The organism is Arthrobacter globiformis (genome assembly GCF_030815865.1).
Lineage (GTDB): Bacteria > Actinomycetota > Actinomycetes > Actinomycetales > Micrococcaceae > Arthrobacter > Arthrobacter globiformis_B.
Window position 1 is genome coordinate 906,934 of the sequence record NZ_JAUSXI010000001.1, and the last position, 454,607, is coordinate 1,361,540.

Consider the following 454,607-nt stretch of genomic DNA (forward strand, 5'->3'; position numbering starts at 1 on the left):
GATGCGTTCGCCGATGTCTTTGCCGGCCGCATGGTGGACCGCAACTACAGCAAGCGCTTCGGGAAGTTCCGTCCGTTCATCATGTTCGGCTCGATCCCGCTGCTGCTCCTGAGCGTGGCAACCTTCTCCGTCCCGCAGCTGGGCGAGTCCGGAACCCTGATCTACGCCTACGTCACCTACGCCGCCCTTGGCCTGGCCTACAGCCTGGTCAACATCCCCTACGGCTCGCTCGCCGGCGCCATGACCCAGGACCCGGGCGACCGTGCCAAGCTGGGATCGGCCCGGATGGTTGGCGGTCTGCTGGTGGGTTCGGCCCTCGGCATTTTCGTGGCACCCCTCATCAAGCCTGGCGCTGACCTGCAGGCAACCTTCACCACCATCACCCTGGTGTTCGTCGGGATCGGCACGGTCCTATACTTCTTCACCGTCCTCACCGCCAAGGAACGCGTCCACCGCGCCGTTCCGAACGTCTCGCTCAAGCAGAGCATGGAAACCCTAAAGGGCAACAAGCCCCTCCTGATGCTGTGCATCAGCTCCTTCTTGTTCCTCTCCGGCTACCTGGCACTTACCTCCGTGCAGCTGTACTACCTGCGGGACGTCCTCGGCCGCCTGGACTTGTACCCGGTGCTGTCCATCATCCAGCTCGTCCTGACCTTCGTTCTGGCCGCGTTTATGCCCAAGTTGGTCCGCAACATCGGCAAGAAACACATCTACATTTACTCCTCCCTGATCACTGTCGTCGGCGGTGTGGTTATTTTCTTCACGCCGGCAAGCCAGGTCATGATCGGCTTTGCCGGCCTGGTGCTCAGCCTCGTAGGCGTCCTCGCAATGAGCATCGTGGTGTGGGCCCTCGAAGCCGACACCGTGGAATACGGCGAATGGAAGACCGGCGTCCGCACCGAGGGCATCACCTACGCCTTGTTCTCCTTCACCCGCAAGACCGGCCAGGCCGTGGGCGGAGCCCTTGCCGCGTACGCACTCGCGTTGGGCGGCTACAAGTCCGGTGGGGTCGCCCAGACCCCGGACGCGGTGTTCGGCATTCAGGTCGCAGCGGGTGCACTACCTGCCGTACTGACAATCCTCGCGGTATTGGTCATGACCAAGTACACGCTGACCGATGCCAAGCACGCCGAGATCCTCACGGAGATCCGGGCCCGCCGCGAAAGCGGCGATGCCCCCAAAAAGGCCGGTGCCGCCGTCGAACCCTCCACTGACGACACAGACGGCACCGAAACAGCCACGTCCACGAAGCCGCTCGCGGCGCCCACCAACTGACCCCTGAACCTGTCCATCCGAAAGGACCTGTTGTGAAAATCATTGCCGCGGAAGTCTTCGTGACGAGCCCCTCCCGTAACTTCGTGACCCTTCGTATTACTACGGAGGACGGTGTGACCGGCATCGGTGATGCCACGCTGAACGGCCGCGAACTCGCGGTGGCGGCGTACCTGAAGGAACACGTCGCGCAGCTGCTGATCGGGAAGGACCCGCACCGGATCGAGGACACCTGGCAGTTCCTGTACCGGTCCTCGTACTGGCGCCGCGGCCCGGTCACGATGGCCGCGATCGCCGCCGTGGACATGGCTTTGTGGGACATCAAGGGCAAGCTGGCCGGCATGCCGGTCTACCAGCTGCTCGGCGGGGCGTCCCGCAACGGGCTGCGCGCCTACGGCCACGCGTCCGGTTCGGACATCCCGTCCCTGTTCGACTCCGTCCGGGAGCACCTGGAACTCGGGTACAAGTCGGTCCGGATTCAGACCGCCGTGCCCGGCATCAAGGCCGTGTACGGGGTGGCCGCGCAGGCGCAGGCATCGGGGGAGCGGTACGACTACGAACCGGCCGGGCGCGGTGCGTTCCCGGTGGAGGAGGACTGGGACACCCGCGCCTACCTGCGCCACCTGCCAGCCGTGTTCGAGGCGGTCCGGAACGAGTTCGGCCCGGAACTGCCGCTGCTGCACGACGGCCACCACCGCATGACGCCGATCCAGGCCGCGAAGCTGGGCAAGGCGCTGGAACCGTATGACCTGTTCTGGCTCGAGGACTGCACCCCGGCCGAAAACCAGGAGGCACTGCGCCTGGTCCGCCAGCACACCACCACGCCGCTGGCCATCGGTGAAATTTTCAACACCGTGTACGACTACCAGAGCATCATCAAGGAACAGCTGATCGACTACGTCCGGGCAGCCTCCACCCACTTCGGCGGCATCAGCCCACTGAAGAAGGTGATGGACTTCGCCGCGCAGTACCAGATCAAGTCCGGCTTCCACGGCCCCACCGACATTTCCCCGGTCGGGTTCGCCGCGCAGCTGCACGTGGGCCTGGCGATCCACAACTACGGCATCCAGGAATACATGCAGCACTCGGCCGCCACGAACGAGGTGTTCGAGCAGTCCATGACGTTCACGGACGGTTACCTGCACCCGGGCGACAAACCCGGCATCGGCGTCGAATTCAACGAGGAAGCCGCAGCCGCCTACCCGTACCAGCAGGCCTACCTGCCCTACAACCGCCTCGTCGACGGAACGGTCCACGACTGGTGAGCGGGCACTCCCCGGCCAGCGGCCTCCGTGTGATTGTCATGGGCGTGTCCGGCTGCGGCAAGACCACCATCGGCGACCTCCTGGCACGCGAGCTAGGGGTTCCTTTCCTCGACGGCGACTCGCTGCACCCGGTGGAGAACGTCACAAAGATGGCCGCCGGCACGCCGCTGACAGACGAGGACCGCTGGCCCTGGCTTGCGATCGTGGGCCGGGAACTGGCGGCTGCCGGCCCGGACGGGCTGGTCCTCGCCTGCTCGGCGCTGAGGCGCAGCTACCGGGATGCGATCCGGGAACAGGCTCCGGACACCCTGTTCCTGCACTTGCACGGCAGCAAAGAGGTCCTGACCGCCCGCACCGAGGGACGGACCGGCCACTTCATGCCGCCAGCCCTCCTCGAGTCGCAACTGGCCACGCTCGAACCGCTTCAGGCCGATGAGGCGGGCGTGTTGGTGGACATTGCCGCACCGGTTAACGCCGTCGTCCAACAGGCGATGTCCGGCCTCAACCGCCTGGGCTGCCGCGCAGCCAGCTAGCCACCGCGCAGCCAGCTAGCCACCGCGCAGCAAGCTGACCACCGCGCAGCAAGTTGGCCACGGCGCGTCAACAGCGCGAACGGACACTTGAGGACCCGCGATCCGGGGCTTAAGTGTCTGTTCGCGCTCTGTGCTCGCGTGCACCGGGAGGCGTACCGTATGGCTCATGGAGAGTACAGGGTGCGCGGTGGTGGGCGGCGGGCCGGCCGGCATGATGCTGGGCCTCTTGCTGGCGCGGGCCGGCGTCGAGGTCACCGTCCTCGAAAAGCATGGCGACTTCCTCCGGGACTTCCGCGGCGACACCGTCCATGCCTCCACCATCCGGCTCATCGACGAACTCGGACTCGGGGCCGAGTTCCGCGAACTGCCGCAAAGCCGGCTGCGCAATGTCGCCTTCCCGGTGCCCGGCGGCGGCCTCGTCACGCTGGGCAATTTCGCCGCGCTCCGGCCGCCGTACAACTACATCGCCATGATGCCGCAGTGGGACTTCCTGAACTTCCTGGCCCGCGCCGCCGAGCATGAGCCGACGTTCACGCTCCTGATGGAGCACAAGGCTACGTCCCTGATGTCCGACGGCGGACGGGTCACCGGTGTCCGGTACCTCACCCCGGACGGCACCGAAGGTGCCCTCCGCGCAGACCTCGTGGTGGCCACGGACGGCAGGCATTCGGTGCTGCGCCAGGCGGCCGGCCTGAAATCGAAGGACTACCCGGTGCCGTTCGACACCTGGTGGTTCAAGCTGCCGCGGGCCGGGTCCGAACAGGGGGAGGTGGCCGGGATCGTTCCGGCCTTCGGCGACCGCGCCGGCGTCATCGCCCTGTTCCGGGACACCTATTACCAGATGGGCTACTTCGCCCCGAAAGGCTCCGGCGCCCGTATTCAGCGTGAGGGGGTGGAACGGTTCCGGGAGCGAATCGCCGCGCTGCGCCCTGACCTTGCCGACAGGGTGGATGCGATCGGTTCGCTGGACGACCTTCACTGGCTTGATGTCCGGCTGGACCGCCTGCGGCGCTGGTATGTCGACGGGCTGCTGTGCATCGGCGATGCCGCGCATGCGATGTCCCCGGCCGGCGGGGTGGGGATTAACCTGGCTATCCAGGACGCCGTGGCCGCGGCCGCCCGGCTTGCCCCCGCGTTGCTGCGCGGCAATGTCACAGTGAAGGATCTTGCGGCCGTGCAGCGGCGGCGGCTGCTGCCCACCGTGATCATCCAGTCTGTCCAGCGCTTCATGCACCGCGGCGTCTTTGTCCCGCTCTTCACCGGCAAGAGGTCGGGAGCGCCGCCGGTGATGATGTACCTCGCCCAGCACGTGCCCGTCCTGATGCGGCTGCTGCCCCGGATGATCGCGATAGGACCGTTGCCCGAGCACGCGCCCGCCTTTGCCAGGCGGGTGGACGCGGGGCCCGGCAAGGCACCCGGCACCGACTAAACTGGAGCCCATGACTGCCACCCCGGACTCGCTTTCCGACACCGCTGCCCGTGCCCGACTTCTGGAACTGATCAAGGAGCTCGCGGTTGTCCGCGGCAAGGTCATTCTGTCCAGCGGTGCCGAGGCCGACTACTACATCGACCTGCGCCGCATCACCCTGCACCACGAGGCCTCCAAGCTGGTTGGCCAGGTCATGCTGTCCCTGATCGACGACGCCGGCATCGGTTTTGAGTGCGCCGGCGGCCTCACGATGGGGGCAGACCCGGTGGGCACCGCCGTCATGCACGCCGCCACCGACGCCGGCCGGGCGGTCGACGCGTTCGTGGTCCGCAAGGCGCAGAAGTCGTACGGTATGGGCCGCCAGGTGGAGGGTCCGTCCGTCGAGGGCCGCAAGGTCCTGGTGCTTGAGGACACCTCCACCACCGGCGGCTCGGCCCTGACCGCCGTCGAGGGCGTTCGCAACGCCGGCGGCAACGTCGTGGCTGTCGCCGTCATTGTCGACCGCGACACGGGAGCCAAGGAAAAGATCGAAGCCGAAGCCGGCGTGCCGTACCTGTACGCCTTCAGCAAGGACGAGCTCGGCCTGAGCTGATCTTCGCCTGAGCTGCGCTGGCAGCGGAGCGGACGCCTGGAGCGGACCGTTGGAGCGGACCGTTGGAGCGGACGACGGCGGGACCTCCCGCCGTCGTCCGCTCCGCTTTTTTGGCCTAAGCCTTTGGGCCGAAGGCCCAGCCCGCTTGTGCTGCCCCGCTGGGCTGTGCCTAGGGTAGTCCAGTGCCATACGAAGGGGCCGCGGGCCAGACCGGCCAGCAGAAGCCGCCGGGCGCAGACGCTGCCCGGCTTCTCCGGCGTGCCGCGAACCTCAAACGCTTCTCCCGCCGGACCTTCCTGACTGGCGCCGGCGCCTCCACTGTCCTCGCCGCAGACATGCTGTTCACGAAGCGCGTGCAGGAGGAGCGGCAGGTCCATAAGATCCTCATGGTCGAGGACGGCTTCGCGCAGAGCTACTTTCCGAACGCCAGCTGGATCCTGTTCCCCGGCTACAAGACAAGCTGGGAAGAGGCCCAGTGGATCCTCAACTCGCTCCGCGGAAGCCTCCGGCTGCGCGGCCAGCTCGCGGCGGCCGGGTATTCGAACCTCGGACTGGACATCGACCAGCTGGTCATCGCGGTGATTGAGCACGTACGGGCACACAACCTCACCACGCTCTACTTCTACGGCCACAGCTTCGGCGGGATGGTGGCGACGCAGGTGGCAGCCCGGCTGCTGGAGCTGCATGGCGTCAAGGTTGAGCTGATCGTGCTCGACTGCAGCCCCTACAGCAAGTTCGACGTCCTGGACCAGAGCTGGTTCGACGGCGTGGTGTTCCTCTACGAAAGCGGCTTCCGGATCCCCTCCGTGCTGCGCGGGGGCTACGAGCTGGGGGAGCGGGTGGTCCACAAGGACGAGCGCTCGTGGCGGCAGATCCTCGACCAGACGCTGGAGCAGCTGTCCCCGATCGCACCCTCCAGCGTGCTGGTCCAGACAGAATCCGCCTACATCTACCACTTCGATGCCACGCGCTTTGCGGGCCAGATCGGCGATACCCGCATGGCCTACATCGGAAATCCCCGGGACCAGACCGTCAACTACCGGACGGCCCGTGATTCCTGGGCGCACACGTTCGCCGCCAACATGGTCGCAGCCGACCGGCAGACCACGGGCGCACTGCCGGCACACGCGAGCCCGGGCTGGAACCCGTTCGTGTACCGGCCCATCCTCGAGGACCTGGAGAACGAGATCTTCCCGCTGCCCGGAGGCGGCGGGAAGATGACCCCGTTCTAGATCTGGCTCTTGAGGTCCGCCACGGAGTTCAGCACCTGGTTGGGCCGGAACGGGTAGGCGGCGATTTCGTCGCGCTGCGTGATGCCGCTGAGCACCAGCACGGTGTGCAGCCCGGCCTCCATGCCCGCGATGATGTCGGTGTCCATGCGGTCGCCGATCATCGCGGTGGTCTCTGAGTGTGCATCGATCTGGTTCATGGCCGAGCGGAACATCATGGGGTTCGGCTTGCCCACAACGTACGGTTCCCGGCCTGTCGCCTTGGTGATCAGTGCGGCGATGGCGCCCGTTGCGGGCATCGGACCGTCTTTGGAGGGGCCGGTGGCGTCCGGGTTGGTGGCGATGAAACGCGCCCCGGCGAGGATCAGCCGGATCGCCATGGTGATTGCCTCGAAGGAGTACGTGCGGGTTTCTCCGAGCACCACAAAGTCGGGGTTCTGGTCGGTGAGGATGAAGCCGGCCTCGTGGAGCGCCGTCGTCAGTCCTGCCTCGCCGATGGTGTACGCGCGGTTGCCGGAATCCGAGCCCTGCACCTGGTCCTTCAGGAACTGGGCAGTGGCCAGGGCCGACGTCCAGATGTTCTCCTCCGGGATTTCCAGGCCGGAGGCCCGCAGCCGGGCGGCGAGGTCGCGCGGTGTGAAGATGGAGTTGTTGGTCAGGACCAGGAAGCGCTTTGAGGTGTCCACCCAGCGCTGGACCAGCTCCGCGGCCCCGGGAACGGCCTGATTCTCATGCACCAGGACGCCGTCCATGTCGGTGAGCCAGCACTCAATGTCCTGGCCGCTGCGGTACACCGCCGCCGATGTCTTTACCTTGTCCGCTTCTGCCATGTCATTCCTTCACCGAGATGTTTGCCTTCGGAGCCCAGTCTAGTGTTGAGGGGTGACGCAAACGCCCGGGACACCCGAACCCCAACCAGAACCAACCCAGCCAGAACAGAACGGGACGCCGGAGCCAAAGCCTGAGGTCGGCGTCGGGCCCTGGGAGGGTGAATGGCCGGAGGGCGACCACTGGGATCCGGACCTCCTGACCGACGGCGACCGGCGCAACGTCGTGGACAAGTACCGGTACTGGAAGCACGAGGCGATCGTCGCGGACCTGGACGCCAAACGGCACGACTTCCACATCGCCATCGAGAACTGGCAGCACGACCTCAACATAGGCACCGTGGTGCGCACCGCCAACGCGTTCCTCGCCAAGGAGGTCCACATCATCGGACGACGGCGGTGGAACCGCCGCGGGGCGATGGTCACCGACCGCTACCAGCACGTCCGCCACCACCCCACCGTGGAGGACTTCGTGGCCTGGGCGCAGGGGGAGGGGCTGGCCATCATCGGGATCGACATCTTCCCTGACTCCGTTCCCCTGGAGACCTACGAAATGCCGCAGAAATGCGTGCTGGTCTTCGGGCAGGAAGGCCCGGGGCTGACCCCCGAGGTGCATGAGGTGGCGGAGGCCACGCTGTCGATCGAGCAGTTCGGATCCACGCGTTCCATCAACGCAGGCTCGGCCGCGGCGATCGCCATGCACGCCTGGGTGCGCCGGCACGTGTTCGGCCAGCACGTCTGACTCCCGCCGGGATGGCACTTCGCGGCAGTGTTTGCCGCGCGGACTGCCGTGAAGTGCCAACTCGACGCGGGTACGGCAGCTTTCCCTGTGGATAACCCCGGTGGCCGCTGACTGGGCGGCAACAATTGAGCATGCGCAAGGCACCGCTTCCCGAACACCTGAGGAAAGGTTCCTTCTCCCTCCGCGCCGCGGACAAGGCAGGGGTCAGCAGAACCCGCACCGAGGCCAAGGACCTTGCCACCGTTTCGCGGGGAATCCGGATGCACCTCGACTCGGAGGCTTCCGGAGCCGCCGCGCTGCGCGCGTACACCGAGATTGACGACGCCTCGGTGCTCGCCTTCGGCTCCGCAGCCCGGGTCCTGCAGGCCGGCCTGCCAGCATGGCTTGAGGCGGACTGGCGCATCCACGTGGCCCGACGCCGTGGTTTCAGCACGCCCCGAAGGGCAAACGTGGTGGGTCACCTCCTCACGCTGCTCCCCGGCGAGGTCATTGAGTACGACGGCGTCCGGCTCACCTCGCCTGCCCGAACTTGGCTGGACCTGGCCTCGGTCCTGAACGTAGATGAACTCGTCGTGGCCGGCGACTCACTTGTGTGCTCGCATGGCCCTGACTTTCCGAAACCGCGCGAGCCGCTGTGTAATGTTGGGGACCTTCGCGAGATCATCGGCCGGCATCCGGCATCCGGGAACGCGTGGCGTACGCACGGCCAGAGCCGCCGTGGAACTCGTCCGCGTTGGCTCTGACTCCCAGCCCGAAACGAGGATGCGCCTTTACCTGGTCAGGGGAGGGCTGCCCGAACCCGTCTTGAACCATGTGGTGACGAGCGTCTATGGAAGCCCGGCGCTTTGGCCCGATGCCGCGTATCCAGTCCAGCGGGTGGCAGTCCAGTATGAGGGCTCGCACCACAACGCGGCCGACCAGTACCTGCGGGATATCCGGCGGGCGGACATTGCGGCAGAACGTGGCTGGCTTGAGGTCCGGGTGTCGAAGTTCGACCTCGCCGGAGACCGTCCCGCCGTCGTCGGCAAGGTCAGGGCGGCGTTGCAGAGCCGAGGCTGGCGCGCGAGATGACACTTCGCGGCAGTGTTTGCGCCTGAGACTGCCGTGAAGTGCCATCTCAGTGGCGGCACCGGCTCTCAGTGGCAAGTGTTACCCGGCCGGGTGACGCGAACCACGGCCCGTGGAAAGAAATGGCTAGGATGGTTCCTAGCCGACGAGGTTCACTCCAGGGTCAACCCAACCCGCAGACGAAATTCGATTTAGGAGTCAGCATGCCCATTGCAACCCCAGATATCTATGCCGACATGATCGACCGCGCCAAGAAGGGCGGCTTCGCGTTCCCGGCCGTCAACGTCACCTCTTCCCAGACCCTGAACGCGGCCCTGCGCGGTTTCGCCGAGGCCGAGTCTGACGGCATCGTCCAGGTCTCCACCGGTGGTGCTGCGTACTGGTCCGGAGCCTCCACCAAGGACATGGTTGCCGGTTCGCTGGGCTTCGCCGCTTTCGCCCGCGAGGTGGCCAAGAACTACAACGTGAACATTGCGCTGCACACGGACCACTGCCCCAAGGACAAGCTGGACGGTTTCGTCCTGCCTCTGCTGGCTGCTTCCGAGGCCGAGGTCAAGGCCGGACGCAACCCGCTGTTCAACTCGCACATGTGGGACGGCTCCGCCGAGACCCTGGACGAGAACCTGCGCATCGCCCGCGAACTGCTTGAGCGCACTGCGGCCGCCAAGATGATCCTCGAGGTTGAGATCGGCACCGTCGGCGGCGAGGAGGACGGCGTCGAGAACGAGATCAACGAGAAGCTTTACACCACGGTCGACGACGCCCTCGCCACCATCGAGGCCCTCGGCGCCGGCGAGAACGGCCGCTACATCACCGCACTGACCTTCGGCAACGTGCATGGCGTGTACAAGCCGGGCGGGGTGAAGCTGCGCCCGGAGATCCTGAAGGACATCCAGGCCCAGGTCGGTGCCCGGATCGGCAAGGAGAACCCGTTTGACCTGGTGTTCCACGGCGGCTCCGGCTCCTCCGACCAGGAAATCGCGGACGCCGTGTCCTACGGCACCATCAAGATGAACATCGACACGGACACCCAGTACGCGTACACCCGTCCAGTGGTAGACCACATGTTCCGCAACTACGACGGTGTCCTGAAGGTGGACGGCGAAGTGGGCAACAAGAAGACCTACGACCCCCGCGTCTGGGGAGCCTCCGCCGAGGCCGGCCTCGCCGCCCGGGTTGTCGAAGCAACCCAGCAGCTGGGCTCCGCGGGCAAGACCTTCTAGTCATGTCCGACGAGTTCCGTAAGAACCTCATGGGTCCTGAGCCCACGCTTCTGCCCGCCGAGACTGAGGTCTACGCGCAGCTGGAGTCGGGCCAGGAGGCACTGGACCTCGTGGAAAAGCACCCCACGTCGTCGCTGTTGTGGGCCGTGCTGGCCGAGGAGGCGTGGTCGGAAGGCCGCACCATCGATTCCTATGCCTATGCGCGGGTCGGCTACCACCGTGGCCTGGACTCGCTCCGCCGCAACGGCTGGCGGGGCGTCGGGCCCATCCCGTGGGAGCACGAGCCCAACCGCGGCTTCCTGCGGGCGCTTTACTCGCTGGGCCGCGCCTCCGCCGCCATCAACGAGGCGGAGGAGCCCCAGCGCATCGAGAAGTTCCTCAACGACTCGGACCCCGTGGCCAAAGCTGCCATCGAGGGCAAGTAATACAACTGAGTTAAATACGACGGCGGGCGGTCACCTTCTCCTGGAAGGTGACCGCCCGCCGTCGTTGATGGGGCCGAACCGCTGCTCAAGCCGGTCCGCTGGCGAGCTTGTCGAGACCCGGATGTGGGGCCTGATATCGGCAAGCTCAATCAGCGGAGGTTATGCTTCACCGACGCTTAGCTGGCGGCCTTCGCCAGGCCGGTGCGGGCCATCGCGTCGGCGTAGGCAACCTGCATCTCGTCGAGGTACTGCTTCTGCCGCTCGGGGCTTCCTGCGAAGGAGCGGCCGCTCAGCGAACGGACCTTGTAGGTCTTGAGCCCCCGGCGCCAGAGCAGCGGAACCTCGGTCTTGAGCAGCAGGCCGGCGAGGCGGTTGGCCTCGGTGCCGTGGGCCACGATGACCGAGGCGCGGGGGACCAGTGCCAGAAATTTCAGCAGCGGCTTGAGGCCGGCCTGAATCTGGTCGGGGGGTGAACTTGCCGTTCGGCTCATCCCCCGTGTGCCACGGGTGGACGTTCCACGGCATGATGTACTCCGGCCGCAGGCCCAGCTTCCACTGGAGGCCCAGCATGCGGGTGGCAGCATCGTCGTCGCCCGGCATGATGAAGCCGGTGGGCGATGCCGCGCCGATGTTGGAGAAGAGGCTAATGATGCGGCATTCGTCGACGTCGTGCGCGGGGTCGACGTACGGCACCTGGGTGCCCGGCTTGGTGCTCTGCAATGTATCGCAGAGCTCATTGACAGCGGCAACGTTGGGCTCGTAACGGCGCCTCAGAAGCTGTTCATGGAAAGATTCGGTAGCCAGGGCTGTCATGTGGTGGTGTGTCTCCTGCAGGTGGGTCGCGCTGCCGCGCCGCAGGGCCGGCACGCCGCAGGCATGCCGAGTGCGGCGTGATTTGAAATAAGGTGTGGACCGGTAGCTGACCGGTTCACTCCAGTTTAGCAAGGCGACACAACCGAGAACCCCGCCCCCGCGCGCCGCCGTGGCCGACACGCGGGGGGAAGGGCCTGCAGGGCAGCAAATGCGGGCTAAATCACTTCCAGAGCCGTTTGGTGGCGAGGCGTGCGCCTTCTCCGAGAGCCTCAAGTTTCGCGACGGCGATCTGCGGGTGGACGCGGCCGCCGAGGCCGCAGTCGGTGGAGGCGATAACGTTCTCGCGTCCCACGAGCCTGGCGAAGCGTTCGATCCTGTCCGCCACCAGTTCCGGATGCTCCACGACGTTGGTGGCGTGCGAGACAACGCCAGGAATGATGACCTTGCCCTCGGGAAGCTTGGTGTCTTCCCACACCCGCCATTCGTGCTCGTGCCGGACGTTGGCTGCCTCAAACGAGTAGCCGCCTGCATTGATCTGCAGGACGGAGCTGATGATGTCGGCAAAGGGGATGTCAGTGGTGTGGGGGCCGTGCCAGGATCCCCAGCAGACGTGCAGCCGGATCTGGTCCTGGGGCAGGTCGCGCAGGGCCCAGTTGGTGGCCTCGACCCGGAGCTGGATGAAGTTGAGGTAGTCCTCGAGGCTGGGCTCGGGGTTGATCTGGTCCCAGCTTTCCGCCAGCGACGGGTCATCGAGCTGCACGGTCAGCCCGGCGTCGATGATTGCCTTGTATTCCTCCCGCATGGCGTCGGCGCAAGCGTAGACCAGTTCCTCTTCGGTCTTGTAGTAGTCGTTGGCAACCCGTGCGCAGGAACCGGGCGAAAGCGACGCGACGAAACCCTCGGTGAGGCCGGCTGCCTGCATGCCGGTCTTGAGGTTGGCGACGTCCGAGGCCACGAGGTCCTGCCCGGTGTAGGTCAGCGGACCGGCGATCTTGGGCTGCGCGACGCTCTTGCGGTGGGCGAGGATCCCGGACGAGGGATCGCTGTAGGCGTCGTTGAACTTCTGCCTGTCCCGGCGGTCCGGGAAGGAGGTCAGGACGATGTTGCCCGGCCCGGAACGGTGCACCTCGGCATCGGCCCAGCGGTCCACGTTGGTGGGTTCGAGGCCGCCGAGGCGCGCGAACGAGTAGTTCCACCAGGCGCCGTAGTCAACGCTGCTGGACATCGCGTGCCCGTATTCGCCGTCGTTGGGGATGTGGATGCCCAGGTCCTTTTGGCGCTGGACGATGTCCACCACGGAGGTTTCCAGGAGGTCCAGGAACTCGGGCGTGATGCCGTCGGCTTCCTTGGCAGCGTTGGCGGCGATGAGCTCCGGGGTGCGGGGCAGGGATCCGGCGTGGGTGACGCGGATGTGGTCGGTGTTCAGTGACAAGGCAGGGTTTCCTTTCCATCGGTCCTGGCGGTAGCACCTTTACGGACGGCAGGCGCAGGGGCGCTGCCTTCGGTGCAAGGTTGCTGCGGCGTCAGCGATCCAGGTCTCTCGGCCGCTCCGGATGGTTCACTCTCACTTAAGTCTCCGGATGGAGACAGTGGCAAATCGCAGGCGGAATGTGTCGCCGGAGTCTCCGTCACGGGCGAAACACCAAAAGCCATACTTTTGCCCCTCATCCGCTAAACTTGGGTGGTAAGAGCCCCGGAACTCTTGCGTCCCTTCCCCCGTCAACGCCGCGGGTTCGGGCGACGAATTCGGGGCATTCTCATGAACGGCGCCGACCTCCGGTTGAAGCACCTCGGTGATCCATCCGGACCAGGCCCGAACGAATGGGGGAGGATCCCATGCCAGCAATCGTGATCGTCGGAGCCCAGTGGGGCGACGAAGGAAAAGGTAAGGCCACCGACCTGCTTGGCGGCCGCGTCGACTACGTAGTGAAGCCGAACGGCGGCAACAACGCCGGGCACACCGTCGTCGTAGGCGGCGAGAAGTATGAGCTCAAGCTCCTTCCGGCCGGTATCCTCAGCCCCAACGCCGTCCCCATCATCGGCAACGGCTGCGTCGTCAACCTCGAGGCACTTTTCCAGGAGATCGAGGGCCTCGAAGCCCGCGGCGCGGACACCTCCAAGCTGCGTGTCTCCGCCAACGCCCACCTTGTGGCCCCGTACCACCAGGTGCTGGACAAGGTCACCGAACGCTTCCTCGGCAGCCGCGCCATCGGCACCACCGGCCGCGGCATCGGGCCTACGTACATGGACAAGGTTGCCCGCCTGGGGATCCGCGTCCAGGACGTCTTCGACGAGTCGATCCTGCGCCAGAAGGTGGAAGGGTCGCTGCGCCAGAAGAACGAGCTTCTGGTCAAGATCTACAACCGCCGCAGCATCGAGGTGGATGAAGTGGTCAATTACTTCCTCTCCTTCGCCGACCGGCTACGCCCCCTGGTCATCGACAGCACCCTCGTGCTGAACACCGCCCTGGACGAGGGCAAGGTGGTGCTCATGGAGGGCGGCCAGGCCACGTTCCTCGACGTCGACCACGGCACTTACCCGTTCGTCACCTCCTCCAATCCCACCGCCGGCGGCGCCTCTGTAGGCTCGGGCATCGGCCCCACCCGCATCTCGCGGTCCATCGGCATCATCAAGGCGTACACCACGCGCGTCGGCGCGGGCCCGTTCCCTACGGAGCTCTTCGACGAGATGGGCATGTACCTGCAGAAGACCGGCGGCGAATTCGGCGTCAACACCGGACGCCCGCGCCGCTGCGGCTGGTACGACGCCGTCCTGGCCCGCCACGCCTCCCGCGTTAACGGCTTCACCGACTACTTCGTCACCAAGCTGGACGTCCTCACGGGCATCGAACAGATCCCGGTGTGCGTGGCTTACGACGTCGACGGCGTCCGGCACGACGAGATGCCCATGACCCAGACGGAATTCCACCACGCCGCGCCCATCTTCGAATACTTCGAAGGCTGGACCGAGGACATCACCGGCGCCCGCACGCTGGCTGACCTGCCCGAGAACGCCCGCAACTACGTGCTGGCCCTCGAGAAGCTGTCCGGCACGCGCTTCTCCGCGATCGGCGTCGGACCGGACCGCGACCAGACCATCGTGGTCAACGATCTGATCAACGACTGACGCCGGAAGCGTCCGGCAGCAACAGCTCAAGCAAGCAGTTCCCGACGGCGGCGGGTCACCTCACGGTGGCCCGCCGCCGTCGTGCTTTCAAGGGAGAAAACATCCCGTCAGAAAAAAGTTTTCGGAACCGCGTAACCTGCTGGCCCGCCGCTGCGATTACGTATATGTAAGCGCCGGGCAGGAGGTTGTCCCCCATCGGCCTCCGGCCCGGCCTTCAATCAACCAAAGGATTTTTTTCTGATGAAGAGTGTTAGCAAGACCACCAAGATTGCTGTCGGCGCCGCCATCCTCGCTGTTGGAGGTTTCTCCAGCATCGGACTGGCCAACGCTGCCCAGGTGTCCAGCTCGCAGCATGCAGAGGTGACCCCCGCTACGCCCGCCACGCCGGCCGTTCCTACCACCCCCGAGGTTCCGGCAGCCCCCGCCGTACCGGCCACGCCGGCCACCCCGACGGTTCCTGCCGCCCCGGCCGCCAAGGCCAAGGCTGCCGGCGAAGCTGCGGACGCAGCCGACGCCGCAGTGGAAGCTGACAAGGACAACGCTGCCGCCAACGCCAACGCCAACGTCTCCGCCGGGGACAAGGCTGCAGGCGCCAACGTGAACGCCGCCACCCCTGCTGTTCCCGGTGGCGCCGGCGTTCCGGCCACCCCGGCCGTTCCCGCCACCCCGGCTGTGCCGAACGTTGCGGACCACGTGGCCAAGCCGGCCGCACCGTCCGTCGCTGCAGACGCTGACGTCAAGGCTGACGCTGCTGCCGACCTGCCCACCGGCAAGTAGTCCGCAGCAAGCGAACAGGGCGTTCCCCGAATAGGGGCGTGAGGTGTGCGGCGGCTAGGCTTACTACCGCCGCACACCTGCAGTAAAGGGAAGGACAGCTCCTTGGCAGCTCAGCTGACCGACGACGAATTGTCAGCAGCCCTTTCTGGCGACCCCTCCGGCTTCACCGCCGTCTACAGCATCATTTCGCCCGCAGTCCTCGGCTATTTCCGCGCCCGCGGGGTGGACGACGCCGAAGCCCTCACGCAGGACGTCTTCGTGGATGTCCTGCCCAAGCTCAGCAATGTCAGGGGCGGCCACTCCGGGTTGCGGACATTCATCTTTTCCGTGGCTCATGCCCGGCTCGTGGACTATCACCGCCGGTCCGCGAGAACGCCGCAGCTTACCGAATTCGACCCGCTCTTGGATGAACGTCGGTCGAGTTCCGCCGAGGACGAGGTGCTCGGTTCGCTGGGCGGAATCACTTCATCACTTGCCATGCTCAACGACGACCAGCGGGAAGTGCTGGTCCTGCGGATCGTGGCGGACCTTTCGGTCGAACAGGTGGCCGGCATCATGGACAAGACCCCCGGGGCCATCAAACAGCTCCAGCGCCGCGGGCTGATAGCCCTGCGCGAACTCGTCAAGGAAAAGGACCACGCAGCATCATGAGTGTCACGCCGGCAGGCCGCGAAGAAGGAGAGATCCAGGCGATCCTCCTGGATTCCGGGCTCGAAGACGACGCCGATCTCCGCAGGTCCCTCGAAGAACTGCGCGGGCTCGCCCAGGACTCCGCACCCCAACCGCGGGCCGATCTCGCCGCGATGCTCGCACACGGGGCATCCGCTTCAGGCGTATCCGCGTCAGTCTTGCCTGCCCAGGGCCCAGCCATGCGACGCGCCGCCTCCAACGTAGACAGCCTCCAACTGCACCGCCGCAACCGGCAGCGGCGCATGGGCTTTGTGGTGGGCGCCGCAGTGGTCGGTGCCATGGGGCTTGGGGCTGGCGCTGTCGCAGCCTCCAGCGAGGACTTCCGCAACAGCGTAAGCCATACCGTGGTTCGAATCTTCCAGCCGACCAGCGAGACAACCGCGCCGACGCCGGTGCCCACGTCGCCCGCCGGCATTCCGGCGGCTCCGGGGCCAACTGTTGCTGCACCCAAGCCATCGGTTACCGGGACGGCTGCTTCGCCGTCGGCACCTGTGACGCCCGCCCAGACGGATCCGGCTCCCTCGAACGGTTCATCGAACTCTTCGGCGGCGGACGGTTCATCCCACGGGGCGGCGAAGGGCCAGACGCCGTCGCCCGGCCGGCCCAGCCAGCTGCCCACAGTCCCAGGAACCGGCGTGGCTCCCAAGCTTCCGGCCAAGCCGTTGCCGGCAGTGCCTACGCTGCCGGGAGGCATGCCGACCGTCCCGGCCAAGCCGGTCCCCGGCACGCCTTAAACCGAGCAACCCGAGTTTTTGTACACTTGTTGTCAATTTCAGAAGTTGACTGCGCAAACCTTCCTGTAGTTCGGGGGTGTGCAGATGATTTGTGAGCACTGGCCGGGCGGTACTCCTCTGCACGAGGGTCGCTGCTGTTCGGTACTCCTGTTCCCAAAGGAGCAAGGCAAGGACGCCGATCCGTTTCGCATTGCTGCTCGGGGACAGCTGACGATGTCGGATGCCGCGTGTGAACAGGCCCGGAGCCGGGCTGCGGTGATCGGGGCGTTGGTGGCGCGGGGCACCGTAGGGATTGCGGCCGCCGACAGGGCCGCGGTGGAGCTCGGCGCCCAGAAGATTAGCCTGCTGCCGGTCCGTGGACTGCTGCCGCGTCGAACACGTTAGCGCTGAAGCACGATCCAGTGAGGCGACCTATAGAGTGGGCGCATGGCGACCCTTCAGCCCTATGTCATTTTTCCCGGAACGGCTCGGGCAGCGCTCACCTTTTACAGGGACGTTTTCGGCGGTGAGCTTTCTTTACATACGTACGAGGACTTTGGCAGGAGCGACGGCGCGTTAAGCGCGATAGCTCACGGTGAGCTCCACGGCTTAGTTGCTTTGGCCGGAGCCGATGCAGCAGCCGGCGAGAAATCGGTCCAGGTCGAAGGCCTCATGCTCTCGGTGCTGGGAACCGCTGAACCGGAAGTTCTCCATGAATGGTTCGACAAACTCTCTGTTGGTGGTTCGGTGGTCGATCCCCTGGCGCCGAAGCCCTGGGGAGCGTCAGATGGCCAAGTTATCGATCGTCACGGACTTCACTGGCTCGTTGGATATGAGCACGGGGCGTGAACGGAGAGGGTGTCTCGGTTCCAAGGAACTGGAACACCCTCCGTCGTGGATGCCTCCGATTAGGTGTTCCGGGGTAGGAAAGACGAGTGTGGCCTACGAACTGCACTCGGAATTGACCGCCAAGGACCTGGCGCATTGCCTGATCGAGGGCGACAACCTGGATATGACCCATCCTGCGGCGAAACTGCCCTAATGGCTTCCAACGGTTCAAAACTGGTCGTTCGATTCAACGTGGACGACGCTTCACTTTCTCAACTCCATGCAGATGCCTTCGGCGCACCATTCCGCATGACTCCCTGGAGGGAACGCCTCGAACTGCATAGCGTCAGCTGGGTAGGCGCTTTCGAAGGAGAGCAACTAGTGGGCTTCGTTCACGCCGCATGGGACGGCGGTTCACACGCCTTTCTTCTCGACACGGCAGTAGCTCCCGATTACCAAAGTCAGGGCATCGGAACCGCAATCGTTAAATCCTTGATAGCGGACATCGCCAACCGAGGTTGTCAGTGGGTGCATGTGGACTATGAGCCGCACCTCGCTACGTTTTATCGCCAGGCTTGTGGATTCACACACACAGAAGCCGGCCTACTCGAACTGGCTCATAACACTCCTGGCACATAGAGGAGTTAAGAAAACCTTTAAAGTCCCAGTTGGAAGAACCTGGGACGGCCCCTGCGGCTTCGGGAAGTTCTAGGAGTAACTGGAAGAATCGTTGGATGACTCTAATCAGCGCTGACGTCCCAGCTCGGCTGCGACCGGCCCTCCTTCAACTGCTCGCAGCGTGCAGTGACGACGGTCGAGTGCGTGCTGCATGGCTGGAGGGCTCGTTTGCGCGCGGCGAGGCCGATGCATGGAGCGACATCGATTTGCACCTCATCGTTGAGGAACCTGACACGTTCGGCGCTGTTGAATGGCTGGGCTCGCTGATGCCTTTGGTGCTGGCGGATGCCATCCCGGGTATAGCCCGGGCCTTCATCTGTCTTACTCCTGACTGGGTCCACGTCGACCTGAACCTCCATTCACTGGAAGATGAGCTGCGCCAGGGCACCATGCGGCAAGTACTTGTGGATAAAGACGCACTGGTGGCCAGCGAATATGCGGCGGGGGTCTCCTCTGCAGAGCCCTTCTTTCCGGGGCAGCAGGCCCAAATCTTCCTCTACCTGATGGGTAGCACCGTCACGGCCCTCCACCGGAACGACCTCCTTGCACTCTCACAAACAACAGTGATGATGCGCGACGGTCTGTTGATCCCGCTGATGCTGGCTGAGAACGGGATCGTGATCGGGACCGGTGCCAAACGAATTGCGCGTCATCTGACCAGGGAGCAACAGGACTGTCTGGCGCGGCTGCCAGCCATCGGGCTCACCGAGACTGGCCTGCGGGAGGCGCAACGAGCCTTGGCTGCGGAGTACTTGGTCAGAGCCCGCCAACTCGCGGACGTATGTCACGCCGCTTGGCCGGCCGAGCTGGAACGGGCTGCCAAACGGTTGTGGCGGCACGAACTCGAGATCGACTTATAGGGAGTCCCCCTTTACAGCAGCCTGCCCGGTGGAGCCGGCAGGCCGCTGGGCGAGGAGTTCTGCCAGGTCGAGCGCAGTGCAGATCACTTCTGAAATGAACCGCGGGAACAGCTCGTACTACGATCGCTACGGGTACAAGGGCTCCAAGAATCGTGTGCATCGACTGCAAGCAGGACGGCCGCGACGTTCCGGAACGGAAGAACTGGGACTGGCGCTTGTTGGCCCCAAACGGCCTGAAGTCGCGGTACGTGTACAAAAACTCCTAGCGAGCCCGGACGCTGAGGGGGGTAACCGGGCGGAAAATAAGTTTTTGAAAAAGTTTTGGAATCGGCGTAACCCTTTCGGGTTCCCCGTCGATTACCGAAGTGAGAGTGCCGGGCTGGAAGTTGTCCCCCATCAAATTCCAGCCCGGCATTTTAATGTCTTCGGTCTTACCGGCCTGTTTTTAAGCCAGGACCTGCCGCTTCGAGGAGATCACTCCCGTATCGAACCCGGCCAGGTGAAGCCCGCCGTGGAAGCGTGCGTGCTCGATCTTGACGCAGCGGTCCATCACCACGTTCAGTCCCGCGGCCTCGGCATCCTGCGCAACGCCCTCGTGCCACGAGCCGAGCTGCAGCCAGAGGGTCTTGGCACCCGCGGCCACGGCCTCGTCGAGCACGCCCGGCAGGTCATCGTGCTTGCGGAACACGTCCACGATGTCCGGGCTCTCCGGCAGGTCCGCCAGTGAGGCGTACGTCGGCTGGCCGAGGATCTCCTTGACCACGGGGTTGACGAAGTACACCTTGTACCGCGTCGAGGACTGCAGATAGGTGGCCACGAAGTAGCTCGCCCGGGAGGGCTTGTCCGATGCGCCCACGATGGCAATGGACTTCGCCTCACGCAGGAGGCCTAAACGCTCCGGCGCAGAGGGACCTGCCCAAGTTCTCTCAGTGGTGCTCATGCCCGTGCTCCAATCGTGCAGGAATCAGCTGCCGCGTCGTCAACAACGACGGCGTCTTCCGCCGTTGCGTTCTGCGCCTCGGTGAGGGCCTGGTCCAGGTCCCACAGGATGTCGTCGATGTCTTCCAGGCCAACCGAGATGCGAACCAGGTCCTCCGGAACGCCGGCGGATTCGAGCTGGGCCGGGCTCAGCTGCTGGTGGGTCGTGGACCCGGGGTGGATGACCAGCGTGCGGGCGTCGCCCACGTTGGCCAAGTGCGAGGCGAGTTGCAGGGATTCAATGAACTTTTGCCCCGCTGCCCGGCCGCCCTTCACGCCGAAGGAGAACACGGAGCCCGGTCCCAGGGGCAGGTACTTCCGCGCCCGCTCGAAGTGCCGATGGGAGGGCAGTCCGGAGAAGTTCACGTAGGCCACGCGTTCGTCGGCCTCGAGCCACTCGGCCACGGCCTGGGCGTTCTTCAGGTGCTCGTCCAGGCGCTGGGGGAGGGTTTCAACTCCCTGCAGCAACTGGAATGCGGACTGCGGGGAGAGGGCGGGCCCGATGTCTCGCAGCTGTTCGCAGCGCAGCTTGGTGAGGAACCCGTATTCGCCGAAGTTGCCCCACCAGGATACGTTGCCGTACGAGGCCACGGGCTCGGTCATGGTGGGGAACTTGCCGTTGCCCCAGTTGAACCGGCCGCTCTCCACGATGACGCCGCCCAGGGTGGTGCCGTGGCCTCCGATGAACTTCGTGGCGGAGTGGATCACGATGTCCGCGCCGTGCTCGATCGGCCGCACGAGGTATGGCGTGCTCAAGGTGGCGTCGACGACGAGGGGGATGCCGGCGTCGTGCGCCACCTTTGCCAGGGCCGCCAGGTCCTGGACCTCCGACGACGGGTTGGCCACCACCTCGACGAAGATTGCCTTCGTGTTCTCGCGGACGGCGGCCGCGTAGTCGGCGGGGTCGGTGCCGGGGACGAACGTGGTGTCCACACCGAAGCGGCGCAGGGTGACATCCAACTGGGTGACGGTGCCGCCGTAGAGCTGGGATGCCGCCACGATGTGGTCGCCGGCCTGGGTGAGGGCGGCGAAGGTGATGAATTCAGCGGCCATGCCCGACGACGTCGCGACAGCTCCTATGCCGCCCTCGAGGGACGCGATGCGCTCCTCAAACGCCGCCACGGTCGGGTTGCCGATGCGGGAGTAGATGTTGCCGTACTTCTGCAGGGCGAACAGGTTGGCGGCGTCCTGGGTGTCCTTGAACACGAACGACGTGGTCTGGTAGATGGGGACGGCACGGGCGCCGTGCTCGGCGTCGGGCGTGCCGCCGGCGTGCAGGGCGCGGGTGCGGAACCCGAATTTGCGGTCAGCCACTAGACGTTCACCAGCCCACTGGTTGAGCTTGCCGAAGCCACCGGCGTCTGGGACAAGTCCAGCTCGGTGCCGTTCTTGCGGGCGAGGTCCGCCTCGAGTTCGCGCACCATCGGCAGGATGTCCTGGCCGAAGGCAGCGACTTCCTCCTGGAAGTGCAGGTAGCCGGTGAGGAACAGGTTCACGCCGATCTTCTTGTACTCAACGATCCGCTCGGCGATCTGCTCGGGGGTGCCGATCAGCTGCGTCTTGAAGCCGTCGTTGTACTGGACCAGATCCTCGAACGTGGAGTCCGCCCACATGCCCTTGCCGTCCTTGGTGGACGCGCCGGCTTCCTGGACGGCGTCGCGGAAGCCCTGCACAGCGGGCTTGTGTGCCTTCTCGACGATTTCGCGGAGGGTGTCGCGGGCTTCCTTCTCGGAGTCGCGGGCGATGACGAAGCCGTTGAGGCCAAACCGGGGTGCGGCCAGCGCGCCCTCGGTGCCGCGCCGGGTCTCGCCGGACGCCGAGACCACGCCTGCGATGTTCTCCTTGAATCCCTCCAGGTCCTTGCCGTTGGAGAAGTACCAGTCGGCGACGCGGCCCGCGGTGGCCTGGGCCGCCGTCGAGTTTCCGCCGAAGAAGATCTCCGGGTGCGCGCGCCCCGGAACGTCCACGGGGGCGGGGTTCAGGGTGAAGTCGGTGATGTTGTAGTACTTGCCGGCCTGGCTGTAGTCCTTCTCCGTCCACAGCCCGCGCAGCACCCTGATGAATTCCTCGGTGCGGACGTAGCGTTCGTCGTGCTCCAGCCATTCGAGGCCAAAGTTGGTGAACTCGTTCTTGAGCCAGCCGGAGACGATGTTGACGGCGGCGCGGCCGTTCGAAATGTGGTCGGCGGTGATGATGTACTTGGCCAGCACACCGGGGTGCCACATGCCGGGGTGGACGGCCGAGATGACCTTAAGCCGCTCCGTGGCCGCCAGCAGGGCGAGACTGAAGGACGTCGCCTCGTGCTGCTTGTCGGCGCCGTAGGATGCGGCATAGCGGGTCTGCGTCAGGGCGTATTCGAAGCCGGATTCCTCCGCGATGCGGGCCAGCTTCTTGTTGTAGTCGAAGTCCCAGCTGGTGCGCTGCTCAATGGTGGAGACCACCAGGCCGCCGGACACGTTCGGCACCCAGTAGGCGAACTTCAGGGGTTCGGAAAGACGGGCTACGTTGCTGATGTCGTTCATGATCGTTCCTTTACTTCTGTCCGGAGTTGGGGTTTCCGGGGACGGCGGTAGCGCATCGGTGCAGCGCATCCTGGATACCGGCAATGGCCGGTTCGTTCTGTAGCGACGTGGTGTCGCCGAGGGTGGTTCCCTCGTAAAGCTGGGTCAGCAGCCGGCGCATGATCTTGCCGCTGCGGGTCTTGGGTACGTCCGGGACAACGACGACGTCGCGCGGCTTGGCGATCGGGCCGATCTCCTTGGCAACGTGGTTGCGGAGGGCTTCGCTGGTTGAGCTCGTCGAAACCAAGCCCGCCGAAACCCCGCCCTTCAAAACCACAAACGCGACGACGGCGTGGCCCGTCTTGGGGTCGGCGACCGGACAGACGCCCGCTTCCACCACGTCCGGGTGGGTGACGAGGGCGGACTCGATCTCGATCGTGGAGAGCAGGTGGCCTGAGACGTTGAGTGTGTCGTCAACCCGACCGAGGATCCAGATGTCGCCGTCGACGTCGTACTTGGCGCCGTCGCCGGCAAGGAACCAGCCCTGCTCCGCATACTGGCTCCAGTAGGAGTCGAAGTAGCGGCGCGGGTTGCCCCAGACGGTCCGGGCGATTGCCGGGCCCGGCTGGTCCACGACGATGAAGCCCTGCACACCGGGGTCGGTGCGGTTCCCTGCCTCGTCCACCACCCGGGTGCTGACGCCGGGGAGCGGGCGGGCAGCGCAGCCGGGCTTGAATTCGGTGTCCGTGGGCGCGGGGGACATGATGGTGGCCCCGGTTTCGGACTGCCACCAGGTATCCACCATGGGCGCGGTGCCTGCACCGAGGTTGTCGCGCAGCCAGCGCCAGGCCTCCGGGTTCACGGCCTCTCCCACGGTGCCGAGCATCCGGATCGAGGAGAAGTCGTAGCTGTCAGGCACGCCGTCCGGGAACCAGCCCATGAGCGAGCGGACCAGGGTGGGCGCCGTGTAGTACTGGGTGACGCCGTAGCGTTCGATGATCTCGAAGTGCCTGCCGGGATGCGGGGTGTTGGGCGTGCCCTCGAAGATCACCTGCGTCACGCCGTTGGAGAGCGGGCCGTATATCTCATAGGTGTGCGCGGTGACCCAGGCGAGGTCGGCCGTGCACCAGTGCACGTCCTGGTCCCGGAGCGCCGGATCGGGGTTGCTGAACAGGTGCTCGAAGCTCCAGGAGGCCTGGGTCAGGTAGCCGCCGGAGGTGTGGACCAGTCCCTTGGGCTTACCCGTGGTGCCGGAGGTGTACATGATGAACAGGGGAGTCTCGGCGTCGAACGCCTCCGGTTCGTGCACGTCGGAGGCGGGCCCGACGACGTCATGCCACCAGACGTCGCGGCCTGCGGTCATTGGGACTGCAGGGAGGTCTGCGGGGGCGGTGGTGCGGTTGATGACCAGGACGCGCTCGATGGCGTTGTCGCCGGCGACGGCGGCATCGGCGTTGTCCTTGACCGGGACCGCGACGCCGCGGCGGAACTGGCCGTCGGTGGTCACCAGCAGCTTCGCGCCGGTGTCAACGACGCGGAACCGGAGTGCCTCGGCGGAGAACCCGCCGAACACCAGGGAGTGCACGGCTCCGATCCGGGCCACCGCGAGCGTGATAATGACGGTTTCCGGGATCACGGGCAGGTAGATGACCACGCGGTCACCCTTGGTGATGCCGAGGGCCAGCAGGGCATTGGCGGCCTTGGAGACTTCACGCTGCAGTTCGGCGTAGGTGATGGTGCGGCGGTCGCCCGGTTCGCCCTCGAAGAACAGCGCCACCTTGTCCCCGCGGCCGGCGGCGACATGGCGGTCCACGCAGTTGTACGCGACGTTCAGCCTGCCGCCGTCGAACCACTTGATCTCGGGTCCACGGCCGGCTTCGACGTCGGCGGGCAGCCAGCTGTGCGCCGTGTGCCAAGGCCTTTGGGTGCCACGTTGCTGGTTGACGGGGCGCTCGGCCCAGTCCAACCGGAGGGCCTGTTCCTCCCAGAAGGCCACGTTGCCGGGATCGACAATGGTGCTGGGATCGACAGTGGGGGTGGTGCCGCTGTGACGCGCCGGCCCGTCGGTGGGGACGCCGTGCACTGCGCCGTCCGTTGGCTCGGTCGAGGACCATCCCGAAGAGCCGCTGAAGGAGCCGGGCGCGTCACGCAGCCCTGCTTCGTTCGCCGTCGCGTCCGAAGTGGTTTGTGGGGTTGCCTCAGATGGAATCCGGGCAAGGTTGGGCAGGGCAGAAGCATTCTTTGGGGTCATTGCAGCACTCCATCGGTCCTGGCAGTAGCACCCCTAGCCCGCCGCCGGGACGGAAGAACAGTGACGTGGGAATGGTCGTCTCACGTCACCGGGGGTTGCTGCGGCTTCATCGATCCAGGTCTCTCGGCCGCTCGGGATGGTCACTACCTACTAGAGCCGACTTGCAGGATTTCTCAAAATTGGCACCTTTGGAGCTGTAATATTCGTTCATCACGGTCGGGATCACTGCCTGCCATCCACATATTCGGAAAAGACCGCCAAATTGCCGCTGGAGTAGAGTTGATGCATGGCTCACGAAAACGATCCGGCGGTTGTCGACCGACTCATGCGAACGAAGGGCACCTGGGCCATCGTCGGCCTGACCCGGAATGAGTGGCGCTCGGCGTACGACGTCTCGCTGTTTGTCCGCGACCGCATGGGTATGGAGATCATCCCGGTTAACCTGCCGGGCGACGACGTGCACGGCGAGAAAGGCTACCGTTCCCTCTCCGAGATTCCGGCGGAAAAGCACCCGATCGACGTCGTGGACTGTTTCGTCAATTCGCAGAAGGTAGGGGCCGTCATCGACCAGGCCATCGCAGTCGGCGCCAAGGCGGTGTGGTTGCAGCTCGGCGTGTTCGACGACGCCGCCGTGGAACGCGCGAAGACCGCTGGGCTGGACGTCGTCGTGAATTCCTGCCCTGCCCGCGAAGGGTGGCGCGTGGGGATCTAGCCAGAGGACCTAGCCTATGCAGGGCACCGCTTCAAGGCTCCGGTTCAGGGCTTCATCAGCTCAGGGTAGTGACGCTCGGTGACATCCGGGTGGGCACGCATCCGGCCCTTGAGCATGTTCAGGCCGAACGAGGCGAGCATCGGATTGGACGGGTCATCAGTGATGCCGCGTGCCTGGGCCTTGATCTCCGCCGGGAGGGGTACCGGATCGATTACCGCGTCAAGGCGGGGCGACCAGAAGAACGGGACGGAATAACGGTCCACCCCTGGCGGCGGAGCTTTGACCCGGTGGATGGTGGCGGCCAGATAGCCCTCCGTGGCCACTTCGAGCATTTCGCCAAGGTTCACCACCAGCGCTTCGGGGATCGGTTTCACGGAAACCCACCCGCTGGAGCCCGGCGGCTGCACTTCAAGCCCGCCCACCTCATCCTGAAGGAGGAGGGTCACAAACCCGTAGTCCGCATGGGAGCCCACGCCCTGGTCTCCGGCCGCTTCCACCACTCCGCCGACGTAATGGACCAGCTTGCCCATCCAGGCCGGAGTATCCCTGAACGGCTCGTCGAAATAGTCCACCGGCTGCTGGAGCGACACGGCGATGGCCTGCATGAGCTCCGCCCCCACCTTGGACATGAGCTCGGCCCAGGCCATCGCCGCCTGCTTCAGCTCCGGCATGGACTCCTCCGGCCACAGGTTGTGGCCCTGCAGGAGCCAGTACGGCTGCTCGGGCGGATAGTCGTGCACCGGCTCCCGGTCGGGTGAGTAGTCGATCTGCTCGCGCGCATCCGCCCTTCCCTGCGTGACCTCCGTGCCCATCCGGGTGTAGCCACGGAAATGCGGGGACAGACGGTTGTCCAGCTTCATGCGTTCCTCGAGCGGAAGATCGAAAAAGCGACTGATGGTCGCCAGCAGATCCTTGGCCTGGCCGGGTGCACCGCCGTAGCCGATGACCTGGAAGAAACCGACGCGGTGCGTGGCATCGCGGAGCTCCTCAATGAACTCCGGATTGAACGAACCGTCGGCCCGGCGTGCGGAGCCGAGATCCAGTACAGGTATGGTCTCCCGGGCAGCTGCCATGTTCGCAGACTAGCACCGCCTGGAAAGGGTTTGTAGGCTCGCAGCATGGATCAAGCCGCCCTGAGAAAAATCTGCCTGTCGTTTCCGGGCGCCTTCGAGGACTTCCCGTTCGGGCCCGAAACGTCGGTGTTCAAGGTCAAGGCGGCGGTGTCCGGTGGGGCGCGGCAGGAGGCAAAGATGTTCGCCGCGTCCGCCATGGATCCTGACGACTGGTCGGTGAGCCTCAAGTGCGAGCCTGCCCTGGCAGAACAGCTCCGGGCCGTGCATCCGGAGATCACCGGGGCGTGGCACATGAACAAGACGCACTGGAACGGCGTCCGGCTGGACGGTGGCCTGCCGGACGACATGGTCCGGGACATGGTGGAGGACTCCTACGATCTTGTGGTTGCCTCGCTGAGCCGGAAACAGCGGGAGCAGCTTGGCTGGGCCAGGCAGGTGGGCAATGGCTGAAAAGCGGCTGGCACGGGGTGCCCTCAACTACGCGGAGATCGGCGCCACCGAGCGCGGCGTCTCACCGGCAGGCTACCGCCGGGTGGCGTCCCGGACCTATCTCGGAGAGGGGGCGGATGTGTACCGCAAGGTGGCGCAGGGGATCCTGGCCTGGGAACTGCAGCGCCGGTCCGGGCTGCGCGTCCGGACCGAGTCCGACGTCGTCGTTCCCGGCGCGCGCGTGGTGAGCGGTTTCGGCGTCGGGCCCTTCCGGCTCAACGCGCCCTGCGAGGTGGTGTGGGTGCACCGTCCCGCGCCGGGCGGCGGACCGCAGTCAGCTGGCTTCGGCTACGGCTCCCTGCCGGGCCACCCGGTGCGCGGTGAGGAGTCATTTGTGACCGAGATCGATGCCCAGGGCCGGGTATACCTCTCCATCACTGCGTTCAGCCGTCCGTCCAACTGGTTCTACGCTGCGGGCGGCGCGCTGGCCCGCCGCGCGCAGCGCCTCATGACTTCCCGATACATTGAAGGTGCACGCCAACTCGCCGCAGGTGAAAGCTGATCAGGAGAGGTACATGCTGGACCAAAAGAGCCTTGACCTTTTGTGGAACTTCGAGGATCCGAAGCTGTCCGAGCAACGCTTCCGGGACGCGCTGGCGGACCCCCGGTACGACGCCGACGAACGGGCCGAACTGTCCACGCAGCTGGGTCGGGCCATCGGGCTCCAAGGCCGCTTCGAAGAGGCTGACGCCCTGCTCGACTCGATTGACGGGGACGAGCCGACGGTTGGTGTCCGCGTCCTGCTGGAGCGCGGGCGGGTCCTGAACTCGAGCGGGCACGCGGCCATGGCGGTGCCGCTGTTTGAGCAGGCGGCCGAGCTCGGCGACCATCTTGGCGAGGAATTCCTGGCCGTGGACGCGCTGCACATGCTGGCCATCGCCGACTCCGCCCACGCCGAGCTCTGGACCCGCAGCGCGCTGGAGTACGCCTCCACGGTCCACGACGAGCGGACCAAGCGCTGGATGGTGGCGCTGCACAACAACCTGGGCTGGACCCTGCACGGAGCGGGCCGGCTCACCGAGGCGCTCGTGGAGTTCCAACTGGCCGAGCAGTGGGCCGAGCGCGTCGGCACCCCGGCCCAGCAGAAGTATGCCCGCGAGGCCATCGAGGAGTGCGAGCAGGCGCTCTCCTCCGGACAGAACGCACAAACCCAAGGAAAGGCGTAAAACCCGTGATATTCATCGTCGTCAAGTTCAAGGTCAAAGCCGACTGGTCAGATAAGTGGCTCGGCCTGGTGGCGGACTTCACCGAGGCCACCCGCCAGGAGCCAGGCAACCTGTGGTTCGACTGGTCCCGCAGTGTGGACGACCCGAACGAGTTCGTCCTGGTCGAAGCGTTCAAGGACGATGCCGCCGGGGACCATGTCAACAGCGCCCACTTCAAGAAGGCCATGGCGGACATGCCGCAGGCCCTCGCGGAGACCCCGCGCATCATCAGCCGCCAGCTCGACGGCGACGGCTGGGACACGATGGGCGAGCTCACGATCTGAGCCCGCTCGCTAGCATTAACTGCATGTGGATCGGCTGGATCGAGTTCGACATCCTCCTCGGCGACGTGCATAGCCTCAAGGAGAAGCGGTCTGTTGTGCGGCCGTTGCTGGCCGAGGTCAAACGGCGCTATGACGTCTCGGTGGCCGAGGTGGGGGATCACGACCAGTACCGCCGCACGAGGATCGGCGCCGGCCTGGTAGCCGCCGACCGCGCGCACCTCGTGGAGGTACTCACCGCCGTCGAACGCTTCGTGGCCTTCCGGCCTGAGCTGGAGCTGCTGAGCGCCCGGCAACGGGAGCTCCACAGCGAGGATTAAAGCAACGCGGGGCCACCTTGGATCTCGACGGGCTCGATCAGCGTTACCGCTGGTTGAGCCCGTCGAAACCAGGTGACCCCGTGTTGCTGGTGGCCTAAAGGCTTAGCCGAAGTACTTCGGCAGGGTGGCCTCGTGGGCTTCGCGGAGCGAGTCCAGCGAGAGGGTGTCCACGCCGTTGATCTCCAGCTGTCCGCTGGCTGCGTCCACCACGCCGATGCGCAGGTGCTCGAAGCCGCGGGCAGTGCACATGTCCTTGAAGCGGACTTCCTCGGAGCGCGGAACGCTCACGACGGCGCGGCCCTGGGTCTCGGAGAACAGCGCGGTGAAGAGGTCCACGCCGTCGCGGTCCAGGACGTCCTGCAGCGCGATCCGCGCGCCCACGCCGTAGCGCAGCGACGCTTCCACGAGGGCCGCGGCAAGGCCGCCCTCGGAGAGGTCGTGGGCCGAGTCCACCATGCCGTCGCGGGACGCGTTGATCAGGATCTCGCCCAGCGCACGTTCGGCCTCGAGGTCAACCTTGGGGGGCAGGCCGCCGAGGTGGCCGCGCATGTTGGACCATTCCGAGCCGTCCAGTTCCGCTGCAGTTGTGCCCAGCAGGTAGATGGCCGCGCCGTCTTCCCGCCAGCCCGACGGCGTGCGGCGGGCGACGTCGTCGAGCTTGCCCAGCACTGCCACCACCGGGGAGGGGTGGATCGGCGTGGTGCCGGTCTGGTTGTACAGCGAGACGTTGCCGCCGGTGACTGGGATGCCCAGGACCATGCAGGCGTCGGAGAGGCCGCGGATGGCTTCGGCCAGCTGCCACATGACGTCCGGGTCCTCGGGGGAACCGAAGTTCAGGCAGTCGCTCACGGCCATCGGCACGGCCCCGGATGTGGCCACGTTGCGGTAAGCCTCGGCCAGTGCCAGCTGGGCGCCGTGGTACGGGTCGAGGTAGGTGTAGCGGCCGTTGGCGTCGGTGGCCAGGGCAACGCCCAGGCCGGATTCCTCGTCCACGCGGACCACGCCGGCGTCGTCCGGGAACGCCAGGGCGGTGTTGCCGCCGACGTACCGGTCGTACTGGTTGGTGATCCAGGACTTGTCGCACATGTTCGGCGAGGCAACGAGCTCGGTGACGGCCGCGGCCAGTTCCGCCGGGGCGGAGGGGCGGGCGGCGTCCTGTACGGACCCGGTGAAGGAGTCGGCCTGGAGGGCGTCCTGCCACGCGGGGCGGGCGAACGGGCGGTCGTAGACCGGACCGTCGTGGGCCACGGTGCGCGGGTCGACGTCGACAATGACTTCGCCTTCCCACGTGATGATCAGGCGGCCGCTGTCGGTCACCTCACCCAGCCAGGCGTACTCCACTGCCCACTTGTCCATGACGGCTTCGAAGGCCTCGACGTTCTCTGGCGTCACCACGGCCATCATGCGTTCCTGGGACTCGGACATCAGGATCTCGCCCGGAGTCAGGGTGGGGTCGCGCAGCAGGACAGAGGTCAATTCGACGTTCATGCCGCCGTCGCCGTTGGAGGCGAGCTCGGACGTGGCGCAGGAGATGCCCGCGGCGCCGAGGTCCTGGATGCCCTCAACCAGCGAACCCTTGAACAGTTCAAGGCAGCACTCGATCAGGACCTTTTCGGCGAACGGGTCGCCCACCTGGACCGCGGGCCGCTTGGACGGCTTGGTGTCATCGAAGGACTCGGAGGCGAGCACCGAGGCGCCGCCGATGCCGTCGCCGCCGGTGCGTGCACCGAACAGCACCACCTTGTTGCCCTTGCCGGAGGCGTTGGCCAGGCGGATGTCCTCGTGGCGCATGACGCCCACGGCCAGGGCGTTGACCAGCGGGTTGCCCTGGTACACGGAGTCGAAGACCATCTCGCCGCCGATGTTCGGCAGGCCGAGGGAGTTGCCGTAGCCGCCGATGCCCGCGACCGCGCCGTGCATGACGCGGGCGGTGTCGGGGTGGTCGATCGCACCGAAGCGGAGCGGATCCATCACGGCGACCGGGCGGGCACCCATGGAGATGATGTCGCGGACGATGCCGCCGATGCCGGTGGCGGCACCCTGGTACGGCTCAACGAACGACGGCGAGTTGTGCGACTCGATCTTGAAAGTCACGGCCCAGCCGTCGCCCAGGTTGGTGACGCCGGCGTTTTCGCCGATGCCCACCAGCATGTCCTTCTTCATCTCGTCGGTCACCTTCTCGCCGAACTGGCGCAGGTGGTTCTTCGAGGACTTGTAGGAGCAATGCTCGCTCCACATCACGGAGTACATGGCGAGTTCCGCGCCGGTCGGGCGGCGGCCAAGGACCTTGACGATCTCGTCGAACTCGTTCTGCTTCAGGCCGAGTTCGGCCCACGGCAGTTCGGTGTCCGGCGTCTTGGCCGCGTGCTCGACGGTGTCGATGTTGAACTTTTTGGTCTCGGTGATCGAGCTTGTTGAGATCTCGGTCATTAGTTCGCTCCCACAATCTTGTTCAGTACCGAGGTGAAGAGACCGAGGCCTTCGGTGTCGGACCCGCCGATACCGTCCAGGGACTCGGGGCCGAAGCCCACCTCCACGGCGTGCTCCGGGTGCGGCATGAGGCCCACCACGTTGCCGGCGGCGTTCGAGATGCCGGCAATGTCGCGGCGCGAGCCGTTCGGGTTGAAGCCCACGTAGCGGAACACCACGCGGCCCTCGGACTCGAGGGCGTCGAGGGTCTTCTCGTCCGCGATGTACTGGCCGTCCTGGTTCTTCAGCGGCACCGTGATTTCCTGGCCCGCGGCGTAGTCCCCGGTCCAGTAGGTGCTGTTGTTCTCGACCCGCAGCACCTGGTCGCGGCAGATGAACTTCAGGTGGTCATTCTTGATCATGGAGCCGGGCAGCAGGTGCGACTCGGTCAGCAGCTGGAACCCGTTGCAGATGCCGAGCACCGGCAGCTTGGCATCCGAGTTGGCGGCGTCGATGATCTTGGACATCAGCGGAGCGAAGCGCGCGATGGCACCGGCGCGCAGGTAGTCGCCGTAGGAGAATCCGCCCGGCAGGATGACGGCGTCAACGTCGCCCAGTTCGGAGTCTCCGTGCCAGAGCTCCACGGGCGTGCCGCCCGCGAGCCGGACCGCACGGGAAGCGTCCCGGTCATCCAGGGTTCCGGGGAAGGTGACGACGCCGATTTTCGCGCCTGCGAGGCGCGGCTCGGCGGCGACGGCGACTGCCTCGCCTATCAGGGGAAGTTCAGTCATCTCAGGCCTCGACAACCTCGACGTTTATAACGTCCTCGATCACCGGGTTGGACAGCAGGGTCTCGGCGGCTTCGCGGGCCTGGGCCAGGATGTCCTCGGTCACCTCGCCGTCAACGGTCAGTTCGAAACGCTTGCCCTGGCGGACAGAGCTAAAGCTGGTGAAGCCCAGGCGGGGGAGTGCACCCACGATGGCCTTCCCCTGCGGGTCCAGAATCTCGGGCTTGGGCATGACGTCGACAACGATCCGGGGCATCCGGTAACTCCTGTGCGTGTGCATTGGGTAAGGGCGCAGCGGAGTGTTGCCGTCTCACGCCATTCCTAAACTTGCCTGGCCGTTTCAAATGGCAGGGCATTCAAATGGCATGGTGTGGACGGGCGCTCCGCGAGCTTGCATGCCTATTCTACCGGCCGCAGCGCACCACTCCGTATTCGGTGTGGCGGACGCCGCAGCGAGGAAAGAACGACGCCGGCTCTGGTCCGCCCGGGGCACGCTCAGTAGGATTGCGGAATGGCTGAGAATTCAAAATCCGTCCTGTTGCCTGTGATGGCCGTTGCCGTGTTCGCCGGCCTCGGGAGGATGGTGTTCCAGAAGATCAAGGCCGACCGTGCGGCCCGCCAGAACCCTGCCGGGCAGGACCGCGGTGGCCAGAACCGCGCTGGGTCGGGCGGTTCCTGGCAGGCCCGCGTTGGGCGCCGTGTTGGCCGTGGCGCCGCCGGGCGTGACCGGGTGGCCGGCCCGGTGGACGAGAAGACGCGCCAGTGGATCAGTGAGGTGGTCCGCACACCCCGGCAGTAGCTCGCGGCGAGGCGACAGCACAGACTTCAAAATTCCCAGCGGCGGGTGCCCTTTCCGGGCACCGCCGCTGCTTTTTGATTCCGGTGTCAAGGGCAGTGACAAAAAAGTAAATTCAGGGATTGTGTCCTATGTCATATCCGGCTCTCAGTAGGTACTGTGGGGATCGGTCGACGATTGCTGGGATCGACAGGACCTGTCATCTTCACGTGTCGTTGCCGCATGCGCCCGGCAACGTAGCCGGGGCCGTTCCTTATGAAAGGTTCTAAGCACTCGTGAAATCAGCAGGAAAAAGCTTATTCCGACGCCGGGGGGCCGGGAAAGCAGCGGCACTGGTTGTCGGCTTGCCTTTGCTTCTTTCGTCAGTCGGCGCGCTGCCGGCAACCGCGGCGCCGTCGCAGCTTGCGGCTACGGCCGCACAGCAAAAGAACATCGACTCCACCGACTACTCGGCCGGCCGCTACATTGTGGTCCTGACCGAGAAGCCCGCCGCCACCTACGAGGGCGGCACTCAGGGCCTGCAGGCCACCAAGCCACGGTCCGGCCACAAACTCGACGCCGACCGGGCAGAGGTGCGCAAGTACCAGGCCCACCTGGAGGCGAAACAGGCCGCGCTGGCTGAGAAGGAAAACGTGCAGATCCGCCGCAAATACACGGCGGCACTCAATGGGTTCACCGCCAGGCTTACCGCCGACCAGGCCGTGAACCTCGCCAAGAACCCTGAGGTCCTCGCGGTGGCACCCGACACCCAGCAGGCCCCGGACTACTCCACCACGGACTTCCTCAAGCTCAGCGGAGCCTACGGCACGTGGAACAGGCAGTTCGGCGGCAAGGCCGGCGCCGGCAAGGGCGTTGTGGTGGGCGTCATCGACTCCGGCTACACGCCGGGCAGCCAGTTCTTCGCCGGCGAAGAGGTTGCACAGCTCAAGGGCAATCCGGAGGTAGGCGTTCCCTACCGCACCGCCGGCGGTAACATCGCGATGCTGAAAGCAGACGGCAGCACCTTCGAGGGTGAGTGCCAAAAGGGTGAAGAGTTCAACGGAACGGCCTGCAACTCCAAGGTCCTCAGTGCCAGGTACTTCTCCGACGCCTTCGAGGATTCCGTCTCCAAGCAGGACCGCGCGCCGGAGGAACTGATTTCGCCGGTGGATGTGGGAAGCCACGGAACCCACACCGCAAGCACCGCGGCCGGCAACGCCGACGTGGAAACCTTCGTCGACGGTCGCAGCTTCGGCCTGACCGGCGGCATCGCACCGGCCGCCAAACTTTCCAGCTACAAGATCTGCTGGGAGGACAACGATCCCAACACCGGCGGCTGCTACACCTCGTCCGCTGTCGACGCCATCAACCAGGCCGTGCTCGACGGCGTGGACGTCCTGAACTACTCGATCTCGGGCACCACCTCCAGCACGACGGACCCGGTGTCCATGGCGTTCCTGTCCGCCGCCTCAGCCGGCATCTTCGTAGCCACCTCCGCAGGCAACTCCGGCCCTGAAGCCAGCACCGTGAACCACGGCGAGCCGTGGGTCACCACCGTTGCGGCCAGCAGCTTCTCCCAGGAGCTGCAGGGCACCGTGGAGTTCTCCGACGGCAGCAAGTTCCGCGGCGCCAGCATCATGAACCGTGAAGTTGCCGGGGCAGGCGTTGTGCTCGCCGCCAATGCAGCATCCGGACAGGCCACCGACCCTGCATTGTGCGCCCCCGGCTCGCTCGATCCGGCCAAGATTGCAGGCAAGGTGGTGGTCTGCGACCGCGGCGTCTATGACCGGGTGGCCAAGAGTGCCGAGGTTGCGCGGGGCGGCGGGGTGGGCATGATCCTCGTGAACCTGGCCGCATCATCGCTCGACGCCGACAAGCACTCCGTCCCCACCGTGCACGTGAATCCGCCTGCCACGGAAACCATCAAGGCCAAGGTGGCGGCGAACCCGGCCATCACGGTCTCCCTGGTCAACAAGGACACCACGGGACTGCCCGCCGAGGCGCAGCCGCAGATCGCCGGCTTCTCCTCCCGCGGACCGCTCCTCGCCACCGACTCTGACCTGCTGAAGCCCGACGTCGCCGCACCCGGCGTCGCCGTCCTTGCCGGCGTTTCTCCGATCGGTGCCGGCGGCGACGAGTTCGGGTTCATGTCCGGCACCTCCATGGCGTCGCCGCACGTGGCCGGCTTCGGTGCCCTGATCCTGGGCAAGAACCCCACCTGGTCCCCGGCCGCCGTGAAGTCGGCCATGATGACCACCGCCAGCGACGTCAAGCTCGCAGACGGCAGCAAGAATACGGACGTCCTCGCCACCGGCGCGGGTCAGGTGGATCCCGCCCGGGTGCTGGATCCGGGTCTCGTATACGACGCCACCGTCGACGACTACCTGCGGTTTATCCAGGGAACCGGCGTCGATCTGGGCATGCCTGGGCTCGGTACCACGCGGCCCCGTGACATGAACGTCCCGTCCTTCTCGCTCGGAAACCTGGCCGGCAGGATCGAGGTCACCCGCACGGTGACTGCGCTGACGCCGGGGGTGTACAGCGCAAAGGCCAGTGTGCCCGGAGTGAAGGTGACGGTGACGCCGTCGGTCCTGTCCTTTGGCGCTGCCGGCGAGAAGCGCACGTTCAAGGTGGCCTTTGAAAACCAAAGTGCCAAGCTGGGCGAGTTCGCCCCGGGATCGCTCACATGGCGGGGTGCCAACAAGACCGTGACATCACCGATTGCGGTCCGGCCGCAGTCGGTGGTGGCTCCCAAGAACATTGCGTTCACCTCCCAAGGGGCCAACGGTTCAGGCAACATCGGCATCGTCTCGGGCTCGAAACTGCCCACGAACGTGACGCTCGACGGTCTGTCGAAAGCGGACTCCTCGGCCATCGAACTCGTACCCGGCCCCTTCCGGTACGAGGCCGACGCCTCGAACTTCGTCAAGACGGTGGAAGTTCCCGCCGGCGTGCCCCTGGCCAAGCTGTCCGTGATTTCCGCGGATGAGAACGCCGACTTCGACATGGTGGTGGTCACGCCGGACGGGCAGGGAATTGTGGTCGCCACGGCCTCGGCGAGCGAGTCTGTTTCGATTCCGAACCCTGCTGCCGGTACCTACCAGATGTTCGTGAATCTCTACGACAGTCCCAACCAACAGGCAACCAAGGCCTCGGTGGATGCTGCGGTCCTGGGGGCCAATGAGGGCAACGCCACCGTGACTCCTGATCCGGTCCGCCTTGCGAACGGGCTCAGCGGGAAGCTCGCCCTCACCTGGAAGAACCTGGCGCCCGGCTCCTACATCGGGCGGATCACCTTCGACGGGACCAGCGCCCCGACGTTCGTGAACGTCGTGGTGGCGGAGGGCGGCGCCGTCGCGGTTGCACCGGCTTCGGAAGATCCGAAGAAAAAGAAGGAACGGGGGAAGGTCCAGAACCAGGACCTGACGCGGTCACCGGATAACTCCATCTAGGAAGGTCCCGGAACCAGGCTCCCGAAGGGGCCCCACACAGCGAAGGCCGGCGGGCGTGGCGTAACATGCCAATCTCCCGCCGGCCTTCGCCGTGCGTTTGGTTGGAGTGCTCGTACAGATAATGGGCCCTAAACGCCCCGTAAGTCGCGACATGTGTACAAAAACTCTTCTTGGACCGCGGCCAAGGATCTCCTGGCAGCTCAGATGGCGCCGGTGGACCCGGCCACTCCGCCCAGCAGCGGGGACAGCGCCCGCCAGCGGGCAATTTCGCAGCCGTCCGTCAGGGAAAACCGGGAGTTCACAGTGCGTCCGTTGAAGGTGCCGGTGACCACGGCCACCTGGGGGCCGCCATACTGCTGGGTGCACAGCCTGGGCGGGCCCGGTTCCGGAAAAAAGATCCGTTCGCCGAACCGTCCGACGGCGGCAATCGCCGCCGCTGGATCCGGCAGGGTTGATTCCACCAGTTGGCCGGAACGGCTGACCAGGACAAAGACGTGTTCCGGGCCGCCCGGGGCGTGGGTGAGGGCGACGGTCAGGTCAAGGTCCGTGTCCGGAGGCAGGCCGACATCTTGGCCTGTGCCCGGGAATTGAGGTGTATCGCTCATCGTTCGGCCTCCGTTCCGAGGCTGTCGAAGAGCGGCGCGAGGGCGGCCATCAGCCTGCCACGCAGCTCCTGGGCTTCGGCCGAGAAGGCGCGCTGCTGCTCCACGTAGGCAGCCTTGCCGTCGGCGGTCTCAATCGGAATGGCCGGGTAGCCCCAATCTGTGAGGTCGTAGGGGGAGGCCTGCATGTCCATGGCCCGCACCCGCCAGGACAGCTCGAAGCAGTCCATGACGAGTTCGCTGGGCAGGGCAGGGGAGAGCTTGTACGCCCACTTGTAGAGGTCCATGTTGGCGTGCAGGCAGCCGGGCTGCTCCATGGTCCGCTGGTTCTCCCGGCTGGGGGAAAGCTCGTTCAGGGGCACGGCGTCGGGTGTGTAGAACCGGAACGCGTCAAAGTGCGAGCAGCGGATCCTGTTGTCCTCGACCACCTTGTCCGTGCCCGCGCCTCCCAGCCGCAGCTTGAGGTACTCGTGGCGCAGCTCGAACTTCTCCTGCCGGTAGACCATGGCCCACTCGTGCAGGCCGAAACAGCCGAACTGCGCCGGCCGCGCGGCGGTTCCGGCCAGGATGATCCGGGCAAACAGGAGAGCCTCGCGCCGTTCGGCCAGGAACGCCTGACGGTCGAACGCCACCGCGGTGCTGCCGGGCGGGAGGTCCGCGCTGGCCAGCTCACCGCCGTCGAGCGCTTTGTAGTATTTCCAGTCCTTGCGGGCAGCCGCCTCCGTTCCGGAGACGACCACACCGTCACCGGGATGCCAGCGCAGCAGCTGGCCGGGCTTTTGCGTGTAGTACGTGAAGAGGAAGTCTTCCACGGGATGCTTCCGCCCCGCGGAGCGGCGGGCAAGGTAGGGATCGGCGTAACGGCGCACCCGGCGCACGTGAGCGGCTTCCCGTTCCCTCCATTCGGCGGCGGAGAGGACCTGGGCGGCGGAGATCGTCAATGCAGTGCCTGCCACGGTGCTAGAGAGCCCCGCCTGCAGCACCGAGGATGTCCTTGGCGGCGTTCCAGGCTCCGATCTGGCAGCCGTCCCGCAGGGCGAAGGAGGTCTCCACGGGGGTGCCATTGACTTCGCCGGTCACGGTGGCCACCTGCGGCCCGCCATACTGCTGCGTGCAGGAGATGCCCTTGGGCGGCGCGGCGGGGTTCACGATGGCTGCGTTGTCCTTCAGCGACGTGCAGGCTGCTGCGGCGTTGGGGTGCTGGCTCTCTGCCATCGGCGCGCCGCCCTTGCAGACCAGCGTGTAATTCGCGGCTTTTCCGTCCTTGGACGCTTTGACCGTGATGGACAGTTCGGCATCGCCGGCGCCGGGCCCGGACGGCAGGGGAGAAGCGGCAGGGGGTTCGGGCGCTGGGACCGTCGTTTCGGCGTCGGGCGGTGTAGAGCCGGGCGCCGGGGTACTGGGAGTGCCTGTGCCGGGGGTTTCAGTGCCCGGAGTCTCGGTGCCCGGTGATGAAGTCCCGGGCGATGAGGTCCCCGGTGAGCCGGTGGTGGTTCCGGGGGTGGCCGAAGGCTGGCCGCTTCCGGTATTCGGGGTGCAGGCCGCGAGACCGCCCGTCGCTGCGAGGGCGAGCAGCACAGAAATCAGTTGCTTGCGCATGCCGGGTCTCCTCACGTTTTTCCCATTCTACCGTCGGGACCCCGGGCCGTCCGGTACAGCCGGATAACGGTACCCGGCAATTGCTAACGGAAGGGTATCGATTCTTGGGGGCGTCCGCGGTATCTTTCTGACATCAACGGGTGCGCGGCATAACCAAATAGTGATGACGCCCATGGGGGGCAGAGCGTCCAGTTCGTGGGACCGAAGGTCTACAGGTCCTGAACCAAGGAAGGCATCCCCCATGATCCCTCAGCAATCCACTACCCGCCCCGGACACAGCAGTAGGCTGCCGGCCATATTCGCCGTAGCCCTTGCCATGGTCATCGGCCAGGGCCTCGCCGGACCAACGGCGGCGGCTCCGGCACCTCCATCGGCGCAGCCAGCTGCTCTCCAGCCAACCGCTGCCCAGCCGGCGGCATCCCCGCTCGACGACGGCCACTACATCGTGATGCTCAAGGACAAACCGCTAGCCACTTATTCCGGCGGTGTGGCCGGCATCCCCGGCACGGCGGTGCCGAAGAGTAAGAAGCTGAACCCCTCCGGCCCCAACTCCCGCAAATACGATGCTCACCTCAGGGCCAAGCAGCGGCAGGCGGCAGCATCAAAGGGCGTGACCATCAACAGGAGCTACACGCTGGCCCTCAACGGCTTCAGCGCTGTACTCTCCGCGGCGCAGGCCAAGGCGCTCGCCGGTGACAGCAGCGTGCTGGCCGTGGTCCCGGACAGCATGCGCAAGCCGGACTACTCGAGCACCGACTTCCTTGGACTTCCGGGCGGCGACGGCGTGTGGGACCAGCAGTTCGGTGGCACGGATGAGGCGGGCAAGGGCGTCGTCGTCGGGGTGGTGGACACCGGCTACACGCCCGACAACCCGTTCTTTACCGGGGACACCGTCGATCCGCTGTCCGGCACCCCCGACGTGGGCGTGCCGTTCCGCCTCCAGGGCAACGTGATCGCGATGCGCAAGGCCAACGGGGGAACGTTCGTGGGCGACTGCGTGGCCGGCGACGGGTTCGACGGCACGGAATGCAACAGCAAGGTAATCGGTGCCAGGTTCTACGACAAGGCCTACAAGGCGGCGGTCCCCCCGGAATTCCGGTCCCCGAACGAGAAGTTCTCGCCGCTGGACGTGAGCGGCCACGGATCCCACACGGGCAGCACCGCAGCCGGAAACAGTGACGTCGCCCAGACGGCAGGCGGCCGGGACTTTGGCAAGAGCTCAGGCGTTGCGCCCGCGGCCAAGATCGCCGTTTACAAGGTCTGCTGGGAAGGCGCCATTCCGGAGGCTACCGGGTGCGTCGAGTCGGACATTCTTAACGCCATCCAGGATGCCGTCCTCGACGGCGTGGACGTGCTGAACTTCTCCATCTCGGGAAATAACAACTCCACTGTCGACGCCGTTTCGCTCGCGTTCCTGAACGCCGCGGCCGCAGGGATCTTTGTGGCCGCCTCCGCAGGTAATTCCGGTCCGACGGCCTCGACCGTCAACCATGCCGGACCTTGGATCACCAGCGTGGCCGCCTCAACGTTCGACAACACGCTGCGCGGAACCGCGGAACTGTCGGACGGCAGCAAGTTCGCCGGCGCAAGTGTCATGGGCAGCGAGGTGGACTCCAAGCCGATCGTTCTGGCCGTGGACGTGAAGGCGGCCGCCGCCCTGGCTACAGATGCGGCGCTGTGCGCGCCGAACTCCCTGGACCCGGCCAAGGTTGCGGACAAGATCGTGGTCTGCGACCGCGGCGTTGTGGCACGCGTTGACAAGAGCGCCGAGGTTAAGCGCGCCGGCGGCGTGGGCATGGTCCTGGTCAACCTGACGCCCAGCTCCCTCGATGCCGATCTGCACAGTGTTCCCACGGTTCACATAGACGACCCGAAGATCAAGGACCGGGTGGCGGCAACTCCGGGCATAACGGCAAGCCTCAAGGCGACTGACACCACCGGAGCCGAACCCCCGCCTGTGCCGCAGATTGCCGGATTCTCCTCACGCGGACCCACCCTGGCATCCAACGGAGACCTGCTCAAGCCTGACGTTGCGGCTCCTGGTGTTGCAGTTCTGGCCGCCGTTTCACCGGTCGGATTCAAGGGCGAGAATTTCGGCTTCCTGTCCGGCACGTCGATGGCATCGCCGCACATCGCCGGCTCGGGAGCCCTGCTGCTCGGTAAGAACCCGCAGTGGTCCCCGGCGGCCGTGAAATCCGCCATCATGACCACGGCGTACGACCTGGTCGATGCAAAGGGCGTCGACGTGCATGACGTCTTTGCCCAGGGCGCAGGCCATGTCCAGCCGGCCCGGTTCGACTCCCCGGGGCTCGTTTACGACGCCGGCATCGGTGACTGGATGGGCTTCCTCCAGGGACAGGGAATCGCCCTTGGTGTGGCTCCCATCGCAGCCAAGGACGTCAACCTTCCCTCGGTGGCACTGGGCGCCATGTCCGGCAGCCAGACCGTTACGCGGCGGGTCACGGCGGTGACGGCAGGAACCTACCGGGCAGCGATCACCCTTCCGGGCATTACAACCACCGTCAGTCCGGCAGAAGTGACGCTGGCCGAGGGTGAAAGCGCCACGTTCACCATCACGTTTACTACCGCAGGGGCTCCGCTGAACGCATACTCCACCGGATCCCTGACGTGGACGTCAGGTGACAACACCGTCCGCTCACCGGTGGCGGTGCGGCCGGTGCCATAGTGCCTCTGATCCCAGGACGGACGACGCCGGGACTCACCGCTGGTGGCGGGTCCCGGCGTCGTGCGGGGACCGGTTGAAAAGCAAAAGGAAGTCACCCGGGGGCGGAGAATCACCCATGGGCGGAGCCTGTGGCGGCAATCAGGTCCATCATGGAGCTATGCAGGCTCTCCACCTGGTCCCGGCTGAGGCCCCGCTTGGCCATTATGGTCCCGGGAACTGCCGTGGCCTGCTGGCGGAGGGCCGCCCCCTGCGGAGTCAGGTCCACTGCCAGGGCGCGCTCGTTCCCCTCGACGCGCCTGCGGGTGATGAGGCCGGCCGCTTCCAGTCGCCGCAGAAGAGGCGATATGGTCGCGGGCTCATGCAGGAGGGCGTCGCTGATATCGCGGGCCGAGCGCGGGCTGGACTGCCAAAGGCACAGCATGACCAAGTACTGGGGATGGGTGAGCCCCAACCTGTCCAGCACGAGCTTGTATGCCCCTACGACGCTGCGCGAGGCGACGGTCAGGGCGAAGCACAGCTGTCTTTCCAGAAGGAGGTCGTCCTGTTTGGAAGCGGGCATTCCAGCTGTTCCGGCAGTACCGGGGGCCGGGGATCTCGGGCGGGTAGCCACGCGCATCCCTTTCGATCGTTAGTGTACTAATCATTAGGATTTTCTTGATTCTGGCAGTAGTTGTGGAATGGAGTGGACACCGTGGCAAAAGAGAACGGCGCACAGCGGTTCATGCGGGCAACTGGCAAGCTGAGGGCGGTTTTGGCCCTGCCAACAGGAGTTCGCTGGTGCACGACATGACCGAGGAGAACCGCAAATTGCTCGCCCAGCGCGAGGCCGAGACGCAGCAGTGGGAAACTGTCCGGCGCCCGGACGGCAGCACCTATGTGGTGCCACGCAACCCCGACGACAAGTCCCTGCGCTAGCAGCCGCTGGGCCATGCCCGGGGTTCTTTTTCGGGGTCCCGGCGTAAAATAAGGGCACTGGCAGTCGAAGGGCAGACGCTCTCCGCCTTCAAGCAGGGAAGGGGGTGGGACTTGTGGCACACGTGCTCAGTGGCTTCATGAATCTGACAGACAGGCTCCGGTTCGTATTCGGCCCTGCCGCCGTCGGCGATGCAGCTACGCCGGTGGTTCACCTGCATGACGATTATGAGCATGCTTCCGAAGACGATCTGGCCCAGTTCGAAGTCGAGACCGACTCGGAGGGGCACCACTATGCTGTCCGCAAGGGCGAACTGGATAAGTGACAACGCCTTCAATGAAGTGCAGAAGCCCGGTGCGTGAACGCACCGGGCTTCTGTCTGCACTGACTCGCAGTGCCTTGCGGAACCTTTAGCGGCCGGTGCCCCCGTAGACGGTGGCAACGGCTTCGCTGTCCAGGTCGAATGCCTTGTGGATGGCGCGGACGGCGTCATCGAGCAGGTCAGCATGGGTCACCACGGAAATGCGGATCTCCGAGGTGGAGATCATGTTGATGTTGATGCCCGCGGCGGACAAAGCCTTGAAGAACGTGGCCGAAACGCCCGGGTGGGAGCGCATGCCGGCGCCGATCAGCGACAGCTTGCCGATCTGCTCGTTGTACTCGATGCTTTCGAACCCGATCTCGGGCTGCGCAGCACGGAGGGCGGCAAGGGCGTCGGCGCCCTCGACGATGGGCAGCGTGAAGGAGATGTCCGTCCTGCCGGTGCCGTGCGTGGAAACGTTCTGGACGATCATGTCGATGTTCGAGTGCGCGTCCGCAATGACCTGGAAGATCGCGGCTGCCTTGCCCGGGATGTCCGGAACACCTACAACGGTGACCTTTGCTTCCGAGCGGTCGTGTGCAACACCGGAGATGATTGGCTGCTCCAAGGCAACTCCCTCTTGAGTCGTGATCTTGTCATCGGCGCCGGGCAGGACCCAGGTGCCTTCGTTCTGGCTGAATGAGGAACGGACATGCAGCGGCACGCCGAACCGCCGGGCGTATTCGACGCACCGGAGGTGGAGGATCTTGGCCCCGGACGCGGCCAGTTCCAGCATCTCCTCGCTGGAGATACGGTCGATCTTCTGGGCTGACGGAACGACTCGGGGGTCCGCCGTGTAGATGCCGTCAACGTCGGTGTAGATCTCGCAGACGTCAGCCTCGAGGGCGGCGGCGAGGGCCACCGCCGTCGTGTCCGAACCGCCGCGGCCGAGGGTGGTGATCTCGTTCGTGGAGCGGCTCATGCCCTGGAACCCGGCGACGATGGCAATGTGCCCCTTGTCCAGGGCGGTGCGGATGCGGTGCGGGTCGACGTCGATGATCCGAGCCTTGCCGTGGATCCCGTCCGTGATCATGCCGGCCTGGGAACCCGTGAAGGACTGCGCGGACGCACCGAACTTGTTGATGGCCATGGCCAGCAGGGCCATGGAGATGCGCTCACCGGCGGAGAGGAGCATGTCCATCTCGCGGGCCGGGGCTGAGTCGGTGACCTGGGCGGCAAGGTCAAGAAGTTCGTCGGTGGTGTCACCCATCGCGGAGACGACGACGACGACTTCGTTGCCGGCCTTCTGGGCGTCGACCACGCGCCTGGCCACGCGCTTGATGCCGTCTGCGTCAGCCACCGAGGAGCCGCCGAACTTCTGCACAATGAGCTGCGTGGTGGCAGCAGGAGCTGCGGGCAGCTCCTGCGGCCGCAGTTCGGTTTTCACATCGGTACTGGGCATACTCATGCGTGCACCCTCACTGGATCAAATTGGAGTTCTGGAGGCCAGACGGCCTTACGGCACGGCGGCATACTGATTTCAACAGTTTATCGCCGCCGTCCGCCCGCTGTGGAATTGTGACCGTTGCGGTCAGCTGAGGGCGTTCCGGCGGCCCTCGAAGGCCCTGCCCAGGGTGACTTCGTCCGCGTATTCGAGGTCCCCGCCCACGGGCAGCCCGGAAGCGAGCCGCGTCACTGCGATCCCAATCGACTGCAGCATGCGCGCCAGGTAGGTGGCCGTGGCCTCGCCCTCCAGGTTCGGGTCAGTGGCGATGATGATCTCTTGGACGGCGCCATCGCTGAGCCGGTTGAGGAGTTCGCGGATCCGAAGCTGCTCCGGGCCGACGCCGGCGATTGGGTTAATGGCACCGCCGAGCACGTGGTAGCGGCCCCGGAATGAGCGGGTGCGCTCCACGGCCAGCACGTCCTTGGACTCCTCCACGACGCAGATAATGGAGGGGTCACGCCTTGGGTCGCGGCAAATGTTGCACAGTTCGTGCTCGGTCACGTTGCCGCAGGCGGCGCAAAACTTGACCCGTTCCTTGACGGTGGTGATGGCCTCCACCAGCCGCTTCATGTCCTGGGGGTCTGCCTCCAGGATGTGGAACGCGAGGCGCTGCGCGGACTTCGGTCCCACACCGGGAAGACGTCCGAGCTCGTCGATAAGCTCCTGAACTGCACCCTCGTACACTTTTTCCTCGATTGCTGGTTGAAAGATGGCCGGTGCCGCCAGACGGGGCACTGGTACGTCGCGGGGCGGTCTGCCCGGCCCTTGGGTCCTCGCCTCGGGCGGGAGCTCCTTCAGACCGGGTGCCGCGGCCTAGTACCGGGGCATCAGGGGGCTGCCGTCCAGCGACCGTTCTTCGATGAGCTTTCCGCCCAGAATACGCTCGACGGCGGCACGGCCAAAGACGCCCGACTCCTCGATGGTTTCGTCATCCGCACTGGGGATGTCCTGAACGTACGGTGCCGGTTCCTCGGTGCTCCGCGCGGGCGCCTTGGCCCGGCCCGCCTCCGCCTCCGGGCTATTGGAGAGCCTCTGGTAGAGGCTCAGCTTGCCCCTGGCGGGAGTCTCGGGCGCCGGCGCCGGCGCCTGCGCCTGCGCCTGCGCCTGCGCCGGCGAAGTGGTGCGGGAAGCGGCAACTGCGGGGCCCGCCTGGACCGCTGGTCCGGCCTGAACTGCTGGGCCGGATGCGAACACGGGAACCCGGACCGGGGCGGCGTCGGTGGCAGCGGTCACGGCGGGCGCGCGGACACCCTCGTTTGGGGTGGGTGTTCCGTACTCGTGGCTGGCAGCCGCCGGGGCGGATGCCATGGCGTAGGCAGGCTCGAACTCCGGGACAGCGCGCTCGGCTGTTTCCGGCGCGCACTCAGCAGCGGCGATTTCAGCTGGGGCGCTCACACCCGGGGCGCCTTCACTTGAAGCGCTCCCACCCGGGGTGCTGGACAGTTGGCGTCCCGCGGCGCTACCGCCGGTATGCGGCGGCTGGGCGGCGGCGGGTGCGTACGCCGGTGCAGCGGAGCCGGTCGACTCCTCGTCGTGGTCGTGGTCGTTGTCAGCCGCGCTCGGGTATTTGCCCACGTTGCTTTCGGAACGGAGAGCCCATACGCCAGGTGTCTGCTCGACAGCACGGGACCATGGATCAGCGGAGGTGTCAGGAGCAGGCTGCTGCTCCGCCTGTGCCGGAGCGGCAGCTTTGGCACCAGTTTGCGCAGCGGCGGGTGCAGGCTCGACAGGTGGTTTTACCTCCGGTGCCTTTACCTCCGGCGCCGACGATGGCGCGGGGCTGCCCTGCCATTGGCGCGACGGCTCCCAGTCCATGGGGGGCTCTTCATCCAGCGGAGGTGCGTCCTCGTCGAGTGGAGGGCCCCAGTCGTCATCCGAATAGGAGTAGTCGCCAGTCTGCTGCGCTAGCGGTCCGCGTTCTTGCGTCTGCCCTGCAGTGGATGGGGCGGCAGACGCCTTGGAAGCCGCCGGGTGGGTGGCCACCGGCTGCGCGGCGGACGCCTGTGTGGCAAGAGGCTGCGGGGCAGACTGCCGGGAGGGTACAGACGGTTCATTGCCGGATGCCCCAGCGGCGTCGCCGGCGCCGGCGGGGGCGGTGGTTTCCGATTGGGACGCCGTGATGGTGGGTCCTGACCACTGCGGTGTGGAGACCGCAGAAGCCTCCGGCGAAGAAGGAGAGGCATGCCCGGCCGCGGGCGCGGTGGACGGACCCGGCGACGCCGGAGCCGAACCTGTTGCCGCAGGGCTGGCAGGGGCGGGCTCCGGCTCTGCGGAGCCACCTGGGGCAGCGGCCAGGCCCCAATCCGCGTCGGTGGTGGTAGCCGGAACGTCCCGGCTAGTAGGCGCTTTTGGGTTTGGTTCAGAGCTCGCTGAGCTGCCGGCGCCTGCCACCGCGGTGATCTGGCAGTCGATGCCGATCGTCTTGTGGATGGCTTGGCGCAGATTCTCGGAGTGGTCTGCCCTGCCGAAGGCGCCCGCCAGCCCGGAGGTGGTGAAGACGAGCGTCAGTACCTGGCCGTCGAACTGGCCAACCTGGGCATTGGGCTCAACGAGAGCCCAGGTGCTTCGCTTGATCCTTGTCAGGGTCTGCAGGACCTCGGGCCAGGCGCGGCGGAGTACCTCGACGTCGGCATGCGACCCGGTGGGGGCTGCACCGGCGGGGGCTGTGCTGGAAGAGGGTTCGGCGGGGGGCTGCGGAGCGGGAGCCGACCGGGCCGCCTGCGCGGCAACCGACTCGGGGCTCTGAGCCTGTTGGCGCTGGGCTTCGTGGCGCTGGGCCTGCTCAGACCGTGGGGCGGACTCCGGGGCCTGGGAGGCCGCGGGACGCTGGGCGACAGGCACCCGGCCCTGCCCGTCGTGCGAGCCCGGGGCCGAGCGACCTTCGCCTGCGGCGGCGTCATCCGTGGGCCAGTCGCCAGTGGTGATCCGTGGCGCGGCCAGGGCTTCCCGTCCGGGCGCGTCCTGCGCCGCGGGTGCGGCCTGAATGCTGGGCGGGCCCACTCGCGGCGCGCTGGACGCCGGAGCCACCTGCGCCGGAGCGGCAGGAACTGACGCCGAAGCTGCCGGACCTTGGGAGGCCGGAGCGTTCTGGGCAGGAGCGGCAGACGGAACAGACGCAGGGGGTGCAAGCGGAGCAGGGGAAACCGGAGAAGCCGCAGCAGGAGCCTGCGCGGCTGCCGCAGGCGCCGGCACGGCCGCCGCAACCGGAGCCGAGGCGGCGGCGGGAGCGCCGGCGTCGGACCCTCCGTAGTTAAGTCGCCGCTCCACGCGGTCGATCCTGGCAGCGATGCCGCGCTCGGTCTGCTCGGAGCTGGGCAGCAGGATGCGGGCGCACAGCAGTTCCAGGTGCAGCCGCGGCGACGTGGCACCTGTCATCTCCGTCAGCGCGGTGTTGGTAACGTCGGCCGCGCGCGACAGCTCAGCCGCGCCGAGATTGTGTGCCTGGCTCTGCATCCGGGCGATCTGGTCGGCCGGCATGCCGCGGAGGATGGCCTGGGCGCTTTCCGGCATGGCCTGCACGATGATGAGGTCCCGGAAACGCTCCAGGAGGTCCTCCACGAAACGGCGGGGATCGTGCCCCGTCTGAATGACGCGGTCCACGGCACGGAAGACCGTGGCGGCATCGGAAGCGGCGATTGCTTCGACGACGTCGTCCAAAAGCGAGGCGTGCGTGTAACCGAGAAGTGCCACAGCGAGCTCGTAGTCGAGGCCGTTGGGTCCGGCGCCTGCCATGAGTTGGTCCAGCACGGACAGCGAATCCCGCACGGACCCCGCACCCGCGCGGATCACAAGGGACAGCACTCCGGGGGCCACCGGGACGTTTTCCTGGTGGCAGAGCTGCTCGAGGTAAGCCATCAGCGGCTCAGGCGGCACCAGCCGGAACGGGTAGTGGTGCGTGCGCGAGCGGATGGTCCCGATGACCTTGTCCGGCTCGGTGGTGGCGAAGATGAACTTGATGTGTTCCGGCGGCTCTTCGACGATTTTCAGCAGGGCGTTGAAGCCCGCCGAGGTGACCATGTGCGCCTCGTCGATGATGAAGATCTTGTAGCGGTCCCGCACTGGTGCATACGTGGCGCGTTCCCGGAGGTCGCGGGCGTCATCCACGCCGCCGTGGCTGGCGGCGTCGATCTCGATGACGTCGAGGGAGCCGGCTCCGCCGCGGGCAAGTTCGACGCAGCTGGGGCAGACGCCGCACGGGGTGTCTGTGGGGCCTTTGGCACAGTTGAGGCAGCGGGCCAGGATGCGCGCAGACGTGGTCTTGCCGCAGCCGCGCGGGCCGGAGAAAAGGTAGGCGTGGTTGACGCGGTTCTTGCGCAGGGCCGTCATCAGCGGCTCCGTGACATGCTCCTGCCCGATAACGTCCGCGAACGAGTCCGGGCGATACCTGCGGTAAAGGGCAGTTGTAACAGTCACAGGGAAAACCTACCTATAGGGACTGACATTAAATAAGAGACCCCTCATGCACCCGCCAGAGCCCATCTACCCTTGCTACCTTCCGGTCCTGGGGGAGTTCAACAGGATGACGCCACATGAGGGGCCGTCAGATACTTTACCCGAACTTTGGGCGTGGCCCGAATCGGCTTTGATGGGGCAGCGGCGGGCGCCGCCGTCGTCTTAGCGGTGCCCGTTCACAGGCCAGCTCATGAACGCCGGCTCCTCATAGGGGTGGGCCCGCCGCAATCGCTGTACGACGGCGTCGAGCATGTCCTCTTCCACGATGCACTCGACCCGGACCTCGGAAACCTCTTCCGGCTCGCCGGCCGTGCCGATGTAGGGCCGGGCCCCGGGTAAGGGGGTAAAACGTCCCGTTCCCGGCGACGTGAAGGAGCAGTGCGAGTAGTCGCCCAGCCTGCCGGCGCCGGCATCTCCGATGGCGGTGCGCACCGCCTCGGCGTGGGAATCGGGGACGTACACCACGAGCACATGCAGCTGGGACATGGCACCATCCTGCCATTCGTTTCGGGGCGTCCCTGCGCCTTGGCTGGCCGCGCCACAACAGCCCTCGAGGAGGCCTGGGCGGGGGTGGATCCGGCCGATTGGGAGATGCCGGAAACTTCAGGTATTCTAGTATCTGCTTTTGGTTCAAGAGCAGCTGGAGAATTCGCCTAGCGGCCTATGGCGCACGCCTGGAACGCGTGTTGGGTTAACGCCCTCGGGGGTTCAAATCCCCCATTCTCCGCCATTGGGAAACCCGGTTCTGACATCGTCAGGACCGGGTTTTCTGCTTTCCTGCCCCGGTTGCGGGATGGAGTTACGTCACGCCCAGCCTCTGGAGCCGCTCGCGGGCGGCTAGCTGGCTGGGGCTGGCCGGCCCCAGTGCGAGGCGCACTACGGCGAGGGTTGCCCGGGCGGCCAGGCTCACTGGCAGCGGCAGGGGGCCCAGCCGGGCAGTACGCATGCCAAGCAGCCGGCGGTAGTCAGGCTCCAAACTCAGGACGGCGGCCTCGAACAGCACTCGGTAACCCGGTTTCAGCAGGGGGTGTAGGGGTGGATTCCTGATGAACGCGACTGTTTCGGCGACCCGTTCATCGCAGCGGAGAGTGCCTGCGGCAGACCATTCTGCGAGCTCCCGGACGAGGGCGGCCTTGCTCTCCGGCGGGGATTCCACTCCCATGAGCCTGCCCGCCTGCGCCCACTCACGCACGTAAGCATCCGGGCCGCCCGGAATGGGGCCGTCCCACAGTTCATGAGTGCGGAGAAATGAGTCCGTGAACGTGATGTGCACCCAGCGGAGCAGCTCAGGATCGTTGGCGGAGTACTTCTGGAGGGTGCCGTCGCCATCGACATACTTGCCGTTAACGGATTCGTGCAGCCGGACCACCCTCTCGGTTGCCGCCCGGGCTTCAGCCGTGGACCCGTACGTGAGGGCGTGGATCCAGGCAGTGGTTCGGGCCAGCCGGCCCAGGCTGTCCTCACGGAAATTTGAATGGTCGTGGACCCCGGCGAGGACTGCGGGGTGAAGTGTCTGCATCAACAGGGACCGTATGCCGCCGACGATGGTTGGCACGCCGCCATGGACGGCCCAGACCGCAGAGCCGGGGAGGAAATACCCGGGATCGTCGCCCTGGGCAAACTTCCGGGACCAGTCCGGCAGTGCATCCGGGCTGCCGGTTAGAGTGCGCTTCAGTTCCGCCTGCCATTTCCTCAGGAAAGTCCGCATATTTCATTCTCGCGCGCCGAAGCGGGCCGGTTAAGCGGAAGAACCAATCTATATCTGCGGCATCATCAAGCACCCGTCCTAGGCTGGCAGCAAACAGGGGGCGGCCGGCGCAACAGAGGGCGGACATGTCGACGAGGCCGGACACATCACCGCACACCTCGATTATCAGAAGTTTTCCCGCCTGGCCGGCGGAAAGCCCTAACCCTGCTGCGCCCCGACATGGAACGCGCCGCCCTGGCAGCTCTAGGCGACGTGAAGTCTGGGGCCTGTGGCCCCACCGCAGGGGATATCGGCGGCCCTCGAAGCGTCCGAGCAGCGCTGGGGACTGGTGGCCCAGATGGCACAGGCCTCGGGGAGACGCGCCGCCTCGTCGTTCCTTCCCGTCAACCGTGCAACCAGTACTAAGGCAGCACTCGTTAAAAGCCTATGGATCCGTGCTGGCTGACCCCCCAGTTTTAGGGGTTTCGCCGCTCTTGAGCCTGTGGCCACAATGGAGGACACGCTCGTCGAGATAGGAGTTTGACGGGTACTGATCCAGGAGAATTCTGTGGCAAATCACGGGCGACACAAGCACGCACCGAGGGTGATCGGCCCGGGCCGGATCGCCTTGCGGAGCCTATCCGCGGCGGTGGTTGTCGGCTTCTCCGTCTTCGCTTTCGGATTCCAGGGACCGGCCATGTCCATCCAGCAGCCCGTGGGTGCTGCCGTCCCAATTGCACCTCCCCCGGGAGTCGTGGGTCCGGAGCTCCTCGATCCCGACACCACCCTGCCTGCGTACCCGATCAGCGGGTCCAGCATCGCCGCGCCGGCGAAGGCTCCCACCGGACACACCGTGTCCAACTCCAAAGTCAAGGCAACCAAGACGGGCGCCGCCAAATCTCCGGGTGTGGCCTCCACCGCGCTGAAGCGGCCCGGAGCCGGCTTCCTCATGGCGCCCTTGGAAGACCTCACGCCAAGTTCCCCGTTCGGCCTGCGGCACAGCCCGATCACCGGCGAGTCGGGTGAATTCCACTGGGGGCAGGACTACGCAGCCGCCTGCGGCACCCGCGTTTACGCAGCCGACGGCGGCGTGGTCCGGGCCGCCGGCTGGCACCCCTGGGGCGGGGGCAACAGGGTGGAGATCGACCACGGCAATGGCCTGATCACCACGTACAACCACCTGCAGGGCATCGCCGTCGAAAAGGGCGACCAGGTTCGGGTAGGCGAGATCATCGCGGAGGTGGGCACCACCGGATCCTCCACCGGCTGCCACCTGCACTTCGAGGTCATCAAGAACGGACAGCACGAGGATCCCCTCAAGTGGACCCTGCTGCCCATCCGGCAGACCGACCAACTGACACCCGCTGTGTTTACCAGCTTCGCAGGCGGCGCTGCCAGCACGTACGGGTGGGCGATCCCTAACATCCCGGGCAACAGCGGGCCGGGCAACACCGACGACGGCCTGACACCGGTGACTGCAGCTGCAATGGCCTACCCTCGCGCCGGCCGGGCAACTGCTGTGCGGCCCACCTTGATCGCCAGTTCATCGTTCTCCGGTTCCTCTTCCTTCAGCCCAGCGGAAACATCGACCGCTACTACAAGTCCTCAACCGACGCCGCCAAAGCTCACGCCTCCCGCGACAGCCAAGCCCAAGCCGGCCCCGAAGCCTACTCCGACCCCGAAGCCTACTCCGACGCCGAAACCGGCTCCCGCGCCCGCTCCCGCGCCGTCCACTGTGACACCTGTGCCGCCGGCTGACCCGCCCACCGAGCCGGTAGTTCCGGCCGTGCCTGAGCCACCGGCACCGGCCGAGCCCGCGCCGCCGCCCACCGAGTCGTCGCCGCCGGCTGACCCGCCGCCCACCGAGCCGGCAGTTCCGACCGAGCCCGCGCCACCGGCACCCTCCGAACCGGTCGTGCCCTCCCCACCGATCACGAGTTCCGGACCTGGTCCAACGGAAGCCGCACCGGTAGTGCCTGCACCGGTAGTGCCTGCGCCGGTAGTGCCTGCGCCGGTAGTGCCTGCGCCGGTAGTGCCTGCGCCGGTAGTGCCTGCGCCGGTAGTGCCTGCGCCGGTAGTGCCGGCACCGGTGCCAGTTCCCCCTTCGGCACCGGCAACCGCCACATTGCCAAGTGCTGCGCCCATCGAGGATGCTGCCGTGGCAGAAGCGAAGGCAGCAGCGGAAGCTGTGCCGACCGCGGAGCCCGCGGCGGCGCCGTAAGCGGTAGAGGGCAGCCGCTGTCAGGCTGTTCGCTCACCGGACAAATCCAACTGGTCAGGAGGTCAGGGAATGCTACGGAAGCCGAAGCCGTTGTCATTAGTGACAGCCATGCACCCGGCGAGAGAGCACGATGTGACTTCCCTCCAAACGATTCCGCCGACACCCGACGGAACCCGCCCGGGTTTCGGTTGCCCTTCGGGGGATGCGGTGCCGGGAGCGGACGCATCCTCCGAGTGCGGATGTGCGAGCTCTCCCTGGTCTACTGGACGCTTGCCCCGCGCGCTGCAGTGCGCCGGCGTCCTCCTTTCACGCAGCCTGAGGCGCGGTAAGCCGGGTACGTTCCGGAAGAGCATTCCGCCCGGAACAGCCGGCGGACTTCCGTCTCCGCGGCTATCTCTGCAAATCAAACAATGCGCGGCAAACTAACGAAGCGGTCATCGGGGGATGGCCGTCAAAGGAAACGAAAGCGAGGAAGGTAGCCGAAAGCGACGGCGGTGTTGTAATTTTTCAACATGCCAACTCCCGTTTCCCCATAGTTCGCTTCTTATCTGGTTGGATGGAACGTACTTAGAGGGACACAGGAGGCGCCCCGCTTCCTAACTACCGCGAAGGCAGCAATGGAGCTCATCGAGGCCGAGCATCCCCGGCCACGCCATTTTCTACTCCACCTGAGTGACCCCCACCTGTTGGGAGGTCCAGACCCCCTATACGGCGCCGTTGACAGCGAAGCCCGCCTGATCCAGCTTTTCGGCGAGGTCCAGGCCTCTGGTGCCCGCCCGGAAGCCGTGATTTTTACCGGCGACCTAGCAGACAAGGGCGACCCCGAGGCCTACGCCAAGCTCCGAGCGATCGTAGAACCTGCATGCCAGGACCTCGGCGCCCAGGTCATCTGGGCCATGGGCAACCACGACAACCGCGCCAACTTCCGGGCGGGCCTGTTCGACCAACCGGGCAACGACGATCCCGTTGACCACAGCTACTACGTCAACGGGCTGCGGGTCATCACCATGGACACGTCCGTGCCTGGCTATCACCACGGCGAACTCAGCGACAACCAGCTGGACTGGCTAACCGGGCAGCTGGAGACCCCCGCGCCGGACGGCACGATCCTGGCCCTGCACCATCCGCCTGTTCCATCGGTACTGGACCTCTCCGTGCTGGTGGAACTCCGCGACCAGGCGTCCCTGGCGGCCGTGGTCCGGAACTCGGATGTCCGCAGCATCCTGGCCGGCCATCTGCATTACTCCACGACGGCGAGCTTCGCCGGCATCCCCGTTTCCGTGGCCTCAGCCACGTGCTACACCCAGGACCTGAACGTTCCGCAGGGTGGCACCCGAGGCCGCGACGGCGGGCAGGCCTTCAACCTGGTGCACGTGTACGAGCATACGGTGGTGCATTCAGTGGTGCCGCTGGGCGCCACTCCCACCGTCGGGGAGTATGTCACGCCCGAGGAGACGGAACGCCGCCTGGCTGCAGCCGGGATCCGCATCCCCGAAGGGGCAAAGCGTCCCGTGCTCACGCGGAAATAGGGAGCACAGACAGAAGAACCCCGCCGGTGATCCGGTGGGGTTCCTCTGCGATTTAGGAGCCTACTTTTCCCAGGGCGCCTTGATGGGGTAGTACTTCTCCAGGAAATCCGTGACAAGCCCCGCCCGCTCATCGGCTGGGACCTCCGGAAAGCTGCCGTCATTGAGGCAGAAGAAGTCCATGTTGCGCTTGGTCAGCAGCTTGGGCAGGTAGTTCAGTCCCGACCGGAGCGTGGTGTCCACGTACCTCACCTTGGCCGCCGTCTGGGTCACGGCCCGCCCGGTCAGCAGTGCGTAGTAGTGGTAGAAGGAATTCGTGACGGAGATGTTGTCTGCGGCCCGGAACGTGCTGGCAGCGGTCTTCGCGAACTCCGCGGGGAACTCCTGCTCCATCTGGGCTACGAGGCTCCGGCGCAGCGGCGCGGCCGAGTGTTCCAGGTGGCGCGTGGTGATCCGACCAAAGCGGTTCCAGAGCAGCTTTCGGTTGACCCGGGCCGCGTTCTCGAAGCCGCTGCGTTCGGCGTCGTTTTCGCCGAGGCCGATGCGGGTCTCCGCCTCGATGAACTTGGTGATCCCACCGGGCGTGAAGAACATGTCCGGGCCCACCGGCCGCCCGAAGAACATGTCGTCGTTGGAGTAGAGGAAGTGCTCGGAGAGGCCTTCGATGTGGTGCAGCTGGCACTCCACGGCCTGGGAGTTGTGGGTGGGCAGCACCGACGGGTCGGCGAAGAACTCCTCGCTCCGGACGATGGTCACTGACGGGTGGTCGGCCAGCCATTCCGGCGCGGGGGAGTCGGTGGCGATGAAGATGCGGCGGACCCAGGGGGCGAACATGTAGACCGACCGGAGCGCATATTTGAGCTCGTTGATCTGCCGGTAGCGCGCCTCGTGGTCGTCACCCTCGCCCAGGACAGCTCCCGCCATGCGGGCGCGGCGGGCGGCGATGTACTCCGGGGAGCTGCCGTCCACCCAGGAGAAGACCATGTCGATGTCGAAGCTGATGTCGCTCGCGTGGTCAGCGAACATGTTCTCGATGGTGGGCCAGGTGTGGCCGTAGCGCTCCACCGTTCCGCGGACGGCGTCGTGGGCCATCATGGTGCGGCGGGTCAGGGAGTTCTCGATCGGCAGGATCACTTCGTTGCCCAGGAAGCTCCACAGCTCCACCTGGACGCCGGCGGACGCACCGAATTCGAAGCCGCCCTCGGGTTCAACCCGCGGGCGGTACAGCCGGAAGATGCGCGCCTGCCGGTTGACGGAGAGCTCGCCGTCGGCCACCAGGACGGACGTTTTCTTCTTCGCGTCCACGGTCATGGAGTAGAACGGCTCGTTCCGGCACGCGTCCACGAGGGCGGACCGCAGCTTCTTGCGGTCCTTCCAGTCAAGGGCGATCACGGGACGGTCGTTGTTGCCCCGGACCAGCAGGTAATCCAGCCCGGTCGCGTCCAGCACGTTCCGCAGGAAGAGCAGGTCCTCCACCATGGCCTGGTAGGGCGTCCGGGTGTCGTTGATCAGCGCATACCGGCCTGATCGTCGGACGACGTCGGGGCGGTGTTTGAGGCGCGCCACAGCCGCCGGCGACGTTGCTTCCGCGAGTGCGGGTACGTCCTCGGACGCCTGACCGCCGTAGTAAATGTCGTCCTGAACCGTCACGTCGGTAATGGTGTTTCTCCCATGCTGCTAGGGGTGAAGTCTTACTTGCATGATAGTCCTGCCGGGAAAACATGCCGGGCAGGCGGCCGGGCGGTGGCCCCGCCTGTATGGTCTGGCCATCTGGGCTATGGTCTGGCCACCTGGGCCGCGGCAGCGGGCTTAGTCAAGGAGAGCCTGCCGCCAGCTGGACAGAAACGCCGCCCCGGCGTCGTCGTGAATGACCGTTTCCTGCAGGCCCAGGTCGGCGGCGGTGAGGACGTCGTAGGGCTTGGCCGGGACGCCGTCCGCAGGTCTGACGTCGACGTGCTTCACGGCGTGGTCGTTGTGGTGCAGCCAGTCGGCCATGGCGTAGTCCGTGCGGGAATCGCCGACCGTCCGCCACGCCTGCGGCGTGATGCCCTGGGCCGCCAGCAGCTCCACAGCCCGGCTCGCTCCGAGGTCCTTGCCCAGCCGCACCGATTCGATGTCCGTGGAAATGATGGTGGGGTCCACGCGGTAGTCGATCTCGTCGTCGGAGTTGGGTGCATGGTGGTCCAGCCGCACGACGCCCAGGCCGTGGCGCTCCATCAGCTCCATCGCCTCGGCATCAAACAGCTTCTGCTCGGCGAGGTACTCACTGTTGGGCACCTCAATGTGCTGCTCCACCGACACCATGGCGCGCTTGGTTTCGTCGAAGAACATGTGGGCCGAGTAGTCCTCGGCCACCATGCGCCGGACGTCGTCGCCGTAGGCTGCCGGCACGGCAAGCTCGTGGTCCACGTGGATGGGTCCGGGGCCGGCCGCGGTGTAACTGAACCACACCGCACCTTTCTCGCAGATGGCGTGGATCAGCGTTTCCCCCGGCATTCCGGCGGCGATCATGGGCTCCATGACCTGCTTACGGATGAATGCATCCGAGCGCCCGGTGTTGAAGATGACCGGCACTCCGGCGTTCGCGAGGGCCACCAAATCGGCAATGATTTCCGGTTTCACATCCCGGGTCACCGGGCTGGCAACCGGGCCGTCAACGTCCAGGAGTAGTGCCAGGGCGGGTGTCGACGGCGTGTGTGCGCCGAACCCCGGGGCGGCATTCGCAGTAGGTGCAGTCATGGCTCCATTCTGTCAGCCGACACCGGCCAATCCGCCCGGACCGCCGGTGGCGGCCAGCATGTGACACATAGTTACTGTTTGGCTACAACCTCCCGCGGCGCGCTGATTCCACATTCCCTTGAACCGGCCAGTTGCTTACGCTTGCAATGTGATATTTAAAGCTGTGGGCGAGGGACGCCCTTACCCCGACCATGGTTTCAGTACCCCCAAAGACTGGGCGGCCCTTCCGCCCCGTCCCGTGCGGCTGGATGAACTTGTGACCACCAAGCGGACCCTGGATCTTGAAGCGCTCCTTGCCGAGGACTCCACTTTCTTTGGGGACCTGTTTCCCCACGTGGTGCAGTACCAGGGCACCCTCTATCTGGAGGACGGCCTGCACCGGGCGGTAAGGACTGCACTCCACCAGCGCACCGCTATACATGCAAGGGTGCTCGTGATCGATGGCTAGAAAACCCAAAGACGTGACCGTCCTCCACGGTCACCGCGTGATTAGCGGCCCGGAGCTCAGGGCCACGTTCGTCGAGGACGACGGGAACGTGGAGAACCCCGGCCGCCTTCGCCGCCGGATCCTGCACGGTGGGGTGCTCGTGCTGCTGCTTGGCCTCATTGTTGCTGGGATCATGGGGGCAATGGGTGTGATGAGCGGGCAGATCAAGTTCCCGTCCGCTATCCAGGCCCAGGAGAACTCCTCCGTCTGCCCGGCAACAACCTTCGATTACACGCCGCCCGCCAAGGTGACGGTGAACGTCCTCAACGCCACGAGCCGCAATGGCCTGGCCAAGGCGGCAGCCAATGAGTTCAAGGGCAGGAAGTTTGTTCTCGGCAAGGTGGCCAACACGGAAACCGGCTACCGCGGCGTGGCGGCCATCGTCTCTGGTGCTGCCGGACAGGCGGCGGCCTTCACCGTCCAGCGGAATCTGCCTGGCTCGGACTACTTCCAGGACGGGCGCAAGGACTCCAGCGTGGATGTGATTCTGACTGGCGACTACCGCGGCCTGGTCAAGCCGCAGCTTGTTGACCAGACGCCGGGCAAGCTCAGCTGCCCGCGGGAAAGCCGTCGCGTCGCCGACGATTCTCAGTGGCCAGTCATGCCCACCCAGAGCGCCAAGCCCTGAGCTTGGCAGCCTGAGCTTTTGGCCGGCTGATCCTTAGCCGGCCGCAGCGGCCGGCGGCTGCGGGCGGACGGGGCGGCCGCCGTCGTCGAACCTTGCCCCGGCGCCCAACTGGATGAAGCGGACGGTCCGCGAGATCCTTTCCTCCAGGTCCCTGGAGGCGTCGCCGCCGCGGGCCGCGCTGGATGAGAGCGTGCCGTGGATCAGCTGCGCCTGCTGCAGCGGATCGGCAACCGGGAAGTAACCCTGGTCCATGCCGTCGCGAAGAATGTCCTGCAGCATGTCGCTGAGCCCGCCCACGTGGTCGGCCAGCTTGGCGAACGACGCGGGCGAGAGGACGGCGCCCATGGCCGGGCCCGGCGGCAGATGCCGGCGGCTGAGATCCTCCACCTGGGCCCGCACGTAGAGGGCCAGCCGGTCCACCGGATTGTCCAGCCGGGCCAGCGACTCCCGCAGCCCGGTCAAGAACCGTTCCGTCTCCACGAGTGCGTAGGCAATCAGGAGCTCTTCGATGTCGGCGTAGTAGTTGTAGACAGCCGTGCGGCCAATCCCTGCGTGCCGGGCGACGTCGGTCATAGTGAGCCCGGGCAGCCCGTGCGAGAAGAGAAGCTCACCGAAGGCATTCAGGATGCGGCGCTGGGTCTCGGCGCGCTGCGCAGCGTTGCTGGGGGCCGAAATCCGAGGCATAGGGACACTTTACCGCCATCTGTCACCAAACCGTTCCGAGTTTTTGTACAGATAATGGGCGCTGAATGCCCTTCAGGGGACGATATCTGTACAAAAACTCGAAGAGCTAGACGGGGCAGCCGTCCGGGCCGCATGCCTCTGCGTTTGTCGCTTCTGCGCCGGCTTTGTCGCCGACCATCACCAGCGGGTGCGATTCTTGCCAGGCCTGTTCGAGGGCCATGGTGAAGCTCGCCGCGGGCTGGGCTCCGGACAGCCCGTACTTGCGGTCGATCACGAAGAACGGAACGCCGCTGATGCCCAGGGCGCGGGCTTCGGCGAAGTCGCGGCGGACGTCGTCGGCATACTTGTCGGTGCTGAGCAGCTCGGCAACGTCGCCAGCGTCGAGGCCCAGATCCGCGCCAACCGACGCGAGATAGTCAGGGCCGCCGATGTCCTTGCCGTGCTCGAAGTGGTCGCTGAGCAGCCGCTCCTTGGCCGCATCCTGCTTGCCGTGCGCGGCAGCCAAATGGATCAGCCGGTGGGCGGTGAAGCTGTTGGCAACCACGACGGCGTCGAACCGGTAGTTGAGGCCCTCGCCTTTCGCCTGGGCTGCTACGTGGTCGAACATCTGCGTGACCTGGTCGGGGGCCATGCCCTTGCGCTTGCTGAGATAGTCCAGTTCCGTGCCGTCGTAGTGCTCGGGCACGGTCGGGTCCAGCTGGTAGCTGCGCCATTGCACCTCCACCTGGTCGCGGTGCGGAAACTCGGCAAGGGCGGCCTCGAACCGGCGCTTGCCGATGTAGCACCAGGGGCAGGCGACGTCTGACCAGATCTCAATCTTCATGCCTGCGACAACTTCCGGGCTTTCCCGGGAATTCCTGCGCGGACAGTTGCTTTGGTCACTTGCCCTGCGGGCGGCTGCTGAGCCGCCCTCACGCAGCCTTGTCTGGTGGCAGGCCCGGCCATATTGTTTGGACTAACTCCCGGCGGTCAGGCCGTAACTTCGTGGGAGGCTCAAGTGCGTATTGGATTGATATCGGCACCGTGGATCCCGGTTCCGCCGCCCGGGTACGGCGGCACAGAGCGGGTGGTGGACAGCCTTGCGCGCGGATTCGCCGAAGCCGGGCATGAGGTCCTGCTTGCCGCGCCTTCCGACAGCACCTGCCCGGTTCCGCTGGCCCCGCGAATGCGCCCCTCGGAACCGATGGACATGGGACTCGCATTGTCGGAGCTGAGCCACATCGTCAGGGCCTACGACGGCATGGCAGGCATGGACATCATCCACGACCACACCATGAGCGGACCGCTGTATGCCCACCGTCCGGCCGGAGTCCCGGTGGTCACCACCATCCACATCCGCCTGGCTCCGCAGGCCGTGGACCTGTACACCGCCATTGGAAAGACCACCGGCATCATTGCGATCTCCCGTGACCAGGTGAGCCGTTCGCCGGAGGTCCCGGTGACGAAGGTGATCCACCACGGCATGGATGTGGCGTCAGTTCCCGTGGGCCAGGGCAACGGCGGTTACCTGTGCTTCCTCGGACGGCTGTCGCCGGACAAGGGCATCCTCGAAGCGATCCAGATTGCAGGCGCCGCGGGAATCCCCCTGCGCATCAGCGCCCGGATCCAGGGACCCGAGGAGCAGGGCTATTTCGACGACGTCGTCAAGCCGGCGCTGGGGCCTGATGTGGAGTTCACAGGGCCGCTGTCCGACGCCGAGAAATACGAACTTGTCGGTGGTGCGCTAGCATTCCTGAACCCGATCCAGTGGCCCGAACCGTTCGGCCTCGTGATGATTGAGGCACTGGCCACCGGAACGCCCGTCGTGGGGACCCCTGCCGGTGCTGCTCCGGAAATCGTGGACCACGGCATCACGGGTTACCTGGGCAGCGTCGGCCAGCTCGCTGGGTTCGCCGCCGAAGCCGCGGGCCTCAGCCGGGAAGCCTGCCGCGCCTCGGCGGAGCAGCGCTTCAGCTCTGCCCGCATGCTGGCCGACCATCTGGCGCTCTATGAACAGATTCTCGGCGGACAGGTCCCGGAAGAGTTGGGTCGGCCCAACGGGTAGGCGACGCATGCGTGGGGGTGGAGTTTTTGTACAGATAATGCCCTCAAAAGGCCCATCAGAGCACGATATCTGTACAAAAACTCCAAGGAGGGCGTGCTTAGCCGGCAGCCGTCCGGAGGTACTCCCTGATGCTGTCGACCACCAGCTGATGGTCGTCGTCGGAGGACAGCCCGGATACATCGTGGTGGTCGAATGCCGGGAAGAGGAGTTCTTCCTCGTGCACCTGCAGTTCGGCGATCCGGGACTGGACCGTTTCAGTCCTTGGAGGTTCCTTCCGGTGTGGCGTCGGCGTCGTAGCTGAGGCCGATCTGGCGGCGGATCTCGTCCATCGCGGCCATGACAGCTACGCTCTCGCTCGGCGGCAGAATCGTGCCCGCGGTGGCGCCTTCCCTGATGAGGCGTTCCATCTCGGCCGCCTGGTATTGCATTCCCCTGCTGGTGACGGGCTGATCGAACCGCTCCAGGACGTGTCCCTGGTTGTCGAACCGGGTGAATGGCGTGGGGTTGTACCAAGTGGACTCGATGTCGATCCACCCTTTTGTCCCGATGATGGCGGCGCGGTTATTTGAAGCAATGTCCAGGGCACAGTCCACGAGCGCCTGCTGTCCGTCAGGGTACTCGAAGATTGCTGCCGTCTGCCGGTCCACGCCTGTCGCCGTCATCGCGGCGCTAGCCCGGATGCTGAGCGGTGCGCCGAGGACATCGAAGACAAAGGAAACGGGGTAGACGCCGAGGTCCAGCAGCGCACCGCCGCCCAAGGCAGGATTGTTCAGACGGTGGGCAGGGTCCTTGGGCAGGTCCTGGTTGTGGCTGGCCGTGACCTTCCGGATTTCCCCGAGCGAGCCCTCCTGAATGATTTCGCGGAGGCGGATCATGTGGGGGAGGAAGCGGCTCCACATGGCCTCCAGCGCTACGAGGCCCTTGGACTCGGCCAGGTCAACTATCTCCTGGGCTTCGCGGGCGTTGATGGTGAACGCCTTCTCCACCAGAACGTGCTTTCCGGCATTGAGGGCGAGCAGCGCGTTCGCATGATGGAAAGGATGTGGCGTGGCGATGTAGACGACGTCCACGTCCGCGTCGGCCACCAGTGCTTCGTAGCTGTTGTGGGCGGTGGGGATGCTGTATTTCTCACCAAAGGCCTTGCTGGATTCCAAGCTGCGGGAGCCGACGGCCTGGACGGTGAATCCATTCTCGATCAGGTCCTGTGCTTGCAGTCCGGCGATGAAGCCCGTGCCGAGGATTCCCCAGCGGATGTGTCCGTCGGAAGTGCCATTCGGGTGGTTGGTCACGTGCTTAGTCCTTTGCGGGGGTGGAGTTGGCGATCGGGTAGGCCACGTAGGCGAGGCGGGCGGAGTCGGGCGACCAGCTGTTGACGTTGAGCGTCCCCTGCCCGCCGAAGACGGGCCACGTGTGGAGCGGCGCTGCCCAGTCATCCGTGGAGACAACTACGACGTCGACCGGCAGGTCGGCCGGGTGCCCTTCGGTGCCGCTGGGGAAACGGATGTAGCTGGCCAGGCGGCCGTTGGGGGACAGATGCGGGAACCAGTCGACGGTGTGGCTCACCAGCAGCTGCTCCGGGTTGCTGCCGCCCGCGGAACGCACGCGTGCCAGCTGCGCGTGGCCAGGCTGGCTGGTGAAGGCCTCGGTATTGAAATACAGCCATTCGCCGTCCGGAGAGTACTCGGGCCCGTCGCAGTGGCCGTCGACGCTGATGGGCGTGGACGCGCCGCCGCTGGCCGGGACGGTCATGAGCCTGCCCGGCTGGGTGAAATCGCCGGCCTCGATGCCCACGTAGGCCAGTTCCTGGCCGTCCGCGCTGACGCCGTGGAGGAAGTGGAAGAAGCCATCGTCTTTGGTGACGCGCGTAGCTTGGCCACCGCGCAGGGCTGCACCGTAGATGTGGCCGTCGTTGGCCGAGAGGAAGATGTGCTCGCCGTCGGGGTCGAGGACATGGTCGTTGTTGAGGTCGGGGATTCCGGTGAGCGGGACCTGGCTGATGGTCCGGCCGGCAAGGTCGAAGGTCCACAGCTTCCCGTCGCCGTTGAGGACCAGCGCTTCGCCGTTGAGCGTCCAGTTGGGCGCCTCCAGGAGTATGTCCTCGGTGGCGAAGACAAGTTCGCGCTCGCCGGTGATGGAGGCAATCCAGACCTCACACCGCTGGCCGGGCTGAAGCGTGCGGATCATGGCGCCTTCCTCTCGGTTTGGAAGTTCAGTTCCCTGCCGGGGGATGTTCCGTGGAGTCTTGTACAGATATCGTCCCCCAAAGGAACTTTTGCTCGCGATATCTGTACAAAAACTCCAAAGGGAAATCGGTCAGTCCTTGCTGCTGAAGGCGGCGTCGAAGGAGGTGTTTGAGGCGGGGAAGTCGAACTTCTTCAGCGTGGCGAGGGCTTCGGGGGCGCCGTGGAGGCGGTCCATGCCGGCGTCTTCCCATTCCACAGAGATCGGGCCGGTGTAGCCGATCGCGGTGAGGGCTCGGAAGGAGGATTCCCAGGGGACGTCGCCGCGGCCGGCAGAGACGAAGTCCCAGCCGCGGCGGGGGTCGCCCCAGGGCAGGTGTGAGCCCATGACGGTGTTCCGGCCGGTGGGGCGGAGCTTGGTGTCCTTGCAGTCCACGTGGTAGATCCGGTCCTTGAAGTCCCAGATGAAGGAGACGGGGTCGATGCCCTGCCACATGAAGTGGGAGGGGTCCCAGTTCAGGCCGAACGCTTCACGGTGCCCGATCGCTTCGAGGGTGCGGACGGTGGTCCAGTAGTCGTAGGCGATTTCGGAGGGGTGGACCTCGTGGGCGAACCGGACGCCGCATTCGTCAAAGACGTCCAGGATGGGGTTCCAGCGGTCGGCGAAGTCCTGGTAACCGGCGTCGATGACCTTTTCCGGCACAGGCGGGAACATCGCGACGTACTGCCAGATGGAGGAGCCGGTGAATCCGACGACGGTGTCCACGCCGAGGGCTTTGGCGAGCCGGGCGGTGTGTTTCATTTCCTCGGCGGCGCGTTGGCGGACGCCTTCGGGGTCGCCGTCGCCCCAGACCTTGGAGCCGACGATGGCTTCGTGGCGGAAGTCGATCGGGTCATCGCAAACGGCCTGGCCCTTGAGGTGGTTGGAGATCGCCCAGACCTTGAGGTTGTACTTTTCCAGGACGGCGAGTTTGGAGTCGACGTAGCCGGGTTCGTCCCAGCGCCAGGCGTCCAGGTGATCCCCGGAGACGGCGATTTCCAAGCCGTCGTAGCCCCAGCCGGAGGCCAGCCTGGCGACTTCCTCGAAGGGCAGGTCGGCCCACTGGCCGGTGAACAGGGTGTACGGGCGGGGCATGTCAGGCTCCTTCGGTAGCAGTGTCGGCCAAGGGCGCGGCGGCTGCCTCGCCGGTGGGCTGGACGAGTTGGATGGTGGCGCTTTTGGCTGCCGCTGACTCCTCGACGGCGGCGAGGACGCGCTGGACGGTGAGGCCCTCCTCGAACGACGGCGACGGCGCCTCGCCGGTGCCGATCGCGGCCAGGAAGTCGCGGATCTCGTGCGTGAAGGTGTGCTCCCAGCCGATGATGTGGCCCTGCGGCCACCACGCTTCCAGGTAGGGGTGTTCGGGCTCATTGACCAGGATCCGGCGGAAGCCCTGCTCCCGCACCGGCGCCGTGGCGTCCAGGAAGCCGAGTTCGTTCAGGTTCTCCAGGTCGAAGAGGATGGTGCCCTTCTCACCGTAGATCTCCAGTTTCAGGGCGTTCTTCTGCCCGGTGGCCACCCGGGAGACCTCGACGGAGGCGACGGCCCCGGAGGCGAGGGACAGCGTGACCCAGGCGGCGTCGTCGACCGTCACTTCTTCCGGCCCGTGCTTTCCCGGCCGGACCGGAGTGAAAGTATGCAGCCGGCCGGAGACCTCGGTGACGGCGTCCCCGAGCAGGAACAGGACCTGGTCGATCGCATGGGACGCGATGTCCCCGAGGGCACCGGACCCGGCGGTTTCCTTGTTCAGCCGCCAGGTCATCGGTGACTCCGCGTCGGCGAGCCAGTCCTGCAGGTAGGCCGCGCGGACGTGGCGCACCGTGCCAAGGCGGCCTTCCGCGATCAGTTCCCGGGCGAGTGCCAGGGCGGGCACGCGGCGGTAGTTGAACCCGACCATGGACTGCACACCACGTGCGCGTGCCGCCTGAGCCGCGGAGGTCATGGCCTCGGCCTCTGCAAGGGTGTTGGCCAGTGGCTTCTCCACGAGCACGTGCTTCCCGGCCTCGAGGGCGGCGATGGCGATCTCGGCGTGCATCCAGCCCGGGGCGCAAATGTCCACGATGTCGATGTCGTACCGTTCCAGAACAGAGCGCCAGTCCGTCGCGGACTCGGCCCAGCCATACTTTGCCGCGGCCGTGGCGACCTGGCCGGCATCCCGCCCAATGAGCACTTTCTGTTCGAAGGCCGGGACGTCGAAGTATGACGCGACGTTCCGCCACGCGTTCGAGTGGGCCTTGCCCATGAAGGCATAGCCGATCATCGCCACACCCAAGGGGCGCTTGGCACCCGGCGGTGTACCGGGGGATTCGTGGGAAGTCATTGGTATTCCTAGAGTGTGGAAGCGGTGGGGTTCCAGTCCTCGGGGAGGGCCGGGGACGCGGGGGCGGAGCTTTCAACGGTGACGAAGCTGCCCGATTCGACGGACTCGGAAATCGAGACCATGGTATCCAAGACGTGGTAGGCGAGGTTGCCTGTGGCGCGGTGCGTCACTCCGGCGCGGATGGAGCGGGCCATGTCCAGCACACCCATGCCGCGGCCGTTGGACGGTCCGGTTGCGGGGATAACTGTCCAATCTTCATCGCCGGCGCGCCAGAGCCGCACGTCGCCGTCGAAGTAGTTGGGGTCCGGGAGGGAAATGGTGGCCTCAGTGCCGGTGATTTCCACGAAGCCCATCCGCTGCCGGGGCGACTCGAAGGAAAAGACGCTGTGCGAGGACTGGCCGCCTTCGAACTCGGCCATGGCGCTGACGTGGGTGGGGACGTCCACAGTGAACTCCTCGCCCAGCTTGGGCCCGGAACCGATGACGCGGACTTCCTTGGCTTTGGAGCCGATGGCCGCGACCCGACGCACGGACCCGAAGGTCTGGACCAGTGCGGTGAGGTAGTACGGGCCCATGTCGAACAGGGGCCCGGCGCCGTACTGGAAGAGGAACGCCGGATTCGGATGCCAGGATTCCGGTCCGGGGGTCTGGAACGTGGTCATGGCGGTGAGCGGCGTGCCGATGTCCCCCCGTTCGATGAGCCTGCGCGCGGTCTGGAGTCCGGCGCCGAGGAACGTGTCCGGTGCGGTACCGAGGCGGATGCCTGCGGCGTCGGCCGTCTTCAGCAGCCCCAGCCCTGATTCACGGTCCAGCGAGAACGGCTTCTCGGTCCAGACGTGCTTGCCGGCGTTCACCGCCGCCGTCGCGACCTCCACGTGGGCGGCCGGGATGGTCAGGTTGATGATGATTTCGACGTCGGGATGGTTCAGTGCGGCGTCCACGCCGCCCCACTCCGGGATGCCGTATTCCTTGGCCCGCGCCTCGGCCGCCTCCTCGAAGAGGTCGGCAATGACGTGGACCTTGAGGTCCGGGAAGACCGTCAGGTTGTCCAGATACTGTTTGCTGATGTTGCCGGCACCGATGACGGCGACGCCGACCGGCCCGCGGCGGGGGGATGAGGTGCTCATGCCTGTACTCCTTCAGCGGCCTTTGCGGAGTTCAGGAAGGCAAGCGATTGGGTGATGCCGTCGAAGATGTCTCCGGAGTAGTCGTCGAATTCGACGACGCCGACTTCTAGCGACTTTGCCGCGCCGATGACGTCCCACACGGCGATCTTGCCCTGGCCCGCCGGCTGCTGGGCCTTGGTGTCCGTGTTAAGCGGGCCGTCCTTGATGTGAATGAACTTCACCCGGTCTCCCAGTTTGGCCAGGATCTCCACCGGGTCCTGGCCGCCCACGGCAACCCAGTAGGTATCCACCTCCAGGACCAGTTCGGGGTCCAGCAGCCCTTCGAAGTACTCCAGGGCGGTCTGGCCCTCGATGCTGGACTCCAGCTCCCAGGCGTGGTTGTGGTAGCCCACGCGGATGCCGTATTCGGCGCCCTTCTTGGCGGCGGCGTTGAGCTTGGCAGCGGTGGCCTGGATGTCCTCGGCCTTCTGCCAGTGCTCGGCCGGCAGGTAGGGGTCGATGACGGTGGTGATGCCGAGTTCCTTGGCGGCGGCGAAGATCTCGTCCTGGTCCTGGCTGAGCAGCGGCGCGTGGCCGGACGGGGCGGTGAGGCCGTTCTCCTTCAGCGCGGCGCCAAGCTCCTTGGCCGTGGCCACGAAGTTGTACGGCTCCACCTGCGTGAAGCCGATCTCTGCCACCTTCTTGATGGTGCCGGGAAGGTCCTCCTGGATCGCGTTGCGCAGGGTGTACAGCTGGAGTGAGTAAGACATGTCGTTCCTTTGCGGGTTCTGTATGTATTCAGGGATGGTTCGGTAATCGGGCGTGGCTAGCGGCCGGCGAGGGATCCGCCGATGCCGCCGACGCTGAAGTATCTGTTCAGGGTGGCGAAGACGATGACGGGCGGCAGCATCATGATCACGGCGAGGGCCATGACGGATGTCCAGTCCGTAGCGTTCTGCTGGAAGAAGGACTGGACGCCCATGGGCAGGGTGAAGATTTCGTTGGACCGGAGGAACACGATGGCTACCAGGTAGTCGTTCCAGGCCAGCAGGAACGAGAAGATCGCTGTGGAGAGGATGCCGGGCAGGCTGTTGCGCAGCACAACCTTTGTGAAGGAGCCGAATACTGAGCAGCCGTCGATCCACGAGGCTTCCTCGAGGCTGATCGGGATGGAGTCGAAGTACGCGGCCATCATCCAGGTGGCCACGGTCATGGTTGAGCCGACATAGATGATGGTCAGGCCCATGAGGTTGTCCACCAGTCCCATGCCGGCGAACAGGATGAACAGCGGCACCACGGAGGTGATGATGGGCAGTGACTGCATGACGAACAACAGCAGTGAGTACCCGGACACTGCCTTGCTGCGTCCGCGGGAGAGGACGTAGCCGGCCGGTGCTGCCACGGCCACTGAAATGATGACGGTGGCCAGAGTAGTAATCAGACTGTTCTTGAGCCAGGTGGCGGCAAGCGTCTTGGAGAAGACGTTGCTGATGTTCTCGAAAGTCAGGCCAGTGGCGGTGCTGTTGGGTCCGGGGGTGAACGCTAGGAGCACGGTGACCACGATGGGCACCAGCACGATCGCGGTGATAGCCAGGATGGCCGTGAAGCGCCACCAGCGGCCGCGCTGGCCCGCCTCGGAGAGCACCTTGCGGGGCTTGCCGGCATCGACGCCGAGCGCGGGGCCGGATTCGGGATGGGCGTGGAGTACTGCGCTCATTATTCGACGCTCGACTTTCGGATCTGGCGGTAGAGGATGACCGAGATGACCACGAGGGTCATGGTCATGAGGAAGGCGATGGCCACGCCGGGACCGGTGGCGAAGTCCTGGAAGACCGTCCGGTAGGCCAGGACCACCAGGGATGTGGTGGCACTGACCGGTCCGCCGCCGGTCAGCAGGTAGATGGTGGGGAAGTCGTTGACGCAGAAGATCGTCATCAGGATCCAGCTGATGTAGGTGGAACGGGCGATCAGCGGCAGGGTGATCTGGCTGAACTGCTGCCAGCGGGTGGCGCCGTCCATGCTGGCCGCTTCGTAGACGGTGCTGTCTACGGAGGCCAGCGCGGCCGAGATCATCATCATCATGAACGGGAAGCTGACCCAGACCTTGAACACCATGACGGTGATAGAGGCGAGGGTGGGGTCGGCGAGGAACAGCGGGGTACCCAGCCCGAGGTTGCGGAACAGGGACGGGATCAGGCTGTCCGGGGTGGCCACCAGCCAGTTCCAGGCGGTGGAGGACACCACGATCGGCACCACCCAGGGCAGGAGGAGCAGGACTTTGAAGGTGCCGCCGGCGGGGATCTTGGTGCGCAGCAGCAGGGCCAGGCCCAGGCCCACGAGCCAGGACCCGAACACGCCCACGATGGTGAACCAGAGCGTGAATTGGGCGGCCTTCCAGAACGCGGGCGAGGTCAGAACGGTTGAAAAGTTCTCCCCGCCCACGAAGTTGCCGGTCTGCAGCAGGTTCCCGTCGTGCGTGGCCTGAACAGCCGCATGGATCAGCGGGTAGCCGTGGATCAAAACAAGCAGGACCACGGAGGGGAGCAGGAGCCAGAAGAATGTCCTGCTGGTCTGGGCGGAGAGCTTGCTCCTGCGTTTGACGGGGGCGGTCCCGGGCCCGCCTGGGGCAACGCCCCGGCGGGCGCGGGACAGGCCGGACTGGGTTTCGGTCAGAGCCATGGGGAGTCCGGGTTACTTCTTCAGCACGGATTCGAGGCCGGACTGGAACGCCTGCAGCGCAGTTTTGGCATCCGATTTTCCGGTGATGATGGTCTGGCTGAACTGGTTCAGTGCTTGTCCGCCATCAAGCGCGGCGAGGTTGGCGTTCAGACTGTTGCCCTGGGAGGCAAAGGTCTTGGCGATGGGCTGCCAATCCTTGACGATTTTGACGTTGTTCGGGTCACTGGCGAACTCGGGGAGCTGGGTGATGGATTTGAAGACAGGCAGTGCAGACATCAGCTTCTTCTGCCACAGCTGCTTGAGCTGGCCCAGGTAATACACCAGGAACTCCTCGGAAGCGTCCTGCGAGGGAGTGTTGGTGTACATCATGATGTTGTTCGGGAAGACGATGGTCGCCTTGTCCCCGTGCGGTCCGGTCAGGGGGTCCGCCACCAGAAGGTCGCCGGATGTGTCGCCCACGCGCTCCGGGACGTTCACTTGGAAAAGGCCGAAGCCTGCTTTGCCATCTTTCCACTGCGCCGACATGTTGTCGGTGGTGTAGCTGACGGCGGCAGGATCGACGATGCCGTTGGAAACGAGTTCCAGGACGAACTCCATGGCCTCGACGTTGCGGTCGTTGAGAAGGTCCAGCTCGCCGTCCTTGTTGAATACGCCGCCGCCGTTGTTGACCATCATCATGATCATGGAATGGTTGGCATAGTTGTTGCCGGCGCCTGCACCGGTGGTGAAGCCGAAGGCACCGACCTTCTTCAGTGCCTTGCCTGCTTCAAGGAGGGACGGCCAGTCCGTCGGCAGGGCGACGTTCGCCTTCTCAAACAGGGACTTCCGGTACCAGAAAACGCGCATGTCCAGCTGCCACGGGACCGCCACATAGCCCTTGTCCGACTTGAACGGATCCAGCACGCCCGGCAGGAAGTCGTTGAACTGGCCGCTGGCCTTGAGCTTCTCGATCGCCTTGTCGGCGTAGGCGATCTGGCCCTGCTGCTCGAACTGGAAGGCCTGGAAGCCGCCGCCTGTGGACACAGCCGGGCCCGTCTTGGACGCGATGGCCGAGGAGAAGGTCTGGTAAAAGTTGTTCCACTGGATGGTCTGGTAGGTGGCCTTGCTGCCGCCAGCACCGGAGAAACCCTCGGCAATGCCCTTGGCGGCGTCATTGTAGGCGGGGGTGGCCCAAGGCATATCCCAGAACTTGACGGTTCCGCTGGCTCCGCCGCCTCCGCCTTGGCTTGCCGAGCCGCCGCCGCATGCTGCCAGGAGGGGAGCGGAAGCCGCAGCGGCAGCGAAGCCGAGGAATCCCCTGCGGGAAAAGGCGGAGGATGCGATGGAGGATTTAGCAGACACGGTGTTTCCTTTCAGGACCCGGCTGCTGAGTGCCCGGTCCCTTCTCGACGATGAGTGGATTGTGAGGTGACGCTGGAATTGCTGGGAAAACTGTCTAGTCGGTGAGCTGGGTGAGGAGGGACATGGCCGCGGCGAACTGCCCCAGATCGTTGGCGGGGGTACCGGATGTGATGTGCGAGTGGGCCCTTGACCAGCTGGTCCGGTGAGCCGATTCGTAAAGTGTGGGAAGCGTCGTCGCTCCCTCCGCGGTGACGACGCGGACCTCGGCCGGCCACGCCGCAGCGGGGTCGGGGAGCACGATGTCGGCACGTCCTGCGGAAGTGAGAACGGAGATGCTTGCCGTTGCCGGCAACGACGACGTGAGGATGCCCTGCAGCGCAGTGGGGGCTCCTCCGGGCAGGGTGGCGGCCACTGTGTAGCCGTTGGCGCTGCGCTGGACCATCCTCACGTTGCGCAGTTCGATGCCGGCGTGCAGGACGGCGGAGAGTTGTTCCGTCAGCAGCTGCAGGGGATCTGTTCCGGGTGCTGCCACGGCAACCGAGTCCACCAGCACGGCGTCGCGAAGGGAATCGGCAATGACGCCCCGCGCGTTTGCGCTGGACCCGGCGAGTACTGCGTTTCCGGCCCAGCGCTGGTCGAGAACCACTGTCGCCCCGGATTCAGACGCTTGGGCGGTCAGCTGACCTGCATCCTCGGGGACCGGCGAAGACACGACGACGCCCCCGGCGCCGCTGCGGATCGCCTCGGCGGCACGTCGGGTCCAGCCTGAGTGGCCGGCGACGGCGATGACATCGGGAGCTGGGCCCTGGGCCGGGGCCGGTGCGAAGGACAGGGGAAGGGAAGCGGCGACGGCGGCCACGGCCCCTGCCGTTTGCGCCTCCGGGTCCGCGTACAGGGACAGCTGCGTGCTCATGCGTTAACCTCCTCGCCTGCGGCGACCCTGCCATTGCCGGTGTCAACAAGGCCGACGGCGGCGTCGGCGATGGACAGGGCGAACTCCAGGTCGTGGATAAGTGTTTCGGCCGACGGCGGTTGTCCTGTTCCCCGGGCCAGTTCGGCGAGCTTGCGCCATTCGCCTTCGTAGCCGTTGTGGCCATAGGGGCCAAGGAACAGGGTCTGCCCGTCCTTCCGGATTTGCGCTGCCGCAGAGCCAGCGTGGACATACGACGGCGTGAAGTCGATCCTCAGGGCGGCGTCATCGCCGATGGCTTCGAACACCCACGACGGTTCCCAAGTACCATTCATGGCCGCGCGCAGCTCGATGCTGACCGCCCCGGCCCGCAGCGAGATGACATAGCCGAACGGCTGCGCGATTTCGGCGTGCAGAACCTCCACGGAGGCAAAATCGGGCGTGAAGCGCCGAACCAGGGGAAGATCATGGATGGCCAGGCCCATCACGCCGCCCTGGAGGCGGGCCTTAATGACCTCGGGGTCGCTGAGGTCCTGGGGCGGCACGGGAACCCGGCCCACGATCTCGGTGGCGAAGTCCTCAAAGCGCGGATTGGGCGGCAGGACGATGGAGGAACGGATGGTGTGGACCTGCTCCGGCAGGTCCCCCCAGGCCGCTTCGGCCGCGAGCCAGCCCGGATCGAAGGTGTGCATCGCGCCGACAATGATGGGCACGCCGGTTTCGGTCGAGACCGCGGAGATGCCGGCCGCTTCCTCCCCGGTCATCGCGAACGGCTTCTCGCACAGCACCGCCTTCTTTCCCGCCCGGCAGCTGGCGATGACCTGGGCGGCATGGAACTGGTGCGGGCTGCAGATGGCGACGATGTCGACCCCGGGATCGGCCAGCAGTTCCTCCAAGCTGGTGCTGAAGCGTGCCCCCACCCTGCGGGCGACGGATTCGGCCACTGCCGGATCCACGTCCATGATGTGGCGCACCTCCAGGATGTCAGTGAGTCTGGCCAGGGACGGAAGGTGGATAGCCTGCGTGACAGGCCCCGCGCCCAGGATGCCGACGCCAAGGGGCGCCCCTGATTGGTGCTGGCTCGACAAGTCATTACCTCTTTGTAATCGCCGGAAAAAGCTCTATCCGCCGCGACCGGTGCTGCTCGGTGGTGCGGCTCACAGCTCAACCTAGGACCACTTTTGACGAGCGTCAAGCAAAAGTCAAAAAGTTATCGACATTCTTTGAGTCCTGTGACACGCAGAAGCATTCGTGCTATCACTGAATCCATGAGTCCACGAACGGGTAATGGCCAAACTGCGGAGTCGGTTTCCGCCGACCCTATGGGCAGTCTGTCCCGCGCTGGCGACCTCTTTCAGCTGCTCCGCGACGGAAGGGCCCGGACCCGCGCCGAGCTGGCGCTGACAACAGGACTCGCGCGGTCCACCGTCGCCTCCCGTATTGATGCCCTGATTGCTTCCGGACTGGTCGGCCCCGCTGGCGAGGCGACATCGAGCGGCGGCAGGCCGCCGTCGCGCTTTGCCTTCAAGCCGGCTGCCCGCGCTGTGCTGGCTGTCGACGTCGGTGCCACGCACGTGATCATCGCGGTCACTGACCTGGGCGGAAATATCCTCAGTGAGCGGCGGCTGGCCCAGGATGTTGCCGAGGGGCCGGAGGCAGTGCTGGGCCGGCTCGTGGCCGAGGCGACGTCGCTGCTGGCGGAGACGGGACGCACCACGGAAGACCTTGCCGGCGTCGGGATCGGCCTGCCGGGGCCCGTGGAGCACGCCAGCGGCATGCCGGTGAAGCCGCCCATCATGCCGGGCTGGGACGGGTTCGACGTGGTCAGCCACGTCCAGCGCTCGTTCCCTGTCCCGGTGCTGGTGGACAACGACGTCAACATCATGGCCCTGGGTGAACGCACAGCCCACTGGCCGGAGCACGACAACTTCCTGTTTATCAAGGTGGCCACAGGCATTGGGGCCGGCATCATCAGCAACGGCGAACTGCAGCGCGGAGCCAACGGCACCGCCGGCGACCTGGGCCACGTCCGCGTGCCCAGAGGCGACGACGTCCTGTGCCGGTGCGGCAACTACGGGTGCCTTGAGGCGCTCGCGTCCGGCCCTGCCGTGGCGCGGGCACTGGCGGCGCTGGGTGTCCAGGCAGAGAGCGGGGCCGACGTCCTTCGCCTGGTGGCCGGGGGCAACCTGCAGGCCATTCAGGCCCTGCGCCAGGCCGGCCGGGATGTGGGCGACGTGCTCGCCACGGTGGTGAACCTCCTCAATCCCTCCGTCATTGTCGTCGGGGGAAGCCTTGGACAGGCCGGCGAACACCTCATGGCGGGCGTGCGCGAAGTGGTTTACCGCAGGTCGCTTCCGCTTGCCACCACGCACCTGCGCATCGGCCTGTCCATGGCGGGCGGCCAGGCGGCCGTGCTGGGCGCGAGCCAGATGGTCACCCAGCACGTCCTGTCCCCGACGGTCATCGAAGCCACGCTGCAGGCCACGGGCTAGCCGGCGAACGAAGCCCGGCGCACGGGCTGGCTCACGCAGGAAGACCAACCTTCACATCCAAGCGAAACGGAGTCTTAAAACATTGAGCACGCACAAGCACACACCCCTGAGGGTTGGCGTCGTCGGGATCGGCTGGGCCGGCCAGCAGCACATCGAGGCCTACAAGAAGATCGACGGCGTGGAACTCGTTGCGGTCGCCGCGATGGAAGCTGACCTGCTGAAGAGCATCAAGGACGAGTACAGCGTCCCCCACACGTTTGCCCGCTGGGAGGACCTGATCGAACTCGACGGGCTCGACGCCGTCAGCGTGGCAGTGCCGACCTTCCTGCACGCCCCCATTGCCATCGCCGCCCTGGAACGCGGGCTGCACGTCCTGAGCGAAAAGCCCCTGGCGCGCAACGGCGAGGAAGGCCTGCAGATGGTGGAGGCGGCGCGGAAGGCCGGCCGCGTCCTGGACGTGGCCTTCAACCACCGCCGCCGCGGCGACATCCAAAAGCTGAAAGGCATCATCGACGACGGCGAACTGGGCCGGCCGTACTACGCCAAGGCGTCCTGGCTCCGCCGGCAGGGGATTCCGATGCTGGGCAGCTGGTTCACCAATCCGGCCCTGGCAGGCGGCGGCCCGCTGGCCGACATCGGCGTCCACGTCCTGGACTATGCCCTGCACCTGCTGGGCGAACCCCGGGTCCTTTCCGTCTCGGCGTCGACCCATTCGGAACTGGGCCCCCGCGGCCTGGGCGGCAACGCCCGCTACACGGCCATGAAGTCCTCCCACAAGTTCGAGGTGGAGGACTTCGCCTCGGCCTTCATCCGCCTTGAGGGCGGCGGCACCCTGATCCTCGAAGCCGGCTGGGCGACGTACCGGGAGGAGGAGGACCTGATGGACTTCACCGTCTACGGCACCGACGGCGGAGCGGAACTCCGGGCCGTCGGGGCCTCCAACGTTCCCGTCGCGGATGTCCGGATCTTCAAGGAGAAGGACGGCGAGAACGCCGACTACGTGGTGGTGGCGGAGCCGGGCCGGGCACACCAGGCGGTGGTGGAGGACTTCGTGGACGCCGTACGCGGCGGCGAGACCGTGTGGGGAACCCACGACGGCTCACTTGCCCTGACCCGGGCCCTGGTGCTCGACGCCTGCTACAAATCCGCCCTCGAACAGCGCGAAGTGAGGCTCTGACATGACCGACAAACTTAACATCCTGGTCTGGAACGAAGGCGTCCATGAGGCGAACAACCAGCCGGAAACCATGGCGGAGATGTACCCCAAAGGCATGCACGGCGCCATCGCGGACGGACTCAGGGGCTTCTACCCCGATTCTGGCATCACCACCGCCACGCTGGCCGACCCGGACCATGGGCTCTCCGAGGAGACGCTCGCCGCCACGGACGTGCTCCTGTGGTGGGGGCACGTGGCCCACGATGACGTCAGTGACGAGGTGGTGGAACGCGTGCAGCGGCACGTCCTGGGCGGCATGGGACTGGTCGTCCTGCACTCCGGGCACTTCGCCAAAATCTTCACCAAACTCCTTGGCACCACGTGCTCGCTGAAGTGGCGCAACGAGGGCGAGCGGGAACTCGTGTGGACCGTGAAGCCCTCGCATCCGATCGCCGCCGGCTTGGAAAGCCCCATCGTGATCCCAAAGCAGGAGATGTACGGCGAGCTCTTCGACATTCCCGAGCCCGACGACCTCATCTTCATCAGCTCCTTCGAAGGCGGCGAGGTGTTCCGCTCGGGTGTGACGTTCACGCGCGGGAAGGGCCGGATCTTCTACTTCAGCCCGGGCGACCAGGAGTACCCCGTGTACCACCAGCCGCAGATCCAGCAGGTGATCGCCAACGGCGTGGGCTGGGTGGCGCAGCCGGGCAGGTTCCGCGAGGCGCCGGGCGTCAGCAATGCCCCGCGCGACTGTTTCCTGCAGGCCCCCTAAAAGAACCTCTGAGCGCGAACGGACACTTGGGGCCCCTCGGTCCAGCGTGAACGGACACTTGGGGCCCTGCCCTTTCCGCCGTAAGGGGCGCCGCATGATAGCAATGAGGGTGATGAAACCCCTTGCCCGCTTCCAGAATCCCGACCCCCGCGCCCGATGAGGGACACGATCGGAACGAAGGTTCCCCGCAGCTGGATCCTGCTCGCATGCATCGGCCTCATCGCCCTCAACATGCGGGGCCCCTTCGTGGCGGTGGCGCCGGTGCTGGGCCCGATGCAGCAGGAGCTGGGCTTCTCGCCCGTCGAGCTGGGCCTGCTGACCGGGATTCCCGTGCTGTGCTTCTCGCTCGCGGCGCCCCTTGCCTCGCTCGCCGGGCGCCGGCTCGGAGCGGAACTGGCCATCACACTCACGCTGGCGGGCGTCCTGGCCGGCGTAGCGGTCCGTTCTGCCGGCGGCGGTGCCATGGTGATGGCGGGTACGGTCATCCTGGGCCTGGCCATCACTGTGGGCAACATCGCGGTACCGCTGATCATCCGGCGGGACTTCTCGGCGCGGCGCCAGGGGACCGCCATGGGCATCTACACGGCCGCCCTGAACGTCGGTTCGTTCGCTACTTCCGTGGTCACGGCGCCGCTGGCCGAGTCAGCTGGCTGGCGGGCTGCCATTGCGGCCTCTGCGGCCTTCGCCATCGCGGCTGTCGGCTTCTGGATTTTCGCGACCGGGCGCCGGGCCTTCCTCCCCGCGGCCGACGACGGTACTGGCGGCCCGCCGGCTGCCGGCCGCCCGGCGTCGCGATGGATCACGGTGGGGCTGACGGTTGGTTTCGCCGGCCAGGCCATCTCCTATTACGGCGTGACCGCCTGGCTGCCCACCCTGCTTTCCGATGAACTCGGCATGACTCCAGCCGCCGCCGGTGCAGGCTCCTCGCTGTTCCAGATCATGGCCATCGCGGGCAGCCTGGGTGTGCCGCTTGCTGCCCGGTTCGCAAGCACGACGGCGGTTGCGGTCACCTTGGGTGCCATGTGGCTGACCGTTCCGCTGGGGCTGCTGTTCGTTCCCCAGCTGTGGTGGCTGTGGTCTTCGCTCGGGGGAGTGGCGCAGGGCGGCGGCATCACGCTCATCTTCATCGCCATCATCAAGCTCGCCCGGGACCAGGCTTCCGCAGGGAGGATGTCGGCGATCGTCCAGGGTGTGGGCTACTGCTTCGCGGCGCTGGCTCCGACCGTGGTGGGCTACGTCCACAGCGCCTCGGGCACCTGGTCCGTGCCGCTGCTGGTGATCCTCGGGTCCGTGCTGGCGTTCTTCATTTCAACAACGCTGTCCGTACGGAAGGTGCCCCGCCAGCGCTAAGGCGCGGTCCCGCCGTCGTACATTCCTTAAGCTTCTAAGCGCGAACGGCCACTTGGGGCCCACTCAAAAGCGCGAACGGACAGTTGGGGCCCCTTCAGAAGGTGCACAAGTGTCCGTTCGCGCTTCAAGATGTTCCGTTGCCGGGCTGCCTCCCCGGATTTCGGGGGTGCTGTTGCGGAGGCGTGGCAGCCCGGCGGACGGAAAACCTGTGCCGGATATTAGGCGGCGACGAGCTCGTCCTCGATAGCCTCGGCCGTGGCGTCGATGCCCTCACGGGCTTCGTGCAGGTACCGGGCGTAGGCGGGAACCGTGAGGAAGCTGGGGAACTTGTCGCTCAGCGTGACCTCCTCGAAGATGTCGCGGGCATCGGCAAAGCGGTCGCCGTCGAAGCGCTCCAGCCGGGCGAACTCCTCGTCCAGCATCTCCTCCACCCATTCCCGGCTGATGATCTCGCCGTGGTCGGTGATGGCCCGGGAGTAGATCCACTGCCACAGCTGCGAGCGGGAGATCTCCGCGGTGGCGGCGTCCTCCATGAGGTTGTGGATGGCGACTGCGCCGTTGCCGCGCAGCCAGGACTCGATGTAGCGGATGCCCACCTCGATGTTGTTCCGGATGCCCTGTTCGGTGATGGTGCCTTGCGTCGCGGCGACGTTGATGAGGGCGCGGTCGTCCGGGGTGACGTCCTCACGCAGGCGGTCCAGCTGGTTCGGGCGGCCGCCGAGAACGCCGTCGAACACCTCGCGGCACACGGGGACCAGGTCCGGGTGCGCCACCCAGGAGCCGTCGAAGCCGTCGGCTGCCTCGCGGGTCTTGTCGGCGCGGACCTTTTCGAAGGCGTTGGCGTTGGCGGCTTCGTCCTTCCGGTTGGGAACGGCGGCAGCCATGCCCCCAATAGCCATGGCGCCGCGCTTGTGGCAGGCGCGCACGAGCTGTTCGGTGTAGGCCCGCATGAAGGGGGCGGTCATGGTCACCTGGCCGCGGTCCGGAAGGACGAAACGCGGTCCGCGGGTGCGGAAGTTCTTGATCAGGGAGAAGATGTAGTCCCAGCGGCCGGCGTTCAGTCCTGAGGCGTGGTCACGGAGCTCGTAGAGGATCTCCTCCATCTCGAACGCGGCGGTGATGGTTTCGATCAGCACGGTGGCGCGGATGGTGCCCTGCGGGATGCCGAGCAGGTCCTGGGCCAGGATGAAGATGTCGTTCCAGAGCCGGGCTTCGAGGTGGTTTTCGATCTTGGGCAGGTAGAAGTACGGGCCCTTGCCCTGGGCCAGGAGGCGGCGGGCGTTGTGGAAGAAGTACAGGGCGAAGTCCACGATGCCGCCGGCGATGGGTTCGCCGTTCATCAGCATGTGCTTCTCGGGCAGGTGCCAGCCGCGCGGGCGTACGACGATGGTGGGCAGGTCTTCGGCGGCCCTGAGTTTGTATTCCTTGCCTTCGGGCGAGGTGAAGTCGATCCGGCGCTCCAGCGCGTCGGTGAGGTTCAGCTGGCCCTGGATGACGTTGCGCCACGACGGCGTGGAGGCGTCCTCCATATCCGCCAGCCACACCTTGGCGCCGGAGTTCAGGGCGTTGATGGTCATCTTCTTGTCCACCGGACCGGTAATTTCCACCCGCCGGTCCTCCAAGCCCGGTGCAGGGGGAGCCACCCGCCAGTGCGGATCGTTCCGGACGGGCTCGGTCTCCCGCAGGAAGCGCGGATCCTGGCCCCGGGCGATGTCGTCCCGCCGCGCCCGCCGAGCCCGCAAAAGTTCCGCACGCCGCCCGGCAGTCGCCTTGTGCAGCTGCGCAACGAACGCCAGAGCATCCGGAGTGAGTACCTCGCCCTGCCGGCAAATCGGCTGCGCGGTCAAAGTGATCCCATTGATCGTGAAGTTGTCGGTGAAGCTGTTCATTTCAAATCTCTCCTCAGAAGAAGCAAATTCGACGGCGGTGTAGCGGCTGGTGCCGGAATGGCCGAAAAAGGCAATCCTCCGCGTGCTATTCCCCATGCCCGGCAAGGGCCTCGCAGAGCTCGGCCGATCCGGGGCATGGGGCCCCTTTCATGCACGCTTCCGGATCACCTTTCCGGGCCCGAGGCATGGGCACCTGGGTGCCGGCCGCCGTCGTGCCTTCCGGTGAGCGATGTTGACAGCTCACCTTTGGCGGTGAAGGGCCCACGGCCGCCGGGTTCCCTCGCGAGCTTGCGAGCGGAGGGGGCGGCCGGGGATTAGTGGAACTGGCCCTCTTCGGTCGATCCGACCAAGGCGAGGGTGGATGCGTTCGGGTTGAGCGCAGTGGAGATGTCGTCGAAGTAGCCGGTGCCGACTTCGCGCTGGTGCTTGGTTGCGGTGTAGCCGCGGGACTCGGAGGCGAATTCCTTTTCCTGCAGCTCGACGTAGGCGCTCATGCCTTCACGGGCGTAGCCGTGGGCGAGGTCGAACATCGAGTAGTTCAGGGCGTGGAAGCCGGCCAGGGTGATGAACTGGAAGGTGAAGCCCATGGCGCCGAGTTCGCGCTGGAACTTGGCGATGGTGGCGTCGTCCAGGTGCTTGCGCCAGTTGAACGAGGGTGAGCAGTTGTAGGAGAGCATCTGGTCCGGGAACTCGGCCTTGACGGCCTCGGCGAACTTGCGGGCCAGCTCCAGGTCCGGGGTGCCTGTTTCCATCCAGATGAGGTCGGAGTACGGGGCGTAGGCCTTGGCGCGGGCGATGCAGGGTTCGATGCCGTTGCGGACCTTGTAGAAGCCCTCGGGGGTGCGCTCACCAGTGATGAATTCCTGGTCCCGCTCGTCAACGTCGGACGTGATCAGGGTGGCCGCCTCCGCATCGGTGCGGGCGATGACGACGGACGGGGTGCCGGCGACGTCGGCGGCCAGACGGGCCGCGTTCAGGGTCCGGACGTGCTGCTGGGTGGGGATCAGCACCTTGCCGCCGAGGTGGCCGCACTTCTTCTCCGAGGCGAGCTGGTCCTCCCAGTGAACGCCTGAGGCGCCGGCCTGGATCATGGACTTCATCAGCTCATAGGCGTTGAGCGGTCCGCCGAAGCCGGCCTCGGCATCGGCGACGATCGGCACCATCCAGTCCTCGACGGTCTGGATGCCCTCGGAGAACTCGATCTGGTCTGCGCGCAGCAGGGCGTTGTTGATGCGGCGGACCACCGTGGGGACCGAGTTCGCGGGGTAGAGCGACTGGTCCGGGTAGGTGTGGCCGGAGTTGTTGGCGTCCGCGGCGACCTGCCAGCCGGAAAGGTAGATGGCGCGGAGCCCGGCCTTGACCTGCTGCACGGCCTGGTTGCCGGTCAGGGCGCCCAGGGCGTTGGTGTACTTGCCTTCCTTGTGCTCCTCGGTGAGCTGCTTCCACAGCTTCTCGGAGCCGCGGCGTGCCAGGGTGTGCTCTTCGGAGACACGGCCGCGGAGGCGGACGACGTCCGTTGCCTTGTAGTCACGGGTCACACCTTCCCAGCGCGGGTTGGCAGCCCACTCGAGCTCCAGTGCGGCGGCCTGCTGTTCGGGCGTCTGCTGGGTGGGCTCAAATGCTGCAGTCATCTTTGTCTCCTTGTTAGCTCCCGGGCCATTCCGGGTGATGGTTTCCGGCCCGACCTTCGCTGCGCCTTTGCAGCTCCGGCCGGCTTTTCCGGTGGTGTTTCTTTCCGTGACACCTACTTTTCTGCACTTTCCAACACCTTTCTAGGGGAAAAGGATGGAAAGAAATGCACTTCTTCACGTATTCTTCAGAAATGTCGCCTTCAAGCTGGAACAGGGAAGTTTCACAACCGTCGTCACCGCAGTCGACGGCTGAACTGGACGTTATTTCGCTCGGTCGCCGCGTCCGCCATCTGCGCAAGCAGGCAGGACTGACGCTGGATGACCTGAGTGCCGCCGTCGGCACCGCACCGAGCCAGTTGAGCCTCATTGAGAACGGCAAGCGGGAACCCAAACTCGGCCTGCTGCAGCACCTGGCAACGGCGCTCAACGTCAGCATCGACCAGTTACTCGGAGCCGAACCGCCCAGCCGCCGGGCCGGCCTGGAAATTGAGCTTGAACGCTACCAGCGGGGCCCCCTCTACGAGTCGCTGAACCTGCCCAAAATCCGTATCAGTTCGCGGTTGCCGATGGATGTCCTGGAGGCGCAGGTGGGGCTGCTGCACGAGCTCGAACGCAAGATGAACGAGCAGGTGGCGACGCCGGAGGAGGCCCGCCGCGCAAACGGCGAGCTGCGTGCAATGATGCGTGAGCGCGGTAACTATTTCCCGGAGTATGAGGCGGAGGCGCAGAAGGTCCTCAAGGGGGTCGGCTACACCACTGGTCCGCTCAGTCAGCACGTCATTGCCGACATCGCTGAGAACCTCGGTTTCAGCCTCCATCATGTGGGCGACCTGCCCCATTCCACGCGTTCGGTGACCGATTTGAAGAACCGCAAAATTTATCTGACGCAGGGCGAACGGCAGGACCATGATCCCCGCTCCGTGCTCCTGCAGGCACTGGGGCACTACGTGCTGGGACATGAAACGCCCCGCAGCTACGGCGATTTCCTCGCGCAGCGGGTGGCCACGAACTATTTCGCGGCAGCGCTACTGCTCCCGGAGCAGGCCACGGTGGAATTTCTGCAAAAAGCCAAGGCCGCGAAGGAAATCGCGGTCGAGGATATCCGGGACGCCTTCGCCGTGTCCTATGAGACTGCAGCCCACCGTTTCACCAACCTGGCCACAAAGCATCTGGGCATCACCACGCATTTCCAGAAGACCCACCAGAGCGGGATCATCTACAAAGCCTACGAGAACGACGGCGTGAACTTCCCGCAGGATCACACGGGAGCGATCGAGGGGCAGCCGTCGTGCAAGGCCTGGACCTCCCGCGCCGTGTTCGATGTGCCGGACAAGTTCAGTGCCTACAGCCAGTACACGGACACGACGTCGGGTACGTACTGGTGCACCGCCCGCACGGACCGGTCGGCCAGCGGGCAGTTTTCGCTGAGCATCGGAGTCCCGTACCAGCATGTGAAGTGGTTCCGCGGACGGGAAACCACGGCCCGGGCTACCTCCAACTGCCCTGACCCCACCTGCTGCAAACGGCCGCCGGCGGCTCTGACGTCCGAGTGGGCGGGCAACGCCTGGCCGTCCGCCCGGGCGCACTCCCATCTGCTCGCGGCCATGCCTCCGGGAGCCTTCCCCGGCGTGGACGAGACCGAGGTGTACACGTTCCTGCAGGCGCACTCGGGAAGCTGACCGACGCTCCCGCAGATCCTGTCGGCCGTCCTGTGAAGCTCACGCCGTTTTCGCAGGCCTTCCCGTGACGCTCACGCACTTTCGGTGGAGGCCTGACGACTGCTTGCGGCTCGCGTGCGCGGCCACCCTGCCGGGGAAAATTTTTCGTTGAGAATCCCGTGATTGAGCACGTCATGCAAAACCCGGTGGCTTTCGTCGGTGCCGGACCACCGGCCCGTGTCCCGCAGAAAGTGCATGTATTCAAACAGTACGGCACAGAAAAAGGATGCAAGGTCGGCATCACGCCCATTGAGCGACACCACATGTTCAGCGATGAGTCCGGGGTCCATTGCGGTCACTGTGGCGCCGCCAGAGATGTCGGCGTAAACCGGGAAGAACGCGGTCAGTTGCGCCAGGATGGGAAGGATGTCTGGCAACATCCCGTGCTCCCGGTGCCAAGTCACGAATGCGAATAGGGAACCCACTTCCTGGTCACCTTGGTGCAAAGCAACGGAAGCTGGTCTGCTGGCGGGTTTCCCGGCAGGGTGCCCGCTGCGGGACTTCCGTTTTGCCTGCCGGCGGCGGGATTTGTTGGCAAGTTCTACCTCACTGTGGATGTGGAAAGAGGCTGAGTGCCTTTCCCAAAACGCTACGAGTGCAGAGCACCGGGCTTCAACGACGGCCAGCCGTATGTGGAAAACGGCCCGCACCGGGCCACCTCCGCAACGCGGCCACCCGGCAACCTGAGAACCGTCGCCAAGCTAACCGGACTATATTGGCCAATGTCAGCCCACCAATCTGATCGCGGGAGTGTGCACCCATGGCCAAGGAACTTGCCGTCCAGCTCATCGAACAACTCCGTGCTGCCGGCGTCCAGCGAATTTACGGAATCGTCGGGGACAGCCTCAATCCGATCGTCGATGCCGTCCGCCAGACCGGCGGCTCGCAGCAGGGCGGCATCGACTGGATCCATGTGCGGCACGAGGAAGCCGCAGCCTTCGCAGCCGCGGCCGAAGCCCAGCTGACAGGAAAACTTGCGGTGTGCGCCGGCTCCTGCGGCCCCGGCAACCTGCACCTGATCAACGGCCTGTACGACGCGAACCGCTCCGGCGCGCCCGTTCTGGCCATCGCCTCGCACATCCCCAGCAAGCAGATCGGCAGCGGTTTCTTCCAGGAAACCCACCCGGACCGGATCTTCAACGAATGCTCCGTCTACTCGGAGCTCATCAGCACGGCGGAACAGGCGCCGCGGGTGATGCACAGCGCCATCCAGCACGCCGTCGCCTTGGGAGGCGTCGCCGTCGTTACCCTTCCCGGTGACATCGCCGGACTGGAGGCTACCGGCGAAACACCGCTGCCCGCAAAGTTCCGGCCGGCAACGCTGGTCCCGGCGCCCGAAAGCGTCCGGGAACTCGCCGATGCCATCAACACGGCGGACAAGGTTGCCATCTTCGCCGGGGCGGGCACGCAGGGAGCCCATGACGAGGTCATCGCACTCGCGGAACTGATCGGTGCGCCGGTCGGCCACACTCTGCGGGGCAAGGACTTTCTGCAGTACGACAATCCCTATGACATCGGCATGACCGGGCTGCTGGGCTATGGTGCCGCGGCGGAGGGGATCGAGGACGCGGACCTTTTGATCCTGCTGGGCACAGACTTCCCCTACGACCAGTTCCTGCCCGGCACCCGCACCGCGCAGGTGGACCATGCCGCCCACAGGCTGGGCAGGCGGACCGACGTCGACATCGCCGTCCACGGTGACGTGCTGCCCACGCTCGCGGCGCTGATGCCACTGCTGGCTCCGAAGAAGAGCCGCCGCTTCCTCAACCAGATGCTCAAGAAACATGACCGGCTGATGAACAAGGCCGTCGGCGCCTACACCCGCAAGGTGGAAAAGAAGCAGCCGATCCACCCGGAGTACGCGGCGTCGCTGCTGGACCAGGTGGCGGCCGAGGATGCAGTGTTCACCGCGGATACCGGCATGTGCAACGTGTGGACCGCCCGCTACATCAACCCGCTGGGCACCCGCAGGCTGATCGGCTCGTACCTGCACGGCTCCATGGCCAACGCGTTGCCGCACGCGATCGGCGCGCAGTTGGCGTACCCCGGGCGCCAGGTCATTTCGGTGTCGGGCGACGGCGGGCTGTCGATGCTTCTTGGCGAGCTAGTCACCGTTGCCGCGCACCGGCTGCCGGTCAACGTAGTGGTCTTCAACAATTCAACCCTGGGCATGGTGAAGCTGGAGATGCTGGTGGACGGCCTGCCGGACTTCGGTGTGGACGTGCCCGACGCCGACTACGCCGCCGTGGCCCGCGCCCTCGGCTTCCACGCGGTGCGCGTCACGGATCCCGCCCGGATTGAGGACGCCTACCGCGAGGCCTTCGCCCATCCGGGGCCGTCGCTGGTGGAGCTCATCACGGATCCCAAGGCGCTGTCGATCCCGCCGAAAATCACCGGCTCGCAGGTCCTCGGGTTCGCCACCGCCATGTCCAAGGTGGTCCTGAACCGTGGCGCCGGTGAGGCCGTGAGCATGGCGCGCAGCAACCTCCGGAACATTCCGCGGCGGTAGTGGCCGCTCACCGTTAGGTGCGCCGTGCGGAAGGTGCCCAACACGACGGCGGGTGGTATCGACGGTGGCTACTGCCCCCGGCGCTCAGCGGCGAGAAGGGCCGCCGTCAAACGTGAGCGTCGGTGGGGCGAGACCAAACCGACGGCAAACCGTGACCGGGCAGGCATCGATACTGTCGGACCCCGCTGGTTGACTGATCACGTACGGTGTTCTCCGGATGAGCCGAGGACTGACATGAACAGGATTCGAATGGCCAAAATGGTGGCGGCCTCGGCCGCGGTCGCACTTGCGGCGGCGTGTTCTGCGCCGGTGCCGGGATTGGTGAAGGCCGACGGCGTGGACCGGGTTTCGGTGGATGGCACGGCTTACGCCGCTGAATTCCGTGCGTTCCGGGACTCCGCTCTTGGGCTTGGCCAGGCACTGCTCGCCGACGGCGGCGACGGTTCCGGCGGGAACGTGGTGTCCTCGCCCGGAAGCCTGCTGGTTGCGCTCGCGATGCTGCGTGCCGGTGCGTCCGGGGAAGCGGCCGCCGAGCTGGACGCCGTGCTGGGTCTTCCGCTGGATACACGCGATGAGGCCATGAATGCGCTGCTCGCGTCTCTGGCGAAGTTCGACGGCGATCCCGGCGCCGTAGACGAGGACAACCCGCCGCGGGTGCCCGTCATGCATGGGGCCAATGGATTGTTCGTCGACGAAGGCGTGCCAACCGGTGAATCATTCCTCGCCACGCTGGCCAGGCACTACGGAACCGGCGTCTATCCGGTCGATTTCAGCAATGAGGGCGTGACCAAGCCCGCGATCGATGCCTGGGTGGACAGCAACACGGGTGGACGAATCAAGGAAGCGCCCGCGAAGTACGATCCGCGGAACACCTTCAGCCTGCTCAATGCCATGTACTTCGCGGCGGCCTGGCAGACCCCGTTTGACCCCAGCTCCACATCGGATTTGCCCTTCACCACGGGCGGGGGAGAGGAGATCGACGTCCCCGCCATGCACAACCTGCTTGAGATGAAACACGCGGAAGGGGCAGGCTGGCGGGGTGTGGACCTGCCGTACGCTGAGGGGTTCGTGATGCGTCTTGTCCTGCCGGACGCTATCGACGCCGCTGCCGCATTTGGGGCGCAGCAGCTCACGGAAATCGCGGATGCCTTAACCGCCGCGCCTCTGGAGACCGTGCGGATACAGCTGCCCCGCTGGGACCACAAATGCAGCTTCGACCTGCACCAGGTCCTCGAAGCAGCCGGACTGCAGAAGACCCTGACAACAACCAAGGACTTCAACGCCATCCAGCCAGACATGGCGATCACCCAGGCCGGGCAGGCCGCCAACATCACGGTGGCCGAGAAGGGAACCGTCGCGGCCGCTATCACCCAGATCAACGGAATGGTTACCGGCGCTCCGCCGCAGCCCGAGCACACCATCGATTTCGACCGGCCGTTCCACTACCAGATCGTGCACGTTGAGACCGGGCTGCCGCTGTTCATGGGAACCGTGGCCGACCCCCGGTCCTGACCCAAACGCTTCATTACATCCTGCAGCGAAAACCGGAACCCTTCCTCACCGCGTGAGGAAGGGTTCCCGGTTATTCTGCGAAAGCTGAGGAAGCGTCCGGGGTATCGGTGCGAAAGGTGAGGAAGCGTCCGGGGTATCCGTGCGAAAGGTGAGGAAGGGTTCCCACAAGGGCCTAGCGCGGGCCGCCCTGCCAGAGGGCATCGAAGGGCGCGCCGGAGGCCACGCGGTTGCGGATGCCCGCAGTCACGAAGTCCTTGGCCGTCCGCGCTGCCTCCAGCGGTGTAGCTCCCTTGGCCAACTCGGCCGTCACGGCCGCAGCGAGGGAGCAGCCGGCGCCGGAGACGGCCACCTCGCCCACCTTCGGGGCGCTCAGAACCTCAAGGGTTTCCCCGTCGTAATAGACGTCGACGGCGTCCGGCCCGGCCAGGCGCACGCCGCCCTTGGCCAGCACGGCGGCGCCGCTCAGTTCATGGATGCGGACGGCGGCCACCTTGAGGGACGCAACGTCGGTAATCTCCAGACCGGACAGCGACTCGGCCTCGAAGTGGTTGGGCGTGATGAACGTGGCCAGCGGCAGGATCTGTGCCTTGAGTGCCTGGTCCGTGTCCAGCGCGTGGCCCGGCTCCTGGCCCTTGCAGATCAGGACAGGGTCCAGGACAACGTTGCTGAAAGCGCCGGAATTCAGCGCGGAGGTCACCGTCGAAATGGTGGCCGGGCTGCCCAGCATGCCGATCTTCACGGTGTCCAGCACGGAAGGTGCGCCGGAAGCGGCACCGTAGGCCGCCGTCGTCGCCTCTATTTGGTGGGCGATGACATCCTGGTCCACGGGCACGAAGCGGTGGTTCCATTCATTCTTCGGGTCGAACGAGACGATGCACGTGAGGTTGGCGATGCCGAAAACGCCGAGTTCCTGGAAGGTCTTCAGGTCGGCCTGCGCGCCGGCACCGCCGGTCGCCTCGGAGCCCGCGATGGTCAGGGCGACGGCGGGAACGGAGGCGTGAAGGTCCTTGGAGATCACTGAAGTCATGTCTCCATGATGCCAGCTGCCCCGGCCCCGCACGGCCCAGGCGCAGGCGCAGGCGGGGCGATTGGGGGGACCCTAGCCGTGCAGGGCGCGATAGGCCGACGCCGCGGCGGGGTGCAGCGGCACGCCTGCAGTGTTGATCAGCGTTTCCGGACTCAGGAACTGCACGCCGAGGCTGGACTGGGGGATAAGTTCCCGGGCCTGTCCCACCAGCAGTTCGACGGTTCTTTTCACAATGCGGTCGTCCAGATCCTCGCGGCACAGGAGAAGGTTGGCCACGCCCACTGTCCATGCACCGGGGACACCCTCGTAGCTGTTCTCCGGGATCAGGACCCTGTCGTAAAAGCCGCCGTACCGCGCCCGCGTCTCCCGGACCAGTGCCGACAGGTCGATCAAGGCGAGCCCTGCCTCCTTGTTAGCGGCAGCGATGGCGGCTGTGGGTACACCACCGGACCAGAAAAGGGCATCCACGGACCGCGCTGTAAGGGCCGCGAGTCCGTCGTTCAGGCCGAGGTTCACTTCCTTGAGTGGGCTGTCCGCAGCGGTGTTGCCGGTGGCGTTTCCAACGGCGGACAGGCCGGATGCCGCGATGATGCGGTGCGCGGTCAGGGACGTACCCGAGCCAACCTCTCCGATGGCCGCGGTCTTCCCGGCAAGATCCGCGAAAGTGCGGATGCCACTGTCCCTCCGCACCAGGCAATGGACGTAGTTTTCGTAGACTTTGCCCAATGCGACAATCCTGCCGGACGCCGATGACGGCGTCGTCGCCGGAGCTTTCGACGCCTGCTGCGCCGCAGCATCAGCCAGTGCCACCGCGAAAGTGGCGTCGCCGGCGAGGAGCCGTTGGATGTTCTCCAGGCTCCCGCCGGTCACCTGCGGAACGGCAGTACCCACCACACCGTGACGCTGAAGTGACTCAGCCAGCAGGGTTGAAAACTCCAGGTAAAAGCCGCCGGGCTCGCCTCCGGCCACCGTAACGGTGCGCCCGCGATCGTCCGGCATGCAGGCACTGACGGCCGGCAGTAGAAGTCCGGAAAGCCCGATTGCCAGCCCCGCCCGGATGGCCGACCGGCGGGACGGAAGCGCATACGGGGTGCCGGTGTCAGCCATGCGGAGACTCCTTCCTGGGCGCCTGCGCCGGGCCCAGACTGCGCTTCGGTTCGGGGAAATCTATCCGGGCAATGAGTCCGTGCGGAGACCGCTCCTCCAGCAGCAGCCGGGCGCCGTTGGCCTCCGCGAGCCTGTCCACGATGGTCATGCCCAGGCCGTTGCCCGGGATCCCCCGGTGCCGGGGAGAACGCCAGAACCTGCCGGTGGACGCAGCCCGTTCGGCGGCGGAAAGTCCGGGTCCGTCGTCGGACACCTCGATCGCCAAACCTCCCGGCCGCCGGCGTACCGCGACGGAGATGCGGGCGGCCGGCGCGTACTTGATGGCGTTGGTGAGAAGCTCACCAACCATGTGCGCCAGCTCGTCCGGACGGCATGCCAGCTGGAGCGGAGTCTCCTGCTGCGCCTCAAGCACCAGCGTTGCCCCACTGCTCCGGGCGGCAGGCGCCGCCCGCTCCACTTCCTCCTGCAGCACGGGAAACGGATCGATGAGATCAGGCTTCCGGCGGGAATCCGGGCGCATGGCGCTGCGGGCCGAGCCTTCGAACGCCTTGTGCTCCGCGGCAGCGAGTTTCAGTACGCCGTCCAAGAGCTCTTCGACGCGTTCCAGTTCTGCCACTACCCCTGCGGCGGCGGCCTGCTGCCGGTCTGTTTGCAGTTCCAGCTGCAGCAGGTCGATTCTCAGGCGGAGGGCGCCCACAGGGTTGCGGAGCTGGTGTGAGGTGTCCGCGATCAGCTGCCGCTGCGAGTCGATGCTTTCGGTGACGGTTTGTGCCATGGCGCTGAAGGACCTGCTCAGCTCCCTCAGCTCAGGCGGGCCGTCCGCGGGCAGCTGGCTGCTCCTGCCCGTTGCCTCCAGTTCCGTCACCGCTGCGTTCAGGCGGTGCACGGGGCGCAGCACCCAGCCGGTCAACCGGGCGGCCGCCAGGAGGAGCAGTGCTTCCAGCACCGCCGCCGCCAGCCCGACGACGAGCCACCGTTCCCGCAGTTTCTGGCGGGCCGCGTCCAGATTGACCTCCAGGACAGCTTCGCCGAGTACCTGGCTGGCGGTGCCAAACGACCTGGAAACCACCTCCGAGCCGCTGCCCAACGGCTGAAGCGTGGGAAGGTCAGTGTCGCTGACGTTCAGGCTGGCCCTCGAAACCGCGTCCCGGACCTCTGCCCTGTCCTCGCTCAAACCGCCCGAACGCAGTGTGCCCTGCTGCAACCGGATGAGAATCCCTTCGCCGTACAGCCGGGAGTACCCCTCCATCTCCCGCCGCAGCTGGGTGGAATCGCCATCCAGTGCCGCATCGTAGGCCACCTGGGCGAACCTGTTGAGGGCGGCGTTGCGGTTGATCTGCACCTCCTGGGTGAGTTCCCGGCTCGCGGAGGACAGAATGGCGCCGGCTGCAGCGATCACCACCAGGACGGAAAGCAGGCTCAGGATGCCCAGGACGCGGAGCCTCACGCAGGGTTCCCCTCAACCCGGTAGCCGACGCCCCGGACGTTGATGATGAACCCCGGCAGCTGGAGCTTCGCCCGCAACCCGGTGAGATGGACGTCAAGGGACCTCGAGGACGCGAGGAAGGCATCGCCCCAGAGGGCGTCCAGAATTTGTTCGCGCGTGACCACAGAGCCCGCATTGCGGACCAACAGGGCGAGCAGCTGAAATTCCGTGGGCGTCAAGGACAGCACCCTGGAACCGACGGCGGCCACCCGTCGGTCCAGGTCGACGTCGAGGTCTCCGAGCACGATGCTGTGGTGCTGCCCGTCGCCGTGGCGGCCTGTGCGTCGGGTGACGGCTTCGATCCTGGCCAGCAGTTCCACAAGTTTCACGGGCTTGACCAGATAATCATCTGCCCCGGAGCGCAGTCCCAGGACCACGCTGCGCTCATCGTCCCGGGCCGTGAGGATCAGAATGGGGCAGGCCGTCACCTGGCGAAGCTTCCGCAGCACGTCAAGGCCATCGAGGTCAGGAAGGCCCAGGTCCAGCAGGATCACTTCGAACCGCCGGTGGACCAGGAGGGCATCGGCTCCGCGGGCGACCCTGGTGGCCTTGTGCCCGGCGGAGACCACTGCCGCGTCGAGGGCGGACGCCATGGCGTCGTCGTCCTCGACGATGAGCACTTCCATTGCACGTTTCCTTAGTGGGTTGTTCTTCTGGTCCTTCGTCCGCAGCCCGTTTGGAGACTACCCCCTGGAAGGGATTTTAGCCGCCCACTGTCCCTCCACGGGTCTTCGATCGGAGTCCTTCCAGCGGAGCGCGGCCCTGCTCCCGAATGATCCGGAAACCTAAGGAAGTGTTAGGAAATACCGCCTGGCTTAGCCTGTGCCGTGGATCACGAATAGTTTGGATGGAGTCCTTTGCTTCAGGGGCCCGTCGCCGCCGACGGGGGACCGCAGGTTTAGACGGCACGGACATCAAGCAAACACCCAACGGTTGCCGACGGCGGCGCCGGATCCAGGAAGGTTCATCGATGAGCACCCAACTGACCGAGTCGGCCCAGACGAGGAAGGCCGTAGGTAACATCCTCAAAGGCTCCGCCGGCAACCTCGTGGAGTGGTACGACGTCTACATTTACACGGCGTTTCTGGCGTACTTCCAGCCCCACTTCTTCAACTCCAAAGACCCGTTGCAGGGCGCCTTGGAAGGCATGGCGGTCTTCGCCGTCACGTTCTTGATGCGGCCCATCGGCAGCTGGTTCTTCGGCCGCTATGCCGACCGCAAGGGCCGCAAAGCAGCCCTGACGCTCAGCGTGACCATGATGTCGGCGGGGTCGTTCTTCATTGCCATCCTGCCCACCAAGGACGTGATCGGCGTGTGGGCGCTGGTTCTGCTGGTCTTCGCCCGCCTCGTCCAGGGCTTCTCCGTGGGCGGTGAATATGGCACCAGTGCCACTTATATGTCCGAGGCGGCGACGGCGAAGCGCCGCGGATTCTTCTCCAGTTTCCAGTACGTCACCCTGATCGGCGGCCAGATGCTGGCACTGCTGGTTCTCGTGGTCCTGCAGAACACCCTGGGCAAGGAAGCGCTGTCCGAATGGGGCTGGCGCGTTCCATTCGCCATCGGCGGCGTGGCCGCCCTGGTGGTCTTCTGGCTCCGCCGCTCCATGGAGGAAACGCTGTCCACGAGCCAGGCTGAGGCCGCCGGCGCATCGGTGCCGGGCGAGGCGCAGCCGGGCACCATGAAGCTGCTGCTGACGAAACACTGGAAAGCCCTGCTGATCTGCATCGGCGTGACCCTGGGCGGCACGGTGGCGTTCTACACGTACACCAACTTCATCCTGAACTTTATGAACAACACCAGCGGCATCCCTAAGGAAACCACCTCGGTGATCAACTTCTGGGCGCTGTTCATCTTCATGCTCCTGCAGCCGGTCTATGGCATTATTTCGGACAAGATCGGCCGCAAGCCTCTGCTGCTGTGGTTCGGCATCACGGGCGTGCTATTCACCTGGCCGCTGATGTCCACGCTGGCCGGCACCAAGGATCCCATGATCGCGTTCCTGCTGATGATGGGCGGACTCCTGATCGTGGGCGGCTACACCTCGATCAACGCCCTGGTGAAGGCCGAGCTGTTCCCGGCATCCATCCGTGCCCTTGGCGTCGGCCTTGGCTACGCGCTGGCCAACTCGATGTTCGGCGGCACAGTCCCGTTGATCGGCGCCGCGCTGCAGAAGTCCGGCCAAGTGGAAGTCCTCTTCACCTACGTCACGGTGGCCATCGGCATCTCGCTGCTGGTGTACATCTTCGCGCTGAAGAACAAGAAGCCTACGCACCTGGACCGCGAGCAGGGCACTGCCTGGTCCGCCGCCCCGGCCAGCGCTGCACGCAAGGATGACGACGAGGACCTCGTCAACGCCTGACCTCCAGTAACGAACAACACTGCAACGTACGACGGCGGGTAGCCGGCTCCGCGGTGACTCTCGGGTCCCCGGGCGGCGGCCCGCCGTCGTCGTGCCCAGGTTGGTGCGGTAAGCCGGGAGCCGCACTCCCGGTGCCCGCAATGGTGGGACAATGAAGGCCGGTTTCGGCGGTCAGCCGGCGGGACCCGTCCAGTGCTAATACAGCCGGCCGCCTCCCCGTTTCCGCAAGGGCCAGGCAGCCGAGCGAACCACTACGAATGGAACGCCAATGACCACCGCCCAGTCCTCCGTGCCGAAAGCAGCGCCGAAATTCGCCTCGGTCGGTTCCCCCTACTTCGGCATCATGCTCGCCGTCATGGCCGTGGTGCTGATCCTGTCCAACATCGGTGCCTCCAAGGGCGTGGCATTCGGCCCAATCGTCACGGACGGCGGCTTTTTCCTGTTCCCGCTGGCGTACATCCTGGGCGACGTCATCAGCGAGGTCTACGGCTTCAAGGTGGCCCGGAAGGCCATTGTCACCACGTTTGCCCTGTCCGTGTTCGCCTCGCTGTGCTACTGGGTGATCATTGCACTGCCCGGCTTCGACGACGATTTCGGCACCGCCAAGCAGGCCGCCCTCGTTGGCGCCATCGGCCCGGTTCCGCAGATCGTGCTGGCCTCGCTCTTGGCGTTCTTCGCCGGGCAGACCATCAACTCCTGGATCCTGGTCCGGATGAAGGCGCGCACCGGGGAGAAGTCCCTGTGGGCGCGCATCATGAGCTCGTCGGTGGCAGGCGAATTCGTGGACACGCTGATCTTCTGCAGCATCGCGGCCTCGGTGATCGGCATCAGCGACTTCGGCATGTTTGTGAACTACGTGCTGGTGGGTTTCCTCTACAAGACCCTCGTGGAGTTCCTCTTCATTCCCGTGACAACCCTGGCCATCGGCTGGGTCAAGAAGCGCGAACCGAGCTACGCGTAGTCCGGCGGCGCCGAGGTCCGCCTGCGCCCTGCTGACTCGGAGTCGCCGGAAACGTGCAGGCTCGCCGGAAGCTCCCTGTGTGTCAGGCTGTTGTGTGACAGGGTCACTGTCGCTTCGGCCTGGCACTTAGGCCGGGGAAAGGTCCGTCATGGATTTTCTTGTCCCTTCCCGACGCTCGAAGCGGAGCCACTTCACTCTCGCGCAGAAGCACGAGATTCTTGATGAGTACGACAAGTGCCTCGAGCGTGGGTCCCGGATCGCCTTCTGTAGAGCGGTGGGCATCGCCGAAGGCACCTTGCGGCTTTGGGTTCAGCAGCGCGAAGCCGGGGAGTTGAGATCCAGTATCAAGCAAGGGAACGAGGACCAGCGATTGCGGGAAAGCGATAAGAGGCTGCTCGAGCAGGTCCTGAAGGAGAACGAGGTCCTCAAGGCCAAGCTGGCCCGGTCCGAGGCCGCGGTGGACATTCTGGGAAAAGCTTCCGCGCTCTTGGACGCCATGGCCAAGAGCGCGGCGGCAACGGATCCCGAACTGAAGGAACCGGAGCCGCAGCGCCCGGACTGGTTGGTGCCAAAGTCTGGAAAGACATCGCCCTGACCTTCGCGGGGAAACTGGTGACTGCCGGCTGGTCAGCGGTCACAGCCTGTGCCCTGGTGGGCCTGCACCGCACCACCTGGTACCGGCACCTGAAACCTGCCGCGCCGGCCGGAATCGCTGTGCCGCAGGCCGACCGGGCCTACCCGAACCGCATCACCACGGCCGAAGCCGAGGAGTTCATGGAGTTGCTCAACTCCGAGGACTACGGGAACCTCTCGGTCACCCAGGCCTACTACCGGATGCTCGACGCGGGTCGTTGCTCGTTTTCGATCGCGGCAGCCCACAGGATCGTGACCGCGCACGGCCAGAACGGGGACCGCCGGGCACAACGCGGTGGCACCGGTTCCAAACGGGCCAAACCCGTCCTGGAAGCCACGGCCCCGAACCAGCTCTGGAGCTGGGACATCACGATGCTGCATGGCCCGGGCAAACACATCTATCGGCTGTACACAATCATGGACGTGTTCTCGCGCAAGGTCGTCGGGCACCGCGTCGAATACACCGAAACCGCCGCCCTTGCCTCAGCTCTGATCCAGGACGCCGTGGCCGGAAACAGCCAGAGTCCCGCCGTGCTCCACGCCGATAACGGTGCGCCCATGCGGGCAGGCACCACCTTGGACCTCGCACGTGCCTTGGGCATCAGCCTGTCCTACTCCCGGCCCCGGGTCTCTGATGACAACCCATATTCGGAATCCCTGTTCAAGACCGTCAAGTACGATCTGGACTTCCCCGGACGCTTCCAGGACCTGCACCACGCCCGCGGCTACATGGCGGCATTCTTCACGAACTACAACGCCAATCACCGGCACAGCGGACTGAACTACTACACGCCCGACACCGTCCATCACGGACTGATCGAGCAGGCGCGCAGGCAGCGACAACAAACCCTCGATGCCTGCTACGCCCGCAACCCGCACAGATACCGCCGCAAGCCCACTGCACCGGGAATCCCTCCCGTCGCAGGAATCAACCACAAAGAAACCACCCGGCTGTCACAAACAGCTTGATATATACCGAGCTTCCGGCGAGTTCGTGGGCTTCCGGCGAACCCGGCGCGGCGGGCCGGGCCGGGCCGGGGCGCAGCTCAGGCGGCGGCCCGGCCAGCCAAGGCCTGGAGCACGCGGTACTTGAACCGTGCCTCGTTGAACAGATCCTTCCACGCGATCCGAAGGAACTTCCACCCCTCCTCCGTCAGGGCATTTTCCCGCTGACGCTCCTGGTAAAGGACTTCGTCGGTGGGTTTGAAGTCGAAGTACTTGACCCTACCGTCGAACTCCAAGGCAACTTTCTCCTTCTTCCAGGCGAAGTCCAGACGATGCCGCCCAATCGCGCTCGTGACCTCAACCTGCAGCGTGGGCGGCCTGATCCCGAGCCGGAGGATGAGGTCCCGGGTGAGCGTTTCGCCGGGGGACTCGGAACGGGGGTCCGCGTTTTCGAGCGCTCGGCGGAACGTTCGGACACCCCGCCTCCCGTCCAGTGAATCCGCCATTCCCTGCAGCAGGGAGCGGTCCGCACCGAGCCGGAGAGCATGGTCCATAACAATCAGCGCCTGCCGGTATGTCAGCATCATGGCGCAATCGGCCGCCGTCCTCTCCAACGAGGTGGCCCGCAGGCCGTCCAGAACTGTCACCTCGTGGTTGGAGAACGGACGGGTATGGCACTTCACGTCCCTGCCATGGCGCTCACTCGACGGGTTCATCCGCTGCAGGAGGTGGATCAGGTCGTCCACGTTCCACAGATAGAGACGGTGCAGGCGCGCTGCGGAAGTGTGGCTGTATACGAACTGGCCGGTGGACGTCGTAAGCGTTGAATGGGCGTGGGCGAAGATGAGCTGCCGGCTTTTGGCGTTGGGGGTCTGAGCGCTCCAGAGGCTGGCGCGGAGGTAGCAGCCGTGCCGCAATCGGACCAGGGAACCCGAATCCAGCAGGCACCTGATGGACCGCGAGCCATAGCCCAATTCGGTCAGCTCGTCGGTGCGCCAGAGGTTGCCCGTCGGCGGGAGCTCAGGGGAGTTATGAGAAGGCATGGGACCAGCTTCGGGGGCCGCGCCGACACAAGCGAGGGGCCGCCGTCGTTATGTGGAAAACGCGAAACCGCCGGAAGGCTGCGGGGCCGCCGTTCCTTTACGGCGGCTACGAACGGGTCCGGCGAATTCGACGAGCGCGGCGCACCAGAAGAAACCCTAGGAGTAATACCGGCCCAGGGTCTCGGCCTTGAACTCGAAGAAGTCGCCGGCCTCGATCGCCAGCCGCGCGTCGTCCACCATCTTCACCACGAAGCGCTCGTTGTGGATCGAGATGAGCGTGGCGGAGAGCATCTCCTTGGCCTTGAACAGGTGGTGGATGTACGCGCGCGAATAGTTCTGGCACGCGTAGCAGTCGCAGCCATCCTGCAGCGGGCCGAAGTCGCGCTTGTACTTGGCGCCGGACAGGTTGAAGCGGCCGTCGGGCGTGTAGAACGCCGAGTTGCGGGCCACGCGGGTCGGGGAGACGCAGTCGAAGGTGTCGGCCCCGTTCTCGATGGCCGTGAAGATGTCGTCCGGCTCGGAGATGCCCAGCAGGTGCCGCGGCTTGTTTTCGGGCAGTTCCTCGTTGCACCAGCGCACGATGGTGCCCAGGTTCTCCTTCTCAAGGGCACCGCCGATCCCGTAGCCGTCGAACGCCATGGCACCGAGGTCCTGGCAGGCCTTGCGGCGCAGGTCCTCGTACTGGGCGCCCTGGATCACGCCGAACAGCGCCTGGTACGGCTTGCCCGAGCGTTCGGCAGTGAGCCGGAAGTGCTCCTCGATGCACCGCAAAGCCCAGCGCCGGGTGCGCTCCAGCGATTCCTCCTGGTATCCCCGCGAGTTCTGCAGCGTGGTGAGCTCGTCGAACGCGAACATGATGTCCGCGCCGATCTGATGCTGGACCTGCATGGAGATCTCGGGCGAGAAGCGGTGGCGGTCCCCGTTGAGGTGGCTCTTGAACCACACGCCGTCCTCGTCCACATGGGCCAGCCGCTCCTTGCCCGGCGCCACAGCATCGTCGGGCCCCGAGGAATCGACGGACTTCATGTCGATGACCTTCTTGAACCCCGACCCGAGGCTCATCACCTGGAAGCCACCCGAATCTGTGAAGGTGGGCCCGGGCCAGTTCATGAAGGCGCCCAGGCCGCCGGCTTCGTCCAGGATCTCGGGGCCGGGCTGGAGGTACAGGTGGTAGGCGTTGGCCAGCAGTGCCTGGGCGCCGAGCTCAGCCATGCACTCGGGAAGCACGGATTTCACCGTGGCCTTGGTGCCGACGGCGATAAAGGCCGGCGTCTGGATCTCGCCGTGAGGGGTGGTGATGGTGCCGGTCCGGCCCAGGAACCCGCCTCCGTTGGCGCTCACCTGTTCGGCGGCGGGGCTGCATGTTTCAGTGAGGCGCTTGCCCACGCGGAAGGAAAACTCGGACTGACGGGCGGCCGGGGCCGGTGCAGAAGGGGAAGACAGTTCAGGATTGGCGGGCACGGTTCAAGTGTGCCAGCTAACAGCCCCGGACCTTCACTGGATGGGTTCTGATGTGGGGTAGTTCTCAGAGCGCCAGTCGTCCCACAGGGAGCGGATCGTTTCCATGCTGTTCGCGCCGAGATCGTACAGCGAGAGGATCACCATCGATCCGCCGTCGGGCCTTTTCTCGGGAATCACGGGCTGGTCAGCCACGATCAGCAGGCCCTCGCCGTGCTCCGCATAGCTGTGTACGGTGAGTCCCACCTGATGGTTGGTCTTGTGCCAGACCCTCCCCGAGATTTCCTCGCCGGTGCCCAGGGTGAGCGCATACTCTTCGCCGGGGGCGGGGATGTCCTTGAGCCCGAGTTTCTCGATGGCGGACCCGCCGCTGCCGGGGACGGAGAAATAGCAGGTCCGGCGTTTGCCGTGGGGATGGCGCTCCAGTGCAAACCTCAGCTGCTGCAGGAAGATGAGCCATCCTTGGGTGATGTCCTCGTCCCACGCGGCCCATTCCGAGTTGTGGTCCATGCCGGCGCGTGTGACGCTGACCTCTGTCCCGGTGGGCACGGGTTTCAGCGTAAAGACGTCGCCGCCGTCGACGGTCAGTGTGGTGTGGTCCGGCCCTTCGACCACGTTCTTGCCGAAGTAGATCTCATTGATTTCCGCCGCCAAATCGTCGGCTTCCCAGCCATGCCACTGCGCGACTTTCGAGGGTTCACGCAGCATCGTCCAAACCTGCGGCGCGTCCGAATTGATCACAAGGCTGAGATTGTTCGTCATGGCCTGAATCTACAACTTGGGGTGCAACCCGGGCTAGAGGAATATCCGGCGGAAAACGGGTTCAGTCGTCCAGGAGGCAGGCCTGGGCTGCCTAGGCCCGCACGGATTCCAGTTCGTTCGCAATCCGCCGCTCCAGTTCTGATCCGCTGATGGTCTGCGATCCGCCGTGGGCGCGAAGGAACAGCAGCGATTCCAAGCGCAGCAGCCGCCACTCGCGCTCCGCCTCATGGTTGGAGTTGTCGATGGAGCGGAAAATCTCTTTGTCGTACAGGTTCGGCTCGTTGAGGGAGCGCTGGCGCACCCTGGCCTGCATCCGCGCCTTGAACGGATCCGTCTCCTGGTTGTCCGGAGCCCGGAGCAGCTTCTCATACACGGCGGCCCGGCCCTTCTGCCCCGTCTGGCGGCACACGTAGCTGGAAAGCGCGAGCGACGCCTCCACCGATCCCCAGCGCCCCGGGTTGCCGTCGAAGGGCAGCACGTTCAGCAGGTCGGCGACCGCCAGCGCGGCCTCGGCGTCCTTGAGCATGACGAACAGCTCATGCGCGAGGTCGCTCAGGTCCTTCAGGCAGCTGCCGGACTTGGTGTTGATGCCCTTGACCAGCTTGTCGGCCAGCAGCTGCACCCCGGTGGAGTCCGGATGGGCCTCCGCCACGGCTTCCACCACGGACTCAGGCGTTCCGGAGGGCTGCGGGATGAGGGCCAGATCTTCGGCGCTGGGGCCGACCACCACCGGGGTGGTGGACGGCAATGGAGGTACGACGACGGCGGGAGGCGCCGTCCGCGCAGGCTCCCCAGCGCCGTCGTTCCCCACTCCGGAGTTCCCCACAACGGCAAGGGGAGTGCCGGCGTCGGACGCCTGGGCGTCCGCCGTTTGGGCTGCACCGTCCGCCGTTCCGGCGCGGTCAGCGATGGCAGCACCTTCGACGACGGCAGCGGTCTTCACAGCGTGATTGGCGGCGTCTGCCGGGGAGGAGGAACCGTCAACCGCGGGTCCCGGGATCCGGACGGACGAGCCGGCAGCGATGCGCAGCGTGCCGCCGCCCGTGAGGGTCGCAAGGATGATGGCGGGGCTGCCGAAATCATCGGTTTCGACTTCCACGGAGTGGATTTCCGCGGACCGCTCGCCATCCGGCAAGAGCAGGTGGTCGCCCGCCCGCAGAGAGCCCGCCTGCTGTTCACGGTAGGTCTTGGCAGCTGCAGGGTGGGTCATCGGGAGTCCTTAAGTTCTCTTGCGGTCCGCCCAACAGTCTACAAAGGAGAGGCTGCGAAGTCTGGGAGGCGCGGGCGCCCGGGCGTCAGCTGCCGACGCCGGCGTAGGCCAGGGCCTGGCGCACCAGGGCGCCGCGGCCGCCGGCGAACTCGAGCTGCACGCCGTCGCTGAGCACTTCCTGGGGCGTCATCCAGGTCAGCTCCAGCGCGTCCTGGCGGGGATCGCATTCGCCGGTTACAGGGATGATGTAGGCCAGTGAAACGGCGTGCTGGCGGTCGTCAGTGAAGCCGGTGTGAGAGGGCGCGGGGAAGTATTCGGCAACGGTGAAAGGCACCGGGCTGATGGGCAGCTGGGGGAATGCCAGCGGGCCGAGGTCTTTTTCCATGTGGCGCAGCAGTGCGGCGCGGATGGTCTCGCGGTAGAGCACCCGCCCGGAGACGAGCGACCGGACCATGGCGCCGTCCTCGTCCGCCTGCAAGAGCGTGCCCACCTCATTCACGAATCCGAGCGGATCCAGCCGGACCGGCACCGCCTCCACGTAGACCATCGGAAGCCTGCCTCGGGCTTCGAAGAGATCTTCGTCCGAGAGCCAGCCGGGGTTGGGGTCAGGGGTGCGCACGTTCATGAGTCATTTTTACCCCATCGCCACAGGTGCGGCCGCCGATGCGTGAGATTCCAACGCTTCGAGGCGGCCAAAGCGACGAGATCTCACCCCTCGATTTGCCGTCCTGAACCGCCGCTGCGGCATGCCGGGGAGCGGTACGGGAGCCGGGGTACGGAAGCGGGGCGCTACGACGGGCGCCGGGCGGCAATCCAGAGCGGTGCCCGCTGAGCTGCCGCGCCGTCGTTGTCCGGGTGGGGCACATGCAGGGTGCGTCCGAAGGCCTCCTCGGTCAGCGTAACGTCGTGTCCCGCGGCGGTGAGACGGTCCCGCAGGGCGTCGATGTCGCCGCCGTATTCGAACCCCAGCCCTGCGTGCGCCGCGCCCGTGCCGGGGCGCGCCATCAGTACACCGCCGTTCTTGGCCGTGAAATCGGCGGTTTCGTCGTCGTCCGGGACCGGCCGGAAGCGCGCGCCGATGTCCCGCAGAGCCTGGGCGGCGGCGGTCACATCCTCGCTGAACCAGACCTCCACCACGGCCAGCGCCGGATCCGCATCCGCGCCGATGGCCCCGTGGGCGGCCTTGTCGGCGAAGAAGCTGAAACCGTCCGCGCCCGTGATCCGGCAGGAGTCGCCGTGGTCCGCGCGGACGAGTTCGGCGGAGGAAGTATCCGATTCAGCGCCGGACTGGTTGGTGCGCCGGGCAAATTCCTCGAGGTCGCCGACCTCCACGCCAAAGTGGGTGACGCCGTCCTCCGCGGCGCCCGGCTCGGCCTGGTGCAGCGCCAGTCGGCCGGCCCCGGCGTCGTACTCCCGCCAGGAGCCCTCGTCGGTGGACTTGATCATCCCCAGATCGGTAAGGAGCCGCTCCCAGGGTTCTACCCGGGACGTGAAGTGAATGGGGCGGACACGAAGCATGCTCTCTCCTCGAACTCGAAACACCTGGATCCCGAAAACGGCGCCGACATGGCCATGATGCCACGTCTTGAATCGCGTGGCACCGGGTTGAATCCGCAGGCGTGCGGGGCAGAATAGGCGCATGGCTGTAGAACTCGAGGAACTGCTGGTGCCTGACGCCGTCGCGTGGCGGACGTGGCTGGAATCCCACCACAGCGACAGCCCCGGCGTCTGGCTGGTCCTGCACAAAAAGGGCGGCAACGTCACCGAACTCGACTACGACGCCGCCCTGGACGAGGCGCTGTGCTTCGGCTGGATTGACGGCCAGGTCAAGAAGCGCGACGGCGACAGCTACCTCCAGCGCATGACCCGCCGGGGTGCCAAGAGCCCCTGGTCGGAACGGAACGTCGGCCACGTGGCCCGCCTTGAGGCGGAAGGGAAGATGACAGTCCCGGGCCGTGCCGCCGTCGACGCCGCCAAAGCGGACGGCCGCTGGGAGGCCGCCTATTCGGGACAGGCGACGGCGGAGGTCCCAACTGATCTGGCCGCTGCCATCGCCGCCGTGCCCCAGGCGCAGGCCATGTTCGATGTGCTGACCTCGGTGAACCGCTACGCGCTGATCTACCGCACCAATTCGGTCAAGCAGGCCTCGACCCGGGAGCGGAAAATCGCGGGGTTTGTTGAGATGCTGGCCCGCGGCGAGACGCCGTATCCGCAGAAGAAGCGCCCGGTGCAGAATCCCGCTGGTTGAGCCCGGTGCTTCATTCCGCTGGTTGAGCCTGGTCGGCATTCCGCTGGTTGAGTCTGGTCGAAACCAGCTGGCCGGGTCAAGGAGAAGGGCGGCCGCGCTAAAATTGGTGCCAACTCCCAACACGAACGGCGAACATGCAGCGGTATTCCCTACGCACGCTGAGCCCACGCGGGCGGTGGATTGCGGCGGCAGTGGTTTTGGCTCTGGTGCTGGCCGCGGCAGCGGTTATCGGCCTCGCCGGGCGTTCGGGCGACGGCGGAACGCAGGGCGGGGCCGGACCCCAAAGCAGCGGACACCAGGGCAGCGGCACCCAGAGCGAAGCCCCGAAGTCGTTCAACAGGCCCGAGGGCACCTCGCAGTTCAGGCCTTCCTACCACCTCACTCCTGCCAAGGAGTGGATGAACGATCCGCAGCGGCCGTTCCTGCTGGACGGGGTGTGGCACTACTACTACCTCTACAACGCGGACCACCCCGAGGGGAACGGCACCGAATGGTTCCACGTCACCAGCACCGATCTGGTGCACTGGAAGGACGAAGGCGTCGCCATCGAAAAGTTCAAGAACGGCCTCGGGGACATTGAGACCGGCAGCGCCGTGGTGGACCAGGACAACGCAGCCGGCTTCGGCAAGGGCGCCGTCGTCGCCATCATGACCCAGCAGGACAAGGGCGTGCAGCGGCAGTCCCTGTTCTACTCCACGGACAAGGGCTACACCTTCAAGGCCGCCGACGGCAATCCGGTCATGGAGAACCCCGGCGTCCAGCACTGGCGCGATCCCAAAATCATCCGTGACGAGGCCCGCGGACAGTGGGTCATGGCTTTGGCCGAGGGGGAGAAGATCGGCCTGTACACCTCAACGGACCTCAAGGACTGGCGCTACGTGTCCGGCTTCGAGCGGAAAGGCCTGGGCATCCTCGAATGCCCGGATCTCTTCCAGCTGGATGTCGACGGCGACCCCGCCAAGCGCACCTGGGTCCTGGCCGCCAGCGCGAACGGCACCGCGGAAGGGCGGACCACCGGGGTGGCCTACTGGACCGGAAGCTTTGACGGAACCACGTTCACCCCCGCGGATGACAAACACCAGTGGCTCGACGCCGGCGCCGACTTCTATGCCGCCGTCACCTGGGACGATCCCCGGCTCCCGGAAAACGAGCGGATGGCCTCCCGGCACGCGATCGGCTGGATGAACAACTGGACATACGCGCGGCAACTGCCCACCACGGACTGGCGGGGCGGCGCCGACTCCATCGTCCGGGACATCCGGCTGAAGACGGTGCAGGGCCGGCCCACGCTCGTCTCCACCCCCACCGCGGCGCTGTCCGCGCTGGACGGCGAAGCCAAGACGGCCGGCAGCAGGGCCTTGACCCCGGAGGGCGCCGGCGAGCTTCCCGCGGCCGCAGGCGGGGCCTATCGGCTGGACGTGACCCTGGAACGTGCACCGGGCGACGACGGCACGGAGGCCCTGCTGAAACTTGGCAGCGGCGGCGCGGACTACGCCACGGTGGGCTACAACTTCGAGGCGGGCACGGCGTCGGTGAGCCGGGCGGCGGCGGTCCCGGGCGCCGAAGCCCTCGGACCTCTCTTCACCGAGCGGAGGAGCGCCCAGAGCCGGCCCCGCAGCGGCAGCGCTCAGGGCAGCTCACCAGGCAGGGGCAGCGTGGACCTGACCATCTTCGTGGACTATTCCTCCGTGGAGGTCTTCGTGAACGGCGGGGAGCAGACCCTGACGTCGGTGGTACTGCCGCGGTCCGGCCAGCCGGCAGTCAGCGCCGCCACCGCCGGCGGGAAGCTGACGCTGAAGTCATTCAAATACACCCCGCTGGCAACCGTGCTGTCTGCACGCTAGACGCACCGGTGCCTTAAAAGGCGGCGCCAGCAGAAACGTCAGCGGAACGTCAGTCGGACTCGAGCGGGAAGGCCACGGCTTCCCCCACCACGCGCAGGCACAGTTCCGTGCCCGGCTGGGCGATGGACGCGTTCCAGTGCCGGATGGTGATCACTTCACCGCCGCCGGGATAGCGGTGGTCGGGCATGGCGCCGGCCAGCTGGGGCGGCACGGCAAGCTTGAGCCGCACGGTGGTTTCGGGGCCGAAGTAGTCGGTATCCACCACCACGCCGCGGATGGGCCCGTCCTCGGCGATCCGGATCTGCTCCGGACGCAGCATGAGCTGGACGCGGCCCTGCGCGGGCGGACGCCGGACCGGAATCCCGCCCAGCGAGCAGGTGGCCAGCGACCCCTCCATCCACGCGTCGAGGATCACGGCGTCGCCCAGAAATTCGGCCGTGGCGCGGTCCGCCGGCCGGGTGTAGACCACGAACGGGTTGCCGATCTGTGCCAGCTTGCCGCCCCGCATGACCGCCACCTGGTCCGCGAAGGACAGCGCCTCAGCCTGGTCGTGGGTGACCAGGATGGTGGTCACGCCGGCCTCGTTGAGGACCTTGGCCACCGCCCTCCGGGTGGCCACCCGGAGCCCGGCATCCAGGGCGGAGAACGGCTCGTCCAGCAGCATGAGCTCGGGTTCCCGGGCCAGTGCCCGGGCCAGGGCGACGCGCTGCTGCTGCCCGCCGGAGAGCTGGTGCGGCCGGCGCTTGGCCATGGCGGTGTCCAGCGACACCATCTCGAGGAGTTCGTTGACCCGGGCGTTAACCGCGCGCCGGCCGCCGTCGAGCTTTGCGGCACTGAGCCCGAACGCGATGTTCTGCCCCACGGTCAGGTGCGGGAAGAGCGCTCCGTCCTGGGCCACGTAGCCGACGTGGCGCTTGTGCGCCGGCTTCCATACGCCATCGCCCGCCACGGGGGAACCGTTCAGCGAGATGCTGCCGGTGCCTGGGTGTTCAAAGCCGGCGATCAGCCGGAGCAGGGTTGTCTTGCCCGAACCCGAGGGGCCCACGATTGCGGTGGTTCCGCCCTTGGCCACGGACAGGTTCACGCCCTTGAGGACGGCCTGCGAGCCGAAGTTCTTGGTGACGGCCTCGATCTCCAGATGGCTGTTGGTGCTTGGCGCCACGGACCGTGAGATCCGCGGTTCCGGAAGCCTGGACGGGGATTGTTCGGTCACTGTCCCGCTACTTTCTTGGACTGCTGGAAGAGCAAATAGGTCATGGGCGCCGAGATCACGATCATGAGCAGGGCGTACGGCGCCGCGCCGGCGTAGTCGATTTCGCTGCTCTTGCTCCAGAACTCGGTGGCCAGGGTCCGGGTTCCGTTGGGGGAGAGCAGCAGCGTGGCGGTCAGCTCGTTGGCGATGCCAAGGAAGACGAGCGCCGCCCCGCCGGCCGCAGCGGGGGCGGTGAGCCGGAGCGTCACGCGGATGAAGGACAGCAGCGGAGGCGTGCCCAGGGCCTGGGCCGCCTCATCCAGTTCCTTGGGTGCCTGGGCCAGGCCGGCACGGATGTTGACCAGGGCGCGCGGCAGGAACAGGAGGATGTAGGCGGCCACCAGGACGCCGGCTGTCTGGTAGATGCCCGGGACCAACCGGATGCTGACCGTGACGAAGGCCAGGGCCACCACGATGCCCGGCATGGAGCTGGTGACGTAGTTGGAGAGTTCGAGGGCCTTGCTGAACCAGCTGGCATGCCGAACGGCCAGGTACGCCATGGGGAAGGCGACAACGGTGGTGGCAGCCGCGCCGGCCAGCCCGTACAGCAGGGTCTGCCACAGCGCCGGAACGAATTCGTCAGCCGCCCAGATGTCAGCACCGCCGGCAATGATCCAGCGCAGCACGAACAGCAGCGGCAGCCCGAAGGCAAGCAGGGTCAGGCCGAGCAGGGCCAGCTGGGCCGGTACCTGGTAGACGTGAAGCGGCAGGCGCAGGGCCTTGGCCTGCGCACCAGACCCAACGCGGGCGTACCGGGCGGTGCCGCGGCTACGCACCTCGACCAGGAGCAGGAGGAGGCAGAAGAACACCAGCACGCTGGCCAGCATGGTGCCTGCGGCGCCGTTGAACGTGGACTGGTACTGCACCATGATGGCCGTGGTGAACGTGTCGAAGCGGATCATCGCGAAGGCGCCGTACTCGGCCAGCAGGTGCAGTGCCACCAGCAGTGCTCCGCCGGTCATCGCGATCCGGAGCTGCGGCAGGACCACCCGGAAAAACGCCCGCCAGGCGCCCAGGCCCAGGGACGCAGCCGACTGTTCCACGGCGGGATCCAGCCGGCTCAGCGTCGCGGCGGCGGGAATGTAAACCAGCGGGAAGTAGGAGAGCGTGGCAATGAGCACGCCGGAAAACAGCCCGTGCAGTGACGGCACGGCGGAGACCCACGCGTAACTGTTGACGAAGGCAGGGATGGCCAGCGGCGCCGCGAGCAGCACGGCCCACACCTTCTGCCCGCGCAGCATGGTGCGTTCCACGAGCCACGCGCCGCCCACGCCCAGGATGAGGCACAGCGGCACCGTGAGCACGATCAGGAGCACGGTGTTGAGCAGCAGCTCGCCGACGCGCGGGCGCACGATCAATTCAAGGGCGGTGTCCCAGCCCGTGGCCGCGGTCATCACCGCGACGTAGCCGAGGGGGACGAGTGCGAACAGGGCGATGAGCACCGCCATGACGCCTACCGCGGAAACGCCGAAAGGCGGGCGGGGGCGCTTGCCCCGGCCCGCCGTCGTCGTGCTTCCGGATCTCTCCGGTGCCGATACTTGCGTGGTCACAGAATTAGAGCAGTCCTGCCTTGGTCATCAGCTCCGTGACCTTCTCGGAGTTCAGCTTGGCGGGGTCCACGGTGGGAGCGGCAAGTTCCTTGACGGGAACCAGCTTCTCGTTGGCGGGGACGCCGGAAGCGATGGCGTACTCGAAGGACGTGCCCTTCTGCAGGACTTCCTGGCCCTTCTTGCCGGTGATGAACTTCAGGAAGGCCTGTGCGTTCTCAGCGTTCTTCGAGGACTTCAGCACGCCGCCGCCGGAGACGGACAGGAAGGCGCCCGGGTCCTGGTTCTTGAAGTAGTACGGCGTGACGTTCTTGGAGTTCTCGCCGGTCTTCGCCTGGTCGCCGTAGTAGTAGTAGTGGTAGATCAGCGCGGCATCAACCTCGCCGGCGTTCACTGCCTTCATGGCGGTGCTGTTGCCCTTGTAGGCGGTGAAGTTTTCCTTCATGCCCTTCAGCCATGCCTCGGCAGCGGCTTCGCCCTTGAGCTCAACGAGGGCGGAGACGATGGCCTGGAAGTCGGCGCCGCTCGGGGAGGCTGCCCACTTGCCCTTCCACTCCGGCTTGGCCAGGTCCAGCATGGACTTCGGCAGCTTGTCCTCGCTCAACTTGTTCTTGTCGTAAACCAGGACGGTGGAGCGGGCGGCAATGCCGGTCCACTTGTTGGTGCTGGGGCGGAACTCCGCCGGAACCTGGGCCACCGTGTCCTTGTTGACGTCGGCGAACAGGCCGGCGTTCTCCACCTGCGCCATTGCGGGGGAATTCTCGGTGAGGAACACGTCCGCCGGTGAGGCTGCGCCTTCCTGGACGATCTGGTTGGACATCTCGGTGTCGTCACCCTGGCGGAGCGTCACCTTGATGCCGGTTTCCGCGGTGAAAGCGTCCACCCATTCCTTGGTGAGGCTTTCGTGCTGGGCGTTGTAGACCGTGATCTCGCCCTTGGAGGCGTCAGCCGAGGACGAGGCAGCGGGGGAGGTGCTGGAGCCGCAGGCCGAGAGGCCAAGGGCTGCGGTGGCGGCGATCGCGATGCCGGCCAGCGCGTTAATGCGGATCTTCATCGGGGTGCTTCTTTCTGCAAAAGTCTCGTGGGCCAGGCCCGCTGTGAGCTGGGGAAGTAAGGCAATGCTCACTCGAAAAACTGTAGGTTAGCCAAACCTAAGCACCAAGCGACATGGGCATTAAGTGATGAGGATCACATCAATTACGAAACTGTTGCGTGTCCTAATTGGCTCCCTTGGTGGCCGCCGTTGCTGAAGCCGCCGCCACTGACACCGCCGCCTCCAGTGCCATCCAGGCCTGAAGCTGGGTGGAAAGTTCGACGGCGGCATCCAGTGAGTATGTGTCGCTCGCCGGCCGCCGGGGTTCGAAGGAGAACACCGGTTCGCCGGCCCGTCCGTGGCGGGCCAGCGGTTCGCCAGCCGCGATCAGCCGGCGGCCAGCCCAGAGGGCCCCGGCTGTGCCGGTGACCAGCCCGGCGGCCGTGGTCCGGACGTCCTCCGGCAGCCGTTGGTCGTTGGCGGCGAGTGCCAGGTAGCGGGCGAGGATGCCGGTGAACAGCCCGCCGTCGCCGGTCCCGTCGCAGCGGAGAATCATGCTGGGCGCGGGGCTGCCGGTGGCATTGCCGCCGCCCTCCGGCACGGTGAGGTGCGCTGCCACTGCGCGCACCACGGTCGATGCGCGTTCCAGATTGGCGGTGCCGCCGAGCTCCAGCAGGGCGCCCAGGACGGGCCCCTGGTTGTAGGTGTAGATTGCCTCCTCCAGCACCGTCTCCCCGGTGCTGCGGACCCGGACGCCGTCCAGGTAGAGCCCCCGGGCGGGGTCAAACAGCCGCGCATCCAGCCAGTCGAGCAGGGCCTGCGCCTTGGCGAGGTTGCCCGTGCGTGCATAATAGAGCGCCACCGGTGCCGTGGCCGGGGTGTTCTTGAAGTCCCGCTGGGTGCTCCAGAACGTCCCGCCGCCCAGGTCGTCGGTGGAGGCCGAGTCGAACTGCAGCGTCAGGCTCTTGCGGATCCTCTCCTGCCGCCGGGGGCTGGGACGGCGGCTATCCTCGGCCAGCCGCTCCAGCCGGAGTGTGGACAGGGCCAGCCAGGCCATGTCGTCGTAGTAATGGTTGACGAACGTCAGGAAATTTCGCAGCCGGATGCCGGTGACCAGCCGCGAAGCGAGCTGGCCCGCACTGGGGCGGGTGCCGCCGTCGAACTTTTCCGGCGGTCGCCCCGCCCTCCCGAGTTCGCGAAAGCCTGCGTCCACGAGGCAGTCCAGGTAATGCGCCTGCCACCAGTAGTGCCACGGGCGGCGGAGGTTTTCGATGCGGCCGGAGGGGCGGGCGGTGGCTGCGAGGTGCGTCCCGGGCAGGAAGAACAGCCGCTGGCCGAACAGGTGCGTTACCGACCGTGCGGCCTCGTCGGCCCGCTCTGCCCAGGCCGTTGCGGAGGCGGGGATGGCATCTGGCGTGCCGTCAGCATCTGGCTGGATCATTCGGCCAGCCTAGCGACCCGCCAGATGCCATCCCCGCCAGTGTGGCGAGCGGGGTGGCGCGGGATGCATCCGCCGCCCATTTCAGTTAACATTCACTAACTAACGTTCGCGGCCGGGATCCGGATCCGCATCGACCGGTTCCGCATCAAGGAGGATGTATGGAAATCGAGGGTTCCGTCGCGCTCATCACGGGCGGTGCATCCGGCCTGGGCGCCGCCACGGCCCGACGACTGTTCGATGCCGGCGCCTCTGTGGTTCTCGCCGACCTCGGCACCTCGGCCGGTGCCGCGTACGCCGACGAGCTGAATGCGGCCGGCCCGCAGAACCTTGGGGGCATCGCTTCAGGCCGCGAGGTGGCAGCCCCCAAAGTGGTCTTCGTTCCCGCGGACGTGACCAGCGAGCATCAGGTGCAGGCCGCTGTGGACGCCGCCGTCGCGATGGGCCCCCTGCGGATCGTGGTGAACTGCGCCGGCATCGCCACGCCGGGCAAGGTCCTGGGGCGCGACGGCGTGCTGCCGCTGGAGACCTTCCATCGCGTCATCCAGATCAACCTGGTGGGGACCTTCAACGTGGTCCGGCTGGCCGCCGCCGCGATGGCCGCCACTGAGCCTGCTGTCACCGAGCTCGGCGGCGAGGAACGCGGCGTTATCATCAACACCGCCTCAGTAGCCGCGTTCGACGGGCAGATCGGCCAGCCCGCATACGCTGCATCCAAGGGCGGCGTGGCCGCCATGACCCTGCCTCTGGCCCGCGAACTGGCCCGGTCCCTCATCCGGGTGGTGACCATCGCACCCGGGATTTTCGAGACCCCGATGATGGCCGGGCTGCCGCAGGAGGCACAGGAGTCACTGGGCCGGCAGGTGCCGCACCCGTCCCGCCTGGGCCGGCCCGCCGAGTATGCCAACCTAGCCGCGCACATCGTGGAGAATGCCATGCTCAACGGCGAAACCATCCGCCTCGACGGCGCCATCCGGATGGGCCCGAAGTGACCGGCGCCGCGCAGGCTACATCCGCCGTCGACACCCTGCCCGGCGCTGACTTTTTCGGCTACGAGTCGTTGCTCAGCGCCTCCGAGCAGCGCAAGCTGGGCGAACTGCGGGACTTCCTGGCCGCGGAGATAGCGCCGTTCGCGGGGGACTGGTGGAACAAGGCCGAATTTCCTGCGCACATCCTCCCCAAGCTGGCCGCCCTGGAACTGAGCACGCCCGCCCAGCGCGGCTACAGCCACCTGTTCGCTGGACTGGTGATCGCGGAGATGACGCGCGTGGACACGTCGATCGCCACGTTTTTCCTGGTCCACCACGACCTCTTCGTCGAGTCGCTCTACCGCTTCGGCTCCGGTGACCAGCGGAACCGGTATCTCGACGACGCCTCGAAGCTCAGGACCACGGGTGCGTTTGCCCTGACCGAACCAGGCCACGGCTCCGACGTCGCCGGCGGCATGGAGACGCGGGCGCGCCGGATATCGAGCCGCACGGGAGAGGCAGACGACGCCGGGGACGGCTGGGTGCTGAACGGCGCCAAGCGGTGGATCGGCAACGGGACGTTTTGCGATTACATGCTTGTGTGGGCCCGGGACGAAGCCGACGGCGCGGTCCGCGGCTTCATCGTGGACGCCAGCCTGCCCGGAGTGAGCCGCAGCCGGATCGAGAATAAGATCGCGCTGCGCACCGTGCAGAACGCCGACATCGTTTTCGACAACGTGCGGGTTGCCGAGGCCGACCGCTTCGCCGGCATCAGCAGCTTCGAGGACACCAACGAACTGCTCCGCGGCTCGCGCATCATGGTCGCGTGGCAAGCCGTGGGGCAGCAGCTGGCGGCGTTCGACGTCGCCCGGCAGTACGCCGTCGAACGCCACCAGTTTGGCCGTCCGCTGGCGAGGTTCCAGCTCATCCAGCAGCAGCTGGTGTCCATGCTGGGCAACGCCGTCGCTAGCATGGGCATGATGGCCCGGATCGCGCAGCTGCAGCTGCAGGAGCAGGGTGCCGGGATGGCGCAGGTGGCGCTGGCCAAGTCGTACACGTCGGCGAGGATGCGCGAAACCGTGGCGATGGGCCGGTCCATTCTGGGCGGCAACGGCATTGTCACGGACTACCGGATGGCCAAGATCTTCGCTGACGCGGAGGCCATTTACACCTATGAGGGCTCGTACGAGATCAACACGCTGATCGTGGGCCGCGCAGTCACGGGCGTCTCCGCCATCACCTGACGGTTCTCAGCGCGAACGGACACTTATGGCCCTGCGGTCCGGGGGCTTAAGTGTCTGTTCGCGCTTGATCCGGGGCTTAGGGGCGCCGGCTTAGGAGGCGGGCTGCTTCTCCCCGGCTTCGATCCGCGCGTCAAGGCTGTTGTTCCGCACCGGCATCGGGCACGTGCCGTAGGGCGTGAAGGCACTGGGGTAGTTGATGGCGCGGTTGAAGTCCAGGACCACGGAGCCGTCCGGCCGCGGGCGCGCGGTGGACACCTTGCGCCATTCGTCAGTCGTGTCGCCGTTCGTCTCGTCATGGAACGTGACTGTCAGGGCGCCGAGCTTCTCCTCCTCGGCATGGAGCCGGTACTCGTGGTCCTTGCCGGGCAGCCGGAACACCAGTTCGCCGACGCTGCGGTGCACCCCGTCCACCAGCGGATTGGCCGTGGAAATGGGCACGTCCACAGGTTCCGGGTAGGCCTCGAACCTGGCCTCCAAGGCAAGGTCGGGCCGGTAATCGAAGGTGGGCACGCCGTCGAACTCGGTGAACACCGGCGACGCGGAATCCCGGGTGCGGACCGCATACCTGTCTGCGCGCATCGCCAGTTCCACCACAACCTGCCGGCCGTCCGCGCCGCCGAACTGCACCCACATGAGTGACTCCTCATTGGCGAGCCGCGCAGTGATCGTCCCCGCCACCGGCTTCCCGGTCTCCACGAGCGTCAGCCCGTCGGACGCCGCGGCGGTCAGCGCCGCCGTCGTGCCGTCCGCTGACCACAGTCCGGGGACTAGGTCGACGGCGGCCGGCTGGCTTTCCAGCCACTGGAACGACGTGAGTGTGAGCCAGCCGTGCTCGGCCGCGAGTGCGGTGTTCCGGCCTTTGCGGAAGCGGAGCCAGCGCTCCAGCTGGGCGTCTGCTGCAGTGCTCATGTGTCCTCCAACGGGTGTATGCCAACCTGGCCAGCTTAGGGGCAACCCCGGGCGGCGGGGCTTCGCTCCGGCGGCGTGCCCGGCGGTGCGACGGGGCCTGGGACGCGGGGCTCTCCGCCTGGGCTCCCCGCCCACGGGCGGCAGGCGTAGCCTTAGCGTATGGCTCTGGACGCTGTTCTGACGGTGCTGGTTTGTGTTGCCATCGTGTGGGCGCTGACCCTCGCGGGGATGGCTGTGCAGAAGCGGGGCGTCGATCCGAAAGGTGCCGCCGGAACGCTGGGCAGCGCCTTGGCGGGGTTCGATCCGGCCACCGGCACCCCGACGCATTCGGAGGCGCTGGCGGCGCGGGAGGAACAGAAACGAAAGCGGCATGAAGCGCCCAGCGCGGGTCCCGGACCGGAGGCCAACGGTCCGTATTCGGGCCGGGTCCAGTTGCCCGCGGCCCCTCTACAGCCACCGGCCGCTCCGGTTCAAGGGCCCGACAACATCTGAGACATATTCCCGGGCTCCGGCCAGCTGCGGGTAACATCCCATAGGAACAGTAACCGGGCTCACAGTATCCAGCGCAGTGTACGAGCCGAAGTCGAACACTCGAAAGATAGTTTCCATGGCTGACACTGCAATGAATTCAGAAACAGATCTCGCCGCCGAACTGCGTGCGGACGTACGCCGCGTCTCCACCCTGCTGGGCGAATCCCTGGTCCGCCAGCACGGCCCCGAACTCCTCGACCTGGTGGAGCAGGTGCGCCTGCTCACCAAGGAATCCAAGGAGGCCGCCAGGGGTGGCGCGGAGGCCACCGGCCCGTGGAGCGCGCACGACGTCGTTGCCCAGGTCCGCGAGCTGCTCGCCTCCCTGCCGCTCGAGCAGGCGACCGACCTGGTCCGCGCCTTCGCCTTCTACTTCCACCTCGCCAACGCTGCCGAACAGGTCCACCGGGTCCGCGGGCTGCGCACCCGGCAGGAGAAGGACGGCTGGCTGGCCAAGGCCGTGGAGGACATCGCGGGGCAGGCCGGCCCGGCGGTGCTGCAGGAAGTCGTCAACGAGCTCGATGTGCGCCCGATCTTCACCGCGCACCCCACCGAGGCCTCCCGCCGCTCCGTGCTGGACAAAATCCGCAAGCTCTCGGACGTGCTGGCCCAGCCCACCGAAGAGGGCACCAGCGCCCGGCGCCGGCAGGACCGCCAGCTGTCCGAAATGATCGATCAGATGTGGCAGACGGACGAACTGCGTCAGGTCCGGCCCACTCCCGTGGACGAGGCCCGCAACGCCATTTACTACCTCGACAGCATCCTTACGGACGCGCTGCCGGAGATGCTGACGGATTTCTCGGAACTCCTCGGCGAACACGGCGTCACGCTGCCGGCCCAGAACGCCCCGATCCGGTTCGGCTCCTGGATCGGCGGTGACCGCGACGGCAACCCCAACGTCACCGCCGCCGTCACGCACGAGATTTTGCAGCTGCAGAACCAGCATGCGGTCCGGATCAGCATTGCCATGATCGACGAACTCATCTCCGTCCTGTCCAACTCCACTGCCCTCGCCGGCGCAGACCAGGCGCTCCTCGATTCGATCGACGCTGACCTCGCGAAGCTGCCCGGCCTGGACCGCCGCATCCTGGAGCTCAACGCCCAGGAGCCCTACCGGCTGAAGCTGACCTGCATCAAGGCCAAGCTCATCAACACGGGCAAGCGGGTGGTCGCGGGGTCCAGGCACCAGCCGGGGCGCGACTACACCTCCACCGAGGAGCTCATCGGCGAACTCGAGCTGCTGGAACTGTCCCTGCGCAACCATTCGGCGTCCCTCGCCGCGGACGGGGCGCTGGCACGTGTCCGCCGGGCCATCGCCTCCTTCGGCCTCCACTTGGCCACGCTCGACATCCGTGAGCACGCCGACCACCACCATGACGCCGTCGGGCAGCTCATGGACCGCCTCGGCGGGCCCGGCATCCGGTACGCCGAACTGACCCGGGGCGAGCGCCTCGAGGTCCTGAGCGCCGAGCTCGCGTCCCGCCGTCCGCTGTCCGGCCACCCGATCAAGCTCGACGGCGCCGCTGACGGCACGTACGACGTCTTCCGTGAGATCCGCCGCGCCCTGCGCACGTACGGCCCGGACGTCATCGAAACCTACATCATCTCCATGACCCGAGGCGCTGACGACGTCCTGGCCGCTGCCGTCCTGGCGCGCGAGGCCGGCCTGGTCAGCATCTTCGGTGACGCCCCGTACGCCAAGATCGGCTTCGCGCCGCTGCTGGAAACCGTCGAGGAGCTGCGTGCCTCTGCAGAGATCGTGGACCAGCTGCTGTCCGACCCGTCCTATCGCGAGCTGGTCCGGCTGCGCGGGGATGTCCAGGAAGTCATGCTCGGCTACTCGGACTCCAACAAGGAATCCGGCGTGATGACCAGCCAGTGGGAAATCCACAAGACCCAGAGGAAGCTACGCGACATCGCCTCCAAGCACGGCGTCCGCGTGCGCCTGTTCCATGGCCGCGGTGGTTCCGTGGGCCGCGGCGGCGGACCTACTTACGACGCCATCATGGCGCAGCCGAACGGTGTCCTCGAGGGCGAAATCAAGTTCACCGAACAGGGCGAGGTCATCTCGGACAAGTACTCCCTGCCGGAACTTGCGCGGGAAAACCTGGAGCTGTCCCTCGCTGCCGTGCTGCAGGGGTCTGCGCTGCACCGCACGCCGCGCACCTCGGACGACCAGCGCGAGCGGTTCGGGCATGTCATGGAGACCATCTCCGACGCCGCGTTCGCCCGCTACCGCAGCCTCATCGACCACCCGGACCTGCCGGCGTACTTCCTGGCCTCGACGCCGGTTGAGCAGCTCGGTTCGCTGAACATCGGTTCCCGCCCGTCCAAGCGCCCGGATTCCGGTGCCGGGCTGGGCGGGCTGCGTGCCATCCCGTGGGTGTTCGGCTGGACCCAGTCCCGGCAGATCGTGCCGGGCTGGTTCGGCGTCGGCTCCGGGCTGAAGGCCGCGCGGGAAGCCGGGAACTCCGCCCAGCTCGTGGAGATGATGCACGGCTGGCACTTCTTCCGCTCGGTGCTGTCCAACGTGGAGATGACCCTCGCCAAGACGGACATGGAGATCGCCGGATACTACGTGGACACCTTGGTCCCGGCGGAACTGCACCACCTCTTCCGCGCCATCCGTGACGAATACGAGCTCACCGTCTCCGAGATCCAGAACCTCACCGGCGAGAACCTGCTCCTGGATGCCCAGCCCACGCTCAAGCGGTCCCTGGAAATCCGTGACCAGTACCTCGACCCGATCAGCTACCTCCAGGTGGAACTGCTCCGCCGCGTGCGGGCAGAAGGTGCCAGCATTACCGCGGGCGAGATCGACGAGCGCCTGCAGAGGGCCATGCTCATCACCGTCAACGGCGTGGCAGCAGGCCTCCGCAACACCGGGTAACCCGCACCGCCCCGGACGCTTCCTCACTTTTCGTCGGTTCTTTCCGGACGCTTCCTCACTTTTCGTCGATTCTTTCCGGACGCTTCCTCACTTTTCGTCGGTTCTTTCCAGACGCTTCCTCACTTTTCGTCGGTTCTTTCCAGACGCTTCCTCACCCGCTGCGGGAGGGTTGGCTTGAAGCGACGGGATCTGAGGGAGCGTCGGTGGAATTGTTGCGAAAAGTGAGGAAGCGTCAGTTGCCGTAGTGCACCACGATGGTCCGGCGGAGCGTGCCGCCGGGGGAACCGGGGGAGCCGGCGGTATCAGCGTCGGGGGAGCTGTCGGAGTACGGGACCGTGCTCACGCGCACGCCGTAGAGGGCAGAGAGTTCGGCGTCGGTCAGGAGTCCCGCAGCGTGGCCGGTCCGCACACCCGAGTGGCCTAGCAGGACCACCCGGTCGGCCAGGTGCAGGGCATGATCGGGATGGTGGGTGCTCAGGAGCAGGGCCATGCCGTCGGCCATCAGTTCGCGCAGCAGCGTCAGGACGCGCGCCTGGTTCTTGAGGTCCAGGCCGGTGGCGGGCTCATCCAGCACCAGGATGGGTGAGCCGGCGGCGATGGCCCGGGCGATCAGTATCAGCTGCTGCTCGCCGCCGCTGAGGGTGGGGAAACGCCGGTTCCGCAGCCCGGCCGCGCCCACCCGCTCCATCGCCTCCAGCGCTGCGGCGTGGTCGGATGGCCCGGGTGTCCGGAACACGCCAACGTGCCGTGCCCGCCCCATGAGGACCATGTCCAGCGCCCGGTAGGCAAAGGCGCTGCCGTGGGCCTGCGGGACGTAGCCGGCGCTCTCACTCCGCCGGACCGTTCCCTCCTGCGGGTCCAGCAACCCGGCGGCACAGCGCACCAGCGTGGTCTTGCCGCTGCCGTTGGGACCCAACACGGCGGTTGCGGTCCCCGGCGGCACGCTGAAGGTGACGCCGCGGAACACCCAGTCCCGGGGCGAGTAGCCGAAGCCCACGCCGTCGAGTTCAAGCACTGTCCCAGACTTTCTCCCGGTTCCGGCGCAGGAGCAGGAAGAACACGGGCGCGCCGATCAGGGCGGTGAGGACGCCGAGTGGGATCTCCCCGCCGGTGGCGGTGCGGGCGATAGTGTCCACCAGGACGATGTAGGCGCCGCCGAGCAGGAAGGAGACGGGCAGGAGGACACGGTGGTCCGGTCCCACCCACATCCGGGCAAGGTGCGGGATCACCAGGCCCACCCAGCTGACGGCGCCGCTGACCGCCACCGCGCCGGCGACCATTAGCGCCACCGCCACGAGCACCACCCAGCGGAGCGGGCGCGGGCGCACACCCAGGGCGGCCGCGTCCTCGTCGCCGAGCGACAGTACGTTGATCCGCCAGCGCAGGGCCACGAGGACGGCGGCCCCGCCAAGGACAGGGATCAGGGCCACCGCTACCTTGGCGAAGGTTGCTGTGGATACGCTGCCCAGCAGCCAGAAGACGATGGCGGGCAGCGTGGTGTTCGGGTCCGCAATGTAGGTCACCAGGGCGACCAGGGCGGAGAAAAACGATCCCGTGACCACGCCGCCGAGCACGATCATGAGCATCGGCGTCCCGGCGCGGCCCGAGGTGATCAGGAACAGGGCCCCGAGTGCCAGCAGCCCGCACACGAAGGAACCGCCCACCAGGAGGAGCGGACCCAGTCCGAGCAGCAGCGCCAGGGCTCCGCCGAAGGATGCGCCGGCAGACACACCGATGATCTCGGGGCTGACCAGGGGATTGCGGAAAATGGCCTGCAGCGCTGCGCCGCCAATCGCCAGGCCGCCACCCACCAGCAAAGCGAGCAGGACCCGGGGCAGCCGGACCAGCAGGACCACGTTCTGTTCGGTGCCGCTGGCTTCAACCGGGACCGGCACGAGCTGTGCGGCCAGGATCTGCACCACGTGGTCCAGCGGCACGCTGTACCGCCCCACTGCCAGCGCCAGAACCGCCACCGCGGCAAGGAAGGAGGCAGTGAGGGCGATGGGAACGACGACGGCGAGTTCCCGCCGTCGTTCCACGGCACCGCGTTCCGTTGCGCCACCCGCGGTGGAAGCCGGGCCCACCCGCGGCAATGCCGGCTGTGCCGGCTGCGCCGGCCGCAGCCGGGGCCTGACCGCACCCAGCTTTTCCGGACCTAAGTTGCCGGGCCCGCCGCTTTCGCAAGCGCGAGGAACCTGCCTCATCAAGCATTGAACTGCCGGTAGTTGGCGGACTGCCCGTTCTCCGCGGTCCAGAGAATCTTGTCCAGTTCACCGTCGGTGAGTTCGTGGTTGTACAGGGACCTGAAGTATTCGGAAGCCTTGCTCCGTACCGCCGACTTCTCCTGCGGGAAGGCGATGTCGCCCAGCCAGTGCCACATCAGCGGCGACTCCTGCCCGGGCGGATCCCAGCGGTAGCCGCCCAACGGGACTTTGTACACGCGCTTCGCCCGGACCGCAGCCACGTTTTGCCACACCGGTTCCGAGTAGATGTCCTGCGGCATGGCGGCGTCGAAGTTGCCCAGCAGGATGACCTCGGGGTCCCAGCGCAGGACCTGCTCGATGTCCACGCCCACCATGCCGGAACCGGACAGCGGGTCCTTGCCTGTTGGCGGGTTGGAGCCGCCCACGAGCTTGATATAGAAGTCGTTGTAGCTGTTGGCGCCGGCGACCTTGAGCCCGCCCGTGAAGCGGTTGAAGTACAGGATGCTCGGGCCCTTGGACGCGCGGCCGGCCGCCAGTGACTTGACCTCGGCAAGTTCCCGGTCGCTGCGGGTTTTGAGCTCGGTGGCACGTTCGGGCTTGCCGAGCATGGCGGCAAACATGGCGGCCCAGGCGTCCACATCCTCCTGCGTGCCGGAGTTTTTCAGCCCCAGAACTTGAAGTCCCGCCTTCTCCAGGGGCTCGATGAGCTGCGCGTCCGACCATTGGACCACCACGTCCGGGTTGAGGGCCCGGATGCTTTCGACGTTGGCGGTGAAGTCCTGGGCGGCGATGTCGTGCGGGAGGTCCAGGGCGGCGGGAAACATGGAGCCCATGATTCCGTCGCGCATGGCCACCCAGGAGGCGTTGTGCACGGCCGCGAGATGGTCGGCACTCCGGTCGACGGCCACCAGCAGGGACGCCGACGGCATCGGGATGGTCACCACCCGGGCCACCGGCCGGTCAAAGGACAGGGTCCGGCCGCGCTGGTCCGTGAAGCTGGTGCTTTTGCTGCTGCCCGCGGGGGACGACGGCGGGGCGGTGCCGGATGTGCCGCATCCGGCCAGCAGGGCGGCGGAGCCGCCCGCAATAAACACCTGTAGGGCGGCGCGGCGGGTTAGGTCTGCAGCTGTCATCGTTGACTCCCTGCGCGTGGGTCTTCACAGCATCCGCTTCAAGGGCAGGGCTGTCACCGCTTTCTCCTGCGTTGGGCGAAGGGCCGGTCGCGCTGCCCGGACCTGCCGGCCGGCGGCCGGTCCCTTGTCGGCGCCATGGCCCGGTGCTACTTTCAGAAGACTCTCGCAGAAGGTGGCCACAGGATGGTTATCGATGGTGCCCAGTTGTTCGTTCGCTATGCCTATCCGCCCAATTCACGGGGCAGCTGCGGCCCGCCGGACAGCGACGCCCTGCTGCACTACGGGCAGTCCGGCGTCACGGACAAGGGTCTCCGCGAACTGGCCAAGGGCTTTGCCGGAGCATGGCCCTACCTCGAACTGATCGCCGGATCTCACGGCATCGCGGACCCGCTGGACGCCCGCGTTGTGGAGGCCTATTGGGTGGGCAACAGCCTCCTGGATACCGTCGGCATCACCAACCTCGGCAATTCCATGGAGGACAGGTTCCGGGCCCGCACCGGACGGCAGTTCCCGCATCTGGTGGAAGGCGTCCTGGCGGGTGGGGTCCCGCACCACAGTTTCCACGTGTTCGAAATCTACCCGTGGCTGGGCCTGCTCCGCGACGAACGCCGGCACGCCACCGCGCTGAACGTGCTGGACAGGTGCCGGATCCGCTGGGGGCAGGTGCTCGCGATTTCCGGGGACGACGCCGTCGTGCGGTCGCGGCCGCTGGTATGGGACGGCACAGCCCTGGACGTCGGCGAGCCCGTGGTGGAATCGGCCAAGTTTGCCGTGAACGGAACCGGTTTCGTGGCCGGGCTGGCCGTAGGCGACGTCGTCTCACTGCACTGGGACTGGGTGTGTGACCGCCTCTCCACCCACCAGCTGCAGCAGCTCAAGCACTTTACGGCGCGGCACCTCCGGATTGCCAACAGCGGCGTCGAACACCGCGGCGCAGCCATAGCGCTCGAACACTAGCGCCGAGCAGTGGCGCCCGGCCACCAACCCTGCGGTCAGCTTCGGCGGCCGGTTACGGTGACTGCGGCGCGGCGCCGTCGGGATGCTCGGGGGTCTTGACGGCCGTCGCATCGCGGGCGGACGACTCGCCGGTTGGCCGGCCGGCAGGCGAATCATCGGTTCCCGTGTGCTCGCGTCCCGGTTCGGTGCCCTCCTCCTTGATGACGTCCTCGCCCCTGCGGGTGGTGCTGACGCCGACGCCGGCCGGAGCGGGTGCCGCGTCTTCAGGGGTTTCGTCCGCTCCGGGCTGGGCGGGTTCCTTCAGCGGCGGTTCGCTGCCGAAAGCCCGCGCTGTCCCTGGTGCGGTGCCCGATGCCGTGCCCTGCGCGGCGCCCTTTTCGGTTTCCTGGGCGGCGCCCGTTTCCTCGCCGGCGGGATCAGGCTGGTTCGTGGGTGACATGCTGCTCTCCTTGTGGTGGTTGTGCCGGCTGGGATCCGGGTCCGGTGTCCGCCGGGCGGCCCATCAGCTCCAGTCCTTCCATGGCCTGTTCCGCGCCCGCGGCGTCCACGCGTTCCAGCGCGAAGCCCATGTGGATCAGGACCCAGGTGCCGGGTTCCAGGGGCCCCTCATCCAGCAGCCCAATGTTGATCTTCCGCTGCACTCCTGCCACATCGACGAGTGCGAGCTGGCCGCCGTACCCCTCGAGGAGTTCAACGACCCTGCCGGGTATTCCGAGGCACATGTACGGACACCGCCTTAGCTTGCAGTAGAAGAGTGCTGGCCGAGCAGGGACCCGACGGCGGCGGCCGCCTTGGGCACCGCCGCGGCCACCGCTGCCGAGAGGCCGATGCCTTCGGACAGGTCTGCGGGGACACAGCCCACCACATATGTGGCAGGCAGGCTACCGCCCATGGAACGAAGCCGGCCCAGCACGGCCGCCGGGTCCATGCCGTGGGGATCGAGCATGGCACTGCCGTTCAGGTCCGCAGCGCTGACCCGCAGCACACGGATGCTTCCGGGGGCCGAGTTCCCGCCCGCAGGCACCGTGTCCACGAGCACCAGGGTGTCGACGCCGGCCAAGAGATCGTAGGCCAGATGCATGCCGCGGATGCCGTAGTCCACCACGCGGACGCCGGGGGCCAGCGGCTGCGGATGGTCGGCGAGGTGCCGTGCCACTTCAGGGCCGAAGCCGTCGTCGTGCAGGAACAGGTTACCCACGCCAGCCACGAGGACGCCGCCGGTGCGCTCGCCGTCTCCTGGCGGGGCGGTCCCCTGCGCGGCGGTCCTGGCCCTGCTGTCGGCGGTCACATCCGCCGCACTTTCATGTACCGCCGGATATCCGGAACTGCGCGGATCCCGACGTAGATGCCCCAGAGGGCCATCGCTGCCAGCACGGAAACAGTGGCCATTCCTATTGCCTTCATAACGGGTTTTCCTTTCCCTCCAGCGGCTCCAGTTCGTCGGGCGCGTAGTAGAAGGACCGGCCGTAGCCCTCATAGAGATCGGCCGCCGGATCCTGTTCAAGGACGAGCCCGACGTGGGTGCTGCCATCGACGTCGAAGTGCACGCTGGTGACCCGCCCGGTCTGTCCGCCGAAGAACAGGTCCTGGGCGTCGGCGCGCCGCTTCGGGTGCACGCGCACGCGGCTGCCGCGCGCCACCGCGACGCCGTTGATCACAACGGCATCCTGGTCTGGCCGGACACTGGCCTCCGCCTCCGGATTCCACCATGGAACGTCCTGGCTGGCCGCGCTCCACGATTCGGCAGGGGCGTAGCCATCGGGATCCGCGGCGAACGCGTGCGGGTTCCGCAGGGCGCCGTGCAGCTGCTGGAGGTCCTCCGGTGACATCGCCTCGCAGCGGTCGATGACGGCGGCGGCCCGCGGGTCCGTCGCCCGCGCCTCGGCCTTTTCCGCGTCGGTCAGCGTCAGCACCCGCAGCGTGAGGATCTCGTCGATCTCGGTGGAGTCGTACAGCGCCACCGAACTTTCCGGGGCCACCGCGGGATGGTCGTAGAGAATAATGGGCGAGATCAGCAGCACGTCAGTCTGGCCTTCGGGGCCGGCAAGCACAGGCCAGCCACGGTGCTGGGAACACCGCCCGGCTGCCTGCTGCGCCCACAGCGGCGGGTCCAGCAGTGAGACGAAATCCCCGTCCCGCACGCCGAGCAACACGTGCGCCCCGATGAAGGAGACCGCGGTGGCGTCCTGCCGGTTCCCGGCCGGCAGGGGGTGGGCCGACAGTGGATGGGCCGTGTTGGCCGCGGTGACGCTGAGCCGCAGCAGCCCGCCGGACTCTTCGGCCGCGGTTAGCCGCAGTTCGCCGCGGAGAGCACGACGGCGGCGCACCAGCCGGCCGCCCGGCCCCCCGGCGTCGTCCTTGAGTTCCTCGACGTCGAGTCCCTCCGGGACCTCCACGGGCAGGACCTGTCCGGCCCGGAGCTGGGCCACGGAGAACGGCCCGAACGCCACTTCCTGTTCAACGGCCTCGTCCCAGCTCAGCCAGTTCGCAGCGCCCACGGCCAGGCTGTCCACGGGAGTGAACCCGCCGCCGTCGTCCGCTTTTTCTGCGGTGCGCGTCTGCAGGTGCAGGAAGCGGAAATGGATTTCAAGTCCGGCCTGCACTCCCGGGGCAAGCAGGCAGTCGGCGGACATGGACGGTTCCTCCCCGCTGCCGGCCTCTGCGGCGCCCGGCGGACCCAGGATCCCGAACTGCCAGCGGGCCTGGTTCTTCTGGGCGGAGGCGCGGTAGGGGTAGAGCAGGTAGCCCTCGTAGAGGACGGCATCGGCGACCGCCCGGGCAAGGGCCAGGCCGGTGTTCATGGCCGCTCTCCGGTCACATCGGCGGTGGCCTGGGCGAGCAGCTTCTCCACTGCGGCTTCCCAGGACGTGAGGCCCGCGGCGGACTTGTACCGGGCGAGTGCTGCCAGGACGTCGCGGTCCAGGCGGATCCATCCCGCGTTGGGGAAATACTGGTCCATCAGGCTCCGCCAGGCGGCGACCGGCAGCTTGTAGGACGCTTCAAGGTCCCACGGCACCTGTTCCACGGTGAACCCCGTCTGCCCCTTGGTGAACACGGTGCCGGAGAACAGCAGCTCCAGCGGTATCTCGCCGTCGTGCAGGGCATGCAGGTATTTGGCGGCGGCCACGTCGAAATCAAACGTGCAGGGCAGCGGGAGGTCCGCCTCGGTGCTGCCCGTGAAACCCTGCACCATGGTGCTGCACTGCATCCACAGGAATGACTTCAGCGTGGTGGGCCAGCGTCCGCGGCCGCCGAAGAGGTCCAGCAGGCCCGTCTCCTCCTCCGGCGCGTAGCCGCGGCGCTGCGGCAGGATCCGGACTTGGCAGCGCAGTGCCACTGCGTGCACCACGGCCCCCGTGCCTTCCGCCAGCCGCAGCCTGGCCGTCAGCTGCGGAGCGGCGGCGTAGGGTTCGGGCCGGATCTCCAGCACGGCGAAGGTAAGCTCGGTCACCGGAGGCCTCCCGTCCCGGCGGAATCTGCCGGCGCCGGAACGCTGCGGCGGGCGATCCGATCGAAGAATGCCGCGAGCTCATCGCGCGCCTCCTGGCCGCCGTCGAACCCGCGCCAGAGGCGGCGCAGCCGGCCCACCAGCTCGTAGCAGGCGTCCACCGGAACCAGGTGGCAGTCCGCGGCTGCCCTGCCCGGACCCGGGCCGCGGATCAGCAGCGCCTCGGTGTCCGGCGCCGCGAGGCCGAGGGCCGGGTTGCGGGCCAGCACGCCGTCCCAGGCGGCGAGGGGCAGTTCCGATTCCGTGGCCCCGGCCGGGCCAGGGTAGAACGCCACCGTGCGGCCGAGTTTGGAACTGCGGAAGAAGAACGCCAGGCCCACCGGAATTTCCAGTTCGTCCCACTGCCCAAGGCCGAGATCGAAGTCGGGGAAGGAGAGGTACCTGTCCGGCACCGAGCGGTAGCGCATGTGGGCGGTCGCATCCGTGAAGAGGAGGTAGCAGGGCCGGCAGGTGCACATCATCGCGTGGCTCTCCAGGTCCACCACGTGCTGGTGTGCGTTGGAAATCGGTTCGCCGCACATTTCGCAGCATTCCCCGGCGGCGGGAGCGGGCCGGTTCGCGGAAATCCGCCGCAGTAAGGCCACCGGCAAGGCGCCGTCGGCCTGGCCGGTTCCCGGGCCGCGCCCTGTACCTCCTCCATTCTCCATGTTCATTTCAGCGGTCCTGTCCGCCGGCTGCCTGCAGTTCCGGGGCCATGCCGGGCGCCGGCGCCGGGGTGGGCACGGACACTCCAGCCGCAGGCACGGACACCGCTGCTGGCACGGACACTGCCGCAGGCACCGGGGCCGGCTCCGCCGGTTCCGGTACAGGCGCCGCCGGGACGGGTTCCAGCCCGGCCGGTGTCACCAGCGGGATTGCCTGCACCGGCGTCACGGCTGCCGGGGCTGCCGGTGCCGGCGGAACCGGCAACGGCGCGGACTGCACGGACACCATCGGAACCGCCACGGACATCACTCCGTTCCGGACCAGCAGCGGAAGCGGCTCCAGGTGCAGCTCCTTGTCCTCGAGGCAGACGCCCGCCCGCCGCACGTCAAAGTGGCCGCGGCAGGTGGGGCAGGTGAGCAGGCCACCGCCAGCCGGTGCCGCGAGGGCGCGCTGCAGCACGGCGCCGGCCATGGAACCGGTGCATCGCGGGCAGTAGTCCCGGTAGGCGTAGATGTCCTGCCCGGTGCGGCAGGCCAGCACCGGGTAGCCGCCGACGAGGAAGCCTGCCACCTCGCCGGCCTCGAGCCCGGCGACCTCGGGAAGAGGTTCCCACGTGCCGCCGGACATGTCGTGCCAGGAGTCTGCGGGTGTTCCGCCCGCCGGATTGTTGACCCGGACAAGCAGCGAGTCCACCGGAATCAGGGCCGGCGAGCCCGGCTGCTTTTCCGCTTCGACGACGTCGATGGCCGTCACCTCCGGTGCGGCGTTCTGGATGGCCTCCTCGACGGCGTACTTGAGGGTGACGGACGACGACGGGCAGCCCTGGCAGGTGCCGAGCAGTTTGAGCCGCACCACGCCGTCGGGGCTGATGCCTTCCAGTTCCACGTCGCCGCCGTGGGAGCCCAGGTAGGGCCGGACGCTGTCCAGCGCCGCGGCCACGCGTGCCTCCAGCGTATGGGGGTGCAGCCCGTGGATCACCAGGAGGCCGGCCACGAGGCTGTCCGCGGTCAGCGCCGCCAGCGTGGAGTCGTCGAGTTTCCCCTGGGCCTGCAGGATCTCCATAATGCGCTGCAGCCCGGCGCCGTAGAGGTCTGTCACCTGCCGGACCAGGTCCTCGGCCCGGCCGCGGGCGACTGCCCCGCCGGTGCCGAGGGCGTCAAGGAGTGTGCCAATCTGGTCCCCGCTCTGCAGCGGCGGCCGGTCCCCGCCGGGCATGGCCTACTCGCCGGTCAGGGTCTGGGTGGGGGAGTGCAGCATGTCCAGCGTCTGCCCGTTGCCCAGGTACATGTGGACGCCGCACGGCAGGCAGGGGTCGAAGCTGCGGACGGTGCGCATGATGTCGATGCCCTTGAAGTGCTCGCGGTCGTTCTCCTCGAAGATCGGCTGCCCCTGGACCGCGTCCTCATAGGGGCCGGTCACGCCGTTGGAGTCGGTGGGGCTGGCATTCCAGGGGGTGGGCGGGTAGGGGTGGTAGTTGGCGATCTTGCCGTCGCGGATCACCATGTGGTGGGACAGGACACCGCGGACCGCCTCGGTGAAGCCGCAGCCGATGCCTTCGTCGGGGACCTCGAAGGTTTCCCACGTCTTGGTGCGGCCGGCCCGGATTTCCTCCAGGGCCTTTTCCGCGAAATGCAGCGCGGCGGCTGCAGCGTAGGCCTGGAAGTAGGTGCGGGCGCGGTTGCGTTCGAGCGTGTTGCTCCACTGCGGAATGTTCCACTCGAAGGACACAGGCCCCTTCAGCGCGGTCTTGGGCAGGTTGATTTGGACGCTCCGGCCGGTGGCCTTGATGTAACCGATGTCCACGAGTCCGGCGAGCGCCGTGGACCAGAGCCGTGCCAACGGGCCGCCACCGGTGTCCAGTGCCAGGTTGTCCTGGCCGTCAAACCAGCGCGGCGACATGACCCAGCTGTACTTTTCCGCGAGGTCGCGCTTCTGCGGCCTGGGATTCGTGTGCTGGTTCCAGGGGTGGCGCCGGTCCACCGGATTGCCCAGCGGATCATGGGTCACGAACATTTCCTGGTCTTCCCAGTCCTCGTAGTAGGAGGAGCCGAGCATGATCCGGATGCCCAGGTTGATCCGCACCAGGTCCGTGGTGACCAGCTTGCCGTCCACCACAACGCCGGGCGTGACGAACATCTTCCGGCCCCACTCGGTCATGTCCTTGTACTCGAAGTTGCAGTAGTCCGGGTCCTGCAGCGATCCCCAGCAGCCCAGCAGCGTGCGCCGCAGCCCCACCTGCTCGTAGCCCGGCAGCGCCTCGTAGAAGAAATCGAACAGGTCGTCGTGCATGGGGACGACCTTCTTCATGAATTCGACGTAGCGCATGAGCCGGGTGAGGTAGTCAGTCATCAGCTGGATGGTGGCCACTGTTCCCACGCCGCCCGGATAGAGGGTGGAGGGGTGCACGTGGCGGCCCTCCATAAGGCAGAACATCTCACGGGTGAGCCGGCTGACCTGCAGCGCTTCACGGTAGAACTCGCCGGTGAAGGGATTCAGCGAGCGCATGATGTCGGCGATGGTCCGGTAGCCGTGGTCGGCCTCGTGCGGCGCCCTGGTGTTCTCCGCCTTGGCCAGGACGCCGGGGTTGGTCTCGGAGACCATCTTTTCGCAGTAGTCCACGCCCACCAGGTTTTCCTGGAAGATGTTGTGGTCGAACATGTACTCGGCGGCTTCGCCCATGTTGACGATCCATTCGCCCAGGTTCGGGGGCTTGACGCCGTAGGCCATGTTTTGCGTATAGCAGGAGCACGTGGCGTGGTTGTCGCCGCAGATCCCGCAGATACGGCTGGTGATGAAGTGGGCGTCCCTCGGGTCCTTGCCTTTCATGAAGATGGAGTAGCCGCGGAAGATCGAGGACGTGCTCTTGCATTCCACGACCTGGTTATTCTCGAAGTCGATCTTGGTGTAGATGCCGAGGCTGCCGACGATCCTGGTGATGGGGTCCCAGTTCATCTCCACCAGGTTCGTGTTACCCGTTCCGCTTCCGGAGCCCATGGGAATTGTGGACGTCATTGTCTTCGCCTGTCTGGAATTGGATGGGTTACCAGGTGCGCCGGGCCCCGGTGAGGAGCTCGGGTCCGGGCCGGCGCCACTTGGGCTCCTGGTCCAGGGTGTGCGTGGTGATGCCCCGCAGGGTCCGGATGGCGGAGCCGTAGGGACGGATTGTGCTGGTGGAGAACTTGCCGCCGGGAGGTTCATCCATGAAGGGCATGAACTTGTCCGGGAAGCCCGGCATGGTGCAGCCGATGCAGATGCCGCCGACGTTGGGGCAGCCGCCGATGCCGTTCATCCAGCCGCGCTTAGGCACGTTGCACTTCACCACGGGACCCCAGCAGCCGAGCTTGACGATGCACTTGGGGGAGCCGTACTCGGTGGCGAAGTCGCCCTGCTCGTAGTAGCCGGCCCGGTCGCAGCCCTCGTGGACCGTCTTGCCGAACAGCCACGTGGGTCGCAGTGCCTCATCCAGCGGAATCATCGGTGCCTGGCCGGTGGCCTGGTAGAGCAGGTACGTCATGGTTTCAGAGAGGTTGTCAGGCTGGATCGGGCATCCGGGCACGCACACTATGGGAATGCCGGCCTTGGACTTCCAGTCATAGCCAAGGTAATCCGGCACGCCCATGGCGCCGGTCGGGTTGCCGGCCATGGCGTGGATGCCGCCGTAGGTTGCGCAGGTTCCGGCGGCGATGATCGCGGTGGCCTTTGGTGCCAGCCGGTCCAGCCACTCGCTGGTGGTGATGGGCTGGCCGGTCTCGAGGTCGTTGCCGAACCCGCACCAGTAGCCGCCGGGGTCATGGAGTTTCTCGTTGGGAATGGATCCCTCGACCACCAGCACGAACGGTTCAAGTTCGCCCCGGTCCGCCTTGCGGAACCATTCCAGGAAATCGTCGGCCCCTTCCTGCGGGCCGCATTCAAAGTCGATCAGTGGCCAGTGCATGGCGATCTTCGGCAGGCCGGGCAGCGCCCCGAGGGCGATTTCCTCGACGCTCGGCTGGGTGGCCGCGGTCAGGGCGACCGAGTCGCCGTCACAACTGAGCCCTGCGTTGATCCACAGCACGTGGATGAGGGCTTCTTCGGCCTTGAGGGAAGTTTCCGTAGGCATCGTTGCCTCTTTCAGTGCCCCTGCTGGGGCTCAGTGTGCTTTTGTCAGGGCGCCGGTCAAAGGAACTGACCGGGCAGTCCCGGAGGTTGGCGCCGCCGCTTGGGAGGTGGCGCCGTCGAGCCAGCCGTACCAGGCGGCGAGGCCTTCGCCGGTGGCGGCGGACAGCGTGAGGAATTCGGCCCGCGGATTGATCTGCCGGATGCGGCGCAGGCACTCGTCGACGTCGAAGTCGACGTAGGGGAGCAGGTCCGACTTGTTGACGATCACGAGGTCGGCTGCCATGAACATGTGCGGGTATTTCTGGGGTTTGTCATCACCTTCCGTTACCGAGACGATCACTACCTTGGCCGTTTCGCCGAGGTCAAAAAGCGCGGGGCAGACGAGGTTACCCACATTTTCAATGAAGACCGTGGAGCCCGACTCCGGGGACAGCGCATCAAGGCCGTGCCGCAGCATGTCGGCGTCGAGATGGCAGCCGGCTCCGGTGTTGATCTGGATGACGGGGCGCCCCGTGGCGCGGATCCGGTCCGCGTCGAGGGAGGTCTCCTGGTCCCCTTCGATAACACCTGCGTCCAGGCGCCCGCCGAGTTCCGTCAGCGTGCGGACCAGGAGAGTGGTCTTGCCGGCACCCGGTGAACTCATGATGTTGAAGGCGCGCACCCCCCGGCCGGCAAGCCAGCCGCGGTTCGTGGCGGCCAGCAGGTCGTTCTTGGCCAGCAGGTTCTGCTCGAGCACGATGGTTTCTGTGCCCTGTGCCGCATGGTGGTGCCCGTCGGCGTGCCCGTTGACGTCGGTGTCCTCGTGGGACTTGGCGTGCCCGTGGGAGTGCTCATGCGTGTACGTGCGTCCGTGCTCATCAGTGTGGCTGTGCAGGTGCCCCTGCCTGGATGTTTGCAGTTCCCCTGCGAGGTTTGAAATGCGGGTGCCGGCCTCGTCGCCGCAACCGCACGTTGTACACATTTCCTATGCCACCTCCACGGACATCAGCATGAGTTCGCGGCCGCTGAGGACTTCGACGTCCGCGCTTCCGCAAGGGCACAGCAGGATGAGATCGCTCAGGGTGAATTCGTCCTGGCAGCTGCGGCACCGTCCCCGGCCCTGCGGCTCATCAATCTGCAGCCGCGCGCCGGCCAACGGAGTGCCGGCCGTTGCCACGTCAAAACAAAAGCGCACGGCATCAGCCAGTACGCCCGAAAGGGGACCGATCCTCAGGTTGACCGCAGTAACCGGCCGTTCGCCTGTGCGGTCCAGAACGGCATAAACAAGGCCCTGCGTGATAGAGAGTTCGTGCATGGCGGCACTCCTTCCTGCCAAGATAGGCTCGCCCCCGTCAAAACGCAACCATCCAATCTAGGGCCCGCAGTTCCGGGGCGCGAACGGGCAGTTAATGCCCTGCGGAGCAGGATTTTGGGCGTTGCGTGTCCGTTCGCGCTGGGTCTTTTGCGCCCGGCGCTAGGGTGGGAGGATGCCGTCCTTCCAGACCAGACTTAAGATAACCGGGCTGAAGCCGGGCAACCCTCCCGAAGCCGTGATGGACACCGCTGTTGAGTCGCTGGGGTCGCGGCACCATGTGGAGTCGAATCAGCTGGAACTGGCCGGCGGCGTGCCGCAGCTAAACCTGCGGTTCCTCGTGGAGGCCACCGAATACAACAGAGAGAACAGCGCGGCGCGGGAGTCGGCAGCCGTGATGCGCGACGCCGTCGAACGCGTTGCGCTGACAGGCTCGCTTTCCGTGCTCCGCCGCAACCGCGGCCGCTGGGCGCCCGTTTAGGGCTCAGCCGGGCGGCCCGGCGGGGCCGCCGGGTTCGTCCACGGGGGAGCGGTCGCCGCGCCGGCGTGTCACGATCAAGCCCACGACGGCGCCGATCACCAGGCCCACGGCCACACCGATCAACGAACTCGCCCAGAAGGGCAGCCCCGTGGCGGAGCCCGTGAAGTAGCCGAGGCCCACGAGCCACGTTGCCCACAGCATCCCTCCCAGCCCGGCGCACAGGTTGAAGCCCGGGGTGGACACGTCGGCGATGCCGGCTGCCGCGGACGTCGCGAGCCGGCCGCCCGGGATGAACCGGGCTCCGATGATGGTGCCGTAGGTGGAGGACCGGCCGGCCTTGGCGATTGCAGCGTGGATGCCGCGGTGGATTTTCTGGCCCCATGTCCAGCGGTCCAGGATGTGGCTCAGCCGGCGCTTGAACAGCTGGAACACCACCACGTCGCCCAGCCACGACGCGATGGCGGACAGGAGGCCCACCAGGAACAGGTTTGCCCGGCCCTCGGCGGACAGGGCACCGCCCGTGATCAGGACCATCTCGGATGGGATGGGCGGAAAAATGGCATCACCGAGGACAGCCGGAATGATCCAGAAGTAGATCGCCGTGCTCCACGTGTCCGGATTGCCGAAGTCCATTTGCACAACGTACCGCACACGGAACGGCAACGCGCCGGGTGGACAGCCACGGCAGAACTCCGACAGCCGGCGGAACTCCGGCACCCGGCGAAACTCCTACGCGTGGCGGACGCCTACGCCCTGGCCGGTTCACAATGCCACACTGGCTGCATGCGTATAGAGATCGTTGAGGGTGACATCACCGGACGGCCGGTGGACGCGGTGGTAAATGCCGCCAACTCTTCGCTGCTGGGCGGCGGCGGCGTGGACGGGGCGATCCACCGGGCCGCCGGGCCGGAACTGCTGGCGGCCTGCCGCGAGCTGCGGGCAACGACGCTCCAGGACGGGCTGCCGGTGGGCGCTGCCGTGGCCACCCCCGGATTCGGGCTGCCGGCGCGCTGGGTCATCCACACCGTCGGGCCCAACCGCCACGCGGGGCAGACCAATCCGGGGCTGCTCGCGTCCTGTTTTACCGAGAGCCTGCGGGTTGCCGAGGGCCTGGGTGTCCGGTCGCTGGCCTTTCCCGCAGTAGGCGCGGGGGTCTATGGCTGGGACGCCCGCCAGGTGGCGCAGGTGGCGTTTGACGCCGTCCGATCGTATGCCGCTCGCTCTGCCGAAGGCGGCGAGCAAGGCGTCGAGCTGGTGGAGTTCGTGCTCTTTGGCCCGGAAACCGTGGCGGCCTTCCGGAATGTCCTTGAAGGTGCTGCCTAGCGGATTTTCGACCTGGCTATCGGACTTCGCTGAGTTGGAGTCGGCTTCGGTACTCGACGGGTTCCTGCGTGACGGGGTCCACGAACCGGATGCCGCGTGCCAGCAGCTGGAGCGGCTTGGTGTAGTCGTCGGGTGCCTTGTCCAGCAGTTCGGGGTAGAACGAATCGTGCATGATGCCCAGCCCCAGAGAAGCCATGTGCACGCGGAGCTGATGGGTTTTCCCTGAGTGCGGTTCGAGCCGGTAGAGGCCAAGGCGTCCTGCTCCGGCAGCTGCATGGCCACCGGCGTCGGCACCGTCGAACCTCCGCAGCAGGTCGATCCGCGTCTCCGCATTTGGCTCGCCGTCGATGACCTCCGCCAGAAGGTAGCTGCGGGACTTCGTCATCCGGTTGCGGACCACCACCGGGAAGTCGACGGCGGGATGCCCGGCAGCCGGTTCGGCAGCGGACACGCACTCGTATTCCTTCTGGACCTGGCGCTTCTCGAACAGCACCTGGTACTTCCCCCGCGTCTCGGGGTTGGTGGAGAGCAGGAGGATGCCCGCCGTCATGCGGTCTAGGCGGTGCATCGGGATCAGGTCAGGGAGGTCCAGCTGGTTGCGGAGCCGGACCAGCGCCGATTCCTGGATGTACGTGCCGCCTGGGGTGGTGGGCAGGAAGTGCGGTTTGTCTACCACCAGGATGTGCTCGTCCTGGTGCAGGATGTTCAGCTCTACAGGCAGCCGGGTTTCCGGCGGGAGCGTTCGGTAGTACCAGATGAAGGTGTGGTCTTCCAGCCTGGTGCCGCGGTGCAGGGGGATGCCACCCTCGCCCACAATCTCGCCGGCGTCGAACCGGTCCTCGATGCCCTGGGGGTCGATGTGCCCCCAGCGGTGCATCATGTAGTCCATTGCGGTGTCCCAGGGGCCCTCGTCCGGGAGGCGCAGCCGGGTCGCATTCACGCCGTCGCGCACGGGAAGGGGGGATTGCATCACCGGTCCATTCTACTTTGCGCCCGCTGTCCTACTCCCGGCCCCGGGTCTCTGATGACAACCCATATTCGGAATCCCTGTTCAAGACCGTCAAGTACGATCTGGACTTCCCCGGACGCTTCCAGGACCTGCACCACGCCCGCGGCTACATGGCGGCATTCTTCACGAACTACAACGCCAATCACCGGCACAGCGGACTGAACTACTACACGCCCGACACCGTCCATCACGGACTGATCGAGCAGGCGCGCAGGCAGCGACAAAAAACCCTCGATGCCTGCTACGCCCGCAACCCGCACAGATACCGCCGCAAGCCCACTGCACCGGGAATCCCTCCCGTCGCAGGAATCAACCACAAAGAAACCACCCGGCTGTCACAAACAGCTTGATATATACAGCCGCCACGTCGGACGCGCAGGGAACCGTCGAAACGGCGACCTCCAGGAGCTGGCGGAGCCGGGGTCGGCCACGCAGCTCGCCGCGAAGGTGGGGCTGCCGCGGCAGAAGGTGAACTACCACCTCAAGGCGCTGGAGCGGCACGGCCTCGTCGAACTGGTGGAGGAGCGCCGCAAGGGCAACGTCACCGAACGCGTGCTGCGGGCCTCAGCCGCCTCCTACCTCATCTCCCCGGTGGCGCTGCAGTCGGTGGCGCCGGATCCGCACCGTTTCGCGGACCGTTTTTCGGCCTTCTGGCTGCTGGCGCTCGCCGGCCGCATGGTCCAGGAAATGGGGAAACTCATCGCCGGCGTTGCTGCCGCACGGCAGAAACTCGCCACGTTCGCGATCGACGGCGAGATTCACCTTTCGTACCGCCGCGGACCGGGCCGCCTTCGCCGAAGACCTGGGCGTGGCCGTCACCGGGCTCGTGGACAAGTACCACCACAGCGGTGCCGGCGGACGGAAGCATCGGCTCGTCGTCGCGCTTCATCCGGCACTCAAGCCGGAAACAAACGGAACAACAAAGACCATCCCAGCCAAGGAGCAGAACAATGACTGACGACCGGAAATTCGAGATTGTTTTTGACACCGAGCTGCCGGGCGCCCCGGAACGCGTCTGGGAGGCCGTAACCAAAGGGACTCCGGGCTGGATGTTTCCAACGGACCAGTGGCCGGACGTGAAGACCGTGGAGGAGTATCCGCACCACCTGGTCTCGCGCATGGACGGCCCGGACGGCTGGTACAACCAGCTGGAGCACGTACTGGAGCCGCTCGACGGCGGGCGGGCCCGGCTCCACTATGTCCACAGCGGCATCTTCGCGGACAACTGGGACCAGCAGTACGACGGCGCCCGCAAGCATACGGAGTTCTACCTCCACACGCTGGGCCAGTACCTGAAGCACTTCGATGGCCAGCCCGTGGTTTTCACGGATATCCAGGGACCTGCCGCTTCGCAGACGCCGGACGGCTTTTTGCAGCTCAAGAAGGCGCTCGACGTGGACACTGCGGCGCAGGGGGACACTTTTGAGGTGGAGGTCGACGGCGTCGGGCGGCTTTCGGGACAGGTGGACTTCTCCATCGAGAACTTCCTGGGCCTGCGGACCGGAGACACCCTCTACCGTTTCTTTGGCCGCAATGCGTTCGGTGCGCCCGTGGGCATGACGGTCCACGACTTCGGCGGCAGCAGGGATTCCGGGGCGACTGCCAGCGCCTGGGGCGCGTTCCTCGAAAAGGTCTACGTCTAGGCCCGCGAGCACGCCGAGCCGGAACTCAGGCGATGGCGGCGGCGGGGGAGTCCCTGAGTGAGCGCCGCAGCTGCGGGGCGGCGTCGAGCCTGTCCTGGGCGGCACGCAGCGCGAGGACTGCCGTCTCCAGCTGCTCCTGCGGCAGCGTGAACGGAATGCGAAGGAAGTTCTCGAACACCCCGCCCACGCCGAAGCGCGGACCGGCAGCGAGGCGGATGCCGAGTTCCGGGGCGATGACGGTCAGGGCCGTGCTGCTGGGCGACGGCAGCCGGCACCAGACGGCCAGACCGCCGTCAGGCCGTTCCGCCTCCCACCGCGGCAGATGGACCTTGAGTAGCTCCAACAGCGCGGAGCGGTTCTCCCGGAGCGCGGACAGGCGGGCCGGCAGGGGATCGGCCAGGTTGCGCACCAGATGGGCCGCCGCAAGCTGCTCCACCACAGGACCGCCCAGATCCATCGTGGTCCGGACAGCCGCGAACCGCTGAATCAGGCTCTCTGACGCGCGAATCCAGCCCGTGCGCATGCCCGCCCAATGCGATTTGCTCAGCGATCCTATGGACACCACGGACGAACTGAAGGAAGCCAGCGGAGCCGTTGTACCGCCGTCGAGATTCAGCGCACGGAGCGTCTCATCCACCACCAGGACAGTGCCTGATGCCGCGGCGGCGCGGACCAGCCGGCGGCGCTGTGAGTCAGGCATCAGCCGGCCGGTGGGGTTGTGGAAATCCGGGACCGTGTAGGCCACGCGGGGGCGCTGCTGCATCAGGGCAGACTCGACCGAGTCCAGGTCCCAGCCCCGCTCCGGCGTAGGCGGAAGAGGCACGGGCACGATGCGGCAGCCCGTGGCTCGGATGGCGTCGAGCGCGTTCGGGTAGGTCGGCTGCTCCACGAGGACCTTGTCCTGCTTGCCGACCAGCGCCCGCAGCACGATGTTAAGCGCATGCTGCGCGCCGGACGTCACCAGAATCTGCCCGGCCGTGGTGGGTACACCGGCGTCGGCATAGTGGCCGGCAATCGCCTCCCGCAGCGCCGGCACGCCCACGGCGTCGTAGCCGAAGCCGGGCAGCAGGGCAGGCAGTTCCGTGAGGGCAGCGGCGAAGGCCTGGTGGACCGCTTCGCCGCTGGCCGGGAGCGATGCGTACGCGAGGTCGATGACGCCGTCGGGAACAGCCAGGCCCGGCGCCCCCGACAGGCCCGCGCGGGAGTCCCGCTGCCCTGCCGTGTAGGCCGTCCGCGGCAGGCATGTGCGGCCTCGCGTGCCCTGGCCGCTGCTCAGGAACCCCTGTTCGCGCAGGCTCGCGTACGCCGCCGTCACCGTGGTGCGGCTGACGGCCAGGGTGGCGGACAGTGTCCGTTCGCTGGGCAGCGCGGTGCCAAGCGGGATGCGTCCGTCAAGAACCAAAAGGCGTACGACGTCGGCCAGCTCGCGGTAGGCGGGAGCGTTGCCTCGGTGCCACTGGCCCAGGAGACGGGAGAGGGCAGTGGGCGTGAGGGATCCGGACATGAGGCCAGTATTTCAAACTGGCCATGGAAAACAAGGCCAGTTGTGCCTCAGGATGGTTCAATGATGACGCGCAGACTCGCACAGCTCTTCACCGGCCTCGCCATGTACGGCATCTCGCTGGCCCTGTTCATCCGGGCCGGACTCGGGCTGGACCCCTGGGACGTGTTCCATCAGGGTGTTGCCGGCAAGACGGGCCTGAGCATCGGCGCGGTGGTCATCATCGTCAGTTTCCTGGTGCTCCTGCTGTGGATCCCGCTGCGGCAGCGACCGGGCTTCGGCACGCTCTGCAATGCCGTCCTCGTGGGGGTCTTCGCCGACGTCGGGCTCGCCCTGATCCCCGCGTTCTCGCACCTCGGCGGCCAGATCGCGCTGCTGGGCGGTGCAGTGATGCTCAACGGCATCGCCTCCGCGTGCTACATCGGCGCCCGCTTCGGCCCCGGAGCCCGGGACGGGCTCATGACGGGCCTGGCTAAACGCACTGGCTGGTCCGTGCGCCTGTCCCGGACCCTGATCGAGGTGGTGGTGCTCGGCGTAGGCTGGCTCCTCGGCGGCTCTGTCGGAGTGGGCACTGTGGTTTATGCGCTGGCGATCGGCCCGCTGGTTCAGCTCCTGCTGCCGTACTTCCTGGTTCCGGCCCGGGAACCGGCAGGGATTCCGGCCGCCGGCCAGACTGCCGCATCGCCTATCGATTCAAAGTCCGACAACCGCGAGGACCAGTCCGAGGCGCCGTTGGCCGTGTCCTGACCTCTGCTTTCCTGCGCCCGCTTTCCTGAACCGTTTCCTGTGGCCGTCAGGCGTCGGTGATGCCCAAACCGGAGGTGCCCAAACCGGTGGTGCCCAATAAGGGCTGGCAGGTCGGGCAGAAGTAGATGTCACGTTCTTCCGTGACAGCAGTGGTCGCGCTGCCGGGGCTGCCCGCCACCCCGGTTCCTGCACCGCTTCTGCCCGGCACACTCTTGCCCAGCACGCCGTGGCGGATGGGGGTCCGGCAGCGCAGGCACGGCTGGTGCTCACGGCGGTACACCCAGTAGCCCGGACGGCCGGCGGCACGGCCCACCGGAGTTCCGCGGGCGTTGAGCACGGTGGTCCGGCGGCCCGGTCCGAGGTTCGCCTCGAGCAGCTGCTTGGCGTCGGCAAACATCGCGGGCCAGTCCTTCACCGCGGCCGCCGGTGATGCCGGGTGGATGCCGGCCAGGAAGCACACCTCGCAGCGGTAGATGTTCCCGATGCCCGCGAGGTTGCTCTGGTCCAGCAGCGCCACGCCCACCGGCACGTCGGGCCTGGCCGCCACGCGGCGCTCGGCCTCGGCCGGGTCCCAGTCCGGGCCCAGCAGGTCGGGGCCCAGGAAACCCACAGCCTTGTCCTCTTCGCTGGTCTTGATCACCTCAAGCAGGCCCAGGGAAAATCCGACGGCGTCAGCAACGGCCGTGCGGAGCACGCACCGGGCCGTGAATCCCGGCTTCCGCCACCTGCCCCCGGGCGGGTAGACCTGCCAGCTGCCCTCCATCTTCAGGTGCGAGTGGATGGTCAGACGCTCCTGGGCCGGTCCCACCAGCCGCATCAGCAGGTGCTTGCCGCGGGGGACCACCTCCTCCATGGTCCAGCCCGCCAGGCTCAGGGTGGCGAAGCGGGGCACGCGGAAATCGGACGCGAGAAGTTTCTGGCCGGCGAGGGCCGCGTGCAGCTGGCTGGCGGCGCGCCAGACGGAGTCGCCTTCAGGCACGGATCCTCAGCCCCTTCGGTGTGGAATAGGCGCCGGCGGCCGTCAGCGCCGATGCCGCAGGGGTGTCGAGGATACCGTGGCCGTTGACCTTTTCCATGACGAGCTTGTCCACGGCACCGCGTTTCACCACGTCCACGAGGGCGCCGGCCGCGGCGGCGAGGACGAATTCGTCTTCCGTGAAGACGAGCAGCGTCTTGCCTCCGCGTTCGACGTACAGCACCAGCGCGCCGTCGACCAGTACCACGAGTGCACCCGCCTTCCGCCCCGGGCGGTGCCCGCTGCCGGCTTCGACGTTGCCGGCAGGCCACGACAGGGCCGCGCCGTAGGGGTTGGCCGGATCTGTTGCCGCCAGGGCCAGTGCCACGGGTTCCGGTTTGGCCAGCTGGGCGTCCTCGGTGTACGAACGCAACCGGTCGACTGTAGCGGGCACGGCGAACTGGGCGGCACCCAGATGTTCGATGAAGTACCCCCGCCTGCACCGTCCGGCCTCCTCCAGCCGGGCCAGGACCTTGTACATGAGCCCGAATCCGCCCAGGATGTTCTCGGCCATGACGGATCCACGGGTGACCACGCCGTACCTGTCGAGCAGCAACTCCGCCGTGGCGCGGGCGTGGATGGTGGGATCGAGCTCGGGTGTGGGAAGCGCAGACCAGCGCCCGGCCGCGAGCGGCGGGGTGGGGACCGCGCCGCCAGCCGAGCCGTAGCGTCCGCCGGACAGTCCCGGGGAGCCGAGCAGCCCGGTCCCGTGCGACCGTCCGAGCCGGCTGAGGCGCGGCGCCCTGGCCCGCGGTGCGCGCGCAACCTGCCGGTGGGCCGTGTGCCCGCCGGCGATCAGGGACCGGACCGGGGCGAACGTGTCCCCGGTGACCCGTCCGGCCCAGGCGAGATCCCAGATCGCGGACACGACGTCGTGGTCTCCCAGTACCGCGTCCATGCCGCCGGCAATGTCCGTCAGCTGCCGGAAAAAGTAGCCTCCTCCGTTAGCCTGCAGGTGGTCCAGCAGCCGCCGCTGGGCGTCGCCCGGTTCGAACTCGGGGGCAGGGTTCAGCGTGAGTTCCACCGAATCCGCCAGGTGCAGGCTGATCCAGCCGTCGTTGCCCGGAAGCGAGCCGGCACCTGACCAGAGGACCTCCCCGGCGGCCATGAGTTCGTCCAGCATGGCGGGCTGGTAGTTGGACACCCGGCTGGCGAGCACCAGCGGTTCCCAGGCGGAGGCGGGTATGGGCACGCCTGAGAGCTGGTCCACCGCGGTGATGATGCCATCGAGTCCGCGCAGGGCCGGCTGCCCCCGTCCCGTGCCCGGAGCGCGGACGTGTTGCCAGGCCGGCAGGAACCGGCCGTAGGCACTGATGTCCACTGGCTCCACCTCGGCCCGGAGCGCCGCGAGTGAACGGCGCCGGAGCTTGCGGAGGACCTCGGCGTCACACCATTCGCTTCCGGCCAGGGCCACAGCCGCTGAGGCAACGGCGGACGCCGCCGCCGCTTCCGCGACTGGGTCAAGGCCGGAACCGGAATCGGACACTGCGGCTGCCGGGCGCTCGCCGGCAGCCACCTCCGCATGGGGACGGAACTCGCCTTCCACCACCCGGCCGTCGGCCGCCAGCCGCTTCAGGGCAGTTCCGACGACGGCGGCACCGAGTCCCAGCCTGGCCGCGGCTTCGGTGGCAGTGAACGGACCGTGGGTGCGGGCATAGCGCGAGACGAGATCGCCCAGCGGGTCCGCCACCGGCTCGATGAAGGCAAGCGGAACGCCCATAGGAAGAGGTACACCGATGGCGTCGCGAAGCCTGGCCGCGTCTTCCACTGCGGCGAAGCGTTCGACGCCGGCGATGGTCACCTTTATGGCCCGGTTGGCACGCTGGAGGGCCGCGAGGTGGGCGGCGGCTTCGGCAACGGTGGCTTCGGGCTGCTTGGTTTCCACGGGCTCAACCAGCGGGGCCTTGGTTTCGGCAGGCTCAACCAGCGGGGCCTTGGTTTCGGCCGGCTCAACCAGCGGGGTGAGCCGGGCCGCAACTTCCCCGGGGTCCAGGGGACCGAGCAGCCGGAGAAGATCGGCCACGCCCTCGACGCCGCGGACTTTCCGGTCCGGGGCAAGGCGCTGCAGCTCGCGTTCGGTGGCGTCGATGACCCTGGCGTCCAGGAGCTCGCGCAGTTCCACGCGCCCCAGGAGTTCATTGAGCAGCGTGGAGTCGAGCGCCAGCGCGGCAGCCCGGCGTTCGGCGAGCGGGGAATCGCCTTCGTAGAGGAACTGCGCCACGTAGCCGAACAGCAGGGACTTGGCGAACGGGGACGGCTGCTGGGTGGTGGTCTGGACGATCCGGAGCTCGCGCCGTTCAACCGAGGCGGCGATGTCCTTCAGTGCGGGCAGGTCGTACACATCCTGCAGGCATTCGCGGACGGTTTCCAGCACGATCGGGAACGACGGGTATTTCCGGGCGACGTCCAGCAGCTGGGCGGACCGCTGGCGTTGCTGCCACAGCGGCTGCCGCTTGCCGGGCGTCTGCCGGGGCAGCAGCAGGGCACGCGCGGCACACTCGCGGAAGCGGGAGGCGAACAGGGCACTGCCGCCCACCTCGGCGGTGACAATCTGCTCCAACTCCTCGGGGTCGAACAGGAACAGTTCGGCGCCGGGAGGTTCATCCTCCATCATGGGCACGCGGAGCACGATGCCGTCGTCGGCGGCCATGGCGGACCCGTCCAGGCCGTACCGCTGGTGCAGCCGCTGGCCCACGGCCAGGGCCCACGGCGCATGGACCGGCATGCCGAACGGGCTGTGCAGAATGACCCGCCAGTCGCCGAGTTCGTCGTGGAAGCGTTCCACCACGAGGGTGGTGTCGCTCGGGACCACCTCGGTGGCCAGCTTCTGTTCGGACAGGTACTGCAGGAGGTTGTTCGCGGCGAAGTCGTCAAGGCCGCTGGCCTTGCAGCGTTCGGTGGCAGGGCCGACGTCGGACGCTGACAGTTCGCGGACGAACGCGCCAAGGGCGCGGCCCAGGTCCACCGGGCGTCCCAGCGAGTCGCCTTTCCAGAAGGGCAGCTTGCCGGGCTGGCCGAAGGCCGGAGAGACGAGCACGCGGTCGTGCGTGATGTCCTCGATCTTCCAGCTGGTGGCGCCCAGCGCAAAGATGTCACCCACGCGGGATTCGTAGACCATTTCCTCGTCAAGCTCGCCGACCCGCCGGCCTCCCTTGGCGGGGGCCGTGCCCGAAGCCTTGCCGTCGCCCGCCCCAGCGGGGGAGGCCGATCCTTCGGTCTCCGTGCCGATGATGTAGACGCCGAACAGTCCGCGGTCCGGGATCGTTCCGCCGGACGTGACGGCCAGCCGTTGGGCGCCCGGCCGGCCCTCGATGGTCCCGGCGTTGCGGTCCCAGACGATCCGGGGCCGGAGCTCGGCGAATTCATCCGATGGGTAGCGCCCGGCCAGCAGGTCCAGTGTGGCCTCGAACGCGGACCGGGGGAGGGTGGCGAAGGGGGCTGAGCGGCGGACGGTGGAGAACCACTCCTCCACGTCGATGCTGCCCAGGGCGGTGGCCGCGACGGTCTGCTGGGCCAGGATGTCGAGGGGATTGGCTGGCACGCTCAGCCGCTCGATCTTGCCGTCCAGCATGCGCTCAACGGTGATGGCCGTGTGCACCAGGTCGGCGCGGTGCTTGGGGAACAGGTAGCCCTGGGAGATTTCGCCAACCTGGTGCCCGGCGCGGCCCACCCGCTGCAGCCCGCTGGCCACCGAGGGCGGTGACTCGACCTGCACCACGAGGTCCACGGCGCCCATGTCGATGCCGAGCTCCAGTGAGGACGTGGCCACGACGCAGCGCAGCCGGCCGGATTTGAGGTCGTCCTCGATCAGGGCACGCTGGTCCTTGGACACTGAGCCGTGGTGCGCACGGGCCAGCAGCGGCTCTGCCCCCGCGGTGCTTCCTGCCTGCGCCATAATGTGGGCAGGCGTGGCGGTCGACGCCGGGACGCCTCCGGGCGCGGGTGGGGCGGGGTCATCCCAGCCTCCGCCCACTCTCAGGAGCTGGCGTTCCGCATGGATCTCGTTGAGCCGTGCGGTCAGGCGTTCCGCCAGCCGGCGCGAGTTGGCAAAGACGATGGTGGACTGGTTAGCCAGCACCAGGTCCACGATCTTTTCCTCCACATGCGGCCAGATCGAGGCCTGCGGCTGCAGGCCGGAGGCCGGCCCGGAGTCGAAGGCTCCGGCGGCGCCCTGCAGATCGGACATGTCCTCCACGGGGACGGACACCGTGAGGTCCCAGTTCTTCCGCGAGGGCGGGGCCACGATCTCCACCGGGGCGGAACCGGCCAGGAACTGCGCCACCAGTTCCCGCGGCTCGACCGTGGCGGAGAGCCCGATCCGCTGCGCCGGCGCAGGCAGCAGGGCGTCCAGCCGCTCCAGCGACACGGCAAGATGCGCCCCCCGCTTGGTGCCGGCCACGGCGTGGACTTCGTCCACGATGACAGTATCCACTTCGCTGAGTGTTTCCCGGGCCCTGGACGTGAGCATCAGGAAGAGGGACTCGGGGGTGGTGATCAGGATGTCCGGCGGGTTGCTGAGCAGGGCACGGCGGTCCGAGGCGGGGGTGTCGCCGGACCGGACTCCCACGGTGATCAGGGGAGCCGGCAGGTCCAGCCGCTTGGCCGTCTGTGTGATGCCGATAAGCGGGGAGCGGAGGTTGCGTTCGACGTCGACGCCAAGCGCCTTGAGCGGGGAGATATACAGTACGCGGGTTTTCCGCTTGGGCTTCCGTGCCCGGGACTGTTTGGTCTTGGCGCCGGACGGCGGTTCTTCGAGGCCGGGCAGCACCCCGGCGTCGGGCACAGCAGCGGCGGGTGCAGCCGACCCGGACACCAGGAGCCTGTCCAGGGCCCAGAGGAATGCGGCCAGGGTTTTACCTGAGCCGGTGGGCGCAACAACAAGGGCATGTGAACCGGATGAAATCGCGTTCCAAGCGCCCTGCTGGGCGGGGGTGGGCTCGGAAAACGCACCGAGGAACCACTCCCTGGTGGGCCGGCTGAACTGACCCATGGAGTCCCCGGCGGACGTGCCGGTGGACGTGCCGGCGGGCTCCTGCGACTGCATGCCTCCATCATGCCTCACGGCACCGACACCAACAGAAGCATCAGGTATGCCCTTACCCAGCCGGAGGAAGGTCGCGGGTGGCCGGCCCTTCCAGGACCTGGCCGTCGCTGCTGAAGCGGGAGCCGTGCAGCGGGCAGTCCCAGGACATTTCGTTGTCGTTCCAGTGCAGGATTCCGCCCAGGTGCGTGCAGACCGCGGACAGGCTGCACGTCGTTCCGTTGACGGTGGAGGTGGCCACTGGCTTCCGTTCGCGCATCGCCACGGTGCCCGTGCCCTCTGCGGGCACGGTGCCGTCCGAGGGTGGAAGCTTTTGCAGTCTGCCCCAGTCCTTGGCCAATGTGGCGGCCACCCCCGCGTTGAGGGTCACGGCCGAGGCCGCGCCCGGAGGTGATGTCATCCTGCGGTGGATGGTGTTGGCCCACGGCAGTTGGCCTCCGAGGATGTCCGCGGCGATGCCCAGGGCCGCGGCCACTGCGTTGGTCATGCCCCACTTGTTGTAGCCGGTGCCGAAGAAGATGCGGCCGCGGCCGCGGGGGAGTTTGCCGAAGAACGGCATGAGGTTGGTGGCCTGGTAATCCTGCGCGGACCAGGTGTGGGTGACAGTGGCACCGGGGAAATGCTGCCGTGCCCACGACAGGACGTTCTCCAGATGTTCCTTCTCTGAGCGGGCCTTTCCCACCGGGTGCCCGTTGCCGCCTACCAGCAGCAGATTCCGGCCGTCCGCCGGGTAGTCCCGGATGGAGCGCACGGGCTGTTCCACGGAAATGTACATGCCCTCCGGCGGCGTCCCGTTTCCTGCGAGCTCCATGGCTGCTGCATAGGAGCGGTTGGGCTTGAGCTTGGCGAAATACAGGCCGCGGTTCAGGATGGGGCTGCCCGTGGCCAGCACCACCGAGTCGGCCTGGACCGATCCGCGGTCAGCATGGACGGTTGACGGCCCCGCGCCGGTGACGTTCCGCACCCGAACACCTGTGACGATCCTGCCGCCGTGGCTCCGGACGTCCTCTGCCAGCGAGGTGAGCACATCCATGGGGTTGATCTGGGCCTGCCCGCGAAGTAGCACGGCTCCCCGGATAGGGAACGGCAAGCCCGCATCCCGGACGTAGTCCACCTCCAGATCGGCGGCGAGGGCCGCCGTGAGCTCCGCCCGCACTGCCTCCGTGCCCTGCTGGGTAGCGGCGTACGTGTAGGCGTCGCGCACCTGGAACGGCACGCCGCGCTGCTCCAGGTACCGCAGCAGCCATGCCTGCCCCTCGCGGTTGCCCGATACGTAGGCATCCACCACCTTCTGGGTGTAGTGCTGCCGGAGGGATGACAGCACTGTGCCCTGCAGCAGGGTGACCTTGGCCGTGGTGTTGCCGGTGGCCACGGCGCCCAGGCCGCGCGCTTCCAGGACAAGTACGTTCTGTCCCGAGCGGGACAGCAACAGGGCTGTGGTCAGGCCGGTCAGACCGGCGCCCACCACTACGGTGTCATAGGACTCGTCGGGGGTGAATGGGTCGCTGGTGAAAGTGTCGGTGCGGTCCAACCAGAGTGACGTCACGTGTCTCAACCTGCCTTTGGCCTGCGTCTTTGTCGCGGGGCGTTCCCGCAGCAGGCCCGGCGCTAACAGCGGGGACCCCGACGTAATCGTAAGTGTACTTACGGAGTTGGAGCCGGAACAGGCTTGGAACAGGGCAGGTTGCTTCGGGCAAACATTGCTTTAGCGGGCCTGGAATGCCTCGATGCTCAGGAGCTCAATGGAGGCGTTGCTGCAGGCATCCGAGGGCCGGGGCACGAACAGCGATGCCGTGTCCTCCGGCGGATAGATCCGGAATCCGGCGGCAGCGGTCTTGGTGCAGTCCGGGTAGTTCCCCGCCTGCGTGTAGCGGAGCACCGCGGTCCCTGACTTCCCGGGGGCCAGGAGGACGTCCTTGACGGCGACGGAGGTGTCGCGCTGGGCCGGGGCCCCGATCGGCTGCCCGTTCGGTCCGGTTGTTAGGGACACGCCAGCGAACCCCTTAAGGTGGCAGGAGGCCTCGCCGATGTTGGTGAGGATCAGCTCCATATAGACGCTGCCGGCGGCACCTCCGCCCGTGGCATCCGTGGTGGCTTTCAGTCCCGAGGCCTTGCACAGTTGAGCGCCGGCGGCGGTGGACTGCGGTGCCGCTGAAGTCGAAGTTGGCGAAGCCGGCTGGGATTGGGCAGGCGAAGCAGAGGGCGACGGCGGTGGGGAAGTTGCGGGGGCTGCCTGCGGGCTCGGGGTGGTTGAGCCGGTGGCCGGTTCGGTTGTCCCCTGGGTGGAGGGCTGGCTTGGTCCGCAAGCGGCGAGCAGCAACGCCAGGGTGGCAGCCGCCGTCGTGCATATCAGTCCATTGGTGATTCGCTGAGGCCTCATGGCTCTAACATTGCGGGCGTTCTTGCCGGAGTCAACGAAGGCGCGGCGGGGACTCTGATTTGATGCCCGGATTGTGACATCTCCGGAGCAGGCTTCGTCCATTCGGTCCGCGAGGGCTCCCGCCGATGGTGATGCAACGATAAACCAGCTCGGTAGCGCAGAATTACCTAATTCTGAGGCCGAAGTTGCGTTGATCTGCAGTTTTCGGTGTGCCAAACTGATCTTGGTCTCGCTTGTCTTTACCTTGTAGGAATCCACTCCCCGCAAGGAAATTCCGGCAAGGAAACATTGCTCGTAGTCTGGCCGCGATCCATCATCACTCACGTGGCCAGAAGTGTCCCCCGGCAACGGGGATGCGCAGGGTTGCGGGGAGACAGCTCGGCACTCGTCCGCGGCAACGCCGCTGCGGACGTTCCTGAATAGGCGCATCAGTCATTGGCTTCCGGCAACGCCGCCGAAGCCAATAACGATGGGGGCTGAGGTTATGACCGGTTGGCTTGTCCGCTGGAGTCTTAAGTTTCGATTGATTGTTTTAGCCGCTGCTGCCGGCATTCTGGGGTTCGGATTAACAACCCTGCCGTCAATGCCAGTGGATAATCTTCCAGAATTCTCTCCGCCACATGTGGAGATCCAAACCGAGGCACTGGGCCTGTCCGCCGTGGAGGTCGAACAGCTCATTACCTCCCCTATGGAGGCCGACCTGCTGAACGGGGTTGCCTGGCTCGACGAAATTCGTTCGAAGTCAGTCCCGGGCCTCTCTTCGATTGAGATGGTTTTTGAGCCTGGCACCGATGTCCTCCGCGCCCGGCAGCTCGTTGCAGAGCGGCTGACGCAGGCCTTCGCGCTGCCCAACGTGTCATCTCCGCCGATACTGATGCAGCCGCTCTCCTCGACGAGCCGCGTCATGATGGTGCAAATGTCCTCACAGGACGTGTCGCAAATCGACATGTCCGTCCTGGCCCGCTGGGATGTCAAGCCGGCGCTCATGGGTGTCCCGGGCGTGGCAAACGTCTCCATCTACGGCCAGCGCGAACAGCAGCTGCAGGTGCAGGTGGACCCGAAGCAGCTCCGCGCGAAAAACGTCACCCTTAGCCAGGTGGTTGAGACCGCCGGCAATGCGGTGTGGGTGTCACCGTTGAGCTTCCTGGAAGCATCAACCCCGGGTACAGGCGGCTTCCTCGAGTCCGCCAACCAGCGCATCGGCATCCAGCACGTGCTTCCGATCCGGACACCGGCAGACCTCGGCAAGGTCAGCGTTGAAGGAGCATCGGACAAGACGCTGACGCTGGCCGACGTGACCACCCTGAGCGAAGACCACCAGCCCCTGATCGGCGACGCTGTCACCGGCAAGACGCCGGGCCTGCTGCTGGTCATCGAAAAGTTTCCGGACACGAGTGTTGCGGACGTGACACAGGGCGTTGAGGCGGTGCTGGACGGGTTACGACCGGGCCTTTCCGGCATCACCGTCGACTCCAGCATATTCCGGCCGGCGTCATTCGTTGAGTCCGCCGTTGGCAGTCTGGGCCTTGCCCTGCTGGTCAGCCTCCTGCTGGTTACGGCGCTGATCGGCATCGCATTCCGGTCCTGGCGGTACGCCCTGCTGGCCTTCGTCGCCATTTCCGTGGCGGCCATGGCTGCGGCGCTGGTGCTGCAGTTCCAGGGAGCGGTCCTTAATGTCATGGCGTTCGCGGGCCTGGTCCTTGCCCTCCTCGTTGTCATCGGCGATGTCATCACCGACCTGCACAGCTTCCGGCGGGAATCGGCCGATGACCGGGTGTCACGCGAAGCCCTGCTTGCCCACGGGCTGCAGCGGTCCCGCGTGCCTGTCCTGTTCGCCGGACTCACCGCTCTGCTTGCCCTCGCCCCGGCGCTGTTTGTCCCGGGTGTGGAGGGTGCGTTCCTGACGCCCCTGGTGCTGTCCTACCTGTTGGCCACCGCCGTGGCGATGCTCGTGGCCCTGACGGTGACGCCGGCCTTGGCGAGCCTGCTGCTGCGGGGTCACACGCGGCCACGGCGCAGCCTTGCGGTGGTCCGCAAGGCCCGGCTCGGCTACGAGCGCTCGGCGCGGGCCTTTACCGGAGCGGTGGCCACAGTGTTCGCACTAGCGGCGGCTGCAACGGCCATCGCCGCACTTGCCATCGTTCCGGCCGCTACGCAGGAACTTCCTGTTGTGGCCGCTGTTCCCGACCGCACCCTCCTCGTCGAATGGGAGGCGGCGGCGAGTACAGGGGCTGATGTGATGAACAGGGTAATGACCAACGCCAGCGAAGAGCTGAGCGGAATCGGTGGAGTCTCCTCTGTGGGCGGCCACGTTGGACGTGCCATCACCTCAGATACCTCCTCTGACGTCAATGCCGGCGAGCTCTGGGTGACCATGGAGGACGGCGCCAACATCAGCAGCGTGCGCTCCGAAGTGCGCGAGATCGTCGAGGGGTATCCCGGCCTGACAGCGAAGGTGACCACCTACCCGGAGCAGCAGCTTGCTGCAGCCAGCGAAATCGACAATCGCCAGTTCAGGGTGCGCGTTTACGGCGTGGACCTGGACATCCTCCGCCAGAAAGCGGACGAAATCCGGGGGATCCTGTCGCGTACGGACGGCGTGGTTGAGCCGCAGGTGGATGTCACGGTAGACCAGCCTGTTGCGGAAATCGAGGTTGACCTCGCCAAGGCGCAGAAGCAAGGCATCAAGCCGGGCGATATAAGGCGGGCGGCTGCCACCGTCCTGCAGGGCATCGAGGTCGGGTACCTGTTCGAGCAGCAAAAAGTGTTCCAGGTGATCGTCAAGGGCACGGAATCCACCCGCAACAGCCTGACCAGCGTGACCGACATGATGGTTGACAAGCCAGAAGGCGGACAGGTTCGGCTGGGTGACGTGGCCAAGGTCACTCTCCGCCCGAATCAGTCAGTGATCCATCATGACGACACCTCAAGGCGAATTGACGTCGTGGCGAACATCCAGGGCCGCAACCTCGGCGACGTCACGCAGGATATCCAGGCGGCCATCAAGGGAATGCAGTTCCCGGTGGAGTATCACGCTGAGATCCCGCCGCAGTACGCCGAAAAGCAGGCCGCCGGTGCGTTCATCTGGTGGCTCGCCCTGGCGGCGGCAGCCGGCATCCTGGTCCTGCTGCTGACGGTCCTCGGCAACTGGCGGCTCGCAGGGCTCGTCTTCCTGCTGCTTCCGGTTGCACTGTCCGGCGGAATCCTCGCCGCCGGCCTGGCCGGCGGTTTCGGCTCCGTGTACGTGCTGGTGGCCCTGGCGGCGGTGCTCGCCTTGGCAATCAGGGACGTGGTCATGCTGATGGGAACCTATCAATCACTGCAGTCCCGTGCCCCGTCGGATTCGCCGGCACATCTCATGCGGCAGGCGGCCGGAGAGCGGCTTCTGCCAACTGTTCTGACCACCGTGATCACCGGACTGGCACTGGTGCCGCTGGTGCTGCTCGGCGGGCCGGTCGGCGGAGGCATGCTCCTTCCGCTGGCGCTGGTTGTGTGGGGCGGGCTTATTACCACTGCCCTGCTGACCCTATTTATTCTGCCGATCCTCTTCCTCCGCATTGGTCCACGCACCAACAAGGACTGGGGGAGCTCATTGGTGATCAACAACGGACCGGTTCTGGCAGAGAGGTCGGATTTGTCATGAAAAGCAATAGTGATTTTGGGGGCTGGCGTTCTGTTCTGGTGCTGGTCTGCGCAGCGTCGATTGGCCTCTCCGGATGTGCCACGGTGAAAACCACCGCGGCACCCGCCGGGCAGGCAGCGTCCACCATGGAGAAGGCCGGCCCGGATCTGAACAAACTGACGCTGACAGACAAGGCAGTGGAAAGGCTGGGAGTGACCACGGTCAAGGTGACCAAGGGTGAAGGCAGTCCGCTGCAGGTGCCCTACGGTTCACTGGTCTATGACGCCAACGGAAAGACCTGGGTCTACACCAATCCCGAGCCGCGGACCTACATCCGGGCCGCGGTGACGGTGGACAAGATCGCCGACAACAAGGTGCAGCTCCAGTCCGGTCCGGCTGCAGGAACCGATGTTGTCACCGTTGGTGCCGCGGAACTGTTCGGTGCCGAATTCGGCACAAAGGGTCACTGACATGCGCCGGATTGTCGGGTTCAGCCTGAAATTCCGCGCCTTGGTGGTGGCCATCGCCGTGGCAATGATGGCGTTCGGCGGCGTCCAGCTCAGCACGGCCTCGGTGGACGTCTTTCCCGAATTCGCGCCGCCGAAGGTGGAGATTCAGACTATCTGCATTGGCCTTACCGCTGCCGAGGTGGAGCAGCTGGTTTCCGTTCCGCTCGAAGAGGCCCTCAACGGCGTTGAGAGTCTGGATGAGATCCGCTCCAAGTCCGTGGAGCAGCTGTCCTCGATCGTGCTGATTTTCGCCCCGGGAGCGGACCTGCTTAAGGCCCGCCAGCTGGTCTCGGAGCGGATCGCCACCGTCATTCCGTCGCTGCCCACCTGGGCGGCGCCGCCGGTGATCCTGCAGCCGCTGTCGTCCACCAGCCGCGTCATGAAGATCGGGCTGACTTCGGACCAGCGCTCGCTCATGGAAATGTCCATGATCACGTACTGGAAGATTCGCGCCCACCTGCTGCGGGTCCCCGGTGTGGCCAACGTGGCCATCTGGGGTGAGCGTCTGCAGATGCTGCAGGTGCAAGCGATTCCGGAGAAGCTGAAGGCCAACGATGTCAGCCTGAACCAGGTCATGGAGGTCACTGCCAACGCCCTTGACGCCGGCCTGCTGCAGTATTCGCCGGGTTCCGTCATCGGCACCGGCGGCCACCTTGAGACGCCTAACCAGCGGCTCAACATCCAGCACGTGCTGCCGATCACCACTCCGAAGGATCTTGCCGAGATCACCATCGAGGAGAAGAACGGGAAACCGCTACGCCTTGGTGACGTGGCCAATGTGGTGGAGGACCACCAGGCGCTCATTGGCGACGCCGTGATCAACCAGGGTCCCGGGCTGATGCTCATCGTCGAAAAACTTCCATGGGGCAACACCCTGGAAGTCACCAGGGGCGTTGAGGCTGCCCTGCAGCAGATGGAGCCGGGACTCAGCGGCATCACCGTTGATACGGAAATTTTTCGGCCGGCGACCTTCATTGAGGAGTCCCTTGATAATCTGAGCCGCGCGCTGATGCTGGGCTGCATCCTCGTGGTGTTGGTTCTGGGAGCCTTCCTCTTCCAATGGCGCACGGCGCTGATCAGCCTGATCGCCATTCCGCTGTCACTGGTCACGGCGGCGTCCGTTCTCTACCTCACAGGAGCATCGGTGAACACCATGGTCCTTGCGGGGCTGGTGATTGCCGTCGGGGTGGTGGTGGATGATGCGATCATCGACATCGAGAACATCATCCGAAGACTCCGGCAGCACCGGGCGGAGGGCGGGACACGGTCCACCGCCTCGGTGGTCTTGGAGGCCTCGCTGGAGGTCCGTGGGCCGATCATCTACGCCACGCTGATCATCATCGCCGCGGCGGTGCCGATCTTCTTCCTGCAGGGACTGACCGGGGCCTTCTTTAGGCCGCTGGCCATCTCCTACACCCTGGCGGTGCTGGCATCCATGCTCGTGGCGCTGACCGTTACACCCGCACTGGCCCTGATCTTCATGCGGAAAGTCCCGCTGAAAGAACAGGAACCGCCCCTCGTGAGGGTGCTCAAACGCGGTTACCGCGCGGTCCTGAGCCGAATGGTGCGGCGGCCCGTGGCGGGGTACGCGACATTCGGCGCCATGGCGGCCATCGGTGCCATCACGGCACCGCTGCTCGGGCAGTCGCTGCTGCCTGACTTCAAGGAGCGCGACTTCCTGATGCACTGGCTGACCCAGCCGGGCACGTCGGTTTCGGAGGAGTACCGCGTCAGCCAGAAGGCCTGCGAGGAACTGCTCACCATCAAGGGCGTCCGGAACTGCGGCTCGCACATCGGGCAGGCCTTCAACGCAGACGAGGTCGTGGGCGTCTACTTCGGGGAGAACTGGATCAGCATCGACCCCGCGGTTGACTATGACACGACGTTGAAGTCAATCCATGAAGTGGTGGACGGCTATCCCGGGATCGTGCGCGACGTCCAGACCTACCTGAAGGAAAGAATCCGTGAGGTTCTCACCGGCGCCAGCAACGCCGTCGTCGTCCGGCTTTATGGGGACGATCTGGCGCTCCTGCGCTCAAAGGCGGCGGAGATCCATTCGATCTTTGACAATACGGAAGGAGCAATTGACGTCCAGACGGCGCTGCAGAAGGACATTCCGCAGATCAATATCGAGGTTGATCTGGCCAAGGCCCAGAGCTACGGGCTGAAGCCGGGCGACGTCCGGCGGGCCGCGGCAACGATGGTGGCCGGCGAAGAAGTGGGCGACGTTTACCGGGGCGGGAAGGCATACGACGTCCAGGTCTGGAGCCCGCCAGAGGTCCGCTCCGATATCAGCAGCATCAGGAATCTCCCCATTGATACACCGAGCGGGCAGAAGATCCTGCTGTCCGATGTGGCGAGCGTCCAGGTCAAGCCGACCCCGAACGTCATCCAGCGCGATGCACACTCCAGGCGTATCGATATCCAGGCCAACGTGAAGGAAGGCGCGCTGGGCACAGTAGTTGCGGCCATGGAGGAAGGGCTCACGAAAGTGGAACTGCCCCCGGGCTTCCGTACTCAGATCCTGGGTGAGTTCCAGGAGCGCCAGGCGGCCACCAACACCCTGCTGTCACTCGCCATTGGGGCGCTGGCCGTGATCTACCTGCTCCTGCAGGTGGCCTTCGGAAGCTGGCGGCTGGCGACGCTGGTGATCCTCACCCTGCCGATTGCCCTGGTGGGCGGCGTGTTCGCGGCCTTCATGGGCGGAGGGGTCCTGTCACTGGGGTCCATTGTGGGCTTCCTGACGGTCATGGGCATCGCGGCCAGGAACGGCATCCTGCTCATCAACCACTGCCAGCACCTGGAGAAGTATGAGGGTGAAAAGTTCGGTCCGGAACTGGTGCTGCGGGGCGCCGGGGAACGCCTCTCGCCGATCCTCATGACCACCCTGGCCACCGGGCTCGCCCTGGTGCCGCTGGTGGTCCTGGGGAACATCCCCGGCCATGAGATTGAACATCCCATGGCCCTGGTGATCCTCGGCGGGCTGGTGACGTCGACGCTCCTGAACCTGTTCGTGGTCCCGTCGCTGTACCTGAGGTTCGCCAAGCCGAAGGCCGAGCGGCACCAGGCACCGCCGGAGCCCGTCCTGGCTAACGCCTAGCCCCGAACCCGCTGGTCCATCCGCCGCCCACGCCCCGCCACCCGCGGGAACGTGGGCGGCGGTGGCGCGGGGACGGAATGCGGGGCCGTTCCCGCCCGCCGGCGCCGCAGTTCCAGCGCGAGGCTTTCCTGCCCGCGGGCCATTGCCCAGCGGTGGTTGGCCGAGAAACCGGGTTTCAGCAGCCAGCTGAGCCGCCTCAGCAGCGGCTTGGTGGCGCTGACCCGCCAGTCATACGTGATCAGGACCTCCGGGCCGTCCTGCTCGAGCGTCCAGCGTCCGGTCCCGTCCAGGTCGCCCGTTGCGCGGATCGCGAAGCCCTTGCTGGTGATTGGTTCCGTGACGGTCATGGTCCACCGGAGGGTGTAGGGGAGCCAGCCCTTGGTATGCAGCCTCGCCATCCGCCCCACGCCGTTTTCCCTGCCCGGATGGATGGGACTGACGCTTAGGTACACGGACGGCCACCACCGGGCCAGTCCGGCGGGATCGCCCAGGATCTCCGCGACGTCGTCCGTTGTCCCGGCCACGCGCCAGACCGTGACGAAGGCGTAGTCCGTGTTCCGGGTGCCTTTGGCGTTCATGTGTGCCTCCTGCCAGCGGAAAGATCTGGGCTCCATTCAAGCGCGTGCGGCCCGTCCGCCATAGACTGCTGGCGTAAGTCACCACGCCCAAATTGAGGAGTAGCGATGAACTACAGCGGAAGCCAGTATGAGAAGGCCGTGACGGCGGGGGAGCTTGACCGCAGCCACGTTGGCCAGACGGTGAGCTTTCAGCCGAACGATTTCACCGTGGTGTTCGGCAGGATCGCCGGAATCGCCCGGACCGACGCACAGGTGTACCTGACCCTGGACGGGGTCGGCGGCGGCACCCACCTGAAGGATGAGTACGACCTGCCCGTGGCGCACGAGGTGTACGTGCAGCTGGATCCGCTGAGCAGCGCGGGAAAGACCATCTCGGACGCAGAGCGGGTCATCAAGGAGAAGCTGGACGAAATCAGAAAGAACCTCCTCGACCGGGAACAGAAGTCCGGCCCCGAGTAACAGGCCCGGTTGTTGGCTCCTGCAGCGAAGAACCCCGCCGCACAAGAGTGCGCCGGGGTTCTTCCAGGCAACCGCTCCGCGTATGGGGGAACACGGAGCGTTCCTGTCAAAACTAATGGACAGCTTGCTTAGGTTTCAAATCGGCGCCACCTTTTTCCAAGCCCGCGGCGGTAGTATCCGGCTACCGTCGCCGTAACGGGTCTCCTGGATCTACGGCTTCGGTAGGCGGCCCGTTCTGCGAACCGGGGAATGAGCGGGCCGCCGCCCCGGGCGACATTCGGCGCGTCTCACCGCCCTCCTCGAACTCCGGCAGTGAGCCTGCCGTCAAGTCTGACGATGGATACGGCCCGCTCACTGATGACGAACTCGAGGCCCATGCGGTCGCAGGCCCTTGGCAGGAAATAAAGGCGTACACACGCGGATGTGTGACTATCGGTCCATGCCTGAAACCGCAGATCACCCCGTCGCCGTTCGTGCGACGGCTTTCATCCGACTCTCAGGGTGGCTGCACCGCCCGGTGCGCCTGGTCCGTTATGACGCCTACTGGGCAGATGGCCGTGTGGACTTCGGAGTGGACCTTCGGCAGATGATGTACCGGGGTTACCCGGCGGACTTCGCTGCCATCGATGACAGCGTGCACGCCCACTGCCCGGAAGTGGGAACCGGCCGGTGGGTGGACGATTTCGGACGTGTTGTTGAAGGACCCACCCGGATTGATCCGAACCCGCCGGGAAACGGTGGAGGAGAACCTCGGGAGTATGGAGTTTCTAGGCACGAGTCGGATACCAAGGCGAACCGCAAGTGGCGCGTCGGCTTTGGAGTAGCCAGTCTCGGCCTTGGCCTCTACCTCGTCACCGGGCCGATCAGTGACGGGTTCGCCGGTTTCGTGGGCATGCTTTGCTCCATCTTCGGCCTGTCATCACTCGCGGGCCTGCTCCCCAGAAAATACCGATGGTGGTGAGTCGCTTGCGAGCTCCGTGGTTTGATGGCAGTCATGGGGGATCGCTTGTACGGAGGTAAATGGTTGGGTCTAGGGGCCGGCCTTTTGTTCCTGACGGTTCTCACAACCTTCATGGCATTCTTTTCCGGGTTCGACTGGGAACCTGATGAACACCCTGCCTCGTACTGGCGTGCACAGAGCGGCAATGGCTCATGGCCAGCGAAGTATTGGGCCGAGAATGTGGCTGAGATCCGTAGCGGTCTGCCTTACTAATGAGCTCGGAGAATTTGGCTCAGTCACGGTGGGTTCCCATAAGCCGTCGGCGTTTCGGATGGGGCCTCATATTGGCGTTTCTCGCCGGAGTCCTGGGGGTTGCCGTTCATGCGGCCGCTATCTGGAGTCTTGAAGCTGGTCTGACCCGTTTGTTTTTCCTCGTCTTGTTGGACTGGCAACTCATTTTCGGCGCGCATCTCCTCAGCGGCGTGACTGGGGCGACCGGACTGGCCTTATTGGCTCCGCCGCTCATCAGGCGAATAACCCGAACCTGGCTTCGCCGGCTGGCTGCTGTGCTGGTGGTTTTGGCCGCTGCCGCGGCCGCCTTGCCGTGGCTGGTGTACCGCGCGGGCATCGGATTGAACGCTGCTTCGGCTACCTACACCAGAGTCACGGCTGAAACCGGCGAAAGTGTCATCGTCCAGCAGTCGGGCTTCGACCGCGGAGACTACGCCGTCTACCGGCAAGAAGCCCCCTTCCTCTACGAGAGGAGTGCAGAGGGGAAGTCGGTCTCGGACGCCTTCGATCCAGGTGAATGCACACTGGCGGATAGGGCCGCGGATCTCCTGCTCACTTGCGGAGCGGATAGCGTTTCGGTTCCGCCCCTTGATGCAGGCTCCATTTCCTAAGAGAAGGTCAGATAGCCTACTCGCAGACTGCCGCATTCGATCCCGGCGTTACGGAGCGCAGGGATCGCGAGAATTTTGTTGCCGCTGCGTTACTGCGTGCGAATTCTTGGTAAAGCAAAAGGCCCCGGTTCCCTTTGTTTATCAAGGGAACCGGGGCCTTTCTCATTCGCGGTGACGGTGGGATTTGAACCCACGTTGGCTTTTACACCAAACAACATTTCGAGTGTTGCACCTTCGGCCGCTCGGACACGTCACCAACCTGACTAGGGTACCGGAGCAAGGCCCGCATCCCCAAAACGGCATACTTTTGCGCCGCGCTTCAGGCCGCAGGAGCGGCCACGCCGGGCAGCATCTTCCCGGAAATTGAGGCCGGGCACTAGATTCATAAGCAACATGACTACTTCCCAGCACCAGACCGAAGCAACCGCATATTGGACCGTGGGCGCCGGCCAGGGTGAACTCCGCAACGAGGAGCTGCCCGTCCCCGGCCCGGAGGAGGCCCTGGTGCGCTCGCTGTACTCCGGCATCAGCAAGGGTACCGAACTCGTGGTCCACCAGGCCGCCGTTCCGCCGTGCGTCGCCGAGGAAATGCGCGCCCCGCACCAGAAGGGCTCCTTCCCGTCGCCGGTGAAGTTCGGCTACCTGTCCGTGGGCGTGGTGGAGCAGGGCCCGGCGGACTGGGTGGGGCAAACCGTGTTCTGTCTTCACCCGCACCAGGACCGCTACGTGGTCCCAGTGTCCTCGCTCACCCGCGTTCCCGACGCCGTTCCTCCCCGCCGCGCGGTCCTCACCGGCACCGTGGAAACGGCGGTCAACGCCCTTTGGGAGGCGGGGCCAAGGCTGGGTGACCGCGTCGCCGTGATCGGCGCCGGGCTGGTGGGCGGCATGGTGGCCACGCTGCTGCGCACGTTTCCCCTCGCACGGCTCCAGCTCGTGGACCTCGACCCCTCGCGCAAGGGCCTCGCCGACGCCGTCGGCGTCGACTTCGCCCTTCCGGAAGATGCCCTGCCGGACTGCGACATCGTGTTCCACTGCTCGGCGTCCGAGGGCGGACTGGAACGCAGCCTGAAGCTGGTGGGGGACGAGGGCGACATCATCGAAATGTCCTGGTACGCCGACAGGAAAATAACGCTCCCGCTCGGTGAGGACTTCCACGCCCGCAGGCTGTCCATCCGCGCCAGCCAGGTGGGCGCCGTGGCACGGGCCCGCCGGCACCGCCGGACCAACGCCGACAGGCTGGAGCTCGCTGTGTCCCTGCTGAAGGACCCGGTGTTCGATGCCTTCCTTACCGGCGCCTCCGACTTCACCGGGCTGCCCGGCGTGGTCCAGGACCTGGCCGAGGGCCGGCTCGAAGCGCTGTGCCACGTCATCGAATACCCGTTCACTGAAGCCACCGGCGCCGAAAACACCGTCCGTAAAACCGAACCCACAGAAACCGCGAGGTAACCAGTGTTCAGCCTGACCGTACGCCGCCACTTTATGATCGCCCACAGCCTTCCCCGCGAGGCCTTCGGGCCTGCCCAAGGCCTGCACGGGGCGACCTTCGTCGCGGAGGTGACGTTCCGCCGTCGTGCCGTCAACGACGACGCCATCGTCTTGGACATCGGCGCGGCTGGCGACATGATCGAGGAGGTGCTGGCCGGGCTCAACTACCGGAACCTGGACGAGCACCCGGACTTCGCCGGCAAACTGAGCACCACGGAGGCGCTGGCGCAGTACATTGCCGACGCCGTCGCGGAGCGCTTGCGGGAGGACAAGGACGGACGGGAACTCGCGGGCCTTGACGTCACCCTCCGGGAAAACCCCGATGCCTGGGCAAGCTATGCCCTCGAGTTCCAGGCCCTCGAGCCCGACCCCCGCTGACGCCGCCATGCTGCCCCCGCTACCGGCCCCGCCGCCAGCCATCCGCCTCCTGGTTCCCGCGAACATCCGCCACAACTCCGGCGGGAATGTCTACAACGCCGCGCTGGCGCAGGGCCTCGAGCAATTGGGAACCGAGGTAACCATCCAGCCGGTCGGCGGCGACTGGCCGGTGGGCAGCAAGGAAGAACGACGGCGGCTGGCCGGCTTGCTCACGGCGGGAACCAGTGCAAGAACCCAACCAGGGTCCCCGGCGGGGGTGGCCGCCAACACCATCACGATCGTTGACGGCCTGGTGGCCTCCGGCGCCCCCGAAGCGATGGAGGCTGCCGCCGCGGCCGGCCACCCGCCGTGGGTCCTGCTGCACATGCCCCTGGACGAGCACCCGGACCTGGAAGCCCGGGCGCTGCGGGCGGCCGACGGCGTGATCTGCACCAGCGGCTCCGCCGCCGCTGAGATCAGCCGGCGGCACGGCCTGGCCGGCGTCCGCGCGGCGCTGCCCGGAACCGAGCGCGCCCGGGTGGCCGGCGGATCTGAGCCGCCGCGCCTGCTGGCCGTGGCGGCGCTGCTGCCGAACAAGGACCAACTGGTTCTCCTCGGGGCGCTGGCCCGGCTGCGGGATCTGGAGTGGACGGCTGCCCTCGTCGGTTCTGCCACGGCGGACCCCAACTACGCCCGCCAGGTCGCGGCGGCAGTAGACCGCTACGGCTTGGGCGGCCGGGTGCAGCTGCCCGGCGAACTGACCGGCGAGGCGCTGGAGCAGCAGTGGGACGCCGCTGACCTGAGCCTGCTGGTCTCCAAGGTGGAGGCTTTCGGCATGGCGGTCACCGAGTCGGTGGCCCGCGGGGTGCCGGTCATCGTCCGGGCCGGCACGGGGGCGGTGGAGGCGCTGGGGCTGGGTGCGGAAACTGCCCCAGGACCTCCGGACGGTGCTGGACCCGAACTGCCCGGCGCCGTCGTCGAACTCGGCGGTGTCGGTGACAGCGGTGACGCTGACAGCGGAGACGCTGGAGACGGCCAATCCGGGGAGGCGGACCCCGGGCCGCTGGCGGCTCAGCTCCGCAGCTGGCTCACAGACCCCGGGCTGCGCGCCGAATGGCGCCAGCGGGCCCTCGCCGGCAGGAAACTCCTGCCGGGCTGGGATGCCACTGCGCGGCAGGTGCTCGGCTACGTGGCGCCGAAAGCATGGCAGGGCAGCCATTCCTCGCAACCGCCTGCTGATGGAGAATGAGGCATGACCAGCCACGTCCCGTCTGCCGCCACCCTGCCAACCGTTGAAGCCCTCACCCCGGAGCTGCTCCGTGCCTGGGCCTGGCACCGGCAGGGGCTGGACGGCACACTCGAAGGCCGCACGCCGCAGGAGGTGCTCGCCGCGGCGGGCTGGGCGAGGTCCGTGGGCGGCGCCAACCCGTACCTGACCCTCTTCGCCCGCGCCGGAATCCGGCGTGAGCAGGTGGATACGGACGTCCGCGAGCTCAGGATCCACGAACTGCCCACTGCCCGCGGCTGCACCTACGTGCTGGGCCGGGAGGACTTCGACTGGGCGCTGAGCCTGGGTAAAAGCGCCGAAGAGGCCTTCCGGGTGCTGGCGCGGCTCGGCGTCGACCGCGGCGAGATCACGCTGCTGGAGGAACAGATCCTGCACGTCCTCGGCGAAGCCGACGGTCCGCTGGACCCCAGGCAGCTCAAGGAGGAGCTGGGGGAGTCGGTGCGGAGCCTGGGCGAGGAAGGCAAGAAAAAGGGGGCAGCCACCACGCTGCCCACGGCATTGGGGCTGCTGCAGGCAGACGGCCGGATCGGCCGCGTTCCGGTCAACGGGCGGCTGGACCAGCAGCGCTATGCCTACACAACGTGGGGCCTGCCGCCCAGCCGGCTCGGCCCCGAAGGCGCCCGCGAGGAACTGATCCGCCGCTACCTCGGCTGGACTGGCGGCGCCACCATTAGGCAATCCCAGTGGTTCACCGGCTTCACCCTCACCGACAGCAAGGCGGCGCTCGCCGCCGTCGGGGCCGTGGAGGTGCCCACCGCCGGCGGCGACGTGCTTTGGATGCTGCCGGCCGACGTCGAACGCCTCGCGGACTTCAGTCCGCAGGAAGGGGAGCAGATCCAGCTGCTGGCCGGCACCGATTCTCTGGTGCTGCACCGGCGGAACGCGGCGGACCTGTTTGCGGACGAGGACCGGGACCGGAAGCTGCTGAACGCCACCCTGGCGCTGCAGGCGGACCTGCCTGACCATCCCATCTTTGACCGCGGCAGGATCATCGGGCTCTGGCAGTACGATCCCGGCAGGGAAAGGATCGCGGCCTGGCTCTTTGCTGGCCGGACGCCCGCCGTCGAGCAGCGCATCGCCGAGGTTGAGGCGTGGATCCGGGAGGACCTGGGCGACTTCCGCTCCTTCAGCCTGGATTCACCGGCGTCCCGCCAGGAGCGGATCGACGCGCTGGATTCCGCCGGCTAGCAGGCCCGTTAACTTCCGGTGCGGTGCGCCGCAAAGAACTCCCGCAGCAGCATGCCGCATTCCTCCTCCTGCACACCGGCGTAAACCTCTACCCAATGGTTTAGGCGGCGCTCGCGCAGAATGTCGAACACGGAGCCCGCCGCCCCCGCCTTCTCATCCCAGGCCCCGAACACCACGCGGTGGATCCGGGCCAGAACGATCGCGCCGGCACACATGGCGCACGGTTCCAGGGTCACCACCAGCGTGCAGTCCTCCAGCCGCCACCCGTCGCCACGGCCGCCGCCGAGAGCCGCGCGTTCCCGCAGCCGTGCTGCGGCCTCGCGGATGGCCACCACCTCGGCGTGCGCGGTGGGGTCCCCGAGGGCCTCGCGCTCGTTGCGTCCGGCGCCCAAAACAGTTCCGTCCGGACCGATCACGACGGCGCCGATGGGCACATCCTCGGTAGCCAGGGCCCGCCGGGCTTCTTCGAGGGCAAGGCCCATCCATTCCAGGTGTTGCGGATCTGCCGGCGCCATGGGTCAATGATAGTTTCGAAGGATACTTAGCATCGGACAACGCAAGCGCCGGGAGTAACGATGAAGTCCCTGACTGAGCGGTACGGCAGGTGGCTCGGGCCCTACGCCGCCCTGTGGATCACCCTCATCATCGGCGGCTTCCTGGTGGTCACCCTGACGCTTCTCAGCGCGGAGGTATACAACAGCGTCGTGGACCAAGACGGCGTCTCGGGTCTGGACAAACCCGCCCTCCAGCTGGCCAAGGAGTACCGGAGCCCCGAACTCGATTCGGCCGTTACGGCCTTCACGAACATCGGCGGCGGCATCGGCATGCCCATCCTGGCGAGCATCCTCGTGGCCTGGCTGATCTATGTCAGCCGCAGCTGGCGGCCGCTCATTCTGGTGGGCGGCGCGGCGGCAGTCTCCGTGACCGCCACCAGCGTAGGCAAGACGCTTCTTGGCCGCACCCGTCCCGACCATCTCGACGCCGTTCCGCCGTTCGAGTTCTCGCCGTCGTTCCCCAGCGGGCACACGCTGAACACCACCGTGGTGATCAGCATCGTGGTGTACCTGGTATGCCTGCAGTTCCGGAAGACCTCGGCACGGACGTGGGTGATCATCTCGGGTGCGGCGTTCATCATCGCCATGGGACTGAGCCGGGTGTTCCTCGGCCACCACTGGCTGACGGACGTGATGGCGGCCTGGTTGATCGGGGCGGCCTGGGTTGCCGTGGTGATCCTGGCCCACCGGCTGTTCCATGTCATCCGCCGGCGGGAGAATGCGGGCCCCGCGCCCACGTTCGAGCACCCGGCCCATCTGAAGGACAACAAAGCCGACAGGGCGGACCGCCTGCAGGGGACTCCCGATGCCGGGGACGGCGCCGGAAACCGGGGTGGGGAGCCAAGCCCCGGATGATAGTTTTGACCCATGCGAACACTCGTCGTGGACCATCCGCTGGTCGCCCACAAGCTCACCGTCCTGCGGGATAAGAACACCCCCTCGCCGGTCTTCCGCGAGCTCACCGAGGAGCTGGTCACCCTCCTGGCCTACGAGGCCACACGCGACGTCCGCACCCAGCCGGTCACCATCGAAACCCCGGTCGCCACCACCGTCGGCACCGCGTTCACCAAGCCCACCCCGCTGGTGGTTCCCATCCTGCGCGCCGGGCTGGGCATGCTCGGGGGCATGACCAAGCTGGTCCCCACGGCCGAAGTGGGTTTCCTGGGCATGGCCCGCGACGAGGAAACCCTGGACATCATCACCTACGCGGAGCGCCTGCCGGATGACCTTTCCGGCCGCCAGATCTTCGTGCTGGACCCCATGCTCGCCACCGGCGGAACGCTGCGTGAGGCCATCAATTTCCTGTTCAAGCGCGGCGCCGCCGACGTCACCTGCATCTGCCTGCTGGCCGCTCCGGAGGGCCTGGCCAAGCTGGAGGAGGAACTCAAGGACGCCAACGTCACCATCGTCCTCGCCTCCATCGACGAGAAGCTGAACGAGAAGGCCTACATCGTGCCGGGCCTGGGCGACGCCGGCGACCGGCTCTACGGCATCGCCGGGTAGACCGGACCGCTCGAACCGGCGGGCCTCGACCAAAGTCCACCGGCGGAGGTCTTCCTGAGCACAGGGCGCCCCGGCTAGCCTGTGCACCATGGACTGGAAACTTGAACTCGTCTTCGTACCCGTGTCCGATGTGGACCGCGCCAAGGACTTCTACGTCAACAAGGTCGGTTTCAACGCCGACTACGACGAGCGGCCCATGGACGGGCTCCGCTTCGTCCAGCTGACCCCGCCGGGTTCGGGCTGCTCGATCGCGATTGGCGAGGGCTTGAATGATGCTCCGCCGGGCACGGCGCCCAGCCTTCAGCTGGTGGTCAGCGACATCAACGCCGCCCATGACCAGCTCAAAACGAACGGCGTGGACGTCAGCGACGTGGACATCCAGGACTGGGGCCACTTCGTCTACTTCGCCGACCCCGACGGCAACAAGTGGGCGGTGCAGTACCTCCCAAACCGGCCGAACGGCTGAGTTCCGAAGGACGCGTCTTTTAGCCGGATGAGGCAGGATGGAAGCCATGAGCCTTCCTGCCGAATCCGCCACCATCACGCTGACAGCCCGCGCCGTCCTGTTCGATATGGACGGCACCTTGGTAGATTCCACCGCCATCGTGGAGCGCGTGTGGACCGAGTTCGCCGGACGCTACGGCCTTGATATCGCGGAAATCCTCCGCACCTCCCACGGAGTGCGGGCGCTGGATACTGTCCGCCGCTTCGCTCCGGAGGGGGCTGACGTCCATGCCCTGGCCGCCGAATTGGGACAGATGGAACTGACCGAGACCGACGGCATCGTCGCCGTGCCGGGTGCGCTGCAGCTGCTCGAGTCACTGCCCGCCGATGCCGTGGCCCTGGTGACGTCGGCGTCCCTAGACCTCGCCACCGTCCGGATGGCGGCGGCAGGGGTGGAGATGCCGGCAGCGATTGTCACGTCCGAAAACGTGTCCCGCGGCAAGCCGCACCCCGAGGGCTACCTGCTCGGCGCGTCCCTGCTGGGGGCCGACCCCTCGGAGGCAGTGGTTTTCGAGGACGCTCCTGCAGGCATCGCCGCAGGAGTCGCAGCCGGCATCCGGACCGTCGCGGTGGGCCCGAACACCGGCGTCCTTCCCGACGGCGTGCTGCACATTCCGGACTACACCGCCGTTACCGCCTCGGTGGAAACCGGCCAGGACGGACGCCCGGCGGTCTTCCTGCGGCTGTAGTCAGCACCTGTCAGGACAGGTCGTAGACCGTGACGCCCCCGATGGTCTCGGCCTGGAAGGTGGCCGCCACCCGTGCTCGCGTTGTCTGCAACGGTAATGCGGAACGAGTGCGGGAATGTGCCGCGCAAGTAGGCGTGGAGCCGGCGCAGGCACTCCTCCAGGTCGCGTTCCTCGTTGTAAACCGGGATGGTCACGTCCAGGACCGGTTCCGTGGTGGCGGTGTCAATGGGCGCCCGCCGCGTGTGCCGGGTCTGCGCCGGGGCAGGTCCGGCCGCGCCGGCTCTCTGGAGCGCATGCGGCTGGGTGCGCAGCGGTGGGTGCGGCGGGGTTCCGGAGGCCCGGTCAGTGATGGTCATGGCTCAACAGTGGCCGCCGCTGTCATGAGGGTTTTAGGGCCGAGCTGTGCGGGGGCTGTGGAAGTGACTTCGACGCTCGCCTGCCGTCAGCATCAGCTGTGATTGCCGTTTTTCTGCGCCACCCTGCATGGTTGCCGCCGGTGTGGTGGACGCCGAGGCTTGCTTTCTGCACCACTTTGCCTGCGGCAGGAAGATCAGCGACGCAGAAGGGCCCCGGATCCGTGCGGATCCGGGGCCCTCGGCACCTAGGCGGTCAGCCTAAAGCGGTGCAAAAATGTTCGTCGTCAGCCCGATTGGCCGCGGGAACGCTCAGTACCAGTTGTGGGCGAGGTGCCAGTTCAGCGCACCGCACGGGGAGTTGTAGCGCTCCTGGATGTAGTCCAGGCCCCAGTTGATCTGGGTGCGGTAGTTGGTGCGGTAGTCCGCCCCGGCGGTAGCCATCTTCTCGGCGGGCAGTGACTGGACGATGCCGTAGGCGCCGCTGCTCGCGTTGGTGGCCGTCGTGCGCCATTCCGATTCCTTGGTCCAGAGCCGCTTCAGGCACTGCATCTGGTCAGCCGACCAGCCGAAGGACCCCAGCTTGCTGGCCGCGTAGGCCTGCGCGCCGGCGGGATCGTTCAGGGCCACAGGCGCAGCGGCCTTCGCGGGGGCAACCTTCGCGGGGGCAACCTTGGCGGCGGGAGCCGGGGCAGCCTTGGCGACGGGAGCAGCCTTGGGCGCGGCAGCCTTGGTGGCCGCCTTCGGAGCGGCCGCCTTGGGCGCCGCGGTCTTGGCGGCAGCCTTCGGCGTGGCTTTGGCGGTCGCCTTGGTTGCCGACTGCGGAGCGATGGACGCCGCGGAGGGCGCGGGCAGGGCGGAGATGAGCGTCTTGTCGAAGCTCAGGGTCTGCCCGGCGTCAGCGGTGGTGGCGGTCGTCTGAGCGGCGGAAGGCGTAGCCTGCTCGGCTGCCTGGCCTGCGGCGCCGACGCCAACGAGCACGGCTGCGGCAGTGGTTAGGACCGCTGCCCGGCGCCCGAAGGACGGAAGGCTTGCGGTCAAGCGGCCCCAGGCCGTCGCAGGCCGGGCCGGCTCTGCACGGTGACGGGAAATCTTGTGGTCAGACTGCTGGGAGGCGCGATCAGGGCGCGCCTGTGCCTTGAATTCAGACATGGTTGATTGCCTCTCAACACCTGCGGAGTTAGCTGTCGGGTTCGGATGAGGTCATCCGGCCGCACGGAAAATTCACGTGTCGGCTTCACCCCAAGGGCTGATGCGGAAAGCCCGGGACTCTGGTTCCCCCGCCTCTGCCTGAACTAGCGGAATCCGGGAAGCGGCAGAGCTGGGCGTCAATCCGGACATGCAGCTCTAGTGGCGGCTGCACGCTATCGACGGTACAGGAGGCTTTTGATTAAGTCACATTTAGGTAACGGAGGTCACGACGACGGCGCGGCGCCTTGCATGGGCAGCCGGACAGCAAATTCAGTCCGTCCCGGCCGGGACATGACCTCCACCGTGCCGCCGTGAGCCTCCGCGATGGACTGCACGATGGACAGGCCCAGGCCGCTGGTTCCTTCTGCCGGCGCAACCCCCGATTCCCCCTGCGAAGCCGCGGCACGGAGGGCCGTTTGCGCGCCTGCGCCGCCGGTAGAGGAACCCTTCGCCGTCGCGGATGCAGGCGCCAGGGGCGCCTGCGCCGGGGTCGCACGGGACGCGTCTGCGCGGGCGAAGCGCGCGAAGACCTTGTCCACAAATTCGGGCGGGATGCCGGCGCCGTCGTCCGTGACCATAATCACAGCGCTGCCGTCCGCCGACCGGATCACGCTGGTGGTCACCGTGGTGCCGGGCGGCGTGTGCTTGCGGGCATTGGAGAGAAGGTTGACGAGGACCTGGTGCAGCTGTGAGGCATCGCCCCGGACCGACACAGGTTCCTCGGGAAGGTCGAGGTGCCACGCCCGGTCCGGTGCCATGACTTTTTCGTCGCTGACGGTCTCAATCACGAGCTGCGTAAGGTCCACGTCGCTGAGCTTGGGCGGCTGGCCCTCGTCGAGCCGGGCCAGCAGCAGGAGGTCCTCCACCAGGGCGGTCATCCGTTCCGACTGGCTCTGCACGCGTGCCAGGGACCGCTGCCCGTCCGGAGTGAACTTTTCGGTCATGCGCATCAGCTCGGTGTAGCCGCGGATGGCCGTGAGCGGAGTGCGGAGCTCATGGGAGGCGTCCGCCACGAACTGCCGCACCTTCATTTCGCTTTCCTGCCGCGCTTCCAGCGCGTTGGAGACGTTGTCCAGCATCTGGTTCAGGGCGTGACCCACGCTGCCCACTTCGGTGCCGGGATGGGCGTTCGACGGCGGGACGCGGACGGCGAGTGCCACCTCACCGGCGTCCAGCGGCAGGCGAGACACCTGGGTGGCCACCTCGGAGAGCTGCTTCAGGGGTTTCATGGTGCGGCGGATGAGCACCGTCCCGGCAAGGCCGATCAGCACAAGGCCGCCCAGCGAGACGATGGTGATGGTCCACACGAGCGACGTCAGGGTGTTCTGCTTTTCCGCGAGCGGGAGCCCGGTGACTATCACGTCGCCGTAAGGCGCCTGGGCGGCGACCAGGCGGTAGGTGCCAGAGGACAGGGTGCGTTCGACGGGCACGCCGTCGCGTCGGAGCGCCAGGAGGACCTGGTCGTCCGCTGCCGACAGCGAGGCGACGGTGGCGTCCGTGGCAATGAAACCTGCACTGATGACGATACCGTCCTCGATCCGGGCCGTCACGGTGCCTACGCGCTGGCCGCGGGCGCCCAGCGGATCGGGCTTGGTGCCAGGATTGCCCTGCGGTGGCCGGCCGAACTCGCTGGAGCGGTGCGCCGCATCCGAGAGCTGCTTGTCCAGCTGCTGGGTCAAATAGGAGTCCATCGAGGCGTAGCTGAACAGGCCGATCGCGCCGCAAATGGCCACCAAAAGCGCCATGGCAACGAGGACCAGGCGCGTGCGGAGGTGCCAGGTGTCCGGCTTCAGCCAGCTTCGGCGCTGGGTACGGATTGCACCCGAAAGGTTTGCCACGGCCTACTCTGCCGGCTTGATGACGTAGCCCGCGCCGCGGACCGTGTGAATCATCGGCGGGTGCACGGCATCCACCTTTTTGCGCAGGTATGAGATGTACAGTTCGACGATGTTGGCCTGGCCGCCAAAGTCGTAGTTCCACACCCGGTCCAGGATCTGGGCCTTGCTGACCACGCGCTTGGGGTTCTCCATGAGGTAGCGCAGCAGCTCGAACTGGGTGGCTGTCAGCTGCAGCTCGTCGCCGGCACGGGTGACTTCGCGTGTGTCGAGGTTCAGGACGAGGTCGCCCACCACAAGCTCAGCGGAATCCATGGCGGCGACGCCGGAGCGCTGGACCAGCCGGTGCAGGCGCAGCAGGACTTCCTCCATGCTGAACGGCTTGGTGACGTAGTCGTCGCCGCCCGCGGCGAGGCCCACGATGCGGTCCTGTACCGCGTCCTTGGCGGTAAGGAACAGGGCCGGGACCTCCGGCGCGAAGGCGCGGATCCTGCCCAGGAGCTCGACGCCGTCGAACCCGGGAAGCATCACATCAAGCACCAGCACGTCCGGGCGGAACTCCTTGGCGAGCTTCACGGCCTCCGGACCGTCGGCAGCGACGGCGACCGACCAGCCAGCCATGCGCAGGCCCATGCTCATGAGTTCTGAGAGGCTCGGCTCGTCGTCGACCACAAGGGCGCGGATGGGGGATCCGTCCGGGTGGGTCAGCTGCGGAAGGTTGTTGGTCATGGAGTGCGAAGTGGCCATGTGACAACTCTCCGTTCTGGTGATTAGCCGCCGCTTTGGCAACCCTGTGCGCCGGCTGTGAATCCCAGCCTAGCGAGCTGAAAGGCGTCGAGTACGTGTTTTTGGGTCACAGCCGTGGCTCTTGCGCCGCACAGCACGCCGTCGTGTCGAACTCTGTCGCCCCGGCCGGCGATCCCAACTCCCAAACCACGAACTACCAGGCTCCTTACGCGGGCTGGGGGGCCGGCTGGGCGCAGCCTTCCGCCGGCTGGGGAGGGCCGCCGTCGGCCGGAAAAGCGGAAGGTCCGGCGGCCGGCGGCAAGTCCCGGACCATGAAGCGCGGGCTGGTCGTGGCCGGTGCGGCGGCTTGCCGCAGGACGGCGGGTCGATGGGCGGTCCGGGCATGCAGGCGCCGGGAAGCGGAACGATGCCAGGCCAGGGAGGCGACTTCGCGCCTAACGGCCTCGGCGGCATGGGCAGCGGCGTTTCTGCGGCGGTCCATTCGGAGTACATGGTCGAGGAGAACGGGGCGTACGTGACCAAGGTGGCGCAGCTCGGCACTGTGTCCACCGTTTCCTCCGGTTCGGTCACGGTGAAGTGCCGACGGTTTCACGCGCACCTAAGCGCTCAGCGACGACCCAGCGGTGAGCAACATGCTGCAGCGGCGTCAGCAGTCGGCAACCGGCGACCTGACAGCGGCTGACAACGTGGCGGGAGCCACTGTGCGGATTGTGGCAGGCAAGAATGGCTCGGCGTTTGCGGCGGAGAGCGTGCAGGTGAGCGGTACCACCACGCAGCCGGGCGGAAGCGCAGGTTCGAGCCAGTCGAGCTGACTAATGCGGGAGGAGCAGCGCCCAGGCCACCCGGGGCGCTGCTGCCGTCGCTCGGCTGGATTTGACCAAAGCCCCACGCCCGCCTGAGCAAAAAATCCCTCATCCGGACTGTGTCATAGCTGGACAATCGGAGAATCGCGGCTGCAGGTTTCGGCAATCCAGATGTCACTGAATATTCGGCGCAAATTCATCGAAAATCCGAACAGGATTCCGCAGGAGCAGCTTTCCGACCGCCCGTTCGGGAAAATAAATCAAAATATCCTCGAACGGCAAAACTGTGATTTATCACACAAACGAGCCATTTGTCTCAGTATGCGGACGGTTTCGTCCATTGTTACTTGCAAGTTCTCATTGTTACGTTGCACACTTTCAAATGTGAACAAGAACTCAACAGCACCTGCAGCCGCAGAACATTGGCCCAGCACACCAGCTGCTGCCGACATGCGCTGTTGTCGAATGCACGCCTAACTTTCACCACCCACGAAGTTTTTAGGCATTCGCCCCCAGCCCAGCGTAGGGCGCCCCTCCCCAAAATCATTGCGGGGACCCAAGCATTCGAGCCGCGATGACGGCCATTCACATTGAGGTAAGCATTCATGTCAGTTGCATCCGGATACGTCCACATCTCAGTCCGTAACGCCAACAAAGCAGGCCAGGCGTCGGGCCTGCGGCAGGGATTCGGCGCCCGCCCCGCCTTCGCCCCGGGCGGCCAGGTAAACAGCGTTCCCGCCGCTCCGGGTTACGCGCCCCAGGGCTACAACCCGAACTCGTACGGCCAGCTGCGCGCCGTCCAGGCTGACGAAGCCGCGCCGCTCACCGCGCCAACGCCTCTTGTGGCCCCGGCCGCTGCCGCACCGGTCCGCGCCGTACCCAATGAAAACGTTGCCCGCGGATTCGTCCTGTACATGGGCATTGACGAGGAAACCGCGGCTGCCGCCGGCACCTCGATCGCTAAGCTTGCCCAGGAGATCCGGGCCTACGCCCAGTCGCTTGTAACCGGTGCCGAGAGCTACGCCGCCGTCGCTGTGGCGCCGGCCAGCGCCCCCGGTTCGGCGCTCGACGTCGTCCGTTCCACCTTTGGTGACCCCACCGTCAATGCCCGGCAGCGCACCGAGACCGCCCGCGTGCAGCCGGCCCAGGATCCCCGCCCGTCGGGTGTCCTGATCGACCTTGCCCGCCGCGAGGTGCACCTCGACGGCGAGTCCCTGAACCTGACGTTCAAGGAATTCGAACTGCTCAACTACCTCGTGGAGAACGGCACCCGCACCGTGGGCCGCGACGAACTGCTCGAGGGCCTGTGGCGGAACGCCGAAGAGGTGCCGAACGAGCGCACCATCGACGTCCACATCCGCCGCCTGCGCTCCAAGCTTGGCCGCCTCGCCAACACCGTGCGTACCGTCCGCGGCCAGGGTTACCGCTTCTACGAGCACCCGGAAGTTGTTGTCTGGGCCGCTCCGGAGTACTCGATCTAGTCCATCCTTAGCACCGCCCTAAAGGCGGCACGATCCCTCTGCGCCTGCGCTCGTTCCTGTCCACCGTCCCCTCGCCTCGCAAGCTCGGCCAGGGAACCCTGACGGCGTGGGCCCAAACAAAGGCGCTTTCGGATGTGCCGCCTTTTGGCGTTCAGCTGACCAAAACCGAGCACTGGCGTCCGCGGCTGATGTGGGGTGGTGCTTGGCCGCGCGAGTAGGGTGAGTCCATGAGTGCGCACCATAAGAAGCGGCTGGTCCTTATGCGCCACGCCAAAGCCGACTGGCCGGGCGGGGTAGCGGACCACGAGCGTCCCCTGGAGGAGCGTGGCCACCGCGAGGCCCCCCTTGCGGGCAAATGGCTGCTCAAGCACAGCATCGTTCCGGATTTCATCCTGTGCTCCAGTGCTCTGCGAACTCGGCAGACGTGCACTTGGGTGTGCAGTGAACTCGGTGAGAAGGCTCCGACGCCGAAACTTGAGGACGGACTCTACGGCGCCTCCGCGCTGCGCATGCTTGCGGTCATCAACCATGTGCCGGACACCGTGACCACGCTGATGGTGATCTCCCACATGCCCGGCGTGCAGGACCTGGCCATGCACCTGGCCTCGCGGGATTCCAATCACGACGCCTACATGGATGCCGCAACGCGATTTCCCACGAGCGGGCTGACCGTGCTGGAGACAGAGAAGCCCTGGGCGGAACTGGATGGCCAGGATGCCAAGCTCACGCACTTCAAGGTTCCCCGCGCACACTAGCCTCTTCGCTGGGAAGTTTTCCTCGGGGCTGCCTGCTGACCAGTTTTCTGCTGGGCAGGTTTCTGCTGAGCAGGGCGCGGCGCTGGCTGCCGGGCGCCCGCGGGAAGCCTCGCCGCAGGACGGGCCGGTGATCCAGCAGCCCGGGCCGTTCGGGCTGGACCGGCACCCCGGGGCACGGACATGGCACTGGGTCGGGTGAGTGCAATCCGCTGCAGCCGCCTCCGGGGCGGCCAGACCGCCGCGCAGAACAGCACCAGCAGCGTCAGGCATCCCGAGGCCGACGCAAGGTAGAAGTAGATGTCCGAATCCCGGGTGGTCACGGTCTGGCCCAGAGAAGCTGCATCCTGGTTGAAGGCGAGTCCCCACATGCGCAGGAAGGCGATGCTGCACCCTATGAACAGGCTGGTTCCCACCCCGCCCGCCAGCAGGGCAAGATAACGGTGGCGGGCAAAGGCTTCCGCCACGGACGCCACGTACCCCACGGCCACGGCGCCGAGGAAAGCAACCAGCGCCGCTTCTTCAAGCGTGATGGACGTCAGCACCAGCAGGCCTGCCGCTGCGGCAAACGCACCGATCGCTGTCTTTCCGCTGTTACCCATGTGGCGCATGGGACTAATCATCCCTGAGGATCGGGCCCCTTCAGCACGTAGCCGCGCATGATTGTCATGATGGCTGCAACGCTTTGGTCACGGCTTCGTTCCGGGTTGTACGTCTGGCGGTCCAGCCCCACCACAAAGCAGGCGCCAAACACGGCCGCCTCCAGGCTTCCCCGCGAAATGGTGGCGTCCACCGGGTACTGTGCAGCAACGCTTTCGATGGCCGTGCCGATCACCTGCAGCAGCCGGGTCCGGAGCTCGGCGAAAGTGTCCTGCCATTCGCTCGGCGTACGCCACTGTTCGCCCACCCACAGCCTGGCGAAGGACGGATACTCGGCCATGAAATCCATGGCCTGGCCGATCATCGCCTCCATGCCGGCCAGCGGGTCCGCCGTCCCGCCCCTCACGCTGAGCAGCCTGGCTTCGAGGATGTCGACGCCATGCCGCAGGAGCTGGGCGATCAGGTCGGACTTGCTGCCGAAGTTGTAGTAGACGGTCCCCTTGGACACGCCGGCCGCAGCGGCGATCTCGTCCACCGTCACACCAGACGCGCCGCGTTCCCCGATCAGGTCCATGGATGCCTCGAACAGCTTCTGCTTCGTCGCATTGGTCCGGCCGGGGCGGAGCTTCCTCGGTGCAACGGGTTCCTGGTCCGCCTCCAGCGTGCTCATACGGCGATCTCCGGTTTCAGGGTCTTAAGGGTCCAGAACTTGTTCTTGCGGACGGCCAGCGTCGAAAGTGCCATCCCCAGCAAAGTGTAGCCAAACAGCCCCACCACGGTGGCCGGGATCAGGGACAGGTCCGCCCCGTAGACCAGGTGCCGCATGCCGTCCACGACGTAACCCATGGGCAGGACCCGGTGGACGGCGTGCAGCGGCTCGGGCGTGGTCTGCCACGGGAAGGTGCCGCCCGAGGAGACGAGCTGCAGCACGAGCAGGATGAGCACCACCAGCTTCCCCGGCGAACCGAGCAGCGCCACCACGCCCTGGATGATGGCGCTGAACGCCATGGCGGCTGCCAGCAGGAACAGCCACATCAGCCACGGATGGGCAGGATGCAGTCCAAGGCCCACGTTGACGACGACCGTGAGCAGGCTGGCCTGCACGGCAGACACCGCCAGGAACGGAAGCCAGCCCCCGACGGCGATCTTCCAGGCCGGCGCGTTGGAGGCCAGGGCGCGCTGGGTGATGGGCCGCATGGCCTGGACCAGCATGAAGATGCCGATCCACAGGGCCAGGGTCATAAAGAAGGGGGCCAGTCCTGCACCGTAGGAGCCGGCCTTTGCCTGCGAGACATTGCTGACGGCCACGGGGTCGGACATCACGGCCGAGAGGCTGCTCTTCTGCGAGTCATCGGGGTGGGGAACCTTGCCGGCGCCCTGGGCCAGCCCGTCAGCCAGTTTCCCGGCTCCGGCCGCGGCGGTGCCCGCTCCGCTCTCCAGTTGCTCCGCACCGTCGTCGAGCTTTTGGGCACCCGCGGTGAGGGCGGCGGAACCGTCCACCGCCGTCTGCTCACCGGAAGCCAGCGTTGCGGCTCCGGCCGCCAGCCGGTCTGCCCCGGCAGACGCCGTCGAGATGCCACCGGTCAGTGCGGGGGCGGCGGCGGCCAGCCGGGCCGCGCCGGCGCTGACCGCAGCCGATCCGTCGGAAAGCTGCTGGATCTGTGCGGCGTCCGCCTGGATCTTCGCCTTGGCGTCACTGACCGGGCCGGAGGCAGCCGCGGAATCGACTTCCGCGAGCACCTTGTCCGCCTGTTCCTGGGTAAGGACGCCGGCGGCCACCAGCTTGCTGTTGGACTCCTGCAGCCGGCCGCGGAGGCCATTTTCTGCTGCCTCGAGCTGCCCGACGGCGTCCTGCGCCTTGCTGTTCAGCGCCGCGTTTCCTGCCGCAACCTGCGCGGCACCGTCAGCGAGGCGCTGCGAGTCCGCCGGAAGCCCGGCCGTCCTGTCCCGCAGCTCCGCCAGCCCTCCGCTCAGCTGCCCGGCACCCTCCGAGAGCTCGTTGGCCCCGTCACGGAGCCTGATCTGGCCGTCGTAAAGGTCGGCGGCCCCGGTTTCCAGCTTCCCCGTTCCCTCATGCAGGGTGACCGTACCGTCGTGCAGCCGGGTGACGCCGTCCGCCAGCTGGGTAGCGCCGTCGGCCGCCTTCACCATTTGCGTGTGGATGGTGCCGAACCCGGTGAGAAGCTGGTTGGCCGTCTCCGCGCCGACCTCCTTGGCCACCGACGCATGGACGGCAGCGGTCAGCTTGTCCACGATGGTGCTCAGCAGGTAGTTGTTGGCGTCGTTGGTGGTGACGTTAAGCATGGCCTGGGTAGCCGAATCGAAGCTGCCCGGCGAGGCGAGGTTGGCAGAGAAGTCCTTGGGGATCCTGAGGGCGAAGGCATACTTTCCGTCGCTGACGCCCTGGTCCGCCTCCGCAGCAGACGGGACCGTCTGCCAGTTGAACACGTGCCCGTCGAGGAGGCTGTCCGCCACCTTCTGTCCGGCCTCCAGCCGCGTTCCATTGCCGTTGGCCGCCCCGGTGTCCTCGACCACGAGCGCGGCGTCGATCCGGTCGAGGTTGCCGTACGGATTCCAGTTGGCGTAGAGGTACACCGCGCCGTAGAGCAGCGGCACCAGGGTCAGGGCCAGAATGGTCAGCTTGGGCAGCAGCCCGCCGGTCATGCGCTTGAGTTCGGATCGCGCCAGCCGCAGGACAGTCACTTGCCCACCTCACCGGTCAGGCTGGAGTTTTTGTCCATATATTCGGACTTCGGGGGCGTTTTGGGGCCATTATCTGTACAAAAACTCCCCGGGGAGGGGCGGCGGGCGGCGTTGCCGATTGCCGCCGACGGTCCGGTCCAGCCGTCCGGGAGGGCAGCAACGGTGGCGACGACGGCGAGGGGCCGGCCGCCCTCGTGCGCCAGTTCCCTGAGCCGCGGCAGCCAGTTGGCAGAATCGGCCCCGTGCCGGTCGGGGGAGTCCACCACGAGGAGGTCCGCGCCGGGGTTGGCGAGGGCCAGCGCTGTGAGCAGCTCGATGCGGCGCGCCGAAGGGAGCTGCTCGGTCCACATGCCGGCGACGTCCTCAAACCGGTTGACCTTCAGCCACGGCTTGCTGAGGAGGGCGCCGCGGTAGCGCCGGGGAATCAGGGCCAGATCCTCGGTCACGAGGTCCGCGACGCTCAGGTGCTGTTCGGGTTCGTTGACGCCGGGGGAGTCCACCAGGGCGCTGGCGTGCCGCAGCGGTCTGATCCCGGCCGAGCCGTCCCAGCCGGCCGTGCCGCCGTCGGGCTTCATCCGGCCACTGAGGACAAGGGCGAGGGTGGTCCTCTGGTCCTGGCGGTCGCCGGTCACCAGCAGCAGTTCGCCGCGGGCCACCTGCAGGGAAGTCGGCGGCAGGAGGTCAAGCCGCCGGCCTTTCACGCTGAGCTGTCGTGCGCAGAGCAAAGGGAGCCTTTCGCAGAAGTTGTCTGCCTCAAGGCTAACTGAACTGACTAGTCAGTTCAAATAGAAATTAGAGTCCGTACTTTTCCAGCAGCCGCAGCCAGACCTCGCTGATGGTCGGATAAGAAGGCACTGCGTGCCAGAGCCGGTCCAGCGGAACCTCTCCGACGACGGCGATCGTCGCGGCGTGGAGGAGCTCGGCGACGTCCGGCCCGGCGAAGGTTGCGCCGAGGAGCACCTTGCGGTCCTCGTCTACTACCAACTGCGCCCAGCCCTTGTAGTTCCGGCCGTGCAGGGAGGACCCGGCCACTTCGATGGGCAGCTCCACCGATGATGCGTTGTAGCCGTCCTTGCGGGCCTGCTCCAGCGACCTGCCGACGTTGGCCAGTTCGGGGTCAGTGAACACCACGTTGGGAATGGCGTGTTCGTCGGCCGTCTGCGCATACCGGCTCCACGGCTGAGGCTCCCCGCGAAGCTCGCCCTTGGCCCGGGCGGCAATGGCTGCACCGGTGGCCCGGGCCTCGTACTTGCCCTGGTGAGTCAGCAGTACTTTGCCCGCCGCGTCGCCCACCGCGTACAGCCAGGGACCGTCGTCGTTTCCCGACGCTTCAGCAACCAGGCCGGTTGAATCAGTGCGGATGGCCAGGGGCTTGCCGTCACTGGTGGACAGGCCCACACTCTCCAGCCCGAGTCCTTCCAGCGCGGGCCGCCGGCCGGTCGCCACCAGCAGCTGGTTTACCGTGACGGTGTCGCCGCCGTCGAACGTGAGCGTCAGGGAACCGTCGGAATTCCTCTGGACGCTTCGGGTCTTGGTGTCGAGCCGTAGCTCCACGCCGTCGGCCCGCAGGCCGGCGGCCACCAGTTCCGCGGCCTCACTGGGAAAATTGCGCAGCAGCCCGCTGCGCGCCACCAGCGTGACCGTGGACCCGAGACGGGCAAAAGCCTGGGCAAGCTCCGTGCCGGCGACGCCGCCGCCCAACACGCCCAGCCGGCCGGGGACCTCCTTTGCCGAGGTCGCCTCCCGCGTGCCCCAGTACTCAACGTCGGACAGCCCCTCGACGGCCGGCCGGTTGGGCGTGGAGCCGTTGGCAAGCACGACGGCGTGACGCGCCGTGAGTGCGTAATGGCCGCCGTCCAGCCCGGCTACTCCCACTGTCCGCTCGCCGGTGATGCCTGCCCGGCCGCGGATCAGCTCGATGCCTGCGCCCTCCACCCATTCCACCTGGCTGGCATCCTGCCAGTTGGACGTGAAGGAGTCGCGCCGCTTGAGGACCGCGGCCGCGTCGAGCGTTCCTGTCACGGCCTCGCTGGCGCCGGGAACTGACTGGGCCCCGTGCAGTGCGGTGCCCGGTCGCAGCAGTGCCTTGGATGGCATGCACGCCCAGTAGGAGCACTCGCCGCCCACCAGTTCGGCTTCCACCAGGACCGCCGTCAGGCCGCCCTGCACCACCCGGTCCGCGGCATTTTCCCCTGCCGCGCCGGCGCCGATCACAATGACATCGAATTCCCGTTCAACAAGACGTGGCATGGCAAAAGCCTACGCCCACGCCTGCCGCGGATCTTGGCAGGCGCTGCCGTAACAATGGACCCCGCCGTTCTGGGGACATGGGACATCCGCTACGGTGAGGAAAAGTACGGAAAGTGCAAAGGAGCCCTCCATGCAGCCCTCCAACGTGGTCCCGCCGGCCCGCTTCGGTGCCCAGGCCCGCCTGCGCGCCCTGCAGTCGGACATCATGGAGCTGATCCTGGACCGTGAGCTGGAGCCCGGCGACGCCCTTCCCACCGAAAACGAGCTGTGCCTCGCACTGGGCGTGGGCCGGAACACCCTCCGGGAGTCGCTGAAGGTCCTGCAGGCGCTGGGGGTCATTGAGATCCGCCACGGCTTCGGCATGTTCGTCGCGCCCAGCAATTTTGAATCCCTCGCCGACGGCCTGATTTTCCGCGGGCGGCTCTCGCTGCGGCACCACGGCCTGGAAGCGCGGCAGCTCGTGGATGTCCGCCAGGCCCTGGAGGCGGGGCTCATTGGCAGCGCAATGGATGAGATGACGGCCGAACAACTGGCCGCCATCGAGGAGTCCGTGATCCGCATGGAGGAGAGCGCGGAGGCAGGGGAGGCCTTTGTGGAAGCCGATGCTGAGTTCCACCGCAGGCTCTTTGAACCCCTTAACAATGAACTCCTGCTAAACCTGCTGGGCGTTTTCTGGAAGGTTTACCGCAATATCTATACCGAGGTTGGACCCGGCGTGGAGGATCTGCCGGCACTCGCTGCAGTGCACCGGAACATCTATGCGGCCGTGGCTGCCGGGGACAAGGCCCGGGCAGCCCGCGAGCTGACGCACCACTTCGAGGGGTTCCGCCAGCGGATACGCGAGGCGGTCGGCGAATAGGAAGTCCGGTTCCGGACCAGCGGTTCTGGATCACTTCGGTTTTGAATCGCGGGGGAATCGCGGGTTTGTTGCCACGGCTTCGGCATGCCGGACTTGTCCTGTAATCCATGCTTAACGCAGAAGGTCCGCACCGGTTTCCCGATGCGGACCTTCTCTTTGTGCGCCCAAAGGGATTCGAACCCCTGACCTTCTGTTCCGTAGACAGACGCTCTATCCAGCTGAGCTATGGGCGCATCTTCGGTTCTCAGCGAGCTTTTCGCTCGCCCCGAACCTCGAATAACTTTACGCGAGGAGGGCCGCAGTTCCAAATTGAGGACCATGTAATTTACACAACTAGACCGGTCTACGTGACCTTCGTCACTAATTTCGACTTTTCTAAATCCAAATTCCGCGAGTTTCCGCGGAAGTTGAGTCCAGATGGGCAGGACATCCGATGTCTGACCGTGAATTGGTCCAGATCATCAGAAATAGCATTTAGCACACACCACTGAACCCGAAGAAGGGAACTGCAATGGCCCACCTGGCGCGACTGCCGCTGCTTGAGAAAGCACCCACCACCCATGCCGGACTGCTGGCGTGGGTTGAAGAGGTCGCTGGGCTTACCCAGCCGGACCGGATTCACTGGGTCGACGGCTCTGAGGGAGAAAACACCCGCCTCACCGACGAACTCGTCGCGGCCGGCACCCTGAAGCGGTTGAACCAGGACCTGTTCCCCAACTCCTTCGCAGCCTTCTCGGACCCCGCTGACGTGGCCCGCGTCGAAGAGCAGACGTTCATCTGCTCTGAAAAGGAGCACGACGCAGGCTTCACCAACAACTGGATGGCCCCGGCGGAGATGAAGGAGAAGCTGCGCGGGCTGTTCTCCGGCTCCATGCGCGGCCGCACCATGTACGTCATCCCGTTCGTCATGGGCCACCTCGACGCCGAGGACCCCAAGTTCGGCGTCGAGATCACCGACTCCGCCTACGTTGTCGCCTCCATGCGCATCATGGCCCGCATCGGCACGGACGTCCTGAACCGGATCACCGAAACCAACGCCTTCTTCGTTCCGGCCCTGCACTCCCTGGGCGCTCCGCTGGAGGCCGGCCAGGCAGACGTCCCGTGGCCGTGCAACCCGGACAAGTGGATCGTGCACTTCCCCGAGGAGCGTTCGATCTGGTCCTTCGGCTCCGGCTACGGCGGAAACGCGCTGCTGGGCAAGAAGTGCTACGCCCTGCGCATCGCCTCGGTCATGGCCCACGACGAAGGCTGGCTTGCGGAGCACATGCTCATCCTCAAGCTCACTTCGCCGGAACAGAAGACCTACTACGTCTCGGCTGCCTTCCCGTCCGCCTGCGGCAAGACCAACCTCGCCCTCCTCGACCCCACCATCGATGGCTGGAAGGTGGAGACCCTGGGTGACGACATCACCTGGATGCGGTTTGGCAAGGAAGGCGAGCTCCGCGCCGTCAATCCCGAGGCCGGCCTGTTCGGCGTGGCCCCCGGCACCGGCTGGGGCACCAACCCGAACGCCATGCGCGCCATCGCCAAGGGCAACAGCATCTTCACCAACGTTGCGCTGACCGACGACGGCGGCGTCTGGTGGGAGGGCATGACCGAGGAAACCCCGGGGCACCTCACCGACTGGCGGGGCAACTCCTGGACGCCCGAGTCCGGCCAGCCGGCAGCCCACCCGAACTCGCGCTTCTGCACCCCGATCGACCAGATCGACATGCTGGCCGAGGAATACCACAGCCCGAACGGTGTGGAACTGTCCGCCATCCTGTTTGGCGGCCGCCGCAAGACCACCATCCCGCTGGTCACCGAGGCCCGCGACTGGACCAACGGCATCTTCATGGGCTCCACCCTGTCGTCCGAGACCACCGCTGCTGCGGCCGGTGCCGTCGGCGTGGTCCGCCGCGACCCCATGGCCATGCTTCCGTTCATCGGTTATGACGCCGGCGACTACCTGAACCACTGGGTCAACCTGTCCGCCAAGGCCAACCCGGAGCGCCTGCCCAAGATCTTCCTGGTCAACTGGTTCCGCCGCACGGCAGAGGGCGGCTTCGCCTGGCCGGGCTTCGGGGACAACGCCCGCGTCCTGAAGTGGGCCATCGAGCGGCTCGAAGGAAAGGCCGACGCCGTGGAGACCCCCATCGGCTTCGTCCCGACCGGCGACTCCATCGACCTCACTGGACTCGACATGACCCCCGCGCAGGTGGAGGACGCCGTCCGCGTTGACGCCGACGAGTGGAAGACCGAGCTCGCCTCGATCGAGGAGTGGTTCGCCAACTTCGGTGAGTCTCTGCCCTCAGCGCTCCAGCAGGAGCTCGACGGCCTGAAGGCCCGCCTGGCCTAGACCACGTCTTTTCCTGGAAAAGCCAAAAGTACGACGGCGGCCCCGCACCTTTTCTTCAAAGGTGCGGGGCCGCCGTCGTCCGTTCTGGAGTTTGTACAGATAATGGGCCTAAACGCCCCTAAAGTCGCGACAAGTGTACAAAAACTCCCCAGCCGTAGGGGCTAGGCGGCCAGCCAGATGTCCGGGCCGAAGACCTCGTAGTGGATCCGTGTTGCGGGGATCCCAGCCTCGATGGCCTCGCTGCGGATGTTTTTCATGAACGGCAGCGGACCGCAAAGGTACAGGGAGGCGTTGGCGGGCAGGTCCACCTCGCGCAGGGACATGAAGCCGGACTTCGTGCCCGCCTGCGGTTCCTCCAGCCAGAGCTGGAGGTCGGCGCCGTCAAGGCGCTCGACGTCGTCCGTCATCTGGGAGCGCAACGCCCAGTTGTCCATGGTGCTCTCGGCGTGAAGGACCAGCACCTGGCGGTCGGAGCAGGTTTCGGCGAGGGATCGCAGGATCGAGGCGGTGGGCGTGCAGCCAATACCCGCGGAGGCGAGAACCACAGGACCGTCGCCGTCCTTCAGGGTGATTTCGCCGTAAGGGTTGGAGATTTCGATGATGTCTCCGACCTCCACGCTGTTGTGGAGCACGGGAGAGACCTCCCCGCCGTCGTCGATCTTGGTGGTGAAGCTGCGGCTGGTGCCGGCATCGCCGGAGAGCGAGTACTGCCGGACCTGGCGGAGGCCGTCGGGCAGGGTGACTTTGACGCCGATGTACTGGCCCGGAAGGGCGGCGGTGACCGGGGTGTCATCCGCAGGTGCCAGGGTGAACGTCATCGATCCGGTGCCGGCGGGGGTCTTTTCAACTACGGTCCAGGGCATCCACATTCGGGTGTTCGCCTGGGCCGCGTAAAGGCCTTTTTCCAGCTTGATCAGGGCGTCCGCCATGAGCCAGTACACCTCGGTCCAGGCCTCTGCAATTTCCGGGGTGATGACCTCGGCCAGGTCCTCTGCGATGGCGGCGAAGAGGTGCTCATAGACCACCTGGTACTGCGGCTCGGTGATGCCGAGGGAAGCGTGCCGGTGCGCGATGCGGGACAGCACGGTTTCCGGGACGGTGTCCGGGTTGTTGACCAGGTGGGTCGCGAACGCGGCGATGCTTCCGGCCAGGGCCTGCTGCTGGTTGCCGTTGCGCTGGTTGGAGCGGCTGAACAGCCCGTCCAGGAGTTCCGGGTGCGCGGCGAAGAGGCGGTTGTAGAACTTGGGGGTGATTTCGCCGATTCGCGAGCCGACCATGGGAAGGGTGGCTTCGATGACAGGACGGGCTTTGTCCGAGAGCATTGACACTCCTGAGCTAGTGGTCCGGAGTCTTTGGCCGGACCGGTACTGCAGATACTCGCATCTGAAATACGAGTTTCTACATGTCTATTTCTACACCCTGTAGAAAAGATTTTCCAAATGGAGAAGGGGACCCGAGGGAGGTAGGGAGCAGGGGTATGCAGGGCATGCCGGGGCGGCCGGTTCAGGCGGGTGAACTGGTCATGCGGATGGCGACGGTCAGGCGCCCGGGCGCAGTCCGATGGCCTCGAAGACGGGTGTCATCTGGCGGGAGGTGGGCAGTTCGGCCACCACGACGTCGTCGAGCTCGCGGTAAAAAGCCTCGCGCGCCCGAGCCATGGCACCGCGCAGCCGGCATTCATTGATGAGGGGGCAGCTGCCGGCCGGGCCTATGCACTCGGCGGCGTCCTCCCTGGTATCCAGTTGCCGCAGGACCTTCCCCACCGTTACGCGGTGGCCGGCCGCGCTGAGCCGCGAGCCTCCGTTGCGGCCACGCTCAACGTCAATCAGCCCCAGCATCCGCAGCTTCGCCACGGCCTTGCTGACGTGGTTGTAGGGGGTTCCGACGGCGTCCGCAACGTTCTGGGTGGTAAGCAGGCCGCCCTCGGGTGCGGCTGCGAGCACCATGAGGGCGCGCAGGCTGACATCCGCGAAGGCGTTGATTTTCATGCTTCTAGCCTAATGACCTGTGCAAATCGCCGTTCCGTCCGGTGGAATCGCATGGCTATGCCCATCGCGAGCGTGCCGCGACCCGCCGTTCGTGCGGTCTAGTCCGCCCAAATGACAGGCTCGTTGGAGTCGGCGGCAAGGTCGCCGAACTCCCATTCACTGCCCTCGGTGGTGGGGGAGTACGGCAGGACGGCTGCGAACACCGCGCCGTCCCGGTGCTCGGTGGCCACATGGATGGCGTCCGAGTCCTCCTCGACCAGGGTGATGTCGCAGACGATGGCGGCGGCGCGGAACTCGTCCCGGTGCTGGCGCAAAAGTTCCGTGATGTCGCGGATCATCAGGTCGGCGTCGAACTCGCTGTCCCTGTCGGCATTCGGATCTGCCGGCGAGACAGCGACGAGGCGGACGTCGCCGTCATTCTCCATCACGAGGGCGAACGGCAGGAACCCGCCGCTGCGTTCAAGCTGCTCCTGGGCTGCCGCCATTCCGGTGCCCAGGAGGTTTTCCAGATCCGTGGCCGTCGAGTCGGGCACGGACGCGCGCCACGATGACTGGGCCGGGGTCGAGTCGGGTGATGCCATGGGGGCTGTCCTAGCTGCGGACCAGAGCCAGCACGCGGTCGCGCACCCGCTCCATCGTGGCCCTGTCCGTGGCTTCGGCGTTCAGCCGCAGGTACGGTTCGGTGTTGGAGGGGCGCAGGTTGAACCAGAAGCTGCCGTCGGCGGCGGTGAAGGTGCTGCCGTCAAGGTGGTCCACCGCCACGTCCTCGGTCTCGAAATCGGCGCGGACGCGCTCCACTGCGCCGGCCTTGTCCTCGATTTCCGAGTTGATTTCGCCGGAGGAAACGTACGGTTCGTACTCCCGGCCGAGTTCCGAAAGCGGTCCGTCCTGTTCACCCAGGGCGGCCAGCACGTGCATGGCGGCAAGCATGCCGGTGTCCGCGTTCCAGAAGTCACGGAAGTAGAAGTGCGCGGAGTGCTCTCCGCCAAAGATGGCGCCTTCCTCTGCCATGACGGCCTTGATGAAGGAGTGGCCCACCCGGGTGCGTACCGCCCGGCCGCCGTCTTCGGCGACGAGTTCCGGCACAGCGCGCGAGGTCAGGAGGTTGTGGATGATGGTGGGATTTGCTTCGCCCTGCGCCTTTGCGCGGGCGATTTCGCGGCGGGCCACCATGCCCGTGATGGCCGACGGCGAGACCGCCTCGCCCTTTTCGTCGATGACGAAGCAGCGGTCGGCGTCACCGTCGAACGCCAGGCCGATGTCCGCGCCGTGTTCGACGACGGCGGCCTGCAGGTCGCGCAGGTTTTCCGGCTCCAGGGGGTTGGCCGGGTGGTTCGGGAAGGAGCCGTCCAGTTCGAAGTAGAGCGGAACGATGTCGAAGGGGAGCTTCGGCAGCAGCGTGTCGCCCAGGACGGCCGGCGTGGTCAGTCCGGCCATGCCGTTGCCGGCGTCCACCACCACCTTGAGGGGGCGCGAACCGGAGAGGTCAACCAGCGTGCGCAGGTACTCGGCGTAGTCCTTCAGAACGTCCCGGACGCCGATCTGGCCCTTCGTTTCGGCAGCGGGGATGGAGCCTGTGTTCAGGTACTGCTCGGCGAGTGCCTGGATCTCCTTGAGGCCGGTTTCGGAGGAGATGGGGACTGCGCCGGCCTTGGCCATCTTGATTCCGTTGTATGCGGCCGGGTTGTGGCTCGCAGTGAACGTGGCGCCTGCGGCGTTCAAGGCTCCGCACGCGTAGTACAGCTCGTCCGTGGAGATCAGGTCCAGCAGCTGGACGTTGGCCCCGCGGGTGGCGGCGCCGTTGGCGAACGCCTTGCTGAATTCGGGGGAGGAGGGGCGCATGTCGCCGCCGACCAGGACCGTCTGTCCCTCAAGGCCAAGCACGTCAACGAACGCTGCGCCTACGGCTTCGACGATTTCAGCGGTGATGGATTCGCCCACGATGCCGCGGACGTCATACGCCTTGAACGAGGCCGAAAGGTCAAAAGTACTGGTCTGGTCGCTAGTCACGGCACTTATCTTACGGGCAAGCCCGAAGCAGCCCGTGGAGGGCAAGTCACAGAAGTGCGCGCCGGCCGATTGTCCACATGGCCGGTGCCCGGGGTTTGGAGTGTCAGGGGTGGCTGGGATACTGAATCAATGGCAAATAACCAGCATGCTCCGGTCCGTTCCTCTGCTCCCGGCCCCTCAGTTGCCGGCGTCGGAAGCGAACAGGAAGCGGTGATTGGGACCCGCGGACAGGCCCTGTCGGTGCTGCGCGAGCTGGTGGGACGGCCTGACGCGGACTTTCACGACGGCCAGTTTGAGGCCATCGAGGCACTGGTTGACGGCGGCCGCCGGACGCTCGTGGTGCAGCGGACAGGCTGGGGAAAATCAGCCGTTTACTTCGTGGCGTCCCTGCTCCTCCGGCGGCGCGGGGCAGGACCCACGCTGATCGTTTCTCCGCTGCTGGCCTTGATGCGGGACCAAGTGGCGGCTGCCGCCCGGGCAGGTGTCCGGGCCGTGGCGATCAACTCCGCCAACCAGCTGGAGTGGGACACGGTGCGGGAGCAGCTTGCTGCCGACCAGGTGGATGTCCTGTTGGTGTCCCCCGAACGGCTCACCAACCCTTCGTTCCGCGAAAACCAGCTGCCAGAACTCATCCGGCGCACGGGGCTGCTGGTTATCGACGAGGCCCACTGCATCTCAGACTGGGGCCACGACTTCCGTCCCGACTACCGTCGCATTGCCGACCTCATCGCCGAGCTGCCGGACACCGTGCCTGTACTGGCCACCACAGCCACTGCCAACTCCAGGGTGGTCCACGACATCGAGGAACAGCTGGGCGACGGCGTGCTGACCATCCGCGGCGCGCTGGGCAGGGAGTCGCTGCGGCTCGGGGTCCTGGCGCTGCCCGACTCGCGCGAGCGTCTCGGGTGGCTGCTCACACACCTGGCGGATCTGCAGGGCAGCGGGATCATCTACACCCTGACGGTCTCCGCCGCCGAGGACACCGCCAGGCTGCTGGCCGAGGCGGGCCACGAGGTGCTGGCGTATACGGGCCGCACGGACCCTGCGGACCGTGAGCGGGCGGAGCAGCTTCTTAAGGACAACCAGGTCAAGGCGCTCGTGGCCACCTCCGCGCTGGGGATGGGCTTTGACAAGCCGGACCTCGGTTTCGTGGTGCACCTCGGCGCACCGTCATCCCCGGTTGCTTACTACCAGCAGGTGGGCAGGGCGGGCCGTGGTGCCGCCAATGCAGACGTCCTGCTCCTGCCAGGGTCCGAGGACCGCGAAATCTGGCAGTACTTTGCCACAGCCTCCATGCCCTCCGAGGAGAAGGCCACCGCTGTGCTGACCGCGCTGGCGGAAGCAGGCTCGGCCGTGTCCACCGTGGCTTTGGAAGCCCGAGTGGACCTGCGACGGACGCCCCTGGAACTCCTGCTGAAGGTTCTCGCCGTGGACGGCGCAGTGGAACGGGTAGGCGGCGGCTGGCACTCCACCGGAATGCCTTGGACGTACGACGCCGAACGGTACCGCCGCATCGCGGAGGCCCGGGTGGACGAGCAGGACTCCATGGTTATCTACCAGGACACCGCCGGGTGCCGGATGGAGTACATCACCTCCGTCTTGGATGACGAGACCGCCGCCGCGTGCGGCCGCTGCGACAACTGCGCAGGGAGATGGTTTCCCTCGGAGGTGGCCTCCACAGCCATGGAGGCTGCCGGGCAGACCCTCAGCCGTGCGGGCATCGTGCTGGAGTCCAGGCTCCAGTGGCCCAGCGGGATGGACCGTCTCGGGGTGCCGGTGAAGGGCAAGATTAAACCTGACGAAAACGTCGCGGACGGCCGGGTCCTCGCCAGGCTGACGGACCTGGGCTGGGGCGGGGCGCTGCGCGAACTCTTCGCAGCCGGGGCTGCGGACCGCGCTGTCGATCCCGGCATGCTGCAGGCCTGTGTCCAGGTGCTCCGCGAATGGGGCGCCGGTGATTCCCGGATTCCGGGCTGGAGCGGCGCAGGCAGGCCGGCGGCGATCGTCGGCATCCCCTCGCGCAGCAGGCCCGAACTCGTGGACTCCCTGGCCCGGGGCATCTCCCAGATCGGCCGCATCCCGTACATCGGCCAGCTGCAGCTCGAGCACGGCGGGCCCACCGGCGGACGCGGCGGCAACAGCGCTTACCGGCTGGCCGGTGTGTGGGACCGTCTCGTGGTGGGGGACTCGCTGGCGGCAGAGCTCGCTGGCCTCGGCGGCGGCAGCGTGATGCTCATCGACGACCTCGTGGACAGCCGGTGGACCGTCACCATCGCGGGACGCGCGCTCAGGCGGGCCGGTGCGGGCGCGGTGCTTCCGCTGGCACTGGCCCAGGCCGGCTGACCTCGGCCCCCGCGTGCCGGTGCAACATAAGGCTGTCGGCGGTGCTGAGGAGCATCAGCACCGCAATCGACAGGAACGCGCCACGGTAGGCGGCCACGCCGCTGCCGTCCGGTCCGGCTGACAAAATGGCGCCAAATCCGGACGAGATCAGGGAATCCGACTCGAAGACGCGCAGCAGCAGGGCGCCCACCGCGATGCCGGCCCCGGTGGCCAGCTGCACAAGCGTCGCCGAGACAGCGTTGGCTGACGTCAGCTGCTCCGGCACGATATCTGCGTACTGGACAGACGCGTACGCGGAGAAGCCGATGGAACGGAACGCCCCGCTGCACACGAGCAGCGCGAACACCAGCGGTTCCGGTGTTGCCGGGGTCAGCATCGCGCAGAGGGCGAAAGTCGTAGCCGACGCCAGGGACGCGAACACCAGCACGGGCTTGAACCCGAAGCGCCTGATGAGCGGCGTCGTGGCGGGTTTGATGCCGATGTTCCCGATGAACACGGCGGCAACCATGATGCCCGCGTGCAGGGGGCTCCATCCAAATCCGTTCTGGAACATCAGCGGCAACAGGAACGGCACGGCACTGATGGTCAGCCGGTAGATGAAGCCGCCCGAGTTGGTGGCCCGGAAGGTGCGGGTGCCGAACACTGTCAGGTCAAATAACGGGTGGGCCGCGCGTCGCATCCAGAAGACCGCCGCTGCCAGGGCGAGAACCCCGGCCAGAATGCTGGGCCAGGTCCAAAAGCCGCCGGGGTGGCCGCTCGCCAGTTCAAGGCCCGCCACCAGCGCGCCCACGCCGGCCGTTGTCAGGGCAAGCCCAAGCCAGTCCAGCCGGCGGGCCCGGTCGCCGGGAACCGCGGGAACCAGGCGCAGGGCGGCGAGGAAGGCTGCGGCGCCGAGCGGCAGGTTGATCAGGAAGATCCAGTGCCAGGACAGGTAGGTGGTCAGGGCGCCGCCCACGAGTGGTGCGAGGACCGGAGCCAGCAGCCCCGGCCAGACGAGATAAGCGGTGGCGCGCAGCAGATCCGACTTTGGCGTCCCGCGAAGCACCAGCAGTGTACCGACCGGCACCATCATCGCCCCGCCCAGGCCCTGCAGGACGCGGCTGACGGTCAGCACCGTGAGGTCCTGGCTGGCGGCGCACAGCAGCGACGCCAGGGTAAAGACAGCGATGGCCAGGCAAAAAATCCGCCGGGCCCCGAGGCGCTCGGCCAGCCAGCCGCTCAGCGGGATACCCATGGCCACTGTCATCAGGTAGGCGGTCATGGTGATGTTCACGCTGGCCGACGGCACCCCAAAGTCCCCGGCGATGCTCGGGATGGCGGTGGTCAGCACAGTCCCGTCGAGGAACTCCATGAAGAACGTGGCCGCCACGAGCAATGCTAGCCGGGGACTCCAGGCCTGGCTGGCGGAAAGCTTGTTCATGCAGTCATCCTGCCACCGGAAAGCGGTTTAGTGCCTTGGGGGTCCGGCACTCGGACGGCCGCAACGGCGGGACTACCGGCCAAGCGGCGGGAAGGGGCCCGGGAACGCAAACGGCCCCGGTCCGAGGACCGGGGCCAAACGCGGAGACGGGGGGATTTGAACCCCCGGTGGAGTTGTGCCCCACACTTCATTAGCAGTGAAGCCCATTCGGCCGCTCTGGCACGTCTCCAATTGCTATTCCTAGCCCACCAAGGATACGCAGAACCGGCCATCCAGTGCAAAACGGCAGGGGTGGCCCGCGAAAAACGCGCCTACGCCGGCAAACGACGGAGTTTTTGTACAGATAATGCGGGCTTAAGCGGCCTTAACTGTACAAAAACTCCACAGCGGTCAGGCCGTGCCTTCTGCCAGCGCCTTCCACAGGAAGTGCTGGCTGCGCCCCTGGAGCGCGGCGGCCTGCCGGTTGTCCGAGGCGCCCGCATGCCCGCCCTCCAGCGCTTCGTGGAACCAGATGTTGGGGATGCCCATGGCCAGCATGCGCGCGGCCATCTTCCTGGCCTGCACGGGACCCACCCTGTCGTCGGACGTTGCGGTCCAGATAAAGGTTTCCGGATACTCCACGCCGTCCTTCAGCTGATGGTACGGCGAGAAGGTCCTGATGAATTCCCAGTGCTCGGGCAGGTCGGGGTCGCCGTACTCGGCAATCCACGAGTGACCCGCCGACAGCTTTGTGTACCGGCGCATGTCCAGCAGCGGCACCCCGCAGGACACCGCGCCGAACAGTTCGGGATACCTCGTCAGCATGTTGCCCACGAGCAGGCCGCCGTTGGAGCCGCCGACGCAGCCGAGACGCTCGCGGCTGGTGACGCCCCGGGAGATCAGGTCCCTGGCCACCGCCGCAAAGTCCTCGTAGGCGCGGTGCCGGTTTTCCTGCAGTGCGGCCCGGTGCCAGGACGGGCCGTATTCCCCGCCGCCGCGGATGTTGGCTACAACGTACACGCCACCCCGGCTGTGCCCCTCCGCAAGGCCGTCGCCGGGAACTGCGGCAGTCCGCCGCTCCAGCCAGGCCCGGCCGATGGTGCCGCTGTACGCCGGCGTGCGCGAGACTTCGAAGCCGCCGTAGCCGGAGAGCTGGGTGGGGTTCTGCCCGTCGAGCACCAGGCCACGTGTGGCCACCTGGAAGTACGGCACCTTCGTGCCGTCCGCAGATACGGCGAAGTGCTGCTGCACCTCGTAGTCCGCCTCATTGAAGAACGACGGCGACGCCTTCACCTCCGCATGGCTGCTCACCACGCCTGCCACGGCGGTTCCGCCGGAAGCCCCGCCGTCGGCGGTCGCCCGAGCGAGTGCCCCGCGGGTCAGGGTGCTCGGCGTCGTGAAGCCGGTGGCCACGAGCCAGAAGTCGTCCCCGGCCCCGTCTTCCGCCTCGTCCTCGTCATCCACGGCGAAGGCATTGACGTCGTGCAGGGGCGGGCAGGCGTCCAGCAGCGAGGACCGCCACGAGTCGGCAGGATCCAGCACGCGGATCTCCGAGGACACGTCCTTCAGCAGGTTCAGCAGCAGGAAGTTCCGGGTCCAGCTCCAGGACTGCAGGGACGTGTGCGCGTCCGGGGCGAAGAGGACCGTCAGCTCGCGCTCGCCAGCCAGGTACGCGCGGAAATCAGCGGCGAGCAGGGAACCGGCGGCATAGGTGGTGCCGTTCACCGTCCAGTCGCGCTGCGGCCTGAGCAGCAGCCATTCCCGGTGCACGCCCGTGTTCACGTCGGTGGGCACGTCCACGGGCACCCAGTCACCGTCCTGGAGCACGGAGGCGCGGCGGTTGAAGAAGTCGATCCAGTCCAGCGCGAACGTCCGCTCAAAGCCGGGCGTGGAGTCGTGGGCCACGATCGCCATCATGTGGTCCTCGGGGATCTCGAAGATGCGCGGCGCATCGCTCAGGGCCTGGCCCCGGCGCAACCGCACGGCGGTGCGGGCGTAGGACGACGCCGTGCGGGGGAGATCCTCTGCGGTGGTGGCGACCAGCAGCGTGTCCGCATCGAGCCACGAGACGTTTCCCTTCGCCGTCGGGAGATCAAAACCGCCGGTGGCGGGATCAACGAAGGCGCGGGCCTCGACGTCGAACTCGCGGTAGCGGTTGGCGTCGCCGCCGTCCGGGGAGAGCGCCACCAGTGCGCGCCGGTACGGTTGCCCGGCTTCCGGCCGGAGCAGGTTTGCGCCATGGAAGACCCATTCCACGCCGTCGGCGGCCGCCAGGGCATCCACGTCGAGCAGGACGTCCCACTCCGGGGCGTCGCTGCAGTAGCTGTCCCAGCTGGTCCGGCGCCACAGGCCCTTGGGGTTCTGCCGGTCCTTCCAGAAGTTGTAATACCACTCGCCGTGCTTGCTCACCATGGCGATCTTGTCCGTCGAATCCAGCACCTCGAGGATCTCGCCCTCGAGCCGGGCGTAGTCGGTGTCCTCGAGCAGGTCCTCCGTGCGGGCATTCTGCTCCCGCACCCAGGCCAGCTGTTCCTCGCCGTAGATGTCCTCCAGCCAGATGTTCTCGTCGGTAGGCGCGGGCGCGGTCTCGGTGGGAGCGGCGCCGGACGCGGGGGCAGAATCAGCTGCAGTGGTGGTCATGCGCCCATCCAAACAACATCCCCGCTCAGCTAGCAAGTCACATGCCGATACTCTGGAAGGCGTGGTTATTTCGCAGAGCATCCGGACGGCGCTGATCGGCGCCGGTCCGAGGGGTACCAGCGTGCTGGAGCGGCTGCTCGCCAACTGGTCCGCCGCCCGCCCTGCCGGAGCCCGCCTGCACATTGATGTCATCGATCCGTTTCCGGCCGGTCCGGGACACGTATGGCAGCCCGGCCAGTCCCGCCTCTACCTGATGAACACGCAGTCGTTCTACCCCACGCTGGTGCCCGAGGACACGGGGCTGGCCGCACCGGTGGCCGGCACCACCTTCGACCGCTGGCGGACAGCCCAGCAGCGCAGCCCCCTGCCAGAGCTCACTGACGACGAGCGGGCGGAGCTCGCCGTACTGGGATCCGGCGACTTCCCCAGCCGCGCCATCTATGGCCGCTACCTGCGGTCCACGGTCGAGGAGTTGCTCGCCGCGCTTCCCGACGGCGTCACCATCAAGATGCACCAGGCGGCGGCTACCGCTGCGCGCCGGCAGCCGGACGGAAGGTTCGAGGTCGAACTGGACGTGGGCGAACCGGACGGCGGCGAATCGGACGCGGGCGAACCGGACGGCGGCGGGACCCTTACCGTCGATTCGGTGGTGCTCGCGTTGGGCCATCTCGCGTCCCGTCTCAGCCCGGAACAGCGCGAACTGCAGGCTGCCGCCGCCCAATTCGGCCTGCGCTACCTCCCGCCCGCCGTCCCGGCCGACGTCGACTGGAGCGTGATTCCGGCCCAGGAGCCGGTGCTGGTCCGCGGGATGGGCCTGAACTTCTTCGACGTGATGGGCCAGCTCACGGAGGGGCGGGGCGGGAAGTTCGTGGAGGGAGGGAACGGCCTCGAGTACCTGCCGTCGGGCCAGGAGCCGATCATCTTCGCCGCGTCCCGGCGCGGAACGCCGTACAGGTCCAAGGCCACCCTCGCGGGCTATTACCCGGCATCGGTCACACTCCGCTACTTGACCGGGAAGGCGCTGCAGAGGTTCGCGGCTGCCGGAATTGTTCCGGCATTCGACCACGACCTCTGGCCGCTGCTGCACCGGGACGCGCTCTGGGCCTACTACACGACCCTCGTGCGCTCGCAGCCGGACGCCGTGCAGGACCACGCCGCGTTCCTCAAGGAGCTGGACGAGGCCCTGCACCCGCATGCCCACAGCACCGGCCGGTGGGAAGAGGACTTCAACGCCGTCGTCGGCCGCCATGTCCATCCGGGCAGCAGGCTGGACCTGCGCGGCCTGGCCGCGCCGCTGTCCGGGCGGAGCTTTGCTTCGCGTGCCGAGCTGGATGCCGCCGTCGTCGAGTATCTCGACGACGACGCCCGCCGCTCAGCGCTCGGCGAGGACGACCCCGTCAAGATGGCCATCGGCGCGCTGCACCACGGCCGTGCCGTGCTGAAATCGGTGGTGGCCGACGGCGGGATCACCGACGAGTCATGGGTCGCCGGCCTGCGGGGCTGGTTTGAATCGCTGGTGGAAGGGCTCGCCAGCGGTCCTCCGGCGCTGCGCGCCGAGCAGCTGGCAGCTCTGGCACGCGCCGGAATTGTCAGCTTCGTAGGCCCGGACCCCAGGTTCGGCGTGGCCCGGGGGAAGCGCGCCTTCACCGCTGTATCGCCGTGGGTCAGGGGCGGCGCCGCCGAAGCACACACGCTGGTGGAGGCCCTGGCGCCGGCCAACCGGGTAGCCCTCAACGAGTCCCCATTGCTGGAGCAGCTCCTCGCGGACGGGCTCGTCCGGCCACGGACCATGATGACCGCGGAAGGCACGCCGGTGCAGTCCTCCGGGCTCGACGTCCGCCCGCACCCGTACCGGCCGGTTGCCGCGAACGGCGAGGTCACGGACCGGATGTACGTGCTGGGGCTCCAGCTCTCGGCCGCCCAGTGGGGAACGGCCATCGCCGCCGAAGCGGCCCAGCATGCCGGTCCGGTGTACCCCAGCGGGCAGCGCACGCTCCGCGACGCCGACGAGATCTCCCGCGCTATCCTCGGGCTGGCCCCAAACCCTTCCTCAGCTCCTGCTGCCTGAGCGCGGACGCTTCCTCAGTTCCTGCCGCTTGAGCGCGGACCCTTCCTCAGTTCCTGCCGCTTGAGCGCGGACCCTTCCTCAGTTCCCGGCCGAGTGCCACTCCCGGGCGAGCACAAAGAATGCCGACCGGTAGCTTCCTGCGAAGCTGCCGGCCGGCATCCAATCGGCGAACGTGACTACAGGGCGCCCTGTCCGCCGGTTTCGGCGTCGCCCGCATTGCCTTGGCCAGTGTCGGCCACGAGCTTGAACCTCGCACCGGTTGGGTCCGTCAGCGTGGCTAGCCGGCCGTGGGGTGTGTCATCCGGTCCGTCAAGGACCGTCGCGCCCATATTGACGGCCTTATTGATGGAAGCGTCTGCGTCCTCCACAGCGAAATAGACGACCCAGTTGGAGGGGACTTCGGCGGGAAGGTCGGCCGACGCGTCATAAATCCCGGCTTTTGCCTCCCGGCCGGCGCCCAGGGTTGTGTAGCGGAACTCCGGGGTGTCGCTCATCACGTCGGTGTCCCAGCCAAACACTTCCTGATAGAACTTCACTGCGGCGGCGTAGTCCTTGGTGTGAAGCTCGTGCCAGGCCGGGGCGCCCGGCTCGCCAACAAGTTCGTAACCGCGCATCTCCCGCGGCTGCCATACACCAATCGCGGCGCCGGAAGCATCACCGACGAACGCCATGTGGCCCTGTTCCGGGACGTCCATGGGTTCCATGTACACCTGGCCACCGTTTGCGGTAACCGCCGCGGCTGTGGCGGCGGCGTCATTGGACCACAGGTAGGTGGACCACATGTCCGGCATACCCTCCTGGTCCTCTTGCTTCTGCATGATGCCGGCGACGGTCTTGCCGTTCTTTTGGGCGGTGATGTAACCGCCGTACTTTTCCTGGTCTCCGGTCTGGAAGTCCCAGCCGAACAGTTCGCCATAGAACTGTTTCGCCTGGTTGGCGTCGGTGGTCATAAGGTCGACCCAGCAGGGGGCGCCGGGCGTGGGTTCGGGCGTAGGCATGGTCTGCTCCTGGTGTGGTTTGCGGGAAGTTCCCGCAGGTCATGGAGGTGCTACGGACAGAACCGACACTATGCCGGGGGTGTGACAGTTTCAATGGGGGTGAGACAGGGGGTGCGCTCAGCGCTGGTCCGAGTATGACGTGCCCGGCTCCTGGTCGTCGTCGGCCTCAATCCACTCGATGAAGTCCTTCAGTGACATGCACCAGTAGTAATCCGAGTAGCGCAGGCTCTGTTTTTCAGCCTTGCCCATGACCTCGACCCCCCACATGCAACGGTGGATGCGGAATCTCCCTTCCGCGGTCGCGGGATGGAGCGGTGCTGATACAAGTGAACGCCTTTCGGCAAGGGCGCGCATGAGTGGCGCGTACTCGAATTCTGCCGGGCCGGTACTCGGATTACCTGATTTTCGGGCCCCCAGACCGCACCCCTACTTGCTGGTGGAAAGAGCCACTACTTACCTACGCAAAAGGCCGGCCAAGCCAACCTTTCGATTGGCCCGGCCGGCCTTCAAAATGGCCGTCATTGCGGTGCTTTCGCACCGCCCCGGCCTCTGCGCGGAAGGTAAGAGATTCGAACTCTTGGTACGGGGTTACCGCACACTGGTTTTCAAGACCAGCTCCTTCGGCCGCTCGGACAACCTTCCCTAACTAGTAGTGTTTCATAGGCAGTTGGCTGCAACAAAAACCGCCGCGTGGCAGTTGTCGCCGCTGCACAGTATTTTTGGGGCAGGAATCAGCTAGAAATCGGGAGTTCGCCATGAAAGCCGTCTTTATCTCGGAGCCCGGCGGGCCGGAAGTGCTGGAAATCCGCGAGGTGCCGGCTCCCGAGCCGGGCCACGGCGAGGTCCTTATCGATGTTGTGGCGGCCGGCCTGAACCGCGCCGACGTCCAGCAGCGGAGGGGCTACTACCCGCCCCCGCCGGGTGCTTCGGAGATTCCCGGGCTGGAGGTATCCGGCAGGATCGCGGGTTTCGGCCCCGGCGTCACCAAGCCGTTTTCCGTCGGGGACAAGGTGGTGGCGCTGCTGTCCGGCGGCGGCTATGCGCAGCAGGTCGCGGTGCCCTCGGAACAGGTGCTGAGAATTCCCGACGGCGTGGACCTGGTTACCGCTGCCGCCCTGCCTGAGGTGGCGGCCACCGTGTACTCAAACCTGGTCATGACCGCGCAGCTGCAGCCGGGGGAGACGGTCCTGATCCACGGCGCCACGGGAGGCATCGGCACCATGGCCATCCAGCTGGCCAAGGCATTGGGGGCTACGGTGGCAGCCACCGCGGGCACCGAAGAGAAAGTCAGCACCGCCAAGGCGTTCCTTGGTGCCGACATCGCCATCAACTATGCAGAGGAAGACTTCGCCGAGAGCCTGCGTGCCCAAAACGGGGGCAAGGGTGCCGATGTCATCCTGGACGTCGTGGGCGCCAAGTACTTGCAGAAAAATGTTGACGCCCTGGCCGATTACGGCCGGCTCGTCGTCATCGGGCTGCAGGGAGGCGCCAAGGGGGAACTGGACCTCGGGCAGCTGCTGCGCAAGCGTGCAGCCGTCGTGGCCACGGCGCTCCGCTCCCGCCCGACAGCCGAGAAAGGCGTCATCATGACGGCGGTCAGGGACTCCGTGTGGCCCCTCGTCGCTGACGGGCGGATCCATCCGCTGGTGGCGAAGACCTTCCCGCTGGACCAGGTCAGGGCGGCCCACAAATACTTCGACTCCGGCGAGCACGTGGGCAAGGTCCTGCTGGTCATGTAACGCCACGCCAGCTTCGGTAGATACTCAGTATTGCCACGCAGAAAAACTGGCGCTAGGCTCGAGGCATACGCGGTATGCACGCGTCTTGGGGGCGCGTGCATACTGCCGACTTCCAGCCAAGGAGCCAGATGTCCATCCGCCACAGCCTCCTCGCCCTCTTACAGGACCAGCCGCGTTACGGCTACCAGCTCAGGGTCGAATTCGAAGACCGCACGGGCTCCACCTGGCCGCTGAACATCGGGCAGGTCTACACCACCCTCGACCGGCTGGAACGTGACGGCCTGGTCAGCAACGACGGCGGCGACGGCGAAGGCCACGTCGTGTACAGCATCACCGAAGCCGGCAGGGCGGAGGTCCAGGGCTGGTTTGCTACGCCGGTGGAACGCAGCAACCCGCCGCGCAACGAGCTCGCCATCAAGCTGGCGCTGGCCGTCACCCTGCCCGGGGTGGACGTCGCCGCCATCATTCAGGCCCAGCGCACCGCTTCCATGCGTGCCCTGCAGGACTACACGAAGTCGCGGCGGGACACCGCGGCCAACCAGCGGGCGGCGGATATGGCCTGGCTGCTGGTGCTGGATTCGCTGATCTTCCAGACCGAGGCCGAGATCCGCTGGCTGGATCTGTGCGAGGCCCGGATGGTGCAGCTAGCGCAGGCCTCCGGGACGCGCAGCCACGCACGTAAGCCGTCCAACGGGGTCACAGTGGAACAGGCTGCCCCGCTCACAGCGGAGAACCGCCGGTGAGCGTTCAGGGGCCGCAGCAGGTCCTTGAACTCGCGAAAGTCAGCAGAACGTTCGGGCAGGGCACGACGGCGGTTGCCGCCCTCCGGGATGTCGACCTCACCGTCAATGCCGGGGAATTCGTTGCGGTGATGGGGCCGTCCGGCTCCGGAAAATCATCCCTGCTCGCGCTGGCCGGCGGACTTGACCGGCCGACGTCGGGCGGTGTCTTTGTGGAGTCAACGCCCCTTGCGGGGCTGGGACTTAATGCGCTGGCGCGCCTCCGCCGGCGTGCGGTGGGCTATGTCTTCCAGGACTTCAACCTGGTTCCGACGCTGTCGGCCGCGGAAAATGTTGCCCTGCCGCTCGAGCTCGACGGCGTGCCGGCCAGGAAAGCGCACCGCCAGGCAGTGGATGCCCTGCGGCAGGTGGGGATCCCGGAGCTGGCGCACAGGTTCATGGATGAAATGTCCGGCGGGCAGCAGCAGCGCGTAGCCATCGCACGCGCCATCGTGGGGAGCCGCCGGCTGATCCTCGCCGACGAACCCACCGGCGCTCTCGACTCCACCACCGGCCACGGCGTGATGGAGGTGCTGCGCTCCCGGGCTGACGCCGGCGCCGCCGTCATGCTGGTCACGCACGAGGCACGCCACGCCGCCTGGGCGGACCGCGTGGTATTTATCCGGGACGGCCGGATTGTGGATGAGGCAATGGCCATGCACGATCCCGCAGTTCTCCTGGCACCGGCCGGCTGAGATGGCCCTGGACGTAGCGCCCGTGCCCCACGGCCGGTGGCACAGTTTCCGTCTTGCCCTCCGGATGGCACGCCGGGACATCAGCAGGCACCGCGGCCGCTCCCTGCTGATCATCCTCCTGATCCTGCTGCCCGTGGCCGGCATGACCGGCGCCGCGGCCCTGGCGCAAAGCATGCAGGAAACACCGGCGGAACGTGTGCAGTACCAGCTGGGCAGCACGCAGGCGAGGTTCCGCAGCATGCCCGCCTCCAACGCCGAGACGGTGCAGGATCCCGTGCTGGAGACGGCAACCATGACCCGGAACTTCACCAACGATCCGGACTTTAAACCGCGGAATCCGCGCGATGCCATCCCCGCCGGCTACGAAGTCCTGACCGAATCGCAGCTGACGCTCACGGTCAGGACCGGCGTGTCCGACGTCGGCGCGTCCGATGTCCCGGTGATGGCCAAGGCCGTCGACGCCCTGAACCCCGCCTTCACCGGAAAATACACACTTCTGGAGGGGCGGCCCGCCGCCGCCCGTGACGAAATCCTCGTCTCACCCGGAGCGCTGGAACGCTTCGGGATCCGCCTCGGGGACAGGCTGACGACGGCGGACGGCACCTTCGCCGTCGTCGGTACCCTCCGGGATGCCACCTACTCGGACGGCAGCCCCATCCTGTTCCTTAAGCCAGGCCAGGCGCCAATGGACAGCCCGGCCGCCCACGGGAGTCCGCTCGGGGAAACGATGTATTACCTCGTTGGTTCAGAACCCGTTCTGTGGGACCAGATCCGTGACCTCAACAGGTCCGGCATCGCTGTGCTTTCCCGTGCCGTGGCACTTGACCCGCCGGTCCCGTCCGGCGCTACCGAGGGCCCCAGGACCATGCCCGCCGCCGGCTACGTTGCCGGCGTGCTGATCGCCGCACTTGCCTTGCTCGAAGTGGGGCTCCTGGCCGGGGCAGCGTTTGCGGTGGGTGCCAAGCGCCAGGTCCGCGAGCTCGCCCTGCTTGCCGCAAGCGGAGCGGAAGCACCCACCGTCCGCGCGGTGGTGACTGCCGCCGGGCTGTGGCTTGGGACTATCGCTGTGGTGGCCGGTGCCGTGCTGGGGGCCGGCGGGGCTGCCGCGGTGGTGGGCGTAACCAGGCACCTGGGCTCGGTCCGGTTTCCAGGCTTCCACCTGGACATCCTGCCCACTGTGGCGGCCATGGCCATGGGCCTGCTGGCATGTTTCCTGGCCGCGGTGGTTCCTGCCCGGCAGGTTGCAAGGCAGGCGGTTCTCGGCGCATTGAAGTCCGGCCGCGCACCGGCTGTTTCGGGGCCGTGGCCGGCGCGGGTGGGCGGTGGACTGCTGGTTCTGGCCATCATGTTCCTGGCGGCGGGGCACACGCTGGGGATGAACGGGGACCTGGATGCCCGCGCCGCACGGATCCCGCTGGTTGCAGCTTTGCTCACCGGCGGTGCGGTCCTGGCGGTGGCGGCCCTCGTTTTGCTCACCGGGACATTCGTGAAAGTCCTGACTGCACGCACCGCCTGGATGCCGCTCCCGCTGCGGATGGCCGCCCGTGACTCTGCCAGGAACCGGAGCCGCACGGTGCCCGCCGTGGCCGCGGTTCTCGCCGCCGCAACGCTGGCCAGTGCCGCGATGGTCCTGTCCGCCAGCCAGATGGAGGAGGCAAGACGCACGCACATGTGGGCCGCGCAGGAAAACCAGGTCTCGCTGCCGCTGGAAACCGCACCTGTCCCCGCCACAGGAACGAGCCCCGACCAGGCCATCGACCCGGCTGCGGTGGCCGCGGCGCTGCGGCGGGAGCTCAGCACCGTGCAGTGGACGCAGGTCCTGCAAGGGCCGGTGACGAGCAAGTGCGACATGCGGGCGTCGGCCGACGGATCCCTTCCTGCCAGTGGTGGCGGTGTGGACTGCCGGCAATACAAACTCGCCGTGCCGCCGGGCCAGGAATGCCCTGCCACCCCGCAAGGCCGAGTCCTGGACGGGCAGGACTGGCGGTGCAACGGATCGATGTTCCCTGCCGGCGTCTCAGGCCAGCTTCCGCAGCTGGTGGTTGGCGGCGTCGGCGAGCTGCGGTCCCTGCTGGGCCGGGAACCAAGCCCAGCCGCGGTGGCCGCATTGAACAGCGGCGGAATGGTGGTCAGCAACCCGGTCTTCGAAAAGGACGGGGTAACCACCCTTCAGTCCTATGACGTGCGCCAATCCCTTCCCGGCCCCGGTTCAGCCGTGGTTTACAAGCCCCTGAGCAACACAGGGCTGCCCGCCGTCGTGGACGCCCCGGACGTTCCGGTCCCGTTCTACGGCGTCATCCCCCCGGGCACCGCGTCCAGGTTGGGCATCCACTTCGACAACTCCGTACTGCTCGCCCAGCTGACCGCCTACCCGGAAGCCGCGGAGCAGGACAGGGCGTCAGCGGCGCTGGCCCAGATCTACCGGATCCAGGCCATGGGTTTCTACGTTGAGCCGGGCGCGGACCGTACCGGGTCCGAACTGCTGTGGCTGATCGTCGGCATCAGTGCCCTCATCACGCTCAGCGCCGCCGGCATCACCACGGGCCTGGCGCTCGCCGATGCCCGGGCAGACCACATAACGCTCGCAGGAGTCGGGGCGCCGCCGCGGCTGCGGAAAGCTCTGGCAGGTGCGCAGTCGCTCATGACCGCGTCCCTTGGCACCTCTCTGGGAGTGGCCGCCGGTGTGGTGCCCGCAGTCCTGCTCATCGGGGCCACCCGGATGTTCGCGGTGTCCGTGGTTCCCTGGCTGCCGCTGCTGGCCCTGCTCGTCGCCGTGCCGCTGACCGGCAGCGCACTGGCCTGGGTCTTCGCGCGTGCCAGCCTGCCCGTGACCCGGCGAAGCGCCGGCACCTGACAACCGCTCCTGACAGCCGCTCTGGACCCTGGAGCGGACGACCTGGACCCCTGGACCGGACGACGGCGTACGGGCCAGGGCCGTCCGCTCACCGCGGCGTCGCGACCGCTCGGCGATTCCCCCGGCAGTACTCCGCAAATGGCCGCGGTTGCAGACATACCCGTTGGTAGGGTGCCGGTGGCACATTCCGTGCCAGCTGGGAATCTCAAGGAGGAGACATGGGCACCATGCCTGAGGACGGGACCCGAACGGCGGACGGGGAACGCAATCCCGCCGCCGACGAATCACTGCCGCCGACGTCGGTGGATGACGCGGTCCGCGACGCCGAGGAGCGCAGATGGACCCCTGCGAAGATCGCCATCTGGGTGGCCATCGCACTCCTGGGCGGCTTGGCCTGGTTCATGCTGGCAGTGGTCAGGGGTGAAACGGTCAACGCCATCTGGTTCGTGTTCGCCTCGGTGTGCACCTACCTGATCGGCTACCGCTTCTATTCGAAGGTCATCGAGCGCTATCTGCTCAAGCCGGACGACCGCCGCGCCACACCGGCGGAGTACAAGGCTGACGGCAAGGACTATGTCCGCACCGACCGCAACGTCCTCTTCGGGCACCACTTCGCCGCCATCGCCGGAGCCGGCCCGCTCGTGGGGCCCGTCATCGCCGCCCAGATGGGGTACCTCCCCGGCACCATCTGGATCATTCTCGGCGTCGTCCTTGCGGGCGCTGTCCAGGACTACCTGGTGATGTTCTTCTCCATGCGCCGCGGCGGGCGCTCCCTCGGCCAGATGGCGCGTGAGGAGCTCGGCGTCATCGGCGGCACCGCCGCCCTCGTGGCAACCCTGCTCATCATGGTGATCATCGTCGCGATCCTGGCGCTCGTCGTCGTCAATGCCCTGGGGGAGAGCCCCTGGGGCGTCTTCTCGGTGGGCATGACCATCCCCATCGCGCTCTTCATGGGCGTGTACCTGAGGTACCTGCGTCCGGGCAAGGTGATGGAGGTTTCCATCATCGGCTTCGTGCTGCTCATGGCCGCTATCATCGGCGGCGGAGCCGTGGCCGGCACCGAGTGGGGCGCGGCGTTCTTCCACCTGGACAAGGTCACTATCGCGTGGGGCCTCATCGTCTACGGCTTCATCGCCGCCATCCTTCCGGTGTGGCTCCTGCTCGCACCGCGCGACTACCTCTCGACATTCATGAAGATCGGCGTGATCGCGATGCTCGCCGTGGCCATCATCGTCGTGCGCCCCGAAATCACCGTCCCCGCCTTCAGCGAGTTTGCGGGCCGCGAGAACGGACCGGTCTTCTCCGGCGCCCTGTTCCCGTTCCTTTTCGTCACCATTGCGTGCGGCGCGCTGTCCGGCTTCCACGCCCTGATTTCCTCCGGCACCACGCCGAAGCTCATCGAGAAGGAACGTCAGACCCGGTTCATCGGCTACGGCGGCATGCTGATGGAGTCCTTCGTCGCCATCATGGCGCTCGTCGCGGCCATCTCGATCGACCGCGGGATCTACTTCGCCATGAACGCCCCCGCGGCGCTGACCGGAGGAACGGTGGAGACGGCGGCCCAGTGGGTCAACGGACTCGGCCTGGCCGGCGTCAACATCACCCCCGACGTCCTGGCCCAGACCGCGTCGAACGTGGGCGAGGAAAGCATCGTCTCGCGTTCCGGCGGCGCGCCAACGCTGGCCGTGGGCCTGGCCCACATCATGCAGCAGTTCATCGGCGGCACCGGCATGATGGCCTTCTGGTACCACTTCGCCATCATGTTCGAGGCCCTGTTCATCCTCACCGCGGTCGACGCCGGAACGCGCGTTGCGCGGTTCATGCTGCAGGACTCGATCGGGAACTTTGCCCCGAAGTTCAAGGAGGCGTCCTGGCGGCCCGGCGCGTGGCTCTGCACGGCCATCATGGTGGGCGCCTGGGGCGCCGTGCTGCTGATGGGCGTCACCGACCCGCTGGGCGGCATCAACACCCTGTTCCCGCTGTTCGGCATCGCCAACCAGCTGCTGGCCGCGATTGCCCTGGCGGTGTGCATGGCCATCGCGGCGAAGCGCGGCTCGTTCAGGTACCTGTGGATCGTAGCCGTGCCGCTGGCCTTCACCGCCGTCGTCACCATCACGGCAAGTATCCACAAGATTTTCTCGTCCGTCCCGGCCGTGGGGTACTTTGCCAACAACGCCGCCTTCAGCAAGGCGCTGGCGGACGGGAAGACCTCCTTCGGCACGGCCAAGACCACGGCGGCCATGGAGGCCGTGGTCCGCAACACCATGATCCAGGGCTGGCTGTCCGTCATCTTCGTGGTCCTGAGCGTCATCGTCATCGTCACCGCGGTGCTTGCCACAGTGAAGGCCTTCCGGAACACCGCGGCCGGCGTCCCCAACGTCAACAACGAGGACCGGCCACATCCCTCACGCGTCTACGCGCCCGCCGGGCTGATCCCCACCCCCGCCGAACGCGAGCTCATGGCGGAATGGAACAAGCTGCCCGTAGACCTGCGTGTCGAGCGGGCGGGGCATCACTAATGAGTGCTGCACCCGGACCGGCCGGCCTGCTTCATCCGGTAGCGGGGGCCTTTCGCGGCTTCGCACGGTACCTGCAGGGTGTCATGGGCGCCGACGCGTACCGGAAGTACCTGGAGCACCATGCTGCGGCCGGCCACGGTGCGCCGCCCATGGACGAGCGGACGTTCTGGCGTGACCGGACGGACCGTCAGGACACTAACCCGCAAGGCAGGTGCTGCTGACCATGCCAGTTCCGCCGGGCGGATTCGCCCTCCGCAGGATCGGGCCGGTGGATGCCGCCGCGCTGATCGCGCTGGCCGCCACGGACAACCTCTTTGACGAGGACCCGGGGACCGCGCCGTCGGGGGAATTCGCCCCCGACGGCGCCCGGGACTTCCTCGCGGACCCGTCGGTTCTCTTCTGGCTGGCGGAGGCCGGAGGACAGACCGTGGGTTTCCTGCACTGCTGCGTCCAGCGGCGCCGGACGCCCGGCCCCTGGGCGGAGCTGCTGCTGATGGAGATGGGAACCCATGCAGAGTGGCGCCGCCTGGGCATCGGGCGGGCGCTTGTCGCGGAGATGGAGGCCTGGATGACGAACAATGGCGTGGCGGAAGTGTGGGTTCCGGCCAACACCTACGCCGTAGGTTTCTACCGCAAATGCGGTTTCGCTAAGGACGAAGGCGAAATCCTGGTCAAGGAGCTTCATTGACTGGACTCCGCATTCCGAGCCCGTGAGAGTATGAACGCATGAGCGATCCCGAAGACACTCAACCCACCCAGGCGGCGGGTCCGCAGGCCGCCGTCCAGCCCGGAGAGCCGGGCGTTCAGCCCGCAGCGCAGCCTGGGTCCGACGCTACTGTGCCGTCTACGGTTCCGTCCGAGGACGAGGAGCCCGTGGAGGGGACCACCCTCGATGCGGGGGCCGCCGATCACTCTGGCGAGGCGGAAAAGCCCAGGCCCAGCAACCTGCAGGACCTCGTGGATGAGCCGGCCAAGGTGATGCGGATCGGCACCATGATCCGGCAGCTGCTTGAAGAGGTGAAGTCCGCGCCGTTGGACGACGCCGCGCGCGGCCGCCTGGCCGAGATCCACGAGCGTTCCATCAAGGAACTCGAGGACGGCCTGGCGCCGGAACTGGTGCAGGAGCTGGAACGGATCAGCCTGCCCTTCCCGGACGACGCCACGCCGTCGGACGCCGAACTGCGGATCGCCCAGGCCCAGCTGGTGGGCTGGCTGGAGGGCCTTTTCCACGGGATCCAGACGGCGATCGCCGCCCAGCACGCGGCCCGGGAACACGCCATGGCCCAAATGCAGCTCCGGCAGCTTCCGCCGGGGACCGTCATTGCGCCCGGCGTCGTCATCGGTGAAAACGGCGAGCCGCAGCGTGCCAAGGCGCCCCAGCCCGGCGGCGATACGCTGCACCCGGGCCGGAAGGAAGACCCCGACCACGGCCCCGGCCAGTACTTGTAGGCCTCTTTGGGATTTTTCACGGCCGCCCGGCAAGGGCGGAAAGATGACGCAGAGCTTGGCAAGGGCTTGTGGCGCCGTGCCCACGACCGGTTCCACCGGGGGCTGGACCGCTACCACCAGGTGCTCGAGGGTGTGGAGGACGACCAGCTCTACGGAGAGCTGGTCGAGGTAGCCAACCAGTTGGCAGGGCTCTCCGGCCGCGTCCGGGAGATCTGTGTCGAGGCGCAACGGCGGTCGCCCAGCGACGGGCTGGATATTCCGCACACCCTGTCCGGTGTCCACCGCTCACTGTCCAAGGCAGGCAACTCACTCGCCGCCACCGCCGAGGCGGCGGCGATGCTCCGGCTTGCCGTGGGACCCGTGCCCGTCGGCGCGGCATCGGTCTGGCGCCGGGCGGAAACTGTTTTTGAGCAGGTGGCCGACGCCGAGCGGCTCCTGTCGGAGTCCTGACGACCGTATTCGCCTGCGGCCGAAATATTCCTCGTGACGGGCCGTTACGCGTGGAGCGTAGTTTCGCCACATTCAGGGGTATTTGTTGGCAGGATGGACAAATGACTTCTTCACCAGCACTGACATTCAATGACGGCAACAGCATTCCCCAGCTTGGCTACGGGGTGTGGCAGGTTGAAGACGACGTAGCCGAGAAGGTTGTCTTTCAGGCGTTCCAGGCCGGGTTCCGCCACATCGACACCGCCAAGATCTATGGCAACGAATCCGGCGTCGGCCGGGCGATCGGAAGCTCCGGGCTGGCGCCGGAGGAAATCTTCATCACCACCAAGCTGTGGAACGCCGACCAGGGGTACGAATCAACGCTTGCCGCGTTCGAGGAGTCCCTGGAGCGACTGGGCCTTGAAACACTGGACCTGTACCTGATCCACTGGCTCCAGCCCAAGCAGGACAAGTACGTGGACACCTGGAAGGCGCTGATCGAACTGCAGAAGCGCGGCAAGGTCAAGTCCATCGGCGTCTCCAACTTCACCGTGGAAGGTCTGCAGCGGATCATCGACGAGACCGGCGTGGTTCCGGCCATCAACCAGGTGGAACTGCACCCGTACTTCAGCCAGTCGGAACTGCGGGAATTCAATGCCTCCCAGGGCATCCTGACCCAGGCCTGGTCGCCGCTGGGCCAGGGCGGTGAACTCCTGGAGGATCCGGTTATTGCGGGCATTGCACAGAAGCACAATGCCACCCCGGCGCAGGTGGTCATCGCATGGCACCTCGCCATCGGAAACGTCGTCATCCCCAAGTCCGTCACTGAATCAAGGATCCGTGAGAACTTCGACGCGCTGAACGTCACGCTGGACGCCGAGGACGTTGCGGCCATCAACGGGCTGGACCGCACCGCGGAAGGAAGCGGCAGGATCGGCGCGGACCCGGCTGTCTCTGACTTCGCCTGATTCCGAGCTGTCCACGGAGAGGCCCTGCCACGTTCGCTTACGCGGACGCGGCAGGGCCTCTCCGTGTTGATCAGCCCTGCTGGCGGCGTTCTTGCTGGCGAGGGTTTACCGGCGTCAGGCGGCGAGCTGTTCCTGCTGGACTGCGACGGCGTCGACGATGGCCCAGCTGTCCTCGCCGGTGATGCTGCGGCTGGCGAAAAGCTCTGCCGCCGTCACGGTGTCGAAGACCTCGGTGCGGATCCGGCCGCAGTCGGCGTCGAAGTAAGTTACGTGGAACTCCTGATTAATTTCCATGGCTCCATGGTGCAACCGGGGTCTGACATTTTTGGCAGTTCAGTCCGGCGTGTTGCGGAGCCGGAGCAAACGTTCCTTGGCCAGAACGGCTGACCGCTCGCTTTTCTCCGCTGCCCGGGCGTACTGCTTCGCCTCAGCGGCAGCGGTCTCGCGTTGCTTGCGCGCGGCATCGAGTGAGAGTTCCAGGGCACGGAGCCGCTGCCGTGCCTCGTTGACGTCCGTTGTGAGCTGGACGAAGGCTGCCGCGGCGTCCTCCTGGGCCTGGGCGCGGCGTGCGGCCTCGCTCGCGGCATCGGCAGCCGCCTCCTCTGCTTCCGCCAGTGCTGCCTGCGCCTTCTCCAGCAGGGACGGCGGAATAGGGCGGGGAACGCTGCGGACGGCCCGGAGCCGTGGCTTTTCGTGCTCTTCGGCGTCAGCCTTGTCCGCGGCCTTCGGCGGCTGTGTTCGTGTGCGCCGGCTGGCCGGAGCCGCTGTGGCGGAGGATTCCTCCCGACTTTTCGGCCCCCCACCATTCTGGCGCTGTGCTCCAGCTCCGCCGGCTGGACCCTTTGTTCCGACTGCCGGGCGCTGCGTTGCGCCGGGGCGCTGCGGCGGGCGCGGCCGCGGCGGCAACTTGCCGAGGGCGGACGGAACCGCCACGGCGTCACTGAGATCAACCTGGTCCACGCCGTCGGCGGATAGCCCGCAGAGCAACAGCCCGCTTTCGACTGCGGCGGCAGCCGCCAGATCCGCCGTGGCGGCGCGCAGTGTCTCTTCCACTTCGGTGGCCACAGGTCCGCTGATCTTCCGGCCCTGTTCCTCAGCGGCGAGCCGTGCTTCACCGACAGCGGTGCCGAGGAGCTTTCGGCGTTCCTTGGCGAGTTCCCTCAGGGCTGCGGCGTCGAGGGAAGCCTGGGCCTCCTGCATGGTCTGTCCGAGGACCTTGAGTTGCTGAACGGCCTCGGGGCGATGGTGCGCCAGCATGTTGACGGTCCAAGCGGCCACGGATGGTTTAGCCAGGGTCCTGATCGCCTGGGCAAGGGGCTTGTTGGTTGCGGCGGCATCCTTGGCGGCGGCAGTGCGGGCGGCGATGAAGTCGTCGAAGGGAAGCGCGTACAGGGTCTGGGCGGCGCGCTCCAGTTCCTCCTCCATAACAGCCATCATATGTTTCGGCACGCAGGTTTCAGCATGCCCTCATGCGGGCGGTTCCAGCGGGACCACTTCGGCCGGCGCGGTTCCGCTCTAGTGGGCGGCCAGTCTGCCGCCATGGCCGCTCTGCCACCTGTTCAGCAGGTAGTGATACATCCTGTGGACAGCTTTGTAGAGGCCAACGGCCATTGAATTGATGAGTAGAACGATCACTTGCGCGGCGCCGACCCCGAGCAGAAGCAGGCCGAAAACAGCAAGCGCCGGCAGGAACACGAGAAAAACGGCTATAGCGACGGCGATATAGCCAAGGGCGTAGCTGACGATTGTCGCCTGGTCCACTGAAATCCCACCACAAGAAGCTCAATAACTCCGGATGCTGAGTTCCCCTCTGCAGCTAGGGTGATGTGGTCCCCGGCTGCTCCAGCAACCGGGGACCACCTTAGCGGGAATAGGATCCGCACGCTGATGATGCTGCACCTGCACACTATGCGCTGTGGCGTTCTCTATAAGCTCACCGCCCAATAAGCAGCTTATGCGTGTACCGGTATCCCGTCCCGGTCCATGAGGCGTTGACTTGCTGCCGGGGACCCCCTCCTTGACCTCAGTTTCCGATCTGGCTGATACCGATTTTTATAGCACCGCCCCCACAGGCCTGACAAGAGAAATTTCGGGGCACGGGCAACGGATGCTTGCCAGCTACTAAGCATGCTGATTAACTCATCTCTATAGCTGGTGCCACACCCGCGGTACCTGTCTGGTGGAAAGGAAAGTGCGTCATGGGAATTCTTGGATTTCTCCTGCTCGGTCTGATTGCGGGGGCCATTGCAAAAGCCATTCTTCCCGGGAGGCAGGGCGGCGGTTGGATAGTCACCCTCGTCTTGGGCGTTGTCGGGGCTATCCTCGGCGGCTGGATCGGTTCGCTGATTTTCGGTGGTGGCTTGGGTGACTTCTTCGACCTTCGGACCTGGCTGTTGTCCATCCTCGGGGCCGTCATTGTGTTGCTGATCTACGGCGCCGTCACACGCAGAAGCCGGGTCTGACCTGAATTCATAGCACCAAGATCTGCAAGTGGGGTCGGCGCAAGCGAGGGCCGGCCCTACAGGTTCCGGCATCCCCGCGGACAAGCGGGGACGCCGGAAGCGACGATATCGCTTGAGAGAGCAGTATCGATCGAAATAACAGTCGGGGGAAAGGGCTCGCGGCCGGATGGGAGGTGCACATGACGTACGCTTCGGAGGATTGGACGATGCGCCGTCAGGTAATGGACGTCATTATCGATGTTCTTTCGACGGTTGCCACAGGCCCCGACGTGCGCGTCAGCCTGTTGCGCCACCTCGAAGAGCACCCGGGCAATCCGGAAATGGCACTGCTGGCCCACCTGTCGGACCGGAACATCGCCGACGACGTCGCGTAGCGACTTCCAGCCGAGACCGACTTTCGGTCGGAAATTGGGGAGGTTACTGCCGCGCCCGGAGTGCGCCGCGCAGAGCAAACCCGACGGCACATACGAGCGGTACCAGGCAAGGGTCAGCGACAGGGGATTTGGCCGGAAAGTCAGCCGGCCGCCGTCGTCCTGGGTGTAAACACCCAGGGGGAAGACGAATCCGCCTCCTCCACCGCCGGAGCCCGCTGCGTCCGGATCGCCGCCTTCGGTGCCGCCGCCAAAGCCGAAGGAGACCAGCGCAACGGGAACGAGGTCTTTCCCGTCGAGCCGGATCGGCTCCCCGTAGGCCCTGGACACGCCCACATTCTTGAAGGTTTCAGTGAGGGACTTCACCGCATCTGCCATAGCATCACTCTATGTGGCCGCCGGCAAAAGACCCGCGCACTGCGGACGGCCACCGAGCATGCGTCAAAACGTCAGGACCAGAATTCGGCGGCCTTGGCGGTATCCTCCGGGAACTCATAAGCCTCGCTGACTTTCCCGTCCTTGAGCGCGAAGACGACGACGGCGCGTTGGTCGATGGCCGCCCCGTTGCGTTGCGCGTGCACCCTCTGGAAGCCAACGGTGTGATTCTCCCCGCCGATCAGATCGTCCAGATCGACTCTGAGTGTGCCGTCAGATCGTGTGAACAGTTCGCCTAAGTAGGCGAGTACGGCGTCCCGGCCCAGCTTGTCACCGGACAGCCCGCCGCTGCCTCCCACATGCCAAACGGCGTCCTCCGCGAACAGGCCTCGAAGAGTGTCCATGTCACCTGCAGCGAACGCTTCGTACCCCCGCCGCACCAAACCGGCATCTTCCTGGGTTCCCATTTCGCCACCTCACTGTCGTCCTTGTCGGATCCCAGCGAGGACAGGTTAAGCCCTCGGGAGGACCATGTCGATGGTCATTTATTTGCCGGCGTCCAGTCTCGCGGCGTACGCGGATCCGGAAAGTTTCGAAACTTCCGCAACATATCAATTCACGCAGTGAAAATCGGAGTAAATTTTCTCCATCGAAAGGCCGATCCGTCAGTTTGGCCCCTACGATGGGCTCGTCTCATAACTCAGAACCCGTGGGGGGAAATCCATGAGCTATCAGCAATATCCACAGCAGCAGGCCAATCAGACGGGAGTCGGCGAACCGCCGCTTTGGTCCCCGTACTATGGTGCACCCTTTCCGGTAGCAGTCCGCCGGTTCTTCAAGAAGTACGCCACATTCTCGGGCCGTGCCAGCCGGAGTGAGTATTGGTGGTGGGTGCTCGTCGCGGCCGTGGTCGGCATCATCATTAACATCATCACCGCCGCAGGGGGAGCAACCGTAGCCGCCGACGGTACGGCCGTGCCCGGTCCGGGCGCCACAATTGGCCTCATCCTGGCTGTCATATGGGGACTGGCCACCATCGTGCCTTCGCTGGCCTTGACCGCACGGCGCCTGCACGATGTGAACCTGAGCGGCTGGCTTGTGCTGCTGGTTCTCGTACCGTTCCTTGGAGCCATAGCACTGCTGGTCCTGACGATCCTGCCGTCAAAGCCCGAAGGGCAGCGGTTCGACACCCCGGCGGCCTGAGCACGGGGCATAGCCGGAGGGAGCCTGCCGACGACGGATCACCCGGCCGTCCCGGCGGGCTCCTTTTTGCCCGTGGTTCTGCGTGGCTCGTTGGTACCGGGGGATTTGTCCTCGCACTGGCCGGGACGGTGGGGCAGATTCTTGATTCCATCGGGCGGAGACGGCTGATAGACCTAATAGGAGCGAACGGGCGCGTGCCGGGAGAGCACTACCTCTTCTCCTTGGACTTCAACGTCGGTCCTCTGATGCTGGGCATCGCCCTGCTTCTCTTCGCCGGGGTCTTCGAGTTTGGCCGCAGCCTGCAGAAGGACACCGAGGGCCTGGTCTGATGCCGGCGGACGAAACCTCAGGAATCCATTGCCGTCTCGACGAACTGCTAGCAGACCGCGGGATGACCCTGACCGAACTGAGCAAGCGGGTCGGCCTCAGCCTGGTGAACCTGTCGGTGCTAAAAAACGACAGGGCAAAGGCGATCAGGTTCTCCACCTTGACAGCCATCTGTGATGCCCTGGAGTGCCAGGTCCGGGACCTCCTGGTCACGGAAGGCAGCACAAGCGGCAGTCGCTGATCCCGGTTACGTGCAGGGTCTGGACACAAGAAGGCACCGGACCTACCGTTCAGGTGGCGGTTGCTGTTGGAGGGAGCGGCGACTGCCGAGGGCCCGGTTCGGGCCACCCGTTATGACAGGAGGAAACAGATGGAAACCGTTGAAGAGACCGTTGATGTCGCAGTTCCGGTCCATACGGCCTATAACCAGTGGACGCAGTTCGAATCATTTCCGCAGTTCATGTCCGGCGTGGAATCCGTAACCCAGCTGAGCAACACCACCAATCACTGGGTTACGAAGGTCGGCGGTGTGAAGCGGGAATTTGATACTGAGATAGTTGACCAGGAGCCCGATGATCGGATCGCCTGGCGCAGCACCGACGGCAAGTCCCATGCCGGCATCATCAGGTTCACCCCCCTGGATGCCAATCACACCAAGGTGAAGGTCCATTTCGAATGGGCGCCGGAAACCGTCACGGAGAAGGCAGGTGCGGCTCTGAAGATTGACGAAATGCAGGTCAAGGCCGACATGAGGAAATTCAAGGACTTCATCGAGTCACGCGGCACGGAAACCGGCGGCTGGCGCGGCGAAGTCGAGGACAGCGGCCCCACCGGGCAGTTCTAGAAAAACCCCGGGCCGTGGACCTGTTGCATGAACAACAGGCCCACGGCCCGTGCCCTTATGCGCAGGGGTCCCCTGCGCATAAGTCGCCTGCCCGCGGGTCCCATACGCTCGCACGCCGTTGGCTGACTGTTCTGGCGGCGGTTGCCATGGCGACGGCGGTCCCTGCGCTCGCGGCCTGCACCGTGCCTGAGCCACAAGAGTCAGCTGGACCACTGCCGATAACGGTGGAGGTGAACCAGTCGCGCGACCAGTACGGAAAACAGGCCATCCAGCTCCTGCTTACCAACGTTTCCGGCGGACCCATGACGGTGGCTGCGGCGCAACTGGCGTCGCCACTGTTCCAAGGGGACATTCTGTGGGAGCCAACCGGCGGAAGCCTCGAACTGCCTCCCGGCCAGCCTAAGAGCCTTCCAGCCCGGCTGCCGGCCCCGGTCTGCGGCCGGGACCAATCAACCGCGCATCAAGCGACCACGCAGCAGCCAGTCGCCATTGTGAGGTATTCGGAGCCCGGGCGGGCCGGTCTGCAGGACATGGCGCCGGTCGCCGTCGACCCCTTCGGTGTCCTGGAGCGGAACAACACGGAGCTGTGCCTAGCGGCGGAGGCGGCCGCCGTGGCGGACATCGTCCTGGACGGCAGACTTGAGATTGCGCCGGACTCCCGCACCGCCGTCGTCCGGCTGGTCATCACCCCGAAGGAAGCGGACGGCGCCGGCACGGACATCAGGTCGATGACCATCGTGAGCATCGACGGGACCACCCTGATTGCCGCGCCGGCGGACGAGCCGTGGCCGCGGAACGTCCGCATCGTTCAAGGCGCCCCGCGCTCTGAACTGCGTTTGCGGATCCGTCCTGCCCGCTGCGATCCGCATGCCATCGCCGAGGACAAAGTGGGCACGCTGCTGCCCCTGCATGTGGGTGTTGGAGAACGCGAGGGGCGTTTGAAGATCCCGGCCGGCACAGCACTGCGTGGGGAGATTTATGACTTTGTGACGGCGGCGTGCGCCCCCGCCTAGACGTCGAGGCGCCCGCGGACGGCCTTCAGCAGCAGCTGGCCTTCGACGGGGACCGCCGTGCCGGGCACACCTTGCCCGGCGGCGTTGCTGCTGCTGCCGTCGTGGCGTGCTGCCTTGCGGATGGGCCCCCTCCGCCGCGGTTCTGGGGCCAGACGACGGAGGGGACGTGTGTGGGTTATTTGTTGGCGCGGGAGGGCTGGGTGCCCGGTGAAGACCAAGGAGGCGACGGCCTTGCCGGTGGTGGAGTTCAGGTTGCAGTCCATGGTGGCGAACGTCCCCTTCATGAAGGAGCCCGACCTGCGGACTTCGTACGGCCGGTCTTCCGTGCCGGTAGCGAACACCCTGCCGTCGTTGACTCAAGGTCCCCTCGGGTGCCGATCAAGACTGGCTCAAGAAAAACCCGCCCACTGCGTGCGATGCCAGATTGGCTTAAGTCTCCGACGGCGTGCGTGGATGCAGGTGAATCGGATGTTTGCGCCGAAGGGCGCCAAAGATGTGCCCCAGCCCCAGTGGCGTCTTCGGGCGAAACCAGCGAAAAACCCCCCAAAAACCGTAGTTTCTAGGGGGTTTATCCCGAGCTTCCTATCAGAATCGAACTGATGACCTTTTCATTACGAGTGAAACGCTCTACCGACTGAGCTAAGGAAGCACCGCACCAATCAGCCGGGAAACCGGCCGGTTCATGCAAGAGACAACTGTAATAGAGTCCCCGTGTCCGGGTCAAAATGAGCGCCCCGCTGGCTGCGATTGACGTTGGCGGGACGTTCATTCCGCCGTTGGATCCAGTTCAGGCCACACACAGCAACGGGGGGAATGCTGGATCCGACAGTGTGGCGCAGCATGCCTGCGCACCAGCGGCAAAGGAGCTCGACCATGACACCCAACAGCGCAATCTCAACCGGCAGCGCAGTGCGCACTGCCCTCTCGGCGGATGCGGAGGCGGCGGAGCAGGGCCGGCCGGTCCGGCTGGCGGTGTTGGCCATGGTGGGAACAACCGTGTACGACGGCGGCCTCATGGACCGCGCGATGTCCCGCACGCTGGTGGAGCAGGGAGTGCCGGCCGGCGCGGCCCGTTTTGAAGGCATGCTGCGCTACGCGCGGGAGCGCTCCGGCATCTCCCGGATGACGGTTTTCGCCGAACTGTTCGACGACCCCCAGGCGGCTACAAGCGCCAACAAGAGGTTCGAGTTGAACTGCGATGAACTCATCGCCGACGGCGGAGTCCGTGCGGTCCCGGGGGCCGAGGACACCATCGGCTGGCTCCGGGACGCAGGCGTCAAGGTCTGCCTGGCTACCGGCTTCGGACGCCACACGCAGAACATGGTGCTGGAATCGCTGGGCTGGATGGGCCTGGCAGACCTCAGCCTGTGCCCCGCGGACGCCGGCAGGGGCCGGCCGTTCCCGGACATGGTGCTGACAGCGGTCCTAGCCCTCGACATTGACGACGTCCGGAAGGTGGCCGTGGTGGGGGACTCGGCCGCGGACATCCATTCCGGCCTGCGCGCCGGTGCTTCCGTGGCTGCCGGGGTGCTGACCGGGTCGCACTCCGAGGCGGCGCTTCGCGGCGCCGGTGCCACCGACGTCCTGCCCTCCATTAAGGACTTCCCGGCACTTTTGGAGCGGCGCGCTTCCCGGCTCTGAGGTTCCAGTAACCTGAGGCTCCAGCAACTTGAGGCTCCTCCGACCTGATGCATCGATGGCGGCCGGGGTGCGGCCGCTGCTGCTGCACCGGCCGCCACGGCCGCGGGGTCAGCAGACGGTGTTGTCCGCCGGCTCCTTGCCGTCCACGAGGTACTTGTCCACGGCGCTGGTGATGCAGGTGTTGGACCGGCCGTAGGCGGTGTGGCCCTCACCCTTGAAGGTGAGCAGAGACGCGTTGCCCAGCTGCTTCCGCAGTTCGCTCGCCCACTCCACCGGCGTTGCCGGGTCGCCGGTGGTACCAACGACGACGATCGCCGCGGAGCCGCTGTACTTGACGGCGGAGGGGGTCCGGATGTTCTTGTACGGCCAGTCCGCGCAGTTCGCCCCGCCGTAGGCGAAGAAGTAGCCCAGCGTGGGGGAGGCCTCACGAAGCCGTTGCTCCTCGGCACGCATGGCCGCGGGATCGCTGCTCGTGGGGTAGTCCAGGCAGTTGATGGCGCTGAAGGCAAGAGCCGTGTTGGACGTGTATTTGCCGTTGGGGGACCGGTTCGCGCCCAGGTCGGCCAGGCGAAGCATGGGGCTGACGTCGCCCTTCATGGCAGCGTCCAGTGCCTGCGTCAAAGCCGGCCAGCTTTCGTTGGCGTAGAGCGGAACGACGATGCCGCTGACGAAGACATTGCCGCCCACCAGCCGGCCGTCCTTGGCCGTACGCGGAGTCTGGATCACGGAGTTAATGAGGTCGCGGATCTGCTGGAGGCCGTCGTCAGCCGTTCCGCTCAGGGGGCACCCCTCCTCCCCGAGGCAATGTTCCACGTAGGCACGCAGCGCCTTCTCGAAGGCCCGGGCCTGGCCCAACGTTAGCTCCTCCGCGCTGAGGGACGGATCAATGGCGCCATCGAGGACCATGCGCCCCACATTGTTTGGGAAGAGCGACGCGTAGGTGGAGCCCAGGAAAGTGCCGTACGAAAAACCCATGTAGTTGAGCTTGGAGTCGTTGAGCACGGCGCGCAGGACGTCCAGGTCCTTGGCGGCGCTTACAGTGTCAATGTGGCCAAGGACCGCGCCCGTTTGCTCAGCGCACTTGGCGGCGATGGCCTTGTTATCAGCGCGTAGCACTGCCAGCCCGGCGTCGGTTTCCGGCGTGTAGACCTTTGTCCTTGCCTCGTCCCGTTCCTTGTCGGTGAGGCAGGTGACGGGTGCTGAGCGCTTGACGCCGCGGGGATCGAAACCTACGAGGTCGTAGTTGGCGCGTACCGCCTCGGAGAAATTACTGTTGCCGGCATCCCTGACGAAGTCGTAGCCGGATGCGCCCGGTCCGCCGGGGTTGACCAGCAGGCTGCCCCGCTTCTTGTCCCCGGTGCTGGCGATCTTCACGGCAGCGAGTTCAATCGTGTCGCCGTCCGGCTTCGCGTAGTCCACCGGCACCTTGACCTTGGCGCACTGCAGCTTGTCCTCGCAGGGCTCCCAGACAATCTTCTGCGAGTAGAAGTCCTTCAGCCCTTCGGGCGCGGCCGCCGCTATCGAGGGGTCGGCCTGCCCGGTGGAGCCGCCCTGGGAGGACTCGTCCTTGGAGAGGCCAAGGGCACTGCATGATGCCAGCAGCAAGGCAAGCGCCATGGCGCCGGCCGCCCGCATCCCGCCCGCGAGGGTCCGGGGTCGCGAGGACAGGGGCGGTGCAGACATCATGCGGTTTTCTCCTTGTAGGCGGCGTCAGCTTGGTCAGTCAGATGGCGGGCAGTGTGTGGCTTAGATCAGGCTCGCGGCCATTGACTCTACGGCCAACAGGGGTGCGACGTTGGTGGTGGTGATGCGCTTGCGGGCGTTGTTGATGGCGTCCATCCGGGCGAGTGTCACCTCCGGCCCTGACCGTTGGGCGAACTCCTCCAGTTCGCTCCTGAGTTCAACGTTCACGAGTTCGACGGCGTTCCCCAGCTGGATGATCAGAACGTCCCGGTAGAACGAGAGAAGGTCAGTCAGCGTCCGGTCGAGTGAATCGGTCACGGAACGCTTTGCCCGCCGCTTTTGATCGTCTTCAAGCTGCTTCACCTGGCTGCGCATGGCAGGCGGCAGGGTCCCGGTCTCGGGGGCTCCCAGCGTTGCCAACAGGGCGGCCTTCTCGGCGGCGTCGCGCTCCTCATTGGAGCTGGCGGCCTCCTCGGTGGCGATCTTCACAAGTTTATCAGCCATCATCACGGCGGCCGTAATGCCGCGCAGGCCCAGCGGGAACCGGACGGTCTCCAGGCGCCTGTCCCGGGCCTCGCCATCCCGGGCTAAACGGCGGGCGATGCCCACGTGGCTCTGGGCGGCCCGCGCCGCCCGCTCAGCAAGGGCCGGGTCCACGCCGTCGCGCTTCACCAGCAGGGCCGCCACGTCTGCGGCGGGCGGAAGCCGCAGCGCCACTGCCCGGCACCTCGAGCGGATGGTCACCAAGACGTCCGCGGGGGAGGGGGCGCACAGCATCCAGATGGTGCGTGGGGTGGGCTCCTCGATGGCCTTGAGCAGCACGTTGGTGGTGCGTTCTGCCATGCGGTCGGCGTCCTCCACCACGATGATCCGCCAGCGGGCCGAGGACGGCCGGTTGCCCGCGGTGGCCACGAGTTCACGGGCCTCGTCGATGGTGATGGTCACCTTTTCGGTGCGCACAAAGGAGACATCGGCGTGGGTTTCGCCCAGGATGGTCAGGCACGCCGGGCAGGTGCCGCAGCCGCGCATGGTGACGTCGTCCTGGTCGCAGTTCAGTGCCGCGGCGAAAGCCTTGGCGGCATTGGAGCGGCCGGAGCCGGGGGGCCCGGTGAACAGCCAGGCGTGCGTGAGCCCCTCACCCATGGCCGCCTGCCGCAGCTGGGCGACGACGGCTGGCTGGCCCTGCAGGTCATCCCAGACGGTCATGGCCGTCCCTGCCGGTCGGTGCCGGTTCGTGCGAGGAGCTGCTCGACGCGCGCCAGGATCAGTCCAGCGATGTCCTCGACAGGCCGTCCTGCCTCCAGCACCAGGTAGTTATCCGGCCTCGCCGCGGCGAGGTCCAGGAACGCCTGGCGGATCCGGGCGTGGAACTCGTCGGCTTCCGATTCCAGCCGGTCCTCGGCAGCATCCCCGGCGGTGCGGCGGCTGCGGCCCTCGGCCGGGTGGACATCCAGGAGCACCGTCAGGTCCGGCTGCAGACCGGACGTGGCCCACTCGTTGACGCTCCGCACGGCATCCGTGCCGAGGCCGCGGCCAGCGCCCTGGTATGCCACCGAGGAGTCGATGTAGCGGTCCGTGAGCACCACCTCGCCGCGGGCCAGGGCAGGCTTGATGATCTGGCTGGCGTGCGCGGCCCGGGAGGCGGCGAAGATCAGGGCTTCGGTGTGGGCGTCGATGTGGCCGTGGCCGTGGTCCAGCACCAGGGAACGGAGCTTCTCGCCGATAGGCGTCCCGCCGGGTTCCCGGGTGCGCAGCACGGTGAGGCCGCGCGATTCCAGCGAGCCGGCCAGCCGGGCCGTCTGGGTTGACTTGCCGGCACCGTCACCGCCCTCGAAGGCGATGAAAAGTCCGGAGCTCTGCATATTCACTTATCCAGCCTACCGATTTCCACCGACGAAAATGCCCCGCGCCCGCTTCAGCATCCAGCCAGAAGCAGCCGCTTTCCCAGCGGGCAGGCACCCAACGTACCCTTTGACCATGAGTCTTTCCGATCAGCATGCCGCATCCCTGTCTGCCGAAACGGTGGTCGTGGCCGCCGGCCGTCCGCCCCGTGAACACGATGCGCCCGTCAACCCGCCCATCGTGCTCTCCTCCACCTATTTCGGCACCGGCGCGCTCGACGACGGCGACCGCGGCTACGGCCGCTACTCGAACCCCACATGGGACCCGTTCGAAGAGGCCCTCGGTCAGCTCGAGGGCGCCTCACTGCCGGGCCTGCTGTACTCCTCGGGCCTGGCCGCCGTCAGCTCCGCGCTCTCCCTGATCCCCAACGGGGGCGTCCTGGTGATGCCGTCCCACAGCTATTCCGGTTCGCTGGTCATGGCTGCCGAGCTGGCAGAAAAGGGCCTCCTCGAACTCCGCACCGTGGACATCGCGGACACCGAAGCGGTCCGGGCCCAGATAGCACCGCAGGACGGCAAGGCGGCGGACATGCTGTGGCTGGAAAGCCCCACCAACCCGATGCTCGGCATCGCGGACATCCGGGCGCTCACCCAGGCAGCCCACGACGCCGGCGCCGTCGTCGTCACGGACAACACTTTCTCCACCCCTCTGGTGCAGCAGCCGCTCAGCCTGGGGTCCGACGTCGTGCTTCACTCAGTGACCAAGTACCTGGCCGGCCACTCCGACGTGGTGCTGGGCGCCCTGGTGACCTCTGACGCGGAACTGCGCGAGACCCTTCTTCACCACCGCATCATCCATGGTGGCATCGCCGGTCCCTTCGAAGCGTGGCTGGCGTTGCGCGGCGTGCGCACGCTGGCCCTGCGGATTGAGCGTTCGCAGGCGTCGGCAGCGGTGCTGGCCGAGCGCCTCAGCGCACACCCGGCCCTGGAGAATGTGCGCTACCCGGGCCTGGTGTCGGATCCTGGCCACGATCTGGCCAAGTCCCAGATGACAAGCTTTGGTTCCATTCTCTGTGTCCAGGTAGCCGCCGCCGGCGGGCTCAGCGCTTCCGAAACTGCGGACAAACTGGTTCGAGCCCTGGACCTGTGGTTGCCCGCCACGTCCTTGGGCGGGGTGGAATCCCTGATCGAGCGGCGGCGCCGGCACGTTGCAGAACCGGAGAGTGTCCCGGAGAACCTTGTCCGGCTCAGCGTCGGCATCGAAAACGTCGAGGACCTCTGGGCCGATTTGAAGCAGGCGCTGGACGCCCTGGACCGATAGGCTGGGCTGGTGGACGGACGACTACTGATTTTCTACGTTGAGAGCACGGTCTATTACATTTTGGGGCTGATAGCACTGGTCCTCGAGGTGTGGGCCTTCTTTGACTGCGTCCGCCACCGGCCAAACGCCTTTGAAGCTGTTGGCAAGCGCACCAAAACGTTCTGGCTGGCATTGACCGGCGGCAGCCTGGCCGTCGGTGCGCTCTCCGTGCTGGGCGGCGGATCGGGCGGCCTCCTCGGCCCGCTTGGCCTGTTTGGCTTGGGAGCAGTGGTGGCGGCCTCCGTCTACCTGGCCGACGTCCGGCCGGCCGTGAAGGACGCCGGCCGCGGCGGCAGCCGAAACATGGGCCCCTACGGCCCCTGGTGACCGCACTTAATCCTTGGTGATCCCCGTCGGCACCCTGACCTCGCAAGCTCGCCCAGGGAACCCTGCCGGCGTGGGCCCAGGCGTCAGTCTGGCGCCACGGCTTCCCAGCCGACGGTAAGTTCCCCGAGCCGCCAGCGCGAGGGGCCATCCTGTACCGGCCACCCGCCGTCGAGCAGCGCCCGGCACATGGCCGTCCACCGTTGCCTGTTTCCAAAGGGCGCCAAGGGCGCCGCCTCGAGCCATGCCCGGTCCATCGCCTTCAGCAGCGTGTGGATGCGTTCGCCGGGAACATTGCGGTGGATGAGGGCCTTGGGCAGGCGTTCCGCGATCTCGGACGGTAGCCCGAAACTCCCGAACCGCACCGACATGGTGAGGCTCAGCGGCCGCTCAGCAGCAAGGGCGATCCAGGCGGAGCGGCGGCCTATCTCGTCGCATGTCCCATCGATGAACAGGCCATCCGGAGCCAGCCGGCCCTGCACCAGTTCCCAGATGCCGCGGACGTCCGCTTCCTCGTACTGACGCAGCACGTTGAACGCGCGCACAAACACCGGGTCTCCGGGCACCGGAAGTTCGAATCCGCCGTTGTGGAAACTCAGGCCCGGGCGCTCCAGTGCCTTCGCTGCACGCACGCGTTCCGGTTCTATCTCGATCCCGCAGACGCGCACATCCGGCCGTACCGCCCGGAGCCGTTCAAAGAGTTCGACGGCGGTGGCCGGCGAAGCGCCGTAGCCCAGGTCCACCACGAGCGGGTCGGCTGCCCTCCGGAGCCGCCAGGCCTGCGGCCCGGCCAGCCACCTGTCCAGCCTGCGCATGCGGTTCGGGTTGGTGGTGCCGCGGGTCACGTTCCCCACCGGCTTGCCCCGGCTGGTCACCACCCGCTCTGCTTTCTGCACCACGGCACCAGCTTAACGGGGAGCCCTGCCTACAGGATGCGGGCGGTCCTGCCGCGTGATGTAACTCTCGGCACCCGCGGGCCGCGCTCGGCTAGGATGAAAATCATGACTTACAAGCTGATTCTGCTGCGCCACGGCCACAGCGAATGGAACGCCAAGAACCTGTTCACCGGCTGGGTGGATGTAGACCTGAACGATCAGGGCCGCGAGGAAGCAGCACGCGGTGGGGAACTGCTGGTTGAGAACAACATTCTCCCGGACATCCTCTACACCTCGCTCCTGAAGCGGGCCATCAACACGGCCAACATCTCCCTGGACAAGGCCGACCGTGGCTGGATCCCCGTTAAGCGCGACTGGCGCCTCAACGAGCGCCACTACGGTGCCCTGCAGGGCAAGGACAAGGCCCAGACCCTGGCCGAATTCGGCGAGGACCAGTTCATGCTGTGGCGCCGCTCCTACGACACCCCGCCGCCCGCACTGGACGACAACAGCGAGTTCTCCCAGTCCCGCGATCCGCGCTACGCGGACCTCGGCGACGAAATGCCCCGAACCGAGTGCCTCAAGGATGTCCTCGTCCGTCTGCTCCCGTACTGGGAATCGGACATCAAGGAAGACCTGAAGGCCGGCAAGACCGTCCTGGTCACGGCGCACGGCAACTCCCTGCGCGCCCTGGTCAAGCACCTGGACGGCATCAGCGACGACGCCATCGCCAGCCTGAACATCCCCACCGGCATCCCGCTGGTCTACGACCTGGACGAGAACTTCCAGCCGATCACCCCCGGCGGAACCTACCTCGATCCCGAGGCAGCCGAGCAGGCCATCCTGGCCGTCGCCAACCAGGGCAAGAAGTAGCTCGCTTCAGCCCGCTGGTTGAGCTTGTCGTAACCACGACGCCGGCTGGTCACCTCAGGTGACCAGCCGGCGTCGTCCGTTTTAATCCGGTGGAGTTTTTGTACAGATATTGGCCCCAAATACCCCCGCGGGGCCAACAAGTGTACAAAAACCCGACTTTATTGTTAGCCCTGCTCGATGCTGTTCGGGTGCCAGGCGCCGGTCACAAGGTAGGTGACCTTCTGCGCCACGGACACGCCGTGATCCGCGAACCGCTCGAAGTAGCGGCTGGCCAGTGCAACGTCCACGGTGGTGGCCGGGGATTCCTGCCACTCGGGGCGTGCGATCGCCTTGAAGACACTAAGGTGGAGGTCGTTCACCGCGGAGTTGGCCTTGAGGATGTCGCGGGCAACCTCGAGGTCGCGGGTCTCCAGCAGCTGGGTGAGCTTGTTCGCGATCTCGATGTCCTGCTCGGCAAAGCTCTTGAAAGTCCCGGTCAGGGACTCCGGGATCACCATGGCGGGGAAGCGCAGCCGGGCCAGCTGCGCAATGTGGCGGGCAAGGTCACCCATGCGCTCCAGGGATGCGCTCATCCGCAGCGACCCGACGATCATGCGCAGGTCGCTGGCCACGGGGCCCTGCAGGGCGAGAATGTCGATGGCGCGCTCGTCGAGGCTGTTCTGCAGGAAGTCGATCCTGGCGTCCGCAGCGATGACGTCCTGTGCCAGATCGACGTCGGCACTCTCGAACGACGTCGTTGCCTTGCCGATCGCTTCACTGACCAGCTTTGAAATTTCGATGAGGTCCTCGCCCACATGGGCCAGCTCCTCCTGAAAAACCTTGCGCACGTAGGCGTCCTTTCCTTGGAAACTCCGCCCCGCCGCGGCGGTCAGAATTTCGTGTCACCGTTCCGGCAGTCCAACCGCACACTCTTCCAGTGTTCGGTGAACTGATACACACCTCAAGATGAACGTTAGCTGAATCCGCACCGCGTGGGCCGTTTATCGGATATCGGGGGTTCCCGGAAGCATAAGCTGGAGGCGTGGATCCAATGCTCTTAGGTGTCATCGCCGGCCTGCTGGGCCTGTCGTTCGGCGTCTTTGGCGTGCTCGCCTTCCGTGCCAGCGAGAAGCAGCGCGAGCTCGTGGACATTGAGTACGACGAACCGGCGCTGCCCCAGGGGTCCGCAGAAGTCCTCGCCGTCGTCGGGCAGGCGTTCGTGGTGGTGGACGCGATCGACGGCGTCGTCCGGGCAAGTCCGGCGGCCTACGCCTACGGCCTGGTGCGCGGCCACACGGTGGTGCACCGCGAGCTGCTGGACATGACGGCGAACGTCCGGCGGGACGGCGTGATCCTGGAGAGGCAACTTGAACTGCCCCGGGGACCGCTCGGCCAGGGAACCATCATCGTGCAGGTCCGGGCAGCAATGCTGGGTGAGGAATACATCGTCCTGCTGGCCGATGACCGCACTGAGATTACCCGGACCGAGGAGATCCGCAACGACTTCGTGGCCAACGTGTCCCACGAACTGAAGACGCCGGTCGGCGCCATCTCGCTGCTGGCCGAAGCGCTGGAATCGTCGGCGGACGATGAGGACGCCGTCCGGCGCTTCGCCAAACGCATGCACAAAGAGTCGGTCCGCCTCGCCGCGCTGGTGCAGGACATCATTGAGCTGTCACGGCTGCAGGGCGCGAACGTGGCGCAGCAGGGGCACCCTGTGGACATCAACGACGTCATCTCCGAAGCCGTGGACCGGTCGCAGCTGCCCGCCGAGAGCAAGAACATCCAGATCGTCATTGGCGGCCGTGCGGAGGCGAAGGTCTACGGTGACCAGGACCTGCTGGTCACCGCGCTGCGCAACCTCATCGACAACGCGATCCGTTACTCGCCGGAGAACACCCGGGTAGGCATCGGCGTGAGGTCCAGGGAAGGACTGGTTTCCGTCTCCGTCACGGACCAGGGCGAAGGCCTGTCACCCGAGGACCAGGAACGGGTGTTCGAACGTTTCTACCGCGTGGACGCGGCCCGGTCCCGCCACACCGGCGGAACCGGTCTGGGCCTGAGCATCGTCAAACACGTTGTTTCCAACCACGGCGGGGAAGTCACGCTCTGGTCCCAGCCCGGCCAGGGCTCCACGTTCACCCTCCGGCTGCCGGAGATGGAAGGGCAGGGAGACTCGTTTGCGCCGGAACCGCGTGACCGCACTGCCCAGGAAGCCGCAACGCTGGCTTCCGATTCACCCCGGGGCCAGCCCGACCGGCCGCAACAGGCCAACGAACCACACGACGCCGGCGGCGTCCACGAACGAGGAGCTAACGCTTGAGCAGGATTCTTATTGTCGAGGATGAGGAGTCCTTCAGCGATCCCCTGTCCTATCTACTGGGCAAGGAAGGATTCGAGGTGGAGGTCGTGGACAACGGCCTCGACGCCATCACGGAATTCGACCGCAACGGGGCAGACCTCGTGCTGCTCGACCTGCAGCTGCCGGGACAGTCCGGCACGGAGGTCTGCCGGCAGCTGCGTCAGCGCTCCACCGTCCCGGTCATCATGCTGACCGCCAAGGACACCGAGATCGATAAGGTAGTCGGGCTGGAGCTGGGCGCGGACGACTACGTCACCAAGCCCTACTCCTCCCGCGAGCTGGTGGCCCGCGTCCGCGCGGTGCTGCGGCGCCAGGGCGAACCGGAGGAACTCATCGCCTCCACCGTCCACGCCGGCCCCGTGCGGATGGACATCGAGCGGCACGTGGTAAGCGTCGACGGCGAGCAGGTGTCGCTGCCGCTGAAGGAGTTTGAACTGCTGGAGATGCTGCTGCGCAACTCCGGCCGTGTGCTGACGCGGGGCCAGCTGATTGACCGTGTCTGGGGCTCCGACTATGTGGGCGACACCAAAACGCTCGACGTCCACGTGAAGCGGCTGCGCAGCAAGATCGAGCCCGACCCGTCCCTGCCGCGTTATCTGGTCACCGTGCGCGGCCTGGGCTACAAGTTCGAGCCGTAGAAGTTCGCTGCCGGCCCGGGCGAGGCGCCGAGGCGCCGACGACACTAAGCACCGATAGACACGAAGAAGGAGGGGTTCCCGGCCGGGAACCCCTCCTTCTTCGTATTGCTGCTCTAGTAAGCGGCCGTCAGTGGCCTGCGGTGCTAGTGGCTTTCGGTGGGCGTGGCCGAGGCAGTTTCACCCGGCGATGCAGTTTCAGCCGGCGTTGCGGTCTGGCTCGGAGTGGCAGACCCGCTCGGCGCGCCACCCGGGACGTAGGCGGCGTATTCCTTCAGCGTGCCGTCCACCACAGGAATCTTCACGGTCTTGTTGACGTTGGTGCCGTCCTCGGTCACCTGGACGTCCACGAGGGATCCAGGTTTGCCGCCGGACGTGCTCAGGATGGCTTCGTCCGCGGATTCGTTGAGCAAGGTGTAGGAGTTCTGCTTCACCGGAACTTCGGTCTGCGCGCCTTCGGCTCCCTTGAGGGTGACCTTGACGTCCTTCGAAGAGGAGTTGTAGACGGCACCGATGACGCGGCCCGGCTGGTTCTCGCCCGCGGATACGATGAGCATGTTGCGCAGCTGCACCGGTCCGACCTCGGCGCGGGTTCCGTCGGAGGCAGCGTACTGGTGAGAGGTCTGCTGGGCGTTGACGTAGCCGCAGCCCGTCAGGGCCAGCAGGCCGGCGCTCAGGGCGGCTGCCGCCATTGCCATCTTGCCGCTCTGGCCCCGGTTCATCGCAGTGAAACGCACGTCACGCACTCCTCGAAAAGTCTTTGAAACAGTTTTCAGGCATAGCCTATCGGCAAAGAGGGCCAAACAAGGATTCGGCCCCTCCACATGACCGGCCCTTCCGCCGCCACTTTAGGGGGTCCTGAGGCCGTTGCCGGAGACCCGCAATTACCCGCGCGTAACGCTTGTGGGCCTGCATGCGATGCACTATTGTTCGCATCCGTCAAGGGGTCTAAGTGGCTGATTTCGGCCATTTTCCGCGGATTTACGGGGTTTCCGGACCGTTTCCATGCCAGTCATATGCCTTAATCGTGATAAACTGGTCTGCGGGAAAGGGGAAAGTCCACATGGTTTTTGAGGTCGGCGAGACAGTAGTTTACCCTCACCACGGTGCAGCAAAAATTGAAGAGATCAAGATGCGCACTGTCAAGGGCGAAGAGAAGATGTATCTCAAGCTCAAGGTGGCTCAGGGTGATCTGACCATTGAAGTTCCAGCAGAGAACGTTGACCTTGTTGGGGTTCGCGACGTAGTGGGCAAAGACGGTTTGGAGCACGTGTTTGATGTGCTCCGCGCCGAGTTCACTGAGGAGCCCACCAACTGGTCGCGTCGTTACAAGGCAAATCTGGAGAAGCTTGCTTCCGGCGACGTCATCAAGGTTGCAGAGGTCGTTCGCGACCTGTGGCGCCGGGATCACGACCGGGGCCTTTCCGCAGGCGAGAAGCGAATGCTGGCCAAGGCCCGGCAGATTCTGATCTCAGAATTGGCCCTGGCTGAAAAGACCGACGAAGAGAAGGCTGCGAGCGTTCTCGACGAGGTCTTGGCTTCCTAACAAGAATTAAACCCCGGTGGCAGAGTGCCGCCGGGGTTTCTTCTTGCCCAAAAATCACCCAGCCCAAAACACCCATGTAGGTAGCAGCTGATGGCGTTCCCAGCGGTGAGAACGCCCGCAGCTGCTACCTAGTTGGGGGAGCAGTTGGGTGATGGAGGGGGAGTGCGGCTGGGACGTAGGCTAGAGCGCATGAACACTGCACCCAAGCTCCCCGTGACAGCCGTGATCCTCGTCGCCGCCGGGTCCGGGCAGAGGCTGGGGTATGGCATGCCGAAGGCCGCCGTGCCGTTGGGTGGTGAACCGATCCTGATGCACGCGCTCCGCGGGATCGTCGCGGCAGGCATTGCCAGCCAGGTCTGCATCGCGCTGCCGGCCGGTGATGAGGAACTCCGCCGGCTCTGCGAAGACTTCCAGGTGGAGCTGGTCGACGGCGGCCCGGTCCTCACCATGGTCGACGGCGGGGCGTCCCGGGCGGATTCCGTCCGTTCCGCTCTGGCCGCCATCGAGGACGGCACGGAAGCGGTTCTGGTCCATGACGCCGCCCGCGCCCTGACGCCGGAGAAGGTTTTCCACCGGGTGGCCCAGGCTCTGGCTGCCGGCGCCGACGCGGTGATTCCGGTGATTCCGGTGGTGGATACCGTCAAGACGGTCGCCGCCACCGAGGGCCCGGCCACGGACATCGCACCAGAACTCGTCACCGGAACCGCCCCCCGTGAGGAGCTCCGGGCCGTCCAGACCCCGCAGGGCTTCAAGGTCTCCGTACTGCGGCAGGCACACGAAGCGGCCTCGGGCTTCGATGAGCGCCAGGCCGCCGCGGTGACCGACGACGCCATGCTGGTGGAGCTTCTCGGCGTGCCGGTGCACGCCGTCCGTGGAGCCAGCCAGTCCTTGAAAATCACCACACCGCTGGACCTCATCATCGCCGAGGGCCTGCTCGAGGGACCCCTCGGCGCCCGCTGGGTGGAAGGCTGACAAACCACATGACGGAAGGCGCCATGACCCACAACGCTTCGCGGACCCCGGTACTCCTGCCCCGGACAGGCATCGGCATCGACGTGCACGCCTTTGCCCCGGACAGCGACCCGCAGCCGCTCTGGCTGGGCGGGCTTTTCTGGGAGGGGGAGCGGGGCCTCGCCGGCCATTCCGACGGCGATCCCGTGGCGCACGCCGCCGCCGACGCACTGTTCTCGGCCTGCGGGATCGGCGATCTGGGCACTCACTTCGGTACAGACCGGCCCGAATTCGCAGGGGCCTCCGGAGTCACGCTTCTGGCCGAAGCAGCCAGGATCGTCAGGGCAGCGGGCTTCGAGATCGGCAATATCGCGGTGCAGTTCGTGGGCAACCGGCCCAAGTTCGGCCCGCGCAGGGAAGAGTCCCAGCGCGTCCTCACCGAGGCCGCAGGAGCCCCGGTCAGCGTTACGGCCACCACCAGCGACGGCCTCGGCTTCACCGGCCGCGGCGAAGGCATTTCCGCAGTGGCCACGGCCCTGGTCTACCCGGCGGCATAGCTGCCCCGACGTAACCGGCCTGCAGGGCGGCTGTCCGCACCTGCAGCCAAATCGCCTACGCTGGAATAAGCACCGTACCGCAATCCCAGGAGACCCGCCGTGAAAAAGCTGCTTCCCGCCGTCGTGATCGCAGGGATGCTTCTGGCCGGCTGTGCCGGCAGCCCCCGCATGAGCGTGGAGGAGAGCTGCAAGTTCCTGCAGGGCGACACGTTCAAGCCCACGGGCAACCAGCAGCAGCAGGCAGACCAGATCGCCAAGCACTACCAGGAAGTCGCGGACAAGGTGGCACAGGACGTCGCCGACCCCATCCAGAAGATGGCCGACATCATGAAGCAAGTGGCCGGTACCTCGCTGGGAAACAAGACTTCGGAGCAGACGGCTGAACTCGCCAAGCAGAACAACCGGATCGGCGAAGTCTGCAGGTAAGCGGGGACATTGGCATCGGCTAATCTGGAGCGGTGACCCTGCGCTTTTACGACACTGCATCCGCCGAAGTCCGCGACTTCGTTCCCCTGGTACCGGGCAAGGTAAGCCTGTATTACTGCGGTGCCACCGTGCAGGGCATGCCGCATGTGGGGCACATCCGCTCCGCCATCGCCTTCGACCAGCTCACCCGCTGGCTTGAGTACCGCGGCTTCCGCGTCACGGTGGTCCGCAACGTCACCGACATCGACGACAAGATCCTCGCCAAGTCCGAGGCATCCTTCCATCCCGACTTCGAGCAGGAGCCCGGCGCCGTGCCGGAGGAGGAATGGTGGGCGCTGGCCTACCGCTACGAGCAGGAGTTCCTCAAGGCCTACGACACCCTCGGCGTGTCCCGGCCAACGTACGAGCCGCGGGCAACCGGCCACATCCCGGAAATGCACGCACTGATCCAGCAGCTCATCGACCGCGGGCACGCGTACCCCGCCCTCGACGGCTCCGGGGACGTCTACTTCGACGTGCGCTCCTGGAACAAGTACGGCGCGCTGACGCGGCAGAAGATCGATGACATGCAGGGTGCCGCGGACGCCGACCCGCGCGGCAAAAAGGACCCCCGCGACTTTGCCCTCTGGAAGGGCTACAAGGAGGGGGAGCCGACGACGGCGAGCTGGGTTTCGCCGTGGGGGGCCGGCCGTCCGGGCTGGCACCTCGAATGCTCGGCGATGGTCACTAAATACCTTGGCACCGAATTCGACATCCACGGCGGCGGCCTGGACCTGCGCTTCCCGCACCACGAAAATGAGATGGCGCAGTCCCAGGCCGCCGGCCACGGCTTCGCGAACTTCTGGATGCACAACGGCATGGTCACCTACCAGGGCGAAAAAATGTCCAAGTCCGTCGGCAACACCGTCAGCCCGGCCGAGATGCTGGAAATCGCGCCGCCGCGCGTGGTCCGTTACTACCTGGGCCAGGCACAGTACCGCTCGGTGCTGGACTACCAGCCGACGTCGCTGCAGGAGGCCGCGGCCGCCGTCGAACGCATTGACGGTTTCGTCGCCCGCGCCGTCCGCGCGCTGTCCAACGACGGCGCCCTGCTGGTTGGCAGCCACGGCACCGTTCCGGAGGCGTTCGCCGCTGCAATGGACGACGACCTCAACGTGCCGCAGGCCCTTGCGGCGCTGCACGACACGGTCCGCGCCGGAAACTCAGCCCTCACTGATGGCGACCTGGCGGCGACGCGGCAGGCCCTGGCCAGCGTCACTGACATGCTCAGGGTTCTGGGCATCAGCGAAGCCGCGCAGCCTGCCGTCGACGACCAGGCCACCAGTGCGCTCGGGACGCTCATTGAAGCGCAGCTCGCCGCCCGCGCCGAGGCCCGTTCCAAGAAGGACTGGGCTGCCTCCGACGCCATCCGGGACACCCTCGCGGCGGCCGGCGTCCTGGTCGAAGACAACGCTGACGGCGCCACCTGGAGCCTGCAGCGCGGCTAGCCTCCGGGGCTCAGCGCCCGCCCGGTCAACGATTTGAGGCCAGTCAGTAGACTGGAGTCCAGACTTACTCAATACAACCAAGGGTGGAATTCATGGCCAACAAAGGTCGCCCGGGCGCAGTCCGCAAGCTCAAGAAGGGCCCCACCACCGGAACCGGTGGCCACGGCCGCAAGGCTCTCGAAGGCAAGGGGCCAACCCCCAAGGCCGAGGACCGCCCGTACCACAAGGCGCACAAGAACAAGCAGCTCGCGGATCGCTCCGCAGCAAAGCGACCCGCTGGTGCCGGCGGCACCCGCAGTGCCGGTGCCCGGTCGGGCCCGAAGGGGCGTGCCACCGAGGAGGTCGTCACCGGCCGCAACTCCGTCGTGGAGGCCCTGCGCGCCGGCATTCCGGCCAAGGCGCTGCACGTGGCCATCCGCATCGAGATGGACGACCGCGTCAAGGAGTCGCTGAAGATCGCCGCCGAACGGGGCATTCCGCTGCTGGAAACCGGCAAGCCCGAGCTGGACCGGATGACCGACGACGCCGTGCACCAGGGGCTCGTGCTGCAGATTCCGCCGTACGAGTACCAGGACGCCTACGACCTGGCCGAAGAGACAGTGGAAGGCTGGAAGAAGGGGCACATCGCGAACGCACCCCTCTTCGTTGCCCTGGACGGCATCACCGACCCCCGCAACCTCGGCGCGATCATCCGCTCGGTCTCGGCGTTCAGCGGCCACGGTGTCATCGTCCCTGAGCGCCGCTCCGTGGGCGTCACGGCTGCCGCATGGAAGACAAGCGCCGGCGCGGCGGTCCGCGTTCCCGTGGCCCGAGCCTCCAACCTGAACAACGCCATCAAGCAGTTCAAGGACATGGGCGTCTTCGTGCTGGGGCTCGACGGCGACGGCGACGTCTCGCTGCCGGACCTCACCGTTGCCACCGAACCCGTGTGCATCGTGGTCGGCTCCGAGGGCAAGGGCCTCAGCCGCCTCGTCCGGGAGAACTGCGACCAGATCGTTTCCATCCCGATCGACTCCGCCATGGAATCCCTGAACGCCTCCATGGCAGTCGGCATCTCCCTCTACGAAGTCTCCCGCCAGCGCGCCGCCAAGTAACACGGCAAACCTTCCTCAGCTTTCGCAGGGAAACGGCAAACGCCTCCTCACCTTTCGCAGGGAAACGGCAAACGCTTCCGCACCTGAGTGCGGAAGCGTTTCGTTTAAAGCGGCAGGATCTGCAGGAGGGTCAGTGTTTTTCCTGCAGGATCTGAGGAAGGGGTTTTGCCCCTAGAACTCCCGGCGGTTGGCCAGGACCGGGAGCTTGGTGCGGGCTTCCTTGACCAGAGCGGGGTCCAGGTCGGCGAACAGGAGGCCGGGGGCGCCGTCGAGCTCTTCGAGGACCTGCCCGAAAGGCGAGACGAGCGCGCTGTGCCCCACGCCCGTGGGCGCCGCGCCCCGGGGTTCGATGCCCTGGGTGGCGGGATCGCCTTGGCCGCAAGCGAGGACGTAGGTGGTGGTATCCACGGCGCGGGCACGGGCGAGGAGCTGCCACTGGTCAACTTTGCCGGGGCCGGAACCCCAGGACGCGCAGACGATGTTGGCAACGGCTCCGCGATCAGCGTTCGCCGTGAAGAGGGCGGGGAAGCGGATGTCGTAGCAGGTGGCCAAACCAAAGGTGATGCCGCCGACGTCGAACGTTACGGGCCCGGTCCCGGCGTCCACGGTGTCCGACTCCAGGAACCCGAAGGCATCGAACAGGTGCACCTTGTCGTAGCTGGCGTCCACGCCCGGCCCGGCCACCAGCAGCGTATTGCGGACTTTCGTCTGCCCTTCGGACGGCGATGAACCTGGGGTGAACATTCCGGCAACGATTACTATCCCCAATTGGTCAGCGATCGAGCGGACGCGGCTGGCCCAAGGGCCGTCCAAAGGCTCGGCGATGTCCAGCAGGGAATTGCCGAATGCCCGCATCGTGGCCTCGGGGAAAACGACGATCTTGGCGCCCCCTTCCTTGGCGCGGCGGGCATATTCCTCGACCACGGTGAGGTTCCCGGCCACGTCCCTTCCGGTGATGATTTGAGCCAATGCAATCTTCACGAAAACCTCCACGTCGGTGCGTCATTACAGCGTTCAGCGGTACCGCCACGTTCCGGCATGCGTAACATGCCGGAATAGATCAGCTATTTCGCTGTGACAGATAAGCTTTAATTGATGGTAAAGCCTCTTTTAGACACAGCCTTGACGGTGGACGACTCCCAGGCCTTTCCCCTCGGGGTCAGCGAGGCGCGCCAAGTTCCCGGCGGAGACGGGGCATCAGGCGGCCGTGCAAGAGTTGCCGTTTATGCGCCCGACATCACCAAGCTGGAGGTGGCTTACCAGGCGCCCGGCCAAAGCTGGCGCCTTCAGACCCTGTCCGGCCTTCCGAATGGCGTCCACCACGGCGTGGTGGACGGATTCCCCGTGGGTTCACGGTACGGCTTCCGCGCAGCCCCCAAGGGCGAAGAGGTCCTGCCGCTTGCGGTTCCCACGGTTGATTTTGACGACGACGACGGCGGCAGCCGGCAACCGCTGTTGCTGGACCCTTACGGCCGGGCCGTCGACGAACGCGACGGATTCCTGACCAGCGTCAGGATGTCTTCCGACTTCGACTGGGCCGCTGACGAGAAGCCCAATACACCGTGGCGCAACACCATCGTCTACGAGGCACACGTCCGCGGACAGAGCATGCTCCATCCGGACATCCCGGAGGCCCTGCGCGGCACGTACGCCGGCATGGCCCACCCCGCGATGATCGAGCACCTCACCGGTCTCGGCATCACAGCCCTGCAGTTGCTGCCCGTGCATTTCCATCTGGACGAGCCACACCTCCAGAACCTCGGCCTCACCAATTACTGGGGTTACAACACGGCAGCGTTCTTTGCACCGTACCCCGGGTACGCCACCAAGTCGGCCCAGGAAGCCGGCCCGCAGGCCGTCCAGGACGAGTTCAAGGGAATGGTCAAGCTGCTGCATGCGGCCGGCGTCGAGGTCATCCTTGACGTCGTCTACAACCACACCGCCGAAGGCGGGCCCGACGGCCACACCCTGAGCTTCCGGGGCCTCGGCGAGCAGAAGTACTACCGCACCGACGGCAACGGAAAATACGTTGACACCACAGGCTGTGGCAACACGCTTAACTTCGGCGAACCCCGCGTTATCCAAATGGTGCTGGACTCCCTGCGCTACTGGGTGGACGAGTTCCATATCGACGGCTTCCGCTTCGACCTGGCTGTCACGCTCTGCAGGAACGCAGCCAACGAGTTCGATCCCCATCACCCCTTCCTCGTGGCGGTCGCCGCGGACCCGGTGCTCTCCCGCGTCAAACTGATCGCCGAACCGTGGGACGTGGGCTACGGCGGCTGGCAGACCGGCCGGTTCCCCAGCGGCTGGGTGGACTGGAACGACCACTACCGCGACGCCGTGCGCTCCTTCTGGGTGGCGGACCGTGCCGCTCTCGACAACGGAGGCCGCGGCGGGTCCGTGGCCCGGCTGGCTGATGCCCTGTCCGGCTCGGCGAGCCTGTTCGAACCGTCGGGCCGGTCGCGGCTGGCCTCGCTGAACTACATCACCGCCCACGACGGCTTCACCATGACCGACCTCGTCTCCTACGACCGCAAGCACAACGAGGCGAACGGTGAACAGAACCGGGACGGGCACGGCGACAACCGCAGCTACAACCACGGCTTCGAAGGACGCACCGAGGACGAGGGCATCCTGGCGCGCCGCGCCCAGAGCAAACGCAACCTCATGGCCTCGCTCATGATTTCCCTCGGCGTTCCCATGATCACGGCCGGGGATGAGCTCGGCCGCACCCAGCAGGGCAACAACAACGCGTACTGCCAGGACAATCCACTCACCTGGGTTGATTGGACCAGCACGCCGGAGTCCCATGCCATGTTGCGGAGCACCAAGCGCGTTATCCGGCTCCGCGGGGAGTTCCTGACCGCCCAGCCGCACAACTACCCCATCCGCGACGCCCGCTCCTACCTGTACTGGTATGACCAGGGCGGGCAGCCCATGACCATGGAACGGTGGAACGATCCCGGGAACCGGGTGGTTCAGCTGCTGCTCGGCTCCGATGACGGGCACGTGGCCGGACTCATCGTGGTCAACGGCGGTCCCGAGGACATCGAGGTCACCCTTCCGCAGGTCACCAACGACGACGGCACCGGCAAGCGGATCTTCGATCTGCGCCTCACCACGTCCGAGCTCCACGACCGGCGCCAGGGCGTCCTGGTCGCTTCCGGCGAGCCTGACGAGGTGCAGGCCTACACCATCAACATTTACCGCACATAACTTACGGGGAAACGGGCATGCGCAGGCGTTGGACCATCGGAACGCTGCTGCTGGGGCTTGCCGTGGCTGCCCTCGCGGTCTTCAACCTTTTCATCGCGCCGGGCGGCACACCGCCCAGTGGGCTCCAGCCCAGTGCGGTCCAGCAGAGTGGGGGCCCGCAGGGAACGGCGACGTCGGCACCCGCCGCTGCGCAGTCGTCGTCGGCCGACAAGGTCACTGGCGTCCCAAACGTGTCCGGGCTCCCCACCATCCGGGAGTCCCAGCTGCCAGCGGAAGGCCGGCGGATCCTCGCCCTGATCCGGCAGGGCGGACCCTATCCGTACACCCGCGACGGCGTGACGTTCGGAAACTTTGAACGCGTCCTGCCGCGCAAGGCCAGCGGGTATTACAAGGAGTACACGGTCCCCACCCCTGGGGAGTCGGACCGCGGTGCCCGCAGGATCGTTGCGGGACAGGCTGGCGAGAAGTACTACACGCCCGACCACTACGAATCGTTCAAGTTCATAGCAGAAGGCAAATAGCACCATGAAGATCTATTCCGGCGACACCTGGACCCTCGAAGAACTCCGGGAGCAGGTGGCCGACGCCGGCCGCCGGAGCCTGCTGGTGCCGGCCGCCGACTCCAAGAAGTCCGTGCTCGCCGCCTTCGGCGAGGCCCTAGATTTTCCGGAGCACTTCGGCGTGAACTTAGATGCGCTCAACGACTCACTGCATGACTTCGCCGACGCCATTTCCGACGACGGCGCTAAGCCCCTGACCGTGATCTGGCAGGTCCCCGCAGCCTTCCGCGCCGACCGCTCGTTCGGCGTCATCTGCGAGATCCTCCAGGACGCCGAGAGCTACGCCGGCAAGGACCTCGCCGTCATGGCCGTACTGATCTAGCCCGCCGCGGAGTTCTGCGGCGGGCTAGCGGCCCTAGGCGTTGACGATCAGCCCCAGCTCGGCCTTGGACGCGAGGGCGTCGTGCTTGGGGAGTAGCCGCACGGTGTAGCCGAAGGACCCGGAGCGGTCAATTACGATGGACCCGGCGAAGAGGTAGCGTCCGTTGCCGAGCTCCTCCTTGGCCTCCAGTTCCACCATGGTCACGTTGGCCAGTTCGTCGCTTTCGGCTGCCTGCCCGTACGCCACCTCCACCGCCACGTCCTGGGGGGACAGGTTGTGCAGTCCCACGTAGGCGTGGACCTGGAGGGTGTCACCGATCTGCGGGTCCTCCGAGACGCCCAGCGAGTCCACGTGCTCCACGTGCAGTTGGGGCCAGGCCGCCCGGACCTTGGTAACCCACGCAGCCAGCGCCTTGGCCTGTGCGTAGGAGCCTGCCACCGCTTCGCGTCCCGCGACCGCCGCGGGCCGGTACAGGACGTTGACGTAGTCCTGCAGCATCCGTTCTGCCGACACCGCGGGACCCAGGTGGGCCAGCGTGTGCTTGATCATGGAGACCCAGTGGGTAGGGATCTTCTCGTGGCCGGACTCGGACGGCCCTGCGGCGCCGGCCGCTTCGGAGACGGTGTTGCCGTAGAACCGCGGCGCCACCTGCGTCTCGAGCAGTTCGTACAGCGCCGCGGCCTCGATGTCGTCGCGCTCATCGGCGGACGCGCCGTTATTGGCCGTGGGAATCGCCCAGCCGTTTTCGCCGTCGTACATCTCATCCCACCAGCCGTCCAGGACGGACAGGTTCAGCGACCCGTTGATCGCGGCCTTCATGCCGGAGGTGCCGCAGGCTTCGAGCGGCCGCAGCGGGTTGTTCAGCCAGACGTCGCAGCCCGGGAACAGCGTGCGGGCCATGGCGATGTCGTAGTTCGGCAGGAAGACGATGCGGTGCCGGACGGCGGGATCGTCCGTGAAGCGGACCAGGTCCTGGATCATCTTCTTGCCGGCGTCGTCCGCGGGGTGGGACTTGCCCGCAATGACCAGCTGAATGGGGTGTTCCTTGTGCAGCAGCAGCGCCTTCAGGCGCTCCGGGTCCCGCAGCATGAGGGTCAGCCGCTTGTACGTGGGCACGCGCCGGGCGAAACCGATGGTCAGGACGTCCGGGTCCAGCACCGAGTCCGTCCATGCCAGTTCGGCATCGGCCGCACCGCGCTTCTTCCACGCAGCCCGCAGCCGGCGCCGCACATCCTCCACGAGCGAAACCCGCATCTCACGCCGGAGCGCCCACACCTCGGCGTCGGAGACGTTGTACGCGAGGTCCCAGCGGCCCATCACCTCAGCTTCGGGTCCGAACCGCTCACGGGCGAGCTTCGCGATCCGGGGATCCACCCAGGTGGGCACGTGCACGCCATTGGTCACGGAGGTGATGGGCACCTCCGAGTGGTCGAATCCCGGCCACAGCGCCGAGAACATGCCGCGCGAGACTTCGCCGTGGAGCTTGGCAACACCGTTGGCCCGCTGTGCGAGGCGCAGGCCCATGACTGCCATGTTGAAGACGAAGGGGTTGCCCTCGCTGAAGTTCTCCCGACCCAGGTCGAGGATCCGCGACGTGGGAACGTCCGGCGCCAGGCCGGCTTCGAAGAAGTGCTGGATCTGTGCGGCTTCGAAGCGGTCGATGCCGGCCGGAACAGGCGTGTGCGTTGTGAACACCGTGGACGAGCGTCCGGCGGCGAGGGCCTCGTCGAAGGTGAGCGCCTGCTCGCCGGCCATCAGCTCCTGGATCCGTTCGACGCCGAGGAATCCGGCGTGGCCCTCATTCGTGTGGAACACCTCGGGCGCGGGCGTGCCGGTGAGCTTCTGGTAGGCGCGCAGCGCCTTGACCCCGCCCATCCCGAGCAGCAGTTCCTGTTGCAGCCGGTGGTCGCCGCCGCCGCCGTACAGGCGGTCGGTGATGCTGCGGGCGGCGTCGTCGTTTCCGGGAACGTTGGAGTCCAGCAGCAGGAGGGGGACGCGTCCGACGTCGGCACGCCAGATGTGTGCCGCAAGGTGCCGCCCGTTGGGCAGAGGCAGGGATATCTCCAGCGGCTTGCCGTTGCCATCCGCGGCCGGTTCGCGCAGCAGCGTCAGCGGCAGGCCGTCGGGGTCGATGACGGGATAGGTCTCCTGCTGCCAGGCATCCCGGGAGAGTGACTGCTTGAAGTAGCCGGCCTGGTAGAGCAGTCCGACGCCGATCAGCGGCACGCCGAGGTCGGAGGCGGCCTTCAGGTGGTCGCCGGCAAGGATGCCGAGGCCGCCGGAATACTGCGGCAGGACTTCGGTGATGCCGAACTCGGGGGAGAAGTAGGCGATTGAGGCGGGGGCGTCGCTGCCCAGCCCCTGGTACCAGCGGGGTTCCGTGAGGTACCGGTCCAGGTCCGCGGCTGCCGTCTGCACCCGGGCCACCACGTCCTGGTCTATCGCGAGCCGGTGCATCTCCTCACGGCCCACCAGGCCCAGGAAACTGACCGGGTCATTGCCGCACTGGGCCCAGACGCGCGGGTTCAGGCTTTCGAACAGCTCCCGGGTGGGGCGGTGCCAGGACCAGCGCAGGTTGGTCGCCAACCGGGCCAGCGGCCGGATCGGCTCGGGAAGAACGGTACGGACGGTAAATCTGCGGATTGCCTTCACCTGCGCCACACTAACCGACTGGGTGAACGGCAGGAACCGCTTTTGATTACTTTCCGGTAAATGACGAATGGCTTCAGTAATTAAGTTCGCAGGCTTAGCATTTCGCCCCATTTCTCGCTAACGTCGAGCCTGTGACGACTAACACCCGAACCAGTGCCCCAGCAAAGCAAACGCCGAAAGTTTCGATCACGGAAGGCCTTCGGTTTGGCCGTTTCCCCATCACGGACGTTCAGCCTGTTGTCGAAGGGGGGAAGTTCCCGGCCAAGGCGCTGCCCGGTGAAGGAATCGTGGTCAGCGCCAGGTCCTTCCGCGAGGGCCACGACCAATTGGGCGTCAGTGCGGTCCTCCTGGATCCGAAGGGCAACGAGCGCCAGCGGGTCCGGCTCCAGCCGCCGTCCGGGGACCGCGGCAAGGGTACCGACCTCTGGGAAGGCCTGCTCACCCCTGATTCCACCGGGAACTGGTCGTTCGTCATTGAGGCCTGGCACGACCGCTACGGCACGTGGCACCACAACGCCGAGGTCAAGGTGGACGCGGGCATCGACGTCGAGCTGATGCTTGCGGAAGGGGCCGCACTGCTGTCGGAGGCCGCCGAGGAGCCGGACCGGAACGATGCGGACCGCCAGACGCTGCGCTCGGCCGCCACCATCCTCGCGGATGCATCCCTTTCACCCGAGGACCGTCTGGCGGCCGGCTTCAACCGGGACGTCGCCGGCGTGGTTGAGCGCGAGCCGATCCGTGAGCTTGTCACTGTCTCCGAACCGTTTCCCCTGCTCGTAGAGCGGGACCGCGCAGGCCGCGGGTCCTGGTACGAGTTCTTCCCGCGCTCCGAGGGCGCGGTGCGCGACCCCGGCACGGGCGCCTGGACGTCCGGCAATTTCCGGACCGCCGCCAACCGGCTGGACGCCGTGGCCGGCATGGGCTTTGACGTCATCTACATGCCGCCGATCCACCCGATTGGCGTGCAACACCGCAAGGGCCCCAACAACACGCTGATCGCCGGCCCGAACGACCCCGGATCGCCGTGGGCCATTGGCGCCAAGGAAGGCGGGCACGACGCCATCCACCCCGACCTCGGAACCTTCGAGGACTTCGACGCCTTCGTGGCGCGGGCGAATGAGCTCAACCTGGAAGTGGCGCTCGACCTGGCACTCCAGGCCGCCCCGGACCACCCCTGGGTCACCGAGCACCCGGAATGGTTCACCACCCGCGTGGACGGCAGCATCGCGTATGCCGAAAATCCGCCGAAGAAGTACCAGGACATCTTCCCGCTCAACTTCGACAACGACCCCGAGGGCCTGTCCAAGGAAATCCTGCGGATCGTCCAACTGTGGGTCAGCCACGGCGTGAAGATCTTCCGGGTGGACAACCCCCACACCAAGCCGGTGTGGTTCTGGGAGTGGCTCATCGGCGAAGTGAACAAGGAGGACCCCGACGTCGTCTTCCTGGCCGAGGCCTTCACCCGTCCCGCCATGATGCACGCGCTGGGCAGGGCAGGCTTCCAGCAGTCCTACACCTACTTCACGTGGCGCAACACCAAGAAGGAACTCGAGGAGTACTTCCACCACGTGAGCCGCGAGTCGGCTGCCTTCTTCCGGCCCAACTTCTTCGTCAACACCCCGGACATCCTCACCGAGTACCTGCAGTACGGCGGGCCGGCGGCGTTCAAGATCCGCGCTGCCCTGGCGGCAACCGCGAGCCCGCTATGGGGCGTGTACGCCGGCTACGAACTGTACGAGCACGTGGCCCGGCCCGGTGCCGAGGAATACATCGACAACGAGAAGTTCGAGTACAAGGCCCGCGACTGGGACGCTGCCTCCGCCTCCGGCCGGACCCTCGCGCCATACCTGACCAGGCTCAACGAAATCCGCAAGGCCCACCCGGCCCTGGGGGACCTGCAGAACCTCACCGTGCACCAAAGCACAGACGACGCCACGGTCGTCTACTCCAAGCACAAGACCCTCCCGGACGGCACCAGGGACACCATCATCGTGGTGGCCAACGTGGACCCGCACAGTGCGAGGGAAGGCATGGTTTCGCTGGATCTGTCCGCGCTGGGGCTCGACCCGGCCGACCTCACTCCGAACGGCGGATTCTGGGTGGATGACCTCATCTCCGGCGAGTCGTGGGAATGGGGGGAGTACAACTACGTGCGGCTGGATGCACATGTTGAACCTGTACACATCCTGAGCATCCGGAGGTAGCCGCCAGTGAGTTTCAGTCCGCAGAGCCCCACCCACCACTTCACCCCCAAGAGCACGTTTGAGCTGAATGCACCGGGTTTGCCGCATGATCCGCTGTGGTACCGGAAAGCGGTGTTCTATGAAGTGCTGGTCCGGGGCTTTGCGGACGCCAACGGCGATGGTTCGGGCGACTTCCACGGGCTGATCGAGAAGCTGGACTACCTGCAGTGGCTGGGCGTTGACTGCCTGTGGCTGCCGCCGTTCTTCCAGTCACCCCTGCGGGACGGCGGGTATGACATCTCGGACTACAACTCCGTCCTCGACGAGTTCGGCACCATCAGCGACTTCAAGCGGCTGGTTGCCGAGGCGCATGCACGCGGCGTCCGGGTCATCATCGACCTCCCGCTGAACCACACCTCAGACCAGCACCCCTGGTTCCAGGAGTCCAGGAAAGATCCTGACGGTCCCTTCGGTGACTTCTACGTGTGGAGTGACACCGACGAGAAATACCAGGACGCGCGCATCATCTTCGTGGACACGGAGGAATCCAACTGGACCTTCGACCCCATCCGGCGGCAGTTCTTCTGGCACCGGTTTTTCAGCCACCAGCCCGACCTGAACTTCGAGAACCCGAAGGTCATCGACGCCGTGTTCGACGTCGTGCGGTTCTGGCTGGACCAAGGGATCGACGGGTTCCGCGCGGACGCCATCCCGTACCTGTTCGAGGAGGAGGGGACCAACTGCGAAAACCTCCCGGCCACGCACGAGTTCCTGCGCAGGCTGCGGAAGATGGTGGACGAGAGTTACCCCGGCCGGGTCATCATCGCCGAGGCCAACCAGCCGCCCAACGAGGTGGTGGAGTACTTCGGAACCGAGGAGGAACCGGAATGCCACATGGCCTTCCACTTCCCGATCATGCCGCGGCTCTACTACGCGCTGCGTGACCAGAAGGCCGCCCCCATCATCGAGACGATGCACGACACCCCGGCCATCCCGGCCGGCGCGCAGTGGGGAACTTTCCTGCGCAACCACGACGAGCTGACGCTGGAAATGGTCACCGCCGACGAGCGGGCTGCCATGCTCGGCTGGTACGCGCCGGACCCGCGCATGCGGGCCAACATCGGCATCCGGCGCAGGCTGGCGCCGCTGCTGGACAACTCCAGGGCGGAAATCGAGCTCATCAACGCCCTGCTGCTGTCCCTGCCGGGGAGCCCCTTTCTGTACTACGGGGACGAGATCGGGATGGGCGACAACATCTGGCTCGAGGACCGTGACGCCGTCCGCACCCCCATGCAGTGGAACCCCGACCGCAACGCCGGTTTCTCCGCTGCCGACCCGGGCAAGCTGTACCTCCCCGTGATCCAGTCGCTGGTCTACAACTACGCCATGGCGAACGTGGAGGCCGAGGCCGCCCATTCCGGATCGCTGCTGCGCTGGACCCGGCAGATTCTCAGCGTGCGGAAGAACCATCCGGCGTTCGGGCTCGGGGCGTTCAAGCATGTGGAGGCCGACCACGAGGTGGTGCTGGCCTATCTCCGCGAACTGCCGGAGGGCAACGCAGCCGGCGAACCCGCGGAATCCATCCTGTGCGTCTTCAACCTTTCCCAGCATCCGGTGTCCTCCACCCTGAGGCTTCCGGACTTTTCTGGCCGGGGCCTGCGTGACGTCTTCGGAGGCCAGCCGTTCCCCGGCATCAGTGATGACGGCCAGCTGACGCTGACGCTGGGCAGCCATGACTTCTTCTGGCTGCGCGTGCGGGCTGCTGCTTCGAACCCAGCTTCACCCTTTACGCAAGCGATGCCGATACTGTCGATTGAGGGATGAGATGATCCAAACAATACTGACACCCACACTCGAACAACTGCTCCGCGACTGGCTTCCGGCCCAGAGGTGGTTCCCGGTGAAGTCCCCGGACTTCACCCTGGCGCCTGTGGGCGGCCTGGTCCTGGACGACGCCACCGGCCAGGCCGGCCTGGAGGTGTTCCTCGCGTCCGTTGACTCCAAAACGGCGGACGGCGCCTCCCGCACTGACGTCGTCCAGATCCCGCTCAGCTACCGCAGCGAGCCGCTGCCGGGCGCCCAACGGGCCCTGATCGGTGAAAGCGACGACGCCGAACGGGGGCACCGCTGGGTCTACGACGCCGTCCACGACCCCGCCTTCATTGCCGCATGGCTGGATCTGATGCGGACGGAGGAAGCCGCCGGCAGCGCCAGCGGCCACCTTTCCGGGGCCGGCCAGCCGCTGCCGCAGGCCTCCGGGACGGTCCGGGTCGTGTCTGGCGAACAATCCAACACGTCGGTGATAGTGGACGACGGCGACTCCGCCGCCATCGTGAAGTTCTTCCGTGTGCTTTCGGCCGGGCGAAACCCGGAGGTGGAGGTCGGCGCCGCGCTGTCCGCGGCACGCACCCCGGAGGTCCCCGCCACGCTGGGCTGGGTCACCGCCGAGTGGTACCCGCAGGGGCAACTTCGCCAGGGCGAGCCCGCATCGGGCGGCCCTGCCCAGGGTGAACTGGCAGTGGCCCACGAATTCCTGGCCGGCGGCCGGGACGCGTGGCGGCTCGCTGTTGACGCGGCGGCCAGGGGAGCGGACTTCACGGCTGAGGCTCATGCCCTTGGCCATGCGACGGCCACAGTCCACCGCAGGCTCGCCGAAACGCTGGGTGTTTCGGCCGAAGCGGTTCCGGGCGGGGATATTGCCCCCGGAGTAGCCCAGCGCGTGCGTCAGATGTGGGCGGAGGCGGGACCCGCCGTCGGGCCTTACGAAGAAGGGCTGGAAAGCCTGCTCAGCCGGCTCGAAGGCACCCCGGCCGGAGCGCTTCAGCGCATCCACGGCGACCTCCACCTTGGCCAGATCCTCCAGGTTCCCGGCGCCGAAGGCGGCCACGACCGGTGGGCCATCCTCGACTTCGAGGGGGAGCCGCTCCGGCCAATCTCCGAGCGCAACTTCCCCGACGACCCGCTCCGGGACGTGACGGGCATGCTGCGCTCCTTTGACTACGCGGCGGGGGCCGCCGAAAGGGAACAGCCGGACGTCCGCGTCCCTGAGTCCTGGGTGGACGATTGCACCGAGGCCTTCCTGGCAGGCTACGCGGAAGTAACTCCCGGAACGGTGGACCGTAATTCGCCGCTCTTTGTGGCATTGTGGCTGGACAAGGCGCTCTACGAAGTCGTGTACGAGTTGCGCAACCGGCCGGGCTGGTTGGCCATTCCGGTGAACGCGGCCAGGCGGCTCCTCAGCACTAAAAGCTCCGGCGAACCAGCCGGAGCAGCAGCGGAAGGTAAGAACATGACAGGCTCTGCACACACCGACAGCCCCCACGCGCCGTTGCACGTGGACGCGCACACGCTCTCACGCGTCGCGGCCGGTGAACACCACGCGCCGCACTCGGTGCTTGGTGCCCATTTGGACGACTACGGCCACGTAACCATCCGCACCGTCAAGCACCTTGCGGAGGCGGTCAACGTGGTGACCCAGGCCGGAACTGTGCCCATGACCCACGAGGCCGACGGCGTCTGGGTGGCGGTGCTGGAGCCGTTGCAGCACGGCCACGTGCCGGACTACCGCCTTGAGGTGACGTACGAGGACGCCGCCCCGGTGACCCTGGACGATCCGTACCGCTACCTGCCCACCGTGGGCGAAGTGGACCTGCACCTGATCGGCGAAGGACGCCACGAGAAGCTCTGGACCGTACTGGGCGCGCACGTGCAGCACTACAAGTCCTCGATGGGCGACATTGACGGCGTGTCCTTTGCCGTGTGGGCGCCCAACGCCGAAGCGGTCCGGGTTAAGGGCGATTTCAACGCCTGGGACGGGCGGGAAAACTCGCTGCGGTCCCTCGGCTCCTCGGGCGTCTGGGAACTGTTCATCCCGGGTGTCCCGGCCGGCGCCTGCTACAAGTACGAAATCAAAACCAAGGGCGGTTACTGGGTAGAGAAGGCCGACCCGTTGGCCTTCGGCACCGAGGTGCCGCCGCTCACCGCGTCGAGGGTTGTCGAGTCGCATTACCGGTTCCAGGACGCGGACTGGATGAAGGAACGCGCCGCCGGGGATCCGCACAACTCTCCCATGAGCGTCTACGAGGTCCACCTTGGATCCTGGCGCCTGGGCCTGGGCTACCGTGAGCTGGCCAAGGAACTCGTCGAGTACGTGAAGTGGCTCGGGTTCAGCCATGTCGAGTTCATGCCCGTGGCCGAGCATCCCTTCGGCGGCTCCTGGGGCTACCAGGTCACCTCCTACTACGCGCCCACGTCCCGCTTTGGGCATCCCGATGAGTTCCGGTTCCTGGTGGACTCGCTCCACCAGGCAGGCATCGGAGTGATCCTGGACTGGGTGCCGGCGCACTTCCCGAAGGACAACTGGGCCCTGGCGCAGTTTGACGGGCAGCCGCTCTACGAACACGCTGACCCGAACCTTGGCGAGCACCCGGACTGGGGCACCCTCATCTTCGACTTCGGGCGCACCGAGGTCCGGAACTTCCTCGTGGCCAACGCGCTGTACTGGCTTGATGAGTTCCACATCGACGGCCTGCGCGTGGACGCGGTCGCGTCCATGCTGTACCTGGACTACTCGCGGGAAGATGGCCAGTGGCAGCCCAACCGCTTCGGCGGCCGTGAAAACCTGGAGGCCATCTCGTTCCTCCAGGAGACCAATGCCACGGTGTACAAAACCCATCCCGGCGCCGTGATGATCGCGGAGGAATCCACCGCCTTCCCCGGCGTCACTGCGCCCACCAGCCAAGGGGGCCTCGGCTTCGGCCTCAAGTGGAACATGGGCTGGATGCACGACTCGCTCAAGTACACCTCCGAAGACCCGGTCAACCGTAAGTGGCACCACGGAACGGTCACGTTCTCCCTGGTGTATGCCTTCACCGAGAACTTCCTGCTGCCCATCAGCCACGATGAGGTAGTCCACGGCAAGGGGTCCATGCTCCGCAAGATGCCGGGCGACCGCTGGCAGCAGCTGGCCAACCTCCGCGCCTTCCTCGGCTACCAGTGGGCACACCCGGGCAAGCAGCTGATCTTCATGGGCACGGAATTCGGCCAGGAAGCCGAGTGGGTCCGAACAGCACGGACTCGACTGGTGGCTGGCTGACATCCCGGCGCACCGCGGTGTTCAGCTTCTGCTCAAGGAACTCAACGAGCTGTACAAGTCCACGCCGGCACTGTACTCCCGGGACAACGAGCCCGGCGGGTTCCAGTGGATCAACGGGGCAGACGCCGACCGCAACGTCCTGACCTTTGTCCGTTGGGACACCGAGGGCAACCCGCTGGTCTGTGCCGTCAACTTCTCCGGCGGCCCGCACAAGGAGTACTCCCTGGGCGTGCCCTCGGCCGGAGCATGGACCGAGGTCCTGAACACAGACTCCGAGGACTACGGCGGATCGGGCGTCCTCAACGGCGGCACGCTGACCGCAGAGGACGAGGGCATCGACGGCCAGCCGGCAACTCTTACGGTTACGCTGCCTCCGCTGGCCGCCGCGTACTTCAAGCCTGCTGAGCCCAGCGTGATCACCTCGGCGGCCGCAGCCAGGGCCAAAGTTACTGAGGCTGATTCCATCTTTGCCGGGCCGACGGCTGCTGGCACCCGAGATGCTGAGACCCGCGCCGCTGGGACCCGGTCTGCTGAGACCGGAGTTGTTGAGCCGAAGGGTGCTGAACAGAAGAGTGCTGAACCGAAGGGTGCTGAACTGAAGGGTGGGACCGGGAAGGCGGCACTGCCCGGCGGTCCCCTCGCCTGAGGCCCGACGCTCCGCTCATCGGAACGCTCCTGTAGGTCCTGGCGGACCGCTGGTCTAAGACCCGGCGGGGGCCGGCCACCCGGGTGGTTGTTTCTCTAGGAGGTAGGCCCGGAATCCCATGGGATTCCGGGCCTACCGCCCCGGCGTTGCCCCGGCGTAGTTGGCATTCCACCGAGGTAGTGGTAGAGTTTACTTTTGCGCCGCTCCCCGGAGCGAGTCGGCAAGGTGATCCGGAAGCCAACAGGCTGGGCCGGACATAAATCGCCGATTTGACTCGGATGAAGCGAGCGGGTAAGTTTGAAAAGTTGCTCCGGAGCGATCCTGAACGGAAGTTTGGGTGGTGCCGGGTGTGTCTGTTGTTTGAGAACTCAATAGTGTGCCAAGTTTGTTGATACCGATTTTTTATTAAATTGGTTGAATTTGCCGGGCCTGCCACCTCCGTGGTGTGGTCTGGTGTTTTTAGCTGGTTTCAAATTTTGTGCAGCCTGGTTCCGCGTTATTTCCGTGGTGCCTGGTTGTGTCTGTTTTACTTCAACGGAGAGTTTGATCCTGGCTCAGGATGAACGCTGGCGGCGTGCTTAACACATGCAAGTCGAACGATGATCCGGTGCTTGCACCGGGGATTAGTGGCGAACGGGTGAGTAACACGTGAGTAACCTGCCCTTGACTCTGGGATAAGCCTGGGAAACTGGGTCTAATACCGGATATGACTCCTCATCGCATGGTGGGGGGTGGAAAGCTTTTGCGGTTTTGGATGGACTCGCGGCCTATCAGCTTGTTGGTGAGGTAATGGCTCACCAAGGCGACGACGGGTAGCCGGCCTGAGAGGGTGACCGGCCACACTGGGACTGAGACACGGCCCAGACTCCTACGGGAGGCAGCAGTGGGGAATATTGCACAATGGGCGAAAGCCTGATGCAGCGACGCCGCGTGAGGGATGACGGCCTTCGGGTTGTAAACCTCTTTCAGTAGGGAAGAAGCGAAAGTGACGGTACCTGCAGAAGAAGCGCCGGCTAACTACGTGCCAGCAGCCGCGGTAATACGTAGGGCGCAAGCGTTATCCGGAATTATTGGGCGTAAAGAGCTCGTAGGCGGTTTGTCGCGTCTGCCGTGAAAGTCCGGGGCTCAACTCCGGATCTGCGGTGGGTACGGGCAGACTAGAGTGATGTAGGGGAGACTGGAATTCCTGGTGTAGCGGTGAAATGCGCAGATATCAGGAGGAACACCGATGGCGAAGGCAGGTCTCTGGGCATTAACTGACGCTGAGGAGCGAAAGCATGGGGAGCGAACAGGATTAGATACCCTGGTAGTCCATGCCGTAAACGTTGGGCACTAGGTGTGGGGGACATTCCACGTTTTCCGCGCCGTAGCTAACGCATTAAGTGCCCCGCCTGGGGAGTACGGCCGCAAGGCTAAAACTCAAAGGAATTGACGGGGGCCCGCACAAGCGGCGGAGCATGCGGATTAATTCGATGCAACGCGAAGAACCTTACCAAGGCTTGACATGGACCGGATCGCCGCAGAAATGTGGTTTCTCCTTTGGGGCCGGTTCACAGGTGGTGCATGGTTGTCGTCAGCTCGTGTCGTGAGATGTTGGGTTAAGTCCCGCAACGAGCGCAACCCTCGTTCCATGTTGCCAGCACGTAGTGGTGGGGACTCATGGGAGACTGCCGGGGTCAACTCGGAGGAAGGTGGGGACGACGTCAAATCATCATGCCCCTTATGTCTTGGGCTTCACGCATGCTACAATGGCCGGTACAAAGGGTTGCGATACTGTGAGGTGGAGCTAATCCCAAAAAGCCGGTCTCAGTTCGGATTGGGGTCTGCAACTCGACCCCATGAAGTCGGAGTCGCTAGTAATCGCAGATCAGCAACGCTGCGGTGAATACGTTCCCGGGCCTTGTACACACCGCCCGTCAAGTCACGAAAGTTGGTAACACCCGAAGCCGGTGGCCTAACCCCTTGTGGGAGGGAGCCGTCGAAGGTGGGACTGGCGATTGGGACTAAGTCGTAACAAGGTAGCCGTACCGGAAGGTGCGGCTGGATCACCTCCTTTCTAAGGAGCACCTACAGGCCCATGCTTTTTCCGTGTATGCGGGGTGTGTGGTTTGTCAGGAGTAAAGGCCCGCTGCGCAGGCGATCGTTCTGCGGCGGGTGCTCATGGGTGGAATATCAACGAATAGCGGCCGCGTGGTTTTGTCCTGTGTCTAGTACGGACGGGTTCCCTTTCGGGGGTGGCTGTCCTGGAACGGTGCGGGGCGGGGTGATGCGGTTTAGTGTTTGGCACACTGTTGGGTCCTGAGGCAACAGGGCCGGGGCGGGGGTTTTTTCCCTTGTGTCCGGGTTTTGTTTGTTTCTGGTTTCCTGGCTGCACCGATCGCATGGTTTGCCCTTTTTTTGGGGGTGTGTGTGGGGTGTGTGGTACGGGGTTGTTGTTTGAGAACTACATAGTGGACGCGAGCATCTTTTATAAGAAGCAATTTCCAAGAATATGAACCTGGATCTGTCCGGGCTGGTCTCGCCTTTCGGGGTGTGGCGGGCCTGGGTGGTTTTCATGGTTCTCTCGAAAATTACTCCTTGATCTTTTGTGGTCAAGTTTTTAAGAGCACACGGTGGATGCCTTGGCATTAGGAGCCGAAGAAGGACGTAGGAATCTGCGATAAGCCTGGGGGAGTCGATAACCGGACTGTGATCCCAGGGTGTCCGAATGGGGAAACCCCGCCAGACGCGCGAGTGATCTGGTGACCCGCATCTGAACACATAGGGTGCGTGGAGGGAACGCGGGGAAGTGAAACATCTCAGTACCCGCAGGAAGAGAAAACAACAGTGATTCCGTTAGTAGTGGCGAGCGAACGCGGATCAGGCTAAACCGACCCATGTGTGATAGCCGGCGGGCGTTGCATGGGCGGGGTTGTGGGACTTGTTGTCCTGGTTCTGCCGGACCGGGGAGGTGTGAGTGCTGGTATAGGTGAACGGTCTTGAAAGGCCGGCCGTAGAGGGTGTGAGCCCCGTAACCGTAATGCTGTGCACCGCCTTTGATGAGTATCCCAAGTAGCACGGGGCCCGAGAAATCCCGTGTGAATCTGTCAGGACCACCTGATAAGCCTAAATACTCCCTAATGACCGATAGCGGACCAGTACCGTGAGGGAAAGGTGAAAAGTACCCCGGGAGGGGAGTGAAACAGTACCTGAAACCGTGTGCTTACAATCCGTCGGAGCCAGTCTGATTCTGGTGACGGCGTGCCTTTTGAAGAATGAGCCTGCGAGTTAGTGTTACGTCGCGAGGTTAACCCGTGTGGGGAAGCCGTAGCGAAAGCGAGTCTGAACAGGGCGTTGCAGTGGCGTGATCTAGACCCGAAGCGAAGTGATCTACCCATGGCCAGGTTGAAGCGACGGTAAGACGTCGTGGAGGACCGAACCCACTTCAGTTGAAAATGGAGGGGATGAGCTGTGGGTAGGGGTGAAAGGCCAATCAAACTTCGTGATAGCTGGTTCTCCCCGAAATGCATTTAGGTGCAGCGTTGCGTGTTTCTTACCGGAGGTAGAGCTACTGGATGGCTAATGGGCCCTACAAGGTTACTGACGTCAGCCAAACTCCGAATGCCGGTAAGTGAGAGCGCAGCAGTGAGACTGTGGGGGATAAGCTTCATAGTCGAGAGGGAAACAGCCCAGACCACCAACTAAGGCCCCTAAGCGTGTGCTAAGTGGGAAAGGATGTGGAGTTGCGAAGACAACCAGGAGGTTGGCTTAGAAGCAGCCATCCTTAAAAGAGTGCGTAATAGCTCACTGGTCAAGTGATTCCGCGCCGACAATGTAGCGGGGCTCAAGTACACCGCCGAAGTTGTGGCATTCACATATTTTCCAAGCCTTCGTGGTTCAGGAGTGTGGATGGGTAGGGGAGCGTCGTGTGGGCGGTGAAGTCGCGGTGTAAACCAGCGGTGGAGCCTACACGAGTGAGAATGCAGGCATGAGTAGCGAAAGACGGGTGAGAAACCCGTCCGCCGGATGATCAAGGGTTCCAGGGTCAAGCTAATCTGCCCTGGGTAAGTCGGGACCTAAGGCGAGGCCGACAGGCGTAGTCGATGGACAACGGGTTGATATTCCCGTACCGGCGAAAAACCGCCCATGTTGAACAGGGGATACTAACCGCCCGAGACCTGCCCGACCGTCCTTTGGATGGAAGGGTTTTGGTGGAGCGCGGGACCTGATCCTGGGAGGCAAGCGTATTAACAGGTGTGACGCAGGAAGGTAGCCGAGCCGGGCGATGGTTGTCCCGGTCCAAGGATGTAGGGCGAACGGTAGGCAAATCCGCTGTTCATGTGCCTGAGATCTGACGGGACTCCCGTAAAGGGGGGATTCGGTGATCCTATGCTGCCTAGAAAAGCATCGGCGCGAGGTTTTAGCCGCCCGTACCCCAAACCGACACAGGTGATCAGGTAGAGAATACTAAGGCGATCGAGAGAATTATGGTTAAGGAACTCGGCAAAATGCCCCCGTAACTTCGGGAGAAGGGGGGCCCCAACCTTGAACACCACTTGCTGGTGGGAGGGGATCGGGGCCGCAGAGACCAGGGGGAAGCGACTGTTTACTAAAAACACAGGTCCGTGCGAAGTCGCAAGACGATGTATACGGACTGACTCCTGCCCGGTGCTGGAAGGTTAAGAGGACCGGTTAGCCGCAAGGCGAAGCTGAGAATTTAAGCCCCAGTAAACGGCGGTGGTAACTATAACCATCCTAAGGTAGCGAAATTCCTTGTCGGGTAAGTTCCGACCTGCACGAATGGAGTAACGACTTCCCCGCTGTCTCAACCATAAACTCGGCGAAATTGCAGTACGAGTAAAGATGCTCGTTACGCGCAGCAGGACGGAAAGACCCCGAGACCTTTACTATAGTTTGGTATTGGTGTTCGGAGTGGCTTGTGTAGGATAGGTGGGAGACGTTGAAGCCCGGACGCCAGTTCGGGTGGAGTCATCGTTGAAATACCACTCTGGTCACTTTGGACATCTAACTTCGGCCCGTAATCCGGGTCAGGGACAGTGCCTGATGGGTAGTTTAACTGGGGCGGTTGCCTCCTAAAAAGTAACGGAGGCGCCCAAAGGTTCCCTCAGCCTGGTTGGCAATCAGGTGTCGAGTGTAAGTGCACAAGGGAGCTTGACTGTGAGAGAGACATCTCGAGCAGGGACGAAAGTCGGGACTAGTGATCCGGCGGTACATTGTGGAATGGCCGTCGCTCAACGGATAAAAGGTACCTCGGGGATAACAGGCTGATCTTGCCCAAGAGTCCATATCGACGGCATGGTTTGGCACCTCGATGTCGGCTCGTCGCATCCTGGGGCTGGAGTAGGTCCCAAGGGTTGGGCTGTTCGCCCATTAAAGCGGTACGCGAGCTGGGTTTAGAACGTCGTGAGACAGTTCGGTCCCTATCCGCTGCGCGCGCAGGAAATTTGAGAAGGGCTGTCCTTAGTACGAGAGGACCGGGACGGACGAACCTCTGGTGTGTCAGTTGTACTGCCAAGTGCACCGCTGATTAGCTACGTTCGGATGGGATAACCGCTGAAAGCATCTAAGCGGGAAGCTCGCTTCGAGATGAGATTTCCATACACCTTGTGTGTGAGAGGCCCCCAGCCAGACCACTGGGTTGATAGGCCGGATGTGGAAGCGAGGACTAACGACTCGTGAAGCTGACCGGTACTAATAGGCCGATAACTTACACCACACACTCTTCTTCGTGAACGGATTCAAAAGACGTTCACACCATGGGGAGAGTAAAAAGAAACAAGACTGCTTGCGTCCACTATGTGGTTCCCAACCAACAAACCCGCCACCGGGTTTCACGGTCCAGGAAACCAACAACTCAATAACAACACCACAGCTGCAACAACCTGCAGCAACGTGTGTAACCACAAGTTTTCCCACCCCGGCACACACCGGGGAACGGGACACAGGGTTACGGCGGTCATAGCGTGGGGGAAACGCCCGGTCCCATTCCGAACCCGGAAGCTAAGACCCACAGCGCCGATGGTACTGCACCCGGGAGGGTGTGGGAGAGTAGGTCACCGCCGGACACTATTTACGGCTCAGGCCCCGACATCTACGTCGGGGCCTGACCCTTTTAACACAGGCCTGCCAATTCCGGGTCCACCAAAACCCTCCCTCACATCCCGCAACGTTTTCACCGACGCTCCCTCAGCTCCCGCAGCTTTTCCCCAACCCTTCCGCAACTCCTGCAGCCTTTTCGTCAACGCTCCCGCAGTTCCCCCGCCAACGGTGAGGAACCGTCCGGGTTGAGGCGACGGGATGTGAGGAAGCGTCGGGGTTGAGGCGACGGGATGTGAGGAAGCGTCGGGGTTGAGGCGGCGGGATGTGAGGAAGCGTCGGGTTGGGGAGCCGGTAGAGTTGGTAGCCATGGAAAATCTCTTCAGCCACGCCGCCGGCAACGAAGCGCCTGAGCCCGCAGTTAGCCTGGACCCCGTCATCTGCGCCGCTGTTGTCCCCGGGCCTGTGTCCCGCGCTTTCATGGGGTTTACCGACCACACGCATCTCTGGTGGCCCATGGAGACCAACAGTGTGTATGGGCCGGGCTCGCACGTGGAGTTCGAGGAGAACCTGATCCTGGAGACCGCCGATGACGGCCGAAGCACCATCTGGGGCACCATTGACGACTGGCAGCCTCCGCTGTCCTTCCACGCGTCGTGGTACCCCGGCAGCACCGCTTTGTGGTCCACTGAGCTTCGTGTTGTGTTCCGGGGCGTGGAGGAAGGTACCGAACTGCGAGTCGTCCATGACGGCTGGGAGGGTGCCGAGGATCCGGCAGGCACCCGTGCCGCCTGGGCGAAGGACTGGCCGGAAGTTCTGCGCCGGTACCTGAGGTTCATGGGCGGCGCTTCAGAGTAATCCGGCCGGTTTTAGGAATAGCGTCTCAGGACGGGGGTACCGCGGTGCTCCGCCGAACCACTAACCGCGTTGGGTATTCGGTGTTCACAACGGGCCGGTCCGTTCCGCTGTCCAACCCCTCAAGCAGCAGTCGCACGGCCAGCGCTCCCTGGCCGCGTGGGTCCTGATCGATCGTGGTCAGGCCGAACAGTTCGCCCAGTTCGTGCCCGTCCAGGCCGATGACTGACAGTTCTTCCGGCACCCTGAGCCCAAAGTCCCTCGCAGCCAGGATGGCTCCTATCGCCATCTCGTCTGAGGCTGCAAAGACTGCGGTTGGCCGTTCCGCGGTTCCACCCAGCAGGTCCCGTGCCACGGTGTAGGCACCCTCGATGGTGAAGTCCGCCGTGACCACCCATGACGGCCGCACGGGTAGTCCTGCAGCCGTCATCGCCTTCTCATAGCCTGCACGCCGGGTGCGCGGGATCTTGAAGTCCTGCTCGTACACCGAGTCGCCCGTGATGTGCGCGATCCGGCTGTGGCCGAGCCGGATCAGATGGTTGACTGCCGACTCCGCCAGGCCATGGTCGTCTATGCGGATGGTGGAGGCTCCGGGCAAGGGTCCGCCGATGCCCACGAGCGGCCGCTGGATGGCCAGCATCTGGCCGATCTCGTCCTCCGTCAGCGCCAGTGCCACCGCGATAACCGCATCCACGCGTTTCCGCAGCAGGAAGTCCTGGAGAATGCTCCGGCGCCGGACCGCCCCCTCCGTGATGTTGTAGAGCGTCAGGTCGTAGCCGGCGTCGAGGAGAGCTGCTGATACGCCCTCCACCACCGAGGCGAAGTACCAGCGGCGGACCGTGGGGACCACGAGGCCGATGTTGCGGGTACGGCCGGAGGCGAGGCTGGATGCCTGGTAGGAGGGCACGAAGCCGAGTTCGGCCGCGGCGGCCCGGGCACGCTCGCGGCTCGCCGGCGACACATGGCCCCTGCCGCTCAAGGCGCGCGAAACGGTGGCTATGGAAAGCCCGGCCCGTTCCGCAACGTCCTTGATGCCGGCCATGGATCAGCTCGCCGTGGCCTCGGCAGAAATCCGCAGCCAGACGGTCTCCCCTAGGCCCAAGCCAAACCGCTGGTCCTCGTCGCCAAGGCCCAAGCCCGACGAACTGCGCAGCACAACCTCGCCGGCGGGCAGTTCCAGCGGATCAGGACCCATGTTCATGACAACCAGAATGTCCCCGTTGAGGAATGCCAGGGACGAGGCGGTGCACCATTCCTCCGCCCACGCGAGGGAACCGCGCCCAAGGTCCAGTTCACGCCGGACAGTGAGCATGCGCCGGTACAGGTTCAAGTGCGACGACGGGTCCCCAGACTGGGTGTCCCGGGCCAGTTTCGCGAAGCTCTCCGGCTGCGGAAGCCAGGGCACGTCGCCGTCGCCGAAGCCGCTGTGGCGCTGCGATGCCTTCCACGGCAGCGGGACCCGGCATCCGTCGCGGCCCAGCCGGGCACCGCCGGTGCGCGCAAATGTCGGGTCTTGCCGCTGGTGGTCCGGGATATCGATGCCGTCAGGCAGTCCAAGCTCTTCGCCCTGGTACAGGTAGGCGCCGCCGGGGAGCCCCAGCATGAACAGGGACGCCGCCGCGGCCCGGGTCCTGCCCAGTTCCTCGTCCGGCTGGGGGTCCTGAGGGCCGATGCCGTCGCCGTCGCGCGGCCCGGACCAGTCGTACCCGAAGCGGGTGGCGTGCCGGACGACGTCGTGGTTGGAAAGCACCCAGGTGCTGGGGGCACCCACGGCATCCAGGGACGTCAGGGACTCAGTGACGATGCGGCGCAGGCGGGGGAGGTCCAGCCCCGCGTGGAGGTAGGGAAAATTGAAGGCCTGGTGCATTTCGTCGGGCCGGACCCAGTGGGCCAGCCGCGGCAGGGGGTCCACGTTGGCTTCCGCGCAGAGAATGCGGTCCGGACCGTACTCTTCAAGAATCCCGCGCCAAGCACGGTAGATGTCGTGCAGGGCCGGTTGGCCGAACATCGGCGCGTCGTGTCCGGGGAAACCGTCGGAGCTGCTGCCGTCCGCGCGCCCGCCCCAGGCAGGAAGGCCCGGTGCCTTGACCAGGGCATGGGCCACGTCAACGCGGAACCCGGAGACGCCCCGGTCCAGCCAGAAGCGCAGGATGCGTTCGAACTCGTCATGCACGGCCTGGTTGTCCCAGTTGAAGTCCGGCTGCGATGAATCGAAGAGGTGCAGGTACCACTGGCCCGGGGCGCCGTCAGGTTCGGTGATGCGGGTCCAGGCCGAGCCACCGAAGTGTGACTCCCAGTTGTTGGGTGGCTCATTACCCTCCGCGCCCTGGCCGTCGCGGAAGATGAACATGTCCCGTTCGGGGCTGCCCGGGCCGGCAGCCAGCGCCGCCTGGAAATCGTGGTGCTGGTTCGAGCAGTGGTTAGGGACCAGGTCCACGATGATGCGCAGGCCCAGGCGGTTGGCCTCAGCCACCATGCCGTCGAAGTCCCCGAGCGTGCCGAAGATCGGATCGACGTCGCAGTAGTCGCTGACGTCGTACCCGGCATCGCGCTGCGGTGAGCGGTAGAAGGGCGAGAGCCAGACGGCGTCCACGTTGAGCTCGGCAAGCTGCGGCATCTCGGCAGTGATCCCTGCGAGGTCACCGATCCCGTCGCCGTTCATGTCCCGGAAGGAGCGCGGGTACACCTGGTAAATAACAGCTGAGCGCCACCAGCCGTGCGCGTTGTCCGGGGCGTGGACGGGCGTCAGGGCGCCAGCCAGGGGTGACGCTGAGTGCAGAAACGAGTCAACAGACATTGCGCCATCCTATGGGCGGCCAAGCATAAATGAAAGCGCTTACACCGCTCAAATGATTGACAATTGAGGTCATGAAGTGGAGCAAGCCGGTCATGCCAAGAGACGGGATTGGAAACGCTTCCAGAATCAGTCGCTGTAGTTCCTACTGCGACTGAGCCAAAGGGGCCGGTGTGTGGCCCAGGTGACATCTAGACTGAAGCAAAGTGACTGAACGGGAGACCCATGGGCAACATCGCCGACGAACTGACACTAATACTGGGGCCACGAAAGGTGCTCCGGGACGACGCCGCACTCGCTGTTTATGCGGTGGACCAGGCCCCCGTGGTGGACTACCGGCTGCCGGCCGCCGTGGTTCTGGCGGAGTCCGTAGATGACGTCCAGGCTACGGTCAAAGCCTGTGCTGCCCGGAACGTGCCGCTGGTGCCCCGCGGCGCCGGGACCGGAGTCTCGGGAGGCGCCCATGCCAGCGAGGGGTGCATTGTCCTTGGCCTGGAACGGATGAACCGCATTCTGGAGCTCAACGCGGATGACGAGACCGCCGTCGTCGAACCGGGCGTTATCAACGCTGACCTGAATGATGCTGCCGCGGCGCACGGGCTCATGTTCGCTCCGGACCCCGCCAGTTTCAGGATCTCCACCGTCGGCGGCAACGTGGCCACCAACGCCGGTGGGCTGCGGTGTGCCAAGTACGGCGTGACCAGGGATTCCGTGCTGGCCCTGGACGTGGTCCTCGCGGACGGCTCGCTCCTGCATACCGGGCACCAGACCTTCAAGGGCGTGGCCGGCTACGACCTGACCGGACTGTTCGTGGGGTCGGAGGGCACGCTGGGAATCGTGGTCGGTGCGACGGTCCGGCTGAAGTACCTGCCCCCCGAGGTGCACACCATTGCCGCGTTCTACCCCGACTTCCGGCAGGCGGCGGCAGGCGTGCTCGCCGTCGGCAGGGCCCGCGTGCAGCCGGCCATCATGGAACTGCTCGACGGCGGCTCGCTGGCCCAGCTGGATGAGCTGCACGGCTCGGACCTCGCGTCGCGGGGAGCCTCGCTGCTCCTGGTCCAGACGGACGGCTTCGGGGCGGCGGCGGAGGCCGACGTCGTGCGGGAGGTCCTGGCGGCTGGCGGTGCCGTGGTCACCACCGAGGCCAGTGCGGAGGCGGAACAGCTGGTGGAACTGCGGCGCAACAGCAGGGGCGTCGAGGTGGACGACGAGTACCGCGTGGGCGAGGACGTTGCCGTGCCGCGGTCCAGGCTGGTGGACTACGTGGCGGCACTCGAGGCCCTGGCCGAGGTGCACGGGGTCAGTCTCAAGGTGGTGGCCCACGCCGGAGACGGCAACCTGCATCCGACGTTCTGGATTGACCGCGTGAACGATGAGGTGGACGCCGGCGCCATGCTTCGCCTGAACGAAGCGCTCGACGCGTCCATCGTGGCAGCCCTGGAGATGGGCGGGACCATCACGGGCGAACACGGTGTGGGGCAGTACAAGCTGCGCTGGCTGGGCCTCGAGCAGCCGGAGCCGCTCCGCGAGCTGCAGCGCCGGGTCAAGAACCTCTTCGATCCCGCCGGCATCCTAAACCCGGGCAAGGCGATCTAACGGAGGGCAGCTAAAGCCCCCGGCAGACCTAGACCAGTTCCAGGCCGTCGGCGACAACCCTGCCGCGGTGGATCACGGTGCGGTCGGTGCCCCGGGCCATGACCGCGGAGGCCACCTCTCGCCGTCGAGCAGCAGCAGCTCGGCAGGATCGCCCGCCTCAAGGCCGGGGCGGTGCGCAGTGCCTCAGTCGTCGACGTCGGGATACTCGTCCTCGGTCTCATCGGCCCCGTACCGCGATTCCTCGGTCTCCACGGCAAGGATCTTCAGCAACTCCGTGTCCGGGTTCAGCATGATAGCGGCCTCGTCGCGGCGGTGGCGCAGGATCGAGTCGATGTAGGACTGGACGGCCTCGGCCAGCGGGATGTGCCGTTCCTGCTTTTCGGACATGTACCAGCGGTGCTCCAGCACCTCGTGCACGGCTTCGGCAGGTTCGAGCTTTCCGGAGAGGTCGCGGGGGATGGACCTGACGATCGGCTCGAAGATCTGGCTGACCCAGAGGTGCGCGCTGTATTCCTCGTCCATCTCCGGGTTGTTGTCGGCCCGGAAGGTGTCCATGTCGTTGAGCAGGCGGCGGGCCTGGTTCTCCTGGGCGTCGAGGCCGGTCAGGCGCAGCAGACGGCGCATGTGGTGGCCGGCGTCGACGACCTTGGGCTGCAGCTGGATGGTGGAGCCGTTCTGGGTGGTCTTGATCGCGTACTCTTCGACGTCGAATCCGAGCTCGTTGAGCCGGCGGATGCGGGCGCCGACGCGCCAGCGCTCGCCCAGTTCGAAGGATTCCTTGGCGGTCAGCTCTGTCCACAGGCGCCGGTAGCTTTCCATAATGAGTTCGCTGGTGGCCACGGGGTCCACCTTCTCCTCGATCAGCCCGCCGTCGAGGAGGTCCATGAGTTCGCCGGCGATGTTGACGCGGGCAATCTCCAGGTCGTACTCGCGCTGGCCGGTGGAGAGGTCCGGGTACAGTTCGCCGGTTTCGGCGTCCACCAGGTAGGCGGCGAAGGCGCCGGCGTCCCGGCGGAACAGGGTGTTGGAGAGCGAGACGTCGCCCCAGTAGAAGCCGATGAGGTGCAGGCGGACCATCAGCAGCGCCTGGGCGTCGATGAGCCGGGTGAGTGTGTCCTTGCGCAGCATCTGCGAGAAGAGCGCGCGGTACGGCATGGAGAACTTCAGGTGGCGGGTCACGAGGACCGGGTTCAGGGGACGGCCGTCCGGGGTGGTGCGGCCGGTGATGACGGCGACGGGCTCCACGCAAGGCACATCCAGCCGGGCGAGCTTGCGGAGCATGTGGTACTCGTGGCGGGCCACGTGCTCGGACGTTTCCTTGATGGCGATGACGGAGCCGCCGAGGTGCGCGAAGCGCACGATGTGCCGGGAGATACCGCGGGGGAGCGCCGCCAGATTTTCCGCTGGCCAGTCTTCGAGCGCTATGTGCCAGGGCAGGTCGAGGAGCTCGGGGTCGGCGGCAGCGGCCGTGATGTTGAGGTTGCTTGCGACCGAGGCAGCCTTGTCGTCGTTCGCGCTGGCCGCTTCGAACCGCGGCAGCTTGCCGATCTGCCCGTAGTCGGTGGGTTCATCGTGCCACTGCGCGTTGTGTTCCTCGGTCATGGCTCAATTCTTCCGTATTTTGCAGGGGGTGCCTAAACGGGACACCGGTTAAAGCCCGACGGCGGCCCTCCCGGTTTAGGGGAGGGCCGCCGTCGGGTTTCGGCTGGGAGAGTCGCTCCGGTGGTTTCGACAGGCTCAACCACCGGGACTGGACTGCTAGTCGCCCAGGCGCTCGCCGGTCTTGGTGTCGAACAGGTGCACGTGGCCGGACTGCGGACGGACCCAGAGGGACTCGCCCTTCATCGGGGGGCGGCGGCCGTCGACGCGAGCCACGATGTCGTGGCTCTTGCCGTCCAGCGTGGTGTGGCCGTAGACGTAAGCGTCGGCGCCTAGTTCTTCGACGACGTCGACCTCAACCTGGATGCCTTCGCCCTGGGGTGCGGTCTCGAGGTCTTCGGGGCGGCTGCCCAGGGTGACAGTGGCACCGTGTGCCTCTTCGAGGATGTTGCGCGGTACCGGGTAAACGGTGCCGCCGAACTGGACGCCGCCGTCGACCACGGGAAGTTCGAGGAGGTTCATGGCGGGGGAGCCAATGAAGCCTGCAACGAAGACGTTCTTGGGGCGGTCGTACAGGTTTCGCGGGGTGTCCACCTGCATGAGGAGACCGTCCTTGAGCACCGCAACGCGGTCGCCCATGGTCATGGCCTCAACCTGGTCGTGGGTCACGTAAACGGTGGTGACGCCCAGACGGCGGGTGAGGGAAGCAATCTGGGTACGGGTCTGCACGCGGAGCTTGGCGTCAAGGTTGGAGAGCGGCTCGTCCATGAGGAAGACCTGCGGGTTACGCACGATGGCGCGGCCCATTGCAACACGCTGGCGCTGACCGCCGGAGAGTGCCTTCGGCTTGCGGTCCAGGTACTGCTCAAGGTCCAGGAGCTTTGCGGCTTCGCGGACCCGCTCGGCGCGCTCTTCCTTGCTGACGCCAGCAATCTTCAGGGCGAAGCCCATGTTGTCCGCAACAGTCATGTGCGGGTACAGGGCGTAGTTCTGGAAAACCATCGCGATGTCGCGGTCTTTCGGCGGAACGTCGGTGACGTCGCGGTCGCCAATGAGGATCCGGCCGGCGTTGACGTCCTCGAGGCCTGCGAGCATGCGCAGGGAGGTGGACTTACCGCAACCGGAGGGTCCAACGAGGACCAGAAATTCGCCGTCGGCGATTTCAATGTTGAGCTTGTCAACAGCGGGCTTATCTGTGCCCGGGTACAGACGCGTAGCGTTGTCAAAAGTAACTGTTGCCACAGTTATCAATCCCTTCACCGGCAGGTACGTGCCGGACGATCCGTTGTGAATGGTTCATGTAATTCAGTTGTGCCCTACATGATGACTCCCCGGCCGAGGCCGAGGAGCATCCAGTGACGCCGCACGGTTCCTGTGCGCCACATCACAAGAAGAGTATGTCAGATTTATCGTGAATCGGACAAAATGTTACGGACGTCACACATGAGATGCCCCACAGGGGCTCCGCAGCGCTATCCGGCAGTGACGGCCTGCCGGCGTTCGCGCAGCAGCGCCTCGAGGAGTTCTGCGATGTGCACCGGCGCCTCAACCCGGAACTGCGCCTGGGTGAAGTCGAGGCCCACCTTCACGCCGACGTCGTGCTGCCCGAGGCGGGCCAGGGCGTCCTCGTCGGTGGTGTCATCGCCCGCGAACAGCACGCCCGTGGCGCCGGTGGCCTGCCGCAGGAAGTCAACGCCCTCACCCTTGGATGCGTGCACCACGGATGTCTCAAGGACCCGTTTGCCGTTCTTGAGGTAGACCCCTGGGCGGTCCTGGAGCGCGGCACGGGCAGCCGCGACGGCATCCTCTGCAACGTCATCCGCCGCCAGGCGCGTATGTAGCACCACGCCGGCGGGCTTTTCTTCCAGGACTGTACCGGGGGCAAGCGCCACGATCTCCGCCAGGACCCCCCTGACCTCGTCGAGGAGCGACAGCTGCGAAGGGTCGAGGGTCAGCGGCACAGAGCCCGGACCCAGCCATGCCTCGGCACCGTGGCTGCCGATCAGCAGGGTCTCCTCCGGCGGGGAGGCGACCGCGCGCAGGCTGTCCAGTGCCCTGCCGGAGATGAGGGCCGTCGTCGTCCGCGGCAGGGAGCTTAACTCCGCGAAGGCGGCCGCGGACCGCGGGAGCGGGCGTGCATCCCCGGCATGGTCCACGATGGGGGAGATGGTGCCGTCGAAGTCCAAGGCCACCAGCAGGTGGTCCGTGCCGGCGATGCGGCGCACCGCCTCCAGCAGTTCGGGGGACAGTGTCAGCCGGGTGCTGCCGGCCTCGCCGGTGTGCTCTGCCTCAGGAGTCATCGCGGATCACTTTCTCGTTGAGGGCGTTCAGGAAGTCAGCGGACCAGTGGTCGACGTCGTGGTCCAGGATCTGCTTGCGCATGGCACGCATGCGGCGGGCTGATTCCCTGGGGGACATTTTGACCGCCCGCATCACGGCTTCCTTCAGGCCGTCGATGTCGTGCGGGTTCATCAACAGCGCCTGCTTGAGCTGGTCCGCGGCGCCGGCGAATTCGCTGAGCACCAGTGCGCCGTCGTTGTTGGTGCGGGCCGTGACGTACTCCTTGGCCACCAGGTTCATGCCGTCGCGCAGTGCGGTGACCAGCATGACGTCGGCCGCCAGGTAGAGCGCGACCATTTCCTCCACCGGATAGCTGTGGTGCAGGTAGCGCACCGCCGTGTTTTCGATCGTGTCGTACGTGCCGTTGATGTGGCCCACAGTTCCTTCAACCTCTTCACGCAGGAGCCGGTACTGCTCCACGCGCTCGCGGCTGGGGCTGGCAACCTGGATCAGGGTCGCGTCGCCCACCTTGAGCTTGCCCTCGTTCAGGAGCTCTTCGTAGGCCTTGAGGCGGTGGCCTATGCCCTTCGTGTAGTCCAGCCTGTCCACGCCCAGCAGGATGGTTTTGGGGTTGCCGAGATCCTGCCGGATCTGGGCGGGCGCGTTCAATGATTTCGGGCTTCTGCGCCAGTTCACTGATGTGCTGGACGTCGATGGAAATGGGGAAGGCCTGGGCGCGGGCGATGTGGGTGAGATCGCCGCCGCTGTCCTTTACGTGGACCTGCTGCTGTTTGACGCTGGCGCCGAGGAAGCGCCGGGCGGAACGCATGAAGTTACCGGCGTCGCTGGGGCGCTGGAAGCCCACCAGGTCTGCTCCCAGCAACCCGTCGATGATGGCTTGGCGCCAGGGGAGCTGCGCGAAGATCTCCGGTGGCGGGAAGGGGATGTGGTTGAAGAACCCGATCTTCAGATCTGGGCGTGCCTGGCGCAGCATCCGCGGCACCAGCTGGAGCTGGTAGTCCTGCACCCACACGGTTGCGCCTTCGTCGGCAGTACGGACGACGGCGTCGGCGAACCTTCTGTTCACAGTGCGGTAAGCGTCCCACCAGGTTCGGTGGAACTCCGGCGGCGCGATGACGTCGTGATAGAGGGGCCACAGCGTCGCATTGGAGAAGCCTTCGTAATACAGCTCAACGTCATCGCTGCTGAGCTGGACCGGCACAAGGTCCATGCCGCCGTGGCTGAACGGCTCGACTGTTTCGTCCGCGGCGCCGTGCCATCCCACCCAGGCGCCGTCCGTCCTGGTCATCATGGGAGCAAGGGCGGTGACGAGGCCGCCGGGGGAGCGCCGCCAGCCGGAGCCGTCATCGCCGGGCTCGCCGGGCGCGCAACGGTCCACGGGCAGGCGGTTGGAGACCACCATGAAGTCGTACTTGGTGGCATCCTTCGGACCGTCCTTGGTGGCGTCCGAGCTGCTGCCGGGCACGGCCGCGCTTTCCGTTTTAGTGTCGGATTTGTCGCTTACAGCTCCGTGCATTGGGGCTCCCTGAGGTTGCTTGTGACTCTCATCAACCCTATCGGGCCGGAATCTTCCGGGCCATTCGTCCGTTGGTCAGGCTGAAGCAAATACTTGAAAGCGCAAGCTCCGGGTTCTCCCCTAAACTGGGGGAGTTGCCCCCGGGTGGTCCGCACCTGTCCGTACGACACGAGGAACTAATGAGCCCCGCAAACGAACCCCGCCAGTCCAAAGCAGAACGCACGGCGGAGGCCCGCGAGAAAGCCCGCGAAATCCGGGAAGCGCAGCTTAAGAAGGACAAGCGAAACAAACTGCTCATTGGCTGGGGCATCGTCGTCGCCGTCGTAGCCATCCTTGCCGTCGTCGCGCTTGTGGTGACCACCAGCCTCAAGAACAACGCCCCGGTGGCGGACCAGGGCCCCACCCCAGCCAACGGAAACGTCCACGGCGGCATCACGCTGCTCAAGGGCACGGAAGTGGCCAAGTCCAGCGCCGCAAACGTGAACGTCGCAGACATCCCGTCGCCGGCGGCCTCAGCGCCTGCAACTGTCACGGCACCCGGTGCGGAAGCCGAGGCCGGCAAGCCGGTGAAGGTGATCCTCTACATCGACTTCATCTGCCCCGTCTGCAAGAACTTCGAGGCGACGTACAACGAGACCCTGACGAAGCTCCGCGACGAAGGCAAGATCACCGTGGAGTACCGGGCCCTGGGCTTCCTGGACAGCCGCTCCACCACCAATTACTCCTCCCGTGCAGCCAATGCCGCTGCCTGCGTGGTGAACGAATCCCCCGAGAAGTACTCGGCGTTTGTGGACGCGCTGTTCGCCAACCAGCCGGCCGAAGGCAGCGCCGGGCTCTCCGACGACGAACTGAAGAAGCTGGCCACGGACGCCGGCGCCAAGAGCATCGACTCCTGCGTCGAGAACAAGACCTACCGTCCCTGGGTCAAGTACACCACCCAGGAAGCCGCAGCCGTTGGCGTGACCGGTACGCCGACGGTCCTCGTGGACGGCAAGCAGTGGGGCAAGGGCGACAGCGCCCAGACGGAATTCCCGGCCTTCGTCGAGGCGGCCATCAAGGCCAAGGCCTAGACGTTCTTCATGGGCAGTGGCACGGCGTCCGGATTTTCCGGGCGCCGGGCCACTTCTCGTTTAACCTTCTGGTTTGACGGCCGCCGTTTTTACGGGCGGGCGGTCCTTGGGCTAACCTTATCTAGCGCCGTCTCGGCGCCTGCCCTGACGGGCGCGCCTCCTTAGCTCAGTTGGCCAGAGCACCGCTCTTGTAAAGCGGGGGTCGTCGGTTCGAATCCGACAGGGGGCTCATATTTTTGCGTTCGACCATCCGTTTTAGTGCTTTGCGCGCCTTAGGCGCATGTTCCCCAGCGCGGACAGCCGGAGAAATTCCTTGACGAGGGTTTGCTCCTACGGCATCAGAATTGCTGCTCTCAACTCTCCCGCTGCAGCTTGCTCCACCGATTATGGACCCAAGCGAGCCACTCCAGCCAGACAATAAGCCCGGCTTATGAATCTGATTCGCTCTACGCGGTATGAGCAGGTTCCGTCCCGTTTGATCCTGCAATAGGGCGCTTCGGCGTCGCGGTCCAGGACCGGCACTGGAGGGCCCGGAGGGCAGGCCTCGTGATGCGGGGATTCGTTCCCGTCGCAATTGGGTACGGACGTGGCAATAGCGATTCGTTAGGGGACTGCATGGCATCGGCAAAGATTTATGACGTCGTGGTTATCGGAGGAGGAGCGGCAGGCCTCAGCGCAGCCGTGACTCTTTGCAGGTCGCTGCGTTCCGTCCTGGTCATCGACGCCGGCGAACCAAGGAACGGCCGTTCCACAGGGCTGCACGGATTCCTCTCCCGTGAGGGCCTGCCGCCTGCTGAGCTTCTCGCTGCCGGCCGCGCGGAAGTGCGGAAGCATGGTGGCGACATTCTGCAAGGACGAGCGATCTCGGCTCGGGGAGAAGGGGGCGTTTTCACCACCGAGCTGCAGGACGGGCAGAGTCTGCGTTCGCGGCGACTGCTCATCGCTTCCGGCTTTGAGGATGAGCTGCCAGAGGTGCCCGGCATTAAGGAGCGTTGGGGCCGCGACGTGTTGCACTGTCCGTACTGCCACGGCTGGGAAATCCGCCACCGGGCCATAGGAATACTTGCGACAGAACCCACCGCAGTACACGAGGCATTGCTCTTCCGGCAGTGGAGCGGCAACATCACCCTCTTTCAGCACCTTCTGGAGGACCTGGACGCCGCGGAACGCGAACAACTTGAGGCCCGATCAGTCCGCATCGCCGAAGGCTCCGTGGCTTCGCTGGAAATAGCAGGAGACGCCCTCACCGGTGTGCGGCTGACATCCGGCCAGGTCGTTGCCTGCGAATACCTCGTCGTGAGCCCCACGGCCAAGACGGAATCGTCACTGCTGCAGTCCCTCGGGCTGCAGCAAACAGGCCAAGCCGGACAAGGCCGTCACGTGACTACGGATGCCGCTGGCCTCACGGCCGTTCAAGGGGTGTGGGCCGCCGGCAACATCTGCGACCCAACTGCCCAGGTAATAGCGGCAGCATCGGCAGGGGTCAAGGCAGCCACGGCCATCAATGCCGATCTTGTCGACGAGGACACCCGGCGGGCAGTAGAGGTCGCCAGGCGAACGGCCTTCCCCAAAGCGGCGCTATCTTAGGTTGTACCCGGTTCCGGAGGGGTCTGCCGTCTCAGAGCTCTAGGAAGCTCGCAGCAGCCCTGCGAGTTCTTTGTGATGGGTGGCCGGCCACCAGTGCCCGCCGTCGACAGGGATGACGGTCAGGTCAGTCACCCAAGACCTCAGTCCGGCTGTCAGATGCGGTGACAGGAAAGGATCCTTGAGCGGGACCACCACGGTCACGGGGACACCTACGGGCGTGGGGGCCTTTACCTTGCCTGAAGGGAAGCGGTTGCTGCGGTATAGGGCCAACCCGCGAATGGGGTTGTCATTGACGCGGCGTCCCGCCGCGTTTTCGTAGAGGCGGGTAAGGAATAGGCGCCAGGCTGCTTCGGGTAGCAGGGGGACCTGGAACGCGGCAATGTAGCTGCTGCGAAGGAGCTGGGCTACCAGCTGTGGCCAGCCACGTAGGTTGCCGGCACGAGAGCGCATCCAGCGGAGGAAGTGACCAAGGTCCGGCCCGGAGATGCTGGTGAAACGAGAGATAACACCTGAGGCGCGCGGGTCCTGGACCGCGGCCCAGCCCTGGATCGAACCCCAGTCGTGGCCTATGAGGTGAACGTTGGCCGCACCCGTGGATGCCAGAACAGCGAACAGGTCATTCACCAGAGTGTTTAGAGTGAAGTCACCAGGCGGTTCCTTCACGGAGGACATTCCGGCGTTGCGCGTGTCGTAGGCGATCACGTGGTGGGTGACCGCGAGTTCGGCGATGGCCGGGAGAAAAAGTTGGTGGTCATCGGGGTATCCGTGCACGAGGAGCAGGGTGGGCACCCCGTGTGCTGGAGGTGGACCATATTCGAACACGGCTAGCTCCGCTCCCGCGGACAGGACAGTGCTACGGCGTTCCTTCCGTGCTTGCATCTGCCTCACCCTACAGCGCATTAGCTGCTTACTGGGAGGCGTTTCGGCGTGCGGTTTAGCTTTCCGCCGTCGGCCGCTCCGATAGCGTTACCTTGGTATCCCCGGTGTCCGTCCCCCTGCGGTATTCGATGCTGACGGTCTGGCCCGGAGCCTTGCTCCGGAGCGCAGCGAGCAGGTCCTCTGGTGCGTTGAGTTTTTGACCTTCGAGGGACAACAACGCGTCCCCGGGCCTCAACCCTGCACGGTCAGCCGGGCCGTTCCTGACAACCGAGAGGACCAGAACGCCCTCAGTGCCCGGCAGGTGAAGCTGCTCGGCTATCTGCGGGGTGATATCGGCGGGAGAGAGGCCAATGAACGAGTGGTCTGCCTTACCGTCCTTCAGCAACTGCTCTGCCACGCGAACAGCCGTCGCTGCCGGAATGGCAAAGCCCAAAGCGACCGCGCCGGACTGGGGCGGGATATAGGCTTCACTGATGCCGACGATCTCAGCGCGGGAGTTCACGACCGCGCCCCCGGAGTTGCCTGGGCTGATGGCCGCATCCGTCTGAATCAGGTCCACGAGTGACTGGCTGCTGGCGGCTGATCCCGGAATTTGGCGGTGCAGCCCGGAGATGATGCCGGACGTGGCAGTGTTTTCAAAGCCCAGCGGGGATCCGATGACTATCGCCAGTTCCCCGATGCGGGGGAGGTCTTTCTGGAACTTGGCAGCCGGAAGGTCTTTGCGTTGGGCTTCCACCAGCGCCAGGTCCGAAATCGCGTCTGTGGCCCGTACTTTGCCCGGCACCCGCTGCCCGTCGGCGAAGGCCACCTCGACGTTGGTGTTGCCCCGCACCACGTGCTCATTGGTCAGGACCAGCCCGTTCGCTGTGTACACGACGCCGCTTCCCAAGCCATCCTGCGTGAAAACTGTGACCACCGACGGCTGGACATTCTGGATGATGGTAGGAATGTCGGCCGCTTGGGGCGGCCCGCTGACCTGGGCGCTTTGTGTTGGGGCGCTCTGGCTGCCCTGACCGCTGGAGGAGCTTGTGCCAGGGGGTGTGACCGCAGGTCCCTGGTTGACCGTGCATCCGGTCACGGCGAAGATTACGAGGCCCGTCAGCGCCGTGGCACGAAGACGGTTATAACGTGGATGTGCAGCTGGCCTGAATCGCATGTGCTTCCCTATCGCAGCAGATGTTCCTAAGTATGCTCCGGTGGACACAGCCCGAACCAGATGTCTGTCTGCCGGCACAGAGCACCTTAACGGACGACACGGCTAGCGCCGAGGAACCGCGGCGGTGACCTGCGCGGCACAGGTGACCCGCCAGAATGGTCCAGCCACCGGTCGAGGACCGGCGGCATGAAAGATCTGCCCGGTGGGCAAGCGTCCTTCCCCTGGATGAAACCGCTGCAATAGATGCTTCGTACTGCTCCTTGGTTCCGGGAGCAAAGAAATGCACAATTCCGTTGACGGGCGACGCTGCCGTGAGTCCGGCCGCAAGTTCTCGCATACCACTTCCCCGGACTCCAAAAAAGCTATTGCATTAATCATACAATGATGTATCAATCATGAAAGATGTAGTCATCGTCGGCGCTGGACTCGCTGGCCTGTCAGCAGCATGGCGGCTACGGCACTGGGACACAGTAGTTCTGGAGTCCGAGAACCGCGTTGGCGGGCGGATCCGCTCGGAGCGCCGGGGTGCCTACTGGCTGAACTGGGGCGGTCACGTCTTCGCCGGCCCAGGATCCTCCACCGATGCCCTGCTCAACGAGGTCGGCGGGACTTCTGTCAACATTCCGGGCTCGCTCCAGGCCTTGTCGATGAACGGAAAGTTCATCCGCAAGGGGCACATCGCCACGTACCCGTTCCGCATCCCGATGTCCCTTTCGTCCCGAATCGACACGCTGCGGGCCGGCATGAAGGTTGTCAGCGGCGTCGCCAAGTACACGGGCGTCGTGCGGAAACGCTCGGGCGAGTCCGGTGCAATGCGGCAGCAGCGCATCTACGACTTCCAGAACAACAGCTCATTCCAGGACTTCATCGGAGACCTCTCCGAGGACGCAGCGGCCCTGTTCAAAACCACTGTCACCCGCTCGGCCGGTGACATGAACGAAATCTCCGCCGGCGCCGGCATCGGATACTTCAGCCTGGTGCTGGGCATCGGCCAGGGCCTTAGCCAGGGCATCGTCGGCGGCCCGTCCACCCTGACCGAATCGGTCGCAGCCTCCCTCGGCGGCCGTGTCCAGCTCGGTGCTTCCGTGCAGGAGGTCGTGCACAAGAAGGACTCCGTCCTCGTCCGCTACAGCCAGGGTGGAGTCGACCACGAAGTTGAGGCCCGCACCGTCGTCCTTGCGACCACCGCTGACGTAACGCACAGGATCGGCGTTGGACCTTCCGGAGGACCTGCGCGGCGCGCTCGGCCAGATTAAGTACGGCCCGCACGTCAGCACGGCCTTCCTGACCAACGAGACCTCGGCCCGGCCCTGGGACGACATCTACGCCATCGCGGCACCCAAGCGCTCCTTCGCGATCGCCCTGAACCAGGCGAGCATCGTCCGCGGCACCGAGTCCGTGCGCAAACCCGGCGGCAGCTTCATGACGTTCTCACCGGCCAGCCTGGGCCGAGCCCTGCTGGAGAAGAGCGACGAGGAAGTCATCCAGACCCACCTCACCGACCTGGACCAGGTCCTCGGGCACGGGTTCGCTGACAGTGTCGTTGAAGCCGAAACTGACCGGTGGGCGGTGGCTTCTCCCTATTCCTTCCCGGGCCGGGCCAAGCTCCAGTCCACGCTCATGCGCGGGACCGACCGCGTATTCCTGGCGGGCGACTACCTCGGAACCCTCTACACCGAAAGCTCCATCACCACCGGGTTCTCGGCAGCCCAGGAGGCCGCAAGCCTGCTGGCCACTCACCGCCAGGCCCCGCCCCGCTCGGGCCTCTCCATTGTTGTGCGGTTACTGATGGGCATCGCGATCGGCGCCGAGTACGCGGTCGGCTGGCCCCTGGCGGAGTTCTCGCCAACGCACCTGCGGGGCCGGCTCATGGCTGCAATGGGTATCGCCTGGTATGGCGGCTTCATGATCGCGTTCCTGATCGGCCATCTGTTGAACGAGTACACGGATCTCAGCTGGCACTTCATCCTGGGGACCAGCACGTTCATTGCGGTGGCCCTGTTCCTGGGCCGGCTCGGCATGCCGGAGTCGCCACGGTGGCTTTGGAGTGTAGGCCGCAAGGATGAAGCGCGCGCCCTCGCCTACAAGTACATGCCGGACGACGCGCTTGACGACGTCCAGCACGAGGACGTCCGCAAGGGCAGCTTCGGGATGCTGTTCTCCAAGGAGTACTGGCGCTCGACGCTCTTCATCTCGGGGTTCTGGTTCTGCGCGGTGACGCCGTACTTCGCAATCGCCACCTTCGCCGACAGCGTATTGGAACAGTACGGCCTCGCCGGGGGACTCGCCGGCGGAGTCGGGCTCTCCGCCGTCGCCCTGGCCGGGGTCGTGATCACGTTCTTGCTGATCGAAAAGGCCGGCCGCCGCACTCTGACCGTCCCGCCGCAGTGGCTGTGCGCCGTCGTCCTCGGGATCATAGGACTGTGGGCCGGAGCGCCGGCACCCGTCGTGCTCGTCCTGTTCCTGGTCTTCTCGTTCTTTAACGCGGGGTACAACACATTGACGAACGTCTACCCAGGCGAGGTCCTCCCGACGGAGATCCGAGAACGGGTTTCGCGGCCGCCGTCAGCCGGGTCGGGGCAGGAATCGGCATCTTCCTCTTCCCGATGTCCATGGAGTCCCTCGGGTCCGGCCCGACCATGCTGATTGCCGCCGGTGTCGCACTCGCCGGTGCCGCGCTATCCCAGTGGCTGGCTCCGGAGACCAAGGGCAAAACGCTCACCGAAGCCGCCGCCGGGTACGCACACTGACGACGGCGGTGCCCAGCGCGGGTCAGGTCGGCCTCCGCCGCCTGGTCCACTCGCAGGACGAATACGACTTCGCAGTCACCGGCAACGTCCATTTCGAACGCGAGGCGCGCGCCAGTGAAGCCCTGACCTGCTGAGCCCGAGGGCTGCAAACCCCTCCCTTCCGGCGCTTCGCCGGGAGGGAGGGGTTTCTTCGTGCAGGCCCCCGTTGGAAACTGAGAGGGCCGTCCCGCCGTAATCCGGCGGTGACGGGGCTAGTCCGCGTCAATCTCCTCGAGCAGATCCTTTGCGGCCTTGCGGATGTCGTCGTGGTCGTGCTGTGCCGCCCGGCTCTCCAGCGAAATAATGGCGCAGCGGTGGACCTTCTTGAGGTCCCCGAAAGGAAAGCTCACGCTGCCCTTGGTGCCCTCGGATTTCTCGTTATCAATGCCAAGGTGCCAATTCGAGAACTCGTCGAAGCCGTGCTTGTCGATAAAGGAGTTCTCGTCGTCCGCGGAGGGGGAATGTTCACTCCAGTCATCACGGACATCCCGCTCCACCTTCCCCTTCTTTACGAGGCTGCGTGCATGCTCCAGTGCTTTGCGGTTCAGTTTCGTCGCCATGTGGTGCCTCCGCCTGCTGGGTGGTCAGATCCAGGAACAGCTCAAGGCTAAGACCGCCGACGGCGCCCCGCCAGTCCGCTCCGCTGTGCGGCTTATCTGCCGGGAGACTTAACAGCCAGGAGACTGCGCGGAAACGTGCCCACAACACAGGCCGCATAGCTTGGCGCCATGACCATGACAGAGATGCTCACCCGGATGCGTGCGGCGCTCGCGGAAGCCCTGCTCTTTCCTCCGATTCCTGCCACTGCCGAGCAGGCCAACGATGCCCTTCAGGACGTGACGCGCTGGGCCTGGCTGCCTCCGCTCAGCGGGGTTGCCGTCGCGGCAGACCACGCGCACAGAACCCACCCAAATGCCGGCGGCAAGGCCGCGGAACAGGCGGAAAAGACCAATTAGTGTAGCGTTGGCCACACTATTCTTGACGTTGCCGCTTTATGACCTAAACTGCTTCACTGAGGTGCCTGAATGGCGCTGTGCAGCAACGAAAGTGAACAACGCTATGGCTACCGATTACGACGCCCCACGCAAGACAGAAGAAGAGACTCCATCCGAGTCTCTGGAAGCCCTCCAGGCGTCCCGCGGCGGTGGTGCCCAGACCGCCGTCATCGACCTCGACGAGAACGACACCGCCGAGGGCATCGACCTTCCGGGCGCCGATCTTTCCAACGAGGAACTGACGGTCATCGTCGTTCCCGAACAGTCCGACGAGTTCACCTGCGGCTCCTGCTTCCTGGTCCGTCACCGGTCCCAGGTAGCCAAGGAAAAGAACGGCCTGAAGTACTGCCACGACTGCGAAGGCTAAATAGCCCTCCGCGCATGTCCTGCTTTGCGGCAAGGCAGCCTTCATAGCCAGGCAGCGTTCAGAGCAAAGCCACGCGAGGCGCCGGCTCCCAATGGGAGGCCGGCGCCTCGCTTTTTCCCCACCAACGCCGTTATGCGCGGTAACGGAAGCGTGGAGGAAGGGCAACGAACGCCTCTCGATGCCCCCAAAAAGAGGCCGGGCATCACGGTCCTGTGACCCGTATTTTGCGAGACTAACGGTTGCGCCCCGAACCGGCTACATCCCTCGTTTAGGGCTTTTGGCACTCCTATTCTGGAGGTATCCAATCACTCACCCGAAAGGGGTGGCCTAATGAGAAAAATCCCCGCCTGGCTCACAGTCATCTTCATGGCTGTTGGACTGGGCCTGCTGGCTCCGGGCTCCGCCTCGGCAGCCTCCTACTGCGGGCAGGTGTGGGGCTCGCTGGCGAAGGCAAACCAGACCATGAGCACCGCAGCCGTCACCAATGTCCGCACCGGGCAGCATTACTGCTTCGACCGCCTCGTGATCGACCTCAAGGGCAAAGCCAAAGGCTACAACGTCCGCTACGTATCCAAGGTTGCCCAGGAAGGCTCCGGCCAGCCGATCAAGCTCCGTGGCAACGCCTTCCTGCAGCTCACCATCAACTCGCCGGCATATGACAATGCCACCGGCAAGGCCACCTTCATCCCGGCCAACCGGTCCGAGGTGACCAAGGTGTCCGGGTACCACACGTTCCGGCAGGTGGCGTGGGCCGGCAGCTTCGAGGGCTACACCACCCTTGGCCTGGGCGTCCGTGCCCGGCTGCCGTTCAAGGTGTACACGCTGGACGGTCCCGGCTCCGGCTCACGGCTCGTCGTCGACGTCGCCCACTACTGGTGACATGTCTGCCATAGGGGAGCAGGCCGGCTAAGGGGACAAGGGGGTCCCTGAACCGGTGGTACGTCCAATGGCGCAGCGATGCCCCGCCTCCCTGACCGGGAGGCGGGGCATCGCTGTTGCTGCACGGTGAACCGATTGCTATTCGGGAACTACCAGCGCGGGGGTGTCCTGGCGGATGGTGTCGCCGCGGAAGTAGCCGGGCAGCAGCCGAGCCATCACCAGCATGAAGACGATCCCGAGGGCCAGGATCCCCACGCCGAGCACGAATACGAGTCCCACCCCGACGATCTCCGAACCGCTGCCAAACTCCGGCGCCCAGCTGTCGGCGGCCGTCTGGATGAAGACGACGGTGAGGACCAGTCCGCCCAGCATGGGGAACAGTAGCCGCATGAAGAAGTTGCGGACGCTGGAGAACAGGCTGTGCCGGAAGTACCACGTGCAGGCGAAGGCCGTGAGGCCGTAGTAGAAGCAGATCATCAGGCCCAGCGCCAGGATGGTGTCGTTGAGGACGTTCTCGCTGACCACCTTCATGACGGCGTAAAAGCCGCCGGAGATCCCGCCCGCGATCAGCGTGGCGAAGCCGGGGGACCCAAAGCGCTTGCTGACCGACGCGAAACGCGGCGGCAGGGCGCCGTAGTGACCCATTGCCAGCAGGCTGCGTGCCGGAGAGGCCATGGTGGACTGCAGGGACGAGGCGGTGCCGGCGAGCACTGCGAGTGACATCAGGATGGCCAGCGGACCCATTACCGGCGAGGCCAGCGCGGCGAAGATATTCGACTGGTTGTCCGGGTTGTTCAGGCCAATGCCGTCGGCGCCAGTGCCGGCAACCATCATGGTGGCCACGATGACGGCGAGGTAGAGGGCCAGGACGGCGACCGCCGTCGTGGTTCCTGCCTTGCCTGCGGTGCCCTTGCCGCCCTTAGTTTCCTCATTCACGGTCAGGCACACGTCCCAGCCCCAGTAGACGAAGACGGCGAGTGACATGCCGGCGGTGAACTGCTCGAAGCTCTCGATCTTGGCGGGGTTGAACCAGTCCCAACTAAACGCGAGGGAAGGACCGGCGTCACCGGATGCCGCGTGCGTGAGCGCCATGACAATGAAGACGCCCAGGACCAGGACCTGGAAACCGACCAGGCTGTACTGCACGAGTTTGGTGGCGTGCAGGCCGCGGTAACTGACCCAGACGGCGAGAGCCACGAACGTGAGGCAGGTGGCAATATTGATTGCCTTGTTGGAGGTCAGGTCCGCGAGTTCGGGATTGTTGAACACCTGGGCCAGGAAGAGGTAGAAGAAGTCCACCGCGACGCCTGCCAGGTTGGATAAAACAATGATGTTGGCAGCGAGCAGGCCCCAGCCGCCCATCCAGCCGACGAACGGGCCGAACGCCTTTGTCGTCCAGGTGAACGTGGTGCCGCTGTCCGGGGAATCGGCGTTGAGCTCGCGGTAGGCGAACGCCACCAGGATCATCGGGATGAACGCGACGATAAAGATCGCCGGCAGCTGCACGCCCACGGCCCCGACGGCGGGCCCCAGCGAACTGGTGAGGCTGTAGGCCGGAGCCACCGAGGAAATACCCAGGACGACGACGGCCAGGAGGCCCAGCTGCCCGCCCTTCAGGCCCTTCCCGGTGATGCCGTGTGTTGCTGCGCCGGCCGGGGAATTCCCGCCGGGCTGGATACTCTCACGCGTGGTTTGGCTCATGACTGGCCCTTTCTAGACGGCAGCGGGCTGCTGCTGGGTGATGCAGTGAGTGCCCCCGCCGCGGGCGAAGAGTTCGCGGGCATCGATCCCCACAACTTTGCGCCCGGGATACGCATCGGCGAGGATGCGGAGTGCCTTCTCGTCGTTGGGGTCGGAGAACGTGCAGGCGATGACTCCGCCGTTGACCACCACATGGTTGATGTAGCTGTAGTCCACGAAGCCCTCCGGATCCGTCAGGGCAACGGGCGCCGGGACTTCGATGATGGACCATTCCCGGCCGGCAGCATCCCTGGTGGAGGACAGGAAGCTGATGATTTCGCGGCTCACCTCGTAGTCCGGGTGAGCAGGGTTCTGCTGGGAATGGACCAGAAGGGTGCCCGGGGACGGGATGGCGGCCACGATGTCGACGTGCCCGCGCGTTCCGAACCGCTGGGAGTCACGGCTGAGCCCGCGCGGCAGCCAGATCACGTGTGCGGCACCAATGGTCATGGCCAGTTCGGCTTCGACGTCGGCCCTGCTGAGACCGGGATTACGGCCCGGATCCAGCTGCACCGTTTCGGTGACCAGCACCGTGCCCTCGCCGTCCACCTGGATGCCGCCACCCTCGTTGACCAGCTCGGACACGAGGTGCCGGGCGCTCGACCGGCCGGCCACCTCGGCGGCGACCAGCGAGTCCTTGTCCCAACTGGCCCAGTCCTGGGCACCCCAGCCGTTGAAGACCCAGTCCACAGCGCCCAGGGCGCCGTTTCGGTCCAGGACAAACGTGGGGCCGATGTCGCGCATCCAGGCGTCGTTGAGTTCCGCCGTCAGTACCTCGACGGCGGGCGACAGGTAGAGGGCGGCGGTCCCGACGTCGGACGGGTCCACCACCATGGTGACCGGTTCAAACTCGACGGCGGCATTCGCGACGGCGGCCCAGACGGAGCGGGCGGCGTGCGCCTCCTCCGCGGTCTCCCCGAGGGTGTAGCCGCCCGTGGGGAAGGCCATCCAGAGCCGCTCCTGGCGCGCCGTTTCGGCCGGCATGCGCCACGTGCTCATGCGCCCACCCCGCTGGTTGAGCCTGCCGAAACCAGCGGATCGATGCCGAACGGCTCCTCCGGGCGGACCGGCTCGGTGAGCCGGGCATACGTGTCCGGGCGGCGGGTGGTCAGGAAAGGAAACAGCGTCAGCCAGTCCTTGCGCTGGTCCAGGTCGAGGTCGGCCACGAGGACAGCCGACTCGTCGCGCGGCGCCTGGACCAGGATGCGGCCGTAGGGGTCGGAGATGAAGGATGAGCCGTAGAAGTTCAGGCTGCCCTCCTGGCCCCAGCGGTTCGGCACCACCATGAACAGGCCGTTGGCGATGCCGTTGCCCACAATGACCTGCTGCCAAAGCCGCTGGGTGTCAAAGTCCGGGAACAGCGGCTCGGAACCGATTGCCGTCGGGTACACCAGCAGTTCGGCACCGCCGAGGGAGTACATGCGGGCCAGTTCGGGAAACCACTCGTCCCAGCAGGTGGGCATGCCCAGGCGGGCGCCGCGGAGTTCAGCCGGGGCATGGACCTCGTAGGCATCCTCCGCGGCGGGACCCTGACGGAAGAACTTGTCCTCGTAGTATCCGGCGGTCACCGGGATATGCAGTTTGTGGGTGCGGGCCAGGAGCTCCCCAGACGGGGACACCAGAATCGAGGTGTTCAAGCCCAGACCGTCATCCGAGCCGTCCGGGTTGCCGGCGCGCTGGTAAAGCGAGGCATGGACGGTGATGCCGTTGCGGCGGGCGGCCTCGGCAGCGAAGCGGAAGGTGGGGCCGGTCAGCAGGTCCTCGGCGGCGTCGGACGGGCGCGGCCGGTCCTGGCCCTGCCGCCCAAGGTCATTCTCCGGAACCTGGTCTGCGGGGTAGCGGGAAAGGGTGAGCTCGGGCAGGAACACCACGGTGGCGCCCAGCCGGGCGGCCCTGTCGATGCCGTCGTTGAGTTCCGCGCGGAGTGCGGCGGTGCTGCTGTGCCAGCGGTGCTGGACGACGCCCACCCTCAAGGCGGGGCGTCCGGACGGCGCTGTCCGTGCGAGCGAGGCAGGCGCGTTGAGGCAGGTTATTTCGATCATGATGGTGATTTCTCCAGTGAGACGACCGTCACTAAATGAATGACGTTCATTTAGTATGCACGTGCCGCGCGGGCGTGGCAAGGGCAAATTGAATGCGGATCATTTATGACCCCGCCTATGCATGCCCCGCAAAGTAGTAAGTAAGCTGATCGTGAAATTCGCATTCCGGTGCTCCCGGCGCCCTAGCACCTGCGGTAGCGTCGAAACCACTGGACCAATCGAGGAGGATTCATGAAGGCTTCACCGACACTGACCAACAACATGCAGGCCGTTCTGGCGGACCTGATCGAACTGCACGTGCAGGGCAAGCAGGCGCACTGGAACATCGTTGGGACCAACTTCAGGGATCTGCACCTTCAGCTCGACGAGATCGTCGACGCCGCCCGGGCCTTTGCCGACGACATCGCCGAGCGTATGCGTGCCCTGCATGCCCTGCCGGATGGGCGCAGCGCAACCGTGGCGAAGTCCACCAACCTTCCCCAGTTCCCGGAAGGACTGATCAGCACCAAGGATGCGATCGACCGCATTGTGGCAGCCCTTGAAGCGGCCGTCGGCACTATGCGCAAGGTCCACGACGAGGTGGATGAGGAAGACCCCACCACCGCAGACCTGCTGCACACCTTCATCGAAAAGCTTGAGCAGTTCGCGTGGATGGTGGGCGCCGAGAACATGAAGGCGACGGCCAGCGCCACGAAGCCTGACAGTAAGTAACTGGCCGGCGGGATGCCCCTGCCGCTCCCCAATGGGCAGCCCTGGAATTTCTCCGGGGCTGCCCGTTTCTGTGTCGGCTGCCGCGCGTGCGGCGCCGGGTTGCTGCGTCCCGGCTACTTCGCCCGCGGGACGCGGCGAAGTACGACGGCGGCGAGCACCGAGGCTCCCGCCATCAGTACCAGCGCAATAGCCGCGGTGATGTGGACACCCGAATCAAACGCTGCCCGGGCGGCCGCCGTGAGGCCCTCCGCCACCCGGGCCGGCAGTGACCCGGCCAGCTCCACGGCCCCAGCCAGCGTTTCCCCGGCCTGATCCGCGGACGCCGCCGGGACCGTCTCGGTAACAGCCTCGGGCAGGGCGAGGTGCTGCTGGTATGACGCGGTCAGGATTGACCCCAGGACGGCTGTCCCGAGGAGTGAGCCCACCTCGTAGCCCGTCTCCGAGATGGCTGCGGCCGCTCCGGATTTTTCCGCGGGCACCGCTCCCAGAATCAGGTCGTTCGAGATGGTCTCGGCGGACCCCACACCCAGCGCCAGAATGAGGAGAGCGGCCAGCAGCGCGGTGGGACCGGCGTCGTGATCCCCGAACGCCACGAGGGCGTAACCGGCGGCGCTCAGCGCCAGTCCCGCGGCTACACAAATCCTGGCCGCACCTTCCGCACGAGCGGAACCACCAGCAGTCCCGCCACCACCATGGCGGTCAGGGCGGGCAGCATTGCCGTGCCGGATTCCGACGGCGACATGCCTTCAAGCAGCTGCAGGTGCTGGGCCAAAAACAGGATGAAGCCGTTGTAGGAGAACAGCGCCAGGACATTAGCCGTGATCGCCGTGCTGAACACGCGGTTCCTGAACAGCGACAAGTCCAGCAGCGGGGATGCGAGGGCCTGCTGCCGGCGGATGAACACGAGGCCCATGGCGAGGCCAAAGGCCAGAGTTCCGAGGGACTGCACGCCGGGGCCGTGGGTGGCCAGTTCCTTGATGCCGTAGACCACCGGCACCATGGTCAGCATCGACAGCGCAATACTGGGCCCGTCCACCCGGCCCGGGCTGGGGTCCTTGGACTCTGGAATGAGGAAGCGGCCGAAGACCAGCGGTGGCAGCATGATCGGTACGGCCACGAGCAGGACGGCGCCCCACCAGAAGTGCTCCACCAGCCAGCCTCCAAAGATCGGCCCCAGCGCGGCGCCCCCCGAGAACCCGGCGGCCCAGATGGCCACCGCCAGCCTGCGCCGGCCCGGTTCCTGAAAGATGTTGCGGATCAGGGACAGCGTGGACGGCATGAGCATGGCGCCGAAGAATCCCATGGCCGCGCGGCCTGCAATGAGCCATTCGGCGCTCGGGGCGAAGGCCGACGCAGCAGAGACGGCGGCAAAACCCGAAATGCCAACCAGGAGCAACCGGCGGCGTCCGATCCTGTCGCCAAGGCTGCCCATGGCCATCAGGAGTCCGGCCAGGACAAGGGCATAGGCATCCACTATCCACAGCAGCTGCACGCCCGAGGGGTCCAGGCTGCGGGCTATCGCGGGAAGCGCAAACGTCAGCGCGGTGTTGTCCACGGCCACCAGGAGGACCGGGAACATGAGCAGGGCCAGGGCAAACCAGTCGCGCGCGCCGCCACCGCTGGAAGCCTGGTTGGCAGAAGCGCGCTCCGGGTGAAGGGCTGAGTTCATGGTCATAGGATAACTATACCGTCCAGACGGTATAGTTATAAGCCTTTCGCTTGGAACGGGCATGATGGAAGCCATGCCCAGAAAACCGGTTGCCCGCGGCGCAGTGGTCGATGCGTTTGAATCCCTACTGATCGAGGTGGGGGAGCGTGCCGCCACCCTGGACGCTGTGGCTGCCCGCGCCGGTGTGTCCAAGGGTGGGCTCCTGTACCACTTCCCAAACAAGGAAGCGCTCATAGGTGTCCTGCTGGACCGCCTCGACGAGTTTGCGGAAGCGGACGCCCAGGCCATGGCCGGGGCTCCCGAGGGTGCTGCCGCGTACTTCATCAAATCGTCCGTCTGGGCGGACACCCCGCTGGACCGCGCCATCGTGGCTGCGACGAGGCTGGCCGAGGTGGCACACGAGGAGACCCGGCGCCGGTTCGCCCACATCCAGCAGCGGTGGCTCGACGAGATCGCCCGCGACGTCGGGCCGGGCCTCGCGAAGGCCGTCCTGTACATGGGTGACGGGCTCTACTTCAACGCCATGCTGTCAATCGGCCCGGCGGCGACGCCGTCGGAGACCGCGGCCGACGTCGAGAGCCTCCTTGCGGCCCTTGACCGCCTAAGGGGTTAGGCCGGCTGCGGGGTAGGTGCGCGCCGGGCTGCCCGCCGCCCCGCGGTGTGTCAGCCCACGCGGCCACAGTTTGCAGACGCGATCCCGGCGTAGGACAATAGCCTCTGTGACAGCTGTCACCGCTCAATTGAATATGCCTTTGATCTGCGGCGGGAGAGTCCTGCAAGTAGGTACAAGCAGGCGCCGTAGGAGCAAAACCTCCCCAGGAATCTCTCAGGCCCATGTACCGCCGCGGCAAGGCAACTCTGGAAAGCAGCAGGCTGCCCGTATTGAATGTTCCGCCTCCGCGCGGACGGTTCAGGGCATGCTGTGCTCACCGACGGTGCAAGCGGAGCTGTGCGTAGGCGCAGCAACGCGGAAACTCTCAGGTCCGATACAGAGCGGGGAGGAACCCGAATCACTGCGGCGTACCCTGCGCCGCCTTAGTTATGGAGTTCCTTTTGACCGTACATTCAGCCTCCGCCACCTTCGTCGACCGGCATATTGGTGCCCGCCGAGGGGCCGACGTCGAAGCCATGCTCAAGGCCGTCGGCTACGAGACTGTCGATGCACTGGTTGACACGGCAGTGCCGAAAGACATCCGGCAGGACTCCCCGCTGGAGCTCTCCGCGGCCCTGAGCGAAGTCGAAACCCTCGCCGAACTCCGGAAGCTCGCGGCCAAGAACAAGACCGCCGTGCAGATGATCGGCCAGGGCTACTACGACACCGTGACGCCGCCCGTGATCCGGCGCAACGTCCTCGAAGCCCCGGCCTGGTACACCGCCTACACCCCGTACCAGCCGGAAATCTCGCAGGGCCGCCTCGAGGCCCTGCTGAACTTCCAGACCATGGTCCAGGACCTGGTCGGCCTGCCGATCGCCAACGCGTCGCTGCTGGATGAAGCGACGGCGGTGGCCGAGGCTGTGCTGCTGATGCGCAGGGCCAACAAGAACAAAGACGCCAAGGACGGCAAGACCGTCCTGGATGTCGACTCCCTGCCGCAGACCATTGCGATCGTCAAGGGCCGCGCCGAGGCGCTTGGCTTCGAGGTGGAGGTTGCCGACCTGTCCAAGGGACTTCCCGACGGCGACATCAACGGCGTCGTGCTCCAGCAGCCCGGCGTCTCCGGCCGCGTCTTCGACTACACCGAGGTCATCGCCGCCGCCAAGGAACGCGGCGCCCTGGTCACGGTGGCCGCTGACCTGCTGGCGCTGACGCTCATCACCCCTCCGGGCGAGCAGGGCGCCGACATCGCCGTCGGCTCCGCGCAGCGCCTGGGCGTCCCGCTGTTCTACGGCGGACCGCACGCCGCGTACATGGCCGTGCAGAAGGGCCTTGAACGCTCTCTTCCCGGCCGCCTCGTGGGCGTCTCCAAGGACAACGCCGGTACTCCCGCCTACCGGCTCGCGCTGCAGACCCGCGAGCAGCACATCCGCCGCGAGAAGGCCACGTCCAACATCTGCACCGCGCAGGCACTGCTGGCTATCGTTGCCTCGATGTACGGCGTCTACCATGGACCGGAAGGCCTGAAGGCGATCGCCGAAACTGCACACGGCCACGCCAAGACCCTGGCCGCCTCGCTCAAGGCCGCCGGACTGGACGTCCTGCACACCAGCTTCTTCGACACCGTGACGGTTTCCGTCCCGGGCAAGGCCGCCGGCATCATCGCCGCCGCCGAAGAGAAGGGCATCAACCTCCGCAGCATCGACGCCGACTCCGTCGGCATCTCCACCGATGAAACCACGACGCCGGCCATCGTCGCTGACGTTCTTGCTGTCTTTGGTGCCAAGTCAGTGGGGTCCACGGGCAGTTTCGCCCTGGATGCCGCCGTCGAGCGTTCATCCGCATACCTGCAGCACCCGGTGTTCAACACGCACCGCTCCGAGACCCAGCTGCTGCGCTACATCCGCAAGCTCTCCGACCGTGACCTGGCGCTGGACCGCACCATGATCCCGCTGGGCTCCTGCACCATGAAGCTGAACGCCACGGCGGAGATGGAAGCAATTTCCTGGCCGGAGTTCGCCTCGATCCACCCGTTCGCGCCGGATTCGCAGACCGAGGGCTGGCGCGAACTGATCGATGGTTTGGAAGCCGACCTCGCCGAGATCACCGGCTATGACCAGGTGTCCATCCAGCCCAACGCCGGCTCCCAGGGTGAACTGGCGGGCCTGCTGGCGATCCGCGGCTACCACCTGTCCCGCGGCGACGACCAGCGCAACATCTGCCTGATTCCGGCGTCCGCGCACGGCACCAATGCGGCCTCGGCCGTGCTGGCCGGCATGAAGGTAGTGGTGGTGGCCACCGCCGCCGACGGCACCATCGACCACGCCGATCTGTACGCAAAGATCGAGGCCAACAAGGACGCCCTGTCCTGCATCATGATCACCTACCCCTCCACGCACGGCGTATACGACGCCGACGTTCGTGAGGTCTGCGACGCCGTCCACGCGGCCGGCGGCCAGGTCTACATCGACGGCGCCAACCTCAACGCCCTGGTCGGGCTTGCACAGCCGGGCAAGTTCGGCGGCGACGTGTCCCACCTGAACCTGCACAAGACGTTCTGCATCCCGCACGGCGGCGGCGGACCCGGCGTCGGCCCGGTTGCGGCGAAGGCGCACCTGGCACCGTTCATGCCGGGCGATGCGGCCACCTGGACCGAAGGCAAGGACGTTCCGATCTCCGCCTCGCGCTTCGGCTCTGCCGGTGTGCTGCCGATCTCCTGGGCGTACGTGAAGCTCATGGGAGGCAGCGGCCTGACCGAGGCCACCAAGTCCGCGCTGCTCGCCGCGAACTACGTTGCAGCCAGCCTCAATGACTTCTTCCCCGTGCTCTACACAGGCGAAGGCGGCCTGGTGGCGCACGAGTGCATCCTGGATCTGCGCGAACTCACGGCCAAGACGGGTGTGACCGCCGAGGACGTGGCCAAGCGCCTGATCGACTACGGCTTCCACGCGCCCACCCTGGCATTCCCGGTCGCCGGAACCCTGATGGTGGAGCCCACTGAGTCCGAGGACCTGGGCGAGATCGACCGGTTCATCAAGGCCATGATCGCCATCCGCGGCGAGATCGACCAGGTGGCCAACGGCGAGTTCACCGTGGAGAACAACCCGCTGCGCAACGCACCGCACACCGCGGCCGCTGCTATCAGCTCCGACTGGGACCGCGCCTACCCGCGCGAGCAGGCCGTCTTCCCCGTCCACACGCTCAAGCAGGACAAGTACTTCCCGCCCGTAGGCCGCATCGACGGCGCAGCAGGCGACCGGAACCTGGTCTGCTCCTGCCCTCCCATCGAAGCCTTCGAAAACTGAGGATTCCGCTCAATGACTGAGAACTACACTGCCCTTTACGAGGAGCACAAGAAGCTGGGCGCCTCGTTCACCGACTTCGGCGGCTGGCAGATGCCGCTGAAGTACGGCTCCGAGCTGGCCGAGCATCACGCCGTCCGCAATTCGGCCGGCATCTTCGACCTCTCCCACATGGGCGAAGTCTGGGTCACCGGCCCGGACGCTGCCGCGTTCCTCGACTACGCACTTGCCGGCAAGATCTCCGCCATGGCCGTCGGCAAGGCCAAGTACTCCCTGATCTGCAACGAGGACGGCGGCATCATCGACGACCTCATCGTGTACCGCCGCCCCTCCGATGGGACTGGCACCGACCGGTTCCTGGTTGTCCCGAATGCCGGCAACGCCAAGGTGGTGGCCGGGGCCCTGGTGCAGCGGGCAGCGAACTTCGACGTCGCAGTCGAGGACGCATCCGCCGAAACGTCGCTGATCGCGGTGCAGGGTCCAAAGGCCGAGGAGATCCTCCTGCGCCTGGTCCCGGCAGCCCAGCACGAGCTGGTGACCGGGCTGAAGTACTACGCCGCCGTCGAGGTTTCCTTCCTGGTGGGCGGGACCAGCCAGAACCTGTTGCTGGCCCGGACCGGGTACACCGGTGAGGACGGCTTCGAGATTTTCGTGGAGAACGACGACGCCGCCGCCCTCTGGCAGTCCATCGTCGCCATTGCGGACGAGGGGGAGCTGACGCCGTCCGGCCTTGCCTCCCGCGATTCGCTCCGCCTCGAGGCCGGCATGCCGCTGTACGGCAACGAACTCTCGCTCGACGGTGACCCGTTCGCAGCCGGCCTGGGCCCCGTCGTCGCGCTGTCCAAGGAAGGCGACTTCGTGGGCAAGGCCGCGCTGGCAGCGAAGAAGGAAGCCGGAGCCGGCTCCACCACGGGCCGCAAGCTCGTGGGCCTCAAGGGCCTCGGCCGCCGCGCGGGCCGCGGACACTACCCGGTCCTCAAGGACGGCAACGTCGTCGGCGAAGTCACGTCCGGCCAGCCCAGCCCGACCCTCGGCTACCCGGTCGCCATGGCCTACGTCGACGTCGCCTACGCCGAACCCGGCACGGCACTGGACATTGACCTGCGGGGCAAGGCGGAGCCGTTCGAAGTCGTCGCACTGCCTTTCTACAAGCGCTCCAAGTAGCCCGGCGTTCGCTGGTTGAGCCTGTCGAAACCAGCGGCCCGTCCCCGGCTCTGCCCTTCGGATCTGACATCCTCCGCGTGCTCGGTCGCGTAGACGCCCGCTGAGCGGACGTGACGCTCCCTTAGACGCACGCTTCCGGATGCCAGGCCCGAAGGGGCCGTCCGCTGGTTGAGCTCGTCGAAACCCGGCTTACCCCCGGATCTCGACAGGCTCGATCAACAGGGTTGGCAAGCTCGATCATTGGGGGTTGAGCTTGCCGAACCCTCGAGGCCCCGAAGCAGCCAGGACCCTATTGATCTTTGAAGGGCCAGCGTTCTTTCAAACGGAACACTGGCTCGAAGCGGCGGAGGAATTCGGTTTCCGGCCGCTGTACGAAACCACAAGATTTCGAAAGTTAGGAAAAGAAACATGGCAAAAGTTGCCCCTGAACTGCAGTATTCCGACGAACACGAGTGGGTTTCCCGCGAAGACGGGAACCTGGTCTCGATCGGCATTTCCGCCGTGGCCACTGACGCGCTCGGCGATATTGTTTACGTGGACCTGCCCGAGGTTGGCTCGGTCGTGACCGCGGGGGAGACCTGCGGCGAGGTGGAGTCCACCAAGTCCGTCTCCGATCTGTACTCCCCCGTGACGGGAGAGGTCACGGAGATCAACCCGACCGTCGTGGAGGACCCGGCCCTGATCAACAGCGATCCGTACGGCGCCGGCTGGCTATTCAAGGTGGCCGCTGATTCCGAGGGCCCGCTGCTGTCGGCCGAAGAGTACGCTTCCAAGAACGGCGGCGAGCTGTGAGCGCCGCTCAGGCCGCAACAGCGGCGTTCGAGCAGGTAGTGTCACCGAGCCTGAACGCGGACCTCGCGGAGCTGGACCCGGAGATCGCGGCAAAGATCGACGACGAGCTCGGCCGCCAGCGCGAGGGCCTGGAGATGATCGCGTCGGAGAACCACACCGCCGCGGCAGTGATGCAGGCACAGGGTTCGGTCCTCACCAACAAGTACGCCGAAGGCTACCCGGGCAAGCGCTACTACGGTGGCTGCGAGCACGTCGACGTGATCGAGCAGCTCGCGATCGACCGGGTCAAGGCCCTGTTCGGTGCCGAGTACGCGAACGTGCAGCCGCACTCCGGCGCGCAGGCGAACGCCTCGGTGATGCACGCCCTGATCAAGCCGGGCGACACCATCATGGGTCTGAACCTGGCCCACGGCGGGCACCTGACCCACGGCATGCGGATCAACTTCTCCGGCCGCCTCTACAACGTGATCCCGTACCAGGTCCGCGAGGAGGACCACCGGATCGACATGGCCGAGGTGGAGCGCCTGGCCCAGGAGCATAAGCCGCAGCTGATCGTCGCCGGCTGGTCCGCTTACGCTCGGCAGCTGGACTTTGCCGAGTTCCGCCGGATCGCCGATTCCGTGGGCGCCTACCTGATGGTGGACATGGCGCACTTCGCCGGGCTGGTTGCCGCCGGCCTGCACCCGTCCCCGGTGCCGCACGCGCACGTCACGACGTCCACGACGCACAAGACCCTCGCCGGTCCACGCGGCGGCATCATCCTGACCAACGACGCCGATGTCGCCAAGAAGATCAACTCGGCGGTGTTCCCTGGCCAGCAGGGCGGCCCGCTGGAGCACGTGATCGCGGGCAAGGCCGTGGCCTTCAAGATCGCCGCGTCCGAGGAGTTCAAGGAACGCCAGGAGCGTGTGCTCGCCGGCGCGCGGATCCTGGCCGAGCGCCTGGTCCAGCCCGACGTCACGGCCAAGGGCATCTCCGTGGTGTCCGGCGGCACCGACGTGCACCTGGTGCTGGTGGACCTGCGCAACTGCGAGCTCGACGGGCAGCAGGCCGAAGACCGCCTCGCCGCAATCGACATCACCGTGAACCGCAACGCCGTACCGTTCGACCCGCGTCCGCCGATGGTCACCTCAGGGCTGCGCATCGGCACCCCGGCGCTGGCCACCCGCGGCTTCGGCGAAGCAGCGTTCGCGGAGGTGGCGGACATCATCGCCGAGGCACTGACGGCCGACGCCGGCGCGGACCTGTCCGGCCTGCGCAACCGCGTGGAGGCACTGGCCGCCGCGCACCCCCTCTACCCGTCAGTCGCCCCGCTCAGCTAGGTCCTTCCGGTGGTTGAGCCTGTCGAAACCCATGATCTCGACAGGCTCGATCAGCGGAGCCCGCACCGCGCGCTCGACTGACCTCATGTCTAGTTAGGATTGATTATGGCCGTTGGAGTCTTTGATCTCTTTTCCATTGGGATCGGGCCCTCGAGTTCGCACACTGTGGGGCCGATGCGTGCCGCTGCAGTCTTTGCCGGGGAGCTCAAATCCTCCGGGAAGCTGGAGAGCGTGGCGTCGCTGCGGGTGGACCTGTACGGCTCGCTCGCGGCCACCGGGCATGGGCATGGAACCATGACGGCGATCCTGCTGGGCCTGGAGGGCTACCACCCGGACCTGATCCTGCCCGATGAGGTCGAGGACCGGCTGGCGGCTATCGCCGAAACGGGCACGCTGCGGCTGGCCGGGGCCGTTCCGTTGCCGTACGGGGTCAAAGACATGGTGCTGCGGCCGCTGACGATCCTGCCGCGGCACACCAACGGCATGACCTTCACCGTCTCGGACGCCGAGGGCGGGATCCTGCACAAGGCGACGTTCTTCTCCGTCGGCGGCGGGTTCATTGTCCGCGAGGGCGAGGAGGATGCGGCCCTGAAGGAGCTCGCCGAGTCCAAGAAGGAGCTGCCGTTGCCGTTCCGGACTGCCGCGGAGCTTCTGGAGCACTGCCGCTCCCGGGGCCTGTCCATCGGGGACGTCATGCTGGTCAACGAGCGCGCGTCCCGGTCTGAGGAGGACATCCGGGCCGGCCTGCTCCACATCTATTCCGTGATGGAGGGCTGCGTCGAGGTCAGCCTCAAGCGTGAGGGGCTGCTGCCTGGCGGACTGAAGGTCCGCCGTCGTGCTCCCGACTGGCACGAACGCCTCCTGAAGGAGGACAAGGACCGGGACCCCAAGTACTGGCAGGAGTGGGTGAACCTGATCGCCCTCGCGGTGAACGAGGAGAACGCCTCCGGCGGGCGCGTGGTCACCGCGCCGACGAACGGCGCCGCCGGCATCATCCCGGCCGTGCTTTTCTACGCGCTGCACTTCGCTCCCGGGATGGACCAGGCGACGCAGGAAGACCGCGACGACGTGGTGGTGCGTTTCCTGCTGACCGCCGGTGCCGTCGGGGTGCTGTACAAGGAACAGGCGTCCATCTCGGGGGCCGAGGTGGGCTGCCAGGGCGAGGTGGGCTCGGCGTCGTCGATGGCCGCCGCCGGGCTCGCCGAGGTCATGGGCGGCACGCCCGCGCAGGTGGAGAACGCGGCCGAAATCGCGATGGAGCACAACCTGGGCCTGACGTGCGATCCGATCGGCGGGCTGGTCCAGGTGCCGTGCATCGAGCGCAACGCGATCGCCGCCGCGAAGGCCATCAACGCGGCCAAGATGGCCCTCTGGGGCGACGGTTCGCACCGGGTTTCGCTGGACGAGGTTATCGTGACCATGCGTGAAACGGGCAAGGACATGAGCTCGAAGTACAAGGAAACCGCGATGGGTGGGCTGGCGGTCAACGTCGTCGAATGCTGATTCCGCAACCGCCGCCCAGGGCTCAGTTGTTGGCGGCCGCCCAGAGGTTTAGGCTCGCTGCGAAGACGACCCATGACAGGTACGGCAGCATGAAAAGGCCGGCGGTGCGGCGGATCGGCCCGAACAGGAGCACGGTGGCGGCGACAGCCAGGGCCAGCGCAATGATGATGCCCAGCGCCAGCCATAGCGCGGCCGAACCCCACACCGGGTACATCCCGAAGAACACGGGCGTCCACGCCAGGTTCAGGGCAAGCTGTACGCCGTAGACAGTGAGTGCCGCCCTGCGCTCCGGGCTGCGGCTCCGCCACACGAGCCAGGCCGCCACTGCCATAGCCGTGTACAGCACCGTCCAGACCGGCCCAAACACCCAGTTGGGCGGGGACCACGGCGCCTTGTCTGCCGTCGCGTACCAGCCGGTGACGTTGCTGATGGTTGCCTGCGAACCCAGCCAGGCCACCAGTGCGCTGGCCGCCAGGAAACCCAAGAGTGCGGCAAGTTCGACGGCGGTGCGCCCCGGCTCGGGCTGCGACCGGTCACCGCTGGTGTTGGCGTCTCGCCCGGATCCCGCGACCGGCATGCGGTCCCTGCTTCTCATTTCACTACAGTTGCCAAGGCCGCAGCCAGAGTCAAGGCAGTCATCAGGCCGGACAGATAGACTTGAGGCTGCTTCTCCGGCACCTGCACGAAACGTAAGCGAAGATTGGACACGGCACACTTGCGAGAATTCACTGCCCGCTTTGCCACCTCCGAAGAGGTCGCAAACTGGGACTCCCACGTCACCGCGAATCCGAACGGCGGAAACCTGCTGCAGTCGGAAGCCTTCGCCGAAGTCAAGCAGCACTTCGGCTGGAAGACCCTGCACCTCGTCTACGAAACAGCCGACTACACGAGCTACAACCTGGTGCTGGAAAAGAGCTTCCCGCTGCTCGGCAAGCTCTGGTACCTCATCAAGGGACCGGACGTGGCCGGCGTCGAGGACATCCCCGGCATTGCCGCGGCAAACGCAGAGTTCGTCAAGCGCGCACGCCTGGGCGTCTTCGCCATCAAGATCGAGCCGGACATCGTCCTCAGCGACGCCGCCCGCGGGGTTATCGAGGGGGCGGGGCTGGTCAAGACGCACAATCTGCAGCCCAACGACTCCACGGCCCTGCTGGATATTTCCCCCGAGGAGAATCAACTGCTCCGCAACCTCCACTCGCGGGGACGGAACGCCGTCCGCCGCGCCATCCGCGAGGGCGTCGAGGTGCACAACGTGGAGCCCAGCGAGGAAAACTTCAAGGCCATGTACGGCCTGATGACCGACACGGTCCAGGCGAAGTCGCAGGTCCGCGTCCGCGAATACGACTACTACCGCCAGTTCTGGACGAACTTCATCAAGCGCGGCCAGGGAAGGCTCATGTTTGTGTACGAAAACGGCGTTCCCTCCGTGGGCGCCTTCGTGATCAACTACGGCCGCAAGGGCACGTACAAGGACGGCGGATCCCTGCAGAAGCGTAACCAGTACGGCGATTCGCACCTGGTGCAGTGGACAGCGATCAACCAGCTCAAGGAGCTGGGTTGCACGGAATACGATTTCTGCGGAACGCCGCCCAGCGACAAGCTCAAGGACACGTCGAATCCTTTCCACGGACTGGGGCTTTTCAAGACGAGCTTCAGCAAGACGGTCACGGATTTTGTTGGCTGCTACGACCAAGTCATCAGCCCGCTGAAGTACAAGGCATGGATGGCAGCGGGTGAAAGGGTGGCCCGGCAGCTGTACACCCGCCGTACCGGGCAGCAGTTCTACTGAGCTACTGAGCTGAGTTGATGAACAGAGGGGAGCCCTGATGACCAAACAACCCCGCGGCGCCAACCGGCCGCCCACGAACGGGCTGCCCAAGACGGAGCCGCTCACCGCCTCGCAGCTGCACCAGAACGCGGCAGCCAAGCGCATACTGCGGCGGCTGGTGCAGAGCGAAAGCCCACCGACGGCGCCGCTGAGCATCGTGGACCGGCTCGCCGGGAGCCCCTACGCCAACCCGATGATCCAGGTAGGCGGCATCGACACGTCGGCGCGCAAGACCATGGACTTTGCGCTGCATCTTGCCGAGTCCATGTTCCGGTACGGCGCTGGGTCCCTTGAAGTGGAGACAAGCATCATCGCCGTCACCGCCGCGCTGGGGCTGAAGAACATCGAGGTGGACATCACCAACCAGTCCGTCGGCATCAACTACGCGCCCAAGGACCAGCCGCCCATCTCGCTGCTGCGGGTGGTCCGTTCCTGGACGAACAATTATGCGGGGCTTGCCCAGGTCCACCAGCTGGTCACCGATATCGTGGCCGGAGGCGTCGGCAGGGACGAGGCCGTCCGCCGGCTCGATGAAATCACCCGCAGCCCCAAGCCGTTTCCCCGCTGGATGGTGACGGTCGCGTTCGCCGTGTTTTCGGCGGTGTTCGTCGGCGTGATCGGCGGCGGTCCCGGCGCCTCGGCCGTTGCGTTCGCTTCCAACCTGCTTATCAGCCTGGTGGCCAGGAAGCTGGGCCGTTGGCGGACGCCTGACTTCTTCATCACAGCGGCCTGTTCCTTTGTGGTGACAGTCATCGCGCTGCTGATGTGGAGGTTCGGCAGTCCGGTGGGGATCCGGCTGGCGCCCGCCATTGTGGTGGTGGGCGGCATCCTGCTGCTGCTGCCCACCGGGCGGCTCGTGTCCTCGGTCCAGGATGCCATCAACGGCTTCCCAGTGACGGCGGCCGGGAGGTTCCTGTCCACTCTGCTGACGTTTGGCGCGGTGGTGGCCGGGATCGCTGTCGCGTTCGTGGTGGGGGACAGGATCGGCATGGATCCAATCAGCGTCACGGAGACCTTTCCGCCCGCGTACCCGCTCTGGGTTCAGGTGATCCTGGTGGCCATCGCAGTTGTGGCAATCGGCGTCACGGAACAGACGGACTGGAAGCTGCTGCTTCCGACGGCGGCAGTGGGCGTGGTGGGGCACCTGGCCCTGATAGGCGGCGAGGCGCTGGGCATTGGTCCGCGGTTCTCGCCGGCGCTGGCCGCCGTCGTGATCGGCCTGCTGGCCCGCGTGGTGGCGCTGAAGATGGGCGCCCCGCAGCTGGTGGTCGCCGTGCCGGCCGGCCTGATTCTCCTGCCCGGTCTCACCATTTTCCGGTCGATGTATGTCCTGACCATCGAGGAATCCGAGATCCTGCTCGGGGCCGGAGGGATGCTCAGCGCCGGGGCGATCGTCTTCGGCGTTGCCGGCGGCATTGTGCTTGGTGACACGCTGGCCCGGCCGCTCACGCGCAGCCTGGCCAGCAATGAGCGGCGGCGGTCCCGCCGCCGCTAGGGGCCTGCTAGATCTTTCCGATCGGGAGTTTCTTCTCGGCCTGGAAGTCGTCCTCGACCCGTCCCTTGGCCCAGTAGCCGGACAGTGAAACCTGGCTGCGGTCCAGGCCGCGCTCGCGGAACAGCACCTCCCGCAGGCCCTTCATGTAGCCACGCTCGCCGTGCGCAAAAACGTTCACCCGGCCGTCGGGCCAGGCGGCGTTGCGCACCGCCTCCACTAGCCGGTCACCCTCGCCGGCGGGAATGCCGCCGCGCTGCAGCCAGACCAGCTCGAGCCCGGCCGGGGAGGCAATCTCCTGGACGTCGGCGTCCGAACCGACTTCGAGAAAGGCCAGGCCCCTGGCATGCGCCGGCAGGGACTCGATGACTGCGGCCACGGCCGGCAGTGCGGCCTCGTCAGCCGCCAGCAGGTACCAGTCCGCCGCCGGATCAGGGTTGTAGCCGCCCCCGGGGCCCGTGAAGCTGAGGCTGTCGCCGGGTTCGGCAGCGGCTGCCCAGGGGCCTGCCAGGCCTTCGTCGCCGTGGACGACGAAATCTATGGCCAGTTCACCGGCGGCCATATCCACCCAGCGGACCGTGTAGGTCCGGGTGTGCGGCCACTGCTCCCGGGGCATCGTTTCCCGGATGGCCCAGAGGTCCAGGGGCTGGGGGTAGTCCACCCCGGGCTGCGGAAAGACGATCTTGACGTACCGGTCCACGAAGTCGTTGTTCACGTAGTCAGCGAACCCGGGGCCGCCCGCGACGATCCGCACCATGTGCGCGGAAAGCTGCTCCCGCCGAAGGACAGCCAGGGTGACCTGCGGGCGGGATTTTTTCGTGGCGCTGGTGGTGGCCGGAAGGGAAGTCATGCAGGTAAGCCTAGCCTAAGCTCCTTGGCGGGACGGCCGGGATCTCCCAGTCCACAGGCCCGCCGCCCTGCTCCGTCAGCAGGGCATTGGCGCGGCTGAACGGACGCGAGCCGAAGAACCCCCGCGAGGCGGACAGTGGGCTGGGGTGGGCGCTGGCCACCACGGGGGTGCTGTCCAGGAGGGGTCGGACGCTCTCGGCGTCCTTGCCCCAAAGCACGGCCACGAGCGGCGCGGTGGTTCCGTCCGCGGTCCGGCGGCCGACGACGGCGGTCACTGCCGCCGTCGTGATCGTTTCCCATCCCTTGCCGCGGTGGGACCCGGCAGCGCCCTCACGCACGCTGAGCACGCGGTTCAGCAGCAGTACGCCCTGGTCCGCCCAGGCGCCGAGGTCACCGTGGACCCGCGGCGGCAAGCTTAGATCCGCTGCAAGCTCCTTGTAGATGTTGGCCAGGCTGCGCGGGATGGGCCGGGTGCCGGCGTCCACGGAAAAGGCGAGCCCCACAGCGTGTCCGGGGGTGGGGTAGGGGTCCTGGCCCACGATCAGGACCCGAACCCCGTTCAACGGCTGCCGGAACGCCCGGAGGACGTTCGACGCCGACGGCAGCACCCGCTGCCCGGCCGCCTCCTCGGCCGCGAGGAAAGTCAGAACGGACCTCAACTCGGCCTCCACTCCCGCCAGGGCGTCGGCCCAGTCGGGTGCCATCAGCTCGCCGAGCGGCAGCCTGGCAAGGTCTGCAAAGTCCGGGCCGCCCGCTGTTGCAGGTTCGAGGTCGAAGAGCGGTTCAGGTTCCGTCACGGTGTCCATTCTCCCGCACTGCTGTCCGAAGCCCGCTGCCCCTGTCCGTGAAACGAGCCGCCGGTGCCGCCGTGCCACAAATGACAAGGCTGTTATTCCTCCGTAACATAGGGGAGGTACTTTGACCGGATTCAGCTAAGGAGAGCGCAGTGGCGGAGCCGTTGCAGGACCATCTCGCGGAGCCGGATTCAGGGCAGGATTTAGCGCTGGAGCACGGGCTGCGGAGCGGCTCGCTGCTGGACGACTTCAAGCTCAAGGACTCGCCGCTGAGCGAGCGGGAGCAGCAGATCCTCGCCCTGGAACGGCAGTGGTGGAAGTATGCCGGCGCCAAGGAACAGGCCATCCGGGAGCTCTTTGACCTGTCCGCGACGCACTACTACCAGATCCTCAACGCACTGATTGATACAGAGCACGCGCTGGCCCACGACCCCATGCTCGTGAAGAGATTGCGTAGACTACGTACATCACGTCAGCGGGCCCGCACTGCACGCCGCCTTGGATCTGACGCGTAACTGCTAGTGCCGGACTGCCGGCGAAAACCAACAAGGACGCCTCTTCACCATGACTAATTTTGCTCGGGACGAATTCGACAGGGTGCCTGAGGTCTCCTCCCGGCAGGGCGTACACCGCGCTGTCTCAGCGCCGTCCCGCCCGAAGTTGTGGCCCATCCTTTCCGTGGGAATCGCGGCGCTCGCCGTCGGCCTGATCGCTTTCCTCCTGCTGCCGCAGCTGGGGTTCCAGCCGGGCATCACGCCGCCGCCCGCCGCAGCGGCCGACACTTCCGCGGCGTCGGCCAGCCCCACGGCGACGCCCTCTGCAAGTGCGACGCCCAGCGCGACCCCCTCGGCCTCGGCGTCCGCCTCCGAACCGGCTCCGCCCTCCGCGCTGGAGCCCGCCACCTCGGAAACCATTGCCCCTGCAGCGGTGGACAAGTCGCAGCCGGTCGCCATTTTCAACGGAACACTGACCTCCGGACTGGCCGGACGGGTAGGTGCCACGGTCAAGTCCGATGGCTGGGTGCTCGGTGAGGTGGCCAACTGGCAGGGCGCCCCCCAGCAGCAGTCCGTGATCTTCTACTCGGACGCTGCCCACCGTGCCAACGCCGAGGCGCTCAGCGAGTTGCTGAACATCCCCACGCTGGTGGAGAGTGCGGACTTCCCCACGCCCGTTGCCGTGGTGCTGGGCCCCGGCTACGAGTAGCCGTCCCGGTTACGCCTGAATAACTATTGCCTCCGCTCCGGACCGCTGGCCTGCGCCTCCACGGGCCTGACTCGATAGAGTGATGGCAGGCTTCAAGGCGTAATTCACGGCACACATCGACGTGGGCCTTACGGAAGCAACCTGAAAGTGTGGGGATCATGGCATTGGGCACCGTGAAGTGGTTCAACGCGGAAAAGGGCTACGGCTTCATCACCGTTGACGATTCAGGCGACGACGTTTTCGTGCACTGGTCGGCCATCCAAACAGACGGGTTCCGGGCGCTGGATGAGGGCCAGCGCGTGGAGCTGGAAGTGGGCGAAGGCGAAAAAGGTCCGCAGGCAGAACAGGTCCGGCCCGTCTAGTGGCACGCCGCTTAGGTCTCAGGGTTTCTGCCGTCTGGGGCGCCGCCGTCGTGCTGACGCTGGGTGCCTGCTCCGGGTCCGGGGACAACGCCCGGACGGCTCCGGTTGAAGCCAGCGGCGACGGGACCCTGCGGATCGGGCTGATCCTAGACAACACCGGACCGCAGTCCTTCCTGAACGCCGCCCAACTGGCCGCCGCCAAGCTCGCCGTCCAGGAGATCAACGCGGCGGGCGGGCACAAGGGCCGGCCCGTGGAACTGCTGCCCGCAACCACCGGGGGCGACACCGCTGCGCAGGCCCGGGAACTCGTCGATGCCAAAGCGGACGTCGTGATTGGTCCCACCGATTCCAGCAGGGCGCCCGCCGCCATCGATGTGCTGTCCAAAGCCAGGACCACGCTCATCTCTCCCGCCAACACGGCTCCGGAACTCAGCAGTTACAAGAGCGGTGGCTACTACTTCCGCACGGCGGCGGCTGACATCGCACAGGCTCCCGTCATGGTGAAACTCGCCAAGGATGCCGGAGCAAAAAGCCTCGCGGTGGTCTACGAGGACGGTACCTACGGCCAGGCCGAGTCTGCAGCAGTGTCCGCCTCCGCCAAGACCAGCGGGCTGGACCCCGTCACCGTCTCCGGCTTCAAGGCGGGTGAGGCACAGAAGTCTGCTGCCGCCGCCCGCGACGCGGCGCCGGACGCCGTCGTCGTTCTGGCCCGGGACGGTGCGCAGGGCGCCCTCGCCGAGCTCACCAACGCCGGACTGCCGGGCAACAAACTCATCCTGGGCGACGCCGCCTTCAGGCAGTACGGGTCCGCCCTCGGATCAAAATCGCTGGAGGGAGCGCGCGCCCTCGTGCCCGGAGTCTTCCCCTCGGCGCACTTCCAGGCTGAGCTCGTGGCCATCGATGCGGGCCTCAAGGACACGACGTTCGCGGCCGAGACGTATGATGCCGTGAACCTCGCGGCCCTGGCCGCCGCTGCGGCGGAGGACGACGCCGGTGCCTCCATCGCCGGCACGCTCATCTCCGTCTCCGGCGGCACTTCCGGCAGCCAGGTGTCCGCCTCGCCGTCCGGCCAGCCGGCCGTCTGCTCGACATACAAGGACTGCCTCGCGGCCATGCGGGACGGGAAGTCCATTGACTACGACGGCGAGTCTGGGCCCGTCCGCTTCGATGCGAACGGAGACATCACGGCCGCCAAGTACATGGTGTTCACCTACGGAGCTGACAACAAAGCCAAGCTCACGGGAAGCGAGGCCGCCGGCAGGTCTGCCGGCTGACCGCTGGCTGATCGCTGGCAGCGAATACTCCACCCGTTCGCGGGATTAACAAGTACATCTGCTTGCACTCTCCCCGGGGGAGTGCTAATTATTGATTAGCACTCCTGCGTATCGACTGCTAACTCGTCGCCCGGTTTAGGCCGCCAGCGAGGTCAGTGGCCGTGCATGGAGCGAAAGAAACACCTGGTTGGGGTGAGATCGGGACTGCCGGCGTACAGAGGCTGTCAGGAACGATCGTCCGTCGCGGGCACCGCAACGAGGTTCATTCTTAACGACTGTCCCGAAAGGACTACTGCCGTTATGGCCAAGATCATTGCATTTGATGAAGAGGCACGCCGCGGTCTTGAGCGGGGCCTGAATATCCTCGCCGACGCCGTCAAGGTCACCCTCGGCCCGCGTGGACGCAACGTCGTCCTCGAAAAGAAGTGGGGCGCCCCCACGATCACCAACGATGGTGTATCCATCGCCAAGGAGATCGAGCTGGACGATCCCTACGAGAAGATCGGCGCTGAGCTGGTCAAGGAAGTTGCCAAGAAGACGGATGACGTCGCAGGCGACGGCACCACCACGGCCACCGTCCTGGCCCAGGCACTGGTCAAGGAAGGCTTGCGCAACGTCGCGGCCGGCGCTGACCCGCTGTCCCTCAAGCGCGGCATCGAGAAGGCCGTTGAAGCCGTCACCGCCGAACTGCTGAACTCCGCCAAGGAAATTGAAACCAAGGAAGAGATCGCAGCCACGGCTTCCATCTCCGCCGGTGACGACGAAATCGGCGCCCTTATCGCTGAAGCCTTGGACAAGGTGGGCAAGGAAGGCGTCATCACGGTCGAGGAGTCCAACACCTTCGGCCTCGAGCTGGAGCTCACCGAAGGCATGCGCTTCGACAAGGGCTACATCTCCGCTTACTTCGTCACGGACACCGAGCGTCAGGAAACGGTCCTCGAGGACCCGTACATCCTGATCGTCAACTCCAAGATCTCCAACGTCAAGGAACTGGTTGCTGTCCTGGAAAAGGTCATGCAGTCCAGCAAGCCGCTGCTGATCATTGCCGAGGACATCGAGGGCGAGGCCCTGGCCACCCTGATCGTCAACAAGATCCGCGGCACCTTCAAGTCTGTTGCCGTCAAGGCTCCGGGCTTCGGCGACCGCCGCAAGGCCCAGCTGGCCGACATCGCCATCCTCACCGGTGGCCAGGTCATCGCCGAGGAAGTCGGCCTGAAGCTGGAGACCGCCGGTCTCGAACTGCTGGGACGCGCCCGCAAGGTTGTCGTGACCAAGGATGAGACCACCATCGTTGAAGGTGCCGGCGACGCCGACCAGATCGCTGGCCGCGTTTCCCAGATCCGCGCCGAGATCGAAAACTCCGACTCCGACTACGACCGCGAGAAGCTGCAGGAGCGCCTGGCCAAGCTGGCCGGCGGCGTTGCAGTCATCAAGGCCGGTGCCGCCACGGAGGTTGAGCTCAAGGAGCGCAAGCACCGCATTGAGGACGCTGTCCGCAACGCGAAGGCTGCCGTTGAAGAGGGCATCGTCGCCGGTGGTGGCGTTGCCCTGATCCAGGCAGGTCTCAAGGCATTCGCCAACCTGAACCTGACCGGCGACGAAGCAACCGGTGCGAACATCGTCCGCGTTGCCATCGACGCGCCGCTGAAGCAGATCGCCTTCAACGCAGGCCTCGAGCCCGGCGTTGTCGTCGACAAGGTCCGCGGCCTGCCCGCAGGCCACGGCCTGAACGCAGCAACCGGCGAATACGTCGACCTGCTGGCCGCCGGCATCAACGACCCCGTCAAGGTAACCCGCTCTGCCCTGCAGAACGCCGCTTCCATTGCCGGTCTGTTCCTCACCACCGAGGCCGTTGTAGCCGACAAGCCGGAGAAGAACGCTCCCGCCATGGGCGGCGGCGACGAGATGGGCGGCATGGGCGGCTTCTAGCCTCCCGCTGCTCCCAGCTGGCTCACGAGTGCGGCCCCCTCTCACGAGGGGGCCGCACTTTTTGTCTGCGCATTTTTTTCCGCGCAGTCTGGCAGGATGGTTCGGTGACGATTACTGCAGCAGCCGACGGTTCGGCATTGGGAAACCCGGGTCCCGCGGGGTGGGCCTGGTACGTGAACGACGACTGCTGGCGGGCTGGCGGCTGGCCGCACGGCACCAACAACCAGGGTGAGCTGATGGCCGTCCTGGACCTCTTCCGCTCCACGGCACACCTCCCGGACGAGGACCTGCACATACTTTGCGACAGCCAGTACGTGATCAACTCCGTGACGAAGTGGATGCCGGGATGGAAGCGCAAAGGGTGGCGCAAGGCGGATGGCAAACCCGTGCTGAACGTGGACATCCTCAAGGACATCGACCGGGAGCTCGCCGGGCGGAAGTACAGGTTCGAATGGGTCAAGGGCCACGCGGGGCACGAGCTGAACGAAGCCGCCGACGAGCGCGCCAGGGCCGTGGCCATCGCCTACCAGCAGGGCGTTGCCGCCCGCTCAGGTCCGGGATTCCCCGACGCGGAACCGGCAACGGGCCGGCGGGCCGTCAAAGAGGGCCGCGGCGAGGGCGGTATCCCTTCGCTGTTTGAATCCGAAACACCCACCCGCGCGGAAGCCGGCACTCCCGCCCGCGCGGAAGCCGGCACCAGGCTTCGCTCCGAGTCCGAAACCCCGGCTCTCTTCGGCTCCGGAGAGCCTGATCTCTTCAGCGAACTGGGCGCCGATGTGTTTGCGGAATCACCGGAAGGCGCCACGCCCGAAGAAACTGTCGAGGCCTTGGAACGCGAGCTCCTCCGCCCGGATGTCCGCAGCGACATCGGGCGGACGGGTCAGCTCCTGCACCCTGACTTCACGGAAATCGGGACAGCCGGACGCTTCTGGACCCGCGACGCCATGATGATGTCACTCGAGGAAAGCCCGGCCGGTCCTGTCGATCTGGACGTGCTCAGCGCCGACCGGATCGGCACGGACACGGTCCTGCTGACGTACCGCAGCTACTCCCGCGCCGGCTCAGCCCTGCGAAGCTCACTGTGGGTCCTGGACGGCGAACAATGGCGCCTTCGGTTCCACCAGGGCACGCCTGAAGCCTGAGCTGCCGCCGAACCCTGGGCTCGGCTGCCGGTGACTGGGCGCCGGCGTCAGCTGAAGCGCTGCGCGTTGCCCTGTTCCGCCTGCGCATAGGTGTCGGCAGCCGACGACAAAGCCAGGTTGATGGAGGCGAGGGAGGCCTCGACCTTGCCCTGTGTCAGCGTCCACTCGGCAACGAGCGCCTGGAAGTTGGTGGCAGCCGCACCGCGCCACGTGGCCTGCAGTTCATCCAGCCCATGCTTCATGGCCTGGACGTCGGCGCTGATCCGGTCAACGGTCGCCTTGACGTTGGCTGATTTCACCTGCAGTAGCTCGGTATCGACGGAAATGATGCTCATGGCGGGCCTCTCGACATCCTGGGGGACTGCCCCGGCAGGACAGTCGCAATGGCTGGCGGACCGGCCATTCCGGCCCACTACGTCGAGCCTAGGAACCCGCCGGCAGACGGTGCCACAGCGGGTTCCGCTATCTGGATAACCGGTTCCCGCCGGCAGCCCGGTCCCCGCTGGCATTGCTATCTCCCGCAACGCTGTCCGAGAACGTCCCGATGCTGTCCGCTTCGATGTTGTCCGCGTCTGGGGAGTCCTCCCGGAAGGGGAGGCTGACCACGAGTGTTGCGCCGCCGCCGTCGGTACCTTCCACCCGGACGGAGCCGCCGTGCGAGCCTACAATGGCGGCCACGATGGCAAGGCCCAGCCCGCTGCCGCCCGTCTCCCGGGTGCGTGACGTGTCGGCCCGGTAGAAGCGCTCAAAGACCTTGGGCGCCTCCGCGTCGGAGATTCCGGGGCCGTGGTCCCGGACCTCCAGGACGGACTGGGCGGAACCGTCGTCGGCCCGCCGGACGCCCACGGCGAGTTCGATGGGTGTTCCCCCGGGCGTGTAGCGCAGCGCATTGCCCACCAGGTTGCCGATAACCTGGCGCAGCTTCGCCTCGTCGCCGAGCACCGGCGCCGGTTCGGCGCTGCCGTTGTGCAGGCCGGTCAGGGTGATGGTGCGCTTCCGTTCGCTGGCCTGGGTGTCCACCACGGCGTCGTGGGCGAGGAGCTGCAGGTCGATGGGCTTGCACTGCAGCGGCCGCTGCTCGTCGAGCCGTGCCAGCAGCAGAAGGTCCTCCACCATGGAGCCCATCCGTTTGGCCTCACTCTCGATCCGGCCCATGGCGCTGGCCACATCCTCCGGGGATTGCAGCGCGCCGTGCCGGTAGAGCTCTGAGTAACCCCGGATCGTCACCAGCGGGGTCCGTAGCTCGTGGGAGGCATCCGCGGCAAACCGGCGCATCCGGTCTTCGGAGGCCATCCGGGCTGCGAAGGCCGCCTCGATGTGCGCGAGCATGGCGTTCAGGGACCTGCCCAGGCGGCCCACTTCCGTGGACGGGTTCTCCACATCGACGCGGCGCGACAGGTCGCCGGCGGCGATGGCGGCGGCGGTCTTCTCCACCCTGGCAAGCGGGCGGAAGGACCTGGTCACCGTCCAGTTGGCGATGAAGAAGGCCAGGATGAGCGTCAGCAGCCCAACACCCACCACCACCAGGGTGGCGTGGCGCAGTACCTCATCCACCGGGGACAGCGGCAGCCCGATGACCACCACTGCGCGCTGCTGTTCGCTGCCAACAACCACGGGAACAGCCACCACGCGCCAGTTCTTACCGTCGGTGCCCCGAACCTGATACGGCCGGACATCACTCTCACGGGCCTCGTTGACGGAGACGGACGCGATGTCGGGGCGGTCATCCTTGTCGTCAATGGGCGTTGGTCCGGCTCCCGGATAGTAGAGCGTCACCGTGTAATCCGAAGGCACTACCGGGTTGGCAATGGGGGAGATGGAGCGCTGCCGCTGGGCGGCGTCGACGGCAGCCCGCAGTTTGTCGTCCACCTGGCCTTCAAGGTAGCCGCGCAGCAGCGTCAGCGCGCCTGTCCCGGTCACGGCCAGGGCCACCAGCAAGAGGGCCATCATGATGGCCACCAGCTGGGACCGGAGGTTGGCGGACTTCCAGCGCTCCAGCGCCGACTTCCATCGCTCCAGCAAGGTCAGCGCTTTTCGGCTGTCCGCAGCACGTAGCCGACGCCGCGCTTGGTCTGGATGAGGGCCGGGGCGTCGGGATCGATGTCCACCTTGCGCCGCAGGTAGGAGATGTAGGACTCGACGATGGAGGCGTCACCATTGAAGTCGTATTCCCAGACGTGGTCCAGGATTTGTGCCTTGGACAGGACCCGGTTCGGATTGAGCATCAGGTACCGCAACAGCTTGAATTCGGTGGGGGACAGCTCGATCACCTTGCCGCCGCGGCGCACCTCGTGGGCGTCGTCGTCGAGCTCCAGGTCGTCCACCCGGATAACGGCCTCGTCATCCTCCAGCAGCGGCTGCGTCCTGCGGAGCACGGCACGGATGCGGGCCACCACCTCATCAAGGCTGAAGGGCTTGGTGACGTAGTCGTCCCCGCCCACCGTCAGCCCGGTGACCTTGTCCTCGGTGTCGTCCTTTGCGGTCAGGAAGAGGACAGGGAAATGCTTGCCTGCCGCACGCAGCCGGCGGGTGACGGTGAAGCCGTCCATGTCCGGAAGCATGACGTCCAGCACCGCGAGGTCGGGTGCGTGCGCCTCAACGGCAGCCAGCGCCTCCCGCCCGTTCCCCGCGGACACCACTTCAAAGCCGGCGAAGCGCAATGACGTGGAGAGCAGCTCGCGGATGTTCGGTTCGTCATCAACCACGAGGAGCTTCGCTTCGGCGCTGTTCTTTTTCATACTCCCATGATGCTCCCAGAATCTGGGAGTTTTCTGGATGAATGTTGTGTGTTGCTTGGGTCAGCAGGATTCGACGTCCTTGGCGTCCATGATGCGGTAGGCGTAGCCCTGCTCGGCAAGGAAACGTTGGCGCTTGGCAGCGAAATCCTGGTCCAGGGTGTCCCGGGCAACGAGTGAGTAGAACCGTGCCGCGCGCCCGTCCTGTTTGGGCCGCAGCAGACGCCCGAGCCGCTGGGCCTCCTCCTGGCGCGAACCGAAGGAGCCGGAGACCTGGATGGCCACCGAGGCCTCGGGCAGGTCGATGGAAAAATTGGCCACCTTGGACACCACAAGGGTCTGGACTTCCCCGGCGCGGAAGGCGTCAAAGAGCTTCTGGCGGGCCTTGACCGAGGTTTCGCCCTTGATGACCGGGGCATCCAGCCGCTCGCCGAGCTCGTCGAGCTGGTCGATGTACTGCCCGATCACCAGGACCTGCTCGCCGCGGTGGTGCGCCACCAGCTGTTCGGCCACGAGGGTCTTCGTCTCGGATGTGGCGCACAGCCGGTACTTGTCCGCATCCTCGGCCATGGCATACGCCACGCGCTCATCCTTGGGAAGATCCACGCGTACCTCCACGCAGTCCGCGGGGGCGATGTAGCCCTGGGCCTCGATGTCCTTCCATGGCGCGTCGTAGCGCTTGGGGCCGATGAGACTGAAAACCTCCCCCTCCCGGCCGTCTTCACGCACCAGCGTCGCCGTCAGGCCGAGCCGTCGCCGCGCCTGCAGGTCCGCCGTCATCCGGAAGATCGGCGCGGGCAGCAGGTGGACCTCGTCATAGATGATCAGGCCCCAGTCGTGGCCGTCGACGAGCTCAAGGTGCGGGTACAGGCCGCCGCGCTTGGTGGTGAGGACCTGGTACGTTGCGATGGTCACCGGGCGGACTTCCTTGACGGCGCCCGAATACTCGCCGATCTCGTCCTCGGTCAGCGAGGTCCGCCTGAGCAGTTCGTCCTTCCATTGCCGCGCCGAGACCGTGTTGGTGACGAGGATCAGCGTTGTGGTGGAGCTCGTGGCCATCGCCGCGGCGCCCACCAGCGTCTTTCCGGCGCCGCAGGGAAGCACGACGACGCCGCTGCCGCCGGCCCAGAAGTTCTCCGTGGCCAGCCGCTGGTACGGCCGGAGCTTCCAGTCCGACTCGTCGAGCATGATGGGGTGCGGCGTCCCGTCGACGTAGCCCGCCAGGTCCTCCGCGGGCCAGCCGATCTTCAGCAGCAGCTGCTTCAGCTGGCCGCGCTGGGAGGAATGGACCACCACTGTCTCCGCGTCGATGCGCGGGCCCAGCAGCGGCTGGATCTTCTTGGCCCTGCTGACCTCCTCCAGCACCGGGTAGTCGCTGGTGCGCATGACCAGCCCGTGCTGGGGGTCCTTCTCCAGCCGCAACCGGCCGTACCGGGACATGGTTTCTTCGATGTCGATCAGCAGCGAGTGCGGAACGGGGAACCGGGAATAGGTGAGCAGCGTATCCAGCACCTTTTCGGCGTCGAGCCCTGCGGCCCGGGCGTTCCAAAGCCCCAGCGGCGTGAGTCGGTAGCTGTGCATGTGCTCGGGTGCGCGCTCCAGTTCGGCGAAAGCCGCGATGGCGTGCCGGGCCGCCGTCGCCTGCTCGTGGTCCACTTCGAGGAGGATGGTTTTGTCGCTCTGGACAATCAGGGGGCCGTCATTCACGCAGGTAGAACCTTCACTGCTGCATTTCCTCTGCTGCCTCGATATCGATGATCCGGTGGATGGAGAGCACCCGCTCCGTGTCCTTCGCGGGGTCGAAGACACGGACGCGTCCGCCCGCCACGGAGACCGGAACAACCGTTTCCAGTCTCGCATTCCCTAGGCTGTCAACGACGTTCATCACCACTTTTTGCCGGAGCCGGATGGCTTTGTGCAGGGTCTCCAGACCCAGCTGGGTTGCCTCCTCGCCGCCGGCGGCAGCCGGACGGGAACCGTTGGCGCCGGAGCCGGCCGCAGCATGGCTGCGGAGCACGGCGAGTTGGGCGGTGACGTCGGCGTCGGGAAGGGCAGTGCGCGGCGCGCTGTAGACGGGGCGCCCGCTGCCCGGAAGGGGCGCGGTCCGGTTAAGGCGGACGACGGCGGACCCGGCCTCTTCGACGGCAGGTGACAGTCCCAGTCCGCGCAGCACCAGGGCCGTCTGCCGGGGTGAGGCCATGGAGACCAGAACGGTGGGGGCGATCCGGACCAGGCCCAGGGACGAGGCGGCAGCCTCCCGGCAGAGCTCACTGAGCGCGGCTTCGTCATCGCTTTGGATGAAGCTGGCGGCCGCTCCGACCCGCAGCTTGCCGTGCCTGGCTGCAGTGTCCTCCACGAGGTACTGCAACGGCTGCGGCACGGCAGTGGCGGAGTACCGGCGGAGAAAATCGAGGATGGCTGCAGCGTCCTGGCCCGAGTCCAGGGCGCGCCGGATGGTCTCCGCGGAGAACCGGTACGTCGTGGCCGGGCCTTGCCCTTCGGCGTCGGCCATCCGCTGGAGCTGCTCGGCCAGGTCGGGGGCCAGGTAGCCGGGCGCGACCGCGGTCAGGTCGGCCTGCAGGAGGACATGGTTGAGGGCCGCAGGGAGGTGTTCGCCGAGGAGGTTCATGGCGTCGTCAGGCGCGTCCGCGGCGATGGCGGCACCCAGCTGGCTGAGCGCGCCGGACCCGATCAGCCCTAGCAGCTCCGCCTCGGCAAGGACGCCGCTGATCAAGGAACTGAACCGCCGCGCCATGCGGGGCTGCGACCACTCGGCACGCTGCAGCACTGCCTCCGCATTGAGCACGGGCGCCGCCCCGTCCGGCATCTCCGCCTCGAGCGTCAGCTCCCGCAGTATCTCCAGGATCCTCTTGCGGATGACGGGCGCGTCGGACCGCTGCGCCTCGGCGGAGAGGGCGTTGACGGTGGCTGCCGGTGCGGGCCGGTGGTTGGCGGGCCCAGCGGGCTGGCCATTCATGGGCTGCCCCACGAGTGACGGGGCGCGCTCACTGGCCAGCCAGGCGTTGACGAGCCACAGCCACTGTTCCTGCCGCGGCAGCCCGAGCCACTCCAGCTGGGGAGGCTGCACCCAGCACGAGCTGTCCACGTCCAGCCGGATCAGGCCCGCAAGGGCGCAGAGCTCCAGCAGCACCGCGGTGGTGTTGTGGTCCACGCGGAGCGTCTCGGCGAGCCTGCGCATCTCGCGGATGCCCACGCCGCCGCTCCGGAGGGTGGCCAGGGGCTGGTTCCTGACCGCATGCAGCAGTTCGCCGGTGAGGCGCAGGGTCTCGGCGATCGCCCCGAGCGCCGCATTGCGGCGGAGCGCGGCGGTGGTGACGCCGAGCATCGGGGCAGGCGGGGTCAGGGAGAAGTTGTCGATGATGGCGCCGCCGCGCAGGGAAATGCCCACGCTGTGCGGCAGTTCCACATGTGCGGCGTCCAGCGGCACCAAGCAGGCCCCGGGCCAGCAGCCAGTCGACGGGCCCGACGTCGTGACCTTCAGCGGTGACGGAGGCCTTCCGCTGGGCCTGGGGTACGGCACCCATTGCCCAGTTGCTGAACCGGGCCAGCAGTGCCGTGGTCCTTTCCGGGGCGCCGGCGAGGAGCGCTTGCAGTCCCTCGGGGGAAGAGGTCCAGTGCTGCAGCGCCAGCGCTGCGTCCATCGGAGTGGTGGCCGCCTGCACGGCGGCGCCGCCGCGGTGCAGCTCCGCTACAAGTTGGACAACGCGCTGGGCGAAGGCCGGCTGCAGCCTGACCAGCTCGGTGTAGCTGCGCCCCAGCCCGGCCGGGTAGATCCCGACGACGTCCTTGAGGCTGCTCACCGGAAGATAGAAACGCTGCCTCTGGGCGCTGGCGCCCGCCCCGTGCGGCGGCTCCGCCCGCTGCACGAGGGCGAGATCATGCAACGACTGCAGGAGCTGCTCGATGGCGGCCACAGTTGAGCCTGCGATGGCCTTCTTCAGCACCGCGGCCGATGCGCTGTGCCCGGTGTCCGTGTTGGTGCACAGGTGCAGGGTCTCCAGGACCTGCATTTGCGGGCGGTTCAGGCGTTCCAGGGCCCGCTGCACGCTCACCCGCGCGCTGGCGCGGGCGGCCAGGGCGGGGAAGTCGGGAACGCCGGGGGAGATCAGGTCCGGCCGCGCAGCGAACAAAGCCCGCAGCGACTCGTCGCTGCGTGCCTCCAGTTCCTTGCTGAGCGCTCGAATGAGGGACATCAGTCCAACGTTACCGCCCGGCGGGGCTTCCTGCGCGGCGGCGGGCGGCAACGCCGTCGACCACCAGCACGAGCATCAGCAGGAAGGCCGCCGGAAGGCCATAGAGTGCCGTTGACGTGATCCACTGCGGCGCGGCCTGGCCCGCAGCGGCCAGGGCTATGACCGCCCCGACCGCTGCGAGGGACAAAACTGCAAGGAGCACTGCGGCGGCCATCAGTGGCCGCCGGATACGCGCGGATGTCATGGACGTAACGCTAACAGCAGTGCCGCGGCCGCGCCTCAAAGCGGGATTAGCCTGCCAGTCAGGATAACCTTGAAGGAACAGACCCACATGGACCAGGCAGTCATACCCTGAACCCGCACATCAGTGCGGATGCGGTGACGGCCGGCCATGTCCCAGAACGTCAGAACGAAGAAGGTTGATTAGGTGCCTACCGGCAAGGTCAAGTGGTACGACAAGGACAAAGGTTTCGGATTCCTCGCGGGCGAGGACGGACAGGAAGTGTTCCTTCCCAAGTCGGCGCTGCCCGCCGGAGTTACGGAACTGAAGGCCGGCACACGGGTTGAGTTCGGCGTGGCAGACGGACGCAAGGGCGCCCAGGCCCTCGGCCTACGCGTCCTCGAAAAAACGCCGTCCATCGCAAAGGCCAAGCGCCCCAGTGCGAGGGATCTTGCCCCGCTGGTGCAGGACTTGGTGACGGTCCTAGACAACCTCTCCGGCACGCTGTCGTCCGGCAAATACCCGGACAGCAACAAGGGCAAGGCCATTGCCGCCGCCCTGCGTAAGGTTGCCGACGAGCTGGACGCCTAGGCCTCCGATGAACCCGGAACCTGAACAGGCCGAATCCAAGGTGGAACCCAAGGCACCCAAGCGCCGCACCGGTGTCCCGGTGTGGCGAACGGGGAAGCCTGACGCCGTGCTGGCCGCTGCCGTGGACGCGGCCCGGACCGCCATCGAAGGCATCGCGGAGGCATCCGAAATCGGGGACCACCTGGCCGCCCGGACCGAGGGCGACCGCGTGGTGACGCACCTTTTCGAATCACGGCTGCCGGGATACCTCGGCTGGCAGTGGTATGCCGTCCTGACCCGCAACTCCCGCTCCAAGGTGATCACGGTCAACGAGCTTGGCCTGCTCCCGTCCGAAGACTCGATCCTCGCCCCGGAATGGGTGCCGTGGGCCGAGCGCGTACGCCCTGAGGACGCCCAGGATCAGGACGAGCAGGAAGCTCCGGCTGAGGCCTCGACTGGTTCTGAAACAGAGCCCGACGCCGAAACAGGGGCTGACGCTGAAGCAGAGCCCGACACCGAAACAGGGGTTGACGCTGAAACAGAGCCCAGCGGCGAAACACAGCCCGACGCTCAAGAACGCGACTAAACACAACGACGGACGGCGCCGGCCGGACGCAAGCCCGGACGACGCCGTCGAACGCTGACGCTTGAATGAGTTTTTGTACAGGTAATGCGGCTAAAAGGCCATCGAACCGCGATTATCTGTACAAAAACTCAAAGCTGGCTGGCTACTTCTTCAGTTCGCCCACCACGTAGTCGATGCACTCCAGCAGGGCGGAGACATCGGACGGCTCGATGGCCACGAAGGTGGCGATGCGCAACTGGTTGCGTCCCAGCTTCCGGTAGGGCTCGGTGTCCACGATGCCGTTGGCGCGGAGCACCTTGGCAATGGCGGTGGCGTCGATCGAGTCATCGAAGTCGATGGTGGCGATGACGTTGGAACGCTCGGCGGCATTGGCAACGAACGGCGTGGCGAATTCGGAAGCTTCCGCCCACTTGTAGATGCGTCCGGCCGAGTCGGCCGTGCGTCCGGCGGCGAAGTCCAGGCCGCCGTTGGCGTTCAGCCACTGCACTTGGGCATCCAGCGTGACGAGCGTGGACAGCGACGGGGTGTTGTACGTCTGGTTGAGCTTGGAGTTGTCGATGGCAGTCTTCAGGTCCAGGAAGTCCGGAATCCAGCGCCCGCTGGCCTTGACGCGCTCAGCCCGCTCCAGCGCGGCCGGGGAGAAGAGGCCCAGCCACAGCCCGCCGTCGGAGGCGAAGTTCTTCTGCGGTGCGAAGTAGTAGACATCTGTCTGGGCCACGTCGACGTCGAGGCCGCCGGCAGCCGAGGTTGCGTCCACCAGCACCAGCGCGCCCTCGTCGGCGCCGTTCACCCGCTGGACGGGCGCGGCAACACCCGTTGAGGTCTCATTCTGCGGCCAGGCGTACACGTCAACGCCGGCCTCGGCTTTGGGGGCGGGGCAGGTGCCGGGCTCGGACTTGATGATGGAGGACTCCGCAAGGAACGGCGCCTTGTTCGTGGCCGCAGCGAACTTGGACCCGAACTCGCCGAAGGACAGGTGCTGTGCCTTCTCTTCCACGAGGCCGAAGCTGGCGACGTCCCAGAATGCGGTGGAACCGCCGACGCCGAGGACAACCTCGTAGCCTTCGGGGGAACGGAAGAAGGTGCTCAGGCCTTCGCGGACGGATCCCACGAGGTTCTTCACCGGGGCCTGGCGGTGGGACGTGCCCAGGAGCGTCGTGGCGGCCGCGGAGAGCGCCTCGATCTGCTCAGGCCTGACCTTGGAGGGACCGGCGCCGAACCGTCCGTCCTTGGGCAGGAGGTTTGCGGGAATAGTGATGCTCGTGTCGCTCACAATGGCTCCAATTTTCGGCATGGAAGTGCGGTTCGGCTGGGTCGGGGCGGTGGCCGGCAGGCAACCATGGCCGCCACGAAGACCCTCCTTATTCTGCCCGAAGCACGGATACCGCGGGAACACGCCACCGTCATAGTCCAGTCATTGAGACGGCGTCCGCCGCCCGCCATGCGGATTATTTGGACTAATTCAAAATAGGCTAAGCTTGCACTGGACGTACGGGCAGACAGCCGGCGCTGCGCCGCCGTCGAACATGCGACCGCCGCTGCAGCTTGCCGGATCCCGGTGCGGCGGGCCCGCGGTACGGTGGGACGGACGCAATTACTGTGCTCGAGGAGCTGAGCTGAATGACGGATCTGATCGACACCACGGAGATGTACCTTCGCACCATTTTGGAGCTGGAGGAAGAGAACATCGTGGCGCTTCGGGCACGCATTGCCGAACGTCTCCGCCACTCAGGCCCCACCGTTTCGCAGACCATCGGCAGGATGGAGCGGGACGGCCTCGTCGTCGTCTCCGGCGACCGCCACCTTGAACTGACCGAGGTGGGCCGCAAGCGCGCCACCGAGGTCATGCGCAAGCACCGCCTCGCCGAGCGCCTCCTCGCGGACGTGATCGGCCTGGACTGGGCCTACGTCCATGACGAGGCCTGCCGGTGGGAACACGTCATGAGTGAACGGGTGGAGCGCAGGATCTACGAACTGCTCGACCACCCCACGGAGTCCCCCTACGGCAACCCGATTCCCGGCCTGGCCGCACTCGGCGGGCAGCCCGCCCGCCCGTTCTCGGACGGCGTGGTGAACCTGCTCGACGCCATGACCAGCTACGGCCCGGAATCCAAGGTCACCGTCAGCCGCCTCGCGGAACCCATCCAGGTGGAGCCGGAACTGCTCCTCCAGCTCGATGAGGGCGGGATCCGGCCGGGCGCCGCCGTCTCGCTTGAACGTGTGGGGGAGTACATTTCTGTCCGCGTGCCCGGGTTTGAGGGCGCCCTTGAGCTGCCGCCGGAAGTCGCTGCGCACGTGTTCGTGCGCGTGGACTAGCTCCCAAAGGCGCCAGGCCGGATGCCGCCGTCCTGTCTGACATCTGCAGGCAGGATGACCTACCACTTGTGCACAGTGAATATAACGGAATTATTACTGCGCCCCTTAATCATCTATAGTTAAACGGCAACGCCGATGCACAAGCGTTACCTGATCTGGAGCCGAACCTTGCCAGCAGATCAGTAGCACGAGTCACCCACTGGCAGGGGCGGGGGAACCACAACCGGCTGTTCTTACAGCCTTGGGGTGAAGTCCGCAGCAGCAAGTCTCTTCCGCAGAAGGAATCCTCCCGGGATACCCCTGTGCCGGAATGGCTTGTTATGGCGGGCCGGGTCCGAACTCTCTGACCCGAATCCGACAGCTAACTTCGCAGGCTATCCAGAGAGGAAGCAGTACTTGTCCATGCAGAATGCCCGGGGCCGCCGCCGCGCGACCGGTCCCGCTCCTGAGCCGCGCCTCGCGGAGGCCATTGCCGCGGACCGCCCCCGGGACGCCCAGCGTGAAGCGCGCCGCCGCCGTCGGGGTCCGTTCCGGCAGGTTACGGATTTCGCCTCGGCCAGTGGCGTCGGGCAAAAGGCTGGAGTGGCCCTTGCCGCCACCGGCCTGCTGCTGACCGTGACTGTTCCCGCGACCAGCCCCGTCCTGGCTGCCGGAGAGCAGCAGGGAGGGGCATCCGCGTCCGCCGCCTCACCGGCCCAGCCGAAGGTCTCCGCGGAAGCGGCAGCAAAGATCGACTTCAGCCGCACGTCCGTCTCCACCACCGGTGACCCGGACGGAAAGCTCAAGCAGCTCCTGAGTGCCCAGTCGGCCGGGAGTATCAAGCGTGCGGCTTCGGTGGGCACCCTGGGCGGGCCGCTGACCACGCTGGTCAAGTCCTCTCCGTTCGGTTACCGGGTCAGCCCGATCACCGGCGGCGCCGGCGAGTTCCACCGCGGCCAGGACTTCGCCGCCCAGTGCGGCACGCAAGTGCTTGCTGCTGCCAGCGGCAAGGTCACCTTCTCGGGCTGGCATCCGTACGGGGGAGGCAACCGCGTGGTCATCGACCACGGCAACGGCTTGGAGACCACGTACAACCACCTGTCGTCCTCCAGCGTCGAGGTTGGCCAAAAGGTCACCCGCGGTGAAGCGATCGCCCTCAGCGGGACCACCGGCGCGTCCACCGGCTGCCACCTCCACTTCGAGGTGATGGTCAACGGGGATGTCGTTGATCCCACCGGCTGGCTCTGAGCCCAGTCGAGTGAGCACTCTCATTCCTGTGACACGCCGTGACCTGAATGTGACATTAGCTCCGAACTGCTGTACCGTCTAAACCGCGTCAACTTTTCCGAAGTTGACGCTCTTGAGTGGATTGCCTAGCTCTGCCACCGCTCAAGGTCCGTTCGCATTACATCGTCTGGCAGGGGCGGGGGAACCAATTTTGGTCTTCGCAAGAAGGCCTTGGGGTTAAGTCGCAAAGCTTCTCAGGAAGCGGAGCGGCCGGGTGCACTCCCATCCGAATCCGACAGCTCACCTCGCAGGCATTGGGAGAGGCTACCTTCGTGTCTTCACGCCACAATGCCGCGCGCCACCGCGCGCAAACGGTTCGTATGAACCCCTTGGACTCCGTGTCCAAGGCGGTTAGCGCCAATGCCGGCACAGTTGGTCGCCAGGCAGCTGTTATCGCAGCCGCTTCAGGTCTCATCCTGAGCGTTGGCATGCCTGCCAACGCAGCCGACGCCAACATTGGTGTTTCCGCCTCCTCGGAGACCGGATCCCAGGCCGCGCAGCTTGCTGTGACGGCCGCGCCAACCGCCACTGTCACCTTCGAGCGTCCTGCCGTCACCACGGTGGCCGCCCCGGTCGCCGAAACCATTGCTCCGCAGTCGAGCGATGAGGGCCCGGCGGGCGACGCAGGCCAGGCCAGCGACGAGAGCGCCGGTGCGGCCCAGGCCGTCACCGCCAAGTCCACCGATGGTGCGGCCTCCGCCGCAGCGTCAGGGCTGGCTGCGATCGCGTACACCGGCATCGGCAACCCGTACGTCTGGGGCGGCACAACCCCCAGCGGCTGGGACTGCTCCGGCTTCACCCAGTGGGTTTACGCTCAGGCAGGCATCAGCATTCCCCGTGTCAACGCGTGGAACGCCATGAAGCCCACTTCGACGCCTGCTCCCGGCGACCTGGTCATGCAGAACGGCGGCGCCCATGTGGGCATCTACGTCGGCAACGGCATGATGATCAGCGCGCTGAACCCCTCGGACGGAACGCTCCTGCACGCGGTGTCCGCCACGGGCACGTCCTCCTTCTTCACCCTTCGCTAAAAATCCGATTCGAGACGGGCCGGCTTACCCCCAAGATGCCGGCGCGTCGATAACCCACGCCTGCTACCGCGGTCCGTGGAACACGAAAGAGAGAAATTAATGACTACACGTGCGACCATTGCACGCCACCGCGCCGAGGTCACCAAGACCAACTCGCTGGCTGTCATTGCCAAGGCCGTCGGCGACAACGCCGGTGGCATGGGCCGCCAGGCGGCAGTTATCGCTGCTGCTTCCGGTCTTGTCCTGACCAGCGGCATCGCCGCCAACGCTGCTGAAACCAACGTTCAGCGCGAATCCGCCGCAGCTTCCACCCTGGAAGTCGAGTCCGCTGCACCGGCCGCCATCTCCGCTGCATCCAGCATCGCGATCTCCTACGAGAAGCCTGCTGTCTCCACCGCCCCGGCTCCCGTCGTCGAGGCCCCCAAGCCTGTCGTCAAGGTCCAGGAAGCGGCTCCCGCCGTTGAGGCTGCTCCGGTTGCTGAAGCCGCACCCGCAGTCCAGGCCACGGCCGCCGTCGAAACCGCTGCCCCGGCAGCGCCGAAGACCACTGCCGCCAGCGGCAAGGGCGCTGCAATCGCTGCTGCGGCCTACGCGCAGCTGGGCGTCTCCCAGGACTGCACCGCCCTGGCCACCAACGCACTCGCAGCTGTGGGCATCCACTACCACGGATGGCCGGCAGGCTACCTGTCCCTCGGCCGCACTGTCAGCGCTGCTGAGGCCCGGCCGGGCGACCTCGCCTACTACCAGAACGGCGGCATGGGCCTGGCCCACATCGCTGTGTACGTCGGCAACGGCCAGGCCGTCCACGGTGGCTGGAACGGCGGAACCACCGCACTGTTCAGCGTGAACGTCGGCTCCGGCCCGGTCTTCATCCGCGTCGGCGGCTAAGACACCCCAAGCGTTACGGAAGGACCCCCGCCAGCATGGCGGGGGTCCTTTTTTGTTTGCCCCCGCATGAATTTTTGGTGACACGCCATGGCGATGCTTGTGTTCGATTCGCTCATCTGGCTAGTGAGTGTTTACTCTTATGGTGTCGATCCATAGCCCGGACATGCAGAGGGCAGCCGGCCCTCGCGCCTCTGCCGGGTGCGGCCGTGAAGAGGTATGTGCATGCGCACTCTCGTTCTGAATGCTGGATATGAACCGCTGGCGGTTGTGACATTCCGCCGGGCGCTGGTCCTTGTGCTCACCGGAAAGGCAAGCGTGGTGGCCGAAGGCGACGATCCTGTCGTCGGGCCACAGGACATCATGGGCCGCCCGTCCGTGATTCTCCTCAACCGCTACATCCGCCCCCGGTACAACATGATCACCGCGGTGAGCAGGCGCGGTGTGCTTCGCCGCGACGGCCACCGGTGCGCCTACTGCGGCAAGGCAGCCCACACCATAGACCATGTCCAGCCGAAATCGCGGGGCGGTGCGGACTCCTGGGAGAACCTCGTCGCAGCCTGCCTTCGCTGCAACAACGTCAAGGGCGACCACACGCCCAGCGAAATGGGCTGGAAGCTCCGGTTCGATCCGGCGCCACCGGTGGGCACGATGTGGCAGATCAAGGAGCTGGAGAAGCCCACACCGGCGTGGGATCCGTTCCTGCTTCCGGAAAGAGCAGCCTGACTCCAGCCTGAGCCTTCCAGGCTTACGCTGGGTAGGTGGACTTTGACGCAATAATCCTGGCCGGCGGCCGCTCCTCGCGACTGGGCGGCTCACCCAAGTCTGCCCTGATGTACGACGGCGCTACCCTCCTTGAGCGTTCCCTCGCGGCTGCCGCGGGTGCCCGGCACACTGTTGTGGTGGGACCTGAGGCGGCGGGCCTTCCCGGTGAGGTTCTCACCTCGCGTGAGGACCCGCCTTTTGCGGGTCCTGCGGCGGCAATCGCCGCGGGCCTGGCCGCGCTGCGGGGTGCAGACCCCGCGGACATGGTCCTGGTTCTCGCGTGCGACATGCCGCGTGTGGGCAATGCTGTCCGCGCCCTCCTGGACTCTCTCCCCGGCGCGGGGGCTGACGGCGTCATGGCGGCATCGGCCGACGGGCGGCTGCAGCCGCTGGCGGGTTTTTATGGCACAGCTGCGCTGGAACGCTCCGTGCAGGCTGCCGTGGCACGCAACGCCCTCGTGCACGGGTCAGTCTTCGCCCTCCTTGCTAGTCTTGACGTGCAGGCTGTGGTTGTCCCCGCGGGCTCCACGGACGACGTGGACACCTGGGACGATGCGGCCGCGTTGGGAGTAGCTGTCCGGGAGCAATGACCCGCATTCCGGACCGCCGTGGATTTGGAGGCAGGCATGAAAAGCCAGGACGAGACGCTTGAGGAGTGGTGCCGTCTGCTGCTGCGGGCCTTCGAGCTCGAGGATGTGGACGTGGACATCAACGAGGTGTTGTCCGTCGCGGGGGTTGCCGCGCACTCCGTGGTGCGTCCCGCGGCACCCCTCACCACCTTCATAGCAGGCCTCGCCGCCGGCTTGGGATGTGCTTCGGGCCAGGCTCCGGACGTCCACGCCATGCAGGGCGCCATGGACGTGGCCCGTGCCGTTGCCAAGGCCTACGCCGCCGATGAGGCGCAGGCTGCTGCGGGTGCCCCGGCCGCAGGTACCGCCGGAACTTCGGCGCCCACCGGGACCCCGGGGGAATGACAGCCGCGCCCGAGCACCGCTCTACCGACCCATACTCCTCCGGGGACGCAACCGCTGCCGACGACGCAACTGCTTCCGGCTCCGAAGCCGAGCCTGCGTCGGACGCCAAACCCGGTGCCGACGCCGAACCCGCCGGGGTGGAACCGGACGCACACGTGGAGCCGGACGCACACGTGGAGCCGGACGCACACGTGGAGCCGGACGCACACGTGGAGCCGGACGCACACGTGGAGCCGGACGCCGAGGTGGAGCCGGACGCGCCGGCGAAGCACCTGGCGCACACCTGGGCGGAGGCCCGGCAGGCCGCCTTCGACTGTGCTGCCCCGATACCCGCGGCACCTGTTCCCTTGCGTGACGCCGTGGGCCGGACTCTGGCCGCGGACATCACCGCCCGCCAGGACATGCCGCACTATGCGTCGTCGGCCATGGACGGCTGGGCCGTTAACGGAACAGGTCCATGGATCCTGGCCGAGCCGGGGCAGCGTCTCGCACCGCACCAGGCGAGCGTGATTGTGACGGGCGGACTGATTCCCCCGGGCGGCAAGGCGGTGCTGCGCACCGAGAGCGGTGTGATGTCCACGGACGACGACGGCCTGCCTGTCCTGACGCTGGGAAGCGCCGCCCGACCCGGCGAACCGAGGAACGGCCAGCACATCCGGAAGGCCGCAGAGGAAGCAACCGCCGGGGACGTGCTGGTCAGGACCGGCGCCGTGCTGAATCCCGCCCATGTGGCCCTCGCCGCCCTGGCCGGGTATGACGAGGTGGAGGTGCTCGGCAAACCGGTGGTGAAGCTGGTGCTGACAGGCTCCGAAGTGGTGGAGCAGGGACTGCCCGAGCCCGGGCGGGTGCGTGACACGTTCGGGCCACAGCTGGCCACGGTCGTGGAGATGCTGGGCGGCCTGTGCCGTGAACAGGTCCGCATCGGGGACAGCTACACGGAATGGCTGGAGGGCCTCGAGGATTCAGGCCTCCCTGAGGCACTGAACCTGCCGGCCGACGTCGTCATCACCACCGGTGGCACCGGCCGTTCCGGCAACGATCACTTCAGGCGTGCCGTGGCCGAACTGGGCGGACGGCTGATCATTGACGGCGTGGCAATGCGGCCCGGACACCCCGCCGTCCTCGCGGAACTTCCGGACGGGCGCTTCGTGCTGGGGCTGCCGGGCAACCCGCTGGCGGCCATGATGGCATTGTCCACGGTGGGCGCGCCGCTCCTGGCTTCCCTCGGACATGGCCAGCTGCCGCCGGTCCGGGAAGTCCCCTCCGGCACCATGCTCGAGCCCGACCCCGGCCGCACGCGGCTGATGCCCTTCCGCCTCCTCTACGGCATGGCCTCGCCCGCGCAGCACACCGGCCCGGGCATGATGCGCGGACTGGCGTCGGCCGACGGCGTCCTGGTGGTGCCGCCGCACGGCGTGCAGCTCGGCGAGATGGTGCCGGCTTTCGCCCTGCCCTGGGGCCCGGCCATCCCTGAGCCCAAGACCGCCGAACCCAAACCCAAGAGCCCGGCACGGAAGTCTGCGTCCCGGGCGTCCGCCAAGCAGGGAGCCCAGAACGGGCCGGTGGACTGGAGTGCCCTGCTCGACTGAGGTGCAATGATGGAGGCATGAACAGCCACTCAGCGCGGAGTCTCGCATGGGCCGTGTAACGCAACGACGCAAGGTGCACCGCTACGTCCTGGACGGCTCGGCCGCGGCATTGGAGTTCCCGGTCCGGCACCGCGAGGACGTGCTCGCCGTGGAGGAACCGCTCGAGATCCGGCTGGGCAACCTTTCGTACTCGGTCACTATGCGGACGCCCGGGGACGACTTCGACCTGGTGGCAGGCTTCCTCGTCTCCGAGGGCGTCATCTGGGAAGCCGATCAGCTGATCTCGCTCAGGTTCTGCGCCGGCGAAGACGAAAACGGGATCCAGACATTTAACGTGGTCGAAGCCCAGCTGCGGCCAGATGTGCCACTGCCGGACACCGGGCGGCACGTCTACACGTCCAGCTCGTGCGGGATCTGCGGCACGGACTCCATTGAATCGGTCACCAAGTCCTCGCACTTCAACCCCGCCGCCGACCAGCTCACCGTTCCGGTCGAAACGCTTGCCTCCCTGCCGGACAGGTTGCGGGAGGCGCAGGCCGTCTTCGAAGTCACCGGGGGAGTGCACGCTGCCGGACTGTTCAGGATTGACGACGACGGCGGTGCAGAGTTGCTGTGCCTCCGGGAGGACGTGGGCAGGCACAACGCGGTGGACAAGGTGGTTGGCTGGGCCCTGCGCGAACGGCGGCTACCGCTCACGAACACCGTGCTCCAGGTGTCGGGGCGGGCCTCTTTTGAGCTAGTCCAGAAGGCCGCATTGGCCGGCATCCCGGTGCTCGCCGCGGTCAGCGCTCCATCCAGCCTTGCCGTGGAGCTGGCCGAATCCACCGGCGTCACGCTTGCAGGGTTCAGCCGGGGCACCAGCCTGAACGTCTACACAGGTGCCGGCCGCATCTCCACGCCTTCGCCGGTGCCACAGTAGACGCGTGGCCCCTTGGCGGCCGGACGCCCAGGCAGTAGATTTTATCCATCGAATGGAACCGTTGATCCGCTCATAAGGTAGCTGAACTGCCCGGACCCAAGCTGACCGCGCCGCCCATGCCCCCACGAAAGCCAGCACAGCCCGCTTCAGCTTTCACGTACTAAAGAGGTACACATTGCACGACGACCGCCGGATCACGGAAGTCCGCCTGGACCGCTTTGTCCGCGAACGGATCACCCCTGCCATTTATGGGCGCAGCGTGCCCCTGGAGCTGAGCAGCTGGGACGTTCCGGATGAACCCGTCCCGGTTCTGGAGGCCCTGCGCCAGGAGTTCGGGCCGCAGGAACACGGTGCCGCCTGGGGGCGCCCGTGGAGCACCAAGTGGCTGCGGCTTCAGGGAGAGGTGCCGGACGCCTGGGGAACCGCGCCGGATACCGAGGTGGAGATTGTCGTGGACCTCGGGTTCACCACGGAGATCCCCGGCTTCCAGTGCGAGGGGATCGCGTGGCGCCCGGACGGCAGTGTCATGAAGGCCATCTCGCCCCGCAACCAGCACATCCCGCTGAAGCTGCTGGGTAGCGGGCTCGCTGTGGACTTCTATGTGGAGGCAGCAGCCAATCCTGATGTTGCCCAGGGCTGGAGCTTCGCGCCGACTCCGTACGGGGACAAGGCCACCGCGGGCAACGAACCGCAGTACCGCCTGGGCAGCATCGCCATCGCGGAGCTGAACCGAGCAGTGTGGGAGCTCCAGCAGGACGTGCTGACACTCAGCGGCCTCATGCATGAGCTGCCCACCGAACTGCCGCGGCGGCACGAGATCCTCCGTGCCCTGGAACGCATGATGGACATCATGGACCCGGACGACGTCGCCGGCACAGCGCCCGCCGGGCGGGCAGCGCTGGCGGAGGTGCTGGCCAGGCCTGCCTACGCCTCGGCCCACCAGTTGCTGGCCACCGGGCATGCGCACATCGATTCGGCCTGGCTGTGGCCTGTCCGGGAAACCATGCGCAAGTGCGCCCGGACCTTTTCCAACGTTGTTGCCCTCATGGACGAGGATCCGGACTTTGTCTTCTCCTGCTCCTCCGCGCAGCAGATGGCCTGGATCAAGGAGTTCTACCCCGAACTGTTCGGCCGCATCCGGGAAAAGGTGAAGTCCGGCCAGTTCATTCCCGTGGGCGGCATGTGGGTGGAGTCTGACACCAACATGCCTGGCGGTGAGGCCATGGCCCGGCAGTTCGTCGAAGGCAAGAGCTTCTTCCTCAAGGAATTCGACGTCGAGTGCAGGGAAGCCTGGCTACCGGACTCCTTCGGGTACTCCGCAGCCCTGCCGCAGATCGTCAAGGCCGCGGGCAGCCGCTGGTTCCTGACCCAGAAGATCTCCTGGAACCAGATCAACCGGATGCCGCACCACACCTTCAACTGGGAGGGCATTGACGGCACCCGCGTCTTCACGCACTTCCCGCCGGTGGACACGTACAACTCCGAACTCAGCGGCCGGGATCTGGCGCACGCCGAGCGCAACTACCGGGACCACGGCCACGGCACCATCTCGCTCGTCCCCTTCGGCTACGGCGACGGCGGTGGCGGACCGACGCGGGAGATGGTCGCTGCCGCGCACCGCGCCGCCGACCTGGAAGGCTCGCCGAAAGTCCGGATCGGAACTCCGCGCAGCTTCTTTGAGCAGGCCGAGGCAGAGTACAAAGCGCTGCCGGTCTGGGTGGGGGAGATGTACTTGGAGCTGCACCGCGGCACCTACACCAGCCAGGCCAGGACCAAGCAGGGCAACCGTCGGTCCGAGCACCTCCTCCGCGAGGCGGAGCTGTGGTGCGCCACTGCCGCCGTCCGCTCCGGCGGGGAGTACACGTACCCCGCGGCCGAGCTGAAGCGGCTGTGGCAGCTGGTCCTGCTGCAGCAGTTCCACGACATACTGCCCGGCAGCGCCATCGCCTGGGTGCACCAGGACGCCGAACGCAACTACGCGGCCGTGGCCAAGGGGCTGGAAACCCTCATCAGCGGGGCGGCCGCGGCCCTCCTGGGCGAAGGCACGCAGGAGTTCCTGCTCAACGCCAGCCCGCATGCCCGCCTGGGAGTCCCGGCGCTCGCGGCCGGAGTGCCTGTGGCAACCCTGGACGCTGCGCCAGCCCAGGATGTTGCGCCAACCCAGAATGCAGTGCCGGCCCGGGAGGCAGTTCAGGCCACGCCGCTGTACGGCGGCTTTGTCCTGGACAACGGCGTTATCCGTGCCGTACTGGATGACAACGGGCTCCTGACGTCGCTGCGGGACCACGGGACCGGCCGCGAGGCCGTCGCCCCCGGCCAGTTCGGAAACCACCTGGAACTGCACCGGGACACCCCCAACGAATGGGACGCCTGGGACATCGACGAGTTCTACCGGCGGAACGTCACCAGCCTTACCGACGCCGCGGAGGTGAGGCTGGAGCGGAACGGCGGGGACGCCGTCGTCGTGGTGGAACGGCTCACCGGCTCCTCCCGCATCACCCAGCGCGTCACGCTGGCGGCGGGCAGCCCGTCCCTGGGCATCTCCACCGAGGTTGACTGGCAGGAGCGCGAGAAGCTGCTCAAACTGGGGTTCCCGCTGGACCTGAGGGCGGACCGGTCGGCGGCGGAAACCCAGTTCGGCCACGTCTTCCGGCCGACCCACGTGAACACCTCGTGGGAGGCGGCCAAGTTCGAGATCTGCGCGCACCGCTGGATCCACGTTTCAGAACCTGGGTACGGCGTGGCCATCGCCAACGCCTCCACGTACGGGCACGACGTCGCCCGGTCTGTCCGGGACGACGGCGGGACCACCACCACCGTCCGGCTCTCGCTGCTGCGCGCTGCCAAGTTCCCCGACCCCCAGGCGGACCGCGGCAGGCACGTGCTTGACGTCTGGATTCGTCCGGCAGCGGGAATCGCCGAGGCCGTGGAAGAGGGTTACCGCGCCAACCTCGCGCCGAGGACGGTGCTGGGCGCGCACCCGGCCGGGGCGCTGGTTACGGTGGACAACCCGGCCCTGGTGGTCGAAGCCGTGAAGCTGGCCGAAGACGGCTCGGGAGACGTCATCGTCCGGCTGTACGAATCACTGGGCCAGCGCTCGGCCGGACGCCTGAGCGCCAACTTCCCGGCCACCGGAATCCTGGCCGTGGACCTGCTCGAGCGGCCGGTCGACGCGACAGGCGTGGTGGCCGGGGCGGACTCCGCTGAGCTCACGCTGCGGCCGTTCCAGCTGGTGACCCTGAGGTTTGCTCGCTGAGCTGGGTTTGCCGCTGAGCTAGGTTTGCCGGCAGCGCCCGAGCCATAGGCGGGCGCTGCCGGCATTACCGTGCTTAAAAATCGTCCAGCTGAGAAATCGTGCAGCTCAGAATTCGTGCAGCAGCCGCCGGACGAACTGCCGGGTTCGCTCCTGCCGTGGCGCCCGGAGGACCTCTGCGGCCGGTCCGCGCTCCACCACCACGCCGCCGTCCATGAAGATGACCTCGTCTGCCACCTGGCGGGCGAAGGCAAGCTCGTGGGTGACGATGACCATGGTCCACCCCTCGTCGGCAAGTTCCTGGATGACGCCCAGGACGTCACCCACGAGTTCCGGGTCCAGCGCCGACGTGGGCTCATCGAACAGCAGCAGCTGGGGTTTCAGGGCCAGGGCACGCACTATGCCCACGCGCTGCTGCTGGCCGCCGGAGAGCTCGAACGGGTAGGCGTCGCGCTTGTCCGCCAGCCCCACCCTGGCTAGGAGCTTTTCGGCCGCGGCCACCGCCTCGGCCCGCTTGCGCTTCTGGACCTGGACCGGTCCTTCGATGACGTTCTGCAGGACGGTCATGTGCGGGAACAGGTTGTAGTGCTGGAACACCATGGCGCTGCGGTCCCGCAGGTCCGAAATCTCTTTCTTGGAGACCTTGGCGGAGAAATTTAGCGCGAGCTCGGTTCCGGGACCCGCAAAGGTGACTGTCCCGGCGTCGGGCGTTTCCAGTCCGTTCAGCGATCGCAGCACGGTGGTCTTGCCCGAACCTGACGGCCCGATCAGGGCCACGACGTTGCCGCGGCGGACGTCGAGGTCGATGTCCCGCAGCACCACGTTGCTGCCGAACGCCTTCGCGAGGTTGCGGACCGACAGCACCGGCCTGCCCTGAGATGCGGCGGCCTGGGGTGCGGCGTGTGCTGCTCCGTCAGTGGGCGACATAGCGGTCCAGTCTCCTTTCAAGCACGGACTGCCCGGAGGAGAGCGCCAGGCAAATGATCCAGTAGACCAGGGCAGCCTCGAGATACAGCACCATGAACTCCTGGCTGAAGGCCGCGATCTGCTGGGCGTTGCGGAACAGCTCCGTGACCAGGATGAGCGAGGCCAGCGACGTGTCCTTCACCAGCGAAATGAAGGTGTTGGACAGCGGCGGCACGGACACCCTCGCAGCCTGCGGCAGGATGATGCGGCGCAGCGACTGGCTTCGGGACATGCCGATGGTGTGGCCGGCTTCCCACTGGCCCTTGGGCACCGACAGGATGGCGGCCCTGATGACCTCGGCCGCATAGCCGCCGATGTTCAGCGAAAAGGCGATGATGGCGCTGGGCCATGGATCGAGCTTCACGCCCAGGCTCGGCAGGCCGTAGAAGATTACAAAAAGCTGCACCAGAAGCGGGGTGCCGCGGATCACCGAAACGTAGAACCGCGCCAGACCGGACACCACGGCGTTCCGGCTTAGCCGCATCAGCGCCACCAGCAGCGCCAGCGCGAGGCCGATGGCGAATGAAGCAAGCGTCAGCGGGATGGTGCCGGTGACTGCGCCCGTGACAATAGGGCCGAAGGAGCTCCAGATGAGATCCCAGTTCGACGGCATCTACTTGGTGACGTCCGTGCTGAAGTACTTGTCCGAGACCTTGGCCAGCGTCCCGTCAGCACGGAGGTCGTCCAGCGCCTTGTCTACCGCCTTTGTGAGCTCCGTGGAGCCCTTGCGGAACACGAAGGCGCTTTCGGACTTCTCCTTGGTTTCAGCGGCGATCTTCAGCCCGGCATCCGGATTGGTCTTCGCGTAGTCGAGATAGGTGAGCTTGTCATTGACGATGGCGTCCACGCGTCCCTGCCGGACCAGCGTCACGCCTTGAGCCCAGCCCTCCACGGACTGCACATTGGCGCCCGCGTCCACGGCCAACTTGTAGAAGTTGCTGGTGAGCGACTGCGCTGTGGTCTTGCCCTTGAGGCTCTCAAAGCTGGTAATGCTGCTGTTGTCCGCCTTCGTCACGATCACGCCCGTGGAGACGGTGTACGGCTTGGAGAAGTCGTACTTGGCCTTGCGTTCCGCGTTGATGGAAATCTGGTTGGCGATGGTGTCGAACCGCTTGGCGTCGAGGCCGGCGAATATCCCGTCGAACTGGGTTTCCTGGAAGGTGGCCTTCACTCCGAGCTTGTCAGCCACGGCGCGGGCGATCTCGACGTCGTAGCCGGTCAGGTCGCCGGCTCCCTCCGCGTGGAAGCTAAAGGGCTTGTAGGTGCCCTCGGTGGCGACGACGATCTCGCCCTTGGATTTCACATCGCTGAGTGACGTGTCCGAGTTGCTGGCAGCCGGAGCCTGGGAACCCCCGCCGCCGCAGGCCGTCAGAGCCAGTGCCAGTCCGGCAAGGGTGGCCGCAAGAGCGGAGCGGCGGGAATGGACACGGTTCATGGCGGGTACCCTTCTTCAGGCTGCTGCGGTAGGCATCGCGGCGGCCGGATCCGGCTCCCGCGGTGCCAGTGCCTGCAACGCATTGGCAAAGACCTTTTATTTCGCCATCATACGGGGGCTGGGGGTTCTGAAAGGCGGGCCGTTAAAAAGGCTGAGTGGGGGCGGTCCCCAACGGCCGCCACCACTCATCCCCCCAATGTGCGATCCGGCAGGCGCCACAGCTTGTGAGCCAGGCAGCAACTACTTTCACACATTCATGATTCTCTCACGGTCTAATGATTTTGTGAATCCCGCTCCGCTACCTTTCGGTAGATGACGTTCCGTGACTCCCACGGCTGGCAACCTTGACGCGTGCCAGCCAGACCAGAATAAGGCCGGATATGTAGAAAACCACCGCCCCGTTGTTCACCGCCGGCGCGACGACGAGGAGCTGGGGCGGCGCAAATTCAAGGCAGAGACCGGCCACAGTGGCCACCGCTCCGGCCGCCATCAGGGCCGCCCCGGTCCTGATGAGCGGGGGCAGGCTTTCCTTGACGCTGCGGAGCAGGGCAGGCAGCAGTGCCAGCGAGACGTAAGCCACGTAGCCCCGCGCGGCAGCCCAGTAGTACGGAAGCAGGGCCTCATTCCGGGCGCTGACCGCGCCGGCATCCCTGAAACGCACTGACGAGGGGGCCGGTTCCATCATAAGGAAGACCGTCACGAGGCCAGCTGAGAAAATCGCGAGCATGCCCAGCCCCGGACGCCCGGCGATCATGCGGTGGGCGTCGGGGGCACCAAACCCCTTCGTGACGCGGACTGCGATGAGGAAGATCGTGGCGAAAACAATCAGGCGCAGCAGGACGTGCGCAATGTTGACTCCGCCGAGGGCTCCGTCGATGGCCATGTAGAACTGTTCGATACTCAGGACTGCGGCAGCCGTCGCCAGCAGGAAGATGAAGAACAGGGTTGGGTTCAGTCCGCGCAGTGCGCTCGGAATCCGGGCCAGGGCGGCACCGGCGCACACAACCAGTGTTATCCACGGGAGAATTTCGCTCATACCAGGTTCTCCCAGATTCTTTCGGTCTGTTCCTGGTCCTGCTCCTGCCGCCGGAGGGTCTTGCCCAGCGCCTGGAGGCGTTCGCCGGCCAGGGCGGCCAGGTCGCCGTCGCTGAGCCGGTCCAGGGCCGCCTGCCGTGCGCCCGGCGGCCAGCCGGCTTCCGCTTCGGTCACCAGCCCCGTAGCCACCAGTCCGCCGGCCAGTCCGACGCCGGCAGCCCGGGAGGTGGCGACGGCAAGTTCCGGGGCGAGCCGGTTGGCGGTCAGTTGAGCGGAGTAGTTCTGCGGGGCGACGCCGGTAGCGGCGGAGACGCGGTGCCGGAGTTCGCCGTCGTCGATTGCGTCCACCCAGTTCTTCACGGAAGTGGCATGCGGCGGCGGGCTGAGTTCCGGCTGGCCAGTAGCCGTGCAGCCTGTGCCGGTGGAGCCCATGGGTGCGGTGCGGACAATGACGGCACGCAGCAGGTCGACGGTGGCGATTTGGCTTACCAGTTCCTTGTCGGAAGGAGGGAGGGAGGAACTGGCGAGGTCGCTGTACGTGTCAAAGGTGGCCAGCGCGGCGACCGGATTGATGTTGTAGGCCCGGCTGATGCTCACGACAGTAGTCTCGGCAACCTTTCCCCGCACCAGCTGCTGGGCGAGGGTGGTGCGCTTGACCCCGGAGACCCTGCAGATATCGGCCGTGCTGGTGTCCGGTGCCACGCCATTTAGCCAGCGCTGGAATGCTTTGGCGGGGAGGGGCATGAAACGCTCTCTGGTGAACGAATGGTTGAGTCGATACTAACGGCGTTCGCCGCGCAACGGCCGGTGATTCCGGCCGGCCCGGCTGCTGGCCACCCAGATGAGTGCCAGGCCGACGACGAAACACAGGATGGCCGTGTAGTTAACGACGAAGCGCAGGAACCCCAGCCCCGGCGGGACGACGGGGAACAACAACGAAAGGGGGATCGCGATGCTGCCCACGGCCAGAAGCGCCGCGCTCATCCGGAGCAGCGCGGGCAGCGGGCTCCGGATGGCTCGCAGCATCCCCGGCAGGATCGCGAGACACACGAACGCCGGGTAGGCACGCCCGGCGGCGCCGTAATACTCCACGAGGAGGGCGTTCTGCTGATTCTTGGCCGCCACCTCTACGAGCCCCGCCGACGATCCCGACGTGTCCATCAGGACAAAGCAGACCACCAGCACGGCAGAAATCAGTCCCAGGGCAAGCATGCCGGTGCGGCCCCGCATCAGCTGGATTCCGCGGCTGTCCCCGAACCCGGCAGCAATCCGAAGGGCAAGGAAGAAGATGGCCCCGAAGATGATGAAGCGCAGCAGCAGGTTGGCCACGTTGGCACTGCCGAGCAGGGCATCGATCGCCAGATAGGGACCGTCGATGCTGAGCAGGATGGCCAGTGTCAGTAGCGCCAGAGCGTAGAAGATGGAGCTGTTCTTCCGGCGGATCAGGTTCGGGATTCTGCTCAGCGTGGCCGCGCCGGACGCGATCAGCGTGGTCCACTGCAGGATTTCAATCATCCGAGGTTCTCCCAGATCGTTTCGGTTTGTCGTTGGTCGTGTTCTTGCCGCCGCAAGGTCTTGCCGAGCGCCTGGAGGCGTTCGCCGGCCAGAAAGATCAGTTCGCCGTCGGTCATGCTATCCAGGGCAGCTTGCCGGGCACCGGGCGGCCAGCCGGCTTCGGCTTCGGTCACCAGCCCCGTTGCCACCAGTCCGCCGGCCAGTCCGACGCCGGCGGCCCGGGAGGTGGCGACGGCAAGTTCCGGGGCGAGCCGGTTGGCGGTCAGTTGTGCTGAATAGTTTTGCGGGGCGACGCCGGTGGCGGCGGAGACGCGGTGGCGGAGTTCGCCGTCGTCGATTGCGTCCACCCAGTTTTTCACTGAGGTGGCATGCGGCGGCGGGCTGAGTCCGGGTGGCCCTGTGCCTTTACCTGTGCCGGCGTCCAGCTCGGTGCGGGCGATGATGGCGTGCAGCAGGTCCGCGGTGGCGATCTGGCTGACCAGTTCCTGCAGCGTGGGCGGGATCGGCGGTTTTCCCAGATCCCGGTAAGGCTCAAAGGAGCCCAGCGCTGCCATCGGATTAATATTGAAGGCCCGGCTGATCCCCACCACGGTTACCTCGGCCACCTTCCCGCGGACCAACTGCTGGGCCAGGGTGGTGCGCTTGACCCCTGACGCCCTGGCCACATCAGCAACGCTGGCATCCGGCGCGACGCCGTGCAGCCAGCGCTGGAAAGCCTTGGCGGGTAGGGGCATGGAACGCTCTCTGCTGACGGGCGGGGTGGTGCGAAGTGGCGGCCCGCCGGCCTCGATTTTACGTAGCGCGCCGCTTCAACTATGCTAAGTGGTCGAACCCGCTGGTCCGTACACCCCCCAAGTCCGGACCAGCGGGTTCTTTCATGCCCGCCTGATTTTTCGGGTGAAAACGGGCAGCGGTGAGAGGATGGATTGATGACTGCAACCCTTGTTGCGAAGGACCTTTCGGGCGGTCGTGATCACCGCACCCTCTTCTCCGGGCTGTCCCTAACAGTGGCCCCCGGGGACGTCGTTGGCGTCGTCGGCGCCAACGGTGCGGGCAAGTCCACACTGCTGCGGCTCCTTGCCGGCGTGGACCAGGCGCAGGACGGCACAGTTAGCCTCGCACCTGCCGACGCCTTTGTGGGCTGGCTGCCGCAGGAGCATGAACGGCTCGCCGGCGAAACCGTCGCCGCCTACATCGCCCGCCGCACAGGCTGCGCGAAGGCCACCGCGGAGATGGAATCCACGGCTGAGGCCCTCGGCTCGGGAGCGCCCGGAGCGGACGATGCCTACTCGATGGCCTTTGACCGGTGGATGGCCTCCGGCGCCGCGGACCTGGACGAACGGATAGCCCCCGTCCTGGCGGACCTGGGCCTGGACGTCGGCCCCGACGCCGAAATGACCGGGCTGTCCGGCGGCCAGGCTGCGCGCGTGGCGCTCGCCGCCCTGCTGCTGAGCCGCTTCGACGTCGTGCTCCTCGACGAGCCCACCAACGATCTTGACCTGGACGGCCTAGCCAAGCTGGAGGCCTTCGTGCAGGGGCTTCGCGGCGGCGCGGTGCTGGTATCCCACGACCGCGAGTTCCTGGCCCGCTGCGTGACTTCCATCGTGGAGCTGGACCTGGCCCAGAACTCTGTGGCCGTGTACGACGGCGGCTATGAGGCCTTCCTGGAGGAACGCGCCGTGGCCCGCCGGCACGCCCGCGAACGCTTCGAGGAATTTGCCGCGACCAAAGCGGACCTCGTGTCCCGCGCCCGCACCCAGCGGGAATGGAGCTCCCAGGGCGTCCGGAACGCGATGAAGAAAAACCCGGACAACGACAAGATCCGCCGGGCTGCCAGCTCCGAATCGTCGGAGAAGCAGGCGCAGAAGGTCCGGCAGATGGAATCGCGCATCGCCCGCCTGGACGTGGTGGAAGAACCGCGCAAGGAATGGCAGCTGCAGTTCAGCATCGGCCAGGCGCCCCGCTCCAGCTCTGTGGTGGCAACGCTGCGCGACGCCGTCGCGCGGCAGGGCAGCTTCACCCTGGGGCCGGTCAACCTGCAGCTCAACGCCGGTGAACGGATCGGCATCACCGGACCCAACGGCGCCGGCAAATCGACGCTGCTCCGGCTGCTTCTCGGAACCCAGGAACCGGACTCCGGCGACGCTTCCCGCGGGGTGTCGGTGGCCGTCGGCGAGATCGACCAGGCCCGCGGGCTGCTGGCCGGTCAGCGGAAACTGGCGGACGCCGTCGAAGCCGTCCTGACCGACTACACACCCGCCGAAGTCCGAACGCTGCTGGCCAAATTCGGCCTCAAGGCGGACCACACCGCGCGCAGCGTGGACTCGCTGTCGCCGGGGGAGCGGACCCGCGCCGCCCTGGCCCTGCTGCAGGCCCGCGGCGTGAACCTGCTGGTCCTGGACGAGCCCACCAAAACCACCTGGACCTGCCCGCCATTGAACAGCTCGAGGAAGCACTCGACAGCTACGACGGCGCACTGCTGCTCGTCACCCACGACCGGCGGCTACTGGAAAACGTCCGTCTTGACGCGCGCTGGAACGTCGAGAACGGCGTCGTCACCGAGCTGCACGCCGATGCCACGAAAGGCAGCACCACATGAGCATGGACCGGGTCGCCTGGAGCTCCCTCTACAACATCACCCGCGCCTCGAGCGGGTCCAAACCGTTCTCGAAGGCGACGCTGAAGCGGGTCTTCAGCTTTGCCCGCCCCCACCGCGGCAAGCTGATCGCCTTCGTGCTGCTGTCCATCGTGATGGCCGTCCTGGCGGTGGCCACCCCGGTCCTCGCCGGGCAGGTGGTCGACGAGATCATCGCCCATGCGGATGCCGGAACCGTGATCGGGCTCGCCGTCCTGATCGCCATCGTGGCCGTGGCGGAAGCCGGGCTAGGCCTGCTGACACGCTGGTTGTCGTCCACGATCGGTGAAGGCGTGATCCTGGATCTGCGGACCAAAGTCTTCGACCACGTCCAGAAGATGCCGATTGCCTTCTTCACCAGGACCCGCACGGGAGCCCTCGTGAGCCGGCTGAACAACGACGTCATCGGAGCGCAGTCAGCCTTCGCAGGCACGCTCTCCGGCGTGGTCAGCAATGCCGTGGCCCTCGCGCTGACCCTGGCGGTCATGCTCAACAAGTCGTGGCTCGTGACAGTGCTCGCCATGGTCCTGCTGCCGATCTTCCTGATCCCGGCCCGAAGGATGGGCTCCAGGCTGGCCGACCTGCGGCGCGAGGCGGCCGAACACAACGCCACCATGGGCACCCAGATGACCGAGCGCTTCTCCGCGCCCGGCGCCACCCTGGTCAAGCTCTTCGGCCGCCCCGATGAGGAGTCCCGCGAGTTCGCACTCCGTGCCGGCCGGGTCCGGGACATCGGCGTCCGCACCGCCATGCTGCAGTTCACCTTCGTCACGGCGCTGACCCTCGTCTCGGCCCTGGCCCTCGCCCTGGTCTACGGTCTGGGCGGCTGGCTCGCGCTCGCAGGGCAGCTGGCCGCGGGCGACGTCGTTGTGCTCGCACTGCTGCTCACCCGCCTCTACGCGCCGCTCACTGCGCTCTCGAACGCCCGCGTGGAAATCATGAGCGCCCTGGTCAGCTTCGAGCGCGTTTTCGAAATCCTGGACCTCAAACCGCTCATCCAGCAGAAGCCCGACGCCGTCGCCTCCCCGAGCGGTCCGCTCTCGGTGGAGTTCGACAACGTCCGCTTCGCTTACCCCTCCGCGGACAAGGTCTCGCTGGCCTCCTTGGAGGACGTGCGGACCCTGGACACCCGCGGCGGCGTAGACGTGCTGCACGGCATCAGCTTCCGGGTTGAACCTGGGCAGACGGTGGCCCTCGTCGGGTCATCCGGAGCCGGGAAATCCACCATCGCGCAACTCCTTTCGCGCCTGTACGACGTCGACTCGGGCGCCGTCCGCTTCGGCGGTACGACGCCCGGCACCGGCGTGGACGTCCGCGACCTCACCTTCGATTCGATGCGGCAGACCCTCGGCATGGTGACGCAGGACGGCCATCTGTTCCATGAGAGCATCGCCTCCAACCTGCGCCTGGCCCGCCCGGAGGCCACCGACGAGCAGATGTGGGACGTGCTGCGCCGGGCCCGGCTGGAGGAGATGATCAGGTCCCTGCCCGATGGCCTGGACACTGTGGTGGGGGAGCGCGGCTACCGGCTTTCCGGCGGCGAACGGCAACGCCTGACGATCGCCCGCCTGCTGATTGCGCAGCCGCGTGTGGTCATCCTCGACGAAGCCACCGCTGCGCTGGACTCCACCAATGAGGCCGCAGTCCAGGCGGCGCTGGGGGCTGCCCTTGAGGGGCGCACCGCCGTCGTTATTGCCCACAGGCTCTCAACGATCCGTGCGGCTGACGCCATCCTGGTGGTGGAGGATGGCCGGATCGTGGAGCGCGGAACCCACACGGAGCTGCTGGCCGCGGACGGCCGCTACGCCGAGCTGTACCGGACCCAGTTCGCCGAGGCCACGGCCGTGGCGGAGGAAGCGGTCCCGGAGTACTAACCTTTCAGGCTTCGGGGCCGGATTCCGCCAACGCCGGCAGGATGTGGTCCGTGAGCAGCGGCGCCAGGTCACCTGGCCATTCCGCAGCGAGGTCCAGCCACCGGATCTCGGCGATCTCCGCGGAGGGGTGGGCTACCCAGGTGCCCGGCGCGGTGAAGACGGTGGCTTCGATTTCCGTGGCTGCCTCGTTGGCGGCATCGGCCAGCCACACGCCCATGAGGGTCAGCTCGCGGGGATCGACAATGATGCCGACTTCCTCCTGAAGCTCCCGGGCGGCGGCCTGCACCGCGGTCTCGCCGGGCTCGGGCTTGCCGCCGGGATGCATGAACTTGTCCGTGCCGCGCTTGCGGACGGTCAGGAGCCGGCCCGCGGCGTCGTAGACACATACTGCGGAAACGATGATGCGCGGATTCACGGTTTCGAGCCTAGCCCGTCCGCTGCCGCCGCCGTTCCGGGCAGCCGCCGCAGCACGGACTCCAGCAGCAGGTCCTTGCGCGGGCCAGTCACATCCCAGACGTAACTGAACTCGTCCTCGCCGTGGAGCAGGTAGGTGACGCGGTAGGTGTCCGGATCGCACCAGTGCCGGTCCTGGCTGGCCTCCGGGCAGAAGCCCATCCGGTGGAACGGCCGGCCGTCGGGAAACAGCATGTCCATGGCATCCGGGGTGTCCGCGGGCCTGAGCAGGTAATCGCGGGTGGCCGGGCCGGAGAAGGTGTCGCCGTCGGCAGCAGGCCAGACCACGGTCCCCTCCTCGTGGAAGCGGAGCCCGCCGTCGCCGTCGGGGGAAAAGATCACGACGCCGGTAAAGGTGCCGCGGGTGCCCGCGGCCCGGTCCAGCATGGTCCGCTCCACGGCCCAGCGGCCCGCGGGCGGAAGGTCGGGGGATGAAGTGTCCGCCGGCGATGTGCCCAGCAGATAGTGGCGGAGCCCTGACGGGTGCTGCAGATTCAAGTGCCCTCGATTGGAATCGAACCAACGACACCGGCTTTAGGAGAGCCGTGCTCTATCCACTGAGCTACGAGGGCGGGTGCCCGCCGCGGCCGGGTTTTGGACCGGCCCGTTCGGGCACGCTTACAAGCATACAAGGTGAGCGCGCGTACTACGCTCTTGGCATGGCCGCCGCAGCTGAAGTCCCCACCGCCCGCGCAACGATCCTGCCGGACACCGCCTCCACACGGCAGTACATTGGGGCGTGGGCGGTGCTCAGCGTCGTCCAGTATTTCATGGCGGAGACCGCCGTCATCGGCGCCTGGGCCGGGCCCGACCCCTACAGCCGGCGGACCGGCCTCATCAGCGACCTGGGTGCCGTCACCTGCGGGCTCTACGGCGGCCGCAGCATCTGTTCGCCGCTGCACGTGCTGATGAACGTCTCCTTCGTGGTTCAGGGGCTGGGGATGCTGCTGGGCGCGCTGCTGCTGAGCTCGGCGCTGCTGCGGGTGGCCGCCCGGGCCGGCGTGCGGGTCACGGCCAGCCACTCCGGGGAAGTGCCGTGGTACTCGGCCGTGGCGGCGCGGATCCTGACCGGGTCCGCAGGCGCCGGCACGATAGTCGTGGGGCTGGTCCCTGAGGACCTAAATTCCGGCTGGCATTACGCGGGCGCCGTCACGTACTTCATCGCCGGCTCCCTGGCGCTGCTGCTGCTGGGCGCCCTGTGGCTCCGGCAAACGCCGCTGGGCTGGTTTATCCTGGCCGCCGGCGGAGTGTCCGCGGCCGCACTCGTCACGGCCGCCGTCACCGGCTTGGACGTTCCCGAGCCCGGAACCCTGGAACGGCTGATGGGCTACCCCATCACGGTTGGCCTCGCTGCCGCCGGCCTGGTCATCGCCCAGCGTGTCCGGCAGGAACGGCAGGTGCGGAGGGCCTTCGCCCGGGCCCGGGCCGCCCGGAGCGCCTAGGCTTCCTGCTGCCGGGCGGCTAGACGGCCGGAGGCCCGGCGTCTTTTTTCGGGGACCGGCGCCCCAGGAACACGGCGGAGCCGCCGGCGAGAAGGCTGGCCACGAACAGTACCCAGCCGGCCACGGTGAGGCTCGACGCCAAGGCGACCTGGCCGGCGTCGAGATTAACCGCCGCGATCATGGAATCAATGGTGACGTTGCCCCACAGCCGTACCACCACGAACAGCAACGGCAGCGCCCAGAGCGCCCAGCGCAGCGCCTTTTTGGCCACGTTGGTGCCGATCAGAAGCAGCCAGGTGAAGGCGAAGATCAGCGGAAACAGGGTGCCCGCCGTCTTGTGGACGTAGTTGAGCTGGCCCCGGGCGTCGGCGTCCAGGGCGCGGCGCAGCTGCTCGGCGTAGCCGGCGTCGAAGCCGCCGATCAGGGAATCGGGCATGGCCAGCCCGCCGGACAGCTGGGTTAGCTGGTTCAGCGTGAGCAGGTGAACGTACCAGAACAGGAACAGGCTGGCCACGACGCCGGCGATCACAATCAGGTTGGCGTTGTTCTGGGCCTTCGCCGGAGAGCGGTCCGTGCCGGGATTGATCACCGGCGGCAGGTGGTGCTGGGGTACTGCGGCCTTCGCGCCGTGCTTCTTGATCCGCTGTGCAGGTGTTTTGGCCATGCGTCCATTATCGCCCGCCGTCCTCCGCCTCTGCTGTGCAGGCATGCCCGGCGCCGATAGGGTGGGAAGCGTGACGGAACTGGGCAGACACAAACTGGGCAAACACAGCGCCACCAACCTGAGCCCCGAGCTCGACGACTATGAGCTGGCGGCCGAGCTGGTCCGCGAGGCCGGGCAGCTGGCGCTGATGATGCGGCAGGGCGGCCTCGACGCCCAGCGCAAGACCTCCATCTCCGACGTCGTCACAGCGGCGGACCACGCGGCCGAAGCTTATGTGCTGGAGCAGCTTCAGCGCTGCCGCCCGGACGACGGCGTCCTGGGCGAGGAAGGCGCCGCGGTGCGCGGCAGCAGCGGGCGGACCTGGGTCATCGACCCGGTGGACGGCACCTACAACTTCCTGCAGGGCTCTACCTACTGGTGCTCAGCCATCGCGCTCAAGGACGAGTCGGATGTGCTGCTCGGAGCCATTTTCCAGCCCGAGGAGGACAAACTCTGGATCGGCGGCAAGCAACGCGCCACCACCCTCAACGGCGATCCCGTTTCTACCTTCAAGGAGGACGGAACCAACCGCAACGCCGCCGACCTCTCCCACCTCGGCGCCGCCACCTACATCCACCCGCGCTGGCTCTCCGACCCGATGTGCGCCATGCCCTGGCACGCCGCCGCGACGTCGGCCGCGACGCTGCGGATGCTCGGGTCCGGCTCGTGCGACCTTGGGCGCGTCGCTGACGGGCAGCTTGGCTGCTGGTTCCAGCACAGCTGCCCCGAATGGGACTGGCTGCCCGGAAAGGCGATCGTGACGGCCGCCGGCGGCGTCGCCGGCAGCGTTCACGTCAACGGCCTGGAATGGTTCATGGCGGGAGGCACGACGGCGGTGCACCAGTTGCGCGCCGCGCTTGAGTCAGGCTCTGTCGACTAGATTTCCGCCGGCTGGATTTCCGCCGCCGGGGTTATCCACAGGGCGGAATCCAGTGTCAGTCCCACCGCCTAGACTTGTAGTCACCATGGATAAGTTGTTTGACCCCTACGCTGACGGTCCGTTCAAGGCTGGTTCCCACGCCGGTGCCATCACCAAGTCGCGCCCCGAAACGGGGCTGATGACGCCCGCGTTCGGCGGCGGCCCGGGCGAATCCGCCGGCCGCCCCGCAGCTGGCCCGGGAACCAGTCAGGCAGATGCAGCCCCGGCAGAGGAGCACGCCCGGCACCACCTCCCGGACGCCGGGGCGCTGCTGGCGGGCCTGAATCCGCAGCAGGAGGAAGCGGTCAAGCACTCCGGCGGCGCACTGCTGATCGTGGCCGGAGCCGGCTCCGGAAAAACCCGCGTCCTCAGTAACCGGATCGCGTACCTGATAGCCACCAAGCGTGCCCACCACGGCGAGATCCTGGCCATCACGTTCACCAACAAAGCCGCCGCGGAAATGCGTGAACGCATCGAGGCCCTCGTGGGCAACAGGGCCAAGGCCATGTGGATCTCCACGTTCCACTCGTCCTGCGTCCGGATCCTGCGGCGCGAGGCCGCCAACATCGGCCTGAACTCCAACTTCTCCATCTACGACTCCGCCGACTCCCTGCGGCTGATTACCCTGGTGGCCAAGAACCTGGACCTGGACCCCAAGAAGTTCCCGCCCAAGGCCATCCAGCACAAAATCTCCGCGCTCAAGAACGAACTGATCGACGCCGACTCCTTCGCGGGCGCCGCCAACCACCGTGAGCCGTTCGAGAGCGCCGTCGCCGATGTCTTCAAGGGCTACACCCAGCGGCTGCGCCAGGCCAACGCCATGGACTTCGATGACCTCATCGCCGAGACCGTCTACATGTTCCGGGCCTTCCCGGCGCTGGCGGATTCCTACCGGCGCCGGTTCCGGCACGTCCTGGTGGACGAATACCAGGACACGAACCACGCGCAGTACGCCCTGGTCCGGGAAATCGTCGGCGAAGGCGCGGGAGCGGCGGAGCTGACCGTCGTCGGCGACTCGGACCAGTCCATCTACGCGTTCCGCGGCGCGGACATCCGGAACATCGTGGAGTTCGAGAAGGACTACCCCGACGCCCGCACCATCAAGCTGGAACAGAACTACCGCTCCACCCAGAACATCCTAAGCGCGGCCAACTCCGTCATCTCCCGCAACCCCAACCGCCCCGAGAAGCGGCTCTGGACCGCGGAGGGCGAAGGCCACAAGATCATCGGCTACGTGGGCGAGAACGAGCACGACGAAGCCCAGTTCATCGCCAAGGAGATCGACCGGCTCCAGGACGAGGACAACCTCCGCCCCGGCGACGTCGCCATCTTCTACCGCACCAACGCCCAGTCCCGTTCCATCGAGGACGTCCTGGTGCGCGTCGGCCTGCCGTACAAGGTGGTGGGCGGCACCAGGTTCTACGAGCGCAAGGAAATCAAGGACGCGCTGGCGTACCTCCGGGTCCTGGTCAACCCGGACGACGACGTCAACCTCCGCCGCGTCCTCAACGAACCAAAGCGCGGCATCGGGGACCGGGCCGAGGGGGCCGTCGCGGCCCTCGCCGAGCGGGAACGCACGTCCTTCATCGCCGCCGCCCGCCGCGCCGACCAGGCCCCCGGCATGGCCACCCGCTCGGTCAACGCGGTGCTTGGCTTCGTGAAGCTCCTGGACGACCTCGCCGAGGTCGCCGCAGGCTCGGGCGCCGCGGCCGCACTCGAGGCGGTGCTGGAACAGACCGGCTACCTCGCCACGCTGCGCTCCAGCAACGATCCGCAGGACGAGTCCCGGGTAGAGAACCTTGCCGAACTTGTCGCCGTCGTCCGTGAATACGAGCGCGATAATCCCGAAGGATCCCTGGGCGCCTTCCTTGAACAGGTGTCCCTGGTGGCCGACGCCGACCAGATCCCGGACGCCCCGGGGGCGGACATCGACGCCGCCGTGGCGGAGGCCAAGCGGCTGGGCGTGGTCACGCTCATGACGCTCCACACGGCTAAGGGCCTCGAATTCCCCGTGGTGTTCCTGACCGGCATGGAGCACGGGCTCTTCCCGCACCAGCGTTCCGCCACGGACCCCAAGGAGCTGGCCGAAGAGCGCCGGCTCGCCTACGTGGGACTGACGCGCGCCCGGAAGCGCCTCTACGTCACGCGTTCCGAGGTCCGCAACATGTGGGGGCAGAGCCAGTACAACCCGGCCAGCCAGTTCCTGGAGGAAATTCCCTCCGAGCTCGTTGAATGGAAGCGTGAGGGTACCAGCCGGCAGGCCGGGGGCTGGGGGAGCGGCGCCGACATCGGGTCGAGCCGGTACGGCGGATCCTTCTGGGGCGCCGGAACGGCCCGCGGCACCCGTGCCGACTCCTCGGCGGGCTTCAACGCCGACGTCCCGGCCGCCGTCGCGAAAAACCGCGTGCAGCCGCAGAAGGAAGTCATTGCGGTCAGCGTGGGGGACAAGGTCAACCACACGAGCTTTGGCAACGGCACCGTGCTCGCCGTCGAAGGCGCCGGGGACAAGACCGTGGCGAAGGTGAAGTTCGACGTCGGCGAGAAGCGGCTGCTTCTGCGGTACGCGCCGCTGACCAAGATCGACGCCTGAGCGTGCCGGTGCGGCGCCTGGGTCGCGTTGCTGCAGGCCTCGCGCTGCTGTTCTCGGCGGCCCTGTTCTCAACTACCCTGGCCGGCTGTTCCGTAACCATCGCGGATCCGGAGTACACCCCTCCGCCACCGCTGCCGGCCCTCGAACAGCTGAAACAGGCTCCGCTTACTGACCCCGCGGGGTTTGCGGCAGGGGAGGACGTGCTGGCGTTCGTCACTGCGGACCGGAACGTGGTGTGCGCGCTGACCTCAGCCCGCGGGCCGCACCTCGACCTGCCGTACGAAACCAACAACTTCAGCGATTCCGACAACCAAAAACTGGCAACCGTGCCCGTGGCACACTGCGAGCTCGCGGTGTATCCCGCGCCGGCAGCACCGGACGTCGGTGACGACTGCTCGGGGACCGGACTCGGCTATCTGGGCGGCGCGGCACTCCTGACGCCCAGCCGGGCCCGGTACGGTGAATGCCGGTCCGGCGTCACGCAGATGGAGGCCGAGTACGGGCCCAAGGGCACGGCCAACGGGCCCGTCTCCAAGCTGCCCGTCCTGCCCGACGGCGGCAACCTCGAACGGAACGGTTTGCGGTGCTCCGCCTACCGCTCGGGGGTGGCCTGCGGAAACGTCTCTGGCGGCGTCGGTTTCTTCATCAGCAGGGATCATTACGAACTCATCTCCGCGAAGGGCAAAAACGTCCAGACGGCGCCCGCCAAGGCCCCAAAAACCCCGTAATCACGGGGTTTTTCTACGGTCCATAGAATAGTGTCCTTACTCACAGAACAGGTAGTCTGGAACGGGCCGGTCCCTCCAAAGGACTAGAGTTCCCCAAGGAGCATTGCGCCGCGTGGCTCGTTTCCGGACCTGCCGCAGGGCGCGTGAATTCCGCAGCCCGGTCCGCACCTTGGGTGCAGTCCGGCTGTACAGAAACTACTTCGACGTAGAAGGACACTAAACCGTGGACCTGTTTGAATATCAGGCGCGCGATATGTTCGAAGCGCACGGTGTACCCGTGCTCGCCGGCATCGTGGCGCACACTCCTGAAGAAGCAAAGGCAGCTGCCGAGAAGATCGGCGGCGTAACTGTCGTCAAGGCACAGGTTAAGGTCGGTGGCCGCGGCAAGGCCGGCGGCGTCAAGGTTGCCAAGTCCGCCGATGAGGCACTTGAGCACTCCACCAACATCCTGGGCATGGACATCAAGGGCCACACCGTCAACAAGGTGATGATCGCCCAGGGTGCTGACATCGCCGAGGAATACTACTTCTCCGTCCTTCTGGACCGGGCCAACCGCAACTACCTGGCCATGTGCTCGGTTGAAGGCGGCATGGAGATCGAGCAGCTCGCCGTTGAGCGGCCCGAGGCCCTGGCAAAGGTAGCCATTGACCCCGCCGTGGGCATCGACCAGGCCAAGGCCGACGAAATCGTCGCTGCTGCAGGCTTCGCTGAAGAACTGCGCGGCAAAGTCGCCGGCGTCATTCTGAAGCTCTGGGACGTCTTCAAGAAGGAAGACGCCACCCTCGTGGAGGTCAACCCGCTGGTCAAGACCGGCGCGGGCGAGATCGTCGCCCTCGACGGCAAGGTCACGCTCGACGAGAACGCCGAATTCCGCCACCCCAAGCACGCCCAGCTTGAGGACAAGGAATCCGCAGACCCGCTCGAGGCCAAGGCCAAGGCGCAGGACCTGAACTACGTCAAGCTGGACGGCGAAGTCGGCATCATCGGTAACGGTGCAGGCCTCGTCATGTCCACCCTGGACGTCGTCGCCTACGCTGGCGAGAACCACGGCAACGTCAAGCCCGCCAACTTCCTGGACATCGGCGGCGGAGCCTCCGCCGAGGTCATGGCCGCAGGCCTCGACGTCATCCTGGGCGACGAGCAGGTCAAGTCCGTATTCGTCAACGTCTTCGGCGGCATTACCGCCTGTGACGCTGTCGCCAAGGGCATCGTAGGCGCACTGGCCGAGCTGGGCCACTCCGCCAACAAGCCGCTGGTCGTCCGCCTCGACGGCAACAACGTCGAAGAAGGCCGCCGCATCCTCGAAGAGGCCAACCACCCGCTGGTTACCCTCGCCGCCACCATGGACGAGGGCGCCGACAAGGCCGCCGAGCTCGCCAACGCCCGCTGATCGAGCCTGTCGAGATCTAGGAAAGAAAACATGTCTATTTATCTGAACAAGGACTCCAAGGTCATCGTCCAGGGCATCACGGGCGGCGAAGGCACCAAGCACACCGCCCTCATGCTCAAGGCCGGCACCAACGTTGTGGGCGGCGTCAACGCCCGCAAGGCCGGCACCACCGTCCTGCACGGCGAAAACGAGATCAACGTTTTCGGCACGGTCAAGGAAGCCATCGCAGAGACCGGCGCTGACGTCTCCATCGTCTTCGTTCCGCCGGCATTCACCAAGAACGCCGTTGTTGAAGCCATCGAGGCCGGCATCGGCCTGGTCGTCGTCATCACCGAAGGCGTGCCGGTTCAGGACTCCGCCGAGTTCTGGGCACTGGCACAGTCCAAGGTCGACGCCGACGGCAACCAGGTCACCCGCATCATCGGACCGAACTGCCCCGGCATCATCACCCCGGGCGAGGCCCTCGTGGGAATCACCCCCGCGAACATCACCGGCAAGGGCCCCATCGGCCTGGTCTCCAAGTCCGGCACGCTGACCTACCAGATGATGTACGAACTGCGCGACCTCGGCTTCTCCACGGCCATCGGCATCGGCGGTGACCCCGTCATCGGCACCACCCACATCGACGCCCTGGCCGCGTTCGAGGCTGACCCGGAGACCAAGGCCATCGTGATGATCGGCGAAATCGGCGGCGACGCCGAAGAGCGTGCCGCCGACTTCATCAAGGCCAACGTCACCAAGCCGGTCGTCGGCTACGTGGCCGGCTTCACCGCCCCGGAAGGCAAGACCATGGGCCACGCAGGCGCCATCGTCTCCGGTTCCGCCGGTACCGCCCAGGCCAAGAAGGAAGCCCTCGAGGCTGCAGGTGTGAAGGTCGGCAAGACGCCGTCCGAGACCGCCAAGCTGCTGCGCGAAGTCTTCGCAACGCTCTAAGGCGCACTTCAGGCAACGCGGGGTCACTCCCAGCCTAATCCACCCCCGGATTGGGCGCAGAGTGACCCCGCGTTTCTTTGTTTAAGCGCGCTCACCCCAAGTAACTGGCAGTAGGTGTCGTTATGGACGCTCAAAACGACCACAACTGCGAGCTGGTTGCACTGCCTCTTGCGCTGAATCTGGCAGGGCGTCTATTGTTGTTAACAATCAATCGGTTGATCAATAGAAACGTTGATTACGGCAGCGAACTGATACACGAGAACGACTCCGGGGCAATGACAATGGACACGGGTAGCGACGACGACCTTCTGAGCGCGGCTTTTTTGGCGCTTTCCGATCCTGTCCGGCGCCGCCTCATCTCCCGGCTCAGCCGGGGGCCCGCCACCGTCAATGAACTGGCTGAACCCTTCGCGATCACTAAACAGGCGGTCTCGAAGCACATCCAGGTCCTCGAGCAGGCACAGCTGGTCACGCGCAGCCGCGATGCCCAGCGCCGGCCCGTCCACCTGAATCCCGCACGGCTCGAAGCGCTCACCGCATGGATCGACCAGTACCGGCTGGTCCGCGAGGGGCAGTTCCGCAGCCTCGATGCCGTACTCCGCTCCAACGCCGCCCCCCGGCGGCAGCAGTGACAAGGACCGATCATGAGCAACGCACTTAAACTCACCATCCCCGACGGCGTCCCGTTCATCGACTTTGAGCGCGAGTTCGATTTCCCGGTCGCGGACGTGTTCCGCGCGCACAAGGAGCCTGAGCTGATCACGCAGTGGCTGGGCCCGCGGGGCACCAACGTCGATATCGAGCACTACGACTTCCGTTCCGGAGGCACCTACCTGTACAACCACACTGGCCCGGACGGGGTGACGTACGCCTTCAGCGGCATCTTCCATACCGTCCGTGAAAACGACTTCGCCATCCAGACCTTCGAGTTCAGCGGCTACCCGGACATTGTCAGCATCGAATTCATGAGCTTCGAGGACCTGGGCGGCAGCAGGTGCCGGCTGCGGGCCCACTCTGTCTATCCCAGCATGGAAGCACGCGACGGGATGGCCCAATCAGGCATGGAAAGCGGCGTGTCCGACGGCTACGAGCGGCTCGAGGAGCTGCTCGCCAAGTAGGGCCCGCACCACTAGATAGTCGTCCGACGGCGGCCGGTGACCTTTACCTCGAAGGTCACCGGCCGCCGTCGGCCATTTAAAGACCCAACTAGGTAGCAGCAGATGGCGTTCTGAGCGCCCAGAACGCCATCTGCTGCTACCTACTTGGGCGGGCGCGGGACAACCTCTTGCGCAACATCGCCAGTTTGATAGTATGTCAGGACAAACTATCAAAGGAGAGCCATGCCGCTCGTACGAATCGACGTCCACTCTGGGCGCGGCCGGGGTGAACTCGACCGCCTCAGCCGAGGTATCCACGACGCCATCCTGGCTGAGTATGGCATCCCGGAGCGTGACTACTTCCACATCGTCACGGAGCACGCCCCGGGCCAAATCGTTGCGCAGGATGCCGGCCTCGGCTTTGAACGCACACGTGACGTCGTCATGATCCAGATCTTCACCCAGGGCGGGCGTAGCCAGGAGGCAAAGCAGAGCCTGTTTGCGGCAGTGGCAGACAAGTTGGGGGCTTTAGGGGTCGCCGGCGAGGACGTTTTCATCGGCTACGTCGAGAACACGGCGGGGGACTGGTCCTTCGGGTTCGGCCGCGCGCAGTACGTCACCGGAGAGCTGGCAGTACCGCAGAAATAGGGACGGGAACGCTGGTCCCGCGTGTCCCCGTCAGCAGCTCCGCGCCCTGCTTTTTGATGCAGTTCTGCTTGTTGTAAGTATGTCAGTACAAACCTTTGACAGGACATAAATTCTAGGGCACAGTAGTTCTTGTGGTCCCGCTCACGGGGCCGCGGAACGCCGGAGCCTTGGCCGTTCGGCTGCTTAGAGGTTGAGATTCAAAAGAAAGGCCCACGATTACCGTGACCCACGAACTGCTCACGATCGGGCGAATCAGCGTTGATATCTACCCGAACGACATCGGGGTAGGGCTGGAGGATGTGACGTCCTTCGGCAAGTACCTCGGCGGCTCGCCATCCAATGTTGCTGTTGCCGCCGCCCGCCACGGCCGCCGGACAGGAGTCATCACCCGCACCGGCGATGACCCGTTCGGTACGTACCTGCACCGCGAACTGGAAAAGTTCGGCGTCGATGATTCCTTCGTCACCCCGGTCCAGGGGCTGCAGACACCGGCCACGTTCTTGTGCCATCCAGCCGCCGCACGATTTCCCGCTGTACTTCTACGGCCGGTTCCCCACCGCACCGGACCTGCAGATCAGGGCCGACGAGCTCGACGTCACCGCCATCCGCGACTCGCAGATCTTCTGGTCCACCGTGACCGGCCTTTGCCAGGAGCCGAGCCGCGAAGCGCATATCACAGCCCACGAAGCACGGCCCCGCACCGGCCTCAAGGATGGCCAGTACACCATCCTGGACCTTGACTACCGCCCCATGTTCTGGGCCTCCGAGGAGGAAGCCCGGGAGCAGGTGGCCCGCATCCTGCCGCACGTCACCGTCGCCATCGGCAACGACCAGGAATGCGCCGTGGCTGTGGGCCCGGGCACCCCGGATGAACAGGCGGACCGCCTGCTGGATGCCGGCGTGGAAATCGCCGTCGTGAAGCTCGGCCCGGAAGGCGTGATGGCCAAGACCCGCAGCGAGCGCGTGGTCTCCGCCCCGGTTCCGGTTGAGACCGTCAATGGCCTGGGTGCCGGCGACTCCTTCGGCGGCGCGTTCGTGCACGGACTGCTCTCCGGCTGGCCGCTGGCACAGGTCCTGGACTACGCGAACGCGGCCGGCGCCATAGTCGCCTCCCGGCTCTCCTGCGCGGATGCCATGCCCACCCCGGCCGAGGTCACCTCCCTGCTCACCGAGCGCGGACGCCTTGTTCCTAGCCAACTCGCCCCCGAAGGAGCGGCCCTGTGAGCCTCAACCCCGGCACCGCGACCCTCGCGGTGGATGACAACCCCCGCCGCTACGAGCACCTGAGCACCATCCGCCTCGAAGATCCGGACGCAGTGGCCCGGGCCGCCAAGGCCCGCCGCCGCCACCCCGGCCTGAAGCACGGCCGGCAGAACTTCATCGTGGCCGCCGACCACCCGGCCCGCGGCGCCCTCTCCGTCGGCAACGACCCGGTGGCCATGGCGGACCGCCGCCAACTCCTGGACCGGCTGCAGGTTGCGCTGGCCAACCCGGCAGTGGACGGCATTCTGGCTTCCCCGGACATCATGGATGACCTGCTGCTGCTGGGCGCTCTCGAGGGCAAGCTCGTGTTTGGTTCGATGAACCGCGGCGGCCTCGCCGGCCTGGTCAACGAGTTCGATGACCGCTTCACCGGGCACACCGCCGCGGCGCTGGAAGCCCTGGGCGCGGACGGCGGCAAGATGCTGACCCGCATCTGCCTCGGTGACCCGGACACCGTCGCCCTGCTCGAGGCCACCGCGAAGGCGATCGATTCGCTCGCCGAACGCAAGCTGATCGCCATGGTGGAGCCCTTCCTGTCCGTCCGGGAGAACGGCCGGGTCCGCAACGACCTGAGCCCGGACGCCGTTATCAAGTCCATCGCCATCGCCGAGGGCCTGGGGTCCACGAGCGCCTACACCTGGATGAAGCTGCCGGTCGTGGCGGAGATGGAACGCGTCATGGCCGCCACCACCATGCCCACTGTGCTGCTCGGCGGGGACCCGGCAGGCACCCAGGACGAGGTGTTCGCCACCTGGGGAGCCGCACTCGCCCTCCCCGGCGTGCAGGGACTCACCGTCGGGCGGACCCTGCTGTACCCGCAGGACGGCGATGTTGCCGGGGCGGTCGCCGCGGCCGCTTCACTGCTCCACCACACCACAGACGAAGTATCGGAGTAAACGATGGGAACTGGAACCCGCCGGATGACCGTGGCGCAGGCCGTGGTCGAGTACCTTTCCAAGCAGTACACCGTTGATTCCGTGGGTGGGGTCGATTTCCGCGGACGCCTGATTCCGGGCACGTTCGGCATTTTCGGGCACGGCAACGTGGCCGGTGTGGGCCAGGCCCTCAGGCAGTACCAGCAGCTCGATCCGACGATCATGCCGTACTACCAGGGCCGCAACGAGCAGGCCCAGTCGCACCAGGCCGTGGGCTACGCCCGGCACACCCGCCGTCGGCAGACCTTCGCGATCAGCACCTCCATCGGCCCGGGCTCGTCCAACCTGCTGACCGGTGCTGCGCTGGCCACCACCAACCGGCTGCCGGTCCTGCTGCTGCCGTCCGACACGTTCGCCACGCGTGCTGCGGACCCGGTGCTGCAGCAGCTCGAACAGCCCTACGCCTACGACCTCACGGTCAACGACGCGTTCCGGCCGTTGTCTAAGTTCTTTGACCGGGTCACCCGCCCTGAGCAGCTGTTCTCCGCGTTCCACCACGGCTTGCGCGTCCTCACCGACCCAGCCGAGACCGGCGCGGTGACCATCTCGCTGCCCCAGGACGTCCAGGCCGAGGCTTTCGACGTTCCCGAGGAATTCCTGGCCGAGCGTGAGTGGCGGATCCGCCGCCCGGAAGCGGACGACGACGACATCGCCCGCGCCGCCGAAGCCATCCGGGCCGCGAAGCGGCCGCTGATCATCGCCGGTGGCGGCGTGCTGTACGCGTACGCCAACGAGGAACTGGCCAGGTTCGCCGAACTGACCGGCATCCCGGTGGGCAACACGCAGGCCGGCGTCGGCGTCCTGCCCTGGGACCACAAATTCTCCCTCGGGGCCATCGGCTCCACGGGCACGACGGCGGCCAACGCCCTGGCAGCTGAAGCGGACCTGATCATCGGCATCGGCACCCGCTACGAGGACTTCACCACCGCGTCCCGGACCGCGTTCCAGAACCCGGACCTGAAGTTCATCAACATCAACGTCGCACCGATCGACGCGTACAAGCACGGCACCTCGCTGCCGATCGTGGCCGACGCGCGCAAGGCGCTGGTCAAGCTAAACCAGGCCCTGGGCGGCTACCGCGTGGGCGCCGACCTCGAGCAGCAGATCGCCGCCGAGAAGCAGCGCTGGAACACCACGGTGGATGAAGCGTTCGACACGAGGTTCAGCCCGCTGCCGGCGCAGAACGAGATCATCGGCGCCACCAACCGGGCCATGGACGCCCAGGACGTGGTCATCTGCGCCGCCGGTTCCCTGCCGGGTGACCTGCACAAGATGTGGCGGGTTCGCGACCCGTTCGGCTACCACGTCGAATATGCGTACTCCTGCATGGGCTATGAAATCCCCGGCGGGCTGGGCGTCAAGCGCGCAGCGCTTGCCGAGGCCGCCGCGGGCGGTGCCCAGCGCGACGTCGTCGTGATGGTGGGGGACGGCTCCTACCTGATGATGCACACCGAACTGGTCACCGCCGTCGCCGAACGGATCAAGCTGATCGTGGTCCTGATCCAGAACCACGGCTATGCCTCCATCGGTTCGCTCTCCGAGTCCCTCGGCTCGCAGCGCTTCGGCACCCAGTACCGCGTCCTGGACGAGGAGCAGCACAGCTTCGACGAGGGCGACACCCTCCCGGTGGATCTGGCCCTGAATGCCGAGTCCCTCGGCGTGAAGGTGATCCGGATCGAGCCGGGGGAGAAGGCCATCGCCGAACTCGAACAGGCCATCCGCGACGCCAAGGCAGCCCCGGAGCGCGGCGGCCCGATCGTGATCCACGTCGAATCCGACCCGCTGCTGGACGCCCCGAGCTCCGAATCCTGGTGGGACGTGCCCGTCTCCCAGGTCTCCGACCTCGACTCCACCCAGCAGGCCTACCAGACCTACACCGACCACAAGAACCGCCAGCGCAAACTGCTCGGCTGATCTTTCTCCTCCCCAAGCTACAGACCAAGGAAGTCATCTCTATGTCAACGACGACCGTCACCACCACCATCAACCACTTCATCAACGGTGCCGAGACCGCCGGCGAAGGCGACCGCACCCAGCCCGTGTACAACCCGGCGACCGGCGCCGTGTCCGCTGAGCTGCGCCTGGCCAACCGCGCCGACCTGGACAACACCGTCGCCGCGGCCCGCAAGGCTGCCGATTCCTGGGGTGACATTTCCCTGGCTAAGCGCACCGCGGTCCTGTTCAAGTTCCGCGAACTCGTCGCCGAGCACATCGACGAGCTCGCGGAGCTGATCACCGCCGAGCACGGCAAGGTCCTCTCCGACGCGAAGGGCGAGATCGGCCGCGGCCTGGAAGTCATCGAGTTCGCCTGCGGCATCCCGACCCTGCTCAAGGGCGACTACTCGGACCAGGTCTCCACCGGCATCGACGTCTTCTCCTTCCGCGAGCCCCTGGGCGTTGTTGCCGGCATCACCCCGTTCAACTTCCCCGTCATGGTGCCTTTGTGGATGGCCCCGATGGCGATCGCCACCGGCAACGCCTTCATCCTCAAGCCCTCCGAGCGCGACCCTTCCGCCTCCATGTTGCTGGCCAAGCTCTGGAAGGACGCCGGGCTGCCCGACGGCGTGTTCCAGGTCCTGCACGGCGACAAGGAAACGGTTGACGGGCTGTTGACCCACCCGGACGTGGACGGCATTTCCTTCGTGGGCTCCACCCCGATCGCCAAGTACGTCCACGAGACCGCCACCGCCCACGGCAAGCGCGTCCAGGCTCTCGGCGGGGCGAAGAACCACGCCATCATCCTGCCCGACGCCGATTTGGACAACGCCGCGGACCACCTCGCCGCCGCCGCCTTCGGCTCCGCCGGGTGAGCGCTGCATGGCCATCTCCGTCGCCGTCGCCGTCGGTGACGCCGCGGACCTGCTGGTCAAGAAGGTCGAAGAACGCGCCGCCGCCGTCAAGGTCAACAACGGCACCGTGCCCGGCGCGGAAATGGGCCCGGTCATCACGCCCGCGTCCAAGGAACGTATCGTGAAGATCGTCACCGAGGCCGAAGCCGCGGGAGCTGCGATGGTGGTGGACGGCCGCGACCTCGTCGTCCCCGGCCACGAAGACGGCTTCTGGGTCGGCCCCACCGTCCTGGACCACGTCAAGACCGAAATGACCGCCTACACCGAGGAGATCTTCGGGCCCGTCCTCGTCGTCGTCCGCGTGGATACCCTGGAGGACGGCATCAAGCTGATCAACTCCAACCCGTACGGCAACGGCACCGCAATCTTCACCTCCTCCGGCGCCGCGGCCCGCAAGTTCCAGCGCTCCGTCACCGTCGGAATGATTGGCATCAACGTGCCCCTGCCCGTCCCGGTGGCCTACCACTCCTTCGGCGGCTGGAAGGCCTCGCTCTTCGGCGACAAGAACATTTACGGCCCCGAAGGCGTCTCCTTCTACACCCGCGGCAAAGTCGTCACCTCCCGCTGGCCCGAACCCACCCACGCCTCCGGCGCCTCCTACAACTTCCCCTCCAACTAATCCCCACCCGGTTTCGCTCCCCACCCGCCCCCCTGGCCTCGCAGGCTCTGCCAGGGAACCTTGCGGGCGGGGGCCCAAAGCCAGCAGCAGACATAAGGATTGAGCAATGACTGAGAACAAGCTGATCATCGGCACGGCACCGGACTCCTGGGGGGTGTGGTTCGCGGACGACCCGAAGCAGACCCCGTGGGAGCGCTTCCTCGATGAAGTGGCGGAATCCGGCTACAAGTGGATTGAACTCGGCCCCTACGGCTACCTGCCGAACGACCCCACCCGGCTAGCCGAGGAGCTCAAGCAGCGCGACCTGAAGGTCACCGCCGGAACCGTGTTTACCGCGTTCCACCGCGGCTTGGACCAGTGGGAGACCGCCTGGGAGCCGGCCCGGAAGGTTGCCGAGCTTACGGCTGCCATGGGTGGCGAGCATATCGTGGTGATTCCCGCGATGTGGCGCGACGACGTCACCGGCGAAGCCGTGGAAAGCGGCGAACTCAGCGACAAAGCCTGGAGCGACCTTTTCGCCGGGCACAACCGGCTCGGGAAGACCCTGCTGGAGGACTTCGGCCTGAAGCAGCAGTTCCACTCCCACGCGGACTCGCACGTAGGCGCGCAGGAAGACATTGAAACCCTGCTGGGTGCTACCGACCCGCAGTACCTCAACCTGTGCCTCGACACCGGCCACGCCGAATATTGCGGCGCCTCCAGCCTGGAGCTCATCAAGAACTACCCGGACCGCATTGGCTACCTGCACCTGAAGCAGATCAACCCGGACGTCCTCAGACAAGTCAACGAGGAAAACATGACCTGGGCCGCCGCCAACCTGGCGGGCGTTATGACCGAGCCGCCGAACGGCTTGCCGGACCTGCGCGCCGTCATCGAAGCCGTCGAGGCCCTCAACCGGCCCATCTTCGGCATCGTGGAGCAGGACATGTACCCTGTGGCCTTCGACGTTCCCATGCCGATCGCCAAGCGCACCAGGAACTACCTGCTCTCCTGCGGTTCGCGGACCGCTGTCAACTAATCGGCATCCTGCTCACGCCAACTCCAAAGGAAGAGAACAATGACTGAAACCCTTCGCGTCGCCGTCATCGGCGCCGGCCGCATGGGCGCGGACCACATCCAGCGCCTCAGCAAGCGGATCCACGGCGCTGAAGTCGCCGCCGTCGTCGACGTCGACCTGGCCCGCGCGCAGGCCGCCATTGAAGGCATCCCCGGCGCCGTGGCCCTCGCCGACGCCGAAGAGGCCCTCAACAACGGCGACGTCAATGCCGTGCTGATCGCCACCCCCGGCTTCCTGCACGAGGACATTCTGCTCAAGGCCCTTGAGAAGGACATCCCCATCCTCTGCGAGAAGCCGCTGACCCCTGACGCCGAGACCTCCTGGAAGATCGTCGAGGCGGAGCAGAAGCTCGGCCGCAAGCGCATCCAGGTGGGCTTTATGCGCCGCTTCGACGCCGAGTACGCGGCCCTCGGCCAGGTCATCCGCGACCGTGAACTGGGCGAACTGCTGATGCTGCACCACCAGCACCGCAACCCCACCACGCCGCCGGGATTCACCAACGAGATGCTTATCAACGACTCCGTAGTGCACGAATTTGATGCCATCCGGTTCTTCACGGGAGAGGAAATCACGTCCGTCCAGGTCCGCCTGGGCAAGCCCACGAAGAACGCTCCGGCCGGGCAGCACGATCCCCAGCACGTCCTGATCGAAACTGAGTCCGGAGTCCTGGCCGACGTCGAGATCTACGTCAACGCCAAGTTCGGCTATGAAGTGGCCACGCAGGCCGCCTTCGAGGACGGCATCGTAAGCATCGGCGGCGACAAGGGTCCCTACACCCGCAGCGCCGGCCGCTGGGGCGGCAAGGTCACGCCCGGCTTCGAAGAGCGCTTCGGCGCGGCGTATGACGTCGAAATCCAGGCGTGGGTGGACGCTGCCCTCCGCGGTGAAATTGGCGGCCCCACCGCCTGGGACGGCTACGCCACCGCCGCATGCTGCGAGGCCGGTGTTGAGGCGCAGAAGAACGGCGAGAAGGTGGCCGTGAAGCTGAACGCCAAGCCTGCCCTGTACAGCTAGGCCACGCTTGTACTTGGAGTTTTGTCCAGATAATGCGCCTTAGGGGCCCTCAAGGTTGCATTATCTGGACAAAAACTCGGTTCGTTACCCAACTTTTTCCACAATGGAGTGTTCTTCGTGAAAATCGCCCTTGATCCCACCCCCTTCCACCACAGCCACAGCCTGCTGGAGTTTCCCAAGGTGGTGGCCGACCTCGGCTACAAGTACATGCAGATGACGCCGCACCCGGATCTCATCCCCTTCTACAACCACCCGAAGGCCGACGACGAACTGGTGGGCCAGTTGAAGAAGGCGTGCGCCGGCGCCGGAATTGAAATCGCGTCCATCCTGCCTGTGCTGCGCTGGTCCGGCCCGGACGAGGACGCCCGTGAAGCAGCAGTGCGCTACTGGAAGCGCGCCATCCAGATCGCCGTGGACCTGGGCGTGAGCACCATGAACACCGAGTTCAGCGGCCGGCCTGAGCTGGCCGAGGAATCCGAGCGCGCGTTCTACCGCTCCATGGAGGAACTGCTCCCCATCATCGAGCGCGAAGGCATCGACCTGCTCATCGACCCGCACCCGGACGACTTCGTGGAGGAAGGCCTTGCCGCGATCCGCGTCATCCGCGGCCTGAACTCCAAGAACGTCGGCATGGTCTACGTGGCCTCGCACAGCTTCCACATGAAGAACTCGCCGCTGGACATCATGCGCGCGGCAGGGGACAGGCTCCGCCTGGTCCACGTTGCCGACACCATGGACCACCACGCGTCCCACGGACTGCGCTACATCACCAATCCGCCGGGCAACGCGGTCCGGGTGCACCAACACCTGAAGATCGGCGACGGCGACGTGAACTGGGACGAGTTCTTCGGCGGCCTGAAGGAAATCGGGTTCCTGGACCGGGACGACACCGTGATGGTGTCCAGCGTCTTCGCCGAAGACGACAATGCCGAGGACGTTTCCCGCTACCAGCTGGACACGATGAAGCAGTACGTGCAGAAGGTCAGCGTATGACGGCCGCGCCTTCTGGCAAGGCCGACTTAAAACACCAGCGGGCGCTCCGCACGGTCACCATCATTTCCACCTTCGGCGGCCTGCTCTTCGGCTACGACACAGGCGTCATCAACGGTGCCCTGCCATACATGCAGGAGGACCTGGGCCTGACCCCCCTTGCCGAGGGCATGGTGACGTCGTCGCTCCTGTTCGGCGCCGCCTTCGGTGCACTGTTCGGCGGCCGGCTGGCGGACCGGAACGGCCGCCGCAAGATGATCATGGTCCTTGCCGTCGTCTTCCTGATCGGCACACTCTCCTGCACGCTGGCTCCGAGCACTGAGTTCATGGTGGCGGCCCGGTTCATCCTGGGCCTGGCCGTGGGCGGGGCGTCCGTGACGGTGCCGGTGTACCTCGCTGAGGTGTCGCCCTCGGCCCGCCGCGGGCGGATCGTGACGCAGAACGAACTCATGATCGTCACCGGCCAGCTGCTCGCTTTCATCTTCAACGCCTACCTCGGCAACACCTTCGGCGGGGCCGGGGGCATCTGGCGCTGGATGCTGGTGATTGCCACGCTGCCCGCCATCGCCCTGTGGATCGGCATGGCCTTCATGCCCGAAAGCCCCCGCTGGCTAGCCTCCATGGGCAGCTTCGGCGAGGCGCTCGGCGTGCTTCAGCGCATCCGCTCCAAGGCCGAGGCCACGGCGGAGTTCGACGAGGTCAAGGCCATGGCCGTGGAGGACTACAAGTCCAAGATGGGCTCCTGGAAGGACCTGCAGGTTCCCTGGCTGCGGCGGATCTTCTTCGTCGGCGTCGGCCTTGCGGTGATCCAGCAGATCACCGGCGTGAACTCCATCATGTACTACGGCACGCAGATCCTGGCGGATGCCGGCTTCGGCCGGGAAGCGGCACTGAGCGCCAACATCGCCAACGGTGTCATCTCCGTGCTGGCCACCTTCGTGGGCATCTGGCTCCTCGGCAAGGTGGGGCGCCGCCGGATGCTCATCACCGGGCAGATCGGAACCACCTCGGCGCTGCTGCTGATCGGCTTGTTCTCGCTGATCCTGCCCGAGGGCACCGGGCGTGGCTACGTAATCCTGGCGCTGACCGTCACGTTCCTCGCATTCCAGCAGGGGGCCATTTCACCGGTCACCTGGCTAATGCTCTCGGAGATCTTCCCGTTGAAGCTGCGCGGCCTCGGCATGGGCGCGTCGGCCTTCGTGCTTTGGATCGTGAACTTCCTGATCGGCTTCGGCTTCCCGCAACTGCTCGCCGCAGTTGGCATCTCCAGCACGTTCTTCGTGTTCGCCGTCCTGGGTGTCGGCGCCATTCTGTTCGCTGCCAGGTACATTCCCGAGACCAAGGACAAGAGCCTTGAGGACGTGGAACACTACTTCAAGCACCAGGCAGGCGTCTCCGCCGCAGCTGAAACCGCCGTCGGAACGAACACCCCGGTCCACTAAACAGTCCGGGTCCAAACCCGTCCCGGACCATGACCGCTCCCGAGTTTTGTACAGACAATGCCCTCTCGAAGCCTTCGGGAGGGCATTATCTGTACAAAAACCCCAGCGCCGGAGGCAGTTTTGCGCCCAGGCGTTCGACTGCCGGAAGCGTTCGACGGCGGCTAGCTGGTTGCCGGGGCGGTGCTGCCCGGCGGCTTCCGGACGAACCTAGACGCCGGCGTGGAGGCGGGGGAGGGCATCTACCAGCGGCGCCAGTTCCGGCACCTGCTGCGCTTCGGCCAGGGTCCGCTCCAGTGTGGCGTCGTGGACCGGCCGCGCTTCTGCCAGCAGCTTGCTCCCGCTGCCCGTGAGTTCGGTGTAGATGCCACGGCGGTCGTCCGCGCACAGAATGCGGGTCAGCAGGCCGCGGTCCTCCAGCCGGTTCACCAGGCGGGTGGTCGCGCTGGCACTGAGGGCGGTGGCCCGGGCCAGCTGCTGCATGCGCATGTGCCACCCATCCTGCCGGCTGAGCGCGTCCAGCACCGTGTATTCGACGACGGAGAGCTGTGCCTGCTCCTGCAACGACCGTTCCAGCTCCGCCTCGATCAGCCCGTGCAGGGCCGCCAAGGTGCGCCAACCCTGGGCACGCACCTCCACGGCGTCGTCCTTGATGCCCATGGACTCTCCTCCTTCGGTTCTCCGGCTCTGCCGAAACAGAGCACGGCCGTGAAATAGTTGCTTGCGCGGTATATTTGCTTGTGCAACAATTACTTGCGTTGCAATAAATAGCGCGCCTGCAACTATTAGCTTACGTCGCGCTCCCCATTCAGTACAGTGCCGAAGGAGCACATCCATGCCTGTTGGCCTGATAGCCCTAGCCCTCGGCGGGTTTGGCATCGGACTCACCGAATTCGTCATCATGGGCCTGCTCCCCGAAGTGGCCGCAGACTTCCAGGTGAGCGAAGCCTCCGCCGGCTGGTTCATCTCCGGCTATGCCCTCGCCGTCGTGGTGGGAGCGCTGGGACTCACCGCCGCGGTGTCCCGCTTCCAGCGCAAGCCCGTGCTGGCCGTTCTGCTGGTGCTTTTCGTCGCCGGCAACCTGCTGTCCGCCATAGCGCCTGACTACTGGGCGATGATGGCGGGCCGGGTGGTTGCCGCCCTCGCACACGGCGCCTTCTTCGGCATCGGGGCGGTGGTGGCAGCCGGCATGGTCGCGCCGACCAAGAAGGCCGCCGCCATCGCCATCATGTTCACCGGGCTCACGGCCGCCAATGTCCTCGGAGTTCCACTCGGCACCCTGCTGGGGCAGGCGGCAGGCTGGCGCTCCACCTTCTGGGCCATCACGGGCATCGGCGTGCTGGCACTGGCCGGCATTCTGGCCCTGGTGCCCAAGGCGGGGAACGGTGACGCCGCAAGCGGCGGACTGCGCAGTGAGCTGCGCGCCTTCCGCTCCGGCCAGGTGTGGCTGTCGATCCTGGTGACCATCCTCGGCTACGGCGGAATGTTCGGCGCCTTCACCTACATCGCCTTCACCCTCACCGAGGTTTCCGGATTCGCCCCCTCCACGGTGCCATGGCTGCTGATTGTCTTCGGTGTCGGCCTGTTTATCGGCAACACCCTCGGGGGCAGGGCGGCTGACCGCGACGTCGACCGCACCCTGCTGGCCGTACTCTCGGTCCTCGTCCTCGTGCTGGTGGTTTTCGCCCTGAGCGCGGGCAACCAGGTGCTCACCATCGCCTCGTTGCTGCTCCTGGGTGGTTTCGGGTTCGCCACAGTGCCCGGCCTGCAGATGCGCGTCATGAAGTACGCGGCCAAGGCGCCCACGCTGGCGTCCGGAGCCAACATCGGCGCGTTCAATGTGGGCAACGCCCTTGGCGCCTGGCTTGGCGGCGTGACCATCAGCGCCGGTCTGGGCTACACCTCGCCCATTTGGGCAGGGGCCGGGATTACCCTGCTGGGCCTTCTGGTGATGGCCGGCGCCGCCGCCCGGGCAAAGGCCAGTGCCCGCCGGGCTCCCGTTCGGGGCGAAACAGCCGAGGCAGTTGTCGCGTCCCAAACACGCGTGGAGACGGAAGCGGCCGGTTCAGTCCAGGCTGAACCGGCCGACGTCGGACCCGTTTCCGTCCGTTAGCCCGCGCCGTTGGCCGCGCACTCCGCGCGATGGCCCGAGCCGTTGGCCCCGCGTTATGCCCCGAACGGCAGCCGGGGGTCCAAGTTCTGGCCGTCCCAGGTCTGGCGCACCCAGCCGTGGTGCGGGTCATCGCTGATGAGCCAGTCGCGCACGCGGCCGGGTCCGGCCATGACGTTGAGGTAGTACATGTCGTAACCGGGCGCGGCCATGGCCGGGCCGTGCCAGCCATAGGGGACCAGCACTACGTCGCCGGTGCGGACCTCGGCCGCGACGTCGATGGGCCGGTGGTCGGAGGCGTAGACCCGCTGGTAGCCGATGGCGTCCGCATTCTCGCCCGGGCCGCTTGAACCCGGGACGTCGGCCACCCGCGTCTCGAAGTAGTAGATCTCCTCGAGCCGGGTCTCGCCCTCCTTCTCCTCGTCATGCTTGTGGGGAGGGTACGAGGACCAGTTGCCGGCCGGCGTGAGGACTTCGCACACGATGAAGCGGTCGGCTTCCAGTGCGGCGGGGGTTCCGAAGTTGTGGACCTGCCGGGAGCAGTTTCCGGCCCCGCGCAGTTCCACCGGCGTCTCCGCCGCGGTGATCAGGCGCGTCGGGTACTGGACCTTGGCGGGCGCCGTCGCGATGGCCACCCGGCCGCCGTCGGACGACGAAACCGTCACCGCCTTGTCCGTCCCGGAGTACAGCACATCGGTGGGGCCGCTGAAGACGCTGGCCCGCCCGGCAAGGGGGTAGTCCAGCCCGTCCACGGTCGCCGTGAACGCCCCGCCCAGCGGAATGACAATCCGTTCCTCCGCCGCGGGGGAAAGTTCGACGACGGCGCCCGGCGCCAGCGTGGCCACCTTGAGTCCTGTGTGTTCCCAGCCTTCCACGGCAAGTTTCGAGTCGGACGTACCCAGCGAAACGTCCCAGCAGCCTTCGGCTGCGCTGCCCAGGGGGTATACCCAGTCGGCCATAAGTTCGTGTCCCTTTCGGATGTGTGGTGGTAGGTCCGGCGCGCGTTGGCCCGCTGCCAGGGCAGGCCAGCGCCTGCCCCTACGCTGCAGGCGCCATGTACTGGCCCGCGGTTGAGGTGGCCTAGCGCTGAACCAGTGTCATTTCGAAGCTGTAGGAGTCACCGCGGTAGACGTGGTGTCCGGTCTCCACGTTCCGCCCCGTGTCGTCGACGGCGGTGCGTTCCATGGTGACCAGGGCCGAGCCCGGTTCGGTCTCAAGCAGGGGAGCCTGGTAGTCGTTGGCCACCACGGCGCCGATGCGCTGAGTGGCTAGCCGGAAGTTGACGCCGCCGCTGCGCAGGATGCCGTACAGGCCCTGCGTGTTCAGCAGGTCCTCATCGATGTGCGTAATGTCGTCGCGTACCCAGTTCTCCATGAGGGCCAGCGGTTTGCCGCCCACTTTCCGGAGCCGGGTGAAGTGATAGACCTTGGCCCCGGCGGCGAGGTGCAGGGCCTCCCGGGTGGCGGCGTCGGCCTCGATGTGCGCAAAGGTGAGCACCTCGGTGGTGGGCTTGCTGCCGTTGTTCGTCAGGTCGTCGTACAGGCTGGACAGCTCAAGCGGGCGGCGGACCTGGCTGGACACCACCTGCGTGCCGACACCCCGCTTGCGGACGAGCAGCCCCGAGCGGACCAGTTCGTCCATGGCCTTGCGCATGGTGGGCCGCGAGAGGTTCAACTGGGCGGCGAGATCGATCTCGTTCTCCAACCGGCTCCCGGGTTCCAGCAGACCGGTGTGGATGGCAGCTTCAATGCCCTGGACGACCTGATGATACAGCGGCACCGGCGACGAGCGGTCGATGCTGAGGCGTAGTTGGTTCGCCATTGAATGCTCCCTTTGTGCTGCAGGTCCCCGCGTCCAGGAAGCCTGTATGTCAGTGCATGTCCGTTTGTTAGGACATACTCCGTTTTTGATAATAGCAGGGAGCCGCCGGCAGTCAAGGAGTTAGGCAGTCAGGGAGTGCGGCAGGCCTCCACGAACACGCGGAACGGGGCAAGCCTCTGCTCTTCGGTCAGTTCCGGGGCCTCCGGATGCCACTGCACCGATGCGACCCAGCGCTCGGGGTCCTCCAGCGCCTCTACCGTGCCGTCATCCGCCACGGCGGTCACCAGCAGCCCCGGCGCCACCCGGTCGACAGCCTGATGGTGGCCGGACGCGATCTTGACCTCCATTGCGTGTACGCCGCCCGCGGCTGTTTCACCGGCGGCCGCATCGTCTGCGTCGGCAGAGGCCGTTCCGCCGGCCTCCGGTTTTTCGGCGGCGGCGTACATCTTCGCCACCTTGGATCCCGGGGTAATCGTCACCTCGTGCCAAACCCATGGTCTGTTGGCCGCTGCCGGGATCTGGCGGTGCGGCACGGTACCCGGTGTCATGTCCTGGACCAGTGTTCCGCCGTAGAGGACATTGAGCAGCTGGTGCCCGCGGCAGATTCCCAGCACCGGTGTGCCGGCATCGAGCGCGTGCCGAGCCACCGCGATGTCGAGGCGGTCCTGCTCCGCATTGACGTCATAGAGCGTGGGCCCCGGTTCCTCGCCGTAGAGGCGCGGGTCAACGTCGCCGCCGCCGGGAAGTACGACGCCGTCAAGCGCCTCGGGCGCGTCCGGCGCCTTGTCGCCGTCGGAAGTTCCGCCGTCGGCCGTTCCACTGTTGCGTGCGCCGCTCAGCCCGCCCTCCAGTGACTCAGCAGTGAGCAGCACCGGTTCTCCGCCGACATCGCGGATGAGGCTGACGATGCAGCCGAAGAGGTTGTTGGCCTTTGCCACCCGCGGGTCCGGATCCGAAGAGCTGCTGAGCCGGACCGGGATGCCGATCCGCGGCCGGCGCTCCTCGCGCGGCGCCGCGCTGTGTGCCGCGTCTGCATCCGGCGCCGTGTCCGGGTTCTGCGCTGCGTCCGGGGTCTGCACTGTTCCTGAATTCCGCGTTGAATTCTGCATCCTCAAATTCTGCCCCATATCCGGCCGGTTAGGCTGGCCGAATGAACAACCGCTATCTGGTGTCCAGGGACCGTTTCATCGCTGCGGCGCCGGACGTGGTCTTCGAGGTCCTGGCCACTCCCGCGCTGCACAGCGAAATCGACGGATCGGGCACCGTCAAGGGCGCCCAGCCGCGGGGGCCGTTGCGCCTGGGACCGGGGGCCAAATTCGGCATGGAAATGAAGATCAGGGTTGATTACCGGATCCTCAACACCGTCACTGAGTTCGAGGAGGGCCGGCGGATCGGCTGGCGCCACTTCTACGGGCATGTGTGGCGTTACCTTCTGGACCCGGCCACGGACAGCAGCGGCGTGCGCGGAACGCTCGTGACAGAACAGTGGGATGCGCGCAATGTCCGCGGCAAGTTCCTGCTCCGGCTTGCCGGTTATCTGGGCCGCCATCCGGCGAATATTGACAGGACGCTCGCCAGGCTGGACTCATACGTTACGGGCGCGCAAGCCGCGCGATGACGCACTTCGTGCCGATTTTATTGGGGCTGCGCGGGTTTCGGTAGTGTTGGGAGCAACAGGCAAGGCGAAAGTAGGGCAGTCGATGGGGCGCAGGACACTTGTTGACGACCTGGTCGATGGTCTGCTGGACGACATTCTTGACGGCAGGCTCAAGCCGCATGATGCGCTGCCGCCGGAAGCCGACATTGCCAAGGCCTACGACGTCAGCCGGCTGACCGTCCGCGAAGCACTGAAGGCACTCCGGGCGCAGAACATCCTTTACGTCAAAGCCGGCCGCGGAACATTCGTGAATCCAGCAGACAGCTGGACCGGCCTTGACGCGATCATCAAGGCAGCGTCGCACGGCAACGCGGACGATCAGGTTTCCCGCGGCCTGATCGAGGTGCGACGCATGGTGGAGACTGGAGCCGCCGCGCTCGCCGCCAGGCGCCACACTCCGGAGCACGCGGAGGAGATGCGGGCGTCCATCGCGGACATGAAGCGGTTTCACCAGGCCGGAGACCTTGACGGGTTCGTGGCGGCGGACATCGCCTTCCACGACACCGTTCTGAAGGCCTCCGGCAACCCGTTTGTCCGCGCCCTCCTGGCCCAGCTGGGTCAGTCCCTCTACCGCGCCCGCCGCGAGACCTCGGCCATCGAGGAGATCCAGCGCCACGCCATCGCCTTCCATCAGCGCGTGCTCGAGAGCATCCTCGCCGGCGACTCCGAGCTGGCCCGCAAGGCCATGGACGAGCACATGGACCAGACCTTCGAGGACTACGAGCGCTATGTTCACGGCAACCGCGGTTAGGCTCTGTGTTCCTAGGCGCCGGCGTTCTTGGGCCCTGGCTTTTCTCGTTTCCTACTTTTTTCCGGGTCCAACGTCCTTCTGAGCCCACTTTTTTGCTGGGGCCACGCCTTTCATCTTGACGTAATGCTCGTCACGCTCCTATGCTTTTGGTCATGTTCTTCCGTCAGATGTCTGACATCAGATTTAGCGCAGACATTCCCCTCTGAAGCGGACAGAACCCCATCAGAAAAAGCATCGGATTCCCCCGGCGAAGCCGCCGGCCCGGAAACCGACAGACAGAAGGTCGATGATGACTTCATTCACCACAAAGTCCTCCGGACTGGGCGAGCTTGGAGACCGCACGCTCCGCAAGGTCCGCCGCCGCGTAATGCCCCTGATTGTGCTGCTCTACTTCATCGCGTATCTGGACCGGAACAACGTCGGCTTCGCCAAGCTGACCATGGGCGAGGACATTGGCCTGAGCGCCGCAGCCTACGGTCTGGGCGCCGGCATCTTCTTCCTCGGCTACGCCGTGCTCGAAATCCCCAGCAACGCCGGCATGTACAAGTTTGGCGCCCGCAAGTGGCTGGCCCGCATCCTCATCACCTGGGGCATCTTCGCAGCGGCCATGGCCCTGGTGAACGGCGAATCCACCTACTACATCATCCGCTTCCTGCTGGGCGCGGCCGAGGCCGGCTTCTTCCCCGCCATCCTCTTCTACCTGACGCTGTGGTTCCCGGCCGCACAGCGGGTCACTGTACTGGGCATCTTCATCCTGGCCCAGCCCATCTCCAACGCACTGGGTGCCCCGGTTTCCGGCCTGCTCCTCCAGATGGACGGCATCATGGGCCTGCAAGGCTGGCAGTGGCTCTACATTCTTGAAGGCATTCCCGCCGTCCTGCTGGGCGTGCTGACCCCCTTCCTGATGACGGACCGCCCTCGGGACGCCAAGTGGCTCAACGCCGACGAGCGCGAATGGCTCGCCACCACCATGGACGCCGAACTGGCAGCCAAGTCCAAGGGCAGCAGCCACAACTTCCTGGCCGGTCTCAAGGACAAGCGCACCATCGCCTACTCGGCCCTCTACTTCGGACTGGTCTGCGGCATCTACGGCCTGGGCCTCTGGATGCCCACCATCGTCGCCGCCCTGGGCGAGTTCTCCACCGCCGAGGTCGGATTCATCGTCCTCATCCCGTACGCCATCGCCGCGGTCTTCGTCTACTTCTGGAGCAAGCGCGCTGACAAGACCGGCAAGCGTGCCTGGCACAGCGCCGTCAGCATGGTCCTCGCCGGCTTGGGCCTGCTCGCCGCCGGTTTCCTGCTTCCGGTCAACCCTGTCCTGGCACTCATTGCCCTGACCGCGTCGGCCATGGGCATCTACGGGGCCATTGCCCCGTTCCTGTCGATGCCGTCCGCAGCGCTCACCGGCGCAGCCGCCGCATCCGGGCTGGCCATGGTCAACTCGCTGGGCAATCTGGGCGGATTCGTCGCCCCCTATGCAGTGGGCATCCTGAAGGACGCCACCGGCAACAACCAGAGCGGCCTACTCTTCCTCTCCTTCTGCCTGTGCGTCACGGCCGTGGCCACCTACCTCTATGCCCGCAAGCGCCCCGAAGGCGATGCGGCGCTGGATCCGGCAGTCAAGGCCGCCGCAGACGTTCCGGCCAGCCGCTAAAGACCCATCCGAGAACCACCCGAAGGAATACCCGCAATGATCTCAATTACCCCTTTCCCCGCAGAACGCACCGTTGTGCTGACCGGCGCGGCCTCTGCCCGCGGTATCGGCCGCGCAGCAGCTGACCGCATGGCCAGCGAAGGCTGGTCCATCGCCATCCTGGACATCAACGCCGAGGACGCGAAGGCCGCGGCCGCAGAGATCGGATCCAACCGTGCAGTGAAGGCGATCGGCGTCGGCGCCGACGTCTCCGACGAGGCGTCCGTGGACCGGGCTATCACGGAGATCGAAGAGTCGTTGCCGCCGATCGTGGCCCTTGCCAACCTGGCCGGCATCAGCTCGCCGACCCCCTTCATGGAAACCACGGTTGCCGAGTGGGACAAGGTATTTGCGATCAACATGCGCGGCACCTTCGTGGTGTCACAGCGGGTCCTCAAAGGAATGATCGAACGCGAGCTCGGCCGCATCGTGAGCATTTCCTCCATCTCCGCCCAGCGCGGCGGAGGGACCTACTCCAAGGTGGCTTACAGCGCCTCCAAGGCCGGCATTGTCGGCTTTACCCGTGCCCTGGCCCGCGAGGTCGGCGAGTTCGGCGTGACCGTGAACGCCATCGCCCCCGGCCCGATCGACACCGACATCATGGGCGGCACGTTGAGCGAGGAGCGCAAGGCACAGATGTCCGAGGGCATCATGATGGGCCGCGTGGGTACCCGCGAGGAAGTGGCTGCGCTGATCTCCTTCCTGCTGGGTGCGGACTCGGGCTACATCACGGCCGCGACCTACGACATCAATGGCGGTCTGCAGGTTTCCTGACCCGTTCCTGAATTATCCGAAGTGCCCCGCCGGGATTCCGCCGGGGCACTTCTACTTTCAACTGGGTAGCAGCTCAGGGCGTTCCCAACGCTGGGAACGCCTGCTGAGTCTCATGACTTAATGGACAGTTCTGTCTCATGACTTCGTAGACACTCTGTCTCAGGACCTCGTGGACACTTGGGCTGCGGGTTTGCTGCTGTTCATGAGTAAATCCCAGCCGGACATCAGGATTCGGCATGCTGTTGCGACATGGTCCGAGGATTCGCCCAGGGGTGCGGTGAGCGCATTCTGCAGGAAGCACAATGTTTCCCGGGCCTGGTTCTACCGGGTCCGGGCGGCGGCCGCTGAGGTCGGGCCGGTGAAAGCGCTGGAGAAGAGGCCCACGCTTCCCTCGACGATGCCGACCGCGACTGCACCGGGCATGGTGGATCTGCTGCTCGGTGCCCGGGCGGAGCTCAAGAAACTGGGCTTGGACCACGGCCCGCTCTCTGTCATCGCAAAGCTCTCCAGGCAGGGCTCTAGGCCGCCGTCCCGGGCCACGGTCGCCAGAATCTTTGCCCGGGCCGGGGTCGTGGTGCCGGAGCCGAGAAAGAAGCCGCGAAGCGCTTACAAAAGGTTCGTCTATCCCCCAGCCCAATGCGTGCTGGCAGATCGACTCGACCGAGTGGCAGCTCGCCGACGGGAGGAAGGTGGCGATCTTCCAGCTCATTGATGACCATTCACGTCTGGCACTGGCGTCCCTGGTGGCCACCGGGGAAACCAGTGCCGCCGCGATCGCCGTCGTCACGCTGGCCATCGAATGCCACGGTGCACCGCAGAAATTCCTCTCCGACAACGGCTCGGCCCTGAACCCCACCCGCCGCGGACGCACCGGCGCGCTGGTCGAATTCCTCAAAGCCAGGGGCATCGAGCCGATCACGGGCAAACCCTATAAGCCCACCACCCAGGGCAAGAACGAACGCTTCCATCAGACCCTGCACAGATACCTGCACCGGCAGCCGCCGGCGCCATCAATGCCCGTCCTGCAATTACAGGTCGATGCCTTCGATCTCTACTACAACAACGAACGTGAACATCAGGGCCTGCCTCCCGGCCTGACTCCCCGGGAAGCCTGGGACGCCACCCCGAAGACACCCCCGCCCGCCCCGCCGGAACCGGCCGTGGCCGGACCGGGCCGGCGAAGCGCGCAACGGACAGTGGACCGGAACGGGTGCGCGACGATCCTGGGAACCCATTTCAAACTGGGCAATGAACACATCGGAACGACTGTCCATATCCTCTACGACGATGCCGTCATCATGTTCTTCGGAGCGCAAGGGACCGAAATCATCAGCCACCGCCGGCCGGCCCAAGGCACTCCCTACGTCGGCAACGGCAAACCCTCAGGGGTCGCAGCCAACCCCCGGGGAGCCCGCAAGAAACGGAGCATCTACCCGACGCTCAAAGCCCGCCAGCCAACGCCAGAGAACGAAGTGTCCACATAGCCATGAGACATCAAATGTCTACGAAGTCCTGAGACAGGAAGTGTCCACGAGGTCCTGAGACATGACAAACGCTGGGAACGCCCACAACTGCTACCTAGTTGGGTCCGTTCGGCTCCCCCCGCCCGGGGGGAACGCGGCACTAGGCTGGGCACCATGAACCCCTCCGGCAGCCTGAACCCCAGCCCGCGGACCCTTGAGGTGAACAGCGTTGCCAGCTTCGACCGGCTGGTGAATGCGGGGGCCCGGGCGATGCACGGCTGGCACGCTCAGTCGCTTGACCTCCGCGGACGGGCCACAGCCCTGGCAGCCATGGATGCCGAGGGTGCGATTTTCCTGGGCTGCACCTTCGACCCGGGCGTGGAGGCAACACTTCGCAGCCGGGGCGCACTGATTTTTCCGCGGCTTACCGGCGTTCCTTTCAATCCGTACCGGGCAGGGCTCTACACCCCGCAGGAGCTGTACGCAGGCATTGTTGGTGAGCCGTACGAGAAAACCCCCGACGCTTTGGTCTACCAATGGAGCATGCGGCCGGGCCAGCGGAACCGCCTCGATTCCACACTCGCGGCAGCCCTGCACGATCACGCCGTCGGCGATGCCCTGGAGGAGTTTGTCCGTAGCCTCAACAGCGGGGGCCGTTCCATAGTCGGGGTCATGGGCGGCCACGCCCTGCAGCGGGGGACCGGCGGCTTCGCCGCTGCTGCCACGCTGGGCCGGCTCCTGGCCCGCCGCGGCCACCTGGTGGCCACCGGCGGCGGGCCCGGGGCCATGGAGGCCGCGAACCTGGGCGCCTACTTCAGCGCGGCCAATGACGACGATTTCCAGGACGTGCTCCGCGAACTGGCGGCCGTCCCCGGCTTCCGCCCCTCAGTGTCCGCATGGGCGCGTGCTGCGGCAGCCGCCGTCGAACGCTTTCCGGGCGGAACCGCGTCCCTCGGCATTCCCACGTGGTTCTACGGCCACGAGCCGCCCAACTATTTCGCCACCCACATCGCCAAGTACTTTGCCAACGCCGTCCGCGAGGCCATTCTCCTGGAGGTCTGCAACGGAGGCATCGTGTTCCTGCCCGGTGCCGCGGGCACCGTGCAGGAGATCTTCCAGGATGCCTGCGAGAACTACTACGGCGCCCAGGAGACCATGACCCCCATGGTGCTGGTGGGCAGGGAACATTGGGAGGAACGGTTTCCGGCCTGGCCGATGCTGCAAAGCCTCGCCGCCGGCCGGGCCATGGAGCAGCGCATCTTCCTGGTGGACAGCGTGGACGAGGCGCTCGCGGTCCTCGGCGGGTGAAGGCGCCCCGCTGGAATAAGAGGCAGGCCTACAGGTCCTTGCGGCAGGGTGCCCTGCTCAGTTGATACAGGCCGTTGAGGTCGCCCGCCGCGAGGCCGTCAGGGGCGCCGATCTCCGGATACAGGAGCTGCACGGGGTCGTCGACGTGCTCCAGCCCCATCACGTGGCCCAGTTCGTGAAGGATGACGGCGGTGGCATAGGCGGTGCCGTCGGGGCGTTCCAGTTCCATAGCCATCTGCGGGGCATCGAGTTCCAGGCTGCCCGTGACGTAGCTCTTGGGCCCGTTCCCATAGCTGTAGTGGGTGCTGCCGCCGGTGCCGATGACCTTGCCGCCCAGCTTGGGAGCCGCGTCCGGCGTGGTCCAGCTGATGAGCAGGGGTGCCCAGCGCTCGCCGTAGGCCCCGGGCTGGTAGGGGGCGCGCGGGTCCGAGGGCTGCTCATCGGTGGCCCCGTCGTCGACAAATTGGATGCCGGTGGCGCGGGAGATTTCCTTGATCGCCAGTGGAACCAGGCCCGCCGCACCCTCCGGCGCAAGACGCGCATTCACCACGTAATGCAGCGGACGGCACGGAGAGTAGCCCACGGGGGAGCCGTCGCTGTTCACGGCCAGAAACTTGTAGGAGTCGCTGGGCTCCGGAGGCGGCTCCGGCGCGCCCAGGGGAGTGGCTGCCTCCTCGAGGCCTGACGGCGGTGCGTCCCCGGTACGGCCAAAGCCCCCGGGCGCGCCGGACTCCGCTCCGGCAGACTGTGCCTTCTGCCCGGGTTGCCCCGCCTGCCCGGCCGGATCCTGGCCCGCAGGATCCTGGTCAGAATCGACCCCGCCGGAATCATCCTGCCGGGATGCGGCGGGTGGGTCCCCGGAACCGATGCGGAAGTTCAGCACGCCCGCAAAGCGGGGGTCCCCGTACGCCATTCCGGCCGCAAGGAACGCTGCACAGCCAAGGGCCGCGAGCACGATCAGACGGCGGATAAATCTCGCTGCCGTGGTGGCCGGACCCGAGTGGCGCGGCCGGTGCCTGCGGTGAATGGATCCAGGATCGTGACCCTCCACTGCACCCCTTTCACGGCATTCCTCGGCGGCGCCGCCTCCACAACGGAATCAGGCACCGGGCAAACAAGGCACTAGGCGAACTAGTACCAGGCAACAAGGCACCCAACCAACAAGCACCAGACAAACAGGCCCACTGTACAGTTCCCCTCGCCAGGCCAGGAAACCAGCTGAGCGATCCGGGAAAGTCAGGCAGTCCCCGTGAATCAGGCGATGACAGCGCCGAACGCCATGCCCAGGAGGTAGGTGACGCCGGCCGCTCCCAGCCCGATGGCGAGCTGCCGCAGGCCGCGGGTCAGCGGCGAGGTGCCGGACAGCAGGCCGACGGTGCCGCCGGTGGCCAGCAGCGCAATGCTGACCAGGACTGCCGCCACGATCAGGGCGCCGATCCCGGTCATGCCAAAAAGGAAGGGAATGGTGGGCACGATGGCGCCCGAGGCGAAGAAGCAGAAGCTGGAGAGCGCGGCGCCCCAGGCAGTGCCCACGGCTTCGTGTTCGTCCTCGGTCTCCGGCAGTTCGGGATGGAGCGAGAGACTCGGATCGCAGTCGCACGTGAAGAGGCCCATGCGCTCGGCCACGCGGTGTTCGGCGGCCTCGCGCGACATGCCGCGGGCAAGGTAGACCAGCAGGAGCTCGTTGTGTTCGATGTCCAGCTGGGGTGCCGCCACCAGCGTCACCTGGGTGGGCCGGGTGGCGGCCAGGAGCTCGCGCTGGGAACGGACGGAAACGAACTCGCCAGCGCCCATGGAGAACGCGCCGGCCAGGAGTCCGGAGATGCCGCTGAGCAGGACCACGCCGCTGCCAACACCCGTGGCGGCCATGCCCATGACGAGCGAGAGGTTGCTGACCAGGCCGTCGTTGGCGCCGAAGACGGCGGCGCGGAAGGTGCCGGCCAGCCGGTTCCGGCCGCGCGTGGCCAGGCCGCGGACCACTTCCTCGTGGATCTGTTCGTCCGCCGCCATGGCTGGAGTCGCGGACGGTTCCCTGGTGTAGGGGGAGCGGCCCTCGGCCCGCTGCGCCAGCGCGAGCACAAACACGGACCCGAAATGCCGGGCCAGGAAGCCCAGGAGGCGGCTGCGGAAGGAGGCGTGCCGGGGCTTGCCCGCGTGCTCGCCCAGCAGCTTCAGCCAGTGCGCCTCGTGGCGGCCTTCGGCTTCGGCGAGGGCCAAAAGGATGGCCCGCTCTTCGCCGGAGCGGTTCTGCGCGAGGTCACGGTAGACGGCAGCCTCGGCCCGCTCGTCGGCGAGGTACTGGCGCCAGCGCTTGATGTCCGCAGCGGTGGGCTCTGGACGAGTTGCGGCGGTGCCGTTGGGTGCCGCGCCGTTGCTCGAAGCAGACGGGGCGGACGCGTTGCCGGTGGTATGAGGGTCAGATTTTGCGTGCTGAGACACGGGAACTCCTGGGTAGATGGGACGTGATGCGGCCCCATTGCATCGCCCACTTTACCGCGTAATTCCGCGGTTTTTCGGCCGGTAACCCTTAGTAAAAGGTTTAGGGAAACCTCAATAGCTCCGGCCGCCGGAGGCAAAGCGGCCAGCCGGCATGAACGCCCTTGACCGCCTGCACCCGCAGTGATCTGATGAAAATGTGCCCCGGCGACGCCGGGTACGGAAGTCCAACCACACGGAGGTCTGCCTGATGAACACCAACGGATCGCGCCCCGAGCCGGACACCCGCCACACCATCGAGTCCGATCCCGCCTACGACTTTGCCGAGGACGCGCCTGTGGACGAAGACTGGGACACAGAGGACGAATTCCTCGATTCCGAGGAGCGGGTTGTTCCCGCTAACTCCGAGGCAGTCGATGACGACGAACGGGTAGTTCCGAGCGATGCGGACGACGAGTTCCGTGCGGACGAAGGCTTCGAATCCTAAAGCGTCAGTTCAACTCTGGCGTCCGTTCCAACTACTGACGTCCGTTTCGTCCCTGGACCGTTCCCTCCTGCTTAAGCCCAACTCGTTAAACCACGACGGCGGTGCCTCCTTACGCTGGGAGGCACCGCCGTCGTCGTGCGCTGTTGCTAAACCTGCCGGCAGCAGGTGACCGGGCAGGTTACCGGGCGCTGGCCGTAACCGGCACTTCCTCGGTGTCCCTGCCGGCCACCCGGCGGTACCAGCGGCTCATGACCGCGGGATCCGTGGGCTTGGTCAGCAGCGACACTGCAACGTAGACCACCGCGGAGGCGAGCAGGCCGTAGTAGATCGGCTCGTTGGCGAAGACGCCGTCCAGCGGTGCCTTGGCATTGATCTCCAGGACGATCATGGTGCCGAGCGTCACCACGGAGCCGACCGCCATGGACGCCGCCGCCGCGACGCCGGTGCCGCGCTTCCAGATGAGTCCGCCGAGGATGGCCACGAGGAGACCGCCCACCAGGATGTCGTAGGCGATGGTGAGGGCCGCGACGACGTCCTTGGTGATGATGGCGATGAGGATGGCCACGATGCCCAGCCCGAGGACCCACATGCGGTTGGCCTTGACGTCGTGCTCGGGGTTGTCGGAGTCGTCAGTATTGATGGTCTTGCCGAACCAGCCGGCCACGAACGGCAGCACGTCGGCACGGGCAACGGTGGCGGCGGCGATCAGAGCGCCGGAGGCGGTGGACATCATGGCCGCGACGGCGGCGGCGAGCACCAGGCCGCCGATGCCGATGGGCAGCAGGTTCTGGGCGACCTCGGCGTAGACAACGTCCTTGCCTTCGGTGGCGACGTCGATGGTGGGCAGTGCCACCCTCGCGGCGAGGCCGATCAGTGCGCCGGCCGCGCCGTAGAGGATGCAGTAGATGCCGGCGGTGGCGCCTCCCCAGCGGGCAACCCGGGGCGTCTTGGCGGTGAACACGCGCTGCCAGATGTCCTGTCCGATCAGCAGGCCGAGGGTGTAGACGACGAAGTAAGTGATGATCGTCTGGAGGCCGATGCCGTCGATCTGGAAGAAGCTGGCCTCCACGCGGCTGCGGATGCCGTCAACGCCCCCGGCTGCGTTGAGCGTGAAAGGCAGCATGAGGAAGAAGATGCCTACTGTCTTGATGACGAACTGGACCTGGTCGGCCAGGGTGATGGACCACATGCCGCCGATGGTCGAGTACACCAGCACGATGGCGCCGCCGATGGCGATGGCCAGTGCCCGGTCCCAGCCGAACAGGACCACGAAGATGGTTGCGTACGCGCTCGTGGACGTGGCGCAGAGCATCAGGGTGTAGGCGAGCATGATGATGCCGGATGTCCGGGTGGCCTGGCTGCCGTAGCGCAGGGACAGCATCTGCGAGACGGTGTAGATCTTCAGCTTCTGGATGGTGCCGGCGAAGAGAAGGCTCAGCAGCAGCACACCGGCACCGATCGCCACCACGAGCCACATGCCCGAGATGCCGAATTTGTAGCCCAGGCCGACGCCGCCAACGGTGGAGGCGCCGCCCAGGACGACGGCGGCCATGGTTCCGGTGTAGAGGAACGGCCCCAGGCGGCGGCCGGCCACGAGGAAGTCGCTGTTGTTCTTGGTGCGGGACTTGCCCCACCAGCCGAAGGCCAGCATGGCGGCCAGGTAGACCACCACGATGGCGATATTGACGAAACTTGCGTCCATGATTGGGGATCCTTGGAGCTTTGGCAGCTTGCGGGCGAGCCGGGAAACGGGCTGGCCGGATGGCGTGCACTGAACGGAAATCTGGGGGGAACGCTGGGTTCCTTGCTGCGCGTCTCCTCGTGGGAGTTGTTTCACAAGCAACAGTTGTTGCGTTAGAGCGTAGGCTGTGATTCGAGTAACAGTCAAGACGCAAAGCTCCGCGGCGCGGTTCGCCCCGCGTCACGGAGGGGCCGGGCCGCTAATATGACTCCAATGATGGGGCCGGGCTGCCGGCCGTGAAAGGTTCGTAAATGAAGGCACTACCAGTTGAGCCGAGCAATGTTCCGGTTGCCATCGGTTCAAGAATCCGTGCCGCGCGCCAGTCCCAGCGGCTCACCATCGAGCAGGTGGCCGACGCCACCGGATTGACCAAAGGTTTCCTGAGCCGCGTGGAGCGGGACCTGACCTCGCCGTCCGTGGCGTCCCTCGTTACTCTGTGCCAGGTGCTGTCCATCTCCATTGGCGACCTGTTCGCCGCGCCGGAGACCCATCTAACGAAGCGGGATGCGGGTCCCCGCATCTCCCTCGGCGGTGAGGGGATCGTCGAGCGGCTGCTGACCGCCCGGTCCGAGCGGCGCGTGCAGATCATCCAGGCCGTCATCGATCCGCGGGGACGCGGCGAATCGGAGCTGTATGCCGTTGACTGCGACGTCGACGTCCTGCACGTGATCAAGGGGACCATCAATCTCATTCTCACGAACGAGGAGTACGAGCTGACCTCGGGCGATACCGTCACCTTCCCGGGCCGGGAACCGCATACCTGGGTCAACCCCACCGATGAGCCGGTCGAGGTTCTCTGGGTGCTAGTGCCGGCCGCCAGCCGGTAGCGCTCTTTGCCTTAGGGCCCGGGCCGCCACCTTTGGTGGCCCGGGTCTTTTTCTGCCCCAGCTTCCCAACGCTGGTAAACAGTCGATGCACATTGGGCAACTTCAAGTGTATGATGGCTGTCACAACCCACCGTCGACAATTCATCCTCGAAGGAGAGGCGTTCCTTTGGAAGAGCTGCGCATCGAAGCCAACGGCAACCTTGGCCCCATCGATTCATCCCGTATTCCCCGCTACGCCGGGGCGGCAACCTATGCCCGCCTGCCGCGCCTGGACCAGGTGGCCAAGTCGGACGTCACCGTGGTGGGCGTGCCCTTTGATTCCGGCGTCTCCTACCGCCCGGGTGCACGCTTCGGCGCCAACCACGTCCGCGAGGCGAGCCGGCTGCTCCGCCCGTACAACCCGGCCTGGGACGTCAGCCCGTTCGAGAACTGCCAAGTGGCCGACGCCGGCGACATGGCCGTGAACCCGTTCAACATCAACGAGGCCATCGAGACTATCCAGCAGAACGCCCTCGACCTGACGGCGGCCGGCAGCAAGCTGCTCACCCTGGGTGGCGACCACACCATTGCGCTGCCGCTCCTGCGCGCCGCGGCCGAGCGCGCCGGCGGCCCCATTGCCATGCTGCACTTCGACGCCCACCTGGACACCTGGGACACCTACTTCGGCGCGGAGTACACCCACGGCACGCCGTTCCGCCGTGCTGTGGAGGAGGGCATCCTGGACACGGAGGCCATCAGTCACATAGGCACCCGCGGCCCGCTGTACGGGAAGAAGGATCTCGACGACGACCAGCGGTTCGGGTTTGGCATCGTCACTTCCGCGGACGTCTACTACCAGGGTGTCCTTGAGACTGTGGCCAAAGTGCGGGACCGGATCGGGGACCGTCCCCTGTACATTTCCGTGGATATCGACGTTCTGGATCCCGCCCACGCGCCTGGAACCGGCACGCCGGAAGCCGGCGGCATCACCAGCCGGGAGCTGCTGGAGATCATCCGCGGCTTCCGCGGCATGAACCTCGTTGGCGCCGACGTCGTTGAAGTGGCCCCGGCCTACGACCACGCCGAGATCACCGGCGTGGCCGCCAGCCATGTCGCCTATGAGCTCGTCACCCTCATGGCGGACAACACCGTCGAGGGCGACCGCTTCGGTGCCGAGACCGGCTACGCCGCCCAGGCTCTGGGCCGGGAAGCCCGCCGTCCGGCAGGGTTCGCGGCAGCCTCGCCCGCGCCCGCAGACAATGGCGCTGTCCGTGCCGCTGTGGGGGGGTACTCCCAGTGACCGCCGGGACCGGTGTCCGCAACGGCGGGGACCTCGTCGTCGAGACCCTCGAGGCGCTGGGCGCGAAGACGGTGTTCGGCATCCCCGGCCAGCACGCGCTGGGCCTCTTCGACGCGATGGGCCGGGGCAACCTGAAGTTCGTGTCCTCCCGGGTGGAGAACAATTCTGCGTTTGCGGCGGACGGCTACTCACGTGCCACGGGGGAGGTGGGCGTGCTGTTCCTGTCCACCGGTCCGGGCGCTCTGACGTCGCTCGCCGGGCTGCAGGAAGCGTACGCCACGGGTGTGCCCATGGTGGTGGTTGCCAGCCAGATCCCGCTTGAGGGCCTGGGTGCCCGCCGGAAAGGCATGCTGCACCAGCTGGATGACCAGAAGGCGTCGGCCGCCAACGTCACCAAGAGCCAGCGCCTGATCCAGCACGCGTCGGGCATTCCGTCCGCCATCCAGGATGCCTGGACCGAGGCAATCTCGTCGCCGCAGGGCCCGGTATGGCTGGAAGTCCCGCAGAACGTGCTGCTGGACCCCATCATGGTGCCGCCCGTGGAGGATGCGCTGGCCGAAGCGGCGGACAACCCGCCGCGCGTCGAACTTGTCCGGGAAGCCGTGAAATGGCTGTCGACGGCGGAGCGTCCGGCCATCATTGCAGGCGGCGGAACCCGTCGGGGCCGGGCGGAAAAGTCGCTGCTCTCGATCGCGGAAAAGCTCCGGGCTCCAGTCATATGCACGCCCGGCGGGAACGGGGCCTTCCCGTGGAACCATGAACTGTCGCTGCAGTCGTGGATTGAGGACCGGCATATGACGGACCTTCTGGAGGACGCGGACGTCCTGGTGGTCATAGGCTCCTCCCTCGGCGAAGTCACGTCCAACTACTTCACCTTTGAACCCCGCGGCAGGATCATTCAGATCGACGCCGAACCGCGCGTCCTGGAATCCAACCGGCCCGGCCTGGGAATCCGCGCCGACGCCGGCCAGGCGCTCGCAGCCCTCGACGCTTCGCTGGTGGTGCCCGCCGACGCCCGGCCCGACTGGCACGGAACCACGCCGGAGGACCTCGTGCGGGAGTCGCTGCGGAAGGTGAAGGAACGGCTGGAATCGCAGGACCTGGCCAAGGAACTGAAGTTCATGGCCGACATCCGCGAGGCAGTTCCGGCGGACATGCAGACGTTCTGGGACATGACCATCTCGGCGTACTGGGGCTGGAGCTGCTGGGACGCCCGTGAAGGGCAGTTCCACTCGGCCCAGGGCGCCGGCGGTTTGGGCTACGGGTTCCCTGCGGCGATCGGCGGGGCCGTGGGCCTGGAAACCGTGGGCAGGTCCGCTGCTTCGGCCCGCGTGCTCGCTGTCTCCGGCGACGGCTCGGCCATGTACTCCATCGCCGAACTCGCCACAGCCGCGCAGCACAACGTGCCCGTCACCTGGCTGATCGTGGACGACGGCGGCTACGGCATCCTCCGCGAATACATGGTGGGTGCCTTCGGCAAGGCCACCGCCACCGAACTCGCCCGGCCGGACTTCGTGAAGCTTGCGGAATCCTTCGGTGTGCCTGCCGCCCGGGTCGCACCGGAAAACGTGGGGGACGCGCTCAAGGCAGGCTTCGCCGCGGACGGGCCGAACGTCGTCGTCGTCGAAACACTGCTCAAGATGTTCGCCCCCACCCACCTGGACACCTGACCCGCGCCCTTCCAGCGCTCTTCCAGCGCGAACGGACACTTGAGGCCCCATTTCCATCTCGGATTCGGGGCCTCAAATGCCCGTTCGCGCTGCTGCCTTTTAAACGCACGGGGTGCCTGGCACGGATTGCTTAGTTTCCTAAAGCAACCATTTCTTGCTATAGTTGCCTAAGGCAAGCAATAAGGGGCAATCCATCATGGCAGTTGAGCCAAACACCGCGGCCGAACTCGTGCGTCAGATCTTTGACCTCCAGCGCGCCGTCCGCTGCGCGGCCGTCTCGAACTCGCGCGGTCTGGAGGCGGGAGTCGCGCTGCAGGGCGTCCTTCGCTTCGTGGGGGAGAAGGAGTCCCGCGCCACGCACCTGGCCGCACGGCTGGGCGTCAGCGCTCCGGTCCTCAGCCGGCACATCGCAGAGCTGGAGGAACTCGGACTGGTCCATCGCCGGCCCGATCCCGATGACGGCCGTGCGCAACTGGTCGCCCTCACCGACGCCGGCCGCGCGAAGCTCGTCGAGATCGAGGAACACCGCGTGGCCACGCTGCAGGAATACCTCCAGGACTGGAGCCAGCAGGACGCCGCGGAGACGGCGAAAGTACTCTCCAAACTTGCGGAATCCCTGCGGGAATCCGCCCGGGCAAAGACGGCCGGCCCCATCACAACCACTACCAAACGCAAGGAGCAGTTCATTGGCTAGCCACGCTGCCGTCTCCGGGACGGCCACGTCACGCCCTTCGGCCCACCCGCCCCAGGCCCCCATGACGCACCGGCAGATCATGGAGGCCCTGACCGGGCTCCTGGCGGCCTTCTTCACCGCGATCCTCAGCAGCACCATCGTGGCCAACGCGCTGCCCACCATCATGTCCGAGCTCAAGGGCACGCAGACGGACTTCGCGTGGGTCATCACCGCCGCACTGCTGGCCAACGCGGCCACCACCCCGATCTGGGGCAAACTCGCTGACCTGTTCGACAAGAAGATCCTGGTCCAGCTCAGCATCGTGATCTTCGTGGCGGGATCGGTGATGGCCGGCCTGTCCCAGACCATCCCGCTGCTGCTGACGGCCCGCGTTGTCCAGGGCATCGCCATGGGCGGCCTGACCGCGCTGGCCCAGGCGATCATCGGTTCCATGATCCCGCCGCGGGACCGCGGAAAGTACTCCGGCTACATGGGTGCGGTCATGGCCGTCGGCACGGCCGGCGGACCGCTGCTTGGCGGCTTCATCGTTGACAGCCCGCTCGGCTGGCGCTGGACGTTCTTCGTCTGCGTGCCGCTCGCCGTCGTCGCCCTGATCCTGCTGCAGATTACCCTCAAGATCCAGCACGTCAAGCGGCCTGCCAAGATCGACTGGCTCGGCTCAATCCTCCTGACCACCGGCGTCAGCCTGCTCCTGATCTGGGTGTCGTTCGCCGGCAACCCCGACTACTACGACTGGTGGTCTTGGCAGTCGGCACTGATGGTGGGCGGCGGCGTGGTGCTGCTGTCGCTGCTCGTTGTGGTCGAATCCAAGGTTGAACAGCCCATCATCCCGCTGAAGATCATCTCCGAGCGCACCACCGCCCTGGCGATCTGGGCCTCCGTGGCCGTGGGCGTGGCGATGTTCGGGTCCTCGACCTTCCTGGGCCAGTATTTCCAGGTGGCACGCGGCGCAACGCCCACCGAGGCTGGCCTCCTGACCCTGCCCATGATCGCCGGCAACCTGATCGGCTCCGTGGTTTCAGGGCAGATGATCAGCCGCACCGGCAAGTGGAAGCGCTACCTGGTCGCCGGGTCCGTGCTGCTGATCGGCGGGCTGGGCCTTGCAGGCACCATGGACCACACCACGGAACTGTGGCAGTCCGGCGTCTTCACGGCGATCCTGGGCCTTGGGCTCGGCATGCTCATGCAGAACCTCGTCCTGGCCGTACAGAACACTGTCAGCGCCAGCGACATCGGCACGGCCAGTGCTTCTGTGGCGTTCTTCCGCTCCGTGGGCGGCGCGATCGGCGTGTCCGTGCTGGGGGCAATCATGAGCAACCGGGTCAAGGAACTGGCCACCCAGGGCCTTGCCGACGCCGGGATCAAGGCAGGCTCCGGCTCGTCCGGCGCCAGCCTCGACCTGGCCGACATGCCTGCCCCGATCCGGGACATCATGCGGGCGGCCTACGGCGACGCCACCGCCGAGATCTTCCTGATCGCCGGCGCCATCGCTGTGGTTGCGCTCATCGCCGTGCTCCTGATCAAGGAACAGCCGCTGCGCCGGACCGTTGACATCCGTCCGGAGGCTGCTGACGCGGAACCGGCTTCTGACCAAGAGTCAGGGCTGGGTTCCGGCTTGCCTGCCGCTGAGTATTCCGACGACGACCTCGAGCGGGAGTTCGCCGAAGTGCTGAGCCGGCAGCGGGTCGACGACGCCAAGGCGCCAAGCTACCAGCCCGGCCGGCAGCCGGCGGCGGAACCCGTCCTGCCGATGAACGAACCGCCGGTGCGGGCCCGGACCATGCTGGCCGAGATGCACAACAAGCCTGCCGACCTGGTGCCGCTCATCCAAGAAACGCAGGGCCTCCTCGCGGAGCAGCAGCTTCAGCTGGCCGCGGCCCTGAACGCCGTGGCCCGGCAGGCCGAGCAGCAGCGAGCCATTGCACAGGAGCAGGCACGGGTCGGCGCCGAACTGAAGGCACTGAGCCGGCGGCTCGCCAAGGAGCGGAAGCTCCAGAGCGCCGCCGCGCACTACATCGCCTCGCACGGCAAGCACCGCGGCGAATAGCGCTCGCGGGGACGGAGTTTTTGTACAGATAATGGCCGCAAAGCCCCGGCCTAGGCCAATATCTGTACAAAAACTCCGCTTAAGCGGGCAGGGCGTACGACGACGGGGACCGGCCTGGGGCGCCAAGTGTCCGTTCGCGCTTGGCGGAGTGAGCCGGCGTCGTCCGTTGGGATGATCTTCGCCCGCGACGTTTCGCACGGGCAACAGATTTCGTAGAGTTGGAAGGCTCGGGCTGTCAGACTCGTCTGCTATTACTTCTCTTAACTCATTCGCGCTCTCCCGAAGGATCCGTGAGCATGCTCGTCACCCTCATACGGCGTTACTCCAAACCGTATTTGCCGTACATCCTGGCTGTCATCGCATTCCAGCTGGCATCCACCATTGCGGCGCTCTACCTGCCCAGCCTGAACGCCCAGATCATTGACGAGGGCGTCTCCCGCGGCGACACCGACTTCATCTGGCGCATTGGGGCCGTCATGCTCCTCGTGGCTTTCCTCCAGGTGGGCACCGCCATTGTTGGCGTCTACTTCGGGTCGAAGACCGCCATGGCGATGGGCCGCGATCTTCGCCGAGGGGTTTTCCGCAAGGTGACCAGCTTCTCGGCCAAGGACGTGAATGCGTTTGGCGCGCCCACCCTGATCACCCGCGGCACAAATGATGTCCAGCAGGTCCAGATGCTGGTGCTGATGGGCCTGAACTTCATGGTGTCCACGCCGATCATGTGTGTCGGCGGCATCATCATGGCTTTGCGCGAGGACATCAACCTGTCTTGGCTGGTCTGGGTCTCGGTCCCCATTCTCATTGTGGTGGTGGGCTACATCGTGGTGCGCCTCATGCCACTGTTCCGTTCCATGCAGACGAAGATCGACCGCATCAACGAGGTCCTGCGCGAACAGATCATCGGCATCCGCGTGGTCCGTGCCTTCGTCCGGGAACCCTATGAGACGGAGCGCTTCGGTCAGGCCAACAAGGAACTGACGGACGTGTCGCTCAAGATCGGTGCACTGTTCGTCCTGATGTTCCCTGCCATCGGCATGATCCTGCACCTGTCCACCGCCGCCGTGCTCTGGTTCGGCGGCCAGCGGGTGGATGCCGGCGACATGCAGGTCGGCTCCCTGACTGCGTTCCTGCAGTACCTGCTCCAGATCCTCATGGCGGTCATGATGGGCACCTTCATGGCCATGATGATTCCGCGCGCGTCTGTCTGCGCAGACCGCATCGGCGAGGTGCTCGACGTCGAACCGTCAATCCACGACCCCCAGCAGCCTGTCGCGCCCCGACAGTTGGAGGGCGTGGTGGAGTACCGCAACGTCACGTTCGCCTACCCTGGAGCCGAAGCCCCGGTCCTGAGCAACATCAGCTTCACCGCCCGGCCCGGGGAGACGGTGGCCATCATCGGCTCCACCGGGGCCGGCAAGACCTCCCTGCTGTCACTGCTGCCGCGCCTCTACGACGTGGCCGACGGCGAAGTGCTCCTCGACGGCGTCCCGGTCAGCCAGTTGGACCGGGCGGAGATCACCAAGCGGGTGGCCCTCGTTCCGCAGCGGCCCTACCTGTTCTCCGGAACCATCGAACACAACCTTCGCTTCGGCAAGCCGGAGGCAACCGACGACGAACTCTGGGATGCTCTGCATGTGGCCCAGGGCGACGGTTTCGTGAAGGAAAAGAAGAGCGGGCTTGCGTCGCGCATCGCCCAGGGTGGCACCAACGTGTCCGGCGGCCAGCGCCAGCGCCTGTGCATCGCGCGCGCCCTGGTCACCAAACCCAAGGTGTACCTCTTCGACGACTCGTTCTCAGCACTGGACGTCGCCACCGACGCCCGGCTGCGTGCCGCCCTCAAGCGCACCACCACGGACGCCACGGTCATCATCGTCGCGCAGCGCATCTCCACCATCACGGAAGCGGACCAGATCCTGGTGCTGGACAACGGCAGGATCGTGGACCGTGGTACGCACGAGGAACTCCTCGAAACGTCGCCCACCTACCAGGAAATTGTTGAGTCCCAGCTGAGCGTGGAGGAAGTGGCATGAGCGCCGACAAGAAGGGCACCAGCCAGATCCCAGGCACCAGCCAGGACCCCGGCGCCAGCATGGATGGAGCGAAGCTTCAGAGCCAGGCTGCCACGGAAGCTCCGGTCCTCGAAGACGACGACTTCGTCGAGGAGGAGTACAAGCCGGGCGAGGCCGACGGCGGCATGTTCGGTGCGATGCCGGCCAAGAAGGCGCAGTATTTCTGGCCGTCCGCCAAGCGCCTCATGGGCCTGCTGAAGCCGGAAGCCGCCGGCATCTACGTCGTGGTGGGCATGGTGATCGTTTCGGTGATCCTCAATGTCATTGCTCCCAAGGTGCTGGGCCAGGCCATGGACGTGATCTTTGCCGGTGTGGTGGGCAAACAGCTGCCCGCCGGCGTCAGCAAGGACCAGTTCGTCGAGGGACTGCGGGCACAGGGCCAGGACAACTTCGCGGACATGGTCTCCCGGATGGAGCTCGTGCCCGGAACCGGCATCGACTTCCAGAAGCTGACCGTCCTGATTTCGGCCGTGCTGCTGATGTACTTCGTGGCCAACATCTTCCTGTGGCTCCAGGGCTACGTCCTCAACAGGATCGTCATGAAGGTGATCCGGCAGCTCCGCGACGACACGGAAAAAAAGCTCAACCGGCTGCCGCTGAACTACTTCGACACCCGCCAGCGCGGTGACGTGCTCTCCCGGGTAACGAACGACGTCGACAACGTGCAGCAGGCGCTGCAGCAGGCATTCGCCCAGCTCATTAGCTCAGTGCTGACGGTGGTCGGCATCGTCATCATGATGTTCATCGTCTCTTGGCAGCTTGCCCTAATCGCCCTGATTGCACTGCCGCTGTCCGGCGCAGCGGCCGGCGTGATCGGCGCGCGCAGCCAGAAGCTGTTCGCAGCGCAGTGGAAGAACACCGGTGAGCTGAACGGTCAGATTGAGGAGTCCTTCTCCGGGCATGACCTGGTGCGCGTCTTTGGCCGCGACGCCGACATGCTGGAACGCTTCGAGGAGCGCAACCAGGCCCTGTACAAGGCCAGCTTCGGCGCGCAGTTCGTGTCCGGCATCATCTTCCCCGTGATGCAGTTCGTCTCCTACCTCAGCTACGTCGGCATCGCCGTCGTGGGCGGCCTGCGGGTCGCCTCGGGCAGCATGAGCCTTGGCGACGCCACGGCCTTCATCCAGTACTCGCGCGAGTTCACGCAGCCGCTGGGGCAGATGGCAGGCATGGCCAACATGCTGCAGTCCGGTGTGGCATCCGCCGAGCGCGTGTTCGAGTTCCTGGACGCGGATGAGCAGGACGCCGAGACCGCCACGCGGCACCTGCCGGCCAAGACAGATGGCCACGTGGAGTTCCAAGACGTCACGTTCAGCTACACGCCGGACAAGCCGCTGATCGAAAACCTGTCCTTCACGGCGGAGCCGGGGCACACCGTGGCCATCGTCGGACCCACCGGTGCTGGCAAGACCACCCTCGTTAACCTGGTCATGCGCTTCTATGAGCTCAACGGCGGTTCCATCACGCTCGACGGCGTGGACGTCACCCAGCTGAGCCGGGCCGAGCTGCGCTCCAAGGTGGGCATGGTGCTGCAGGACGCCTGGCTGTTCGGCGGCTCCATCTACGACAACATCCGGTACGGCAAGCTGGACGCCACCGAGGACCAGGTCATGGCAGCGGCCAAGGCCACATTCGTGGACCGCTTCGTCCGGGCGCTGCCCGAGGGATACGACACCGTCATCGACGAGGAGGGCAACAACGTCAGCGCAGGTGAAAAGCAGCTCATCACCATCGCCCGCGCCTTCGTGGCCAACCCGTCGCTGCTCATCCTGGACGAGGCCACCAGCTCCGTGGACACCCGCACCGAACTCCTGGTGCAGAAGGCCATGGCAGCCCTGCGCACGGACCGGACCAGCTTCGTCATCGCGCACCGCCTTTCAACGATCCGCGACGCCGACACCATCCTGGTCATGGAGAACGGCAAGATCGTGGAACAGGGCAACCACCAGACCCTCCTCGCCGCCGAGGGCGCCTACTACCGGCTGTACATGTCGCAGTTCGCCGGCGGGGACGCCGAGGAGACTCCCGTGGACGATTCGACGGCGGTGTACAGCTGACCGCCGCCAACCCCGGAGGCGGCCACCCGGACCCCCGGCGCATTGAGGTACTCGTGCCCATGCGCTGGGGGGACATGGACGCCTACGGGCACATCAACAACGTGCAGATCGTCCGCATGCTGGAGGAGGCGCGCATCGCCGCCTTCGGCCCGCCCGCCGGTGCCGGGCTGCCCGGGATAAATCCCCACGTGTCGCTGTTCAACGAAGTTCCCAAGGGGACCATGGCGCTCGTGGTGGACCACCGGATCCGGTACGTGAAGACCCTCGAGTACCGCAACGTTCCGGCGGCGGTCCAGGTATGGGTCGGGGCCGTCAAGGGCGCGAGTTTCGACATTCACTACCTTGTGCAGGACCCGGTAACTGGCGACGATTGTGTGAAGGCCTCAAGCCACTTGGCCTTTGTCGATGAAGCCACCGGAAGGGTACTGCGGCTGACTCCGGAGCAGAAGCAGCTGCTGGAGCCCTTCATTGAGCGCAAGGAGCATTGACCGTGGAAACGAAGCGCGTGGGAACGTGGAACGTGGGAACGAAAAAAGCGGCACGGAAGAAAAAGTCCTGGAAGGAACTTCCGCCCGCTGCGCGCATCGGCACCATTGGGATTGGAGCCGCGCAGCTCGCCTACTTGGCCGCGGCCCAGCGCGACCTTTCGCGCCGGCCCGCCGAGCAGATCCGCGGCTCCAAGATGTTCTGGCGGCTGGCTACCCTTGTCAACTTCATCGGTCCGGGATGCTATTTCGCCTTCGGCCGGAAGCCGCTGCCGCCTGTTACCGGCAAGTAGCTTCGGGCCGACCATGGTGCTGGTGCTCAGGTTAACCCTGTAAATTTGAACGCATGACCCCCGCCCCAAAGCCTGCCATGCACCGCGCCCTCGGAATCTCCAAAGAGATCGAAGACGCCGCGTGGTTCGTGCTCGGCGCCGGGCTGCAGGGCAGGCCGTCGGCGCTGGACGGCCGCACGCAGACGTGGACGGCGGAGGCCGCCGCGGAACTGCTGGAACGGCTTGAGCGGGGAGTCGCGGACGCCAAGGCGCCCATGATGACCAACCTGCGGCACAACCTGGCGGACGCCTCCCCTTCAGCGAAGCAGCTGGCCGTGGAGCTCCTCTTCCTGCAGTCCCTGCCGCTGGCGCACGAGGTCAAGTCGCTCAAGGTCAAGCGGGCGCGGGTCGCCGAGGCGGCGTCCTGGCTCGAGCCGCCGCTGGAGCTCCCGGAGGAGCTCTACCAGGGCATGACCGACCACGGCGTCATCCGCGACCGGACTGCCGAGTTCAACTGGACCATCTGGGACCACCTGAAATGGCTCTGCCGGTTCGTGCATTACGTCGACCGGCAGTCCACCGCCGTCATCAATAAGGCGCTGAAGGATCCGCTGGCGTTCCACCTGCTGGCGGCCGGCACTCCCGAGGACCAGCCGGCCATCCGGCGCAGCATCGAATACCTCGCCTGGCCCAGCTACTTTGAGCCGGTGGTGGCCGACATCGAACGCCAGGAGATCAGGGACGCCTTCGCCTCCCTCGTCGGCGGGGCCAAGGGGGACAGCGAGGAGGAAATCACCGCCGACATCCACCGCATCCGACTGCACCTGGACGAGCAGGCCGGCCAGCGCATCGACTGGTACGCCCGGCAGCTGGTGAGCCAGTGGCGGAAGGTCGGGGATCCGGGCCGCCGCGCCTGGCTGCTGCGCACCCACCACGACAACGCCGAGCTCCTGGCTGCCTGGCAGGCAGAGGAGAAGGTGACGCTCGACGTCGAACACCTCCGCCTGCTCGACGCCGGCGTTACCGCCGGGCTGGTCCAGCACGCCGTGGACGAGGACTACAAGCACCTCGGCTACGTGGAGCGGGAGGACACCAAAACCGCCGTCTTCGCCTTCCTGACCGTGATGAAGCCCGGCGACTTCGCCCTTTACCAGAACGCCGGAGCCGTCCGGATCGGCGTCGTGCTCGGGGAGCCGGACCACAACGGGGACAACCGGCGGATGCGCCGCAAGGTGCGCTGGTTCGACGAAGCCCACGCCGTGACCGACCTGCCGCGGCACATCCAGCGCCAGCTGGCCACGCCGGGCATCGTCGTCGACGTCACCCGGGTGGTGCAGGCACTGCAGGCGCTGCTGCCCGCCGAGGCGGAAACTGAGCCCGACGCCGATGAGTCACCGGCCACCGTAGCCCTCCCCGTGCTCGGCGGCTTCCGTCCGCTAACGCAGGCCTTCGCGGACTCCCTCCACATGGAGTTGGAACCGCTGCAGGAGATCGCCGATCTGCTGGAGGAGAACCGGCAGCTGGTGCTGTACGGCCCGCCGGGAACCGGCAAAACCTACCTCGCCAAGCACCTCGCCGCCGAACTGGCGCAGGACAGCACCGACGAGCGGGTGAAGCTCGTCCAGTTCCACCCGTCCTACGCCTACGAGGACTTCTTCGAGGGGTATCGGCCGGACAAGACTGACGAGGGTCAGGTTTCGTTCAAGCTTGTGGCCGGGCCGCTGCGCCGGCTCGCGGAGGAGGCGGCGAAACCGGGCAACGAGTCCAAGCCCTACTTCCTGATCATCGACGAGATGAACCGCGCCAACCTGGCCAAGGTGTTCGGCGAGCTGTACTTCCTGCTGGAATACCGGGATGACCGGATCTACCTGCAATACAGCCCCAACGAGCCGTTCACGCTCCCGGACAACCTTTACATCATCGGCACCATGAACACCGCGGACCGCTCCATCGCGATGATGGATGCGGCGATCCGCCGCCGCTTCGCGTTCATCGAACTGCACCCGCAGACCGAGCCGGTGAAGGGGTCCCTCCTGAGGTTCCTGGAGGCCAGGCAGCTGGACACCACGCCGGCGCTCCTGCTCGACGCGCTCAACCAGGCCATCGACGAGTGGGACCGGGACCTCATGATCGGGCCGTCCTACTTCATGAAGAAGGCCGCGCAGACCCCAGCCGGTCTTCGCCGGATCTGGAAGTACGAGCTCATGCCGTTGCTGGAGGAGCACTACCACGGGCAGCTGAACCGGGCCCAACTGGAAGAGCGCTTCGGGCTGGACCAGCTGCTGGGGCGCCTTGCGGTTCGCTAGCCGCGCCGGTTTCGGTGTAACTGCCGGCTCCGCGGCGGCGGCTGCTGCCCAAGCACCGCGGCACATCGTTCTGGACGAACTCTCCGGCGGCACCGTGGAGAAGCTCGACGCCGAAAGCGCCGCCTTCCTGAACTCCAGCGGCCTGGCCAAGGCAACGCCGATGGGCATGGGACTGTTCCGGATCGAGCCCGTCGGCATGGTGGGGTCCGTGCGCACTCCGCGGGTGCAGCTCGATGTGCGGCCCAAGGACCGGCTCGGGCTCAGCCGGCTGCTCTTTCTGCTGAGCTACGCCGGGGACCAGGGCTTCCGCGACGACACCGTGGCGGCGGACGAGGATGCCGAGCTGTGGAGCGCCCTGGCTGCGTCGCTGGTGCAGCTCGCCGAACGTGCCCTGCAGCGGGGCGTCCTGCAGGGGTACGTTACCGTCGACGAGTCGCTCCGCACAGTCAAGGGCCGCATCCGCATCTCGGACCAGATATCCCGCCGACCCGGGATGCTCGTGCCGCTGGAAGTGTCCTACGACGAGTTCACCGAGGACATCCCAGAGAACCGCATCCTGCGTGCCGCTCTCGAGCGCATGTCGCGCGTCCCGGGCGTTCGCCCGGATGTGCTGGGCCGTGTGCGGCAGCTGAAGGGAAAGCTCGACGGCGTCACCCGCCTCCACGCGGGCGCTCCGCTTCCGCCGTGGCGGGCCAGCCGGATGAACCTCCGTTATCACTCGGCGCTGAGGCTCTCCGAGGTGATCCTGCGCAATGCTTCCGCGGAGGCGGGGGAGGGCAAGCAGCAGACGGCGTCCTTCGTCGTCGACATGGGCAAGGTATTCGAGGATTTCGTCGGCGCGGCGCTGCGCCGGGCCATGGCGGCCTTTCCCGGCGAGATGAGGCTGCAGTACAACGCGCTGCTGAACGAGGCGGTCCGGGACTCTGACCGGCTGACCGTGTGCCCGGACGCCGTGCACCTGCTGGGCGGCCGGCCGGTGGTGGTGTACGACGCCCAGTACCGCGCGGGCACCGACCAGGGCGCATCCCTGTCGGCGGACCATTTCCAGATGCTGGCCTACTGCACGGCCTTGCGCGTGCCCACGGCCTGGCTGGTCTACGCGGGGGCGGGTGAGGTGAAGCTGCGGCGGATCCTCAACACCGACATCGACATCGTCGAGTTTCCGCTGGATCTTTCGCTGCCGCCGTCGGAGATCCTGGCAGCGGTCGCCGACCTTGCCGAGCAGTCCTGGGGAGAAGTGGTGCGCCAGGCGAGCCTCGGCCGTTAGTCCTGCGGATCCTCCGGCTCGCGGTGCAGCTCCGAACCGTACAACTCCGAACCTTTCTGGTTCAATCCCGAGCTCTGAACGGGCCAAGGCTGCTGCTGCGAACATTGCACTGATCTGCATGAACAGTACCGCGAGACAGACAGGTCTGTCTCGCATTTTGAGCTAGACTGGTTGTAATGGCAGAGGTACCCAGCTCCGAGCCGTGGAGCGCCGGGAAAATTCCTTCCGGAGGGCTTCAGACTGGACCGCAGCCGGCCGCCACGCCGGGTGTCCCGCTCACATCGGGAGGCCGGACGCATGGCGAGGAGATTGCGGCGTCCGGTGCTGTCAGCATGCATGAACGAATCGTCAACGCGGCCTATGACCTCTTTGCCCGCCGTGGCGTCCGGGACGTCGGCATCAATGAACTAATCAGCAGCTCCGGCGTCGCAAAGGCCACCTTCTACCGCCACTTCGCTTCCAAGGACGAGCTCGTACTGGCGTTCCTCGAGAAACGCGACCAGGTGTGGACCGTCAACGCCATTGTGGGGGAGGCCCGGCGCAGGGCGGACACCCCCGAACAACAGCTGCTTGCCATTTTCGATGTCTTCTCCGACTGGTTCCACCGCACCGACTTTGAAGCCTGTTCCTTCATCAACGTTCTGCTGGAGATGGGCGCCTCGCATCCGCTAGGACGCGCCAGCATCAACTACCTCGCCAAGATCCGCAGTCACGTGAAGCAGCTCGCGGACGAGGCCGGGCTGCAGCGGACCGATGACTTCTCCCGGTCCTGGCACATCCTCATGAAGGGCTCGATCATCTCCGCGGCGGAGGGCGACCTTAACGCCGCCCGGCGCGCCCGCCGGCTGGCCGGCTGGCTAATCGAGGACCACCGGGCGTAACCCGCAGAAGAGGCAGCCACCCGTCAAACGCCGCGGTCAAGAACTCAGTTCTACACCGGCACGGCAAACGTAAATGTGGTGCCTTTCCCGACTTCGCTGTGCAGCGAAACGCTGCCACCGTGGGCTTCCACGATGGCCTTGCTGATGGACAACCCCAGCCCGACGCCGGGAATCGCCGAATTGCGGACGGCTGCGGAGCGGAAGAACTTGGCGAAGACCTCCTCCTGGTCCTGCTGGTTCATCCCCATGCCCGTATCGCTCACGCTGCACATCATGTGGCCGTCGTCAGCGCGCAGCGACACCACCACGTCGCCGCCATCGGGAGAGTATTTGATGGCGTTCGATACGAGGTTGTCCAACACCTGCGAGATACGAGCGGCATCGATGTGGGCCTCCAGCTTCTCCGGGGCATCGGCGCGCAGGTGAATGCCGGATTCCGCGGCGCGCGGCAGGGCGGCGGTGACGCTGGTGCGCACCAGCTCGGCCACGTTCACGGCCTTCGGGGTGACGAGCAGTTGCCCGTTGCGGCTGGAGAGCAGGTCCGAGACCAGCGTGAGCAGCCGCTCCGAGTTCCGCCGAATGATTTCCAGGGGGCCACGCTGGGAGTCGGTGAGGTCGTCGTCGTCGTCCAACAGAAGCTCGACGTAACCAAGAATCGAAGTGAGCGGGGTCCGGAATTCGTGGGAGACGTTGGAGACGAAATCGTCCTTGGCAGCCAGGGCATTCACCAGTTCGGTGACGTCGCTGAAGACAATGACGGAGCCGGCGAAGTTCCCGTCCTGGTCCTTCATGGGCCTCGCGCTAGTGGACACGGCGCGCTGTTCGGCGCCCGCTCCGAGCCACACGAGGTAGTCTGTGAATTCCTCGCCGAGGACCGCGCGCCGGACGGGCCGCTGGTCGACGGGGACCAGGGTGGTCCGGTCGGCGGAGAACACCAGCAGTTGGGATTCGTTGGGATCGCCGATGGTAGGCGGCGAAGCCAGCTGGTGATGCTTGCGCTGCTTGCGGTTCATCAGGATGTCATTGCCCTGCGCATCGACGGCGAGGACACCCAGGTGCACCGTGTCCAGGACTGTATTTAATAGCCGTTCCTGGCGCTTGCTTCCCGATAGCACGCCACGGAGCAGCGAGTCCTTTTCCTCCAGGTCGCGCTGCTGCTCCTCCAGGTCCCGCTGCTGCCGGACCATGCTGAGCGTCATGACGGACACGGTAACGCCGATGCCCAGCATCATCACCGGCAGCAGGAAGGAGCGCGCCAGGTCCTGGCCGGAGACAGCACCGTGGAGAAACAGCGGCACCCAGATGATTCCCAACGGACCGAAGAAGGATAGTGCCACCGCGGCTTTGGGGAACAGCCCGGAGGCGCACAGCCAGATGACCGGAAATACGGCCATGAGGCTCAGTCCCGTCAGGCTGTCCTGGCCACCTTCCCTGCCCAGGCAGATCGACACAAGGTCCAGGAGAGGTATTACCAGGAAAGACGGATACGGCAGCCGGTGCCAGGGCACGGCGTAGCAAAGGATCAGTATTACTGCCTGTGACAGCAGAAAACTGATGAAAAGGGGATGGAGCAGCGTGTCAGGGAAGAACGCCAGAATTAGAAAAGCTGTGATTCCTGCCGTCACGGAAAGCGGCATTTGGCTCAGCATCACCCTGACCCGCAGGGAATACTCGTGGAAGGGCCGGCGGAAGAGCAGGATCCGGCCGGAGGAATCCTTCCAGGCGATACTGCTCATGGGCGCGGGTCCATCCGGACGGGGCGTGAGAAACGCATAGGAGCAGGATATCTGTCGCGAGCTATAATGCAGACGGGATGTAGCGGGCTGAGGGGGCTGCGATGGGTGATACACGCGTGGGACTGGTCATCGAGGATGACCATGACATTCGCGAACTGGTACGCGTTGTTCTGACGCAGGCCGGTTTTGACGTGCGCGCCGCAAGCAGCGGAGCCGAGGGCGTAATTGCCGCAAGGGAACTGGACCCGGCGGTCATCACGCTCGACCTCGGACTGCCGGACATCGACGGCTTTGAAGTCGCCCGGCAGATCCGCCAATTCTCCGACGCCTACATCGTCATGCTCACCGCCCGCGCAGAGGAGCTGGACACCCTGATCGGCCTTGAGTCGGGCGCGGACGACTACCTCACCAAGCCGTTCCGTCCGCGCGAGCTGCGTGCCCGAGTTGCGGCCATGATGCGGCGTCCGCGTTCGACGCCGGATCTCGCCGAAGAGGCAGGCACGCCTTCCGCCGCTGCGAACGAGGGGCGGAAGTACACCCACAACGGCCTGGACCTGAGCTACGAATCCCGGACCGTCGCCGTCGACGGCCAGGAGTTGAGTCTGACCCGCACCGAGTTCGACCTGCTGCATGCCCTGCTCGAGGCGGGCCGCATGGTCCGTACCAAAGCGGATCTGGTGCGCCGCCTGCGGGACGAACCGTACGACGTCGGAAGCTACATCAGCGAGGCGGACGAGCGGTCCGTTGAGGTGCACATGGGCAACCTGCGGAAGAAACTCGGCGACTCCGCACAGAATCCGCGCTGGCTGCAGACCGTCCGCGGCGTGGGCTACCGGCTGGCTCCGGCTGAGAACTGAGCTGAGCCTCGCTTAACTTGGGTCAACCGGCCGCGAGGAACAGCTCCAGCTGTTTCTCGACGGCGGACAGGTCCCTGAGTTCGCACTCCCAGACGGTGAGCACCTCCCAGCCGTCGTTTTCGAGTTGACGGCGCTGGCTGGCGTCACGGTCCCGCGTGCGGGTGCGTTTCGTTTCCCAAAATTCGGCGTTGGCCTTGGGGGCGTGCTGGCCCACTTTGCAGTCGTGGAAGTGCCAGAAGCAGCCGTTGACGAAGATGACCTTGCGCCGGCCGGCGAAAACGAGATCCGGGTTGCCGGGCAGCTTGGTGCCGCGCGAGGCGCCGTGCAGGCGGTAACGGTAGCCCTTGGCGTGCAGGAGGCTGCGCACCAGCAGTTCGGGCTTCGTGTTCTTGCCCCGGATCCGGGACATGTTCCAGCTGCGCTGCTCAGGTGTCAGCCGGTCCGCCATATTTCCAGTCTAGGCCGGCAGCCCTGCTAGAAATCGCGCTCCGGTTGCTCGCCAAGCTTGAAGTGCCAGCCGCTCACGGAGCCGGAATCGATCTCGACGTAGAAGTCCTTCAACGTGGGTACCCAGGATGCGAGCCCCAACTCTTCAGCCTCGGCAATCTCGGCTGACTTGCTCAGGACACGGGCCGTGCCGCGGAGCACCACGGACCACGCCTGGTCCGACATGATGCCGTCCGTCTCGAAAAGGACCCTGTCATTAAAAACGATAGGAGTGTGGACGGATTTTCCCGGTAACCGCCGTTATGCGGCACGGGGCGAGCTGTGGCTTGACGGTCTTGTTGGTTTCTTTACATCGCTGTAATACGTCCGGAACCGTGCCGTCGCACGGCGTGACTAGCGTCGGCGAAGACAAACCGGTGACGAAAGCGGATGCCTCATGACGAATGACCTGAAGGACGACGAACTGTTGGAGAACCCGGGCGGCGGTTCCGCCGTCGGACGTGCCGGCGTCGGGCTGGAGACGAAGCGGCCCCGCGCGGCCGGCAAAATAGCGGCCGGCAGCACGGACGCCATGACCGCCACGAAGGAGAGCCTGGAGGATTACACGCTCCGGTTCGCGCCGCGTTCCTACCGCAAGTGGAGCGCCGGCGTGGTGGCGACGAGTGCGCTGGGAGGAATTGCCTACCTGGCTGATTTCTCGATTGGGGCGAATATCGGGATTGCCTACGGCACGGTAAATGCGATTCTCGGGATTGTCGTGGCCGCCATAATTATCTTTGCCACCGGATTTCCGCTCGCCTATTACGCGGCCCGCTACAACATTGATCTGGATCTGATTACCCGCGGTTCCGGCTTCGGCTATTACGGTTCCGTGGTGACGAACGTGATTTTTGCGACCTTCACGTTTATCTTCTTCGCGCTGGAGGGATCGATCATGGCGCAGGGCCTCGAACTGGGCCTCGGAATTCCGCAATGGCTGGGCTACGCCGCGTCGACGATCATCATCATTCCGCTCGTCATTTACGGGATGAACACTTTGGCCAAACTGCAGGTGTGGACCACCCCGCTGTGGCTGCTCCTCATGGTGGTTCCGGTTGGCTACCTGCTGGTGTCCCACCCCGGCAGTATCGATGACTTCTTCGCTTACACCGGAAGTTCCGGGGCTGCGGGCACCAACCTGGCATCGGTCATGCTCGCGGCCGCGGCGTCTGCCTGTCACTGATGGCGCAGATCGCGGAACAGATCGACTACCTGCGGTTCATGCCGCCCAAGACCGCCGAGAACAAGGGTGCGTGGTGGCGTGCCGTGATCCTCGCCGGGCCTGGCTGGGTTCTCTTCGGTGCGATCAAGCAGATCGTGGGCATGTTCATTGCCGTTTACCTGATCGCCAAGCTGGATCCGGCGGCCTCGGCCACAGCGAATGAGCCGGTGCACCAGTTCCTCGGCGTCTACGAGGAGATGATGCCGGCGTGGCTCGCGATGAGCCTCGCCGTGGTGCTGGTGGTCATTTCCCAGATCAAAATCAACGTCACCAACGCCTACTCCGGCTCGCTGGCGTGGACCAACAGCTTTACCCGCGTGACCAAGACCTACCCCGGGCGCATGGTGTTCGTGGCGGTTAACCTGCTGATTTCGCTGATCCTGATGGAAGCCAACATGTTCGACTTCCTCAATACGATCCTGGGCTTCTATGCCAACTGCGCCATGGCCTGGGTGGTGACGGTGGCCGCGGACATCGCCATCAACAAGTACGTCCTGAAGATCTCACCGAAGACCCCCGAATTCCGGCGCGGCATGCTGCATGCCGTGAATCCGGTGGGATTTGTGTCCATGCTGGTTTCTGCGGGGGTGTCCATCGCAGTGTTCTTCGGTGCCTTTGGTTCCGGCATCCAGCCGTACTCGCCGATTTTCGCGGTGGGGCTGGCGCTGGTCCTGCCGCCGGTTCTGGCGGTCCTGACCAAGGGCAAGTACTACCTGCGCCGTTCGGACGACGGTATTGACCTGCCAATGTTCGACGCCGACGGGAACCCCAGCGACGCCAAACTGCTCTGCCACGTGACCGGGATTGAGTTCGAACGTCCTGACATGGTGCGCTCTGCCCAGGACGGGCCTGACGGCGAACCCCAGTATGTTTCATCGCTCGCCTTGTCCGCGGATAAGACGGGGGAGTTGGTCCTGCCGGCGCAGCCGCGGGGGTAGGGCCACGTAGGGCACCATGATGGTGGCGCCATTACGGGGACAGAAGCGGGTCCGGTGAGAATCTCACCGGACCCGCTTTGTGTGCGCACTGGGGGTTCACGCGGCGCTTATGGGGCTGTGGATAACTTTGAGCCGAAAAGTGTGACCTCAGTTACCCTTTAACCATTGTTCGGACACAGATGTCTTGAAACCTATCCGGGGGGATTAGCGCATGACTTCTCGTACCTGCATTTCTGAACGCCTCCGTCTGCCTTTAATCTCCGCCGTCGCTGTGTCCGTCATTGCAGTCAGTGGCTGTAGCGGCGGTGGGGACCCGCAGGCTGGTCCTACCGCCACGGCCGTGGTGTCGCCAGACCAGTCCGCTTCCGGTTTGGCATCTGCGACGCGTAGTGCCACTCCCACGCCCAAGCCGACGCCGGTGTACAGGCCTGCCGACGCCAAGGGGAGAGCGCAGAACGTCCCCGTTCCGGTCAAGCCAGCCTTGGCGGACAAGAATACGAAAGAGGGGTTGGAGGCGTTTACCCAGTACTGGTTTCAGGCCCTCTCCTACGCCTATGAGACCGGTAACTCTAAGTTGATGGAAGCGGGAAGCGGTCCCAACTGCCGGTTTTGCAATGGGCTCCGGGACAACATCAAAAATGCGTGGCAAGGTAAACAATGGATTGTCGGAGGCAAAATACAAACTCCGTCGGTGAGTGGGCTATACAAAGAAGGGGCAACGTCGCAGCAGGCGACAGTACAAGTCATTCAACAGGAGATCACCATCTACAAAGCGGATGGGACGCCCTTCCCCGACGTGACCAAGCAAACCAATACCGGATCCCAGGCCGTGGCTAAATTCGGTTCGTCGGGTTGGACCGTGATAGACCTCGGTCTAATTCGCTGATCATGGGGCGCGTGAGGCGGACCTGTCTGGCGATGTCGCTGTTACTCGTAGCTTTGACCCTTTACACGAGCGCAGCTCACGCTCACGGAACTCCGATTGTCGGCTTTGAAGACACCGGCATCGACGTCAACGCAACCAACTGGTGGCGCGATGAGGAAACCGGGGAGATTGTTCCGGCACCGCTGGGCCACGTCAATAGCGACCCGAACCAATACAACGCTTTTCCGCAGTGTCAAGTGGACGACGGCAACTTAGCTATTGATTGCTTGGCAAAGCAGCGCGTGTGTCCACCGAGAGCCGATGGCAAGCCCGGCGTTCCGGTGATCTGGAAGGTCGCCCCTAGGTCGGTAGAGAATCCTACTTGGACGGACTGGACAGGGAATGGCGGCGGCCCCACATGTCTCTACGACAGGAACCCCGAAGACCTTCTGCCCCGAATCGCGGCTCGCATTCAGAAGGAATTCGATAGGCTGCCCGTCATCCCGGGAACGTTGACCGCGCAGCCCAGCCCGCATACTCTCCGTGGCGCCGAGACCAACTTCTACGCCAAAGCCACAGAGCAGTTATTCGACATCACCATCCTGGCCCAAAAAATTCACATCATCGCCAAACCTGTCCAGTACCGCTGGAACTACGGTGACGGGACATCGCTAGGCCCCACGACCACCATGGGCGGCCCGCTCCCGCAGGACCGCTGGGGTGAGAAGACCCGGACCAGCCACGCCTATGCAGTGATCGGCGACTTCAACGTCGTCCTCACCACTTACTTCCAGGGAACCTACTCTGTAAACGGCGGGCCGGCTCTTCCCATCCCGAATCAAGGCCTGTTCAGCTCTCCGGCCCAGACGGTGAGCGTTTGGCGCTCGGTAACGCGGAATTACGCGGACGACTGTCTGACCAATCCGCGGGGTGAGGGCTGCCCGGGTTCAGCTGGATGAAAGGCCGGTGACAGCATTGAATTCGCGCCCCTGCTCAACGTGGACACTCTGGCGACCCGTACGACTCGGGCGAGATAGTGATCGCCAACGTCGACGGGCGTCACGCCTGCCGAGTCACCTGATTTCGAGAGCGTCAGCGCCAGAACGCGGTGAGCTGTTCGGCAAGGGCTCTGCCTTGGTTGGAACCCGCTCGAGCAGCGGGCGGACGCAGCGACAGATCCATCGCATTGGCGCCGAACATGTGCTCGGAGTTGCTATCCGGGAAGATCGTTTCGACTCTGCTGCCGCGTGCGCGTAGCTCGTCGACCTGTGTTGCGAGATGCATGCCCCAGCCCACCGGCGTCCGTGTTCTGCCCCCGAATGGCGAGAGCACCAGCACCCGTGCGTATCTGGCTGCGAGATCGGCATTGTCGGCGTTGGATCGGTAGCCGCCGTCGATGTATCTGCTGTCGCCGATCCTGTAGGCGAAGCTACTGGCACAGCTTGCGGCGACTGCGTCCACCAAGTCGACCCCGCTATGGCGGTCGAACACGACCGGTTCACCGGTTAGGGCATCGACGGCCGTGATGAGCATCCGCCGTTCCGGCCAAAGCTGACTGGGAAGCCGGGCGGCGACGGTAGCGCGCCACCGCGTTTGCCCGGAACCGTCCGACGACGCATCCATTTCCAGTGCCGCCGCGCCCACTCTGCGGCGCATGTCGGCCGCATCCTCGGCGGCAGCGATGATTGCGCCCGTTCTCTCCATGTGGTCCGCCGCCGACCTGATCGGAACGCGTCCACCGTCGGATCCGACGGGACCGGTCCGTTGCTGGGGTGCCGCGGCAAGGATGGCGGCAAACAGCTCGCCCGGGGTCGCTCCGGCTATCTGGGCCGCGGCCGTCGATCCGGCCGACGTCCCGATGACCAGATCAGCGTCGGTCACATCGAGCGCGGCCTCGAACAGGCCAGCAATGACGCCAATCAACCACGCGTTGCCTGTCGATCCGCCGCCACCAAGGACCAAAGCTCGCTCGCCCACGGCGCGCACCCGCTTTGTGGCGTCGACCTGCGGCTGATCCTGGTCGGACGTCGGCCGGTCGGAGGCCGTCGTCAAGGTGGTGTTCAGAGTTGAAGAAGGTGTTGTGTTCATGGGAGTCGCCTTTCGCGAATTGCCAGTTAGGCGCTCCCGGTGGCGACTAGCTCAGCCGCGCGATCTTGGACTGCAGGGGAGCACCCGGTGCGGATACTGCGTTCATGGGTCTCACCTCCTGCCGATAGTTCACGATCACGGGAATGATCGCACACCAGTGTCGTGGTGCGCAATGGGCATCAAGCCGGCTGCCGTATCGCTGTCGAACGCGCCACCGTCCGCTGCTTGGGCTGGTGAACTCCGCCACACCCGGAATAGTTGCACACGCTAGGCAGTTACAGCTCGTGAACCTGATGCATTCTGAAAGGACTCCGCATGCTGTTTTCCCCGCTGACTCTCGGCGAGCTCGAACTTCCCAACCGTCTCGTCATGGCACCGTTGACGCGTGTCCGTACCGGCCAAGAGGGCGTCCCCGGACCGCTCGTGGTGGAGCACTACCGCCAGCGTGCATCGCTCGGCCTGATCGTCAGCGAGGGAATCTACCCCAGCCCGGCCGGCCGCTCCTACCCTGGTCAGCCCGGGCTGGCGACCCCCGAGCAGATCGCCGGCTGGAAGAAGGTCACCGACGCAGTCCACGCCGAGGGCGGCCGGATTTTCGCCCAGATCATGCACGGTGGACGCGTCTCGCACGAGGACATCAACGGCGGCCACCGCGTCGTGGCCCCCAGCGCGATTGCCGTCGAAGGTGAGACACGGACCTACAACGGCAAGCAGCCGCACCCGGTGCCGCACGAGCTCTCCGCCGACGAGCTGCCCGTCGTCCGCGAGGAAATCGTCACCGCGTCGCGCAATGCGATTGAGGCAGGGTTCGACGGCGTTGAGCTGCACTCCGCCAACGGATACCTTCTCCACGAGTTCCTGGCGCCGAACACCAACGTCCGCACCGACAGCTACGGCGGCTCGCCCGAAAACCGCGCCCGCTTCGTCATTGAGACAGTGAACGCCGTCGTGGAGGCGCTGGGCGCCAATCGCGTCGGCATCCGGATCTCGCCCGAACACAACGTGCAGGGCATCGAAGAGACCGATGCCGCAGACGTCCGGGCAACCTACGAAGTACTGGTCAACTCCATCGCACCGCTGGACCTGGCCTACCTGAGCATCCTGCACGCCGAGCCGACCGGCGACCTGGTCCAGGACCTGCGGTCACGCTTCAACGGAACGTTCCTGGTCAACACCGGCTTCGGCGTCATCACCACGCGCGAGGAAGCCCTGTCGCTCGTGGCCGACGGCCACGCGGACGCCGTCGTGGTGGGCCGGCCCGCCATCGCCAACCCCGACCTCGCCCGCCGCTGGCGCGAGGGCCTGCCGCTGAACGAGCCGGACCAGTCCACGTTCTACGGCGAGGGCGCCAAGGGCTACACCGACTACCCGGTGTACCAGCCGGCCTAGTCCTGGAGCTGCTCGTCCCCAGTCTCGTTAGTAACCACTGGAACCGCCCGTTCGCCGGGCGGTTCCAGTGGTTTAACCGGCACCCGAACGGTCTCGGCAGTGGTGAGACGCCGCCCGGCGTGTCATTCGCGGGACTACCTTGCCGTCTTCCCTGAAGCGTCCCTATAGGATCTGATCATGCAGAAAGCGTCCAACGGCACCCGCGCCGGCAACCGGCCCGAGGATCAGACCGGGCGCAAGGGAGGCAGGACCGTTAGCCGTCAGGTCCTGGCCGACCACGTCTATGAGGAGCTGCTGGCCTCGCTCATGGACGGCAGGCTGGAACCCGGTGCCGCCGTCAGCATTGACGGAACTGCCCGCGAACTGGACGTTTCCCCGACCCCGGTCCGCGAGGCACTGGCTCGCCTGGAACACACCGGCATGGTCCGCAGGGTGGCGCTCAAGGGTTACCGTGTGGCGCCGGTGTTCACCCGCGAGGACTTCGCGGATCTCATGGAGGCCCGCCTCGCGATCGAGCCGGTCAACGCCCGTCTGGCCTGCATGCGCCTGAACCCGCACCGCCTCGGCGAGCTTGAACAGACAGTCGCCGATCTCAAGTCCGCACCGCGCGGCCCGTCTTTTGCCGAGTACAAGGACTACCTCGAGGCCGACGAGCGCTTCCACCAGCTGATTGCCCAGCAGACTGATAATCAGTTCCTCCTAGGTGCTTACGCTGCGCTAGGTGGACAGATCCAGCGCTTCCGGCTTTTCGGCGGCGTAGGCATCACAGACGCCGAGTACGCCATCGCGGAGCACCAGTCCGTCCTGGACGCATTGTCCAACGGCGATCCTGAGAAGGCTGAAGCCGCCATGGCCGCCCACATTCAGAAGGTCCGCGAACGCGCCATGGCGGACGCCCCGGAGGAGTAGCAGCGGCCGCCGCCGTAGGCGAGGCGGCAACCCGTCAGCACCGTGCACACCCCATGTAGGTAGCAGCAGAGGGCGTTCCCAGCGTTGGGAACGCCCTCTGCTGCTACTCAGTTGGGGGAGGCGTAGCTTGGAAGATGCAACGACTTGATGCCTCGGGCGTGACGCCCTTCACATGCTGGAGGCATCCCTATAGGATCTTCGATGGCTGGGTATCGCGACCTGCGCCGGGGAGTGTGATCTTGACAACTCCTACGAGATAGTAAATCCTATAGGAAACAGGATTCCACAAGGGAGTGAACACCATGGCTTACACCGCCGACAACTGGCCCATCACCGCGGCCCTGCTGCAGTTCCCGGGCGTCGACGCCCAAGGCGCCGACATCAACGACGCCGACGCCTCGGCTTGGGCCGAGGTGCTCACCGAGGTCAAGGAAGCCGGCTTTGCCAACGCCGACCTCACCGACAGCTGGGTCCGTCCCGGCGACCTGAGCAAGGAACGCCTCGCCGAATTCAAGCAGACGGCTGACAACGTCGGTATCGGGATCCCGGTCATCTCCGCCATCCGCCGGAGTGTGATCCAGGAGGGCAAATGGGAAGACAACCTGGCCTACAGCCACCGCACCATCGAGGCCGCCGCTGAGCTCGGCTGCGAAGTTGTCTCCTTCGGCCTGCACCAGGCAATAACCCCGGAACAGCAGAAGCAGCTCTGGTTCTGGACCGTCGAAGGTCACAAGGACCCCGTCGGAAACAAGGAAGCCTGGAACAACGCCGTCACCCGTTTCCAGGAACTTGGCCGGCACGCCGCGGAGGCGGGTGTCCTGCTCTCGCTCGAGATGTACGAGGACACTTACATCGGTACCGCGGACTCCTCCGTGCAGTTCGTCCAGGATATCGGCCTGTCCAACGTGGGCCTCAACCCGGACCTGGGTAACCTGATCCGCCTGCACCGGCCCATCGAGGACTGGCGGGAAATGGTTGCCAAGACCCTGCCGTACTCCAACTACTGGCACATGAAGAACTACATCCGTGACGAGGACGTGGCCCGCGACATGTACGTCGCCATGCCAGCTCCCATGGAAAACGGCCTCATCAACTACCGCGAAGCATTCAAGGTGGCTCTCTCCGTGGGCTTCCAGGGCATCCTATGCACCGAGCACTACGGCGGCGACGGCCTCTCCGTGACGGCCAGCAACCAGGAATACCTGCGCCGGCATGTCCTGCCCAAGAAGGACGGCTACGCCCTCGGCCAAAGCCAGGTGGCGCAGGGACGTCAGCAACCCGCCGTAGTCGCCCACTAGGGACGCCCGGCACCAGAAACCCGCCAAAACTGACCAACCAATCCGGATTCAATGAGGAACCATGACCCAGATCTTCGACAATCCCGCTGATTTCGCAGATGAGGCGCTTGACGGCTTCGTCGCCGCCAACCGCGCGTATGTTGCGCGCGTGGACGGCGGCGTAGTCCGCTCCACCGAGATCCCCGCCGGCCAGGTGGCACTTGTGGTGGGCGGAGGCTCCGGCCACTACCCCGCCTTCGCAGGCCTGGTCGGACCCGGCCTAGCCGCCGGCTCCGCCTGCGGGAACATGTTCGCCTCGCCGGCCGCCGGCCAGGTCTACCGCGTGGCCAAGGCGGCAAACGCGGGCGGCGGCGTGCTGCTGAGCTACGGCAACTACGCCGGCGACGTACTGCACTTCGGCCAGGCGCAGCTCCGTCTCAACGCCGAGGGCATCGAGACGCGCACGGTGCTGGTCACGGACGACATTGCCAGCGCCCCGCTGGACCAGATCGAGAAGCGCCGCGGCATCGCCGGTGACCTGACGGTCTTCAAGATCGCGGGCGCCGCGGCTGAAGCAGGCTTGAGCCTTGACGAGGTGGAGCGCCTCGCCATTAAGACGAACCACCGCACGCGTTCACTGGGCGTGGCCTTCGACGGCTGCACCCTGCCCGGCGCGTCCGAGCCGCTGTTCCACGTTCCGGCCGGGCAGATGTCGCTGGGCCTGGGCATCCACGGCGAACCGGGCATCTCCGAGCACCCCATGCCCACCGCGTCCGAGCTTGCCGAGCTGCTGGTGTCCCGGCTCCTCGAGGACAAGCCGGACGGCGCCGGCGACCGCGTGGTTGCCATCGTCAACGGCCTGGGCACGGTCAAGTACGACGAGCTGTTCCTCCTCTTCGGCAAGATCGAAAAGCTCCTGAACGCCGCCAACCTGACCGTCGTGGAGCCGGAATGCGGCGAGCTCGTCACCAGCCTGGACATGTCCGGGCTCTCGCTCACCCTGCTGTGGCTCGACGACGAACTCGAACAGTTCTGGGGCGCGCCGGCCGACACCCCGGCCTACCGCAAGGGCAACACCGCGCCGCGCGCCCGCCGCGAACTATCCAGTGCCGAAGACACGGCCGCCGAGAACACTGAAAAGGCAACGGCGGCGTCCGCTAACCTGGGCCGGCTGGCAGCCGCCGTCCTCGCCCAGGTGCGGGACGTCGTCGTCGAACACGAAGCGGAACTCGGCGACCTGGACGCGATTGCCGGCGACGGCGACCACGGCATCGGCATGCGCCGCGGCGTTGATGCGGCTGCCGCGGCCGGCGAGCAGAATGCAGCAGCCGGAGCCTCGGCTGAACGCGTGCTCACCGCCGCAGGCGAGGCCTGGAGCGAGCGCGCGGGCGGAACCTCGGGCGCACTGTGGGGGACGGCCGTGATGGCCGCAGGCCTCGCGCTGGGCAACCGCGATTCTTACGCCGCCGGCGATGCGAACGCAGCCGTGTCCGCCTTCAGCAACGCCATCACCGAACTCGGCAAGGCAGAGCCGGGGGACAAGACCATGGTGGACGCCCTCCTGCCGTTCCGGGACGCGTTCCAAGAAGCGTTCGACGGCGGCGCCTCCCTGGGCGATGCGCTCACCACCGCCGCTGCCGCGGCGAACGAAGCGGCCCGCCGGACCGCGGACCTGCGCCCCCTCAAGGGCCGCGCCCGCCCGCTGGCTGAAAAGAGCCTCGGCCACCCGGACCCCGGTGCAGTCTCGTTCGGACTGATTGCCGAGCGCGTGGCCACCTACCTCGCATCTGATGCAGCCGATTCCACACCGGCCGCGTCCCACATGGCCTCGACGGCCGGAAAAGGAGCAACGGAATGAGCAATACAGAAGGCTGGCGCATTGTCATTGGCAACGATGAGGCCGGCGTCGAATACAAGGAAGCACTGAAGGCCCTGCTGGAGGCGGACCCTCGCGTTGCCTCCGTCGAGGACATTGGCGTCGCGGCCAACGACTCCACCGCGTACCCGCACCTCGCCGTCGCTGCCGCCCGCAAGGTGGCCGACGGCGACGCGGACCGCGCACTCCTGATCTGCGGAACCGGCCTCGGCGTGGCCATTGCCGCCAACAAGGTCCCCGGCATCCGCGCCGTCACCGCGCACGACAGCTACTCCGTGGAACGTTCCGTCCTCAGCAACAACGCCCAGGTCCTCACCATGGGCCAGCGCGTCATCGGGCTGGAACTTGCCAAGAAGCTGGTGGGCGAATGGCTGGAGCACCGCTTCGACGAAAACTCCTCCTCCGCCGCCAAGGTGGACGCCATCTGCTCGTACGAACCCGACTACACGAAGGCCGACTGAACATGACCGAAACACCCACCAGCTCACGCAAGTTCGCCGTCGTCGGATCCGGCTACATGGGCGGCGGCATCGCCCAGGTCCTCGCCCTCGGCGGGGCCCGCGTTGCCCTCGCCGACGTATCGGCCGAGGTGGCACAGAAGAACTACGAGCGCCTGCTCACCGAGTCCGACCAGTTCGTGGCCGACGGGCTGTTCCCGGAAGGATCCACCGAGATCCTGAAGCAGAACCTCTGGGCCGCGAAGGACATCGAGGAAGCCGTGGCCGACGCCGACTTCATCGAGGAGGCGGTGCCCGAGGTCATCGGCATCAAGCACCAGACCCTGGCCCGCATCAGCGCCGCCGCCCGGCCGGACGCCATCATCGGCTCCAACACCTCCACCATCTCCATCGCGGAGCTCTCCCAGCCGGTCGCCAACCCGGAGCGCTTCCTCGGCGTGCACTTCTCCAACCCGTCGCCGTTCATCCCCGGTGTGGAAATCATCCCGCACGCAGGCACTTCGGCCGAGACCGTTGGCACCGTTCGCGACCTCGTCCACGCCGCCAACAAGCAGACCGCCGTGGTTAAGGACGTCACCGGATTCGTGCTCAACCGCCTGCAGTACGCGCTCTTCCACGAGGCAGCACAGCTGGTGGAACAGGGCATTGCCACGGCAGAGGACGTGGACACCCTGGTCCGCACCACCTTCGGCTTCCGGCTGCCGTTCTTCGGCCCCTTCGCCATCGCCGACATGGCAGGCCTGGACGTCTACAACTTCTGCTACAAGTCGCTGCAGACCGATTTCCCGGAGCGCTTCGCCACCCCGAAGATCCTCACGGACCTCGTGGAGGCAGGCAAGCTGGGCACCAAGACCGGCGCAGGCTTCCTGAACGTCCCGGCCGAGCGCACCCCCGAGCTAATCGCCTACCGCAACAAGGCCTACGTCGCCATGCAGAAGCTCATCGAGGAACTCGGCCCCGCGCCGATCAACTAAGCACCGATCAGCTAAGCACCACGGCAGGTGGGCGCTGCCTCCGGGCAGCTGCCCTCCTGTTGCGCTGCCCATTTCACCCGTGCCGGGCCGGGGCGGTTCACCGCCGGCAGCAACCGGTCCAGCAAACGACATAGGAGCACATCCATGAGCACTTTTCCGTCCGAGCGCACGGCAATCGTCACCGGAGCCGTCTCGGAACGCGGCATCGGCCGGGCCACCGCCAACTACCTTGCAGAGCAGGGCTGGAACATAGGCATCATCGACCTCGACGACGCCCTCTGCCAGGCCACGGCCAAGGAAATCGCCAGCCAGTACGGCGTGAAGGCCCACGGCGTGGGCGCGAACGTCGCGGACGAGGCATCGGTCCGGGCAGCCATCGATTCCATCGAAGCGGAACTGCCCCAGATCGTGGCCCTCGCGAATGTGGCCGGCGTCAGCTCGCCGGTCCCGTACCTGGAACTCGACGCCGCCGAGTGGGACCGCGTGCTCAACATCAACCTCAACGGCGTCCACTACGCCACGCGCCGCGTCGCCGAATCCATGACGAAGAACCGCATTGGCCGCATCGTGAACATCTCCTCCGTCTCCGCACAGCGCGGCGGCGGAACGTTCTCCAAGACCCCGTACTCCGTGGCGAAGGCCGGCGTGATCGGACTGACCCGCTCCACCGCCCGCGAACTCGGGGAGTACGACATCACGGTCAACGCCGTCTCACCCGGCCCCATCGACACCGACATCATGGGCGGCACCCTCAGCCAGGAACGCAAGGACGAATTGGTCCGGGACCTCGTGGTCAACCGGGTCGGTTCCACTCGGGACATCGCCGCAGCCATCGCCTTCCTCATCAGCGAGGACGCCGGATACATCTCCGGCCAGACGCTGAATGTGGACGGCGGCCTCTACATGCACTAAGAAGGACAGCCATGCTTCGCTCCTGGACCCGGGAACGCAAGATCTACCTGGCAATTGGCGTCCTCGCCAGCCTTGCCGGCGTGCTGCTCATCGCCTTTTCGCTCTGAGTCTTTCGCACCACCAACCTGATTTACCGGGACCAGTTCCTCCCGAACGGACCCATCTGCAGTGCCCTGATTTGCTCGCTTTTGCTCAAAGAGGAGTTTGAATGACTGTCACCAAACCATCCACCACGAAGGAGCTGCTGGACTCGCCGATCCTCAAATCGGCCATCTCCAAGGCGTCCTTCCGGCTCATGCCGATGCTCGTCATCCTTTACGTCGTGGCCTTCCTGGACCGCACCAACGTGGGCTTCGCCGAGGCCGCCCTCGAAGCGGACAAGGGCATTAGCGCAGGTGCCTACGCACTCGGCGCCGGTATTTTCTTCATCGGCTACGCCCTGTTCGAGATCCCCAGCAACCTGCTCCTAACCAGGTTCGGCGCCAAGGTGTGGCTGGCACGCATCGCCGTCACCTGGGGCATCGTCTCCGCCTGCTTCGCCTTCGTGCAGGACGAGACCTCCTTCGTGATCCTGAGGTTCCTGCTGGGCGTGACCGAGGCCGGGCTCTTCCCGGGCGTCATCATGTTCCTCGCCGCCTGGTTCCCGAACAAGGTCCGCGTCAAGATGTTTGCCATCTTCTACCTCGCACAGCCGTTCTCCCAGATGATGGGCGCCCCGCTGTCCGGCTGGCTGATCAACATCGGCGACCAGGTTCCCGGCGTCCAGGGCTGGCAGGTCATGTTCTTCATCGAGGGCATGCTCGCCGTGCTGGCCGGCGTCGCCGCCTTCTTCTTCCTGATCAACAGCCCGCAGGACGCCAAATTCCTGAACAGGGACGAGAAGAAAGCGCTCCTGGACGTCATGGCCCTGGAAGACACCGTCAAGGAAGAGACCGGTCCGCGCGGTGTGCTCGCCGCGATGAAGAACGGCAAGGTCTGGTACTTCACGGTCATCTACTTCTGCCTCCAGATCGCCGTCTACGGCGTCACCTTCTACCTGCCGCAGCAGGTGGCGCAGCTGACCGGGCAGAAGGTAGGCCTCGCCGTCGGACTCATGGCCGCCATCCCGTGGTTCTTCGGCATCTTCGCCTGCTACTTCATCGGCAAGGCCGCCAACACCGTGATCCGCCGCCGGGTCTGGGGCACCGGGCTGTTCATCTCCACCGGCCTGTGCATCTTCGGCTCCGCCTGGGCCGGCGCCAACCATCTCCCCGCGCTGGGCATCGTGTTCATCACCCTCGCGGTGTGCAGCTTCCTCTCCATCGGACCCATCGCCTGGTCATACCCGACGGCGTTCCTCACCGGAACTGCCGCCGCGGCCGGCATCGGTCTCATCAACTCGCTGGGCAACATGGGCGGCTTCGTGGCCCCGATCCTGCGGACCACCGTCAACCAGGTGACCGCCTCGGATACCGGCACCATGGGCGTCTACGCACTCGGCGTGCTGCCGTTCCTCGCCGCGGTCATGATGATCGGCACTCGGAAGTTCAAGAACAAGGCCGACGACCTGCTCGAAACCAGCGCCACCGGAACGGCTGGCACTGCCCAAGATCAGGCACTGCTGGAAAAGTAGTCAGCAGCGCGCACAGGCGCAGCAACACCAGCGCCTAGTAACCCAGTAAAGGCAGGAAATCCCGTGACCCAGCTCGGCCAGGCCATCAAAGACCCCGGCACGATTTTCGTCGGCGTCAGCACCAAGATGTACCTGGGTTACCGGGACAGCCTGCGCTGGCTGGATGAACTGCGCCAGCAGGCGGACGCCCGCCCGGCCCTCGCGGCCGGGCGGGTGGTCCCGTTCGTGATTCCGTCCTTTCCGATGCTTCCGGCGGCAGGGGAGATCATGGCCGGGTCGCCGCTGGTCCTAGGTGCCCAGAATTGCGGCTGGGCAGATGGTCCGTGGACGGGTGAACTCTCGCCGTCGCTGCTCGCCGAGCTGGGCGTGGGACTCGTGGAGATCGGGCACGCCGAGCGGCGGCGGCACTTCGGTGAGGACGACGCCATGATTGCGCTCAAGGTCAGGGCGGCCGACGACGCCGGCCTCAGCCCGCTGCTGTGCGTGGGGGAGGAGTCGCTCGGCCCGGAGGCCACCTTGAATGCCGGAGCGGCCGACGCCGGCGGTACTGCCGGTGCGGAAGGCGCCGCCCGCTTCGTCTTCAGCCAGATCGAATCCGCGGTCGGCGGGGACTGGGACCTGGCCGCCCGGCTGGTCATCGCCTATGAACCCGTCTGGGCCATCGGCGCCGCCGATCCTGCCAGCGCGGAGTACGTGTCCGCCGTCGTACACATTTTGCGGGAACTGCTCGGTGCCCACGGGCTGCAGCACCTCGCCGTCATCTACGGCGGGTCCGCGAAACCCGGCCTGCTGCCCACACTGAATGGTGTGTCCGGGCTGTTCCTCGGCCGGTTCGCACACGACGCCGCGAACTTCGGAAAAGTGCTGGACGAAGCACTGTCGCTGGTGTACGCAGACTAGAGGAATGCCTCGCGGCCCGTCCCTTCGCTGAGCACGAGTTCGCCGTCTTCAATGGACACCAGAAGGCTCCGGGGTCTGCCGTGGAGTTTCATTTCCGCGCTGAGACTGCGGCTGGTGACTTCGACCCCCACCGTTGCGCCTTTGGCCGGCAGTTCAACGGAGACTTCCTCGGCCATGCCCAACAGTTCCCTGGTGGTGACATCGCGGTCGTACCGGGCCTCCTTTCCGTTGACTGTGATGGCAACCTCATCCTCGTTGAAGCCATCCTGAAGAATGATGAGCAGTTCCTGCATGATGCGCCGCCTAAGTCGATGACCCCCGCTGCATAAAGTCACTACACCACTTAAGGGCGGTTGTGGGTAGTGCGGTTTGCTTCGTCCGCTGCCCCTTGATCGCCCCGGATCCGGGCGCGTAGGGCAAAATGTTCTGGTGACCCAACAGCCGCAGCACCCCGCCATGCCCTCGCCCAGCCCCGCCTCCGCCGCCGGGACAAACCCGAAGGACACCCCCGCGTCCGGGCCGGTCGCCGGTCCCGGGGCGGACGATATTGCCGCCCGCATAGCGGAACAGATCGCCGCCGAGCTCGGCGTGAAGGCCTGGCAGGTGAAGGCGGCCGTGGAACTGCTCGACGGCGGGTCCACCGTTCCGTTCATCGCCCGCTACCGCAAGGAAGCCACCGGGACGCTCGACGACGGCCAGCTCCGCGAGCTCGACGAGCGCCTGCGCTACCTCCGCGAACTGGAGGACCGCCGTCGTGCTGTCCTGGAGGCGATTGCCGCGCAGGGGAAGTTGACCCCGGAACTGCAGGCCGCCGTCGTGGCTGCCGATACGAAGTCCCGGCTCGAAGACATCTACCTGCCCTTCAAGTCAAAGCGCCGCACCAAGGCGCAGATCGCCCGTGAGGCCGGGCTGGAGCCGCTCGCGGACGCGCTGCTCAAACGCCCGGAGCTCGACCCCGAGCGCGAGGCAGCCAAGTACCTGAACACGGAGCACGCCGTCGACGACGCCGCTGCGGCGCTCGCCGGCGCCCGCGCCATCCTCGTGGAGCGCGTGGCCCAGGACGCCGACCTTGCAGAGAACCTGCGCGAGCGGCTGTGGACGCAGGGCCGGATGGTGTCCCGGGTGAAGAAGGGCAGGGAATCCGAGGGGCAGAAGTTCGCGGATTACTTTAACTTTTCGCAGGCGCCGTCGGGAATGCCGTCGCACCGCGTGCTGGCGCTGCTGCGCGGTGAGAAAGACGGCGTGCTCGAGCTGGACCTTGCTGAAGCGGAGCCGGCCGACGGCGACGCCCTGGCCGCTGCGCGCACCCGTTACGAATCCGCCGTTGCCCGGTTCCTCGGGGTAGCCGACCGTGGCCGCCCCGCCGATGCCTGGCTGCTCCAGACCGCGCAGGTGGCGTGGCGCTCCCGGGTGCTTGCGCGGCTGACGGCCGATCTGCGGGGACGCATGTTCGCCGCAGCAGAAGACGAGGCCGTGCGCGTTTTCGCCGCCAACCTGCGGGACGTGCTGCTGGCCGCGCCCGCCGGAAACCGCTCAACCCTGGGCCTGGACCCCGGGCTGCGGACGGGCGTGAAAGTGGCGGTGGTCGACGGAACCGGCAAGGTGGTGGCCACGGACACCGTCTACCCACACGCTCCGGCGCGCAAGTGGGACGAAGCCCTGACGACGCTGACCCGGCTGGCGCGGCAGCACGCCGTCGAACTCGTGGCCATTGGCAACGGAACGGCGTCGCGCGAAACGGACAAGCTCGCGGCCGATCTGATCAAGCGGCTCTCCGCGGGTGCTGGCTCGGGCACTGGTGCGGAATCCGGGACAGGTGGCGCTGCGCCGCAAAAGTTGGTGGTTTCCGAGGCGGGTGCGTCCGTGTATTCGGCGTCCGCCCTTGCCGCCGCCGAACTTCCGGGCATGGATGTGTCGCTGCGCGGCGCCGTGTCCATTGCCCGCAGGCTGCAGGATCCGTTGGCTGAGCTGGTGAAGATCGATCCGAAGTCGATCGGCGTGGGGCAGTACCAGCACGATGTCACTGCCGCGAAGCTGGACCGCAGCCTGGATGCCGTGGTGGAGGACTGCGTGAACGCCGTGGGCGTGGACGTGAACACGGCGTCGCCGGCGCTGCTGAGCCGGGTGGCCGGCGTCGGGCCGCTGCTGAGCGAGAACATCGTGGCGTACCGCAACGAAAACGGGCCGTTCGCGAAGCGCAGCGAGCTGAAGAAGGTGCCGCGGCTGGGCGCGAAGGCGTTCGAACAGTGTGCCGGGTTCCTGCGGATCACCGGGGGAGCGGAGCCGTTGGACGCCTCGAGCGTTCACCCAGAGGCTTACTCGGTGGCTAGGAAAATCCTGGTCGCGGCGGGTGCTGGCCGCAGTTCCGGTGCTTCCGGGCTTGCTCCGCTGGCTGATGCCGGGTGCCTGAACCCTGCTGATTTCGTGGACGGCTCCTTCGGGTTGCCCACGGTGCGGGACATCATCGCCGAACTCGAGAAGCCCGGACGCGACCCGCGTCCGGCGTTCAAGGCGGCAGCTTTCTCCGAGGGCATCGAGAAGATCTCCGACCTGAAGCCCGGCATGGTCCTGGAAGGAACAGTCACCAACGTTGCCGCGTTCGGCGCGTTCGTGGACGTGGGGGTTCATCAGGACGGCCTGGTTCACGTGTCCGCCCTCGCCAACAGGTTCGTCGCCGATCCGCGCGAGGTGGTCAAGTCCGGGCAGGTGGTACGGGTGAAGGTGCTTGAGACCGATCCGGAGCGGAAACGTATCTCCCTCACACTGAAGCTCGATGACGAACCGGCCGCTTCCGGCGGCAGCTCTTCCGCCGGCCGGCCGGCTGGTGAACGCCCGGCTGGTGAACGGCCGACTGGTGAACGCCCGGCTGGTGAACGCGGCGGTCGGGGCCGGGACGGTGGGCGCTCAGCAGGCGGCGACCGCGCAGCCGGCCGCCCGGGAGGTGGCCCCCGCGAAGGCGACCGCAACCGCACGGGCGCTTCTGGCCAAGGCGGCGCAAAACCGGCGGCTCGCGAGGGGAGCGATTCTGGCAGATCTCCAGCAGACCGCAACAGCCCAAAACGACAGCCGAAGCAGACCGGGCAGCGGCCAGCTCAAGCGGATACCGCCATGGCCGAAGCCCTGCGCCGCGCCGGCCTGGGTAAGTAGGCTCCCGCACAGGCAGACCGTGTCGCGGGCGCCGTATCCCGGAACGGACGGAAGCCGGTGACTACAGTAGCCCCTATGAGTTTTACGAGGCCGGAGACTTTTACCACCCGTCCTACGCTGCAGGGCACGTTCGGCATGTCCGCAACGACCCATTGGCTCGCCACCGGCACTGCGCAGGCTGTGCTGGAGCGGGGCGGGAACGCATTCGACGCGGCCACGGCCGCGGCGTTCGTGCTGCACGTGGTGGAACCGCACCTCAACGGGCCCGGCGGTGACATGACCGGCGTGTTCAGCACGGCGGAGAAGCCCGGGAAACCGGTGGTTCTCATGGGCCAAGGCCCGGCTCCGGCCGGCGCGACGGTCCAACACTTCCGCGCGGAAGGCCTGGAACTGGTGCCCGGGTCAGGTGCGCTGGCCGCTGCGGTCCCCGGCGCCGTCGATGCCTGGCTGTTGCTGCTGAGGGATCACGGAACGTGGGAGCTGGCGGAGGTCCTGGACTTCGCCATCCGATACGCACGCGACGGCCACCCGGTGCTGCCACGCGTCTGCAGCACAATCTCGGCAGTCGCGGAGCTGTTCCGGGAGCACTGGCCCACGTCTGCAGACCTGTGGATGCCGGAGGGGCGTATCCCGGAGGAGGGCGAGCTGGTCCGGAATCCGGCGTTTGCCCGCACCCTCCAGAAACTGGTCCAAGCCGGTGCCGGCCTCGGCGAGGCATTCGCCGCGGAACCGGCCCATACCCGCGAGGAACGCATCGAAGCCGCCCGCAGGGAATGGAGCGAGGGCTTCGTGGCCCGCGCTGTGGCGGAAAGTGTGCGCACTCCGCACCGCCACTCGTCCGGGACCGACCACAGCGGCGTCATGACGATGGCCGACATGGCTGGCTTCCGCGCGTCGTTGGAGGACGCTGCGACGTTCGAGTTCCGCGGCCACACCATCGCCAAGACCGGCCCGTGGGGACAGGGGCCGGCCCTGTTGCAGACGCTCGCGATCCTGGCCGGCTTCGATGACGACCACCTCGACCCTTCCACCGAGCTCGGGGCGCACACCATCCTGGAGGCGCAGAAGCTCGCGCTGGCGGACCGCGAGGCGTACTACGGCGACGCTGATGTCCCACTCGATTACCTGCTGTCGGAGGATTACGCTGCGTCGCGCCGGGAGCTCATCACCGAAGATGCGTCGCACGAGCTCCGCCCGGGCTCCGTTCCCGGGCGTGAGCCGTACGTTCCCACGCTCCGGACCGAGTACGCCCCGCCTGCGCCGTCGGATGACGACGGCGGGTCGCCCGCTTTGGGAGGTCGTGCCACTCCCGGCCGCCCAGGATCCGCGGCTGCCACCGCCGGCGTGGGCGAACCCACGATCGGTGAGCCTAGTGTGGCATCCAACGGGGAAACCCGCGGCGACACGTGCCACATCGATGTCGTGGACCGCTGGGGCAATATGGTGTCGGCCACGCCATCGGGCGGTTGGCTGCAATCGTCGCCGGCGATTCCTGAGCTCGGGTTTTGCCTGGGCACGCGGTTGCAGATGACGTGGCTTGAGCCCGGAACGCCGTCGACGTTGACGCCGGGCAAGCGGCCGCGGACCACGCTGACGCCGACGCTGGTGCTGCGCGATGGAGTTGCTGTTTCCGCGCTCGGCTCGCCCGGGGGAGACCAACAGGACCAGTGGCAGTTGCTGTACCTGCTGCGGACCATCGTCGGCGGGTACTCTCCGCAACAGGCCATCGACGCGCCGGCGTTCCACACGACGTCGATGCCCGGATCCTTCTGGCCGCGAACCTGGGAGCCTGGCGGTGCCGTCGTCGAGGACCGGTTGGGAGATGACGTCATCGCCGGGCTCGAACGGCGTGGACACCGGATCACCAGGGCAGGCGACTGGACGCTGGGACGGCTGTCCGCCGTCGTACGCGATCCCCGGACTGGCGTGCTGCAGGCTGCCGCTAACCCCCGGGGTGCGCAGGGATACGCGGCGGGACGGTAGGAGCGGACCTTTTTTTCGCTAGCGTTCCCGGTTGAAGGGGCGGCGAATACTCGTATCCGCCGGCGGCGGGGCGGGTTTCTGGCGTGGGGAATATCTGCAAGGCTGGGGTCATGAACTACTTCCTGGAGTACACGATTCCCGCTGCCCCCGACGACGCCGAATTCGAGTTTCCGCATGACGAGATTCGAGCGGGGACCACTATCCCGCTCTCGGAGACCAATGCCGAGGTAGTCCACACCCCCGAGCTTCCCGCGCGCACCGGAATCATCGGCGCCACCGTGCCCGAGGCGAAGCTCGAAGCCGAGCAGCTCATCACCCACAGCCGCGCGACGGAGGCGTCCCTGTACGAGGACCCCTCGAATTCGCTGCAGGCTGGCGTGGGAACTCTCGTAGCCACCTTCACGGAAGGCACGGGCTGGCAGGACGCATAGCAAAGGCAAATCTCGTTTCACCGGAAGCGCTTGGTCCCGAATTGAGGGGCTGGGCGCTTCTGGCTTTGGTCCGAAGTTAGTGAATCCACCCAGTACCGGCGGGCACGGCGGTGCCCCGTTGACGGGTCCTGCCTGCCCGCCGGGTCTGCCATCGCCTCATGTTGTGGTGGTTTTGTCGGGGTTGTTGGCGGGGGTCGATGTGGGGTGGCGGGATGAACCAGGGGGTCCCGTTTTTGACGTGGATTTTCCACTGTTCCTTGTGGATCAGATGGTGGTGGTGGGTGCAGAGGAGGACGCCGTTGTCGGTGCTGGTGGGTCCGCCCCGGGACCAGTAGGTGATGTGGTGGGCTTCGCACCAGGATGCGGGGATGGTGCAGTTGGGGAAGGCGCAGCCCTGGTCGCGGGCGGTGAGGGCTTTGCGGATGTGGGGCGGGAAGATCCGGGTGGCGCGGCCGATGTCGAGGATGCGTCCTTCGGAGCCGAGGAGGACGGGGATGATGTCGGCGTCGCAGGCGATTTTGCGGATGGTGGAGACGGTGACGGGGCCGGTGTAGGTGAAGGTTCCGCTGCCGGTGGCCGTGCCGGAGAGGGGAGTGCCGGGCCAGTTGATGCCAGGGAGGGCGGTGACGGGCTGCCGGGTGGTCGGGTGGGTGCCCGGCTGGGGTTGGGGTTCGGTCTGCCGGGTGCTGTCTGTGGGCCGAGTGCTGTCTGTGGGCCGGGTGCCGGGGCGGTTTCCGTTCGGGGCGTAGCGGGGGCCTTGGGCGGCGGTGGTTTCGATGCTGTTGAGGAGGTCGTGGTGGTTGATGGTGACCATGACTTGGGGGCGGAGTCCTGCGGTGGCGGGCAGGGTGCCGGCGGCGAGGGCTGCCTTGCAGCCGCCGACGAGGCCGTCGAGGCGTTGTTGGGCGAGGGTGCGGCGGTCCAGGTCAGGTGCCGGGGTGGGGGCGTTGAACACGGCGTCCAGGTCGACAGCGGCGCTGCCACCGTCAGGGCCGGTGCCCTCTGCACTGCTGCTGTGGCTCGCGCAGGCGGTGGTGTCGGGTGTGGTGGTGCGGGGGTTGGTGGCGGTGTTCATGACGGTGGTGAGGACTTCGTATTGGTCGGTGGTGGCGCGGATTTCGAGGTGGTGGAGGCCGCCGCGTTTGTGGTGGAGGAAGACGCCTTGGCGGTGGCGGAGGTTTTCTTCGCTGGGTTCGGTGCCGTCCTGGTCGAGGGCGTCGATCCAGCGGTGGGCGATGCGGGTGAGGAAGTCGTGGTCGTTCTCGATCGCTGTCAGGGTGAGGTTGTGTTCCATCTGGGCGATGGTGTCGGGGTCGGGGATGTGGCGGACTTTGTCCAGGGCGGTGGTGATGATGGTTCCGGCGCGGGAGGCGATGATCCTGGCGGTGAGGGCGGCGGCGGTTTCTTCGTGTGCCGGTGGCATGGGCCGTCCGGTGAGGCCGGTGCGGGGGAGGGTGGCGCCGGCGAGGGCGAGGCGGCGGCGGGCTTCGGTGGAACTGATCCGGAGCCGGGTGCGGAGGAACTCGGCGGTGTTCCGGGCCCCGTCATCGGCCGCGGACCACGTCACCGCACGCGCGGGGACCGCTGGCGTGGCGACAGCGGGTCCGGGTCCGGTGCCCCAGCCGGTGGTCCAGCCTGGCCGTGCGGCTGGCGGTCTCGGCGGCGTTGATGGCCTCGGTCCGCGTCCGGTCCACCGCGTCGGCGGCCTGGAGCTGGAGGTATTCGACCCGGCGGGAGAGTTCCTCGGCGAGCTCTGCGAAATCGGCCGCGTCGAGGAAGTTGGCTCCGGCCAGCTCGTCCGGCGCCGCAGTGGTCGCAGTGTCCAGCAGCGCCAGGGCCGCCTTCAAGTCAGGAGTGGCCGGCGCTGGCGACCCCAGCTCAGTAGCTGCCAGGTCAGGTGATACCGGGCCGGGAGTTCCCGAGCCAAGCGTCGCAGAACCGGCGGCTGGAACGCTGCGAAGCCCCCGGCCGGGCAGCAGAGCAGCGGCACTGAAGCCGGAGACGTCAGTCCCGGTTGAGCTGTTCGCTCCGTGCTCTCCAATGGCTTCCATAGGAAAACTATCTCAACGGGCTCTGACATTTTTAGGGGTGATCAGGGTCACCGTGGACGAATAGTGAAAAGTTTTTGAAAAAACTTTTCGGCCCCCGCATACCGGCCGCATCTCTCCATGGGCGGTGCATTGCATCAGGGGTGGCGCACGCCCACCCCGGCCAGAATGTCACGGTAGCCCTCACGGAAAGTTGGGTACTTGAATGAAAACCCTGTTTCCCGAAGCAACGCATTGCTGCACCGCTTGTTGCCACCACGGGCATCGCCCAGAGAACCTGTGGATGGGACGTCCATCCCCAACTCGGCCGCCAGGAACCGTAGGACGTCGCCCAACTCGGCCGGATCGTTGTCCACGCCCAGATAGACCGGTGATGGCACAGCACTCATGGTGCACAAGCGCACGATGGCACCCGCGGCGTCGTCTCGGTGGATGCGGTTGGTGAAGCGTGGCTGGTCCGGGATGATGGCCGAGCCTGTTCGGACCTGGTCGATGAGCCTGGTGCGGCCGGGACCGTAGATGCCGCCAAGCCTGAGGACGATAGGTGAGGTCCCGGTTCCATCGAGCCGTTTCAGCAGGAGCTCCTCGGCCTCACGCATGATGCGACCAGAGAATCCCGCGGGTTCCGGCGTCGTGTTTTCATCGATCCATCCGCCTCCAGCGTCGCCATGCACGGCCGTGGACGAGACGAAAAGGACGCGTTCGGGCGTCACACGGTCGCGCTCAAGAGCGTCGAGCACATGCGCCACGCCGTCCAGGTACGCGCTTCGGTAGGCCTCTTCCGTAGGCGCATCCGCCGCCACAGCGATGACGACGGCGGTGGTGTCCGCCGGGACAGGCGGCAGTTCGGCGGTGCTTAGGTTGGCAGCGGCGCCCTCGATCTCAGCCGGCAGCTTGTCCGGTGAGCGCCGCCAGCCCACCACCCGCTGCCCGGCTGCGGCGAATCGCAGGCCCGCCTCGGTGCCGAGGTCGCCACAGCCGGCGAGGAGGATAGTCATAGCCGCGGGTCAGAGAGCCGGAACGGGGAAGAAGACGCGCGGGTCCTGCAGCAGCGCCGGGTAGTCGAACTCTGACCGGTCGATGATGTCGGTGACCTGGAAATTGCGGCCGAAGCGCCCGTCGTCGAGCGTGATCGGACGGCCCACGACCATTCCGACGGCGAACTTGCTGCCGCCGTCGAACGGCACGGCCACCGGCGACTTTCCGGGAAGCGTCGAGAAAGCCGATTCTTGCCGCTGCCGTTTCCGCGACGGTTTCTTCACCAGCGGCTTGGCCGCGGCCTTGCGGGCTACCTTGGATGGCCGGCGCGACGTTTCCTCCGCGTAGACGAACTGGTAGTCGTCGCCGGATTCCCCGGCGGCACCGGCAGCGCCGGAACCGTCGCCGGAGGCAGAATCGGGCGCAACAGCGGAAGCCGCCCGCCCCACTGCAGGCAGCCCAACCTTGTCCAGCTGCTCCGGGTCCCCGTGGCCGACGTGCTCGCGAAGGATCCAGAGAACGTCACCCTCTGGATCCTCCGGCAGGAACTCGTGCCTGGGTTCCGGCCAGACGTACTCCAGGCCATGCTCGGTGCCAGGGAAGACCTCTTCGTAGAAGCGTGGGTCCTTGCGGATCAGGTTGGAACGGTGGCTCAGGTGGAACTCGGGGTCGCCGAGCCACGGCGGAAGCAGAATCTTGGCTGCGTAGTCAGGGTGCGCAGCCTGGGGGGCGAACTCGCGGATGTTGTCCCGGGTGTTGTCGGCGAAGCCGCGCTTGGTCCACTCGTCCACCATGGCCAGGCCATACATGGTGAGCGCGGGAACGTGCCCCATCCACATTCGGATGGCGGGGTGTGACTGCCATCCGTATTCCGGGATGACCAGCGCGCGGAGTGTCTGCAGCGCTTCTACGCGCTGTTTGCCCAGCCGGGGTGTGTCCAGCGCGGCTGCGCTTTGCCGGAAATCGGGATAGGGAAGGAAGGTTTGCATCCCTTCAGTCTGCCGTCCCTGGCGCCATGTGCCAATTGAAGTGCCGGAGGGCACAGTCAGTGGCCAAAATGGACAGCCCGGCGTTCACATTGTGGACCTATGCATACGAAAGGTCGATTAATCCACTAAGATATCCGAAACCTTACCAGCGTCTGGAAGCCAACTCATGACTCTTACGTCCCCCGCGCCCCTGCCCTCCGCCCCCGCGGAAGCGAATTCACATGCGTCACAGGAGCCTCAGCTGTTCGTTCCGAAGTACGGCCAAATGCTGGGCGCCGACGCGAACGGGATCCTCGTTCTGGACGAGTTTACGCTTGATCCGGCCGATGCGCGCAAGGACCAGCACCGTTTCCGCACTGCGCTTGCTTCCGTAGCGCTGACCCTGCGCCGGCTCGTGGCCCTGCGCGTTTTCATCGCAGTGGTGGCCGTCGCCAACCTGCCGCTCTTCCTGATGACCACCGGCTGGTGGATCTACGCCGTCTCGCTGGCCCTGGTGATCGGCGTCCACGCAGCCGTCAACTGGCTGAACAAGCACGAGCCGCGCGTCAAGCAGCGCCACGAGCTCGAGCTGCACCTGCACCGCGAACGCAGCAACAACTACCGCAAGGTGCGCGACGCCGTGAAGTTCGTTGTCGACAGCCCTGCCCGCGTCAACGAGCACCTTTACCTTGAGCTGCTGCACGCCAAGCGGGTTGCCCTGCACCTCGCCTCCGGCACCGTCGCCCTCCTGGACACCAGCGACGACGCCGCCTGGAAGGTGCGCATCGTCCGGGAACTCCCCGCCGTGGCCTAAGGCCGCATACTGACGCTTCCAGCCGTCACGCTGTAGGCAACTAATTACGACGCCGGGCGTCCCCCATTTAGGGGGCGCCCGGCGTCGTCGTTGGTGGAGCCCATACATACAAAACGAAGCCGGACGGCCCCTCGAAAGGGACCGCCCGGCGTCGTCGTTGGTGGAGCCCATACATACAAAACGAAGCCGGACGGCCCCTCGAAAGGGACCGCCCGGCGTCGAGCTTTAGTGCAGTGCCGCTAAGCGGCCTGACCAGCCAGATTAGGCAGGCAGCTGCAGGACCTGGCCGACAAACACCAGGTTCGGGTTGCTGATGGTGTCGGTGTTGGCGTCCGCGAGCTGCTGCCACCCGCCCTGGATGCCGAGCTCCTGAGCGATCTTGCTCAGGGTGTCGCCTTCCTGGACCGTGTAGGTCTGGCCGCTCACGGCGACGGCGGCAGCGTGGCGGGCCTCGGTGGGTGCCTGGACCGGAACTTCGGCGGCCACCGGGGCCTGTGCCACGAGAGCCGTCTGAACCGGAGCCTGAACCGGCGCCTGGACAGGTGCGGCCTGGACCGGAGCCTGGGCAGGTGCGGCCTGGACCGGCGCGCTCTGGGGCAGGATCTGCGGTGCAGGAGCGCCACCGCCGCCGTTCAGGCCCAGCTTTGCGGAGCATGCGGGCCATGCGCCCCAGCCCTGACTGGCCTGGACCTTTTCGGCCACAGCGATCTGCTGCGCGCGGGAAGCGCCTTGGGGGGAGCCGGTTCCGCCGAAGGCAGCCCAGGTCTGCGGGGTGAACTGCAGGCCGCCGGAGAAGCCGTTGCCGGTGTTGGTGGACCAGTTGCCGCCACTCTCGCACTGGGCGAGGGCGTCCCACGTGGAGGCGCTGGCGGTAGGCGTGGCTGCGTTGGCGGCCGTGGCGGAGAGCGTCAGAGTTGCTGCGGAAACGGCGGCCAGGGTGACTCCACGGCGCGCGGCAGTGCTAAATGTCGACTTTTTCATTATTGGGATGCTCCTGAGGCCACCCGCGCTCGGTCCGTCCCCGGACGTTGTCGCGCTACTGCCCGCCCCTGACGAACTAGAGGTCATTTCGGTATCCGCCGGCCGGGCAGTAATTGGTGGTGGCGGCACCGGGCATTCATGGGCCCGCGTCGCGCGGGCATGTGTCTCACCCTAAAGGTGTTGGACGCCGTTATCAAATCGAGATCTTTATTGACAGTCAAGCGATTTAAGGGCAGCTCAACCCGGCAGCGGGAGGCCTAGCTGAACAGGAACCGGGAACGGGGAAGCTCTCAGGCTGTTACCTCACGGACGGGAAATTTAGGGCGGAAGCCAGGTACGGCGCCGTCCGGCTGTCCGGTGAACCGGCGACGGCGGCGGGCGTTCCGGCCGCGACGATCTCTCCGCCGGCGTCCCCGCCGGCCGGCCCGAGGTCGACCACCCAGTCTGCTTCCGCCACCACGTCCATTTCGTGCTCCACCACCACCACCGTGTTTCCCGCGTCCACAAGGCGCTGCAGCTGGGCCATGAGGAGCCGGACGTCCGCCGGATGCAGCCCGGTGGTGGGCTCATCCAGCAGGTACAGCGTGTGGCCGCGGCGCGCGCGCTGCAGTTCGGTGGCGAGTTTGATGCGCTGGGCCTCTCCGCCGGACAGTTCGGTGGCGGGCTGCCCGAGCCGCAGGTAGCCCAGTCCGACTTCCCGGAGCGTCTGCAGGCTGCGGGCAGCGGCTGGAACGTCCTGCAGGAATTCCGTGGCCGCGTCCACGGTCATGCCCAGGACGTCGGCCACCGTCTTGCCGCGGTAGGTGATTTCAAGGGTTTCGGGGTTGTAGCGTGAGCCGCCGCATTCCGGGCAGGGGCCGTAGCTGCCGGGCAGGAAGAGCAGTTCGACGGCGACAAATCCCTCGCCCTGGCAGGTCTCGCAGCGCCCGCCTGCCACGTTGAAGGAGAATCGTCCGGCCCCGTATCTGCGCGCCCGGGCTTCGTCCGTGGCGGCGAACTCCTTGCGCACGGCGTCGAAGAGCCCGGTGTAGGTGGCCAGGTTGGACCGGGGCGTTCGGCCGATCGGTTTCTGGTCCACCGTCACCAGCCGGTCCACGTGGTGCAGGCCGGTCACGATACCTACACTCAGCGGGCCTCCGGGACCGCCGTCCACCATGGGCTGGTCTTCGTTGGTGCCCGTTAGCTCGGCGCCCGTAAGCTCGGTGGCAGCGGCGTCTGCACCCTCGCCGTTGCCGTGCAGTTCGGATCCGACCACTTCGGCCAGTACATGGCTGACCAGCGTCGACTTGCCCGAGCCGGACACTCCGGTGACCGCCGTCAGGACCTGCAACGGGAAGGCCGCATCGAGGCCGCGAAGGTTGTGGCGGGAGATGTCCTTCAGTTCCAGCCAAGCACTGGGCTCCCGACGGCGGCCGGTACGGACGCTGCTGTCAGGCTCGCCGGTGCCGGCGGTGCGGTCACCGCCGCCGGTGATACCGCCGTCGTCAGCACCGCCCCTGGAACCGTCCGGAACGAGGAACGGGCGTGTAACGGAAGCCTCGACGGCCGCGAGGCCGGCCACCGGCCCGCTGTACAGAACTTCGCCGCCGCCCTCTCCTGCCCTCGGCCCCACGTCCACGAGCCAGTCGGCGCGGCGCACAATGTCCATGTTGTGCTCCACCACGAACACGGAATTGCCCGAAGACTTCAGCTGCTCCAGCACCGCCAGGAGGGGCTCGGCGTCCGCAGGGTGCAGCCCGGCAGAGGGCTCGTCCAGCACGTACACCACGCCGAACAGCCCCGAGCGGAGCTGCGTGGCGATCCGGAGGCGCTGCATTTCGCCCGGGGAGAGGGTGGGCGTCGAGCGGCCCAGGGCAAGGTAGCCGAGCCCCAGATCCAGCAGGACCGTAATCCGCTGGAGGAGGTCACGCGTGACGGCCACGGCCACCTCGTTGTCTTCGCCGGAGGACAGCTTGCGGGACGCGGTGCCGGCGTCCTTCAGCTCTGTCGTGGGGCGGATGATGTCCGCCAGTTCGGCCATCGGCACTGCGTTGAGCTCGGCGATGGTCCTGCCGGCGAATGTCACGGCCAAGGCCTCCGGCGTGAGTCCGCTGCCGCTGCACCGCTGGCAGGGGCCGGTCTCCATGAAGCGGAGCACCCGTTCGCGCATGGTGTTGCTCTTCGAGTCGGCCAGCGTGTGCAGCACGTGGCTCTTGGCGCTCCAAAACTTGCCCTTGTACGGCTTGGCCACACGGTCGCGCTGAGGCGTGATTTCCACGACCGGCTGCTCGTCAGTGAAAAGGATCCAGTCACGGTCCTTCCTGGGCAGCTCCCGCCAGGGGGTGTCGACGTCGTATCCCAGGTGGGTGAGGATGTCGCGCAGATTCTTGCCCTGCCATGCCGTCGGCCAGGCGGCGACCGCACCCTCCCGGATGCTCAGCGACGGGTCCGGCACCAGGGAGGCTTCGGTGACGGTATGCGCCACACCGAGGCCGTGGCACTCGGGGCACGCCCCGGCGGCCGTGTTGGGCGAGAAGGCGTCCGAGTCCAGCGGGCTGGCGCCAGCCGGATAACTGCCGGCACGGGAGAACAGCATGCGGAGCGAGTTGGACAGCGTGGTCACCGTTCCCACCGTGGAACGGCTGCTGGGAGTGCCGCGGCGCTGTTGCAGCGCGACGGCGGGAGGCAGCCCGGTGATCATTTCCACCTTGGGATTGTGGCCCTGCTGGATGAGGCGGCGGGCGTACGGCGCCACGGACTCGAAGTAGCGGCGCTGGGCTTCCGCGTAGATGGTCCCGAACGCCAGGGAGGACTTGCCCGACCCCGAGACGCCGGTGAAGGCGACGATCGCGTCGCGCGGGACGGCCACGTCCACGTTGCGAAGGTTGTTCTCGCGGGCGCCGCGCACCCGGACAAAGCCGTCAGCAGAATGGTGGGCACCGGTGCCGGTTTCCAGGCTCCAGTCCAGATCGTCCAGGGGGTCAGCATACTCTTCAGTCCGCATCTGTTCGACTCTACGGGCATAGCCCGTCCGGGGACTATTCTGTCGGGGTGAACACTTACGACGCCGCCGCCGAACCGGTCGATCCCGCTGCTCTTTCAGGTCAAACTGCGCCTTCCGATCAAACTGGGTTTTCAGAGCAAACTGCGCTTTCAGCTGAAGAGGAGCTGGTGGCGGCCCCGTCGCCGATGCCTTTGGCGGAGCTCCACCTGCACATCGAGGGGACGCTGGAGCCGGAACTGATCTTTGCGCTCGCTGAGCGGAACGGGATCGAGCTGCCGTACGCGGACCTGGATGAGCTGCGCAGCCGGTACGAGTTCACGGACCTGCAGTCGTTCCTCGACCTGTACTACGCCAACATGGCCGTGCTGCGGACCGAGCAGGACTTCGCGGACATGACCCGGGCCTACCTGGAGCGGGCTGCAGCAGCCGGGGTGCGGCACGCGGAAATCATGATGGATCCGCAGGCGCACCTCTCGCGCGGTGTCGCCCTGGAGACCTGCGTGAACGGCGTAGCCTCGGTGCTCGCCACCTCTGAGGAGGAGTTCGGCATCTCGACGCTGCTGATCGCCGCCTTCCTGCGCGACCTGTCCGAGGACTCGGCGCTCGAGGTCCTGGAGCGGCTTCTTGCGATGAACGCGCCGATCGCCGGCATCGGCCTGGATTCCGCAGAGGTGGGCAATCCGCCGTCGAAATTCACGCGGCTGTTTGCCCGGGCCGGCGAAGCAGGCCTGCGGAAGATTGCGCACGCGGGGGAGGAGGGCCCGCCGTCGTACATCGTGGAAGCGCTGGACGTACTGGGCGTGGAGCGGATCGACCACGGGATCCGGTGCATGGAGGACCCGGACCTCGTGGAGCGGCTGGTCGATGACCATGTGCCGCTGACGGTATGCCCGCTGTCGAACGTCCGGCTCCGCGCCGTGGACATGCTGGCCGCCCACCCGCTGCCGGCCATGCTGGCTGCCGGGCTCAACGTCAGCGTGAACTCGGACGATCCGGCGTACTTCGGCGGTTATGTGGACAGCAACTTCGCCCAGTTGGAGTCAGTCCTGGGCCTGTCCGAATTTGACCGGGTGAGGCTCGCCGCGAACTCGATCAGGTCGTCCTTCGCCAGTGAGGAGCGGAAACACGAGCTGCTGGCCGAGCTGTCGGGCTAGGCTTCGGGCGGGGCACTCGGCGGTGCGGAGTCGGCCGGGCCGCCGGCCGTGGAGCCACGTGGAGTCGGCGCCGGGGCGCCCGTCCGGATAATCCACCAGTCCAGCGCCGCCATGACCAGCCCGATGGGGAGCCCGTAGGGCGGCAGCCCGGCGTTGTAGCCAATGAATCCGGCCACCACGAATGCCACGCCGATCCACACGGGGAACATGCCCGAGCGCCAGCCGGCGATGCCAAAAAACATCCAGCCCAAGGCGAAGAGTATGTAGCTGGATAGTGCGCCGACGGCCAGCATTCCGGACCATCCGGCGAGGATCGCGCCCGGGGCGACGTCGGAAATCCAAGGGCCGGCGAAGCCGTCGAACCACATGTTTCCAGACATGTCGAGAGTCCTGACGTGGATGGGAATAGCCGGTCCTGATTGGGCCACCGGCGCCGTTCGCCCGGCGGCAACCACCCGCCGTCGTTCACATGAGACGCAATCCGAGCGGGAAACGCCGGACGGCGGTGGCCGAGCGCGGTGCTTTGCGCCAGGCCTTGCGGTCCAGCACCACGGTGGCCAGCACCGCGAGCACGACGACGAAGAAGTAGATCAGCTCGGCGCGGCCGGCGGCGGCTGCGGCGAAGCCGAAGGATCCGACGGTGAAGGTGCCCTGGCTGTTGTGGAACAGAAAGGTCAGGAGGACGCTGCCGCCGGTGCGGTTGAAAAGCCACACGTAGAGGAAGGTGATGACGAACGTCGTCGGCAGACCGATCATGCTGAGCCCGCCGAAGAGAACCAGCGGCAGGTGCCACAGCGTCACGAGCACGCCGAGGATCGCCGCGGACAATAGCGGTGGGCGCGATGCCTGGAGAAGAGGGAGGGCGTAGCCGCGGAAACCGGGCTCTTCGCCGAGTGGGCCGTCGAGCGGATTCACCAGCCGGACGGCGAATACGGTCATCAGCCCGCTCCACGTCAGCCGTTCGAGGCCCGGGGCGGCGGCGCCTAGTGCCACGTTGATGAAGCCCGTGACCAGGACGAGGACTACAGGGAGCAGAAGAGCAACGGCGTACCAGATCCAACCGACGCGCCACCGTACCAGCCGCCGCCCCCAGGCGCGGAAGCCAGGGCGCCCCTCCGTCAGGGCTATGACGATGACAGCCCCGGCAAGCGGACCCACCGGCAGGAATTCCATTCGCGTCACAAGCCCGGCCGCGTAGAGAGGCCACGAGGCCCAGGAAATTGCGTAGGCCAGGACAAAGAATGCCAGAAGCCTGTGGTGTTTTAGCCAACCCATTCGTCGGCGCATGTCGGCTCCAAACAGTTCCTGCAGGTGCACCAATTGTCCGCCCCGTCTGCGCTGCCACGCTAGTGGCAGGACCGCCCGGCCCGGCGTCAGGAGACCAAATGCTTGCAGGCATCTTCCATAACTGCTAGTCCTGTGAGGGAGGCAACACCGCGGCGATGATGCCGCGGTCAGCAGTACCGGGACGATGGCGAGTCAAGGAGTGTGCAGCATGCCGCGCAAGAACCCAGACGTGGAAGAGACAGACGAGAAAGACCTCGAAGTAGGCAAGCCGAAGGAGTGGGCGGCCGGCATCCCTGGCGTCCTCCACTCCTTGCAGCCAGCCATCAAACACATGGGCTTGAGCAGGACAGAGAAGACGCTGCTGGCCCTGAACCAGAAGCACGGCTTCGACTGCATGAGCTGCGCCTGGCCGGACCCAGACCACCGCAAGACGTTTGAGTTCTGCGAAAACGGGGCCAAGGCCGTCACTTGGGAAGCCACGCCCGTGGTCATCGAATCGGAGTTCTGGGCGGAGCATCCCGTCAGCGAGCTGCGCCAGAGAACTGAGTACTGGCTCGGGATGCAGGGCCGCCTCACGGAGCCGGTTTACAAGCCGGCGGGGGAGGACCACTACCGGCCTGTGAGCTGGGACGAGGCTTTCGGGATTCTGGGGCGGAAGCTGAACGGCCTGGCAACGCCGGATGAGGCCGCTTTCTACACGAGCGGCCGGACGTCGAACGAGGCCGCCTTCATCTACCAGCTGTTCGTGCGGGCCTTCGGCACCAACAACCTGCCGGACTGTTCCAACATGTGCCACGAATCGTCCGGCTGGGCGATGGGCCAGACCATCGGCATCGGCAAGGCCACCATCACCTACGACGACTTCGCCAAATCGCAGCTCATCATCATCATGGGTCAGAACCCGGGCACCAACCACCCACGCATGCTCACAGCGCTGGAGGAAGCCAAGGAGGCGGGCGCCGAGATTGTGGCCGTCAACCCGCTGCCGGAAGCCGGGCTGCTGCGGTACAAGAACCCGCAAAAGGTCAAGGGCATCATTGGCCACGGCACAGACCTCGCAGACCAGTTCCTGCAGATTCGGGTGGGCGGCGATATGGCATTACTGCAGGCCATCTCGAAGCGGGTCCTTGACGCCGAGGTGAAAAATCCGGGGACCGTGCTTGACCATGAGTTCCTTGAGCAGCACTGCGAGGGCCTGGACGAACTCCGAGCGCATCTCGACGGGCTGGACGACGACGCGGTCCTCGCAGCGACAGGGCTCCGCAGCGACGAGATTGACGAGCTCGCTGCCCGGTATCTGAAGGCGGACCGGGTCATCATCACGTGGGCCATGGGGATCACCCAGCACAAGAAGGCTGTGGCCACCATCAAGGAGATCATCAACCTGCTCCTTCTGCGCGGAAACATCGGCAAGCCCGGCGCCGGCGCCTCGCCGATCCGCGGGCACAGTAACGTTCAGGGGGACCGGACCATGGGCATCTGGGAGCAGATGCCGCCCGCCTTCCTGGACGCCCTCGGCAAGGAGTTCAGCTTTGACCCGCCGCGCGAGCACGGCGCGGACGCCGTGGAAACCATCCGAAGAATGCGCGACGGCGGGATCAAAGTTTTCGTGGCACTGGGAGGGAACCTGGTGGCCGCCATCTCGGACACGCATGCTGCCGAGGCGGCCATGGAGAACACCGACCTCACTGTTCAGATCTCCACGAAGCTCAACCGCTCGCACACGGTGACGGGCAGGGAAGCCCTCATCCTGCCCACCATGGGGCGCACGGAAATCGACCTGCAGGAGTCCGGTCCGCAGTTCATCTCTGTGGAGGACACTGTTTGCGCAGTGCATCCCTCGGCGGGCAGGGTGGACCCTGTTGCGCCGAACCTGTTGTCTGAAGTGGCCATAGTCTGCCGAATCGCGCGCGAGACGGTGGAGGGGAAATCCAGCGCGGACTGGGTAGGGTTCGAGAAAAACTACGACCTCATCCGGGAGCACATTTCCCATGTGGTGGCGGGCTGCGAGGACTACAACAGCAAGATCCGGCAGGAAGGCGGCTTCGTCCTGCCCAACGGCCCGAGGGATTCGCGCACCTTCACCACGCCCACCGGCAAGGCCATGCTGACGGTCAACCATCTGGAGAGCATCGAGCGGCCCGCGGGCACGCTGATCCTGCAGTCCGTCCGTTCGCACGACCAGTTCAACACCACGATCTACGGGCACAACGACCGTTACCGCGGGATCAAGAAGGGCCGGGACGTGGTGTTCGTCAGCCCCGAGGACATCGCCGAGCTTGGCCTCAGTGACGGCCAGTTCGTGGATATCCACGGCGTGTACGAGGACAACGTGGAGCGGGTGATGAGGAAGCTGCGCGTCGTTTCGTATCCCACGGCCAGCGGCTGCGCGGCCACCTACTACCCGGAAGCCAACGTTTTGGTGCCCTTGGAGAGCGTCGCGGAGGGGAGCAACACGCCGGCGTCCAAGGCTGTGCTTGTGCGGCTGGAGCCCAGCGCGGAGACCGGGTGACGCCCAGGGCTTCCTGAGGGGGCGCTCTTCCGGGGTCCGGGGTCACTGGGCGGTGCTTGACCAGCCCTCACTGTCCGGGCCGCCTTCGGTTCCGTGCTCGCACAGCCGCAGGGCGACGTCGGCCGCCGACTGCACCGCGTCCTGCGGCGTCCCGCTGCCGTCCTTCGCCGCGAGCCCGGCGGCGTAGCCGACCAGCAGGGCTGTGATGGGCCCTGCCTGCCCATTCACCGATCGGGAAGACTCATCGGAGAGGCGTGCCACCAGCTGCTGGTCCACCTTGAGATCCAGGATCTGCAGCGCCTGGATGAGCCGTTGGCTCCACTGGGCGAGGTCCTGGTCTGTGGCTCCGGCGCCGCCGGCGCCCTCTGTAATGCCCGTCATTGGACTTCCTTTCTTGCTCGTTTTTGCCTCCGCTCCTAGCGGGCGCGGAGGGGGGATTCTAGGTGTCTATCGAGGCCATGTGCGGGTAGCGCGCCCCTGCGACAGCGCCCGCGGGGGCAAGTTCGTCAAGGCGGGCAAGGTCCTCCGCTGAAAGCTCGACGGCGGCCGCGCCCAGGTTCTCGGCCAGGCGTTCGCGCTTCTTGGTGCCGGGAATGGGAACGATGTGCTCGCCCTGGGCGAGCAGCCAGGCCAGAGCGAGCTGCGCCGGACTGCACTGCTTCTCATCTCTGCGAGTTCCTTCACCCGGTCAACAAGTTGCAGGTTCCGGGTGAAGTTTTCGCCCTGGAAGCGCGGAGAGTGCCGCCGGAAGTCGTCCGCAGCAAAGTCGTCGGGGCTGCGCAACTGGCCGGTGAGGAAGCCCCGGCCCAGGGGACTGTAGGGCACGAAACCGATTCCCAGCTCGGCCAGCACGGGGAATACCTTCGTCTCCGGCTCCCGCTCCCAGAGTGAATACTCGGTCTGCAGCGCAGTTATCGGATGGACGCCGTGTGCCCTGCGGATGGTCTCAGCGCTGGCTTCGGACAGCCCCAGATGCCGGACTTTGCCAGCCTCGACGAGCTCTGCCATCGCTCCGACGGTGTCCTCGATCGGGACGGTCTTGTCCACCCGGTGCTGGTAGTAGAGGTCGATGTGGTCCACTCCGAGCCGCTGCAGGCTGGCGTCGCAGGCGGAGCGGACGTACTCGGGGCGGCCGTTGATGCCCACCCAGGAACCGTCCTCCCGCCGCTCGTTGCCGAACTTCGTTGCCAGGACCACATCGGAGCGCCGGTCCGCGATCGCCCTGCCCACCAGCAACTCGTTGGTGAACGGGCCGTACATGTCCGCGGTGTCCAGCAGGGTACCGCCGGCGTCCAGGAAGGCGTGGATCGTGGCGATTGACTCGCTGTCGTCGCCGGTTCCGTAGAACTCGCTCATGCCCATGCAGCCGAGGCCGAGACTGGAGACGGAAAGTGAACCAAGTGTGCGGGATTCCATGGGGCTCTCCTCAGGTAGGTTGCGGGAGTGGCTCAGGGAGGTGCGGTGTAGTCGCCACTATAAGTCGGCTTGCGGCACTTTTGCTCCACTTTCGTGGCGCCGAAACGCCGCCGGCCCCGGGTCTCCCGCATGCTGACGCGGTTTCCCGGGGGGCTGGCGGCGGTGTTGTTTTCTAAAGTGGTGCAGAAATGCGCTGTCCAGACCCGCAACGGCGCCGGGAACAACGGCTACGGCGTCGGGCTGCCGCCGTTGACGTTCAGGGTCTCGCCGACCACGAAGCTCGACTCCGCCGAGGCCAGGAACACGTAGGCGGGGGCGAGTTCGGCGGGCTGTCCGGCCCGGCCCAGGGGTGTGTCCTTGCCGAACTCGGGCAGGGCTTCCTTGGGCTGGCCGCTGCTGACCTGCAGGGGTGTCCAGATCGGCCCGGGAGCCACGGCGTTCACCCGGATTCCCTTCGGCGCCAACTGCTGTGCAAGTCCCTTGGTGAAGTTGTTGATGCTCGCCTTCGTGGTGGCGTAGTCAAGGAGGGTCGGCGACGGGTTGTAGGCCTGGATCGACGTCGTGTTGATGATTGTGGAGCCGGCGGGAAGGTGGGGTACCGCGGCCCTGGTGAGCCAGAACATGGCGTACACGTTGGTCTTCTGCGTGTGATCGAACTGTTCGTCGCTGATGTCGCCGATGTCCTCCTGCGCCACCTGCTTGCCGGCGTTATTCACGAGGAGGTCCAGTCCGCCCAGTTCCTGCAGCGCGGTGTCCACCAGCTTCTGGCAGGTAGCGGGGTCCTTGAGGTCGCCGGGGACTTTCACGGCCTTGCGGCCGGCCTTCTCAATAAGGTTCGCGATCTTTGCCGCGTCTTCCTCCTCCTCAGGAAGGTAAGACAGTACGACGTCGGCCCCTTCCCGGGCGAAGGCGATCGCCGTCGCTGCGCCGATGCCGGAGTCCGCGCCCGTGACGATTGCCTTCCTGCCATCGAGGCGACCCGTGCCGCGGTACGTGTCCTCGCCCAGGTCGGCCTTGGGTTCAAGCTTGGCGTCCAGGCCGGGCTCGGGCTGGTGCTGCTTGGGCGGCTCGATGTGCTCGTAAGCGGTGACAGGGTTCTTGAAGGTGTACTGGTCGGTCATGGTTCTCCTCCGTGGCGGTGTTGAACGCGGACAGGAACATCAAGGTCCGGGCGGTGCTGGCATCGGGAAAATGCTAAGCATGCTTACCGTCCACCCTAACGAGACTGCGGCGATGCCGCCAGTGGTCAGCTGGGTGGACTGCGCAACGCGGGCTGCTCAGGGCGGCTGCGGTGAAGGGTTGACGGCCACCCCTTCCGCGTACCGCATCGCCTGAATAGGCTGGCAGTCCCAGCCCAGTCAGGCGCGCCGCGATTGCTAGCGGCGCTTCCGCAAAGGCAATCCACGACGCGGTAACGAGGGAGTGTAGGCGATGGACAACCAAGATATTTTGCAGCGCATCCAGGCGCTGGTTGACGAAGAGCATCAGCTCCGCGATCCTGCGGCGTCGGGCCACGCCAGCGGCTCCGGCGGGGGAGGCGCCGGAGAAGATGCTTCCGACGACGATGCGGACGGTCGGGATGAGCGACGTGCCCGCCTGCGGCAGGTGGAAGAAGCGCTGGACCAGTGCTGGGATTTGCTGCGCCAGCGCCGGGCAAAGTGGAAAGCGGGCGAGGACCCCAATGAGGCGGATGCCCGTCCCGTCAATGAGGTGGAAGGCTACGTGCAGTAAGAGGGGGGCCAGTGCAGTAAGAGGGGCCCAGGGCAGTAAGAGGGCGGCGAGAAGTGCGTCTCCACCCGCACGGAAGGGCGGCCGGGTTAGTAGCCGCCCTTCCCCATTGCTGGCGGTTTGTTGCCGCCGTCCGGTAGTACCGGCAGCTACTGTTCCTGGCCGCTGTGCAGTCCGTCGTCGCTGCTGTCTGCGGAAGCCGAGTCGCCGGTGTCGTCGGAGAGGTCCATGTTGCCGCGGGCTTCCTCCATGGTCGGTCCGCCGGACGGGACGCTGTAGCGCTCCGGGCGGATGCCGTGCGACTGTTCCTCGATGAGCGCCTGCTCCTCGCTAAAACGGATGGCGTTGGCGTCATCACCGGCGTCGCCGGGAACGTCATCGCGGAGCTTTGAAGGGTCCGGAACGATAAACCCGTCTGCCTTGCTGCTGTGTTCACTCACTGAACTCATCCCTTCCGTTTGGTGCCTCGGTCTTCATGGTAAGCCTACTTTCTATCGCCGATGCCGGGAAATGAGCCGGAAAATGGGTCGGGAAAGTAGCCCCTGCGGGCCAGCGAAAACCGAGACTTAACGCTCACTTCAGGTGTAATCCTCGTCATAGTCGGTCACGACACACAATGTTTACCGGGCAAAGTCGCCAGATTCGCCCAGCTCTTGGCAAACTACTGTGGGAACAATCGCTCTGTAAGGGGAACCATGCGCAAGACTGCCGCCGAAAACACCAACATCCGCCTTAAGGCCGTGCTGGACGTTCTGGCAGAGGGGGTGTTGTCCGGTGACTCTCAGAACGCCGGCGCCGTGCTGGCTGAAGCGCTCGTTCGGGTGCCGCTGAACGCCTACGAAGCTGAACTCCTCAGCGGCGGCATTCCCCGTGGCCACAAATCACTGACCACTGCCACGGCCAAGCTGGTCAAGGCTGGCTGGCTCGTCAAGGGACGCTCCGGCTGGACCATCACCGAAGACGGGCAGCGCGCAACGGTCGCCTTCCCGGACGCGGCCAGCTTCTCGGCAGCGCTCGACGCCGGTACTCCGGTCCCTGCCGACACGCCCCTTCCGGTGGCCGCACCTGCCAAGCCGGCGGCCGCGGCAGAGGTGGCAGAGGCTGAGAAGGCTCCGTCCAAGGCGGCGAAGATTGTCGACAAGGCGGCCAAGCTGATCGAGGACGCAGTAGCTCCTGTAGCCAATGCTGTGCGCAAGAAGGCAGAGGCCGACGCTGAAGCGCTGGCTCCCGCCGTCGAAGACTCCACGACGACCATCGACCAGCCCGCCGCAGTGGCCGTGGCCGGCGACTTCAACACCCTGCTGGGAGCTCCGGAGAACTGGGCGCCGCAGTACGACGAATCGCAGATGAAGCTGGACGAGCTGGAGCAGCTGTGGAAGCTCTCGGCTGAAATCCCGGCCGGCTACTACAACTTCAAAATCGCACTCAACCGCTCCTGGGATGAGAACTACGGCGCGTTCGGCGCATTCGATGGCGCCAACCACGAACTGCACCACTCCGGCGGCCAGCTCACCATCCGCTACGACCACCGGACGCGGGACATCACCGTCAACTGATCCTGTCCGGCCAAAGCCCCGCTGCAGCACATGCTGCAGCGGGGCTTCGCTGTTCCCGACCCGCCGCTAGAGCCCGTCGAGACCCGTGCCGCTGGTCGAGCTTGCCGAGACCGAGGTGAGCCTGGTCCGCTGGTCGAGCTTGTCGAGACCGAGGTGAGCCTGGTCCGCTGGTCGGGCTTGTCGAGACCGAGGTGAGCCTGGTCCGCTGGTCGGGCTTGTCGAGACCAAGGGGAGCCTCCCGGTCTTCGGTGCCTTCGGAGCCGGTTCGTTATTGACGGCAACACTTTGGACGCGGTGCCCTCCAACGTCTTCCCGAGCCAATGGACAAAAGCCCAAAATGGGGAGCACGTTCGCAACTCAAGGAGGAGCTTTGCGTTATTCAGGGACTTTGTCCGCGGCCGCCGTCTTGGCCGCCGTAGTCGCACTCGCCGGCTGCGGGGCGCCTGCCTCGCCCGGTGGTGGAGGGTCTGCGGCACCAACAACTTCAGTCTTTTCGTCGGATCCGGCCACCGCAACGGGTAGTGGAACTGCAGCGGCAACCGACAGTCCCGCGTCTGCCACTGCCACGCCGTCCGCAACGTTGCCTGAGGACTGGAAGACGTTTACGACGTCGGACGGCAAGTTGGCCTTCGACCTTCCGTCCGTGTGGACCATCAAAGACCCTGCCGGACAGACGCCGCAGGGCGGCGGCGTGTTCGTGGAGGTCCGAAATCCTGCAGGCAAGGCGATGGCCACTCTGCGCACCAACATGGTGGTTGGCGCGGAATGCCTCAAGAAGCAGCCGTACGGCATGTACGACTCCGAACCGCTACCGGCACTGAAGCAGTCCGGCAGCACGCCGAGGTTCACGTTCGAGTCGCGGCAGGACGATACCGCCACCGACCCCGCCAAGATGACGATCCTGGCCTACGGCATCACGTCGGCGCCGGAACCGACCGGGCCCACGGCCTGCCCGATAGCCCATTTCTTCACCTGGCCGCCAAGCGGGGCGATGTTCGGCGGGGTCTACAACCCGTTCGACACCACCCCGGGAAATCCGCCGAACGTGGACACGCCTGAGGCGTACATGGAAACCCCCGAATACAAGAACATCCGCGCCATGATCACCTCGCTCCGTCCGGCGGGGTAGGGCTGGTCGAGCCCGTTCTGGTCGAGCCTGTCGAGACCAAGGTCGCCGGCGCTACATTGGTTTCATGACTGACTCGAACGCAGCCGACCCGGACAGCGTCCGCCTCACCGCACGGGTCACGGGCATGGTCCAGGGCGTCGGATTCCGGTACTGGACCGCGCGCAAGGCCGATGAGCTGGGGCTGACCGGTTCGGTCAGGAACGACGACGACGGTTCGGTCGCCGTCGTTGCCGAGGGCCCGCAGCCGGACATCGTCGAATTCAGGCGCTGGCTCGGATCATCGCACGCGCCGGGGAGGGTGGCGCACGTCGACGAAAAGGTTTCCCCGGCTGAAGGCGGATTCAGGAGCTTTCAGGTTGTCGGCTGAGTCTCCCCGGGCTGAGACCGAGGAAGGCCCCGAGCTCCTCGAGCGCGAACGGTCGTGATGGCATATAGTTCGTGAGCTCAGGGGAGCGCACGACCACCGCCCGCCATTGGCCACGGGACACAGCCACATTGATCCGGTTGCGGTTGAGCAGGAATTCGGCTCCGCGCGGTGCCTCGGCAATGGCCGAACACGCCATGGACACGAGCACCACGGGAGCCTCCTGGCCCTGGAACTTGTCCACCGTGCCCACCCGCACATCGGACAGGCCCTCATGATCCAGGGCATGGCGGATGGCCTGCACCTGGGCGTTGTACGCAGCCACCACCAGGATGTCCTTGGCATCCAGCGGCCGGATTGGCTCGTCCTTGCCCGGCGTCCACTTGAGGCCGATGTGTTCGCGCGCCAGTCCGACGATCGCTGCCGCCTCTTCGGCCGAGCTAGTGCTGTTGCCGGAGTGCTGCACCAGAACGGTTTCCACGCCCGGAGGTACCCCGTCGAGGTGGCGCAGGGATGCCGCAGGCGCGGATTCCAGCCTGCCGTCGTAGCTGAGCACCGACACCTTGCGGCAGAGTTCAGGATGCATCCGCCAGGAATCGGCGAGGAAATAGCCGAGCTCGGCAGGCATCGTGGCGTGCCCGGCTGACAGCCACCCCAGCGCCGACTCATCGACCGGCTCAGGATGCGATCCCTGGGTGACCTGGGGAAGCTGCTGCGGGTCGCCGAGCAGCAGGAGTCGCTTCGCAGAGCGAGCCACAGCCAAGGTGTTGGCCAGCGAATACTGGCCGGCCTCGTCGATGACCAGCAGGTCCAGCGAACCAGCGGGCACGCATTTTCCCGTCATGGTCCAGGCGGTTCCGCCAACCAGACAACCGCCGTCCGCGTTCAGGAGCCGCGCGATGTCCTCGTCAGCGACGCAGGTCCACGGAACGTCGTGCGGTTGAGACAGCTTCTTGGCCACCACGGCGGGATCCACCCCGGCCTTCGCAATGGCCGTGCAGAGCATGTTCTCGACGACGGCATGGGACTGGGCGACGACGCCCACCTTCCAGCCGGCCTGCACAAGTCGGGCGATGACGTGGGAGCCGACGAACGTCTTGCCCGTTCCCGGAGGACCCTGCACCGCGAGGTAGGACCGGTCCAGGTGTTCCAGCGCCTGGGTAATGGCAGACACGTAGTCAGCGTTGCCCTCCGCATCGTTGCCGGCTGCAGGCAGATTCGGGATGCCAGCGAGCCTGGGTGCTGTCCGGCGCAGGATGTCCACGCCGGGGTGCTTGGGAAGTTCTGGCAGCGAGGAGCCGACGAGCTGCGCGAGTTCTGCCAACGCGGCTTCGATGCTGACGGTGGGAATGGGGCGGTCGTCTGTCAGCGCCATGGGCAGCTGGAAGTACGGCGGCACCTTTTCCTTGGATTTCTCCTTGATGGTGATAACGGTCCGACCGTCCTGGTCGGGATGGTCCTCGACGGCTTCCACGAGCGTGCCGAAAATGCCGTCCCGGGAGGGCGGAATGGTGGCTTCGTGGCGTGCTTCAGCAGCGCCTGCCGACGACTCCGCTGCGCCCGTGCCCGCCAACCACGTTGCCGCACCTGCAGGCTGGCCTGCTGCCGTGCGCCGCGGGGTCCGCCCGCCGTCGACCTCCCCGAGCCCGTCAGGCAGGGGGTCCTCGAACATCCTGAACCAGGTGGAACCGGGCTTGAACTCCGAGCCCTCGCTCATAACCCCGGTGAGCCGCAGCGTGCGGGACTCCGTCCGGGCGCGGACAGTGGGCGGCGCCCAATCTGAGATTACCTCGGCCGCTTCGACAATGAACACGTTGCGCTGGTCCCGCCACCTGTCGATCTCGGATTCCAAGCGGTCGAAGTGCTCCCACCAGAACTGCTTGCGCTCCCGTCGGTGATAGCCGGTGGCCGCCGCGACCATGGCCACGGCCTGCTCGTCCGGCGTCAGCTCGCGGTGCTCCGGAACGGCGTCCAGGAAGGCGCGCAGGCTTGCTTCCTCCGGCGAAGGTTCAGCGTCCGGGACTGCATTTGACGGCGTTTGGGATACGGCCGCTGTCCCCGCGCCGGCAGTCGTCCCGACACCGGCAGCCTCGGGAGCACCGGCCCCCGCCAAAGCAGTGTGCGCACCGCCACCGCGCAGCTGCAGCAGCCAGTCCCGAAGGCGAAGGGTGGAAAGGCAGTCGTACTGGTTGTAGTCGGAAATGGAGGCCAGGATGGCGTCCGCATCCGCCCGTGTCTCGGGGCCGGCGTCGCGCGCCTCGCAGTAGGCGGCGTAGGCCACCACCGAAGCGCCGGCGTCCTTGACGTCCCCGGACCGCAGGTTATCTCCCATATACAGGGGCTCGAGCTTCTTGATGGAGTACGAGGCCTCGGAAATCCGGAGTGAATGCCGGACCGTGGCGTATAGGTCCACGAGGAGCCCGTCGCGAAGCCATGAATCCACCACGTCCTCGCCGGCGACGTGGTTCAGCGAGAGGTTGCGCAGGGCCGTTTTTTCGTAGGGCGCGTAGTGGTAGACGTGCATGTCCGGATATTTGGCCCGGCGTTCCTCCACGTAGGCGAGGAAGTCCAGGAACGCCTGCCGCTCATCCGCGCGCGAGTGGGCCCAGAACGGCCGGAACACCGGTTCCTGGCCCGGCGGATCAGTGGGCCGCGGAGCCTCGATCACGCCGAAGAGGTACTCCAGGCCCCATTGGCCCGCGGGATCCTGCCAGAGGGGGTCGCCCTCGAAGTCGAAGAAGATGTCGCCGTCACTCGGGGCAGGAATCCCGGCCAGTGCGTTCTCGGCCAGCACCTTGTAGGTAACGGTGTGCGGCTGGCCCTCCTTCACGAAGGTGCGTGAGCCGTCCTCAACCTCCCGGCCGGTCTGCATCCTGGCCTGGTCCCGCAGCCGCCGCCGCGAACCTGTGGCCAGGTGCGGAGGCAGGTCGGCGAGGGCGTCAATGCTGGTGATGCCGTCCGCAACGAGCTTCTTCCGCTGGACGGAGGTCATGCCTGCCACCATCAGCAGGTCCCGGTGCCGGGCCACCTGCTCGGCGCAGTAGTCGCACCTGCCGCAGTAACTGACGCCGGGCTGCTGCCACGCCACGGGGGCCTCCATGTGGCGGTGCGCAGCGGTGAGCTCACGGAACCGCGCCCGACGCTCGCGGTACACGGGCAGCAGATCGGTCAGCGAGTGCGAGCTGCGCTCCATGTTTCCGAGCACCAGGGTGACACGCGGAGCGGGTTCGAGTCCGAGACTGATCAGTTGGTCGCCATACGCAGCAAGCTGCAGCAGGGCCCCCACCTTGGCGTGCCGAGCCAGCTTGGTGTCCCAGACCGCGTACCGCGGGGCACCGCCGTCGCTACCAGGCAGGTCAGAACCAAGCCGGCCAGGGCCAGGCACGTCAGAACCAGGCGAGTTAGCTTCCTCCCGCACCAGGAAGTCCGCATAGCCAAGAAACTCGCCGTCGAAGAAGGTGGCCTGGAAGACGACGTCGGCGCCGGTGCGGAGGGCGGCGGCGGTTTCCCGGGCTTTGTCCGCCAAGTCGGCTCGGTCAGTGGTTCCGCGGTCAACGCAGTAGACCCCTGTGCCGCGCGACGGATCCCAGGCACCGTGCTCGCCGATGAGGGCGGCCAGCACCTTGTGCTCGTGGAGGTCGCCGAGCTTGCCGGCCCGTGCCTGCATCTCGTCGGCGGGGGAAAACGGCTTTGGGGGAGCGGCCCAGCTTCTCGTCGAGGATCCGCAGCATGCGGTACTCGCACTCGCTCGCGGCCACGAGGTCGCTGGCTGAGAACACCAGATCAGCAGGCGCCCCCGGCGTGGTTGGGTCGAGCAGGAACATGGGGCCTCCCCATTGGCAGCCTCGCTCCGGGACGGTTCCCGGTGCGCTGATTTGAATCTAGCAAGAGGCTATGACAATCAAACCGGGCCGGGAGCTTGCCTACCCAGGAGCTGCGCCAATGGGGGACCCTCCATGCTTGCGCAGATTAGTGGGCGGGCTGCCGACCATTGTGAGAGTAGGTGAGGCAGTCGGCGTTGTCCGGGCCGGGGCCAACGTGGACTTCCGCTGCCTTGCACATGAGGTGGTCATTGTGGACGCATTCCGCCCGCTGACAGGCCCCGACGCCGGCGAGGACTTTCGGCAGGCCGCCGTGCGTGCCGGTGTCGATGAACGTGGCACACGAGGCGTGGTCTGTGCTGCCGCCAACCGTGATGGCCTCGGCGTTACATTCAGAGTGGTCGTTGAAGGAGCAGTTGGTGACGCTGCAATCGGCTACATGCGTGCTCATGGGATTCCTCCAGGTTCCGGACGCCCGGGCGGGCGACGCGCTGTTCCCAACGTAGGCCGGATGGGCCGGAACAAAAAGACCCAATTGTGTTGCGTAATTGCAGGAACTGCGCTCCCGCATCCGAGCCCCATGGACCCTTTGCGGGCACCGTTCTAGACTGGCAGGACCTCCACCTTTCAGGCTTGACGACGCCGTCCCGCCTTCCAAGGGAATGCCCCGGAGGGAGCATCAAATCGCTCATGAATCACCGCCGACCCTTCACGGGGAAGGGTCCGTGACGCCAGGAGGAAAGAGATGGAAGGGAACAAAGCCGTTGCCTACAAGGCACCCGGCAAGGTGGAAGTCATCGATATCGATTACCCCACTTTTGAACTCAAGGACGGGCCGGGGGTCAATCCGGCCAACGTGGGGCGCCAAGTTCCCCACGGTGCAATTCTCAAGACGGTGGCCACCAACATCTGCGGCTCGGACCAGCACATGGTCCGTGGGCGGACCACAGCGCCGCCGGACTTGGTGTTGGGCCACGAAATCACCGGCGAGGTGGTGGAAGTGGGGCCCGGCGTCGAATTCATCAAGGTGGGAGACGTCTGCTCCGTACCGTTCAACATTTCGTGCGGAAGGTGCCGGAACTGCAAGGAGCGCAAGACCGGGATCTGCCTCAACGTGAACCCGGACCGCCCGGGCAGCGCCTATGGTTACGTGGACATGGGCGGCTGGGTCGGCGGCCAGGCCAACTATGTTCTGGTGCCCTATGCGGACTGGAACCTGCTCAAATTCCCGGACAAGGACCAGGCCATGGAGAAGATCCTGGACCTCGCCATGCTCTCGGACATCTTCCCCACCGGCTACCACGGTGCCGTATCGGCAGGAGTCGGCGTCGGCTCCACCGTTTACGTCGCCGGGGCCGGTCCTGTGGGCCTCGCAGCGGCGACCAGTGCGCAACTGCTGGGTGCCGCCGTCGTAATTGTGGGTGACATGAACAGTGACCGTCTGACCCAGGCCCGCAGTTTCGGATGCGAGACAGTGGACCTCACCAAGGGCGGGCCCGCGGAGCAGATCGAACAGATCCTGGGTGTACCGGAGGTGGACTGCGGCGTGGATGCCGTGGGCTTCGAGGCGAAGGGCCACGGCCAGGGCGCGCAGGAGGCGCCGGCAACCGTGCTGAACTCGCTGATGGACATCGCTGCTGCAGGCGGCGCGCTGGGCATTCCGGGCCTGTACGTGACGGGAGATCCGGGCGGCATCGACGAATTTGCCAAGAAAGGCGCGCTGAGCCTGAGCCTGGGCACCGGCTGGGCGAAGTCGCTGAGCTTCACCACGGGCCAGTGCCCGGTGATGAAGTACAACCGGCAGCTGATGATGGCGATCCTCAAGGACCGCGTGAGCATCGCCAAGAACGTTAACGCGAAGCCGATCCTGCTGGAGGACGCACCGAAGGGGTACGCCGAGTTCGACGCCGGCGCCGCCACCAAGTACGTGCTGAACCCGAACGGATACCTCAGCTGACGTAGATGCAGCACGGGGACCGTGTGCGGCCCGGCCCAATGGGTTGGGCCGCACACGGTCCCCATTGCCGTCGTCGGGGAGTAGGGCCAGACTCGTGGAAAGACCAACCCAGATGCAGGAGGAGATATGAACAGCCAGCCTGACGAGACTCCGCTCGAAGTGCCGGAAGCGGATGCGTTTGAGCAGCGCCAGCCGGCAGGCGGTGACTCTGGGGACGAGGAACAGCTGCCGTTGCCCGAGGACGTTCCCGAGGCGGACGCCCTGGAGCAGAGGACTCCGCTGCGGTCCAATGGCCCGGCTGCCGCCCCGGACCTCTCTGCCGAGGAAGCGGCCGAGGCCGACGCCATCGAGCAGGCCGCGGGCACGCCCGGCAGCGATGAGGAAGACTACCCGTTCGCGGGCGAGGTGCCGGAGCAGGGCTGAGCGGCCGCGGGTCCCGACGGCGGTGCGTCCGGTCACTTGCCGCCAGCTACAGTGCCGCCGCACTGGGCCAGGACAGCGGCCATCGCGGTGCGCTCGGCCTGGGTCACCCACAGCTTGTACTTCGCCTTGACCGAAATCTGCCGCGCGACGTACGGGCAGCGGTAGGCCTTGCTGCTCGGCAGCCAGGTGGCGGCGTCGCCATCCGACTTTTGCTGGTTGGCGGGTCCGGATGCGGCCAACAGGTTGAGGGGATCGTTGGCGAAGACGGTCCGCTGTGCCTTGCTAAGGCGCTGGGCACCCTTCTGCCACGCGTCGCTCAGGGCAACCACGTGGTCGATCTGGACCGCGCTGCTGGTTTTGCTGCCCCGGGTGAAGGCGATAGTGGTGGCCGTGTACGGATCCGCCAGGGAGCCGGTCAGGACTATGCAGTTGTTTGTGCCCGGCTTGAGGGTCGTCTTGGTGAGGTCCCGGGCGAGGATGTCGTTGCGGGTGTCACAGCCGTTGTGGTCCGTGTCTTGCCACGCCGGCCCAAACTCTTCCCGGTCGTAGCCCGTTTTGGGTGCCGCGTCCTTTGACCGGGAGGGTGGCGAGGAGGTCGGCTGCTTTGACAGCGTAGCCGGGCGCGTTGCCGGCTGACCCGCCGGGGACAGCGTCCGACGACGGCTGCCGGGTTGCGCTGATGGCTCCGCCGCAGGCGGTGGTAGCCAGGATGACGGCGGCAAGGGCGCCGGCTGCAAACCAGTTCCTTCTGCGGGGCGGTGCTTGGTGCAAGGCGGTGAACTCCCGTGGCGCTGGTTGTCGATTCAACGATCGATGGTACTGGCCGGTCGGGCGGAGCTGGCGGTGCCACGCGGATGACGTACTGAAAAGCAGAGAGCCCCGCACTGCCTGACGGCTTTGCGGGGCTTCTCCTAGCGGCAGGACCACCTCGGATGGGGGATACGCGGTGGGCCTGTTCCTAGGCTAGAGAAGTTTCCTGAAAATTGGCTAGGAATGTGCTGGATTTCTTTGCGGAGCTGTTTGGCTGCGCGCGTGGCCACCGGTGAAGCTACTCGTCCTTGACTTCACCGCCGGGCTAAACCAGTGTTGAAATCGCACTGACCAGCAGGTTTTCCTTTAAAGGAGATGCGTCATGACTCTTCCCGCAGGCCTGACCCCCGGCATCTGGACTCTCGACATGTCCCACAGTGAGATCGGCTTCAGCGTGCGGCACGCCGGGATCAGCAAGGTCCGCGGGCGGTTCCGGGAAGCAACCGGTGAAGCCCACGTGCGCGATTCCCTGGCCGATTCGTCGCTGCATGCCACGGTGAGCACCGCCAGCTTCGATTCCGGTGACGCCAACCGAGACGCCCACGTGCAGGGGGCTGATTTCTTCGACGTCGCAGAGTATCCGGAGATGACTTTCAAGGGCACGCACATTGAGGGCGACGGCGAGGACTACACCCTGACTGGCGACCTCACCATCAAGGGCATCACCAAGCCGGTCGAGCTCGAGGTCGAGTTCACCGGCATCGCCGTCGACCCCTTCGGCGCCACGCGTGCAGGCTTTTCCGCCGAGACCGACATCAGCCGCAAGGAGTTCGGCCTGACCTGGAACGCGGCCCTGGAAGCCGGCGGGCTCCTGGTCAGCGACAAGGTGAAGATCAACCTCGAGGCCGCGCTGGTGAAGCAGGGGTAAGCCGCCGAACCAAGGACGCTGATCGAGCTTGTCGAGATCAAGGTCCGGGTTTCGACAGGCTCAACCAGCGGAAGGCACCCGCTGATCGAGTTTGTCGAGATCAAGGTCCGGGTTTCGACGGGCTCAACCAGCGGAAGGCACCCGCTGATCGAGTTTGTCGAGATCAAGGTCCGGGTTTCGACGGGCTCAACCAGCGGAAGGCACCCGCTGATCGAGTTTGTCGAGATCAAGGTCCGGGTTTCGACGGGCTCAACCAGCGGAAGGCACCCGCTGATCGAGTTTGTCGAGATCAAGGTCCGGGTTTCGACGGGCTCAACCAGCGGAAGGCACCCGCTGATCGAGTTTGTCGAGATCAAGGTCCGGGTTTCGACGGGCTCAACCAGCGGAAGGCACCCGCTGATCGAGTTTGTCGAGATCAAGGTCCGGGTTTCGACGGGCTCAACCAGCGGAAGGCACCCGCTGATCGAGCTTGTCGAGATCAAGGGGCGCCTGGTTTCGACGGGCTCAACCAGCGGACGGCACCCGCTGATCGAGCTTGTCGAGATCAAGGTCCGGGTTTCGACGGGCTCAACCAGCGGAAGACACCCGCTGATCGAGCTTGTCGAGATCAAGGTCCGGGTTTCGACGGGCTCAACCAGCGGAAGGCACCCGCTGATCGAGCTTGTCGAGATCAAGGGGCACCCGGTTTCGACAGGCTCAACAATCGGAACCTCAACCAGCGGACTCAGGAAAGCCGGGCGATGCTTCGCCTTACGGGGCGGGATACTGTGCCGTCCGAGAAGAGCTCGGGCGATGTGGCCTGGATGCGCTTCACGTCCTCGAAGACGCCCCGCAGGTGCACGCGCAGCGAGCTGTCGGCTTCGGTGCGGTTGTTGGCCTCGAGTGCGTCCACCACGGCGGTGTGCTGTTCGATCAGCGTGGACACGGGCCGGGTGTCGATCAGGCTGAGCCGGCGGGCACGGTCCAGGTGGGCCTTGGCCGAGTTGACCGCGGTCCAGGCCGACTCGTGCCCTGCCAGCCGAAGGAGCCCGCGGTGGAAGTCCTCGTCAAGCCGGAAGAACTCCTCGACGTCGCCGGCCGCCGCTGCGTTCCGCTGTGCGCCCAGGATCTCCCGCAGGCCGCCCAGCCCGGAGGCGTCAACCACCGCATCCTTCAGGGAGGCGCATTCAATGGCTTCGCGGACGAACTGGGCCTCCGCTACACGGCCCAAGTCCACAAGCGAGACGAACGAACCGATCTGCGGGAAGACGTGCACCAGCCCCTCTTCGCGCAGCAGGATGAGGCTTTCGCGCACGGGCGTCCGGCTGACACCTAGTTCCTGGGCGAGTTCGTTTTCGGACAGCGGCTCGCCGGGAGGAAGCTGCAGGGAGATGATGCGACGCCGGAGCGTATCCAGTGTCTGGTCCCGCACGGAAAGCCGCGGAGACTGTCCTTTTTCGGGTTTGCCGGTTGCCATGCATCCAGTGTAGCCATCGTTGACAAACTAGAATGGTAGTGCTTGTATGGTAGTCAGCAAACGGCCACAGGACGGCTCTCCTGTCCGACAAACCGGCCACATTTCACAGGCATATCTCTCCACCTCCCCTTCTTCATCGCCTGCAAAGGAGCAACAGATGACCGAGAGCATCGCACCGCCCACCGCCAAGACCGAAACAAGGACCACTCGCGACCTTGCGAAGGTTGCGGTCTCCGGCTGGCTGGGAACGGCCATGGAATTCATGGACTTCCAGCTCTACTCGCTGGCTGCGGCCATCGTCTTCAACAAGATCTTCTTCCCCGACGTGAGCCCGGTCATCGGCCTCATCGCCGCGATGGCAACCTACGGTGTGGGCTACGTGGCCCGCCTGGTCGGCGCCGTGTACTTCGGCCGCATGGGCGACAGGATCGGCCGCAAGAAGGTCCTTTTCATCACCATCGCGCTGATGGGTGCGTCAACCACGCTCATCGGTGTCCTGCCCACTTACGCCATGGTCGGCATCTGGGCGCCTATCCTCCTCGTGGCCCTGCGCCTGATCCAGGGCTTCGGTGCTGGCGCGGAAATCGCCGGCGCCACAGTGATGCTGGCGGAATACGCCCCGGCCCGTCGCCGCGGCCTCATTTCCTCCCTCGTCTGCCTCGGCACCAACTCCGGCACCCTCGCCGCCTCCGCGCTTTGGGCCATTCTGGTGGCGGTTCTCTCCGAGGACCAGCTGCTGACCTGGGGCTGGCGCCTGCCGTTCCTGGCCAGCTTCCTGCTGATGATCTTCGCCGTCTGGATCCGCCGCTCCCTCAAGGAGAGCCCCGTTTTCGAACAGCGTGAGGACGTCGTCGACGGTGTCGCACTCGCCAAGCGTGACCTCGCCGCCGAGGCGGGCACCGCATCAAACGATGCAGGCGAGGCCAAGCACACCACCCAGTCCACCAGCACGATCGAAGCCGCGCTGCACCAGCGCAAGGGCAAGTCCTTCCTGATCGCCCTCGGCCTCCGCTTCGGACAGGCCGGCAACTCCGGGCTCATCCAGACCTTCCTCATCGGCTACCTCGCCACGGTCCTGCTCATGAACAAGTCCGTCGGCACCACGGCCATCATGATCGGCTCGATCATCGGCTTCGCCACCATCCCGCTGATCGGCATCCTGGGCGACCGCTTCGGCCGCCGGCCCCTGTACATGATCCTGAGCGCCCTCACCGCCCTGTTCGCGATCCCCATGATGATGATGGTCACCAGCGGCAACCCGACGCTTGTCACCATCGGCGTCGTCGCCGGCCTGAACCTGGGTGTGCTGAGCCTCTTCTCGATGGAAAGCGTCACCATGGCCGAGTTCTTCGGAGCCCGCACCCGCTTCACGCAGCTGGCCCTGGCCAAGGAGATCGGCGGCATCCTCGCCACGGCCATCGGCCCGATCCTCGCCGCCACGCTCACCGCCGTCACCGGGCACTGGTGGCCGCTGGCAGCCATGCTCATCGGCTACTCGCTGATCACCCTCGTGGCCGCCACAGTAGGACCCGAGGTCCGCGGCCGCGACATGGTCCGCCTGGAAGATGCCGCATGAAAGCCGTCGTCGTCCACGGCGCCAACGACCTCCGCATCGACGAACGCCCCGAGCCCGTCGCCGGGCCGGGAGAGGTGGTCCTCGACGTCGAATGGGGCGGGATCTGCGGATCCGACCTTTCCTACTGGCGCCACGGCGCCTCGGGGACCGCGCAGCTGAAGTCCCCGCTCGTCCTGGGCCACGAGGTGGCCGGCCGGATCGCCCAGCTGGGCGACGGCGTCGAACACCTCGACGTCGGCCAGCCGGTCACGGTCCATCCCGCGGAACTCGTGGGGGACGGGACAATGCCGGAGCGGCTCAGCGGCCGCACCAACCTGTACCCGCAGATCCGCTACTTCGGATCGGCAGCCTTCGATCCGCACACCGACGGCGGCTTCAGCGAACGCAAGCTGGTCCGCGCGTCGCAGATCCGTCCGCTTCCCGACGGCGTGGACACCCTCCGCGGGGCACTGGCCGAACCGCTCGCCGTCGCCCTTCACGCGGTGGGGCGTGCGGGTTCGCTCGCCGGCCGCGACGTGCTGGTCAACGGCGCCGGGCCGATCGGCTCCCTGGTGATCGCGGCCGCCAAGTACGCCGGCGCACGGACCGTCATCGCCGCGGACATCAACGACGCCTCGCTAAAGATCGCAAAAGCCATGGGCGCGGACGAGATCCGGAACCTGGCCGACGGCGGAACCCTGCCGGAGGACGTGGAGCTCGTGTTCGAGGCCACCGGCATCCCCGCGGTGCTCGGCGGTATCCTCCGGGCCACTGCCCGCGGCGGCACCATCGTCCAGGTGGGCAACCTGCCCGGCGCCCCGGCCCCGGCCGCACTCGGGGATCTCGTGACCCGCGAGATCACCTGGATTGGCTCCTACCGGTTCGCGGACGAAATCACCGATGCGCTCAAGGCCATGTCCGACGGCCTGGACGTCTCACCCGTCATCACCCACAAGTTCGGCATCGACCAGGCCGCGGAAGCAATGCGGGTCTCCGCGGACCCGGCCGCCGGCAGCAGCAAGGTCATGCTCCGCCTCTCCTGACCCAGGTTTCGGCCGGCTCAACCAGCGGTACCGCTGATCGAGCTTGTCGAGATCAAGGGCTCATGACGCCATCTGCTGCGACCTACTTGCAATACTCGACACACAAAAGGACCCAACCAGTGAAGATCACCGACGCACGAGTAGTGGTTTCGTCGCCAGGACGGAACTACGTCACGCTCGTTATCGAAACCGAGGACGGGATTACCGGCATCGGCGACGCCACCCTCAACGGACGTGAACTGGCCGTGGCATCCTACCTGTCCGATCACCTCTGCCCGCTGCTGATCGGCCGCGACGCCCGCCGCATCGAGGACGCCTGGCAGTACTTCTACAAGGGCGCCTACTGGCGCCGCGGGCCGGTGACCATGACCGCGATCGCCGCGATCGACGTCGCACTTTGGGACATCAAGGGCAAGGCCGCCGGCATGCCGGTGTACGAACTGCTCGGCGGTGCGGCCCGTGACGGCGTCATGGTCTACGGCCACGCCAGCGGCTCCTCGCTGGAGGACCTCAGCGCCGACTTCCAGCACCACCTGGACCTCGGCTACAAGGCGATCCGCGCGCAGGCCGCCGTGCCGGGACTGGAGAAGACCTACGGGATCGCGCCCGTGGATGGCAAGACCTACGAGCCCGCCAGCGGCAACATCCCGCAGGAAGACCTGTGGGAGACCACCGCGTACCTGGACTTCGCGCCGAAGATGATGGCGCACGTGCGCGAAGAATTCGGCTACGGGGTGCACGTCCTGCACGACGTGCACCACCGGCTGACGCCGATCGAGGCCGGCCGGCTGGGCGCCTCCCTGGAGCAGTACCGGCCCTTCTGGATCGAGGATCCGACGCCGGCCGAGGACCAGTCGGCGTTCCGCCTGATCCGCCAGCACACCACGACGCCGATCGCCGTCGGCGAGGTGTTCAACTCGATCTGGGACTGCCAGCAGCTGATCACCGAACGCCTGATCGACTACATCCGCACCTCGGTCTCACACGCCGGCGGCATCACGCACCTGCGCCGGATCTTCTCGCTGGCGGACCTGTACGGCGTCCGTTCCGGCTCGCACGGCGCGGGCGACCTTTCGCCGGTGTCCTTCGCCGCGGCGCTGCACGTGGACATGAGCATCCCCAACTTCGGCGTCCAGGAGTACATGGGCCACCGCGACCCCGCCGGTGAGGTCTTCAAGACCTCCTATAACTTCACGGACGGCTACATGCATCCAGGTGACGCCCCCGGCCTGGGGGTCGAGTTCGACGAGGAGGCGGCCGCCAAGTTCCCGTTCGACCCCAAGTACCTGCCCATCAACCGCCGCCTCGACGGGTCGGTGCATGACTGGTGAGTAACCCCACACAAGCACAGCCGTTCGACGTCGTCGCCATGGGGGAGATCCTCCTCGAGGTGGCCACCGATGTCCCGTTCGGGCACGGCGTTCCGGCGCAGCTGGGCATCTCCGGCGACGCCCTGAACGTCGCGGCGGCTGCCGCTGCCGCCGGTGCCCGCACCGCGCTGCTGGCCGTACTGCCCGACGACGACCTCGGCCAGGCGGTCGCCGCACGGATCGCTGAGCTCGGCATTTCCACCGAACTCCTGAAGTTCCGCCCCGGCCAGCAGGGCGTGTACCTGGTGCACTGCGACCCCGACGGGCAGCGCGAGTTCTCCTACGCGCGCAGCGGCAGCGTCGGCTCCACGCTGGGGCCGGACGACGTCGACCCGGACGTGTTTGCCGCCGCCGGCGCCGTGATCGCCGGCGGCATCGCCTGCGCCATCTCGGCCACGTCCCGCGCCGCCGTCTTCAAGGCCGCCGAGGTGTCCCGCCGCTTTGTCTTTGACCCGAACTATCGGCCGCGGCTCACCTCCGTGGAGGATGCGACGGCGGCCGTCACCGGGCTTTCGCCGAAGGCGTTTCTGGTGACGCCGTCCTTCCCGGGGGAGACGTCGGCGCTGCTGGGCGCGTCCTCGCCTGCCGAGGCGGCCGCCAAACTGCGCGCGCTGGGTACGGCCAATGTGGCAGTGACGTGCGGGGCCGAGGGAATCCAACTGGAGAGCGACAGTGATTCAGCCTGGATCGAAGCCATCCCCGCGCCGGCAGTGGTGGACCAGACCGGCGCGGGCGACGCCTTCGTCGGCACGCTGACCGCGCGGCTGGTGCTCGGCGACAGCCTTCCCGAGGCTGCCCGGTACGGCGCGGCCGCGGCATCGCTCGTGGTGGGCGGCAAGGGTGGCACGGGCTTCATTCCGAGCTTCGAGCAGACCCGCGCCCATGCCCTGGGGCATCAGACTCTGGGGGCGCTGATCGTGGACACACCCGAAGGAGAGCTGTCATCGCACGCCTGAGCAGTGCCACCGTCAGCAGTGCCAACCTGGGCATTAACACAGGAACGGCGGCAGCGTTCCCGGGCGCCGAGTTCCCCGGTGGCGCGCTCCGGGCCAACGGCCTGAAGCCCGGCATCGTGCACCTGGGCCTGGGCGCCTTCGCCCGCGCCCACACGGCCATCTTCACCGAGAACGCCATGCTGGCCGCCGGGGAATCCGGCTGGGGGATCACAGGCGTCACCCAGCGCTCGGACACCGTGGCCCTGCAGCTTGCCCCGCAGGACGGGCTCTTCACTGTGGCCGAACGGGGTGAAGGTGCCGCGCCGCTCCGCGTGGTCTCGAGCATCGTGGACGCCATCTCGGGGCGGGACAACCCGGCCGCCGTGGTGGACCGGATCGCCTCGCCCGATACCCTCGTGGTCACGCTGACTATCACCGAGAAGGGCTACCGGATCCACCCGCAGACCGGATCCCTCAACACCGCGGATGAGGAGGTCCGCGCCGACCTCGGCGGGCGTGCGCCGCTTACGGCCATCGGGCAGATCGCCCGCGGCCTGCAGCAGCGTTCCCGTGCCGGAGCCGGGCCGCTCACCGTGGTCTCGTGCGACAACCTTCCCGGGAACGGCGAACTGACTGAGAAGCTGGTCCACGCCTTCGCCGCGGCCCTTCCGGCTGCTGAGGCCGAACCGCTCACCGCTTGGCTGGACACGAACGTCACGTTCCCCAGCACCATGGTGGACCGGATGGTGCCGGCCACGACGGCGGGTGACCTGGACGCCGTCGAACGTGAACTTGGGCTGCGGGATGAGGCCGCCGTGGTGGCCGAGCCGTTCATGCAGTGGGTCATCGAGGACAACTTCGCCGCCGGCCGCCCGCGGTGGGAGGAGGCCGGAGCCCTGTTCAGCAGCGACGTGGCGGCCTGGGAAGCGGCGAAGCTGCGGCTGCTGAATGCGAGCCACTCACTGCTGGCCTATCTCGGCCTCGCCGCGGGCAAGGTGACCATCAGCGACGCCGTGGCCGAGGAAGCGTTCTTCACAGCTGCGCGGCGCATGATGGCAGAGGATGTCCTGCCCACCATCACACTTCCGGAGGGGCTCGACGCGGACGGATACTGCGCCCAGGTGCTGGCCCGTTTCGCCAACCCGGCGCTCGGCCACACCTCGGCCAAGGTGGGCAGCGACGGTTCGCAGAAGATCGGCCTGCGCCTGCTCAGCACCGTGCGGGGAAACCTCGACGCCGGCCGCGAACCCCGGTGGGCCGCGCTCGCCGTCGCTGCGTGGATGCGGCACGTCGCCGCCACGCCGGCGGAAAAGCTGGACGATCCGCTGGCCGCCGAACTCCATGCCGCGCTGCCGGTTTCGCGCTCCGCGGCCGACGTGGTCCCCGCTCTTCTGGGCTGCCGCAGCATCTTCGACCCCGAACTCGCGGCGCATCCCGGGTTCGCCGACCTCCTCATCCACTGGTACAGCATCATCGACACGCACGGGCTGGACGGCCTGAGAAAAGAGATCAACCATGGCTGACGCCACCAGCGTTCTGAACGTCTCCCCGGTCATCCCCGTGGTGACCATCGAGGACCCGCAGCATGCGGTTCCGGTTGCCCGGGCCCTGGCCGACGGCGGCGTCCGGACTATCGAGCTCACCCTCCGGACGGACACCGCGCTGACCTCGCTGAAGGCCATCGCCAACGAGGTGCCAGACATCCTGGTAGGAGCCGGGACCATCCTCACGCCCGCGCAGGCGGACGCTGCTGTGGCGGCGGGCGCGCAGTTCCTGGTCAGCCCCGGCGTGACGCCGTCGCTGCTGGACCACATGCTCTCCCTCGAGGTGCCGGTGCTTCCGGGTGTGGCAACTGTGGGCGAGGTGATGGCCGTGCTGGAGCGCGGGCTGGACACCATGAAGTTCTTCCCGGCCGGCCCTGCCGGCGGCCCGTCCTACCTGGCAGCCATCGGGGCACCCATCCCGCAGGTGAAGTTCTGCCCGACCGGCGGCATCAGCCTGGTCACGGCACCGGACTACCTCAGGCTGCCCAACGTCAGCTGCGTCGGAGGCAGCTGGCTGACGCCGCGCGCCGCCGTCGAAAGCGGGGACTGGCAGCAGATCACCGAACTGGCACGGGAAGCGGCAGCGCTGGGCTGACTGCGACGGCCGGCGCTGACGAAAGTTGCCTCAGATCTACTTGACCGTAGATCTGCCTCCGGGACGCGCGTAAAGTCGGGAAAGACCGGTCCTAAACCGGTCGCAGCCTGAACAGACGCACAACCTAAGGAGTTCATCATGAACTTGGGCAACATGATCAGGAATGCCGCAGGACGTATTTCCGGACGAACCACCAACGGAACCACCGGAGGATACACACGGGGCTACACGCGGGGCGCCAGGCCGAACACCACGGGACGGACCTCTTCCATGGGCCGCGGCCGCACCGCCGGGGGTATCGGAGACAAGATCCGCCACATGCTCCACCGGCACTGACGCTGAGACACACAAGTCCAGTCCCTGAGGTCCATGGCAACCCGGGACTGGCACAACAATTACAAGAAGCGTTTGGCCGCAGCCACCCGGTGTTTGCCGCGGCCACCGTATGCGCAGGGGAGGTTGCCGTGGCGAGCCGCGGCGCCTCCCTTGCTGCTGACTTCGAGATTGGGTCGGTCTCCAAGGGGATTACCGGGCTGCTGTATGCCGAAGCCCTGAGCCGGGGCGAGCTGGGTCCCGACACCACGCTGGGGGAGCGGCTGCCGCTCGCCGACTGCCCCGCGGCCGGCGTGACACTGGTTTCACTAGGCCGGCATTCTTCGGGCCTGCCGCGGCTGCCTAGCCAACCCGGTACATTGCGCCGAACGCTCGCCCTGACGCTGCACGGCACCAACCCCTACGGCGAAACCCTGGCGGAGCTGCTGGACCAGGCCCGCACAGTGCGACTTCCCGCTGGGCTTCCCGTCCCGCGGCCGCGCTATTCCAACTTCGGCTTCGAGCTCCTGGGCCATGCCGTCGCCGCCGGTGCAGGCTTGAGCTTCCAGGGCCTGCTCCGCGAGCGGCTCGCAGTTCCGCTCGGGCTAAGTTCTGTTTACGCGCCAGCTGCCGCCGCTGAGGTGCGGCCGACGGCGGTCACCGGCCGGAGCCGCTCGGGCAGGATGATGCAGCCGTGGACAGGAGAAGCGCTTGCTCCGGCTGGCGGGATCCGTGCCTCGATCAGCGACATGGCCCGGCTGGTGCAGGCCCTGCTGGACGGTTCGGCGCCGGGGCTGGCCGCGCTGGATCCCGTGGCGAACTTCACCGGACCCGCCGCGCGGATCGGTGCCGGCTGGATGACCCTGGAGGTGAAGGGCCGCAGGGTCACCTGGCACAACGGCGGCACCGGCGGTTTTCGCTCCTCGGTGGGACTGGACCGGAAGGCGGGGGGCGCCGTCGTACTTCTGACCGCGACAGCGGCGCCCGTGGACCGCCACGGCTTCCGGCTTCTGCAGGAACTAGCCGCCCGAAGCTGGCGGCAATAGCAACTACTTCTCGCCGGCGCGCTCCAGTGCCTGGTCGTGCTCGGCGTGGGCCCGGTGGATCAGGTCCATGAACTGGGTCTCGTTCCGGATGAGCCGCTTGTACTTCTCCGGGAGCTTCTTTAGTTCCTGCTCTTCGCGAACCATCTTGCCGAAGATGCGTTCACGTTCGGCCATGTCCGTTTCGAAGTTGAGGTCCACGTACTCGGTGGCGTGCCGCTTGGCGCCGGACACCATGGTTCTGGCCTTGCCCTTGGGGCTGAGGACCGAGCCCAGGATGGTGATAGTCAGCATGCCGAGGATCACGATGAGTGAGATGGCGGTGCTGATTTCCACGACGTTCACCGGGTTACCGTCGTTGATGAACGGCAGGGTGTTCTCGTGCAGGGCGTGCAGGACCAGCTTCACACCGATGAAAGCGAGGATAGCTGCGAGTCCGTAGGAGAGGTAGATGAGCCGGTCCAGGAGCTCGTCGATCAGGAAGAACAGCTGCCGCAGGCCCATGAGGGAGAACGCCGTGGCGGTAAAGACGATAAAGACGTTCTGGGTCAGGCCGAAGATGGCCGGGATGGAGTCCAAGGCGAAGAGGATGTCCGTGCCGCCGAGGGCAACCATCACCAGAAGAATGGGCGTGAGGACCTTCTTGCCGTCCACGTGGGTGAAAAGCTTGTCGCCGTCGTAATGCTCGGAGGCGGGCAGGAACTTCTTGGCAAGCCGGACCACCAGGGTTTCGTGGTCGTCGTCGTGGTTGTCCGGCTTGAGCAGGTTCCCGGCGGTGACCAGCAGGATCAGCCCGAAGATGTAGAACACCCACGCAAAGCTATTGATGAGGGCGGCGCCGAGGAAAATGAAACCGGTCCGGGCCAGCAGGGAGAAGGCAATGCCGAACAGGAGCACCTTCTGCTGGTGTTTCCGGGGCACCTTGAAGCTGGACAGGATGATCAGGAAGACGAACAGGTTGTCCACGGACAGTGCCTCTTCCGTCACGTAGCCGGCGAAGTACTCGGTGCCCATCTTGGAGCCGCCGAAGAACCAGACGCCCAAGCCGAACGCCAGGGCCAGGCCCACGTAGATGGCGGACCAAGTGGCCGATTCCTTCAGGGTGGGGGTGTGGGCCTTGCGGACGTGGAAGAAGAAGTCGAAGGCTAGAAGCGCGAGGATTCCGGTAACCGTGAGGATCCAGACGATAGGGGGAACTTCCATGCTGCCTCTTTCCAGAGCGCTTCGGGCGGGGCGTGCAAGACAACCCTACCCAGTGCGCTCTGCCCGCCCGCAACAGCAGGTGCCCCCCAACTGACTCGCAGTTGTTGTCGTTATGAGGGCTCAAAACGGCAACAACTGCGAGTCAGTTGGCCTAGAGGCTGCTCAGCCGTACATCAGGGAGCCCGGCGTCGTCAGCTGCTCCCCGGTCTCGAGCCAGGTCTTCAGGCCGGAGAGGATCATCGGCCAGCCGCCGTAGAGCTGTTCGTTGGCGCCTTCGCGGAGCTGGTCGTGCGTGACGGTGAGGTGGCATGAGTCGTCGCCGACCGGCTCGATTTCCCACGTGACGCGGGAGGTGCCTTCGGCCTTGACGTCCTCGCCCCAAAGCGCGCGCATGGTCTGCACCAGCCGGCGCAGGGGATCGACCTCGAGGTTCTCGCCCTCGCCCAGGAGCGCCCCGGCTTTGGGGTTGGCCATCTCGAAACGGGAGCCCGGCGTCCAGTCCGACTTCAGCGTGTTTCCGAACTGGTACTTGCTGCGGATGTCGCTGTCCGTTATGGCTTCCCAGAGCCGTTCCGGAGTGGTCTTGATGTAGATTTCGAAGATCTTTTCCATGGGATTTTCCAATCGGGATTTGAGGTCGCTGAGCGCAGCGGCCCATGGTTCTGCGTATTTGCTCACCCAGCGGTCGTGGACGAGCCTGATGGGCACCGGGTTGAGGAAGTGCAGTTTCTCGCGGCCGCGGCGCCTGGTCACCACGAGGCCCGCCTCTTCCAGGATTTTCAGGTGCTTCATGACGCCGAATCGGGTGATCTCGAACCGCGACTCCAGTGCGCTGAGGGTCTGGCCGTCCTCCCTGAAGAGCGCGTCCAGCAGGTCCCTGCGGATGGGGTCGGCCAGGGCCTTGAATACGGCGTCCACACGGCCAGAATAGGTGACCATTTGGTCACATGTCAATGGTTCGCCGGGTCCCTTATTCCCCAAGTAGGTAGCAGGTCAGGGCGTTCCCAGCCCTGGGAACGCCCTGATCTGCGACTCAGTTGCGTGTGAGAGCTCGGGGAGGGAGGCGTGCGGGCGGCAAGGGCAAAACGGACCGCAGCGCGACGGCGTCAGTCCGCCAGCGTCAGGAGCTTCCCCTCCGTGACGGCCTGCCGGGAGAGCGTTTTGTAGCCCTCCTGCTCGAAGAGCACGGTGATCACGTCCTCCTCGTGCCGCATGACGATGCCCGCGCCCCACTCCTTGTGCACCACGGATGCCTGGAGCGGGAAGGCTTCCCCACCAGCGGCGGCCGCGGCGCCGTCGTCGTAATCCTCCTCGTAAGCCGAACCGTCGGCGCAGTTGTCGCAGTTGCCGCAGGGTTCGGGGAGATCCTCGCCGAAGTAGCCGAGCAGGAACTGGCGCCGGCAGGCGTCCGTCTCCGCGTAGCCGCGCGCCATCTCGATGCGCGAGCGGTCCACGCGCTGGCGTGCTTCTGCGAGTTCGACGGCGTGTTCCACCACCTTGGGCAGCTTGGCGTCAGTATCCAGCCGGATGCCCCGCTTGAGGGCCTTCACGGAGCGGGTCTCCTGCAGCTCGTTGAGCAGGCCGGTGAGCCGGCGGGTGGGGATGCCGGTCTGCTCGGCGAGCGCCTTCTGGGTGACCGGGCCGTCGGCGGCGCGCAGGGCGGTGAGGACACCGAGCAGAGCGTCCTCGTCCGGCTTATGGGTGCCGAAGAACTTGCGCAGGCCAAGATCCTCGGGCCGGTAGTGCAGAACGGCGGAGGCGGGGTCTCCATCCCGGCCGGAGCGGCCGATCTCCTGGTAGTAGGCGTCGAGGGACTCGGGAATGTCGGCGTGGATCACGAAGCGGACGTTTGGCTTGTCAATTCCCATGCCGAACGCGGTGGTCGCCACCACGACGTCGAGTTCGTCGTCGAGGAACTTTTCGTGGACCTGGTCGCGCTCGCTCTGCTTCCGGCCGGCGTGGTAGGCCTCGGCGCGCAGCCCGCGCTCGGTGAGCTCCGCCGCGTAGGTCTCGGTGTCCTTGCGCGTGGCGGCGTACAGCAGACCGGGGCCCCTCAGCTCGGCCACCTGCTCCACGACGGCGCGCCGCTTGTCCCGGTCCTCAAGGTGCCGGACGACGTCGAGCCGGATGTTGGGCCGGTCGAAGCCGCGGACCAGCACCAACGGGTCGTTCATGCGCAGGCGCTGCTGAATCTCGTCACGGACCGGGGGAGAGGCGGTGGCGGTAAGCGCGGCGACGGGCGGGTTGCCGAGCTGCGCGCGGACCTCGCCGAGGCGTAGGTAGTCGGGGCGGAAATCGTGCCCCCAGGAGGAGACGCAGTGGGCCTCGTCCACCACGAACAGGGAGACGTCCATGGCGGCGAGCCGCTCCACCGTCTCGGACTTGGCCAGTTGCTCCGGCGCGAGAAAGAGGAATGCCGCCTCGCCCCGCTCGGCCGCCTCCCACGCGTCCTCCACCTCCGAATCCTTCCGGCCGGAGTTAATGGCGACGGCGGACGCCCCGCCCAGGTCCTCCAGCAGGCCGTCCAGCTGGTCCTCCTGCAGCGCAATCAACGGCGAAACGACGACGGCGGGACCGCGCCTTGCGCTGTTGGCCGCGGAGGCGTCGGGGTGCTTGGCGGGCTGGCCGCCGTCGATCGCCGCGCCGTCTGCGTGACCACCGTGGATGAACAGCGCGGACACCTGGTAAATGGCGGACTTGCCATATCCCGTGGGCATGACGGCGAGGACGTCACGGCCCTGGACGAGGGCGTGCATGCCGGCGAGCTGGCCGTCCCTAAGGCGGGGGAGTCCGAAAGTGCCGGCGGCGAGCTGGCGGAGGCCGGCGTCGGGGTCTGTGCTGATGTCAGCGATGGACGCGGCATCTGCGTCGGCTGCGGGGGTGGTGGCTGTGGGGGCGAGGGCTTCGGTCATGGTGGCGGCTCCGTACGGGCGTTCCAAGGCCGGGTGTCTTCAGCCGTGGAACCCACCCTAGTGCGAGGCAGGGCCAGACGTCATGTCCCCTGTAGTGCAGGGGCACCTGCGGACCAGTCCCGTCACGCGACAGACCCGGCCACGCCGCGGGGTCAGCCATTCACCCCGCCAGCCGGTCAGCCCGTCAGAGGGAGCGGACCCTTCGGACCCCAGCCCCTCGGTCCGCGGCCGGGAATCGCGTGTGGGAGTGGATTCTCACGCTTGCGTGGGCGGCCCTCGACTTGGGGATGATGAGCTCCCCGTGGCCGCCGCGGCTCATGTCGCGGATGAGGCCAGTGCCGGCGATTTCCCTGATCCAGGAGATTCCCGCCACGGCAGCCGCTTTGGTGGGGTACTGCACTGAGACGGCCACCAGGCCCCCTGTTCCGTCCAGAAGCCTGACGCGGAAACCGCCGTCCGGAGCATCGACGATTTCAAAGTAGCCGGCCATGACAAACCCCTTCGTTCGTGCACCTTCTCGGCATGTCCCCTAACCCTATTTTGGACCTTTCCTGCCCGGAAGGACCGCCCGGTTGAGCGCGGGAATTCGGAAAACAATTGACCCGTTGTTGCGCCGAGCCGTGAGTGGGAAAATCTAGCTGCCGATTGGAACCATTAAGGAGCCGGAGATGGCTGGCGGACAAGGACTGATCAAGCGGTTTTACGATGAGGTACTGACAGGCGGTAACTTGTCGCTCCTCGACGAGATGGTGATGGACGACGTCGTCGATCACGAGGAGGGCATTCCCGGCCAGCCGCCCGGGAAAGAGGGGATGCGGTTCTATGTGAACGCCGTCAGGGCCGCTTTTCCCGATCTGGCGGTCAAGACCTCCGAACCGGCGCTCGCCGACGGGAACTTGGAGGCCGCGCAGACCGTCCTTACGGGAACGCACCAGGGCGACTTCGCGGGCGTGCCGGCCACGGGCAAGTCGGTGGAATTCTCAGGCATTGACATCATCCGTGTACAGGACGGCAAGGTGGCAGAGCACTGGGGATCGACGGACACAATGAGCCTGATGCAGCAGATTGGAGCCGTGCCAAAGTAGGGCCGAATTAGGGACCCGTAAAAACCAAGAAGTACGACGACGGCCGGCGACGCGCGCCGTCGTCGTGCGTCTTCACGGCGCGTCTTCCGGGACGCGCCGTGGCGTCCCCGTGCCCCCTCCCAAAGCCCTGTATCATCCCTTCAGGGGGCGGTGACGCCAAAGCGTCAAACCGGGGGACAGCAGCAGATGTGCAAGCCATAAAGCCTTAAGCAAACGGGCTTCCTGAAGCCATGTGCCGCTGTCCGGCGACGTGTCATTCACCACAGAATTTCCGCTCACGAGGCGGTCGTTCTGTAGTGGATCAACCGCTCGACCCAGTCTTCCGCACCCCCCTCCGCACTGCCCACCCTCTTCCTCACTCCGCCACCTCGGCGACCCCTGCCGTCGCCTGCCCTGAAAGGACCGCAATGAGCCACCCTGGCCCAACCCCGCCACCGCCGCCTTCCGACTACACCACCTACGGCGCGCCTCAGTATGCGAACGGGCAGTTGTTGGACGGGCAGAACGCGGGGCAGGCGTATCCGGGGCAGTACGGGGCTTTCACGGGGCAGTACGGGGTGGAACCACAGAAGTCCTTCCTGGTCACTTGGCTGTTTGCGCTGCTCCTTGGCGGTCTTGGCGCGGACCGCTTCTACCTCGGCAAGACCGGCACCGGCATTGCCAAGCTGCTGACGCTGGGCGGACTGGGCTGGTGGGCGCTCGTGGACCTGGTCATCACGCTGGCCGGGAAGCAGACGGACAAGCAGGGGCGACCGCTGGCAGGGTACGCGCAGCATAAGAAGGTGGCTGTTGTGGTCACTCTTGTCGTTTTGGTGGTCAACCTGGTGATTGGCGTGTTCAGTGGGATTGCTGCCGCCGCTGTTGTCGGGCAGGCCTCCACCCCGCCGATCGTCACCGCCGCTCCTGTGACGTCGGAGAGCGCCGCCTCGGATCCCTCGGCGGATCCGGCGAGCAGCGGGGAAACTGCAGGGGAGGACCGGCCGCACCTGGCGGCGCAGACGCTGACGGGTACCGGCGACGACGTCAAGAAGGTGGACCTCAAGGGCGTCCCCGCCGTGGTGACGTTCACGTGCAAGGCCTGCAGCGGCAACACGGTCCTGGAAACCAACGGACATGAGATGCTCCTGGTTAACGCCGTTGGCGCGTACGCAGGCTCGCACCTCGTGGACACCAGCACCGCTGCCACCACCGAGTTCGCCATCAGCGCTGACTCCGCTTGGACGCTGAAGATCGAGGACATCGACAGCGTTCCCACCTCAACAGACAAGGCGAGCGGCCACGGCGACATGGTTCTCTACTGGGATGCGTTTAGCGACAAGGCTGCGGTCACCAACAAGGGCGAAGGCAACTTCGTGGTGCAGGGCTTCGGCAGCGAGGTTCCCGAGCTCGCCGTCAACAAAATCGGCGACTACAGCGGCACCGTGAAGCTCACCCCCGGCTTCGTCCAGGTCAACTCCGACGGCGACTGGACCATCGCCGCGAAGTAGCACTCCGCCTCGCAACCAGAAGGCCCCGCGGGACTTGGCACTTGTGCCTGGGTCCGGCGGGCCTTTTGCATCCGCTGGTTGAGCCTGTTTCGAACCGCCTGCCGCCGGTTGAGCGTGTTTCCAACCGTTGCCGCTGGTTGAGCCTGTCGAAACCTGTGGCGGCCTTTTCCTAGCACTTACTGTCACACCTCGGCGCCGTTAGCTGTTAGCTGATAGCTCCGTGTTGGGCGCGGTGGGACTCCTGATCCAGGAGGAGAGGATGCGGAATTTCTCGTGGGTCGCGGATCCGGGTTCCGCGGACCAGACAATCAATGTCTGATCGGGAAAACCGACCCGCTGAAACGCGTCCCAGTCGATGGTGAAGTCGCCATGTTCAGGGTGGCGGATCGTTTTGGTCCCGAACTCCTGCCTGGCGACATTGCGGGCTGCCCACCACCTGCGAAATTGGGGGCTGGAAAGTGAGAGTTCTCCAACGATGGCCGCGAGCCTGGGATCGGTCGGGTTATCAACGGCCTGCATCCGCAGGAGGGCCACATTCATGCGGGCCATTGATTCCCAGTCCTCGTAGTAGTCCTTCATCCGCGGATCAGTGAATGTCATGCGGATGAAGTTGCGTTCGTGCGGTGGCAATTTGTCGATGTCCAAGAGCACTGCGGCGGCCAAGGGGTTCCAGGCGAGGATGTCGAAGTATTTGCCGACGACGAACGCTGGACTGTCTGTCAACTGATCCAGGAGCCGCTGGACCTTGTGCCGACTCAAGCAACTGGCAACATGCCCGCCCGGATCGTGAGGCAGGCACATTGGATCTTTCGTATCTGCGGTTAGTGGCCTGGTTGGATTACCTTAGCCGCGGCAGGCTCCGAAATCGGCTGCCTCTAGGCTCGATCAGCGGCCCAGCCATGGTGTGACATGCACCCCCAGTTATCCCGTGATAGGCGTGGTAGTTCGACCGGAAACGGGCAAAGACCAAACGGACACACTGGGGGTCTGATGGAAATGCATGTGCGAAGAACAACGGTCGCGGCGCTGAGCGTGCCGCTTCTGCTAATGACAACGACTGGTGTCGCGGGAGCGCAGGAAACAAAACCACCGGAGCCCACGACGACCATCAAGTGCGAGGAAGCGGCGACTGGCGGGACGGCACCTCTGTACGACGGCACGTCCGCGTCGTACATGTACGACGCGCGCTTCAAGCCATGCCGGATCTGAGCAACAAGGAACTCAGCGACCACACGCCGCAGGGTGTCGCCTGGTGGAAGAACTGGGACGGCAAGGGCAACAATCTGCTGCTCGTCTCAACCTACGGCAAGGGCAAGGCGCATATCGTCGGCCTCGATCCGAATGCCGGGGACAAGACCGTGGCGACCGTCGACATCGAGCCGAGGGACGACGACAAGCACCAGACTCACGCCGGTGCCATCGCGCTGAACGGCCAATGGGTATTCGTGGACGGCCCGAAGAAGGATGGCTGGCACACGATCCGCAAGTACAGCCTGTCCAGTCTCAGGGCGGCGATGATGGCGAAAGCCGGATCCGTCAGTACGGGTGGCGAGGACCGCAAGGTCTACGGCGCGTCATTCATCACCATCGACGGCCGCCATCTGTACGCGGGCAAGTTCAGCGACAAGCACCGTGACTGGATGTACAGCTACACGATCGCTGACGACGGATCCCTGACCTTGGACAGGAAAGCAGACGGAAACGGCTTGCGCTGGGAGGTGCCCCAGTGGACGCAGGGCGTGGCAGTCGCGGATGGACGCTTCCTCTTCAGCACTTCAAGCGGGCGCAAGTTCCGCAGCAACATCTACGTATCTAACAAGGGCGAAACGAATCTCGACAGGGCGTCCGTGCGTTGCTTCCGCGCGCCCAGCATGGCTGAAGGAATCACCGCCACACCGGAGGGCGAGGCGTACCTGCTGTTCGAATCCGGTTCGTACAAGTACAACGGTGTCAGCGGAAACCGTGCGATCAATGTGATCAACGGCGTGCACAGGGCCAAACTCAGCACGCTGACGTCCCTGCCAGGTGGCAAGATCCATCTCGGAACTCTGCACTGCGTTGAGCAGGAGGACTTCGTCGGCGATGATGAGATCCGGATCAGGGTCGAGGATCAGAACCTGGGGAAGTCCGTGCAGATCAGCGAGGGCGACAAAAAGGAGATCGACAGAACAGTCCAGTTCACCGGCAACGTTTCGGTGAAGCTCTATGAAAACGACGTCGAGGGCGACGACTACCTCGGTCAGCAGGTCCTCGAACCCGGCGGCAAGGACGGGATCATGGAGTTCACGAAAGACGGCGCCAAGTACCGGTTGAGCCACAGCGTTTCCTGAATCGCCCGCGGCGGTGCGTTCAACCCGCGGTGTTAGCCAGCGCGCCAGCCAGGTCCCGCAGCGACGCCACCGTGTAGTCCGGTTCAGCGAAGTACGCCGGGTAGGGCGCGCCCGAGCGGTTGATCCACGCGGTCCTGAGCCCGGCCCGCGCGGCGCCGTGGATGTCCCAGGGGTGGACCGCTACCAGGAGCATCTGCTCGGGATCAGTTCCGCAGGCCGAGGCGGCATAGTCGTAAGCGGCACGGGCCGGTTTCCACGCGGGGGCGTCCTCGACGGACAGCAGACGGTCGAAACTGTCCCCGATTCCGGCGGCGGTGAAGAGCTTTTCGGCGACGCTGGTGGAACCGTTGGTCAGCGTCACCAGCCGGTACCCGGCAGCCTTCAGGGCGGACACTCCTTCCGGCACGTCCGATTGGAGTCCCAGGCCGGCCATGCCTTGCATGATGTGGTCGACGGCGGCATCCGTCCCCATGTTCAGGTCCAAGCCGCCGAGCAGCCCGCGAAGCGCCTCGGCCCCGATTTCGGCGAAGGCCTTATTGTCGCCGGCCGCGGTCAGCGCGAAGCCGTCGCGCAACAGCGTGGCGAACCACAGCTTGGCGAGCGACCCCGGTGCGCCGGTTTCGGCGAATTTGGCGGCCAGCGGAGACATGTCGGACAGGGTTTCGTTGACGTCGAAGACCACGACGGAGGGTTGGGTCGGCACGGAGCGGCTCCTTCTGCGGCGGCTGGTCATGCCCAGTCTTTCGCTCCGGAAGTCTCGGTGCTAGTGGCCCATGGACTTTGGTTTGGAAAGTGAACAGCGGGCCGCCCCGAAAGGGACGGCCCGGCGTCGTGCTTCTGGTGGTCGAGCCTGTCGAAACCCTTGATCTCGACAGGCTCGATCAGCGGCTTCCCGGCAGACTCGATCAGCGGTTTCTGGACAGGCTCGATTAGCGGCTTCCGTAAGCCTTCGGCAGCTTCAGTCCGCGCTGGTCCATGAGGGTGCGCAGGCGGGTGGGGTAATCGGTGATGATGCCGTCCACGCCGAGGTCCATCAGGCGGGCCATGTCGGCGGTGGTGTTCACGGTCCAGGGGATGACGGGCAGGCCGAAGTCGTGGGCCTCGGCGATCATCTGCGGGGTGACGGAACGGAACGTGGGGGAGATGACGTCGTAGCCCAGGGCCTCGGCGGCCTTGGCCAGGGAGCCGTCGTAGTCGTCGATGTCGATGCCGCCCAGCTCGGGTGCGGCGCCGGGCCTGCCCACCTGCAGCCAGGCGTCGCCGCTGGAGAGTGCCGCGACGGGTAGCTGCGGGGCGATCTTCCTGGTGTAGTTCAGCGTGGACCAGTCGAACGACTGCACCGTGGTGCGGCCGGACATGCCGGCCATGTAGATCTCCGTGACCACGGCCTTGGTGAGCGCCAACGAGCCCTCGCCGCCGGCCTGGCCGTCCTCCACCTTGGTCTCCACGTTGAAGCGGACCTTCTTGGCGCCGTAATCGCGGACCAGCTGGAACACGTCCCTGAGCTCGGCGATGCGGTTGCCCTCGATCACCTGCTGCTCCGGGTAGCCGGCCAGCTGGGTGTAGCCGCAGTTGAGCGTCTTGATCTGGGCCAGCGACAGCTCCGCCACCCGGTCGCCCGCGTACGGGAACTCGGGGTCGTTTGGCTTGGCCGGCGCGGTGTCCGCGCATTTGTTGGCCTGCATCGTGTCGTCGTGCCAGACGATGACCTTCCCGTCCTCGGTCAGGTGCGTGTCCAGTTCGAGCGTGCTCACGCCCAGCTTCAGCGAGTTCGCGAACGCGGCCAGCGATTCCTCGGTCCACTCGCCCCGGCCGCCGCGGTGCGACTGCAGGTCGAAGGAGCCGTTGCGCTCGTTCGTCGTCATGGCAGAGGCGGCGCTGCCGGCAGTGTTCGACGACGGCTTGCCGGCGTCCGCCGCCGGGGCGGCGACGGCGGGTCCCGCCGTCGAGCCAATGGCTGCGGTAAAAAGTGCGACGGCGGCCGTTGCGGTCAGGACTTTGCGCATGGTTTTGGTTCCTCCCGGATGACGGTAGCCGGCGCTGAGCCGCCGACCCGTTCACCCTAGGGAGGCCAGATGGCGCGCGGCCTGCGGGGAGTTGGCGGGCAGGTTAACAAGTTGGCTGACTGATGCGCCGGAAGCCCGAACAGCACGTCCTTGTCAGATGCTGTCCAGGGCAAAGCCTCTCGGCGGGAAGTCGTGGCTCGGTCTTTGCACCTGCAGCGGCTGGCCTATCACCAGCTTCCAGCTCATGGGGGTTCCGTTCGCTGGGGGCATGATGCTCCCCTCGGTGATGAAGTGCTGGGTTGCCTCGTCATTGAGGGGTGCCCACCAGCCGTTCGCCGGGCAGTGATCGCCGGTCCGCGGTCTAGGTGTCCGGCCGTTGCTGCTCGACCCGGTGTGCTGTAACTGGATGCGCTTCTTCATGATTCGTTCCTTGGGAGGCTTTCTGTTTGGCGGATGAGGTGAATGCCGGGGTGGCTTGGGCCGCGACCAGGTTGTGCCGGTCGATTGCAGGGGGCAGGTCGTGGGCTTCGGAGACGGAGTGGTGCGCCACGTGGCCTGCCTGTCCTTGAGGCTTGTGCATCTAACTCGATGACTAATGAGCCGGGCTAATCACTTTTGAAACCGGAGCGCAACAACATTCTTACATTCGGATTGTTGACAATGATACAGCGGCCTCCTAGATTTATGTAACCCGCATCACAGGATGATCAGTTCCTGCTTAGGTGCCCGGCTGGTCCGGGCGGATGGAGTTCATATGACAGTCAACATTTCACGGCGGAACCTTCTGCGGGGCGCGGGGGTGGCGGCACTCGGCGCCACTGTTGCGGGCTGGGCCACGGGCTGCTCCAGCGTGCCAGTGGGCGGCCCGGCGACAGGGGCTTCGAGCAACCTGTTGGAGACGGCGAAGTCCCAGGGTTTCATCCGGGTGGGCATCGCGAACGAGCCGCCGTACACCCAGGTCAGCGCGGATGGAAAAGTCACCGGCTGCGAGCCGGACGTGCTGCGCGCCGTGTGCAAACGCCTCGGCATCAATGATGTCCAAGGGGTCATTACGCCCTACGAATCCATGATTCCCGGCCTAAATGCCAACCGCTGGGACGTCATTGCGGCCGGCCTCTTCATGAAGGAGTCCCGGTGCGGACAGGTTCTCTACTCGGAGCCCGTCATCGTGTCCACCGAGTCCTTCGCTACACCGAAGGGCAACCCGAAAGGGATCTTGACCGTGGCCGACATCCTGGCCGACAAATCGCTGAAAGTAGCTGTCCTGCCGGGCGGTTTTGAGGAAGGTGTACTCAAGACGGCCAACGTACCTACCTCCCAGCAGGTCAAAATCAATGATGGGCGCAGCGGGCTCGAAGCGCTTAAAGCAAACCGCGCCGATGCCTTCATGCTTCCCACGCTGTCTCTGACGGCCTTGGCCAAGGACGACGCGAGCTTCGACGTCACCAAGCCGGTGGACGACGCGCCGCGGACAGGCTCCGGGGCTGCCTTCCGCAAGTCCGATACCGCCTTCCATGAGGCTTACAACGAGGAACTCGCCGCCTTCAAGAAGACGCCTGAGTTTGCAGCCATCCTGACCAAATGGGGATTCGACGCGACGGTCGTGGAGGGCGTCACTGCCCAGGAGCTATGCCAGACCGCCGGCTGATGCGCCTCGCGCTGAAGAGGAGTCGCGTATGTCCGCTGTAATCGACTATGCACCGCTGCTGTGGCAGGGCCTCCTGACCACCATCCTGGTCACGGTGCTCAGCGGTGCTCTTTGTGTGGTGGTCGCCTTCGCGGTAGGGCTGGCACGCCTGTCCCGGCACCGGTTCCTGAGCTGGCCCGCCGGCATCTTCATCGAGGTGTTCCGCGGTACATCCCTGTTGGTGCAGATGTTCTGGCTCTTCTTTGCATTGCCGTTCTTCGGGATCCAGCTTCATCCGGTGACTGCCGCGGTCCTTGCTCTTGGGCTAAACGAGGGCGCGTATGCTGCCGAAGTGGTGCGGGGCGCCATTGCGAGCCGAGCCAAGGGCCAGACCGAGGCGTGCATCGCCCTCGGAATGGAGCCGGCGCTCAGGCTGCGCAGGATCATCATCCCGCAGTCAATTCCCGCCATGCTGCCTCCTTTTGGCAACGTCATGGTTGACCTGCTCAAGAACACCTCCCTGGTTTCGCTGGTCACCGTGGCAGATCTGACCTTCAGCGCCCAGATGATCCGCAGCACCACAGGGCAGACGACGGCGATATTCCTCACCATTTTGGTGGTGTACTTCGTACTGTCCTACCTGCTGACGCTCCTGACGGGATGGTTGGAACGGCGCTTCGCACTGGACCGCAAGGCCGTGGCCGCCCAGCGTAAGGAAAGCCGTCTCATGAAGGTAGGTGCAGCATGATCTGGGATAGCAACTTCGCTATTTCAGTCTTTCCCCTGCTCCTGGAAGGACTTGGCGTCACCGTTCAAATCACGCTGCTGGGCACGTTGCTCGCCGCCGTCCTTGGGTTGGTCTTCGCTGTCCTTCGAAGGCTTGCCATTCCGGTCCTCTCGCCGGTGGTTTCCTTCCTTGTGGTTTTTGTACGCGGGACGCCGCTGCTGGTTCAGGCCTATTGCGCCTTTTTCGTACTGCCGGCCTACGGAGTCAGCTTCGACGCTTTGACCACCGGCGTGGTGGTCATCGGCATCAACTACAGCGCGTACATGGCTGAGGTCTACCGCAGCGGAATCCAGGGTGTTCCCAAGGGCCAATGGGAGGCGGCAACGGCGCTCAGCCTTCCCGGTGCGCGTACTTGGGGGCGGATAATCCTTCCGCAGGCGATCCGCACCGTGGTGCCCATGCTCGGCAACTATCTCATCCAGATGTTCAAGGACTCGGCCGTCCTGTCCGCCATCACCGTCGTGGAGCTCATGGCTACGGCACAGGCCATCGGCAGCTCAAACTTCCGCTACCTGGAACCGCTCACCATGGCCGCCCTGCTGTTCCTGGCAGTCAGCTACCCGGCTTCCCGGCTCGTAAACAGATTGGAGAGGCGCTATGCGCCCCAGCACTGAACCCCAACCCCGGAGCGTGGGCACTGCCCTGGCTCCGGAACCGATTATCCGCTTCGAGAATGTCAGCAAGAACTGGGGATCAAACCACGTCCTCCAGTCGCTGAACTTCGAGGTTGCTCCTGGTGAGAAAGTCTCCATCATTGGCCCTTCCGGATCTGGCAAGACCACCATTTTGCGCATTCTCATGACGCTTGAGACCCCCAGTGAAGGGCTGGTAAAGGTCGACGGCGATGTGCTGTGGAATGTCACGGCAGGGCAGAGGGTCCGCGAAACCCGGCAGCTGCGCGAGACGCGGAGGAAGATCGGGATGGTTTTCCAGCAGTTCAATCTCTTCCCGCACATGACCGCGATGGAAAACATCATCGAGGCACCGATCCACGTTCTGGGAATGAACAAGGCCGAAGCGCGGGAGCGGGCCGCAGACCTGCTCAATCTCGTAGGGCTTGGGAAGCACATGAACCACACCCCGCCCCAGATGTCCGGCGGTCAGCAGCAGCGCGTGGCTATTGCCAGGGCACTGGCCATGCGGCCGAAGGTGCTGCTGTTCGACGAGCCCACCTCGGCCCTGGACCCCGAACTGATCGGTGAGGTGCTGAACGTGATCCGGAACCTGGCCCACACCACCGACATGACCATGCTGATGGTGACGCACGAAATGCGGTTCGCCGAGGAGATTTCAGACCGCGTGGTGATGTTCGATAACGGTGCCGCCGTGGAGAGCGGACCGCCTGCTCAGATTTTCAAGGACCCGAAGCAGGAGCGGACCCGGACCTTCCTCCGGGCTGTGCTGCAGCACTGATAGGGTCCTGACACTTCGCGGGCGCTGGCCCGGGCTGCTCGGTGACGCCGATGCTGCCCGGGCCAGCGCTTGATTTTTATGCGCTGCGGATGGTGGCCAGTAGGGATATTTCAACCGGTGCGCCGTCGGGCAGACTGGAAACCCCGACGGCGGCACGCACCGGCCGCCCCCGGTCACCAAAGTATGAAACCAGCACTTCGGACGCGCCGTCCATCACCCGCGGATGCTCCGTGAAGTCGCTGCCGGCGCAGACATAGCCGGTCATAGAGACAATCTCCTCGATGCGGTCCAAGCCGCCGGCATGTGCAGCCAAGGACGCCAAGCAGTTCAGCACGGCCGTGGCCGCGGCCGACCGTCCTTCCTCCACTGTCAGGTCCTGGCCCACGCGGCCGCGGTGTTCCAGCATTCCCTGCACGGCAGACGTGTGCCCGGCTGTATAGAGGACGCCGTGTGCTTCCCGGACGGGTACGTAGTTCCCGGCGGGCTGGGGGGTGGGGGGAAGCGCGCGGACCGAAGTTTTATTTTCATTCATAACGAGTCATTGTAGACAATCGAACAAATATGAGAAAGTGACGTATGACACTTATACCTAACCCCGCTCTGGCACCCGCGACGGATCCGCAGGGTCCGCAACCCTGGCAGGATATCGGCGTCGTCTGCCCCTTCGATATGGCCCTTGACCACGAGTTGTGGCGCTGGATGCCCGACGGGGTGAACCTCG

At 66.1% G+C, this 454,607-nt stretch carries 399 protein-coding genes, 8 tRNA genes, 3 rRNA genes, 1 other RNA gene, 13 pseudogenes and 4 riboswitches (2 of these 428 only partly in view); of the genes and pseudogenes, 237 read left to right on the top strand and 187 right to left on the bottom strand.

Annotated elements, in window-relative coordinates:
* The 6 genes from uidB to QFZ33_RS04260 form a co-directional block, all read left to right on the top strand.
* Positions 1-1,275 carry the 3' portion of a glucuronide transporter gene (uidB, locus tag QFZ33_RS04235; RefSeq protein WP_307025137.1) on the top strand. 165 nt of this gene lie to the left of the window's left edge, so the window shows 1,275 of its 1,440 coding nt (coding positions 166-1,440); its start codon lies off the left edge, out of view; its stop codon occupies positions 1,273-1,275.
* A gap of 32 nt (positions 1,276-1,307) precedes the next feature.
* Positions 1,308-2,537, top strand: a complete 1,230-nt coding sequence (manD, locus tag QFZ33_RS04240) for a D-mannonate dehydratase ManD (protein WP_307025138.1) — start codon at positions 1,308-1,310, stop codon at positions 2,535-2,537.
* Positions 2,534-3,070 carry a gluconokinase gene (locus QFZ33_RS04245; protein ID WP_307025140.1) on the top strand — a complete coding sequence of 179 codons (537 nt, stop codon included), beginning with the start codon at positions 2,534-2,536 and terminating at the stop codon, positions 3,068-3,070. The genes manD (QFZ33_RS04240) and QFZ33_RS04245 overlap by 4 nt, the downstream gene beginning before the upstream one ends.
* Before the next feature lie 166 nt (positions 3,071-3,236).
* Positions 3,237-4,499: an FAD-dependent oxidoreductase gene (locus QFZ33_RS04250; protein ID WP_307025142.1), complete on the top strand. Its 1,263-nt coding sequence runs from the start codon at positions 3,237-3,239 to the stop codon at positions 4,497-4,499.
* 10 nt (positions 4,500-4,509) lie between these two features.
* The gene (gene pyrE / locus QFZ33_RS04255) at positions 4,510-5,091 is read left to right on the top strand and encodes an orotate phosphoribosyltransferase (RefSeq protein ID WP_307025145.1); all 582 of its coding nucleotides are present in this window, start codon (positions 4,510-4,512) and stop codon (positions 5,089-5,091) included.
* Between the two features lie 182 nt (positions 5,092-5,273).
* Positions 5,274-6,323 carry a thioesterase domain-containing protein gene (locus QFZ33_RS04260; RefSeq protein ID WP_307025148.1) on the top strand — a complete coding sequence of 350 codons (1,050 nt, stop codon included), beginning with the start codon at positions 5,274-5,276 and terminating at the stop codon, positions 6,321-6,323.
* On the opposite strand, the gene QFZ33_RS04265 is transcribed toward QFZ33_RS04260, so the two are convergent.
* Positions 6,320-7,150 (bottom strand): HAD-IIA family hydrolase, encoded by an 831-nt coding sequence (locus tag QFZ33_RS04265; protein ID WP_307025150.1) that lies wholly within the window; start codon positions 7,148-7,150, stop codon positions 6,320-6,322. The two genes, QFZ33_RS04260 and QFZ33_RS04265, sit on opposite strands and share 4 nt — an antisense overlap.
* Positions 7,151-7,202: 52 nt before the next feature.
* Here QFZ33_RS04265 and QFZ33_RS04270 point away from each other — a divergent pair, with 52 nt between their 5' ends.
* From QFZ33_RS04270 to QFZ33_RS04290, 5 genes are all read left to right on the top strand, one after another.
* The gene (locus tag QFZ33_RS04270) at positions 7,203-7,889 is read left to right on the top strand and encodes a TrmH family RNA methyltransferase (RefSeq protein ID WP_307025153.1); all 687 of its coding nucleotides are present in this window, start codon (positions 7,203-7,205) and stop codon (positions 7,887-7,889) included.
* A gap of 131 nt (positions 7,890-8,020) precedes the next feature.
* The gene (locus QFZ33_RS04275; RefSeq protein WP_307025154.1) at positions 8,021-8,632 is read left to right on the top strand and encodes a hypothetical protein; all 612 of its coding nucleotides are present in this window, start codon (positions 8,021-8,023) and stop codon (positions 8,630-8,632) included.
* Positions 8,607-8,960 (top strand): hypothetical protein, encoded by a 354-nt coding sequence (locus QFZ33_RS04280; RefSeq protein WP_307025156.1) that lies wholly within the window; start codon positions 8,607-8,609, stop codon positions 8,958-8,960. Before QFZ33_RS04275 ends, QFZ33_RS04280 begins: the two co-directional genes overlap by 26 nt.
* A 200-nt stretch (positions 8,961-9,160) precedes the next feature.
* Positions 9,161-10,180 carry a class II fructose-bisphosphate aldolase gene (gene fbaA, locus QFZ33_RS04285; protein ID WP_307025158.1) on the top strand — a complete coding sequence of 340 codons (1,020 nt, stop codon included), beginning with the start codon at positions 9,161-9,163 and terminating at the stop codon, positions 10,178-10,180.
* 2 nt (positions 10,181-10,182) lie between these two features.
* Positions 10,183-10,605 carry a DUF3151 domain-containing protein gene (locus QFZ33_RS04290; protein ID WP_214852411.1) on the top strand — a complete coding sequence of 141 codons (423 nt, stop codon included), beginning with the start codon at positions 10,183-10,185 and terminating at the stop codon, positions 10,603-10,605.
* A 176-nt stretch (positions 10,606-10,781) separates the two neighbouring features.
* On the opposite strand, the pseudogene QFZ33_RS04295 reads toward QFZ33_RS04290, so the two are convergent.
* Both QFZ33_RS04295 and QFZ33_RS04300 read right to left on the bottom strand, forming a co-directional pair.
* Positions 10,782-11,418 (bottom strand): annotated as a pseudogene (locus tag QFZ33_RS04295) (uracil-DNA glycosylase).
* Positions 11,419-11,638: 220 nt separating this feature from the next.
* On the bottom strand, positions 11,639-12,850 hold the full coding sequence (locus QFZ33_RS04300; RefSeq protein WP_307025160.1) for a cobalamin-independent methionine synthase II family protein: 1,212 nt from the start codon (positions 12,848-12,850) through the stop codon (positions 11,639-11,641).
* 404 nt (positions 12,851-13,254) lie between these two features.
* On the opposite strand from QFZ33_RS04300, the gene QFZ33_RS04305 reads away from it, so the two are divergent.
* From QFZ33_RS04305 to QFZ33_RS04335, 7 genes are all read left to right on the top strand, one after another.
* The gene (locus tag QFZ33_RS04305; protein WP_307025162.1) at positions 13,255-14,544 is read left to right on the top strand and encodes an adenylosuccinate synthase; all 1,290 of its coding nucleotides are present in this window, start codon (positions 13,255-13,257) and stop codon (positions 14,542-14,544) included.
* A 240-nt stretch (positions 14,545-14,784) separates the two neighbouring features.
* Positions 14,785-15,321, top strand: coding sequence for a hypothetical protein (locus QFZ33_RS04310; RefSeq protein WP_307025164.1), 537 nt, complete (start codon positions 14,785-14,787; stop codon positions 15,319-15,321).
* 102 nt (positions 15,322-15,423) lie between these two features.
* Entirely contained in the window at positions 15,424-15,972 is a 549-nt protein-coding gene (locus QFZ33_RS04315) for an RNA polymerase sigma factor (RefSeq protein WP_307025166.1), read from the top strand.
* The gene (locus tag QFZ33_RS04320) at positions 15,969-16,745 is read left to right on the top strand and encodes a hypothetical protein (RefSeq protein WP_307025168.1); all 777 of its coding nucleotides are present in this window, start codon (positions 15,969-15,971) and stop codon (positions 16,743-16,745) included. The genes QFZ33_RS04315 and QFZ33_RS04320 overlap by 4 nt, the downstream gene beginning before the upstream one ends.
* 426 nt (positions 16,746-17,171) lie before the next feature.
* On the top strand, positions 17,172-17,573 hold the full coding sequence (locus tag QFZ33_RS04325) for a VOC family protein (protein ID WP_307025169.1): 402 nt from the start codon (positions 17,172-17,174) through the stop codon (positions 17,571-17,573).
* A 192-nt stretch (positions 17,574-17,765) separates the two neighbouring features.
* The gene (locus QFZ33_RS04330) at positions 17,766-18,191 is read left to right on the top strand and encodes a GNAT family N-acetyltransferase (protein WP_307025172.1); all 426 of its coding nucleotides are present in this window, start codon (positions 17,766-17,768) and stop codon (positions 18,189-18,191) included.
* Positions 18,192-18,286: 95 nt separating this feature from the next.
* The gene (locus QFZ33_RS04335) at positions 18,287-19,090 is read left to right on the top strand and encodes an aminoglycoside 6-adenylyltransferase (protein WP_307025174.1); all 804 of its coding nucleotides are present in this window, start codon (positions 18,287-18,289) and stop codon (positions 19,088-19,090) included.
* Positions 19,091-19,535: 445 nt separating this feature from the next.
* Here the strand turns inward: QFZ33_RS04335 and QFZ33_RS04340 are convergent, their stop codons facing one another.
* Genes QFZ33_RS04340 through acs form a run of 4 tightly spaced genes read right to left on the bottom strand, consistent with a single transcriptional unit; the run spans position 19,536 to position 24,820 of the window.
* Positions 19,536-20,030, bottom strand: a complete 495-nt coding sequence (locus QFZ33_RS04340) for a CoA-binding protein (protein WP_307025176.1) — start codon at positions 20,028-20,030, stop codon at positions 19,536-19,538.
* Positions 20,027-21,382: an O-acetylhomoserine aminocarboxypropyltransferase/cysteine synthase family protein gene (locus tag QFZ33_RS04345; protein WP_307025178.1), complete on the bottom strand. Its 1,356-nt coding sequence runs from the start codon at positions 21,380-21,382 to the stop codon at positions 20,027-20,029. The genes QFZ33_RS04340 and QFZ33_RS04345 overlap by 4 nt, the downstream gene beginning before the upstream one ends.
* Entirely contained in the window at positions 21,382-22,590 is a 1,209-nt protein-coding gene (gene sfnG, locus QFZ33_RS04350; RefSeq protein ID WP_307025180.1) for a dimethylsulfone monooxygenase SfnG, read from the bottom strand. The genes QFZ33_RS04345 and sfnG overlap by 1 nt, the downstream gene beginning before the upstream one ends.
* Before the next feature lie 10 nt (positions 22,591-22,600).
* Complete coding sequence (gene acs / locus QFZ33_RS04355) at positions 22,601-24,820, bottom strand: acetate--CoA ligase (RefSeq protein ID WP_307025182.1); 2,220 nt, start codon at positions 24,818-24,820, stop codon at positions 22,601-22,603.
* A 286-nt stretch (positions 24,821-25,106) separates the two neighbouring features.
* Between acs and QFZ33_RS04360 the strand changes: the two genes are divergently transcribed.
* Positions 25,107-25,532, top strand: a complete 426-nt coding sequence (locus QFZ33_RS04360) for a CoA-binding protein (protein WP_307025184.1) — start codon at positions 25,107-25,109, stop codon at positions 25,530-25,532.
* A 44-nt stretch (positions 25,533-25,576) separates the two neighbouring features.
* Here QFZ33_RS04360 and QFZ33_RS04365 read toward each other — a convergent pair whose 3' ends face one another.
* Positions 25,577-26,605: an isopenicillin N synthase family dioxygenase gene (locus tag QFZ33_RS04365; protein WP_307025186.1), complete on the bottom strand. Its 1,029-nt coding sequence runs from the start codon at positions 26,603-26,605 to the stop codon at positions 25,577-25,579.
* Between the two features lie 45 nt (positions 26,606-26,650).
* Here QFZ33_RS04365 and QFZ33_RS04370 point away from each other — a divergent pair, with 45 nt between their 5' ends.
* Genes QFZ33_RS04370 through QFZ33_RS04390 form a run of 5 tightly spaced genes read left to right on the top strand, consistent with a single transcriptional unit; the run spans position 26,651 to position 28,900 of the window.
* Complete coding sequence (locus QFZ33_RS04370) at positions 26,651-27,055, top strand: MmcQ/YjbR family DNA-binding protein (protein ID WP_307025188.1); 405 nt, start codon at positions 26,651-26,653, stop codon at positions 27,053-27,055.
* On the top strand, positions 27,048-27,596 hold the full coding sequence (locus QFZ33_RS04375) for a DUF1990 family protein (RefSeq protein ID WP_307025190.1): 549 nt from the start codon (positions 27,048-27,050) through the stop codon (positions 27,594-27,596). Before QFZ33_RS04370 ends, QFZ33_RS04375 begins: the two co-directional genes overlap by 8 nt.
* Positions 27,597-27,609: 13 nt before the next feature.
* Positions 27,610-28,260 (top strand): hypothetical protein, encoded by a 651-nt coding sequence (locus tag QFZ33_RS04380; protein WP_236806558.1) that lies wholly within the window; start codon positions 27,610-27,612, stop codon positions 28,258-28,260.
* A gap of 5 nt (positions 28,261-28,265) precedes the next feature.
* The gene (locus QFZ33_RS04385) at positions 28,266-28,583 is read left to right on the top strand and encodes a putative quinol monooxygenase (protein ID WP_307025192.1); all 318 of its coding nucleotides are present in this window, start codon (positions 28,266-28,268) and stop codon (positions 28,581-28,583) included.
* 23 nt (positions 28,584-28,606) lie between these two features.
* The gene (locus tag QFZ33_RS04390) at positions 28,607-28,900 is read left to right on the top strand and encodes a DUF503 domain-containing protein (protein WP_214852386.1); all 294 of its coding nucleotides are present in this window, start codon (positions 28,607-28,609) and stop codon (positions 28,898-28,900) included.
* 102 nt (positions 28,901-29,002) lie between these two features.
* Here QFZ33_RS04390 and purL read toward each other — a convergent pair whose 3' ends face one another.
* From purL to purS, 3 genes are read right to left on the bottom strand one after another with little or no spacing between them, the layout of a single operon-like run.
* Positions 29,003-31,330 (bottom strand): phosphoribosylformylglycinamidine synthase subunit PurL, encoded by a 2,328-nt coding sequence (purL, locus tag QFZ33_RS04395; RefSeq protein ID WP_307025194.1) that lies wholly within the window; start codon positions 31,328-31,330, stop codon positions 29,003-29,005.
* Positions 31,330-32,100, bottom strand: coding sequence for a phosphoribosylformylglycinamidine synthase subunit PurQ (purQ, locus tag QFZ33_RS04400; RefSeq protein ID WP_307025196.1), 771 nt, complete (start codon positions 32,098-32,100; stop codon positions 31,330-31,332). Before purQ ends, purL begins: the two co-directional genes overlap by 1 nt.
* Before the next feature lies 1 nt (position 32,101).
* Entirely contained in the window at positions 32,102-32,353 is a 252-nt protein-coding gene (gene purS, locus QFZ33_RS04405) for a phosphoribosylformylglycinamidine synthase subunit PurS (RefSeq protein ID WP_307025198.1), read from the bottom strand.
* Between the two features lie 255 nt (positions 32,354-32,608).
* Here purS and QFZ33_RS04410 point away from each other — a divergent pair, with 255 nt between their 5' ends.
* A complete protein-coding gene (locus QFZ33_RS04410) occupies positions 32,609-32,896 on the top strand; it encodes a hypothetical protein (RefSeq protein ID WP_307031985.1) in 288 nt (95 codons plus the stop codon).
* A gap of 341 nt (positions 32,897-33,237) precedes the next feature.
* Positions 33,238-36,324: a S8 family serine peptidase gene (locus QFZ33_RS04415; RefSeq protein WP_444861222.1), complete on the top strand. Its 3,087-nt coding sequence runs from the start codon at positions 33,238-33,240 to the stop codon at positions 36,322-36,324.
* A gap of 200 nt (positions 36,325-36,524) precedes the next feature.
* On the opposite strand, the gene QFZ33_RS04420 is transcribed toward QFZ33_RS04415, so the two are convergent.
* From QFZ33_RS04420 to QFZ33_RS04430, 3 genes are read right to left on the bottom strand one after another with little or no spacing between them, the layout of a single operon-like run.
* Entirely contained in the window at positions 36,525-36,929 is a 405-nt protein-coding gene (locus QFZ33_RS04420) for a serine protease inhibitor (protein ID WP_307025201.1), read from the bottom strand.
* On the bottom strand, positions 36,926-37,867 hold the full coding sequence (locus tag QFZ33_RS04425) for a 3-methyladenine DNA glycosylase (protein ID WP_373427233.1): 942 nt from the start codon (positions 37,865-37,867) through the stop codon (positions 36,926-36,928). The genes QFZ33_RS04420 and QFZ33_RS04425 overlap by 4 nt, the downstream gene beginning before the upstream one ends.
* A gap of 19 nt (positions 37,868-37,886) precedes the next feature.
* Complete coding sequence (locus QFZ33_RS04430; protein WP_307025203.1) at positions 37,887-38,525, bottom strand: SSI family serine proteinase inhibitor; 639 nt, start codon at positions 38,523-38,525, stop codon at positions 37,887-37,889.
* 241 nt (positions 38,526-38,766) lie between these two features.
* On the opposite strand from QFZ33_RS04430, the gene QFZ33_RS04435 reads away from it, so the two are divergent.
* Positions 38,767-41,211 carry a S8 family serine peptidase gene (locus tag QFZ33_RS04435; RefSeq protein ID WP_307025205.1) on the top strand — a complete coding sequence of 815 codons (2,445 nt, stop codon included), beginning with the start codon at positions 38,767-38,769 and terminating at the stop codon, positions 41,209-41,211.
* A gap of 109 nt (positions 41,212-41,320) precedes the next feature.
* Here the strand turns inward: QFZ33_RS04435 and QFZ33_RS04440 are convergent, their stop codons facing one another.
* Positions 41,321-41,770 (bottom strand): MarR family winged helix-turn-helix transcriptional regulator, encoded by a 450-nt coding sequence (locus tag QFZ33_RS04440; protein WP_307025207.1) that lies wholly within the window; start codon positions 41,768-41,770, stop codon positions 41,321-41,323.
* Between the two features lie 162 nt (positions 41,771-41,932).
* Between QFZ33_RS04440 and QFZ33_RS04445 the strand changes: the two are divergent.
* Positions 41,933-42,126: pseudogene (locus tag QFZ33_RS04445) on the top strand (hypothetical protein).
* A gap of 137 nt (positions 42,127-42,263) precedes the next feature.
* The gene (locus tag QFZ33_RS04450) at positions 42,264-42,449 is read left to right on the top strand and encodes a hypothetical protein (protein ID WP_307025209.1); all 186 of its coding nucleotides are present in this window, start codon (positions 42,264-42,266) and stop codon (positions 42,447-42,449) included.
* Positions 42,450-42,534: 85 nt separating this feature from the next.
* On the opposite strand, the gene QFZ33_RS04455 is transcribed toward QFZ33_RS04450, so the two are convergent.
* The 5 genes from QFZ33_RS04455 to cutA all read right to left on the bottom strand — a co-directional run bounded on the left by QFZ33_RS04455 (position 42,535) and on the right by cutA (position 48,870).
* Positions 42,535-43,893 (bottom strand): aspartate kinase, encoded by a 1,359-nt coding sequence (locus QFZ33_RS04455; protein ID WP_307025211.1) that lies wholly within the window; start codon positions 43,891-43,893, stop codon positions 42,535-42,537.
* 123 nt (positions 43,894-44,016) lie between these two features.
* Positions 44,017-44,616 carry a recombination mediator RecR gene (recR, locus tag QFZ33_RS04460; protein WP_307025212.1) on the bottom strand — a complete coding sequence of 200 codons (600 nt, stop codon included), beginning with the start codon at positions 44,614-44,616 and terminating at the stop codon, positions 44,017-44,019.
* Positions 44,617-44,745: 129 nt separating this feature from the next.
* Positions 44,746-48,345: a DNA polymerase III subunit gamma and tau gene (locus QFZ33_RS04465; protein WP_307025215.1), complete on the bottom strand. Its 3,600-nt coding sequence runs from the start codon at positions 48,343-48,345 to the stop codon at positions 44,746-44,748.
* Positions 48,346-48,377: 32 nt separating this feature from the next.
* An RNA gene (ffs, locus tag QFZ33_RS04470) (signal recognition particle sRNA small type) lies at positions 48,378-48,474 on the bottom strand.
* Between the two features lie 72 nt (positions 48,475-48,546).
* The gene (gene cutA / locus QFZ33_RS04475; protein ID WP_307025217.1) at positions 48,547-48,870 is read right to left on the bottom strand and encodes a divalent cation tolerance protein CutA; all 324 of its coding nucleotides are present in this window, start codon (positions 48,868-48,870) and stop codon (positions 48,547-48,549) included.
* Positions 48,871-49,026: 156 nt separating this feature from the next.
* Here cutA and QFZ33_RS04480 point away from each other — a divergent pair.
* Positions 49,027-49,114, top strand: a tRNA-Ser gene (locus QFZ33_RS04480).
* A 69-nt stretch (positions 49,115-49,183) separates the two neighbouring features.
* Here the strand turns inward: QFZ33_RS04480 and QFZ33_RS04485 are convergent.
* The gene (locus QFZ33_RS04485) at positions 49,184-50,092 is read right to left on the bottom strand and encodes an oxygenase MpaB family protein (RefSeq protein WP_307025219.1); all 909 of its coding nucleotides are present in this window, start codon (positions 50,090-50,092) and stop codon (positions 49,184-49,186) included.
* 547 nt (positions 50,093-50,639) lie between these two features.
* On the opposite strand from QFZ33_RS04485, the gene QFZ33_RS04490 reads away from it, so the two are divergent.
* Both QFZ33_RS04490 and QFZ33_RS04495 read left to right on the top strand, forming a co-directional pair.
* The gene (locus tag QFZ33_RS04490) at positions 50,640-52,292 is read left to right on the top strand and encodes a M23 family metallopeptidase (RefSeq protein ID WP_307025221.1); all 1,653 of its coding nucleotides are present in this window, start codon (positions 50,640-50,642) and stop codon (positions 52,290-52,292) included.
* A 617-nt stretch (positions 52,293-52,909) separates the two neighbouring features.
* A complete protein-coding gene (locus QFZ33_RS04495) occupies positions 52,910-53,821 on the top strand; it encodes a phosphodiesterase (protein WP_307025223.1) in 912 nt (303 codons plus the stop codon).
* Between the two features lie 60 nt (positions 53,822-53,881).
* Here the strand turns inward: QFZ33_RS04495 and QFZ33_RS04500 are convergent, their stop codons facing one another.
* Both QFZ33_RS04500 and QFZ33_RS04505 read right to left on the bottom strand, forming a co-directional pair.
* Positions 53,882-55,468 carry a stealth conserved region 3 domain-containing protein gene (locus QFZ33_RS04500; protein WP_307025225.1) on the bottom strand — a complete coding sequence of 529 codons (1,587 nt, stop codon included), beginning with the start codon at positions 55,466-55,468 and terminating at the stop codon, positions 53,882-53,884.
* A 159-nt stretch (positions 55,469-55,627) separates the two neighbouring features.
* Positions 55,628-56,557: a hypothetical protein gene (locus QFZ33_RS04505; RefSeq protein WP_307025228.1), complete on the bottom strand. Its 930-nt coding sequence runs from the start codon at positions 56,555-56,557 to the stop codon at positions 55,628-55,630.
* A gap of 148 nt (positions 56,558-56,705) precedes the next feature.
* Here QFZ33_RS04505 and QFZ33_RS04510 point away from each other — a divergent pair, with 148 nt between their 5' ends.
* Both QFZ33_RS04510 and QFZ33_RS04515 read left to right on the top strand, forming a co-directional pair.
* The gene (locus QFZ33_RS04510; RefSeq protein ID WP_043417724.1) at positions 56,706-57,005 is read left to right on the top strand and encodes a type II toxin-antitoxin system VapB family antitoxin; all 300 of its coding nucleotides are present in this window, start codon (positions 56,706-56,708) and stop codon (positions 57,003-57,005) included.
* Positions 56,998-57,672 (top strand): LytR C-terminal domain-containing protein, encoded by a 675-nt coding sequence (locus tag QFZ33_RS04515; protein ID WP_307025231.1) that lies wholly within the window; start codon positions 56,998-57,000, stop codon positions 57,670-57,672. Before QFZ33_RS04510 ends, QFZ33_RS04515 begins: the two co-directional genes overlap by 8 nt.
* A 33-nt stretch (positions 57,673-57,705) precedes the next feature.
* Here QFZ33_RS04515 and QFZ33_RS04520 read toward each other — a convergent pair whose 3' ends face one another.
* Both QFZ33_RS04520 and QFZ33_RS04525 read right to left on the bottom strand, forming a co-directional pair.
* Positions 57,706-58,356 carry a TetR/AcrR family transcriptional regulator gene (locus QFZ33_RS04520; RefSeq protein ID WP_307025233.1) on the bottom strand — a complete coding sequence of 217 codons (651 nt, stop codon included), beginning with the start codon at positions 58,354-58,356 and terminating at the stop codon, positions 57,706-57,708.
* 106 nt (positions 58,357-58,462) lie between these two features.
* Positions 58,463-59,179, bottom strand: coding sequence for a DsbA family oxidoreductase (locus QFZ33_RS04525; protein ID WP_307025235.1), 717 nt, complete (start codon positions 59,177-59,179; stop codon positions 58,463-58,465).
* Between the two features lie 174 nt (positions 59,180-59,353).
* Between QFZ33_RS04525 and QFZ33_RS04530 the strand changes: the two genes are divergently transcribed.
* Positions 59,354-60,400, top strand: coding sequence for a glycosyltransferase family 4 protein (locus tag QFZ33_RS04530; RefSeq protein WP_307025237.1), 1,047 nt, complete (start codon positions 59,354-59,356; stop codon positions 60,398-60,400).
* 97 nt (positions 60,401-60,497) lie between these two features.
* On the opposite strand, the gene QFZ33_RS04535 is transcribed toward QFZ33_RS04530, so the two are convergent.
* The 12 genes from QFZ33_RS04535 to QFZ33_RS04590 form a co-directional block, all read right to left on the bottom strand.
* The gene (locus tag QFZ33_RS04535; RefSeq protein WP_307025239.1) at positions 60,498-60,623 is read right to left on the bottom strand and encodes a hypothetical protein; all 126 of its coding nucleotides are present in this window, start codon (positions 60,621-60,623) and stop codon (positions 60,498-60,500) included.
* A 31-nt stretch (positions 60,624-60,654) separates the two neighbouring features.
* Positions 60,655-61,689, bottom strand: a complete 1,035-nt coding sequence (locus QFZ33_RS04540) for a Gfo/Idh/MocA family protein (RefSeq protein ID WP_307025241.1) — start codon at positions 61,687-61,689, stop codon at positions 60,655-60,657.
* A gap of 4 nt (positions 61,690-61,693) precedes the next feature.
* Entirely contained in the window at positions 61,694-62,584 is an 891-nt protein-coding gene (locus tag QFZ33_RS04545; RefSeq protein ID WP_307025243.1) for a TolB family protein, read from the bottom strand.
* Between the two features lie 129 nt (positions 62,585-62,713).
* Entirely contained in the window at positions 62,714-63,715 is a 1,002-nt protein-coding gene (locus QFZ33_RS04550; RefSeq protein WP_307025245.1) for a sugar phosphate isomerase/epimerase family protein, read from the bottom strand.
* A gap of 1 nt (position 63,716) precedes the next feature.
* The gene (locus tag QFZ33_RS04555) at positions 63,717-64,940 is read right to left on the bottom strand and encodes a Gfo/Idh/MocA family protein (RefSeq protein WP_307025247.1); all 1,224 of its coding nucleotides are present in this window, start codon (positions 64,938-64,940) and stop codon (positions 63,717-63,719) included.
* Positions 64,941-64,948: 8 nt separating this feature from the next.
* Entirely contained in the window at positions 64,949-66,067 is a 1,119-nt protein-coding gene (locus tag QFZ33_RS04560; RefSeq protein ID WP_307025249.1) for a Gfo/Idh/MocA family protein, read from the bottom strand.
* Positions 66,064-66,816, bottom strand: a complete 753-nt coding sequence (locus tag QFZ33_RS04565) for a sugar phosphate isomerase/epimerase family protein (RefSeq protein ID WP_307025251.1) — start codon at positions 66,814-66,816, stop codon at positions 66,064-66,066. The genes QFZ33_RS04560 and QFZ33_RS04565 overlap by 4 nt, the downstream gene beginning before the upstream one ends.
* Positions 66,817-66,872: 56 nt before the next feature.
* On the bottom strand, positions 66,873-67,763 hold the full coding sequence (locus QFZ33_RS04570; RefSeq protein ID WP_307025253.1) for a carbohydrate ABC transporter permease: 891 nt from the start codon (positions 67,761-67,763) through the stop codon (positions 66,873-66,875).
* Positions 67,763-68,725, bottom strand: coding sequence for a carbohydrate ABC transporter permease (locus tag QFZ33_RS04575; RefSeq protein ID WP_307025255.1), 963 nt, complete (start codon positions 68,723-68,725; stop codon positions 67,763-67,765). The genes QFZ33_RS04570 and QFZ33_RS04575 overlap by 1 nt, the downstream gene beginning before the upstream one ends.
* A 12-nt stretch (positions 68,726-68,737) precedes the next feature.
* Positions 68,738-70,066: an ABC transporter substrate-binding protein gene (locus tag QFZ33_RS04580; RefSeq protein ID WP_307025257.1), complete on the bottom strand. Its 1,329-nt coding sequence runs from the start codon at positions 70,064-70,066 to the stop codon at positions 68,738-68,740.
* Positions 70,067-70,160: 94 nt separating this feature from the next.
* Complete coding sequence (locus tag QFZ33_RS04585) at positions 70,161-70,979, bottom strand: hypothetical protein (protein ID WP_307025259.1); 819 nt, start codon at positions 70,977-70,979, stop codon at positions 70,161-70,163.
* On the bottom strand, positions 70,976-72,064 hold the full coding sequence (locus tag QFZ33_RS04590; protein ID WP_307025261.1) for a Gfo/Idh/MocA family protein: 1,089 nt from the start codon (positions 72,062-72,064) through the stop codon (positions 70,976-70,978). The genes QFZ33_RS04585 and QFZ33_RS04590 overlap by 4 nt, the downstream gene beginning before the upstream one ends.
* A 180-nt stretch (positions 72,065-72,244) precedes the next feature.
* Between QFZ33_RS04590 and QFZ33_RS04595 the strand changes: the two genes are divergently transcribed.
* The 4 genes from QFZ33_RS04595 to QFZ33_RS04610 all read left to right on the top strand — a co-directional run bounded on the left by QFZ33_RS04595 (position 72,245) and on the right by QFZ33_RS04610 (position 76,746).
* A complete protein-coding gene (locus tag QFZ33_RS04595; RefSeq protein ID WP_307025263.1) occupies positions 72,245-73,468 on the top strand; it encodes an ROK family transcriptional regulator in 1,224 nt (407 codons plus the stop codon).
* A gap of 82 nt (positions 73,469-73,550) precedes the next feature.
* On the top strand, positions 73,551-74,645 hold the full coding sequence (locus QFZ33_RS04600) for a Gfo/Idh/MocA family protein (protein WP_307025266.1): 1,095 nt from the start codon (positions 73,551-73,553) through the stop codon (positions 74,643-74,645).
* A 1-nt stretch (position 74,646) separates the two neighbouring features.
* Entirely contained in the window at positions 74,647-75,396 is a 750-nt protein-coding gene (locus tag QFZ33_RS04605) for a ThuA domain-containing protein (RefSeq protein WP_307025268.1), read from the top strand.
* A gap of 156 nt (positions 75,397-75,552) precedes the next feature.
* Positions 75,553-76,746 carry an MFS transporter gene (locus tag QFZ33_RS04610; RefSeq protein WP_307025270.1) on the top strand — a complete coding sequence of 398 codons (1,194 nt, stop codon included), beginning with the start codon at positions 75,553-75,555 and terminating at the stop codon, positions 76,744-76,746.
* Positions 76,747-76,964: 218 nt separating this feature from the next.
* On the opposite strand, the gene aceB is transcribed toward QFZ33_RS04610, so the two are convergent.
* Both aceB and aceA read right to left on the bottom strand, forming a co-directional pair.
* Positions 76,965-78,635 (bottom strand): malate synthase A, encoded by a 1,671-nt coding sequence (gene aceB / locus QFZ33_RS04615; protein WP_307025272.1) that lies wholly within the window; start codon positions 78,633-78,635, stop codon positions 76,965-76,967.
* Positions 78,636-78,949: 314 nt separating this feature from the next.
* Entirely contained in the window at positions 78,950-80,266 is a 1,317-nt protein-coding gene (aceA, locus tag QFZ33_RS04620; RefSeq protein WP_190604483.1) for an isocitrate lyase, read from the bottom strand.
* A 164-nt stretch (positions 80,267-80,430) separates the two neighbouring features.
* On the opposite strand from aceA, the gene QFZ33_RS04625 reads away from it, so the two are divergent.
* Positions 80,431-81,945, top strand: coding sequence for an XRE family transcriptional regulator (locus tag QFZ33_RS04625; protein ID WP_307025275.1), 1,515 nt, complete (start codon positions 80,431-80,433; stop codon positions 81,943-81,945).
* A 71-nt stretch (positions 81,946-82,016) separates the two neighbouring features.
* Here QFZ33_RS04625 and QFZ33_RS04630 read toward each other — a convergent pair whose 3' ends face one another.
* Positions 82,017-82,364 carry a hypothetical protein gene (locus tag QFZ33_RS04630; RefSeq protein WP_307025277.1) on the bottom strand — a complete coding sequence of 116 codons (348 nt, stop codon included), beginning with the start codon at positions 82,362-82,364 and terminating at the stop codon, positions 82,017-82,019.
* A 380-nt stretch (positions 82,365-82,744) separates the two neighbouring features.
* On the opposite strand from QFZ33_RS04630, the gene QFZ33_RS04635 reads away from it, so the two are divergent.
* Both QFZ33_RS04635 and QFZ33_RS04640 read left to right on the top strand, forming a co-directional pair.
* Entirely contained in the window at positions 82,745-84,493 is a 1,749-nt protein-coding gene (locus tag QFZ33_RS04635; RefSeq protein WP_307025279.1) for a pyruvate dehydrogenase, read from the top strand.
* A 234-nt stretch (positions 84,494-84,727) separates the two neighbouring features.
* Positions 84,728-86,005: a serpin family protein gene (locus QFZ33_RS04640; RefSeq protein WP_307025281.1), complete on the top strand. Its 1,278-nt coding sequence runs from the start codon at positions 84,728-84,730 to the stop codon at positions 86,003-86,005.
* 172 nt (positions 86,006-86,177) lie between these two features.
* On the opposite strand, the gene QFZ33_RS04645 is transcribed toward QFZ33_RS04640, so the two are convergent.
* The 4 genes from QFZ33_RS04645 to QFZ33_RS04660 all read right to left on the bottom strand — a co-directional run bounded on the left by QFZ33_RS04645 (position 86,178) and on the right by QFZ33_RS04660 (position 90,251).
* Positions 86,178-87,032, bottom strand: a complete 855-nt coding sequence (locus tag QFZ33_RS04645) for a hydroxymethylpyrimidine/phosphomethylpyrimidine kinase (protein WP_307025283.1) — start codon at positions 87,030-87,032, stop codon at positions 86,178-86,180.
* Between the two features lie 72 nt (positions 87,033-87,104).
* Entirely contained in the window at positions 87,105-88,139 is a 1,035-nt protein-coding gene (locus QFZ33_RS04650; protein WP_307025285.1) for a TAXI family TRAP transporter solute-binding subunit, read from the bottom strand.
* Complete coding sequence (locus tag QFZ33_RS04655; protein WP_307025287.1) at positions 88,132-89,586, bottom strand: HAMP domain-containing sensor histidine kinase; 1,455 nt, start codon at positions 89,584-89,586, stop codon at positions 88,132-88,134. The genes QFZ33_RS04650 and QFZ33_RS04655 overlap by 8 nt, the downstream gene beginning before the upstream one ends.
* On the bottom strand, positions 89,583-90,251 hold the full coding sequence (locus QFZ33_RS04660) for a response regulator transcription factor (RefSeq protein WP_307025289.1): 669 nt from the start codon (positions 90,249-90,251) through the stop codon (positions 89,583-89,585). The genes QFZ33_RS04655 and QFZ33_RS04660 overlap by 4 nt, the downstream gene beginning before the upstream one ends.
* A 344-nt stretch (positions 90,252-90,595) precedes the next feature.
* Between QFZ33_RS04660 and QFZ33_RS04665 the strand changes: the two genes are divergently transcribed.
* From QFZ33_RS04665 to QFZ33_RS04680, 4 genes are all read left to right on the top strand, one after another.
* Positions 90,596-91,984 carry an MFS transporter gene (locus QFZ33_RS04665; protein WP_307025291.1) on the top strand — a complete coding sequence of 463 codons (1,389 nt, stop codon included), beginning with the start codon at positions 90,596-90,598 and terminating at the stop codon, positions 91,982-91,984.
* 268 nt (positions 91,985-92,252) lie between these two features.
* Entirely contained in the window at positions 92,253-92,945 is a 693-nt protein-coding gene (locus QFZ33_RS04670; protein ID WP_307025293.1) for a queuosine precursor transporter, read from the top strand.
* A gap of 148 nt (positions 92,946-93,093) precedes the next feature.
* A complete protein-coding gene (locus tag QFZ33_RS04675; protein WP_307025295.1) occupies positions 93,094-93,540 on the top strand; it encodes a transposase in 447 nt (148 codons plus the stop codon).
* 17 nt (positions 93,541-93,557) lie between these two features.
* Positions 93,558-94,547, top strand: coding sequence for an IS3 family transposase (locus QFZ33_RS04680; protein ID WP_307025297.1), 990 nt, complete (start codon positions 93,558-93,560; stop codon positions 94,545-94,547).
* Positions 94,548-94,624: 77 nt separating this feature from the next.
* Here the strand turns inward: QFZ33_RS04680 and QFZ33_RS04685 are convergent, their stop codons facing one another.
* The 6 genes from QFZ33_RS04685 to QFZ33_RS04710 all read right to left on the bottom strand — a co-directional run bounded on the left by QFZ33_RS04685 (position 94,625) and on the right by QFZ33_RS04710 (position 100,514).
* On the bottom strand, positions 94,625-95,566 hold the full coding sequence (locus QFZ33_RS04685) for a type IV toxin-antitoxin system AbiEi family antitoxin domain-containing protein (RefSeq protein WP_307025299.1): 942 nt from the start codon (positions 95,564-95,566) through the stop codon (positions 94,625-94,627).
* A 156-nt stretch (positions 95,567-95,722) separates the two neighbouring features.
* Complete coding sequence (gene tgt, locus QFZ33_RS04690) at positions 95,723-97,027, bottom strand: tRNA guanosine(34) transglycosylase Tgt (RefSeq protein WP_307025302.1); 1,305 nt, start codon at positions 97,025-97,027, stop codon at positions 95,723-95,725.
* A 33-nt stretch (positions 97,028-97,060) separates the two neighbouring features.
* On the bottom strand, positions 97,061-97,786 hold the full coding sequence (locus tag QFZ33_RS04695) for an SRPBCC domain-containing protein (RefSeq protein ID WP_307025304.1): 726 nt from the start codon (positions 97,784-97,786) through the stop codon (positions 97,061-97,063).
* A 91-nt stretch (positions 97,787-97,877) separates the two neighbouring features.
* Complete coding sequence (locus QFZ33_RS04700) at positions 97,878-98,996, bottom strand: DUF6707 family protein (RefSeq protein WP_307025307.1); 1,119 nt, start codon at positions 98,994-98,996, stop codon at positions 97,878-97,880.
* 85 nt (positions 98,997-99,081) lie between these two features.
* On the bottom strand, positions 99,082-99,621 hold the full coding sequence (locus tag QFZ33_RS04705) for an NUDIX hydrolase family protein (RefSeq protein ID WP_307025309.1): 540 nt from the start codon (positions 99,619-99,621) through the stop codon (positions 99,082-99,084).
* A 164-nt stretch (positions 99,622-99,785) separates the two neighbouring features.
* Positions 99,786-100,514: a VOC family protein gene (locus tag QFZ33_RS04710; RefSeq protein WP_307025311.1), complete on the bottom strand. Its 729-nt coding sequence runs from the start codon at positions 100,512-100,514 to the stop codon at positions 99,786-99,788.
* Between the two features lie 121 nt (positions 100,515-100,635).
* Between QFZ33_RS04710 and QFZ33_RS04715 the strand changes: the two genes are divergently transcribed.
* Positions 100,636-101,244 (top strand): YdeI/OmpD-associated family protein, encoded by a 609-nt coding sequence (locus tag QFZ33_RS04715; protein WP_307025313.1) that lies wholly within the window; start codon positions 100,636-100,638, stop codon positions 101,242-101,244.
* A 134-nt stretch (positions 101,245-101,378) separates the two neighbouring features.
* Complete coding sequence (locus tag QFZ33_RS04720; protein WP_307025315.1) at positions 101,379-103,088, top strand: glycoside hydrolase family 32 protein; 1,710 nt, start codon at positions 101,379-101,381, stop codon at positions 103,086-103,088.
* A 49-nt stretch (positions 103,089-103,137) separates the two neighbouring features.
* On the opposite strand, the gene QFZ33_RS04725 is transcribed toward QFZ33_RS04720, so the two are convergent.
* From QFZ33_RS04725 to QFZ33_RS04740, 4 genes are all read right to left on the bottom strand, one after another.
* Entirely contained in the window at positions 103,138-104,301 is a 1,164-nt protein-coding gene (locus QFZ33_RS04725) for an ABC transporter ATP-binding protein (RefSeq protein ID WP_307025316.1), read from the bottom strand.
* A complete protein-coding gene (locus tag QFZ33_RS04730; RefSeq protein WP_307025319.1) occupies positions 104,298-105,890 on the bottom strand; it encodes an ABC transporter permease in 1,593 nt (530 codons plus the stop codon). Before QFZ33_RS04730 ends, QFZ33_RS04725 begins: the two co-directional genes overlap by 4 nt.
* Positions 105,891-105,894: 4 nt before the next feature.
* Positions 105,895-106,941 (bottom strand): iron ABC transporter substrate-binding protein, encoded by a 1,047-nt coding sequence (locus tag QFZ33_RS04735; protein WP_307025321.1) that lies wholly within the window; start codon positions 106,939-106,941, stop codon positions 105,895-105,897.
* A gap of 163 nt (positions 106,942-107,104) precedes the next feature.
* A complete protein-coding gene (locus QFZ33_RS04740; protein ID WP_307025323.1) occupies positions 107,105-108,361 on the bottom strand; it encodes a glycoside hydrolase family 76 protein in 1,257 nt (418 codons plus the stop codon).
* Between the two features lie 158 nt (positions 108,362-108,519).
* Between QFZ33_RS04740 and QFZ33_RS04745 the strand changes: the two genes are divergently transcribed.
* Together QFZ33_RS04745 and QFZ33_RS04750 are read left to right on the top strand one after the other, a co-directional pair.
* The gene (locus QFZ33_RS04745) at positions 108,520-109,350 is read left to right on the top strand and encodes an SDR family NAD(P)-dependent oxidoreductase (protein ID WP_307025325.1); all 831 of its coding nucleotides are present in this window, start codon (positions 108,520-108,522) and stop codon (positions 109,348-109,350) included.
* Positions 109,347-110,570 carry an acyl-CoA dehydrogenase family protein gene (locus QFZ33_RS04750; RefSeq protein ID WP_307025326.1) on the top strand — a complete coding sequence of 408 codons (1,224 nt, stop codon included), beginning with the start codon at positions 109,347-109,349 and terminating at the stop codon, positions 110,568-110,570. Before QFZ33_RS04745 ends, QFZ33_RS04750 begins: the two co-directional genes overlap by 4 nt.
* A 90-nt stretch (positions 110,571-110,660) precedes the next feature.
* Here the strand turns inward: QFZ33_RS04750 and QFZ33_RS04755 are convergent, their stop codons facing one another.
* Positions 110,661-111,479, bottom strand: a complete 819-nt coding sequence (locus QFZ33_RS04755) for a DUF1684 domain-containing protein (protein WP_307025328.1) — start codon at positions 111,477-111,479, stop codon at positions 110,661-110,663.
* A 159-nt stretch (positions 111,480-111,638) separates the two neighbouring features.
* Between QFZ33_RS04755 and QFZ33_RS04760 the strand changes: the two genes are divergently transcribed.
* Both QFZ33_RS04760 and ppc read left to right on the top strand, forming a co-directional pair.
* Positions 111,639-111,971 (top strand): hypothetical protein, encoded by a 333-nt coding sequence (locus QFZ33_RS04760; RefSeq protein WP_307025329.1) that lies wholly within the window; start codon positions 111,639-111,641, stop codon positions 111,969-111,971.
* A gap of 115 nt (positions 111,972-112,086) precedes the next feature.
* Positions 112,087-114,897, top strand: coding sequence for a phosphoenolpyruvate carboxylase (gene ppc, locus QFZ33_RS04765; RefSeq protein WP_307025331.1), 2,811 nt, complete (start codon positions 112,087-112,089; stop codon positions 114,895-114,897).
* A gap of 232 nt (positions 114,898-115,129) precedes the next feature.
* Here the strand turns inward: ppc and QFZ33_RS04770 are convergent, their stop codons facing one another.
* The 3 genes from QFZ33_RS04770 to QFZ33_RS04780 all read right to left on the bottom strand — a co-directional run bounded on the left by QFZ33_RS04770 (position 115,130) and on the right by QFZ33_RS04780 (position 118,234).
* Positions 115,130-115,912: an ABC transporter ATP-binding protein gene (locus tag QFZ33_RS04770; RefSeq protein WP_307025333.1), complete on the bottom strand. Its 783-nt coding sequence runs from the start codon at positions 115,910-115,912 to the stop codon at positions 115,130-115,132.
* Positions 115,905-116,936: a FecCD family ABC transporter permease gene (locus QFZ33_RS04775; protein ID WP_307025335.1), complete on the bottom strand. Its 1,032-nt coding sequence runs from the start codon at positions 116,934-116,936 to the stop codon at positions 115,905-115,907. Before QFZ33_RS04775 ends, QFZ33_RS04770 begins: the two co-directional genes overlap by 8 nt.
* Positions 116,937-117,100: 164 nt before the next feature.
* Entirely contained in the window at positions 117,101-118,234 is a 1,134-nt protein-coding gene (locus QFZ33_RS04780; RefSeq protein WP_307025337.1) for an ABC transporter substrate-binding protein, read from the bottom strand.
* Between the two features lie 183 nt (positions 118,235-118,417).
* Here QFZ33_RS04780 and QFZ33_RS04785 point away from each other — a divergent pair, with 183 nt between their 5' ends.
* The gene (locus QFZ33_RS04785; RefSeq protein WP_307025338.1) at positions 118,418-119,191 is read left to right on the top strand and encodes a DUF6390 family protein; all 774 of its coding nucleotides are present in this window, start codon (positions 118,418-118,420) and stop codon (positions 119,189-119,191) included.
* Positions 119,192-119,243: 52 nt separating this feature from the next.
* Here the strand turns inward: QFZ33_RS04785 and QFZ33_RS04790 are convergent, their stop codons facing one another.
* Genes QFZ33_RS04790 through QFZ33_RS04840 form a run of 12 tightly spaced genes read right to left on the bottom strand, consistent with a single transcriptional unit; the run spans position 119,244 to position 128,736 of the window.
* Positions 119,244-119,630 carry a hypothetical protein gene (locus QFZ33_RS04790; RefSeq protein WP_307025339.1) on the bottom strand — a complete coding sequence of 129 codons (387 nt, stop codon included), beginning with the start codon at positions 119,628-119,630 and terminating at the stop codon, positions 119,244-119,246.
* On the bottom strand, positions 119,608-119,913 hold the full coding sequence (locus QFZ33_RS04795; RefSeq protein WP_214854903.1) for a HypC/HybG/HupF family hydrogenase formation chaperone: 306 nt from the start codon (positions 119,911-119,913) through the stop codon (positions 119,608-119,610). The genes QFZ33_RS04790 and QFZ33_RS04795 overlap by 23 nt, the downstream gene beginning before the upstream one ends.
* 14 nt (positions 119,914-119,927) lie before the next feature.
* Positions 119,928-120,479, bottom strand: coding sequence for a hydrogenase maturation protease (locus QFZ33_RS04800; protein ID WP_307025341.1), 552 nt, complete (start codon positions 120,477-120,479; stop codon positions 119,928-119,930).
* The gene (locus QFZ33_RS23845; protein ID WP_373427236.1) at positions 120,476-120,595 is read right to left on the bottom strand and encodes a DUF6893 family small protein; all 120 of its coding nucleotides are present in this window, start codon (positions 120,593-120,595) and stop codon (positions 120,476-120,478) included. Before QFZ33_RS23845 ends, QFZ33_RS04800 begins: the two co-directional genes overlap by 4 nt.
* Entirely contained in the window at positions 120,592-121,992 is a 1,401-nt protein-coding gene (locus QFZ33_RS04805; protein WP_307025343.1) for a hypothetical protein, read from the bottom strand. The genes QFZ33_RS23845 and QFZ33_RS04805 overlap by 4 nt, the downstream gene beginning before the upstream one ends.
* Positions 121,989-122,642, bottom strand: a complete 654-nt coding sequence (locus tag QFZ33_RS04810) for a DUF6084 family protein (protein ID WP_307025345.1) — start codon at positions 122,640-122,642, stop codon at positions 121,989-121,991. Before QFZ33_RS04810 ends, QFZ33_RS04805 begins: the two co-directional genes overlap by 4 nt.
* The gene (locus QFZ33_RS04815) at positions 122,639-123,352 is read right to left on the bottom strand and encodes a DUF5947 family protein (RefSeq protein WP_307025348.1); all 714 of its coding nucleotides are present in this window, start codon (positions 123,350-123,352) and stop codon (positions 122,639-122,641) included. Before QFZ33_RS04815 ends, QFZ33_RS04810 begins: the two co-directional genes overlap by 4 nt.
* A gap of 1 nt (position 123,353) precedes the next feature.
* Entirely contained in the window at positions 123,354-124,559 is a 1,206-nt protein-coding gene (locus QFZ33_RS04820; protein WP_307025349.1) for a NifU family protein, read from the bottom strand.
* A 3-nt stretch (positions 124,560-124,562) separates the two neighbouring features.
* A complete protein-coding gene (locus QFZ33_RS04825) occupies positions 124,563-126,356 on the bottom strand; it encodes a nickel-dependent hydrogenase large subunit (RefSeq protein ID WP_307025350.1) in 1,794 nt (597 codons plus the stop codon).
* A 28-nt stretch (positions 126,357-126,384) separates the two neighbouring features.
* Positions 126,385-127,443: a hydrogenase expression protein HypE gene (locus QFZ33_RS04830; RefSeq protein WP_307025352.1), complete on the bottom strand. Its 1,059-nt coding sequence runs from the start codon at positions 127,441-127,443 to the stop codon at positions 126,385-126,387.
* A 30-nt stretch (positions 127,444-127,473) separates the two neighbouring features.
* Positions 127,474-128,403 (bottom strand): hydrogenase nickel incorporation protein HypB, encoded by a 930-nt coding sequence (gene hypB, locus QFZ33_RS04835; RefSeq protein ID WP_307025354.1) that lies wholly within the window; start codon positions 128,401-128,403, stop codon positions 127,474-127,476.
* 3 nt (positions 128,404-128,406) lie between these two features.
* Positions 128,407-128,736 carry a hydrogenase maturation nickel metallochaperone HypA/HybF gene (locus tag QFZ33_RS04840; RefSeq protein WP_307025356.1) on the bottom strand — a complete coding sequence of 110 codons (330 nt, stop codon included), beginning with the start codon at positions 128,734-128,736 and terminating at the stop codon, positions 128,407-128,409.
* Between the two features lie 172 nt (positions 128,737-128,908).
* On the opposite strand from QFZ33_RS04840, the gene QFZ33_RS04845 reads away from it, so the two are divergent.
* A complete protein-coding gene (locus tag QFZ33_RS04845; protein ID WP_307025358.1) occupies positions 128,909-129,214 on the top strand; it encodes a hypothetical protein in 306 nt (101 codons plus the stop codon).
* A gap of 3 nt (positions 129,215-129,217) precedes the next feature.
* Here the strand turns inward: QFZ33_RS04845 and QFZ33_RS04850 are convergent, their stop codons facing one another.
* A complete protein-coding gene (locus QFZ33_RS04850) occupies positions 129,218-129,847 on the bottom strand; it encodes a DedA family protein (RefSeq protein ID WP_307025359.1) in 630 nt (209 codons plus the stop codon).
* A gap of 150 nt (positions 129,848-129,997) precedes the next feature.
* Between QFZ33_RS04850 and QFZ33_RS04855 the strand changes: the two genes are divergently transcribed.
* The gene (locus QFZ33_RS04855; RefSeq protein ID WP_307025361.1) at positions 129,998-130,537 is read left to right on the top strand and encodes an O-acetyl-ADP-ribose deacetylase; all 540 of its coding nucleotides are present in this window, start codon (positions 129,998-130,000) and stop codon (positions 130,535-130,537) included.
* A gap of 16 nt (positions 130,538-130,553) precedes the next feature.
* Here the strand turns inward: QFZ33_RS04855 and QFZ33_RS04860 are convergent, their stop codons facing one another.
* Positions 130,554-131,507, bottom strand: a complete 954-nt coding sequence (locus tag QFZ33_RS04860; RefSeq protein ID WP_307031665.1) for an RluA family pseudouridine synthase — start codon at positions 131,505-131,507, stop codon at positions 130,554-130,556.
* A gap of 17 nt (positions 131,508-131,524) precedes the next feature.
* Between QFZ33_RS04860 and QFZ33_RS04865 the strand changes: the two genes are divergently transcribed.
* The 3 genes and pseudogenes from QFZ33_RS04865 (at position 131,525) to QFZ33_RS04875 (ending at position 133,189) form a co-directional block, all read left to right on the top strand.
* Complete coding sequence (locus tag QFZ33_RS04865) at positions 131,525-131,896, top strand: integrase core domain-containing protein (protein WP_307025363.1); 372 nt, start codon at positions 131,525-131,527, stop codon at positions 131,894-131,896.
* Position 131,897: 1 nt separating this feature from the next.
* Positions 131,898-132,504, top strand: a pseudogene (locus QFZ33_RS04870) (ArsR/SmtB family transcription factor).
* Positions 132,497-133,189 (top strand): SRPBCC domain-containing protein, encoded by a 693-nt coding sequence (locus QFZ33_RS04875; RefSeq protein WP_307025364.1) that lies wholly within the window; start codon positions 132,497-132,499, stop codon positions 133,187-133,189. The pseudogene QFZ33_RS04870 and the gene QFZ33_RS04875 overlap by 8 nt, the downstream one beginning before the upstream one ends.
* A 25-nt stretch (positions 133,190-133,214) precedes the next feature.
* On the opposite strand, the gene yczR is transcribed toward QFZ33_RS04875, so the two are convergent.
* Positions 133,215-134,693, bottom strand: coding sequence for a MocR-like transcription factor YczR (gene yczR, locus QFZ33_RS04880; RefSeq protein ID WP_307025366.1), 1,479 nt, complete (start codon positions 134,691-134,693; stop codon positions 133,215-133,217).
* A gap of 60 nt (positions 134,694-134,753) precedes the next feature.
* Between yczR and yczE the strand changes: the two genes are divergently transcribed.
* Complete coding sequence (yczE, locus tag QFZ33_RS04885; RefSeq protein ID WP_307025367.1) at positions 134,754-135,437, top strand: membrane protein YczE; 684 nt, start codon at positions 134,754-134,756, stop codon at positions 135,435-135,437.
* 46 nt (positions 135,438-135,483) lie between these two features.
* On the opposite strand, the gene QFZ33_RS04890 is transcribed toward yczE, so the two are convergent.
* The 4 genes from QFZ33_RS04890 to QFZ33_RS04905 all read right to left on the bottom strand — a co-directional run bounded on the left by QFZ33_RS04890 (position 135,484) and on the right by QFZ33_RS04905 (position 143,873).
* Complete coding sequence (locus QFZ33_RS04890) at positions 135,484-136,416, bottom strand: Fpg/Nei family DNA glycosylase (protein WP_307025369.1); 933 nt, start codon at positions 136,414-136,416, stop codon at positions 135,484-135,486.
* Positions 136,409-141,496 carry an Lhr family ATP-dependent helicase gene (locus QFZ33_RS04895; protein ID WP_307025371.1) on the bottom strand — a complete coding sequence of 1,696 codons (5,088 nt, stop codon included), beginning with the start codon at positions 141,494-141,496 and terminating at the stop codon, positions 136,409-136,411. The genes QFZ33_RS04890 and QFZ33_RS04895 overlap by 8 nt, the downstream gene beginning before the upstream one ends.
* Before the next feature lie 52 nt (positions 141,497-141,548).
* Entirely contained in the window at positions 141,549-143,039 is a 1,491-nt protein-coding gene (locus QFZ33_RS04900; protein WP_307025374.1) for an FAD-dependent oxidoreductase, read from the bottom strand.
* 159 nt (positions 143,040-143,198) lie between these two features.
* Positions 143,199-143,873, bottom strand: a complete 675-nt coding sequence (locus tag QFZ33_RS04905; protein ID WP_307025376.1) for a DUF4232 domain-containing protein — start codon at positions 143,871-143,873, stop codon at positions 143,199-143,201.
* A gap of 484 nt (positions 143,874-144,357) precedes the next feature.
* On the opposite strand from QFZ33_RS04905, the gene QFZ33_RS04910 reads away from it, so the two are divergent.
* Genes QFZ33_RS04910 through QFZ33_RS04920 form a run of 3 tightly spaced genes read left to right on the top strand, consistent with a single transcriptional unit; the run spans position 144,358 to position 151,104 of the window.
* A complete protein-coding gene (locus QFZ33_RS04910; protein ID WP_307025377.1) occupies positions 144,358-147,516 on the top strand; it encodes an efflux RND transporter permease subunit in 3,159 nt (1,052 codons plus the stop codon).
* Positions 147,513-147,965 carry a hypothetical protein gene (locus QFZ33_RS04915; RefSeq protein ID WP_307025379.1) on the top strand — a complete coding sequence of 151 codons (453 nt, stop codon included), beginning with the start codon at positions 147,513-147,515 and terminating at the stop codon, positions 147,963-147,965. Before QFZ33_RS04910 ends, QFZ33_RS04915 begins: the two co-directional genes overlap by 4 nt.
* Position 147,966: 1 nt before the next feature.
* Positions 147,967-151,104, top strand: a complete 3,138-nt coding sequence (locus tag QFZ33_RS04920; protein WP_307025380.1) for an efflux RND transporter permease subunit — start codon at positions 147,967-147,969, stop codon at positions 151,102-151,104.
* Here the strand turns inward: QFZ33_RS04920 and QFZ33_RS04925 are convergent.
* Complete coding sequence (locus QFZ33_RS04925) at positions 151,101-151,682, bottom strand: SRPBCC family protein (RefSeq protein WP_307025382.1); 582 nt, start codon at positions 151,680-151,682, stop codon at positions 151,101-151,103. The genes QFZ33_RS04920 and QFZ33_RS04925 overlap by 4 nt on opposite strands.
* 105 nt (positions 151,683-151,787) lie before the next feature.
* On the opposite strand from QFZ33_RS04925, the gene QFZ33_RS04930 reads away from it, so the two are divergent.
* The 3 genes from QFZ33_RS04930 to QFZ33_RS04940 all read left to right on the top strand — a co-directional run bounded on the left by QFZ33_RS04930 (position 151,788) and on the right by QFZ33_RS04940 (position 153,983).
* Positions 151,788-152,141 (top strand): hypothetical protein, encoded by a 354-nt coding sequence (locus QFZ33_RS04930; RefSeq protein ID WP_307025384.1) that lies wholly within the window; start codon positions 151,788-151,790, stop codon positions 152,139-152,141.
* 439 nt (positions 152,142-152,580) lie between these two features.
* Entirely contained in the window at positions 152,581-153,102 is a 522-nt protein-coding gene (locus QFZ33_RS04935; protein ID WP_307025386.1) for a hypothetical protein, read from the top strand.
* A gap of 323 nt (positions 153,103-153,425) precedes the next feature.
* Positions 153,426-153,983 carry a hypothetical protein gene (locus QFZ33_RS04940; RefSeq protein WP_307025388.1) on the top strand — a complete coding sequence of 186 codons (558 nt, stop codon included), beginning with the start codon at positions 153,426-153,428 and terminating at the stop codon, positions 153,981-153,983.
* A gap of 169 nt (positions 153,984-154,152) precedes the next feature.
* Here the strand turns inward: QFZ33_RS04940 and QFZ33_RS04945 are convergent.
* Positions 154,153-154,239 (bottom strand) — tRNA-Ser (locus tag QFZ33_RS04945).
* A 137-nt stretch (positions 154,240-154,376) separates the two neighbouring features.
* Between QFZ33_RS04945 and QFZ33_RS04950 the strand changes: the two genes are divergently transcribed.
* Genes QFZ33_RS04950 through QFZ33_RS04965 form a run of 4 tightly spaced genes read left to right on the top strand, consistent with a single transcriptional unit; the run spans position 154,377 to position 158,301 of the window.
* Positions 154,377-155,429 (top strand): zinc-dependent alcohol dehydrogenase, encoded by a 1,053-nt coding sequence (locus tag QFZ33_RS04950; protein WP_307025390.1) that lies wholly within the window; start codon positions 154,377-154,379, stop codon positions 155,427-155,429.
* Positions 155,430-155,432: 3 nt separating this feature from the next.
* On the top strand, positions 155,433-155,846 hold the full coding sequence (locus QFZ33_RS04955) for a 6-pyruvoyl trahydropterin synthase family protein (protein WP_307025392.1): 414 nt from the start codon (positions 155,433-155,435) through the stop codon (positions 155,844-155,846).
* Positions 155,847-155,853: 7 nt separating this feature from the next.
* Positions 155,854-157,074 carry a glycosyltransferase family 4 protein gene (locus QFZ33_RS04960; RefSeq protein WP_307025393.1) on the top strand — a complete coding sequence of 407 codons (1,221 nt, stop codon included), beginning with the start codon at positions 155,854-155,856 and terminating at the stop codon, positions 157,072-157,074.
* A 3-nt stretch (positions 157,075-157,077) separates the two neighbouring features.
* Entirely contained in the window at positions 157,078-158,301 is a 1,224-nt protein-coding gene (locus QFZ33_RS04965; protein ID WP_307025395.1) for a DNA glycosylase AlkZ-like family protein, read from the top strand.
* Between the two features lie 8 nt (positions 158,302-158,309).
* On the opposite strand, the gene QFZ33_RS04970 is transcribed toward QFZ33_RS04965, so the two are convergent.
* Complete coding sequence (locus QFZ33_RS04970; protein ID WP_307025397.1) at positions 158,310-158,816, bottom strand: nucleoside deaminase; 507 nt, start codon at positions 158,814-158,816, stop codon at positions 158,310-158,312.
* Between the two features lie 60 nt (positions 158,817-158,876).
* Between QFZ33_RS04970 and QFZ33_RS04975 the strand changes: the two genes are divergently transcribed.
* The 4 genes from QFZ33_RS04975 (at position 158,877) to QFZ33_RS04990 (ending at position 161,551) form a co-directional block, all read left to right on the top strand.
* Positions 158,877-159,710: a phosphatase PAP2 family protein gene (locus QFZ33_RS04975; protein ID WP_307025399.1), complete on the top strand. Its 834-nt coding sequence runs from the start codon at positions 158,877-158,879 to the stop codon at positions 159,708-159,710.
* Between the two features lie 12 nt (positions 159,711-159,722).
* A complete protein-coding gene (upp, locus tag QFZ33_RS04980; protein WP_307025400.1) occupies positions 159,723-160,358 on the top strand; it encodes a uracil phosphoribosyltransferase in 636 nt (211 codons plus the stop codon).
* Between the two features lie 88 nt (positions 160,359-160,446).
* Positions 160,447-160,824, top strand: coding sequence for a VOC family protein (locus QFZ33_RS04985; RefSeq protein WP_102972694.1), 378 nt, complete (start codon positions 160,447-160,449; stop codon positions 160,822-160,824).
* 46 nt (positions 160,825-160,870) lie between these two features.
* Complete coding sequence (locus QFZ33_RS04990) at positions 160,871-161,551, top strand: HAD-IA family hydrolase (RefSeq protein ID WP_307025403.1); 681 nt, start codon at positions 160,871-160,873, stop codon at positions 161,549-161,551.
* Here the strand turns inward: QFZ33_RS04990 and QFZ33_RS04995 are convergent.
* The 4 genes from QFZ33_RS04995 to QFZ33_RS05010 form a co-directional block, all read right to left on the bottom strand.
* On the bottom strand, positions 161,482-161,907 hold the full coding sequence (locus QFZ33_RS04995; RefSeq protein WP_307025405.1) for a hypothetical protein: 426 nt from the start codon (positions 161,905-161,907) through the stop codon (positions 161,482-161,484). The genes QFZ33_RS04990 and QFZ33_RS04995 overlap by 70 nt on opposite strands.
* A 309-nt stretch (positions 161,908-162,216) precedes the next feature.
* Positions 162,217-163,056, bottom strand: coding sequence for a hypothetical protein (locus QFZ33_RS05000; protein ID WP_307025407.1), 840 nt, complete (start codon positions 163,054-163,056; stop codon positions 162,217-162,219).
* Between the two features lie 3 nt (positions 163,057-163,059).
* Positions 163,060-163,215: riboswitch (cyclic di-AMP (ydaO/yuaA leader) on the bottom strand.
* Positions 163,216-163,319: 104 nt separating this feature from the next.
* The gene (locus tag QFZ33_RS05005) at positions 163,320-164,933 is read right to left on the bottom strand and encodes a sensor histidine kinase (RefSeq protein ID WP_307025409.1); all 1,614 of its coding nucleotides are present in this window, start codon (positions 164,931-164,933) and stop codon (positions 163,320-163,322) included.
* A 3-nt stretch (positions 164,934-164,936) separates the two neighbouring features.
* On the bottom strand, positions 164,937-165,677 hold the full coding sequence (locus tag QFZ33_RS05010; protein WP_003801275.1) for a response regulator transcription factor: 741 nt from the start codon (positions 165,675-165,677) through the stop codon (positions 164,937-164,939).
* A gap of 632 nt (positions 165,678-166,309) precedes the next feature.
* On the opposite strand from QFZ33_RS05010, the gene QFZ33_RS05015 reads away from it, so the two are divergent.
* The 3 genes from QFZ33_RS05015 to QFZ33_RS05025 all read left to right on the top strand — a co-directional run bounded on the left by QFZ33_RS05015 (position 166,310) and on the right by QFZ33_RS05025 (position 168,716).
* Positions 166,310-166,489, top strand: coding sequence for a hypothetical protein (locus QFZ33_RS05015; RefSeq protein WP_307025411.1), 180 nt, complete (start codon positions 166,310-166,312; stop codon positions 166,487-166,489).
* A 596-nt stretch (positions 166,490-167,085) separates the two neighbouring features.
* Positions 167,086-167,961, top strand: a complete 876-nt coding sequence (locus tag QFZ33_RS05020; RefSeq protein ID WP_307025412.1) for a winged helix-turn-helix domain-containing protein — start codon at positions 167,086-167,088, stop codon at positions 167,959-167,961.
* A gap of 227 nt (positions 167,962-168,188) precedes the next feature.
* Positions 168,189-168,716 carry a SixA phosphatase family protein gene (locus QFZ33_RS05025; RefSeq protein ID WP_214855064.1) on the top strand — a complete coding sequence of 176 codons (528 nt, stop codon included), beginning with the start codon at positions 168,189-168,191 and terminating at the stop codon, positions 168,714-168,716.
* On the opposite strand, the gene QFZ33_RS05030 is transcribed toward QFZ33_RS05025, so the two are convergent.
* The 5 genes from QFZ33_RS05030 to QFZ33_RS05050 all read right to left on the bottom strand — a co-directional run bounded on the left by QFZ33_RS05030 (position 168,713) and on the right by QFZ33_RS05050 (position 174,266).
* Positions 168,713-169,315, bottom strand: coding sequence for a hypothetical protein (locus QFZ33_RS05030; RefSeq protein ID WP_307025415.1), 603 nt, complete (start codon positions 169,313-169,315; stop codon positions 168,713-168,715). The genes QFZ33_RS05025 and QFZ33_RS05030 overlap by 4 nt on opposite strands.
* A gap of 17 nt (positions 169,316-169,332) precedes the next feature.
* Entirely contained in the window at positions 169,333-169,983 is a 651-nt protein-coding gene (locus tag QFZ33_RS05035; protein ID WP_307025416.1) for a TetR/AcrR family transcriptional regulator, read from the bottom strand.
* Positions 169,980-172,016 (bottom strand): YhgE/Pip family protein, encoded by a 2,037-nt coding sequence (locus QFZ33_RS05040; RefSeq protein ID WP_307025419.1) that lies wholly within the window; start codon positions 172,014-172,016, stop codon positions 169,980-169,982. The genes QFZ33_RS05035 and QFZ33_RS05040 overlap by 4 nt, the downstream gene beginning before the upstream one ends.
* Positions 172,013-172,741: an ABC transporter ATP-binding protein gene (locus tag QFZ33_RS05045; RefSeq protein ID WP_307025420.1), complete on the bottom strand. Its 729-nt coding sequence runs from the start codon at positions 172,739-172,741 to the stop codon at positions 172,013-172,015. The genes QFZ33_RS05040 and QFZ33_RS05045 overlap by 4 nt, the downstream gene beginning before the upstream one ends.
* A gap of 67 nt (positions 172,742-172,808) precedes the next feature.
* Positions 172,809-174,266 (bottom strand): dihydrolipoyl dehydrogenase family protein, encoded by a 1,458-nt coding sequence (locus QFZ33_RS05050; protein ID WP_307025422.1) that lies wholly within the window; start codon positions 174,264-174,266, stop codon positions 172,809-172,811.
* Between the two features lie 130 nt (positions 174,267-174,396).
* Between QFZ33_RS05050 and QFZ33_RS05055 the strand changes: the two genes are divergently transcribed.
* Positions 174,397-175,125, top strand: a complete 729-nt coding sequence (locus QFZ33_RS05055; RefSeq protein WP_307025423.1) for a FadR/GntR family transcriptional regulator — start codon at positions 174,397-174,399, stop codon at positions 175,123-175,125.
* Between the two features lie 159 nt (positions 175,126-175,284).
* Here the strand turns inward: QFZ33_RS05055 and QFZ33_RS05060 are convergent.
* Positions 175,285-175,358 (bottom strand) — tRNA-Arg (locus QFZ33_RS05060).
* Between the two features lie 278 nt (positions 175,359-175,636).
* Here QFZ33_RS05060 and QFZ33_RS05065 point away from each other — a divergent pair.
* Positions 175,637-177,463, top strand: a complete 1,827-nt coding sequence (locus tag QFZ33_RS05065; RefSeq protein ID WP_307025425.1) for a phosphoenolpyruvate carboxykinase (GTP) — start codon at positions 175,637-175,639, stop codon at positions 177,461-177,463.
* 161 nt (positions 177,464-177,624) lie between these two features.
* Here QFZ33_RS05065 and QFZ33_RS05070 read toward each other — a convergent pair whose 3' ends face one another.
* The 4 genes from QFZ33_RS05070 to QFZ33_RS05085 form a co-directional block, all read right to left on the bottom strand.
* Positions 177,625-178,785, bottom strand: a complete 1,161-nt coding sequence (locus QFZ33_RS05070; RefSeq protein ID WP_307025427.1) for a globin domain-containing protein — start codon at positions 178,783-178,785, stop codon at positions 177,625-177,627.
* A 216-nt stretch (positions 178,786-179,001) separates the two neighbouring features.
* The gene (locus tag QFZ33_RS05075) at positions 179,002-179,451 is read right to left on the bottom strand and encodes an RrF2 family transcriptional regulator (RefSeq protein ID WP_307025429.1); all 450 of its coding nucleotides are present in this window, start codon (positions 179,449-179,451) and stop codon (positions 179,002-179,004) included.
* Positions 179,452-179,549: 98 nt separating this feature from the next.
* On the bottom strand, positions 179,550-180,032 hold the full coding sequence (locus QFZ33_RS05080; RefSeq protein WP_307025432.1) for a hypothetical protein: 483 nt from the start codon (positions 180,030-180,032) through the stop codon (positions 179,550-179,552).
* A gap of 10 nt (positions 180,033-180,042) precedes the next feature.
* Complete coding sequence (locus QFZ33_RS05085) at positions 180,043-181,461, bottom strand: phosphomannomutase/phosphoglucomutase (RefSeq protein WP_307025435.1); 1,419 nt, start codon at positions 181,459-181,461, stop codon at positions 180,043-180,045.
* 129 nt (positions 181,462-181,590) lie between these two features.
* Between QFZ33_RS05085 and QFZ33_RS05090 the strand changes: the two genes are divergently transcribed.
* Positions 181,591-183,804 carry a RecQ family ATP-dependent DNA helicase gene (locus QFZ33_RS05090; RefSeq protein ID WP_307025437.1) on the top strand — a complete coding sequence of 738 codons (2,214 nt, stop codon included), beginning with the start codon at positions 181,591-181,593 and terminating at the stop codon, positions 183,802-183,804.
* Here QFZ33_RS05090 and QFZ33_RS05095 read toward each other — a convergent pair.
* From QFZ33_RS05095 to QFZ33_RS05105, 3 genes are all read right to left on the bottom strand, one after another.
* Entirely contained in the window at positions 183,749-185,224 is a 1,476-nt protein-coding gene (locus tag QFZ33_RS05095; RefSeq protein WP_307025438.1) for an MFS transporter, read from the bottom strand. The two genes, QFZ33_RS05090 and QFZ33_RS05095, sit on opposite strands and share 56 nt — an antisense overlap.
* A gap of 141 nt (positions 185,225-185,365) precedes the next feature.
* Positions 185,366-185,453, bottom strand: a tRNA-Ser gene (locus QFZ33_RS05100).
* A gap of 161 nt (positions 185,454-185,614) precedes the next feature.
* Positions 185,615-187,843, bottom strand: a complete 2,229-nt coding sequence (locus QFZ33_RS05105; RefSeq protein ID WP_307025439.1) for a prolyl oligopeptidase family serine peptidase — start codon at positions 187,841-187,843, stop codon at positions 185,615-185,617.
* A 61-nt stretch (positions 187,844-187,904) separates the two neighbouring features.
* On the opposite strand from QFZ33_RS05105, the gene QFZ33_RS05110 reads away from it, so the two are divergent.
* On the top strand, positions 187,905-189,911 hold the full coding sequence (locus tag QFZ33_RS05110) for an FAD/NAD(P)-binding protein (RefSeq protein ID WP_307025441.1): 2,007 nt from the start codon (positions 187,905-187,907) through the stop codon (positions 189,909-189,911).
* 176 nt (positions 189,912-190,087) lie between these two features.
* Here QFZ33_RS05110 and QFZ33_RS05115 read toward each other — a convergent pair whose 3' ends face one another.
* From QFZ33_RS05115 to QFZ33_RS05125, 3 genes are all read right to left on the bottom strand, one after another.
* Positions 190,088-190,909 (bottom strand): VOC family protein, encoded by an 822-nt coding sequence (locus QFZ33_RS05115; RefSeq protein ID WP_307025443.1) that lies wholly within the window; start codon positions 190,907-190,909, stop codon positions 190,088-190,090.
* A 117-nt stretch (positions 190,910-191,026) separates the two neighbouring features.
* On the bottom strand, positions 191,027-191,176 hold the full coding sequence (locus QFZ33_RS05120; RefSeq protein ID WP_214855468.1) for a hypothetical protein: 150 nt from the start codon (positions 191,174-191,176) through the stop codon (positions 191,027-191,029).
* A gap of 287 nt (positions 191,177-191,463) precedes the next feature.
* Positions 191,464-191,551: transfer RNA gene (locus QFZ33_RS05125), tRNA-Ser, on the bottom strand.
* A gap of 113 nt (positions 191,552-191,664) precedes the next feature.
* On the opposite strand from QFZ33_RS05125, the gene QFZ33_RS05130 reads away from it, so the two are divergent.
* From QFZ33_RS05130 to QFZ33_RS05175, 10 genes are all read left to right on the top strand, one after another.
* Positions 191,665-192,648, top strand: coding sequence for an NAD(P)H-quinone oxidoreductase (locus QFZ33_RS05130; protein WP_307025444.1), 984 nt, complete (start codon positions 191,665-191,667; stop codon positions 192,646-192,648).
* A gap of 128 nt (positions 192,649-192,776) precedes the next feature.
* On the top strand, positions 192,777-193,391 hold the full coding sequence (locus QFZ33_RS05135) for a PadR family transcriptional regulator (protein ID WP_307025446.1): 615 nt from the start codon (positions 192,777-192,779) through the stop codon (positions 193,389-193,391).
* Positions 193,388-194,122: an ABC transporter ATP-binding protein gene (locus tag QFZ33_RS05140; RefSeq protein ID WP_307025448.1), complete on the top strand. Its 735-nt coding sequence runs from the start codon at positions 193,388-193,390 to the stop codon at positions 194,120-194,122. Before QFZ33_RS05135 ends, QFZ33_RS05140 begins: the two co-directional genes overlap by 4 nt.
* On the top strand, positions 194,070-196,976 hold the full coding sequence (locus QFZ33_RS05145) for an FtsX-like permease family protein (protein WP_307025451.1): 2,907 nt from the start codon (positions 194,070-194,072) through the stop codon (positions 196,974-196,976). Before QFZ33_RS05140 ends, QFZ33_RS05145 begins: the two co-directional genes overlap by 53 nt.
* Before the next feature lie 218 nt (positions 196,977-197,194).
* Positions 197,195-199,495 carry a carbon starvation CstA family protein gene (locus QFZ33_RS05150; protein WP_307025453.1) on the top strand — a complete coding sequence of 767 codons (2,301 nt, stop codon included), beginning with the start codon at positions 197,195-197,197 and terminating at the stop codon, positions 199,493-199,495.
* A complete protein-coding gene (locus QFZ33_RS05155; protein ID WP_307025455.1) occupies positions 199,495-199,716 on the top strand; it encodes a YbdD/YjiX family protein in 222 nt (73 codons plus the stop codon). The genes QFZ33_RS05150 and QFZ33_RS05155 overlap by 1 nt, the downstream gene beginning before the upstream one ends.
* Positions 199,717-199,718: 2 nt before the next feature.
* Positions 199,719-200,183: a GNAT family N-acetyltransferase gene (locus tag QFZ33_RS05160; RefSeq protein ID WP_307025457.1), complete on the top strand. Its 465-nt coding sequence runs from the start codon at positions 199,719-199,721 to the stop codon at positions 200,181-200,183.
* A gap of 38 nt (positions 200,184-200,221) precedes the next feature.
* Positions 200,222-200,944: a bacterial proteasome activator family protein gene (locus QFZ33_RS05165; RefSeq protein WP_307025459.1), complete on the top strand. Its 723-nt coding sequence runs from the start codon at positions 200,222-200,224 to the stop codon at positions 200,942-200,944.
* Positions 200,945-200,950: 6 nt separating this feature from the next.
* Complete coding sequence (locus QFZ33_RS05170) at positions 200,951-201,394, top strand: hypothetical protein (RefSeq protein WP_307025460.1); 444 nt, start codon at positions 200,951-200,953, stop codon at positions 201,392-201,394.
* Positions 201,395-201,495: 101 nt separating this feature from the next.
* Complete coding sequence (locus tag QFZ33_RS05175) at positions 201,496-202,341, top strand: aldo/keto reductase (RefSeq protein WP_307025461.1); 846 nt, start codon at positions 201,496-201,498, stop codon at positions 202,339-202,341.
* Positions 202,342-202,455: 114 nt separating this feature from the next.
* On the opposite strand, the gene QFZ33_RS05180 is transcribed toward QFZ33_RS05175, so the two are convergent.
* From QFZ33_RS05180 to QFZ33_RS05190, 3 genes are all read right to left on the bottom strand, one after another.
* Complete coding sequence (locus tag QFZ33_RS05180) at positions 202,456-202,635, bottom strand: hypothetical protein (RefSeq protein WP_307025463.1); 180 nt, start codon at positions 202,633-202,635, stop codon at positions 202,456-202,458.
* A gap of 39 nt (positions 202,636-202,674) precedes the next feature.
* Positions 202,675-203,766 (bottom strand): hypothetical protein, encoded by a 1,092-nt coding sequence (locus QFZ33_RS05185; protein WP_307025465.1) that lies wholly within the window; start codon positions 203,764-203,766, stop codon positions 202,675-202,677.
* 90 nt (positions 203,767-203,856) lie between these two features.
* Positions 203,857-204,102 (bottom strand): hypothetical protein, encoded by a 246-nt coding sequence (locus QFZ33_RS05190; RefSeq protein WP_307025468.1) that lies wholly within the window; start codon positions 204,100-204,102, stop codon positions 203,857-203,859.
* Between the two features lie 437 nt (positions 204,103-204,539).
* Between QFZ33_RS05190 and QFZ33_RS05195 the strand changes: the two genes are divergently transcribed.
* On the top strand, positions 204,540-204,803 hold the full coding sequence (locus QFZ33_RS05195) for a GlsB/YeaQ/YmgE family stress response membrane protein (RefSeq protein WP_003801204.1): 264 nt from the start codon (positions 204,540-204,542) through the stop codon (positions 204,801-204,803).
* 56 nt (positions 204,804-204,859) lie between these two features.
* Here QFZ33_RS05195 and QFZ33_RS05200 read toward each other — a convergent pair whose 3' ends face one another.
* Together QFZ33_RS05200 and QFZ33_RS05205 are read right to left on the bottom strand one after the other, a co-directional pair.
* Positions 204,860-205,552, bottom strand: coding sequence for a hypothetical protein (locus QFZ33_RS05200; RefSeq protein WP_307025470.1), 693 nt, complete (start codon positions 205,550-205,552; stop codon positions 204,860-204,862).
* Positions 205,553-205,623: 71 nt separating this feature from the next.
* Positions 205,624-206,016 carry a nuclear transport factor 2 family protein gene (locus tag QFZ33_RS05205; protein WP_307025472.1) on the bottom strand — a complete coding sequence of 131 codons (393 nt, stop codon included), beginning with the start codon at positions 206,014-206,016 and terminating at the stop codon, positions 205,624-205,626.
* 256 nt (positions 206,017-206,272) lie between these two features.
* Here QFZ33_RS05205 and QFZ33_RS05210 point away from each other — a divergent pair, with 256 nt between their 5' ends.
* The 5 genes from QFZ33_RS05210 to QFZ33_RS05230 all read left to right on the top strand — a co-directional run bounded on the left by QFZ33_RS05210 (position 206,273) and on the right by QFZ33_RS05230 (position 208,936).
* A complete protein-coding gene (locus QFZ33_RS05210; protein WP_307025474.1) occupies positions 206,273-206,752 on the top strand; it encodes a DUF805 domain-containing protein in 480 nt (159 codons plus the stop codon).
* 194 nt (positions 206,753-206,946) lie between these two features.
* Entirely contained in the window at positions 206,947-207,081 is a 135-nt protein-coding gene (locus QFZ33_RS05215) for a hypothetical protein (protein WP_307025476.1), read from the top strand.
* The gene (locus tag QFZ33_RS05220) at positions 207,081-207,320 is read left to right on the top strand and encodes a helix-turn-helix domain-containing protein (RefSeq protein ID WP_307025478.1); all 240 of its coding nucleotides are present in this window, start codon (positions 207,081-207,083) and stop codon (positions 207,318-207,320) included. Before QFZ33_RS05215 ends, QFZ33_RS05220 begins: the two co-directional genes overlap by 1 nt.
* A 129-nt stretch (positions 207,321-207,449) precedes the next feature.
* Positions 207,450-207,923, top strand: coding sequence for an SRPBCC family protein (locus QFZ33_RS05225; protein WP_214855273.1), 474 nt, complete (start codon positions 207,450-207,452; stop codon positions 207,921-207,923).
* Positions 207,924-208,153: 230 nt separating this feature from the next.
* On the top strand, positions 208,154-208,936 hold the full coding sequence (locus QFZ33_RS05230; RefSeq protein ID WP_307025481.1) for a hypothetical protein: 783 nt from the start codon (positions 208,154-208,156) through the stop codon (positions 208,934-208,936).
* Here the strand turns inward: QFZ33_RS05230 and QFZ33_RS05235 are convergent.
* Both QFZ33_RS05235 and QFZ33_RS05240 read right to left on the bottom strand, forming a co-directional pair.
* Positions 208,933-209,277: a hypothetical protein gene (locus QFZ33_RS05235; protein WP_307025483.1), complete on the bottom strand. Its 345-nt coding sequence runs from the start codon at positions 209,275-209,277 to the stop codon at positions 208,933-208,935. The genes QFZ33_RS05230 and QFZ33_RS05235 overlap by 4 nt on opposite strands.
* A 235-nt stretch (positions 209,278-209,512) precedes the next feature.
* Positions 209,513-209,585: transfer RNA gene (locus QFZ33_RS05240), tRNA-Thr, on the bottom strand.
* 224 nt (positions 209,586-209,809) lie between these two features.
* Between QFZ33_RS05240 and QFZ33_RS05245 the strand changes: the two genes are divergently transcribed.
* The gene (locus QFZ33_RS05245; protein WP_307025485.1) at positions 209,810-210,577 is read left to right on the top strand and encodes an HAD family hydrolase; all 768 of its coding nucleotides are present in this window, start codon (positions 209,810-209,812) and stop codon (positions 210,575-210,577) included.
* Between the two features lie 108 nt (positions 210,578-210,685).
* On the opposite strand, the gene QFZ33_RS05250 is transcribed toward QFZ33_RS05245, so the two are convergent.
* The 3 genes from QFZ33_RS05250 to tmk form a co-directional block, all read right to left on the bottom strand.
* Positions 210,686-212,260 carry an alpha/beta hydrolase gene (locus tag QFZ33_RS05250; RefSeq protein ID WP_307031667.1) on the bottom strand — a complete coding sequence of 525 codons (1,575 nt, stop codon included), beginning with the start codon at positions 212,258-212,260 and terminating at the stop codon, positions 210,686-210,688.
* A gap of 63 nt (positions 212,261-212,323) precedes the next feature.
* Entirely contained in the window at positions 212,324-213,466 is a 1,143-nt protein-coding gene (locus QFZ33_RS05255; protein WP_307025487.1) for a DNA polymerase III subunit delta', read from the bottom strand.
* On the bottom strand, positions 213,463-214,122 hold the full coding sequence (gene tmk / locus QFZ33_RS05260; RefSeq protein WP_373427330.1) for a dTMP kinase: 660 nt from the start codon (positions 214,120-214,122) through the stop codon (positions 213,463-213,465). The genes QFZ33_RS05255 and tmk overlap by 4 nt, the downstream gene beginning before the upstream one ends.
* A 115-nt stretch (positions 214,123-214,237) precedes the next feature.
* Here tmk and QFZ33_RS05265 point away from each other — a divergent pair, with 115 nt between their 5' ends.
* Entirely contained in the window at positions 214,238-215,422 is a 1,185-nt protein-coding gene (locus tag QFZ33_RS05265) for a trans-sulfuration enzyme family protein (protein ID WP_307025492.1), read from the top strand.
* 9 nt (positions 215,423-215,431) lie between these two features.
* The gene (locus QFZ33_RS05270) at positions 215,432-215,788 is read left to right on the top strand and encodes a DUF2516 family protein (protein ID WP_307025494.1); all 357 of its coding nucleotides are present in this window, start codon (positions 215,432-215,434) and stop codon (positions 215,786-215,788) included.
* A gap of 83 nt (positions 215,789-215,871) precedes the next feature.
* On the opposite strand, the gene QFZ33_RS05275 is transcribed toward QFZ33_RS05270, so the two are convergent.
* On the bottom strand, positions 215,872-216,684 hold the full coding sequence (locus tag QFZ33_RS05275; protein ID WP_307025496.1) for a class I SAM-dependent methyltransferase: 813 nt from the start codon (positions 216,682-216,684) through the stop codon (positions 215,872-215,874).
* A 102-nt stretch (positions 216,685-216,786) separates the two neighbouring features.
* On the opposite strand from QFZ33_RS05275, the gene QFZ33_RS05280 reads away from it, so the two are divergent.
* On the top strand, positions 216,787-217,533 hold the full coding sequence (locus QFZ33_RS05280) for a phosphoglyceromutase (protein WP_307025498.1): 747 nt from the start codon (positions 216,787-216,789) through the stop codon (positions 217,531-217,533).
* A 164-nt stretch (positions 217,534-217,697) separates the two neighbouring features.
* Here QFZ33_RS05280 and phoU read toward each other — a convergent pair whose 3' ends face one another.
* On the bottom strand, positions 217,698-218,360 hold the full coding sequence (gene phoU / locus QFZ33_RS05285; RefSeq protein ID WP_307025501.1) for a phosphate signaling complex protein PhoU: 663 nt from the start codon (positions 218,358-218,360) through the stop codon (positions 217,698-217,700).
* A gap of 203 nt (positions 218,361-218,563) precedes the next feature.
* Here phoU and QFZ33_RS05290 point away from each other — a divergent pair, with 203 nt between their 5' ends.
* Both QFZ33_RS05290 and QFZ33_RS05295 read left to right on the top strand, forming a co-directional pair.
* The gene (locus QFZ33_RS05290; protein WP_307031669.1) at positions 218,564-219,835 is read left to right on the top strand and encodes a sensor histidine kinase; all 1,272 of its coding nucleotides are present in this window, start codon (positions 218,564-218,566) and stop codon (positions 219,833-219,835) included.
* Positions 219,832-220,512 carry a response regulator transcription factor gene (locus tag QFZ33_RS05295; protein WP_214855331.1) on the top strand — a complete coding sequence of 227 codons (681 nt, stop codon included), beginning with the start codon at positions 219,832-219,834 and terminating at the stop codon, positions 220,510-220,512. The genes QFZ33_RS05290 and QFZ33_RS05295 overlap by 4 nt, the downstream gene beginning before the upstream one ends.
* A 143-nt stretch (positions 220,513-220,655) precedes the next feature.
* On the opposite strand, the gene QFZ33_RS05300 is transcribed toward QFZ33_RS05295, so the two are convergent.
* Positions 220,656-221,246, bottom strand: a complete 591-nt coding sequence (locus QFZ33_RS05300; protein ID WP_307025504.1) for a hypothetical protein — start codon at positions 221,244-221,246, stop codon at positions 220,656-220,658.
* A 326-nt stretch (positions 221,247-221,572) separates the two neighbouring features.
* Here QFZ33_RS05300 and QFZ33_RS05305 point away from each other — a divergent pair, with 326 nt between their 5' ends.
* The 6 genes from QFZ33_RS05305 to rlmB all read left to right on the top strand — a co-directional run bounded on the left by QFZ33_RS05305 (position 221,573) and on the right by rlmB (position 226,570).
* Complete coding sequence (locus QFZ33_RS05305) at positions 221,573-222,055, top strand: CarD family transcriptional regulator (protein WP_003801164.1); 483 nt, start codon at positions 221,573-221,575, stop codon at positions 222,053-222,055.
* A gap of 189 nt (positions 222,056-222,244) precedes the next feature.
* Complete coding sequence (ispD, locus tag QFZ33_RS05310) at positions 222,245-223,027, top strand: 2-C-methyl-D-erythritol 4-phosphate cytidylyltransferase (RefSeq protein WP_307025507.1); 783 nt, start codon at positions 222,245-222,247, stop codon at positions 223,025-223,027.
* Between the two features lie 23 nt (positions 223,028-223,050).
* Positions 223,051-223,563: a 2-C-methyl-D-erythritol 2,4-cyclodiphosphate synthase gene (ispF, locus tag QFZ33_RS05315; RefSeq protein WP_236806845.1), complete on the top strand. Its 513-nt coding sequence runs from the start codon at positions 223,051-223,053 to the stop codon at positions 223,561-223,563.
* Between the two features lie 99 nt (positions 223,564-223,662).
* Complete coding sequence (locus QFZ33_RS05320; protein WP_307025510.1) at positions 223,663-223,989, top strand: hypothetical protein; 327 nt, start codon at positions 223,663-223,665, stop codon at positions 223,987-223,989.
* A 32-nt stretch (positions 223,990-224,021) separates the two neighbouring features.
* Entirely contained in the window at positions 224,022-225,476 is a 1,455-nt protein-coding gene (gene cysS, locus QFZ33_RS05325) for a cysteine--tRNA ligase (protein ID WP_307025513.1), read from the top strand.
* A 92-nt stretch (positions 225,477-225,568) separates the two neighbouring features.
* Positions 225,569-226,570, top strand: a complete 1,002-nt coding sequence (gene rlmB, locus QFZ33_RS05330; protein WP_307025515.1) for a 23S rRNA (guanosine(2251)-2'-O)-methyltransferase RlmB — start codon at positions 225,569-225,571, stop codon at positions 226,568-226,570.
* Positions 226,571-226,741: 171 nt separating this feature from the next.
* On the opposite strand, the gene QFZ33_RS05335 is transcribed toward rlmB, so the two are convergent.
* Positions 226,742-227,551 carry a carbon-nitrogen hydrolase family protein gene (locus QFZ33_RS05335; RefSeq protein ID WP_307025517.1) on the bottom strand — a complete coding sequence of 270 codons (810 nt, stop codon included), beginning with the start codon at positions 227,549-227,551 and terminating at the stop codon, positions 226,742-226,744.
* A gap of 114 nt (positions 227,552-227,665) precedes the next feature.
* Here QFZ33_RS05335 and glgX point away from each other — a divergent pair, with 114 nt between their 5' ends.
* The 3 genes from glgX to QFZ33_RS05350 are packed head-to-tail and all read left to right on the top strand — an operon-like array spanning position 227,666 to position 230,671.
* On the top strand, positions 227,666-229,789 hold the full coding sequence (glgX, locus tag QFZ33_RS05340; RefSeq protein ID WP_307025519.1) for a glycogen debranching protein GlgX: 2,124 nt from the start codon (positions 227,666-227,668) through the stop codon (positions 229,787-229,789).
* Between the two features lie 17 nt (positions 229,790-229,806).
* Entirely contained in the window at positions 229,807-230,310 is a 504-nt protein-coding gene (locus QFZ33_RS05345) for a ribonuclease domain-containing protein (RefSeq protein ID WP_307025522.1), read from the top strand.
* A gap of 4 nt (positions 230,311-230,314) precedes the next feature.
* Positions 230,315-230,671, top strand: coding sequence for a barstar family protein (locus QFZ33_RS05350; protein ID WP_307025524.1), 357 nt, complete (start codon positions 230,315-230,317; stop codon positions 230,669-230,671).
* A gap of 33 nt (positions 230,672-230,704) precedes the next feature.
* Here the strand turns inward: QFZ33_RS05350 and glgP are convergent, their stop codons facing one another.
* On the bottom strand, positions 230,705-233,323 hold the full coding sequence (gene glgP / locus QFZ33_RS05355; RefSeq protein ID WP_307025526.1) for an alpha-glucan family phosphorylase: 2,619 nt from the start codon (positions 233,321-233,323) through the stop codon (positions 230,705-230,707).
* A gap of 131 nt (positions 233,324-233,454) precedes the next feature.
* Between glgP and QFZ33_RS05360 the strand changes: the two genes are divergently transcribed.
* From QFZ33_RS05360 to QFZ33_RS05390, 7 genes and pseudogenes are all read left to right on the top strand, one after another.
* Positions 233,455-235,527, top strand: a complete 2,073-nt coding sequence (locus tag QFZ33_RS05360; RefSeq protein WP_307025528.1) for an alpha-1,4-glucan--maltose-1-phosphate maltosyltransferase — start codon at positions 233,455-233,457, stop codon at positions 235,525-235,527.
* 6 nt (positions 235,528-235,533) lie between these two features.
* Entirely contained in the window at positions 235,534-237,330 is a 1,797-nt protein-coding gene (treS, locus tag QFZ33_RS05365; protein ID WP_307025531.1) for a maltose alpha-D-glucosyltransferase, read from the top strand.
* Position 237,331: 1 nt separating this feature from the next.
* Positions 237,332-241,247: pseudogene (locus QFZ33_RS05370) on the top strand (1,4-alpha-glucan branching enzyme).
* A gap of 531 nt (positions 241,248-241,778) precedes the next feature.
* A 16S ribosomal RNA gene (locus QFZ33_RS05375) occupies positions 241,779-243,303 on the top strand.
* Between the two features lie 533 nt (positions 243,304-243,836).
* A 23S ribosomal RNA gene (locus QFZ33_RS05380) occupies positions 243,837-246,963 on the top strand.
* A gap of 232 nt (positions 246,964-247,195) precedes the next feature.
* Positions 247,196-247,312: ribosomal RNA gene (gene rrf / locus QFZ33_RS05385) — 5S ribosomal RNA — on the top strand.
* Together the 16S, 23S and 5S rRNA genes form the textbook arrangement of a ribosomal RNA operon.
* Positions 247,313-247,652: 340 nt before the next feature.
* Complete coding sequence (locus QFZ33_RS05390) at positions 247,653-248,141, top strand: SRPBCC domain-containing protein (RefSeq protein WP_307025533.1); 489 nt, start codon at positions 247,653-247,655, stop codon at positions 248,139-248,141.
* A 25-nt stretch (positions 248,142-248,166) separates the two neighbouring features.
* On the opposite strand, the gene QFZ33_RS05395 is transcribed toward QFZ33_RS05390, so the two are convergent.
* Both QFZ33_RS05395 and QFZ33_RS05400 read right to left on the bottom strand, forming a co-directional pair.
* On the bottom strand, positions 248,167-249,180 hold the full coding sequence (locus QFZ33_RS05395; protein WP_307025535.1) for a LacI family DNA-binding transcriptional regulator: 1,014 nt from the start codon (positions 249,178-249,180) through the stop codon (positions 248,167-248,169).
* Between the two features lie 3 nt (positions 249,181-249,183).
* A complete protein-coding gene (locus QFZ33_RS05400; RefSeq protein WP_307025537.1) occupies positions 249,184-250,935 on the bottom strand; it encodes a glycoside hydrolase family 13 protein in 1,752 nt (583 codons plus the stop codon).
* Between the two features lie 222 nt (positions 250,936-251,157).
* Here QFZ33_RS05400 and QFZ33_RS05405 point away from each other — a divergent pair, with 222 nt between their 5' ends.
* Complete coding sequence (locus QFZ33_RS05405; protein ID WP_307025540.1) at positions 251,158-252,528, top strand: FAD-binding oxidoreductase; 1,371 nt, start codon at positions 251,158-251,160, stop codon at positions 252,526-252,528.
* A gap of 183 nt (positions 252,529-252,711) precedes the next feature.
* Here the strand turns inward: QFZ33_RS05405 and QFZ33_RS05410 are convergent, their stop codons facing one another.
* From QFZ33_RS05410 to otsA, 4 genes and pseudogenes are all read right to left on the bottom strand, one after another.
* Entirely contained in the window at positions 252,712-254,130 is a 1,419-nt protein-coding gene (locus QFZ33_RS05410) for a DUF4032 domain-containing protein (RefSeq protein WP_214847043.1), read from the bottom strand.
* Positions 254,131-254,286: 156 nt separating this feature from the next.
* A complete protein-coding gene (locus QFZ33_RS05415) occupies positions 254,287-255,369 on the bottom strand; it encodes an ABC transporter ATP-binding protein (protein WP_214847045.1) in 1,083 nt (360 codons plus the stop codon).
* A 230-nt stretch (positions 255,370-255,599) separates the two neighbouring features.
* Positions 255,600-256,427, bottom strand: coding sequence for a trehalose-phosphatase (gene otsB, locus QFZ33_RS05420; protein WP_307025544.1), 828 nt, complete (start codon positions 256,425-256,427; stop codon positions 255,600-255,602).
* Positions 256,417-257,944, bottom strand: a pseudogene (gene otsA / locus QFZ33_RS05425) (alpha,alpha-trehalose-phosphate synthase (UDP-forming)). Before otsA ends, otsB begins: the two are co-directional and overlap by 11 nt.
* A gap of 179 nt (positions 257,945-258,123) precedes the next feature.
* Here otsA and QFZ33_RS05430 point away from each other — a divergent pair.
* From QFZ33_RS05430 to QFZ33_RS05440, 3 genes are all read left to right on the top strand, one after another.
* Positions 258,124-259,014, top strand: coding sequence for a DsbA family protein (locus tag QFZ33_RS05430; protein ID WP_307025546.1), 891 nt, complete (start codon positions 258,124-258,126; stop codon positions 259,012-259,014).
* Between the two features lie 155 nt (positions 259,015-259,169).
* Positions 259,170-259,243 (top strand) — tRNA-Thr (locus tag QFZ33_RS05435).
* A gap of 386 nt (positions 259,244-259,629) precedes the next feature.
* Positions 259,630-260,601: an NAD(P)/FAD-dependent oxidoreductase gene (locus QFZ33_RS05440; RefSeq protein WP_307025549.1), complete on the top strand. Its 972-nt coding sequence runs from the start codon at positions 259,630-259,632 to the stop codon at positions 260,599-260,601.
* 39 nt (positions 260,602-260,640) lie between these two features.
* Here QFZ33_RS05440 and QFZ33_RS05445 read toward each other — a convergent pair whose 3' ends face one another.
* Together QFZ33_RS05445 and QFZ33_RS05450 are read right to left on the bottom strand one after the other, a co-directional pair.
* Entirely contained in the window at positions 260,641-261,480 is an 840-nt protein-coding gene (locus QFZ33_RS05445) for an alpha/beta fold hydrolase (protein ID WP_307025551.1), read from the bottom strand.
* Between the two features lie 55 nt (positions 261,481-261,535).
* On the bottom strand, positions 261,536-262,396 hold the full coding sequence (locus tag QFZ33_RS05450) for a S1C family serine protease (protein ID WP_307031671.1): 861 nt from the start codon (positions 262,394-262,396) through the stop codon (positions 261,536-261,538).
* A gap of 635 nt (positions 262,397-263,031) precedes the next feature.
* Between QFZ33_RS05450 and QFZ33_RS05455 the strand changes: the two genes are divergently transcribed.
* From QFZ33_RS05455 to QFZ33_RS05465, 3 genes and pseudogenes are all read left to right on the top strand, one after another.
* Positions 263,032-263,892 (top strand): FAD-dependent oxidoreductase, encoded by an 861-nt coding sequence (locus QFZ33_RS05455; RefSeq protein ID WP_307025553.1) that lies wholly within the window; start codon positions 263,032-263,034, stop codon positions 263,890-263,892.
* Positions 263,893-264,058: 166 nt separating this feature from the next.
* A pseudogene (locus QFZ33_RS05460) lies at positions 264,059-265,386 on the top strand (MFS transporter).
* 8 nt (positions 265,387-265,394) lie between these two features.
* Complete coding sequence (locus QFZ33_RS05465; protein WP_307025554.1) at positions 265,395-265,520, top strand: hypothetical protein; 126 nt, start codon at positions 265,395-265,397, stop codon at positions 265,518-265,520.
* Positions 265,521-265,637: 117 nt separating this feature from the next.
* On the opposite strand, the gene QFZ33_RS05470 is transcribed toward QFZ33_RS05465, so the two are convergent.
* Complete coding sequence (locus tag QFZ33_RS05470) at positions 265,638-265,985, bottom strand: hypothetical protein (RefSeq protein ID WP_214847088.1); 348 nt, start codon at positions 265,983-265,985, stop codon at positions 265,638-265,640.
* A gap of 168 nt (positions 265,986-266,153) precedes the next feature.
* Here QFZ33_RS05470 and QFZ33_RS05475 point away from each other — a divergent pair, with 168 nt between their 5' ends.
* From QFZ33_RS05475 to QFZ33_RS05485, 3 genes are all read left to right on the top strand, one after another.
* Entirely contained in the window at positions 266,154-266,381 is a 228-nt protein-coding gene (locus tag QFZ33_RS05475) for a hypothetical protein (protein WP_307025556.1), read from the top strand.
* Between the two features lie 103 nt (positions 266,382-266,484).
* The gene (locus QFZ33_RS05480; protein ID WP_102973153.1) at positions 266,485-266,787 is read left to right on the top strand and encodes a DUF4193 domain-containing protein; all 303 of its coding nucleotides are present in this window, start codon (positions 266,485-266,487) and stop codon (positions 266,785-266,787) included.
* A gap of 330 nt (positions 266,788-267,117) precedes the next feature.
* Complete coding sequence (locus QFZ33_RS05485; RefSeq protein ID WP_307025559.1) at positions 267,118-267,666, top strand: AMIN-like domain-containing (lipo)protein; 549 nt, start codon at positions 267,118-267,120, stop codon at positions 267,664-267,666.
* Positions 267,667-267,804: 138 nt separating this feature from the next.
* Here QFZ33_RS05485 and QFZ33_RS05490 read toward each other — a convergent pair whose 3' ends face one another.
* From QFZ33_RS05490 to QFZ33_RS05500, 3 genes are read right to left on the bottom strand one after another with little or no spacing between them, the layout of a single operon-like run.
* A complete protein-coding gene (locus QFZ33_RS05490) occupies positions 267,805-269,367 on the bottom strand; it encodes an APC family permease (RefSeq protein ID WP_307025561.1) in 1,563 nt (520 codons plus the stop codon).
* 12 nt (positions 269,368-269,379) lie between these two features.
* Entirely contained in the window at positions 269,380-270,405 is a 1,026-nt protein-coding gene (locus tag QFZ33_RS05495) for an agmatine deiminase family protein (RefSeq protein ID WP_307025563.1), read from the bottom strand.
* Entirely contained in the window at positions 270,402-271,448 is a 1,047-nt protein-coding gene (locus tag QFZ33_RS05500) for a nitrilase-related carbon-nitrogen hydrolase (RefSeq protein WP_307025566.1), read from the bottom strand. Before QFZ33_RS05500 ends, QFZ33_RS05495 begins: the two co-directional genes overlap by 4 nt.
* Positions 271,449-271,679: 231 nt before the next feature.
* Between QFZ33_RS05500 and QFZ33_RS05505 the strand changes: the two genes are divergently transcribed.
* Positions 271,680-272,159 (top strand): Dps family protein, encoded by a 480-nt coding sequence (locus QFZ33_RS05505; protein ID WP_307025567.1) that lies wholly within the window; start codon positions 271,680-271,682, stop codon positions 272,157-272,159.
* 113 nt (positions 272,160-272,272) lie between these two features.
* On the opposite strand, the pseudogene QFZ33_RS05510 reads toward QFZ33_RS05505, so the two are convergent.
* Positions 272,273-273,828, bottom strand: a pseudogene (locus QFZ33_RS05510) (MFS transporter).
* Between the two features lie 73 nt (positions 273,829-273,901).
* Between QFZ33_RS05510 and QFZ33_RS05515 the strand changes: the two are divergent.
* The 6 genes from QFZ33_RS05515 to QFZ33_RS05540 all read left to right on the top strand — a co-directional run bounded on the left by QFZ33_RS05515 (position 273,902) and on the right by QFZ33_RS05540 (position 282,506).
* Positions 273,902-274,441 (top strand): TetR/AcrR family transcriptional regulator, encoded by a 540-nt coding sequence (locus tag QFZ33_RS05515; RefSeq protein ID WP_307025570.1) that lies wholly within the window; start codon positions 273,902-273,904, stop codon positions 274,439-274,441.
* A gap of 140 nt (positions 274,442-274,581) precedes the next feature.
* Positions 274,582-274,680: riboswitch (glycine riboswitch) on the top strand.
* Positions 274,681-274,869: 189 nt separating this feature from the next.
* Entirely contained in the window at positions 274,870-277,728 is a 2,859-nt protein-coding gene (gene gcvP, locus QFZ33_RS05520; RefSeq protein WP_373427237.1) for an aminomethyl-transferring glycine dehydrogenase, read from the top strand.
* A 12-nt stretch (positions 277,729-277,740) separates the two neighbouring features.
* Entirely contained in the window at positions 277,741-278,889 is a 1,149-nt protein-coding gene (gene gcvT / locus QFZ33_RS05525; protein WP_307025573.1) for a glycine cleavage system aminomethyltransferase GcvT, read from the top strand.
* 408 nt (positions 278,890-279,297) lie between these two features.
* The gene (gene gcvH, locus QFZ33_RS05530; RefSeq protein ID WP_307025576.1) at positions 279,298-279,681 is read left to right on the top strand and encodes a glycine cleavage system protein GcvH; all 384 of its coding nucleotides are present in this window, start codon (positions 279,298-279,300) and stop codon (positions 279,679-279,681) included.
* Positions 279,678-281,003 carry a serine hydroxymethyltransferase gene (gene glyA / locus QFZ33_RS05535; protein ID WP_307025578.1) on the top strand — a complete coding sequence of 442 codons (1,326 nt, stop codon included), beginning with the start codon at positions 279,678-279,680 and terminating at the stop codon, positions 281,001-281,003. The genes gcvH and glyA overlap by 4 nt, the downstream gene beginning before the upstream one ends.
* Positions 281,004-281,108: 105 nt before the next feature.
* Positions 281,109-282,506 (top strand): L-serine ammonia-lyase, encoded by a 1,398-nt coding sequence (locus tag QFZ33_RS05540; RefSeq protein WP_307025581.1) that lies wholly within the window; start codon positions 281,109-281,111, stop codon positions 282,504-282,506.
* A gap of 22 nt (positions 282,507-282,528) precedes the next feature.
* On the opposite strand, the gene QFZ33_RS05545 is transcribed toward QFZ33_RS05540, so the two are convergent.
* Entirely contained in the window at positions 282,529-283,101 is a 573-nt protein-coding gene (locus QFZ33_RS05545; RefSeq protein WP_307025583.1) for a TspO/MBR family protein, read from the bottom strand.
* A gap of 120 nt (positions 283,102-283,221) precedes the next feature.
* On the opposite strand from QFZ33_RS05545, the gene QFZ33_RS05550 reads away from it, so the two are divergent.
* Both QFZ33_RS05550 and QFZ33_RS05555 read left to right on the top strand, forming a co-directional pair.
* Positions 283,222-284,295, top strand: coding sequence for a lipid II:glycine glycyltransferase FemX (locus QFZ33_RS05550; protein ID WP_307025585.1), 1,074 nt, complete (start codon positions 283,222-283,224; stop codon positions 284,293-284,295).
* 37 nt (positions 284,296-284,332) lie between these two features.
* Entirely contained in the window at positions 284,333-285,829 is a 1,497-nt protein-coding gene (locus tag QFZ33_RS05555) for a threonine/serine ThrE exporter family protein (protein ID WP_307025586.1), read from the top strand.
* Between the two features lie 7 nt (positions 285,830-285,836).
* Here the strand turns inward: QFZ33_RS05555 and QFZ33_RS05560 are convergent, their stop codons facing one another.
* Together QFZ33_RS05560 and QFZ33_RS05565 are read right to left on the bottom strand one after the other, a co-directional pair.
* Positions 285,837-286,676: a siderophore-interacting protein gene (locus tag QFZ33_RS05560; RefSeq protein ID WP_307025588.1), complete on the bottom strand. Its 840-nt coding sequence runs from the start codon at positions 286,674-286,676 to the stop codon at positions 285,837-285,839.
* A gap of 10 nt (positions 286,677-286,686) precedes the next feature.
* Positions 286,687-287,481 (bottom strand): uracil-DNA glycosylase, encoded by a 795-nt coding sequence (locus tag QFZ33_RS05565; RefSeq protein ID WP_307025590.1) that lies wholly within the window; start codon positions 287,479-287,481, stop codon positions 286,687-286,689.
* A 140-nt stretch (positions 287,482-287,621) separates the two neighbouring features.
* Between QFZ33_RS05565 and QFZ33_RS05570 the strand changes: the two genes are divergently transcribed.
* From QFZ33_RS05570 to QFZ33_RS05595, 6 genes are all read left to right on the top strand, one after another.
* On the top strand, positions 287,622-287,984 hold the full coding sequence (locus QFZ33_RS05570; RefSeq protein ID WP_373427238.1) for a DUF3263 domain-containing protein: 363 nt from the start codon (positions 287,622-287,624) through the stop codon (positions 287,982-287,984).
* A gap of 49 nt (positions 287,985-288,033) precedes the next feature.
* Positions 288,034-288,672 carry a LytR C-terminal domain-containing protein gene (locus tag QFZ33_RS05575; protein ID WP_307025592.1) on the top strand — a complete coding sequence of 213 codons (639 nt, stop codon included), beginning with the start codon at positions 288,034-288,036 and terminating at the stop codon, positions 288,670-288,672.
* 158 nt (positions 288,673-288,830) lie between these two features.
* The gene (locus tag QFZ33_RS05580; RefSeq protein ID WP_214847129.1) at positions 288,831-289,034 is read left to right on the top strand and encodes a cold-shock protein; all 204 of its coding nucleotides are present in this window, start codon (positions 288,831-288,833) and stop codon (positions 289,032-289,034) included.
* Positions 289,034-290,308, top strand: a complete 1,275-nt coding sequence (locus tag QFZ33_RS05585) for an ABC transporter substrate-binding protein (protein WP_307025595.1) — start codon at positions 289,034-289,036, stop codon at positions 290,306-290,308. The genes QFZ33_RS05580 and QFZ33_RS05585 overlap by 1 nt, the downstream gene beginning before the upstream one ends.
* 300 nt (positions 290,309-290,608) lie before the next feature.
* Positions 290,609-292,237 (top strand): chaperonin GroEL, encoded by a 1,629-nt coding sequence (groL, locus tag QFZ33_RS05590; protein WP_214847144.1) that lies wholly within the window; start codon positions 290,609-290,611, stop codon positions 292,235-292,237.
* Between the two features lie 104 nt (positions 292,238-292,341).
* Positions 292,342-293,379, top strand: coding sequence for a ribonuclease HI family protein (locus QFZ33_RS05595; RefSeq protein WP_307025599.1), 1,038 nt, complete (start codon positions 292,342-292,344; stop codon positions 293,377-293,379).
* A gap of 47 nt (positions 293,380-293,426) precedes the next feature.
* On the opposite strand, the gene QFZ33_RS05600 is transcribed toward QFZ33_RS05595, so the two are convergent.
* The 6 genes and pseudogenes from QFZ33_RS05600 to QFZ33_RS05625 form a co-directional block, all read right to left on the bottom strand.
* A complete protein-coding gene (locus QFZ33_RS05600) occupies positions 293,427-293,714 on the bottom strand; it encodes a WXG100 family type VII secretion target (RefSeq protein WP_307025600.1) in 288 nt (95 codons plus the stop codon).
* Positions 293,715-293,841: 127 nt separating this feature from the next.
* Positions 293,842-295,329, bottom strand: a complete 1,488-nt coding sequence (locus QFZ33_RS05605) for a sensor histidine kinase (protein WP_307031674.1) — start codon at positions 295,327-295,329, stop codon at positions 293,842-293,844.
* 74 nt (positions 295,330-295,403) lie between these two features.
* Positions 295,404-296,117, bottom strand: coding sequence for a response regulator transcription factor (locus QFZ33_RS05610; protein ID WP_214847153.1), 714 nt, complete (start codon positions 296,115-296,117; stop codon positions 295,404-295,406).
* Positions 296,118-296,177: 60 nt separating this feature from the next.
* Positions 296,178-297,821, bottom strand: a complete 1,644-nt coding sequence (locus tag QFZ33_RS05615; protein WP_214847155.1) for a DNA repair helicase XPB — start codon at positions 297,819-297,821, stop codon at positions 296,178-296,180.
* A 13-nt stretch (positions 297,822-297,834) separates the two neighbouring features.
* A pseudogene (locus QFZ33_RS05620) lies at positions 297,835-300,328 on the bottom strand (helicase-associated domain-containing protein).
* 10 nt (positions 300,329-300,338) lie between these two features.
* Positions 300,339-300,572, bottom strand: a complete 234-nt coding sequence (locus tag QFZ33_RS05625) for a hypothetical protein (protein ID WP_307025604.1) — start codon at positions 300,570-300,572, stop codon at positions 300,339-300,341.
* A gap of 183 nt (positions 300,573-300,755) precedes the next feature.
* Here QFZ33_RS05625 and QFZ33_RS05630 point away from each other — a divergent pair, with 183 nt between their 5' ends.
* Positions 300,756-301,139, top strand: a complete 384-nt coding sequence (locus QFZ33_RS05630) for a cold-shock protein (protein WP_214847161.1) — start codon at positions 300,756-300,758, stop codon at positions 301,137-301,139.
* Positions 301,140-301,146: 7 nt separating this feature from the next.
* Positions 301,147-301,704 (top strand): DUF3027 domain-containing protein, encoded by a 558-nt coding sequence (locus tag QFZ33_RS05635; protein WP_307025607.1) that lies wholly within the window; start codon positions 301,147-301,149, stop codon positions 301,702-301,704.
* A 142-nt stretch (positions 301,705-301,846) separates the two neighbouring features.
* Here the strand turns inward: QFZ33_RS05635 and serC are convergent, their stop codons facing one another.
* A complete protein-coding gene (gene serC / locus QFZ33_RS05640) occupies positions 301,847-302,977 on the bottom strand; it encodes a phosphoserine transaminase (protein WP_307025609.1) in 1,131 nt (376 codons plus the stop codon).
* 347 nt (positions 302,978-303,324) lie between these two features.
* On the opposite strand from serC, the gene QFZ33_RS05645 reads away from it, so the two are divergent.
* The 10 genes from QFZ33_RS05645 to QFZ33_RS05690 all read left to right on the top strand — a co-directional run bounded on the left by QFZ33_RS05645 (position 303,325) and on the right by QFZ33_RS05690 (position 314,705).
* The gene (locus tag QFZ33_RS05645) at positions 303,325-304,020 is read left to right on the top strand and encodes a metal-dependent transcriptional regulator (protein WP_307025611.1); all 696 of its coding nucleotides are present in this window, start codon (positions 303,325-303,327) and stop codon (positions 304,018-304,020) included.
* A 149-nt stretch (positions 304,021-304,169) separates the two neighbouring features.
* Positions 304,170-304,411: riboswitch (cyclic di-AMP (ydaO/yuaA leader) on the top strand.
* A gap of 11 nt (positions 304,412-304,422) precedes the next feature.
* On the top strand, positions 304,423-305,247 hold the full coding sequence (locus QFZ33_RS05650) for a M23 family metallopeptidase (RefSeq protein ID WP_307031676.1): 825 nt from the start codon (positions 304,423-304,425) through the stop codon (positions 305,245-305,247).
* A 136-nt stretch (positions 305,248-305,383) separates the two neighbouring features.
* A riboswitch (cyclic di-AMP (ydaO/yuaA leader) is annotated at positions 305,384-305,554 on the top strand.
* Positions 305,555-305,606: 52 nt separating this feature from the next.
* On the top strand, positions 305,607-306,317 hold the full coding sequence (locus QFZ33_RS05655) for a C40 family peptidase (protein WP_307025613.1): 711 nt from the start codon (positions 305,607-305,609) through the stop codon (positions 306,315-306,317).
* Positions 306,318-306,416: 99 nt separating this feature from the next.
* Complete coding sequence (locus QFZ33_RS05660) at positions 306,417-307,205, top strand: NlpC/P60 family protein (RefSeq protein ID WP_307025615.1); 789 nt, start codon at positions 306,417-306,419, stop codon at positions 307,203-307,205.
* A gap of 222 nt (positions 307,206-307,427) precedes the next feature.
* A complete protein-coding gene (locus tag QFZ33_RS05665; RefSeq protein ID WP_003804664.1) occupies positions 307,428-307,928 on the top strand; it encodes an HNH endonuclease in 501 nt (166 codons plus the stop codon).
* Positions 307,929-307,963: 35 nt separating this feature from the next.
* Complete coding sequence (gene mobA / locus QFZ33_RS05670; RefSeq protein WP_307025618.1) at positions 307,964-308,557, top strand: molybdenum cofactor guanylyltransferase; 594 nt, start codon at positions 307,964-307,966, stop codon at positions 308,555-308,557.
* Between the two features lie 36 nt (positions 308,558-308,593).
* The gene (locus QFZ33_RS05675) at positions 308,594-308,941 is read left to right on the top strand and encodes a DUF6457 domain-containing protein (RefSeq protein WP_307025620.1); all 348 of its coding nucleotides are present in this window, start codon (positions 308,594-308,596) and stop codon (positions 308,939-308,941) included.
* Complete coding sequence (locus tag QFZ33_RS05680) at positions 308,938-310,530, top strand: molybdopterin-binding protein (RefSeq protein WP_307025621.1); 1,593 nt, start codon at positions 308,938-308,940, stop codon at positions 310,528-310,530. Before QFZ33_RS05675 ends, QFZ33_RS05680 begins: the two co-directional genes overlap by 4 nt.
* 46 nt (positions 310,531-310,576) lie before the next feature.
* Positions 310,577-311,449: a formate dehydrogenase accessory sulfurtransferase FdhD gene (gene fdhD / locus QFZ33_RS05685; RefSeq protein WP_307025623.1), complete on the top strand. Its 873-nt coding sequence runs from the start codon at positions 310,577-310,579 to the stop codon at positions 311,447-311,449.
* A gap of 175 nt (positions 311,450-311,624) precedes the next feature.
* Entirely contained in the window at positions 311,625-314,705 is a 3,081-nt protein-coding gene (locus QFZ33_RS05690) for an alpha-mannosidase (RefSeq protein ID WP_307025625.1), read from the top strand.
* Between the two features lie 105 nt (positions 314,706-314,810).
* Here the strand turns inward: QFZ33_RS05690 and QFZ33_RS05695 are convergent, their stop codons facing one another.
* From QFZ33_RS05695 to QFZ33_RS05725, 7 genes are all read right to left on the bottom strand, one after another.
* Positions 314,811-315,629, bottom strand: a complete 819-nt coding sequence (locus tag QFZ33_RS05695) for an amino acid ABC transporter ATP-binding protein (protein ID WP_307025627.1) — start codon at positions 315,627-315,629, stop codon at positions 314,811-314,813.
* Positions 315,616-316,281 (bottom strand): amino acid ABC transporter permease, encoded by a 666-nt coding sequence (locus QFZ33_RS05700; protein WP_307025629.1) that lies wholly within the window; start codon positions 316,279-316,281, stop codon positions 315,616-315,618. The genes QFZ33_RS05695 and QFZ33_RS05700 overlap by 14 nt, the downstream gene beginning before the upstream one ends.
* Positions 316,282-317,103, bottom strand: coding sequence for an amino acid ABC transporter substrate-binding protein (locus tag QFZ33_RS05705; RefSeq protein WP_307025632.1), 822 nt, complete (start codon positions 317,101-317,103; stop codon positions 316,282-316,284). It abuts the gene before it with no gap.
* Between the two features lie 298 nt (positions 317,104-317,401).
* On the bottom strand, positions 317,402-318,139 hold the full coding sequence (locus QFZ33_RS05710; protein WP_307025634.1) for a hypothetical protein: 738 nt from the start codon (positions 318,137-318,139) through the stop codon (positions 317,402-317,404).
* Complete coding sequence (locus QFZ33_RS05715) at positions 318,136-318,882, bottom strand: hypothetical protein (RefSeq protein WP_307025636.1); 747 nt, start codon at positions 318,880-318,882, stop codon at positions 318,136-318,138. The genes QFZ33_RS05710 and QFZ33_RS05715 overlap by 4 nt, the downstream gene beginning before the upstream one ends.
* A 36-nt stretch (positions 318,883-318,918) precedes the next feature.
* A complete protein-coding gene (locus tag QFZ33_RS05720; protein WP_307025638.1) occupies positions 318,919-319,653 on the bottom strand; it encodes a hypothetical protein in 735 nt (244 codons plus the stop codon).
* Complete coding sequence (locus tag QFZ33_RS05725; RefSeq protein WP_307025640.1) at positions 319,650-320,387, bottom strand: hypothetical protein; 738 nt, start codon at positions 320,385-320,387, stop codon at positions 319,650-319,652. Before QFZ33_RS05725 ends, QFZ33_RS05720 begins: the two co-directional genes overlap by 4 nt.
* A gap of 195 nt (positions 320,388-320,582) precedes the next feature.
* Here QFZ33_RS05725 and QFZ33_RS05730 point away from each other — a divergent pair.
* Positions 320,583-322,252 (top strand): annotated as a pseudogene (locus QFZ33_RS05730) (ABC-F family ATP-binding cassette domain-containing protein).
* A complete protein-coding gene (locus QFZ33_RS05735; RefSeq protein ID WP_307025642.1) occupies positions 322,249-324,162 on the top strand; it encodes an ABC transporter ATP-binding protein in 1,914 nt (637 codons plus the stop codon). The pseudogene QFZ33_RS05730 and the gene QFZ33_RS05735 overlap by 4 nt, the downstream one beginning before the upstream one ends.
* Before the next feature lie 4 nt (positions 324,163-324,166).
* Here the strand turns inward: QFZ33_RS05735 and QFZ33_RS05740 are convergent, their stop codons facing one another.
* The 3 genes from QFZ33_RS05740 to QFZ33_RS05750 form a co-directional block, all read right to left on the bottom strand.
* Positions 324,167-324,577 carry an NUDIX hydrolase gene (locus tag QFZ33_RS05740; RefSeq protein ID WP_307025644.1) on the bottom strand — a complete coding sequence of 137 codons (411 nt, stop codon included), beginning with the start codon at positions 324,575-324,577 and terminating at the stop codon, positions 324,167-324,169.
* Positions 324,574-325,113 (bottom strand): DUF6314 family protein, encoded by a 540-nt coding sequence (locus QFZ33_RS05745; protein WP_307025645.1) that lies wholly within the window; start codon positions 325,111-325,113, stop codon positions 324,574-324,576. The genes QFZ33_RS05740 and QFZ33_RS05745 overlap by 4 nt, the downstream gene beginning before the upstream one ends.
* A 1-nt stretch (position 325,114) precedes the next feature.
* Positions 325,115-325,187: transfer RNA gene (locus QFZ33_RS05750), tRNA-Arg, on the bottom strand.
* An 87-nt stretch (positions 325,188-325,274) separates the two neighbouring features.
* Here QFZ33_RS05750 and QFZ33_RS05755 point away from each other — a divergent pair.
* Complete coding sequence (locus tag QFZ33_RS05755) at positions 325,275-326,057, top strand: DUF998 domain-containing protein (RefSeq protein ID WP_307025647.1); 783 nt, start codon at positions 325,275-325,277, stop codon at positions 326,055-326,057.
* Between the two features lie 19 nt (positions 326,058-326,076).
* Here QFZ33_RS05755 and QFZ33_RS05760 read toward each other — a convergent pair whose 3' ends face one another.
* Positions 326,077-326,721: a hypothetical protein gene (locus QFZ33_RS05760; protein WP_307025649.1), complete on the bottom strand. Its 645-nt coding sequence runs from the start codon at positions 326,719-326,721 to the stop codon at positions 326,077-326,079.
* 43 nt (positions 326,722-326,764) lie between these two features.
* On the opposite strand from QFZ33_RS05760, the gene QFZ33_RS05765 reads away from it, so the two are divergent.
* From QFZ33_RS05765 to QFZ33_RS05840, 16 genes and pseudogenes are all read left to right on the top strand, one after another.
* A complete protein-coding gene (locus QFZ33_RS05765; protein WP_307025651.1) occupies positions 326,765-327,640 on the top strand; it encodes an inositol monophosphatase family protein in 876 nt (291 codons plus the stop codon).
* Positions 327,641-327,725: 85 nt separating this feature from the next.
* Positions 327,726-330,269, top strand: a complete 2,544-nt coding sequence (gene pcrA / locus QFZ33_RS05770) for a DNA helicase PcrA (RefSeq protein ID WP_307025653.1) — start codon at positions 327,726-327,728, stop codon at positions 330,267-330,269.
* 2 nt (positions 330,270-330,271) lie between these two features.
* Positions 330,272-330,997 carry a hypothetical protein gene (locus tag QFZ33_RS05775; protein ID WP_307025655.1) on the top strand — a complete coding sequence of 242 codons (726 nt, stop codon included), beginning with the start codon at positions 330,272-330,274 and terminating at the stop codon, positions 330,995-330,997.
* A 223-nt stretch (positions 330,998-331,220) separates the two neighbouring features.
* Positions 331,221-332,387, top strand: a complete 1,167-nt coding sequence (gene sucC / locus QFZ33_RS05780) for an ADP-forming succinate--CoA ligase subunit beta (protein WP_102973202.1) — start codon at positions 331,221-331,223, stop codon at positions 332,385-332,387.
* Positions 332,388-332,417: 30 nt separating this feature from the next.
* A complete protein-coding gene (gene sucD / locus QFZ33_RS05785) occupies positions 332,418-333,320 on the top strand; it encodes a succinate--CoA ligase subunit alpha (protein WP_307025658.1) in 903 nt (300 codons plus the stop codon).
* A 281-nt stretch (positions 333,321-333,601) separates the two neighbouring features.
* Positions 333,602-333,952: an ArsR/SmtB family transcription factor gene (locus QFZ33_RS05790; protein WP_307031678.1), complete on the top strand. Its 351-nt coding sequence runs from the start codon at positions 333,602-333,604 to the stop codon at positions 333,950-333,952.
* Between the two features lie 12 nt (positions 333,953-333,964).
* Positions 333,965-334,438, top strand: a complete 474-nt coding sequence (locus QFZ33_RS05795) for an SRPBCC family protein (RefSeq protein WP_307025660.1) — start codon at positions 333,965-333,967, stop codon at positions 334,436-334,438.
* Positions 334,439-334,660: 222 nt separating this feature from the next.
* Positions 334,661-335,065, top strand: a complete 405-nt coding sequence (locus tag QFZ33_RS05800) for a tautomerase family protein (protein ID WP_307025662.1) — start codon at positions 334,661-334,663, stop codon at positions 335,063-335,065.
* Between the two features lie 221 nt (positions 335,066-335,286).
* Positions 335,287-336,289 (top strand): annotated as a pseudogene (iolC, locus tag QFZ33_RS05805) (5-dehydro-2-deoxygluconokinase).
* The gene (locus tag QFZ33_RS05810; RefSeq protein ID WP_307025664.1) at positions 336,286-337,224 is read left to right on the top strand and encodes a Cgl0159 family (beta/alpha)8-fold protein; all 939 of its coding nucleotides are present in this window, start codon (positions 336,286-336,288) and stop codon (positions 337,222-337,224) included. The pseudogene iolC and the gene QFZ33_RS05810 overlap by 4 nt, the downstream one beginning before the upstream one ends.
* Before the next feature lie 3 nt (positions 337,225-337,227).
* Positions 337,228-339,177 (top strand): 3D-(3,5/4)-trihydroxycyclohexane-1,2-dione acylhydrolase (decyclizing), encoded by a 1,950-nt coding sequence (gene iolD, locus QFZ33_RS05815; RefSeq protein ID WP_307025665.1) that lies wholly within the window; start codon positions 337,228-337,230, stop codon positions 339,175-339,177.
* 41 nt (positions 339,178-339,218) lie between these two features.
* A pseudogene (locus QFZ33_RS05820) lies at positions 339,219-340,731 on the top strand (CoA-acylating methylmalonate-semialdehyde dehydrogenase).
* Between the two features lie 106 nt (positions 340,732-340,837).
* Complete coding sequence (locus QFZ33_RS05825; protein WP_307025667.1) at positions 340,838-341,749, top strand: sugar phosphate isomerase/epimerase family protein; 912 nt, start codon at positions 340,838-340,840, stop codon at positions 341,747-341,749.
* 39 nt (positions 341,750-341,788) lie between these two features.
* Positions 341,789-342,802, top strand: coding sequence for a Gfo/Idh/MocA family protein (locus QFZ33_RS05830; protein ID WP_307025669.1), 1,014 nt, complete (start codon positions 341,789-341,791; stop codon positions 342,800-342,802).
* 117 nt (positions 342,803-342,919) lie between these two features.
* A complete protein-coding gene (locus tag QFZ33_RS05835; RefSeq protein ID WP_307025670.1) occupies positions 342,920-343,795 on the top strand; it encodes a sugar phosphate isomerase/epimerase family protein in 876 nt (291 codons plus the stop codon).
* The gene (locus tag QFZ33_RS05840; protein ID WP_307025673.1) at positions 343,792-345,234 is read left to right on the top strand and encodes a sugar porter family MFS transporter; all 1,443 of its coding nucleotides are present in this window, start codon (positions 343,792-343,794) and stop codon (positions 345,232-345,234) included. The genes QFZ33_RS05835 and QFZ33_RS05840 overlap by 4 nt, the downstream gene beginning before the upstream one ends.
* A 207-nt stretch (positions 345,235-345,441) precedes the next feature.
* Here the strand turns inward: QFZ33_RS05840 and QFZ33_RS05845 are convergent, their stop codons facing one another.
* On the bottom strand, positions 345,442-345,891 hold the full coding sequence (locus QFZ33_RS05845; RefSeq protein WP_307025675.1) for a MarR family winged helix-turn-helix transcriptional regulator: 450 nt from the start codon (positions 345,889-345,891) through the stop codon (positions 345,442-345,444).
* Between the two features lie 175 nt (positions 345,892-346,066).
* On the opposite strand from QFZ33_RS05845, the gene QFZ33_RS05850 reads away from it, so the two are divergent.
* Positions 346,067-347,344, top strand: a complete 1,278-nt coding sequence (locus QFZ33_RS05850) for an MFS transporter (RefSeq protein ID WP_307025677.1) — start codon at positions 346,067-346,069, stop codon at positions 347,342-347,344.
* Between the two features lie 53 nt (positions 347,345-347,397).
* Here the strand turns inward: QFZ33_RS05850 and iolB are convergent, their stop codons facing one another.
* The 3 genes from iolB to QFZ33_RS05865 all read right to left on the bottom strand — a co-directional run bounded on the left by iolB (position 347,398) and on the right by QFZ33_RS05865 (position 350,271).
* Positions 347,398-348,300: a 5-deoxy-glucuronate isomerase gene (gene iolB, locus QFZ33_RS05855; protein ID WP_307025679.1), complete on the bottom strand. Its 903-nt coding sequence runs from the start codon at positions 348,298-348,300 to the stop codon at positions 347,398-347,400.
* A gap of 121 nt (positions 348,301-348,421) precedes the next feature.
* Positions 348,422-349,162, bottom strand: coding sequence for a GntR family transcriptional regulator (locus QFZ33_RS05860; RefSeq protein ID WP_307025681.1), 741 nt, complete (start codon positions 349,160-349,162; stop codon positions 348,422-348,424).
* A 128-nt stretch (positions 349,163-349,290) separates the two neighbouring features.
* A complete protein-coding gene (locus QFZ33_RS05865) occupies positions 349,291-350,271 on the bottom strand; it encodes a gamma-glutamyl-gamma-aminobutyrate hydrolase family protein (protein WP_307025683.1) in 981 nt (326 codons plus the stop codon).
* Positions 350,272-350,312: 41 nt separating this feature from the next.
* On the opposite strand from QFZ33_RS05865, the gene QFZ33_RS05870 reads away from it, so the two are divergent.
* The 7 genes from QFZ33_RS05870 to QFZ33_RS05900 all read left to right on the top strand — a co-directional run bounded on the left by QFZ33_RS05870 (position 350,313) and on the right by QFZ33_RS05900 (position 356,808).
* A complete protein-coding gene (locus QFZ33_RS05870; protein WP_307025685.1) occupies positions 350,313-350,780 on the top strand; it encodes an SRPBCC family protein in 468 nt (155 codons plus the stop codon).
* Between the two features lie 82 nt (positions 350,781-350,862).
* Positions 350,863-351,570, top strand: coding sequence for a FadR/GntR family transcriptional regulator (locus QFZ33_RS05875; protein WP_307025687.1), 708 nt, complete (start codon positions 350,863-350,865; stop codon positions 351,568-351,570).
* 286 nt (positions 351,571-351,856) lie between these two features.
* Positions 351,857-353,224 carry an MFS transporter gene (locus QFZ33_RS05880; RefSeq protein WP_307025688.1) on the top strand — a complete coding sequence of 456 codons (1,368 nt, stop codon included), beginning with the start codon at positions 351,857-351,859 and terminating at the stop codon, positions 353,222-353,224.
* A gap of 36 nt (positions 353,225-353,260) precedes the next feature.
* Positions 353,261-354,037: an SDR family NAD(P)-dependent oxidoreductase gene (locus tag QFZ33_RS05885; protein WP_307025690.1), complete on the top strand. Its 777-nt coding sequence runs from the start codon at positions 353,261-353,263 to the stop codon at positions 354,035-354,037.
* Positions 354,038-354,239: 202 nt separating this feature from the next.
* Positions 354,240-354,749, top strand: a complete 510-nt coding sequence (locus tag QFZ33_RS05890; RefSeq protein WP_307031987.1) for a hypothetical protein — start codon at positions 354,240-354,242, stop codon at positions 354,747-354,749.
* Positions 354,727-355,521, top strand: coding sequence for an integrase core domain-containing protein (locus QFZ33_RS05895; protein ID WP_373427239.1), 795 nt, complete (start codon positions 354,727-354,729; stop codon positions 355,519-355,521). Before QFZ33_RS05890 ends, QFZ33_RS05895 begins: the two co-directional genes overlap by 23 nt.
* Before the next feature lie 153 nt (positions 355,522-355,674).
* Positions 355,675-356,808: an LOG family protein gene (locus QFZ33_RS05900; RefSeq protein WP_307025692.1), complete on the top strand. Its 1,134-nt coding sequence runs from the start codon at positions 355,675-355,677 to the stop codon at positions 356,806-356,808.
* Between the two features lie 28 nt (positions 356,809-356,836).
* On the opposite strand, the gene QFZ33_RS05905 is transcribed toward QFZ33_RS05900, so the two are convergent.
* Positions 356,837-357,859 carry a matrixin family metalloprotease gene (locus tag QFZ33_RS05905; protein WP_307025694.1) on the bottom strand — a complete coding sequence of 341 codons (1,023 nt, stop codon included), beginning with the start codon at positions 357,857-357,859 and terminating at the stop codon, positions 356,837-356,839.
* Positions 357,860-358,062: 203 nt separating this feature from the next.
* Positions 358,063-359,247: a VIT1/CCC1 transporter family protein gene (locus QFZ33_RS05910; RefSeq protein WP_307025697.1), complete on the bottom strand. Its 1,185-nt coding sequence runs from the start codon at positions 359,245-359,247 to the stop codon at positions 358,063-358,065.
* Positions 359,248-359,494: 247 nt separating this feature from the next.
* Here QFZ33_RS05910 and QFZ33_RS05915 point away from each other — a divergent pair, with 247 nt between their 5' ends.
* Positions 359,495-359,731 carry a hypothetical protein gene (locus QFZ33_RS05915; protein WP_307025699.1) on the top strand — a complete coding sequence of 79 codons (237 nt, stop codon included), beginning with the start codon at positions 359,495-359,497 and terminating at the stop codon, positions 359,729-359,731.
* 178 nt (positions 359,732-359,909) lie between these two features.
* On the opposite strand, the gene QFZ33_RS05920 is transcribed toward QFZ33_RS05915, so the two are convergent.
* Positions 359,910-361,433, bottom strand: a complete 1,524-nt coding sequence (locus tag QFZ33_RS05920) for a sodium:solute symporter (RefSeq protein ID WP_307025701.1) — start codon at positions 361,431-361,433, stop codon at positions 359,910-359,912.
* A 290-nt stretch (positions 361,434-361,723) separates the two neighbouring features.
* Between QFZ33_RS05920 and QFZ33_RS05925 the strand changes: the two genes are divergently transcribed.
* The 12 genes from QFZ33_RS05925 (at position 361,724) to QFZ33_RS05980 (ending at position 377,326) form a co-directional block, all read left to right on the top strand.
* Positions 361,724-362,299, top strand: coding sequence for a helix-turn-helix domain-containing protein (locus QFZ33_RS05925; RefSeq protein ID WP_307025703.1), 576 nt, complete (start codon positions 361,724-361,726; stop codon positions 362,297-362,299).
* A gap of 166 nt (positions 362,300-362,465) precedes the next feature.
* Complete coding sequence (speB, locus tag QFZ33_RS05930) at positions 362,466-363,578, top strand: agmatinase (RefSeq protein ID WP_307025705.1); 1,113 nt, start codon at positions 362,466-362,468, stop codon at positions 363,576-363,578.
* The gene (locus QFZ33_RS05935; RefSeq protein WP_307025706.1) at positions 363,575-365,248 is read left to right on the top strand and encodes a thiamine pyrophosphate-binding protein; all 1,674 of its coding nucleotides are present in this window, start codon (positions 363,575-363,577) and stop codon (positions 365,246-365,248) included. The genes speB and QFZ33_RS05935 overlap by 4 nt, the downstream gene beginning before the upstream one ends.
* 196 nt (positions 365,249-365,444) lie before the next feature.
* Positions 365,445-365,942 (top strand): MarR family winged helix-turn-helix transcriptional regulator, encoded by a 498-nt coding sequence (locus QFZ33_RS05940; protein WP_307025708.1) that lies wholly within the window; start codon positions 365,445-365,447, stop codon positions 365,940-365,942.
* Between the two features lie 61 nt (positions 365,943-366,003).
* Positions 366,004-367,989 (top strand): MDR family MFS transporter, encoded by a 1,986-nt coding sequence (locus tag QFZ33_RS05945; RefSeq protein ID WP_307031681.1) that lies wholly within the window; start codon positions 366,004-366,006, stop codon positions 367,987-367,989.
* Between the two features lie 296 nt (positions 367,990-368,285).
* Entirely contained in the window at positions 368,286-370,019 is a 1,734-nt protein-coding gene (locus QFZ33_RS05950; RefSeq protein WP_307031683.1) for an ABC transporter ATP-binding protein, read from the top strand.
* Positions 370,020-370,078: 59 nt separating this feature from the next.
* Positions 370,079-372,115 carry an ABC transporter ATP-binding protein gene (locus QFZ33_RS05955; RefSeq protein ID WP_307031686.1) on the top strand — a complete coding sequence of 679 codons (2,037 nt, stop codon included), beginning with the start codon at positions 370,079-370,081 and terminating at the stop codon, positions 372,113-372,115.
* Positions 372,116-372,174: 59 nt separating this feature from the next.
* On the top strand, positions 372,175-372,603 hold the full coding sequence (locus QFZ33_RS05960; RefSeq protein ID WP_307031688.1) for an acyl-CoA thioesterase: 429 nt from the start codon (positions 372,175-372,177) through the stop codon (positions 372,601-372,603).
* Between the two features lie 2 nt (positions 372,604-372,605).
* Positions 372,606-372,893 (top strand): hypothetical protein, encoded by a 288-nt coding sequence (locus QFZ33_RS05965; RefSeq protein WP_307025712.1) that lies wholly within the window; start codon positions 372,606-372,608, stop codon positions 372,891-372,893.
* Positions 372,894-372,946: 53 nt separating this feature from the next.
* Positions 372,947-375,178, top strand: coding sequence for an McrB family protein (locus QFZ33_RS05970; protein ID WP_307025714.1), 2,232 nt, complete (start codon positions 372,947-372,949; stop codon positions 375,176-375,178).
* 64 nt (positions 375,179-375,242) lie between these two features.
* Positions 375,243-376,445, top strand: coding sequence for a 5-methylcytosine restriction system specificity protein McrC (locus tag QFZ33_RS05975; RefSeq protein WP_307031690.1), 1,203 nt, complete (start codon positions 375,243-375,245; stop codon positions 376,443-376,445).
* Positions 376,446-376,777: 332 nt separating this feature from the next.
* A complete protein-coding gene (locus QFZ33_RS05980) occupies positions 376,778-377,326 on the top strand; it encodes a TetR/AcrR family transcriptional regulator (protein ID WP_307031692.1) in 549 nt (182 codons plus the stop codon).
* 50 nt (positions 377,327-377,376) lie between these two features.
* On the opposite strand, the gene QFZ33_RS05985 is transcribed toward QFZ33_RS05980, so the two are convergent.
* On the bottom strand, positions 377,377-379,062 hold the full coding sequence (locus QFZ33_RS05985) for a sensor histidine kinase (RefSeq protein WP_307025716.1): 1,686 nt from the start codon (positions 379,060-379,062) through the stop codon (positions 377,377-377,379).
* Between the two features lie 101 nt (positions 379,063-379,163).
* Between QFZ33_RS05985 and QFZ33_RS05990 the strand changes: the two genes are divergently transcribed.
* The gene (locus tag QFZ33_RS05990) at positions 379,164-379,919 is read left to right on the top strand and encodes a response regulator transcription factor (protein WP_307025719.1); all 756 of its coding nucleotides are present in this window, start codon (positions 379,164-379,166) and stop codon (positions 379,917-379,919) included.
* Positions 379,920-379,941: 22 nt separating this feature from the next.
* On the opposite strand, the gene QFZ33_RS05995 is transcribed toward QFZ33_RS05990, so the two are convergent.
* Positions 379,942-380,367 carry a very short patch repair endonuclease gene (locus tag QFZ33_RS05995; RefSeq protein WP_307025720.1) on the bottom strand — a complete coding sequence of 142 codons (426 nt, stop codon included), beginning with the start codon at positions 380,365-380,367 and terminating at the stop codon, positions 379,942-379,944.
* Positions 380,368-380,393: 26 nt separating this feature from the next.
* A complete protein-coding gene (locus QFZ33_RS06000) occupies positions 380,394-380,633 on the bottom strand; it encodes a pyridoxamine 5'-phosphate oxidase family protein (protein WP_373427331.1) in 240 nt (79 codons plus the stop codon).
* A gap of 169 nt (positions 380,634-380,802) precedes the next feature.
* Between QFZ33_RS06000 and QFZ33_RS06005 the strand changes: the two are divergent.
* From QFZ33_RS06005 to QFZ33_RS06015, 3 genes and pseudogenes are all read left to right on the top strand, one after another.
* A pseudogene (locus QFZ33_RS06005) lies at positions 380,803-382,565 on the top strand (purine-cytosine permease family protein).
* A 211-nt stretch (positions 382,566-382,776) separates the two neighbouring features.
* A complete protein-coding gene (locus QFZ33_RS06010) occupies positions 382,777-383,451 on the top strand; it encodes a DUF6318 family protein (protein ID WP_307025723.1) in 675 nt (224 codons plus the stop codon).
* A gap of 53 nt (positions 383,452-383,504) precedes the next feature.
* On the top strand, positions 383,505-384,389 hold the full coding sequence (locus QFZ33_RS06015) for a hypothetical protein (RefSeq protein ID WP_307025725.1): 885 nt from the start codon (positions 383,505-383,507) through the stop codon (positions 384,387-384,389).
* A gap of 133 nt (positions 384,390-384,522) precedes the next feature.
* Here the strand turns inward: QFZ33_RS06015 and QFZ33_RS06020 are convergent, their stop codons facing one another.
* On the bottom strand, positions 384,523-385,518 hold the full coding sequence (locus QFZ33_RS06020; RefSeq protein WP_307025727.1) for a patatin-like phospholipase family protein: 996 nt from the start codon (positions 385,516-385,518) through the stop codon (positions 384,523-384,525).
* Positions 385,519-385,833: 315 nt separating this feature from the next.
* Here QFZ33_RS06020 and QFZ33_RS06025 point away from each other — a divergent pair, with 315 nt between their 5' ends.
* The 9 genes from QFZ33_RS06025 (at position 385,834) to QFZ33_RS06065 (ending at position 395,825) form a co-directional block, all read left to right on the top strand.
* Positions 385,834-386,907 carry an alkene reductase gene (locus tag QFZ33_RS06025; RefSeq protein ID WP_307025728.1) on the top strand — a complete coding sequence of 358 codons (1,074 nt, stop codon included), beginning with the start codon at positions 385,834-385,836 and terminating at the stop codon, positions 386,905-386,907.
* 177 nt (positions 386,908-387,084) lie between these two features.
* Positions 387,085-387,816 carry a GntR family transcriptional regulator gene (locus tag QFZ33_RS06030; protein ID WP_307025730.1) on the top strand — a complete coding sequence of 244 codons (732 nt, stop codon included), beginning with the start codon at positions 387,085-387,087 and terminating at the stop codon, positions 387,814-387,816.
* Between the two features lie 302 nt (positions 387,817-388,118).
* Positions 388,119-389,114 (top strand): sugar phosphate isomerase/epimerase family protein, encoded by a 996-nt coding sequence (locus tag QFZ33_RS06035; RefSeq protein WP_307025732.1) that lies wholly within the window; start codon positions 388,119-388,121, stop codon positions 389,112-389,114.
* A 61-nt stretch (positions 389,115-389,175) separates the two neighbouring features.
* The gene (gene dhaL / locus QFZ33_RS06040) at positions 389,176-390,951 is read left to right on the top strand and encodes a dihydroxyacetone kinase subunit DhaL (RefSeq protein WP_307025733.1); all 1,776 of its coding nucleotides are present in this window, start codon (positions 389,176-389,178) and stop codon (positions 390,949-390,951) included.
* Positions 390,948-391,430, top strand: coding sequence for a ribose-5-phosphate isomerase (locus QFZ33_RS06045; protein ID WP_307025735.1), 483 nt, complete (start codon positions 390,948-390,950; stop codon positions 391,428-391,430). Before dhaL ends, QFZ33_RS06045 begins: the two co-directional genes overlap by 4 nt.
* Positions 391,431-391,432: 2 nt before the next feature.
* Complete coding sequence (locus QFZ33_RS06050; RefSeq protein WP_307025737.1) at positions 391,433-392,401, top strand: 3-hydroxyacyl-CoA dehydrogenase family protein; 969 nt, start codon at positions 391,433-391,435, stop codon at positions 392,399-392,401.
* A gap of 144 nt (positions 392,402-392,545) precedes the next feature.
* Positions 392,546-393,313 (top strand): SDR family NAD(P)-dependent oxidoreductase, encoded by a 768-nt coding sequence (locus tag QFZ33_RS06055; RefSeq protein WP_307025738.1) that lies wholly within the window; start codon positions 392,546-392,548, stop codon positions 393,311-393,313.
* 208 nt (positions 393,314-393,521) lie between these two features.
* On the top strand, positions 393,522-394,925 hold the full coding sequence (locus QFZ33_RS06060; RefSeq protein ID WP_307025740.1) for an MFS transporter: 1,404 nt from the start codon (positions 393,522-393,524) through the stop codon (positions 394,923-394,925).
* Positions 394,926-394,988: 63 nt separating this feature from the next.
* On the top strand, positions 394,989-395,825 hold the full coding sequence (locus tag QFZ33_RS06065) for a triose-phosphate isomerase family protein (RefSeq protein ID WP_307025742.1): 837 nt from the start codon (positions 394,989-394,991) through the stop codon (positions 395,823-395,825).
* Here QFZ33_RS06065 and QFZ33_RS06070 read toward each other — a convergent pair.
* Positions 395,822-396,118, bottom strand: coding sequence for a hypothetical protein (locus QFZ33_RS06070; RefSeq protein ID WP_307025744.1), 297 nt, complete (start codon positions 396,116-396,118; stop codon positions 395,822-395,824). The two genes, QFZ33_RS06065 and QFZ33_RS06070, sit on opposite strands and share 4 nt — an antisense overlap.
* Before the next feature lie 136 nt (positions 396,119-396,254).
* On the opposite strand from QFZ33_RS06070, the gene QFZ33_RS06075 reads away from it, so the two are divergent.
* From QFZ33_RS06075 to QFZ33_RS06085, 3 genes are all read left to right on the top strand, one after another.
* The gene (locus QFZ33_RS06075; protein WP_307025747.1) at positions 396,255-398,972 is read left to right on the top strand and encodes a Tex family protein; all 2,718 of its coding nucleotides are present in this window, start codon (positions 396,255-396,257) and stop codon (positions 398,970-398,972) included.
* Between the two features lie 75 nt (positions 398,973-399,047).
* On the top strand, positions 399,048-400,955 hold the full coding sequence (locus tag QFZ33_RS06080; RefSeq protein WP_307025749.1) for a gamma-glutamyltransferase family protein: 1,908 nt from the start codon (positions 399,048-399,050) through the stop codon (positions 400,953-400,955).
* 110 nt (positions 400,956-401,065) lie between these two features.
* Entirely contained in the window at positions 401,066-401,386 is a 321-nt protein-coding gene (locus tag QFZ33_RS06085) for a hypothetical protein (protein ID WP_307025750.1), read from the top strand.
* A 76-nt stretch (positions 401,387-401,462) separates the two neighbouring features.
* On the opposite strand, the gene QFZ33_RS06090 is transcribed toward QFZ33_RS06085, so the two are convergent.
* The 4 genes from QFZ33_RS06090 to QFZ33_RS06105 all read right to left on the bottom strand — a co-directional run bounded on the left by QFZ33_RS06090 (position 401,463) and on the right by QFZ33_RS06105 (position 405,401).
* Positions 401,463-402,953: an HNH endonuclease signature motif containing protein gene (locus QFZ33_RS06090; protein WP_307025752.1), complete on the bottom strand. Its 1,491-nt coding sequence runs from the start codon at positions 402,951-402,953 to the stop codon at positions 401,463-401,465.
* Positions 402,931-403,437, bottom strand: coding sequence for a hypothetical protein (locus QFZ33_RS06095; RefSeq protein WP_307025753.1), 507 nt, complete (start codon positions 403,435-403,437; stop codon positions 402,931-402,933). Before QFZ33_RS06095 ends, QFZ33_RS06090 begins: the two co-directional genes overlap by 23 nt.
* 134 nt (positions 403,438-403,571) lie before the next feature.
* Positions 403,572-404,432, bottom strand: coding sequence for an NAD-dependent epimerase/dehydratase family protein (locus QFZ33_RS06100; RefSeq protein ID WP_307025754.1), 861 nt, complete (start codon positions 404,430-404,432; stop codon positions 403,572-403,574).
* Positions 404,433-404,441: 9 nt separating this feature from the next.
* Positions 404,442-405,401, bottom strand: a complete 960-nt coding sequence (locus tag QFZ33_RS06105; RefSeq protein WP_307025756.1) for an MSMEG_6728 family protein — start codon at positions 405,399-405,401, stop codon at positions 404,442-404,444.
* A 265-nt stretch (positions 405,402-405,666) separates the two neighbouring features.
* On the opposite strand from QFZ33_RS06105, the gene QFZ33_RS06110 reads away from it, so the two are divergent.
* Positions 405,667-406,194, top strand: coding sequence for a hypothetical protein (locus tag QFZ33_RS06110; RefSeq protein ID WP_307031693.1), 528 nt, complete (start codon positions 405,667-405,669; stop codon positions 406,192-406,194).
* Positions 406,195-406,455: 261 nt separating this feature from the next.
* On the opposite strand, the gene QFZ33_RS06115 is transcribed toward QFZ33_RS06110, so the two are convergent.
* Together QFZ33_RS06115 and QFZ33_RS06120 are read right to left on the bottom strand one after the other, a co-directional pair.
* On the bottom strand, positions 406,456-407,175 hold the full coding sequence (locus QFZ33_RS06115) for a LysM peptidoglycan-binding domain-containing protein (RefSeq protein WP_307025758.1): 720 nt from the start codon (positions 407,173-407,175) through the stop codon (positions 406,456-406,458).
* A gap of 298 nt (positions 407,176-407,473) precedes the next feature.
* Positions 407,474-410,158 carry an excinuclease ABC subunit UvrA gene (locus tag QFZ33_RS06120; RefSeq protein ID WP_307025760.1) on the bottom strand — a complete coding sequence of 895 codons (2,685 nt, stop codon included), beginning with the start codon at positions 410,156-410,158 and terminating at the stop codon, positions 407,474-407,476.
* Between the two features lie 185 nt (positions 410,159-410,343).
* On the opposite strand from QFZ33_RS06120, the gene QFZ33_RS06125 reads away from it, so the two are divergent.
* Positions 410,344-411,312, top strand: coding sequence for an adenosine deaminase (locus tag QFZ33_RS06125; protein WP_307031695.1), 969 nt, complete (start codon positions 410,344-410,346; stop codon positions 411,310-411,312).
* Here QFZ33_RS06125 and QFZ33_RS06130 read toward each other — a convergent pair.
* Positions 411,309-411,692, bottom strand: coding sequence for a hypothetical protein (locus tag QFZ33_RS06130; RefSeq protein WP_307025761.1), 384 nt, complete (start codon positions 411,690-411,692; stop codon positions 411,309-411,311). The two genes, QFZ33_RS06125 and QFZ33_RS06130, sit on opposite strands and share 4 nt — an antisense overlap.
* An 85-nt stretch (positions 411,693-411,777) precedes the next feature.
* On the bottom strand, positions 411,778-412,587 hold the full coding sequence (locus QFZ33_RS06135) for a CPBP family intramembrane glutamic endopeptidase (protein WP_307025763.1): 810 nt from the start codon (positions 412,585-412,587) through the stop codon (positions 411,778-411,780).
* A gap of 220 nt (positions 412,588-412,807) precedes the next feature.
* Here QFZ33_RS06135 and QFZ33_RS06140 point away from each other — a divergent pair, with 220 nt between their 5' ends.
* Positions 412,808-415,111: an FdhF/YdeP family oxidoreductase gene (locus QFZ33_RS06140; protein WP_307025765.1), complete on the top strand. Its 2,304-nt coding sequence runs from the start codon at positions 412,808-412,810 to the stop codon at positions 415,109-415,111.
* A gap of 42 nt (positions 415,112-415,153) precedes the next feature.
* Here QFZ33_RS06140 and QFZ33_RS06145 read toward each other — a convergent pair whose 3' ends face one another.
* The 3 genes and pseudogenes from QFZ33_RS06145 to QFZ33_RS06155 form a co-directional block, all read right to left on the bottom strand.
* Positions 415,154-415,492 carry a DUF6457 domain-containing protein gene (locus QFZ33_RS06145; RefSeq protein WP_307025767.1) on the bottom strand — a complete coding sequence of 113 codons (339 nt, stop codon included), beginning with the start codon at positions 415,490-415,492 and terminating at the stop codon, positions 415,154-415,156.
* Between the two features lie 58 nt (positions 415,493-415,550).
* Positions 415,551-416,527 (bottom strand): annotated as a pseudogene (locus QFZ33_RS06150) (aldo/keto reductase).
* A gap of 227 nt (positions 416,528-416,754) precedes the next feature.
* Positions 416,755-417,648: a glucose 1-dehydrogenase gene (locus QFZ33_RS06155; RefSeq protein ID WP_214847625.1), complete on the bottom strand. Its 894-nt coding sequence runs from the start codon at positions 417,646-417,648 to the stop codon at positions 416,755-416,757.
* A 310-nt stretch (positions 417,649-417,958) separates the two neighbouring features.
* On the opposite strand from QFZ33_RS06155, the gene QFZ33_RS06160 reads away from it, so the two are divergent.
* Positions 417,959-418,258 (top strand): DUF2630 family protein, encoded by a 300-nt coding sequence (locus QFZ33_RS06160; protein WP_307025769.1) that lies wholly within the window; start codon positions 417,959-417,961, stop codon positions 418,256-418,258.
* 146 nt (positions 418,259-418,404) lie between these two features.
* Here QFZ33_RS06160 and QFZ33_RS06165 read toward each other — a convergent pair whose 3' ends face one another.
* Positions 418,405-418,704: a hypothetical protein gene (locus tag QFZ33_RS06165; RefSeq protein ID WP_214847635.1), complete on the bottom strand. Its 300-nt coding sequence runs from the start codon at positions 418,702-418,704 to the stop codon at positions 418,405-418,407.
* 246 nt (positions 418,705-418,950) lie between these two features.
* On the opposite strand from QFZ33_RS06165, the gene QFZ33_RS06170 reads away from it, so the two are divergent.
* Positions 418,951-419,811, top strand: coding sequence for a pullulanase X25 domain-containing protein (locus QFZ33_RS06170; protein ID WP_307025771.1), 861 nt, complete (start codon positions 418,951-418,953; stop codon positions 419,809-419,811).
* 375 nt (positions 419,812-420,186) lie between these two features.
* Here the strand turns inward: QFZ33_RS06170 and QFZ33_RS06175 are convergent, their stop codons facing one another.
* On the bottom strand, positions 420,187-420,465 hold the full coding sequence (locus QFZ33_RS06175) for a hypothetical protein (RefSeq protein ID WP_307025773.1): 279 nt from the start codon (positions 420,463-420,465) through the stop codon (positions 420,187-420,189).
* On the opposite strand from QFZ33_RS06175, the gene QFZ33_RS06180 reads away from it, so the two are divergent.
* Both QFZ33_RS06180 and QFZ33_RS06185 read left to right on the top strand, forming a co-directional pair.
* Positions 420,455-420,940, top strand: a complete 486-nt coding sequence (locus tag QFZ33_RS06180; RefSeq protein WP_307025775.1) for a hypothetical protein — start codon at positions 420,455-420,457, stop codon at positions 420,938-420,940. The genes QFZ33_RS06175 and QFZ33_RS06180 overlap by 11 nt on opposite strands.
* A 64-nt stretch (positions 420,941-421,004) precedes the next feature.
* A complete protein-coding gene (locus QFZ33_RS06185) occupies positions 421,005-421,307 on the top strand; it encodes an acylphosphatase (protein ID WP_307025777.1) in 303 nt (100 codons plus the stop codon).
* Here the strand turns inward: QFZ33_RS06185 and QFZ33_RS06190 are convergent.
* A complete protein-coding gene (locus QFZ33_RS06190; protein WP_307025779.1) occupies positions 421,282-424,971 on the bottom strand; it encodes a TM0106 family RecB-like putative nuclease in 3,690 nt (1,229 codons plus the stop codon). The genes QFZ33_RS06185 and QFZ33_RS06190 overlap by 26 nt on opposite strands.
* A 302-nt stretch (positions 424,972-425,273) precedes the next feature.
* Entirely contained in the window at positions 425,274-425,576 is a 303-nt protein-coding gene (locus tag QFZ33_RS06195; protein WP_307025781.1) for a DUF1540 domain-containing protein, read from the bottom strand.
* Between the two features lie 294 nt (positions 425,577-425,870).
* On the opposite strand from QFZ33_RS06195, the gene fdhA reads away from it, so the two are divergent.
* Positions 425,871-427,082 (top strand): formaldehyde dehydrogenase, glutathione-independent, encoded by a 1,212-nt coding sequence (fdhA, locus tag QFZ33_RS06200; RefSeq protein WP_307025782.1) that lies wholly within the window; start codon positions 425,871-425,873, stop codon positions 427,080-427,082.
* A 126-nt stretch (positions 427,083-427,208) separates the two neighbouring features.
* Positions 427,209-427,505, top strand: coding sequence for a hypothetical protein (locus QFZ33_RS06205; RefSeq protein WP_307025784.1), 297 nt, complete (start codon positions 427,209-427,211; stop codon positions 427,503-427,505).
* A 32-nt stretch (positions 427,506-427,537) separates the two neighbouring features.
* Here the strand turns inward: QFZ33_RS06205 and QFZ33_RS06210 are convergent, their stop codons facing one another.
* Positions 427,538-428,242 carry an HNH endonuclease family protein gene (locus QFZ33_RS06210; RefSeq protein WP_307025786.1) on the bottom strand — a complete coding sequence of 235 codons (705 nt, stop codon included), beginning with the start codon at positions 428,240-428,242 and terminating at the stop codon, positions 427,538-427,540.
* A gap of 395 nt (positions 428,243-428,637) precedes the next feature.
* On the opposite strand from QFZ33_RS06210, the gene QFZ33_RS06215 reads away from it, so the two are divergent.
* Positions 428,638-429,183 (top strand): YceI family protein, encoded by a 546-nt coding sequence (locus QFZ33_RS06215; protein ID WP_307025788.1) that lies wholly within the window; start codon positions 428,638-428,640, stop codon positions 429,181-429,183.
* Between the two features lie 724 nt (positions 429,184-429,907).
* On the opposite strand, the gene QFZ33_RS06220 is transcribed toward QFZ33_RS06215, so the two are convergent.
* Complete coding sequence (locus QFZ33_RS06220) at positions 429,908-430,639, bottom strand: GntR family transcriptional regulator (protein WP_307025790.1); 732 nt, start codon at positions 430,637-430,639, stop codon at positions 429,908-429,910.
* A gap of 157 nt (positions 430,640-430,796) precedes the next feature.
* On the opposite strand from QFZ33_RS06220, the gene QFZ33_RS06225 reads away from it, so the two are divergent.
* The 8 genes from QFZ33_RS06225 to QFZ33_RS06260 all read left to right on the top strand — a co-directional run bounded on the left by QFZ33_RS06225 (position 430,797) and on the right by QFZ33_RS06260 (position 439,039).
* Positions 430,797-432,215, top strand: coding sequence for an MFS transporter (locus QFZ33_RS06225; RefSeq protein WP_307025792.1), 1,419 nt, complete (start codon positions 430,797-430,799; stop codon positions 432,213-432,215).
* Positions 432,212-433,237, top strand: a complete 1,026-nt coding sequence (locus QFZ33_RS06230) for an L-idonate 5-dehydrogenase (protein WP_307025793.1) — start codon at positions 432,212-432,214, stop codon at positions 433,235-433,237. The genes QFZ33_RS06225 and QFZ33_RS06230 overlap by 4 nt, the downstream gene beginning before the upstream one ends.
* A gap of 119 nt (positions 433,238-433,356) precedes the next feature.
* Entirely contained in the window at positions 433,357-434,568 is a 1,212-nt protein-coding gene (gene manD / locus QFZ33_RS06235) for a D-mannonate dehydratase ManD (protein WP_307025796.1), read from the top strand.
* A gap of 38 nt (positions 434,569-434,606) precedes the next feature.
* The gene (locus QFZ33_RS06240; protein WP_307031696.1) at positions 434,607-435,563 is read left to right on the top strand and encodes a PfkB family carbohydrate kinase; all 957 of its coding nucleotides are present in this window, start codon (positions 434,607-434,609) and stop codon (positions 435,561-435,563) included.
* A gap of 116 nt (positions 435,564-435,679) precedes the next feature.
* Positions 435,680-437,065, top strand: coding sequence for a mannitol dehydrogenase family protein (locus tag QFZ33_RS06245; RefSeq protein WP_307025798.1), 1,386 nt, complete (start codon positions 435,680-435,682; stop codon positions 437,063-437,065).
* Complete coding sequence (gene eda, locus QFZ33_RS06250) at positions 437,058-437,681, top strand: bifunctional 4-hydroxy-2-oxoglutarate aldolase/2-dehydro-3-deoxy-phosphogluconate aldolase (RefSeq protein ID WP_307025801.1); 624 nt, start codon at positions 437,058-437,060, stop codon at positions 437,679-437,681. Before QFZ33_RS06245 ends, eda begins: the two co-directional genes overlap by 8 nt.
* 138 nt (positions 437,682-437,819) lie before the next feature.
* A complete protein-coding gene (locus tag QFZ33_RS06255) occupies positions 437,820-438,017 on the top strand; it encodes a hypothetical protein (protein WP_307025803.1) in 198 nt (65 codons plus the stop codon).
* A 128-nt stretch (positions 438,018-438,145) separates the two neighbouring features.
* Positions 438,146-439,039: a serine hydrolase domain-containing protein gene (locus tag QFZ33_RS06260; protein WP_307025805.1), complete on the top strand. Its 894-nt coding sequence runs from the start codon at positions 438,146-438,148 to the stop codon at positions 439,037-439,039.
* Between the two features lie 3 nt (positions 439,040-439,042).
* Here QFZ33_RS06260 and QFZ33_RS06265 read toward each other — a convergent pair whose 3' ends face one another.
* The 4 genes from QFZ33_RS06265 to QFZ33_RS06280 all read right to left on the bottom strand — a co-directional run bounded on the left by QFZ33_RS06265 (position 439,043) and on the right by QFZ33_RS06280 (position 443,641).
* Positions 439,043-440,239: a TerC family protein gene (locus QFZ33_RS06265; protein ID WP_307025807.1), complete on the bottom strand. Its 1,197-nt coding sequence runs from the start codon at positions 440,237-440,239 to the stop codon at positions 439,043-439,045.
* 162 nt (positions 440,240-440,401) lie between these two features.
* Positions 440,402-441,157: an ArsR/SmtB family transcription factor gene (locus QFZ33_RS06270; protein ID WP_307025809.1), complete on the bottom strand. Its 756-nt coding sequence runs from the start codon at positions 441,155-441,157 to the stop codon at positions 440,402-440,404.
* Between the two features lie 188 nt (positions 441,158-441,345).
* The gene (locus QFZ33_RS06275) at positions 441,346-443,151 is read right to left on the bottom strand and encodes a RecQ family ATP-dependent DNA helicase (protein WP_307025811.1); all 1,806 of its coding nucleotides are present in this window, start codon (positions 443,149-443,151) and stop codon (positions 441,346-441,348) included.
* 184 nt (positions 443,152-443,335) lie between these two features.
* On the bottom strand, positions 443,336-443,641 hold the full coding sequence (locus QFZ33_RS06280) for a YegP family protein (RefSeq protein WP_307025813.1): 306 nt from the start codon (positions 443,639-443,641) through the stop codon (positions 443,336-443,338).
* Between the two features lie 178 nt (positions 443,642-443,819).
* Between QFZ33_RS06280 and QFZ33_RS06285 the strand changes: the two genes are divergently transcribed.
* Complete coding sequence (locus tag QFZ33_RS06285) at positions 443,820-444,236, top strand: ester cyclase (RefSeq protein ID WP_307025817.1); 417 nt, start codon at positions 443,820-443,822, stop codon at positions 444,234-444,236.
* A gap of 407 nt (positions 444,237-444,643) precedes the next feature.
* The gene (locus tag QFZ33_RS06290; RefSeq protein WP_307025818.1) at positions 444,644-445,723 is read left to right on the top strand and encodes a TM2 domain-containing protein; all 1,080 of its coding nucleotides are present in this window, start codon (positions 444,644-444,646) and stop codon (positions 445,721-445,723) included.
* A gap of 198 nt (positions 445,724-445,921) precedes the next feature.
* Here QFZ33_RS06290 and QFZ33_RS06295 read toward each other — a convergent pair whose 3' ends face one another.
* Entirely contained in the window at positions 445,922-446,524 is a 603-nt protein-coding gene (locus QFZ33_RS06295; RefSeq protein ID WP_307025819.1) for an MmyB family transcriptional regulator, read from the bottom strand.
* Between the two features lie 395 nt (positions 446,525-446,919).
* Between QFZ33_RS06295 and QFZ33_RS06300 the strand changes: the two genes are divergently transcribed.
* The gene (locus QFZ33_RS06300; protein WP_307025821.1) at positions 446,920-448,053 is read left to right on the top strand and encodes a hypothetical protein; all 1,134 of its coding nucleotides are present in this window, start codon (positions 446,920-446,922) and stop codon (positions 448,051-448,053) included.
* Between the two features lie 19 nt (positions 448,054-448,072).
* On the opposite strand, the gene QFZ33_RS06305 is transcribed toward QFZ33_RS06300, so the two are convergent.
* The 3 genes from QFZ33_RS06305 to QFZ33_RS06315 all read right to left on the bottom strand — a co-directional run bounded on the left by QFZ33_RS06305 (position 448,073) and on the right by QFZ33_RS06315 (position 450,479).
* Complete coding sequence (locus QFZ33_RS06305) at positions 448,073-448,756, bottom strand: haloacid dehalogenase type II (RefSeq protein WP_307025823.1); 684 nt, start codon at positions 448,754-448,756, stop codon at positions 448,073-448,075.
* A gap of 226 nt (positions 448,757-448,982) precedes the next feature.
* Positions 448,983-450,059 carry a glycerophosphodiester phosphodiesterase family protein gene (locus QFZ33_RS06310; protein ID WP_307025825.1) on the bottom strand — a complete coding sequence of 359 codons (1,077 nt, stop codon included), beginning with the start codon at positions 450,057-450,059 and terminating at the stop codon, positions 448,983-448,985.
* Between the two features lie 153 nt (positions 450,060-450,212).
* Positions 450,213-450,479, bottom strand: coding sequence for a hypothetical protein (locus QFZ33_RS06315; RefSeq protein WP_307025826.1), 267 nt, complete (start codon positions 450,477-450,479; stop codon positions 450,213-450,215).
* Positions 450,480-450,813: 334 nt separating this feature from the next.
* Here QFZ33_RS06315 and ehuB point away from each other — a divergent pair, with 334 nt between their 5' ends.
* The 4 genes from ehuB to ehuA are packed head-to-tail and all read left to right on the top strand — an operon-like array spanning position 450,814 to position 453,886.
* Positions 450,814-451,707, top strand: coding sequence for an ectoine/hydroxyectoine ABC transporter substrate-binding protein EhuB (ehuB, locus tag QFZ33_RS06320; RefSeq protein ID WP_307025828.1), 894 nt, complete (start codon positions 450,814-450,816; stop codon positions 451,705-451,707).
* A 28-nt stretch (positions 451,708-451,735) separates the two neighbouring features.
* Entirely contained in the window at positions 451,736-452,434 is a 699-nt protein-coding gene (gene ehuC, locus QFZ33_RS06325; RefSeq protein ID WP_307025830.1) for an ectoine/hydroxyectoine ABC transporter permease subunit EhuC, read from the top strand.
* The gene (gene ehuD / locus QFZ33_RS06330; RefSeq protein ID WP_307025832.1) at positions 452,431-453,087 is read left to right on the top strand and encodes an ectoine/hydroxyectoine ABC transporter permease subunit EhuD; all 657 of its coding nucleotides are present in this window, start codon (positions 452,431-452,433) and stop codon (positions 453,085-453,087) included. The genes ehuC and ehuD overlap by 4 nt, the downstream gene beginning before the upstream one ends.
* Positions 453,071-453,886, top strand: coding sequence for an ectoine/hydroxyectoine ABC transporter ATP-binding protein EhuA (ehuA, locus tag QFZ33_RS06335; RefSeq protein WP_307025834.1), 816 nt, complete (start codon positions 453,071-453,073; stop codon positions 453,884-453,886). The genes ehuD and ehuA overlap by 17 nt, the downstream gene beginning before the upstream one ends.
* A 76-nt stretch (positions 453,887-453,962) precedes the next feature.
* Here ehuA and QFZ33_RS06340 read toward each other — a convergent pair whose 3' ends face one another.
* Positions 453,963-454,418, bottom strand: a complete 456-nt coding sequence (locus tag QFZ33_RS06340) for a RidA family protein (RefSeq protein ID WP_307025836.1) — start codon at positions 454,416-454,418, stop codon at positions 453,963-453,965.
* 44 nt (positions 454,419-454,462) lie between these two features.
* On the opposite strand from QFZ33_RS06340, the gene QFZ33_RS06345 reads away from it, so the two are divergent.
* Positions 454,463-454,607, top strand: the 5' end (the start) of a protein-coding gene (locus tag QFZ33_RS06345) for a maleate cis-trans isomerase family protein (RefSeq protein ID WP_307025838.1). 623 nt of this gene lie beyond the right edge of the window; 145 of the gene's 768 nt are visible here — the first part of the coding sequence; the start codon lies at positions 454,463-454,465; its stop codon lies off the right edge, out of view.

Bases quoted from the DNA above. Each gene is read 5' to 3' on its own strand.
- QFZ33_RS04250 (WP_307025142.1), top strand. From the start codon at position 3,237: ATGGAGAGTACAGGGTGCGCGGTGGTGGGCGGCGGGCCGGCCGGCATG.
- pyrE (WP_307025145.1), top strand. From the start codon at position 4,510: ATGACTGCCACCCCGGACTCGCTTTCCGACACCGCTGCCCGTGCCCGA.
- QFZ33_RS04265 (WP_307025150.1), bottom strand. From the start codon at position 7,150: ATGGCAGAAGCGGACAAGGTAAAGACATCGGCGGCGGTGTACCGCAGC.
- QFZ33_RS04275 (WP_307025154.1), top strand. From the start codon at position 8,021: ATGCGCAAGGCACCGCTTCCCGAACACCTGAGGAAAGGTTCCTTCTCC.
- fbaA (WP_307025158.1), top strand. From the start codon at position 9,161: ATGCCCATTGCAACCCCAGATATCTATGCCGACATGATCGACCGCGCC.
- QFZ33_RS04290 (WP_214852411.1), top strand. From the start codon at position 10,183: ATGTCCGACGAGTTCCGTAAGAACCTCATGGGTCCTGAGCCCACGCTT.
- QFZ33_RS04305 (WP_307025162.1), top strand. From the start codon at position 13,255: ATGCCAGCAATCGTGATCGTCGGAGCCCAGTGGGGCGACGAAGGAAAA.
- QFZ33_RS04310 (WP_307025164.1), top strand. From the start codon at position 14,785: ATGAAGAGTGTTAGCAAGACCACCAAGATTGCTGTCGGCGCCGCCATC.
- QFZ33_RS04320 (WP_307025168.1), top strand. From the start codon at position 15,969: ATGAGTGTCACGCCGGCAGGCCGCGAAGAAGGAGAGATCCAGGCGATC.
- QFZ33_RS04325 (WP_307025169.1), top strand. From the start codon at position 17,172: ATGGCGACCCTTCAGCCCTATGTCATTTTTCCCGGAACGGCTCGGGCA.
- QFZ33_RS04330 (WP_307025172.1), top strand. From the start codon at position 17,766: ATGGCTTCCAACGGTTCAAAACTGGTCGTTCGATTCAACGTGGACGAC.
- QFZ33_RS04335 (WP_307025174.1), top strand. From the start codon at position 18,287: ATGACTCTAATCAGCGCTGACGTCCCAGCTCGGCTGCGACCGGCCCTC.
- QFZ33_RS04340 (WP_307025176.1), bottom strand. From the start codon at position 20,030: ATGAGCACCACTGAGAGAACTTGGGCAGGTCCCTCTGCGCCGGAGCGT.
- sfnG (WP_307025180.1), bottom strand. From the start codon at position 22,590: ATGAACGACATCAGCAACGTAGCCCGTCTTTCCGAACCCCTGAAGTTC.
- acs (WP_307025182.1), bottom strand. From the start codon at position 24,820: ATGACCCCAAAGAATGCTTCTGCCCTGCCCAACCTTGCCCGGATTCCA.
- QFZ33_RS04360 (WP_307025184.1), top strand. From the start codon at position 25,107: ATGGCTCACGAAAACGATCCGGCGGTTGTCGACCGACTCATGCGAACG.
- QFZ33_RS04365 (WP_307025186.1), bottom strand. From the start codon at position 26,605: ATGGCAGCTGCCCGGGAGACCATACCTGTACTGGATCTCGGCTCCGCA.
- QFZ33_RS04370 (WP_307025188.1), top strand. From the start codon at position 26,651: ATGGATCAAGCCGCCCTGAGAAAAATCTGCCTGTCGTTTCCGGGCGCC.
- QFZ33_RS04375 (WP_307025190.1), top strand. From the start codon at position 27,048: ATGGCTGAAAAGCGGCTGGCACGGGGTGCCCTCAACTACGCGGAGATC.
- QFZ33_RS04380 (WP_236806558.1), top strand. From the start codon at position 27,610: ATGCTGGACCAAAAGAGCCTTGACCTTTTGTGGAACTTCGAGGATCCG.
- QFZ33_RS04390 (WP_214852386.1), top strand. From the start codon at position 28,607: ATGTGGATCGGCTGGATCGAGTTCGACATCCTCCTCGGCGACGTGCAT.
- purL (WP_307025194.1), bottom strand. From the start codon at position 31,330: ATGACCGAGATCTCAACAAGCTCGATCACCGAGACCAAAAAGTTCAAC.
- purQ (WP_307025196.1), bottom strand. From the start codon at position 32,100: ATGACTGAACTTCCCCTGATAGGCGAGGCAGTCGCCGTCGCCGCCGAG.
- purS (WP_307025198.1), bottom strand. From the start codon at position 32,353: ATGCCCCGGATCGTTGTCGACGTCATGCCCAAGCCCGAGATTCTGGAC.
- QFZ33_RS04410 (WP_307031985.1), top strand. From the start codon at position 32,609: ATGGCTGAGAATTCAAAATCCGTCCTGTTGCCTGTGATGGCCGTTGCC.
- QFZ33_RS04420 (WP_307025201.1), bottom strand. From the start codon at position 36,929: ATGAGCGATACACCTCAATTCCCGGGCACAGGCCAAGATGTCGGCCTG.
- QFZ33_RS04430 (WP_307025203.1), bottom strand. From the start codon at position 38,525: ATGCGCAAGCAACTGATTTCTGTGCTGCTCGCCCTCGCAGCGACGGGC.
- QFZ33_RS04435 (WP_307025205.1), top strand. From the start codon at position 38,767: ATGATCCCTCAGCAATCCACTACCCGCCCCGGACACAGCAGTAGGCTG.
- QFZ33_RS04440 (WP_307025207.1), bottom strand. From the start codon at position 41,770: ATGCCCGCTTCCAAACAGGACGACCTCCTTCTGGAAAGACAGCTGTGC.
- QFZ33_RS04450 (WP_307025209.1), top strand. From the start codon at position 42,264: ATGAATCTGACAGACAGGCTCCGGTTCGTATTCGGCCCTGCCGCCGTC.
- QFZ33_RS04455 (WP_307025211.1), bottom strand. From the start codon at position 43,893: ATGAGTATGCCCAGTACCGATGTGAAAACCGAACTGCGGCCGCAGGAG.
- cutA (WP_307025217.1), bottom strand. From the start codon at position 48,870: ATGTCCCAGCTGCATGTGCTCGTGGTGTACGTCCCCGATTCCCACGCC.
- QFZ33_RS04485 (WP_307025219.1), bottom strand. From the start codon at position 50,092: ATGCGGACTTTCCTGAGGAAATGGCAGGCGGAACTGAAGCGCACTCTA.
- QFZ33_RS04495 (WP_307025223.1), top strand. From the start codon at position 52,910: ATGGAGCTCATCGAGGCCGAGCATCCCCGGCCACGCCATTTTCTACTC.
- QFZ33_RS04505 (WP_307025228.1), bottom strand. From the start codon at position 56,557: ATGACTGCACCTACTGCGAATGCCGCCCCGGGGTTCGGCGCACACACG.
- QFZ33_RS04515 (WP_307025231.1), top strand. From the start codon at position 56,998: ATGGCTAGAAAACCCAAAGACGTGACCGTCCTCCACGGTCACCGCGTG.
- QFZ33_RS04520 (WP_307025233.1), bottom strand. From the start codon at position 58,356: ATGCCTCGGATTTCGGCCCCCAGCAACGCTGCGCAGCGCGCCGAGACC.
- QFZ33_RS04525 (WP_307025235.1), bottom strand. From the start codon at position 59,179: ATGAAGATTGAGATCTGGTCAGACGTCGCCTGCCCCTGGTGCTACATC.
- QFZ33_RS04545 (WP_307025243.1), bottom strand. From the start codon at position 62,584: ATGATCCGCACGCTTCAGCCCGGCCAGCGGTGTGAGGTCTGGATTGCC.
- QFZ33_RS04550 (WP_307025245.1), bottom strand. From the start codon at position 63,715: ATGCCCCGCCCGTACACCCTGTTCACCGGCCAGTGGGCCGACCTGCCC.
- QFZ33_RS04555 (WP_307025247.1), bottom strand. From the start codon at position 64,940: ATGACTTCCCACGAATCCCCCGGTACACCGCCGGGTGCCAAGCGCCCC.
- QFZ33_RS04560 (WP_307025249.1), bottom strand. From the start codon at position 66,067: ATGAGCACCTCATCCCCCCGCCGCGGGCCGGTCGGCGTCGCCGTCATC.
- QFZ33_RS04565 (WP_307025251.1), bottom strand. From the start codon at position 66,816: ATGTCTTACTCACTCCAGCTGTACACCCTGCGCAACGCGATCCAGGAG.
- QFZ33_RS04570 (WP_307025253.1), bottom strand. From the start codon at position 67,763: ATGAGCGCAGTACTCCACGCCCATCCCGAATCCGGCCCCGCGCTCGGC.
- QFZ33_RS04575 (WP_307025255.1), bottom strand. From the start codon at position 68,725: ATGGCTCTGACCGAAACCCAGTCCGGCCTGTCCCGCGCCCGCCGGGGC.
- QFZ33_RS04585 (WP_307025259.1), bottom strand. From the start codon at position 70,979: ATGAGCACGCAGCTGTCCCTGTACGCGGACCCGGAGGCGCAAACGGCA.
- QFZ33_RS04595 (WP_307025263.1), top strand. From the start codon at position 72,245: ATGAGTCCACGAACGGGTAATGGCCAAACTGCGGAGTCGGTTTCCGCC.
- QFZ33_RS04605 (WP_307025268.1), top strand. From the start codon at position 74,647: ATGACCGACAAACTTAACATCCTGGTCTGGAACGAAGGCGTCCATGAG.
- QFZ33_RS04610 (WP_307025270.1), top strand. From the start codon at position 75,553: ATGAGGGACACGATCGGAACGAAGGTTCCCCGCAGCTGGATCCTGCTC.
- aceB (WP_307025272.1), bottom strand. From the start codon at position 78,635: ATGAACAGCTTCACCGACAACTTCACGATCAATGGGATCACTTTGACC.
- aceA (WP_190604483.1), bottom strand. From the start codon at position 80,266: ATGACTGCAGCATTTGAGCCCACCCAGCAGACGCCCGAACAGCAGGCC.
- QFZ33_RS04625 (WP_307025275.1), top strand. From the start codon at position 80,431: ATGCACTTCTTCACGTATTCTTCAGAAATGTCGCCTTCAAGCTGGAAC.
- QFZ33_RS04630 (WP_307025277.1), bottom strand. From the start codon at position 82,364: ATGTTGCCAGACATCCTTCCCATCCTGGCGCAACTGACCGCGTTCTTC.
- QFZ33_RS04635 (WP_307025279.1), top strand. From the start codon at position 82,745: ATGGCCAAGGAACTTGCCGTCCAGCTCATCGAACAACTCCGTGCTGCC.
- QFZ33_RS04640 (WP_307025281.1), top strand. From the start codon at position 84,728: ATGAACAGGATTCGAATGGCCAAAATGGTGGCGGCCTCGGCCGCGGTC.
- QFZ33_RS04645 (WP_307025283.1), bottom strand. From the start codon at position 87,032: ATGACTTCAGTGATCTCCAAGGACCTTCACGCCTCCGTTCCCGCCGTC.
- QFZ33_RS04650 (WP_307025285.1), bottom strand. From the start codon at position 88,139: ATGGCTGACACCGGCACCCCGTATGCGCTTCCGTCCCGCCGGTCGGCC.
- QFZ33_RS04660 (WP_307025289.1), bottom strand. From the start codon at position 90,251: ATGGAAGTGCTCATCGTCGAGGACGACGACGCCATGGCGTCCGCCCTC.
- QFZ33_RS04665 (WP_307025291.1), top strand. From the start codon at position 90,596: ATGAGCACCCAACTGACCGAGTCGGCCCAGACGAGGAAGGCCGTAGGT.
- QFZ33_RS04670 (WP_307025293.1), top strand. From the start codon at position 92,253: ATGACCACCGCCCAGTCCTCCGTGCCGAAAGCAGCGCCGAAATTCGCC.
- QFZ33_RS04675 (WP_307025295.1), top strand. From the start codon at position 93,094: ATGGATTTTCTTGTCCCTTCCCGACGCTCGAAGCGGAGCCACTTCACT.
- QFZ33_RS04685 (WP_307025299.1), bottom strand. From the start codon at position 95,566: ATGCCTTCTCATAACTCCCCTGAGCTCCCGCCGACGGGCAACCTCTGG.
- QFZ33_RS04695 (WP_307025304.1), bottom strand. From the start codon at position 97,786: ATGACGAACAATCTCAGCCTTGTGATCAATTCGGACGCGCCGCAGGTT.
- QFZ33_RS04700 (WP_307025307.1), bottom strand. From the start codon at position 98,996: ATGACCCACCCTGCAGCTGCCAAGACCTACCGTGAACAGCAGGCGGGC.
- QFZ33_RS04705 (WP_307025309.1), bottom strand. From the start codon at position 99,621: ATGAACGTGCGCACCCCTGACCCCAACCCCGGCTGGCTCTCGGACGAA.
- QFZ33_RS04710 (WP_307025311.1), bottom strand. From the start codon at position 100,514: ATGCTTCGTGTCCGCCCCATTCACTTCACGTCCCGGGTAGAACCCTGG.
- QFZ33_RS04715 (WP_307025313.1), top strand. From the start codon at position 100,636: ATGGCTGTAGAACTCGAGGAACTGCTGGTGCCTGACGCCGTCGCGTGG.
- QFZ33_RS04720 (WP_307025315.1), top strand. From the start codon at position 101,379: ATGCAGCGGTATTCCCTACGCACGCTGAGCCCACGCGGGCGGTGGATT.
- QFZ33_RS04735 (WP_307025321.1), bottom strand. From the start codon at position 106,941: ATGAAGATCCGCATTAACGCGCTGGCCGGCATCGCGATCGCCGCCACC.
- QFZ33_RS04740 (WP_307025323.1), bottom strand. From the start codon at position 108,361: ATGATCCAGCCAGATGCTGACGGCACGCCAGATGCCATCCCCGCCTCC.
- QFZ33_RS04745 (WP_307025325.1), top strand. From the start codon at position 108,520: ATGGAAATCGAGGGTTCCGTCGCGCTCATCACGGGCGGTGCATCCGGC.
- QFZ33_RS04755 (WP_307025328.1), bottom strand. From the start codon at position 111,479: ATGAGCACTGCAGCAGACGCCCAGCTGGAGCGCTGGCTCCGCTTCCGC.
- QFZ33_RS04760 (WP_307025329.1), top strand. From the start codon at position 111,639: ATGGCTCTGGACGCTGTTCTGACGGTGCTGGTTTGTGTTGCCATCGTG.
- ppc (WP_307025331.1), top strand. From the start codon at position 112,087: ATGGCTGACACTGCAATGAATTCAGAAACAGATCTCGCCGCCGAACTG.
- QFZ33_RS04780 (WP_307025337.1), bottom strand. From the start codon at position 118,234: ATGACAGCTGCAGACCTAACCCGCCGCGCCGCCCTACAGGTGTTTATT.
- QFZ33_RS04785 (WP_307025338.1), top strand. From the start codon at position 118,418: ATGGTTATCGATGGTGCCCAGTTGTTCGTTCGCTATGCCTATCCGCCC.
- QFZ33_RS04790 (WP_307025339.1), bottom strand. From the start codon at position 119,630: ATGTCACCCACGAACCAGCCTGATCCCGCCGGCGAGGAAACGGGCGCC.
- QFZ33_RS04795 (WP_214854903.1), bottom strand. From the start codon at position 119,913: ATGTGCCTCGGAATACCCGGCAGGGTCGTTGAACTCCTCGAGGGGTAC.
- QFZ33_RS23845 (WP_373427236.1), bottom strand. From the start codon at position 120,595: ATGAAGGCAATAGGAATGGCCACTGTTTCCGTGCTGGCAGCGATGGCC.
- QFZ33_RS04805 (WP_307025343.1), bottom strand. From the start codon at position 121,992: ATGAACACCGGCCTGGCCCTTGCCCGGGCGGTCGCCGATGCCGTCCTC.
- QFZ33_RS04815 (WP_307025348.1), bottom strand. From the start codon at position 123,352: ATGAACATGGAGAATGGAGGAGGTACAGGGCGCGGCCCGGGAACCGGC.
- QFZ33_RS04820 (WP_307025349.1), bottom strand. From the start codon at position 124,559: ATGCCCGGCGGGGACCGGCCGCCGCTGCAGAGCGGGGACCAGATTGGC.
- QFZ33_RS04825 (WP_307025350.1), bottom strand. From the start codon at position 126,356: ATGACGTCCACAATTCCCATGGGCTCCGGAAGCGGAACGGGTAACACG.
- QFZ33_RS04830 (WP_307025352.1), bottom strand. From the start codon at position 127,443: ATGCCTACGGAAACTTCCCTCAAGGCCGAAGAAGCCCTCATCCACGTG.
- hypB (WP_307025354.1), bottom strand. From the start codon at position 128,403: ATGTGTACAACGTGCGGTTGCGGCGACGAGGCCGGCACCCGCATTTCA.
- QFZ33_RS04840 (WP_307025356.1), bottom strand. From the start codon at position 128,736: ATGCACGAACTCTCTATCACGCAGGGCCTTGTTTATGCCGTTCTGGAC.
- QFZ33_RS04845 (WP_307025358.1), top strand. From the start codon at position 128,909: ATGCCGTCCTTCCAGACCAGACTTAAGATAACCGGGCTGAAGCCGGGC.
- QFZ33_RS04850 (WP_307025359.1), bottom strand. From the start codon at position 129,847: ATGGACTTCGGCAATCCGGACACGTGGAGCACGGCGATCTACTTCTGG.
- QFZ33_RS04855 (WP_307025361.1), top strand. From the start codon at position 129,998: ATGCGTATAGAGATCGTTGAGGGTGACATCACCGGACGGCCGGTGGAC.
- QFZ33_RS04860 (WP_307031665.1), bottom strand. From the start codon at position 131,507: ATGCAATCCCCCCTTCCCGTGCGCGACGGCGTGAATGCGACCCGGCTG.
- QFZ33_RS04875 (WP_307025364.1), top strand. From the start codon at position 132,497: ATGACTGACGACCGGAAATTCGAGATTGTTTTTGACACCGAGCTGCCG.
- yczR (WP_307025366.1), bottom strand. From the start codon at position 134,693: ATGTCCGGATCCCTCACGCCCACTGCCCTCTCCCGTCTCCTGGGCCAG.
- yczE (WP_307025367.1), top strand. From the start codon at position 134,754: ATGATGACGCGCAGACTCGCACAGCTCTTCACCGGCCTCGCCATGTAC.
- QFZ33_RS04895 (WP_307025371.1), bottom strand. From the start codon at position 141,496: ATGCAGTCGCAGGAGCCCGCCGGCACGTCCACCGGCACGTCCGCCGGG.
- QFZ33_RS04905 (WP_307025376.1), bottom strand. From the start codon at position 143,873: ATGAGGCCTCAGCGAATCACCAATGGACTGATATGCACGACGGCGGCT.
- QFZ33_RS04910 (WP_307025377.1), top strand. From the start codon at position 144,358: ATGACCGGTTGGCTTGTCCGCTGGAGTCTTAAGTTTCGATTGATTGTT.
- QFZ33_RS04915 (WP_307025379.1), top strand. From the start codon at position 147,513: ATGAAAAGCAATAGTGATTTTGGGGGCTGGCGTTCTGTTCTGGTGCTG.
- QFZ33_RS04920 (WP_307025380.1), top strand. From the start codon at position 147,967: ATGCGCCGGATTGTCGGGTTCAGCCTGAAATTCCGCGCCTTGGTGGTG.
- QFZ33_RS04925 (WP_307025382.1), bottom strand. From the start codon at position 151,682: ATGAACGCCAAAGGCACCCGGAACACGGACTACGCCTTCGTCACGGTC.
- QFZ33_RS04930 (WP_307025384.1), top strand. From the start codon at position 151,788: ATGAACTACAGCGGAAGCCAGTATGAGAAGGCCGTGACGGCGGGGGAG.
- QFZ33_RS04935 (WP_307025386.1), top strand. From the start codon at position 152,581: ATGCCTGAAACCGCAGATCACCCCGTCGCCGTTCGTGCGACGGCTTTC.
- QFZ33_RS04950 (WP_307025390.1), top strand. From the start codon at position 154,377: ATGACTACTTCCCAGCACCAGACCGAAGCAACCGCATATTGGACCGTG.
- QFZ33_RS04960 (WP_307025393.1), top strand. From the start codon at position 155,854: ATGCTGCCCCCGCTACCGGCCCCGCCGCCAGCCATCCGCCTCCTGGTT.
- QFZ33_RS04965 (WP_307025395.1), top strand. From the start codon at position 157,078: ATGACCAGCCACGTCCCGTCTGCCGCCACCCTGCCAACCGTTGAAGCC.
- QFZ33_RS04970 (WP_307025397.1), bottom strand. From the start codon at position 158,816: ATGGCGCCGGCAGATCCGCAACACCTGGAATGGATGGGCCTTGCCCTC.
- QFZ33_RS04975 (WP_307025399.1), top strand. From the start codon at position 158,877: ATGAAGTCCCTGACTGAGCGGTACGGCAGGTGGCTCGGGCCCTACGCC.
- upp (WP_307025400.1), top strand. From the start codon at position 159,723: ATGCGAACACTCGTCGTGGACCATCCGCTGGTCGCCCACAAGCTCACC.
- QFZ33_RS04985 (WP_102972694.1), top strand. From the start codon at position 160,447: ATGGACTGGAAACTTGAACTCGTCTTCGTACCCGTGTCCGATGTGGAC.
- QFZ33_RS04990 (WP_307025403.1), top strand. From the start codon at position 160,871: ATGAGCCTTCCTGCCGAATCCGCCACCATCACGCTGACAGCCCGCGCC.
- QFZ33_RS04995 (WP_307025405.1), bottom strand. From the start codon at position 161,907: ATGACCATCACTGACCGGGCCTCCGGAACCCCGCCGCACCCACCGCTG.
- QFZ33_RS05000 (WP_307025407.1), bottom strand. From the start codon at position 163,056: ATGTCTGAATTCAAGGCACAGGCGCGCCCTGATCGCGCCTCCCAGCAG.
- QFZ33_RS05010 (WP_003801275.1), bottom strand. From the start codon at position 165,677: ATGGCCACTTCGCACTCCATGACCAACAACCTTCCGCAGCTGACCCAC.
- QFZ33_RS05015 (WP_307025411.1), top strand. From the start codon at position 166,310: ATGCTGCAGCGGCGTCAGCAGTCGGCAACCGGCGACCTGACAGCGGCT.
- QFZ33_RS05020 (WP_307025412.1), top strand. From the start codon at position 167,086: ATGTCAGTTGCATCCGGATACGTCCACATCTCAGTCCGTAACGCCAAC.
- QFZ33_RS05025 (WP_214855064.1), top strand. From the start codon at position 168,189: ATGAGTGCGCACCATAAGAAGCGGCTGGTCCTTATGCGCCACGCCAAA.
- QFZ33_RS05030 (WP_307025415.1), bottom strand. From the start codon at position 169,315: ATGGGTAACAGCGGAAAGACAGCGATCGGTGCGTTTGCCGCAGCGGCA.
- QFZ33_RS05035 (WP_307025416.1), bottom strand. From the start codon at position 169,983: ATGAGCACGCTGGAGGCGGACCAGGAACCCGTTGCACCGAGGAAGCTC.
- QFZ33_RS05050 (WP_307025422.1), bottom strand. From the start codon at position 174,266: ATGCCACGTCTTGTTGAACGGGAATTCGATGTCATTGTGATCGGCGCC.
- QFZ33_RS05055 (WP_307025423.1), top strand. From the start codon at position 174,397: ATGCAGCCCTCCAACGTGGTCCCGCCGGCCCGCTTCGGTGCCCAGGCC.
- QFZ33_RS05065 (WP_307025425.1), top strand. From the start codon at position 175,637: ATGGCCCACCTGGCGCGACTGCCGCTGCTTGAGAAAGCACCCACCACC.
- QFZ33_RS05070 (WP_307025427.1), bottom strand. From the start codon at position 178,785: ATGCTCTCGGACAAAGCCCGTCCTGTCATCGAAGCCACCCTTCCCATG.
- QFZ33_RS05075 (WP_307025429.1), bottom strand. From the start codon at position 179,451: ATGAAAATCAACGCCTTCGCGGATGTCAGCCTGCGCGCCCTCATGGTG.
- QFZ33_RS05080 (WP_307025432.1), bottom strand. From the start codon at position 180,032: ATGGCATCACCCGACTCGACCCCGGCCCAGTCATCGTGGCGCGCGTCC.
- QFZ33_RS05090 (WP_307025437.1), top strand. From the start codon at position 181,591: ATGGCAAATAACCAGCATGCTCCGGTCCGTTCCTCTGCTCCCGGCCCC.
- QFZ33_RS05095 (WP_307025438.1), bottom strand. From the start codon at position 185,224: ATGAACAAGCTTTCCGCCAGCCAGGCCTGGAGTCCCCGGCTAGCATTG.
- QFZ33_RS05105 (WP_307025439.1), bottom strand. From the start codon at position 187,843: ATGACCACCACTGCAGCTGATTCTGCCCCCGCGTCCGGCGCCGCTCCC.
- QFZ33_RS05115 (WP_307025443.1), bottom strand. From the start codon at position 190,909: ATGCCTACGCCCGAACCCACGCCCGGCGCCCCCTGCTGGGTCGACCTT.
- QFZ33_RS05120 (WP_214855468.1), bottom strand. From the start codon at position 191,176: ATGTGGGGGGTCGAGGTCATGGGCAAGGCTGAAAAACAGAGCCTGCGC.
- QFZ33_RS05130 (WP_307025444.1), top strand. From the start codon at position 191,665: ATGAAAGCCGTCTTTATCTCGGAGCCCGGCGGGCCGGAAGTGCTGGAA.
- QFZ33_RS05135 (WP_307025446.1), top strand. From the start codon at position 192,777: ATGTCCATCCGCCACAGCCTCCTCGCCCTCTTACAGGACCAGCCGCGT.
- QFZ33_RS05145 (WP_307025451.1), top strand. From the start codon at position 194,070: ATGAGGCAATGGCCATGCACGATCCCGCAGTTCTCCTGGCACCGGCCG.
- QFZ33_RS05150 (WP_307025453.1), top strand. From the start codon at position 197,195: ATGGGCACCATGCCTGAGGACGGGACCCGAACGGCGGACGGGGAACGC.
- QFZ33_RS05155 (WP_307025455.1), top strand. From the start codon at position 199,495: ATGAGTGCTGCACCCGGACCGGCCGGCCTGCTTCATCCGGTAGCGGGG.
- QFZ33_RS05160 (WP_307025457.1), top strand. From the start codon at position 199,719: ATGCCAGTTCCGCCGGGCGGATTCGCCCTCCGCAGGATCGGGCCGGTG.
- QFZ33_RS05165 (WP_307025459.1), top strand. From the start codon at position 200,222: ATGAGCGATCCCGAAGACACTCAACCCACCCAGGCGGCGGGTCCGCAG.
- QFZ33_RS05175 (WP_307025461.1), top strand. From the start codon at position 201,496: ATGACTTCTTCACCAGCACTGACATTCAATGACGGCAACAGCATTCCC.
- QFZ33_RS05180 (WP_307025463.1), bottom strand. From the start codon at position 202,635: ATGGAAATTAATCAGGAGTTCCACGTAACTTACTTCGACGCCGACTGC.
- QFZ33_RS05185 (WP_307025465.1), bottom strand. From the start codon at position 203,766: ATGGAGGAGGAACTGGAGCGCGCCGCCCAGACCCTGTACGCGCTTCCC.
- QFZ33_RS05195 (WP_003801204.1), top strand. From the start codon at position 204,540: ATGGGAATTCTTGGATTTCTCCTGCTCGGTCTGATTGCGGGGGCCATT.
- QFZ33_RS05200 (WP_307025470.1), bottom strand. From the start codon at position 205,552: ATGGCAGATGCGGTGAAGTCCCTCACTGAAACCTTCAAGAATGTGGGC.
- QFZ33_RS05205 (WP_307025472.1), bottom strand. From the start codon at position 206,016: ATGGGAACCCAGGAAGATGCCGGTTTGGTGCGGCGGGGGTACGAAGCG.
- QFZ33_RS05210 (WP_307025474.1), top strand. From the start codon at position 206,273: ATGAGCTATCAGCAATATCCACAGCAGCAGGCCAATCAGACGGGAGTC.
- QFZ33_RS05220 (WP_307025478.1), top strand. From the start codon at position 207,081: ATGCCGGCGGACGAAACCTCAGGAATCCATTGCCGTCTCGACGAACTG.
- QFZ33_RS05225 (WP_214855273.1), top strand. From the start codon at position 207,450: ATGGAAACCGTTGAAGAGACCGTTGATGTCGCAGTTCCGGTCCATACG.
- QFZ33_RS05245 (WP_307025485.1), top strand. From the start codon at position 209,810: ATGACACCCAACAGCGCAATCTCAACCGGCAGCGCAGTGCGCACTGCC.
- QFZ33_RS05250 (WP_307031667.1), bottom strand. From the start codon at position 212,260: ATGTCTGCACCGCCCCTGTCCTCGCGACCCCGGACCCTCGCGGGCGGG.
- QFZ33_RS05255 (WP_307025487.1), bottom strand. From the start codon at position 213,466: ATGACCGTCTGGGATGACCTGCAGGGCCAGCCAGCCGTCGTCGCCCAG.
- tmk (WP_373427330.1), bottom strand. From the start codon at position 214,122: ATGCAGAGCTCCGGACTTTTCATCGCCTTCGAGGGCGGTGACGGTGCC.
- QFZ33_RS05265 (WP_307025492.1), top strand. From the start codon at position 214,238: ATGAGTCTTTCCGATCAGCATGCCGCATCCCTGTCTGCCGAAACGGTG.
- QFZ33_RS05280 (WP_307025498.1), top strand. From the start codon at position 216,787: ATGACTTACAAGCTGATTCTGCTGCGCCACGGCCACAGCGAATGGAAC.
- QFZ33_RS05290 (WP_307031669.1), top strand. From the start codon at position 218,564: ATGCTCTTAGGTGTCATCGCCGGCCTGCTGGGCCTGTCGTTCGGCGTC.
- QFZ33_RS05305 (WP_003801164.1), top strand. From the start codon at position 221,573: ATGGTTTTTGAGGTCGGCGAGACAGTAGTTTACCCTCACCACGGTGCA.
- ispD (WP_307025507.1), top strand. From the start codon at position 222,245: ATGAACACTGCACCCAAGCTCCCCGTGACAGCCGTGATCCTCGTCGCC.
- ispF (WP_236806845.1), top strand. From the start codon at position 223,051: ATGACCCACAACGCTTCGCGGACCCCGGTACTCCTGCCCCGGACAGGC.
- rlmB (WP_307025515.1), top strand. From the start codon at position 225,569: ATGGCCAACAAAGGTCGCCCGGGCGCAGTCCGCAAGCTCAAGAAGGGC.
- glgX (WP_307025519.1), top strand. From the start codon at position 227,666: ATGGTAAAGCCTCTTTTAGACACAGCCTTGACGGTGGACGACTCCCAG.
- QFZ33_RS05345 (WP_307025522.1), top strand. From the start codon at position 229,807: ATGCGCAGGCGTTGGACCATCGGAACGCTGCTGCTGGGGCTTGCCGTG.
- QFZ33_RS05350 (WP_307025524.1), top strand. From the start codon at position 230,315: ATGAAGATCTATTCCGGCGACACCTGGACCCTCGAAGAACTCCGGGAG.
- QFZ33_RS05390 (WP_307025533.1), top strand. From the start codon at position 247,653: ATGGAAAATCTCTTCAGCCACGCCGCCGGCAACGAAGCGCCTGAGCCC.
- QFZ33_RS05395 (WP_307025535.1), bottom strand. From the start codon at position 249,180: ATGGCCGGCATCAAGGACGTTGCGGAACGGGCCGGGCTTTCCATAGCC.
- QFZ33_RS05400 (WP_307025537.1), bottom strand. From the start codon at position 250,935: ATGTCTGTTGACTCGTTTCTGCACTCAGCGTCACCCCTGGCTGGCGCC.
- QFZ33_RS05405 (WP_307025540.1), top strand. From the start codon at position 251,158: ATGGGCAACATCGCCGACGAACTGACACTAATACTGGGGCCACGAAAG.
- QFZ33_RS05410 (WP_214847043.1), bottom strand. From the start codon at position 254,130: ATGACCGAGGAACACAACGCGCAGTGGCACGATGAACCCACCGACTAC.
- otsB (WP_307025544.1), bottom strand. From the start codon at position 256,427: ATGACTCCTGAGGCAGAGCACACCGGCGAGGCCGGCAGCACCCGGCTG.
- QFZ33_RS05430 (WP_307025546.1), top strand. From the start codon at position 258,124: ATGAGCCCCGCAAACGAACCCCGCCAGTCCAAAGCAGAACGCACGGCG.
- QFZ33_RS05440 (WP_307025549.1), top strand. From the start codon at position 259,630: ATGGCATCGGCAAAGATTTATGACGTCGTGGTTATCGGAGGAGGAGCG.
- QFZ33_RS05445 (WP_307025551.1), bottom strand. From the start codon at position 261,480: ATGCAAGCACGGAAGGAACGCCGTAGCACTGTCCTGTCCGCGGGAGCG.
- QFZ33_RS05455 (WP_307025553.1), top strand. From the start codon at position 263,032: ATGAAAGATGTAGTCATCGTCGGCGCTGGACTCGCTGGCCTGTCAGCA.
- QFZ33_RS05470 (WP_214847088.1), bottom strand. From the start codon at position 265,985: ATGGCGACGAAACTGAACCGCAAAGCACTGGAGCATGCACGCAGCCTC.
- QFZ33_RS05475 (WP_307025556.1), top strand. From the start codon at position 266,154: ATGACCATGACAGAGATGCTCACCCGGATGCGTGCGGCGCTCGCGGAA.
- QFZ33_RS05480 (WP_102973153.1), top strand. From the start codon at position 266,485: ATGGCTACCGATTACGACGCCCCACGCAAGACAGAAGAAGAGACTCCA.
- QFZ33_RS05485 (WP_307025559.1), top strand. From the start codon at position 267,118: ATGAGAAAAATCCCCGCCTGGCTCACAGTCATCTTCATGGCTGTTGGA.
- QFZ33_RS05490 (WP_307025561.1), bottom strand. From the start codon at position 269,367: ATGAGCCAAACCACGCGTGAGAGTATCCAGCCCGGCGGGAATTCCCCG.
- QFZ33_RS05495 (WP_307025563.1), bottom strand. From the start codon at position 270,405: ATGAGCACGTGGCGCATGCCGGCCGAAACGGCGCGCCAGGAGCGGCTC.
- QFZ33_RS05500 (WP_307025566.1), bottom strand. From the start codon at position 271,448: ATGATCGAAATAACCTGCCTCAACGCGCCTGCCTCGCTCGCACGGACA.
- QFZ33_RS05505 (WP_307025567.1), top strand. From the start codon at position 271,680: ATGAAGGCTTCACCGACACTGACCAACAACATGCAGGCCGTTCTGGCG.
- QFZ33_RS05515 (WP_307025570.1), top strand. From the start codon at position 273,902: ATGCCCAGAAAACCGGTTGCCCGCGGCGCAGTGGTCGATGCGTTTGAA.
- gcvP (WP_373427237.1), top strand. From the start codon at position 274,870: ATGGAGTTCCTTTTGACCGTACATTCAGCCTCCGCCACCTTCGTCGAC.
- gcvT (WP_307025573.1), top strand. From the start codon at position 277,741: ATGACTGAGAACTACACTGCCCTTTACGAGGAGCACAAGAAGCTGGGC.
- gcvH (WP_307025576.1), top strand. From the start codon at position 279,298: ATGGCAAAAGTTGCCCCTGAACTGCAGTATTCCGACGAACACGAGTGG.
- QFZ33_RS05540 (WP_307025581.1), top strand. From the start codon at position 281,109: ATGGCCGTTGGAGTCTTTGATCTCTTTTCCATTGGGATCGGGCCCTCG.
- QFZ33_RS05545 (WP_307025583.1), bottom strand. From the start codon at position 283,101: ATGAGAAGCAGGGACCGCATGCCGGTCGCGGGATCCGGGCGAGACGCC.
- QFZ33_RS05555 (WP_307025586.1), top strand. From the start codon at position 284,333: ATGACCAAACAACCCCGCGGCGCCAACCGGCCGCCCACGAACGGGCTG.
- QFZ33_RS05560 (WP_307025588.1), bottom strand. From the start codon at position 286,676: ATGACTTCCCTTCCGGCCACCACCAGCGCCACGAAAAAATCCCGCCCG.
- QFZ33_RS05565 (WP_307025590.1), bottom strand. From the start codon at position 287,481: ATGGACACCGTGACGGAACCTGAACCGCTCTTCGACCTCGAACCTGCA.
- QFZ33_RS05575 (WP_307025592.1), top strand. From the start codon at position 288,034: ATGACTAATTTTGCTCGGGACGAATTCGACAGGGTGCCTGAGGTCTCC.
- QFZ33_RS05580 (WP_214847129.1), top strand. From the start codon at position 288,831: ATGGCATTGGGCACCGTGAAGTGGTTCAACGCGGAAAAGGGCTACGGC.
- groL (WP_214847144.1), top strand. From the start codon at position 290,609: ATGGCCAAGATCATTGCATTTGATGAAGAGGCACGCCGCGGTCTTGAG.
- QFZ33_RS05600 (WP_307025600.1), bottom strand. From the start codon at position 293,714: ATGAGCATCATTTCCGTCGATACCGAGCTACTGCAGGTGAAATCAGCC.
- QFZ33_RS05605 (WP_307031674.1), bottom strand. From the start codon at position 295,329: ATGATGGCCCTCTTGCTGGTGGCCCTGGCCGTGACCGGGACAGGCGCG.
- QFZ33_RS05610 (WP_214847153.1), bottom strand. From the start codon at position 296,117: ATGAAAAAGAACAGCGCCGAAGCGAAGCTCCTCGTGGTTGATGACGAA.
- QFZ33_RS05625 (WP_307025604.1), bottom strand. From the start codon at position 300,572: ATGACATCCGCGCGTATCCGGCGGCCACTGATGGCCGCCGCAGTGCTC.
- QFZ33_RS05635 (WP_307025607.1), top strand. From the start codon at position 301,147: ATGAACCCGGAACCTGAACAGGCCGAATCCAAGGTGGAACCCAAGGCA.
- QFZ33_RS05645 (WP_307025611.1), top strand. From the start codon at position 303,325: ATGACGGATCTGATCGACACCACGGAGATGTACCTTCGCACCATTTTG.
- QFZ33_RS05650 (WP_307031676.1), top strand. From the start codon at position 304,423: ATGCAGAATGCCCGGGGCCGCCGCCGCGCGACCGGTCCCGCTCCTGAG.
- QFZ33_RS05655 (WP_307025613.1), top strand. From the start codon at position 305,607: ATGAACCCCTTGGACTCCGTGTCCAAGGCGGTTAGCGCCAATGCCGGC.
- QFZ33_RS05660 (WP_307025615.1), top strand. From the start codon at position 306,417: ATGACTACACGTGCGACCATTGCACGCCACCGCGCCGAGGTCACCAAG.
- QFZ33_RS05665 (WP_003804664.1), top strand. From the start codon at position 307,428: ATGCGCACTCTCGTTCTGAATGCTGGATATGAACCGCTGGCGGTTGTG.
- QFZ33_RS05675 (WP_307025620.1), top strand. From the start codon at position 308,594: ATGAAAAGCCAGGACGAGACGCTTGAGGAGTGGTGCCGTCTGCTGCTG.
- QFZ33_RS05680 (WP_307025621.1), top strand. From the start codon at position 308,938: ATGACAGCCGCGCCCGAGCACCGCTCTACCGACCCATACTCCTCCGGG.
- fdhD (WP_307025623.1), top strand. From the start codon at position 310,577: ATGGGCCGTGTAACGCAACGACGCAAGGTGCACCGCTACGTCCTGGAC.
- QFZ33_RS05695 (WP_307025627.1), bottom strand. From the start codon at position 315,629: ATGTCGCCCACTGACGGAGCAGCACACGCCGCACCCCAGGCCGCCGCA.
- QFZ33_RS05700 (WP_307025629.1), bottom strand. From the start codon at position 316,281: ATGCCGTCGAACTGGGATCTCATCTGGAGCTCCTTCGGCCCTATTGTC.
- QFZ33_RS05705 (WP_307025632.1), bottom strand. From the start codon at position 317,103: ATGAACCGTGTCCATTCCCGCCGCTCCGCTCTTGCGGCCACCCTTGCC.
- QFZ33_RS05710 (WP_307025634.1), bottom strand. From the start codon at position 318,139: ATGAGCGAAATTCTCCCGTGGATAACACTGGTTGTGTGCGCCGGTGCC.
- QFZ33_RS05715 (WP_307025636.1), bottom strand. From the start codon at position 318,882: ATGCCCCTCCCCGCCAAAGCATTCCAGCGCTGGCTAAATGGCGTGGCA.
- QFZ33_RS05720 (WP_307025638.1), bottom strand. From the start codon at position 319,653: ATGATTGAAATCCTGCAGTGGACCACGCTGATCGCGTCCGGCGCGGCC.
- QFZ33_RS05725 (WP_307025640.1), bottom strand. From the start codon at position 320,387: ATGCCCCTACCCGCCAAGGCTTTCCAGCGCTGGCTGCACGGCGTCGCG.
- QFZ33_RS05735 (WP_307025642.1), top strand. From the start codon at position 322,249: ATGAGCATGGACCGGGTCGCCTGGAGCTCCCTCTACAACATCACCCGC.
- QFZ33_RS05755 (WP_307025647.1), top strand. From the start codon at position 325,275: ATGGCCGCCGCAGCTGAAGTCCCCACCGCCCGCGCAACGATCCTGCCG.
- QFZ33_RS05760 (WP_307025649.1), bottom strand. From the start codon at position 326,721: ATGGCCAAAACACCTGCACAGCGGATCAAGAAGCACGGCGCGAAGGCC.
- QFZ33_RS05765 (WP_307025651.1), top strand. From the start codon at position 326,765: ATGCCCGGCGCCGATAGGGTGGGAAGCGTGACGGAACTGGGCAGACAC.
- pcrA (WP_307025653.1), top strand. From the start codon at position 327,726: ATGGATAAGTTGTTTGACCCCTACGCTGACGGTCCGTTCAAGGCTGGT.
- sucD (WP_307025658.1), top strand. From the start codon at position 332,418: ATGTCTATTTATCTGAACAAGGACTCCAAGGTCATCGTCCAGGGCATC.
- QFZ33_RS05790 (WP_307031678.1), top strand. From the start codon at position 333,602: ATGGACACGGGTAGCGACGACGACCTTCTGAGCGCGGCTTTTTTGGCG.
- QFZ33_RS05795 (WP_307025660.1), top strand. From the start codon at position 333,965: ATGAGCAACGCACTTAAACTCACCATCCCCGACGGCGTCCCGTTCATC.
- QFZ33_RS05800 (WP_307025662.1), top strand. From the start codon at position 334,661: ATGCCGCTCGTACGAATCGACGTCCACTCTGGGCGCGGCCGGGGTGAA.
- iolD (WP_307025665.1), top strand. From the start codon at position 337,228: ATGGGAACTGGAACCCGCCGGATGACCGTGGCGCAGGCCGTGGTCGAG.
- QFZ33_RS05825 (WP_307025667.1), top strand. From the start codon at position 340,838: ATGACTGAGAACAAGCTGATCATCGGCACGGCACCGGACTCCTGGGGG.
- QFZ33_RS05830 (WP_307025669.1), top strand. From the start codon at position 341,789: ATGACTGAAACCCTTCGCGTCGCCGTCATCGGCGCCGGCCGCATGGGC.
- QFZ33_RS05840 (WP_307025673.1), top strand. From the start codon at position 343,792: ATGACGGCCGCGCCTTCTGGCAAGGCCGACTTAAAACACCAGCGGGCG.
- QFZ33_RS05845 (WP_307025675.1), bottom strand. From the start codon at position 345,891: ATGGGCATCAAGGACGACGCCGTGGAGGTGCGTGCCCAGGGTTGGCGC.
- QFZ33_RS05850 (WP_307025677.1), top strand. From the start codon at position 346,067: ATGCCTGTTGGCCTGATAGCCCTAGCCCTCGGCGGGTTTGGCATCGGA.
- iolB (WP_307025679.1), bottom strand. From the start codon at position 348,300: ATGGCCGACTGGGTATACCCCCTGGGCAGCGCAGCCGAAGGCTGCTGG.
- QFZ33_RS05860 (WP_307025681.1), bottom strand. From the start codon at position 349,162: ATGGCGAACCAACTACGCCTCAGCATCGACCGCTCGTCGCCGGTGCCG.
- QFZ33_RS05865 (WP_307025683.1), bottom strand. From the start codon at position 350,271: ATGCAGAATTCAACGCGGAATTCAGGAACAGTGCAGACCCCGGACGCA.
- QFZ33_RS05870 (WP_307025685.1), top strand. From the start codon at position 350,313: ATGAACAACCGCTATCTGGTGTCCAGGGACCGTTTCATCGCTGCGGCG.
- QFZ33_RS05875 (WP_307025687.1), top strand. From the start codon at position 350,863: ATGGGGCGCAGGACACTTGTTGACGACCTGGTCGATGGTCTGCTGGAC.
- QFZ33_RS05880 (WP_307025688.1), top strand. From the start codon at position 351,857: ATGATGACTTCATTCACCACAAAGTCCTCCGGACTGGGCGAGCTTGGA.
- QFZ33_RS05885 (WP_307025690.1), top strand. From the start codon at position 353,261: ATGATCTCAATTACCCCTTTCCCCGCAGAACGCACCGTTGTGCTGACC.
- QFZ33_RS05890 (WP_307031987.1), top strand. From the start codon at position 354,240: ATGAGTAAATCCCAGCCGGACATCAGGATTCGGCATGCTGTTGCGACA.
- QFZ33_RS05900 (WP_307025692.1), top strand. From the start codon at position 355,675: ATGAACCCCTCCGGCAGCCTGAACCCCAGCCCGCGGACCCTTGAGGTG.
- QFZ33_RS05915 (WP_307025699.1), top strand. From the start codon at position 359,495: ATGAACACCAACGGATCGCGCCCCGAGCCGGACACCCGCCACACCATC.
- QFZ33_RS05920 (WP_307025701.1), bottom strand. From the start codon at position 361,433: ATGGACGCAAGTTTCGTCAATATCGCCATCGTGGTGGTCTACCTGGCC.
- QFZ33_RS05925 (WP_307025703.1), top strand. From the start codon at position 361,724: ATGAAGGCACTACCAGTTGAGCCGAGCAATGTTCCGGTTGCCATCGGT.
- QFZ33_RS05940 (WP_307025708.1), top strand. From the start codon at position 365,445: ATGGCAGTTGAGCCAAACACCGCGGCCGAACTCGTGCGTCAGATCTTT.
- QFZ33_RS05945 (WP_307031681.1), top strand. From the start codon at position 366,004: ATGACGCACCGGCAGATCATGGAGGCCCTGACCGGGCTCCTGGCGGCC.
- QFZ33_RS05950 (WP_307031683.1), top strand. From the start codon at position 368,286: ATGCTCGTCACCCTCATACGGCGTTACTCCAAACCGTATTTGCCGTAC.
- QFZ33_RS05955 (WP_307031686.1), top strand. From the start codon at position 370,079: ATGGATGGAGCGAAGCTTCAGAGCCAGGCTGCCACGGAAGCTCCGGTC.
- QFZ33_RS05960 (WP_307031688.1), top strand. From the start codon at position 372,175: ATGCGCTGGGGGGACATGGACGCCTACGGGCACATCAACAACGTGCAG.
- QFZ33_RS05970 (WP_307025714.1), top strand. From the start codon at position 372,947: ATGACCCCCGCCCCAAAGCCTGCCATGCACCGCGCCCTCGGAATCTCC.
- QFZ33_RS05980 (WP_307031692.1), top strand. From the start codon at position 376,778: ATGCATGAACGAATCGTCAACGCGGCCTATGACCTCTTTGCCCGCCGT.
- QFZ33_RS05985 (WP_307025716.1), bottom strand. From the start codon at position 379,062: ATGAGCAGTATCGCCTGGAAGGATTCCTCCGGCCGGATCCTGCTCTTC.
- QFZ33_RS05990 (WP_307025719.1), top strand. From the start codon at position 379,164: ATGGGTGATACACGCGTGGGACTGGTCATCGAGGATGACCATGACATT.
- QFZ33_RS05995 (WP_307025720.1), bottom strand. From the start codon at position 380,367: ATGGCGGACCGGCTGACACCTGAGCAGCGCAGCTGGAACATGTCCCGG.
- QFZ33_RS06010 (WP_307025723.1), top strand. From the start codon at position 382,777: ATGACTTCTCGTACCTGCATTTCTGAACGCCTCCGTCTGCCTTTAATC.
- QFZ33_RS06020 (WP_307025727.1), bottom strand. From the start codon at position 385,518: ATGAACACAACACCTTCTTCAACTCTGAACACCACCTTGACGACGGCC.
- QFZ33_RS06025 (WP_307025728.1), top strand. From the start codon at position 385,834: ATGCTGTTTTCCCCGCTGACTCTCGGCGAGCTCGAACTTCCCAACCGT.
- QFZ33_RS06030 (WP_307025730.1), top strand. From the start codon at position 387,085: ATGCAGAAAGCGTCCAACGGCACCCGCGCCGGCAACCGGCCCGAGGAT.
- QFZ33_RS06035 (WP_307025732.1), top strand. From the start codon at position 388,119: ATGGCTTACACCGCCGACAACTGGCCCATCACCGCGGCCCTGCTGCAG.
- dhaL (WP_307025733.1), top strand. From the start codon at position 389,176: ATGACCCAGATCTTCGACAATCCCGCTGATTTCGCAGATGAGGCGCTT.
- QFZ33_RS06045 (WP_307025735.1), top strand. From the start codon at position 390,948: ATGAGCAATACAGAAGGCTGGCGCATTGTCATTGGCAACGATGAGGCC.
- QFZ33_RS06050 (WP_307025737.1), top strand. From the start codon at position 391,433: ATGACCGAAACACCCACCAGCTCACGCAAGTTCGCCGTCGTCGGATCC.
- QFZ33_RS06055 (WP_307025738.1), top strand. From the start codon at position 392,546: ATGAGCACTTTTCCGTCCGAGCGCACGGCAATCGTCACCGGAGCCGTC.
- QFZ33_RS06060 (WP_307025740.1), top strand. From the start codon at position 393,522: ATGACTGTCACCAAACCATCCACCACGAAGGAGCTGCTGGACTCGCCG.
- QFZ33_RS06070 (WP_307025744.1), bottom strand. From the start codon at position 396,118: ATGCAGGAACTGCTCATCATTCTTCAGGATGGCTTCAACGAGGATGAG.
- QFZ33_RS06080 (WP_307025749.1), top strand. From the start codon at position 399,048: ATGAGTTTTACGAGGCCGGAGACTTTTACCACCCGTCCTACGCTGCAG.
- QFZ33_RS06085 (WP_307025750.1), top strand. From the start codon at position 401,066: ATGAACTACTTCCTGGAGTACACGATTCCCGCTGCCCCCGACGACGCC.
- QFZ33_RS06095 (WP_307025753.1), bottom strand. From the start codon at position 403,437: ATGGAAGCCATTGGAGAGCACGGAGCGAACAGCTCAACCGGGACTGAC.
- QFZ33_RS06100 (WP_307025754.1), bottom strand. From the start codon at position 404,432: ATGACTATCCTCCTCGCCGGCTGTGGCGACCTCGGCACCGAGGCGGGC.
- QFZ33_RS06105 (WP_307025756.1), bottom strand. From the start codon at position 405,401: ATGCAAACCTTCCTTCCCTATCCCGATTTCCGGCAAAGCGCAGCCGCG.
- QFZ33_RS06110 (WP_307031693.1), top strand. From the start codon at position 405,667: ATGCTGGGCGCCGACGCGAACGGGATCCTCGTTCTGGACGAGTTTACG.
- QFZ33_RS06115 (WP_307025758.1), bottom strand. From the start codon at position 407,175: ATGAAAAAGTCGACATTTAGCACTGCCGCGCGCCGTGGAGTCACCCTG.
- QFZ33_RS06120 (WP_307025760.1), bottom strand. From the start codon at position 410,158: ATGCGGACTGAAGAGTATGCTGACCCCCTGGACGATCTGGACTGGAGC.
- QFZ33_RS06125 (WP_307031695.1), top strand. From the start codon at position 410,344: ATGCCTTTGGCGGAGCTCCACCTGCACATCGAGGGGACGCTGGAGCCG.
- QFZ33_RS06130 (WP_307025761.1), bottom strand. From the start codon at position 411,692: ATGTCTGGAAACATGTGGTTCGACGGCTTCGCCGGCCCTTGGATTTCC.
- QFZ33_RS06135 (WP_307025763.1), bottom strand. From the start codon at position 412,587: ATGGGTTGGCTAAAACACCACAGGCTTCTGGCATTCTTTGTCCTGGCC.
- QFZ33_RS06140 (WP_307025765.1), top strand. From the start codon at position 412,808: ATGCCGCGCAAGAACCCAGACGTGGAAGAGACAGACGAGAAAGACCTC.
- QFZ33_RS06145 (WP_307025767.1), bottom strand. From the start codon at position 415,492: ATGACGGGCATTACAGAGGGCGCCGGCGGCGCCGGAGCCACAGACCAG.
- QFZ33_RS06155 (WP_214847625.1), bottom strand. From the start codon at position 417,648: ATGACCGACCAGTACACCTTCAAGAACCCTGTCACCGCTTACGAGCAC.
- QFZ33_RS06160 (WP_307025769.1), top strand. From the start codon at position 417,959: ATGGACAACCAAGATATTTTGCAGCGCATCCAGGCGCTGGTTGACGAA.
- QFZ33_RS06165 (WP_214847635.1), bottom strand. From the start codon at position 418,704: ATGAGTTCAGTGAGTGAACACAGCAGCAAGGCAGACGGGTTTATCGTT.
- QFZ33_RS06170 (WP_307025771.1), top strand. From the start codon at position 418,951: ATGCGCAAGACTGCCGCCGAAAACACCAACATCCGCCTTAAGGCCGTG.
- QFZ33_RS06175 (WP_307025773.1), bottom strand. From the start codon at position 420,465: ATGGTCCACACGGACGGAAGGTCGAAGGCCAACTTGCCGTCCGACGTC.
- QFZ33_RS06185 (WP_307025777.1), top strand. From the start codon at position 421,005: ATGACTGACTCGAACGCAGCCGACCCGGACAGCGTCCGCCTCACCGCA.
- QFZ33_RS06190 (WP_307025779.1), bottom strand. From the start codon at position 424,971: ATGCAGGCACGGGCCGGCAAGCTCGGCGACCTCCACGAGCACAAGGTG.
- QFZ33_RS06195 (WP_307025781.1), bottom strand. From the start codon at position 425,576: ATGAGCACGCATGTAGCCGATTGCAGCGTCACCAACTGCTCCTTCAAC.
- fdhA (WP_307025782.1), top strand. From the start codon at position 425,871: ATGGAAGGGAACAAAGCCGTTGCCTACAAGGCACCCGGCAAGGTGGAA.
- QFZ33_RS06205 (WP_307025784.1), top strand. From the start codon at position 427,209: ATGAACAGCCAGCCTGACGAGACTCCGCTCGAAGTGCCGGAAGCGGAT.
- QFZ33_RS06215 (WP_307025788.1), top strand. From the start codon at position 428,638: ATGACTCTTCCCGCAGGCCTGACCCCCGGCATCTGGACTCTCGACATG.
- QFZ33_RS06220 (WP_307025790.1), bottom strand. From the start codon at position 430,639: ATGGCAACCGGCAAACCCGAAAAAGGACAGTCTCCGCGGCTTTCCGTG.
- QFZ33_RS06225 (WP_307025792.1), top strand. From the start codon at position 430,797: ATGACCGAGAGCATCGCACCGCCCACCGCCAAGACCGAAACAAGGACC.
- QFZ33_RS06230 (WP_307025793.1), top strand. From the start codon at position 432,212: ATGAAAGCCGTCGTCGTCCACGGCGCCAACGACCTCCGCATCGACGAA.
- QFZ33_RS06240 (WP_307031696.1), top strand. From the start codon at position 434,607: ATGGGGGAGATCCTCCTCGAGGTGGCCACCGATGTCCCGTTCGGGCAC.
- eda (WP_307025801.1), top strand. From the start codon at position 437,058: ATGGCTGACGCCACCAGCGTTCTGAACGTCTCCCCGGTCATCCCCGTG.
- QFZ33_RS06255 (WP_307025803.1), top strand. From the start codon at position 437,820: ATGAACTTGGGCAACATGATCAGGAATGCCGCAGGACGTATTTCCGGA.
- QFZ33_RS06265 (WP_307025807.1), bottom strand. From the start codon at position 440,239: ATGGAAGTTCCCCCTATCGTCTGGATCCTCACGGTTACCGGAATCCTC.
- QFZ33_RS06275 (WP_307025811.1), bottom strand. From the start codon at position 443,151: ATGACCGAAGCCCTCGCCCCCACAGCCACCACCCCCGCAGCCGACGCA.
- QFZ33_RS06280 (WP_307025813.1), bottom strand. From the start codon at position 443,641: ATGGCCGGCTACTTTGAAATCGTCGATGCTCCGGACGGCGGTTTCCGC.
- QFZ33_RS06285 (WP_307025817.1), top strand. From the start codon at position 443,820: ATGGCTGGCGGACAAGGACTGATCAAGCGGTTTTACGATGAGGTACTG.
- QFZ33_RS06290 (WP_307025818.1), top strand. From the start codon at position 444,644: ATGAGCCACCCTGGCCCAACCCCGCCACCGCCGCCTTCCGACTACACC.
- QFZ33_RS06295 (WP_307025819.1), bottom strand. From the start codon at position 446,524: ATGTGCCTGCCTCACGATCCGGGCGGGCATGTTGCCAGTTGCTTGAGT.
- QFZ33_RS06300 (WP_307025821.1), top strand. From the start codon at position 446,920: ATGCCGGATCTGAGCAACAAGGAACTCAGCGACCACACGCCGCAGGGT.
- QFZ33_RS06310 (WP_307025825.1), bottom strand. From the start codon at position 450,059: ATGCGCAAAGTCCTGACCGCAACGGCCGCCGTCGCACTTTTTACCGCA.
- QFZ33_RS06315 (WP_307025826.1), bottom strand. From the start codon at position 450,479: ATGAAGAAGCGCATCCAGTTACAGCACACCGGGTCGAGCAGCAACGGC.
- ehuB (WP_307025828.1), top strand. From the start codon at position 450,814: ATGACAGTCAACATTTCACGGCGGAACCTTCTGCGGGGCGCGGGGGTG.
- ehuC (WP_307025830.1), top strand. From the start codon at position 451,736: ATGTCCGCTGTAATCGACTATGCACCGCTGCTGTGGCAGGGCCTCCTG.
- ehuD (WP_307025832.1), top strand. From the start codon at position 452,431: ATGATCTGGGATAGCAACTTCGCTATTTCAGTCTTTCCCCTGCTCCTG.
- ehuA (WP_307025834.1), top strand. From the start codon at position 453,071: ATGCGCCCCAGCACTGAACCCCAACCCCGGAGCGTGGGCACTGCCCTG.
- QFZ33_RS06340 (WP_307025836.1), bottom strand. From the start codon at position 454,418: ATGAATGAAAATAAAACTTCGGTCCGCGCGCTTCCCCCCACCCCCCAG.